At 69.8% G+C, this 343,461-nt stretch carries 315 protein-coding genes and 2 tRNA genes (1 of these 317 running past the window's edge); 167 read left to right on the top strand and 150 right to left on the bottom strand.

Annotated features, from left to right (window positions below; translation table 11 throughout):
• A partial coding sequence (locus tag BR39_RS0117420) for an EF-Tu/IF-2/RF-3 family GTPase (RefSeq protein WP_029914526.1) occupies positions 1-645 on the top strand: 645 nt, incomplete at its 5' end.
• Between the two features lie 152 nt (positions 646-797).
• Positions 798-1,292 (top strand): thermonuclease family protein, encoded by a 495-nt coding sequence (locus tag BR39_RS0117415; RefSeq protein ID WP_029914524.1) that lies wholly within the window; start codon positions 798-800, stop codon positions 1,290-1,292.
• A 48-nt stretch (positions 1,293-1,340) separates the two neighbouring features.
• Here BR39_RS0117415 and BR39_RS0117410 read toward each other — a convergent pair whose 3' ends face one another.
• The 4 genes from BR39_RS0117410 to BR39_RS0117395 all read right to left on the bottom strand — a co-directional run bounded on the left by BR39_RS0117410 (position 1,341) and on the right by BR39_RS0117395 (position 7,525).
• Positions 1,341-4,460: an efflux RND transporter permease subunit gene (locus tag BR39_RS0117410; RefSeq protein ID WP_029914521.1), complete on the bottom strand. Its 3,120-nt coding sequence runs from the start codon at positions 4,458-4,460 to the stop codon at positions 1,341-1,343.
• Positions 4,460-5,536: an efflux RND transporter periplasmic adaptor subunit gene (locus tag BR39_RS0117405; protein ID WP_051695817.1), complete on the bottom strand. Its 1,077-nt coding sequence runs from the start codon at positions 5,534-5,536 to the stop codon at positions 4,460-4,462. The genes BR39_RS0117410 and BR39_RS0117405 overlap by 1 nt, the downstream gene beginning before the upstream one ends.
• Positions 5,533-7,053 carry an efflux transporter outer membrane subunit gene (locus BR39_RS0117400; RefSeq protein ID WP_035018580.1) on the bottom strand — a complete coding sequence of 507 codons (1,521 nt, stop codon included), beginning with the start codon at positions 7,051-7,053 and terminating at the stop codon, positions 5,533-5,535. The genes BR39_RS0117405 and BR39_RS0117400 overlap by 4 nt, the downstream gene beginning before the upstream one ends.
• Positions 7,054-7,114: 61 nt before the next feature.
• On the bottom strand, positions 7,115-7,525 hold the full coding sequence (locus BR39_RS0117395) for a MarR family winged helix-turn-helix transcriptional regulator (RefSeq protein ID WP_231499492.1): 411 nt from the start codon (positions 7,523-7,525) through the stop codon (positions 7,115-7,117).
• A 764-nt stretch (positions 7,526-8,289) separates the two neighbouring features.
• Between BR39_RS0117395 and BR39_RS0117390 the strand changes: the two genes are divergently transcribed.
• Positions 8,290-11,295, top strand: a complete 3,006-nt coding sequence (locus BR39_RS0117390) for a TonB-dependent receptor (RefSeq protein WP_029914514.1) — start codon at positions 8,290-8,292, stop codon at positions 11,293-11,295.
• Between the two features lie 43 nt (positions 11,296-11,338).
• Here BR39_RS0117390 and BR39_RS0117385 read toward each other — a convergent pair whose 3' ends face one another.
• The 3 genes from BR39_RS0117385 to BR39_RS0117375 all read right to left on the bottom strand — a co-directional run bounded on the left by BR39_RS0117385 (position 11,339) and on the right by BR39_RS0117375 (position 15,820).
• Positions 11,339-12,385: a phosphotriesterase gene (locus BR39_RS0117385; protein ID WP_081916856.1), complete on the bottom strand. Its 1,047-nt coding sequence runs from the start codon at positions 12,383-12,385 to the stop codon at positions 11,339-11,341.
• Positions 12,386-12,457: 72 nt separating this feature from the next.
• Positions 12,458-13,693: a TetR/AcrR family transcriptional regulator gene (locus tag BR39_RS0117380; RefSeq protein ID WP_029914510.1), complete on the bottom strand. Its 1,236-nt coding sequence runs from the start codon at positions 13,691-13,693 to the stop codon at positions 12,458-12,460.
• Positions 13,694-13,861: 168 nt separating this feature from the next.
• Entirely contained in the window at positions 13,862-15,820 is a 1,959-nt protein-coding gene (locus BR39_RS0117375) for a response regulator (protein WP_029914508.1), read from the bottom strand.
• A 143-nt stretch (positions 15,821-15,963) separates the two neighbouring features.
• Between BR39_RS0117375 and BR39_RS0117370 the strand changes: the two genes are divergently transcribed.
• A complete protein-coding gene (locus BR39_RS0117370; RefSeq protein ID WP_029914505.1) occupies positions 15,964-17,190 on the top strand; it encodes a serine hydrolase in 1,227 nt (408 codons plus the stop codon).
• Here the strand turns inward: BR39_RS0117370 and BR39_RS0117365 are convergent.
• A complete protein-coding gene (locus BR39_RS0117365; protein WP_029914503.1) occupies positions 17,187-18,092 on the bottom strand; it encodes a LysR family transcriptional regulator in 906 nt (301 codons plus the stop codon). The two genes, BR39_RS0117370 and BR39_RS0117365, sit on opposite strands and share 4 nt — an antisense overlap.
• A gap of 126 nt (positions 18,093-18,218) precedes the next feature.
• On the opposite strand from BR39_RS0117365, the gene BR39_RS0117360 reads away from it, so the two are divergent.
• The 4 genes from BR39_RS0117360 (at position 18,219) to BR39_RS0117345 (ending at position 24,589) form a co-directional block, all read left to right on the top strand.
• The gene (locus tag BR39_RS0117360; protein ID WP_029914501.1) at positions 18,219-19,241 is read left to right on the top strand and encodes an NAD(P)-dependent alcohol dehydrogenase; all 1,023 of its coding nucleotides are present in this window, start codon (positions 18,219-18,221) and stop codon (positions 19,239-19,241) included.
• 411 nt (positions 19,242-19,652) lie between these two features.
• Positions 19,653-21,743 (top strand): 3-hydroxyacyl-CoA dehydrogenase NAD-binding domain-containing protein, encoded by a 2,091-nt coding sequence (locus BR39_RS0117355; protein WP_197026723.1) that lies wholly within the window; start codon positions 19,653-19,655, stop codon positions 21,741-21,743.
• A gap of 180 nt (positions 21,744-21,923) precedes the next feature.
• Positions 21,924-23,474, top strand: coding sequence for a class I adenylate-forming enzyme family protein (locus tag BR39_RS0117350; protein WP_029914498.1), 1,551 nt, complete (start codon positions 21,924-21,926; stop codon positions 23,472-23,474).
• A gap of 131 nt (positions 23,475-23,605) precedes the next feature.
• On the top strand, positions 23,606-24,589 hold the full coding sequence (locus BR39_RS0117345) for a DegT/DnrJ/EryC1/StrS family aminotransferase (protein ID WP_029914496.1): 984 nt from the start codon (positions 23,606-23,608) through the stop codon (positions 24,587-24,589).
• Between the two features lie 138 nt (positions 24,590-24,727).
• On the opposite strand, the gene BR39_RS0117340 is transcribed toward BR39_RS0117345, so the two are convergent.
• Positions 24,728-25,747 (bottom strand): adenosine deaminase, encoded by a 1,020-nt coding sequence (locus BR39_RS0117340; RefSeq protein ID WP_029914494.1) that lies wholly within the window; start codon positions 25,745-25,747, stop codon positions 24,728-24,730.
• Positions 25,748-25,908: 161 nt separating this feature from the next.
• On the opposite strand from BR39_RS0117340, the gene BR39_RS0117335 reads away from it, so the two are divergent.
• Positions 25,909-26,292, top strand: a complete 384-nt coding sequence (locus tag BR39_RS0117335) for a hypothetical protein (RefSeq protein ID WP_029914492.1) — start codon at positions 25,909-25,911, stop codon at positions 26,290-26,292.
• Positions 26,293-26,295: 3 nt separating this feature from the next.
• On the opposite strand, the gene BR39_RS0117330 is transcribed toward BR39_RS0117335, so the two are convergent.
• From BR39_RS0117330 to BR39_RS0117310, 5 genes are all read right to left on the bottom strand, one after another.
• A complete protein-coding gene (locus BR39_RS0117330; protein WP_029914490.1) occupies positions 26,296-27,186 on the bottom strand; it encodes a pirin family protein in 891 nt (296 codons plus the stop codon).
• Between the two features lie 114 nt (positions 27,187-27,300).
• Complete coding sequence (locus tag BR39_RS0117325) at positions 27,301-27,714, bottom strand: GFA family protein (RefSeq protein WP_029914487.1); 414 nt, start codon at positions 27,712-27,714, stop codon at positions 27,301-27,303.
• 42 nt (positions 27,715-27,756) lie between these two features.
• Complete coding sequence (locus BR39_RS0117320; protein WP_029914484.1) at positions 27,757-28,239, bottom strand: SRPBCC domain-containing protein; 483 nt, start codon at positions 28,237-28,239, stop codon at positions 27,757-27,759.
• Positions 28,236-28,565: a helix-turn-helix transcriptional regulator gene (locus BR39_RS0117315; RefSeq protein ID WP_029914478.1), complete on the bottom strand. Its 330-nt coding sequence runs from the start codon at positions 28,563-28,565 to the stop codon at positions 28,236-28,238. The genes BR39_RS0117320 and BR39_RS0117315 overlap by 4 nt, the downstream gene beginning before the upstream one ends.
• A 130-nt stretch (positions 28,566-28,695) precedes the next feature.
• Positions 28,696-29,193 carry an Lrp/AsnC family transcriptional regulator gene (locus tag BR39_RS0117310; protein ID WP_029914476.1) on the bottom strand — a complete coding sequence of 166 codons (498 nt, stop codon included), beginning with the start codon at positions 29,191-29,193 and terminating at the stop codon, positions 28,696-28,698.
• 142 nt (positions 29,194-29,335) lie between these two features.
• Here BR39_RS0117310 and BR39_RS0117305 point away from each other — a divergent pair, with 142 nt between their 5' ends.
• Positions 29,336-32,767, top strand: a complete 3,432-nt coding sequence (locus BR39_RS0117305; protein WP_029914474.1) for an indolepyruvate ferredoxin oxidoreductase family protein — start codon at positions 29,336-29,338, stop codon at positions 32,765-32,767.
• 96 nt (positions 32,768-32,863) lie between these two features.
• Here BR39_RS0117305 and BR39_RS0117300 read toward each other — a convergent pair whose 3' ends face one another.
• The gene (locus tag BR39_RS0117300) at positions 32,864-33,991 is read right to left on the bottom strand and encodes a hypothetical protein (RefSeq protein ID WP_029914473.1); all 1,128 of its coding nucleotides are present in this window, start codon (positions 33,989-33,991) and stop codon (positions 32,864-32,866) included.
• A gap of 153 nt (positions 33,992-34,144) precedes the next feature.
• Between BR39_RS0117300 and BR39_RS0117295 the strand changes: the two genes are divergently transcribed.
• From BR39_RS0117295 to BR39_RS0117285, 3 genes are all read left to right on the top strand, one after another.
• Positions 34,145-34,444, top strand: coding sequence for a hypothetical protein (locus tag BR39_RS0117295; RefSeq protein WP_029914471.1), 300 nt, complete (start codon positions 34,145-34,147; stop codon positions 34,442-34,444).
• 22 nt (positions 34,445-34,466) lie between these two features.
• Entirely contained in the window at positions 34,467-35,582 is a 1,116-nt protein-coding gene (locus BR39_RS0117290; protein ID WP_029914470.1) for an NAD(P)/FAD-dependent oxidoreductase, read from the top strand.
• A 70-nt stretch (positions 35,583-35,652) separates the two neighbouring features.
• Positions 35,653-36,024: a hypothetical protein gene (locus BR39_RS0117285; RefSeq protein WP_029914468.1), complete on the top strand. Its 372-nt coding sequence runs from the start codon at positions 35,653-35,655 to the stop codon at positions 36,022-36,024.
• A gap of 155 nt (positions 36,025-36,179) precedes the next feature.
• On the opposite strand, the gene BR39_RS0117280 is transcribed toward BR39_RS0117285, so the two are convergent.
• Positions 36,180-37,397 (bottom strand): PQQ-dependent sugar dehydrogenase, encoded by a 1,218-nt coding sequence (locus BR39_RS0117280; RefSeq protein WP_029914466.1) that lies wholly within the window; start codon positions 37,395-37,397, stop codon positions 36,180-36,182.
• Positions 37,398-37,585: 188 nt separating this feature from the next.
• On the opposite strand from BR39_RS0117280, the gene BR39_RS0117275 reads away from it, so the two are divergent.
• The gene (locus BR39_RS0117275; RefSeq protein ID WP_029914464.1) at positions 37,586-38,650 is read left to right on the top strand and encodes a glycosyltransferase; all 1,065 of its coding nucleotides are present in this window, start codon (positions 37,586-37,588) and stop codon (positions 38,648-38,650) included.
• Between the two features lie 44 nt (positions 38,651-38,694).
• Positions 38,695-38,771 (top strand) — tRNA-Met (locus tag BR39_RS0117270).
• Between the two features lie 82 nt (positions 38,772-38,853).
• On the opposite strand, the gene BR39_RS27285 is transcribed toward BR39_RS0117270, so the two are convergent.
• Positions 38,854-38,985: a hypothetical protein gene (locus BR39_RS27285; protein ID WP_255347302.1), complete on the bottom strand. Its 132-nt coding sequence runs from the start codon at positions 38,983-38,985 to the stop codon at positions 38,854-38,856.
• A gap of 204 nt (positions 38,986-39,189) precedes the next feature.
• Between BR39_RS27285 and BR39_RS0117260 the strand changes: the two genes are divergently transcribed.
• The 5 genes from BR39_RS0117260 (at position 39,190) to BR39_RS0117240 (ending at position 42,399) form a co-directional block, all read left to right on the top strand.
• Positions 39,190-39,594 (top strand): YciI family protein, encoded by a 405-nt coding sequence (locus tag BR39_RS0117260; protein ID WP_029914462.1) that lies wholly within the window; start codon positions 39,190-39,192, stop codon positions 39,592-39,594.
• A gap of 4 nt (positions 39,595-39,598) precedes the next feature.
• The gene (locus tag BR39_RS0117255) at positions 39,599-40,861 is read left to right on the top strand and encodes an RNA polymerase sigma factor (protein ID WP_029914460.1); all 1,263 of its coding nucleotides are present in this window, start codon (positions 39,599-39,601) and stop codon (positions 40,859-40,861) included.
• 71 nt (positions 40,862-40,932) lie between these two features.
• Complete coding sequence (locus BR39_RS26800; RefSeq protein WP_029914459.1) at positions 40,933-41,367, top strand: nuclear transport factor 2 family protein; 435 nt, start codon at positions 40,933-40,935, stop codon at positions 41,365-41,367.
• A gap of 24 nt (positions 41,368-41,391) precedes the next feature.
• The gene (locus tag BR39_RS26795; RefSeq protein WP_029914457.1) at positions 41,392-41,814 is read left to right on the top strand and encodes a glyoxalase/bleomycin resistance/extradiol dioxygenase family protein; all 423 of its coding nucleotides are present in this window, start codon (positions 41,392-41,394) and stop codon (positions 41,812-41,814) included.
• Between the two features lie 57 nt (positions 41,815-41,871).
• A complete protein-coding gene (locus tag BR39_RS0117240; RefSeq protein ID WP_029914454.1) occupies positions 41,872-42,399 on the top strand; it encodes an SRPBCC family protein in 528 nt (175 codons plus the stop codon).
• 157 nt (positions 42,400-42,556) lie between these two features.
• Here BR39_RS0117240 and BR39_RS0117235 read toward each other — a convergent pair whose 3' ends face one another.
• The gene (locus BR39_RS0117235; RefSeq protein ID WP_029914451.1) at positions 42,557-43,549 is read right to left on the bottom strand and encodes a glucokinase; all 993 of its coding nucleotides are present in this window, start codon (positions 43,547-43,549) and stop codon (positions 42,557-42,559) included.
• 258 nt (positions 43,550-43,807) lie between these two features.
• On the opposite strand from BR39_RS0117235, the gene BR39_RS0117230 reads away from it, so the two are divergent.
• Positions 43,808-44,137 carry a PilZ domain-containing protein gene (locus BR39_RS0117230; protein ID WP_231499491.1) on the top strand — a complete coding sequence of 110 codons (330 nt, stop codon included), beginning with the start codon at positions 43,808-43,810 and terminating at the stop codon, positions 44,135-44,137.
• 85 nt (positions 44,138-44,222) lie between these two features.
• Here BR39_RS0117230 and BR39_RS0117225 read toward each other — a convergent pair whose 3' ends face one another.
• Positions 44,223-44,663 (bottom strand): helix-turn-helix domain-containing protein, encoded by a 441-nt coding sequence (locus BR39_RS0117225; protein WP_029914447.1) that lies wholly within the window; start codon positions 44,661-44,663, stop codon positions 44,223-44,225.
• Positions 44,664-44,852: 189 nt separating this feature from the next.
• Positions 44,853-45,677 carry an acyl-homoserine-lactone synthase gene (locus BR39_RS0117220; RefSeq protein ID WP_029914445.1) on the bottom strand — a complete coding sequence of 275 codons (825 nt, stop codon included), beginning with the start codon at positions 45,675-45,677 and terminating at the stop codon, positions 44,853-44,855.
• A gap of 133 nt (positions 45,678-45,810) precedes the next feature.
• Between BR39_RS0117220 and BR39_RS0117215 the strand changes: the two genes are divergently transcribed.
• The 4 genes from BR39_RS0117215 to BR39_RS0117200 all read left to right on the top strand — a co-directional run bounded on the left by BR39_RS0117215 (position 45,811) and on the right by BR39_RS0117200 (position 49,964).
• A complete protein-coding gene (locus tag BR39_RS0117215) occupies positions 45,811-46,140 on the top strand; it encodes an Mpo1-like protein (RefSeq protein WP_029914443.1) in 330 nt (109 codons plus the stop codon).
• A gap of 105 nt (positions 46,141-46,245) precedes the next feature.
• Complete coding sequence (locus BR39_RS0117210; RefSeq protein WP_029914441.1) at positions 46,246-48,234, top strand: protein meaA; 1,989 nt, start codon at positions 46,246-46,248, stop codon at positions 48,232-48,234.
• Between the two features lie 32 nt (positions 48,235-48,266).
• Complete coding sequence (locus BR39_RS0117205; RefSeq protein WP_029914439.1) at positions 48,267-49,046, top strand: hypothetical protein; 780 nt, start codon at positions 48,267-48,269, stop codon at positions 49,044-49,046.
• A gap of 3 nt (positions 49,047-49,049) precedes the next feature.
• Positions 49,050-49,964 (top strand): hypothetical protein, encoded by a 915-nt coding sequence (locus BR39_RS0117200; RefSeq protein WP_156035805.1) that lies wholly within the window; start codon positions 49,050-49,052, stop codon positions 49,962-49,964.
• On the opposite strand, the gene BR39_RS0117195 is transcribed toward BR39_RS0117200, so the two are convergent.
• A complete protein-coding gene (locus BR39_RS0117195; RefSeq protein ID WP_029914435.1) occupies positions 49,961-51,349 on the bottom strand; it encodes an MFS transporter in 1,389 nt (462 codons plus the stop codon). The two genes, BR39_RS0117200 and BR39_RS0117195, sit on opposite strands and share 4 nt — an antisense overlap.
• Before the next feature lie 140 nt (positions 51,350-51,489).
• Between BR39_RS0117195 and BR39_RS0117190 the strand changes: the two genes are divergently transcribed.
• Complete coding sequence (locus BR39_RS0117190) at positions 51,490-52,242, top strand: extensin family protein (RefSeq protein ID WP_051695814.1); 753 nt, start codon at positions 51,490-51,492, stop codon at positions 52,240-52,242.
• 153 nt (positions 52,243-52,395) lie between these two features.
• On the opposite strand, the gene BR39_RS0117185 is transcribed toward BR39_RS0117190, so the two are convergent.
• The gene (locus BR39_RS0117185; protein ID WP_029914431.1) at positions 52,396-52,878 is read right to left on the bottom strand and encodes an SRPBCC family protein; all 483 of its coding nucleotides are present in this window, start codon (positions 52,876-52,878) and stop codon (positions 52,396-52,398) included.
• Positions 52,879-53,069: 191 nt separating this feature from the next.
• On the opposite strand from BR39_RS0117185, the gene BR39_RS25865 reads away from it, so the two are divergent.
• The 3 genes from BR39_RS25865 (at position 53,070) to BR39_RS0117170 (ending at position 57,389) form a co-directional block, all read left to right on the top strand.
• A complete protein-coding gene (locus tag BR39_RS25865) occupies positions 53,070-53,813 on the top strand; it encodes a hypothetical protein (RefSeq protein WP_029914429.1) in 744 nt (247 codons plus the stop codon).
• A gap of 92 nt (positions 53,814-53,905) precedes the next feature.
• Complete coding sequence (locus BR39_RS0117175; protein WP_029914427.1) at positions 53,906-54,673, top strand: SDR family oxidoreductase; 768 nt, start codon at positions 53,906-53,908, stop codon at positions 54,671-54,673.
• 151 nt (positions 54,674-54,824) lie between these two features.
• Complete coding sequence (locus BR39_RS0117170) at positions 54,825-57,389, top strand: response regulator (RefSeq protein ID WP_035018576.1); 2,565 nt, start codon at positions 54,825-54,827, stop codon at positions 57,387-57,389.
• Here BR39_RS0117170 and BR39_RS0117165 read toward each other — a convergent pair.
• Entirely contained in the window at positions 57,386-57,997 is a 612-nt protein-coding gene (locus BR39_RS0117165) for a DUF2306 domain-containing protein (RefSeq protein WP_029914422.1), read from the bottom strand. The genes BR39_RS0117170 and BR39_RS0117165 overlap by 4 nt on opposite strands.
• 135 nt (positions 57,998-58,132) lie before the next feature.
• On the opposite strand from BR39_RS0117165, the gene BR39_RS0117160 reads away from it, so the two are divergent.
• Positions 58,133-58,891, top strand: a complete 759-nt coding sequence (locus tag BR39_RS0117160) for a LytTR family DNA-binding domain-containing protein (protein WP_231499490.1) — start codon at positions 58,133-58,135, stop codon at positions 58,889-58,891.
• A gap of 3 nt (positions 58,892-58,894) precedes the next feature.
• On the opposite strand, the gene BR39_RS0117155 is transcribed toward BR39_RS0117160, so the two are convergent.
• Positions 58,895-59,338, bottom strand: coding sequence for an Rrf2 family transcriptional regulator (locus BR39_RS0117155; protein WP_029914418.1), 444 nt, complete (start codon positions 59,336-59,338; stop codon positions 58,895-58,897).
• Positions 59,339-59,461: 123 nt separating this feature from the next.
• Between BR39_RS0117155 and BR39_RS0117150 the strand changes: the two genes are divergently transcribed.
• Genes BR39_RS0117150 through BR39_RS0117140 form a run of 3 tightly spaced genes read left to right on the top strand, consistent with a single transcriptional unit; the run spans position 59,462 to position 62,170 of the window.
• Complete coding sequence (locus tag BR39_RS0117150; RefSeq protein ID WP_029914416.1) at positions 59,462-60,145, top strand: DUF1971 domain-containing protein; 684 nt, start codon at positions 59,462-59,464, stop codon at positions 60,143-60,145.
• Between the two features lie 38 nt (positions 60,146-60,183).
• Positions 60,184-61,392, top strand: coding sequence for an NO-inducible flavohemoprotein (gene hmpA / locus BR39_RS0117145; protein WP_029914414.1), 1,209 nt, complete (start codon positions 60,184-60,186; stop codon positions 61,390-61,392).
• Positions 61,393-61,429: 37 nt separating this feature from the next.
• Positions 61,430-62,170 (top strand): class I SAM-dependent methyltransferase, encoded by a 741-nt coding sequence (locus BR39_RS0117140; RefSeq protein WP_029914412.1) that lies wholly within the window; start codon positions 61,430-61,432, stop codon positions 62,168-62,170.
• Here BR39_RS0117140 and BR39_RS0117135 read toward each other — a convergent pair.
• Complete coding sequence (locus BR39_RS0117135; protein WP_029914410.1) at positions 62,167-63,318, bottom strand: aminotransferase; 1,152 nt, start codon at positions 63,316-63,318, stop codon at positions 62,167-62,169. The genes BR39_RS0117140 and BR39_RS0117135 overlap by 4 nt on opposite strands.
• Positions 63,319-63,431: 113 nt before the next feature.
• Here BR39_RS0117135 and BR39_RS0117130 point away from each other — a divergent pair, with 113 nt between their 5' ends.
• Together BR39_RS0117130 and BR39_RS0117125 are read left to right on the top strand one after the other, a co-directional pair.
• Positions 63,432-65,042 carry a transporter gene (locus BR39_RS0117130; RefSeq protein ID WP_029914408.1) on the top strand — a complete coding sequence of 537 codons (1,611 nt, stop codon included), beginning with the start codon at positions 63,432-63,434 and terminating at the stop codon, positions 65,040-65,042.
• Entirely contained in the window at positions 65,042-66,124 is a 1,083-nt protein-coding gene (locus BR39_RS0117125) for an HlyD family secretion protein (protein WP_051695807.1), read from the top strand. Before BR39_RS0117130 ends, BR39_RS0117125 begins: the two co-directional genes overlap by 1 nt.
• A 3-nt stretch (positions 66,125-66,127) precedes the next feature.
• Here the strand turns inward: BR39_RS0117125 and BR39_RS0117120 are convergent, their stop codons facing one another.
• Positions 66,128-66,439 carry a hypothetical protein gene (locus tag BR39_RS0117120; protein ID WP_156035804.1) on the bottom strand — a complete coding sequence of 104 codons (312 nt, stop codon included), beginning with the start codon at positions 66,437-66,439 and terminating at the stop codon, positions 66,128-66,130.
• A 26-nt stretch (positions 66,440-66,465) separates the two neighbouring features.
• On the opposite strand from BR39_RS0117120, the gene BR39_RS0117115 reads away from it, so the two are divergent.
• Positions 66,466-66,723 carry a GlsB/YeaQ/YmgE family stress response membrane protein gene (locus BR39_RS0117115; protein WP_029914402.1) on the top strand — a complete coding sequence of 86 codons (258 nt, stop codon included), beginning with the start codon at positions 66,466-66,468 and terminating at the stop codon, positions 66,721-66,723.
• On the opposite strand, the gene BR39_RS0117110 is transcribed toward BR39_RS0117115, so the two are convergent.
• From BR39_RS0117110 to BR39_RS0117100, 3 genes are all read right to left on the bottom strand, one after another.
• Entirely contained in the window at positions 66,720-69,131 is a 2,412-nt protein-coding gene (locus BR39_RS0117110) for a bifunctional diguanylate cyclase/phosphodiesterase (protein ID WP_231499489.1), read from the bottom strand. The genes BR39_RS0117115 and BR39_RS0117110 overlap by 4 nt on opposite strands.
• 168 nt (positions 69,132-69,299) lie before the next feature.
• On the bottom strand, positions 69,300-71,135 hold the full coding sequence (gene typA / locus BR39_RS0117105) for a translational GTPase TypA (RefSeq protein ID WP_029914398.1): 1,836 nt from the start codon (positions 71,133-71,135) through the stop codon (positions 69,300-69,302).
• A 519-nt stretch (positions 71,136-71,654) separates the two neighbouring features.
• Positions 71,655-72,575 (bottom strand): N-formylglutamate amidohydrolase, encoded by a 921-nt coding sequence (locus BR39_RS0117100; RefSeq protein WP_029914396.1) that lies wholly within the window; start codon positions 72,573-72,575, stop codon positions 71,655-71,657.
• 178 nt (positions 72,576-72,753) lie between these two features.
• Between BR39_RS0117100 and cpdR the strand changes: the two genes are divergently transcribed.
• A complete protein-coding gene (gene cpdR / locus BR39_RS0117095) occupies positions 72,754-73,110 on the top strand; it encodes a cell cycle two-component system response regulator CpdR (protein ID WP_012284930.1) in 357 nt (118 codons plus the stop codon).
• 110 nt (positions 73,111-73,220) lie between these two features.
• A tRNA-Val gene (locus BR39_RS0117090) sits at positions 73,221-73,295 on the top strand.
• Positions 73,296-73,330: 35 nt separating this feature from the next.
• On the opposite strand, the gene BR39_RS0117085 is transcribed toward BR39_RS0117090, so the two are convergent.
• Entirely contained in the window at positions 73,331-74,179 is an 849-nt protein-coding gene (locus BR39_RS0117085) for an oxidoreductase (protein WP_029914394.1), read from the bottom strand.
• Positions 74,180-74,291: 112 nt separating this feature from the next.
• Here BR39_RS0117085 and BR39_RS0117080 point away from each other — a divergent pair, with 112 nt between their 5' ends.
• Together BR39_RS0117080 and BR39_RS27380 are read left to right on the top strand one after the other, a co-directional pair.
• The gene (locus BR39_RS0117080; RefSeq protein ID WP_051695805.1) at positions 74,292-75,233 is read left to right on the top strand and encodes a LysR family transcriptional regulator; all 942 of its coding nucleotides are present in this window, start codon (positions 74,292-74,294) and stop codon (positions 75,231-75,233) included.
• A gap of 157 nt (positions 75,234-75,390) precedes the next feature.
• On the top strand, positions 75,391-76,593 hold the full coding sequence (locus BR39_RS27380; RefSeq protein ID WP_029914390.1) for an OmpA family protein: 1,203 nt from the start codon (positions 75,391-75,393) through the stop codon (positions 76,591-76,593).
• Positions 76,594-76,811: 218 nt separating this feature from the next.
• Here BR39_RS27380 and BR39_RS0117070 read toward each other — a convergent pair whose 3' ends face one another.
• The 4 genes from BR39_RS0117070 to motA form a co-directional block, all read right to left on the bottom strand.
• Positions 76,812-77,204: a DUF6491 family protein gene (locus tag BR39_RS0117070; protein WP_029914388.1), complete on the bottom strand. Its 393-nt coding sequence runs from the start codon at positions 77,202-77,204 to the stop codon at positions 76,812-76,814.
• A gap of 47 nt (positions 77,205-77,251) precedes the next feature.
• A complete protein-coding gene (mnmD, locus tag BR39_RS0117065) occupies positions 77,252-79,045 on the bottom strand; it encodes a tRNA (5-methylaminomethyl-2-thiouridine)(34)-methyltransferase MnmD (RefSeq protein WP_029914386.1) in 1,794 nt (597 codons plus the stop codon).
• Positions 79,046-79,148: 103 nt separating this feature from the next.
• Complete coding sequence (locus BR39_RS0117060; protein ID WP_029914384.1) at positions 79,149-79,469, bottom strand: hypothetical protein; 321 nt, start codon at positions 79,467-79,469, stop codon at positions 79,149-79,151.
• A gap of 135 nt (positions 79,470-79,604) precedes the next feature.
• Positions 79,605-80,474 (bottom strand): flagellar motor stator protein MotA, encoded by an 870-nt coding sequence (motA, locus tag BR39_RS0117055; RefSeq protein WP_029914382.1) that lies wholly within the window; start codon positions 80,472-80,474, stop codon positions 79,605-79,607.
• Between the two features lie 187 nt (positions 80,475-80,661).
• Here motA and BR39_RS0117050 point away from each other — a divergent pair, with 187 nt between their 5' ends.
• Together BR39_RS0117050 and BR39_RS0117045 are read left to right on the top strand one after the other, a co-directional pair.
• Complete coding sequence (locus tag BR39_RS0117050) at positions 80,662-82,002, top strand: MFS transporter (RefSeq protein ID WP_029914380.1); 1,341 nt, start codon at positions 80,662-80,664, stop codon at positions 82,000-82,002.
• An 84-nt stretch (positions 82,003-82,086) separates the two neighbouring features.
• On the top strand, positions 82,087-82,551 hold the full coding sequence (locus BR39_RS0117045) for a hypothetical protein (protein WP_029914378.1): 465 nt from the start codon (positions 82,087-82,089) through the stop codon (positions 82,549-82,551).
• Positions 82,552-82,553: 2 nt separating this feature from the next.
• Here the strand turns inward: BR39_RS0117045 and BR39_RS0117040 are convergent, their stop codons facing one another.
• The 3 genes from BR39_RS0117040 to BR39_RS0117030 form a co-directional block, all read right to left on the bottom strand.
• Entirely contained in the window at positions 82,554-83,570 is a 1,017-nt protein-coding gene (locus BR39_RS0117040) for a transporter (protein ID WP_029914368.1), read from the bottom strand.
• Between the two features lie 128 nt (positions 83,571-83,698).
• The gene (locus tag BR39_RS0117035; protein ID WP_029914367.1) at positions 83,699-84,988 is read right to left on the bottom strand and encodes a lytic murein transglycosylase; all 1,290 of its coding nucleotides are present in this window, start codon (positions 84,986-84,988) and stop codon (positions 83,699-83,701) included.
• 78 nt (positions 84,989-85,066) lie between these two features.
• Positions 85,067-85,699, bottom strand: a complete 633-nt coding sequence (locus tag BR39_RS0117030) for a bifunctional 2-polyprenyl-6-hydroxyphenol methylase/3-demethylubiquinol 3-O-methyltransferase UbiG (RefSeq protein WP_029914365.1) — start codon at positions 85,697-85,699, stop codon at positions 85,067-85,069.
• Between the two features lie 178 nt (positions 85,700-85,877).
• Between BR39_RS0117030 and ykgO the strand changes: the two genes are divergently transcribed.
• From ykgO to BR39_RS0117000, 6 genes are all read left to right on the top strand, one after another.
• A complete protein-coding gene (gene ykgO / locus BR39_RS0117025) occupies positions 85,878-86,003 on the top strand; it encodes a type B 50S ribosomal protein L36 (protein ID WP_018061125.1) in 126 nt (41 codons plus the stop codon).
• On the top strand, positions 86,003-86,620 hold the full coding sequence (locus BR39_RS0117020; RefSeq protein WP_029914362.1) for an HAD-IA family hydrolase: 618 nt from the start codon (positions 86,003-86,005) through the stop codon (positions 86,618-86,620). Before ykgO ends, BR39_RS0117020 begins: the two co-directional genes overlap by 1 nt.
• Before the next feature lie 177 nt (positions 86,621-86,797).
• Positions 86,798-87,667: an NAD(P)-dependent oxidoreductase gene (locus BR39_RS0117015; protein WP_029914359.1), complete on the top strand. Its 870-nt coding sequence runs from the start codon at positions 86,798-86,800 to the stop codon at positions 87,665-87,667.
• 92 nt (positions 87,668-87,759) lie between these two features.
• Positions 87,760-88,029: a DUF2312 domain-containing protein gene (locus BR39_RS0117010; protein WP_029914357.1), complete on the top strand. Its 270-nt coding sequence runs from the start codon at positions 87,760-87,762 to the stop codon at positions 88,027-88,029.
• A 98-nt stretch (positions 88,030-88,127) separates the two neighbouring features.
• Entirely contained in the window at positions 88,128-88,487 is a 360-nt protein-coding gene (locus tag BR39_RS0117005) for a hypothetical protein (RefSeq protein ID WP_029914355.1), read from the top strand.
• 278 nt (positions 88,488-88,765) lie between these two features.
• Positions 88,766-89,254 carry a hypothetical protein gene (locus BR39_RS0117000; RefSeq protein WP_029914347.1) on the top strand — a complete coding sequence of 163 codons (489 nt, stop codon included), beginning with the start codon at positions 88,766-88,768 and terminating at the stop codon, positions 89,252-89,254.
• 3 nt (positions 89,255-89,257) lie between these two features.
• Here BR39_RS0117000 and BR39_RS0116995 read toward each other — a convergent pair whose 3' ends face one another.
• From BR39_RS0116995 to BR39_RS0116985, 3 genes are all read right to left on the bottom strand, one after another.
• Positions 89,258-90,733: a sigma-54 dependent transcriptional regulator gene (locus BR39_RS0116995; RefSeq protein WP_029914345.1), complete on the bottom strand. Its 1,476-nt coding sequence runs from the start codon at positions 90,731-90,733 to the stop codon at positions 89,258-89,260.
• A 156-nt stretch (positions 90,734-90,889) separates the two neighbouring features.
• The gene (locus BR39_RS0116990) at positions 90,890-91,426 is read right to left on the bottom strand and encodes a T6SS immunity protein Tdi1 domain-containing protein (protein ID WP_029914342.1); all 537 of its coding nucleotides are present in this window, start codon (positions 91,424-91,426) and stop codon (positions 90,890-90,892) included.
• Between the two features lie 51 nt (positions 91,427-91,477).
• Positions 91,478-91,876 (bottom strand): hypothetical protein, encoded by a 399-nt coding sequence (locus BR39_RS0116985; protein WP_029914340.1) that lies wholly within the window; start codon positions 91,874-91,876, stop codon positions 91,478-91,480.
• A 150-nt stretch (positions 91,877-92,026) separates the two neighbouring features.
• Between BR39_RS0116985 and BR39_RS0116980 the strand changes: the two genes are divergently transcribed.
• The 5 genes from BR39_RS0116980 (at position 92,027) to BR39_RS0116960 (ending at position 97,269) form a co-directional block, all read left to right on the top strand.
• The gene (locus BR39_RS0116980) at positions 92,027-92,677 is read left to right on the top strand and encodes a hypothetical protein (protein ID WP_029914338.1); all 651 of its coding nucleotides are present in this window, start codon (positions 92,027-92,029) and stop codon (positions 92,675-92,677) included.
• Between the two features lie 55 nt (positions 92,678-92,732).
• Positions 92,733-94,523, top strand: a complete 1,791-nt coding sequence (locus tag BR39_RS0116975; RefSeq protein WP_029914331.1) for a M3 family oligoendopeptidase — start codon at positions 92,733-92,735, stop codon at positions 94,521-94,523.
• A gap of 11 nt (positions 94,524-94,534) precedes the next feature.
• The gene (locus tag BR39_RS0116970; protein WP_029914330.1) at positions 94,535-94,897 is read left to right on the top strand and encodes a nuclear transport factor 2 family protein; all 363 of its coding nucleotides are present in this window, start codon (positions 94,535-94,537) and stop codon (positions 94,895-94,897) included.
• Positions 94,897-96,255, top strand: coding sequence for an AarF/ABC1/UbiB kinase family protein (locus BR39_RS0116965; RefSeq protein ID WP_029914329.1), 1,359 nt, complete (start codon positions 94,897-94,899; stop codon positions 96,253-96,255). The genes BR39_RS0116970 and BR39_RS0116965 overlap by 1 nt, the downstream gene beginning before the upstream one ends.
• A gap of 147 nt (positions 96,256-96,402) precedes the next feature.
• Positions 96,403-97,269, top strand: a complete 867-nt coding sequence (locus BR39_RS0116960) for a pirin family protein (protein ID WP_029914328.1) — start codon at positions 96,403-96,405, stop codon at positions 97,267-97,269.
• 166 nt (positions 97,270-97,435) lie between these two features.
• Here BR39_RS0116960 and BR39_RS0116955 read toward each other — a convergent pair whose 3' ends face one another.
• The gene (locus BR39_RS0116955) at positions 97,436-98,032 is read right to left on the bottom strand and encodes a hypothetical protein (protein ID WP_029914327.1); all 597 of its coding nucleotides are present in this window, start codon (positions 98,030-98,032) and stop codon (positions 97,436-97,438) included.
• On the bottom strand, positions 98,022-98,534 hold the full coding sequence (locus BR39_RS0116950; protein ID WP_029914326.1) for an RNA polymerase sigma factor: 513 nt from the start codon (positions 98,532-98,534) through the stop codon (positions 98,022-98,024). Before BR39_RS0116950 ends, BR39_RS0116955 begins: the two co-directional genes overlap by 11 nt.
• 128 nt (positions 98,535-98,662) lie before the next feature.
• On the opposite strand from BR39_RS0116950, the gene BR39_RS0116945 reads away from it, so the two are divergent.
• From BR39_RS0116945 to BR39_RS0116905, 9 genes are all read left to right on the top strand, one after another.
• The gene (locus tag BR39_RS0116945) at positions 98,663-99,136 is read left to right on the top strand and encodes a PaaI family thioesterase (protein WP_029914325.1); all 474 of its coding nucleotides are present in this window, start codon (positions 98,663-98,665) and stop codon (positions 99,134-99,136) included.
• A 2-nt stretch (positions 99,137-99,138) separates the two neighbouring features.
• A complete protein-coding gene (locus BR39_RS0116940) occupies positions 99,139-100,062 on the top strand; it encodes an alpha/beta fold hydrolase (RefSeq protein ID WP_029914323.1) in 924 nt (307 codons plus the stop codon).
• A gap of 69 nt (positions 100,063-100,131) precedes the next feature.
• A complete protein-coding gene (locus tag BR39_RS0116935) occupies positions 100,132-100,641 on the top strand; it encodes a hypothetical protein (protein WP_029914321.1) in 510 nt (169 codons plus the stop codon).
• 150 nt (positions 100,642-100,791) lie between these two features.
• Positions 100,792-101,742, top strand: a complete 951-nt coding sequence (locus BR39_RS0116930) for a glycosyltransferase family 9 protein (protein WP_156035815.1) — start codon at positions 100,792-100,794, stop codon at positions 101,740-101,742.
• 61 nt (positions 101,743-101,803) lie between these two features.
• Complete coding sequence (locus BR39_RS0116925) at positions 101,804-102,034, top strand: aa3-type cytochrome c oxidase subunit IV (protein ID WP_029914316.1); 231 nt, start codon at positions 101,804-101,806, stop codon at positions 102,032-102,034.
• A gap of 120 nt (positions 102,035-102,154) precedes the next feature.
• On the top strand, positions 102,155-103,297 hold the full coding sequence (locus tag BR39_RS0116920; protein WP_197026722.1) for a Re/Si-specific NAD(P)(+) transhydrogenase subunit alpha: 1,143 nt from the start codon (positions 102,155-102,157) through the stop codon (positions 103,295-103,297).
• Between the two features lie 28 nt (positions 103,298-103,325).
• A complete protein-coding gene (locus BR39_RS0116915) occupies positions 103,326-103,661 on the top strand; it encodes an NAD(P) transhydrogenase subunit alpha (protein ID WP_029914312.1) in 336 nt (111 codons plus the stop codon).
• A gap of 30 nt (positions 103,662-103,691) precedes the next feature.
• Positions 103,692-104,582 (top strand): hypothetical protein, encoded by an 891-nt coding sequence (locus BR39_RS0116910; RefSeq protein WP_029914311.1) that lies wholly within the window; start codon positions 103,692-103,694, stop codon positions 104,580-104,582.
• A gap of 1 nt (position 104,583) precedes the next feature.
• Entirely contained in the window at positions 104,584-106,002 is a 1,419-nt protein-coding gene (locus tag BR39_RS0116905; RefSeq protein WP_029914309.1) for an NAD(P)(+) transhydrogenase (Re/Si-specific) subunit beta, read from the top strand.
• An 81-nt stretch (positions 106,003-106,083) separates the two neighbouring features.
• Here BR39_RS0116905 and BR39_RS0116900 read toward each other — a convergent pair whose 3' ends face one another.
• The gene (locus tag BR39_RS0116900; protein WP_231499488.1) at positions 106,084-106,476 is read right to left on the bottom strand and encodes a UrcA family protein; all 393 of its coding nucleotides are present in this window, start codon (positions 106,474-106,476) and stop codon (positions 106,084-106,086) included.
• A gap of 287 nt (positions 106,477-106,763) precedes the next feature.
• On the opposite strand from BR39_RS0116900, the gene BR39_RS0116895 reads away from it, so the two are divergent.
• Positions 106,764-107,546: a M23 family metallopeptidase gene (locus BR39_RS0116895; protein ID WP_029914305.1), complete on the top strand. Its 783-nt coding sequence runs from the start codon at positions 106,764-106,766 to the stop codon at positions 107,544-107,546.
• An 89-nt stretch (positions 107,547-107,635) separates the two neighbouring features.
• Complete coding sequence (locus BR39_RS0116890) at positions 107,636-108,598, top strand: alpha/beta hydrolase (RefSeq protein ID WP_029914303.1); 963 nt, start codon at positions 107,636-107,638, stop codon at positions 108,596-108,598.
• Positions 108,599-108,806: 208 nt separating this feature from the next.
• Here the strand turns inward: BR39_RS0116890 and rpsU are convergent, their stop codons facing one another.
• Positions 108,807-109,046 carry a 30S ribosomal protein S21 gene (rpsU, locus tag BR39_RS0116885; protein WP_089924448.1) on the bottom strand — a complete coding sequence of 80 codons (240 nt, stop codon included), beginning with the start codon at positions 109,044-109,046 and terminating at the stop codon, positions 108,807-108,809.
• Between the two features lie 180 nt (positions 109,047-109,226).
• On the opposite strand from rpsU, the gene BR39_RS0116880 reads away from it, so the two are divergent.
• A complete protein-coding gene (locus BR39_RS0116880; RefSeq protein WP_029914299.1) occupies positions 109,227-109,895 on the top strand; it encodes a COQ9 family protein in 669 nt (222 codons plus the stop codon).
• Here the strand turns inward: BR39_RS0116880 and BR39_RS0116875 are convergent.
• Positions 109,892-110,611, bottom strand: a complete 720-nt coding sequence (locus BR39_RS0116875) for an aspartate/glutamate racemase family protein (RefSeq protein ID WP_029914297.1) — start codon at positions 110,609-110,611, stop codon at positions 109,892-109,894. The genes BR39_RS0116880 and BR39_RS0116875 overlap by 4 nt on opposite strands.
• A 93-nt stretch (positions 110,612-110,704) precedes the next feature.
• On the opposite strand from BR39_RS0116875, the gene BR39_RS0116870 reads away from it, so the two are divergent.
• Positions 110,705-111,091 carry a RidA family protein gene (locus BR39_RS0116870; RefSeq protein WP_029914294.1) on the top strand — a complete coding sequence of 129 codons (387 nt, stop codon included), beginning with the start codon at positions 110,705-110,707 and terminating at the stop codon, positions 111,089-111,091.
• Here the strand turns inward: BR39_RS0116870 and BR39_RS0116865 are convergent.
• Together BR39_RS0116865 and purE are read right to left on the bottom strand one after the other, a co-directional pair.
• Positions 111,088-112,179 carry a 5-(carboxyamino)imidazole ribonucleotide synthase gene (locus BR39_RS0116865; RefSeq protein WP_369795647.1) on the bottom strand — a complete coding sequence of 364 codons (1,092 nt, stop codon included), beginning with the start codon at positions 112,177-112,179 and terminating at the stop codon, positions 111,088-111,090. The genes BR39_RS0116870 and BR39_RS0116865 overlap by 4 nt on opposite strands.
• Positions 112,180-112,184: 5 nt before the next feature.
• Entirely contained in the window at positions 112,185-112,676 is a 492-nt protein-coding gene (gene purE, locus BR39_RS0116860) for a 5-(carboxyamino)imidazole ribonucleotide mutase (protein ID WP_029914291.1), read from the bottom strand.
• A 261-nt stretch (positions 112,677-112,937) separates the two neighbouring features.
• Here purE and BR39_RS0116855 point away from each other — a divergent pair, with 261 nt between their 5' ends.
• The 3 genes from BR39_RS0116855 to BR39_RS0116845 all read left to right on the top strand — a co-directional run bounded on the left by BR39_RS0116855 (position 112,938) and on the right by BR39_RS0116845 (position 115,024).
• Positions 112,938-113,657: a GGDEF domain-containing protein gene (locus tag BR39_RS0116855; protein WP_029914289.1), complete on the top strand. Its 720-nt coding sequence runs from the start codon at positions 112,938-112,940 to the stop codon at positions 113,655-113,657.
• A 58-nt stretch (positions 113,658-113,715) separates the two neighbouring features.
• The gene (locus BR39_RS0116850) at positions 113,716-114,435 is read left to right on the top strand and encodes a hypothetical protein (RefSeq protein ID WP_029914281.1); all 720 of its coding nucleotides are present in this window, start codon (positions 113,716-113,718) and stop codon (positions 114,433-114,435) included.
• Between the two features lie 103 nt (positions 114,436-114,538).
• Complete coding sequence (locus BR39_RS0116845) at positions 114,539-115,024, top strand: hypothetical protein (protein ID WP_029914279.1); 486 nt, start codon at positions 114,539-114,541, stop codon at positions 115,022-115,024.
• A gap of 12 nt (positions 115,025-115,036) precedes the next feature.
• Here the strand turns inward: BR39_RS0116845 and BR39_RS0116840 are convergent, their stop codons facing one another.
• The 3 genes from BR39_RS0116840 to BR39_RS0116830 all read right to left on the bottom strand — a co-directional run bounded on the left by BR39_RS0116840 (position 115,037) and on the right by BR39_RS0116830 (position 116,434).
• Complete coding sequence (locus BR39_RS0116840) at positions 115,037-115,258, bottom strand: YdcH family protein (protein WP_029914277.1); 222 nt, start codon at positions 115,256-115,258, stop codon at positions 115,037-115,039.
• Positions 115,259-115,349: 91 nt separating this feature from the next.
• The gene (locus tag BR39_RS0116835) at positions 115,350-115,799 is read right to left on the bottom strand and encodes a TIGR02444 family protein (RefSeq protein WP_029914275.1); all 450 of its coding nucleotides are present in this window, start codon (positions 115,797-115,799) and stop codon (positions 115,350-115,352) included.
• 23 nt (positions 115,800-115,822) lie between these two features.
• The gene (locus BR39_RS0116830; protein ID WP_029914273.1) at positions 115,823-116,434 is read right to left on the bottom strand and encodes a UbiX family flavin prenyltransferase; all 612 of its coding nucleotides are present in this window, start codon (positions 116,432-116,434) and stop codon (positions 115,823-115,825) included.
• A gap of 129 nt (positions 116,435-116,563) precedes the next feature.
• Here BR39_RS0116830 and BR39_RS25395 point away from each other — a divergent pair, with 129 nt between their 5' ends.
• Positions 116,564-116,737 carry a YdcH family protein gene (locus BR39_RS25395; protein WP_035018606.1) on the top strand — a complete coding sequence of 58 codons (174 nt, stop codon included), beginning with the start codon at positions 116,564-116,566 and terminating at the stop codon, positions 116,735-116,737.
• A 112-nt stretch (positions 116,738-116,849) separates the two neighbouring features.
• Here BR39_RS25395 and BR39_RS0116820 read toward each other — a convergent pair whose 3' ends face one another.
• From BR39_RS0116820 to BR39_RS0116810, 3 genes are all read right to left on the bottom strand, one after another.
• A complete protein-coding gene (locus BR39_RS0116820) occupies positions 116,850-117,569 on the bottom strand; it encodes a DUF1013 domain-containing protein (RefSeq protein ID WP_029914271.1) in 720 nt (239 codons plus the stop codon).
• 94 nt (positions 117,570-117,663) lie between these two features.
• Positions 117,664-118,029, bottom strand: coding sequence for a hypothetical protein (locus BR39_RS0116815; protein ID WP_029914269.1), 366 nt, complete (start codon positions 118,027-118,029; stop codon positions 117,664-117,666).
• A 113-nt stretch (positions 118,030-118,142) separates the two neighbouring features.
• Entirely contained in the window at positions 118,143-119,117 is a 975-nt protein-coding gene (locus BR39_RS0116810; RefSeq protein WP_029914266.1) for an NAD(P)H-quinone oxidoreductase, read from the bottom strand.
• A gap of 89 nt (positions 119,118-119,206) precedes the next feature.
• Between BR39_RS0116810 and BR39_RS0116805 the strand changes: the two genes are divergently transcribed.
• Together BR39_RS0116805 and BR39_RS0116800 are read left to right on the top strand one after the other, a co-directional pair.
• Complete coding sequence (locus BR39_RS0116805) at positions 119,207-119,413, top strand: DUF1192 domain-containing protein (protein ID WP_029914264.1); 207 nt, start codon at positions 119,207-119,209, stop codon at positions 119,411-119,413.
• Between the two features lie 172 nt (positions 119,414-119,585).
• Positions 119,586-120,095: a DUF1465 family protein gene (locus BR39_RS0116800; RefSeq protein WP_029914262.1), complete on the top strand. Its 510-nt coding sequence runs from the start codon at positions 119,586-119,588 to the stop codon at positions 120,093-120,095.
• A gap of 227 nt (positions 120,096-120,322) precedes the next feature.
• On the opposite strand, the gene rpmE is transcribed toward BR39_RS0116800, so the two are convergent.
• Complete coding sequence (gene rpmE, locus BR39_RS0116795; RefSeq protein ID WP_029914260.1) at positions 120,323-120,550, bottom strand: 50S ribosomal protein L31; 228 nt, start codon at positions 120,548-120,550, stop codon at positions 120,323-120,325.
• 119 nt (positions 120,551-120,669) lie between these two features.
• On the opposite strand from rpmE, the gene BR39_RS0116790 reads away from it, so the two are divergent.
• Together BR39_RS0116790 and BR39_RS0116785 are read left to right on the top strand one after the other, a co-directional pair.
• Positions 120,670-122,523: an ABC transporter transmembrane domain-containing protein gene (locus tag BR39_RS0116790; RefSeq protein WP_197026721.1), complete on the top strand. Its 1,854-nt coding sequence runs from the start codon at positions 120,670-120,672 to the stop codon at positions 122,521-122,523.
• 68 nt (positions 122,524-122,591) lie between these two features.
• On the top strand, positions 122,592-123,128 hold the full coding sequence (locus BR39_RS0116785; RefSeq protein WP_029914256.1) for a hypothetical protein: 537 nt from the start codon (positions 122,592-122,594) through the stop codon (positions 123,126-123,128).
• On the opposite strand, the gene BR39_RS0116780 is transcribed toward BR39_RS0116785, so the two are convergent.
• Positions 123,129-123,461, bottom strand: coding sequence for a hypothetical protein (locus BR39_RS0116780; RefSeq protein WP_029914255.1), 333 nt, complete (start codon positions 123,459-123,461; stop codon positions 123,129-123,131).
• Positions 123,462-123,706: 245 nt separating this feature from the next.
• Positions 123,707-124,414, bottom strand: a complete 708-nt coding sequence (locus BR39_RS0116775) for a helix-turn-helix transcriptional regulator (RefSeq protein ID WP_029914253.1) — start codon at positions 124,412-124,414, stop codon at positions 123,707-123,709.
• Positions 124,415-124,496: 82 nt separating this feature from the next.
• Between BR39_RS0116775 and BR39_RS0116770 the strand changes: the two genes are divergently transcribed.
• Together BR39_RS0116770 and BR39_RS0116765 are read left to right on the top strand one after the other, a co-directional pair.
• A complete protein-coding gene (locus BR39_RS0116770; RefSeq protein WP_035018570.1) occupies positions 124,497-125,897 on the top strand; it encodes an MFS transporter in 1,401 nt (466 codons plus the stop codon).
• 167 nt (positions 125,898-126,064) lie between these two features.
• Positions 126,065-128,365 carry a PAS domain-containing protein gene (locus BR39_RS0116765; RefSeq protein ID WP_029914249.1) on the top strand — a complete coding sequence of 767 codons (2,301 nt, stop codon included), beginning with the start codon at positions 126,065-126,067 and terminating at the stop codon, positions 128,363-128,365.
• A gap of 177 nt (positions 128,366-128,542) precedes the next feature.
• On the opposite strand, the gene BR39_RS0116760 is transcribed toward BR39_RS0116765, so the two are convergent.
• From BR39_RS0116760 to BR39_RS0116730, 7 genes are all read right to left on the bottom strand, one after another.
• Positions 128,543-128,761 carry a hypothetical protein gene (locus tag BR39_RS0116760; protein WP_029914247.1) on the bottom strand — a complete coding sequence of 73 codons (219 nt, stop codon included), beginning with the start codon at positions 128,759-128,761 and terminating at the stop codon, positions 128,543-128,545.
• A gap of 93 nt (positions 128,762-128,854) precedes the next feature.
• The gene (locus BR39_RS0116755; protein WP_029914245.1) at positions 128,855-130,408 is read right to left on the bottom strand and encodes a hypothetical protein; all 1,554 of its coding nucleotides are present in this window, start codon (positions 130,406-130,408) and stop codon (positions 128,855-128,857) included.
• Positions 130,405-131,097 carry an ABC transporter ATP-binding protein gene (locus BR39_RS0116750; protein ID WP_231499494.1) on the bottom strand — a complete coding sequence of 231 codons (693 nt, stop codon included), beginning with the start codon at positions 131,095-131,097 and terminating at the stop codon, positions 130,405-130,407. Before BR39_RS0116750 ends, BR39_RS0116755 begins: the two co-directional genes overlap by 4 nt.
• A gap of 139 nt (positions 131,098-131,236) precedes the next feature.
• Positions 131,237-131,653 carry a DUF5990 family protein gene (locus BR39_RS0116745; RefSeq protein ID WP_029914241.1) on the bottom strand — a complete coding sequence of 139 codons (417 nt, stop codon included), beginning with the start codon at positions 131,651-131,653 and terminating at the stop codon, positions 131,237-131,239.
• Positions 131,654-131,674: 21 nt separating this feature from the next.
• Positions 131,675-132,130, bottom strand: a complete 456-nt coding sequence (locus tag BR39_RS0116740) for a hypothetical protein (protein WP_029914239.1) — start codon at positions 132,128-132,130, stop codon at positions 131,675-131,677.
• A 2-nt stretch (positions 132,131-132,132) separates the two neighbouring features.
• Positions 132,133-133,662, bottom strand: coding sequence for a bifunctional glutamate N-acetyltransferase/amino-acid acetyltransferase ArgJ (argJ, locus tag BR39_RS0116735; RefSeq protein WP_081916852.1), 1,530 nt, complete (start codon positions 133,660-133,662; stop codon positions 132,133-132,135).
• A complete protein-coding gene (locus BR39_RS0116730) occupies positions 133,659-134,639 on the bottom strand; it encodes a peptidylprolyl isomerase (RefSeq protein ID WP_029914228.1) in 981 nt (326 codons plus the stop codon). The genes argJ and BR39_RS0116730 overlap by 4 nt, the downstream gene beginning before the upstream one ends.
• 289 nt (positions 134,640-134,928) lie before the next feature.
• Here BR39_RS0116730 and secA point away from each other — a divergent pair, with 289 nt between their 5' ends.
• On the top strand, positions 134,929-137,694 hold the full coding sequence (gene secA, locus BR39_RS0116725; protein WP_029914226.1) for a preprotein translocase subunit SecA: 2,766 nt from the start codon (positions 134,929-134,931) through the stop codon (positions 137,692-137,694).
• A 169-nt stretch (positions 137,695-137,863) separates the two neighbouring features.
• Here secA and BR39_RS0116720 read toward each other — a convergent pair whose 3' ends face one another.
• The 3 genes from BR39_RS0116720 to BR39_RS0116710 all read right to left on the bottom strand — a co-directional run bounded on the left by BR39_RS0116720 (position 137,864) and on the right by BR39_RS0116710 (position 146,037).
• Positions 137,864-139,315, bottom strand: coding sequence for a DEAD/DEAH box helicase (locus BR39_RS0116720; RefSeq protein ID WP_029914224.1), 1,452 nt, complete (start codon positions 139,313-139,315; stop codon positions 137,864-137,866).
• A 296-nt stretch (positions 139,316-139,611) separates the two neighbouring features.
• Positions 139,612-145,413 carry a hypothetical protein gene (locus BR39_RS0116715; RefSeq protein ID WP_029914223.1) on the bottom strand — a complete coding sequence of 1,934 codons (5,802 nt, stop codon included), beginning with the start codon at positions 145,411-145,413 and terminating at the stop codon, positions 139,612-139,614.
• 282 nt (positions 145,414-145,695) lie between these two features.
• A complete protein-coding gene (locus tag BR39_RS0116710; RefSeq protein WP_029914220.1) occupies positions 145,696-146,037 on the bottom strand; it encodes a PRC-barrel domain-containing protein in 342 nt (113 codons plus the stop codon).
• A gap of 208 nt (positions 146,038-146,245) precedes the next feature.
• Here BR39_RS0116710 and BR39_RS0116705 point away from each other — a divergent pair, with 208 nt between their 5' ends.
• From BR39_RS0116705 to mutT, 3 genes are read left to right on the top strand one after another with little or no spacing between them, the layout of a single operon-like run.
• Positions 146,246-147,529, top strand: a complete 1,284-nt coding sequence (locus tag BR39_RS0116705; RefSeq protein WP_029914218.1) for an MFS transporter — start codon at positions 146,246-146,248, stop codon at positions 147,527-147,529.
• An 8-nt stretch (positions 147,530-147,537) separates the two neighbouring features.
• Positions 147,538-149,178, top strand: coding sequence for a glycoside hydrolase family 43 protein (locus tag BR39_RS0116700; protein ID WP_029914216.1), 1,641 nt, complete (start codon positions 147,538-147,540; stop codon positions 149,176-149,178).
• A gap of 51 nt (positions 149,179-149,229) precedes the next feature.
• Positions 149,230-149,640: an 8-oxo-dGTP diphosphatase MutT gene (gene mutT, locus BR39_RS0116695; RefSeq protein ID WP_029914214.1), complete on the top strand. Its 411-nt coding sequence runs from the start codon at positions 149,230-149,232 to the stop codon at positions 149,638-149,640.
• An 88-nt stretch (positions 149,641-149,728) separates the two neighbouring features.
• Here mutT and BR39_RS0116690 read toward each other — a convergent pair whose 3' ends face one another.
• Entirely contained in the window at positions 149,729-150,643 is a 915-nt protein-coding gene (locus BR39_RS0116690; RefSeq protein WP_029914212.1) for a methyltransferase domain-containing protein, read from the bottom strand.
• Here BR39_RS0116690 and BR39_RS0116685 point away from each other — a divergent pair.
• Genes BR39_RS0116685 through BR39_RS0116670 form a run of 4 tightly spaced genes read left to right on the top strand, consistent with a single transcriptional unit; the run spans position 150,642 to position 152,979 of the window.
• Entirely contained in the window at positions 150,642-151,421 is a 780-nt protein-coding gene (locus BR39_RS0116685) for a ComF family protein (RefSeq protein ID WP_029914210.1), read from the top strand. The genes BR39_RS0116690 and BR39_RS0116685 overlap by 2 nt on opposite strands.
• 31 nt (positions 151,422-151,452) lie before the next feature.
• Positions 151,453-151,707: a glutaredoxin 3 gene (grxC, locus tag BR39_RS0116680; protein ID WP_029914208.1), complete on the top strand. Its 255-nt coding sequence runs from the start codon at positions 151,453-151,455 to the stop codon at positions 151,705-151,707.
• On the top strand, positions 151,704-152,528 hold the full coding sequence (locus BR39_RS0116675; protein WP_029914206.1) for a carbon-nitrogen hydrolase family protein: 825 nt from the start codon (positions 151,704-151,706) through the stop codon (positions 152,526-152,528). Before grxC ends, BR39_RS0116675 begins: the two co-directional genes overlap by 4 nt.
• A 16-nt stretch (positions 152,529-152,544) precedes the next feature.
• A complete protein-coding gene (locus tag BR39_RS0116670; RefSeq protein WP_029914203.1) occupies positions 152,545-152,979 on the top strand; it encodes a DUF1178 family protein in 435 nt (144 codons plus the stop codon).
• Positions 152,980-152,985: 6 nt separating this feature from the next.
• Here the strand turns inward: BR39_RS0116670 and BR39_RS0116665 are convergent, their stop codons facing one another.
• Complete coding sequence (locus tag BR39_RS0116665; RefSeq protein WP_029914201.1) at positions 152,986-154,455, bottom strand: alpha/beta hydrolase; 1,470 nt, start codon at positions 154,453-154,455, stop codon at positions 152,986-152,988.
• A gap of 112 nt (positions 154,456-154,567) precedes the next feature.
• Between BR39_RS0116665 and BR39_RS0116660 the strand changes: the two genes are divergently transcribed.
• Positions 154,568-156,001, top strand: coding sequence for a LytTR family DNA-binding domain-containing protein (locus tag BR39_RS0116660; RefSeq protein WP_029914199.1), 1,434 nt, complete (start codon positions 154,568-154,570; stop codon positions 155,999-156,001).
• A gap of 156 nt (positions 156,002-156,157) precedes the next feature.
• On the opposite strand, the gene BR39_RS0116655 is transcribed toward BR39_RS0116660, so the two are convergent.
• The 3 genes from BR39_RS0116655 to ubiG all read right to left on the bottom strand — a co-directional run bounded on the left by BR39_RS0116655 (position 156,158) and on the right by ubiG (position 158,551).
• Positions 156,158-156,469: a glycine zipper 2TM domain-containing protein gene (locus tag BR39_RS0116655; protein WP_029914197.1), complete on the bottom strand. Its 312-nt coding sequence runs from the start codon at positions 156,467-156,469 to the stop codon at positions 156,158-156,160.
• A 137-nt stretch (positions 156,470-156,606) separates the two neighbouring features.
• Positions 156,607-157,644 carry a glycine zipper 2TM domain-containing protein gene (locus BR39_RS0116650; RefSeq protein ID WP_029914195.1) on the bottom strand — a complete coding sequence of 346 codons (1,038 nt, stop codon included), beginning with the start codon at positions 157,642-157,644 and terminating at the stop codon, positions 156,607-156,609.
• Positions 157,645-157,774: 130 nt separating this feature from the next.
• A complete protein-coding gene (gene ubiG, locus BR39_RS0116645) occupies positions 157,775-158,551 on the bottom strand; it encodes a bifunctional 2-polyprenyl-6-hydroxyphenol methylase/3-demethylubiquinol 3-O-methyltransferase UbiG (protein ID WP_029914194.1) in 777 nt (258 codons plus the stop codon).
• A 182-nt stretch (positions 158,552-158,733) separates the two neighbouring features.
• On the opposite strand from ubiG, the gene BR39_RS0116640 reads away from it, so the two are divergent.
• From BR39_RS0116640 to BR39_RS0116605, 8 genes are all read left to right on the top strand, one after another.
• Positions 158,734-159,981, top strand: coding sequence for an aspartate kinase (locus BR39_RS0116640; RefSeq protein ID WP_029914192.1), 1,248 nt, complete (start codon positions 158,734-158,736; stop codon positions 159,979-159,981).
• A gap of 174 nt (positions 159,982-160,155) precedes the next feature.
• Positions 160,156-160,617, top strand: coding sequence for a hypothetical protein (locus BR39_RS0116635; RefSeq protein ID WP_029914190.1), 462 nt, complete (start codon positions 160,156-160,158; stop codon positions 160,615-160,617).
• A gap of 22 nt (positions 160,618-160,639) precedes the next feature.
• Complete coding sequence (locus tag BR39_RS0116630) at positions 160,640-161,380, top strand: AraC family transcriptional regulator (protein ID WP_029914188.1); 741 nt, start codon at positions 160,640-160,642, stop codon at positions 161,378-161,380.
• A gap of 130 nt (positions 161,381-161,510) precedes the next feature.
• Positions 161,511-162,170, top strand: coding sequence for a glutathione S-transferase family protein (locus BR39_RS0116625; protein WP_029914186.1), 660 nt, complete (start codon positions 161,511-161,513; stop codon positions 162,168-162,170).
• A gap of 67 nt (positions 162,171-162,237) precedes the next feature.
• Positions 162,238-163,182, top strand: a complete 945-nt coding sequence (locus tag BR39_RS0116620) for a DMT family transporter (protein ID WP_029914184.1) — start codon at positions 162,238-162,240, stop codon at positions 163,180-163,182.
• Between the two features lie 134 nt (positions 163,183-163,316).
• Positions 163,317-163,757 (top strand): glycine zipper 2TM domain-containing protein, encoded by a 441-nt coding sequence (locus BR39_RS0116615; protein WP_029914182.1) that lies wholly within the window; start codon positions 163,317-163,319, stop codon positions 163,755-163,757.
• Positions 163,758-163,958: 201 nt separating this feature from the next.
• The gene (ptsP, locus tag BR39_RS0116610) at positions 163,959-166,223 is read left to right on the top strand and encodes a phosphoenolpyruvate--protein phosphotransferase (protein ID WP_029914180.1); all 2,265 of its coding nucleotides are present in this window, start codon (positions 163,959-163,961) and stop codon (positions 166,221-166,223) included.
• Between the two features lie 176 nt (positions 166,224-166,399).
• The gene (locus BR39_RS0116605) at positions 166,400-167,515 is read left to right on the top strand and encodes a helix-turn-helix domain-containing protein (protein ID WP_029914178.1); all 1,116 of its coding nucleotides are present in this window, start codon (positions 166,400-166,402) and stop codon (positions 167,513-167,515) included.
• An 87-nt stretch (positions 167,516-167,602) separates the two neighbouring features.
• Here the strand turns inward: BR39_RS0116605 and BR39_RS0116600 are convergent, their stop codons facing one another.
• A complete protein-coding gene (locus BR39_RS0116600) occupies positions 167,603-168,406 on the bottom strand; it encodes a hypothetical protein (RefSeq protein WP_029914176.1) in 804 nt (267 codons plus the stop codon).
• A 137-nt stretch (positions 168,407-168,543) separates the two neighbouring features.
• On the opposite strand from BR39_RS0116600, the gene ispG reads away from it, so the two are divergent.
• The gene (ispG, locus tag BR39_RS0116595; RefSeq protein WP_029914174.1) at positions 168,544-169,683 is read left to right on the top strand and encodes a flavodoxin-dependent (E)-4-hydroxy-3-methylbut-2-enyl-diphosphate synthase; all 1,140 of its coding nucleotides are present in this window, start codon (positions 168,544-168,546) and stop codon (positions 169,681-169,683) included.
• A gap of 7 nt (positions 169,684-169,690) precedes the next feature.
• Here ispG and BR39_RS0116590 read toward each other — a convergent pair whose 3' ends face one another.
• Complete coding sequence (locus BR39_RS0116590; RefSeq protein WP_029914172.1) at positions 169,691-170,299, bottom strand: TetR/AcrR family transcriptional regulator; 609 nt, start codon at positions 170,297-170,299, stop codon at positions 169,691-169,693.
• Between the two features lie 105 nt (positions 170,300-170,404).
• Between BR39_RS0116590 and BR39_RS0116585 the strand changes: the two genes are divergently transcribed.
• Positions 170,405-170,869 (top strand): hypothetical protein, encoded by a 465-nt coding sequence (locus BR39_RS0116585; protein ID WP_197026720.1) that lies wholly within the window; start codon positions 170,405-170,407, stop codon positions 170,867-170,869.
• Here BR39_RS0116585 and BR39_RS0116580 read toward each other — a convergent pair.
• From BR39_RS0116580 to BR39_RS0116570, 3 genes are all read right to left on the bottom strand, one after another.
• Positions 170,866-171,672 (bottom strand): hypothetical protein, encoded by an 807-nt coding sequence (locus BR39_RS0116580; protein WP_029914168.1) that lies wholly within the window; start codon positions 171,670-171,672, stop codon positions 170,866-170,868. The two genes, BR39_RS0116585 and BR39_RS0116580, sit on opposite strands and share 4 nt — an antisense overlap.
• 71 nt (positions 171,673-171,743) lie before the next feature.
• Positions 171,744-172,130 carry an OsmC family protein gene (locus tag BR39_RS0116575; RefSeq protein ID WP_029914166.1) on the bottom strand — a complete coding sequence of 129 codons (387 nt, stop codon included), beginning with the start codon at positions 172,128-172,130 and terminating at the stop codon, positions 171,744-171,746.
• Between the two features lie 134 nt (positions 172,131-172,264).
• Complete coding sequence (locus BR39_RS0116570) at positions 172,265-173,644, bottom strand: PLP-dependent aminotransferase family protein (protein ID WP_029914164.1); 1,380 nt, start codon at positions 173,642-173,644, stop codon at positions 172,265-172,267.
• A gap of 108 nt (positions 173,645-173,752) precedes the next feature.
• On the opposite strand from BR39_RS0116570, the gene BR39_RS0116565 reads away from it, so the two are divergent.
• The 3 genes from BR39_RS0116565 to BR39_RS0116555 all read left to right on the top strand — a co-directional run bounded on the left by BR39_RS0116565 (position 173,753) and on the right by BR39_RS0116555 (position 175,869).
• Positions 173,753-174,427: a LysE family translocator gene (locus BR39_RS0116565; protein ID WP_029914162.1), complete on the top strand. Its 675-nt coding sequence runs from the start codon at positions 173,753-173,755 to the stop codon at positions 174,425-174,427.
• Between the two features lie 76 nt (positions 174,428-174,503).
• A complete protein-coding gene (locus BR39_RS0116560) occupies positions 174,504-175,277 on the top strand; it encodes a hypothetical protein (RefSeq protein WP_029914159.1) in 774 nt (257 codons plus the stop codon).
• Positions 175,278-175,395: 118 nt separating this feature from the next.
• Positions 175,396-175,869: a molybdopterin-dependent oxidoreductase gene (locus BR39_RS0116555; RefSeq protein ID WP_029914157.1), complete on the top strand. Its 474-nt coding sequence runs from the start codon at positions 175,396-175,398 to the stop codon at positions 175,867-175,869.
• A 151-nt stretch (positions 175,870-176,020) separates the two neighbouring features.
• Here BR39_RS0116555 and BR39_RS0116550 read toward each other — a convergent pair whose 3' ends face one another.
• The gene (locus BR39_RS0116550; RefSeq protein WP_029914156.1) at positions 176,021-176,533 is read right to left on the bottom strand and encodes a DUF1993 family protein; all 513 of its coding nucleotides are present in this window, start codon (positions 176,531-176,533) and stop codon (positions 176,021-176,023) included.
• Between the two features lie 174 nt (positions 176,534-176,707).
• Here BR39_RS0116550 and prfA point away from each other — a divergent pair, with 174 nt between their 5' ends.
• Positions 176,708-177,778 (top strand): peptide chain release factor 1, encoded by a 1,071-nt coding sequence (gene prfA, locus BR39_RS0116545; RefSeq protein ID WP_029914154.1) that lies wholly within the window; start codon positions 176,708-176,710, stop codon positions 177,776-177,778.
• A 9-nt stretch (positions 177,779-177,787) separates the two neighbouring features.
• Here prfA and BR39_RS0116540 read toward each other — a convergent pair whose 3' ends face one another.
• From BR39_RS0116540 to BR39_RS0116530, 3 genes are all read right to left on the bottom strand, one after another.
• Positions 177,788-180,529, bottom strand: a complete 2,742-nt coding sequence (locus BR39_RS0116540) for a glycosyl hydrolase-related protein (RefSeq protein ID WP_029914152.1) — start codon at positions 180,527-180,529, stop codon at positions 177,788-177,790.
• A gap of 194 nt (positions 180,530-180,723) precedes the next feature.
• A complete protein-coding gene (locus tag BR39_RS0116535; RefSeq protein ID WP_029914150.1) occupies positions 180,724-181,269 on the bottom strand; it encodes a GNAT family N-acetyltransferase in 546 nt (181 codons plus the stop codon).
• A gap of 39 nt (positions 181,270-181,308) precedes the next feature.
• Entirely contained in the window at positions 181,309-182,580 is a 1,272-nt protein-coding gene (locus tag BR39_RS0116530; protein ID WP_035018565.1) for a YihY/virulence factor BrkB family protein, read from the bottom strand.
• A gap of 121 nt (positions 182,581-182,701) precedes the next feature.
• Between BR39_RS0116530 and BR39_RS0116525 the strand changes: the two genes are divergently transcribed.
• The 7 genes from BR39_RS0116525 to BR39_RS0116495 all read left to right on the top strand — a co-directional run bounded on the left by BR39_RS0116525 (position 182,702) and on the right by BR39_RS0116495 (position 191,773).
• Complete coding sequence (locus BR39_RS0116525; RefSeq protein WP_029914145.1) at positions 182,702-183,463, top strand: MOSC domain-containing protein; 762 nt, start codon at positions 182,702-182,704, stop codon at positions 183,461-183,463.
• Between the two features lie 58 nt (positions 183,464-183,521).
• Positions 183,522-184,370, top strand: coding sequence for a peptide chain release factor N(5)-glutamine methyltransferase (gene prmC, locus BR39_RS0116520; RefSeq protein WP_029914143.1), 849 nt, complete (start codon positions 183,522-183,524; stop codon positions 184,368-184,370).
• Between the two features lie 285 nt (positions 184,371-184,655).
• The gene (locus BR39_RS0116515; protein ID WP_029914141.1) at positions 184,656-185,777 is read left to right on the top strand and encodes a DUF4167 domain-containing protein; all 1,122 of its coding nucleotides are present in this window, start codon (positions 184,656-184,658) and stop codon (positions 185,775-185,777) included.
• A 133-nt stretch (positions 185,778-185,910) separates the two neighbouring features.
• Entirely contained in the window at positions 185,911-187,341 is a 1,431-nt protein-coding gene (locus tag BR39_RS0116510; RefSeq protein WP_029914140.1) for a M20/M25/M40 family metallo-hydrolase, read from the top strand.
• Positions 187,342-187,445: 104 nt separating this feature from the next.
• Positions 187,446-188,183 (top strand): M48 family metallopeptidase, encoded by a 738-nt coding sequence (locus BR39_RS0116505; protein ID WP_029914138.1) that lies wholly within the window; start codon positions 187,446-187,448, stop codon positions 188,181-188,183.
• Positions 188,184-188,282: 99 nt separating this feature from the next.
• Entirely contained in the window at positions 188,283-190,874 is a 2,592-nt protein-coding gene (gene clpB, locus BR39_RS0116500) for an ATP-dependent chaperone ClpB (RefSeq protein WP_029914136.1), read from the top strand.
• 329 nt (positions 190,875-191,203) lie between these two features.
• Complete coding sequence (locus BR39_RS0116495) at positions 191,204-191,773, top strand: OmpA family protein (RefSeq protein ID WP_029914134.1); 570 nt, start codon at positions 191,204-191,206, stop codon at positions 191,771-191,773.
• A gap of 173 nt (positions 191,774-191,946) precedes the next feature.
• Here BR39_RS0116495 and BR39_RS0116490 read toward each other — a convergent pair whose 3' ends face one another.
• On the bottom strand, positions 191,947-192,855 hold the full coding sequence (locus BR39_RS0116490; protein ID WP_029914133.1) for an SDR family oxidoreductase: 909 nt from the start codon (positions 192,853-192,855) through the stop codon (positions 191,947-191,949).
• Positions 192,856-192,910: 55 nt separating this feature from the next.
• Positions 192,911-193,651 (bottom strand): SDR family oxidoreductase, encoded by a 741-nt coding sequence (locus BR39_RS0116485; RefSeq protein ID WP_029914132.1) that lies wholly within the window; start codon positions 193,649-193,651, stop codon positions 192,911-192,913.
• 138 nt (positions 193,652-193,789) lie between these two features.
• Between BR39_RS0116485 and BR39_RS0116480 the strand changes: the two genes are divergently transcribed.
• Positions 193,790-194,686, top strand: coding sequence for a LysR family transcriptional regulator (locus tag BR39_RS0116480; RefSeq protein WP_197026719.1), 897 nt, complete (start codon positions 193,790-193,792; stop codon positions 194,684-194,686).
• Here BR39_RS0116480 and BR39_RS0116475 read toward each other — a convergent pair.
• The 3 genes from BR39_RS0116475 to bla form a co-directional block, all read right to left on the bottom strand.
• Entirely contained in the window at positions 194,683-195,324 is a 642-nt protein-coding gene (locus BR39_RS0116475; protein ID WP_029914130.1) for a glutathione S-transferase family protein, read from the bottom strand. The genes BR39_RS0116480 and BR39_RS0116475 overlap by 4 nt on opposite strands.
• Before the next feature lie 87 nt (positions 195,325-195,411).
• Positions 195,412-197,919 carry an MASE1 domain-containing protein gene (locus tag BR39_RS0116470; RefSeq protein ID WP_029914129.1) on the bottom strand — a complete coding sequence of 836 codons (2,508 nt, stop codon included), beginning with the start codon at positions 197,917-197,919 and terminating at the stop codon, positions 195,412-195,414.
• 135 nt (positions 197,920-198,054) lie between these two features.
• Positions 198,055-198,969 carry a class A beta-lactamase gene (gene bla, locus BR39_RS0116465; RefSeq protein ID WP_035018560.1) on the bottom strand — a complete coding sequence of 305 codons (915 nt, stop codon included), beginning with the start codon at positions 198,967-198,969 and terminating at the stop codon, positions 198,055-198,057.
• A 109-nt stretch (positions 198,970-199,078) separates the two neighbouring features.
• Between bla and BR39_RS0116460 the strand changes: the two genes are divergently transcribed.
• Complete coding sequence (locus BR39_RS0116460; RefSeq protein WP_029914126.1) at positions 199,079-199,945, top strand: LysR family transcriptional regulator; 867 nt, start codon at positions 199,079-199,081, stop codon at positions 199,943-199,945.
• A gap of 87 nt (positions 199,946-200,032) precedes the next feature.
• Here BR39_RS0116460 and BR39_RS0116455 read toward each other — a convergent pair whose 3' ends face one another.
• Complete coding sequence (locus BR39_RS0116455; RefSeq protein ID WP_029914124.1) at positions 200,033-200,302, bottom strand: GNAT family N-acetyltransferase; 270 nt, start codon at positions 200,300-200,302, stop codon at positions 200,033-200,035.
• A 78-nt stretch (positions 200,303-200,380) separates the two neighbouring features.
• On the opposite strand from BR39_RS0116455, the gene BR39_RS0116450 reads away from it, so the two are divergent.
• A complete protein-coding gene (locus BR39_RS0116450; RefSeq protein WP_029914122.1) occupies positions 200,381-201,004 on the top strand; it encodes a DUF3617 family protein in 624 nt (207 codons plus the stop codon).
• 98 nt (positions 201,005-201,102) lie between these two features.
• On the opposite strand, the gene BR39_RS0116445 is transcribed toward BR39_RS0116450, so the two are convergent.
• A complete protein-coding gene (locus BR39_RS0116445; protein WP_029914120.1) occupies positions 201,103-202,305 on the bottom strand; it encodes an acetyl-CoA C-acyltransferase in 1,203 nt (400 codons plus the stop codon).
• A 219-nt stretch (positions 202,306-202,524) separates the two neighbouring features.
• Between BR39_RS0116445 and BR39_RS0116440 the strand changes: the two genes are divergently transcribed.
• Positions 202,525-203,028: a helix-turn-helix domain-containing protein gene (locus BR39_RS0116440; RefSeq protein ID WP_029914117.1), complete on the top strand. Its 504-nt coding sequence runs from the start codon at positions 202,525-202,527 to the stop codon at positions 203,026-203,028.
• Positions 203,025-203,237 carry a hypothetical protein gene (locus BR39_RS0116435; RefSeq protein WP_029914115.1) on the top strand — a complete coding sequence of 71 codons (213 nt, stop codon included), beginning with the start codon at positions 203,025-203,027 and terminating at the stop codon, positions 203,235-203,237. Before BR39_RS0116440 ends, BR39_RS0116435 begins: the two co-directional genes overlap by 4 nt.
• Before the next feature lie 21 nt (positions 203,238-203,258).
• Here BR39_RS0116435 and BR39_RS0116430 read toward each other — a convergent pair whose 3' ends face one another.
• Positions 203,259-204,542 carry a hypothetical protein gene (locus tag BR39_RS0116430; protein ID WP_156035801.1) on the bottom strand — a complete coding sequence of 428 codons (1,284 nt, stop codon included), beginning with the start codon at positions 204,540-204,542 and terminating at the stop codon, positions 203,259-203,261.
• A 222-nt stretch (positions 204,543-204,764) separates the two neighbouring features.
• On the opposite strand from BR39_RS0116430, the gene BR39_RS0116425 reads away from it, so the two are divergent.
• A complete protein-coding gene (locus BR39_RS0116425) occupies positions 204,765-205,295 on the top strand; it encodes a sugar transferase (protein ID WP_231499487.1) in 531 nt (176 codons plus the stop codon).
• 1 nt (position 205,296) lies between these two features.
• Here the strand turns inward: BR39_RS0116425 and BR39_RS27280 are convergent, their stop codons facing one another.
• The 4 genes from BR39_RS27280 to flgK all read right to left on the bottom strand — a co-directional run bounded on the left by BR39_RS27280 (position 205,297) and on the right by flgK (position 210,148).
• Complete coding sequence (locus BR39_RS27280; protein ID WP_255347301.1) at positions 205,297-205,428, bottom strand: hypothetical protein; 132 nt, start codon at positions 205,426-205,428, stop codon at positions 205,297-205,299.
• A 244-nt stretch (positions 205,429-205,672) separates the two neighbouring features.
• Positions 205,673-206,896 carry a tRNA 2-thiouridine(34) synthase MnmA gene (gene mnmA, locus BR39_RS0116415; RefSeq protein WP_156035814.1) on the bottom strand — a complete coding sequence of 408 codons (1,224 nt, stop codon included), beginning with the start codon at positions 206,894-206,896 and terminating at the stop codon, positions 205,673-205,675.
• 204 nt (positions 206,897-207,100) lie between these two features.
• Positions 207,101-208,024 (bottom strand): flagellin, encoded by a 924-nt coding sequence (locus BR39_RS0116410; protein WP_029914106.1) that lies wholly within the window; start codon positions 208,022-208,024, stop codon positions 207,101-207,103.
• 9 nt (positions 208,025-208,033) lie between these two features.
• On the bottom strand, positions 208,034-210,148 hold the full coding sequence (flgK, locus tag BR39_RS0116405; RefSeq protein ID WP_029914104.1) for a flagellar hook-associated protein FlgK: 2,115 nt from the start codon (positions 210,146-210,148) through the stop codon (positions 208,034-208,036).
• 403 nt (positions 210,149-210,551) lie between these two features.
• On the opposite strand from flgK, the gene BR39_RS0116400 reads away from it, so the two are divergent.
• From BR39_RS0116400 to BR39_RS0116340, 13 genes are all read left to right on the top strand, one after another.
• Complete coding sequence (locus BR39_RS0116400; RefSeq protein ID WP_029914103.1) at positions 210,552-212,240, top strand: flagellar hook-length control protein FliK; 1,689 nt, start codon at positions 210,552-210,554, stop codon at positions 212,238-212,240.
• A gap of 11 nt (positions 212,241-212,251) precedes the next feature.
• Positions 212,252-212,938: a flagellar hook assembly protein FlgD gene (locus tag BR39_RS0116395; RefSeq protein ID WP_029914101.1), complete on the top strand. Its 687-nt coding sequence runs from the start codon at positions 212,252-212,254 to the stop codon at positions 212,936-212,938.
• A gap of 123 nt (positions 212,939-213,061) precedes the next feature.
• Positions 213,062-214,759, top strand: a complete 1,698-nt coding sequence (gene flgE / locus BR39_RS0116390) for a flagellar hook protein FlgE (protein ID WP_029914099.1) — start codon at positions 213,062-213,064, stop codon at positions 214,757-214,759.
• A 169-nt stretch (positions 214,760-214,928) separates the two neighbouring features.
• A complete protein-coding gene (sciP, locus tag BR39_RS0116385; RefSeq protein ID WP_007675208.1) occupies positions 214,929-215,210 on the top strand; it encodes a CtrA inhibitor SciP in 282 nt (93 codons plus the stop codon).
• A 250-nt stretch (positions 215,211-215,460) separates the two neighbouring features.
• Complete coding sequence (gene fliF, locus BR39_RS0116380) at positions 215,461-217,110, top strand: flagellar basal-body MS-ring/collar protein FliF (RefSeq protein ID WP_029914094.1); 1,650 nt, start codon at positions 215,461-215,463, stop codon at positions 217,108-217,110.
• A 3-nt stretch (positions 217,111-217,113) separates the two neighbouring features.
• Complete coding sequence (gene fliG / locus BR39_RS0116375; RefSeq protein WP_029914092.1) at positions 217,114-218,130, top strand: flagellar motor switch protein FliG; 1,017 nt, start codon at positions 217,114-217,116, stop codon at positions 218,128-218,130.
• Positions 218,131-218,142: 12 nt separating this feature from the next.
• Positions 218,143-218,787 carry a flagellar assembly protein FliH gene (locus BR39_RS0116370; RefSeq protein ID WP_029914091.1) on the top strand — a complete coding sequence of 215 codons (645 nt, stop codon included), beginning with the start codon at positions 218,143-218,145 and terminating at the stop codon, positions 218,785-218,787.
• A 5-nt stretch (positions 218,788-218,792) separates the two neighbouring features.
• Positions 218,793-219,128: a flagellar motor switch protein FliN gene (gene fliN, locus BR39_RS0116365; RefSeq protein ID WP_029914089.1), complete on the top strand. Its 336-nt coding sequence runs from the start codon at positions 218,793-218,795 to the stop codon at positions 219,126-219,128.
• A 72-nt stretch (positions 219,129-219,200) separates the two neighbouring features.
• Positions 219,201-220,565, top strand: coding sequence for a sigma-54-dependent Fis family transcriptional regulator (locus BR39_RS0116360; protein ID WP_029914088.1), 1,365 nt, complete (start codon positions 219,201-219,203; stop codon positions 220,563-220,565).
• A 168-nt stretch (positions 220,566-220,733) separates the two neighbouring features.
• Positions 220,734-222,842 (top strand): flagellar biosynthesis protein FlhA, encoded by a 2,109-nt coding sequence (gene flhA / locus BR39_RS0116355; RefSeq protein ID WP_029914086.1) that lies wholly within the window; start codon positions 220,734-220,736, stop codon positions 222,840-222,842.
• Positions 222,843-223,084: 242 nt separating this feature from the next.
• The gene (locus tag BR39_RS0116350) at positions 223,085-223,627 is read left to right on the top strand and encodes a hypothetical protein (RefSeq protein ID WP_029914085.1); all 543 of its coding nucleotides are present in this window, start codon (positions 223,085-223,087) and stop codon (positions 223,625-223,627) included.
• Positions 223,628-223,755: 128 nt separating this feature from the next.
• Positions 223,756-224,163, top strand: coding sequence for a DUF4282 domain-containing protein (locus tag BR39_RS0116345; RefSeq protein ID WP_029914083.1), 408 nt, complete (start codon positions 223,756-223,758; stop codon positions 224,161-224,163).
• A gap of 96 nt (positions 224,164-224,259) precedes the next feature.
• Complete coding sequence (locus tag BR39_RS0116340; protein ID WP_035018555.1) at positions 224,260-224,673, top strand: helix-turn-helix domain-containing protein; 414 nt, start codon at positions 224,260-224,262, stop codon at positions 224,671-224,673.
• On the opposite strand, the gene BR39_RS0116335 is transcribed toward BR39_RS0116340, so the two are convergent.
• From BR39_RS0116335 to BR39_RS0116320, 4 genes are all read right to left on the bottom strand, one after another.
• Positions 224,670-225,737, bottom strand: a complete 1,068-nt coding sequence (locus BR39_RS0116335; RefSeq protein ID WP_035018553.1) for an endo-1,4-beta-xylanase — start codon at positions 225,735-225,737, stop codon at positions 224,670-224,672. The two genes, BR39_RS0116340 and BR39_RS0116335, sit on opposite strands and share 4 nt — an antisense overlap.
• Positions 225,727-226,146 carry a hypothetical protein gene (locus BR39_RS0116330; protein ID WP_029914077.1) on the bottom strand — a complete coding sequence of 140 codons (420 nt, stop codon included), beginning with the start codon at positions 226,144-226,146 and terminating at the stop codon, positions 225,727-225,729. Before BR39_RS0116330 ends, BR39_RS0116335 begins: the two co-directional genes overlap by 11 nt.
• A complete protein-coding gene (gene fliI / locus BR39_RS0116325) occupies positions 226,146-227,483 on the bottom strand; it encodes a flagellar protein export ATPase FliI (protein WP_029914075.1) in 1,338 nt (445 codons plus the stop codon). Before fliI ends, BR39_RS0116330 begins: the two co-directional genes overlap by 1 nt.
• Before the next feature lie 277 nt (positions 227,484-227,760).
• Entirely contained in the window at positions 227,761-228,759 is a 999-nt protein-coding gene (locus BR39_RS0116320; RefSeq protein WP_029914073.1) for a dienelactone hydrolase, read from the bottom strand.
• A gap of 121 nt (positions 228,760-228,880) precedes the next feature.
• Between BR39_RS0116320 and BR39_RS0116315 the strand changes: the two genes are divergently transcribed.
• The 3 genes from BR39_RS0116315 (at position 228,881) to BR39_RS0116305 (ending at position 232,406) form a co-directional block, all read left to right on the top strand.
• Positions 228,881-229,654 (top strand): LytTR family DNA-binding domain-containing protein, encoded by a 774-nt coding sequence (locus BR39_RS0116315; protein WP_029914071.1) that lies wholly within the window; start codon positions 228,881-228,883, stop codon positions 229,652-229,654.
• A gap of 431 nt (positions 229,655-230,085) precedes the next feature.
• The gene (gene ctrA, locus BR39_RS0116310) at positions 230,086-230,781 is read left to right on the top strand and encodes a response regulator transcription factor CtrA (protein WP_029914069.1); all 696 of its coding nucleotides are present in this window, start codon (positions 230,086-230,088) and stop codon (positions 230,779-230,781) included.
• 242 nt (positions 230,782-231,023) lie between these two features.
• Positions 231,024-232,406: a peptidoglycan DD-metalloendopeptidase family protein gene (locus tag BR39_RS0116305; protein ID WP_029914068.1), complete on the top strand. Its 1,383-nt coding sequence runs from the start codon at positions 231,024-231,026 to the stop codon at positions 232,404-232,406.
• Between the two features lie 3 nt (positions 232,407-232,409).
• On the opposite strand, the gene BR39_RS0116300 is transcribed toward BR39_RS0116305, so the two are convergent.
• The gene (locus BR39_RS0116300; RefSeq protein ID WP_156035800.1) at positions 232,410-232,841 is read right to left on the bottom strand and encodes a hypothetical protein; all 432 of its coding nucleotides are present in this window, start codon (positions 232,839-232,841) and stop codon (positions 232,410-232,412) included.
• Between the two features lie 27 nt (positions 232,842-232,868).
• Here BR39_RS0116300 and BR39_RS0116295 point away from each other — a divergent pair, with 27 nt between their 5' ends.
• Positions 232,869-233,963, top strand: coding sequence for an acyltransferase (locus BR39_RS0116295; RefSeq protein WP_029914064.1), 1,095 nt, complete (start codon positions 232,869-232,871; stop codon positions 233,961-233,963).
• Positions 233,964-234,073: 110 nt separating this feature from the next.
• Here BR39_RS0116295 and BR39_RS26570 read toward each other — a convergent pair whose 3' ends face one another.
• The 5 genes from BR39_RS26570 to BR39_RS0116275 all read right to left on the bottom strand — a co-directional run bounded on the left by BR39_RS26570 (position 234,074) and on the right by BR39_RS0116275 (position 236,246).
• A complete protein-coding gene (locus BR39_RS26570; RefSeq protein WP_156035799.1) occupies positions 234,074-234,274 on the bottom strand; it encodes a hypothetical protein in 201 nt (66 codons plus the stop codon).
• Between the two features lie 185 nt (positions 234,275-234,459).
• Complete coding sequence (locus BR39_RS0116290; protein ID WP_029914061.1) at positions 234,460-235,155, bottom strand: HAD family hydrolase; 696 nt, start codon at positions 235,153-235,155, stop codon at positions 234,460-234,462.
• Positions 235,156-235,240: 85 nt separating this feature from the next.
• Complete coding sequence (locus BR39_RS0116285) at positions 235,241-235,423, bottom strand: hypothetical protein (RefSeq protein WP_029914059.1); 183 nt, start codon at positions 235,421-235,423, stop codon at positions 235,241-235,243.
• Between the two features lie 107 nt (positions 235,424-235,530).
• Entirely contained in the window at positions 235,531-235,665 is a 135-nt protein-coding gene (locus BR39_RS27275; RefSeq protein ID WP_255347300.1) for a hypothetical protein, read from the bottom strand.
• Between the two features lie 290 nt (positions 235,666-235,955).
• Positions 235,956-236,246, bottom strand: coding sequence for a DUF1272 domain-containing protein (locus tag BR39_RS0116275; RefSeq protein WP_029914057.1), 291 nt, complete (start codon positions 236,244-236,246; stop codon positions 235,956-235,958).
• 267 nt (positions 236,247-236,513) lie between these two features.
• Between BR39_RS0116275 and carA the strand changes: the two genes are divergently transcribed.
• Both carA and BR39_RS0116265 read left to right on the top strand, forming a co-directional pair.
• Positions 236,514-237,698, top strand: a complete 1,185-nt coding sequence (carA, locus tag BR39_RS0116270) for a glutamine-hydrolyzing carbamoyl-phosphate synthase small subunit (protein WP_029914056.1) — start codon at positions 236,514-236,516, stop codon at positions 237,696-237,698.
• 128 nt (positions 237,699-237,826) lie between these two features.
• Positions 237,827-238,222, top strand: a complete 396-nt coding sequence (locus BR39_RS0116265) for a hypothetical protein (protein WP_029914053.1) — start codon at positions 237,827-237,829, stop codon at positions 238,220-238,222.
• Positions 238,223-238,359: 137 nt separating this feature from the next.
• Here the strand turns inward: BR39_RS0116265 and BR39_RS0116260 are convergent, their stop codons facing one another.
• From BR39_RS0116260 to BR39_RS0116250, 3 genes are all read right to left on the bottom strand, one after another.
• Complete coding sequence (locus tag BR39_RS0116260) at positions 238,360-239,988, bottom strand: carboxylesterase/lipase family protein (RefSeq protein WP_029914051.1); 1,629 nt, start codon at positions 239,986-239,988, stop codon at positions 238,360-238,362.
• A gap of 111 nt (positions 239,989-240,099) precedes the next feature.
• Positions 240,100-241,491 (bottom strand): S9 family peptidase, encoded by a 1,392-nt coding sequence (locus BR39_RS0116255; protein ID WP_051695794.1) that lies wholly within the window; start codon positions 241,489-241,491, stop codon positions 240,100-240,102.
• 69 nt (positions 241,492-241,560) lie between these two features.
• A complete protein-coding gene (locus tag BR39_RS0116250) occupies positions 241,561-242,892 on the bottom strand; it encodes a cellulase family glycosylhydrolase (protein WP_029914046.1) in 1,332 nt (443 codons plus the stop codon).
• Positions 242,893-243,102: 210 nt separating this feature from the next.
• On the opposite strand from BR39_RS0116250, the gene BR39_RS0116245 reads away from it, so the two are divergent.
• Genes BR39_RS0116245 through BR39_RS0116235 form a run of 3 tightly spaced genes read left to right on the top strand, consistent with a single transcriptional unit; the run spans position 243,103 to position 244,648 of the window.
• Positions 243,103-243,768 carry a glutathione S-transferase family protein gene (locus BR39_RS0116245; protein WP_029914045.1) on the top strand — a complete coding sequence of 222 codons (666 nt, stop codon included), beginning with the start codon at positions 243,103-243,105 and terminating at the stop codon, positions 243,766-243,768.
• A 45-nt stretch (positions 243,769-243,813) separates the two neighbouring features.
• On the top strand, positions 243,814-244,176 hold the full coding sequence (locus BR39_RS0116240; protein ID WP_029914043.1) for a helix-turn-helix transcriptional regulator: 363 nt from the start codon (positions 243,814-243,816) through the stop codon (positions 244,174-244,176).
• Positions 244,157-244,648, top strand: coding sequence for an SRPBCC family protein (locus BR39_RS0116235; RefSeq protein ID WP_029914041.1), 492 nt, complete (start codon positions 244,157-244,159; stop codon positions 244,646-244,648). The genes BR39_RS0116240 and BR39_RS0116235 overlap by 20 nt, the downstream gene beginning before the upstream one ends.
• 43 nt (positions 244,649-244,691) lie before the next feature.
• Here the strand turns inward: BR39_RS0116235 and putA are convergent, their stop codons facing one another.
• Positions 244,692-247,796 (bottom strand): bifunctional proline dehydrogenase/L-glutamate gamma-semialdehyde dehydrogenase PutA, encoded by a 3,105-nt coding sequence (putA, locus tag BR39_RS0116230; RefSeq protein WP_029914039.1) that lies wholly within the window; start codon positions 247,794-247,796, stop codon positions 244,692-244,694.
• 451 nt (positions 247,797-248,247) lie between these two features.
• Between putA and BR39_RS0116225 the strand changes: the two genes are divergently transcribed.
• A complete protein-coding gene (locus BR39_RS0116225; protein ID WP_029914036.1) occupies positions 248,248-248,715 on the top strand; it encodes an Lrp/AsnC ligand binding domain-containing protein in 468 nt (155 codons plus the stop codon).
• A 149-nt stretch (positions 248,716-248,864) separates the two neighbouring features.
• On the opposite strand, the gene BR39_RS0116220 is transcribed toward BR39_RS0116225, so the two are convergent.
• Positions 248,865-249,431, bottom strand: coding sequence for an ABATE domain-containing protein (locus BR39_RS0116220; RefSeq protein ID WP_029914034.1), 567 nt, complete (start codon positions 249,429-249,431; stop codon positions 248,865-248,867).
• Positions 249,432-249,521: 90 nt separating this feature from the next.
• Here BR39_RS0116220 and BR39_RS0116215 point away from each other — a divergent pair, with 90 nt between their 5' ends.
• The gene (locus BR39_RS0116215; protein ID WP_029914032.1) at positions 249,522-250,025 is read left to right on the top strand and encodes a lipocalin-like domain-containing protein; all 504 of its coding nucleotides are present in this window, start codon (positions 249,522-249,524) and stop codon (positions 250,023-250,025) included.
• 97 nt (positions 250,026-250,122) lie between these two features.
• Here the strand turns inward: BR39_RS0116215 and BR39_RS0116210 are convergent, their stop codons facing one another.
• The 4 genes from BR39_RS0116210 to BR39_RS0116195 form a co-directional block, all read right to left on the bottom strand.
• Positions 250,123-250,989: a hypothetical protein gene (locus BR39_RS0116210; RefSeq protein ID WP_029914030.1), complete on the bottom strand. Its 867-nt coding sequence runs from the start codon at positions 250,987-250,989 to the stop codon at positions 250,123-250,125.
• 257 nt (positions 250,990-251,246) lie between these two features.
• A complete protein-coding gene (locus BR39_RS0116205; protein WP_029914028.1) occupies positions 251,247-252,656 on the bottom strand; it encodes an efflux transporter outer membrane subunit in 1,410 nt (469 codons plus the stop codon).
• Between the two features lie 2 nt (positions 252,657-252,658).
• Entirely contained in the window at positions 252,659-255,856 is a 3,198-nt protein-coding gene (locus tag BR39_RS0116200; protein WP_029914026.1) for an efflux RND transporter permease subunit, read from the bottom strand.
• A gap of 12 nt (positions 255,857-255,868) precedes the next feature.
• Positions 255,869-257,035: an efflux RND transporter periplasmic adaptor subunit gene (locus BR39_RS0116195; RefSeq protein ID WP_029914024.1), complete on the bottom strand. Its 1,167-nt coding sequence runs from the start codon at positions 257,033-257,035 to the stop codon at positions 255,869-255,871.
• Positions 257,036-257,224: 189 nt separating this feature from the next.
• Here BR39_RS0116195 and BR39_RS0116190 point away from each other — a divergent pair, with 189 nt between their 5' ends.
• On the top strand, positions 257,225-257,824 hold the full coding sequence (locus BR39_RS0116190; RefSeq protein WP_029914022.1) for a TetR/AcrR family transcriptional regulator: 600 nt from the start codon (positions 257,225-257,227) through the stop codon (positions 257,822-257,824).
• Between the two features lie 199 nt (positions 257,825-258,023).
• Entirely contained in the window at positions 258,024-258,776 is a 753-nt protein-coding gene (locus BR39_RS0116185; protein ID WP_051695791.1) for a YceI family protein, read from the top strand.
• Positions 258,777-258,861: 85 nt separating this feature from the next.
• Here the strand turns inward: BR39_RS0116185 and BR39_RS0116180 are convergent, their stop codons facing one another.
• The 3 genes from BR39_RS0116180 to BR39_RS0116170 all read right to left on the bottom strand — a co-directional run bounded on the left by BR39_RS0116180 (position 258,862) and on the right by BR39_RS0116170 (position 263,181).
• Positions 258,862-259,722 carry a rhamnogalacturonan acetylesterase gene (locus BR39_RS0116180; RefSeq protein ID WP_029914018.1) on the bottom strand — a complete coding sequence of 287 codons (861 nt, stop codon included), beginning with the start codon at positions 259,720-259,722 and terminating at the stop codon, positions 258,862-258,864.
• A gap of 166 nt (positions 259,723-259,888) precedes the next feature.
• Positions 259,889-261,526, bottom strand: coding sequence for a family 43 glycosylhydrolase (locus tag BR39_RS0116175; RefSeq protein ID WP_029914016.1), 1,638 nt, complete (start codon positions 261,524-261,526; stop codon positions 259,889-259,891).
• Between the two features lie 218 nt (positions 261,527-261,744).
• Positions 261,745-263,181, bottom strand: coding sequence for a sugar porter family MFS transporter (locus BR39_RS0116170; protein WP_035018551.1), 1,437 nt, complete (start codon positions 263,179-263,181; stop codon positions 261,745-261,747).
• A gap of 285 nt (positions 263,182-263,466) precedes the next feature.
• On the opposite strand from BR39_RS0116170, the gene BR39_RS0116165 reads away from it, so the two are divergent.
• On the top strand, positions 263,467-265,656 hold the full coding sequence (locus BR39_RS0116165) for a TonB-dependent receptor domain-containing protein (RefSeq protein ID WP_035018598.1): 2,190 nt from the start codon (positions 263,467-263,469) through the stop codon (positions 265,654-265,656).
• A 199-nt stretch (positions 265,657-265,855) separates the two neighbouring features.
• Here BR39_RS0116165 and BR39_RS0116160 read toward each other — a convergent pair whose 3' ends face one another.
• Positions 265,856-266,320, bottom strand: a complete 465-nt coding sequence (locus BR39_RS0116160; protein ID WP_029914010.1) for a hypothetical protein — start codon at positions 266,318-266,320, stop codon at positions 265,856-265,858.
• 318 nt (positions 266,321-266,638) lie between these two features.
• On the opposite strand from BR39_RS0116160, the gene BR39_RS0116155 reads away from it, so the two are divergent.
• On the top strand, positions 266,639-267,775 hold the full coding sequence (locus BR39_RS0116155) for a right-handed parallel beta-helix repeat-containing protein (protein ID WP_029914009.1): 1,137 nt from the start codon (positions 266,639-266,641) through the stop codon (positions 267,773-267,775).
• Between the two features lie 62 nt (positions 267,776-267,837).
• On the opposite strand, the gene BR39_RS0116150 is transcribed toward BR39_RS0116155, so the two are convergent.
• From BR39_RS0116150 to BR39_RS0116125, 6 genes are all read right to left on the bottom strand, one after another.
• A complete protein-coding gene (locus tag BR39_RS0116150) occupies positions 267,838-268,338 on the bottom strand; it encodes a GNAT family N-acetyltransferase (protein WP_029914007.1) in 501 nt (166 codons plus the stop codon).
• A gap of 202 nt (positions 268,339-268,540) precedes the next feature.
• The gene (xylD, locus tag BR39_RS0116145; RefSeq protein WP_029914005.1) at positions 268,541-270,322 is read right to left on the bottom strand and encodes a xylonate dehydratase XylD; all 1,782 of its coding nucleotides are present in this window, start codon (positions 270,320-270,322) and stop codon (positions 268,541-268,543) included.
• Complete coding sequence (locus BR39_RS0116140; protein WP_029914003.1) at positions 270,309-271,184, bottom strand: SMP-30/gluconolactonase/LRE family protein; 876 nt, start codon at positions 271,182-271,184, stop codon at positions 270,309-270,311. The genes xylD and BR39_RS0116140 overlap by 14 nt, the downstream gene beginning before the upstream one ends.
• 129 nt (positions 271,185-271,313) lie before the next feature.
• Positions 271,314-272,066 carry a D-xylose 1-dehydrogenase gene (gene xylB, locus BR39_RS0116135; RefSeq protein ID WP_029914001.1) on the bottom strand — a complete coding sequence of 251 codons (753 nt, stop codon included), beginning with the start codon at positions 272,064-272,066 and terminating at the stop codon, positions 271,314-271,316.
• Between the two features lie 23 nt (positions 272,067-272,089).
• On the bottom strand, positions 272,090-273,241 hold the full coding sequence (locus BR39_RS0116130) for a fumarylacetoacetate hydrolase family protein (RefSeq protein ID WP_029914000.1): 1,152 nt from the start codon (positions 273,239-273,241) through the stop codon (positions 272,090-272,092).
• 156 nt (positions 273,242-273,397) lie between these two features.
• A complete protein-coding gene (locus tag BR39_RS0116125) occupies positions 273,398-274,459 on the bottom strand; it encodes a LacI family DNA-binding transcriptional regulator (RefSeq protein ID WP_029913998.1) in 1,062 nt (353 codons plus the stop codon).
• Positions 274,460-274,651: 192 nt separating this feature from the next.
• On the opposite strand from BR39_RS0116125, the gene BR39_RS0116120 reads away from it, so the two are divergent.
• Entirely contained in the window at positions 274,652-275,206 is a 555-nt protein-coding gene (locus BR39_RS0116120) for a molybdenum cofactor guanylyltransferase (RefSeq protein WP_051695788.1), read from the top strand.
• A gap of 173 nt (positions 275,207-275,379) precedes the next feature.
• On the opposite strand, the gene BR39_RS0116115 is transcribed toward BR39_RS0116120, so the two are convergent.
• From BR39_RS0116115 to BR39_RS0116095, 5 genes are all read right to left on the bottom strand, one after another.
• Entirely contained in the window at positions 275,380-276,909 is a 1,530-nt protein-coding gene (locus tag BR39_RS0116115; protein WP_029913995.1) for a sulfite reductase flavoprotein subunit alpha, read from the bottom strand.
• Positions 276,906-277,898, bottom strand: a complete 993-nt coding sequence (locus BR39_RS0116110; protein WP_029913992.1) for an FAD:protein FMN transferase — start codon at positions 277,896-277,898, stop codon at positions 276,906-276,908. The genes BR39_RS0116115 and BR39_RS0116110 overlap by 4 nt, the downstream gene beginning before the upstream one ends.
• A 140-nt stretch (positions 277,899-278,038) precedes the next feature.
• Positions 278,039-278,965, bottom strand: a complete 927-nt coding sequence (locus BR39_RS0116105) for a DUF4198 domain-containing protein (RefSeq protein ID WP_029913990.1) — start codon at positions 278,963-278,965, stop codon at positions 278,039-278,041.
• A gap of 19 nt (positions 278,966-278,984) precedes the next feature.
• On the bottom strand, positions 278,985-279,509 hold the full coding sequence (locus BR39_RS0116100) for a DUF2271 domain-containing protein (protein ID WP_029913988.1): 525 nt from the start codon (positions 279,507-279,509) through the stop codon (positions 278,985-278,987).
• An 11-nt stretch (positions 279,510-279,520) separates the two neighbouring features.
• Positions 279,521-280,150 carry a PepSY-associated TM helix domain-containing protein gene (locus BR39_RS0116095; protein WP_029913986.1) on the bottom strand — a complete coding sequence of 210 codons (630 nt, stop codon included), beginning with the start codon at positions 280,148-280,150 and terminating at the stop codon, positions 279,521-279,523.
• A 230-nt stretch (positions 280,151-280,380) separates the two neighbouring features.
• Here BR39_RS0116095 and BR39_RS0116090 point away from each other — a divergent pair, with 230 nt between their 5' ends.
• From BR39_RS0116090 to BR39_RS0116075, 4 genes are all read left to right on the top strand, one after another.
• Positions 280,381-280,749 (top strand): response regulator, encoded by a 369-nt coding sequence (locus BR39_RS0116090; protein WP_029913984.1) that lies wholly within the window; start codon positions 280,381-280,383, stop codon positions 280,747-280,749.
• Positions 280,750-280,835: 86 nt separating this feature from the next.
• Positions 280,836-281,333 (top strand): hypothetical protein, encoded by a 498-nt coding sequence (locus tag BR39_RS0116085; RefSeq protein WP_029913982.1) that lies wholly within the window; start codon positions 280,836-280,838, stop codon positions 281,331-281,333.
• Positions 281,334-281,567: 234 nt separating this feature from the next.
• Positions 281,568-283,502 (top strand): M61 family metallopeptidase, encoded by a 1,935-nt coding sequence (locus BR39_RS0116080; protein ID WP_029913981.1) that lies wholly within the window; start codon positions 281,568-281,570, stop codon positions 283,500-283,502.
• 440 nt (positions 283,503-283,942) lie between these two features.
• Positions 283,943-284,449 (top strand): FKBP-type peptidyl-prolyl cis-trans isomerase, encoded by a 507-nt coding sequence (locus BR39_RS0116075; protein WP_029913979.1) that lies wholly within the window; start codon positions 283,943-283,945, stop codon positions 284,447-284,449.
• Positions 284,450-284,581: 132 nt separating this feature from the next.
• Here BR39_RS0116075 and rutA read toward each other — a convergent pair whose 3' ends face one another.
• The 5 genes from rutA to BR39_RS0116050 all read right to left on the bottom strand — a co-directional run bounded on the left by rutA (position 284,582) and on the right by BR39_RS0116050 (position 289,704).
• The gene (gene rutA / locus BR39_RS0116070; RefSeq protein WP_029913978.1) at positions 284,582-285,646 is read right to left on the bottom strand and encodes a pyrimidine utilization protein A; all 1,065 of its coding nucleotides are present in this window, start codon (positions 285,644-285,646) and stop codon (positions 284,582-284,584) included.
• Between the two features lie 4 nt (positions 285,647-285,650).
• Entirely contained in the window at positions 285,651-286,469 is an 819-nt protein-coding gene (gene rutD / locus BR39_RS0116065; protein ID WP_029913976.1) for a pyrimidine utilization protein D, read from the bottom strand.
• Positions 286,470-286,497: 28 nt separating this feature from the next.
• Positions 286,498-286,887, bottom strand: a complete 390-nt coding sequence (gene rutC, locus BR39_RS0116060; protein WP_029913974.1) for a pyrimidine utilization protein C — start codon at positions 286,885-286,887, stop codon at positions 286,498-286,500.
• A 151-nt stretch (positions 286,888-287,038) separates the two neighbouring features.
• Complete coding sequence (rutB, locus tag BR39_RS0116055) at positions 287,039-287,734, bottom strand: pyrimidine utilization protein B (RefSeq protein ID WP_029913972.1); 696 nt, start codon at positions 287,732-287,734, stop codon at positions 287,039-287,041.
• A 317-nt stretch (positions 287,735-288,051) separates the two neighbouring features.
• Complete coding sequence (locus BR39_RS0116050; protein ID WP_081916866.1) at positions 288,052-289,704, bottom strand: sensor histidine kinase; 1,653 nt, start codon at positions 289,702-289,704, stop codon at positions 288,052-288,054.
• A gap of 254 nt (positions 289,705-289,958) precedes the next feature.
• Between BR39_RS0116050 and BR39_RS27375 the strand changes: the two genes are divergently transcribed.
• The 4 genes from BR39_RS27375 (at position 289,959) to BR39_RS0116030 (ending at position 293,717) form a co-directional block, all read left to right on the top strand.
• Complete coding sequence (locus BR39_RS27375; protein WP_029913968.1) at positions 289,959-290,258, top strand: hypothetical protein; 300 nt, start codon at positions 289,959-289,961, stop codon at positions 290,256-290,258.
• 212 nt (positions 290,259-290,470) lie between these two features.
• Complete coding sequence (locus BR39_RS0116040; RefSeq protein ID WP_029913966.1) at positions 290,471-290,914, top strand: hypothetical protein; 444 nt, start codon at positions 290,471-290,473, stop codon at positions 290,912-290,914.
• Positions 290,915-291,051: 137 nt separating this feature from the next.
• Positions 291,052-292,647 carry a fatty acid--CoA ligase gene (locus tag BR39_RS0116035; RefSeq protein WP_029913964.1) on the top strand — a complete coding sequence of 532 codons (1,596 nt, stop codon included), beginning with the start codon at positions 291,052-291,054 and terminating at the stop codon, positions 292,645-292,647.
• Between the two features lie 176 nt (positions 292,648-292,823).
• On the top strand, positions 292,824-293,717 hold the full coding sequence (locus BR39_RS0116030; protein ID WP_029913962.1) for an oxygenase MpaB family protein: 894 nt from the start codon (positions 292,824-292,826) through the stop codon (positions 293,715-293,717).
• Positions 293,718-293,864: 147 nt separating this feature from the next.
• On the opposite strand, the gene BR39_RS0116025 is transcribed toward BR39_RS0116030, so the two are convergent.
• Positions 293,865-294,098, bottom strand: coding sequence for a hypothetical protein (locus BR39_RS0116025; RefSeq protein ID WP_029913960.1), 234 nt, complete (start codon positions 294,096-294,098; stop codon positions 293,865-293,867).
• A gap of 112 nt (positions 294,099-294,210) precedes the next feature.
• On the opposite strand from BR39_RS0116025, the gene BR39_RS0116020 reads away from it, so the two are divergent.
• The 8 genes from BR39_RS0116020 (at position 294,211) to BR39_RS0115985 (ending at position 306,317) form a co-directional block, all read left to right on the top strand.
• On the top strand, positions 294,211-296,502 hold the full coding sequence (locus BR39_RS0116020; RefSeq protein ID WP_369795648.1) for a glycoside hydrolase family 3 N-terminal domain-containing protein: 2,292 nt from the start codon (positions 294,211-294,213) through the stop codon (positions 296,500-296,502).
• Positions 296,503-296,657: 155 nt separating this feature from the next.
• On the top strand, positions 296,658-297,593 hold the full coding sequence (locus tag BR39_RS0116015; protein ID WP_029913956.1) for a Gfo/Idh/MocA family protein: 936 nt from the start codon (positions 296,658-296,660) through the stop codon (positions 297,591-297,593).
• A gap of 140 nt (positions 297,594-297,733) precedes the next feature.
• Positions 297,734-299,488, top strand: coding sequence for a type I secretion system permease/ATPase (locus BR39_RS0116010; RefSeq protein WP_029913954.1), 1,755 nt, complete (start codon positions 297,734-297,736; stop codon positions 299,486-299,488).
• On the top strand, positions 299,485-300,873 hold the full coding sequence (locus BR39_RS0116005; protein WP_051695780.1) for an HlyD family type I secretion periplasmic adaptor subunit: 1,389 nt from the start codon (positions 299,485-299,487) through the stop codon (positions 300,871-300,873). The genes BR39_RS0116010 and BR39_RS0116005 overlap by 4 nt, the downstream gene beginning before the upstream one ends.
• Before the next feature lie 412 nt (positions 300,874-301,285).
• Positions 301,286-302,305 (top strand): helix-turn-helix domain-containing protein, encoded by a 1,020-nt coding sequence (locus tag BR39_RS0116000; RefSeq protein WP_029913949.1) that lies wholly within the window; start codon positions 301,286-301,288, stop codon positions 302,303-302,305.
• A gap of 108 nt (positions 302,306-302,413) precedes the next feature.
• Positions 302,414-304,027 (top strand): DUF4173 domain-containing protein, encoded by a 1,614-nt coding sequence (locus BR39_RS0115995; protein ID WP_081916847.1) that lies wholly within the window; start codon positions 302,414-302,416, stop codon positions 304,025-304,027.
• Positions 304,028-304,029: 2 nt separating this feature from the next.
• The gene (locus BR39_RS0115990; RefSeq protein ID WP_081916845.1) at positions 304,030-304,749 is read left to right on the top strand and encodes a response regulator transcription factor; all 720 of its coding nucleotides are present in this window, start codon (positions 304,030-304,032) and stop codon (positions 304,747-304,749) included.
• Positions 304,749-306,317: a HAMP domain-containing sensor histidine kinase gene (locus tag BR39_RS0115985; protein ID WP_029913943.1), complete on the top strand. Its 1,569-nt coding sequence runs from the start codon at positions 304,749-304,751 to the stop codon at positions 306,315-306,317. The genes BR39_RS0115990 and BR39_RS0115985 overlap by 1 nt, the downstream gene beginning before the upstream one ends.
• An 80-nt stretch (positions 306,318-306,397) precedes the next feature.
• On the opposite strand, the gene BR39_RS0115980 is transcribed toward BR39_RS0115985, so the two are convergent.
• From BR39_RS0115980 to BR39_RS0115955, 6 genes are all read right to left on the bottom strand, one after another.
• On the bottom strand, positions 306,398-307,192 hold the full coding sequence (locus BR39_RS0115980; protein ID WP_029913941.1) for a nuclear transport factor 2 family protein: 795 nt from the start codon (positions 307,190-307,192) through the stop codon (positions 306,398-306,400).
• 175 nt (positions 307,193-307,367) lie between these two features.
• Positions 307,368-307,631, bottom strand: a complete 264-nt coding sequence (locus BR39_RS0115975; protein WP_029913939.1) for a hypothetical protein — start codon at positions 307,629-307,631, stop codon at positions 307,368-307,370.
• Between the two features lie 60 nt (positions 307,632-307,691).
• Positions 307,692-308,066, bottom strand: coding sequence for a hypothetical protein (locus BR39_RS0115970; RefSeq protein ID WP_029913937.1), 375 nt, complete (start codon positions 308,064-308,066; stop codon positions 307,692-307,694).
• A 314-nt stretch (positions 308,067-308,380) separates the two neighbouring features.
• Positions 308,381-309,829: an efflux transporter outer membrane subunit gene (locus BR39_RS0115965; protein ID WP_231499486.1), complete on the bottom strand. Its 1,449-nt coding sequence runs from the start codon at positions 309,827-309,829 to the stop codon at positions 308,381-308,383.
• Positions 309,829-313,005, bottom strand: a complete 3,177-nt coding sequence (locus BR39_RS0115960) for an efflux RND transporter permease subunit (protein ID WP_029913934.1) — start codon at positions 313,003-313,005, stop codon at positions 309,829-309,831. The genes BR39_RS0115965 and BR39_RS0115960 overlap by 1 nt, the downstream gene beginning before the upstream one ends.
• Before the next feature lie 118 nt (positions 313,006-313,123).
• Positions 313,124-314,302, bottom strand: coding sequence for an efflux RND transporter periplasmic adaptor subunit (locus tag BR39_RS0115955; RefSeq protein ID WP_029913931.1), 1,179 nt, complete (start codon positions 314,300-314,302; stop codon positions 313,124-313,126).
• Positions 314,303-314,718: 416 nt separating this feature from the next.
• On the opposite strand from BR39_RS0115955, the gene BR39_RS0115950 reads away from it, so the two are divergent.
• The gene (locus BR39_RS0115950; RefSeq protein ID WP_035018548.1) at positions 314,719-315,354 is read left to right on the top strand and encodes a TetR/AcrR family transcriptional regulator; all 636 of its coding nucleotides are present in this window, start codon (positions 314,719-314,721) and stop codon (positions 315,352-315,354) included.
• Positions 315,355-315,794: 440 nt separating this feature from the next.
• On the top strand, positions 315,795-316,022 hold the full coding sequence (locus BR39_RS0115945) for a hypothetical protein (protein WP_029913927.1): 228 nt from the start codon (positions 315,795-315,797) through the stop codon (positions 316,020-316,022).
• 146 nt (positions 316,023-316,168) lie between these two features.
• On the opposite strand, the gene BR39_RS0115940 is transcribed toward BR39_RS0115945, so the two are convergent.
• A complete protein-coding gene (locus BR39_RS0115940; RefSeq protein ID WP_029913925.1) occupies positions 316,169-317,137 on the bottom strand; it encodes a magnesium and cobalt transport protein CorA in 969 nt (322 codons plus the stop codon).
• A 191-nt stretch (positions 317,138-317,328) separates the two neighbouring features.
• On the opposite strand from BR39_RS0115940, the gene BR39_RS0115935 reads away from it, so the two are divergent.
• Positions 317,329-319,005 carry an MFS transporter gene (locus tag BR39_RS0115935; protein ID WP_029913923.1) on the top strand — a complete coding sequence of 559 codons (1,677 nt, stop codon included), beginning with the start codon at positions 317,329-317,331 and terminating at the stop codon, positions 319,003-319,005.
• A 123-nt stretch (positions 319,006-319,128) separates the two neighbouring features.
• Here the strand turns inward: BR39_RS0115935 and BR39_RS0115930 are convergent, their stop codons facing one another.
• The gene (locus tag BR39_RS0115930; protein WP_231499485.1) at positions 319,129-319,542 is read right to left on the bottom strand and encodes a hypothetical protein; all 414 of its coding nucleotides are present in this window, start codon (positions 319,540-319,542) and stop codon (positions 319,129-319,131) included.
• A gap of 435 nt (positions 319,543-319,977) precedes the next feature.
• Between BR39_RS0115930 and BR39_RS0115925 the strand changes: the two genes are divergently transcribed.
• The 3 genes from BR39_RS0115925 to BR39_RS26560 all read left to right on the top strand — a co-directional run bounded on the left by BR39_RS0115925 (position 319,978) and on the right by BR39_RS26560 (position 322,469).
• Complete coding sequence (locus tag BR39_RS0115925) at positions 319,978-321,111, top strand: helix-turn-helix domain-containing protein (RefSeq protein WP_029913920.1); 1,134 nt, start codon at positions 319,978-319,980, stop codon at positions 321,109-321,111.
• Positions 321,112-321,228: 117 nt separating this feature from the next.
• Entirely contained in the window at positions 321,229-322,314 is a 1,086-nt protein-coding gene (locus BR39_RS0115920; protein WP_029913918.1) for a hypothetical protein, read from the top strand.
• Positions 322,311-322,469: a hypothetical protein gene (locus tag BR39_RS26560; protein WP_156035797.1), complete on the top strand. Its 159-nt coding sequence runs from the start codon at positions 322,311-322,313 to the stop codon at positions 322,467-322,469. Before BR39_RS0115920 ends, BR39_RS26560 begins: the two co-directional genes overlap by 4 nt.
• A gap of 5 nt (positions 322,470-322,474) precedes the next feature.
• On the opposite strand, the gene BR39_RS0115910 is transcribed toward BR39_RS26560, so the two are convergent.
• The 7 genes from BR39_RS0115910 to BR39_RS0115875 all read right to left on the bottom strand — a co-directional run bounded on the left by BR39_RS0115910 (position 322,475) and on the right by BR39_RS0115875 (position 329,629).
• On the bottom strand, positions 322,475-323,860 hold the full coding sequence (locus BR39_RS0115910) for a hypothetical protein (RefSeq protein ID WP_029913916.1): 1,386 nt from the start codon (positions 323,858-323,860) through the stop codon (positions 322,475-322,477).
• Positions 323,857-324,957 (bottom strand): non-hydrolyzing UDP-N-acetylglucosamine 2-epimerase, encoded by a 1,101-nt coding sequence (wecB, locus tag BR39_RS0115905; protein ID WP_035018547.1) that lies wholly within the window; start codon positions 324,955-324,957, stop codon positions 323,857-323,859. The genes BR39_RS0115910 and wecB overlap by 4 nt, the downstream gene beginning before the upstream one ends.
• On the bottom strand, positions 324,954-325,874 hold the full coding sequence (locus BR39_RS0115900; protein WP_029913912.1) for an NAD(P)-dependent oxidoreductase: 921 nt from the start codon (positions 325,872-325,874) through the stop codon (positions 324,954-324,956). Before BR39_RS0115900 ends, wecB begins: the two co-directional genes overlap by 4 nt.
• On the bottom strand, positions 325,871-326,524 hold the full coding sequence (locus BR39_RS0115895) for an acyltransferase (RefSeq protein WP_029913910.1): 654 nt from the start codon (positions 326,522-326,524) through the stop codon (positions 325,871-325,873). The genes BR39_RS0115900 and BR39_RS0115895 overlap by 4 nt, the downstream gene beginning before the upstream one ends.
• A gap of 1 nt (position 326,525) precedes the next feature.
• Positions 326,526-327,788: a nucleotide sugar dehydrogenase gene (locus BR39_RS0115890; RefSeq protein WP_231499484.1), complete on the bottom strand. Its 1,263-nt coding sequence runs from the start codon at positions 327,786-327,788 to the stop codon at positions 326,526-326,528.
• A gap of 312 nt (positions 327,789-328,100) precedes the next feature.
• The gene (locus tag BR39_RS0115880; protein ID WP_231499483.1) at positions 328,101-329,105 is read right to left on the bottom strand and encodes a Gfo/Idh/MocA family protein; all 1,005 of its coding nucleotides are present in this window, start codon (positions 329,103-329,105) and stop codon (positions 328,101-328,103) included.
• Complete coding sequence (locus BR39_RS0115875) at positions 329,102-329,629, bottom strand: GNAT family N-acetyltransferase (protein WP_029913901.1); 528 nt, start codon at positions 329,627-329,629, stop codon at positions 329,102-329,104. The genes BR39_RS0115880 and BR39_RS0115875 overlap by 4 nt, the downstream gene beginning before the upstream one ends.
• A 35-nt stretch (positions 329,630-329,664) precedes the next feature.
• Between BR39_RS0115875 and BR39_RS0115870 the strand changes: the two genes are divergently transcribed.
• Entirely contained in the window at positions 329,665-329,970 is a 306-nt protein-coding gene (locus BR39_RS0115870; RefSeq protein WP_029913899.1) for a hypothetical protein, read from the top strand.
• Positions 329,971-329,995: 25 nt separating this feature from the next.
• On the opposite strand, the gene BR39_RS0115865 is transcribed toward BR39_RS0115870, so the two are convergent.
• Genes BR39_RS0115865 through BR39_RS0115855 form a run of 3 tightly spaced genes read right to left on the bottom strand, consistent with a single transcriptional unit; the run spans position 329,996 to position 331,706 of the window.
• Positions 329,996-330,541 carry a phage tail protein gene (locus BR39_RS0115865; protein ID WP_029913897.1) on the bottom strand — a complete coding sequence of 182 codons (546 nt, stop codon included), beginning with the start codon at positions 330,539-330,541 and terminating at the stop codon, positions 329,996-329,998.
• A 33-nt stretch (positions 330,542-330,574) separates the two neighbouring features.
• Entirely contained in the window at positions 330,575-331,129 is a 555-nt protein-coding gene (locus BR39_RS0115860; protein WP_029913888.1) for a phage tail protein, read from the bottom strand.
• 37 nt (positions 331,130-331,166) lie between these two features.
• Positions 331,167-331,706: a phage tail protein gene (locus BR39_RS0115855; protein WP_029913886.1), complete on the bottom strand. Its 540-nt coding sequence runs from the start codon at positions 331,704-331,706 to the stop codon at positions 331,167-331,169.
• Between the two features lie 433 nt (positions 331,707-332,139).
• Here BR39_RS0115855 and BR39_RS0115850 point away from each other — a divergent pair, with 433 nt between their 5' ends.
• The 3 genes from BR39_RS0115850 to BR39_RS0115840 form a co-directional block, all read left to right on the top strand.
• Positions 332,140-340,743: a M10 family metallopeptidase C-terminal domain-containing protein gene (locus tag BR39_RS0115850; RefSeq protein WP_051695774.1), complete on the top strand. Its 8,604-nt coding sequence runs from the start codon at positions 332,140-332,142 to the stop codon at positions 340,741-340,743.
• A gap of 137 nt (positions 340,744-340,880) precedes the next feature.
• Positions 340,881-342,881 (top strand): ferritin-like domain-containing protein, encoded by a 2,001-nt coding sequence (locus BR39_RS0115845; protein WP_051695771.1) that lies wholly within the window; start codon positions 340,881-340,883, stop codon positions 342,879-342,881.
• An 8-nt stretch (positions 342,882-342,889) separates the two neighbouring features.
• Positions 342,890-343,461: the 5' portion of a DUF692 domain-containing protein gene (locus tag BR39_RS0115840; RefSeq protein WP_051695845.1), read on the top strand. Its footprint extends 334 nt past the window's final position; only the first 572 of its 906 coding nucleotides appear in the window; it begins with the start codon at positions 342,890-342,892; its stop codon lies beyond the right edge, outside the window.

Raw genomic sequence — 343,461 nt, 5'->3', positions numbered from 1 at the left:
GACCCGATCATCGGCGAGCAGTCGATCCTGGAACTGATGACCACGGTCGACGCCTACATCCCGCAGCCCGATCGTCCGATCGACCTGCCGTTCCTGATGCCGGTGGAAGACGTGTTCTCGATCTCGGGCCGCGGCACCGTGGTCACCGGTCGCGTCGAGCGCGGCATCGTCAAGGTCGGTGAGGAAGTCGAGATCGTCGGCATCCGTCCGGTCCAGAAGACGACCTGCACGGGCGTGGAAATGTTCCGCAAGCTGCTGGACCAGGGTCAAGCCGGCGACAACGTGGGCGTGCTGCTGCGCGGCACCAAGCGCGAAGACGTCGAGCGCGGCCAGGTGCTGTGCAAGCCGGGTTCGATCACCCCGCACACCAAGTTCGTGGCCGAAGCCTACATCCTGACCAAGGAAGAAGGCGGCCGTCACACCCCGTTCTTCACCAACTACCGCCCGCAGTTCTACTTCCGCACCACGGACGTGACCGGGATCATCAAGCTGCGCGAAGGCGTGGAAATGATCATGCCGGGCGACAACGCCGAGCTGGACGTCGAGCTGATCACCCCGATCGCCATGGAAGAGAAGCTGCGCTTCGCCATCCGTGAAGGCGGCCGCACCGTCGGCGCCGGCGTCGTGGCCAAGATCGTCGAGTAATCGATCCGATCTCAGCGACTAGCTGACTAAGCGAAGGCCCCGGAGGAGACTCCGGGGCCTTTTGCTTTGGTGGCTCACCCGGGGGAGGGCCTTCACCGGTTCACGGCTCCGGACGAACACGTTATCCTGGTGTCCGAATTCGGGGTGAGCTCTTGATCCGCAAACGCCATATCGTGCTGGCCCTGGCCGTCCTGACGACCGCCTGCCAGAAGACGCCCGATCCGCCGTCCACGCTCGACGTCCCGCCCGGCCTGGGTGATCGCGTGCGGGTGCTCAGCGCCGACGCCCTGGTCATCGACGGCAAGCACGTGCGCCTGGCCAACGCCTATGCGCCCCAGGGCGTACCCGACGCCCGGTGCTGGGCCGAGGCCGCCGCAGCCAAGCAGGCCACGCAGTGGGTGCGCCAGCGCATGCACGAGGCGCGCGACGTGACCGTCCAGCCGACCGGCGGCTTCGACGAGTTCCATCGCGAGCTGGCCGTGGTCCAGCTGGACGGCGTGGACCTGGGCCAGCTGATGTTCGAGACCGGCCTGGCCAGCCGGCGCAGCACCGGCCGCGACAGCCGCTTCCCCTGGTGCGAGCCGATCAGCGCCAAGGCCCCGGACGCCCCGGTGGTGGGCTCGCTGCTGGACGACAGCAAGCGCTAGGACGGCTCGGCGCCGTCCGTCACGAACGGACGGACGACGCCGGCTTCATCACAGGCGGTCGACCGGCGACAGCGTCCCCTCGGCCTCGCGCGGGGTGGTCATGCGCGAGAGCTTGGGGGTCAGCCAGCGCTCGATGTCGTCGACGATCTCGTAGACCACCGGCACCAGCACCAGGGACAGCACGGTCGAGGTGATCAGTCCGCCGATCACCGCCACGGCCATCGGCTGGCGGAACTCCGAGCCGGTGCCGATGCCCAGGGCGGTCGGCAGCATGCCGGCCATCATGGCCAGGGTGGTCATGATGATCGGCCGGGCCCGCTCGTGACAGGCGTCGAGGATGGCCTCGCGCTGGCTCATGCCGGCCCGCTCCTGCTCGATGGCGTACTCGACCAGCAGGATCGAGTTCTTGGCCGCCAGGCCCATCAGCATCAGGAAGCCGATCAGCGACGGCATCGACAGCGACTGGCCGGTGACCAGCAGGGCGAAGAACGCGCCGCCGATCGCCAGGGGCAGGGCCGACAGGATGGTGATCGGCTTGAAGAAGCTGCGGAACAGCAGGACCAGCACGCCGAACACCAGCCCCACGGCCGAGAGCAGGGCGACGGCGAAGCCGGTGAACAGCTCGACGAACGCCTCCTGGTCGCCGGCCGTGGCCGGGCCCACGCTGGCGGGCAGGTGCTTCATGGTCGGCAGCTTGCCCACGTCGCCCATCGCCTGGCCCAGCTGGGCGCCGTTGGCCAGGTCGGCCTCGATGGTCACCTGACGCTTGCGGGCGAAGCGGTCGATCTTGGCCGGACCGGCCTGGAACGACAGGTCGGCCACGGTGTCGAGCCGGGTGGTGCCGCCGCTGGCCGTGGGGATGCGCAGGGCGCCCAGGGCGTCGAGGTCGGCGCGGGTCTCGGCCGGCAGGCGCACGCGGATCGGGATCCGCCGCTCGCCCTGGGTCATCTTGGCGACGTTGGCGTCGATGTCGCCCACCGTGGCCACGCGGGCGATGGCGGCGATGTCGGCGGCGCTGACGCCCAGGCGGGCGGCCTCGTCGGGCTTGGGCCGGATGACGATCTCCGGACCGCTGGGCGGCGAGGAGGGACGCGGATCGGCCACGGTGGCCAGGCCTTGCATCTCGCGCTCGATCTGGGCGGCGGTGCGCTCCAGCAGCGGGCCGTCGTCCGAGATCAGGATGGTCTGGACCTCCGACGTGCCCCAGTCGCCCAGCAGGTTGACCCGGGCGTCGGGGATGTCGTGCAGGCCGTTGCGCACCGCCTGCTTGATTTCGGTCACCGTCATGTCGCGCTTGCCGTTCAGCACGATGGTGACCGTGGCGTCGCGGATGTCGGCCCCGCTCTGGCCGCCCCAGCCGCTGCCGATGTTCGACCCGACCTGGGCGAAGACGTGGGCGGTCTCGGGGCGCTTGCGGAACATGGTGGTCACCGCCTGGACGGTGCGGTCCATGTCGGCCGTGGTCGCCCCGGGCGGGCCCTGGACCTTCAGGTAGTAGTAGTTGGCGTTGCCGGCCGGCTGGAAGGCCGTGGGCAGGAAGGCGGCCAGGGCGAACGAGCCGATCAGGATCACCGTGCCGATGATGATGCTGAGGAAGCGGTGATCCAGCGACCAGTCCAGCACGCCGCGATAGAAGCCCTGGAAGTCGCGCCGCGGGTGCGGGTCCTTGGAGGGCTTGAGGAAGTAGGCGGCCAGCAGCGGCGTCAGCAGGCGGGCGACCACCAGCGAGAACAGCACGGCCACGGCGACGGTCAGGCCGAATTCCTTGAAGAACTGGCCGGGCGTGCCGGGCATGTACGAGACGGGCACGAACACCGCCACGATGGTGAAGGTGGTGGCCACGACCGCCAGGCCGATGGCGTCGGCCCCCTCCATCGCCGCCATGAACGGCCTCTGGCCGCGCGCGACGCGTTTCTCGATGTTCTCGATCTCGACCACGGCGTCGTCGACCAGGATGCCGATGACCAGGGTCAGGGCCAGCAGGGTCACGACGTTGAGCGAGAAGCCCATGATCGACATGAAGGCGAAGGTGGGGATCAGAGACACCGGCATGGCGATGGCGGTGATCAGGGTGGCCCGCCACTCGCGCAGGAATAGGAACACCACCAGCGAGGCCAGCAGCATGCCTTCCAGCAGGGTGTGCTCGGTGGCCGCGAAGCTGGCGCGGGTCTCGTCGACGGTCGAGAAGATCTTCACGAACGTCACGCCCGGCTGCTTGGCCTCCAGGGCGTCCACGGCCTTCTTGACGCGGTCCTCGACGGCCACGTCGCTGGAGTCGCGGGTCTTCATCACCTGGAAGGCGACCACGGGCTTGCCGTCGAGGCGGGCGAAGCCGCGCTCCTCTTCCGAACCCTGGCCGACCTGGGCGACGTCGGTCAGCTTCACATAGCGGCCGCCAGCCACCGGGATGGTGATGGCGCGCAGCTGCTCGACCGTGGTGGCCGCGCCCAGCACGCGCAGAGTCTGCTCGCGGCCGCCGATCTTGGCGCGGCCGCCGGGGGCGTCGACGCTGAAGCTGGCCAGGGCCTGGTTCAGCTGGGGGGCGGTGACGCCGAAGCTGGCCATGCGGTCGGGATCGATGATGACGTTGATCTCGCGGTCCACGCCGCCGACCCGGGCCACCTGGGCCACGCCCTTCTCGCCCTGCAGGGCGCGGGTGACGGTGTCGTCGATGAACCACGACAGCTCGGTCGCGCTCATGCCCGGGGCCGAGACGGCGTAGGTGATGATCGGGGCGTTGGTGATCTCCAGGCGCTGGACGATCGGCTCGTCCACCTCGCGGGGCAGCAGCGAGCGGGTCTGGTCGACCTTGGAACGCACCTCGTCGGTGACCTTCTGCAGGTCCTCGCCGAGATTGAACTCGATCGTCGTGGTCGAGGCGCCCTGGACCACGGAAGACCTGATGGTCTTGACGTTGGAGATGCTGGCCACCGCGTCCTCGATGGGGCGGGTGACCTGGGTCTCCATCTCGCCGGGCGCGGCGCCGCTCTGGGTGACCGTCACGGTCACGGCCGGGAACTCGACGTTCGGGAACTGCTTGATGGGCAGGCCCAGATAGCAGCCGACGCCGGCGATGATCAGGGCGATGAACAGGACCGCGACGGGAATCGGGTTCTTGATCGCCCAGGCGGAGACGCGGAGTTCGCCTGTCTTGTGTTCGTCGGCCATCAGCGCGCCGCCTGCTGAGTGGTGGCCGCGGGACGGATCACGTCGCCGTCGGTGACGAACGAGGCGCCGCCCAGCACGATGCGGGTCCCGGCCGGCGGGCCCTGGACCAGCTGGGCCCAGCCGCCGCCCTTCTGGCCGACCTTGATGGCGACCTGATGGGCCTTGTTGTTGCTGTCCACGGTCATGACGTACAGGCCGTCGGCCTCGTAGCGGATGGCGGACTCGGGGACGGCGGTCACCGACGCGCCCGAGGCGCCGAAGGTGGCGCGGCCGAAGCCGCCGGGGCGCAGGTCGGGCCGGACGGGCAGGCGCACGCGCACCTTGCCCAGGCGGCTGGCGCTATCGACCCGGGGGCTGACCAGGCGCACGACGCCCGACACGGCCTGGCCGCTGGGCAGACTGACCTGGACCGGCTGGCCGGCGCGGATGCCCGCCAGGTCGGCCTCGTTGACTTCGGCGTCCAGCTCGACCAGGCCGTCGCGGGCGATGGTGAACCAGGGCGTGGTCCCGCCGCCGGCGATCTGGCCCGGCTGGACGCCGCGCTGCAGGACCAGGCCGCTGACGGGCGCGGTGATGGTCATGCGCGAGACGCGGGTGCGCAGCTCCTTCAGGGCCGCTTCCTGGGCCTTGGCCTGGTAGCGGCGGGTCTCGATCTGCTCCTGGCTGAGCACGCCCTGGCCGTCCAGGCCCGAGACGCGCCGGGCCTCGGCGTCGGCCTGGGCGGTGACGGCGGCCTGCTGGTCGACCTGGGCCCGCAGCAGGGTGTCGTCCAGCTGGGCCAGGGGTTGGCCGGCGCGGACATAGTCGCCTTCGTCGGCGTAGAGGCGGGCGACGCGGTAGCCGCTCAGCTCGGAACCGACGGCGGCCTCCTCGCGCGAGACCAGCAGGCCCGAGGCCTCGACCCCGCCGCCCAGCGGCCGGGTCTCGACCGAGCCGACGCTGACGGCGCGGGCCGCGGCGGCGGGGGCTTTCGGAGCGGCTTTGTCCTTCTTCTCGCCGCAGGCGCTCAGGCCCGTCGCGGCGATCAGGATCATGGCGGCGAGCGCGGTGCGGGTCGTCATGGGGGAGGGGCTCATTTGGCGGAGACTTGGGTCGGGGTGGCGTTCTGGGGACTGTTCTGGGCGGACACGACGGCGTCCGGCGTCCAGCCGCCGCCCAAGGCCTTGTAGGTCTGGACGGCGTGCAGCAGGGCGTCGGTGCGCGCATCGGTCAGGGCCGTGCGCGACAGGCGCCAGGACTGCTCGGCCTGCAGGGTGGTGGTCAGGTCGATCAGGCCCAGGCCGTAGCCCTTGCGGTTGGCCTGATAGGCGCGTTCGGCCCGCGCCTCGCCGGCGGTCAGCACCGCCACGCGGCGCTGGTCGGCGGCCAGTTGCAGCATGGCGTTCTCGGCCTCGCCATAGGCGGTCTGCACCGACTTCTCGAAGGCGATCGCCGCCTGCTGGGTGCGGGCGTCCTGGGCGTCGATGTCGGCCAGCAGGGCGGGGATGTTCAGCACGGGGATCGAGACGTTGGCCCCGATGGTCCAGGCCGAGCTGGTGGTCGAGGTCTTGCCGCCGCCGCCGCCCGCGAACGGGAACGAGGGCTGGACGCTCTTGGTCAGGCCCACGCCCGGCGTGATGTTGAACGTCGGCAGCAAGGCCAGTTCGTTGATCTTCAGCGTGCCGGAGGCCGAGGCCAGGCGGGCCTGGGCTTCGCGGACGTCGGGACGGCGGCCCAGCAGCTCGCCCGGGATGGTGGCGGGGACCGGCGGGGCCAGGTCCAGGCGGGCGTCCACCGGCAGGCTGGCCAGCGGATCGGTCCCGCGCCCGATCAGGATCAGCAGGCTGCGCCGGGCCGAGTCCAGCTGGGCCTCCAGGTTGGAGACCCGGGCCTGGGTCGAGGCCAGGTCGGACTCGGCGCGGTCGGCTTCCGACGTGGCGATCAGGCCGGCGTTGGCCTTCTTGACCGCGAAGTCGCGCAGCGAGGCGTTGATGCGCTCGGTCTGGCGGGCGTCGTCCAGCTGGACGGCCAGGCCGCGCGCCTGGAAATAGGACTGGGCGACGTTGGCCGCCAGCGAGGCGCGGGCGCCCTCGTAGGCGAAGCGGGCGGCGGCGAAGTCGTTGTCGACGATGCGCATGCCGGCGCGCTTGCGGCCGAACAGGTCCAGCTCCCACGACACGTCGAAGTTGGCGGCGTAGTTCTCGCTGTCGCCGCCCTGGGTGAAGCCGGCGGCGCCGCTGCTGTCGAGGATCTCGGTGTGGGTCTTGCTAGCGCTGCCGGTCAGCGGCGTGCCCGGGATCCAGATCTGGCGCACCTGGCCCTTGCGGACGGCGCGGGCCTCCTCCAGCCGCGCGGCGGCGGTGCGGGCGTCGGGGGCCTTCTCCAGCGCCGTCTCGACCAGCCCGGTCAGCTGCGGGTCGTTGAAGCTGGTCCACCAGTGGTCCAGGTCCGCCTGGGCCGCACCGGCGGGCGCTTCATAGGCGGCCGGCAGGCGGGTGTCGGGCGTCGGGCGCGGGGTGTTCACGCAGCCGGCCAAAGCCAGACCCGCCAGGCTCAGCGCCAGAAGCGAGGCTCCGGATCGGAATGGCCGAGGGCGCTGGCGCTCTCCGGTCATGATTTCACTCATCAACTCTCACCTGAAGCGGGACCGAAGGGGGAGGACGGTCGGCGTGATCTCAACAAGGGGTCTCGGAAGAGGACGGGGTGGCGATGGCGCCGTAGACGTCAGCGACCTGGTCCAGGAAGCGCTCGATGACCTGGCGCTCGTCCGGGGAGAGGCCGGCGATGACGCCGTCCAGGCCGTCCAGCATCGGCGCCAGCTGGGCGAAGGCCCGTTCGACCGAGGCCTCCACGGGCACGATGCAGACCTTGCGCCGGTCGTGGGCTCGTCGTTCGCGGGCGACGTGGCCGGCCCGTTCCAGGCGGTCGACGATCTGGGTGGCGGCGGCGGTCGTCACCTTCAGGTGCCCGGCCAGCTGACCGGGCGTCATCGGGCCGTTGTTCAGCAGCTGCTCCAGGGCGGCCATGTCGGTGACGTTGACGCCCAGGCTTTCGCCGATCTTGCGGCCGATTTGGCGCGTCAGCATCGAGATGGTCTTCAGGCGCTGACCGATGGGGTCGCGGGGCACGTGTGAGGTGCGCCATACGCCTTTCGTCGAACCGGGATCGCCTGTCGTCATGGAGGCGATCCATATTGTTAAGTGATTTAATAGTCAAATCGCTTAGCGATATGATCGGCCGCAATGCGTGGGCCGCTCGCTCGGCCGCCAGGACAATCATGGCCAGATCCCCAAGAAGCCGAGCGCGGGACTAACGCGAACGACCGTCGTTCGTTCAATTGGGGACGAGGGCGGCGGGATGAAAGGGCGGGACGTCATCGCTTTTTTCTCCTGCCGGCGCCGGGGGATGCAGGGCCCCCATCCGGCGGTCGCGCATCGGTCCTTCCTGGAGATGACGAACGAAGGCGCAGCTTTGCGACACGGCGCGGCGATTATTTCGCCGGCCGGTTCCAGCTGGGCCGTGCCGCGTGTTCGAAGGGCGGCGCCGATGCGCGGTTGACGTGGCGTCAAAACATACCACATCATCGAAACAGATGTTCGACTTCACGGTCGAGCTTCCGTCCGCGCGGAATTGCGGGCTTTCAGTCAAGCGTTTCCAGTATCCGGCCCAGGGGGACCCCAGAGTTGTCGGCGCGCGAATACGCATCTTCAATTTTCGAAACGCGTCCCCGCGACGACGTGGGGGCGAAGGCCGCCGCGAGCGCCGGGCGACGCGCGAGACGCGCCGCCGGCTAGGTTTCCCGAAGCCCAAAAGACCTGCGTTCAAAAAAAGCAGCTCGGGAGGGAAGACCATGAAGAAAGCGATGTTCCTGCGCGGGGCCTCGGCCCTGACACTTGTCTTGGGCATGGGGGCCGGCGCCGCCCACGCCCAGACCAGACCCTCGAACGACCAGGGACCGGTCATGGTGGAAGAGGTCATCGTCACCGGTTCGTTCATCAAGGGCACGCCCGAGGACGCCTCGCTGCCGGTCGACGTGATCGGCGTCGAGGACCTGCAGAAGCAGGGCTCGCCCTCGACGGTGGAGATGCTCAAGGCCCTGCCGGTCTCGAACGGCGTGCTGGGCGACACCAATCAGTTCGACGCCCGGGCCCAGGGCTCGGAAGGCTCGGGCTCGGTCAACCTGCGCGGCCTGGGCTCGCAGCGCACCCTGGTGCTGCTGAACGGCCGGCGCCTGGCGATCAACCCGCTGGCCGCGGCCGGGGCGGGCATCGTCGACACCAACATCATCCCCGGCGCCGCCATCGGCCGGATCGAGGTGCTGAAGGACGGGGCCGCGGCGACCTACGGCTCGGACGCCATCGCCGGCGTCGTCAACTTCATCACCCGCAAGAACTTCAACGGCCTGGAGGCCGGGGCCGACTACCGGTTCATCGACGGCTCGAAGGGCGACTACGGCCTGAACGTCACCTACGGCAAGGTCTGGGACCGCGCCAACCTGCTGGCCAGCATCGGCTGGCAGCACCGCTCGAAGCTGACGGTCGCCGACCGCGACTGGGCCAACAAGCCCTATCTGGACAACCCCGAGGCGGGCTGGTCGGCGGCGGGCAACCCCTCGACCTTCATCCCGGCCGCGGCCTCGACCACCGGCTTCCGCGATCCCAGCTGCTCGTCCCTGGGCGGCTACGCCGGCTTCAGCGGCCTGACGCCGGTCTGCTACTGGCACTACACGCCGTTCGACAACCTGGTCGAGAAACAGGACGCGCTCCAGGCCTATGGCGAGATCAACGCCGACCTGTCGGACAAGACCAAGTTCCACATGGAGGCCCTGGTCAGCCACACCGACGTCCCCGACTGGAACACCTCGCCGTCCTACGCCGCCCTGGCGGTGCCGACGGCCGAGGTCGCGCTCGCGCCGTCGCTGGTCGGACGCTACTACGTGCCGGCCAACAACCCCGGCCTGATCGCCTTCATGGCCGCCAACCCCACCATCGTCACCACCAGCCTGGTGACCGGCGCCCAGACCACGGTGCCGTCGGCGATCCTGGCGGGCGGGGCGATCAACGCGGCCAACCGGCCCTACGGCCTGGGCGGCAATCCGGCCTTCGGTTACGGCCCCTCGATCGGCGCGCGGTCCTACAACGCCTATCGGGTGTCGGGCGACCTGTCGGGCGAGTTCGACAACGGCATCGGCTGGGACCTGGCCCTGACCTATTCCCAGGAGGTGGGCATCCGGACCGGCTACGACACGCTGGTCAACCGCTTCCAGCTGGCCCTGCGCGGCCTGGGCGGTCCGCGCTGCGACACCGACCCGGCCACCCCCGGCATCCAGGGCGTGCCCGGCGTCAACGGCTGCCTGTTCTACAACCCGTTCGCCAACGCCATCCCCGGCAACGCCATCACCGGCGTGGCCAATGCGGGCTACAACGCCAACCTGGCCAACAGCGAGGAGGTCACGCGCTGGTTCTTCCAGAAGCTGACCACCAAGCAGGCCTCGCGCCTGTTCGTCGGCGAGGCGGTGCTGAACGGCAAGACCAACATCACCCTGCCGGGCGGCGACATCGCCTGGGCCGCCGGGGTGCAGTACCGCCTGACCTACTTCAAGTCCGACTACAACGACATCTCCAACGCCCTGATCAATCCGTGCGTCAACACGCCGGACTACGGGGTGACCAACTGCACCGGCTCGGTCCGCAACGGGCCGTTCATGTTCCTGGGCGTCAACACCCCGGCCGACAAGCAGAGCGACGTCATGGCCGGCTTCGGCGAGTTGTCGGTGCCGATCACCGAAGACCTGCAGATGCAGCTGGCCGCCCGCTACGAGGACTACGGCGGCCCGACGGGCTCGACCTTCAATCCCAAGGTCGCGCTCCGCTGGCAGGCCACGCCCTGGATGGCGCTGCGCGGCTCGGCGGGCTCGACCTTCCGCGGCCCGCCCGATCCGCAGTTGGTCACCTCGTCGGTCACCTCGCTGCAGAGCATCCTGGGCGTGTTCCGCGCCGTCGATATCTACGGCAATCCCAACCTGCAGCCGGAAAAGGCCGACACCTTCAACGCCGGCGTCCTGTTCAACGCCGGCAACTTCAAGGCCAGCATCGACTACTTCCAGTTCGACTTCGACAAGCCGATCGTGGCCGAGCCGGTGGGCGGGATGGTCAACGCCCTCTATCCGAACGGCGCGACCGGGGCCAACAACTGCGGCAACCCCGCCTATGCGGCCCTGCAGGCCCGATTCACCTTCACCACCGGCTGCAGCACGATCTCGTCGCTGGCCCGCCTGAAGACCTATTACGTCAACGGACCGTCGATCAAGAATTCGGGCGTCGACTTCTCGGCCGACTACATCTTCGAGGACGTGATCGGCGGCGACCTGCGCCTGGGCGCCAACGCCACCTGGATCTCCGAATACAAGATCGACGCCCAGACGGTGGAAGGCGTGGTGGTCACCCCCGCGTTCGACGCCGTGGGCCAGCTGAACTACCAGACCATTGCCGTGCCGATCCCACAGTGGAAGGGTGACGCCTTCGGCGAGTGGACCCGGGGGCCGCACAACGTGCGCCTGACGGTCCACTACATCGACAGCTACGTCGACCAGCGCACCGCGCCGTTCGCGGCCGGGGCCTACAAGGACTCCACCGGCGCGCCGGTGCAGGTGGCGGCCGGCAAGAAGATCGACAAGCAGATCCTGACCGACATCTCGTATCGGGTGTTCCTGCCCTGGGACACCACCCTGTCGGCGACGATCACCAACATCTTCGACCAGGATCCCTCGTACGCCCGCCTGGACCTCGGGTACGACCCGTTCACGGGCGACCCGCTGGGCCGGACCTACAAGTTCGGCATCAAGAAGAAGTTCTAGAGCCGTCGGCGGGAGGGGCGGCTCAGGCCGCCCCTCTTCTCGATCACGCCGTCCCGCGTTGTCGGATCGCGAAGGCCTCCGCCGGATTGGCGACCATCAGCGTGTTGATCTCCGCCGGGGTGAAGCCCTTGGCCCGAAGCGCCGGCAGGAATTGGGTGAAGATCAGCTCGTAGCTGCGGGCCTGACCGCCTCCGGCCTGGCCGACATTGTACCAACCCGCGTCCTGCGAGATGAGCACGCGGTTCAGCAGGCCCTCGTCCCGCAGGCGGGTCACCAGGCCGACGTGCTGGTCCATCGACTTGGCGTCGATCCCGTCGAACTCCACCCAGGCCTGGCGCCGCGCCGCCGCGATGTGCCGCGTGACGTCCGGCTCGTTCTGGGCGTGGATCCAGATCCAGGCGGACGGATGAACGCCTTCCTGCTCCAACACGTCCAGCTGTTCGAACGCGGACACGGCCGGACCGGTATGGGCGCCGATCGTCAGGCCCGTCCGTTTGTGAGCGATGGCGCCGGCGCGGATCAGCTTGCGCTCGACCTCGCTGAGCGGCCCGCCGTTGAAGCCCAGCTTGATGAAGCCCGGCCGGACGGGGGTTCCATCGATCCCGTCCTTCCATTCCAGCACCCAGCGCTCGGCCAGGGCCTCGGCGGTGTCGGTGAACACCCAGGGCGGCAGGTGGGTGTTGTCGAAGGCGGCGTAGTTGCCCGTGACCGTCAGGATGTTGAGCCCGCTCTCCCGCGCCAGGCGCTCCAGCAGGATCGGGTCGCGACCCAGATAGGCCGCCGTGGCGTCGACGAAGGTCCGGCAGCCGCGCGCCTTGAGGCCGAGCAGGCGAGGCAGGACGACCTTCACCACCTCGTCGCGGTCATAGGGCAGGGGCGCCTTGGCCCACGCGGCATAGGTCTGGAAATTCGCCAGGATGTGTTCATGCACGAGCGTGACGCCCATCTGGTCGGCGTGCATCTGGCCCCGGACGGTCATGACCTGCGGCTCGGGTCCGTACTCGTCCCGCGCCAGGGCCCTCGCGCGGCCGCCGACGACCAGGATCGCGGCGGCGCCGAAGATCCCCTGAACCAGGTCCCGCCTGTGCATGACCGCTCACCCCGTCCGACCACGGCCGCGAGTTGAGCTGGAAATTACGGCAATGAAAAGTCGTGGCGCGGCCTAGCGCGTGAACAGCCCCGTCAGCAGCGGCCGGGCGAACAGCCGGGCCGCTTCCTCGCGCTCCAGCCCGGGGACCCAGATGCCCAGCGAGGCGGCGGCGTTGAGCATCGAATTGATCATGTGGGCCGCGATCATCGGATCGACCGCCCGCACCGAGCCCTCGGCCACGCCGTCCGAGATGATCGCCGCGAAGCGCTCGGAGCCGCGGGCGTAGCCTTGGGCCATCTCGGTGCGGATCTCGATCGGCAGGGCGCCCATCGACGAGGCGCGCAGCAGCGGGCCGTGGTCCGACAGCTGGTAGGCGACCAGGGCGGCGGTCGCCGACGACAGCTGCTGCCAGCTGTCCTTGGCCAGGTCCCGGGCGTCGATCTGGGCCTTGCGGGTGACGGCGAAGGTGCGCTCGAAGCATTCGACCACCAGGGCGTCCTTGTCCTCGTGGTGGTGGTAGAACGAGCCCTTGGTGACGTTCAGCTGGGCCGAGATGTCCTCGACCGAGGCGCCGCGATAGCCGCGCTGGTTGATCAGGCGGGTAGCGGCGACCAGGAAGGTCTCGCGCCATTCCTGGCCCTCGGGCGACTGCGGCGTCGGATCGGGCAGGGTCAGCGGCGCCCAGGCTTGGGTCGAGCCCTTCGGGGCCAGGCCGTTGACCAGGATGTCGTACATCTTGTCGCGCACGCGGCCGTAGTCGTCGACGTCGTAGCGACGCAGCCACGAACCCGACCAGAACACCTGCTCGAGCAGCAGGTGGGTGCGGGCGTTGCGGTCGCGCTTGTCCAGATGGTCGAACTCGGGCCCCTCGAAGAAGCCGCGAACCCGGCGGAAGAGGTCGTTGAACGCGCCCTGCACCGAACCGCGCAGCGGCTCCTTCAGGGCCCGCATCTCGGTGAAGCTGGTCAGGGGCGCGGCCTCGCCCAGGCGCACCCGACGGTTCAGGTCCAGATAGAGGTCGAGGAACTTCAGCAGCCGGCCGGGGGCGTCCGGCGCCTTGCCCGCCTCGGTCACCAGGGCGTCGAACCGCTCCAGGCCGCGCATGAAGCAGGCGGCCGCCAGGTCGTCCTTCTTGCGGTAGTAGTAGGTGACGCTGGTGGTGATCAGCCCGACCTTGGCCGCCACGTCGGCCAGGGTCATGCCCTTGACGCCCTGACGGTTCAGGATGGCGGTCGCGGCGGCGAGGATCGCCTCTTTCTTCTTCGCGTACCGCTCGGTGGCGGGGCTCGCGATCCGGCCGTCGTCCATGTGTCGCCCCCTAGTTCGCGGCCTCGCGCGCGTCCCTTGGACCCGCTGGTCCAATTTAGGAAGCCCTGACTTCACGACAAGGCGCGCGACTCGCTTCGGCGCCGCTTTCGTGGGCGCGGAATCTTGCGCCCGTGTTGCAGGATTGAGGCGGCGAGGTGGTTCGAAGGTCTAGGACGCCAGGGGAGTCCGCTCCGGGAGCGCCTCTTCGCGGCCGGTCTGGCCGAGCACGGCGGCGATGGCCTGGACCAGGGCGGCGGGCGACAGGGGCTTGGCCACCGCGCCGTCCATGCCGGCGGCGAGATAGGACGCCTGCTGGTGGGCCAGGGCGTTGGCGGTCATGGCGATGATCGGGGTCGCGCCCGCCTCGCCGCCCAGGGCGCGGATGCGCCGCGTGGCCTCGACACCGTCCATGCCCGGCATCTGGATGTCCATGAAGATCAGGTCGTAGCCGGGACCGCCGCGTTCGACGGCCTCGACGCCCAGGACGCCGTCCTCGGCGGTCTCGACGACCGCCCCCATGGCCTCCAGCAGCCGGCCGGCGATCAGGCGGTTGGTGGCGTTGTCCTCGACGATCAGCACGCGCAGGCCGGCCAGCAGGCCGGTGTCGGCCTCGATCGGCGCGGCGGCCTCGGAGGCGGGCGGGGCGGCGATCTCCAGCCAGAACAGCGAACCGCCCTCCGGCGGGCTGGTGAAGCCGACGTCGCCGCCCATCAGTATGGCCAGGCGCCGGGTGATGGCCAGGCCCAGGCCCGCGCCGCCGAAGCGGCGGGTGGTCGAGCCGTCGGCCTGGCTGAAGCGCTGGAACAGGCCCTCGGCCGTGGCCTGGTCGACGCCCACGCCGCTGTCCTGGATTTCGAAACGCAGGCGCCGCGCGCCCGGCGGGCCGGCGGTGGTCAGGCGCGCCTCGACGCCGCCCTCCAGCGTGAACTTCACGGCGTTGCCCAGCAGGTTGAACAGGCCCTGGCGCAGCCTCAGGGGATCGGCGCCGACCCAGCCGATGCCGGGATCGACCGTGACGGTCAGGCTCAGGCCCTTCTGCTTGGCCTGGGGACGCAGCAGGTCGGCGACGCTGCGCAGCAGGGCGGCCGGGTCGATCGGCTCGGGATTCAGCTCCAGCTTGCCGGCCTCGATCTTCGAGAAGTCGATGATGTCGTTCAGCAGCTCCGACAGCATGGCGCCGCAGCCCAGGGCCTCGTTCAGCAGCTGGCGGCCGTCGTCCGACAGCTTCTCGCGTTTGAGCAGGTGCATCACGCCCAGCACCCCGTTCATCGGGGTGCGGATCTCGTGGCTCATATTGGCCAGGAACTGCGACTTGGCCTCGGCCGCGCCGAGGGCGGCGTCTCGGGTGGCCACCAGCTCGGTGACGTCCTGGCTGATGCCGATCACGTCCCAGGCCTTGGCGCTGGAGCCGCGCACGCCGCGCCAGGCGGCCCGCATCCAGATCCAGGACTGGCTGGAGGGATCGAGGTAGCGATAGGTCTGGATGTGGTGGTCGCCCGTGGCCAGGGTCCGGCTGAAGGCTTCCCAGACGGCCTGACGCTCTTCGGGATGGGTCGAGGCGGTCATCTCCTGGACCGTCATGATCCGCACCCCGCCCTGGGGCGAGGAGGGCGTGGGGATGTCCTGCTCGAAGATGTAGACGCCCTTGCGCGGGTCGAACCGCCAGACATAGACGCCCGCCGTGTTGCGCAGCAGCTCGTTGGCGCGCTCGGACTGCTGGCGCTCGATCCGGCGGGCGCGATCCTCGGTGAAGTCCTGGAAGACGATCAGCAGCGCCTCGCGCCCGAACGCCTCGGGCAGCAGCTTGGACTGCGAGCGGACCCACAGCCAGCCGCCGCCCTTGCGGGCCAGGCGGTGCTCGGAGCGGGCCTCGCCCTCGGCGCGCAGGGTGGCGCCGATGCCGCGGATGGTGTCGGTGTCGTGCAGGTGGAAGAAGTCGCGGATCGGGCGGCCCAGGGTCTCGTCGGGCGTCCAGCCGGTCAGGGTGGTCCAGGCCGGATTGACGCGGACGATCGCGTCGTCCTCCAGCACCACGAACATGTCGAGGCTGGTCTCGAAGAACCAGTCGGCGGCGGCCTGCTCGATACTGAGGCCGCCGGGGGTCTCGTCGCGCAAGTGCTTGCCCATCCCCGTTCCCTAGTTTTCAATCGATATGCGCACGAACGGGTAAAGGGCGGGTTTCGACGTACCGCCTCTTCGATCGCGCCAATGAAAAAGCACGCCGCCCGCCCGCGATCGTCCGGGCGGTCCGTCGCAGGAGGGATATCGTCTTGAGCACGCCTGAAGCCGTGGGTCTGTCGTCGGACCGACTGAAGCGCATCGACGCCTTCGTCCAGGACCGTTACATCGCGCCCGGAAAGCTGCCCTGCGCCTTGGTCCAGGTCTGGCGTCGCGGCCAATTGGCGCACACCACGATCCTGGGCTCGGCCGACAAGGAACGCGGGCGTCCGCTGCAGGCCGACAGCCTGTTCCGCATCTATTCGATGACCAAGCCGATCACCTCGATCGCCTTCATGATGCTGGTCGAGGAGGGCAAGGTCGCGCTGGACGATCCGGTGCACCGGTTCATCCCGTCGTGGAAGAAGCTGGGCGTGTTCCAGGCCGGCGTGCTGGGCGCCTTCCAGGCCAAGCCGGTCGATCAGCCGATGCGGATCGTCGACCTGCTGCGCCATACCGCCGGTTTGACCTACGGCTTCCAGCAGCGCTCGAACATCGACGCCGCCTATCGCAAGCTGAAGCTGGACGGGGTCGACAGCGAGGGCGGGCTCGACGCCTTCGTCGAGGCCCTGGCGGCCCTGCCGCTGGAGTTCTCGCCGGGCGAGGCGTGGAACTATTCGGTGGCCACCGACGTGCTGGGCTACCTGGTCCAGGCGATCTCGGGCCAGCCGTTCGACGTGTTCCTGAAGGAGCGCATCTTCGACCCGCTGAAGATGGTCGACACCGGCTTCTTCGTGCCCGACGACCAGCGCCATCGCTTCACCGCCTGCTACACCCTGAACCCCAAGGGCGAGGTGGTGCTGCAGGACGATCCGACCACCAGCCACTACCTGTCCGAGCCGTCGGTGAAGTCGGGCGGCGGCGGGCTGGTCTCGACGGCCGGCGACTACATGCGCTTCTGCCGCATGCTGCTGAACGGCGGCGAGCTGGACGGCGCGCGCATCGTCAGCCCCAAGACCCTGAAGCTGATGACGATGAACCACCTGCCGGGCGGCCGGGAGCTGACCGAGATGTCGCGCTCGCTGTTCAGCGAGACGGTGTTCGAGGGGCTGGGCTTCGGCCTGGGCTTCGCCATGACCATCGACCAGGCCCGGACCCGGAACCTGGGCTCGCTGGGCGAATATTTCTGGGGCGGCATGGCCTCGACCGCCTTCTGGATCGATCCGGTCGAAGACCTGGCGGTGGTGTTCATGACCCAATTGATCCCGTCCTCGGCCTATCCGATCCGGCGCGAGCTGCGGACCCTGGTCTACGCGGCCCTGACCGAGAGCAACGGCTAGGTCAGCATCATCTTCGGCAGCTCGGCCGCCAGGGCGTCGATCGCCGCCCGCACGCGCAAGGGCAGGTGCGGGGCCTGGGGCCAGATCAGGTGGGTGTCGAACACCAGGCCGGGCAGGTCGGTGAGCACCCGCTCGAGCCGGCCCGAGGCCACGGGCTCGCGCACCAGCCAGCAGGGCAGCCAGGCCAGGCCGAGACCCGCCGCCGCCGCCTCGGCGATGGCCTCCAGGTCGTCGAAGCGGATGCGGGCGACGGGCGTGACCTCGCGGTCCGGTCCGCCGGGCGTGGGGAACAGCCAGCGTCGCGAGCGATCGCCGCGGCCGTAGAGTACGGCCCGGTGCCCGGCGATGTCCTCAAGGCGCTGGGGGCGGCCGTGGCGGTCCAGATAGGCGGGCGAGGCGCAGACCGTCATCCGCTGCCCGGCCACGCGTCGCCCGACCAGGCCGGCCCGGTCGGGCAGGCCGCCGTTGCGGACCGCCAGGTCGAAGCCGTCCTCGATCAGGTCGGCGGGGCGGTCGCTGAACGACAGGTCCAGCTCCAGGGCCGGATGGCGGCGGACCAGGTCCAGCAGGATCGGGGCGACGCAATGGCGGCCGAAGATCACCGGGGCCGTGACCCGTAGCCGGCCGGCCGGCTCGGCGCGGCCGGACTCCAGCGCCGCCTCGGCCGCCTCCAGTTCGGCTAGGGCGCGCACGCAGCGCTCGTAGAACATCTGGCCGTCCTCGGTGAGGCTCTGGCTGCGCGTGGTGCGATGGAACAGCCGCACGCCCAGGCGCGCCTCCAGCCGGGCGATGGTCTTGCCCACCGCCGAGCGCGTCAGCCCCAGGCGAGGGGCGGCGGGCGCGAAGCCGCCGGCCTCCACCGCCTCGACGAAGGTCGCGATCCCGCTCAGCCGCTCGCTCATGGCGTCGCTCCATTGGTTCCGTCTGCGCTACAGTCAGCGGACAAATGGCCGCCACCGTAGAATTCTGAAGTGCATATGGTCCGCCTCCTCCCGGCCCGGCAAGGGCGAGATATCGAGGAAGACGTGATGGCGAACCTGATGAAGCGGTGGACGATGGACGGCCTGGGCCGCGACCGCCTGGTGCTGAGCGAAGTCGAAATCCCCGCGCCCGGCCCGGGCGAGGTGCTGGTCAAGACGGGGGCCCTGTCCCTGAACTATCGCGACAAGATGGTGGTCGAAGGCGGCATGGGCCTGGACCTGCAATTCCCGTTCACCCCGCTCTCGGACCTGGCGGGGACGGTCGCGGCGGTCGGCCCGGGCGTGACACGGTTCGCGGTCGGGGCGCGGGTGATCTCGACCTTCGTGCCGCACTGGATCGACGGCCCGGCGCGCGGTTCGGCGGCGGCGCCGGCCTATCCCACCCTGGGCGGCCTGCATCAGGGCGTGGCGGCCGAATATATCGTGCTGTCGGAAGAGGTGCTGTCGACCGCGCCGGCCGGCCTGACCGACGCCGAGGCCTCGACCCTGCCGGTCGCCGGCCTGACCGCCTGGTTCGCCCTGATCGAGGAAGGCCGCCTGGCGCCGGGCCAGACCGTGGCGCTCCAGGGCACAGGCGGGGTCTCGCTGTTCGGCCTGCAGATCGCCAAGGCGGCCGGCGCGCGGGTGATCGTCACCTCGGGCGACGACGACAAGCTGGCCCGCGCCCTGGCCCTGGGCGCCGACCATGGCGTCAACCGGCTGAAGGTCAACTGGGCCCAGGAGGTCATCGCCCTGACCGGCGGCCGCGGGGCCGACCACATCCTGGAAGTGGCCGGCGGCGACAACTTCGACCGTTCGATCGCGGCCGCCGCCGTGCGCGGCCAGATCGCGGTGATCGGCCTGCTGGAGGGCAGCGAGCTGAAGGGCACGGTCTTTCCGATGCTGCTCAAGCAACTGGCCGTGCGGGGTCTGGTGGTGGGCCACCGGCGGGCGCTGGAGGACTTCGTCCGCTTCGTCGACCAGCAGGGGCTCAAGCCGGTGATCGACCACGAATACGCCTTCGCCGATCTGCACGCGGCCCTGGACCACCTGGACCGCGGGCCGTTCGGCAAGATCGTGCTGAAGGTCTAGACCGCACAAGAAAGCGGCGCGGGAGGCAGGCTCCCGCGCCGAGTGCGCTTCACCTAAGTCGACACGCCGAGGCGGCGCGCCACGTGCGTGCAGGATCGTCGGCTTAGAAGATTTGGGACGTGTGCAAGTCGCGTCCCGACGCCGACCCCCCTACGCGTACGCCCTCGACAATCGGAGCACACATCGGCGTTCCCGCTCGCTTTGCGGGCACATCCCTCGGCGGCTTCCCCCCGCCCGCACGGATTGGCTCCGGCTGAAACTTCTATTTTCGAATTTCAAGTATGAATGCAGCGGCGTCAATGGGCGGCGCCTAAAATCGCGGCGCCGTTACGGACCTCTGGACTTCGTCGCCGGGTCGTGCAGGGTTTGCTTCAAACAACCGTTCAAAAGAACGCAACCACGAACTCAGGGGTGGAGCACGCCATGGCCGCGATCAACAACGTCACCGATCTGACCGTCGAAGGCGACATCGGGGTCGTCACGCTCAACTCGCCGCCGGTCAACGCCCTGTCGGCGGCGGTGCGGGAAGGCCTGTCCAAGGCCTTCGACGCGGCCATCGCCGACCCGGCAGTCAAGGCCATCGTGCTGATCTGCGAAGGCAAGACCTTCATCGCCGGCGCCGACATCACCGAATTCGGCAAGGCCATGACCGGTCCGTCGCTGCAGGAGGTGCAGAACACCATCGAGAACTCGCCCAAGCCGGTGGTCGCCGCGATCCACGGCACGGTGCTGGGCGGCGGGCTGGAGGTGGCGCTGGTGGCGCACTACCGCGTCGCCGTGCCCTCGGCCAAGGCCGGCCTGCCGGAAGTTAACATCGGCCTGCTGCCCGGCGCCGGCGGCACCCAGCGGCTGCCGCGCGTGGTCGGCGTCGAGAAGGCGCTGGAGATGGTCACCACCGGCCAGCACGTACCGGCCAAGGCCGCCCTGGCGATGGGCCTGTTCGACTCGATCGTCGAGGAAGGCGCCCTGCGCGACGGGGCCATCGCCTTCGCCCGCGTGGTCCTGGCCGAGGACAAGCCCCTGCGCCGCATCCGCGACCAGAACGAGAAGGTCGAGGCGGCCCGAGGCAAGCCCGAGATCTTCAGCGAGTACCGCAAGGCCAACGCCAAGAAGTTCCGCGGCTTCATGGCCCCCGAGAACAACATCAAGTGCATCGAGGCGGCGGTGAACCTGCCCTTCGACGAGGGGCTGAAGGAAGAGCGCCGCCTGTTCATGGAGCTGATGACCGGCTCGCAGTCGGCCGCCCAGCGCCACGTGTTCTTCGCCGAGCGCCAGGCCGCCAAGATCCCGGACGTGCCGGACGACACCCCGCTGATCCCGGTCAAGAAGGTGGGCGTGATCGGGGCCGGCACCATGGGCGGCGGCATCTCGATGAACTTCCTCAACGCCGGCATCCCGGTGACGATCATCGAGGCGAAACAGGAGAACCTCGACCGCGGCGTCGGGGTGATCCGCAAGAACTACGAGAACACCGCCAAGAAGGGCCGCCTGACCCAGGACGACGTCGAAAAGCGCATGGCGCTGCTGACCCCGTCGATGAACCTGGAGGACCTGGCCGACTGCGACCTGATCATCGAGGCCGTGTTCGAGCTGATGGAGATCAAGAAGGAGGTCTTCGGCAAGCTGGACAAGATCGCCAAGCCCGGCGCGATCCTGGCCTCCAACACCAGCTATCTCGACATCGACGTGATCGCCGCCAGCACCAGCCGGCCCGAGAGCGTGATCGGCCTGCACTTCTTCTCGCCGGCCAACGTCATGCGCCTGCTGGAGATCGTGCGCGGGGCCAAGACCGACAAGTCGGTGATCGCCACCTCGATGCAGATCGGCAAGAAGATCGGCAAGGTCGCCGTGCTGGTCGGCAACTGCCACGGCTTCGTCGGCAACCGCATGCTGGCCCAGCGCCAGCGCGAGGCCCAGAAGCTGATCCTGGAAGGCGCCATGCCCTGGGATGTCGACCGCGTGCTGTACGACTTCGGCCTGCCGATGGGCCCGTTCGCCATGAGCGACCTGGCCGGCCTCGACATCGGCTGGGACCCGGCCAAGACCAGCTCCTCGACCGTCCGCGAAGTGCTCTGCGAGATGGACCGTCGCGGCCAGAAGAACGGCAAGGGCTTCTACGACTACGACGAGAACCGCGTCGCCAAGCCGTCGAAGGAGGTCGAGCAGGTGATCCTCGACTTCGCCGAGAAGCGCCAGATCCAGCGCCGCGAGATCAGCGACCAGGAGATCCTGGAGCGGTGCCTCTATCCGATGGTCAATGAGGGGGCCAAGATCCTGGAGGAGGGCAAGGCCATCCGCGCGTCCGACATCGATACGGTGTGGGTCAACGGCTACGGCTGGCCCGTCTATACCGGCGGCCCGATGTTCTGGGGCGAGCTGGTGGGCCTGGATAAGATCCTGGCCAAGATGCAGGAGTTCCAGGCCAAGCTGGGCGACGACTTCAAGCCGTCGGCCCTGCTGGAGCGGCTGGTGGCCGAGGGCAAGGGCTTCAAGGACGCGTAGCGTCCGAAAGCCTCTCCGTTTGTGAGAGGCTATAAAACCTCCGCTGATCCCCGCGAAAGCGGGGGCCCAAGCTGACTTTCAGCTTGTGGCGCGGTCCAGGATCGATCGTCGGACCCGGCCTGGGTCCCCGCTTTCGCGGGGATCGGCGGGGTTTGGGAGATCAGAGTTAGAGGCGTTTCCATGACCACCATCGCCGCCATGATGACCGCCGACTACGGCGTGATGGGCGACATCCTGCGCCAGCGGGCCGCCGAGCATCCCGACCATCCGGCGGTGATCATGGAGACCGGCGAGGCGGTGACCTACGCCCGGTTCGACGCCCTGGCCGACCGGGTCGCCGCCGCCCTGCAGCGCGACGGGATCAGGCCCGGCGAGGCCGTGGCCGTCTGCGCCCTGTCGTCGATCGCCTATGCGGCGCTCTTCCTCGGCGCGCTGCGCGCCGGGGTGGCGGTGGCGCCGCTGGCCCCGTCGTCGACGCCCGAGGCCATCGCCGGCATGGTCGCCGACTGCGGGGCGCGATTGTTCTTCCTCGACGCGGGCGTCGCCGAGGCCCAGAAGCCGCATCCGATCGCGGTTCGCCAGATCGCCCTGGACGGCTCGGACTTCGGCGAGGCCTTCGACGCCTGGCTGGCGCCCGTCGGCGCGATCCCGGTCGCCGTGGCCATCGCCCCCGACGACCCGTTCAACATCATCTATTCCAGCGGCACGACCGGCGCGCCCAAGGGCATCGTCCAGTCGCACGGCATGCGCTGGAAGCACGTGTTCCGCGGCGACGCGGTCGGCTACGGCCCCGAGGCGGTGACCCTGTTGTCGACGCCGCTCTATTCGAACACGACCCTGGTCTGCTTCTTCCCCACCCTGGCGGGCGGCGGCACGGTGGTGCTGATGAGGAAGTTCGACGCCGGCCGCTATCTGGAGCTGGCCCAGGCCCATCGCATGACCCACACCATGCTGGTGCCGGTGCAGTACCGCCGCCTGATGGACCGGCCCGACTTCGGCGACTTCGACCTGTCGTCGACCCATCTGAAGTTCTGCACCAGCGCCCCGTTCGCGGCCGAGCTGAAGGCCCAGGTCCTGGCGCGCTGGCCCGGCGGGCTGGTCGAGTATTTCGGCATGACCGAGGGCGGCGGCACCTGCATCCTGATGGCCCACGAGCACCCGGACAAGCTGCACACGGTGGGCAAACCCGCGCCCGGCCACGACATCCGGCTGATCGACGAGGACGGCGTCCAGGTCGGTCCCGGCGTGGTCGGCGAGATCGTCGGTCGCTCGGGCGGGATGATGAACGGCTATCACGGCCAGCCGGGCAAGACCGCCGAGGCGACCTGGACCTCGCCCGAAGGCTGGCGCTTCATCCGCACCGGCGACGTCGGCCGGTTCGACGAGGAGGGCTTCCTGACGCTGATGGACCGCAAGAAGGACATGATCATCAGCGGCGGCTTCAACATCTATCCCAGCGACATCGAGGCCGAGATCGTCAAGCATGCCGATGTGGTCGAGGCGGCGGTGGTCGGCGTGCCCTCGGACGCCTGGGGCGAATCGCCGGTGGCCTTCGTGGCGCTCAAGCCTGATGCGCGGATTGACGCGGAGGCCCTGAAGGCCTGGGTCAACGCCCGCCTGGGCAAGACCCAGCGGCTGGTCGACCTGCGTCTGGTCGAATCCCTTCCCCGCAGCCATATTGGCAAGGTGTTGAAGCGTGAACTCCGCGATGGCTGGACGGCTTCTGCCTAGGTCGAAGATTCCGGCCCTATTTTTGCCGCGACGGCGCGCCGCATCTGGGGCGCCCGAGTCAGTCGATACGTTTGCTTAACCATAACGGCGCTGTCGTGTGACAGAGCTGGACTGTTCGGAAGCGACGTCTGATGCAAGCCCTCCCCAAAGTCTCGCCGGAAGCGCGCAAGAAGGCCAAGGCCGAAGCCGCTTTCGCGGCCGCCGGCGTCCCGATGGACTTCGCCGCCGTGGAGAAGGTGCTTCGACAGGGGCTGACGCCCGGCCTCGACGCCAAGCTGGCCGACCGCTTCGACCGCCCCACCGCCGTCCGCGCCGTCGCCGACCGCGTCTGCGCCCTGACCGCCGCCCTCGTCGCCTCGGGCGTCCGCCCCGGCGGCGTCTGCATCGTCCCCGCCCTGGCCAGCGCCGCCACCCTGGAGGCGGTCGCCGCCGCCGGCCTGCGGGCCTGGCTGGTGGACGTCGATCCCTACAGCTGGATGTTCGACCCGGCCCACCTGCGCGAACGCCTCGGCGAGGCCCCGCCGCCGATCGAGGCCATCGTCCCCACCTGCGCCTTCGGCCGCGCCCCCGACATGAGCGCCTGGGCCGCCTTCCAGCGCGAGACCGGCCTGCCGATCGTGGTCGACGCCACCGACGGGTTCGACGTGATCATGGACGCCCCGGTCCCCGTGGTCGTCGGCCTGCCTGGCGGCCAGGGCGTGTTCGTCGCCAGCCAGGACGCGTCCTTCATCGCCCGCCTCGATGCGCCCGCCTTCGAAGGCGAGGCCGGGCTCGAGGGCTGGTCGGGCCAGCGCCTGCGCCTGGCCACCGCGGCCCAGCGCCTGCGCATGCTGCTGCTGGGCGCGCCGATCGGCTTCCAGCCGGGCTGGGGCATGAGCTGGGTGTCGGACGCCTGGGTCGTCAGCGTCTCGGAAGGCGCCGCTCCGATCGTGGCGGAGAAGCTGGCCGATTTGGGCTATGCGACCAATCCTGTCGGTCCCGGCGTCGTCATCCGCGACCAGACCCCGGTGGCCGACCGCCTGGCCCATTCGGTGCTGAGCCTGCCGTTCCATGCGGACCTGGGGATCACCGAGCTGGACGAACTGGCCGAGGCGGTACGGAAGGCGCTGGTCTAAACTCCGCTCATCCCGGCGAATGCCGGGACCCAGATCCCAAAGCGTTTGGGCTGACTGGAAGAGCGCGGAGCTTTTGGACCCCACCTCAAAGCCATTCCATCTGGGTCCCGGCATTCGCCGGGATGAGCGGATATAAAATCAGTTGGCCGCCGCGTACGCCTCGACCTGCGCCACGCGCCGGGCCTTTTCCGCCTCGTCCAGGAACGAGCCCGTGAAGCTGTTCTTCGCCAGGGTCACCAGCTCGTCGCGCGTCAGGCCGACGGCCTGCGCGGTCTGCAGGTAGTTCTCCAGCAGGTAGCCGCCGAAATAGGCCGGGTCGTCGGAATTGACGGTGGCCTTCAGGCCCAGCTTCAGCATGCGCTTCAGCGGATGCTCCTTCAGGTCGCTGACCCCGCACAGCTTCAGGTTCGACAGCGGGCAGACCGTCAGGGTCGTTTCGTCCTGCACCAGGCGGGCGGTCAGGCAGTCGTCCTCCAGGGCGCGGTTGCCGTGGTCGATGCGGTCGACGTCGAGGATGTCCACCGCCTCCCAGACATAGGCCGGCGGGCCTTCCTCGCCGGCGTGGGCCACGACCTTGAGACCCAGGTCGCGGGCGGCCTGCATCACGCGGGCGAACTTGGCGGGCGGGTGGCCCACCTCCGAGGAGTCCAGGCCGACCCCGGCGATGTTCGACAGGTGCGGCTTGGCCTGCTCCAGCGTCACGAACGCCGAGGCCTCGTCCAGGTGGCGCAGGAAGCAGAGGATCAGCTTGGACGTCACGCCCAGCTCGCGCTCGGCGGCCTCCATGCCCTCGACCAGGCCGTCGATCACCGTCTCGAAGGCCACGCCCCGGTCGGTATGGGTCTGGGGATCGAAGAAGATCTCGGCATGGGTCCCGCCGTCGGCCTTCAGCCGGCGGAAATAGGCCAGGGCCAGGTCCTTGAAGTCGGCCTTGGTCAGCAGCACGCCCGCGCCCTGGTAGTAGATGTCCAGGAAGTCCTGGAGGTTCGAGAAGGCGTAGGCGGCGCGGATCTCGTCCACCGTCTTGAACGGCAGGGTCACGCCGTTGCGCGCGGCCAGCTCGAACATCAGCTCGGGCTCGAGGCTGCCCTCGATGTGCATGTGCAGCTCGGCCTTGGGCAGGCCGCGGACGAAGGTTTCGAGAGCGAGATCGGTCATGGCCGGATTATGAGCGCCGGGGGCGGGGGTGTTCAACCGACAAGATGCTCCCCCTCCGCCGGGCGGGGACATGCACTTGTGCGTGTCTCCAAATCTCGCACTGCGTCTGCTGGGGACACGCACAAGTGCATGTCCCCGGTCGATGCCTTAAGAACCGTCCGGTGACCACCGACAACCTCCCCATCCCCCGCGAAGACCTCGGCCCCGACATCGGCTTCGCCGAGGCGCAGGCCGCCGAGCTCTACGGCCGCGACTATCGCAAGGCGCTGGCCAGCGACGACGGCTTCCAGCGGCTGGACGCGGTGGAGCGGCTGGCCGGGGCCCGCGCGGCGCTCAGCGTCCAGGAGGTGGCGGTGATGGACATGGCCGCCGGGCGCGGCCACGCCCTGGCCGAGATCGTCCGCCTGACCGGCCGGGAGACGGCCTTCGTCGAGGCCCTGGTCCTGGGCGCCTGCGCCAAGCTGGTGCTCCACTACCAGGCGGTGGGCGAGGCCGACGACGAGGTGGGCCCCGGGCCGCTCAGATTGCCGGGGCCGTTCCTCTAGCCGCTAAGACATCGGCGGCGGCGGGGGCGGCGGCTCGGGCAGGGGGGTGAATTCCTGGTCGTCCAGGTCGGGCAGCTTCATGCGCTGGGCCTTCCAGTCGGCCTTGGCCTGCTCGATGCGTTCCTTGGACGAGGAGACGAAGTTCCACTCGATGAAGCGCGGCCCCACCGGTTCGCCGCCCAGCAGCATGACGGTGGAGGGCTCCAGCGCTTCGAAGGTGATCGTCTCGCCCGGCTTGAACACCGCCATCTGGCCGGCGTGCAGCACCTGGCCGGCGGCCTCGACCTTGCCGACGGCCACATAGGCGGCGCGCTCGGGATATTCGGCCGGCAGGCCCGCCTTGGCGCCGGCGGCCAGCTCCCAGTGCACGTAGAACAGCGGCGAGAACACCGGCACCTTGGCCTCGACGCCGAACGCCTTGCCGGCCACCAGGGCGGCCTTCAGGCCGTTGGCTTCATAGACCGGCATCTCGTCGCGCGGGTGGTGCGAGAAGCGCGGGGCGATCTCCTCCTGGCCGTCGGGCAGGGCCACCCAGGCCTGGATGCCGTGCATCGGGCCGCCGAACTCGCGCAGGGTCTCGAAGCGCTCGGAGTGGGTGATCCCGCTGCCGGCCGTCATCCAGTTGACCTCGCCCGGACGGATGGCGATGTCGGAGCCGACGCTGTCCTTGTGCGTGATCTCGCCCTCGAACAGGTAGGTCAGGGTCGACAGGCCGATGTGCGGATGCGGGCGCACGTCGACATTGCGCGGGAAGCCGGGCTCGAACTCGACCGGCCCCATGTGGTCGAAGAAGGTGAAGGGCCCCACCATCCGCCGGCTGTGGAACGGCAGCACGCGCCCGACCTCGAAACCGCCGAGGTCCTTGCGGCGCTGGTCGATGACGAGGTCGATCATGGGGAGGCTCCGAAGCGATGGAGCCCTTACTCTAGAAGGGAAGGGCGGCTTGCCTCTAGAAGAAAACGGGTGGCGTCGACGTTCCGTCGGACGCCGCCGCGAGGTCCGCGCCGCCTAGCCCGTCGGCATGCCCTCGAACGCCTGGTGACCGGACGGGACCTGGTCCCACGCGAAGCCGCTGGCGGTGAAGAAGGTCATGGCCGGGGCGTAGCGCTTGGGATCGTCCAGGCTGGCGGCGTGGATCGTGAACAGGTCGGCCATGGCCGGGAAGGCCAGGTAGACCGGCGCGCCGCAGGTCGGGCAGAAGGCGTGTGACTTCACCGTGCCCAGGTCGCCGACCGCCTCCCAGCGCCTCGCCTCGCCTTGCAGGGTCACGGTCGCGTCCTTGAAGGTCAGGTAAGAGCCGTGGCCCGTGCCGCTGACGCGCTGGCAGGTCCGGCACTGGCAATCGGCCTGCACCATCGGCTCGCCGACGATGGAATAGCGCACGGCGCCGCATGCGCAGCCGCCCGTGAAGGGGTCGCTCATCGAAGTCTCCTGGTTGTCGGATTGGGGTAGGGGAGGGCGACCCTAGTGCTGGGTCTCGTCCTGTTCGGCCGCGCAGGTCTCCAGGCGCTCCATCACCACCTGCCAGCCCTTGCTCATGCCGTCATAGGCGCTCTGGTTGCGCGGCAGGACGAAGCCCGAGTGGACCAGCCGCACCCGCGTCCCGGCCTCGCTGGCCGTCAGGGTCCAGGTGACCACGGTCTCCAGCGGCGCGCCGTAGCCGGTATTGGCCGCGTGGCCGCCCTTCCAGCCATAGACCAGGCGCCGGTTCTCGACCGCCTCCAGGACCTGGCAGTGGATCACCCCGTCCCATTGCCCGCCCGGCGTGGTCTGGAAGGTGAAGCGACAACCCTCGACGGGCTCGAACCCGGTCGGCGCCATCAGCCAGCGAGCCATCAGGGCGCCGTTGGTCAGGGCCTTCCAGACGGTGGAGGGGGCATGCGGGAAGACCTCGTCGACGACGATCTCGTGGGTCTCGGGGCGGGTCTGGAGAGCCGCGTCGCTCATGGGTCGATCTCCTGGAGAAGGTTGCGCAGGTCGGCGAACCGGTCGCGCCAGAACACGCCGTAGTGGGACATCCAGTCGACCAGCGGCGTCAGGCCGTCGGGCTGGGCGCGGTAGTAGACGTTGCGGCCTTCCGGACGCTCGGCGACCAGGCCGGCGGTCTTCAGCGACTTCAGGTGCTGGGAGACCGCGCCCTGGCTGACGCCGGCGTGGCGGGTCAGCTCGGCCACGGTGATCTCGTCGGACCGCGCGATGCGCTCGAAGACGGCGCGCCGCGTGGGGTCGGCCAGGGCGCGCATGACGCTGTCGATGGGGGCGGCTGCGATCATGGCGGATCAATTAGCAATGGCTAATGCATTAGTCAACGCTAATCTGTTTAGGCGAAGCCGAAACGAAAAACGCCGCGCTCGACCTTTCGGCGGAGCGCGGCGTCTTTGTCTCGCCGATTGGAAGTCGGGCCTAGCTCAGCGGGCTCACATACGGGCTGACGAGGCCCAGCGGCACGGCCGTGGAGTTCTTCACGCCGCGGATGACGATCCGGCTCTCGATGTTGCTGACCAGGCCCAGCGACAGCAGCTTGTCGCGCAGGAACTCGTCGAACGCGCGCATGTCGCGGGTGACGATGCGCAGCTCGTAGTCGGCCGCGCCGGTCACGGTGGCGCACTGGACGACCTCGGCCCATTTGCCCACGGCCTGCTCGAAGACCTCGAGGTTTTCCTTGGTCGGCAGCGACAGCTTGGCGGTGCAATAGACCTCGAAGCCCAGGCCCAGCTTCTCGCGGTCCAGGATGGTCACGCGGCGCTGGATGACGCCCGCGTCCTCCAGCCTTTTGATGCGCCGCCAGCACGGGCTGGACGACAGGCCGACTCGTTCAGCGATCTCCGCAACGGACAGACCGGCGTCGTGTTGGATGAGATCGAGGATCTTGGCATCCACGGCGTCGAGTTGTTCGGACAAGAATTCCTCCCCCCAGAGGGTGATTGACGCGTTGATCTTGCGCAAAGCGGCCTTGAGTCGGGCAAACCTTGGGCAAACAATTTCCCCGCTTCTATAAGATATTGCTGAGCGGGCAGGAAGACCCCGGAGGAAAATTTTTGCTATGCGGCACTCGGAAATCACGCTCGACGACAAATATCTGCTCGAAGATGGTCGTGCGTTCATCACCGGCGTGCAGGCGCTCATCCGGGTCCTCCTCGACCGAAAGCGCCTGGACACCCGGGCCGGGCTGAACACCGCGGGCTTCCTTTCCGGCTATCGCGGCTCGCCCCTGGGCGGGCTGGACCAGCAGGCGGCGCGGATGTCCAAGCTGCTCACCGCCCACGACGTGGTCTTCAAGGAAGGCCTGAACGAGGACCTGGCCGCCACCGCCGTGTGGGGCAGCCAGCAGGCGAACCTGTTCCCGGGCGCGACCCACGACGGCGTCTTCGGCATGTGGTACGGCAAGGCCCCGGGCGTGGACCGCACCGGCGACGTCTTCAAGCACGCCAATTTCGCCGGCAGCTTCCCGACGGGCGGCGTGCTGGCGGTGGCCGGCGACGACCACGGCTGCAAGAGCTCGACCCTGCCGTCGCAGTCGGAGTTCGCCTTCCAGGACTTCGAGATGCCGGTGCTGTCGCCGGCCGACGTGCAGGAGGTGCTCGACTACGGCCTGCTGGGCATTTCCATGTCGCGCTTCTCGGGCCTGTGGACGGGCATGATCGCCCTGGCCGACACCATGGATTCGGGCGTGACCATCGACGTCTCGCTGGACCGCCACAAGCTGGTGATCCCCGAGTTCCCCATGCCGCCCGGCGGCCTGGGCATCCGGCTGAAGGACCAGCCGATGGAGAAGGAGCGCCGGCTCCGCCTGCACAAGATCCCCGCCGCCCTGGCCTTCGCCCGCGCCAACGGCGTCGACCGGGTGGTGCTGGGCGCCCACCACGTGCGCGTGGGCAAGGCGCGGCTGGGCATCGTCTGCCAGGGCCAGGCCTACAAGGACGTGCTGGAAGCCTTCACCGCCATGGGCATGACCCTGGAGGAGGCGTCCGACCTGGGCGTCTCGATCTACAAGGTCGGCATGCCCTGGCCGTTGGAGCCCCTGGGCCTGCGCGCCTTCGCCGCCGGCCTCGAGACCCTGATGGTCATCGAGCACAAGCGCGGCCTGATCGAGCCCCAGGCGCGCGCCGCGCTCTATGACCTGCCCGCCCAGGCCCGGCCGCGCATCATCGGCAAGGTCGACGAGAAGGGCGCGCCGCTGCTGTCGGAACTGGGCTCGCTGTCGGTGGCCGAGATCGCCCTGGCCATCTACGACCGCCTGCCCGACGGCCCGCACATGGCGCGGGCCCAGGCCTATCTGAACCGCGTCTCGGCCGCCGGCGTCGCCGCCGTCAGCCTGGCCGCCGACCAGGCCCGCAAGCCCTTCTTCTGCTCGGGCTGCCCGCACAACACCTCGACCAAGCTGCCCGAAGGCAGCCGCGCCCTGGCCGGCATCGGCTGCCACTACATGGCCAGCTTCAACGACCCCTCGACCGACCTGAACACCCACATGGGCGGCGAAGGCCTGACCTGGGTGGGCGCCGCGCCGTTCACCACCGAGAAGCACGTCTTCCAGAACCTGGGCGACGGCACCTACAATCACTCGGGCTCGCTGGCGATCCGGGCCGCCGTCGCGGCCGGGGCCAACATCACCTACAAGCTGTTGTTCAACGACGCCGTCGCCATGACCGGCGGCCAGCGCGCCGAGAGCGGCTTCACCCCCGCCCAGATCACCCGCCAGCTGGCGTCCGAGGGCGTGGCCCGGACGGTGATCGTGGTCGATGAGCTGGAGCGCTACCAGGGCGTCACCGACCTGGCCCCCGGCGTCGAGGTCTTCCCGCGGTCCGAGCTGATGAGCGTGCAGAAGATGCTGCGCGACACGCCGGGAACGACGGTGCTGCTGTACGACCAGACCTGCGCCACCGAGAAGCGCCGCCGCCGCAAGCGCGGCACCATGGCCAAGGCGACCAAGCGCGTGTTCATCAACCCGCTGGTCTGCGAGGGCTGCGGCGACTGCTCGATCAAGTCCAACTGCGTGTCGGTGGAGCCGCTGAACACCGAGTTCGGCCGCAAGCGCAAGATCAACCAGTCGACCTGCAATCAGGACTACAGCTGCGTCGACGGCTTCTGCCCGTCGTTCATCACCCTGGAAGGGGCCGAGGGCGCCCAGGCCAAGAAGGCCCCGGCCCTGACGGCCGACTCCACGCCCCTGCCGGTGTTCGACGACTTCCACGGCGTGCGCCGGATCATCTTCACGGGCGTGGGCGGCACGGGCGTGACGACCGTGGCCTCGATCCTGGCCATGGCCGCCCACGTCGATGGCCGCGCCGGCAGCGTGGTCGACATGACGGGCCTGGCCCAGAAGGGCGGCTCGGTGTTCAGCCACGTCAAGATCGGCGAGACCGAGGAGACGGTGGTCGGCGGCCGCGTGCCCGCCGCCAGCGCCGACGTGCTGATCGCCTGCGACATGCTGGTGGCCGCCTCGCCCGAGGGTCTGTCGCTCTACGCCAAGGACCGCACCGCCGCCTTCGGCAACAGCGACTTCGCCCCCACGGCCGACTTCGTCACCAGCCGCGACATCCGCTTCGACAGCGGGGCCATGGCCCGGCGGATCAAGGGCGCGACCAAGGCGTTCGACGCCTGCCCGGCCCAGCACCTGGCCGAGACCCAGTTCGGCGACGCCATCTTCGCCAACATGATCATGGTCGGCTTCGCCTGGCAGCACGGGGTGATCCCGGTCTCCAGCCGCGCCATCTACCGCGCCATCAAGCTGAACGGCGTGGACTACGAGGCCAACCTGGCCGCCTTCGAGCTGGGCCGGAAGGTCGCCCACGATCCGTCGGCCATGGGGCCGCGCGACGCCGACGTCCCGACGCCGGAAACGATGCCGCTGGACGCGCTGATCGCCAAGCGCACGGCCGACCTCGTCGCCTACCAGGACCAGGCCTATGCCGACCGCTACGCCGCCAAGGTGGCCAAGGTCCGCGCGGCTGAAGTGGCGGCGGGCGGCGAGGAGAAGGGCCTGCCCCTGACCCGCGCGGCGGCCGTGAACCTCTACAAGCTGATGGCCTACAAGGACGAGTACGAGGTCGCCCGCCTTTATACCGACGGCCGGTTCGCGGCCGAACTGGCCGGGACCTTCAAGGGCGGCAAGGCCAAGGTCTGGCTGGCCCCGCCGATCATCGGCGCCAAGAACAAGGACGGCACGCCGCGCAAGATGGCCTTCGGCGGCTGGATGCTGGACGTCGCCTTCCCGATCATGGCCAGGATGAAGGGCCTGCGCGGCGGTCCGCTGGACGTGTTCGGCAAGACCGAGGAGCGCCGCATGGAGCGCGGCCTGGTCACCGACTACGAGACCACCCTGGATCGCCTGGCCGGCGGCCTGACTCCCGAGCGCCTGCCCCTGGCGGCCCGCATCGCGGCCGTCCCGCAGGACATCCGCGGCTACGGCCACGTCAAGGACGCCTCGGTGGTCAAGGCCAAGGCCGAGGCGGCGACGCTGTGGAGCCAGTGGTGATCTGATCCGGGGACATGCCCTTGAGGCGTGTCCCCAAGACTGGGCGCGGCGCTTGTAGGTGGGGACACGCCGCAAGGGCATGTCCCCGACTTGCGCCTACTTCTGCGCGGTCCCGTCCGCCCGATCCGGCTTGATGCCGGTGGCGCGGATGTTGGTCACCGACTGCAGGGTGCCGAACCAGAACGGCGAGCCCAGGGACACCGCCAGGCCCGTGATCGCCAGGCCCAGCAGGCTGAGGAAGACCTTCACGGTGACGCCCCAGCCGTCGCGCTTGAGCGCCTTGCAGCTCTTGCTCCAGTCCTGCGGCCGCTGCCGCAGCTGGCCGGGCGTCGGCTTGGCGCGGGGATCGGTCCAGAGGTCGCAGATCGCCTCGTGGGTCCAGCCGATCGGCAGGGCCAGCTTCTGGCCGATGTCGGCGGCGTCCTGGTCCTTCTCGCAGGCGCATTCGGCGCCGTCCGCGCCCGAGGCGTCCGACGAGGCGTCCGACCCGGAGGGGGCGGGGGCCGACAGCTGGGCCTGGAGGCCCTGGGCGGTCTCGGCGTCCTTGGCCGACTGCGAGGCCTGGGCCACCAGCCCGGCCCGGGCCACCGGGTCGCGCCACAGGTTGTCGATCAGCTGCAGCGAATTGACGTTGAAGGCGATGGCCACCGCGAAGCCCGCCCAGAAGGTCAGGCGATGGATCCAGCGCTTGTAGGCGCCGCTGGTGCGGTCCATGGCCCCGTCGAACCAGGTGGCCACGTTGGTCTGGAATTTCTCGACCTTGCCCTCGGCCTCGTCGAGCATCGGCAGCAGGGCGTTCTTGAGGGCGTCGTTGTTCTCGATGCCGGCGACGGCGGTCTTCAGCTGCTGGAAGCTGAGATGGGCGGTCTCCGACGGCTTCAGCGTCTCGGTCAGGGCCACCGCGAAGGTCTTGCCGGGGATGTAGGACGGCGCGTTCTTCAGCAGCGCCCCGCGCTTGGTGCAGTGGTCCTCGGCGGTCTGGTGCGACTTGAGGGCGCTGATCAGCGGGTGGTTCCACACCGAACACATCTCGGGCGACCATTCGCCGGTCTTCTTCTCCGAGCCATCGCCGCCCAGCAGGCTCTGCACCCGCGACAGCAGGTACTCGCTGCGCTTGTTGAGGAAGCTGGAGATGTATTCGTTGAGCGCCGTGACGAACAGGCTGACCAGCAGATAGACGAAGATCAGTCCGACCGCGACGTCGAGCGCTGCGCCGAAGTTCATGATGGCCCTTCCCTGAGGCGCCGACGCGTGACGACGGCGCGCCCTCAACCTTGTCGAGCAAGGGTTTCACAGCTCTCGAAAAAGGGCAATGAAGGTCGAGGCGGGGCGGCCGCGCCATCTGGCGCGTCGCCGGGGCCGTGCTAGGCTGGCCGCATGAACAAGCCGGTTCCATCCAAGCCTGTCGTGGTGACGCTCAGACCCGAGGACGCCTTCGATCTCGGCCAGCGCGTCGCGCGGGGCGAGTTCTCGTCGCTGGACGAGGCGGTGGCGGCCGAGCTGGCCGATCTGAACTACCGGCGCGCCGTCGAGATCATGGGCGGCGACGACAAACTGGAGGCCTTGGTGACGAGGCTGGAGGCCGAGGGCGACCCCAGGGGAGACGTCGAGGCCAAGGGCTTCTTCGCCGAACTCCGCGCGGGGCTGAAGCAGCGCTTGGATGCATCGCGCGGGTGAAGCGGCGGCTGGTGACCTCGGAATGACCCAAGAGTTCGATTTCGACGCCGTCGTGGTCGGCGCCGGCGCCGTGGGCCTGGCCTGCGGCTACGCCCTGTCCCAGCGCGGCCTCGTCGTGGCGGTGCTGGAGGCCGAAGGGCACATCGGCCAGGGCGTGTCGTCGCGCAATTCCGAGGTGATCCACGGCGGGCTCTACTATCCCACCGGTTCGCTGAAGGCCCGGTTCTGCGTCCAGGGCCGGCGGCGGCTGTACGCGTTCCTCGACAAGCACCACATCGACTACAAGAAGTGCGGCAAGCTGGTGGTGGCCACCAACGAAGGCGAGATCCCGCAGCTGGAGGCGATCTTCCAGCAGGCGCTCGACAACGACGTCGAGGGCATGGAGCACCTGACCGGCGCCCAGGCCCGGGCGCTGGAGCCCGGCCTCAACGCCCACACCGCCCTGCTGTCGCCCGAGAGCGGCGTCTTCGCCAGCCACGACTACATGCTGGCCCTGCAGGGCGAGATCGAGGCGGCCGGCGGGGCGGTGGTGGTCAACACCCCGTTCGAGGGCGCGACGCCCCTGGCCGGCGGCGGCTTCACCGTGCGGATCGGCGGCGCCGAGGCGGCCAGCCTTTCCTGCCGCCTGCTGGTCACCGCGCCCGGTCTTTCGTCCCAAGCCGTGGCCGCGACGATCGAGGGCTTCCCGGCCGACAAGATTCCCGCCGCCCACTACGGCAAGGGCGTCTATTTCCGTCTGGCGGCCAAGGCCCCGTTCCAGCGCCTGATCTATCCGCCGCCGATCCATGGGGCCCTGGGCACCCACTATCGCAACGATCTCGGCGGCCAGGCGGTGTTCGGGCCGGACCTGGAATATGTCCCGGCCCCCGACTATTCGGTCGACGAGGGCCGTCGCGCCGCCTTCGCCGCCTATATCCGCAAGTTCTGGCCGGACGTGCCGGAAGAGCTGCTCGTGCCCGACTACGCTGGGATCAGGCCTAAGATCCACGGCCCGGACGAGCCCCAGCCCGACTTCCAGCTGAGCGGCGCCGAGACCCATGGACTGGAGGGGCTGATGGCCCTGTTCGGCATCGAGAGCCCCGGCCTGACCAGCTCGCTGGCGATCGGCGAAGAGGTCGCCGCGCGGCTGACGGCGTAGGGGTCAAACCCCAGTCCTGCCACCAACTCCCGCTTCGCGCGTTGCAATCTTGGCTTTTCAGGAGGGCGCGATGCTGGACGATTTCATCGACAGGCTGATCTCGCGGTTGATGGCGGGGGCGGGTCTGATCATGGCGGCGGCGATCGCCGCGGTGGCCGGGGCGATGGCGGTGTTCGCCTTCCTGGCGCAGTGGGTCGGTTCGGCCTGGTCCTACGCGATCGTCGCGATCACGGCCTCGGTGGTGGTCACCGTCTGGTCGCTGCTGCACAAGCGGCACCTGGCCCGCACCCGCCAGCCGCCGCTGGACAAGCGCGTCCTGGCGATGATGCAGGAGCACCCCACCGCCTCGTTCCTGGCCGGCATGGCGGCGGCGACCCTGCTGAAGGGCAAGCCCTCGCTGGCGGCGACGCTTTGGGAGGCGCGGAAGGGGAAGCCGAAGTAGGTCAGCGGCTCACGCACTTGCCCCCACCTGACCGCTTCGCGGTCTGTCCGCCCCCATAGGGGGCGGAGCCTTCGCGCCGGCATCGGCTACAGCGCTCTTCCCCCTATGGGGGAAGACGACCGCGAAGCGGTCCGTAGGGGCAAGTGTTCGCCGCTTTAGCGTTTGGGCGAAACCCGCAGCACCCGCCCGTCATCCTCGTCGGTCACCAGGTAAAGCGCCCCGTCCGGGCCCACGACCACGTCGCGGATGCGCTGGTTCAGCTCCGACAGCAGGCGCTCCTCGCCGACCACCTGCTTGTCCTTCAGCGTCAGCCGCACCAGGTAGCCCTTGAGCCCGCCGACGAACAGGCTGCCCTTCCAGGCCGGGAAGAGGCCCCCGTTGTAGAAGGCCATGCCCGACGGCGCGATCACCGGGTCCCAGTAATAGATCGGCTGTTCCATGCCCTCGTGCTGGGTGATGCCGTCGCCGATCGGCTTGCCGGAATAGTCCTCGCCATAGGTGATGGTCGGCCAGCCGTAGTCCTTGCCGGCTTTGGGGGTGTTCAGCTCGTCGCCGCCCTTGGCGCCGTGCTCGACGGTCCACAGCTCGCCGGTCCAGGGATTGATCGTCGCGCCCTGCAGGTTGCGGTGGCCCTTGGACCAGATCTCGGGCTTGGCCTGAGGGTTGCCGACATAGGGGTTGTCGGCCGGGATCGAGCCGTCGGGGCGGATGCGGATCACCTTGCCCAGGGCCGCGTCCAGCTTCTGGGCCTGCATGCGGCCGGGGATGATCGAGCGCTCGCCCGTGGTGATGAACAGCGCCCCGTCGCGGGCGAAGGCCAGGCGGCCGCCGAAGTGGAGGGGCGAATCCATGGTCGGCATCTGCCGCCAGATCACCTGGACGTCTTCCAGCCTGGGCGCCGCGCCCAGCACCAGCTTGCCGCGCGCCGCGGTGGTGCCGTTGCCGCCCCCGCGGGGCTCGGCATAGGTCCAGTAGACCAGGCCGTTCTTGGCATAGTCGGGGTCAAGCGCCACGTCGAACAGGCCGCCCTGGCCCTCGGCGAACACCGCCGGCAGGCCGGCGACGGCGGGCGACAGCTTGCCGTCGGTCCCCAGTATGCGCAGCCGGCCGGCGCGCTCTGTGACCAGCTTGGAGCCGTCGGGCAGGAAGGCCAGGCCCCAGGGGTGGTCCAGGCCCGTGGTCAGAGTCTCGACCTGATAGGCCACGCCCAGCTTCTCCTCGGGCGCGCGGGTCTGCTGCGGGAAGGCCGGCTTCTGGTCCGGCGCGTTGGGCGGGCCGGTCTCGACCGGCGGATTGGGCTGGGCCTGGACCGCGGGGGCGGGGCCGCACGCCGACAGGACCAGCGCGGCGAGGGCGAGATGGCGAAGACGCATGGAAACTGTCCTGACGAGAGGGGCGAGGGGGCGACGATTGGTCAGGTGACTACGTTGTCATCGTGACGCGCCGTTGTCATCCAGATCGTTTCACAGCTGTCATCCCGGCGGCGCGGGCGCGTTGACTTCCCGGCGTCGCCCGACGAAGGTCCGGCCTCGCCGCCTCCGGCGTTCCTGGGGAGCTCGCCTTGACCGCCATCCTGCACGCCATGTTGGGCAAGGGCCTGGGCGGCCTGGAGCAGGTGTTCCTCGACTACCAGCCGATCCTGGAGGCCTACGCCGCCGCCGATGGCGGAACGGCGACGGGCGTGGTGCGGGCCGGCGGCAGGGTCGCGGTCCAGCAGGCCGGGCGCGTTCCGCCCCTGGCGGCGATGCCGGCCTATACCGACTGGGACCCGATCACCGTGGGCGCGGCCCGCAAGCTGGTCAGGGCCACGGCGCCCGACCTGATCCTCAGCCACGGCCAGCGCCCGGCCCGCCTGATGGCCAAGGTTGCTCCGGCCAAGACGGTGCTGGCGATCTGCGTGCACAAGCCGGCCTTCGACATCGAGACCACGCGCACCCACTATGTCTGCGTCGGCAAGCACCTAGCCGAACTGGCGGTCGAGCGCGGCGTGCCTGCCGAGCGCGTTCACTTCGTGCCCAACGCCGTGAAGCCGCCCGCCGTCCTGGCCGCGCCCTTCGCCGACACGTCCCGCCCGCCGCGCATCGTCGCCGCCGGCCGGCTGCATCCCAAGAAGGGCTTCGACGTGCTGATCGCCGCCCTGGCGCTGCTGCGCGACGGGTGGGAAGGATTTGGGGGCCTGGCCTTCGATTGCGAGATCGCCGGCGAGGGCGACGAGCGGGCCAGGCTGGAGGGGCTGATCGCCCAGCACGCCCTGGGCGAGCGCGTGCGACTGGTCGGCTGGCGCGACGCCCCCGCCTTCCTGGCCACCGGCGACGTCTTCGCCTTCCCCTCGTATCAGGAGGGTTTCCCGCTGGTGCTGCTGGAGGCCATGGCCGCCGGCCTGCCGGTGGCGGCCAGCGCGATTCCCGGGCCCGTGGAGATGATCGGCGAGGGCGTCGACGGCGTCCTGGTCCCGCCCGGCGACCCGGCCGCCTTGGCGCGAGGCCTGGCCGGCCTGATCGCCGCCCCGGAAAAGGCCGTGGCCCTGGGCGCGGCGGCCCGCGCCAAGGTGCTGGACGACTACGGTCCGGAAAGCCTGAAGCGGCGTCTCGACGCGGTGCTAAATCTGATGCTCGGACGGACTTGAAGCCGCCCCCGCTTTGCGCTTATAAGCCCGCCTCCGCTTCGTGCGGCTGGGTAGCTCAGATGGTTAGAGCGGTGGATTCATAACCCACAGGTCGGCGGTTCGATCCCGCCCCCAGCCACCACCCTCGGGTCCTGAAGGTCCCGCAAGCCGGGCGGTTTCTCAAAAAGTCGATGATTTCGCGCCGGCGTCGACCGATGCTCGGCTCAATCCTGAAAATACCGCCGCCTGACCCCACGCCGCTTGCGGCGCATCGCGTCGATGCGGGGAGCGACGCTCGGCCAGGCCAGCATGCCGAGCAGGAACACGATGAAGAACGTCGAAATCCACAAACTCACGAACGGCTCCTGGCTTGCGAGCGTCTCCTCCCCTTTGCCGTTTTCTGTTTATGGTTTTGTGTCGGCGGGCTGACGATCAGGGAACGCCTGGGCGAAAATAGGGCTCCTTGACCGTGGCGAAAACAGCCGAGCCCGATTTTTAGCGGCCGTCGTGTCGGATTGCCGAGGTCCTGATCGTCCTGGCTACGACAAGGTGCGCAGCCGATGCTCTATGCCATTCTTTGCTACAATTCCGAGGACGTGGTCGGGGACTGGTCGCCGGCCGAGGACGCCGCGGTCATGGCCCGGCTGGGGACGGTCGAGGCCGGCCTGGCCGCCGTCCATCGGCTGGGCGCGGTGGCCCGGCTGCTGCCGACCACGGCCGCCGTCACCCTGCGCAAGGCGCGCGACCACCTGGTGATCGACGGCCCGTTCGCCGAGACCAAGGAGCAGTTGCTGGGCTTCTACGTGGTCGACTGCGGCGACCTGGACGCGGCGATCGCGGTGGCCCACGACCTGGCCGTGGCCAATCCCGACCGGGGCGCCTATGAAATCCGTCCGCTGGCCGTCTATCGTCCCGGCGGCCTGGGCGAGGCGCGTCCCCGACGCGCTGTCAGCACGAGGGGTTGAAGGCATGACCATCGCCAACATCGACGCGGCCTGGATCGACGCGGCCCTGACGGCGGCCCGGCCCCAGGCGGTGGCCGCCCTGCTGCGCTATTTCCGTGATCTGGACACCGCCGAGGAGGCCTTCCAGGACGCCTGCCTGCGGGCCCTGAAGGCCTGGCCCAAGAACGGCCCGCCGCGCGACCCGACGGCCTGGCTGATCCTGGTGGGTCGCAACGCCGCCCTGGACGGGGTGCGCAAGTCCAGCCGCTCAGCCCCCCTGCCGGCCGAGGAGCTGATCTCGGACCTCGAGGACGCCGAGGCCGCCCTGGTCGACCGGCTGGACGGCGAGCACTATCGCGACGACGTGCTGCGGCTGCTGTTCATCTGCTGCCATCCCGACCTGCCGGCGACCCAGCAGGTGGCCGTGGCCCTGCGCATCGTCTCGGGCCTGTCGGTCAAGCAGATCGCCCGCGCCTTCCTGGTCGGCGAGTCGGCGATGGAACAGCGGATCACTCGGGCCAAGGCCAAGATCGGGGCGGCCGACGTGCCGTTCGGCGCGCCGGGCCTGGAGGAGCGCGAGCAGCGCCTGACCACCGTGGCGGCCATGGTCTATCTGGTCTTCAACGAGGGCTATTCGGCCGGCGGCAAGGAGCTGCTGACGCGCGGCTCGCTGTGCGGCGAGGCCATCCGCCTGGCGCGCCTGCTGCTGCGCCTGTTTCCCGGCGAGCCCGAGGTCATGGGCCTGACCGCCCTGCTCCTGCTGCAGCACGCCCGCGCCCCGGCCCGGTTCGACGCCGACGGGGCGGTGGTGCTGCTGGAGGACCAGGACCGCGGCCTGTGGAACAGCCGGATGATCGCCGAGGGCCTGGCCCTGATCGACAAGGCCGTGCGCCACCGCCGGCCCGGGCCCTACCTGGTGCAGGCCGCCATCGCCGCCGAGCATGATCGGGCCGAGCGGGCCGAGGACACCAACTGGGCGCGGATCGACCTGCTGTACGGCGATCTGGAACAGCTGGCTCCGTCGCCGGTCGTCACCCTGAACCGCGCCGTGGCCGTGTCGAAGGTCGCCGGGCCCGAGGCGGCCCTGGAGATGATCGAGCCCCTGGCCCCCAAGCTGTCGGGCTATTTCCACTTCTTCGGCCTGCGCGGCGGGCTGCTGTTCCAGCTGGGCCGGCGGGACGAGGCCAAGGTCGCCTTCGACCAGGCCATCGCCCTGGCCAACACCGCCGCCGAGGCCGCCCACATCCGCCTGCACCTGGACCGGCTGCTGAGGGCAAGCACCGGTTAGAAAGTTTTCCCGCCGGTGTCGGGACGGCGGCCGCGCGACCGTCCTTTGGCTGAACCGAACGGGAGCTCGCCATGATCGACGCCGCCGCCGAAGAGATCGCGATCCGCTGCGTGATCGACGCCTGGACGCAGGGCCTGCACGACAAGGACGCCGCGGCTGTCGCGGCCTGTCTGGGCGACGCGCCGGTCGTCTATTCCCTGGCCCCGCCCTTGATCGCGGCCGACGACCACGGCGAGGGCCTGGCGGCCTGGTTCGACACCTGGTCCAGCCCCATCGGCTACGCTTTCCGGAACCTGGCGATCGCCGCGGCCGGCGACGTCGCCTTCGCCCACGGCCTGGCCCACATGACCGGAACCAAGACGGACGGCGAGACCCCCGACCTGTGGTTCCGCTGCACCCTGGGCCTGCGCAAGCTGAGCGGCGCCTGGAAGATCGTCCACCAGCACGAGTCCGTGCCCTTCCTGATGGACGGCAGCTTCAAGGCCGCCGTCGATCTCCAGCCCTGACCCCGAAATCGGAGAGGAACGACCATGACCGACGCCCAGCAACCGCCGCCCAAGCTGCCCGCCGTTTCCGGCGGCATCGTGCCCTATCTGTCGCCCAGCAACGCCACCGAGGCGGCCGATTTCTACGCCAAGGCCTTCGCGGCCGAGGTGATCTACCGCATCCCGCCGGACGAGCAGGGCCGGACCATGCACATCCACCTGCTGATCAACGGCAATTCCCTGATGCTCAGCGACTTCTATCCCGAGCACGGCTATCCGTTCGAAAAGCCCGCCGCCTTCACCCTGCACCTGCAGGTCGACGACGTGGACGCCTGGTTCGAGCGCGCGGTGGCGGCCGGCTGCACGGTGTCGCTGCCGGTGCAGCTGATGTTCTGGGGCGACCGCTACGGCCAGCTCAAGGACCCCTACGGCTTCTCGTGGTCGATTGCGACGACGCCCAAGACCTGACCTCATGAAAGAAAGGGCGGGGCCGTCGGTCCCGCCCGCGACAAGGAGGGGAAAGCCATGCTCAAGATCATCGTCATCGTCGTGGTCATCGCGCTCGTCGCCCTGCTGGGCTACGCCGCGACCAAGCCCGACCAGTTCCGCGTCGCCCGCTCGACCGTGATCAAGGCGCCGCCGCAGAAGATCTACGCCCTGATCGAGGACTTCCACCAATGGGGCGCCTGGTCGCCCTACGAGAAGCTGGACCCGGCCATGACCCGCATCTTCGGCGGTCCGGCGCGTGGCCTGGGCTCGACCTACGCCTGGAGCGGCAACAACAAGGCCGGGGCAGGGCGCATGGAGATCATCGAGGCCGCCGCGCCGTCGAAACTGGTGATCCGCCTGGACTTCACCAAGCCGTTCAAGGCCAGCAACAGGGCGATCTTCACCCTGGAGCCCGAGGGCGACGCCACCCGCGTGACCTGGGCCATGGAAGGGGACTCGCCGTTCTTCTTCAAGCTGATGGACGTGCTGTTCAGCATGGACAAGATGGCCGGCAAGGACTTCGAGACGGGGCTGGCGAGCCTGAAGACGGCGGCGGAGGGGTAGGGGAGGTTTCCCCGAGCTCGCAAAATCGTTGTCATCCCGGAAGCCCCGCAGGGGCTGTCCGGGACCCAGGAGCTGGGCCAAGGTTTTTGCGGTTCACCTGGGTCCCGGACAAGCGCTGCGCGCTTTCCGGGATGACAACCGTTGGGCGGTGTCCCCCTCAGCAATCCAGGAACTTCACCTCCGTGGCACCGTAGCGCATGTCGCTGGGGGTGAACAGGCTGGACAGGCCCAGCAGGGCGGGCCGGCCGGGCATGCGGAACACCGGCACCTCGGCCAGGTAGTAGCTCATCCGTCCCTTGGCCCGGTAGCGGCGCGCGAAGGCTTCGCGGTCCAGCAGGCCGTCGATGGTCTCCAGCAGGGGGCTGTTCAGGAACACCCCGCCGCGGGCCGCGAACAGCAGGGCCATGTCGCCGGCGAAGCCGCCCAGCAGGGCGCTGAAGATCGAGATCGCCTCGCGGGCCTTGGCGTCGCCGGCGCGCGCCAACTCGATGATAACGTTGTCATTTTCGGGCACGACGAGGGGATCCCCGTCGCCGACCAGCGCGCAGTGGATGTCGCTGAGGCCTTCCTTGGACAGCAGGCGCTCGGCCGAGACCTCGCCGTGGCGGGCGCGCACGGCCGAGAAGACCGGCGCCTCGCGCGCCTCGACCGGGCAGAAGTCCATGTGGCCGCCCTCGCTGGGCACGGCCAGCCAGCCGTCGCCGCGCAACGGCGCCAGCCCCGCCACGCCCAGGCCGAGATTCGGGCCCAGCACGGCGATGGCGGCGTTGCGGGCGGCCTTGCCGGGGTGGATCACGGTCAGGTCGGCCTCGGGCACCTTGGGCGCGCCCATGGCGCAGGCGGTGAAGTCGTTGACCAGATAGACCCGGGGCGTGCGCAGGACGGCGCGCAGCCAGGTCAGGGACAGGCTCAGGCCGGTGGCGGTCACGATCACCGTCCCGTCGATCTCCGGGCCCGCCGCTGCGATCGCCGCGCCGACCAGGTCGTCGGGACCCACTTCGGCCAGGACCGACTTGAGGCCGGCCTCCAGTTCCAGCGGGGTCGAGCCGGGCAGGACGCGATGCTCGCCGGGACCGTCGCCGGGCCGGGCCAGGGCGACGATCAGATCGCGGCCGTTCACGTCGGCCAACAGCGCCACGCCGTGGGTCATCGGGCGGTCCTTTTTGTTTCCCCGGGGCGGCCGGTCTACGCCGGCCTGATCGCATCATAGCCCCAAGCGGGTTACTCGCTAAATAACCGCGTTCGCGGAGGGTTCCCCGCGCGGCGGCGCGATCGGCGCGAAACAGCGTTTTTGCTGGGGAAAACCGTGACTTCCGGCGTGGTCAGCGGGAAATAAACCTTGCCCCTGCACCGCCGATTAACGGCGCCGCGCGTTGTTAGGGGTATGTCGAAGTTTGGTTCCGACGGGATGACCGACCGCCGCGCCGGTCCCCGCACTGCGATGCAAACCCCCGCCAAGGTGCTGTGCGGCGCCTTCGCGTGGGACTGCGTCGTGCGCGACCAGTCGGACTCGGGCCTGCGCATCCAGATGCTGTCCAGCGCCATACCGCCGTCCAGCGTCCAGCTGGTCGACCTGGTGTCGGGCTATGCGCACGAGGTGAAGGTGGTCTGGCAGAAGGACCGCGAGTTCGGCCTGAAGATCCTGCGCAGCCACGATCTGCGCGGCCTGGCCCCCGCCTCGCTGCAGACGGCCAAGCGCATCTGGCAGGCCAGCCCGCGACGGGCCTCGGCCAGCTGAGGCCGGAAGAGCACGCCTGAAAACGCGATCGGGCCCCGGCGGGGGGTGCCGGGGCCCGAACAGGCTACTTCGTCTTGGCCGGCGCTTAGGCGGCGGCGTTCTCGGCGCGGGCGGCTTCCTCGGCCATGGCGCGGACCAGGTCCAGGACCTGACGACGCACGCGGCCGCGGCCGATCTTCGGGAACACCTCGGCCAGTTCCAGACCCTCGGGGGTGGTCAGGAATTCCTGGACGATGCGCTCGGCCTGTTGACCGATCTCGTCGCCGTCGGAACCGTCCATCGGGTCGGCCAGGCCGTCGAAGAAGAACGACACCGGGACCTGCAGGGTCTTGGCGATCTCATACAGCTTGGAGGCGCTGACGCGGTTGGCGCCGCGCTCGTACTTCTGCACCTGCTGGAAGGTCAGGCCCAGCGAGTCGGCCAGTTGTTCCTGGCTGACGCCCAAAAGCTTGCGACGCATCCGGACGCGGCCGCCAACGTGCAGATCGACGGGATTCGGGCGTCGGCCCTCGGTTTCTTCGCTCAAGTTTCGCCTCCAAAGGTTGTCCAGGCACAATGCCACGTCCAACACGTTCGTGGAACGCTGATGCGGCAAAGCGCGGCGTTAGGTCGCTGAGGTTTAGCTAATTAACCCCATGCTTGCGCTAACGCACGGACGTACACGCCTAGATCGAGGCGATTTCCAGGCAAAATTGTTTCGGCGCCGCAGCAGGGGCTAGGCGTTGAGTCGCTCCGCGGGCGGAACAGCGTCGCGTTCGGCCCAGATTCGGCGGGCCTGGAGGGTGGTGTCGTTGAGTCGATACAGGGTCTCGGCCGCCAGGGCCTCGTCGCGCGGCGAACCCGGGTCGAACTGCGGGGTCTGGGCGCGGATCACCTGGTGCTGGACGGCCGCCAGGCCGCCGAACGCCCGCAGGTCCAGCTCGTCGATGTGGTAGCCCACCGGCCCGTCGACGCCGATCGCCTCGCGCACCCGGTCCAGCAGGGCGTAGGAAAGGGCGATCTCCGAGCCGGCCACCACGCCGAACGCGTAGGGGCGGGGCAGGCCGACCAGCCGCGTGTCGATCGGCGAGTTCATGATCCCCGGATACAGCGACATGTCGATCATGCCGACGAAGCGCTCGACGCCGTTGACCAGGGCCAGCTCCATGGCCGCGGCCCAGACCTCGAACACCCGCAGGCCCCGGTTCGGACCCTTCCGGGCGCGATAGGCCTCGGTGGTGAACAGCCGCGTGGCTTCCCATACCGTCGGACCCTTCTTGGGCGTCTCGTCCGGCGCGATCAGGTGGGGGAACTTGTCGGCCAGCATGCAGCGGTCTTCGGTGGGATGCAGGCGCAGGCCCACCTCCAGCCGCATGGCCGCGTCGAAACCCAAGAGGTAGACGGCCTGGGAGTCGTCGTAGTCGTCGACCTCCCCGCCTTCCAGAACGACCAGGTCGACCCAGCCGTTCTTCTCGACGCACTGCTCGCGCCGCTGTTCGTGCATGGCCCACAGCTGGGGGCCGTAGAGATGTCGGTTCTGAGACGTGACGACGTGGATCATGGCCCGGCCCCCCGGCTGTCTGGATGGGGGCATTAGGCGGCTGATCCTCCGCGCGACGCGATAGGCCAAACGGCCTATGCCGGGCCCGCGTGGCCTATTGCAACCGGGCTCCGTCGGGCGGAACATCGGGTCCATGACCGCGCATGATCAGCCCGCCAAAGAGGGGGAACGCTACCGCACCTTCGCGGCGTTCTACCCGTTCTACCTGACCGAACACGTCAACCGGACCAGCCGGCGGCTGCATGTGGTCGGCACGACCCTGGTCATCGCCGCCCTGGTCTGCGGTTTCCTGGTCGACTGGCGGTTCTTCGTCGCCGCGCCCTTCGTCGGCTACGGCTTCGCCTGGGTGGGCCATTTCGTGTTCGAGAAGAACCGGCCGGCCACCTTCAAGTACCCGCTCTACAGCCTGGCGGGCGATTTCCGGCTGTGGTTCGAGGTAGTGACGGGCAAGCGCCCCTTCTGAGCCTCGCCTTCGCCGCCCTGCCTTCGCTCTTGCGATGTTGCGTTGCAGCAAAACCCGGTTCATGATCGTTGGTAATTAAGAACAACGATAAACGGGAAGCGCAGGATGTCAGCCAAGCCGTTCCAGCACGCGCCTGACGCGCCCTGGATCTTCCGCACCTATGCGGGGCACTCCACGGCCGAGAAATCCAACGCCCTCTATCGCGCCAACCTGGCCAAGGGCCAGACAGGCCTGTCCGTCGCCTTCGACCTGCCCACCCAGACCGGCTACGACGCCGACCACATCCTGGCGCGGGGCGAGGTGGGCAAGGTCGGCGTGCCGATCGCCCACCTGGGCGACATGCGGACCCTGTTCGACGGCATCCCGCTGGAGCAGTCCAACACCTCGATGACCATCAACGCCCCGGCCGCCTGGCTGCTGGCGATGTACGTCGCGCTCGCCGACGAGCAGGGGGCCGACCGCGCGCTGCTGCAGGGCACCACCCAGAACGACCTGATCAAGGAGTATCTGAGCCGCGGCACTTACATCTTCCCGCCGGAGCCGTCCTTGCGGCTGATCGGCGACATGATCGCCTGGTGCTACCGCGAGGTCCCCAAGTGGAACCCGATGAACGTCTGCAGCTACCACCTGCAGGAGGCGGGGGCGACGCCGGAGCAGGAGCTGGCCTTCGCCCTGGCCACGGCCATCAGCGTGCTCGACACCGTCAAGGCCGGCGGCCAGGTCCCCGACGAGGACTTCGAGATCGTCGCCTCGCGCATCAGCTTCTTCGTCAACGCAGGCGTGCGGTTCGTGACCGAGCTGTGCAAGATGCGTAGCTTCACGCGGCTGTGGGACCAGATCCTGCTGGAACGCTACGGCGTGCAGGACAAGAAGGCCCGGCGGTTCCGCTACGGAGTGCAGGTCAACAGCCTGGGGCTGACCGAGCAGCAGCCCGAGAACAACGTCTACCGCATCCTGATCGAGGCCCTGGCGGTCACCCTCAGCAAGGACGCCCGCTGCCGGGCCCTGCAGCTGCCGGCCTGGAACGAGGCCTTGGGCCTGCCGCGCCCGTTCGACCAGCAGTGGTCGCTGCGGCTTCAACAGGTCTTGGCCTACGAGACCGACCTGCTGGAATACGAGGACCTGTTCGACGGCAGCCACGTGGTCGAGGCCAAGGTCGCCGAACTCAGCAAGGGCGCGCTGGAGCAGTTGGCCCTGATCGACGCCATGGGCGGCGCCCAGAACGCCATCGACTACATGAAGACGCAGCTGGTGGCGTCGAACGCCGCGCGGGTGCGCTCGGTCGAGACCGGCGACCTGACCGTGGTCGGCGTCAACCGCTGGACCGACACCGAGGCCTCGCCGTTGGCCGCCGGGGGCAAGGCGATCGAGACGGTCGACCCGTTGCTGGAGGCGGGCGTCGTCGATCGGCTGAAGGCCTGGAAGGCGGCCCGCGACCCCGCCTCCGTCGAAACGGTGCTGGCCGATCTGAAGGCGGCGGCGCGCGATGGCCGAAATATCATGGAATCCTCGATTTCCGCCGCGAAGGCGGGCGTCACCACCGGCGAGTGGGCCGGGGCGCTGCGCGAGGTGTTCGGCGAGTATCGCGGCCCCACCGGCGTGGCCGTGGTCGTCTCGACCGGCGAGGCCGAGGACGTCGAGGCGGTGAAGGCGCAGGTCGAGCGGGTGTCCCAGCTGCTGGGCCGCACCCTGACCTATCTGGTCGGCAAGCCGGGCCTGGACGGCCACTCCAATGGCGCCGAGCAGATCGCCACCCGGGCCCGGGCCTGCGGCATGGAGGTCATCTACGACGGCATCCGCTCGACGCCGGAGGAGATCGTCCGCCGCGCCAAGGAGGGCCGCGCCCATGTGGTGGGCCTGTCGATCCTGTCGGGCTCGCACCTGGACCTGGTGCAGGAGGTGATCCGCCTGATGCGCGCCGAGGGCCTGGGCCACATCCCCGTGGTGGCCGGCGGCATCATCCCCGACGGCGACGCCCTGATCCTCAAGCAGATGGGCGTGGCGCGCATCTACACGCCCAAGGACTTCAAGATCACCGAGATCATGGGCGACGTGGTGCGGCTGGTGGAGGCCGCGGCGCTGGCGGAAGCTTGAGCGGACGACGGTTACACGCCTAGAGTGCGCTCATGGCGACCTTCGGCGCAGACTATACCCCCACCACGGCCGAGCGTTTCCGGACCGGCGCTTTCTGGGCGCTGCTGATCGGGTTCGGGATCGGGGCCACATGGACGAGCCGGTGGCTCGACGCCATGAGGCCGCAGGCGATGGAACTCCCAAGCCTTGGTTCCGTGTCGCTCTTCGTCGTCTCCTGGCTGCTCTCGCGCCCGAAGGTGAAGACGTGGCTGGAACGAGGCCGCCCGGTCCAGTCGGGAAAGTGGCGCACCGCGCGGGCCCTTCGGATCGACGTCGGCCTATGGACTCTGGTGCTGGCGGGGTGGGGTTGCAGGTTCGCCGACCAGGCCGTTTACGCCTGGCGCATCGGCGACACGCCCAGGCTTCTCGGCGCGTGCGGCGTGGCGGCGGCCCTGACGGCGTTCGCGGTGGCCGCCTTCGCACGGAGGGGGAGGTCCGTCCTGGAGCTGTCCGTCGACCGGACCGGAGTCTCCGCGCGCGAATGGAAGGGCGTCGTCCCGTGGAGCGCCATCGACTTCGTCGTCCGGCCGGACAAGGCGGATTCGTCGTTGCGCCTCGTGCTGAGGCCCGAGGCTCTTGCGACCTTGCCGGACTATGTGCGTCGGCGGAACGGCTTCCTGGATCTGGACCTGTCGCCGACGGTCCTTTCACCGATCACGGCCGTGGACGCCCTGCGCGCGGCCTGCCCCGATCTGGAGGTCCGTCATCCGCGCTCGGCCGGCCTGGTCCTGCCGGTGCGCGGCGCGACCGACATCGTCGAAGCCGATCTCTAGGCCATGAGCCCTTTGCGCAGGATCGCCGACGGCGCGGCTGTCCCCACCCGAGCGTTGGAGCTGGCGATCGAGGCCGCCCCCGCGATCCCCTGGGTCCTGCTGGTCACGGCCGTGGATCAGGGCACGCCCGGTTCGGTGGTGGGCGGCATGTTCCTGTACCTCGTCGGCGCGGCGCTGAAGCAGCCCTTGCCTTTGGGGCCGCGCCTGGACCGCGTCGCTTCGCCGAAGCCGGGTGTCTGGCTGACCAGCCCGACCCGCCGGTTCCGGCGCCTGGTGGCCTTGGTCCTGCCGCTGGCCGGGCTGGGGTGCGCGATCGGCATGGCGGTCGCGTCGTTCGACGCAGGCGACGCCTTGGCCTTGGCGCTGGACCTGTTCGTCGTGCTGGGCTTCGTCGCCAGCGTGGCGTGGGACGCCTGGCGCGGCCTGTCGGTCAGGGTGGAAACGCGGATCGACGCCGAGGGGCTCTACAGTCGCGCGCTGGGCGGAACGATCCGCCTCGACCAGATCCTGGAGATTCTGCCCCGACCCCGGGGAGAGAAATTCAAGCTGCGGCTGCGCGTGGGACCGGGCGCGGCGGGCCTGCCCTCATACCTGAAGCATCGCGGCGGCGACGTGACGATCGAGATGTCGGCCGCCTGCCTGACCTACGACCTGGCGGTGAACGCCCTGCGCGAGGCGGATCCCGCCGTGAATTTCCACCGCGACGCGGTCCCGCTGGACAGCCCTTTCGTCGTGCCGATCCGGGGTGTCGACCACGAGGAGAACGTCACCACCGCCTGGGAGGAGATGGAGGATCAGAGCCGGCGGTTCGACCGGGACCTCTCGGAGTTGCGCCTACCCCCGGAAACCTATGGCTATCGGCCCGTCCTGCTGGAAACGATCGATGACGCCGAGCCCGGCGCCGGGACCGGGTCCTAGGCGGCGGGTCGGTCCCGCCCCAGCCGCCACGCCGCCAGCAGGCCGATCACCGCCAGCGGCAGGAAGGCGTAGAACAGCAGCAGGCCGTGCGCCAGGCCGCCCTCCGGCGTCACCCCGTGGGCGAAGCCCAGGGCGTTGGCCAGGGCGCCGGCGGCGGCCGCGCCCGTGGCGCCGCCCATCAGCTGGGTGGTGGGCACGGCGGCCGAGGCCAGGGGCTGTTCTTCCAGCGGCGCGCCGCCGATCACCCGCTTGGCCAGGAAGGCCCAGCAGATCCCGAAGCCGGCGCCCAGCAGCACCATCGAGGCCGTGATCCCGACCAGGCCGCCCCGCACCATCTCGAACGCGCCCCAGGCCACGCCCGCGGCGATGACCACGGCGCCCAGGCGGATCGCCAGGCCCTCGTGTTTGGGCTTGAGGCCGGCCACCACGAACGACAGGGCCGTCCAGCCCGCCGCGATGCCGCCGATCACATAGCCGCTCAGCAGGGGGCCGGCGCCGTGCAGCGTCTGGATGAAGGTCGGGCCGTAGACCGAGAAGCCGACCGTCGCGGCTTCGCAGAAGAAGATCACCATCAGCCCCAGGCCCGTCGCGGTGCGCAGGTCGCCAGCGGCGCGCGGCAGCAGGCGCTCGGCCGTGCGGCCGTTGACCAGCAGCATGGCGGCCAGGGCCAGGGTCCCGAACGCCGCGCAGACGGCGGCCGCGACCTGACCGGGCACGACCCCGGCGGCGGCGATCAGCGTGACGCCGACGGTCAGCAGGGCCAGCTGCCGCTTGGGGATGCGCCCGCCTTCCGGGGCTTTCGGCGCGCCGGGCACCATGACCAGCACCGCTCCGACGAAGATCACCGCCTGGACCACGAAGAACCAGAAGGCGCCGCGCCAGAAACCGGCCTCGGCGAACAGGCCGCCGCACAGCGGGCCCAGCAGGGTGGCCGCGCCCCAGACCCCGGCGATGGCGCCGTAGACGCGCGGCCACAGGCTTTCGGGGAACATGGCGCTGATCGCCACGTAGCACAGCGAGACGATCGCCCCCGCGCCCAGGCCCTGGACCAGGCGGCCGGCCACGAAGGTCAGGAATTCCGGGGCCAGGGCGCCCATGGCGCAGCCGACGGCGTAGACCACCCCCGCCAGGGCGGTGGCGCGGCGCAGTCCGAAGCGGATCGACAGCTTGCCCGCGCACGCCCCCGCCAGGATCGAGCCCAGCAGGAAGGCGGCGATCGACCAGCCGAAATACTGGAAGCCGCCGATCTCCTTGGCGACGCTCGGCATGATCGTCACCGTCACCAGGGTGTCGGCGGCGTTCAGCCAGATGCCCAGGCACAGCAGGGCGAAGCGCGGGGCCAGTTCGGCGTTCAGCAGGCCGCGCCAGCTGTTGGTGGGGGTCATGGGCGTCTCCGGGACGCGGTAGATGGCCCTTTCCGGCCGCCAAGCCAAGCCTTGTGGTCTTCGCTCTCCGGAGAGGGTTGTAAGGCGCGCGCGCCTAAGGCAAGGCTTGGCCGTTAACCTTTTCGGGCGCTCCCCCCGCCATGGCCTACCGCGTTCCGCGCCATCAGAGCGTCGAGCACCGCACGCGCCGCCAGAACCGCCTGGCGGGGCTGACGGCGCTCGTCCTGCTGTGGTCTCTGGTGCTGGTGATGGCCCTGGTGGCCGAGCGCGGCATCGCCCGCCAGCACCTGCCGTGGAAGCCGCTCAGCATCGTCGATCCGGTGGGCATGGCCACGCGGATCAAGGCGGCGCGGGCCGGCGCCGATCCGGCCACCTGCCGGGCGATCCTGCGCAAGGCGGGCCTGTCCTACGAGGAGGTCCCGGAAAAGACCGACGGCGGCTTCTGCACGGTGCGCGACGCCCTGAGGATCGACGGCGGCATGGCCGGCCTGTCGCCCACGGACGCGCCGATGGTCTGCAAGGAGGCCCTGGCCCTGTCGATCTGGGAGCGCCAGGTGGTGCAGCCGGCCGCCTACGAGGTGCTGGGCCAGGGCGTGGTGGGCCTTGAGCACTACGGCACCTATTCGTGCCGGCGGCAGTACGGCAGGACGGCCGGCCCGGTCAGCGAGCACGCCACCGCCGACGCCATCGATCTGGCCGGCTTCAGGCTGGCCGACGGCCAGACGGTCTACGTGGCCCGCGACTGGAACGATCCCGGCCCCAAGGGCCAGTTCCTGCGCCGCGTGCGCGACGGGGCCTGCCGGGTGTTCATCACCACGCTGAGCCCCGACTTCAACGCCGAGCATCACGATCACTTCCACCTGGACATGCACGGGTGGAGCAAGTGCGCGTGAGGGGCAAATAGCTCCGCTCATCCCGGCGAATGCCGGGACCCAGATCCCAAACGGTGCGAATGATTGGAGAGGCTCAGCGCTAATGGCGTCGGCCCCAACGCCGTTCCATCTGGGTCCCGGCATTCGCCGGGATGAGCGGAATTTAGGTTCTGATCAGAACGTCTTGGCCACCTCGGCCAGCTGGTCGGCGACGATGCCCCAGCCCTCGTGGAAGCCCATCTGCTCGTGGGTCTGGCGGTCCTCGACGGTCCAGTGGCGGGCGGTGGCGGTGTAGCGGGTCGTGCCGTCGCCCAGGTCGTCGAACTCGATGGTCGCGACCATGAAGGGCTTGCCGGCCGGGACCCAGTTCGAGGCGAAGGCGTCGGTGAAGACCAGGCGCTTGTTCGGAACGACCTCGAGGAAGAGACCCGGGTTGGGGACCTCCTCGCCGTTCGGGCCCTGCATGACGATCAGGCTGGAGCCGCCGGGGCGGATGTCCATCTCGGCGTGCGAGACGGTCCAGGGCTTGGGGCAGAACCATTCGTGCATGCGCTCGGGCGTGGTCCAGCACTTGAACAGCTTGTCGGCGGGCACGTCGAGGACGCGGGTCAGCACCAGTTCGCGGTCGGCGACGGGCGAAGGGGCGGGGGTGTCCATGGCGTTTCTCCAAGGGAGTGGGGTGTTGCGCCCGAAGGACGGCCCCGACGTCGGCGATCCGACATCGGGTGCGAACTTTTGTCGAGACCGCGAGTCGATGGCGGGAAGCCGAGGCCGGTCTCGGGTGTTCACCTGATTTACCCCTCGGCTGGACAGTTCAGGCTCTCCCCGGGTCGCCAGGGAGCGGGTTGATGAAGGTTGCGGTGGTTCTGGGCTGCGCCGCGGCGCTGGTCCTGGGGGCGAGCGCCGTCGAGGCCAGGGCCGACGACGACGTGACGTTCCGCATGGGCACCTATGTCTGGCTGCCCACCGTCAAGGGGCCGCTGGGGCTGAACCCCGACCGGCCCACGCCGGTGCTGGGCGACGGCAATATCCTGGATAACCTGCAGTTCTTCGGTTTCGGCGTGGCCGAACTCAGCAAGGACCGGGTCGGGGCCCTGGTCGATTTCGCCTATGTCGACATCGGCTTCGGCGACGACGTCGAGCTGCCGCCGGCCTTGCCCCTGAAGCCCGACCTCGACACCAAGGCGATGGTCGGCAGCGTGAACGGCTTCTACCGCGTCGTCGACGGCGACAAATGGGACGTGGACCTGACCGCCGGCGTCCGGGGCTACTGGCTGGAGACCGACTTCACGCTCAGCGCGCCCAACACCGACCTGATCGACGCCAGCGCCGACACCAACTGGTTCGACGGCGTCATCGGCGCGCGGGCCCGCGGCCAGTACGGCAAGTGGGGCTTTATGGGCCAGATCGACAGCGGCTGGGGCAGCGACACCACCAGCTGGCAGGGCCAGGGCATGGTCGAGTACGACGCGTCCAGCCATTGGCGGCTGATGGGCGGCTATCGCTTCCTGCATTTCGAGAACGACAAGGGCCGTCGCAACGTCGACCTGGACCTGAAGGGTCCGCTGTTCGGTTTCACCTACCGGTTCTGAGGCCGCTTCGGCGAAGGCTTGACCTGGGCGGGCCTTCCTCCCAATGTGCCGGCAATTCAAACAATCGTTTTGATGTTTGCCGGGAGCCCGCCATGACCAACCTCTTCGACCTCGCCGGCAAGGTGGCGATCATCACGGGCAGCTCGCGCGGCATCGGCAAGGCCATCGCCCAACGCATGGCCGAGCACGGGGCCAAGGTGGTGATCTCGTCGCGCAAGGCCGGTCCCTGCGACGAGGTCGCGGCCGAGATCAACGCCCGGCACGGCGAGGGGACGGCGATCTCGGTCCCGGCCAACATCGGCTCCAAGGAGGACCTGCAGCGGCTGGTCGACGAGACCCGCAAGGCGTTCGGGAAGATCGACATCTGCGTCTGCAACGCCGCGTCCAACCCCTATTACGGCCCGCTGTCCGGCATCGCCGACGACCAGTTCCGCAAGATCCTGGACAACAACATCATCAGCAACCACTGGCTGATTTCGATGGTCGCCCCGGAGATGCGCGAGCGGAAGGACGGCTCGATCATCATCGTCAGCTCGATCGGCGGCCTGCGCGGCAACGCCATCATCGGGGCCTACAACATCTCCAAGGCCGCCGACTTCCAGCTGGCCCGCAACCTGGCCCACGAGTTCGGCCCCGACAACGTGCGGGTCAACTGCATCGCGCCGGGCCTGATCAAGACCGACTTCGCCAAGGCCCTGTGGGACGACCCGGCGACCCTGGAGCGTTCGACCAAGGGCGTGCCGCTGCGCCGGATCGGCGAGCCCGACGAACTGGCCGGGGCGGCCGTCTACCTGGCCTCGAAGGCGGGCAGCTTCATGACCGGCCAGGCCCTGGTGGTGGACGGCGGCGCCACGATCTAAGGGCGCCGCGAGGTCGGGCGGACGACGCCGCGAAAGGGCGATATTTGCCCCTGGCGGAGTCATCCGGGGACAGAACGTCGCGCCGCGCCGATCTTAACTTTGGATACAGGCCGTTTTCGTACCTTGCCAAGGTTCACCAGGAAACCACGGCTTGCGGCGCTACGTCCTGTTCCTCGCGGCGATCGCAACCCTGTTCGTCGCGAGCGGCGGAACGGCGTTCGCCCGTTCGCAGCAGTCGGCCAAGCTGGACGCCCTGTACCGCGAGATCAGCCGCGACGAGATCAAGCCCCCCGCCCGCGAGAACGACGACATCGAGCGGGTCGGACGCCGGGCCCTGAAGCAGCACGGCGACAAGCGCCTCTACGGCCTGTGGTCGGTGCTCTACGCCTACAAGAGCAACCAGGTGCAGCCGCAGTTCGACGACTGGACCCGCCGCGTGCGCCGCCTGGCCAAGGAAGACAACGACGCCGAGCTGCTGAACCTGGTCGACCTGCTGACCACGGCCTACCGCCACGAGTCCGGCGGCTTCCGCACGTTCAACGACGCCGACTGGGTGCGCTATCTGGAGCGCTCGGGCCCGAACATCTGGATGATGGCGGCCATCGAGCGCATCCGCAGCCTGGGCCGCTCGGGCCATTGGGCCGAGGCCTCGCGCCTGGCGACCGAGGTCATGGGCCAGCTGGAACGCAAGGGCGCCGTCGCCCGGCCGATGCTGGCCGAGGCCCACCAGGTGCACTCCTACACCCTGTCCTACATCGGCGATAAGGAAGGCGCGCTGGACCACATGAGCGCCGCCGCTCGCCTGGACGAGGGCAACGCCTTCTACATGCGCAAGGTCGAGCGGATCTACGACATCGCCTACACCGCCGCCGAGGTGGGCGAGCTGGACGCCGCCGAGCACTTCGCCGGCGTGCACCACCACATGACCGAGGCCGCCGGCGATCCCGACCTGAAGACCTGGGATCGCTATCTCTGCGCCCGCATCGCCAGCGCGCGCCACGCGCCGGGCCGGGTCCTCAAGTGCCTGGAAGCGGGCGCTTTCGAGATCGACCATCCGACCAACCGCCTGACCGGCCTCAGCCTGCGGCTGCGGGCTCAGGCGCGGGCCGAGCTGGGCCAGGCCGCCGCCGCCCGGGCCGATCTGGACGTGGCGCGCGCCATCCCCCTGGAGACCCTGGAGCGTGATCCCCAGGCCGAGCTGCTGGTCAGCGCCTATATCGCCCTGGCCGAGCATCGCGGCGAGGAGGCCTTCCGCGACCTGGACCAGTGGCGGCGGCAGGACCACGAGAAGACCCAGGCCGCCCTGACCCGCAACGGCGCCCAGATGGCCTCGGCCCTGGAGACCGAACTGAAGTCCAAGCGGGACGAGAGCCGCCGGCTGACCGCCGAGGTCGAGCTGAACCGCCGCCTGGCGCACGCCTCGATCATCATCGCCATGCTGCTGGGCGTGCTGGTGCTGGGCGGCGTCGCCTGGGGCTTCTACCTGCGCCGGGCGTCGATGCGGCTGAAGGACGCCCGCGGCCGGGCCGAGGCGGCCAACGAGGCCAAGTCCGCCTTCCTGGCCGTGATGAGCCACGAGCTGCGCACGCCGCTGAACGGCATGCTGGGCATGGCCCAGGCCCTGCGCGGCGAGGCCCTGGACGCCCGCCAACGCGAGCAGGTCGAGCTGATGATCGACAGCGGCGACACCCTGCTGGTGCTGCTCAACGATATCCTGGACCTGTCCAAGATCGAGGCCGGCAAGCTGGAGATCGCCCCCACCGCCGGCGACCTGGTCGGGGTCTGCGCCCGCCTGGTGGGGGGCTACCAGCCGACCGCCCGGGAAAAGGGCGTCGAGCTGACCTTCGCCGTGGCGGGCGACCCGCCGCCGATGCTGCTGTTCGACGCCGTGCGGGTGCGCCAATGCCTGGCCAACCTGCTGTCCAATGCCCTGAAGTTCACGGTGGTGGGCCGGGTGGACGTGACCCTGGACTGGGCGCCCGATCCGCTGACGGGGCGCACGGCGATCAGCCTGACCGTCGCCGACACCGGCATCGGCATGACCCCGGCCACCCTGTCCAAGCTGTTCGGCGCCTTCACCCAGGCCGACGCCTCGACCACCCGCACCTTCGGCGGCACGGGCCTGGGCCTGAACATCACGCGCCGCCTGGCCGAACTGATGGACGGCGAGATCCGGGTCGACAGCCGCGAGGGCCACGGTTCGACCTTCATGCTGGACTTCCAGGTCGACGTCGCGGCCGCCGGGACGATCGAGACCGGGGCCCCGGCCTTCGGCGCCCCGAGCGAGGACGAGACGCTGTCGCCCCTGCACGGCCGCCGGGTGCTGGTGGTCGACGACCACCCGGTCAACCGCCGGGTCATCAAGCTGTTCCTGGCCCCGTTCGACTGCGACCTGGTCGAGGTCGAGAACGGCCGCGAGGCCCTGGACGCCCTGGAGGCCGAGGCCTTCGACCTGGTGCTGATGGACGTCAACATGCCGGTGATGGACGGGCTGGAGGCCACGCGCCGCCTGCGCCGCGACCCGCGCTGGACCGGCCTGCCGGTCATCGCCCTGACCGCCGACGTCATGCGCACCCAGATCGACACCTGCCTGGAGGCGGGCATGGACGCCCACATCGCCAAGCCGATCGACCTGCGCGACCTGCTGTCGGTGATGGTCCAGGTGCTGGACCGGCGCGGCGTCGCGCCGGCGGTCGGCGAGACCGCGCTGGCCTAGGCGGCCACGGCGCGCTCGCGGCGGCCGCGCAGATACAGCTCGACCAGAAGCAGGTTCGGGATCCAGGCCAGGAAGGCCGAGGCGCGGTAGGCGTCGATCTCGGCCACGCCCATCATCGGCAGCACCACGATGTAGATCCGCAGGGTGACCGCGGCGAAGGTCATGGCGAACGAGCGCAGCATCCAGGCGCGGTGGTCGTCGAAGCGGCGCGCCACCGCCAGGCGCCAGCCCTGGACGTTGGCCGTGATCCAACAGACCGCCAGGCTGGCGAAACCGACCGTGGCGATCGGGCCGGCGGTCGAGCCGAAGGCCATCACCAGCCCGCCGACCCCGCCGGCCAGGCAGCCGATCACATAGACCCGCCCCAGCGTCCGGTGCAGGGCGGGGAACCGTCGGCGCACCCAGGGCAGGAACTGGAGCGGGCCGACCAGCAGCGCCGTCGCCGCGCCCGCCACGTGGACGTCCAGCCAGGGCCGCGCGAACAGGTTGGCCAGGATCTCGGGGCCCAGCGGCCCGATCCTCGGCAGATAGCGGTACGAGAAGATCGCCACGGCCGCGCTCAGCAGGGCGTACAGGGTCCAGAGGCTTCGGTTCAGCAGGCGGGTCATGTCGGTCTCCGAGGTTTGGCGGAGATTGCGAAGCTCGCCGACCGGCGCTAGGCGAGGTTGCGTGAGCGGCGCCGATACTGCGCGAACGGCGCCGCGCCATGATGAGAGGCTTTTGGGCGAGAGGCTTAGATCGGGGTGACGGACCTGCGGGCGATCCTTCAGCGCGGCGGCGCGGACCTGGCGCTGCTGCTGGCGATGGGCCTGTTCCTGGGCGCGGTCGGCCCGTTCGGCAGCGAGCACCTGGCGCCGCGCCAGGCCTACGCCTACTGGGTGCTGTGCATCGTCGGCGGCGGGCTGATCGGCATCCTGATCGACGAGACCGTCGGACGCCGGGCGGGCGTCTTCTGGCGGCGGCTGCTGGTCACCGCCGTTCTGATGACGCCGCCGACCGCCCTGTGGGTGCTGGTGTCCGATCGCCTCGTGGTCGGCGCGCCGATCGTCGCGTCGCGGTACTGGCCGCTGCTGTGGCAGGTGTTCCTGATCTCGGTCCCGGTCATGGCCGTCCGGGCCCTGGTCTGGCGCCGGCCGTCGGCGGTGGTCGAGACCCGGGTGGTGGTCGAGCCGCCCCTGCCCGAGGCCGAGGCGGCCTTCCGCCGGCGCCTGTCGGCGAAGCGGCGCGGCGCGCGGCTGATCGCGGTCGAGGCCGACGACCACTACCTGCGGGTCCACACCGACGCCGGGGCCGAGATGGTCACCCTGCGCTTCGCCGTCGCCCTGGACGAGCTGTCCGGCGCGCACGGCTTCCAGACCCACCGCTCGTGGTGGGTGGCGGCCGAGGCGGTGGAGGGCGTGCGCTGGCGGCGCGGCGGCGGCGAACTGCGCCTGGCGGGCGGCCTGGCGGCTCCGGTCAGCCGCACCCATGCGCCGACCGTCAAGGCGGCCGGCTGGTTCTGAGCGCTAGGCCGGTAAGGCCGCCGGCTCGGTGATCCCGAACAGCGCCCGCATCTGGTGGCGCTGATCCAGCAGGTCCTCCAGCGTGTACTTGTCCAGCACCGCGATGAACGCCGCCGTCGCCTCGTTGAGGGCGCGGGGCAGGGTGCAGGCGGGGGCGATCACGCAGCTGCTGCAGTCCACCAGCTGGAAGCCCTCCTCGGTCTGGCGCACCACCTGGCCGACGACGATCTGGTCGGCCGGACGGGCCAGGGCGATGCCGCCGCCGCGGCCGCGCACCGTGCGCACGAAGCCGGCCTTGCCCAGATCCTGCACCACCTTCATCAGGTGGTTCTGCGAGATCTTGTAGAGGGCCGCGATCTCGCCGATCGAGGACAGGTCGCCGTCGTCGCGCGCCGCCAGGTGCAGCAGCACCCGCATGGCGTAGTCGGTGTAGCGCGTCAGCCGCATCGGGACTCCGGGCACGCGCCCCGCCGGGACGGACTAAGGGCGAATACGTAAAACAGGCATTTTCATTGCATGTTTCGTCGCGGCCTTATAGATGCATTTTTGACGCATCAATTAGGCTCCCCTATGGACCCGACCCAAGCCGCCGAGATCGAAGCCGCTCTGCCGGCGCTGCTGGAGCGCTTCTACGCCCGCGTCCGCGCCGACGCCGAGCTGGGCCCGGTGTTCAACGACGCCGTTCAGGACTGGGATCACCACCTGGGGACCCTGGCCGACTTCTGGTCGTCGGTGATGCTGACCAGCGGCCGCTACAAGGGCAATCCGATGGCGGTCCACCTGCAGCACGCCGCGCGCATCCCGTCGGAGATGTTCGGCCACTGGTTGGCGCTGTGGACTCAGACCACCGACGAGATGATGTCGCCGCCGGTCGCCGCGGTCATGCAGGCCAAGGCCGCGCGCATCGCCCAGAGCCTGGACGCGGCCCTCCATTTCCGCCTGTCCAAGGCCGAGGCCGCCAAGAGCGAAACGATTCCGCGTGAGGTCTCCAAGCCCTATCGCTCGACCCCGGTCTTCGACGAGCGGACCCTGCCGCAAGGCCTGCGCCAGGCGCACACCACCAAGGACGGCGTCTGGGGCGTGATCCGCGTGCTCGAGGGCTGCGTCCGTTACCGGATCGAGGCCCACGACCAGGACGTCATCCTGTCGCCGGGCACGCCGGGCCTGGTGCGGCCCCAGGAACCTCATCACGTCGAGCCGGTCGGGCCGATGCGCATGCAGGTCGAGTTCTACGACCACCCTCCGGCGCTCTAGCCGGACCGAAACACCGAACCCGAACGAGGAGAGAGACAATGGCGGCTGCGCTCAGCGCGGAGACGATCGCGCGCGTCAAGGCCACGGTTCCGGCCCTGGCCGAACACGGCGAGGCGATCACCCTGGCGATGTACGCCCGGCTGTTCCAGGACGACCATATCAAGGCGCTGTTCAACCACGCCAACCAGGCGACCGGCGCCCAGCCCAAGGCCCTGGCCGGGGCGATCCTGGCCTACGCCCAGAACATCGACAATCTGGGCGTGGTGCTGCCGGTGGTCGAGCGCATCGCCCACAAGCACGTCGGCTATCACATCCTGGCCGAGCACTATCCGTTCGTGGCCAAGGCCTTGCTGGGCGCGATCAAGGACGTGCTGGGCGACGCCGCCACCGACGAGATCCTGGGCGCCTGGGGCGAGGCCTACTGGTTCCTGGCCGACATCCTGATCGGTCGCGAGGCGGCGATCCGCACGGAGATCGAGGCCTTCGAAGGCGGCTGGACCGGCTGGCGCGACTTCGTGGTGGCCGAGAAGGTCCGTGAGAGCGCGGTGATCACCTCGTTCGTGCTGCGGCCCGCGGACGGCGGCAAGGTGATCCCGCACAAGCCGGGCCAGTACCTGACCTTCCGCTTCGACTCCGCCGACCTCGCCGGCGAGAAGCGCAACTACTCGATCTCGGCCGGGCCGAACGGCGAGAGCTACCGCATCTCGGTCAAGCGCGAGGACCTGGGCGCGGCCTCGCGGTTCCTGCACGACCAGACCCGGATCGGCGACATCCTGCAGGCCACCCCGCCGGCCGGCGACTTCTTCCTGGCCGACCAGCCGGCCCGTCCGGTGGTGCTGCTCAGCGGCGGCGTTGGCCTGACGCCGATGGTCAGCATGGTCGAGCACATCGCCAAGGAACATCCGGAGCTGGAAGCCCACTTCGTGCACGGGGCGCTGAACAGCAAGGTCCACGCCCTGGACGGCCACGTCCGCGCCCTGGCCAAGGACCACGGCGGCGTCTCGGTGACCACCTTCTACAGCCACCCCTTGGCGGGCGACCGGGCCGGTGAGAGCCACGACGTCGACGGGTTCATCACCATAGACTGGCTGAAGGCCAACACCCCGTTCGCCGAGGCGGATTTCTACCTGTGCGGCCCGACGCCGTTCCTGAAGGCCTTCGTCAGTGGGCTGACGGACGCCGGCGTGCCGGCCGACCGGGTGCACTACGAGGTGTTCGGCCCGACGGCCGAGGCGATCGCGGCCTGAGGCTGAGCTCGGAGCGTCGCCGTGCTATTGAGGCGGCATGAGCGACCCGCCTTTCTCCAACGATCCAAACTCGAATGGCTGGGCTGAATCCGCGGCGGCCTGGATCGCCGACATGGGCGAGCACGGCGACTACGGCCGTCGCTACGTGCTCGATCCCGTGATCCGCCAACGGCTGGGCGAGCGCGGCTTTCGCAAGGCCCTGGACGTGGGCTGCGGCGAAGGACGGCTGTGTCGGATGCTGTCGGGCTTCGGCATCGAAACGATCGGGCTGGACCCGACACAAGCCCTGCTGGACCAAGCCAGACGGTCGCACCCCGAGGGACGCTATGTGGAGGGCGTCGCCGAGGCCCTGCCGTTCGAGGACGCGGGCTTCGACCTGGTCGTCAGTTGCTTGAGCCTCATCGACATCCCCGGCTTCGAAGCGGCGATCGCCGAGATGGCCCGGGTGCTGGCGCCGGGTGGAACCCTGTTCGTCGCCAACCTGACCAGCTTCGCGACCGCCCGGATCGACGCCCCGATCCTGGAGCGCTGGGTCAACAGTCCGGGCGTGCGGATCGACCGCTATCTGGAACAGCGGTCCAGCTGGGAGGCTTGGCGGGGCATCCGGATCGTCAACTGGCACCGGCCCCTGTCGGCCTACATGGCCGCCTTCCTGGGCGCGGGCCTGCGCCTGACCCACTTCGACGAGCCGGCGCCGGTCGGCGGCGACCCGGCCAAGGCCGAGCGCTATCGCGGCGTGCCCTGGTACGTCGTGATGGAGTGGGAGAAGCCGGCCTAGCCCCGCGCCGCCGCCAACCGCCGCACCGCCTCATCCAGCGTGTCGTCCGCCTTGGCGAAGCAGAGGCGCAGGATGTGGCGCACCGGGTCTTCCGCGTAGAAGGCCGAGACCGGGATGCTGGCCACCCCGTGGTCGCGCACGGCGCGCAGGGCGAAGGTCCGGTCGTCCTCGTCGATCCCCGAGGCCTTCAGGTCGACGTTGAGGAAATAGGTCCCGCCGCTGTCCAGCACCGTGAAGCCGGCGTCGCGCAGGCCCGCCGCCAGGCGGTCGCGCGAGCGCTGCAGGCCGGCGGGCATGGCCTCGAACCAGTCGCCGGGGTCCCGCAACCCGAACGCCACCGCCTCCTGCAGGTTGGGCGGGGTGGTGAAGGTCAGGAACTGGTGGGCGCCGGCCAGGGCCTTGGTCAGGGCGGGGGCGGCGCACAGGAAGCCGACCTTCCAGCCGGTCATGCCGAACATCTTGCCGGCCGAGCCGATCTTCACGGTGCGCTCGCGCATGCCCGGATAGCCGATCAGCGGCCGGTGCCGGCGACCGTCGAAAACCACGGCCTCCCACACCTCGTCGCAGACGGCGACGGCGTCGTGCCTGACGCAGAACTCGGCCAGCAGGGCCAGGTCCTCGTCGGGCGTGACCACCCCGGCGGGGTTCAGCGGAGTGTTCAGCACCACCATCCGCGTCCGATCACTGAAGGCGGCCTCCAGCATGGCGCGGTCGAACCGCCAGTGCGGCGGGGTCAGGCGCACCAGCTTCGGAACCCCTCCCGCGCGCTTCACCATCGGCAGGTAGGCGTCGTACAGCGGCTGGAACAGCACCACCTCGTCGCCCGGCGAGATCAGGCTGAGGAGGGCCGCCGCGAGGGCCTCGGTCGCGCCGGAGGTGACGACGATCTCGCTCTCCCAATCCAGGTCCAGCCCCTGGGTCCGGCCGTAGTGCGCCGCCACCGCCTGGCGCAGGTCGGGCAGGCCGCGCATCGGCGGATATTGGTTCGTGCCCGTGATCAGCGCCTCGCCGGCCTTCCGGCGCAGGGCCATCGGACCCGCGTCGTCCGGAAATCCCTGGCCCAGATTGATCGCCCCGGTCTGGCGGGCCAGGCCGCTCATCTCCTCGAAGATGGTGGTGGGCAGGTCGGCGTAGACCGGATGGACCATGGGGCGCGTCTCCCAAGACACTCGAACTGGGAACCCTTGCCTAGCACAGGTCGCGCGGTGATAGCTTGGGTCGTCGCGTGGAACGATTTCCCCAAGGCGGAGCTTCCTCTGAAGTGACCGACAGCGCCGTCCCCGCACCGCCGTCTCCGCCGCCCTGGACCTGGTCGCACGGGCTGGCCTACGGCGCGGTGTCGATGCTGCTGGGCCTGACCCAGGGGCTGGGCGCCAACCTGATCAACAACAACCTGCCCTGGATCCAGGGCTCGCTGGGCGCCTACACCAACGAGTCGGCCTGGCTGTCGATCGCCTACACCGCCGCCAACGCCACGATCGGCCTGCTGGCCGTGAAGTTCCGCTTCCAGTACGGCCTGCGGCTGTTCGCCGACATCGGGCTGGGGCTGTTCATCGTGGTGGGCCTGGCGCACCTCCTGAGCAACGACCTGCGCTCGGCCATCGCGGTGCGGGCGGCGGCGGGCATGGCCGCCTCGGCCCTGTCGACCCTGACCCTGCTCTACATGGTCGAGGCCGCGCCGCCCGAGCGGCGCATCGTCGGCATCGCCCTGGGCGTGGGCTGGGCGCAGCTGGCCCTGCCGCTGTCGCGACTGGTCTCCTCCGACCTCCTGGACACTGGCCAATGGCATGGACTCTATCTGGCCGAGATCGGGCTGAGCGTCGTCTGCCTGTCGGCGGTGAACCTGCTGCGCCTGCCGCCGATCCCGCGCGTGCAGATGTTCGAGTGGCGCGACTTCCTCACCTTCGCCCTGTTCGCCCCGGGCATCGCCCTGCTGTGCGTGGTGCTGGGGCAGGGGCGTTACGTCTGGTGGTTCGACACCGCCTGGATCGGCTGGTGCCTGGCCGCCGCCATCGTGCTGCTGGCGGCCTCGGCCCTGGTCGAGCTGCACCGCAAGAAGCCGCTGATCCACCTGCGCTGGCTGACCAGCGCCGATCTCTTGCGTCTGCTGGTGATCATCCTGCTGTTCCGCATCGTGCTGTCCGAGCAGGGCGTCGGCGCGTTCGGCCTGCTGCAGACCCTGGGCATGAACAACGACCAGATGGCCGGGCTGTCGTGGGTGATGCTGGCGGCCACCCTGGCCGGCATGGTCATCGTGGCCTTCACGATCAATCCCGAGCACGTCAGCACACCGGCCCTGATCGCCCTGCTGATGGTGGCGGCCGCGGCCTGGATGGACAGCCTGTCCACCAGCCTGACCCGGCCCGAGCAGATGTATCTCAGCCAGGGCATGATGGCCTTCGCCGGGGCCCTGTTCCTGCCCGCCGCCCTGCTGGCCGGCTTCCCGCGCGCCATCCGCATGGGCCAGGAGTACATCGTCAGCTTCATCGTGCTGTTCTCGACCGGCCAGGTGATCGGGGCCCTGGGCGGCTCGGCCTTTCTGGGCACGCTGATGACTGTCCGCGAGCGGGTGCATTCGGCCGCTATCGTCGACCGCCTCAGCCTGACCGACCCGCAGGTGGCCCTGCGGGTGAAGCAGTTGTCGGGGACCTATGCCGGCGTCCTGACCGACCCGGCCCTGCGCAGCGGCGAGGGCGCGGCCCTGCTGGCCCAGCAGGCGACGCGCGAGGCCACGGTGCTGGCCTATGACGACGTGTTCGCCACCGTGGCCGTGATGGCGATGATGGTGTTCTTCTACCTGTTGTTCCTGCGCGTCCGGTCCGACCTGCGCCTGAGGCGCGCGGCCCGGCTGACGCCCGTGGAGGCCGCCTGATGTCCGACCCGCAAGCCGCCACGCCGACCGCCCCTCCGCCGCCGCCCCCGAAACGGATGTGGTCGCGCGCGGCCATCCCGGTGATCGTCGCCGGAATTGGCGGGGTGCTGCTGGTGCTCTACGCCTGGAAGCTGCCGCCGTTCACCGGCACGGTGCAGAGCACCGAGAACGCCTATGTCCGCGGCTATGTCACCCTGCTGGCCCCCAAGGTGGACGGCTATGTGACGGCGGTGGCGGTCAAGGATTTCCAGGCGGTGAAGGCGGGCCAGGTGCTGGTCCAGATCGACGACCGCATCTACCGCCAGAAGCTGGCCCAGGCCGAGGCCAGCGTGCGCTCGGCCCAGGCGGCCCTGGACGCCAACACCCAGGCCCAGACCTCCAACGCCGCCCAGATCCGCCTCGCCGAGGCCCAGGCCGGCAGCAGCCAGGCGGCCCTGGCGAAGGCCCAGGTCGACATCAAGCGGGCCGAGCCGCTGCTGGCCCAGGGCTGGCTGGCCCCCAGCCAGCGCGACGTGCTGCAGGTGGCCCAGCGCCAGGCCGCCGCCGGCGTCGCCCAGACGGCGGCCAATATCGACATCGCCCGCCAAGCCCTGGCCACCACCAAGGTCAATCGCGAAGGGCTGGAGGCCACCCTGGCCAACGCCCGGGCGGCCGTCGAGCTGGCCCGCATCGACCTGGCCAACACCACCATCCGTGCGCCCGAGGACGGGGCGGTGGGCGAGGTGGGCGTGAAGCTGGGCCAGTACGTCGCCGTCGGGACCCAGCTGATGGGCGTGGTGCCGCGCCAGACCTGGGTGACCGCCAACTTCAAGGAGACCCAGACGGCCCATATCAAGGTGGGCCAGCCGGCGACGGTCCAGGTCGACGCCCTGGGCGGGCTGAAGCTGCGCGGCCATGTCGAGCGGCTGGGACCGGCCACCGGCTCGGAATTCGCGGTGATCAAGCCCGACAACGCCACCGGCAACTTCACCAAGGTGGTCCAGCGCCTGCCTACCCGCATCGCGCTCGATCCGGACCAGGACGGTGTCGCCCGCCTGCGGCCGGGCATGAGCGTGGTCGCCCGTATCGACACCGCGCGCTAGGGTCTAGAGGTAGTACATCGCCACCGTCATGCACGCGCAGAGCAGCGCGCCGAGGCGGGTGAGGACCAAGAGCGCGCGCCGCTTCCGGGGAAATTCCTCGATCGCCCAGCGCCGATTGGCGGCCAACGCGATCCATAGGCGCGGCCATCGCGTCAGGCACAGCATGAAGATCGTGCACAGCGCGAAGAAGGCGACGCCGACAAGGTCTGGTCCATGGTCCATTCCAAAGTGTTCCACGGCGCTCACCGGCTGTCGAGCGACCGGCCGGTCGGCCGCGGCGCAACCTTTCCGGGGGTTCCGGTGTTCCAGCAGCAAATCTTGGCTGTGAGGATCTTCAGCACATGAACGGCGTGGGTTTCATCGGTGCGGTCATCATCGGCATCTTCGCCGGCTGGATCGCCGAACAGGTCATGGGCCGCAATCACGGCCTGATCACCAACCTGATCGTCGGCCTGGTCGGCGCCCTGATCGGCGCCTTCCTGGCCAGCATGTTCAACATCCACTTCTTCGGCTGGCTGGGCAGCCTGCTGGTCTCGACCGTCGGGGCGATCGTCCTGCTGTGGATCGTGGGCCTGTTCAGCGGGCGACGCCGGATCTAGGCGCCCTTGGCCGCCGCGGCGCTCTCGGCGGCCTCGTCCAGCACGATCCGGCGCATCTGCTGCGCCGTGTTGTCCAGCAGGAAGCCGGGGATGTCGGCGATCGGCATGGGACGGCCGAACAGGTAGCCCTGGAAGTGATCGCAGCGCATGTCCTCAAGGATCCGCGCCTGGTCGGCGGTCTCCACGCCCTCGGCGGTGACCTCCAGGTTCAGGGTGCGGCCCAGCAGGGTGATGGTGCGCAGGATGTCGGCGATCGCCGGGTTGCCCGCCATCTCGGCCACGAAGGTGCGGTCGATCTTGATCTTGTCGAACGGGAACCGCCACAGATAGGCCAGGCTGGAATAGCCCGTGCCGAAGTCGTCCATGGCGATGCGCACGCCCAGGTCCTTCAGGGCCTTCAGCTGCTCCAGCGTGCCGGCGGTGTCGCGCAGCAGCAGGCCCTCGGTGATCTCCAGCTCCAGGCGCGAGGGCGCCAGGCCCGAGGCCTCCAGGGCCGCCCGCACCTGGTCCACCAGGTCGCCGGCCGCGAACTGGTTGGGCGACAGGTTGACCGCCACCTTCAGCGGCGCGGGCCAGGCGGCGGCCTGACGGCAGGCCTCGTTCAGCACCCACTCGCCGATCTTGCAGATCAGGCCCCACTGCTCGGCGCATTCGATGAAGTCGTCGGGCCCGACCAGGCCGCGGCGCGGGTGCTGCCAGCGCAGCAGGGCCTCGAAGCCGATGGTCTCGTGGGCCTTGGCGCCGATCAGCGGCTGGAAGAACAGCTTCAGCTCGTCGTTCTTCAGGGCCGAGCGCAGGTCGATCTCCAGGGCCCGGCGCTCCTGGGCCCACAGGTCCATGGTCGCCTCGAAGAAGCGATAGGCCCCGCGCCCGTCGCCCTTGGCGCGATAGAGGGCCAGGTCGGCGTTCTTCAGCAGGGTGTCGGCGTCGTCGGCGTCGGCCGGGGCCACGGCGATGCCGACGCTGGCCCCGATCGACACGTGATGGTCGTTCAGCTCGTAGGGCTGGGACAGGGCGTCGACGATGGCCTGGGCCAGGGCCCCCAGCTCGGCGGGCGCCAGGTGGTCGCGGACCACCACGGCGAACTCGTCGCCGCCCAGGCGGGTGACGACTCCGGTCTCGCCGACGCAGGCGCGCAGGCGGCCGGCCGCCTCGGCCAGCAGGGCGTCGCCGATCGGGTGGCCCAGGCTGTCGTTGACGCCCTTGAAGTGGTCCAGGTCCAGGCACAGCACCGCGCAGCCCGAGGTCTTGCCCTTGGCGTCCCAGGCGGCGCTCAGGGCCTGCAGGAACGACAGGCGGTTGGGCAGGCCAGTCAGCACGTCGTAGTGGGCCAGGCGCTTGATGCGCTCCTGGTCCTTGCGGGCCTGGGTGACGTCGGCCCCTACGCCCCGGAAGCCCGCGAAGGCCCCGTCCAGGTCATGGATCGGCTTGCCGCTCAGCGCCCACCAATGCAGTTCGTCGCCGACCAGCACCGACACGACCACGTCGCGGAAGGCCTTCTGGTCGATCAGCAGTCCGCCCAGGTTGGAAAGGCCCTCGGGGGCCTCGGCCAGTTCGGCGCCCAGCTCGCTGACGCGGCGGCCCAGCAGGTCCTCGCGCGGCCGGCCGGCCGCTTCGGCCATGCGTTCGGAGACGTAGGTCAGGGCCCCGGCGGCGTCGACTTCCCAGAGCCAGTCGCTGGAGCCTTCCTCGAAGTCGCTGAGCAGCAGGCTGACCACCTGCTTCTGGCGCTCCAGCTCGTCGCCGGCCACCAGGCGGTCGACGAAGACCTTGGCGTGCGACAGGCACGACAGGCCCACGACCAGGTAGCAGAAGATCAGAAGGCCGGCCAAGGCCAGCAGGATGGGCTCGTGGCTGGTCAGCAGCACCCACAGCGAGCCGACGACCAGCGGCGTCGTGTAGGCCAGGGCCGCCACGGGCAGGGTCAGCAGGGCGAAGCTTCCCACGCCGATCATCCCGGCCATCAGGGCCACGACCAGCATGCTCATGTGGAGGCCGGCGTCGTGCAGGGCCAGGGCCGGCAACAGGCCCCAGATGAAGCCCAGTAGCCCGGCCTGCAGGGCCACGCGGCGCACGCCGCGGGCCGAGACGGTGTTCTTGCCGCTCTTGCGGCGGCGGGCGGCGACCCAGCCGCGCAGGCCCAGCAGGGCGTAGCAGGTGACCACGCCGGCCCAGACCAGCAGGGTGAGGCGATGCGTCCCGCCCAGGCCGGCCAGGCAGACCAGCTGGGCGTTGATGATGTTGGCGGCCATCATCACCGGCGTCAGGCGCTGGATGCTGGCCAGCTGCTCGAACCGGACGCGGCCGGCCATGGCCTCGGGCACGGCGGTCAGGTGGCGCGACAGCAGGGCGGCGGCTCGCGAGGCGGTTCCCGAAATGACGCCCGAAAAGAAGGAAGTCTGGCGCACGGCGCGGTCCTGCACTTCAGGACGCCCCCGCATCCCCCGCCTGCAACGTACCGTCGGTTCCTGAAACGCGGGTTAACCGTAAGCTGAGCAAAGGCGCGTGAAAAAGCCCGCCATCCCAAGAGATGACGGGCTTCTTGATCGTCTGTCCCAGAAGAGTCTGGGAAGCGACTATTCTTCCTTGACGCGACGCTTGCGGAACGACGGGTTCAGGACCTGCTTGCGCAGGCGGATGTTCTTGGGCGTCACTTCCACCAGCTCGTCTTCCTCGATGTAGGCGATGGCCTGCTCGAGGGTCATGCGGCGCGGCGGGGTCAGGCGGATCGACTCGTCCTTGCCCGAGGCGCGGACGTTGGTCAGCTGCTTGGCCTTCATCGGGTTGACGTCGAGGTCGTCCTGACGGGCGTTCTCGCCGATGATCATGCCCTGATAGGTCTTCTCGCCGGCGCCGACGAACATCACGCCGCGCTCTTCCAGGTTCCACAGCGCGTAGGCCGCGGTCTCACCGTCCGAGTTCGAGATCAGCACGCCCTTGCGCTGCTGGTCGATGGCGCCCTTGTAGGGCTCGTAGTGGCTGAACACGCGGTTCAGCACGCCCGAGCCGCGGGTGTCGGTCAGGAACTCGCCCTGGTAGCCGATCAGCGAGCGCGACGGGGCGGTCAGCTGGAGGCGGGTCTTGCCCGCGCCCGACGGGCCCATGTCCTTCAGCTCGGCCTTACGGAGCGACAGCTTCTCGATGACGATGCCCGAGAACTCGTCGTCGACGTCGATCATGACGTCTTCCATCGGTTCCAGGCGCTTGCCGGTTTCCGGATCGTTCTGGAACACCACGCGCGGACGGCTGATCGACACCTCGAAGCCTTCGCGGCGCATGTTCTCGATCAGGACGCCCAGCTGCAGTTCGCCGCGGCCGGCGACTTCATAGGCGTCGCCTTCGGTCGACTCGGTCACCTTGATGGCGACGTTGGACTCAGCTTCCTTCAGCAGGCGGTCGCGGATCACGCGGCTCTGCACCTTGTCGCCTTCGCGGCCGGCCAGGGGCGAGTCGTTGACCGAGACGGTCATCGAGATGGTCGGCGGATCGATCGGCTGGGCCGGCAGGGCCTCGGTCAGGTCCAGGGCGCACAGGGTGTCGGCCACGGTGGCCTTGGACATGCCGGCGATGGCGACGATGTCACCGGCCTCGGCGCCCTCGTCGATCGGCTGGCGCTTCAGGCCGCGGAAGGCCAGCACCTTGGTGATGCGGCCGCGCTCGATTTCCTTGCCGTTGCGGTCCAGGGCCTTGATGGCCATGCCGGGGACGGCCTTGCCGCTCTCGATGCGGCCGGTCAGCAGGCGGCCCAGGAACGGATCGGATTCGATCAGCACGTTCAGGATCTGGAACGGCTCGTCCTTCTTCTCGATCTGCTTGGGTTCCGGCACGTGGCGGACGATCAGGTCGAACAGCGGGGCCAGGTTGTCGTTGGGGACGTTCAGGTCGAGCGTGGCCCAGCCGGCGCGGCCCGAGGCGTAGATGTGCGGGAAGTCCAGCTGCTCGTCCGTGGCGCCGATGGCGGCGAACAGGTCGAAGGCGGCGTTGTGCACGCGGTCCGGATCGGCGTGGGCGCGGTCGACCTTGTTGATGCAGAGGATCGGGCGCAGGCCCATCTTCAGCGCCTTGGTCAGCACGAACTTGGTCTGCGGCATGACGCCTTCCTCGGCGTCGACCAGCAGGACGCAGCCGTCCACCATGCCCAGGATGCGCTCGACCTCGCCGCCGAAGTCGGCGTGGCCGGGGGTGTCGATGATGTTGATGCGGGTTTCGCCCGCTTCACCGTTCCACAGGACGCTGGTGCACTTGGCCAGGATGGTGATGCCGCGCTCGCGCTCCTGGTCGTTGGAGTCCATGGCGCGCTCGGTCGTCGCCTCGTTGGCGCGGAACACGCCCGACTGGGCCAGGAGCTGGTCGACGAGGGTGGTCTTGCCATGATCGACGTGCGCGATGATGGCGATGTTTCGCATGGACATGGAGAAGGCGGACTTTCGGGGAGGAACAGATGGGGTTTGACGCGGGCGCGTCAGGCGCGCGGCTTTTACGCGACTGCGCGACGTTTATCCACCCCCACCCCTGCGCGTGGAATTGCCACGGTAACCGGTGTCACGCTCAAACCCCTTAAATTCATAGGGTTTGCGAAAGTTGCGGGCGGATGTCGTTTCTTCGGCAACTAATTGTGCAGTGCAGCATTGTCGCCAAAATCGGCCAAGCTTGGAGAGCGGCGTTCTCTGTCCCTTGTGTTACAAAGGATTTCACTCGGTTCGCGATATAAAAAACGACAACGTTGTCGAAGATTTCGCTTGATGCATTTCGCACCGCACCCTATAAGCAACCTGTGAGGCGGCGCTGCCGCCTCTGCCCTTCCTGGGCGTTTCCTCCCTAATGAACTGCCCGGCTTTCGAGCCGGGCTTTTTTTTGCCCGCAACCTGGGCGAACCCAAGGCGAACGGCCACGCTCGGGGTGTTTTCGCGAAAAACCCGGATTCGGAAGAGCTAGAGCAGCTCGGCCCAGTCGGTCGCGACCAGCCGGGCCGTCACCGACTCGATATGCGCCTTCAGCCGCGCCAGGCCTTCGGTCGGCTCGCGCGTCGTCTCGTTCATATAGAGCGCGCGGTTGATCTCGACCTGGATGGCGTGGGTGCGCCGGGCGGGGCGGCCGTAGTGCTCGGTGGTGTAGCCGCCGGCGTAGGGGGCGTTGCGAGCGACGCGATAGCCCAGCCCCTCAAGGGTCTTCTCCATCAGCGCGGTCAGCTTGGGACCGCAGGCGGCGCCGAAGCGGTCGCCCAGCACGATGTCGCACGGGCCGCCGCCGCGCGCTCTGTGGCCGCGGGCCGCCGCCGCCGGCATCGAGTGCCAGTCGACCAGGATCGCCAGGCCGTGGGCGTTGCGCGCCTGGGCCAGCAGGCGGTCCAGGGCGTCGTGATAGGGCCGGTGGGCGGTCTCGATGCGGGCCTTGGCCTCGGCGAAGGTCAGCTTGCGGGCGTAGATCGGGCGGCCTTCGCCGGCCACGCGGGCGATGGCGCCCAGCCCCGCCGCCACCCGCGCCGTGCGGGCCTGGGCGAAGTCGGGCAGGGCGTCCTCGAACATCGCCGGGTCCAGCTCCCAGGCGTCGCGGTTCAAGTCGATATAGGCGCGGGCCAGCCGGGCGCGGATCACGCAGGCCCCCTGGGCGGGCGCGCCGGCGATCAGGTCGTCGACGAAGGCGTCCTCGGACCCGCGCAGGTCCTGGGCCGTCAGCCGCGCGGCGGCCATCATGTCGGGCGGATACAGCCGGCCCGAATGGGGCGAGGCGAAGACCAGCGGGGTCGGGGGCGGCTCGCCTTCGGCCTGGGCCCGCGCGATCTCGAAAGCCGGCGAGAAGCCCTGCTCAGCCGTCGCCGGCGTTTCCGAAGCGATCGGCTCCCATGCGGTCATGGGCTTATTGTCGCGGCCGGACGGTTCCGGGTCAAACGCCAAGCGCCCGGGTTATAAGGAGCGGGGCCCGGCGCCGAAGCTTTACCTGTGGACAGCGCGGGGCCGGTTCATCCGCGATTTACCGTCCTTCTCTAGATTCCCGCTTTCCAATTCCGCCGATCGCCTGGAAACTGACCGCATGGCCCGCATCCTCCTCGCCGAAGACGATGACTCCCTCCGCGGGTTCCTGGCCCGGGCCCTCGAGCGGGCCGGATTCGAGGTCACGGCCTGCGCCGACGGCGAGGAAGCCGTCCAGCACCTGGACACCCCCTGGGACCTGCTGCTGACCGACATCGTCATGCCCGGCATGGACGGCATCGAGGTGGCCCGCCAGGCCGCCGCCCGCGACCCGTCCCTGCGCATCATGTTCATCACCGGCTTCGCCGCCGTGGCCCTGTCGGCCCAGGACCGCGCGCCGGCCGGCGCCAAGGTGCTGTCCAAGCCCGTCCACCTGCGCGACCTCGTCTCCGAGGTCGAGAAGATGATGGCCGCCTAATTTTTTGGGGACCCGCCGAAAGGCGGGTTGCGCGACGGCCAAGCCGCCGCTATACCCCCACACCTTCCCGGCCGGGACGCCTTTTAAGAGGCGCTTCGGATCGCTTCGGCGGACGCGTAGCTCAGCGGGAGAGCACTACGTTGACATCGTAGGGGTCACAGGTTCAATCCCTGTCGCGTCCACCATTCCCTTCCTAAAATCAGATCGACCCGACGCCTGTTCAGGCGTCGTCGTGACGCGTGGCCGTCGCCACCGCCTCCCACGCCGCCAGGTCGGCCAGCATCGCCTGGGCGTGGCCGCGCACGGCCTCGACCGCGTCGGCGCCCAGCTGCAGGCGTAGAGGGGTCACCTCGGCGTCCAGCGCCGTGACGATCGCGGCGGCGGCCTTGCGCGGATCGCCGGGCTGGGTCCCGTGCATGTCGTGGGCGAAGGCGCGGGTGGGGCCGACGGTGTCCTGGTAGGCGGCCAGGATCGGCATGTGGCGCATGCCGGCGCCGGCCAGGTCGGTGCGGAACTGGCCGGGCTCGACGATCAGCACCTTGATCCCGAACGGCGCGACCTCCTGGGCCAGGGCCTCCGAAGCGCCCTCCAGGGCGAACTTGCTGGCCGAATAGGCCGAGAAGCCGCCGAACGACAGCTGGCCGCCCAGGCTGGAGATATTGACGATCGCGCCCGAGCCCTGGGCCCGCAGCGTCGGCAGGGCGGCGCGGATCACGGCCAGGGCGCCGAAGAAGTTGGTGTCCATGATCGCCCGCAGCTCGGCGTCCGGCGTCTCCTCCAGGGCGCCGACCACGCCGTAGCCGGCGTTGTTCACCAGGATGTCGATGCGGCCGAAGCGGGCGACCGCCGCGGCGACGGCGGCCTCGGCGTCGCCGGCCTGGTCGACGTCCAGCTTGGCGGCCAACACCCGGGCCGGGTCCAGGGCGACCAGGCCGTCCAGCTTGGCGACCGAGCGCGCCGTGGCCACGACGTTGTCGCCGCGCGACAGGGCGTGCTCGGCGAAGGCGCGGCCGAAGCCCGAGGCGGCGCCGGTGATGAACCAGGTCTTGGCGGAGGCGGTGGCGGTCATGGGAATCTCCGGTTCGGAACGCGTTCCGTCCGAACGCCGGACGAAGATCGCAACCGAGGCATTGCGCGATAAGCCGGTTCAAATCGCATTGGCTGTTCGATATCGTGCAGGAATGGATCGAGACCTGATCGCGCACTTCCCCGTGGTCCTGGCTGTCGCCCGACGCGGCGGCTTCGCGGCGGCGGCGGCCGAGCTGGGCATGAGCCCCTCGGCGGTCAGCCACGCGGTCAAGACGGTCGAGGACCGGCTGGGCCTGCCGCTGCTGGCCCGCACGACCCGCAGCGTCGCCCTGACCGAGGCCGGCGCCCAGTTCGTCGCCGAGGTCGGCCCGGCCCTGGCCGAGGTGGGCGAGGCGGTCGAGCGGCTGCGGGCGACCCGGGGGCGGGTGACCGGCGTGCTGCGTCTGAACGCGCCGCGCGTGGCGCTCGAGACCGCCCTGACCCGGGTGATCGCCGAAATGGCCTGGCGGCACCCGGACCTGGTGATCGAGGTCACTTCGGACGACGGCCTGGTCGACATCGTGGCCGGCGGCTGGGACGCCGGCGTGCGGCTGGGCGAGATGATCGCCCAGGACATGACCGCCGTCCGCCTGACCCCGCCGTTCAAGGCGATCATGGTCGCCGCGCCCGGCTATCTGGCGGCGAGGGGCGAGCCTGGGGTCCTGGCCGACCTGGCCGATCACAACTGCATCGGCTTCCGCCTGATCTCGACGGGCGGCGACTATGCCTGGGAGGTGCGGGAGAACGGCGCCGACACGGCGGTGCGGGTGCGGGGCAGCGCCCGCGTCACCGATCCGCTCTACGCCCGCGACCTGGCCCTGGCCGGGGTGGGCGTGGCCTATGTGTTCGAGCCCCTGGTCCGCGAGGCCGTGCGCGACGGGCGCCTGCGCTGGCTGCTGCCCGACACCGCGATCGAGGAGCCGGGCCTGTTCCTCTACTTCCCGCGCCGCGCGGCCCAGGCTCCCAAGCTGCGGGCCTTCGTCGACGTGGCGCGGGAGGTTCTGGGGCCACGCCGCCGCGACGGGAGCGATCGCTCGGGGACGACGTTTTCTTGAAGGAACAAGGGCCCGGGTTCCGGAGCGTTGAGTCGGTTCTTCGACGAAATGACCGGAATGTGGCGCCTTGGCCACACCTGATTTCAATCCTGGCGCGTTGTCGTCGTGAGGTCGCTCCCAGTGCCGATCTCGCGACATTCACGTAGAGGGTTACATCATGAAAATCGGGTTGCTGGCTGGTGTTGCGACGCTTGCGCTCTGCGCCGCGTCGGGCGCCTCCGCCCAAATGACGTTGAGCGGATGGTACGTCGCCGGCGACGTCGGGTACCATTGGCCCGACGGCGTCAAGGGGACCTCGTCCACCACCGGCTCGGAGTGGAGCTTCTCCCCCGATGACGACTGGGCGGGCTTTGGCCGTATCGGCTACAAACTGACGCCGAACTGGCGCGTCGAAGGCGAATACGGCTATCGCCCGGGCGACCAGTCGGGCGTCCACGGCACGGGTACGCCGTCGGGTCTCTGCACCCCCGGCGTCATGCGCACCACCGCCGCGCCGACCTGCGGCGGCGTGGATGGCGAGCTGAAGGCCTCGAGCCTGATGTTCAACGTCATCTACGACTTCATGCCGGACTCGACCTGGCGTCCGTTCCTCGGCGCCGGCCTGGGTACCGCCTGGGTCCACAACAAGGTCTACGGCCAGCTGTCCAACGTGCCGGCCGGCGCCGCGGCGTTCCAGAACACCAGCATCGACGACGTCGACCAGGCCCTGGCCTGGCAAGGCATCCTCGGCGTGGCCTGGGACTTCGCGCCGAACTGGTCCCTGGACCTGACCGGCCGCTACCTGGCGACGGACGACCTGCAATGGGGTTCGCTGACCACCAACACCGGCGGTCCGGGCCGCTTCGGCGCGGTGACCGACGTCGGCACGTTCGAAGGCAAGTACAAGGACACCTCGCTGACGCTGGGTATCCGCTACACCTTCGGCTCGCCGCCGCCCCCGCCGCCGCCGCCGCCCCCGCCGCCGCCGCCTCCGCCCCCGCCGCCTCCGCCGGAGCCGCCCCCGCCGCCTCCGCCGCCGGCCTACGAGGCCAAGGAGTTCGTGGTCTACTTCCCGTTCGATCAGTACGTGCTGACGCCGGAAGCCCAGGCCGTGGTCTCGCAAGCGGCTGACTACGCCAAGGGCGGTAACGCGACGAAGATCACCGTGGTCGGCCACACCGACACCTCGGGGTCTCCGAAGTACAACGCCAAGCTCTCCGAGCGCCGGGCCAAGGCCGTCGCCGACGCCCTGGTGGGCGCCGGTGTCCAAGCCACCACCCTGGCGGTGGATTGGAAGGGCGAAAGCGAACCGGCCGTCGCCACCGGCGACGGTGTGAAGGAACCGCTGAACCGCCGTTCCACGATCTCGATCAACTTCTAAGATCGCGATCCGGTACCGAAGTTGAGGGCTCGGCCGAAAGGCCGGGCCCTTTTCTTTTGCGTCTTCCCTGGGAGCGAGGCGGCGGCGCGACCATCCGCAAAAGAAAGACGCCCCCGAGCGGTTCGGGAGCGTCATCGTCCGGAATCCCGAGAGGGCGTCGGGGGCCGGTCAGGCCGACGTTCTGGGGGTGTCGGCTCTCGTGGCGAGCGTCCGCGCCGTCAGGGCCTCTGCTTGTCCGGCAGGGCGGAGGCTTCCTCGGGCGTCAGGGCGCGGATGGACTGCACCGCGCAATGCAGCGGGCCCGCGCCGCTGCGCGTGATGACGGTGGCGGGGCGGCCGTTGCACATCTGGTCGGTGAAGTCGGTGTCGAAGGACAGGACGCGATAGGTCGTCAGGCCGGGGCAGTCGCCCTTGAGGGTCACCTGGAAGACCGCGCCGGTGTTGAGCTTCACATAGATGTTGCGGTCGTCGTCGGAGGCCCAGTTGGCCATCCGCTCGGTGCGGAAGCACTGCGACGGATCGACCTTCCTGGACGAGGCCTCGACGGCGGGGGAGGCGAAGCTGGTCAGGGCGGCGGCCGAAGCGGCCAAGACGAGGAACATGCGCTGCATGGCGTTCTCCTGTTTCCCCGTTTCGACGCCGATTATACCGCTCTAGGTTAAGGGCGCGATGAAAATCGCGCGGGCTCGACCAGCTCGGCCAGGTCGCGCGGCAGGGGCGAGGGCAGGGCCAGGATCCGGGCCGTCAGATGCTCGGCCAGCAGCGGCGCCAGGCAGAAGCCGCGTCCGCCCAGCCCGCCCAGGACGAACAGCCCGACAGGCGCATCGGGAACCGCGCCCGCCAGCGGCAGGTGGTCGGCGGTGGTCGCGCGCACGGCGGCGCGGCCCCGTAGCGGCGCGTCGGCGAGCCCGGCGGCCAGGCCGGGCATCCCCTTGGCCAGGGCCGCGAGGTTGCGGCGGTCGTCGGCCTCGCGGGCGTCGGTCTCGACGACGCCGCGATCGTGGGTGGCCCCGAACAGCACCCCGTCGCGGGTCGGGATCGCATAGGCGCCGAACGCGGCGGGGGTGGGCGCGTGGTCGGGATCTGGGCGCTCGGCCCAGGTGGCCTGGCCGCGCACGGGGCGGATGGGGGCGGAAGGCCACAGGGCGGCCTGCTCCACGCCGCCGGCCAGCACCACGGTGTCGGCCTCGGCCAGCAGGCGATCCTCCGCGTCGTACAGGCGCCAGGTGTCGTCCTCGCGCGCCAGCCGGGCCACGCGGGCCGGGGTCGCCGGTCCGCGCCAGGTCTCCAGCACCCTGGCCGGCTCGACGACCAGCGCCTGGGCCATGTCGAGGGCGGCCTCCGCCGGTTCGCCCAGACGCGCCGCGGCGTCGTCGGCGGCCAGCACGCGCATGGCGCCCGGTTCGAACAGGTCCTGGGCGGCGACGGCGTCGTGGCGCTCGCCGTCGCGCGGCGCGACCGCCAGCTTCAGCACGCCCCGGGCGATCACGGCCTCCGACAGGTCGGCGTAGAGCGCGACGGCGCGGGCGAAGGCCTGGGCCGGCAGGGCGGCGCGCGGGCCGCCGCCGGCGTCCAGGGCGGGGGTGACCAGGGCGGCGGGATTTCCCGAGGCGGGCGCCCGGCCGTCGTCGAGGATGGTCACGTCCAGGCCCTCGGCCCGCGCGGCGCGGGCCATGGCGGCGCCGGCGATCCCGCCGCCGATCACCGCCAGGCGGCGCGGACGGGCGATCACGGACGGCGCGCCCGGAAACACCGCCTCCAGCCGTTCCTTCTTGCGGCCGAAGCCCGGACGCTTGTCGACCTGGAAGCCGGCGGCGGCCAGGCCGCGCCGCACGGCGCCGGCGACGGTGAAAGTGGCGGCCCGCGCCCCGGGGGCGCTGCGGGCGGCCACCGCGGCCAGGATCTCCTCGCGCCACATGGCCGGGTTCAGGGCGGGCGAGAAGCCGTCCAGGAACCAGGCGTCGGCCGCCCCGTCCCAGGCGGCGAGGGCGTCCTCGACGTTCATCACGGCCAGGTCGAAGGTGGCGTCGAAGCCGGGCAGGTCGATGCGGTGGAAGCCTCGCGCCCGGCCCGGCCAGTGGTCGAGCAGAACCTGGGCCGCCTCGCCCAGTTCCGGCCAGACCGCCAGGGCCCGGGCCGCCTCGTCGCGGGTGATCGGGTGGGCCTCGATCGAGAAGACATGCAGGCGCTGGCCGGGGGTCTTTTCCCGCCGCCACAGGTCCAGCAGGGCGGCGATGTTGAGGCCGGTGCCGAAGCCCAACTCGCCGACGACGAAGCGGTCGCGCCCTCGCCAGGCGGCCGGCAGGTCGCAGCCGGCCAGGAACACCGCGCGGGTCTCGGCCAGGCCGTCGGTGCTGGAGAAGTAGACGTCGCCGTACAGCGCCGACTGCGGCAGACCGTCGTCGCGCCAGACCAGCGGGGAGTCGGGGGAGGGGGCGGCCGGATCGCTCATGCGCCGCTTATAGGGCGCGCCCGACTCTTTCAGAAGAAGCCCGCAAAGAAGAAGGGCCGCCCTCGCGGACGGCCCTTCCGGATCGCTTGGAAGCGAACCCGCCTTAGTGGGCGGCCGGTTCGGTCTTCTTTTCGGTGGTGGTGGTCGTGGTGGTGGTCGTGCCGGGCGCTTCGGCGGCGGTCGTGGCGTCCGGGGCGGCCGGAGCCGCGGCGGCGTCGGCGGCGGCCTTGTTGGCGTCGGCGGCGGCGGTGGCGGCGTTCGCGGACGCGTCCTGGGCCGTGCTGGCCGAGGCGGCGGCGTCCTGGGCGGCCTTGCTGGCGTTGGCGTCGGCGGCGGTGTCGGTCTTCGGGCCGCAGGCGGCCAGCGACAGGGCCGAGACGGCCACGCCGGCGATCAGGAACGAGCGGAGAATCTTGGTGGTCATAGGGACTTCCCTTGCGACTGCTTTTTGGGCGATCGCGGCTCGTTGGGGCCGCGTCACAAGGTCACAGAACATCAGTTCGGTGGCAGGGGCAAGACAAATGTTCACGGATCCGTGATCGGTCCGTGATCGCCCGGATCAGACCTCGTTGGGGATGGCCTGCAGGGCTTCTTCCAGTTCCAGGAAGCTGGGTTGGGCCTCGCTGGGGACGTTGCCGCGGCCGATCTCGACGCTGATCTGGGCGGCGTTGCCGTGCAGGTGGGCGACCAGCACCGACTGGATGATCTTGTAGAACGAGCCCTCCTCATCGACCACGGCGGTCAGGCGGGTGGCGAACGGGGCGACCAGGCCGTAGGCCAGGAACACGCCCAGGAAGGTGCCGACCAGAGCGCCGCCGATCATCGCGCCCAGCACGGCCGGCGGCTCGGTGATCGAACCCATGGTCTTGATGACGCCCAGCACGGCGGCGACGATGCCGAGGGCGGGCAGGGCGTCGGCCAGGCTCTGAAGGGCGTGGGCCGGGGCCAGGCCTTCGTGATGGTGCTTTTCGAGCTGCTTCTCCATCGCGTCCTCGACCTGGTGGGGATCCTCCAGGTTCATGGTCATCATCCGCAGGGTGTCGCAGATGAAGTCGACGGCGAAGTGGTCCTTGATGATCTTCGGGTAGCGCAGGAAGATTCCGCTCTCGTGCGGCCGCTCGATGTGGCTTTCCAGGGCGATGACGCCCTTGGACTTCATGGTCTTGGTCAGCAGGAACAGCAGGCCCAGCAGGTCGCGATAGTCCGCGGTCTTCCACTTGGGGCCCTTGAAGATCTTGCCGAAGCCGGCGCCGGTGGCCTTGATCACCGTCATCGAGTTCGAGATCAGGAACGAGGCGATGCCCGCGCCGAGGATGCACATCAGCTCGTGCGGGGCGGCTTCGATGATCACGTCCATCTTGCCGCCGGACATGATGAAGCTGCCGAACACGAGGCCGAACAGCAGAACGATGCCGATGATCTGGAACATGACGAAGGGCGCCCCGGGTAACTTCAGCCGGGATCATCGCCGTTAATGCTTAATCCAAGGTGAGCGGGGGTTTTCGGGCCTGTTGCGCCTTTCGCCGCACCCGCCTAACAGATGTTTGACGTCGCTGCTTCGACACGAGCCGGACCAACCGGCCAGGAGCGGGCGAGCCGTCGCCTGGAGGGGAAGCATGAGCGCAGCCAGCCCGGACGCTGATCTTTTCGGGCGCCTCGACGACCGCGCCAAGGGCCGCGCCTTCGCCATCCTGTTCGCCGTCCTGCTGTCCAGCGCCGCGGGCAACACGGCCCTGCAGACCGTGCTGCCGGCCATCGGCCGCCAGGTCGGCATCCCGGACGTCCTGATCAGCTCGATCTTCTCGCTGTCGGCCCTGCTGTGGGGCGTGATGTCGCCGGTCTGGGCGCGGATGTCGGACAAGCGCGGCCGCAAGCCGATGGTGATCCTGGGCATGGCCGGTTTCGCCGTGTCGATGCTGGGCTTCGGCTTCTTCATCCTGATGGGACTGAAGGGCCTGATGGTCCCGCTGGCGGTGTTCGCCGGCGCGGCCCTGTCGCGGGCGATCTTCGGCCTGGTGGGCAGCGCCTCCAACCCGGCGGCCCAGGCCTATGTCGCCGACCGCACGGCGCCGGCCGACCGCACCAACGCCCTGGCCACCATGGCCTCGGCCAGCGGGCTGGGCACGATCCTGGGCCCGGCCGTCGCGCCGTTCCTGGTGTTCCCGCTGCTGACCCTGTCGGGGCCGATGTTCTCGTTCGCGCTGATCGCCGGCGTGGTGCTGATCCTGGTGATGCGCGGCCTGCCCGAAGCGCCCGAGGAGATCCCCGAGCGCGCCGGCGACACGGCGCGGAAACCCCGGGCCCGCGTGCGCTGGAACGACCGGCGGATCATGCCCTTCATCCTCTACGGCTTCCTGCTGGCCAGCGCCCAGACGGTGAACCAGCAGACCCTGGGCTTCATGGTCATCGACAAGCTCAACATCAGCCCGGCCAAGGCGGCGGCCTTCGCGGGGATCGCCATGATGGCCGGGGCGGTGGCCAGCCTGCTGGCCCAGTGGGGCCTGATCCGCATGCTGCGCCTGATCCCGCGCCAGCTGCTGTGGCTGGGCGCGGGCTGCGCGGGCCTGGGCAACCTGATCGTCGCCTTCTCGCCGGACTACCACACCCTGGTCGTCGGCTTCGCCCTGTGCAGCCTGGGATACGGCTTCGCCCGGCCCGGCTTCACGGCCGGCGCCTCGCTGTCGGTGGGGCACGAGGAGCAGGGGGCGGTGGCCGGGGCGATCAGCGCCATCAACGGCGCTTCGGTGATCATCGCCCCGGTGCTGGGCGTGGCGCTGTACAAGTGGGCCCACCCGTCGCCCTATCTGATGAACGTCGTGGTGCTGGTCGGCCTGGTCGCCTACGCCCTGATCGACCCGATCATGCGCCGGGTCGGCGAGGCCGCGGCCCCGCGCGAGGCCCGCGACGAGGCCCAGGTGGTGGACGCCAGCTCGATCGACGCCACGGGACCGCACTGACGGCCGGCGACGCTTCCGACCTGCAATAGTCGTGAAATGAACCGAGCGCAGCGTCCCGAGGCGTCCGCCTCAGGGAGATCTACGGTGGGTTCCAAGCTGTTCATCCTGGCCTGCGCGGCGGGCCTGGCCATCGGGGCCGGCGCCGCCATCGCCGCCCAACCGAAGCAGTATGTCGTGACGGTCAAGCCGGCGGGGCATCCGTCCGGCTACGAGAAGCTGAACGTCGCCAAGGCCGTCGTCGGCAGCGCGCCGATCCGGGTCTGGGCCAACACCGCCATCGATCCCGACTGCTCGGCCCACGTTCCGGGCGCCGAACTGACCATCCTGCAGCCGCCGTCCCACGGCACGGCGGTGGTCAAGGACGAGCCCTATTTCGCCGCCTTCCCGCCGGCCAATCCGCGCTCGGCCTGCAACAACCGCAAGGTGCCGGGCCATCAGGCCTTCTACACCGCGGCCTCGGGCTATACCGGCCACGACCATATGGTGCTGCAGGGCTCCAGCCCCGACGGCGCGGTCCGGCGGATCGCGGTGGACATCACCGTCCGCTAGCCTCAGGTCGGCGGCGCGGCGGGCATCTTCAGGCTGAGCGGCACGGTCAGGCCCAGCCAGAACGAGTCGCCCTCCATCCGGTTGGTGGCGTCGAACTCGGTGAAGGCCCGGGCCCGCAGGGTGGCGGGCATGTGGCCGATCTTGAAGTTGTAGGCCGCCGTCGCGCCCACGCCGGTCACCTCGCCCTGGAACGGGCCCAGCACGGCGCCGGGGCCGCGGTCGGCGCTGACCTGGTCGAAATAGTAGCCGATCAGGCCCGCCGACCACTTCGGCGAGAAGGTCTTCTCGACCGAGGCCTCCACGTGCATCTCGGTCCCGGTGGTGTAGTCGGTGTATCGGTTCTCGCCGTTCCAGGTCAGGCCCGCCTTGCCGCTGACGTCCCAGCCGCTCTTGGGGTCGTGCCAGCTGACCGCGAACGAGGAATCGAACGCCCAGCGGTGGAAGGCCAGGTTGGCCAGCTCGTCCTTGCGGTAGTCGCCGATCGGGACGTTGAGCATGGTCGAGACCTGGTAGTGGACGTTCCCCTTGCTCCAGCCGAGCATCCCGGTGGCGATCGGGTCGCCGATCACGGTGGCGGAGTCGCTGGCCGAGCGGCCGATCTGGTTCCCGTGCGGGCCGGTGATCACCGCGTTGACGTCGACATCGGCGTTGCCCACGGGCAGGGCGGCGCCCAGCGCCACGGTCACGCCGTTGAGGTTGGTCGTCGGCACCCACAGGACCGTGGCGAAGTCGGCCAGGATCTTGGCGTCCAGGCCGGCCACGACGTTGCCGCCGACGGTGAACTGCTTTCCGGAGCTGGCCCCGCCCTTGTAGTAGTAGACCTCGTTGTCGAAGAACACGCCCCGCAGCGGCGGCATGATGGCGTTCCCCGGTCCGCCCGATCCCAGCAGGTAGAGGCTGGCCCCGCCCTCGGACGCCTGGGCCTGTTGGGTCCCGGCGGCCAGGACCAGGACGAGGCCCGCGCCCAGCGCCAGGGCGGTTCGGCGGGCGGCGGATCGGATGTTCGGCGTGAGGCCCATGACCCAGGTCTCCGTGGCTTTAGGCCTCGAAGAGTGGTCGGGCGCGATCCCAGCGGCCATAGGGCGGATTGCTGAGTGGCCTTTGCGGCGCGACGGTAATCCCTGGCCGGGAACGGCCCAGGGCGGGTCTAGCTGATCCCGGCCTGGGCCTTGAGCCGCGCCACCATGTCGGACGACAGGTAGCCGTCGGCGGGCAGCTTGCGGTCGGTCTGCCAGGCGCGCAGGGCCTTGCGGGTGCCCGCGCCGATCACCCCGTCCGCCGGACCCGGATCGAAGCCCAGGCGGGCCAGCGCGATCTGGGCGGCCATGCGGTCGGCCAGGTTCAGCGGCGTCTCGACCGGCCAGCTCGCGACCAGCGGCCCGCCGCCGCCGAAGCGGTCGGCCAGCAGGCCTATGCCCAGGGCGTAGGAGGTGGAGTTGTTGTAGGTGCGGATCGCGAAGTGGTTGGGCAGCACCAGGAAGGCCGGGCCCGACCAGCCGGCGGGCAGGATCAGCCCGGCCGGCGAGGCGGCGTCGGCGGCGGTCCAGGGCAGGCCGTCGGCGCGCCTGACGCCCTTGGCTTCCCACCAGGCCGGGATCTCGCGCGGACCTTCCGCCAGGCCGTAGTCGAAACCGGCCGGCAGGATCACTTCCTTGGCCCAGCCCACGCCGGGCTTCCAGCCGCCCTTCTTCAGGAGGTTGGCGGCCGAGGCCAGGCTGTCGCTGTCGCTGCCCCAGATGTCGCGCCGCCCGTCGCCGTCGTTGTCGACCGCGGTGGAAAGGTAGTTGGAGGGCAGGAACTGGGTCTGGCCCATGGCCCCGGCCCACGAGCCGCGCAGCTGGGCACGGGTGACCTCGCCCGAGGCGATGATCTTCAGGGCGGCGATCAGCTCGCCCTCGGCCCAGTTCCGTCGGCGACCGTCGGCGGCCAGGCTGGCCATCGAGCGCACGACGTCGAAATTGCCCTGGATCTTGCCGAACGCCGACTCCATGGCCCAGACGGCCAGCAGGATGTCGCGCGGCACGCCGTAGCGCTGCTCGACATCCGGCAGGAAGGCCAGGGTCTGGCGCTTGTCGCGGCCCACGGCGATGCGGTCGTCGCCGACCACGCCCTGGATGTAGGCGCCGACCGGCTTGGAGAACTCGGGCTGGCGGCCGTCCAGCGAGATGACCTTGGGATCGGGCGTCACGCCGTCCAGCTCGCGGTTCAGCAGCTGCTGGGTCAGGCCGGCGGCCAGGGCCTTCTGCTTGAAGGCGGCCAGCCAGGTGTCGAAGCCGACCGACTGGCCCGAGGCCCCCGGATCGGCCGACGGCGCGGCGGGCGCGGGCGGCGGCACGGCCGGCGGCTTGGGCGGCGTCACCGACGGCGCGAGCGGCGCGTTGGCCGAGGTGTCGGCGCAACCGGCCAGCAGCAGAACGAGGAAAACGCGTCTATCCATGGGGTCAGGCTACCGGGGTTCGCGACAGGGCTGCAATCACAAGGGCGACAGAGCGGCGAAGTTCCCGCCGATACGCGTCTAAACTGTGGAGCTTTTGACCTTCTGGAAGGCCAGGATCGTCCAGGTCACGCCGGCCAGGCGGTTGGCGGCCTGGATCGAGCCGCGCTCCTGTTGAAGCCGAACGCCCAGGCCCCCGGCGCGCGCCAGGTCGATGGTCTCCTCCGCCGACACCTCGAACATCCGCCGTCCCGGCGGGACAGGGCCGTGGCGCAGGGACAGAATCAGCATCCCGCCATCGGCCAGCAGCCCCGCGACGTTCGGCATGGCGCGACGGCGCTGGCCCGCGTCCAGGTGCATCCAGACCGCCGACAGCAGGATCAGGTCGAAAGCCTGGCCCCGCGCCCGCGTCGCGGCCAGGTCGGGCAGGCCGTCGTCCAGCCAGGCGATGGCGGGATGGGCGTGGCGGATCATCGCCTCGGCCAGCAGGGCGGGGGTGGGCTCGACGGCCAGCACACGATGGCCCAGGACCGCCAGATCGAACGCGTCCTTGCCCGATCCGGCCCCGATATCGAGGATTTCGGCCGGGGCGGCGGGGATCAGATGCGCCACGTCGGCGTATTTTTCGGCGAAGGCGATCGCGTCGGCCCGGGCGAAGAAGGCCTCGACGTCCTGATCGTAGCCCTGGGTTCCGTCGAGGCTGGCGGTCGTCATGAGGTCGCTCTAAAACCAGGGGAAGGGCGCGGAACCCTGCCGTTCCGTGCTTTTGGAGCCAAGGCGCGCATTGACTCCGGCGGTTGTCCTGCTTATACGCACGCCCTCCGAAACATCCCGGATGTTCCTTTCGCCCTCATGGCGGCCGCGAACCTCTCCGCTGAGTATAGAGACGGTCATGAAGGTTCGTAGCTCGCTGAAGTCGCTGAAGTCGCGTCACCGCGACTGCAAGATGGTCCGCCGCAAGGGCGTGATCTACATCATCAACAAGACCGACCCGCGCTTCAAAGCCAAGCAAGGCTAATGACGCCCGCACGACCTCCCAGGGCGCTGCTCTGGGATGTCGGCAACGTCATCGTGCGCTGGAATCCGCGCACGCTCTACGCGAAGATCTTCAAGGAACCGGCCGATCTCGACCGGTTCCTTTCGCATGTCGGGACTATGGATTGGCACGCGGCCACCGACCGCGGCGTGACCTTCGCCGACAACATCGCCGCCCGCAGCGCCCAGCATCCCGAACACGCCGAGCATCTGGCCGCCTGGTGGGACCGCTGGGACGAGATGTTCTCCGGAACGATCCCCGAGACGGAAAGCCTCATCGAGGACCTGGCCGCGCGCGGCGTGCCGCAGTTCGGCCTGACCAACATGTCCCACGAGACCTGGGACGGCGTGCGGGCCCGGAGCCCGGCCTTCCGCCATTTCCGCGACACCGTGGTCTCGGGCCACGAGCGGGTGATCAAGCCCGAGCCGCGCATCTACCAGATCGTCCTGGAACGCACCGGGCTCGAGCCCGCCGACCTGTTGTTCGTCGACGACAGCGCCGCCAACATCGCCGCGGCGGACGCCCTGGGCTTCCATGTCCACCACTTCACCGACCCGGCGGCGCTCCGGCCGGTGGTGGAGAAGCACGGGCTCCTCTGATCCCTTCTCCCCTTGCGGGAGAAGGTGGCGCGAAGCGCCGGACGAGGGGTTGAAGATCGGTTCCGCCGCGACCAGTTGTGCCGTCACGCAGACGTCCGACGTCTGTGCGACCCCTCATCCGTCGGCTGCGCCGACACCTTCTCCCGCAAGGGGAGAAGGAAGACCGGAGACCTTCCCATGAACATCGGTTTCATCGGCCTGGGAGCCATGGGCAAGGCCATGGTCGAGAACCTGCTGGAGAAGGGCCATGCCGTGACGGTGTGGAACCGCTCGCCCGGTCCGGCCGCCGAGCTGGCCGCCCTGGGCGCGATCGTGGCCGACGGCGTCGAGGGCGCGCTGCAGGGGGATCTGGTGCTGTCGATCCTGGCCCACGACCAGGCGATCCGCGACGTCCTGCTGGACGCCCTGCCGCGCGCCCGACCGGGTCTGGTGCACGTCAACCTGGCCACCATCTCGACCGCTTTCGCCCGCGAACTGGCCGACCGCCATGCCGAGCTGGGCCTGGGCTACGTGGCCGCGCCGGTGTTCGGCCGGCCGCCGGTGGCGCGGGCCGGTGGGCTGAACGTGCTGGCGGCGGGCGCGCCCGAGGCGGTGGCGGCGGCGACGCCGGCGCTGGAGGCCCTGGCCGGCAAGGTCTGGCCGATGGGCGAGGACCCGGTCCGCGCCAACGCCGTCAAGATCGCCGGCAACCTGATGATCGTCTCGGCCGTCGAGGCCATGGGCGAGGCCGCGGCCCTGGGCGCGGCGCATGGCGTGCCGGCCGCCGACCTGCTGGACGTGCTGACCAGCACGATCTTCGCCTCGCCGATCTACAAGATCTACGGCGGCATGATTGCCGAGGGCCGCTACCACCCGCCGGGCTTCGCCGCCGACCTGGCCCTGAAGGACGTGCGCCTGGCCCAGGCCGCCGGCGACGAGAAGGGCCTGGCCCTGCCCCTGGCCGACCTGGTCGAGGGCGGGCTGGAGACCCTGCTGTCGGGCGAGGGCGAGACGCCCGACCTGGCCGCCCTGGCCGAGGTGTCGCGCGGACGTGTGGAAGGGCGCTAAAGAAAAAAGAGGGGGGAATCGGCCTTCCGTTCGCGCGCCGTTGCCACTAGGTTCCGCGCCTCTGTTTTCCCGCCTTTTCGCGAGCATTCTCCATGGCCGACGACGCCGCCCCGCACGCCGATGTGCTGAACTCCACCGCCCAAGGTCAGCTGAAGAGCATCGTCGACCGGGTCGAGCGCCTCGAGGTCGAGAAGACCGAGATCATGGAGCAGATCAAGGAAGTCTACGCCGAGGCCAAGGGCAACGGCTTCGACGTCAAGGTGCTCAAGAAGGTGGTCCGCCTGCGCAAGATGGACCGCGCCAAGCGCCAGGAAGAGGACGCGATCCTGGACCTGTACCTGTCGGCCATCGGCGAGATTTAGGGCGCTGGCGATCGGGGACGCCCGCATGCGGGCGTCCCCGGCCGCAACCGCGATTTTTCCGCGTGCGTCCCGCCCTCGACGCCCGCTAGTCTCCCCGCATGCGCGCCAAGAAGCCGCCCGATCCCAGAGCTCAGGCGCGCAAGGCGGCCCTCAACGCCCTCAAGCGCGCCAAGCGCACGGCGGACAAGGCCGGGATCGAGCTGTCGGAGTGGGAGAACGAGTTCCTGGGCTCGGTCGCCCAGCGCATCGAGACCTACGGCCGGGCGTTCGGCGATCCCGAAAAGGGCGGCGCCGGCCAGGCCATGTCGGGCAACCAGACCATCAAGCTCAAGGAAATCGCCGCCAAGGCCAAAGGCGAGCGCAAGCCCATGTCGCGCGGCAAGGGCTTCGGCCGTCGCGACTCGCCGCGGCGCGGGCGCGAGCCCGAGGCGCCGGCGGTCGAGTCCGACGACGAATGACTGGCTACGGTCAAGTTTCGGCCTAGGGTGAATCCCTGAGACGGCGGGCGGCGAACCCCCGAATCCGCCGAAAATGGTCCCCGTTTCTCACCAAACACGCGAGTCCGGAGAACGGCGTTAGGTTTTCGGTAACGAAACGGGCGGACATTTGAGGCTCGCGTAAAGTATTGCTTTTAATCGCTTTTGTCGTCTGTCCGCGCCGTAGAAAATGGCTGCGACCGACGCCGCGACAGCGTGACCGCGGTGGGGAGTCTCACGCCTTTCTGGGCAGCCCGAAGATGGCGACCACGATCTACGACTACCTTTTGCGACGGAAGGCCGATCTGGAGGCGCGCATGCTGGAAGCCCAGCGCCGCGCCCAGGCGCCGTTCGAGGACGAGCTGCGGGCGCTGAGCCTGGCCCTGGGCGCCATCGAGCGCGGCGGCCTGGCCGACGGCGCCCATGGTCACGTCGGGCTGGAGGGCGAACCCGCCAGCTTCGCGACCGGCGCGTCCCGGCGCGGCCGCAAGCCGCGCTCGGCCCGCGAGATGATCCTGCTGGTGCTGGGCAGCGGCGATGCGGCGATCGCGGCGTCCGAGATCTCGCGCAAGCTGACCCGGCGCTGGGGCCGCGCTATCCCGCTGGCCGCGGTGATGCTGGAGCTGCAGGGCCTGGAGCAGACGGGCCTGGCCCTCCGGACCGAGGCCGGATGGGTGCGGGCCGATCAACCGGAAGTCGAGGTCGAGGTGGAGGCCGAAACCTCGCCGCCCCTGGCGATCAGCGCCTGACCCTTACGACGCTTCCTTGAGATCGACGTCGATGCCCTGCTCGCGGACCTTGCGGTAGAGGGTCGAGCGGCCGATGCCCAGGCGGCGGGCCACTTCCGACATGTGGCCGGCGTAGACCTCGATGGCGTGCTGGATCAGGTCGCGCTCGATCTCCTCCAGGGTCCGTAGGTGGCCGCGGTCGTCGAGGATGCGCACGGGCGCGTCCTGGGCCGGGGCGCGGGCCATGGCGGCGTGGGCGGCCTGCAGGGCGGCCGACAGATCGGGCTGGGCGGCCTGGACCGGCGCGGCTTCCGGCGGCGGCGCCACGATCCCCGAGATCGCCGGGAAGTCGTAGGGCTGCAGATAGGGCGCGTCGGCCAGGATGATGGCGCGATAGACCGCGTTCTCCAGTTGGCGCACGTTGCCGGGCCAGTCGAAGCCGGTGAGGACCTGCAGGGTCTCCGGCGCGGCGCCGACCACCCGCTTGCCTTCCTCGACGTTGAAGCGGCGGATGAAGGCCTCGACCAGGGCCGGGATGTCCTCGCGGCGTTCGCGCAGGGACGGGGCCTCGATCGGGAAGACGTTCAGGCGGTAGTAGAGGTCCTCGCGGAACCGGCCCTGCTGCACGGCGTGGGCCACGTCGCGGTTGGTGGCCGAGACGATGCGCACGTCCACCTTCTGCGAGCGCTTGGAGCCGATCGGGTCGATCTCGCCTTCCTGCAGCGCGCGCAGGAGCTTCACCTGCATGTCCAGCGGCAGCTCGCCCACCTCGTCCAGGAACAGGGTGCCGCCGTCGGCCTCCTTGAACTTGCCCAGGTGCTTGTCGGTGGCCCCGGTGAAGCTGCCCTTCTCGTGGCCGAACAGGATCGACTCGACCAGGTTCTCCGGGATGGCGCCGCAGTTGACGGCCACGAACGGCTTGCCGGCGCGGTCGGACCCGCCGTGCACGGCGCGCGCGATCAGCTCCTTGCCGACCCCGCTCTCGCCGGTGATCAGGATGGGGATCGACGACTTGGCCGCGCGCTCGCCCATGCGCTTGACCAGGGTCATGGCGGGCGAGGTCCCGATCAGGTCGGCGAAGGTGGTGCGGTTGCCGGCGCGCTTGGTCAGGCGCTCGACCTCGCCCTTCAGCTCGCCCATCGACAGGGCGTTGCGGATCGAGACCGTGATGCGCTCGGGCGAAGCCGGCTTGATGAAGAAGTCGGTGGCGCCGGCCTGCATGGCCTTGACCACGGTGTCGACGCCGCCCGAGGCGGTCAGGACGATCACGGGCTGCGCATAGCCGCGGGCGCGCATTTCCTTCAGGGTGTCCTGGCCCGACAGGCCCGGCATGACCAGGTCCAGCAGGACCACGTCGACGGGCGCGCCGCTGGCGAGATGCGCCATGGCCGCGTCGCCGTTCTCGGCGTGCGAGACCGAGAAGCTTTCGCGCTCGAGGACGGCCTGGATCAGCCGCCGTTGAGTCGGATCGTCGTCGACGACGAGAACCGTCTTGGTCATTGCAGACACCCGTTAGAACCGGCCGCGTCCGACATGGGACAGGGCTCTTGTTGGTTCAGAGTGATACAGGCGCGGGGTAAAGACCGGGTTTCGGAGACGTGAGTCAGGGGTTAACGGTCGCCCTTAACGAGGTGTGACGATTGGGCGCGCGGGGGCCTAGTCGCTGATCGTGATCTTCCCGATGGGTGTTCCCGGCGGCAGGGCCTTGATCTGCCGATGCAACTGGCCCGCGATGTTGACGTTGACGACGAAGCTCCCCTTGGTGATCGCCTCCACCGAGCATCGGCCGCCGAGGATGGGGGCGATGGTCCAGTCGAAACTCTCGCCCGGAGCAAGGACAAGTCCCCGCCGGCTGGCCGCCTGCACCCAGACGTCCCCGAGAATCTCGTCGCGATAGTGGTCCTGGTCCAGCGCCTCGACAAAGGCCGCCGCGCTGTCGGCCACAACGTTCAAGGCGCCCTCCATCGTGTCCAGCATGATCACGCCCCGCGGCGTGTCGAAGAACATGTCGCCGAAAGGGACGATCAGGTCAGGGAGCGGGGCCGGTGGTTCGAGCCACGCCCAGGCCTCGAGCGCCTGCGCGATATCCGACACGTCGACGTCCAGCACCAGTCGCGGATAGAGGGCGCGTACGGTCTGGCCCAGCGCGCCGATCTTGCGCGGCGGCGAGCCACCGAACAGCTTCTTGAACATGCTTGCGGTCCTCCCGATCGGCGAGAGCTTGCCCCGGACGCGCGGGCGGGGCTACCCCGAGATCCGGCTCGGCGGCACGCGGCGGATCGGGCCGCCGTCCTGGCTGACCAGGCGGGCCTCGACGCGGGTCTCGCCCTCGCGGCCGATGTGGCAGACGCCGACGAAGTGGCTACGGCGCTGGGTCTTCTTCTCGGTGGTCGTGGCCGCGAACTTGACGTCCACGGCGCCCGACAGGTCGCCGCCGCCGGTGTCCATGTTGGTGATGTCGATGTCGTTCAGCGGCCCGATGTTGAACCGCTCCTTCAGGCGCTCGGTGCAGCTGTGGAACACCACCACGCTGCGCAGGGTCAGGGACAGCCAGCCCATCGGCTGGGGCTTGTCCGCCGCCATCGCCGACGGCGCGGCGACCAGCCCCACGGCCAGGGCGACGGAAACGGCGGCCTTGCTCATCGATGTCTGCCCTCGCCGACAACCCCTCGTCGACCGGCGATATCCTAAGGGGCGACTCGCCGGCGCGCCCTTTAATTCGCGGTAATGCGAACGGCTGTTCAGGCGTGCCGATCCGACCTAGCCTCCGCTCGTGTTGCGTGGGAGGGGATGATGTTCGTGGGGCACTACGCGGCCGCCCTGGCCGCCAAGGCCGCTCAGCCCAAGGCGCCGCTCTGGACCTATGTGCTGGGCGCCCAGGTGGTGGACGTGGCGTGGGCCGTGCTGGTCCTGGCCGGGGTCGAGCGGATGAGCCTGGACCCGCATCTGGCCGGCAGCCCGCTGGTCCTGTCGCACATGCCCTACACCCACAGCCTGCCCGCCGCGCTCCTGTGGGCGCTGGGCGCGGGCCTGGCCGCCTTCTTCCTGCTGAAGCTGCCCCGCGCGGCGGCGATCGCCGTGGGGCTGGTGGTGGCGTCGCACTGGGGACTGGATTTCCTGGTGCACCGGCCCGACCTGGCGCTGGGGTTCGGCGGTCCGAAGGTGGGGCTGGGCTGGTGGGACCACGCCGTGCCCGAGCAGGCGCTGGAGATGGGCCTTCTGGCCATCGCCGCCACGGCCTGGGGCTGGCGGCGCGGCCTGCAGGGGCACAGCGGCTGGAGCACGCCGCTGTTCCTGGTCCTGCTGGTGGCCCTGCAGCTGGTCAGCATCGTGGCTCCACCGACCGGCGGCGTCCCGCAGATGGTGATCGCCTCGCTGTCGGCCTACATGCTGGCGACCCTGTTCGCCTGGCTGATGGACCAGACCGAGCGGCGAGGGCGCTGAGGAATGCCACGGCCACGATTGCGTGCGTCTTTCGACAGGGCCATATCCGTGGGCCATGAACGCGCCCTTCAAGACCGACGCCCTGCCCGAGTGGAATCTCGCCGACCTCTACGCCGGCCGCGAGGATCCCAGGATCGAGACCGACCTGGCCGCCGCCAAGGCCGCCAATGACGAACTGGCCAGCCTGGAGGGCCTGTTCCTGCAGGCCCGGGGCGAGCCCGAGCGCCTGGGCGTGCTGCTGGATCGCGGGATCCGCCTCTACGAGCAGGCGACCAACGGCCTGTGGGGCGTGGGGGCCTATGCGGGCCTGGCCGCCTCGACCGCCCGCGACGACCCGGCCTGGGCCAAGTTCGAGGCCGACCTGCGGGCCCGCTCGTCTCAGATCGCCTCGGAAAGCCTGTTCTTCTCGCTGGAGCTGAACCAGCTGGAGGACCACGAGCTGGAAGCCGCCCTCGAGGCCCATCCCGCCGCCCAGCGCTGGCGGCCCTGGCTGCGTCGCCTGCGCCTGTCGCGTCCGCACGAGCTGACGCCGGACCTGGAGCGCTACATCGTCGATCGCGGACCGGCCGTGGCCAACTGGGTGCGGCTGTACGACGAGACCCTGGCCAAGCTGACGGCGAGCGTCGGCAAGGAAAGCCTGACCCTGCCCGAGGCGCTGAACCGCCTGTCGGACCCGGACGGCAAGCGCCGGAAGGCGGCCGCCGACGGCCTGGCCAAGGCCCTGGAAGAGCGCGCCTCGACCCAGGGCCTGGTGATGAACACCCTGGCCTTCGAAAAGCAGGTCGAGGACCGCTGGCGGCGGTTCGACAGCCCCGCCCAGTCGCGCCACCTGGCCAACGAGGTCGACGCCGACGCGGTGGACGCCCTGGAGCAGGCGGTGGTCGAGGCCTATCCGCGCCTGTCGCACCGCTACTATGCGCTGAAGGCCAAGGTCATGGGCCGCAAGACCCTGGACTACTGGGACCGCAACGCGCCCCTGACCGCCGCCGCGCCCAGGAACTACGACTGGACCGAGGCCCAGGGCATCGTGCTGGAAAGCTTCCAGGCCCTGGCCCCGAAATTCGCCCACACGGCCCAGACCTTCTTCGACAAGCCGTGGATCGACGCCCGGCCCCGCGCCGGCAAGCAGTCGGGCGCCTATTCGCACCCGGTCACCGCCGAGCGGCACCCCTACGTCTTCATGAACTACATGGGCGAGCGGCGCGACGTGCTGACCCTGGCCCACGAGCTGGGCCACGCCGTGCACCAGACCCTGTGCGCGCCGCTGGGCACCCTGCTGGCCGACACGCCCCTGACCCTGGCCGAGACGGCCTCGATCTTCGGCGAAGGGCTGGTGTTCGACCGCCTGCTGGCCGAGGCCGCGCCGAAGGACCGCATGGGGCTCCTCGCCGGCAAGATCGAGGACGGCCTCAACACCGTGGTCCGCCAGATCGCCTTCCACCGGTTCGAGCGCCGCTTCCACGAGGCCCGGAAGGACGGCGAGCTGTCGCCCGACCAGATCGGCAAGCTGTGGCTGAACGTGATGGGCGAGAGCCTGGGCCCGGCCGTCGTGCTGAACGAGGGCTACGAGCACTACTGGGCCTATGTCAGCCACTTCGTGCACGCGCCGTTCTACGTCTACGCCTACGCGTTCGGTGACCTGCTGGTGCGCGGCCTGATGGAGAAGCGCCGCGAGGACCCGGAAAGCTTCGCTCCGCTGTACGAGGACCTGCTGGCGGCGGGGGGCACGCGCACCTATGTCGAGGCGCTCAAGCCCTTCGGGCTGAACCCGCGCGAGAAGGCGTTCTGGGCCGCGGGCTGCGCCCAGCTGGAACGCCTGGTCGACGAGTTCGAGGCCCTCGTCTGATCGGAGCTGGAATGCCCACCAAGGACCGCCTGGCCGACTTCATCGCCACCGTCGAGCGCAACGAGCACGTGGAGGCGATCGAGCGCTTCTATGCGCCGAACGCCTCGATGCAGGAGAACAACGCCCAGCCGCGCGTCGGTCGCGACGTCCTGGTCGCGCACGAGGCGGCGGCCCTGGCGCGGCTGTCGAAGATGGACACCCAGCCGGCGGCCATGGTCCTGCACGATGGCGACAATGTCGTCATCCAGTGGGTGTTCCTGATGACCAACCAGAAGGGCGAGACCCTGCGGTTCGAGGAACTGACCCACCAGGTCTGGGAGGGCGATCGCATCGTCCATGAGCGGTTCTTCTACGACTCCCGGCAGTTCGGCTGATGGCCGACGACCCCCGCGATCCGGAACGCAATCGCCTGGCCGGCCGCGTGTCGCGCTTCGCCAAGGTCGGGGCCGGCCTCTCCGGCGCGGCGGTCAGCTACGGCGCCAACAGCCTGTTCGGCGGCGAGGGCGCCGACGCCCGCAACGCCAAGGCGCTGAAGGCGGCCTTGGGCGGGCTGAAGGGGCCGCTGATGAAGGCGGCCCAGATGTTCGCCACGGTGCCGGACCTGCTGCCGCCGGAATTCGCCGCCGAGCTGGCCGAGCTGCAGACCAACGCCCCGGCCATGGGCTGGCCGTTCGTCCGCCGGCGGATGGCCGCCGAGCTGGGGCCGGACTGGGCGTCCAGGTTCCAGAGCTTCGAGCACGAGGCCGCCGCCGCCGCATCTCTGGGCCAGGTGCACCGCGCCGTCGGCCCCGACGGCCGCGCCCTGGCGGTGAAGCTGCAGTATCCGGACATGCAGAGCGCGGTCGAAAGCGACCTTGGCCAGCTGCGCGCCCTGATCGGTCTGTTCAAGCGCATGGACGGCTCGATCGACCCCAGCGAGGCCATCGTCGAGATCGGCGACCGGCTGCGCGAGGAGCTGGACTACGAGCGCGAGGCCAAGCTGATGGCCGTCTATGGCGGGTTCTTCACCGGCCGCGACGACATCCAGGTTCCCGAGCCCGTCCCGTCGCTGTCGACCAAGCGCCTGCTGAGCATGACCTGGCTGGAGGGCCGGGGCCTGCTGGCCTTCAAGGACGCCCCGCAGGAGACCCGCGACCGCATAGCCGCCCTGCTGTTCGAGGCCTGGTGGAGCCCGATGACCCACCTGGGGATCATCCACGGCGACCCACACCTGGGGAACTACACGTTCGGCGGTGAAGGCGCGGCGCATCTGAACCTGCTGGACTTCGGCTGCATCCGCATCTTCCCGCCGAAGTTCGTGGGCGGGGTGGTGCGGCTCTATCGCGCCCTGTCCAACGACGACCGCGCCGAGCAGGTCGAGGCCTATCGCAGCTGGGGCTTCGCCAACCTGACAGACGATCTCGTGGACGTGCTGAACGTATGGGCCCGCTTCATCTACGGCCCGCTGCTGGACGACCGCGTGCGCAGCGTGGCCGACGACACCCCGCCCGGCGAGTACGGCCGCCGCGAGGCCTTCAAGGTGCGCCAGGCCCTGAAGGACAAGGGGCCGGTGCTGATCCCGCGCGAGTTCGTGTTCATGGACCGCGCCGCCATCGGCCTGGGCGCGGCCTTCCTGCACCTGGGCGCGCGGCATAACTGGAAGGCGCTGTTCGAGCGGTCGCTGGAGGGCTTCTCGGAAGAGGGGCTGGCCCAGAGGCAGGCGGCGGTGCTGAGCGCGGCGGGGGTGGCTTGATCTCCTCACCCGTGAAACGGAGGAGGTGGATCGGCGCGCAGCGACGAGACGGAGGGGGCGTCCCGCCGCCGTACGACGCCCCATCCACGATGCGTATCCGCATCGCGCCACCTCCCCCGCTGCGCGGGTGAGGAGTAAGGAAGCCGAATGACCCCCAGAACCCTGAAGCGCCTGCACCCCGCCCATCGCGACGACATCGGCGACCTGGTCACCCGGCGACCGCTGCCCGGGCCGGCGATCCCGCAGCTGGACCCGTTCCTGTTCCTCAACCACCACGGCCCGCAGGTCTATCCGCCGAACAACCGCGGCCTGCCGTTCGGACCGCATCCGCATCGCGGCTTCGAGACCGTGACCTTCATCCTGGACGGCGAGCTGTCGCACCTCGACAGCGGCGGGCACGAAAGCATCATCGGCCCCGGTGGCGTGCAGTGGATGACGGCCGGCAGCGGCCTGGTCCACGCCGAGCTGTCGCCGGAGAGCTTCCAGCGCGCGGGCGGGCCGATGGAGATCCTGCAGCTGTGGGTCAACCTGCCCGGCCGGCTGAAGATGACCACGCCGAACTATCTGGGCCTGCAGGGCGAGGAGATTCCCAAGGTCGAAGCCGGCGGCGCGACCGTGGAGGTGATCTCGGGCGAGGTCGCCGGCGCGACCGGTCCGTTCCCGTCGCTGATCGGCATCGAGATGAGCGTCGTGCGCCTGGCTCCCGGCGGCGCGCTGGACCTGCCGGTGGCGAAGGGCAGGGCGGTGTTCCTGTACGTGGTCTCCGGCGGGATCGTGGTCGGCGGCCAGGCGGCGCCCCAAATGGCTCCGAAGTGGAACCTGGTCGAGCTGAACGACGACGGCGACGCGGTGGCCTTCGCGGCGCCGGAGGGCGCGGTGGTCCTGCTGGCCCACGCCGAGCCGATCGGCGAACCCGTCTTCGCCCACGGGCCCTTCGTGATGAACACCCGGGAAGAGATCATCCAGGCCATCGACGACTACAACGCCGGCAAGTTCGGGGCCGTGACGGGGTAACGGACGGGCGTTTCAAGCTTCCCAAATCGGTGTCATCCCGGAAGCTTCGCAGAGGCTGTCCGGGACCCAGGGGACCGGGCTGATGCGGTGCGGCTGCCCTGGGTCCCGGACAAGCGCTTCACGCTTTCCGGGATGACAAGAGATGGTTTGACCACCGGTCCTTCAGCTACTCCCGATATTCCTTCAGCAGCCCCTCCAGCCGCCGCTGCTCGGGCTTCAGCACCTTGAAGAACCGCAGGGCGTTCCAGCCGAGGCTGGCGGCCAGGGCCACGCCGAACAGCAGCAGCATCTGCCAGACGTTGCGGTCGGTGGCCTTGCCGACCTCGTTCAGCTGGAACAGGCCGATCAGCGTCGGCAGAATGAACACCGGCAGGCTCATCCAGAAGATCCGGTAGTTGATCCGCGCCCGCTGGTTGGCGGCCAGCATGGCCTCCAGGGTCTGGCGCATCGGCGAGCCGTCGCCGCGCGGCCGCCGGACCAGCAGGGCGGCGAAGAACACCGCCGCCAGCACGGCCCAGCACAACCCCAGCATGGCCAAGGCGCCCCATTCGTGGGCGAGATCGCTGCGGCCGGTCAGGAACGACCGCGCGGCGATCGCCGTGAACAGGGTCATGGCCGCGACCGGGATCGCGAACAGCAGGGTCTCGCCGCGACGGCGGGCTTTCAGCATCTGCATCATCTGCTCCATCAGATAGGCCTGGGCCCGGGCGTCGGGGGTGTTGGCCTCCGAGCGCCAGGCCCGTTCGAGACGGTCAAACTCCATCGCCGTCCTCCTTCACCAGGATCGTCAGCCGGGCGCGGATGCGGGTCAGGCGCGCGCCGACATTGGTTTGCGTCAGGCCGTGCAGCCCGGCGATCTGCTCGTAGGCCAGGCCGTCCAGCGACAGCAGGATCAGCGACCGGTCCAGCGGCGGCAGGGTGCGGATCGCCGCGTATAGGCGCTCCAGCAGGTCCGCCTCGGGCGTGTCCGGGTGGTCCGCCCGCACGGCCAGCTCGGCCGCCGCGGCGTCCTGGCGTCGCCGCCGCCGGGTCTCGCCGCGCCGCCAGGTGAGGGCGGCGTTGTGGGCCACGCGGTGGACGAAGGTGGCGTCGGCGGCCTCGCCCCGGAACCGCGGCCGGGCCTTCCACAGGGCCACCGTCAGCTCCTGCATCAGGTCGTGCTGGTCGGCCGGCTCGGCGAAGGCGCGGGCCACCCGGCGCAGGGCGCCCAGGTGCGACGCCAGCCACGCCGCGAAAGCCTCGTCCTCCTGTCGTCCAGCCGCCATGGTGCGCCCCGTTTTCAGAAGGTTAGACGCCGGCGGACGCGCCGTCCTTACAAGGGCGCCTAGGAGCCTCGCTGAAACTTCGCGCGCGTAATGCTTGCCACGCTTCAAACGCTTGTTAGACTTCTCCCATGTCAGACGATCTCACGGACGCCCAGGCCGCCGCCATTCCCGAGGGCTACAGCCAGCTGAACTGGTCGCGCGGCTTCGGCCGGCAGATCGGGCCGCTGTACGAGCAGCGCGCCGGGCCCGGCGAGGCGACCCTGGGTTTCCGCGTCGAGGAGCATCACACCAACGGCCTGGGCAACTGCCACGGCGGCATGCTGATGAGCTTCGCCGACATGGCCTGGGGCCGGATCATTTCGCTGCAGAAGTCCTACAGCTGGGTGACGGTCCGCCTGAACTGCGACTTCCTGTCGGGCGCCCAGCTGGGCGACTTCGTGGAGGGCCGGGGCGAGCTGATCTCGGAACAGGACCTGGTCTTCACCGTGCGCGGCCGCATCTGGGCCGGCGAGCGGACCCTGATGACCGGCACCGGCGTCTTCAAGGCCCTGTCGCCCCGCGCTCCGCGCCCGGGCGAGGTCGCCTACAAGGCGGAGGCCTAGCGATGGCCGACGACCGTCCCGCCCCCGTCTCGCTGCTGGGTCCGTTCAACGGCGAACGGCCGCCGGCTCCGGCCTGGTTCGAGGCCGCCGTCGCCGTCGCGCCCGAGCGCTCGCGCATCCCCGTCGAAGGTGCGGAGATCGAGCTGCTGATCTGGGGCGAGATCGGCAAGCCGGGCCTGCTGTTCCTGCACGGCAACGGCGCCCACGCCGATTGGTGGAGCTTCATCGCGCCGTTCTTCGCGAAGGATTGGCGTTGCGCGGCCATCTCGTGGTCGGGCATGGGCGGCTCGGACTGGCGGCCGGCCTATTCGGCGCAATCGTTCGCGGCCGAGATCTTCGCGGCGGTCGAGGCGGCGGGCCTGGAGGCGGGCGGCGTGAAGCCGATCCTGGTCGGCCACTCGTTCGGCGGCTTCCCCACCCTCTATTGCGGCGTCGAGCACGCCGACCGGCTGCGCGGCATCGTCATGGTCGACAGCAGCATCCAGCCGCCCGAGAAGCGCTGGAAGGGCCCGCCCTCGCGTCCCGACGCCGCCAACCGGGTCTATCCGACCCTGGAGCAGGCGCTGAGCCGCTTCCGCCTGGCCCCGCCGCAGGGCTGCGAGAACCTCTACATCGCCGACCACATCGCGCGCGGCTCTCTGAAGGAGGTCGAGGGCGGCTGGACCTGGAAATTCGATCCAGCCATCTGGCAGCGGTTCTCGATGCCGGACCTTGGCCTGCTGCTGCCGCGCATCGCCTGCCCGGCGGCGGTGATGTGGGGCGAGCGCTCGGCCCTGATGCGCGAAGACACCCTGGCCTACATGTTCGGCGAGATGCCGGGCAGCGTCCTGCGCGTCGCCATCCCCGACGCCGATCACCACGTCATGGTGGACCAACCGCTGGCCTTCGTGGCCGGGCTGCGGGGACTGCTGGCGGGCTGGGAGTAGGGCGCACGCGGGGCTTGTCCCGCCGCCGGTCCGCTGGCTAGCCTATGGCCACGCTTTTGGGGGACGGTCATGGGCAAGCCAATCGATGTCGGGATCAGCACGCAGGTCGGGCCGCGGACCATCGAGGCGTCGCGCCTCAAGATGTCGCTGTACCTGGCGGGAAGCCTGGTCTTCTTCGCCCTCGCGGTCTGGATGGTCAGGGATCCGTCGACCGGCTGGAAGGGATGGCTCGCCCTGGGCTTCGTCACGCTGTGCATCGCGAGTTTCACCTGGATGCTGCTGCGTCCCCAGGTCCTGGAGCTGGACGCCAAGGGCTTCACGCTTCGCGGAGGTTTCGTCCGGTCCCCCAAGACCGTGCTCTGGCGCGATGTCGAGAGCCTCTTCGTCTACAAGCTGCCCCGGGGCGGCAAGATGATCGGCTACAATCTCGTGCCCGCCGCCCGCAAGCAGACGGCCCTGGGCCGGATCGCGCGCGGCTTCGGGGCCGACGGAGCCTTGCCCAAGGGCTGGCCCGGCTCGCCCGAGAAGATGGTCGAGGACCTGAACGCCTACCGGCTGTGGGCGCTGGGCGGCCGTTGACGACCGGCCGGGATGACAAGGCCCGCGCCGCCCGTTAAGCCCCCAAGGGCCTTAGTCGGGGCCTAGTCGGGAGCCTGATCCTTCGTGAACGCGAAAAACCCTGCCGGTCCCGTGCTGGTCTACGCTCCCGACCGGGGCATCGGCGATCTGATGTGGCACCTGCCGACCTTCCGGGCCATCGCGGCGACCACACCCGAGGGGACGGTGGTGCTGGCCGCCCGACCGTCCAGCCGCGCGGCCGAGGTGCTGGCGGTGGAGCCGACGATCGCCGGCGTGGTCTATGCCCGCCACTTCACCGGATCGCTGAAGGGCGTGAAGGAGGTCCTCGACTTCTGGCGCATCTGCCGCGCGGTGAAGCCGCGCGCCGTCTGGATCCTGGAGAAGATCGGCCGTCCCGCCCAGGCCGCCTGGCTGGCCGGGGTGCCGGACCGGCGCGGCTTCGGCCTGGGCCATTCCAGCCAGGAGCAGTGGCTGCGGGGGCCGTTCCTGCCCAAGGCCATGCGGCCCGAGCATCGCCTGGCCAAGCTGGCCGCCTTCGAGGCCCTGCATGGGCTGAAGGTCGACAGCCGCGAGCCGGGCCTGTTGCTCGACCCCAAGGCCGTGGCCGCCGTCAAGGCGCGGTTCGGCGACCGGCCCGGGCCCTGGCTGGTGCTGGGCGTGGGGGCCAGCGAGCCGGCCCGCACCTGGCCCGCCGAGCGTTTCGCCGCCGTGTCGACGGCCCTGGCCGACCTATTCCCGACCGTCTTCTGGCTAGGCGGGCCCGGCGACGCCGCGCGGGCCGCGCCCGTGATCGAGGCTCAGCCTCCTGGCCGCGACGTGGCCGTCTTCGACCTGCCGCTGGACCAGGGCGCGGCCCTGATCGCCCTGTCGGCCGGGTTCCTGGGCAACGACTCGGGACCTCTGAACGTCGCCGCCTCGGTCGGCCGCCCGGCCGTCGGCCTGATGGGCACCAGCCCCGTACCGGCCTATTCGCGCTGGCTCTCGCGGCTGGACGGCGGGGAAGGGCGGATCGCCGACATTTCGGTCTACCAGGCCGTCGCGGCTGTGCGAACGCGGTTCACCGACGAGGCCTGGGCCAACCGCGACATCGCGGCGGCTTGAGCCCACGCGCCGCACGTTGTAAGCGGCGGGGCGTTTTTTTAATTCCACCTAGGAAACAGACATGGCCGGCGACTACCAACGCGGTTCGATGGACATTCAAGAGCAGGCCGCGACCTTCGAGGGTTTCGGCAAGATGACCAAGTGGGGCTCGCTGGCCGTGGCCGTCCTGCTGCTGACGATCACCCTGTGGTTCTGCACCGCCGCCGGCTTCATCGGTGGCCTGGTCCCGGGAATCGTGCTGGCGATCGTGGGCGTCGTGTTCCTGCGCGAAAAGCCCGCCTCCGCCCACTGACACCGGTAGACATCGGAATTTTTTTGCCTCTGACGCGAGCGTAAGGCTCGACATCGGGCAAGAACATCCCCTAGAGAGACGCGCAAGCTCGTCGGAGCAAGCAGCGTCCTTGGGAGGGGTATGCCGATGGCCGTCATCGCCGTCACGAAAGAGACCCGCGCGGGTGAAACGCGGGTCGCGGCCACGCCCGAGACCGTGAAGAAACTGGCTGCCGCCGGCTTCACGGTCGTCGTGCAGGCCGGGGCGGGGATCGCGGCGTCGTATCCGGACGCCGACTACGAAGCGGCCGGCGCCAAGCTGGCCAAGACGGCGAAGGACGCCCTGAAGGACGCCGACGTCCTGTTCAAGGTCCGCGCCCCCGAAGCCGCCGAGATCGCCGCCCTGAAGAAGGGCGCGATCGTCGCGGCCGCGCTCAATCCGCACCAGGACAAGGAAACCCTGGACGCCCTGGCCAAGGCCGGCGCCAGCGCCATCGCCATGGAGTTCATCCCGCGCATCACGCGGGCCCAGGTGATGGACATGCTGTCCTCCCAGGCCAACCTCGCCGGCTATCGCGCCGTGATCGAGGGCGCCGAGGCCTACGGCAAGGCCCTGCCGATGATGATGACCGCCGCCGGCACCGTCGCCGCGGCCAAGGTCTTCGTGATGGGCGTGGGCGTGGCGGGCCTGCAGGCCATCGCCACCGCTCGCCGCCTGGGCGCGGTGGTCACCGCCACCGACGTGCGTCCGGCCACCAAGGAGCAGGTCGAGTCGCTGGGCGCCAAGTTCCTGGCCGTCGAGGACGAAGAGTTCAAGAACGCCCAGACCGCCGGCGGCTACGCCAAGGAAATGTCGAAGGAATACCAGGCCAAGCAGGCCGAGCTGGTCTCCTCGCACATCGCCAAGCAGGACATCGTCATCACCACGGCCCTGATCCCCGGCCGCCCCGCGCCCAAGCTGGTCAACGCCGCCCAGGTGGCGTCGATGAAGCCGGGCTCGATCCTGGTCGACCTGGCCATCGAGGCCGGCGGCAACGTCGAGGGCGGCAAGCTGAACGAGACGGTGGTCACCGCAAACGGCGTCAAGATCCTGGGCGCGGCCAACCTGCCGGGCCGCATCGCCACCGACGCCAGCGCGCTCTACGCCCGCAACCTCTTCGCCCTGTCGAGCCTGTTCCTGAACAAGGAGGGCGCCTTCGCCCCCGACTTCGAGGACGAAATCCTCAAGGCGGCCCTGGTCACCCAGGGCGGCGAAGTCGTGCACCCTTCTCTGAAGACCGCCTAACTCCACGCATCGAAATAGGGAGGCTCCCATGGAAGCCGTCGACCCCACCGTGTTCCGCCTGGCGATCTTCGTGCTCGCCATCTTCGTGGGCTACTACGTGGTCTGGAGCGTGACGCCCGCGCTGCACACCCCGCTGATGGCCGTGACCAACGCCATCTCGTCGGTGATCATCGTCGGCGCCCTGCTGGCCGCCGCGGCCCACGGCGCCAATTCCGACCTGGACGGCGGCACGGTGGCCGCCTCGACCTGGATCTCCAAGGGCGCCGGCGCGGTCGCCGCCGCCTTCGCCGCGGTCAATATCTTCGGCGGCTTCCTGGTCACCCAGCGCATGCTGGCGATGTACAAGAAGAAAGAGAAGAAATAGGGCGCGGAAGGCGACGGGAGCCTTCGGGCCATGTTCAGCGCGATCAAGAAAATCGCCAACCGTTCCGACGGCCTGCGGCGCATCGCGCTGGAGCGCTGGTGGGACGAGTTGCGCGGCAGCGAACGGGCTCGCCAGCCCGGGCGGCTGATCGCCCATGGCCGCAAGACCTACAGCCAGAACGACGAGGACGGCATCGTCCTCGAGATCTTCAACCGCATCGGCGAGGGCGACCGGCGCTTCATCGAGTTCGGCGTCCAGGCCGGCGTGGAGTGCAACACCGCCCTGCTGCTGATGGCCGGCTGGAGCGGCCTGTGGCTGGACGGTTCGGACAAGTACGTCGAGGCCGCCCAGAAGCACCAGGCCGTGGCCGTGGGGCAGGGGCGCCTGACCGTCCAGAAGGCCTTCGTCACCGCCGAGAACATCGACGGCCTGCTGGGCCCCTGGGCCGGCGGGACCGCCGCCAGGCCCGCCTCGGTGGACCTGCTGTCGATCGACATCGACGGCAACGACTACTGGATCTGGAAGGCCATCGAAGCCGTGCGCCCGCGCGTCCTGATCATCGAATACAACGCCGCCTATCCGCCGCCCGTGCCCTTCGTCGCCGAGTACAAGGCCGACCGGGTCTGGGACGGCGGCAACTATCACAGCGCCAGCCTCACCAGCCTGGAGGCCCTGGGCCGCGCCAAGGGCTACGCCCTGGTCGGCTGCAATCTCTCCGGCGCCAACGCCTTCTTCGTACGCGAGGACGAGCTGGCCGGTCCCGACGGCCAGCCCCGCTTCGCCGCGCCCTACACGGCGGCCAACCACTACGAGCCGCCGCGCTACGACCTCTCCGGCCTGCCTTCGGGCCATCCACCCCGGTTCGGCGTCAACGCCGCGCCGGAGCTTTCCTCTTCGCCGCTCTTGGGGGCCAAGACCTGACATGAACGCCAATCTCGCCGCCATCCTCTACATCGTCTCGGGGGTGCTTTTCATCCTGGCGCTGCGGGGGCTGTCCAGCCCCGAGACCAGCCGCAAGGGCAACACCTACGGCATGATCGGCATGGCCATCGCCGTGCTGACCACCCTGGCCACCCTGTGGAGCCAGGGCGCGCTCGACCCGGTGACCATCGGCCTGATCATCGGCGGCGTGGCCGTCGGCGGCGGGGTGGGCGCGGTGATCGCCCGCAAGGTGCCGATGACCTCGATGCCCCAGCTGGTGGCGGCCTTCCACAGCCTGGTCGGCATGGCCGCCTGTCTGGTGGCCGTGGCGGCGATCTACACCCCGGCGGCCTACGGCATCCTGGGCGCGGACGGTCATGTGCACCTCAACAGCCTGATCGAGCTGTCGGTGGGCCTGGCCATCGGCGCCATCACCTTCACCGGCTCGGTCATCGCCTTCGCCAAGCTGAACGGCAACATGGGCGGCGCGCCGATCCTGCTGCCGGCCCGCCACCTGCTGAACATCGTCATCGCCCTGGCCATCGTGGCCCTGGTGGTGGTGCTGGTGATCTCGGGCGGTTCGGCCATCTGGGCCTTCTGGGCGATCTTCGCGCTGAGCCTGCTGATCGGCGTGACCCTGATCATCCCGATCGGCGGCGCCGACATGCCGGTCGTCGTGTCGATGCTGAACAGCTATTCGGGCTGGGCCGCCGCGGCCCTCGGCTTCACCCTGGAGAACACCACCCTGATCATCACCGGCGCCCTGGTCGGTTCGTCGGGCGCGATCCTGTCCTACATCATGTGCAAGGGCATGAACCGATCGTTCGTCTCGGTGATCCTGGGCGGCTTCGGGGCCGACGCCGCGGCCGCCGGCCCCGGCGGCAAGGTCGAGACCCGTCCGGTCAAGCAGGGCAGCGCCGACGACGCGGCCTTCATCATGAAGAACGCCAGCAAGGTGATCATCGTCCCGGGCTACGGCATGGCCGTCTCCCAGGCCCAGCACGCCCTGCGCGAAATGGCCGACAAGCTGAAGGAAGAAGGCGTGGAGGTGAAGTACGCCATCCACCCCGTCGCCGGCCGCATGCCGGGCCACATGAACGTGCTGCTGGCCGAGGCCAACGTGCCCTATGACGAGGTGTTCGAGCTGGAGGACATCAACAGCGAGTTCTCGACGGCCGACGTGGCCTTCGTGATCGGCGCCAACGACGTCACCAACCCGGCCGCCAAGACCGACCCGCAGAGCCCGATCTTCGGCATGCCGATCCTGGACGTCGAGAAGGCCCGCACCGTGCTGTTCATCAAGCGCGGCATGAGCTCGGGCTACGCCGGCGTGGAGAACGAGCTGTTCTTCCGCGACAACACCATGATGCTGTTCGGCGACGCCAAGAAGATGGTCGAGGGGATCGTGAAGGGGCTCTAGGGCCTGCGATCCCGTCTGCAAAAGAAGAGGCCCCGGACGTTCCCGTCCGGGGCCTTTTGCTTGTCTGGATCATGCGGTCGCTCAGCGGGCGGCGACCGAGACCGGGGTGGCGCGGACGGCCATCTTCAGGGCTTCGCGCTGGCTCTGGGACAGCTGCGAGGCGGCCTGCTTGCGGATGCCGTCCTTGCAGCCGGCGATCGTGAAGTCGCCCGTGGGGTTGTCGTGGACCAGGTCGCGGCAGACGCGCTCGCCGGCGGCGTCGACGCGGGCGTTGAATTCGGCGGCGTGGGCGGGGTTGGAGAGGTTCAGGCCCACCAGCGAGATGGTGGCGCGCGTTTCGGCGTGGGCGGCCTGCAGCAGGCCCAGGGCGGGCACGGCGGCCAGGGTGACGGTGGCCACGGCGGCCAGGCTGGTCATGAACTTGCGCATCGGATCGTCCCTTTGGTTGATGTCGGCGGCGCGTCCCTGCGCCATGTCCAAAGTTATATTCCGATATTCTCATGAATACTCGTTACGTCTCCTTCATGACGTGTAATTAAAGAAGTGTACTCAAAGTAATGTTCTAAAATTCCTGTAATGTGAGTGGGGATCATCTGTCCGCTGATCGTGGCCATGATTGACCAATGGTTAAGCTGCGCCGCCTTTTCGCCTCATGGACGCGGCATAGGGCTACGCCTTCATCATCCCGAAAGGTCACCTGTGGGATGGGAGCCCGCTTCGGCGGGACCTTTGGGTCGACCGCCCGTCTGTGAGGATCGCTCTTGGCGTCTCGAGTCCTGGCCGCAACCACGTCGCCCTATTCGCTCGTCGCGTTCGCCGCGCTGGGCGGCGCCATCGTGGTCTGGGGCGCGGTCAATGCGGTGACGACCATCGGGGCGATGAGCGCCGGCCTGGAGCAGCCCGCGCCGGCGACCGCGGCCGAGCCCGTCACGGCCCCCGAGCCGCCGCCCCCGCCGCCGCCCGCCTTCGTGTTCGACGCCCCGCTGCCGGGCCATGTGGTCAATTCGCCGTTCGGCCTGCGCCAGATGCCGTGGGAAGAGAACGGCCGCCTGCACGAGGGCGTCGACATCGCCGCCCCGGTCGGCGCGCCGGTCCACGTGGCCACCGACGGCATCGTCATGCGCAGCGGCGTCTCGTCCACCTACGGCCGGTTCGTCGAGGTGGCCCACAAGGACGGCTTCCGCACCCTCTACGCCCACCTCGGCCGCGACGCGGGCTTCAAGCGCGGGGCCTATGTCAAGCGCGGGACCACGGTGGCCTATGTCGGCAGCAGCGGCCGCTCGACGGGCTCGCACCTGCATTTCGAACTGCGCAACAAGGCCGGCAAGCCGCTGAACCCGGCCCTGTTCATGGGCAAGACCTTCGCGCAGAAGGACGACCTGCCCCTGAAGGCCGCCGCCAAGGTGGGCCGCAAGGTGCGCCTGGCCACGGTCTCGCGCTGGCCCGACGGCGTGAAGGCGAAAATGTCGGCCAACGGCGAGGGCGTGGTCACCCGCGTCAAGGGCGGCCGCATCCGTACGCGGATCAACGTGGTCGACGGCTAGGGCTCCCGCCTTTTGGGCGCCCCGGCCCTCCATGCGTTTTCCACAGGGCCGTCACTCGACGGACACCGACGCTCGGCTAGAGTGGCCGCATGCTCAAGTTCCTCGGACGCGCCGTTGCCGGATTCGCTCTTTTCCTTGTCTCGTTCGTCGCCGTGGGCGGCCTGATGTCGGCGGCCGGGCATCCCGCGCCGCGCGGCAAGATGGTGGACATCGGCGAAGGCCGACAGCTGCGGCTGGTCTGCGAAGGTCCCGCCCAGGGCGCGACGGGCGACCGCCCCGTCGTCTGGCTGGAGGCGGGGGCCTTCGGTTTCGCCGCCGACTGGGGCGCGACCCAGGAAGCCCTGACGAAGGCCGGCTGGCGGTCCTGCGCCTACGACCGGGCCGGCATGGGCTTCTCGCCGCCGGGACCCGCGCCGCGCGACGGCCTGGCCATCGTCTCCGACTTCGAGAAGCTGGTCGCCGCCTCGGGCGAGCGGGGACCGTTTATCGTGGTCGGCCACTCGATGGCCGGCCTGCGCCTGCGCGAATACGCCGGGCGCAACCCCGACAAGATCGCCGGCCTGGTGCTGGTCGACGCCGCCACGGCCGACGCCTCGGAAACCGAGGCCTTCAAGCCCTTCATCCAGGCCTTCGCCACGGCCTCGCGCTGGGCGGCGCGGGGCGCGTCGCTGGGGCTCTACAAGCCGCTGGTCTACACCAGTCTCGGCGACAAGATCGGCCTGCCGCCGGCCGCCAAGGCCGAGAAGCGCTGGGCCTTCGCCAACGGCCGCCACAACCGCACCGCCGCCGCCGAGGTCGAGCTGTGGTCGGAGTCGGCCCGGCAGGCGGTCGCCGTTCCGGCCTACGATCCCGCCTGGCCGGTGGCCGTGGTGACCGCCGGGCCGGTCCAGGGCCGCGAGAAGCGCAAGGCCATGCAGTCCGCCCCGGCCGAGCGGTCGGCGCACGGCTATGTGGACCACGTCGAGGCGGCCACCCATACGCGGCTGCTGGGCGAGCAGTTCGCGGGGCATATCGTCAAGGCGGTGGAGTTCGTGGGCGGGAGGGGCGGCTAGCACTTGCCCCCTACGGACCGCTTCGCGGTCGTCTTCCCCCAGAGGGGGAAGAGCCTGAAGCGCGAGGCTCCGCCCCCTACGGGGGCGGACAGACGGCGAAGCCGTCAGGTGGGGGCAAGGGGGGCGTCATCCAGCTCTCAGGCAAAACAAAACCCGCCCGGATCGCTCCGGGCGGGTTTGGTGTTTCCAGAAACCTGGAAAGCGTCGCTTAGCGCGCGCCGGCCGGCTTCTTCGGCATCGGCAGCAGGCCTTCGCGCTGAGCGCGCTTGCGGGCCAGCTTGCGGGCGCGGCGGACAGCTTCGGCCTTTTGACGGGCGCGCTTTTCCGACGGCTTCTCGTAGTGCACGTGGCGCTTCATTTCACGGAAGCTGCCTTCGCGTTGCATCTTCTTCTTCAGGGCCTTGAGCGCCTGATCGACATTGTTGTCGCGGACGAAAATCTGGACCAGGGGTCTCTCTCCATTCGACGGCCCGACCATCTTCCCGAGTCCCTCTCAGGGGCCGGGCGGGCGAACAAAACCTGATAAGCCCGGAAAGGGATCTCCCGGGCGACGAGGGGCGGCTGATAGCAGAGGCGAGGCCCGCTGTCCATGGCGACGCGGCCTAAACTCCCGTGTAGACTCGGATTCATGAGCGACAAAACCGCCGAAGCGCCCAACGACCCCGGTGATTGGGCCGACACGACCGAGCAACGGGTGCTGGACGAGGCCCTGCGCCTGGCGCCGCGCCTGGGGTGGAACCCGGGGATGGCCCGCGCCGCAGCGGTGGCCGCCGGCCTCAACGCCGGAGAGGCGCAACTGCTTTTGCCGCAAGGGGCCCGCGACCTGGCCGCCCTGCTGTCGCGCCGCCACGACAAGGCCGCCCTGGCCGCGCTGAAGGCCTTGAACCCGCCGCCGACCAAGATCCGGGAGAAGATCCGGGCCGGCGTGATCGCCCGCCTGGACGCCGCCCAACGCGACGCCGAGGCCCTGCGCAAGCTGTCGGCTTTTTTGGCCTTCCCGACCAATATGCCGCTGGCCCTGACTCTGATCTGGGAAAGCGCCGACGTCCTGTGGCGCTGGGCCGGCGACACGGCCACCGACGAGAATCACTATTCCAAGCGGGCGATCCTGTCGGGGATCCTGGTCTCGACCCTGGCGGTCGACATGGCCTCGGGCCGCGAGTCGGCGCTCAAGCATCTGGACGGCCGCATCGACAACGTCATGGCCTTCGAGAAGTGGAAGGCCGGGATCAAGCCGATGAACCTGGCGGCCGAGGTGGCCGCGGCCCTGGCGCGGATGCGGTACGGGACGCGCTAGCGCCCCAGCGCCCGGTCCACCGCCGCCATGGCGTGCAGCGTCGTGGTGTCGAACACCGGCACGGGGCTGTCTTCCTGGCCGATCAGCAGCATGATCTCGGTGCAGCCCAGGATGATCCCCTGCGCCCCGCGCGCCACCAGCCGTTCGATCACCTCGCGATAGACCTGGCGCGAGGCGTCCAGCACCTGGCCGGTGACCAACTCGCGATAGATGATGTCGTGCACCGCCTTGCGGTCCTGGGCGTCGGGGACCAGCACCTCCAGGCCGAACTTGTCCTCCAGCCGGCCGCGGTAGAAGTCCTGCTCCATGGTGAAGGCCGTGCCCAGCAGGCCCACCCGGGTCAGGCCAGCGGCCTGGATCGCCGCCGCCGTCGGATCGGCGATGTGCAGCAGCGGGGTCTTCACCGCCGCATCGACGGCCCAGGCGCAGCGGTGCATGGTGTTGGTGCACAGGACCAGGAAGTCGGCCCCGCCCTTGCGCAGGGCCTTGGCCGCATCGACCATCTGGCCGGCCAGGGCGTCCCAGTCGCCAGCGTGCTGCAGGGCCTCGATCTCGGCGAAGTCGAACGACCACATCAGGATGCGGGCTGAGGCCGTCCCGCCCAGACGGTCGCGCACCCCTTCGTTGATCAGCCGGTAGTACTGGGCCGAGCTCTCCCAACTCATGCCGCCGATCAGTCCGATCAGTTTCTGGCCGATGAGCGTTTGTTCGGCCATAGGGCGCTCCGCGAAGGGCCGTCACACCGACGGCGCGTCTTTCCGCTAAGCTGGGGCGTGAAGCCGCAAAGCGAAAGCCCCGGGAGGCGCGCCATGGACACCGTGATCCACAATCCGACCGACGGGGTCTACGCCGCCACCGGCGACTACGTGCATGCCCTGGAAGTGCGCAATCCAGCCCGCATGCTGTTCGTGGCCGGGACGATGGGGTTGGACGCCAAAGGCGTGGCGGGAACTGGCCTGGACCATCAGCTGGAGCTGGTCTGGTCGAACCTGCGGACCATCCTGGCCGCCGCCGGCATGACCGTCGACAACATCGTGCGCCTGACCAGCTACCTGCGCGATCCGGCCTATGCCGAGGCGAACGGCGCGGCGCGCGTGAAGGCCCTGGGCGACCGGCGCATCCCGACCACGGCGATCGTCGTCCAGACCCTGGCCGAGGACTGGCTGATCGAGCTGGAGATCATCGCCGTGGCCTAATCCTTCAGGCCCCGCAGCCGGTTCACGTGGCCCATCTTCCGTCCCGGCCGGGCCTCGCCCTTGCCGTAGAGGTGGACGCGGGTTTCGGGCTCGGCGGCCAGCTTGGCCCAGGCCTCGACCTCGGGGCCCAGCAGGTTGGTCATCTCGACATGGGCGCGCGGGGCCGTGGGGCCCAGGGGCCAGCCGGCGACGGCGCGGATGTGCTGCTCGAATTGGTCGACCTCGCAGCCGTCCTGGGTCCAGTGGCCGGTGTTGTGGACGCGGGGGGCGAACTCGTTGACCAGCAGCTTGCCGCCGGCCAGCTCGAACAGCTCCACGCCGATCACGCCGACATATTCCAGGGCGGTCAGGATCTTGGCGACGATGGCCTCGGCCTGGTCGCGGGTGGCGGCGCTGACCTTGGCCGGCGCGCTGGTGCGGCGCAGGACGCCGCCCTCGTGGTGGTTGTCCGACAGTGGATAGCAGGCGATCTCGCCGTCGCGGCCGCGGGCGGCGATCACCGACAGCTCGCGCACGAAGTCGGCCGGGGCCTCCAGGATGGCCGGCTGGCGGCCGATCTTGTCGAAGGCCGCGGCGGCTTCGGCGGGGCGCTGGATCCAGGCCTGGCCCTTGCCGTCATAGCCTTCGCGACGGGTCTTCAGCAGCGACGGGGCGCCGATCTGGGCGACGGCGGCGGCCAGGCTTTCGGCGTCGTCGACGGCCGCGAACGCGACGGTGGGCGCGCCGATCTCGGCCAGGAAGGTCTTCTCCACCACCCGGTCCTGGGCGGCGGCCAGGGCCTTGGCGCCGGGGGCCGCCGACACGCCCAGGGCGGTCAGCTCGGCGACGGTGGCGGCGGGCACGTTCTCGAACTCGTAGGTGACGACGTCGCAGACCTCGGCCAGGCGCTTGAGGGCCCAGCGGTCGTCATAGGGGCCGACGATCTGGCGGCTGGCGACGCGGCCGGCCGGGCTGTTCTCCTCGGGGTCGAGGATGACCACGTCGAAGCCCAGGCGCGCGGCGGCCAGGGCCAGCATGCGGCCCAGCTGTCCCCCGCCGAGGATGCCGATCGTGGAACCAGGAGCCAAAGGGGAAGCGGGCGGGAACATGCTCATCAGTCTTCGACGCTTTCGACGACGCTGTCGGTCTGTTCGGCCCGGAAGGCGGTCAGGCGCTGGGCCAGGGCGGGGTCCGAGGTCGCCAGGATCTGGGCGGCCAGCAGGCCGGCGTTCCTGGCGCCCGCCTCGCCGATGGCCAGGGTGGCGACGGGCACGCCGCCCGGCATCTGGACGATGGACAGCAGGGAATCCAGGCCGTTCAGGGCCTTGGACTGCACCGGCACGCCCAGCACCGGCAGGATGGTCATCGAGGCCACCATGCCCGGAAGGTGCGCGGCGCCGCCGGCTCCGGCGACGATCACCTTGTAGCCGGCGGCCTGGGCCGCGGTGGAGAACTCGACCAGGCGCTGGGGGGTGCGGTGGGCCGAGACCACCTTGGCCTCCCAGGCCACGCCCAGGGAATCGAGCGCGTCGGCCGCCTTCTTCATGGTCGGCCAGTCCGAACGACTGCCCATGACGATAGCGACGGGTGGCGTGGCGGTGGGCATCGGCGACGATTTCCCCAGAAGGCGGTGGAGCGCCGCTGGAGGCGCTCAGTGACCTGACGGCCGTGAATCGCGGGCCTTATAGCCGCTGGCGCCCGGGCTCCAAAGCCCGTTCTCACCAGAAAACCGCAGGCGATCCCGGACGATAGTGCGGCGCCGCGACGCTGCGACACATGGCCGTCGCCATTGTCATGGTTAATGAAAGAACGCAGAAATACGCGAAGCTTCACCGCAAGTGATTCCCCAAGTGGCTTTCGTCGTCCCATGAAGATCACCAGCGCCCGCACCGAATCCTTCTCGGCGATCCGTCGCCGGGCGCTGACCGAGGCCGCGGGGCCGGTGGTGGCGCGGGCCGTGGTCGCCGCCGACACGGCCGGGTTCCTGGGCCTGTCGGAAGCCGACCTGACCCCGCAGGTGCAGTCGGCCCTGAAGACCCTGATGGTCGAGATCGACGACCTGCGCAACGAGGTCGCCCGCCTGAAGTTCAAGTTGGGCGAGGCGCAGGGCCTGGCCGACCTGGACGTGCTGGCCCCGGTGCTGAATCGCCGGGCCTTCCTGCGCGAGATCAAGCGGGTCGCCGCCTTCGCCCAGCGCTACGGCTCGCCCGCCAGCCTGGTGTTCTTCGACCTGGACGGCTTCAAGGCCGTCAACGACCGCTTCGGCCACGCGGCCGGCGACGAGGCCCTGAAGGTCGTCGCCCAGCGCCTGCAGGCCAATGTCCGCGAGAGCGACGTGGTGGGCCGGATCGGCGGCGACGAGTTCGCCGTGCTGCTGGTCCAGGCCGATCAGCAGACCGCCGTCTCCAAGGCCGAGACCCTGGCCGCGGCCGTGCGCGACATGCCGGTGCAGGTGGGCGAATGGTCGGTGCCGTTGCGTGTCTCGTGGGGCGTGCGCGAGATCGAGGCCGGCGCCGATCCCGAAGTCGCCCTGGCCGAGGCCGACGCGGCGATGTTCCTGAAGAAGCGCTCGCGCAAGGAAGCGTGACGTTTCGGTTCCGGGCGCTAGGCTGCGAGCTTCAGTATAGCCGTCGGACCCAAGCAGCATGTTCAAGGCCCTGTCGATCGCCCTGGCGTTCGCGATCGCCTCTCCGGCCTTCGCCCAGCAGACCAAGCCTGATTTCTCGCTGATCGACCCCGCATGGGCGGTCAAGGAGACCGACCGCGGCTTCCAGAACGGCCAGTCCAAGGTCGCCTGGAAGGCGCTGAAGCGCAATTTCCCCGCGGACTATCAGGCGTTCGTCGTCGAATACGCCAACGCGACGCTCAAGCACGAAGAGCATGCCCCGATCGCTCGCCGGTTCATCCAGGACCACACCCTGGGTGCGCTGGCGCTCGCGCGGAAGGCTCCCGCGCCGCAGCTGGCCCGCATGCAACGCTCGCGCGCCAAGCTGATCCAATACCTGGCGACGTCCGATGTGGCGGCCTGCGCCGTGATGGCGAAAGGCGGGGACCTGTCCAGTTTCGACCCGACCCGGGATCCTCTGGCCACGGCCTTGTTCTACGAGAACCTCGCGACGTTCGCCGACGCGGCGGGAGCGGGGCGCGACAGGCCGACCTCGCGGACGCCGTTGGACGCCGAGGACGTCGCCAGGCTCAAGGCCTTGATCGTCAGGCAGGGCGGCACAGCGCCAGAGGCCGATGCGATCTTTTCGCCGGACGCCATCGCCGGCGACAACGCCCAGTCCTGTCGTTATGGCGTGATGTTCTACAAGGCGATGGCCGCCGCGCCCGACGAAACGGCGGCCAGGTTCGCCATCAGATAGTTCGCTCGCGTCGAGAAAGCCCCTCTATGTCCAGGTCGCACCGCAACGCCCCCTGTCGCCCCGTCGCGCGGGCGTGCGGCCTTGCCGCCGAAAGGGTGCGATCATGAGCAAGGGCGACAAGGACGCCTGGAACCTCCGGGACCTCGTCCTCCTCCTGCTGTTCGCGCCCCTCTTCGGCTTCATCGCCTACATGCAGTACCGCCAGCTTCAGCCCAAGACGCCCGAAGTTCGCGGTCCCATCGCCGTCCAGGGGATCTTCCCGTACAGCACCACGGGCGCCGACAGGAGGGACCCCTACCTGTTCCAAGGCGAGGACGGCCGTGAGTACCAATTCAATTGCGATCAGGTCCATGGCGGCCGAGGACCGCACTTCAACATCTGCCTGTACCCCGCACGCGGCAATCCGGCCGGCGAGTTGGGCGGGCGGCCGGTGGAGGTGCGCTATCTGGCGCTGCAGTATCCGGCGGGCTGGCTGGGCGCGACCGAGCCGCACCTGGTCATGCTGTCGGTGCGCGAGAACGGCCGGGTGCTGTATCGCAACAATATCTGGGTCAGGACGAAGTCCGCGGCGTGGGAGCGGCGGCTCTGAACGATCGCGGCCCTAGGCGATGATGTCCGGCGTCAGCCGGTCTTCCAGGCGGACGATCTCGTCCTTCAGGGAGAGCTTGCGGCGCTTGAGACGGGCGATCTGCAGCATGTCGGGCTGGGGGCGCTCTTCGAGGGCCTCGATCGAGTCCGAGAGGTCCTGGTGCTCTTCGCGCAGCGTGGCCAGCCGTCGCTCGATGGCGACGTCGGATTCGTCGGAAGGATCGTCGTCGTTCATGGACGCTCCTCCATGCCTTGCCCCGATCGGCGTCTTAAGGGCGGTGATAGATAGCAAAGCCTGACAGCGGGTAAAGGGCGTTGAAGCGGCTCTAGGAAAGCGTGTCGGAAAGGGCGCGCAGGGCGGCTTCACGGGGCGGCGGGCCGGCCGCCTGGGCCGCCTCCAGCAGGGCCTCGAACAGGTCCCGCCGCGGGCCCGGATCGCCGCTCAGGGCCTCCAGGCTCTCCATCAGCAGCTTCTCGCCGCGCAGCTCGACGGCCTTGACCGCGCCGCGGAAATCCTCGCGCGCGTCGTCGTCGATCGCGGGCCAGGCCGGCTTGATCGCGCGGCGGACGGCGCGCAGGGGCGAGCCGACCTCGGCGTCCCATCGCCGGACCAGGTCGGCGGCGACCCCGGCGTCGGCGTCGCGTCCTTCGCTGGCTCGCCAGGCGGCCCACAGCAGATAGGGCACGTTCTGGCCGTGCTGGTCCTGCAGCGACAGGCACGCCTCTGCGACAGACGGTCGCGCATAGACCTCCAGGGCCCACTGCCAAAGCCGCATCCGCGTTAACCCCTCAGGCCTTTTCAGGCGTCGCCAGTAATCGTCGCCAGGTCTTCGCCCCAGCGTTTGACCGGCCGCCACGAGAGGCCGAACAGGTCGAACGCGCGGCCCACCGATTGGTCCACCATCTCAGCGATCGATTGCGGTTTTGCGTAGAAGGCGGGCAGGGGCGGGGCGATCACGGCGCCCATCTCCGCCAATTTGGTCAGGGTGCGCAGGTGGCCCAGGTGCAGCGGCGTCTCGCGCACCATCAGCACCAGGGGGCGGCGCTCCTTCAGGGTCACGTCGGCGGCGCGGGTCAGAAGCGAAGCCGTTACGCCCGTTGCGATTTCGCTCATGGTCCGCACCGAGCAGGGGGCGACGATCATACCCAGCGTGCGATACGACCCTGACGCGATCGCCGCCCCGACGTCGCCCACGCGATGGACGACATCTGCCTTTTCATTGACCTGCGCGACGGAAAATCCGGTCTCCTGCGACAGGGTCAGGGCCGCCGATTTCGACAGGACCAGGTGGCTTTCCACGCCCAGTTCGCGGCAGGCGTCCAGCGCCCGCAGACCGTAGACAACCCCTGACGCTCCCGAGATTCCAACGACCAGGCGAGGTTTTTCGGGCGAAGTCGGCGAGGTCGACATGGTGAATTTTCGTCCGTCTTGGGAGCAAGCTGCGCCAGGTCAAGCGCCGCCGATTGCAATCATATGTGATCTGACAGCTTCGAACAGCGGGTGTTGACTTCGACGTCCACCAGCAAGGAGCCGACAGCCATGGCCATCGAATCCCGTATCCGCGAGCTTGGATCCCGTCATGAGAGCCTCGACCGCACGATTCAGGAGGAGACCCGTCGTCCCGTCAGTGACACCACCCTGCTCAGGGAGTTGAAGCGGCAGAAGCTCAGGCTCAAGGAGGAAATCGAAGGCCTCAGGGCGCGACTTCACTAGCCCCCTCTAGCCATCGCCGCGTCGGAATGGCGGTGGCCGCCAGAGGAGGCCGAAAACAGAAAGGCCCGCTCCGTGCAGACGGGGCGGGCCTTTTGCTTGAGCGGCGGGGAGCTTAGTCCTCGTCGTCCTCTTCGTCGTCGGCCACGTAGGTCGACTTGCCGAACACGTCCTCGGCCTTGGGCTCGATGCGCGAGGCGCGGATGGCGGCCTCCTCGTCGTCGTGATCCTCGGGCAGGGCGCTGGTCTCGGAGGCCGGACGCAGGGTCGGGTCTTCCGGCAGGATGCCCCTCTTCAGGTCGTCCTTGGCCTTCTTCTCGGCGGCCTTCTTGACCAGGGCGTCCAGCTCCAGCTGGCCGACCAGGCCCAGGGTCACGGGATCGATCGGCTTGATGTTGGCGGCGTTCCAGTGCGTGCGGGCGCGGACCTGCTCGATGGTCGACTTGGTCGTGCCCAGCAGCTTGGAGATCTGCGCGTCGGTCACCTCGGGGTGATGGCGCAGGAACCAGGCGATGGCGTCCGGACGGTCCTGGCGGCGCGACACCGGGGTGTAGCGCGGGGCCTTCTTCTGCGGCTTCAGCAGCTCGGCGTGACGGCTGACCTGGGCCTTCATCCGATAGTCCGGATTGGCCTGGGCGCGGTCCAGTTCCTCGCGGGTCAGCTGGCCGTTGCCGATCGGGTCGGCGCCGCGGATGTCGCGCGCCACTTCGCCGTCGGCGATGCCGCGGACTTCCAGGGGGTGCAGGCCGCAGAAGTCGGCGATCTGTTCAAAGCTAAGCGACGTGTTGTCCACGAGCCAGACGGCCGTCGCCTTGGGCATCAGGATGTCGGACATGCGGTCCTCCAGAAATGACGGCGCCCGACCTTGCGGCCGGGCGGGATGTTCAGCCTGGAGCTATAATGCGGTTTCTCGGGAAAGGGAACGGGGATCAACCATTCCCCAGATTCAGCGGCGCATGGCGGGTCGAAGCCGCGTTTTCGCGCAGGCCTTCCAACCGCTCGCGTCGGCCGACGGCGCGCAGGGTGACCAGTCCGCCGCCGCCCACCGCGAAGGCCAGGGCCAGGCCCAGGGCGAACGGCGAGGTGTCCAGGCCTCGCCCCTGACCGTCGAGGAAGAACAGGAAGCCCGGCCCCATCAGCATCGACAGGGTCAGCCATTGCAGCCAGGCCTCCGGCTTGCGGACCTCGAACCAGACGAGGGCGATCACCATGGCCGCGCCCAGGACGCCCAACTCCACGCGGTGGGGATGGACCGTCAGCGCGTGCAAGCCGTGCAAAGTGCCGTTCAGGCTCATGGGCGTCCTCCGTTCGCCCAGGGCTATCACCGCAGGTTGCGGGCGGGAAAGGCGGCTCCCCCGATGGGCGATCGGACCGGCCGGGCGATCAACCCGCCGGGGTCCGGACGCGTCTAGGCCAGCAGCACCACCTTGCCCACGTGCTCGCCCGCCTCGAGATGGGCGTGGGCGGCGGCGGCTTCTTCCAGCGGGAAGGTGGCGTCGATCACGGGCTTGAGCTTGCCGGCCGCGATCCACGGCCAGACCAGGCGCTCGATCTCGGCGGCCAGGCGGGCCTTCTCGTCGGCCGGGCGGGGACGCAGGGTCGAGCCGGTGATCACCGCCCGCTTCTGCATGATCTTCATCACCGGGACCTCCAGCACCGGCCCGGCCAGAGCGGCGATGTAAACGATGCGGCCGCCGGTGTTCAGGGCCTCGAGGTTCTTCTCGAAATAGCTGGCCCCGACCATGTCCAGCACCACATCGACGCCGCCGGCTGCCTTGGCGACCTCGGCGAAGTCCTCGGTCTTGGCGTCGACGGCGATGTCGGCGCCCAGGGCCAGCGCCTGGGCCTTCTTGTCGGCGCCGCGGCCGGTGGCGATCACCCGCGCGCCGTGCGCCTTGGCCATGGCGATCGCGGTTGTCCCGATACCGGACGTCCCACCATGAATCAGCAGCGTCTCGCCAAGCTTCAGCGCCCCATGTTCGAACACATTGGCGAACACCGTGAACACCGTCTCGGGCAGGGCGGCGGCGTGGGCGAAGTCGAAGCCTTCGGGAACGGGCAGGGCGTGGCGGGCGTCGACCACGGCGTACTGGGCGTAGCCGCCGCCGCCCAGCAGGGCGCAGACCTTGTCGCCGGCCTTCCAGCGTCCCGATCCGACCACGACCTCGCCCGCGACCTCCAGGCCCAGGGTGGCCGGCGCGCCGGGCGGCGGCGGGTAGAAACCCAGGCGCTGCAACAGGTCCGGACGGTTCACCCCGGCGGCGCGCACGCGGATCAGGATCTGGCCGGGCCCCGGTTGCGGGCGTTCGACGGTCACCGGATGCAGGGCGTCGGCGGCCCCTTTCCCGCCTTCGATGGCGATGGCGGTCATGGTCTCGGACATGGCGGAACATCCCGTGAGGCTTGCGTCCGGCCCTTGGTAGGCGTCAGATGCCGGATCGAAAAGGGGTCGAGCAAAGGGAGACCGATCCGATGATGGAAGAACCGGTCGAGCCGCGCGCCTTCCGTGGCGATGCGCTCAACGCCACCACGCATGAAGACCTGGACACCTACGGCGTGGCCGAGCTGGAAGAGCGGATCGAGGCGCTGGAAGCGGAAATCGCCCGCACCCGCGCCCAGCTGACCAAGAAAAAGGCGGGGCGCGACGCGGCCAATGCGCTGTTTGGTCGCCTAGACTAACGATCGGTTTACGCTACAGGCGGACTCTCGGGCCCGCCTGACTCGGATACGATTTGCGTCGAACTTGGGGAGGGGCGGTCGCGAAACGGGACGATCACGTCTGGCACGGGGGTTGCAGTCCCCCTGTCCGGCGAGACGGTCTCGCGGCCTTTCGAAGGGGCAATGAGTAGCTATGACCGAGTTGAACGTGGCCCAGGCCCCCTGGCGTGCTGGCGTGATCCAGGATTTCGCCCGCTCCGAACTGTTTGATCGGACCTTCGAGGAAGGCATGACGCTGGTCGAGGAGACCGCCGCCTATCTGGACGGGGCCGGCCGCCACGACAGCAAGATCCTCTCGCGCAACGCCGCCCTGGCCTACGCCAGCGAAAGCATGCGCCTGACCACCCGCCTGATGCAGGTGGCCTCGTGGCTCCTGGTGCAGCGCGCGGTCAAGGAAGGCGAGATGGCCGCCGAGGCCGCCTGCGCCGAGAACTACCGCCTGGGCCTGGAGAGCGGCGAAGCCGCCGCCGTCGAGGACCTGCCCTTCGGCCTGGTCAACCTGCTGCAGCGCTCCGAGCGCCTCTACGAGCGCGTCCGCCACCTGGACAAGCGCATGTACGTCGAGGCCGCCACCGAGGAAGAAGCCCCGCGCCCGGTGCAGGCGCATTTCGACCGCCTCAGCGCGGCGTTCGGCGCGGCCTAGGCCGCGCCTCTTCCCCCTCCGGGGAAGACGACCGCGAAGCGGTCCGTAGGGGGCAAGTGTTAGCCGCGCCGCCGCTAACCTTTGTGCGCCCCATCCCGTCTCACTTGCCCCCACCTGGCGGCTGCGCCGCCTGTCCGCCCCGTCGAGGGCGGATCAAAACAGAAAAGGCCGGCCCGCTAACGCGGAACCGGCCTTTCGTCGCCCTTACGGCGAGAAGCGCGGAACGCTTACTTCTTGGCGGTGAAGCCGGCGAACTTCGCGTTGAAGCGCGAGACGCGGCCGCCACGGTCCATCATCTGGGCGTTGCCGCCGGTCCAGGCCGGGTGCACGCGCGGATCGATGTCCAGCGCCAGGGTGGCGCCTTCCTTACCGTAGGTCGAACGCGTCTTGTACGACGAGCCGTCGGTCAGGGTGACGGTGATGAAGTGATAGTCGGGGTGAATGTCTTGTTTCATCGGGCGATCCAACCGACTTGAGGCGGCATGTAAGAATGTGTGGGCGGGAGCCGAACCTTGCGGGTGGCTCTCGGAGACGCGCGGCTATAAAGAAAGCGCGCGAATTTGGCAAGGGACAGTTGATGAGTGACGTGAACGCGGGCGAGATTTCGGCCGAGGGCAGGCCGAGCGCGGGCGCGGAGCTGGTCCAGAATCTGGCCGAGGCCGCCAACCGCCGTCCGCGCCGCAAGGACATCCGTCCGCTGGCGCATCTGCTGCCTTTCGTGCGCCGCCACGTGGGCGACGCCCTGGCCGCCGGCTTCTTCCTGCTGTTCTCGACCAGCGCCACCCTGGGCCTGACCGGGGCCTTCAAGGGCGTGATCGACAAGGGCTTCAGCAAGGGCTCGGGCGAGGCGGTCAACAGCGCCTTCCTCGGCCTGGCGGCGGTGGCCCTGCTGCTGGCGGTGGCCACGGCCCTGCGATTCTTCTTCGTCACGCGCCTGGGCGAGCGGGTCGTCGCCGACCTGCGCCGGGCGCTCTACGGCCACACCCTGAAGCTGGACCCGGCCTTCTTCCTGAAGACCCGCACCGGCGAGGTGCTGTCGCGGATGACGACCGACATCACCATCGTCGAGCAACTGGTGGGCACCAGCGTCTCGGTGGCCCTGCGCAACACGCTCAGCCTGATCGGCGGCCTGGGCTACATGGCCTTCGTCAGCCCCAAGCTGGCCGGTTTCATCGTGTTGATGGTGCCCGTGGTGCTGGCGCCGATCTTCCTGCTGGGCCGCAACGTCCGCAAGCTGTCGGTCACCGCCCAGGACAAGTTCGCCGATGCGGTCGGCTACGCCGGCGAGAGTCTGGACGCCCTGGACACCGTCCAGGCCTTCGGGCGCGAGGGCGCGGCCGACACCCGGTTCGGCGGCGCGGTCGAGACGGCCTACAAGGCCTCGATCCGGCGGGTCAGCGCCCGGGCCCGCATGACCGTCGTGGTCATGACCCTGGCGTTCGGCGGCGTGACCCTGCTGCTGTGGGTCGGGGCGCACCTGGTGCTGTCGGGCGAGATGACGCCGGGCACCCTGGCCCAGTTCGCCATGCTGGCCATCTTCGCCGCCGGCTCGGTCGGCGCCCTGGGCGAGGTCTGGGGCGACGTGCAGAAGGCGGCCGGGGCCATGGACCGGATCTCCGAGCTGCTCAATTCCCAGCCCGGCATCGCCGCGCCGGAAAAGCCCAAGACCCTGCCGGTCCCCTCGCGCGGCGCCATCGCCTTCGAGGGCGTGACCTTCGCCTATCCGGGCCGCCCGGACCTGCCGGCCCTGAAGGGCTTCGACCTGGTCGTGAAGCCGGGCGAGACCGTGGCCCTGGTCGGGCCCTCGGGGGCGGGCAAGAGCACGGTGCTGCGGCTGCTGCTGCGATTCTATGACCCGCAGACCGGCGTGGTGCGCCTGGACGGCGTCGACCTGCGCGACGCCGATCCGGCCGAGGTCCGCGACCGCATGGCCCTGGTGGCCCAGGACAGCCCGCTGTTCTCGGGCTCGGCCCTGGACAACATCCGCTTCGGCCGCGAGGACGCCACCGAGGCCGAGGCCCGCGCCGCCGCCGACGCGGCCCAGGCCACGGCCTTCATCAACGCCCTGCCGGAGGGTTTCGACACCCCGGTGGGCGAGCGGGCCAAGACCCTGTCGGGCGGCCAGCGCCAGCGCCTGGCCATCGCCCGCGCCCTGGTGCGCGACGCCCCGATCCTGCTGCTGGACGAAGCCACCAGCGCCCTGGACGCCGAGAACGAGCGCCTGGTCCAGAAGGCCCTGCACGACGCCATGAGCGAACGCACCACCCTGGTCATCGCCCACCGCCTGGCCACCGTGCTCAAGGCCGACCGCATCGTGGTCATGGAGGACGGCCGGGTGGTCGAGCAGGGCACCCACGCCGAGCTGGCGGCCCAGGGCGGCCTCTACGCCAAGCTGGCGCGGCTGCAGTTCGGGGTGGAGGCGGCCTAGGGCCCGGTTGACCGGCCGGCCGCAACCTCGGATGGTGCGGTCAAGCTTGTAACCCTGGGGGCTTTCCAATGAACGACCTGTCGCGCTGGCTCAATCCGGCCGCCGCCATCTCCACCGAGGACGAGGCCCTGGCCTCGGGCCGCGCCGGCGCCGTGGGGGCGTTCGTCAGCGCCGCCCACGGCCTGTTCGGCGCGGCGCTGATCGCCGTGAACATCGACGGCTACCTGGCCCAGCTGCGCGCCGTCACGGCCACCATGTACGGCGAGAGCAGCCAGGCGGGGCAGGCGGCCCTGGCGATGATGGGCCCGGCGATGGTCTACACCACGCTCGCCATGAGCGTCGGGTTCGCGGCCGTGTTCGCGATCGTCGGCGTCGTGCAGTGGCGCAAGCCCAACGCGGTCATCCCGCTGCTGCTGGGGTTGCTGGCGCTCTACAGCCTGCTGATGCTGGTCTTGAACATGGCCAATCCCGCGACGGCGAGCGCCCACATGATCCCGGCCTGGCGCCAAGCCCTGGCGGTGGTGGTGGACCTGGTCTGCCTGCTGCTGTTCTACAACGGCCTGCGGGGCGCCAACCGCCTGCGCAAGCTGCGCGACGCGGCCTAGCTATTCGGCGGCGGTCGCCGTCGGCGCCGCCGCCTTTTCCTCCCGCCGGATCACGTCCACGTGCTCCAGCTGCAGCTTGAGCTCGGCGATCGCCTTGTGCTCGGGCAGGCCCTGCTTCTCGGCCCAGTCGATGACCACCGACAGGGCCTCGCCGATCCGGCCCAGCTGGCGGCCGTAGCTGCCGACCTCGTCCAGGATCCGCGCCTCGACGCCGGGGGCGGCCGACTTGCCCAGGTTGACGGTGAACAGGCTGAAATCGCCGAAGGTCCAGGACCACGGATTGATCGTCTGGGTCAGCTGGCTGGGCGCGAGGGCGAGCTTGAAGTCGGGCATGGCGGGGCTCCCGGGATGACGCATCATCAACGCTGAGATGTGTCTCGACGCGGGACATCTTCCACGATCGGGCGACAATCGCACGCACGCCTAATCAATAGGCGCCGTCCCTCCCCCTCGTGGGGAGGGTGGACGCGAAGCGGACGGGTGGGGGATCGGTGCAGGGCGCCTAACTCAGCAGGCCCCACCCGACCCTGGCTCCGCCAGGGCCACCCTCCCCATGAAGGGGAGGGAAGGAAAAAGACCTAGGCCGCCGCGCGGCCCTCGACCGCTTCCAGATCGACCCCCAGCCGCGTCCGCAGTTCCTCGCGCCCCAGCGTCGTCAGCTTGGCCGCGCGGCTGCCGGCGACGGTCTCGATCCAGCCCAGGGCGACCATGCGGCTGAGCAGGGTCACGCCAAGCGGGCCGGCCAGGTGGTGGCGGCGCTCGGTCCAGTCCAGGCACTGGCGGGCCGCGCCGCGCTTGGAGCGCGTGGCCTCGAGGTCCAGGCCCAGGTCCTCGAACCAGGCGCGGCCTTGCGGGGTGACCGCGTAGAGCTTGTCGTCGGCGGGGCGGATCAGGTCGCGGGCGACCAGGGCGTCGGTCACGGCGATGCCCAGCCGCCCGGCCAGGTGGCCGTAGCAGCAGCGGCCGTCGCGCAGGGCGCGGGCCTGGGGCGAGCGGGGCTGCTCCAGCGAGCGGACCGGCGCGGCCAGCACGGCCAGGGCCTCCAGCACGTGGGCGACCTCGGCGTTGGCCAGGCGGTAGTAGCGGTGGCGGCCCTCGCGCTCGACGCTGACCAGTCCGCCGTCGACCAGCTTGGCCAGGTGGTTGCTGGCCGCTTGCGCCGTCAGGCCCGCGGCCCAGGCCAGGGCCCCGGCCGGATGGGCCCGGCCGTCCTGCAGGGCCTGCAGCATGGCCGCCCGGCTGGGATCGCCGATCAGGGCGGCGGGGGAGGCGATATTGGCTTCCATGGACTGACTATAAGACAGCCATCGCCCGGATGCTTCACTCCCGCGTGTAACATCGGGCCGCGACCTGGGCGAAGATCGCGCCATGACCAACGTCCGAGTCGCGTCCGCCTCCGCCCGCCGTCCCGCCGGCCTGCCGATGATCCTGGCGGCCGCCAGCTTCGGCTTCACGATCGTCCAGCTGGACGTGACCATCGTCAACGTGGCCCTGGACGCCATCGGCCGCGAGTTCGGGGCCCCGACCGCCAGCCTGCAGTGGGTGGTGGACGCCTACACCCTGCTGCTGGCGGCGCTGCTGCTGTCGGCGGGGGCGCTGGGCGACCGGTTCGGACCCCGGCGGGCCTTCCTGGCCGGGCTGGTGCTGTTCGCCCTGTCGTCCGCCGCCTGCGGCCTGGCCCACGACGCCCTGCAACTGATCCTGGCCCGGGCGATCCAGGGGGCGGCCGCCGCCCTGCTGGTGCCGCCCTCGCTGGCCCTGATCACCCACGCGGCGGCCGGCGACGACAAGGCCCGCGCCTGGGCCGTGGGCTGGTGGACGGCGGCCGGCGGGGTGTCGATCGCCGCTGGACCGGTGATCGGCGGCCTGCTGATCGGCGCCCTGGGCTGGCGCTGGGTGTTCCTGGTCAACCTGCCGCTCTGCCTGCTGGGCGCGGCCCTGACCCTGGCCTTCGTGCCCGAGGTCCCGCCGCGCGAGAAGCGGCCGCTGGACCTGCCCGGACAGGTGCTGGCGTTCCTCGCCCTGGTCGGCCTGGTCGGGGCGGTGATCGAGGGCGGCCATCGCGGCTGGAGCGATCCGCTGGTCCTGGGCGCCCTGGCCGGCGGCGTCGCGGCGGGGGCGGCGTTCCTGGCGGTCGAGATGCGCAGCGCGCATCCGGCGGTCCCCCTGGAAGTGTTCAGGAACCGCATGGTCTGGTCGGCGGTGGCGATCGGGGTCGGCGTCAACTTCACCTATTACGGCGTGATCTTCGTGCTGGGGCTCTTCCTGCAGCGCTCGGCGGGCTACGACGCGGTCCAGGCGGGCCTGGCCTTCCTGCCGCTGACGGCGACCTTCATCGTCTCCAACCTGCTCAGCAGCCGGATCGCCCACCGCTTCGGCCCGGCGCGGACCATGGCCGGCGGGGTGCTGGTGGCGGCGCTGGGCTACGCCCTGACCAGCCGGCTGACCCCGACCACGCCGTTCTGGCTGATGGTCCCCGGCTTCCTGCTGATCCCCGGCGGCATGGGCACGGCGGTGCCGGCCATGACCAGCGCCCTGCTGGCCAGCGTCGACCGCCATTTCTCGGGCACGGCCTCGGGCGTGCTGAACGCCTGCCGCCAGGCGGCCGGCGCGGCGGGGGTGGCGGTGATGGGCGCCCTGGCGGCCGGCGGTCCCGAGCGCATCGCCGCCGGACTGCGAGTCTCGGGCCTGATCGCTGCGGCGGTGCTGCTGGTCGCGGCCTGGTTGGCGTGGCGCAGTGAGGGCCGTACGGCGGCCAGTGTCGGCTAGCCGACCGCAACCGGATGAATTATCGGCCGTTTTCGCCTCCGCAGGTGGGAACGGGCTGTTTTTCGTTGGATGAGAATCCCAGGGTCCAGCGCCGCGGCTTGAAACCCCGCCCGCCATGAGGTCTGCTGCACCTTGGCCGTTGACCGCGGCCGGGAAGGAACACGGGCATGGTGGACACCCGTGATCAGGGGCTCGCCCCCGACACGCCCCCGTTAGGCACGCCTTCGGCAGGGGAGGCGTTCGCGCCCGGCGATCTGCGCGAGCGGATCGCGGCGTTCGACTGGGCGGCCACGCCGCTCGGAGCCCGCGCCACGTGGTCGCTCGCCCTGGTCTTCGCCGTCGACATGATCGTCGCCAGCCGGTTTCCCAGCGCCCTTCGCTGGGGTCCGGAGATGGTGCTGATCTACAACGACGCCTACGCCCCCATGCTGGGCGAACGTCATCCGTACGTCCTGGGCAAGACCTTCGCCGAGGCGCCGCCGACCTCGGCCGCCGATTCCGAGGGGCCCGAGCGGGCGATCCTGGCCGGGGCCAGCGGCGGCACGGTCATCGAGGACCTGTTCCTGACCACGATCCAGCCGGACGGCTCGGTCACCGACGGCTATTTCAACATCCGGCTCAGCCCGATGCCCGACGCCACCGCGCCGTCGGGCGTGGGCGGGGTGCTGATCGCCCTCACCGACGTCACGCGGCGGGTCCAGGCCGAGCAGGCCCTGCGGGCCAGCGAGGAGCGCTACCAGCTGGCCCTGAGGGCGGCCAGCGGGGTGGGCACCTGGGACTGGGACATCCTCGCCGACAAGGTCTATGCCGACGCCCGCTACGCGCGATTCCACAACGTCGACCCCGAGCGCGCCGTCGGCGGGCTGCCGCTGGCGGATTTCAGCAAGGCCCTGCACCCCGACGACTTCGCGCGGCTGCTCAAGTCCGGCCGCACCCACCTGCGGACCACGAACGATTTCGACGAGGAGTATCGGCTGATCCAGGCCGACGGCTCGATCCGCTGGGTGCAGACCCGCGGCAAGGTCGAGCGCGACGCCCGGGGCTGGGCGGTGCGCCACCGGGGGGTGATGGTCGACATCACCGACCGCAAGCGCATCGAGCACGCGCTGGAAGCGGCCGAGGCCGACCTGCGCATCGCCGTCGACGGCGCGGGCCTGGGCCGCTGGGACCACAATCCGCAGACCGGCGAGCGCTACTGGGACAAGCGCTGCCGCGAGATCTACGGCCTGCCGGAGGGCATGATCGAGAACCCGCTCGACGCCTTCGAGCGGCTGGTCCATCCCGACGACCTGCCGGCGCTGATGGACGCCATCCGCGCGGCCATGGACCCGGCGGGCGACAACACCATCAACCGTGAGTACCGCGTCCGGCGCGACAACGACGGCGCGCTGCGCTGGATCGAGACCTTCGGCCGGGCCTTCTTCCAGGACGGCCTGTGCGTGCGTTTCGTGGGCGTGGTGTCCGACGTCACCGAGCGCAAGGAGGCCGAGGCCGACCAGGTGCTGCGCGAGGCGACCATGGCCCTGGCCCTGGACGCGGGCAATGTGGGCACCTGGGACTACGACGTCCGCAAGCGCCAGCTGCGCTGGTCCGAACGCGGCTACGGCATGTTCGGCATGGCGCTGGGGGCCGATGTCGGGCTGGACGACTTCTACGCGGCCATGCATCCCGACGATCGCGAGGCCGTGCGCGCGGCGCTGCTGGCGTCGATGGACCCTGTCCGCCGCGCCGACATCGACGTCGAGTACCGCACGGTGGGCCGCGACGACGCCAAGGAGCGCTGGATCTCGGCCAAGGGCCGGGGCTTCTTCGACGACGCCGGCAAGCCCGCGCGCGTGGTCGGGGCCACGGTCGACATCACCGACCGTAAGCGCGCCGAGCTGCACCTGCGGCTGCTGGTCAACGAGCTGAATCACCGGGTCAAGAACTCGCTGGCCACCATCCAGGCCATCGCCGCCCAGACCTTCCACGCCGCCCGCTCCCTGCCCCAGGCGCAGGAGGCCTTCTCGGCCCGCATCGTCGCCCTGGCCGAGGCCCACGACCTGCTGACCCGCGAGAACTGGGAGGGGGCCGACCTGCTGGACCTGCTGGGCCGCCTGGAGGACCTGCACGGCGGGGCCGAGCGGTTCGCGACCGAAGGCGGGTCGGTGCGGCTGTCGCCGCGCATGGCGCTGTCGCTGTCGATGGCCCTGCACGAGCTGGCGACCAACGCGGTCAAGTACGGGGCCCTGTCGCTGACGACGGGTCAGGTGCGGATCGCCTGGACCGTGGTCCCGGGCGGACCCCATCCCCGCCTGGTCCTGACCTGGACCGAGACCGGCGGCCCGCCGGTCTCGCCGCCCAGCCGTCGGGGCTTCGGCTCGCGCCTGATCGAACGGGGCCTGGCCGCCGAGCTGTCGGGCGTGGCGCACATCGACTTCAGGCCGGACGGCGTGGTGTGCCGGATCGAGGCGGCGCTGGACGGGTAGGGGGCGGCGAACAAGCTCGCCCCAAAATGTTGTCATCCCGGAAAGCGCGCAGCGCTCGTCCGGGACCCAGGTGAACCGCAAGGCCTCAGCCCAGTCCCCTGGGTCCCGGACAGCCTCTGCGAGGCTTCCGGGATGACAACATTTTGGGATTTGGAGAAATCAGAGCCTAGGCGTCGCTTAGAAGTCGATCGGCGCGGGGGTCTTCGCGGCCGCGGGCTTCAGCGCCTGGACCACCGTCGCGCCCAGGGCCAGCAGGGCCATCGGGATCAGGGCCACCAGCCAGACCAGGAAGAGCATCGCCAGCTGCAGCGCGCTGATCGCTACGACCAGGGCCTTCGACTCCTGGCGGGTCGCCCGGTGGTTCTGGGATCGGAACGTGGCGTGCACGGCGGGCATGCGTACTCTCGACTCAACTCTATGTCCCCGACCCGACATAGACCGTAGCTGCGTCGCAATGTCGCGCAATCAGGTAAAACCCTAATCGCAGCTTTACCGTGTTCGAAGGTTGCGGGCGATCTGGGCGTCGCTGCGCCGCAGGCTCAGCAGGGCCGCGCCGGCCAGGCCCAGCGGGATCAGGGCCCAGGCCCACAGGCCGGCCACGGCGATGCCCGTGGCGCCGGCCAGCAGGGCCGAGACCAGCATCTCGGCGATGGTCGCCATCCACGAGGCCCCGCCGCGCCGTTTGAAGTCCGACCGCTTGCCCGGCCGCTGGTGCCAGATATTGATCAGGCCGCTGCTCCAGGCCGCCAGGGCCGCGCCCAAGGCCGTCCAGACGCCGGCGGTCGGCAGGAACCAGGTCAGGACCGCGATCGGCAGGACCAGGAACAGGGCTACAGGGATCAGGGCGGCCGCCAGCTTGGCGCGGCGCAGGGTGCGGATCCTGGCCGGCGACACGGCCAGCAGGTCGGGGGCGTCCTCGGCCGACAGGGTGATCCAGGCCAGGCTTCCGGCCACCTGTCCGGCCAGGAAGGCCACCACCCCGGCCCCGCCGGCCAGCGCCGGGCCCGCGCCGTGGGCGGCGTTGCGGCTGAGCACCAGGGCGGTGGGGATCAGGTACAGGACCCGCAGCAGCACCTGCGACAGCAGGGCCGCGTCGCGGCCGATCAGCAGCAGCTCCTTGCGCACGGTGGCTAGGAAGGGGCCGGCGGCGAAGGCGCGGCGGGCGTCGCCGCGGCGGACCTTGGCCGGCCGGGCGGCGGTCTTGCCCTGGGTGGCGGCGGCCGCGTCCGAGAACCGCCGGCCCAGCGCCAGGGCGGCCAGGGCGAACAGCGCCGCCGAGCCGGCCAGCAGGACCAGCAGGGGCAGGGGCTCGCCCAGCATGGCCCGCAGCGGCAGGGCGACGATCGGCGGCGGGTGCAGCCGTCCCTCCTGCGCCTGGCGCTCGATCTCGAGGAACAGGCTGCTGCTCTTCTGGGCCCCCAGGATCGTACGGGTCTGGCTGGCCAGGAAGAAGGCGGCGCCGACCAGGGCCGCCAGCACCTGGGCCACGGTGCGGGTGCGGCGCGGGCCGATCAGGGCGAACAGGGCCATGGCCAGCAGCAGGCCGACGGCGGTCGAGCTCAAGGCCAGGGCGCCCAGCATCCCGAACACCCCGATCCAGCCGGGATGGCCCCAGATCACCGACGGCAGCAGCAGGGGCGTGACGAACAGGGCGAAGATGGTCAGGACCCCGCCCGCCACGCCCAGCGAGCGCACGAACAGCACCTTGCCGGGCCCGATCGGCGAGGAGAACAGCAGGTCCAGGTCGTTGCGGTCATACAGCGCCTCGCTCGACGCGCTCAGGGTCTGGGACAGCATCAGGGTGAAGACCACGGCGCTGCCCAGGGCGGCCAGGCTGATCGAGATCGGATTGATCGGGACCTGGACGTCGTGCAGGCCCAGGGCCGCCAGGACGCCGCCGCCCAGCAGCATCGCCGCCACGATCACCAGGCTGATCAGCCCGCGCGCGCCCCGGCCGGCCCGTCCGGCGCGGAAGTTGCGCCAGTACAGCCGCATCTCGTGGCCCAGCAGCCAGAGGATCGAGCCCGGCGCGAACAGGGTCACGCGGGGGCTCCCTCGGTCGCGGTCAGTTGCAGGAAGACGTCCTCGAGGCTGGAGCCGCCCTTTCCCTCGCCGGCTTGGGTGCGCAGCGCGTCCAGCGAGCCCTCGGCCAGCAGGCGGCCGCCGGCGATGATGCCGATGCGGTCGGCCATCCGCTCGGCCACCTCCAGGATGTGGGTGGTCAGGATCACCGTGCCGCCGGCGTCGACCCGCTCCTGCAGCATGTCCTTGACCAGGCGGGCGGCGGCGGCGTCCAGGCCCGTCAGCGGCTCGTCGAGGATCAGCAGCCTGGGGTCGTGGATCAGGGCCCCGGCCAGGGCCACCTTCTGCTTCATGCCGCGCGAGAAGCCCTCGCAGCGCGTGCGCGCCTCGGCCGCCAGGCCCAGCTTGGCCAGCAGCGCCTCGGCCCGGGCCTTGGCGGCCTTGGGCTCGACGTTCCACAGGCCGGCGACGAACTCCAGATATTCCAGAGGCGTCAGCCGGTCATAGACCATGGCCTCGTCCGGCGCCCAGGCGGTGATGGCCTTGGCGGCGGCCGGGTCCGCCCGGGCGTCGATCCCGAAGATGCTGATCTCGCCCTTGTCGGGCTTGGTCAGGCCCGCGACCATCCGCAGGGTGGTGGTCTTGCCCGCCCCGTTGGGGCCCAGCAGGGCGTACAGCTCGCCGGCGTGGACGGTGAGGTCCAGGTCCATGACCGCCGGCTTGGTGAAGGTCTTGTCGAGGCCGCGAACGATGAGGGCTTCGGTCAAACGCGGCGTCTCCCCAATGACAGGCGATCATGAGAACGCGATTGGGGCCGCGGTTTCAAGCGCCTCGCGGCCGGCGCCGACGTCAGTCGACGGCCCGCCAGGGGGCGATCGGCCGCACGGTCGCGCAGGCCGGGCCGCCGTCCTTGTCGCGGCCGGGAAGCAGGGCCTCCAGGACCTTGCCCGCCAGCGCCTGGTTCAGCAGGTCTTCCGGGAGGGTATGGATGTCGATCTTGGCGCGCCGGGTCCACGGCGAGGCGTGCTGGCCCGCCGAGACGCCGATGGCGATGTAGACGAAGCGCCGGCCGCCGGCTTCGCTGCGCACGAAATCCCCCAGGAACCGCGGCCCCGGCGCCACGCGCACCGGCACGTCGAACGCGATCGGGCCGTCGCCCGCCGTGACGGGCCCGACCGGCCGGTTGTCCTTGTCCTGAAGGCTGTAGGCCACGCCCGGGACCGGGCCCCGGATGATGAGCCTGAGCATGACGGCCTGTCCGGTCATGGGCCTGCGCCTCCCCGCCGCCTAGTTCGGCCGGCCGTCGGGTTCCAGTTCGAACGCCGCGTCCAGGGTGACCTCGTCCACGACCGTCCCCTTCAGCGCCGCGTCCAGAACCTCGCCCAGCGAGCTCCAGACGAAGGTCAGCTGTTCCAGAACGGCCGGCAGGCGCTCGGGCTCGAAGCCGGGGAAGAGGTCGGCGACCAGCCAGAGGCCGGTCAACTCGTCGAAACCGAACCGGCAGCCGATCATCCGGAACTGGGCCCGGGCCACGGTCTCGAACAGGGCGGTCAGGTCGCGGGCCTGGTCCAGGTCGGTCTCGTCGAACACCTGGCAGCGCACCTGCAGCCAGTCGCCCTCCGGGAACAGGTAGAAGGCCCCGCCGTCGTCGGCGCCGGCGATCTCCAGGCCGCGATCGATCTCGGTCACGACGTAGCCGGCGTCGCGGCAGGTCTCGGCGATGTCGGTGAGATCGAGGGCCATGGCTACGACCGATAGTCCCCGTTGATCGCCACGTACTGCTTGGTCAGGTCGCAGGTCCAGACCGTGGCCGAGCCCTTGCCGACGCCGACGTCCACCGAGACCTCGAACTCCTGGCGCTTGACGTACTTGCTCATCTTGGCCTCGTCGTACTCGGCCGAGACCAGGCCGTCGCGGGCGGCGTAGAGGTCGCCGAACTTGACGCTGAGCTTCTCGCGGTTGACCGGCTCGTCGGCGCGACCCACGGCCATGACGATGCGGCCCCAGTTGGCGTCCTCGCCGGCGAAGGCGGTCTTGACCAGCGGGCTTTCGGCGATGGTGCGGGCGATCTTGCGGGCCGATAGCGGGCTTTCGGCGCCGTTGACGGTGATCTTGACGAACTTGGTCGCGCCCTCGCCGTCGCGGACCAGCTGCAGGGCCAGGTCCAGCAGCACGGCCTCCAGCTTCTCGCGGAAATCGGCCAGGCGGCGGTCGCCCGCCCGGTGAATCTTGGGCGCGCCCGACTGGCCGGTGGCGAACAGCAGCAAGGTGTCGTTGGTCGAGCGGTCGCCGTCCACCGTCACGCAGTTGAAGGTGGTGCGGGTGTAGAGGCTGACCAGGGTCTGCAGGGCGGCCGGGGCGATGGCCGCGTCGGTGGCCACGAAGGCCAGCATGGTGGCCATGTCGGGCGCGATCATGCCCGAGCCCTTGGTGATCCCCGCGATCCGCACCTCGTGGCCGTCGATCATCGCCGTGGCGTAAGCGCCCTTCGGGAAGGTGTCGGTGGTCATGATCGCCGCCGCGGCGCCGGCCCAGGCGTCCTCGGTCAGGCGGGTCTCCACCTCGCGCAGGTTCGAGATGATCTTGCTGTCGTCCAGGATGACGCCGATGACGCCCGTCGAGGCCATCATCACGTCGCGCTGGCGGCAGTCGAAGCGCTTGCCCACGGCCGTGGCCACCCGGCGCACGGCGTCGGCGCCGGGCTTGCCGGTGAAGCTGTTGGCGCAGCCGGCGTTGACCACCAGGGCGCGGACGTCCTCGCCCTTGCTGGCGGCCAGCTGGCGCTTGCACCAGTCGACGGGGGCCGAGCCGACGCCGTGGCGGGTGAACACGCCGGCGCAGCTGGTGCCCTCGGCGAAGCGCATCAGCAGCATGTCCTCGCGCTGGTGCTTGTAGAAGCCGGCGCGGCCGGTGGCGATCTCGACCCCGGCGATCGGCGGGATGGTCGGGAACGGCACGGCCAGGGGCGAGACGGCCAGGCCCGGCTTGCCCGGGGCGCCGGCGGGCTTGGCGGCCTGGACCGCCTGGGCGGTTTCGGGCGCGCCCTGGCTGGCGTCCTTCTGGGCGCGGCGCAGGCCGGCGCGCTTGAGGGCGGCGGTCAGCGGGTCCAGGGCCCGTTCCAGGGTCTGGCCGACGCTGGCGCCGACCTGGCCGACGATTTCGGCCGGGGTGGGCGAGGGCGCGGCGGCCGGCTTGGCGGCCTTGGCTTTCGGCTCGGCCTTGGTCGCCTTCTTGGTCGCGGCGGGCTTGGAAGCCTTGGAGGGGGTCTTGGTCATTTCTTGGCCGGAGCTTGAGCGGGCGCGGACGCCGGCGGGGCGTCGTCGAGGTCGGAGGAGGGGGCCTGGTCGGCCGAGCCGGGCGGGGCCGAGGCCGGTTCCTGCGGCGCGCCGGGCACGTCCTGGGGCTTGCCGGTCAGCATCTCGACCTTGGCCCCGCCGCGCAGCTTCTCCAGCAGGTCGCGGACCTGGTCATAGGTCAGGAAGCGCACGATCTGCGGACGAGCGGCCTCCAGCGTGATCGGTTCCTCCAGGCGCTTGTCCTCGACGCGCAGCACGGCCCAGCCGCCCTCGGTCTGGAACGGGCCGACCAGCGCGCCCTTCTCGACGTTCTGCAGGGCCGCGGCGTAGGCCGGCGGCATGACGTCGACGGTGAAGTAGCCCAGGTCGCCGCCGTTGAAGCGGGTGGCCGGGTCGGTCGAGCGCTCCATGGCCAGGGCGTCGAACGAGGCCCCGGCGGTCAGCAGCTTCTTGACGGCCTCGGCGTCGGCCTGGCTGGCGACCAGGATCTGGCGGGCGCGGATCTCCTCGCTGCGCTTGGACAGCTTCTGCTGCTCGGCGTAGAGGCCGCGGATCGCGTTCTCGTTGACCGCCTTCTCGACCACGCTCTCCACCAGCATGTCGCCCAGGATGCGCTCGCGCGCGGCGGCCAGGCGGCGCTGGGCCACCGGGTCCTTGTCGAGCTTCTGCTTCAGCGCCTCGGCGGCCAGCAGTTTCTGGTCGATCACCTCGTCCAGGCGCTGGCGGAACAGGTCCGAACCGATGTCCAGCGGCTCGCCTTCGCTGATCAGGCCCTGGGCCACGGCTTCGCGCTTGACGTCGCTGGCCCAGACCGTGTGGCCGTCGACCCGGGCGACGGCGGTGTCGCCGGGTTCGGGCGGACGCTCGTCGGCCTTGTTGCGACCGCAGGCGGCGACCAGCAGGCTCAGGGCCAGGACGGCGACGAGGCCGTACGCGCGAGGCTTACCAATATTCATCTGTGGCCGATCTCCGGCTGACTCTCCTTCAGCGCTCTAGCGCGGTTTAACGCCAAGAGGAAACAGCTTCGCGATATGGATCGGAAAACGCGCGAAGCTGTTAAACGGGGCGCAAACCGTAACCGCACGCCCCCGCCTCGCGTTGACACCCGCTAGGCCGGTGCTTAAGTCTCCGCGCGCGTAGAAGAAGTGGACTTTCCGCTCGCTTCGACGCCTCGAATTTACCGTAGTGAAGGCCTTCAAGCCCTAGCGCCGGCCTCACACACACCCGCTCCGGAACCCTCACTTCATGCTCGGCTTCGCCAAAAAGCTCTTCGGCTCTTCCAACGAACGCAAAGTCAAGGCGATGTCCGCCAAGGTGGCGAAGATCAACGCCCTGGAGCCGGAATACGCCGCGCTGTCGGACGAGGCCCTCAAGGCCAAGACCGCCGAGTTCAAGGCCCGCCTGGAAAAGGGCGAGACCCTGGACGACCTGCTGGTCGAAGCCTTCGCCACCGTCCGCGAGGCGTCCAAGCGCGTGCTGGGCATGCGCCACTTCGATGTCCAGATGGTCGGCGGCATGGTCCTGCACGGCGGCGGCATCTCGGAAATGCGCACCGGCGAGGGCAAGACCCTGGTCGCCACCCTGCCGACCTACCTGAACGCCCTGGAAGGCAAGGGCGTCCACGTCATCACCGTGAACGACTACCTGGCCAAGCGCGACGCCGAGTGGATGGGCCAGATCCACAACTTCCTGGGCCTGTCGTACGGCGTGATCGTCAACGGCCTCAGCCAGGGTGAACGTCAGCGCGCCTATCGCAGCGACATCACCTACGGCACCAACAACGAATTCGGCTTCGACTACCTGCGCGACAACCTCGTCTACAGCGTCGAGGAGATGGTCCAGCGCGGCCACCACTACGTGATCGTCGACGAAGTGGACTCGATCCTGATCGACGAGGCCCGCACGCCGCTGATCATCTCGGGCCCGACCGAGGACCGCAGCGAGTTCTACAAGACCATCGACGTCCTGGTGAAGGAACTCATCAAGGACAAGACCAACTACGATCACGACGAGAAGCAGAAGCAGGTCATCCTCACCGAGGAAGGCCAGGAGCGCATCGAAGAGATCCTGATGGCGGGCGGCCACCTGGCCGAGGACACCGCCGGCCTCTACGACGCCGCCAACATCTCGGTCGTGCACCACGTCAACCAGGCCCTGCGCGCCAACGTGCTGTACACGCTCGACAAGGACTACATCGTCAAGGACGGCGAGGTGATCCTGATCGACGAGTTCACCGGCCGCATGATGACCGGTCGCCGCCTGTCGGAAGGCCTGCACCAGGCCATCGAGGCCAAGGAAGGCGCCCAGATCCAGCCCGAGAACCAGACCCTGGCCTCGGTGACCATCCAGAACTACTTCCGCCTCTACAAGAAGCTGGCCGGCATGACCGGCACGGCCGCGACCGAGGCCCAGGAATTCGACGACATCTACAAGATGGGCGTCAGCGAGATCCCAACCAACCGTCCGGTCCAGCGCATCGACGACGACGACGAGGTCTACCGCACCGAGCGCGAGAAGAACGAGTCGATCCTCAAGCAGATCGCCGACTGCCACGCGCGCGGCCAGCCGATCCTGGTCGGCACCGTGTCGATCGAGAAGTCGGAAGAGCTGTCCAAGCTGCTGTCGACCTACGCCTGGGAATATGAAGGCAAGAAGCACAAGGGCATCCCGCACCAGGTGCTGAACGCCCGCTTCCACGAGCAGGAAGCCGGCATCGTCGCCGACGCGGGCGTGCCCGGCGCGGTGACCATCGCCACCAACATGGCCGGCCGCGGCACCGACATCCAGCTGGGCGGCAACGTCGAGATGCGGGTGGCCAACTGGAAGCAGCAGCAGAAGGGCCTGGGGATCACCCCGACCCACGAGGACGAGCTGGCCCAGAAGGCCGAGATCGAGTCCGAGATCAGCGAAGCCAAGGCCAAGGCCCTGGCCGCCGGCGGCCTGTTCGTGCTGGGCACCGAGCGCCACGAAAGCCGCCGCATCGACAACCAGCTGCGCGGCCGCACCGGCCGTCAGGGCGACCCGGGCCGTTCGAAGTTCTTCCTGTCGTGCGAGGACGACCTGCTGCGCATCTTCGCCGGCGAGCGCCTCGACGCGATCATGCGCACCTTCGGCGTCCAGGAAGGCGAGGCGATCACCCACAAGTGGCTGAACAACGCCATCGCCACCGCCCAGAAGCGCGTCGAGCAGCGCAACTACGAGATCCGCAAGAACCTTCTGAAGTACGACGACGTCGTCAACGACCAGCGCAAGGCCGTGTTCGAGCAGCGCCAGGAGTTCATGGAGGCGACCGACCTCTCGGAGATCATCACCGAGATGCGCCACGACGTGGTCGACGACTTCATCGCCCGCCACATCCCGCCCAAGGCCTATGCCGAGCAGTGGGATATCGAGGGCCTGAAGGAGCGCTGCCAGGCGATCCTGGGCCTGGACCTGCCGATTGAGGAATGGGCGGCCGAGGAGGGCGTCGACGACGAGGCCTTCCGCGAGCGCATCACCCAGGCGGCCGACGCCTACGCCGCCGAGCGCGAAGTGATCATCACCCCCGAGCAGATGCGCTCGGTGGAGAAGAACTTCCTGCTGCAGATGATCGATCTGCAGTGGCGCGAGCACCTGATGCACCTGGACCACCTGCGCAACGTCATCGGCCTGCGCGGCTACGGCCAGCGCGACCCGCTGAACGAGTACAAGACCGAGGCCTTCTCGCTGTTCGAGAAGCTGCTGGGCGACCTGCGCACCAACACCACCCGCTGGCTGATGACGGTCGAGATCGCCTATGCCGAGCCCGAGCCCCTGCACACGCCGGAAGGCCTGACCCAGGTGCACCTGGACCCGCTGACCGGCGAGAACGCGGCCACCGCCGGCGCCCTGCCGGAAGGCCTGTCGCCCGAGCAGCGCGAGGCCCTGCCGGTCTCGGTCCTGCCGGAAGGCTGGGAATACACCGCCCGCAACGGCGCCTGCCCCTGCGGCTCGGGCAAGAAGTTCAAGCACTGCCACGGCGCGCTGGTCTAAAGCCCGAGCGTCTGACGAAAGAAAACGCCCGCCCCGGGAGACCGGGGCGGGCGTTTTGCTTTTTCAGTTCCACCAAAGCTGACGGGGACACGCCCTCGTGGCGTGTGCCCAAGTCTTGGCTCCGTGGATGCTGTTGGGGACACGCCGCAAGGGCATGTCCCCGTCAGGATCACGAGTCGATGGGGTTCCAGCGCTCCGACGGGGCCGCCGCGCGCTTGGGGCCGCGGAAGTCGCCGCCGCCCGAGCGGCCTTGACCTTGGGCCTGCTGGCCCTGGCCCTGGCCGCCGCCGTTGCGGCCGCGGTTCTGGCCGCCCGGCTTGCCGTGGCCTTGACCCTGGCCCTGAGCCTTCTGGCCGCCGTTCTTGTTCGGACGGTTGCGCTGGCGGCGCAGTTCCGAGGGCACGTTGTTGCGCGGGTCGGCGCGGCGCGGATCGACGTACTTCTCCGGCGGAGCCAGCTTGTCGGCCACCGCCGCGGCGGCCGCCAGGCCCTTGTCGTTGCGGCGGTCGAAGGACGGGATCGTCTGGCGGGTGGCCTTCTGGATGTCCTTCAGCAGCGGACGCTCGTCGTCGGCGCAGAAGCTGATAGCCACGCCGTCCTTGCCCTTGCGGGCCGTACGGCCGATCCGGTGGACATAGGCCTCCGGCACGTTGGGCAGCTCGTAGTTGAACACGTGGCTGACGTCGTTGACGTCGATGCCGCGCGCGGCGATGTCGGTCGCCACCAGGGCCTTGGTCTCGCCGGCCTTGAAGGCCGCCAGGGCGCGCTCGCGCTGGCCCTGGGTCTTGTCGCCGTGGATCGAGGCGCTCTCGATGCCGCTGGCGGTCAGGTACTTGGCCACGCGGTCGGCGCCGCGCTTGGTGCGGGTGAAGACGATGGCGCGCTCGACGCTGCGGTCGGCCAGCAGCTCGGCCAGCAGCGGACGCTTGCGCTGGGCCTCGATGAAGATCAGCGACTGCTCGATGCGCTCGACCGTGGTGGCCTGCGGGGTGATCGAGACCTGGGCCGGGTTCTTCAGCAGCTCGCCGGCCAGCTTGCCGATCTCGCCCGGCATGGTGGCCGAGAAGAACAGGTTCTGGCGGTCCTTGGGCAGCTGGCTGGCGATCTTGCGGATCGGCACCACGAAGCCCAGGTCCAGCATCTGGTCGGCTTCGTCCAGGACGAAAATCTCGACGCCGTTCAGGTGGGCCGACTTCTCGCCCAGGTGGTCCATCAGGCGGCCGGGGGTGGCCACGACTACGTCGACGCCGGCCGCCAGGGCCTTCATCTGCGGGCCGTACTTCACGCCGCCGAAGATGGTGGCCACGGTCAGGCCCAGGTGGGCGCCGTAGGCCTTGAAGTTGTCGGCGATCTGGGTGGCCAGCTCGCGGGTGGGCGAGAGGACCAGGCAGCGGAAGCCGCGGCGCGGGGCCGGACGGCGGTCCTCGGCCAGGCGGTGCAGGATCGGCAGGGCGAAGGCGGCGGTCTTGCCGGTGCCGGTCTGGGCGATGCCCAGCAGGTCACGGCCCGACATCACGGTCGGGATGGCCTGTTCCTGGATCGGGGTGGGCTGGGTGTAGCCCTTGTCGGCCAGCGCCTTCAGCAGGGGCTTGGCGAGGCCGAGATCGGAGAATTGAGTCACTCAGTGTCTTTCGTGCAGCCGCGCGGCGGCGCATGCGATCCTCGCACGGCTCGCCTGGCGGCGGGTCGGTGGGGAGCGCCCCGCGTGACACGGGCGGTCTGATGAGAAGCTTTCAGGGCGCTCGACAGGCTGGACCGAAGGGGTCCCTCACGCGGCTGGAGCGGCCGATAACGCCGGATGGCGTACGGCGTATGTCGTTTATTGCAGGTGCGAAGTCAAGGGCGAGGCCGAAGAAGGCCTTTTGTCGCAAGGGTTCCGGAGGCCCGCGCTGACGCACGGGCCTCCGATTCCGAGGGTTAGAACTTCCAGTTCAGGCCGACGAACACCCCTTGGCGCCCGCCGTCGCCGAACTCGCCGGCATAGGCGGCCGAGACCGTCAGGCCCTGGCTGAGGTCGTAGGCGGCGCCGGCTCCGGCCGTGGCCAGGGTCCCGTCGCGGGCCAGGCCGTCGACGACGATCGGCGTCGGCAGGCCGGTCAGCGTGGCCGAGGCGGCCGTGCCGCCGCCGCTGGCCGTCGTCCGAAGGCCCAGCGAGGCGAACGGATGCAGGCGGGCGCCGGCCGTCTGGCCGCCCAGCACCTCCACCTGGCCGTCGACGAACCAGGCCGAGGCCTTGTCGCCCTGCACGGCCAGGCCGAAGGCCCCGCCGCCGCGTTCGGTCAGGCCGTCGCGCGTGGTCTGGACGTAGCTGGCGCCCAGGCGCGGCTGCACCACCCAGTCGGCGTTCAGCTTGGCGCGGTAGGTCAGGTTGACGTCGGCGATCCAGCTCTTGAGCTTGTAGTCGCCGCTGGCCGCCGTCCCGCCGGGCGCGGTGCGCCGGGTGTCGACGTCGGCGCCGTCGTGGGCCGCCATGGCGCCCAGCTGGAAGCCGCCGACCCGGACCTGGCCCTGGGCGCCGATCACGAAGCTGTCGGTCCCGGTGCGGACGTCCAGTTCGTTGATGCGCTGGCGCCCGTTCAGGTAGCCGACGAAGGCCCCCGCCCAGGCGGAGTCGACGCCGTAGCCCACGCCGGCCAGGCCGCCGGTGGTGTCGATCTTGCCCTTGGCGATCCCGGCGGCGGCGTCGCCGTCCAGCTTGCGCTGGCTGGCGATCGCCTGGCCGAAGCCGAACAGGCCCGGCGTCTGCGGCGCGAAGCGGGCCTGGGCGCGCGAGGCCTCGACCACCGTCAGGCCGTCCTCGACCGCCAGCTGCGAGGCCGAGGCGTAGGCCTGGGGCGTGACCCGGGCCAGGGCGCGCGGATCACTCTTGCTGGTGGCCGGATCGACCAGCAGCGGCAGCGCGGCGATCAGCGAGGCGCTGACCTTGTCGTCGATCAGGGCGGTGTTGAACTGGTCGATCAGGCCCGACACCTGCGAGGAGAAGGCCGTGTCGGTCGTGAACAGGCCCAGGGCCTGCAGTCGCGTGGCCGACTGCTCGATGTGCAGGTTCAGCCCCTGCGCGCCGTCGATGGTCGAGAACGACCCGATGATCCCGCCGCCGGCGGTGATCAGGTCGAGACGGCGACCGGGCGTCAGGGCGGCGGCGCCGACCAGCTTCAGGGTCGAGCCCTGGGCGATCGTCACCGTGCCCGACACCACCAGCTTGTCGCTGACCGTCGGCGTGAACTCGAACAGGGCGGTGGAGCCCGCGACCAGAGCGACGTCGCCCGTCACGGTCATGGTGCCCGGCGAGGCGCCGGGGCTGAGCGTGCCCGCCACGGCGATGTCGCCGTTGACGGCGCCGGCCGACCCGAAGGTCGCGCCCTGGCCCACGGTGATGTTCGAGGCCGTCAGCTGCGAACCGGCCAGGCCGATCAGGCGTCCGCTCTGGACCTGGATGCTGTCGAAGCCGTAGCCGCCCGAAACGCTGATCACGCCCGACTGGACGCTCAGGGTCTCGAAGCCGTCGAACGGCGTGGCGCCCAGGGCGATCGGCGCGGCGTCCGTGCCGCCCAGGGCCAGCACCAGGCTGTCCTGGCCCGCGCCGCCGTGCGCGACGCCCGCGACGGTTCCGCCGGTGGTCAGGCGCAGGACGTCGTCGCCGGCCCCCAGGTCCAGCGCGCCCGAGAAGCTGCCGGCCAGGGTCACGGTGTTGGCGTCGCCGCCCAGCGTCAGGTCGCCGGCGTCAAGGCTGGCGCCCGCGGCCAGGGTGAGGTCCTTGCTGTTGCTGACCAGGTGGTCGAAGTGCGCCGCGCCGCCCGTGAAGTTCAGCGCGCCCGTGCCCGTGACCTCCAGGGTCTCGAACTGCTGCAGCTGGTCGCCGCGCAGCGACAGGTCGGACGTCAGGTCGATGGCGACCTTGTCGTCGCCCGCGCCGCCCAGCACCGTGCCGACCAACTGGCCGCCGGCGGCCATCTGGAACAGGTCGGCGCCCGCGCCCAGGTCGACGGTTCCGTCCAGCTTGCCGCCGGACAGGAGGGTCAGTCGCTGCGGTCCGCCCGAGAAGGTCAGCTTGTCGCCGCTGGCCCCCAGGACGCCGGACACGTCCATCTGGCCGCCGCTCAGCGCCACGGTCTCGAAGCCCGAGACCGCGCCGCTCACGACGACCTTGTTGCCGGTCGAGAACGTCAGGGCGTCGGTCCCCGCGCCGCCGTCATAGGCGCCGGCGAAGGTGTCGCCGGCCAGGGTCAGGGCGTCGGCTCCGCCGCCGAGCTGAACCTTGGCGATGTCCCGGTCCAGGGACACGACCTCGGCCTGATCGCCGCCGAACACGCCGCCGACCGAGAAGGCGCCCTGTTGCAGGGTCAGGCCCACGCCGGCCAGGCTGACCGTTTCCCAGTTCTGGTCCAGGGTCAGGTTCAGGCTGCCCGTGCCGATCAGGCCCAGGCGCTCGAAATTGGCGCCGTGCAGGATGTTGCCCCACAGGCCGTCCAGTTCGACGACATAGGTGTCCGTCCCGGCGCCGCCGTCGATGGCGTACTGTGCGCCTGAGCCGAGGCCTGCGGTGTAGACGTCGTCTCCGTCCCCGAGCAGCACCGAGCCGTCGATGAAGCCGTTGTTCTCGACGCTGTCGGCGCCGGCGCCGAGGTTGATGCTGCCCTGGATCAGGCCGCCGTTCTTGATGTGCTCGCTGTCCGAGCCGCCGAGGAAGGCGGGCGTCATGACCGTCTTCCCGGCCAGCACCTCGGCGCCGCCGCCGTCCAGGACGATCGCCGAGTTGAACACCCCTTCGTAGACGAGGCTGCCGCCGCCGATCTGCTTGAAGCGCTCGAAATTGGTGAACTGGGAGCCTGAAACGCTGCCGCCGCCGGTCGAGTCGATGATCAGGGTGTCGAGGCCGTAGCCGCCGTCCACCGTGCCGTTCATCGCGCCGCCGACCCACTGGACGAAGGTGTCGTTGCCGTCGCCCAGGTTCACGGCGCCGGTGATGGAGCCGTAGTTCTCGAGCCGGTCGTCGCCGTAGTTCAGGTTGATCCCGCCCACGATCTCGCCGTCGTTGCGCACCGTGTCGCCATAGCTGCCCGTGCTGATCGCCAGCGCCGTGTCGCTGACGATCTGGCCGGTGGCGGTGTTGGTGATCGTCGCCGCGCCCGAGCTGTACTGGATGATCGCGTTGCCGGTGGTGGAGTGGATCACGCCGCTGTTGGTGACGCTGGGGGTCGTCGTCGTGGGCGTGGAGTAGTTGTAGTAGTACAGCATGATCGCATCGCCGGCGGTGCTGATGACGCCGCTGTTCTCGACGATCTGGGCGTTGTACAGCCCGAGCGACCGCTCGCCCGTCTCCGACTGGACGATGCTTCCCGTATTGACGACCTTGAGCGCGCCGGTGATCCCGGCGGCGCCGTCCAGGACGATCGTGCCCGAGTTGGTCACCAGCTTGCCGCCCGTGATCGCGGCCGTCGGCGGCGAAGTGAACGCGCGACCCGTGACGATCATGCTGCCGAGGTTCTCGAACGTCGACTTGTCGTTCAGCGCCACGCCGACGCCGGAATAGTTGGTGCTGGTGAACGACAGCGCGCCGTGGCTGACGATCGAGACCTCGCCGACATCGCTGTACGCGCCGTCGAACGGGGTGGTGACCATGATGGCGTAGCCGTCGTTGACGGTCATGTCGGCGCTCAGGTCGACCTTGCCCTTGCCCGCCAGCATCAGCATGCTGGTGAAGGTCTTGTCCGCCGTCAGGGTCAGGCTGACGCCGTCGCCCAACTCGTAGCCGACGCGCTCGAAGGACGTCGCGGACGCGATCTTGGTGGTCGTGTTGGCGGCCACCCGCAGGATCAGACGGTCGACTCCGTCGCCGCCGTCCATCGCCCCGGTGACGCTCTTGAACTTGCCGTTGGCGAAGTCGTCGACGGTGGTGACGAAGACATCCTCGCCGCCGCCCATCAATAGGCCGCCATTCAACGTGCCGCCCTTGCTGATGAAGACGTCGTTCGAATAGTAGCCGGCGGTGAAATCGACGTCGCCGTTCAGCGTTCCGGCGTTGGTCACGCGGGCGGTGTAGCCGTTGGCGACGGACGCCTTGGAGCCGGTGATCACGCCGCCGGCCAGGTTATCGAGGCTGGCGCTGTTGAGCAGCACGCCCACGCCGTTCGTCGCCTTGATGGTCCCGCTGTTGGATAGGGCGCCGGACAAGGATGCGCCTATGAGTGCGCCCTCGATCGTGCCGCTGTTCTCTCCGACCCGGGCGAAGTAGCCCAGATTGAGGCCCGTGCCGGAGGTCGAGCGAATCGTTCCGCTGTTGCTGAATTTGGCTGCGTTTACATAGGCTCCCGTGCCGCTGGCGATGATCGTGCCGCTGTTGGAGAAGCCGCCGGCCACGTCCCAGAGGAAGTTGGCGGACACGCCGCCGGCGGCCGTCGAGGTGATCGTGCCGGTGTTGACGAAGTCGTTGAGGTTCTGCAGCTCGACGGCGAAGCCGTACGGGTCCACGCCGCCGCCGGCCGGCGAGAAGGTCGCGGTGATGTCGCCCGTGTTCCTGAAGCCGAGCGTCGCGCTGTAGTCCCAGGGCGGACCGATCGTCGTGACGAAGGCCGCGCCGGTGCTGGTCACCTTGCCCGTGGTCACGAACCGTCCCGAGCCGCCGATGAAAAGCCCGTCGACCGCGTCGCTGTTGAGCGTGGCGGTGGCGTTCGGGCCGATCATCATCCCCAGCTTCAGGAAGCGGGTGGGCAGCACGACGTTCTGCATGAGCGAGTCGAGCGTGACGTCCTGCGTGAAGTCGAACCGCAGCGTGTTCGTGCCGCCGCCGCCATCGATGGCGCCCGAAATCCCGGCGATCCGGCCGGCCGCGGCGTCCCAGCGCGCGAGCAATATGTCGTCCTGCGCGCCCAGCTGCACGGCGCCGTTGATGGTCCCCACGCTGTTGTCCAGCACCGTGGACGATCCTCGTGCGCCGGAGGTGAAGATGCTGCCGTTGATGGTTCCGGCGTTGATGATCGTCCCGCCGTCGGCCCTGATCGCGGTCCCGCCGGCGCTCTGGATGAGGCCCCCGGCCTTGTTCGTCAGCGTGACGAGGTTGGCGGTGTCGATCACCGACCCGGAAGCGTCGTTCCGCATCACGCCGCTGTTGGTGATCGTCATGTAGCCCATGTCCAGCCTGATGGTGGGCAGGCTGCTGCCGGACCGGATCGTTCCGGTGTTGGTGATCGACTGGGGGATCACCGCGAAGCTGGTGTTGGCGACGTTGAGCCAATAGGCCGATCCGGCTCCGCCGTCGATCAGGCCGGCGTTGGTGAGGACGCCCACCGAGCCGTAGATGGCGGTGTCGTCGCTGCGGATCACGCCGCCCGCCCGGTTCGTGATCGATTGGAATCCGGACATCTGCGGATCGGACGCCACCAGGCCCATGGCGGTCGCCGAGATCACGCCGCTGTTGTCGATCGTGGCGATGACGGGAGCCCATCCCGCGTAGTTCTGGCCATTGAGCCAGATGGCGTTGCCGCCCTCGACCCGGCCGGTCTGGCCCACCGTCAGGTCGAGCTTGGTGGCCGGGAAGCTGTTGTTGGCGCCGGTGGAGGTGACCTGGATACCGGTGGTGACGCCGCCGGTGATCGTGCCGTCGACGTTCAGGCTCACCGTCGTACCGGGCGTCGCGCCGGCCGCCGAGGTGATGATGAGGGCGTTGTACTGGCCCACGATATCGGGGCGTTCGAGGACCGCGCCGACCGGCACGTCCATGGCGCCGCTCGTCGAAATGACGAGCTGGGCCACCGTCGTCCCGGAACAGGTGACCGGGGTGGTCGGAGTCGGAGACGCCGGAAGGCAGTCCGCGAACGCCGCGCCGCCCATCCCCATCGTCAGCGCCAGGACGCTGCAACCCAACAAACGCCTGCGCTTCGCGCGCACGAACACACTCGACTCGACCACTGGAAACTTCCCCCCAAAACGCTACTTGGAGGAGGTCTCTAGCTTCGCCTTAGTACAACGTCCAGTTAAGGTTTTTGGCGCTCTAGCGGAAGGCTAGGGTTCCTCGAAGAAGCGCTCCACCTGCTCGGCCCAGCCGTAGGTGGCGCTGTTGAGCTGGTCGCGGTCGTAGGCGGGGACCTCCTTGAAGCGGTCCTTGGTCACGTCGGCGACATAGGCCTCGTCCTTGTCGTCCCAGGTCAGCAGGCGCCAGGGCAGGGGGCGGTACTTGCCGCCGGCCGCGAACAGGCCCGCCGGTTCGATGGCCACGTAGCGGGCGATGCCGGCGTCGCGGTCGATGAACACCTCGCGGATCGCGCCCAGCTTGTGGCCGCCCGCGTCGTTGACCTTGACGCCGATCAGGGCGGCGCTCTTCACCAGGCGATCGTCGAGGCTCATCGAGGGGCTCCTTGGCAGGGTCTTATGGGCAGGATTTGAGGTTTGTTCCGCGAACAAACGCGGCTACGGCCAAGATCGATCCATTGGTCAGACCTTGGTCGGTATGGTCAGGCCAGCTGGCGTTGCGGATGATGGTGGGGCGGTCTATGGCTGTTACCGCTACCGTCGCGGCGACATCGCCAAGGCAGGCGGGGTCGGGGAGAGAGGCATGAACGGCAAGATCCGGGCCCTGCGCTGGTGGATGATCGGCCTGGTGATGCTGGGCGCGGTGCTGAACTACCTGACGCGCAGCACCCTGGGCGTCGCGGCCCCGACCGTGCTGGCCGACCTGCATATCGGCCCTAAGGAATATTCCTGGATCACCGGCGCCTTCCAGCTGGGGGTCATGCTGCAGCCCCTGTGCGGCTACGTGCTGGACTCCATCGGCCTGAAGCTGGGCTTCGCCCTGTTCGCCACCGCCTGGTCGCTGCTGACCATGGCCCATGGCTTCGCGGGAAGTTGGCAGGCCTTGCTGGGTCTGCGCGGCGCGTTGGGCGTGGCCGAGGGCTGCGCCCAGCCGGCCGGGATGAAGGCGGTGTCGATCTGGTTCCCGGCCAAGGAGCGCGGCTTCGCCGGCGGGATGTTCAACATCGGCGCCTCGATGGGCGCGGTGCTGGCCCCGCCGCTGGTGGCCTGGTCGATCCTGGTCTGGAACTGGCGGGCGGCCTTCTTCGTGGCCGGCGCCCTGGGCCTGGTCTGGGTGGTGCTGTGGCTGGCGGCCTACCAGTCGCCCGACAAGCACAAGGCCCTCTCCGACGCCGAGCGCGATCTGATCGCTTCGGGCCAGGAGACCCACCTGGACGACGCCGGGGCCAAGCCGTCGATCCTGACCCTGATGACTCGCCGCAACTTCTGGGGCATCGCCCTGCCCAGGTTCCTGGCCGACCCCACCTGGGGCACGCTGTCGTTCTGGATCCCGCTGTACCTGACCACCGTCCGCCATTTCGACCTCAAGCAGATCGCCCTGTTCGCCTGGCTGCCGTTCGTGGCGGCCGACCTGGGCTGCCTGTTCGGCCCCGCGGTGGTGCTGTTCCTGCAGAAGCGCGGGGTGAGCCTGATCAACGCCCGCCGCTGGGCCTTCACCCTGGGCGCCCTGCTGATGACCGGCATGATGTTCGTCGGCCGGGTCGAGAGCCCCTATGTGGCCATCGCCCTGCTGTGCCTGGGCGGCTTCGCCCACCAGACCCTGTCGGTGACGGTGATCACCATGTCGTCCGACCTGTTCCGCAAGAGCGAGGTGGCGACCGTGGCCGGCATGGCCGGGTTCTGCGGCAATTTCGGCCTGCTGATCTTTTCGCTGCTGATCGGCGGCCTGGTGGCCCGGATCGGCTACGATCCGTTCTTCGTCGCCCTGGGCGTGCTGGACCTGGCCGGCGCCGCCCTGCTGTGGGCCCTGGTCCGCGAGTCCGCCCCTCCTCCGGCCGCCCGGCCCGTCACCGTTCCCGCCCTCTAGAGCCGCCGATGTCCGTGATCTCCAACCCGATCCTGAGGGGCTTCAATCCCGACCCGTCGATCATCCGCGTCGGCGAGGACTACTATGTCGCCACCTCGACCTTCGAATGGTTCCCGGGCGTCCAGATCCACCACTCGCGCGACCTGGTGAACTGGCGGCTGCTGAGCCGGCCCCTGATCCGGCCCAGCCAGCTGGACATGCTGGGCGCGCCCGACGGCTGCGGCGTCTGGGCCCCGTGCCTGACCCACGCCGACGGCAAGTTCTGGCTGATCTACACCGATGTGAAGCGCTACGGCCGCACCACGACCGGCGGCGCCTCGGGCGCGTCCCTGCGCGACTTCCACAACTACCTGGTCACCGCCGACGACATCGAGGGGCCGTGGTCCGACCCGGTGTTCCTCAACAGCAGCGGCTTCGATCCCTCGCTGTTCCACGACGACGACGGCAGGAAGTGGCTGCTGAACATGCTGTGGGACCACCGGCCGGGCCGCAACCGCTTCGCCGGCATCGTCGCCCAGGAATACGACGCCTTCGCCGCCAAGCTGGTGGGCGAACGCATCAACATCTTCCCCGGCACGCCGCTGGGCCTGACCGAGGCGCCGCATCTCTACAAGCGCGACGGCTGGTACCACCTGATCACCGCCGAGGGCGGCACGGGCTTCGGCCACGCGGTGACCATGGCCCGCTCGCGGACGCTGGAAGGTCCCTACGCGCTCCACCCCGACGGTCCGGTGCTGACCGCCCGCGACCGGCCGCACGCGACCCTGCAGCGGGCCGGCCACGCCGACCTCGTCGAGACGCCCGACGGGACGACCTGGATGGCCTATCTGTGCGGCCGTCCGCTGCCCAATCGGGGCCGCTGCGTGCTGGGCCGCGAGACGGCGATCCAGCCGATGACCTGGGGCGAGGACGGCTGGCTGCGCACCCGCGACGGCTCGGGCGATCCCGAGCTGGACCCGCCGTCGCCCGGCCTGCCGCCCGCGCCGTGGCCCACCGCGCCGGCCTGGGAGGACTTCGACGGTCCCGACCTGCCCCTGGACTTCCAGTGGCTGCGTTCGCCCTATCCCGACCAGCTGTTCAGCCTGACGGCCCGGCCCGGCTGGCTGCGCCTGTTCGGCCGCGAGAGCATCGGCAGCACGTTCCGCCAGGCCCTGGTCGCCCGCCGCCAGCAAGCGTTCTGCTACAGCGCCCGCACGGTGCTGGACTTCGCGCCCGCGCACTACCAGCAGGCGGCCGGGCTGGTCTGCTATTACGGAGCCAACAAGTTCCACTACCTGTTCGTGTCGCGCGACGAGGAGAACGGGCGGCATCTGCAGGTGATGTCGGCCCTGCCCGACAGCCCCCAGGCTGACGCCTTCACGACCCCGATCCCGCTGCCCGACGCGGGGCTGGTCCACCTGCGGGTCGAGGTCGACTTCGAGCGCCTGCGCTTCGCGTGGAGCCTGGACGGCGAAGCCTGGACCTGGCTGCCCCAGGTGTTCGACGCCTCGATCCTGTCGGACGAGGCCACCGCGCCGGGCGCCCCCAACTTCACCGGCGCCTTCGTGGGCGTGGCTTGCCAGGACACCTCGGGCACGGCCCTGCCGGCCGACTTCGACGGGTTCGGCTATGTGGAGCGGGGGTACGAGGCGAAAATCCCTCTCTCATAGAGAGAGGGATTCAAGGTTGCCAATCCGCTCTGGACGTTCAACTAACGCCCCATGACCGCGCCCAAGCCCACCGTCCTCGTCGCCGCCGCCGCCCTGATCGATGTCGACGGCCGCGTGCTGATCTGCCGGCGCCCGCAGGGCAAGTCGCTGGCGGGGTTGTGGGAGTTTCCCGGCGGCAAGGTCGAGCCGGGCGAGACGCCCGAGCAGTGCCTCATCCGCGAGCTGCACGAGGAGCTGGACATCAAGGTCGCCCAGGCCTGCCTGGCGCCGTTCGTCTTCGCCTCGCACACCTACGAGACCTTCCACCTGCTGATGCCGCTGTACCTGCTGCGGCGCTGGGACGGCGTGGTCACGGCCAAGGAGCACGAGGCGCTGAAATGGGTGAAGCCCGACCAGCTGGCCGACTATCCGATGCCGCCGGCCGACCTGCCGCTGATCGCCTGGCTGCGCGACCTGCTGTGAAGCGTCCGCCTTATCCCTCTTATCCGCTCATCCCGGCGAATGCCGGGATGAGCGGATCAAGAAGGCGATCCAAAGCTGAGAAACCGCCCTAGCTCCCGGCCTTGTCGCCCGCCGGCTGCTCCACCGTGCCCAGCGCATCCGCCAGGCGCATCTTGGCCGAGCCGGGGCGCAGGGGCTTCTGCTGGCGCTCGTGCGGGGCCCAGCCGGTGACGGTGATGATCTCGAACGTGGCCGGCACCCGGCCGTCGGGCTCGGCGAAGCGCGCCTGATAGATCTCCATCGCCCGGAACAGCACCTTGCGGCTCAGGGGCTTGCGCGAGCGGTCGATCAGCACGCTGGTCTCGCCCATGGCCCGCAGGTCCTTGAGCAGGGCCAGCGGGTGGGCGTAGCGCACCTTGACCCGGTCCTTGTCGGCCACCGGCAGGGCGAAGCCGGCGCGCTGCAGCAGGCCCGCGGCGTCGACCGTGTCGGCGAACGGCGAGACGCGCGGGAAGGCTCCGCCGGTGATCTCGTCCTCGGCGGCCAGCAGGGCCTGGCGCAGCTCGGTCAGGGTGGCCCCGCCGAACAGGGCGCCGACGAACAGGCCGTCGGGCTTGAGCGCGCGGCGGACCTGGATCAGGGCGCCGACCAGGTCGTTGGTCCAGTGCAGGGCCAGGGTCGAGACGGCCAGGTCCAGGGTCTCGTCGCCGAACGGCAGGCGTTCCTCGTCGGCGACGACCTGCGCGCCGCCGCGGCCCGCCAGCATCCGCTCCGACAGGTCGGTCTCGATCAGCAGGCCGACCTTGGCGCGGGCGTCGCTTTCGGCCAGGGCGCGCGAGAAAGCGCCGTTTCGGCTTCCCAGGTCGACCGCCACCGGAAACTCCCGCAGGATCGCTTCCAGGCGCAGCACGGCGTCCTCGGCGGCGCGGGCCTTCAGGAAGTCGGCGGCCTGGAAGCCGGGGGCGGCGCGGTCGAGACGGGCGCGCAGCAGGGCGCGGTCGAAGAGCAGGGGGGCGGCGGTCATGTCGGCGCAAGATGGGGCTTCTCGCGCTTCTTGGAAACCGCCTGCTGGCGTTACGGCGTTCGCTCGGGGGATGCTGGACCTGATCCTGCCGCCGCGCGCCTTCGACGGCGGGGCGGCCCTGACCTCGGGGCTGTCGGCGCAGGCGTGGAGCCGCATCACCTTCCTGGACGGTCCGGTCTGCGACGGCTGCGGCGCGGCCTTCGCCTTCGACGCCGGCGAGGTCCGCTGCGTCCTGTGCCAGACGAGACCCCGCGCCTTCGCCCGGGCGCGGGCCGCCTGCCTCTACGACGAGCACTCGCGCGACCTGATCCTCAAGCTCAAGCACGCCGATCGCACCGACCTGTCGGGCCTGTTCGCCCGCTGGCTGTCGCGCAGCGCCGCCGACCTTCTGGACGAGGCGCAGGCGGTGGTCCCCGTGCCCATGCACCCCTCGCGCCTGCTGAAACGCCGCTACAACCAGGCCGCCGAGATCGCCCGGCCGCTGTGCGCCATGACCGGCCGGACCTATCTGCCCGACGCCCTGGTGCGCCGGCGCGATACCGACAGCCAGGGCGGCAAGTCGGCCGACGGCCGCCGCCGCAATGTCGCCGCCGCCTTCGCCGTGCCCGAACGGCGCCGCCACCGGGTGATCGGCCGCCGGGTGCTGCTGGTCGACGACGTCCTGACCACCGGCGCCACGGCCGAGGGCTGCGCCCGGGCCCTGCTGGCGGCCGGCGCCACACAAGTGTCACTCGCCGTCGTCGCGCGCGTTACAGAAATGCAAGCGCGTCCTATATGAGGACGGAAACGACTTCTGTTACGGATTCCCCATGGCCAAGGTCACCATCTACACCCGTCCGTTCTGCGGCTACTGCTCGCGGGCCGTGAAGCTGCTCAACGACAAGGGCGCCGACTTCACAGAGATCGAAGCGGGCATGGATCCGGCGCTGCGCAAGGAGATGATGGACCGCTCGGGCCGCACCACCTTCCCGCAGATCTTCGTGGGCGAGCAGCACATCGGCGGCTGCGACGACATGATGGCCCTCGAGCGCGAGGGCAAGCTGGACGCGCTTCTGGCCGCATGACCCAGCTTCGAGTCGGCCTGATCCAGACCCGCACGCCCGCCACCCACGCGGCGGCGCTGGCCCATGTCGCGCCCCTGGTGCGGGAGGCGGCGGCGCAGGACGCCCGGTTCATCCTGACGCCGGAATGCACCAACGTCCTGCAGAAGGACCGCACCAAGCTCCTGCCGACCCTGGTCTCGCTGGAGGACGACCTGGTGGTGCGCGGCCTGCGCGACCTGGCCCGCGAGCTCGGCGTCTGGATCGACGTCGGTTCGGCCCTGGTGCTGCGCGAGGACGGCAAGGCGGCGAACCGCCAGGCGGTGATCGACCCGACCGGCGCGATCGTGGCCACCTACGACAAGCTGCACATGTTCGACGTCGACCTGCCGACCGGCGAGACGGCGCGGGAGTCGGCGACCTACGAGCCCGGCGACCGGGCCGCGGTGGTCGAGACGCCGCTGGCGAATTTCGGCCTGACCATCTGCTACGACATGCGCTTCCCGGCCCTGCACCGGGCCCTGGCGCTGGGCGGGGCCCAGGTCCTGACCGCGCCCGCCGCCTTCACCCGGCCCACGGGCGAGGCCCACTGGGACATCCTGCTGCGGGCCCGGGCCATCGAGACCGGCTCGTTCGTTATCGCGGCGGCGCAAGGCGGCTTCCACGAGGACGGCCGGGGCACCTGGGGCCGCTCGATCGCGGTCGGCCCCTGGGGCGAGGTGATCGGGAAACTTGACCACGACGAGCCGGGCGTGTTGATCGCCGACCTCGATCTCGCGGCCGTCGACGAGGCCCGCGCGGCGATCCCGGCCCTCAAGAACGCCCGTACCTTCACGGGCCCGTAGTCCCTATATCTCTCCCATGATCAGGTACGCGCTCAGCTGCGATCACGACCACGCCTTCGAAGGCTGGTTCGGCTCGTCGTCCGACTATGACGACCAGGCCGCGCGCGGACTGCTGGAATGCCCGCTGTGCGGCTCCAAGGGCGTGCGCAAGCAGATCATGGCCCCCGCCGTGGCGGGGACGAAGGCCCAGAAGTCCGCGCCCGCCGTCGATCCGAAGATGCGCGAGATGATGATGACCGCCATGGGCGAGGTCCGCCGCCAGGTCGAGGAGAACTTCGACTATGTGGGCGACCGCTTCGCCAAGGAGGCGCGCGACATCCACGAGGGCAAGTCCGAGGAGCGCGGCATCTACGGCGAGGCCTCGGCCAAGGAGGTCAAGGCCCTGGTCGAGGACGGCGTCAAGATCGCGCCCCTGCCGCCGGCCGCGCCGAAGAAGACCGAGGTCAACTAGGACCCGCTACGCCAGGCGGAACTTCGGTGGCGGCAGGCTCAGCCGGGTGTCGGCCACGGCCTCGCCGCGGAAGAACCGCACCAGCAGGCCCTGCACGTCGGGATGGGCCTCGAAGACGTTGTGGCCGGCGTTCTCGACGATCACCCGGGACTTATGCGTGAACTGGGCCGCCACCACGTCCTGTTCGGCCAGCGGCGTGCGGCCGTCCAGCGAGCCGGCGACCAGCAGGGCGGGGTGGTCGATGCGCAGCGACGCCCGGAAGCCTTCGCCCAGATCGGCTCCCGGAACCGCGCCCAGCAGCTGCGGCATCGGGAAGTTCAGCGCCTCGCCCAGCACGGCGGCCTTCGCCTCGCGCCGGACCAGGGCCAGCCGGCCCGGCGAAATCCCCGACGCCAGGTCCGTGGCCTCGGGCATGCCGGTCACGCTCAGCAGGTCGGCCACGTCGCCCAGGAACGGCGCCAGCACATCGGTCCGTCCGGCGTCGAGGGCCAGGTACAGGCTCGGTAGGAGGGCCAGGGTGTTGGGATTGGCGATCAGTCCGCCCGCCAGCATCTGGACGCCGAAGCCGCCCATCGCGATCTCGCCCGGCGCGCCCTTCAGCGTGACCTTCGTCACGGCCGGCTGGGCCTCCAGCCTCGCGTGGACGCGGCGCATCAGCGCGGGCAGGTCGGGGACCGCGGCGCGGACCGCCGGGTCGGCGTCCAGCAGGGCGTCCACCTGGCGCAGGAAGCGGTCGATCGCCGCTGGCCGCTTCACCGTCTGGTCCTGGCCCTCCAGGCTGGCCAGGGCCACGCGGTTGATCCGGTCGCCGTGCCGCTTGAGCGCGCTGAGGGCCAGGTGCGAGCCGTAGCTGATGCCCCAGAGATCGACCTTCTCCACGCCCAGGTGATGGCGCAGGTCGTCGATGTCGTCGGCGTTCTGGGCGGTGTTGTAGCCGGTCATGGCCACGCCGGCCTTGGTCCAGTCTAGCCAGGCCTCCTGGAACTCGGCGCGGAACCAGGCGGTCAGCCCGGCCTCCGTGAACACCGGCGGCGGCCGCGTCGAGGCCGGCCGCGCCGGGATGGCGTTCGACAGCCCCGTGCCCCGTTGGTCGAAGGCGATCACGTCGGCCACCTCGCGCAGGGCCATGAAGATCGGAAAGCGCGGTCCGGCCGCCGCGCCGGTCGCCGTGCCGCCGGGGCCGCCGGCCAGATAGACGATCGGCGGGCCGGGCCTGGCCGCCGTCGACCGGAAGCGGACATAGCTCAGGCGGATGCGGCGCGAGCGGGGATCGCGACGGTCCTCCGGGACCTCGAAGAAGCCCCGCTCGGCATCGAGCTCCTGGCCGCCGCGGCTCTTGAAGCGGAGCGGTCCCGGCTGGGCCTGGCTGGAAGCGGGCTGGGCCGAGGCGAGCGTCGGAAGGGCGAGGCCGGCGGCCAGACCTGTGGCGAAGCCCGAGGCGAGCAGGGCGCGGCGGTGAAGGGATGTGCTGTTCATGCCGCCGACAGAGCCGGGACGGCGCCGATTTGTCCGGGGCGGTTCGGTCAACGGCGCGTCCCGGTCGGTGAATGGCCACGCATCTCGGCGAGCGGCGCCCTAGACTGACGCCATGTGGCGAACCCTTCTCCTCGCCGGCCTCCTGGCCGGTTTCGCGACCCTGGCCAGGGCCAACGATCTGCCGTGGCAGGCCTGTCGTGGCGCTCCGGGCGCTGACGGTCCGGTCCTGACCGACTGCCGTCCGCTGGACGGCGCGATCGATCCCCAAGGTCGCGAGATCTGGCTCCGCGCAGCCCTGCCCGCGCCGACGGATACGCGTCCCCAGGCGTTCTACATCGCGGGCGTCGCCTCGTCCGAGGTCTGGCTGAACGGCCGAAGGCTCGGCGCCAACGGCCGTCCCGCCGCCGACGCCCGCGCCGAGGTCCCGGGGCGCTACCAGATCGCCATGCCGATCGCCGAGACCGCCTGGCGGCCGGGGGCGAACGTGGTCGTGATGCACATGTCGTCCTTCCGCGGCGGCCTGCGTTTCGATCGCCCGATCATGTCGGCGACGGTCGGGCCCTATCCCTATTCGGCCCACATTCCGCTGCTGGCGGTGACCTTCGCCGCGGCCGGCGCGCTGGTGGCCGCGGCGTTCGGCTTCGGCGTGATCCATGCCCTGCGTCGCACGGGGTCGAGTCTGGTCCTGGCCGCGATGGCGGCGGTCGCGGCCCTGCAAGCCGTCGTGGAGAGCCTTCGGGCGCTGGTCTCCTACGCCTATCCCCTGCACGCCTGGCGGATGAGCGCGATCTGGGCGCTGTCAGGCGCCTTCTCGATCATGCTGGTGGCCTACGCCGCAGGCCGCTTTCTGCCTGGGGCGCGTCGGCGGATGACCGTCCTGGGCGCGGTCGCCGTCGGCCTCACCGCCCTGGCGCCCGGCTTCGACCTCAAGACCGGACTGGCTTTGCTGATCGGCGTGATCTTGGCCGGGGTCGCCGCCGCGGTCGGGGTCCGCAAGCGCCTGCCCGGGGCGCGGCCGGCCCTGGCCTATCTGGCGCTGTTCCTGGTCCTGGCCGTCGGGTTTCCCGAGTGGCTGGTGGACCTGTCCTACTTCCTGCTCGCCGCCGGACTGGTCGTGCCGTTGCTGATGGCCGAGGTCGTTCGGCTGGGCCGCGACGATCGTGGGCGCGAGGCCGCCCTGACCCGAGCCGCCAGCCGTCCCGACCGGCTGACCGTGGCCTCCGCGCGCGGGGTCGAGCTGGTGCCGGTCGCCGAGATCCTGGCGGTGGTGGGGGCCGACGACTACGCCGAGCTGCGACTGGTCGGCGGACGCGACCTGCTGCACGCCGCGCGTCTCGACCAGCTGGAGGTCCAGCTGCCGCCGAGCTTCCTACGGGTTCATCGGTCGGTGATCGCCAATCTGGCCCAGGTCCAGCGGCTCGAACGGCAGAACGGCGGCGGCCGCCTTCACATGCGCGAGGGCCCGCCGCTGCCCGTCAGCCGATCCCGCCTGCAGGCCCTGCGCGAGGCCCTCGACGAGGCGGTCCTGCTGCGTGCGACGGGCTGACCGACGCGCGGGACAGGCAAAAGGGGACGGTTTCCCGTCCCCTTCGCCCGACCTGCCTTTGCGGGGCCGCCCGGAGCCTGGCTAAAAGCCGGGCTCCATTAACAGCTTAGAGCATGGCGGACGCCGAAACCGGCATCCACTTTCGGCTGCCAAGCTCTAGTAGTAGCGGTACTCGTAGTGGCAGTTCTTGTTCTTCGAGTTCTTCTTGGCGATCTGGTTGCCGGCGACCGCGCCGACCGCGCCGCCCAGCAGGGCGCCTTCGGTCTTGTTGCCGTGGCCCGCGACGACCGCGCCGAGCGTGCCGCCCGACAGGGCGCCGATCACCGTGCCCTTGTTACGGGCGCTCTTGGTGCTCTTGCAGACCCAGACCTTGTGGCGGGTCTGGGCTTCGGCCGCGGTGACCGCGACGGTGGACGCCGTGAAGCCGAGGGCGACGACGACGGCGAGGGTCTTGAGTTGGGCGCGCATGGCGAGCTCCGTTCTTGGTTTGTGATCCTTGAGCGCAATGAACGCCCAAGCTCGTATTGGGTTCGATCAGTGTCGGCTTTCCGACCTGAACCGGGGATGAAGCGGCTCCGACGCCTCCGTTCATCCCCGTTCAGACTTTAGCCCTGGACGCGATAGCGGCCGGCGCTGTCGGGGCAGACGCGGACATAGCGGGTCTCGACACGGCCGTTGTAGTCGGTGTCGGCCGGGGCCAGGCGGCAGCGGCGGCTGTAGTCGCTGTAGACGCTGCTGGAGCTGGCGCGATAGCGGCTGCTTTCGCGATAGGCGACGGTGTCGTCATAGGTCCAGTACTGGCCGTTGGCGTCGCAGCGGCCCTTGCTGGAGGCGTTGCCGATGCTGGCGCCGACGCCGGCCCCGACCAGGGCGCCCAGCACCGTGCCTTCCGGTTTGGCGTTGCGGGCGGCCAGGTTCGAGCCGGCCACGGCGCCGACCAGGGCCCCGATCACGCCGCCGGCGGTGGCGTTCTTCTTGGCGTCGCTCCGGCAGGGGGCGTTGTAGGACACGTCGTCGCCATAGCTTCCCGCGTACGGCGCGCCGTAGCGCGTGGCGTAGTCGGGATAGCGGCGGTCATAGGCGCCCGAGCCGTAGCGGCGGTCGTAGTCGGCGCGGGCCCGCTCGTAGTCGGCCCGGTCGCGGTCGTACTGGGCGCGCTGGCTCAGATAGTCGCTGTTGCTGGTGGTGTAGGCCTGGCCGCTGACGCTGAAGCGCCGGGCCTGGTCGGGATAGCGCCGGTCATAGGCGCCGTAGCCGTTGCGACGGTCGTAGTCGCGGCGGGTGTCCTCATAGACCTGGCGATCGTGCTCGAACGCGGTCTGCTCGCGATAATAGTCCGAGCTGCTGTTGTAGCTGGGGCTGTCGAAGCGCGTGGCGTATTCCGGATAACGACGGTCGTAGGCGCCGGCGCCGTAGCGGCGGTCGTAGTCGGCCTTGTCGCTAAGGTACTTGGAGCGGTCGCGGTCGTAGTCGCGCTGCTGCTCCCGATAGTCGGCGCTCTGGGCGTCGTAGACGGCGCGCTGGTCGCCGTAAGTCTCCAGGCGTTGGCGATAGGCCGCGTCGGCCGACTGGGCCAGTACAGGCGCGGCCGCGCTCAGGGCGACGGCCGAGGCCATCAGCCACACAGTGGTCTTGGAAGTCATGGTTGCTCTCCGTTCCGACGAACGGATCGACGCTCGGCCCCCGATTACGGCCGCCAATCCTTGTTGGGATGTCCCTGGCCAATAGAAGGCGCGGCGGCGGTACAGGTTCCGTCAGGCGCCGGAGCGGGCCTCAGTCCTTGGTCACCGTCATCATGTAGTTGATGTCGACGTCGGCCGAGCGGCTCCAGCGGCCGGTCAGCGGGTTGTAGGCCACGCCGAACGGGCCTTTGACGTCCACCGGCTCGCCGGCCAGGAAGGCGCGCAGTTCGTCGGGTTTCAGGAACTGCTTCCAGTCGTGGGTGCCGGGCGGCACCCAGCGCAGCACGTACTCGGCGCCGATCTTGGCCAGGGCCAGGGCCTTCAGCGTGCGGTTCAGGGTGGCGACGATCATCAGGCCGCCGGGCTTGAGCAGCCGCGAGCAGGTGCGCAGGAATTCGCCCGGATCGGCCACGTGCTCGATGACCTCCATGGTCAGCACCACGTCGAACGGCCCCGCGCCCTCGGCCAGCAGCTGCTCGGCGGTGGCGGGACGGTAGCCGATCGCCAGCCCCTGCTCGGCGGCGTGGGCGGCGGCGGTCTTGATGTTGTTCTCCGAGGCGTCGACGGCCGTGACCGTGAAGCCCAGCCGCGCCATCGGCTCGCTGAGCAGGCCGCCGCCGCACCCGATGTCCAGCAGGGTCAGGCCCTCGAACGGCGTGCGGGCGTTGCCGTCGCGGTCGAACCGTGCCAGCGCCTGCTCGCGGATGAAGCCCAGCCGGCAGGGGTTGAACACATGCAGCGGCGCGAACTTGCCGCGCGGGTCCCACCACTCCGCCGCGATGGCCGAGAACCGCGCCACGTCGGCGGGGTCGATGCTCCAGGAGGGGGCGTTTCCGGCGGAGGGGGGCGCGTCGGCGGACTGGCTCATGGTCCTCATTTAGCAACGACACGGCGAGCGGCACAGGGCGAGACGTCGCACCCGACGAAAAAGACACGTCCGCGACATTGCCGTTGCGCCGCTGCGCCGCTAGAAGACCGCGGCTTGCGCGAGCGGCGCGGTTCGTCCGCCCCCGGCGCAAGAATTGACCTTAGGTTTTTCAGGGGTAGGGCGTGTCACGTCTGGTGATGAAGTTCGGCGGCACCTCGGTGGCCGACCTGGAGCGCATCCGCCGGGTGGCGCGCCTGGTCGCGGCCGAAGTGGCCACGGGCAAGCAGGTGGCGGTGGTGGTCTCGGCCATGTCGGGCAAGACCAACGAACTGGTCGCCTGGACGGACGGCTCGGGCCGCGCGGCCCAGGGGCTGCCGGAGTCGGACGATGAGTACGACGCCGTCGTCGCCTCGGGCGAGCAGGTCACGGCCGGCCTGCTGGCCATGACCCTGCGCAACATGGGCCTGAACGCCCGCTCGTTCCTGGGCTGGCAGGTGCCGATCTTGACCGACGACGCCCACGGCCGCGCCCGCATCGAGGACATCCCGCCGGCCAATCTGGAGGCCTGTTTCGCGGCCGGCCAGATCGCCGTGATCGCCGGCTTCCAGGGCGTGACCCCCGACCAGCGCATCACCACCCTGGGCCGGGGCGGCTCGGACACCAGCGCCGTGGCCATCGCCGCGGCCCTGAAGGGTGACTGCGACATCTATACGGACGTCGACGGCGTCTACACGACCGACCCTCGGATCGAGAGCAAGGCCAAGCGCCTGGCCAAGATCTCCTACGAGGAAATGCTGGAAATGGCCTCTCTGGGGGCCAAGGTGCTGCAGACCCGTTCGGTCGAGATGGCCATGGCCCATCGCGTCCCGGTGCGGGTGCTGTCGAGTTTCGTCGAGCCGGGCGAAGCCCCGGGCCAAGGTACGATCGTCTGCGACGAGGAAGAAATCATGGAAAAGCGCATCGTCTCGGGCGTCGCCTATAGCCGCGACGAAGCCAAGATCACCCTGCTGGGCCTGCCCGACCATCCGGGCGTGTCGTCGCAGATCTTCGGCCGCCTGGCCGACGCCAACGTGAACGTCGATATGATCGTGCAGTCGCGCGCCCGCAGCGCCGACACCGCCAACATGGAGTTCACCGTCGGCAAGCGCGACGCCGTCCGCGCCGTCGAGATCGTCCGCGCCGCCCAGAAGGAGATCGGCTTCGAGGACGTGGCCGTGAACGAGGACGTGGCCAAGGTGTCGGTGATCGGCGTGGGCATGCGCTCGCACGCCGGCGTCGCCCAGTCGATGTTCCAGGCCCTGGCCGAGAAGAACATCAACATCCAGGTCATCTCGACCTCGGAGATCAAGATCTCGGTCCTGATCGACGCGGCCTACACCGAGTTGGCCGTGCGCGCGCTGCACGCGGCGTATGGGCTGGACCAGCTCTAGAGACCCCCCTCAGTCGCTGCGCGACAGCTCCCCCAGAGGGGGAGCATCTGTTCGGCGTAGATCCTCCCCCTCTGGGGGAGGTGGCCCGAAGGGCCGGAGGGGGCGTCCCTCGGCGTTAGCGAAATGTCGCCTTCTGACGTTATGACGTCAAAACGTCATCCTCCAGGAGCCTCCATGTCGGTCTTCCATTTCGATCCCGAGAAGAAGTCCGTCACCTTCGAGGGCGAGGCCGGGCTGGAGCTGCTTTACGACCTGCTGCTGCGGGCCAAGTTCGGCGACGGCTACGAGAAGCCCCTGCTGGTCAGTCCGTGGCTGGCGGCGCTGCTGCGCAAGCTGGACCGCGTCCTGCCCGACGACGGCCAGTGGTTCCCCGAACAGCCGGGCCGGCCGATCTTCGACGAGGACGACCTGCTGGCCATGGGCGACGCGGTCATCGAGGAAGGCCACACCGTCGGCTGGTGGACCATGACCGAGCCCGAGAAGCGCGCCTATTTGCGCGAGGTCATCGCCGCCCCACATCCCCTGACGGACGCCGAGGTGGCGTTCATCGAGCGCGACATCGAAGGCGCGGTCGAGCAGGCCAAGCAATTGGTCGAGGCCATCAGCGAGCCGCTGGCCCTGCCGGGGCACGGCTGACGGAACAGGGAAGGCGGCGGCGATGCACGATGGACTGAACGGCCGCCCCGCCCAGCTCTCCCTCCGCCGCTACGGCGCCGACGGCGACGCTCACGCCCACGACGACTTCGACCAGATCGTCCTGCCGCGCCGGGGCGTGCTGGAGATGGAGGTCGATGGCCGCGGCGGCCGGGTCCAGGCCGGCCAGGCGGTGCTGGTCCCGTGCGGAACCCGCCACGCCTTCGCCGCCGACGGCGACAACCTGTTCGTGGTGGCCGACATCGGCGCGGCCCTGATCGCCCCGTTCGAAGCCCTGCGCGAACGCACCTTCCTGCCGGTCAACGCCCCGGTGCGCGGGCTGCTGGACTTCGTCTGCGGCGACGCGGCGCGGCAGGTCGAGGACGAGGTGGCCGCCCTGTGGGCGCCGTTGCTGTTGCGGGCCCTGGCGGCCGGCGGGCCCGGACCCGACCCGCGCCTGGCTCGCGCCGCCGCCCTGATCGAGCGCGACTTCGCCCGGCCCCTGGCCGTCGCCGAGATGGCGGCCGAGGCGGGGATGAGCCAGAGCCGGTTCTTCGCCGGCTTCGCGGCGGCGTTCGGCCGCTCGCCGCACGGCCAGCTGGCCGACACCCGGCTGCGCGCCGCCCAGCGCCTGCTGACCGGGACCCGGCTGTCGATCGCCGAGATCGCCGTGCGTACCGGCCATGCCGACCAGAGCGCCCTGACCCGGGCGATGAAGGCGCGGCTGGGCGTGACCCCGGCGGCCTGGCGGCGCGGCGCCTCCTAAATCCGCTCATCCCGGCATTCGCCGGGATGAGCGGAATCCAGGGAAATTTTGAACCCTCGATGTCGAAATCGCGCCCCCCGGCGCGACTTCTCTTCGAAGGCCCCGCCGGGGCCTCGCAACGAGGAGCCGCATGATGATCACGGTGAGTGCTTTCCGCTCGGTCCCGCCCTTCGCCAAGGGACTGGTCCGCGACCTTCGCGTCCGTTGGGCGCTGGAAGAGGCGGGAATTCCCTACGAAGCCCGCCTGCTGGACCAGGGCGAACAGGACAGCCCCGCCTACCGGGCGATCCAGCCGTTCGGCCAGGTGCCCTACATCCAGGACGGCGATTTCGTGATGTTCGAGAGCGGCGCCATCGTGCTGCACATCGCCGAGAAGTCGCCCGTCCTGTCGCCCTCCGATCCGGAGGCGCGGCTGCGGATGCACACCTGGCTGATCGCCGCCCTGAACTCGGTCGAGCCGGCCCTGCAGAACCTGTTCCTGATCGACATCCTCTTCACCGAGGAAGCCTGGGCCAAGGCGCGCCGGCCGGGGGCTGAGGCCTTCGCGATCCGGCGGCTGGAAGGCCTGGCCGCCTGGCTGAAGGGCCGCGAATACCTGGCCGACGAACGCTTCACCGCCGCCGACCTGATGATGACCACCGTGCTGCGTCTGGCGCGCGAGACCGATCTGGTCACCGGCAATCCCGTGCTGGACGCCTATGTCCGCCGCTGCGAGGCCCGTCCGGCCTTCCAGCGCGCCCTGGCGGCCCAGACGGCGCCGTTCGAGGCGGCGCTGGAGCCGGCCGAGTAGGAGGTTTCGCCAAGGCTCCGGGAGGTTTCGCCAAGCTTCCCGGAGCCGGCTCTGCTACGTCGCGGGCATGACCCCGCGCCAGCGCCTCGTGATCGGACTCCTCTGCGGCCTCGTCGCCGGGGCGTTCTGGGGCGGGGTGTTCCTGGCCCCCAAGCTGCTGCACGCCTTCACCCCGCTGCAGATGACCGCCGGGCGCTATCTCTGCTACGGCCTGGCCTCGGCGGCCCTGCTGGTCCCCAGCGCCCGCTCGGTGCTGGCGCGTCTGACCCTGGCCGACTGGCGCGACCTGGCGGGCCTGAGCCTGCTGGGCAACATCGTCTACTATGTGGGCCTGGCGGTCGCGGTGCAGATCGCCGGCGTCGCCCCGGCCTCGCTGATCATCGGCCTGCTACCAGTCACCATCACCCTGGTCGGCGCGAAACCCGGCGAAGGCGTGGCGCTCCGGAAGCTGGCCGCGCCGCTGCTGCTGGTCGCCGCCGGCGTGGTCTGCATCAACGTCGCCGCGTTCCAGACCACCGCCGGGATCGGTGTGGGCCGCCTGGTCCTGGGCCTGCTGGCGGCGGTCGGCGCCCTGGCCACGTGGACCGTCTACGCCGTGTGGAACGCCCGCCGCCTGGCCGCCACGCCCCGCTTCAACAGCCACGAGTGGTCGCTGCTGACCGGCGTGGTCACGGGTCTGCTCTCGCTGCTGCTGGTGATCCCGGCCTTCCTGGGCGCGACCCCGCATGTCCCGGCCGACTGGATGCTGTTCTGGGGCGTCAGCCTGGCCGTGGCCCTGGGCGCCTCGGTGATCGGCAACGGCCTGTGGAACGCCGCCAGCCGCCTGCTGCCGTTGTCCTTGTCGGGCCAACTGATCGTGTTCGAGACCCTGTTCGCCCTGGTCTACGGTTTCCTGCACGACGCCCGCTGGCCGCTGCCGCTGGAGGCCGCGGCGATCGTCCTGATGCTGGCCGGCGTGCTGTGGTCGGTGCACCTGCATCGACCTTCGGCGGAAGCCCATCCGGCGGAGTAGGGGGCTCGCCGCAAACATGACTGTAAGCTGAACATCACCGTTCAGATCGGGTTCAAGGCGACTTTGCGACAAAGGCTCCAACAGCGCCGAACCGGACTTCCCCGGACATGACGCTTCCGAATGGAGCAAGTGCCATGAAGACCACCAAGTTCACGAAGATCGCCGTCGCCGCGGCCGTCACCGGCGCCCTGGTCCTGCCCGCCTCGGCCGCCTTCGCCGGCGACAAGAGCAACAAGACCGAACGCGCCATCATCGGCGCCCTGATCGGCGGCATCGCCGGCGCGGCGCTGTCGGACGGCGACAAGGGCGGCATCGCCATCGGCGCCGTCGCCGGGGCCGCCCTGGGCGCCTCGACCGGCAGCAACGACCGCGATCACCGCTATTCCAGCGGCTATCGCGACCCGCGCTACGGCTACGGGTCGGGCTACAACAGCGGCTACGGCTACAACAACGGCTACGGCCAGTCGGGCTACAACAGCGGCTATGGGCGCGACCATCGCGACGACCGCTACAACACCGGCTACCGCTACAGCGGCGGCCAGTACGGGAACGGCTATTACGGCCAGCGCCGCTAACGGCCTTCCAGGCGAAACCACCGGCGCCGTCCCTTCGGGGGCGGCGCCTTTTTCGTGCGCGAACCACGATTTGACCGCGAGCGAACGCTGTGCGGGGCGCGAAATCTGCTATAGCCCGGCTGAGGGCGATGCGGCTTCTTAACCCCTGACGCGTTCTGTCAGGCTAAGCCGTACCGACCAAAGGGGAGTGCGCGCGCAGACATGGCGGCGTCCGGGATCGCTGTTCGGGGACCACGCAGCCTGCTTCGGCAGATTCGCGAGGCCATGGCCGGGGCGGGTCCCGCCCAGGGCAAGCTCGACATGGTGGTGCGCACCATCGCCATCTCGATGGTCGCCGAGGTCTGCTCGATCTATCTGCGCCGCGCCTCGGGCGACCTGGAGCTGTTCGCCACCGAGGGTCTGTCGCGCGACGCCGTCCACGTCACCCGGCTGAAGCCGGGCGAGGGCCTGGTCGGCGAGACCATGCGCCTGGGCCGGCCGCTGAACCTGTCGGACGCCGCCAGCCACCCGTCGTTCTCGTACCGCCCGGAAACCGGCGAAGACCCCTACCACGCCTTCCTGGCCGTGCCGCTGCTGCGCGGCGGCCGCGCGATCGGCGTGCTGGTCGTCCAGAACCGCACCGAGCGGATCTATGACGAGGAAGAGGTCGAGGACCTGCAGATCATCGCCATGGTGCTGGCCGAGATGGTCAGCTCCAGCGAGCTGCTGGGCCAGGGCGAGCTCAAGGACGTCGAGATCGCGCCGCACAAGCCCGAGCGGCTGAAGGGCGCGCGCTTCGCCGAGGGCCTGGCCTACGGCGTGGCCGTGCTGCACGAGCAGCCCGTGGCCCCCGAACAGCTGCTGTCCGACGACGCCCTGGCCGAGGAGGCCCGGCTGAAATGGGCGGTCGAGGCCCTGCAGACCCAGATCGACGAGATGCTGGAGGGCCAGCACGGCCTGGTCGGCGCGTCGTACGAGGTGCTCGAGACCTACCGCCTGTTCGCCCACGACCGCGGCTGGAACCGCTCCCTGCAGGAAGCCGTGCGTTCGGGCCTGACCGCTGAAGCCGCGGTTGAGCGCGTGCGCTCCGAGCACCGCGCCCGCCTGGGCCAGGCCCGCGACCCCTATCTGCGCGAGCGCCTGCACGACCTGGAAGACCTGAACGACCGGCTGCTGCGCCACCTGTCGGGCGACGTCCACGCCGTGCGCGTGCTGCCCGAAGACGCGATCCTGATCGCCCGGAACCTGGGTCCGGCCGATCTGCTGGAATACGACCGCACCAAGCTGAAGGGCATCCTGCTGGAGGAGGGCTCGGCCGCCAGCCACGCCGGCATCGTGGCCCGGGCCCTGGATATCCCGTGCGTGGGCCGCCTGGCCGGCCTGCGCGACCGGGTCAGCGAGGGCGATCCCGTGGTGGTCGACGCCGAGACCGCCGAGGCCTGGCTGCGGCCGCGCGCCGACGTGATCAAGGCCCTGCAGGCCCGGATGGAGGTCCGCGCCCAGCGCAAGGCCGAGTTCGCCCGCATCCGGGAGACGCCGGCGGTCACCAAGGACGGCGGCAAGGTCACCCTCTTGATGAACGCCGGCTTGGCCGTCGACCTGGACATCCTGGGCGAGACCGGGGCCGAGGGCATCGGCCTGTTCCGCACCGAATTCCAGTTCATGGTCGCCGAGGAGATGCCGCGCCTCGAGGCCCAGACCAGCCTCTACGAGAAGGTCCTGGAAGCCGCGAACGGCATGCCGGTCACCTTCCGGACCCTGGACCTGGGCGGCGACAAGCTGCTGCCGTACATGGAGCTGGAGCGCGAGGACAATCCGGCCCTGGGCTGGCGCGCCGTGCGCATGGGCCTGGACCGGCCGGCCTTGCTTCGCATGCAGATCCGGGCCCTGATCAAGGCCGCGCGCGGCCGCGAGCTGCGGATCATGTTCCCGCTGGTGGCCAATGTGGACGAGTTCCGCGCCGCCCGCGCCTTCGTCGACCAAGAGGTCGCCTGGGCGCTGAAGCGCGGCCGGCCCGCGCCCCAGCGCCTGGACGTCGGGGCGATGATCGAAGCCCCTTCGCTGCTGTGGCATCTCGACGCGCTTTTGCCGATGACCGACTTCGTTTCGGTCGGCACCAACGACCTGATGCAGTATTTGTTCGCCGCCGATCGGGGCAATCCAAGGGTTTCGGACCGCTACGATCCGCTGTCCCCGGCGGCCCTGCGCGCGCTGAAGACCATCCAGCAGGCGTGCGCCGACACCGGCACGCCGGTCTCGGTCTGCGGCGAGATGGCGGGCAGGCCGCTGGAGGCTTTCGCCTTGCTGGCCTTGGGTTTCGACCGCTTGTCGATGCCGCCGGCCGGTATCGGACCGGTCAAGCAGATGGTGCTGTCGTGCGATCGCGAGGCCGCCCGGCGCAATGTCGAGGCGCTGCTGAAGACCTCGGCCGGGTCGCTCCGTGGCGAGATCGAAACCCTGGCGCGCAAGCTTTACGTCGCCGTTTAGACATGGCCTGGGTTAACCAAGCGCCGCCGTATAGTGTATTGAATCCGGCGACTTACTTTGATATCGACCATAAAGTATTAACAAATCCCGGCTAGGACGGGTGGGGTAAGTCGTCGGCTTCGTCTCTGAGGAGACTGAATTCTCCGGCGACGCGAATTTGGGGTCTCATGGCAGCCATGCCGCTGGATACGGGCAGGGTCTCGCACTTGCATCTGGTCGCCGACGGCGAGCGCGAAGACGCGCCGCTGGCCGAGCACCAGCCTTCGATCGATCACGGCGTCGACATCGGTTCGGCCCTGCGCGCGGCCCGCGAGTTCCGCGGCCTGACCCTGCAGGACGTCGCCGACGCCACCCGCATCCGTCTCAGCTATATCGAGGCGCTGGAAGACCTGCGCCTGGACGAGCTGCCCTCGCGCCCGTTCACGATCGGCTACGTGAAGTCCTACGCCAAGGTGCTGGGCCTGGACGGCGACGCGGCCGTGGCCCGCTTCAAGGTCGACGTGCCCGACGACAGCGAGCCGCTGCGCGCCCCGGTCGGCGTGCGCCACGAGCGCGACCCGCGCCTGGGCCTGATCCTGGCCCTGGGCGTGCTGATCGTGGCCGCCATCGTGCTGTGGAACGTGGCCCAGCGCGCCATCGCCAAGGACGCCCCGCCGGCCCAGGTGGCCCAGGAACACGCCGTCGCCGTGGCCAATGCGCCGCCCCCCGTTCCGGTCGATCCGAACGCCGCGCCGGGCTCGGTCCCGCTGGGCGCGCCGCTGCCGGCCCCGGTCGAATCGACCACGCCCGAGCCCTACAAGACCCCCGGCCTCGACGACGCCGCCGCCAACGGCGGCTCGGCCGACGCGGTGACCGCCGCCTCCAAGGTGCGCGCCGCCGAGGCGGCCAAGGCCGGCGTCGATCCGAACCAGGCGGTCAAGGTCGGAACGCCGTTCCGGGCCAAGGGCGCGGTCTACGGCGCGGCCCCGGCCGAGGCCTCGGGCCTGATCCTGCAGGCCCGCAAGCCGGCCTCGCTGAACGTGCACGACGCCAACGGCCAGATCTATTTCGCCCGCTGGATGGCGGCCGGCGAGGCGTTCCGCGCCCCGCGCAACGGCGGCCTGATCGCCGAGGTCTCCGACCCGCAGGCCTTCGAGGTCTATAACGGCGGCGCCCTGACCAGCCGCATGGGCGCCCCGGTCTCCGCCCTGGGCAAGCTGGTGGTGGCTCCTGCGGCGCCCGCTCCGGCGCCCGTGGCGGCAGCTCCGCAGCCCAAGCCCGCCGTGGCTTCACCGGCCAAGCCGCAGGGCTGAGAAGGGGACACACACTCGCCCTGGGCGTTGTGTGATCCTGGCGAGGTGGTGGGGGCGAGTGTGTGTCCCCCGTTTCTGGCTCGACCTCTAACCCCGCCCCCGTCCCGACTTCGCGAACAGCAGGTCCGACCAGTTCCACCGGCTCGACCCCAGGGCCAGGCGCGGCGCGCCGGGGCCGTCGGCCAGGGAGATCAGCACCAGGCCACGCATCGGGTCGTCGCGGCAGGCCTTGGGGGCGAAGGCCACCTCCAGCATGATCAGCTCGCGCACGCCGGCCAGGCCCTTGCCCTCCTGGCCCGGGCTCTGCACCCAGTCGCCGTTCCAGACCAGCACCGCCTTGCCCTTGGCGGCCGCCTCGGGATGGACCTGCATCATCGCGGCGCGGACGCGGGGGTTCTTGCGCAGGGCGTCCTGCAGCAGCCGGACCATGTCGCACCCGCCGCCGCCCGGGCCGCTGCCCGCCCCGCCGGCCCCGGAGCCGCTGCCGGCCGTGGCCGCGCCGATCAGGTCGGCCTCGCCCAGCTCGGCCACCACCTGGGGCGTCGGGGCGGGCTTGGCGGGCAGGGGCTCGACCTCGCGCGGCGGGACCAGCTTGGGCGGGCGGACGGGCAGCTTGGGCGGCGAGCGCTTGGCCGGGGCCGGATCGCCGGCCGGTTCGGGCGCCAGCTTCGGCGGCTCGGGCGGGGGAGGGGGCGGCTGGTACAGGGCCACGGCGATCGGGTCGGGCTCGTCCATCATCGGCGGCTGGATGCGCACGGCCAGGATCGCCAGCAGCAGGCCGGCATGAGCCGCCAGGCTGACCGCCCCGGCGACCAGGCCGTCCACGCGGGCGCGCCGGCGGCGGACCGGCGTCGGGACCAGGGGATCGTACGGCTGCGGTCGCCCGCTCATCGAAACTCCAGAACCGCCTTTGGGAAGCTCCAGAGACCACCGGCCCGCGTCAGGATCGTGGCGCCCGCGACATTTCTCCTCGCGCCCTGCACGCGCCCGCTCTTGGGTTCCGTCGCCAAACCCCTTAGATTGGCCGCATGTCCGCAGACCACACGCACGTTCGTCCCTGGCGCCAGATCACGCGTCGCCAATCGCGGAAGATCCGCGTCGGCAACGTCGAGGTCGGCGGCGACGCCCCGATCACCGTCCAGTCGATGACCAACACCCTGACCAGCGACGCCAAGGCGACGCTGGAGCAGATCCGTCAGCTGGAGGACGCCGGCGCCGACATCGTCCGCGTCAGCTGCCCCGACACCGACTCCACGGCCGCCTTCAAGACCATCGCCCGCGAGGCCAAGGTGCCGCTCGTGGCCGACATCCACTTCCACTACAAGCGCGGCATCGAGGCGGCCCAGGCTGGCGCGGCCTGCCTGCGGATCAATCCGGGCAACATCGGCAGCCCCGACCGCGTGCGCGACGTGATCCAGGCGGCCCGCGACCACGGCTGCTCGATGCGGATCGGCGTCAACGCCGGCTCGCTGGAGCGCGAACTGCTGGAGAAGTACGGCGAGCCGTGCCCCGACGCCATGGTCGAGAGCGCGCTGAACCACGCCCGCATCCTGCAGGACCACGACTTCCACGAGTTCAAGATCTCGGTGAAGGCCAGCGACCCGTTCATGACGGTGGCGGCCTACTACCAGCTGGCCGAGGCCATCGACTGCCCGTTGCATCTGGGCGTCACCGAGGCCGGGGCCCAGCGCACCGGCACGGTGAAGTCGTCGATCGGCATCGGCTCGATGCTGTGGGCCGGCATCGGCGACACAATTCGCGTTTCCCTTGCCGCGGACCCTGTCGAAGAGATCAAGGTCGGCTTCGACATCCTCAAGTCGCTGGGCCTGCGCCACCGCGGCGTCAACATCATCGCCTGCCCGTCCTGCGCCCGTCAGGGCTTCAACGTCATCAAGACGGTCGAAGCGCTTGAGCAGCGCCTGGCCCACATCAGCCAGCCGATGTCGCTGTCGATCATCGGGTGCGTGGTCAACGGCCCCGGCGAGGCCCTGATGACCGACCTGGGCTTCACCGGCGGCGGCGCCGGCTCGGGCATGGTCTACATGGCCGGCAAGCCCGACCATAAGCAGTCCAACGACGGCATGATCGACCACATCGTCGAGCTGGTCGAACAGCGCGCCGCCCAGCTGAAGGCCGAGGCCGAAGCCAAGGCCATCGCGGCCGAGTAGGGGGCGCTCAGGCGTCCTGATCCAGCGGACGCCCTTCGCGCGCCCGCAGGTCCGCGATCAGCGTCCGCATGGCCCAGCCCGTGGCCTTGGCGATCTGTTCGCCGTCCAGGCCCCAGTGGTCGCGCATTTCCAGCCAGGGCGTGGTGTGCAGCACCTGCAGCACCGCCGTCGCCAGCCTCTGGTCCTCGGGCGGCAGGTCCTTGACCAGATCGGCGGCGACCTGGGTGTAGGCGTCGACGCGACGCCCGCTGTCGGCCAGCCGCATGGCCCGCCCCTGCGGCGTGGAGCGCACCAGGGTGGTGATCGGCGCGATGCGGTCCAGGCCCGTATAGATGTCATGCAGCGCGTCGGTGAGGTCGGCCTCGGTCTGGGGGAAGGCGACGCGCGGCCCGGCCAGCTCGCGCACGCGGCTGGTGGCCCCCGCCAGCAAGGTCTCGCGGTCGGGGAAGTAGCGATAGACGGTGCGCCGCCCCAGGCCCGTCCGCTCGGCGATCAGGTCGTGGTTGATGTCCATCCGTCCCTCCGCCAGCAGCTCGATGAGGGCGTCGGCGATGCGCGTGCGCACCTCCTCCTTCTTCTGTTCGCGGGCGCCGGGCTTGTGGGCTGAACCATCCATAGGGTCCAGATAGAGTCTGGCACAAAAAGTGTCAAATCCGTATTGACACAATCTGTGCCACATTGCATTGAGCGCCCAACGAAAGGGATACCGATGCTATTTCACATGTCGATCGCGGCGCACGATCCGCAACACGTGGCCCAGGTACTGGCCGAGCTCTGGGGCGGCGAGGCGTTCCGCTTTCCGCCGATCTCCGACAACGGCTGGATCGCCCTGGCCGGCGACGCGCGCGGGACGGCGCTGGAGGTCTATCCGATCGACGTGGTGCTGCGCGAAACGGAAGGCGACGCCGACGCCCACGGCGAGCACACCGGCCAGCCGGCCTTCACGGCCACCCATGCCGCCGTCGCCACCGACCTCGACCTGGAAGCGGTGATGGCCATCGCCGCCCGCGAGGGCTGGCCGGCCAAGTACCGCAAGCGGGGCGGCCTGTTCGGCGTCGTCGAGATCTGGATCGAAGGCCGCCAGATGATGGAGATCCTGACGCCCGAGATGCAGGCCGAGTACCTGGCCTGCATGAACTTCGAGGCGTGGCGCGCCATGAGCGCGGCCATGGGCGCCCGCGCCTAGGCCTTGATGTTCAGCACCGAGGCCGACGGCGTCGATCCCGACGCGCCGGACGGCGTCTGGACGTCGGCGGTGGCGTCCGGACCCTCGACGGCCTTGGCGGCTTCGGTCAGGTCCTTCCGGGCGTCCTCGACCTCGTCGGCCGCGCCGTCGTGCCTGGACTTGTCGAGCAGCTTCTTCAGTTTCGCTTCCTGCACGGCCGTGTCGTACATCTGCTTGGCGGCGCCGGCGAAGGTCTTGATCTCCTCCATGTAGAGATCGGCCACGAAGCGCGGCTTGGCGCCGGTCAGGATCATCGGCGTCGCGGTCTCGGCGGCGGCCGCCTCCGGCGTGACGGCTTGAGCCTGCGGGTCCGTGGCCGGCGCGGCGTCGACGGGCGTTCCGTCGGGCGCGACCTGCGCGCCTTGGGCCGCGGCGGCGGCCTGCGGATCGGCGGACTGGTCCGTCGCCTGGGCCGGGTTCTGGGCGTTCGCCTGGGCGGCGGCGTCGCGACCGTCGGCGGTGGCGGCCGCGTAGTCCTTGGCCACCTGCGAATACTGCTTGTAGAGGTGGGCGGCGGCCTTGGCCCGTTCGACCGGGTCGCGGATCAGGGTCAGGGCGATCAGCGCCTTGCTCATGTCCTTCAGCTTCTCGGCCACGTCCTGACCGGGCGCGCGGGTCTCCTTCGACGACCCGAAGGTCGAGGCCGCGTCCTTGGCCGACGCGGCGCCCGAGGTCGGCTTGGAGGCGTCGGCGCCGGCGGGATCGCCGATGGGCGTCGGGGTCTTGGCCAGGGACGCGGCCAGGGAGGTCGACGTGACGTTCATCGCTTTCGAATCCTACGCGGGCGAACTGGGCGCACCCTAGCAGGCCCGCGTGACGGCATCATGCTCGCGGCTCAGCCCAGCGAGGTCTGGATCGGCACGCCGCCCTTGATCGCCAGGGTCACAGGGGTGCGCTCGGCGATGTCGGCCAGGCGGGCGCGCTGGGCGTCGTCCAGCGGACCGGCGGGGACCACGACGCGCTCGATCCGGGGCGGGGTCTCGCCGCCGTGGTAGTGCAGCCGGACCTCCAGGCTCTCCAGCGGCCATGCCTTGTGCTCGGCGTACATCTTCAGGGTCATGGCCGTGCAGGCGCCCAGGCTGGCCAGCAGCAGGTCGAACGGGGCCGGACCGACGTCGGCCCCGCCGTTGCGCGGCGGTTCGTCGGCGGTCAGTTCGTGGCGGCCGGTGGTGATCTGGGTGACGTAGCGAACGTCGCCGATGCGGGCGGTGGCGGCGGCCATGGCGGCTCCTTGCGAAACGGGAGCCGCATCCTGCCGCGAGTCGGCACGAGGGCGGGGACATGCCCTCGGGCGTGTCCCCAGATTTCGCGCGGAGCCAGGCGGTTGGGGACACGCGCAAGCGCATGTCCCCGGTCTCAGATCGTCGCCCGCGAGCGCTCGTCCGCGCCGATCAGGGCGTCGGCCACGACCCGCAGGCCGCGCTCAAGCTCGCCCCGCTCGGCGGTGGCGCCCAGGCAGATGCGGACGCCGGTCTCCAGGCCCGGGGCGACGATCGGGGCGCCGGGCGGGGTCAGTTCGACGCCGCCGCGCAGGGCCCGGCCGGCGACGCGCTCGGCGTCCAGCTCGGGCATCGGCAGCCAGACGTGCGGGGCGCTGGGCGAGGCCGGCGCCTCGATCGCCGCGCCCAGGACCTGGCGCGCCAGGACCATGCGGGCGGCCATCTCGGCGACCGACTCGGCGGCGATCTGGTCGGCGACGCCCTCCTCGATCCACTGGGTGGCGATCAGACCGCCGAAGTTGGGCGGGGCGTAGGCCAGGGCGCGGACCGCGCGCAGCACCCGGTCCAGGGCCTCGCCCGGGGGCGTGACCAGGAAGCCGGTGCGCAGGCCCGGGGCCAGCGACTTGGACGCGCCCGAGACATAGAAGGTCCGCTCCGGGGCCAGCACCGCCAGGGGCGGCGGCGCGCCGGGGGCGTAGACGGCGTAGATGTCGTCCTCGACCAGCCACAGGTCGCGGGCCCGGGCCACGGCCACGATTTCGGCCCGCCGCGCGGCGCTCATGATCCGGCCCGTGGGGTTCTGCAGGGTGGGCTGCAGGGCGACCACCCGGGCGGTCCCGCGCGCGGCGGCCGCGTCGAGGGCGTCGGGCAGCACGCCGTCGGCGTCCATCGGCAGGCCCTCCAGGCGATAGCCGGCGTGCTCGGCCAGCGCCTTGACGCCGTAGAAGGTGGAGGACTCGCACAGCACCGTGTCGCCGGGCCGGGCCACGGCCCCGAAGGCCAGGTTGAGGGCCTGCTGGGCGCCGGAGCAGACCACCAGCCGCGTCCAGTCGGCGCCGGCCAGGCCCGCGCTGCGCGACAGCCAGGCGGCCGCCGCCCGGCGCTGGGTCTCGAGGCCGGCGGGAGGCGCATAGGCCAGGTGGTCCAGCAGGTCGGCGCGCCGGCGCAGGCGGCCCAGGGTCTCCGACAGCCGCGCCTGGGCGGGCGCGAGGGGGGCGATGTTGCGGGCCAGGTCGATCGGACCGTTCGCCGCCGGTTCGGGCCGCGCGCCGCCGGGCCCGCGCACGAAGCTGCCGCGTCCCACATGGCCCTGGATCAGCCCGGCTTTCTCGGCCTCGACATAGGCCCGGGTCACCGTGCCCAGGCCCAGGCCCAGGCGGTGGGCCAGGTCGCGCTGCGGCGGCAGGCGCGCGCCGTCGGCCAGGGCGCCCGAGGCGATGTCGGCCCGCAGGGCGTCCAGCAGGCGCTCGTACAGCGGCGCGTCGCCCGGCGGCAGGGTCGGGGTCCAGCCCGCCATGCGTGTCTCCATAATTGTCATGGTGACAATATAGGTTTTGACTCATGATGCAATTGGCAAGATGACCGTGACATTCCTTCTCCCAATGGTCTTAGGGGAGTGTCCGCCATGACCGCTCAATTGCTGCTCGCCTTCGTCCTGTTCGCCTTCGCCACCGCCGGCACGCCCGGCCCCAACAACATGATGCTGCTGGCCTCGGGCGCGAATTTCGGCTTCCGCCGCACGGTGCTGCACATCCTGGGCATCAGCGCCGGCCTGGGCGTGATGGTGGCGGCCATGGGTCTGGGCCTGGGCGGGGTGTTCAAGGCCTTCCCGGTGCTGCACGACGCGCTGAAGTGGGTGGGCGGGGCCTACATGCTGTGGCTGGCCTGGAAGATCGCCACGGCCAAGGGCGTGACCGACAAACAGGCCGGCTCCCAGCCGATGACCTTCCTGCAGGCCGCCGCCTTCCAGTGGGTCAATCCCAAGGCCTGGGCCATGGCCCTGACCGCGGCCACCACCTACATGGCCGACGGTTCGACGAGCGCGGTGTTCCTGGTGGCCGGGACCTTCATGCTGGTGGGCGCGCCGTGCAGCGCGGCCTGGGCGGGCTTCGGCCGGGGCCTGCGGCCGTTCCTGGACCGGCCCAAGGTGCTGCGCGCCTTCAACCTGACCATGGCGGCGCTGCTGGTGGTGTCGCTCTATCCGCTGGTCGTCGAGACCCGTCCGGCCGGCGTCACGAAGGAAGCGCCGCGCCTGCTGGCCGACCTGCCGCCGACGCCGCGCTGGTCGTCGCGGGGCTGAGGCAGATTGCAGAAACTTAAGTCGACGCCGGCGGACGGCTGAGCTCTGGTGCGGCCACGAAAATCCGGAGCCGTCCATGTCCCTCGCCGTCCGTTCCGCCTTTCTCGCCGTCGCGCTGCTGGCCGGGAGCGGCGCCGCCGCCCAGGCCGCCGTCACCGCCGTGCCGGTCGGCCAGCCCCTGGCCCGCTTCGCCAACCTCAAGCCCGGCGTGCACCGCTATCTGCGCTTCAAGCAGACCGGCGACACCATCCGCGTCGCCGACGTCTGGACCCGCGAAATCCGCTTCGAGGACCAGGACGGCAAGCGCCGGATGCACATCGTCCAGCACTGGGACGGGGTGGGCGCCACGCCGTCGGACCGCCAGCTGGACAGCTGGTTCGAGGTCGGCACCTTCCGTCCCCTGAGCCACATCCGCCGGTCGCAGAAGGACGGCGTCTCCAAGGTCGAGGGTTTCGTCTTCCAGCCCGACCGGATCGTCGGGATGAAGGATCTGGCCGACAACGCCGCCAAGGACTTCGACGTCGCCTCGCCGCAGCCCAGCTTCAACTTCGAGACCGACATGGAGTTCATCCAGGCCCTGCCCCTGGCGGCGGGCTACGAGGCCAGCATCGTCTTCACCCACCCGGGCGGCGGGCCGCCGGCGGCCTATGTCTTCAAGGTGGCGGGTTCGGAGACGCTGGACCTGCCGGGCGGCGGCAAGGTCGACTGCTGGCTGGTCACGGCCGACTACAACCGCCCGGAGACGCCGGTGACGCGTTTCTGGTTCGCCAAGGGCAGCCAGGTGATGATCAAGCAGCTTTCGCCCCTGCCGGACGGTTCAGGGGTGATCGGGAAAACCTTGCTCTATTGATCAATTTGAACCGCTCATCCAGGCATTCGCCGGGATGAGCGGATTTGGGGATGGGTGAGGGGGCTTGCCTGGGAGAGCGCATCAGCCCCAGATCGAACCTCCACACGAGGTCCCGCCCATGCGCCCGTTTCTGCTCGCCGCCCTGGCCGTCGCGATCGCGACGCCCGCCCTGGCCCAGGACCTCAAGGTCACCGTCCAGGGGCGCGATAGCGTGACCCTGACGCCGGCCGACCTGAAGGCCCTGCCGCGCGCCAAGGCGACTTTCACCGCCCACGGCAAGCAGATCACCTACGAGGGCGCGGTGCTGAACGCGGCTCTCAAGCAGGCGGGCGTGGTGTCGGGCGACCGGCTGATGGGGCGCTATCTGAACCAGGTGGTGGTCGCCAAGGGCGCGGACGGCTTCACCGCCAGCTATTCGCTGGGCGAGACCGACCCGATCTACCGGACCAACCCGGTGATCATCGCCGACAGCAAGGACGGCCAGCCGCTGGACGCCAAGGAGGGGCCCTACCGCCTGGTCGTCGACGGCGACCTGCGCCCGGGGCGCTCGGTGCGGCAGGTGGTGTCGGTCGAGGTGAAGGCGGTTCCGTAGATCGGCGAGCCCCTAAATCGTTGTCATCCCGGAAGCCCCGCAGGGGCTGTCCGGGACCCAGGGGACTGGGCTGATGCTTTGCGGTTCCCCTGGGTCCCGGACAAGCGCTCCGCGCTTTCCGGGATGACAACCGTTTGGGGGAAGTTGACCCCTAGCTCTGCACCGGCCCCAGATAGTCCAGCTTGCCGATCTGCACGCCCTTGTGGCGCAGCACGTCGTAGGCGGTGACCACGTGGAAGAAGAAGTTCGGCAGGGCGAAGCCCAGCAGATAGTCCTCGCCGGTGAAGGTCAGGGTCCCGCCGGGCAGCTTCAGCTCGACGATGCGGTCCTCGCTGCCGTCGAAGGCCTTGGGATCGACGCTCTGGATGTAGGCCAGGGTGTCGGCCACGCGCTTGCGCAGCTGGGCGAAGCTCGTTTCCTCGTCGGGCATGGCCGGGGCCTCCACGCCGGTCAGCCGGGCCACCGCGCCCTTGGAGGCGTCCGAGGCGCGCTGGATCTGGCCGGACAGCGGCAGCATGTCGTCGGTAAGGCGGGCGGCGACCAGGTCGTCCGGGTTCCAGCCCTGGGCCTTGGCGTGGGCCTCGCCCTTCTCGAGCAGGGTGGACAGGACGTTGAGGGCGCGCACGAAGACGGGAACCGAGGCGCGATGCATCGACAGGGGCATGGAGAGCTCCGAAGGAAAGCGCGGCGTTGGGGGATGGATTTGGCCGCGGTCGGGAGATGGGGGCGCAAGGTCGAGCTTTACAGGGTCGCGAAGGCCGTTCCGACCCAAGGGGTGACGCGGGGCGTTCGGAGCGGTAGAGAGACCGCCCATTCTCCCTCAGCGTGACATCTCCCCTTGCGACTGCCCCAGGCCCGCCTCGACCAAGTTCTCGACCGCTTCCGTGAAGTCGAAGCCCGCATGGGCGCGGCCACCGACGGGGCCGAGATCGTCAAGCTCTCCAAGGAGCACGCCGAGCTGCGCCCGGTGGCCGAGGCCGTCGAGGCCCTGGCCAAGCTGAGCGCCGAGCGCGCCGAGCTGGAGGAGATGGCCGGCGATCCGGAGATGGCCGCCATGGTCGCCGACGAGAAGGCGGCCCTGGACGAGAAGCTGCCGGTCATGGAGCGCGAGCTGGCCCTGATGCTGGCCCCGCGCGACAAGGACGAGAACGCCTCGGCCATCCTGGAAGTCCGCGCCGGCACGGGCGGCGACGAGGCGGCCCTGTTCGCCGGCGACCTGTTCCGCATGTACCAGCGCTACGCCCAGCTGCAGGGCTGGCGGGTCGAGATCGACAGCGTCTCGGAAGGCGAGATGGGCGGCTACAAGGAAATCATCGCCTCGGTCACCGGCGACGGCGTGTTCGGCCGCTGGAAGTTCGAGAGCGGCGTGCACCGCGTCCAGCGCGTGCCGGCCACCGAGGCCCAGGGCCGCATCCACACCTCGGCCGCCACCGTCGCGGTGCTGCCCGAGGCCGAGGACGTCGAGATCGAGATCAACGAGAGCGACCTGCGGATCGACACCTACCGCTCGTCCGGCGCCGGCGGCCAGCACGTCAACAAGACCGACTCGGCCGTGCGCATCACCCACTTGCCCACGGGTGTGGTGGTGACCAGCTCGGAAAAGTCGCAGCACCAGAACCGCGCCCGGGCCATGAAGAACCTGAAGGCGCGCCTGTACGACATGCAGCGCGAGGCCTTGGACACCGCCCGCTCGGACGCCCGCAAGAGCCAGGTCGGCAGCGGCGACCGCTCCGAGCGCATCCGCACCTACAACTTCCCCCAGGGCCGGGTCACAGACCACCGCATCAACCTGACGCTCTACAACCTGGCCAAGGTGATGGAGGGCGACGCCCTGGACGACGTGATCAAGCCGCTGATCGCCGAGGACCAAGCCGCGCGCCTGGCCAGCCTGGAAGAGGGCGGGTTCTAGGGCCCAGCCCTAGAAGTTCGACACCGACCATCCGACGTTCAGCGTCGCCAGGGCCAGGCCGGCCGTGAAGCTGACGTCGGCGCCGGACACCGTCGGGGTCTGGGCGTTGGTGATCGGCTGTTCCAGCGCCGTGACCAGACTGGCGTTCTGGATCGTCCCGCCCAGGGCCCGCAGTCCGGCCAGCGACACCGTCACGTCCATGGCGGCGTTCGAGGGCTGGTAGACGCGAAGGATCAGGTTCCCCGGATTGGCTTCCGACGGCTTGACGGCGGTCAGGATCGGGGCGGCGCTTCCCGAGGCCGCGCTCACCGAGGCCAGCGAGACCGCGGCCGGCAGCTGGTTGGTCGAATTGCCCGGCGCCACCAGGGCGGTCAGCGGGGTGGTGTAGCCCAGGGCCTCGATCAGCTGGGCGCCGTTGCCGGGGTCGGCCTTGCCGTTGCTGTCCACATTGATGCCGGTGGGCACGCGGAAGGCGTATTCCATCGTGTGGACGTCGGGGTCGATGCCGCCGGGCGGCAGGGGCAGCTGGCACCAGCCGAAATAGTTCTGGCCGGGATTGCGGGCCAGGCCGCCCACCAGCAGCGCGCTGTTCTGGGCGCCCTGGCCCCAGGCCGGCATGGCGCCGTGATAGATCGCGGCCAGCGGCGCGCCCGTGGTGGTCTCCGGGATCAGGAAGTCGTGCGTGGCCTGCATCGACGGCCCGTCCCAGTAGCGGACCTGGACGGCGTCGTCCCAGTGGTAGGGCGTGCCCTGGACGATCGCGTCCACCTCCGCCCCCAGCTGGAACATCGTCATGGCCGAATAGTTCAGCGGACAGGCGCCCGTGGTGCGCATGCGCACGAACGGCTCGTCGGCGACCAGTAGATATTCCACCACATAGGGGTAGTCGGCGTCGGCCACCCTGCAGGTCAACTCGGCCTGCAGGCGCACGCGCAGCGGGCCGGTCTCCAGCACCTGGAGCCCGGTCACCGTCGTGGTGACGTTGGTGTCCAGCGTCAGGGCCGGATAGCCCTGTCCCTGCTCGGGGGCGTAGCGGTAGTTGTTGCCGTCGGCGTCGTTGTAGAACCCGATCTGGTTGGACGTCCCGCCCAGGATGTTGGCCTGGGGATCGCCCGACTGCAGGTCCAGGATCGTGTCGATGGCCCAGGCCGAGGCCGCGCTGACCTCGACCGAGATCAGGCTGTTGGCCAGGACGTAGGAGTCCCCGCCGTTCGAGGTGGTGATGGTCGCCTCGGACGTCGCGGACGCGGTCTCGGGCGACAGGTAGCAGGTGGTGTAGCCCAGGCTCTCGCCGGTGGCGGCGAACAGCAGGCCGCCCTCGGCGCTGGGCTGCAGGGGCACGTTGCCGGATGGGGTGCGCACGCTGGAGAAGAACGACGGGTCCAGGGCCGACGGGACCGTCAGCTCGACCAGGCCGCTCCTCTGGAAGCCCAGCTGGTTGAACACCACGATCGGCAGTTCGTCGGACTGCGGCGCGGCGTCGACCTGGGCGGCGATCTCGCTCATGGCGTCGAGACGCAGCCCCTCGGCGCCGGTGCGGGCGGCGGCCAGTCGCGGCAGCTGCTCGCCGCGGTAGACGTAGTCGGCCGCCGTGCCGGTGATGAAGTCGTGGTGGGTGCTGGGCGCCAGGCCGAGCCACGCCTCGCGCAGGGCCGAGGTGCGGGCCTGCAGCTCCACCGTCCAGGCGCCGCCGCAGCTTTTGGCGTTGCGGGCGCCGGCGATGACCCCGAAGATCTCGGCGCCCAGCAGGGCGCGGGTGGCGTCGTTGTGCAGGCGCTTGATGCGCGGCCGGGTCTGGTAGCAGCCCGAATAGTATGGCTGGGGCCGGAAGGCCTGGGGCGCGCCCAGCAGGCCGCTGTCGACGATGGCCTGGATGTAGTCGTCGAAGGTGCCCGCCACGGCCACCACCGCCGAGCCGCTCTCGTTCCAGATCTGGGCGCAGGCGGCGGTGTCGACGGGCAGGGCGAAGTCGGTGCCCACCGGCACGTAGAGGAACGGGGTCACCGACGAGGGCGCGTTGGCGGTGATGTAGCTCTGGATCGCGCTGACGGCGTTCTCCGTCGTCAGGTTCGAGCCCTGGCCGTAGCCGTTCTGCATCCAGTGGGCCACCGCCGTGGAGCCGTCGCGCGCGCCCCAGATGAACTCGGTGCCGTTGTCCGTCATCCATTGGGCGGGCGACGGGCCCTGGCCCTTCAGCGGCGGGATGTTGGTGGGCGCCCCGCCGGCCACCCGCTCGAAGGTCACGCCCTGGAAGCCCATGGCCGTCAGCATGACCGGCAGCTGCGAGTCGTGGCCGAAGTCGTCGGGCACGTAGGCGTGCTTGGGGAACAGGCCGTAGGCCTGCTGCACCCAGTTCGTGCCGGTCAGGTAGTTGCGCAGGAAGGCCTCGCCGTGCGGCAGCAGGCTGTCGGGCGAGGTGACGCCGCCGCCCAGGATCTCGACGTTGGTCCCCGCCTGCTTCAGCACCCCGGCCAGCTGCGGATTGGCCTCGGTGAAGGCCTTCAGGAAGCCCATCTCGCAGATCGAGTAGAAATAGGCCGGGTTGGGCGCGCCGTTCGGAACCAGGAAGCCGGACGCCTGGCTGAAGATCGTGAAGGCGTCGCCGCCGGTGGCGCTGAAATAGGTGAAGCCGTTGATGTCGTAGGGCGGGTTGTTCGAACAGAGGGCGGTGAAGGGAAGGATCCAGTCCCAATCCAGGTGGGGCGTGGTGCAGAGAATGACCTTGCTGATCGTCACGCCCAACTTCGTCATGGGTCTGCTCCTCGAGGGTCCAGGGACGGATCGTTCGCTGTGATGGCCTTCCAGGGGTGTTCGAGCGGGCCGGCGCGCGCGACGGGGCGCCGTCGTGGTCACGACGCGGCCGTCTTCGGGCTCGGTGGGAAATTCAACCCCAGATAAGCATTATGCTTGTCTGGGTTGAGTTGGTCAATCGGCTTGCGGCGGACCTAGAGGGTCTTTTCCAGCACCACGAACGACAGCTCGCGCTGCGGCTTGCCGAAGCGCTCGCCCACGGGGAAGGGCTTGGTCTCGCCGGTCAGGGCGTAGCCGCGGCGCTGGTACCAGGCGATCAGGGTGTCGCGCAGGTGGACGACGGTCATGCGCACGCGCTTGGCGCCGAGACCGGCCGCGTAGGTCTCGCCATGGGCCAGCAGGGCGCGGCCCAGCTGGCGGTCCTGCAGGTCGGGCCGGATGGTCAGCATGCCCAGGTACCATGCCGGTCCCCCTTGGGCGTCACCTTCAGCGACGTCGCCGTCCGGCTCGATCCAGACGCAGCCCAGCAGCGGGCCGTCGGCCTCGTCGCGCAGGGTCAGCAGCACCGCGTCCGGCGCGTCGGCCAGGTCCTGCTTCAGGCTCTCCAGGTCGATGCGCTGGCCGTCGATATAGCCGGCCTCGGTGGTCCAGCCGGCCTGGGCGCCCTGGCCTCGGTAGGCGGAGTTGACCAGGGCCACGATGGCGGGGAATTCGGAGTCGAGGGCGGGGGCGAAGATCATGGCCGCACACTTAGGGGCGCGACCCGCGTTCGCCAAGGCTCAGCTGGGCGGCGGCGTGGGCGGAGCAGGACCCTTGGGCTTGCTCCAGCCGATGGCGTGGCCCCAGTAACGGCCCGACACCCGTTTCACCGTGCCCGCCTCGCGCTGGATGAACTCCCAGGGGTGGAAGGCCAGGCCCACGGTGTCGGCCATGGCCGCGCCGCGCTGGCCCATCGGCTTTTCGGGGCCGGTGGTGGAGTCGATGGCCGTCTGGTGCTCGATCTCGGCGTTCAGCTCGGCCCCGACCAGCACGGTCATGATCGAGAACCACATCCAGACCATGAAGGCGATCACCGTCCCCAGCGGGCCGTAGGTGGCGTCGTAGTGGGCCACGCGGTTCACATAGACCGAGAAGCCCAGCGACCCGCCCAGCCAGGCCGCCGCCCCGAACACCGAGCCCCAGATCACCCAGCGCCAGCGCGGCCGGGCGCGGCAGGGGGCGAAGCGGTAGAGCATGGCGAAGGCGAACGCCGTCACGCCCAGCACGATCAGCCAGCGCAGCGGGATCCAGAACACCGCCGCGGCGGAGAGGCCGATCCGGTCGAACACCACGGGCGCGGCGATCAGCACGCCGGCCAGGACGACCGCGTAGATCAGGGCGCAGAGGGTGAAGGCGTAGGTCCAGAGCGTCTTGGTGACGTAGTTGCGCTTCTCGTCCTCGTCATAGGCGATGTTCAGCCCGTCGAAGAGCGCCTTCATGCTGGCGTTGGCGCTCCAGATCGACAGCAGCAGGCTGACCACGAAGGCCACGCCCAGCTTGGCCTGTTCCTGGCTGGCCAGGCGCAGCATCTGCTCGCCGACGATGTTGACGACGCTGGCCGGGAAGACGGTCGACATGTCCTGCAGCTGCTTCTCGACCGCCGCGACGTCGGCGAACAGGCCGTACAGCGACACGAAGGCGCCGATGGCCGGGAAGATGGCCAGCAGGGTGTAGAAGGTCACGCCGCCGGCCACGGCGGGCAGGCGGTCGACGCTGATCTCGCGGAAGGTGCGCCACAGGATGTCGCGCCAGCCCAGGACGGGGATGCGGTGCGGATGCCGGGCGGCGCGGCCGCGCATCGGCTCGGCCTTGTCGAACTCCTGCGGCGGCATGGCCCGGTCCTCGGAGAGGCCCGGCGGATGGTCCAGCTGGGTCTCGTTGGGCGCCAGGGCCGGTCCGCGCCGCGGCAGGACGAAGGGGACCAGGGCCAGCAGGGCGATCCAGGGCGCCAGATGATAGGGCCGCGAGGCGATCCACGACCGGATGGGGCGTCGCGGAACGGTGTCGGTCATGGTCTGGCCCTCCGCTGGAGGAACACGCGCGGCGCCGCTCCGTTCCGCCCGAACGCACGGATCGCGACCTCGCCGAGCCCGCGTCTTGCCAAGCCCCGAGTCGTCGCCGACCTTGCGCGCCATGCACGCCCGGATCGCCAGCCTCTACCGCCACCCCGTCAAGGGGTTCACGCCCGAGCGCCTGGCGGGGGCCGAGCTGGTCGCGGGCCGATGCTTCCCGTGCGACCGGCTGTACGCCGTCGAGGACGGCCCCAGCGGCTTCGATCCCGAAGCCCCGGGCCACATCTCGAAGATGCGGTTCACGGTGCTGGCCAAGATCCCGGCCGTGGCCAAGGCCCGCACCGCCTATGACGAGGCGAGCGGGGTGTTCAGCGCCCGCGCCGAGGGCCGGCCGGACTTCGCCGGCGACCTGCGCGGGGCCGACGGACGGCGCGGCTTCGAGGCCTGGCTGGCCGGCCTGTTGGGCGACGAGGCCCAGGGCCCGCTGCGCGTGGTCGAGGGGCCGGGCGACCACCGGTTCATGGACAGCCGCAGCGGCTATGTCTCGATCGTCAACCTGGCCAGCGTGCGCGACCTGGAGGCCCGGCTGGGCCGGCCGGTCGATCCCCTGCGCTTCCGCGCCAACCTCTATGTCGAGGGCTGGCCGGCCTGGGCCGAGAACGACCGGACCGGCCGGGCGATGAGGGTGGGCGAGGCGAGGGCGGAGGTGCTGAAGCCCATCGTCCGCTGCGCCGCCACCCACGTCGACCCGGTCACCGCCGAGCGCGACATCGAGATCGTGAAGGCCCTGTTCGACCACTACGGCCACATGCTGTGCGGCGTCTACCTGCGCGTGGACGAGGGCGGGGCTGTGCGCGAGGGGGACGAGGTCAGCCTCGCCTGACGAAATTTGAACACCGAGAGGTCGCCTCCGCGCGCGAGGCGGAGTAAGACCCCGCCTCATGACCCTGACCCTCGTCAAAGCCTGGAACGCCGCCAAGGATCGTCTGAAGTCCGTTCAGATCGACCAGCCGGCCATCGACGCCCGCCTGCTGCTGGAGGTGGCCGCCGACGTCACCCGTACCGACATCATCAGCGATCCCTACCGCGTGCTGACCGACGCCCAGATGGCGACCCTCGAGGACTTCCTGAACCGCCGCGTCGCGCGCGAGCCGGTCAGCCACATCATCGGCCGCAAGGGGTTCTGGAAGATCCTGCTGCAGGTCAACAAGGACGTCCTGACCCCGCGCCCCGAGACCGAGGTCATCGTCGACGAGGTGCTGAAGGCCTTCCCCGAGGCCATGAGCTTCAACATGCTGGACCTGGGCGTCGGCTCGGGCACGATCCTGCTGGCGGTGCTGGCCGAGCGCCCGGCCGCCAAGGGCCTGGGCATCGACGTCTCGGAGGAGGCCCTGGCCGTGGCCCGCGAGAACGCCGCCAACCTGGACCTGTCCGGCCGCGTGGCCCTGCTGCGCGGCGACTGGACCAACGGCCTGGGCGACGAGAGCTTCGACCTGGTGGTGTCCAACCCGCCCTACATCGCCACCGACGTGATTGAGACCCTGGAGCCCGAGGTGCGCGACCACGAGCCGCGCCTGGCCCTGGACGGCGGCCCGGACGGCCTGGACGCCTATCGCTTCCTGGCCGGCGAGATCCTGCGGGTGCTCAAGCCCGGCGCGATGTTCGCCGTCGAGATCGGCTACGACCAGGCGGAGGCCGTCGAGGCCCTGTTCAAGGCGGCCGGCGCGAAGAACGTGCGGACCATCAAGGATCTGTCGGTCAACGACCGCGTTGTCACCGGTACGAAATAGCCGTTTTGAAAAATTCCTTGGAAACCCTGTCGTGAGGCGGTAGACGAATAACGTCTCCTTCCAAAACGCCGGGTGACGGGAACAGCGATCGTCTCGATGATCGCGATACTCCCCTGGCAGGCGCGACCGGCCGACCCGGCTGATCGCCGCGCCCGAACCGGGCGGAGGCTCTACGGAAACCAGCGTCTCTAGAACATCGAAGGCAGGACCCAACACGGTTCCACTCCGCTCCAGAGGCCAAACACCGGACGCGTCGATCGCCGCCGGACAGGTTCAGAAGAGAAGATGAGAGATTTCAAGGGCATGAAGCGCCAGCGCGGCCGCAACAATCGCGGCGGGGCGGGTAGCGGCGGTAAGCCTCAGCAGCACAACGCCAACCGGGCCTTCGATTCGAACGGCCCCGAAGGCGTGAAGGTGCGCGGGGCGGCCCAGAGCGTCTACGAGAAGTACCAGCAGCTGGCCCGCGACGCGACGTCGTCCGGCGACCGGGTCCTGGCCGAGAACTACCTGCAGCACGCCGAGCACTATTTCCGGGTCCTGCGCGCCATCCAGCCGAATCGTCCGGTCAGCGACATCATCGGCAAGGACGCCTATTCGGCGTACGAGATCGACTTCGAGGCCGAGCCCGAAGAACAGCCCGAAACCCCCGAGGCGACCCAGACCGAGGCTCCGGCCGAGGGCGAGGGCGGCGAAGGCCAGGGCGAAGGCCGCCGCGACCGGTTCGAGAACCGTCCGCGCGAGGATCGCCCCCGTGATGATCGTCCGCGTGACGGGCAACGCGACGACCGTCCCCGCGACGGCCAGCGCGACAACAACCAGAACCGCGACCGTGACCGCGACGGCCAGGGCCGCCGCGACCGCTGGCGCGACCGCGACGACCGCCCCCGCGACGGCCAGCGTGACGATCGTCCGCGCGATGATCGTCCCCGTGACGACCGCCCGCGCGACGACCGGCCTCGCGAGGATCGGCCCCGTGACGACCGTCCCCGCGACGATCGTCCGCGGGAAGACCGCTTCCGCGACGACCGTCCCCGCGAGGACCGCCCCCGTGAGGATCGACCCGCCGCCGAGGGCGAAGGCCAGGCCCGCGAGGGCGGCGAGGGCCGCCGCGAACGTCCGCGCCGCGACCGCGCCCCGCGCGACCGCGATCCGATGGCCGTGATCGAGCCGCAGGCCACGCCGCTGACCGCCGAGGCCCCGGCCTCGCCGCTGCTGCGCGGCCAGGACGGCGACGTCAGCCACGCCCCGGCCTTCCTGGGCCGCAAGTCGCCCCGCGCCGAGGCTCCCGCCGACGCCGCGCCGACGGCGCCGACCTCGGACGAAGGCGAGGCTCCGGCCAAGCCCAAGCGCCGCCGCGCCCCGCGCAGCTTCGAAGGCAGCGCCGCGCCGGAGTCGGAAGAGGTCTGAACCTCTCCACCGATCGCCTGATCTTCAGTCATCCCTCGGCCTCGCCGGGGGATGACGTCGTTTTGGGCGTCCCCCATTGCGTTCGACGCCAAACCCCGCCTAGCCTCGCGCCCAACAACATTAGGGGGCGACCGTGCGCGGCAAGACCAAGACCTTTCTCCTGACGGCGGCCGCCTTGTCGGCGCTTGTCGCGCCGGCCCTGGCCGCGACCTCCGCCAAAGCTCAGTCGGCGGATGAAGCCGCCTTCCGCGGGCTCTACAAGGAGCTGGTCGAGATCAACACCACCGCCTCGGTCGGCAGCTGCACGGCGGCGGCCCAGGCCATGGGCGCGCGGCTGAAGGCGGCGGGCTTCGCCGACAGCGACGTGCAGGTGGTCTTCCCCGACGAGCACCCCAAGGCCGGCGCCCTGCTGGCCACCCTGCATGGCAAGGACCCCAAGGCCGGGGCGATCCTGCTGATGGCCCACATCGACGTGGTCGAGGCCAAGCGCGAGGACTGGGAGCGCGATCCGTTCAAGCTGGTCGAGGAGAACGGCTACTTCTACGCCCGCGGCGCCAGCGACGACAAAGCCATGGCGGCGATCTTCACCGACAGCCTGGTCCGCTACAAGCAGGAGGGCTTCAAGCCCAAGCGCGACATCAAGCTGGCCCTCACCTGCGGCGAGGAGGGCGGCCAGTTCAACAGCGTGCCCTGGCTGCTGGAGAAGTATCCGCAGGCCATGAAGGCCGACTTCGCCCTGAACGAGGGCGACGACAGCCAGCTGGACGAGAAGGGCCAGCCCCGCCTGCTGGGCATCCAGGTCGGCGAGAAGGTCTATATGGACTACACGCTGGAAGTGACGAACGCCGGCGGCCACTCGTCGCGCCCGATCAAGGACAACGCGATCTACCACCTGGCCAACGGCCTGGCGCGGCTGGGCGCCTACGACTTCCCGATCGCCCTGAACGACGCCACCAAGGGCTATTACGAGCAGAACGCCAAGATCGAGCCCGATCCCGAGGTGGCCGGCGCCATGCGCGCCATGGTCGCCAATCCGGGCGACGCGGCGGCCGCCGCCATCCTGGCCCGCGACCCGGGCCGCAACAGCATGATGCGCACCACGTGCGTGGCCACCATGGTCGAGGCCGGCCACGCGCCCAACGCCCTGCCGCAGCGCGCCAAGGCCAACGTCAACTGCCGCATCCTGCCGGGCAACGACCCCAAGGTCATCCGCGACCAACTCCAGGAGATCGTCGCTGATCCGGCCATCAAGATCACCCTGGCCCAGGACCCCGATCCGGTCAGCCCGCCGCCGCCGCTGACGCCCCGGATCATGGCCCCGGCCACCAAGGTCGCCGCCAAGATCTGGCCGGGCGTCCCGTTCATCCCGGCCATGCTGACCGGCGCCACCGACGGCCGCTTCACCAACGCGGCGGGCGTCCCGACCTACGGCCTGTCGGGCCTGATGGCGGGCGTGGACGGCGACCACATCCACGGCCTGAACGAGCGCATCCAGGTCAAGGCCCTGATGAACGGCCGCCAGTTCCTGTACGAGGTGGTCAAGCTGTACGCGGACGGGAAGTGACCCGCCCCGCGCGCTTTCCCGATATCGGGTGAACCCTGATCTGTTCGGGCCCGGGCCGCGCCGATACAATCGGTAGCGGTTCTGGCTCGTGCTGGAGAGACATCATGCGTCGCATCTTTTCCCTCGGCCTCGCCGCCCTGGCGCTGTCGGCCTGCGCGTACAATCCCGAGCTGGGTCGTCAGCAGATGACGATCGTCGACGACTCCAGCCTGACCAAGGCCGGCGAGCAGGCCTGGAACCAGGCCCTGACCAAGAGCAAGGTCAGTCCCGACAAGGCGGCCAACGCCCGTGTCCGCGCCGTGGGCCAGCGGGTGGTCAACGCCGCAGGCCTGGGCGACCGGCCCTGGGACTACGCGGTGTTCGAGGACGCCTCGCCCAACGCCTTCGTGCTGCCCGGCGGCCATGTGGGGGTCACCACGGGCCTGTTGAAGATCGTCGACAACGACGACCAGTTGGCCGCCGTGATCGGCCACGAGACCGGCCACGTCGTGGCCCACCACGCCGCCGAGCGCCAGTCGCAGAACATGACCTCCAGCCTGCTGCTGGGCGTCCTGGGCGCCTATGCGGGCGGCGACACGGGGCGGGCGATCTCGACCTACGGCGGCGACGCGGCCAAGTACGGCATCCTGCTGCCGTTCTCGCGCAAGCAGGAACTGGAGGCCGACCGCCTGGGCGTCGACTACATGCAGCGGGCCGGCTATCGCCCGCGCGAGGCGGTGACCCTGTGGGAGCACATGCAGGCCCAGGGCGGGTCCGGCACGCCGCAGTTCGCCTCGACCCACCCGTCGGACGCCACCCGGATCGCGGCCCTGCAAAACTATATCGTCCAACGCGGCTGGTGAACCTTGTGTGGCTGATCGGCCACACCTAAATCCCTGTCCGAGGTCGTTCGTGCTCGATGGAGGCGAACGGCCCAAATCCGCCTTTGGAGGGGATACCGTATGAAGATCGATCTCTATTCAGACCGCGCCAAGTCCGCGGTCCAGTCGGCCCAGAGCCTGGCCCTGGCCAAGGGGCACCAGCAACTGGGGCCCGAACACCTGCTCAAGGTCCTGCTCGAGGAGAAGGACGGCCTGAGCCGCACCCTGATCCAGAACGCCGGCGGCCGGCCCGACGCGGCCGACGCGGCCGTGGACGCCCTGCTGGCCAAGACCCCGCGCGTCGACGGCGCCGGCGGCCAGCTCTACATGAAGCCCGACACGGCTCGCGTCTTCGACGCGGCCGAGACTGGGGCGAAGAAGGCCGGCGACGCCTTCGTCACCACCGAGCGCCTGTTGATCGCCATCGCCAAGGAAGGCGGCGACGCGGCCAAGATCCTGAAGGACGCCGGGGCCACGGCCCAGGGGCTGGAGACGGCCGCCGCGGCCATCCGCAAGGGCCGCACCGCCGACAGCGCCTCCAGCGAGGACGGCTATGACGCCCTGAAACGCTACGCCCGCGACCTGACCCAGGCGGCCCGCGACGGCAAGATCGACCCGGTGATCGGCCGCGACGAGGAAATCCGCCGCACGATCCAGGTCCTGTCGCGCCGCACCAAGAACAATCCCGTCCTGATCGGCGAGCCCGGGGTCGGCAAGACCGCCATCGTCGAAGGCCTGGCCCAGCGCATCGTCAACGGCGACGTACCCGAGAGCCTGAAGGACAAGAAGCTGCTGTCGCTGGACATGGGCAGCCTGATCGCCGGCGCGAAGTATCGCGGCGAGTTCGAGGAGCGGCTGAAGGCCGTCCTGGGCGAGGTCACGGCCGCCGAGGGCTCGATCATCCTGTTCATCGACGAGATGCACACCCTGGTCGGGGCCGGGAAGGGCGACGGGGCGATGGACGCCTCCAACCTGCTCAAGCCCGCCCTGGCGCGCGGCGAGCTGCACTGCGTGGGCGCCACCACGCTGGACGAGTACCGCAAGCACGTCGAGAAGGACGCGGCCCTGGCCCGTCGCTTCCAGCCGGTGTTCGTGCAGGAGCCGACGGTGGAGGACACCGTCTCGATCCTGCGCGGCCTGAAGGAGAAGTACGAGGTGCACCACGGCGTGCGCATCAGCGATTCCGCCATCGTCGCCGCCGCCACGCTCAGCAACCGCTACATCGCCGACCGCTTCCTGCCCGACAAGGCCATCGACCTGGTCGACGAGGCCGCCAGCCGCGTGCGTATGGCCATCGACTCCAAGCCCGAGGAGCTGGACGAGATCGACCGCCGTCTGGTGCAGCTGAAGATCGAGCGCGAGGCCCTGTCGAAGGAGACCGACCAGGCCTCCAAGCAGCGCCTGGAGAACCTGGAGGTCGAGATCGACGACCTGCAGTTCCGCAGCGACGAGATGACCGCCCGCTGGAAGGCCGAGAAGGACAAGGTCGGCGGCGCCGCCCAGGCCCGCGAGGCCCTGGACCGCCTGCGCGCCGACCTGGCGACCGCTCAGCGCGCCGGCGACTTCGCCCGCGCGGGCCAGATCCAGTACGGCGAGATTCCGGCCCTGGAGCGCCGCCTGGCGGAAGCCGAGGCCGGCGAGACGGGCGGGGCTGAAAAGGCCCTGACGCCGGAAGTCGTCGACGCCGAGCAGATCGCCGCCGTCGTCAGCCGCTGGACCGGCGTGCCGGTCGAGAAGATGCTGGAAGGCGAGCGCGAGAAGCTGCTGAAGATGGAAGACCAGCTGCGCGGCCGCGTGGTGGGTCAGGACGAGGCGCTGGAAGCCGTGTCGGACGCCGTCCGCCGCGCCCGGGCCGGCCTGCACGACCCGTCCAAGCCGATCGGCTCGTTCCTGTTCCTGGGCCCGACGGGCGTGGGCAAGACCGAGCTGACCAAGAGCCTGGCCGAGTTCCTGTTCGCCGACGAGCATGCGATTACCCGCATGGACATGTCGGAGTACATGGAGAAGCACTCGGTCAGCCGCCTGATCGGCGCGCCTCCCGGCTATGTCGGCTACGACGAGGGCGGTGCGCTGACGGAAGCGGTGCGCCGGCGTCCGTACCAGGTGGTGCTGTTCGACGAGATCGAGAAGGCCCACCCGGACGTCTTCAACGTGCTCCTTCAAGTGTTGGATGATGGCCGCCTCACGGACGGCCAAGGCCGGACGGTCGACTTCAGGAACACCCTGATCATCATGACCTCCAACCTCGGCGCCGAGTACCTGGCCAACCAGGAAGACGGCGAGGACGTGGAGGAGGTCCGGCCGATGGTGATGAACACGGTGCGCGGCCACTTCCGCCCCGAGTTCCTCAACCGGATCGACGAGATCATCCTGTTCAAGCGCCTGTCGCGCGCGAACATGGGCGACATCGTCCGCATCCAGCTGCAGCGGGTCGACAAGATGCTGGCCGAGCGCCGCATGACCCTGGCCCTCGATCCCGAGGCCCTGCGGTGGCTGGCCGACAAGGGCTACGACCCGGTCTACGGCGCGCGCCCGCTCAAGCGCGTGATCCAGAAGGACCTGATCGACCCGATCGCCAAGAAGCTGCTGGCCGGCGAGCTGGAGGACGGCGGGGTGATCTCGGTCGGCGCCGGCGCCGACGGCCTGAGGATCGGCAAGGCGACGCTGCAGTAACGCTGCGTCACCGCCGAATCTGGAACGGGCGCGTCCGATGGGCGCGCCCGTTTTTTCTGTCTGGCGAAGAGCGGAAAAGAGGTCCAGGATGACCTCTCAGCCCTCACATATCGCAAATATTTATCGGGAACCTTTGGCCGGTTTGCGCGTACGCGCGCGTTACTAAGAAGCGGCGTAGAGATGTTCGTGAGAATGGCTAAGTCTGTCTAGAACAGGCCCAGAATTCGCCTCTTTCGAATGTCGGTTTTCAACTGACGAAGCGCCGCTGCTGAACTGTCGAACGGTTCAGCTTGGTGCTCGGAGTTGAAACAAAGGTGGAAGGGTGTCCCATGATTAGCGTGAATTATAGGATGATGATGGTGAGCGCTCTGGTGGCTGGCGGCCTGGCGGTCAGCGGCTGCGCGACCAAGGGCTACGTCAACGATCAGGTCGGCGCGGTGAACACGCGGGTCGACAGCACCGACAGCAAACTGGCCGAGGTGGACCGCACCAGTCAGGAAGCGCTGAAGCGTGCGACCGACGCCGGCAAGCTGGCGGAAGGCAAGTTCCTGTACTCGGTGGTGCTGAGCGACGACTCGGTGAAGTTCCCCACCAACCAGCATGAGCTGTCGCCGGAAGCCGAACAGCGCCTGGCCGACTTCGCCAGCAAGCTGAAGGGCGACAACAAGAACGTCTATCTCGAGATCCAGGGCTTCACCGACAACACCGGCGACCCGAAGTACAACGAAGGCCTGGGCGGCGAGCGCGCCGAGACGGTGCGCAAGTTCCTCAGCAAGCAGGGCGTGCCCCTGAACCGCATGGCCACCATCTCGTACGGCGAGGACGATCCGGTGGCCCCCAACGACACCCCCGACGGCCGCGCCCAGAACCGCCGCGTGGTGATCCAGGTCCTGGCCTAGCAGGTCCTGAACGCGATCATCGCCCTGCGTCCGGCTGGGCGATGATCCCTTCTCTCCGCTCGTCCTGACGAACATCGGGACCCAAGCCGGTTTTCCGGACCTGTCGTGGAGGCGGGTCGGGATGGGCGGCCTGGGTCCCGACCTTCGCCGGGGCGGGCGGATTTTTATGGGCGTCAGCCGATCGTGGCGGGCTTCAGCAGGTCCTCCAGGCCGATCCGGCGATACATCTCGGCCCGCACCCTGTCGGCCACGCCGTTGACGACCTCGGCGCCGTCCTGCGACGGGTCGATGTGGACGCGGAACGGACGCTTGCCGAACTCGGTGTCGACCACCTTGGCGATGGCCCGCGCCACCTCGCCCGCGTCGGCGTCGGCCGGCTCCAGGGCGGCCAGGCCGTCCAGCGCCATCTTGGCGACCCCGGCATAGGGGCCGTCCTCGTACTCGGCGGCCCGCGCGGCGTCGGCGGGCTTGCCGGAGTGGGCGAAGTGGTTGGTGCCCTGGGTGAAGGCGCCGGGCACGATGATCGAGGTCTCGATCCCCCAGCGCGCCAGTTCGGTGGAGTACGACACCGCCAGGCTGTCCATCGCCGCCTTGGCCGCGAAGTAGGGCGACAGGTAGGGCGGCGTGCCGCCGCGCGTCGAGCTGGACGAGACCCAGACCACCAGCCCCTTGCCCTGCTTGCGCAGCTGCGGAAGGGCGGCGCGGTTGACCCGCTGGGTCGACAGCACGTTGACGTCGTAGAGCTGGGCGAACTGCTCGGGCGTGAAGGCCTCGGCCGGGCCGAAGCTCATGTGGCCGGCGTTGTGGACGATCACGTCCAGGCGGCCGTTGTCGGCGATGATCCTGGCGATCCCGGCCTCGACCGAGGCGTCGCTGGCGACGTCCAGCTCGACCGTGCGCAGGTCGACGCCGTTGTCTCTGGCGTAGGCGGCGATCTCGGCGACCCGCGGCGCGTTGCGGCCTTCCGTCTCGCGCATCGAGGCGTAGACGGTGTGGCCTTGGCGGGCCAGGGCCTGGGCGCTGAGCAGACCGAAGCCGCTGGAGGCGCCGGTGACGACGATGACTTGGTTCTGGGTGGTCATTGGACTTGTCCTTGAAGGGGTGTGTCGGGGAGGGGCGTGAAGGCGGGGTGGGGGATCAGATGATCCCGCCGTTGGCGCGCAGGGTCTGGCCGTTGATCCACGAGCCGTCGGGGCCGACCAGGAAGGCGATGGCGGCGGCGATGTCCTCGGGCTGGCCCAGGCGTTCCAGCGGGGCCAGCTTGGCCAGGTGGTCGATCACCGCCTGCGGCTTGCCGTCGAGGAACAGCTTCGTCGCGGTAGGGCCGGGGGCGATGGCGTTGACGGTGATGTTCCGGCCGCGCAGCTCCTTGGTCAGGATGCTGGTCATGGCCTCGACCGCCGCCTTGGTCGCCGCGTAGACGCCGTAGGTCGGCTGCAGCAGGCCCACCACGCTGGATGAGACGTTGACGATCCGCCCGCCGTCGCGCAGTTGCCGGGCCGCCTCGCGCAGGGTGTTGAACGTGCCCTTCAGGTTGACGGCGATCTGGCTGTCGAACAGGGCGTCGTCGCTGTCGGCGATGGTCGCCAGCTTCATGATCCCGGCGTTGTTGACCAGCACGTCGACGCCGCCGAAGGCCGTGCGGGCGGCCTCGAACATCTTGCGGACCGCCTCGGGGTCGGCGATGTCGGCCTGGTGGGCGACGGCCTTGCCGCCGGCCGCCTCGATCGTGCGGACCAGGTCCTCGGCCGGCTGGGCCTTGCCGGCGTAGTTGACGACGACGGTGAAGCCGTCGCGGGCCAGGCGTTCCGAGACCGCGGCGCCGATGCCGCCCGAGGCGCCGGTGACGATCGCTACCTTGTTGCTTTGGTTGGTCATTTCGTCTCTCCAGGCCGACACTGCGTCGGCTGTGAGGAGAAGATGAGCCTTTGACGGACGGAGATAATCAGCCGATATTCGACAACATTATTCAGAAATGCGAATAATGGAGACGCCGTCCTGGACCGCTTCGACGCCATGCGCCTGTTCGTCCGCATCGTGGAGCGGCGCAGCTTCAGCCAGGCGGCCCTGGACCTGAACCTGCCGGCCTCGACGGCCACCGAGGGGGTCAAGCAGCTGGAGGCGCGGCTGGGCGTGCGCCTGCTGCAGCGGACCACGCGCCATGTCAGCCCCACCCTGGACGGCGAGGCCTTCTATCGCCGCTGCCTGACCATCCTGGGCGAGCTGGAGGACGCCGAGGCCGAGTTCAGCGACGCCAAGCCGCGCGGCCTGCTGCGGGTGGACGTGCACGGCACCCTGGCCCGCCACTTCCTGCTGCCCGGCCTGCCGGCCTTCCTGGAGCGCTATCCCGACATCCGCCTGCACCTGGGCGAGGGCGACCGGCTGGTCGACCTGGTGCGCGAGGGCGTCGACTGCGTGCTGCGGGTCGGCGACCTGAAGGACAGCGCCATGATCGCCCGCCGGGTGGGCCTGCTGGACGAGGTGACATGCGCCGCGCCGAGCTATCTGGAACGGCGCGGCGTCCCGACCACGCCCGACGACCTGACGGCCAAAACCGAGCAGGGCGGCGGCCACGTGATGATCGGCTTCGTTTCGTCGGCGACGGGCGAGCACTTCCCGCTGGAGTTCATGGTCGGCGGCGCCCTGAGGTTCGTGACCCTGCCGACCGTGCTGTCGGTGACCGGGGCCGAGACCAACATCGTCGCCGCGCGCCAGGGCCTGGGGATCATCCAGATCCCGCGCTACCACGCCCAGGCCGACCTGGAGGCCGGGCGGCTGGTCGAGATCCTGCCCGACTTCCCGCCCAGCCCCACGCCGGTGTCGCTGCTCTACCCCCAGGCCCGCCACATCCCGCCGCGCGTGCGGGTGTTCATGGAGTGGCTGACGGGGGAGTTTTCGCGGCGGGCCGTCTAGGCCGGCGCCGCCTCCTTCGCCGCCGCGATCAGGGCGTCGTCGATCTCCGACGCCCGCTTGGCCGCCGGGCGCTGGCTGATGCCGGCCCAGTAGGCCTCGAACGCCGGGCGCTTCTCGATCGTGCCGAACATCATGCCCCAGCCGATCTGGGCGCCCACATAGACGTCGGCCGCCGAGAACGTGTCGCCGACGATGTACTGCTTGCCGCCGACCGCCGTTTCCAACGCGTTGAGCGTGTCTTCCAGGCAGCCGTAGCCAGCCATCGGTTTGCGGTCCTCCGGGACCACGAAGCCCAACGACTTGTTGGTCACCGCCGCCTCGACCGGCCCGCAGCCGAACATCAGCCAGCGATAATAGGTCCCTCGCTCGGGCGAGCCGACGGGCGGGGCCAGGCCGGCCTCGGGGAAGGCGTCGGCCAGATAGGCGCAGATGGCCGCGCCCTCGGTGACCGTCACGCCGCGATGGGTGATGGCCGGCACCTTGCCCATCGGATTGACCGCCAGGTACTCGGGCGCCTTCATCGACGAGGCGTAGTCGAGCACCACCGTGCGATAGGGCGCGCCGACCTCTTCCAGCATCCAGCGGATGATCCGGCCGCGCGACATCGGGTTGGTGTAGAAGACGAGTTCGTCGCTCATGGGAGGCGCTCCTGGGGGAAAGGCGGCGCGATCCTAGCCTGCCCCGTCCGACGCGCAATCTCGACGATCGATGTTATTCGAGTTGCGTCAGGCCGCCTCGGCGGACTTTGCCATGGCCGTGTTCAGCGCGTCGACCAGGCCGGCGGCGGTCATCGGCTTGGACACCGCCCCGTCGAACACCCCGCCGGGGCCGCCCGGGCGGGCGTCGGCCGAGAAGGCGATGATCGGGGCGCCGGCGCTGGGGCCGCCTTCGCCGCGGATGCGCACGGCGGCCTGGGCGCCGTCCAGGCGGGGCATGCGCAGGTCCATCAGGATGGCGTCGAAGCGTTCGGCCGCGGCGGCGGCCACGCCTTCCTCGCCGTCCACGGCCTCGGTCACCTCGGCCCCCATGGCGGAGAGGATGGCGTTGACCAGCTCGCGGTTGGCCGGATTGTCGTCCACCACCAGCACCCGGCAGGCGGGGGGCAGCAGGGCGGCGGCGGCCTCCAGGGCGGACGGGGCCTCGGCGTGGGACGTCGACGGGGCCAGCACGTCGAAGCTGAAGCAGGCGCCGCGGCCCGGAACGCTGACGACGCCGATCTGGCCGCCCATCGCCTCGACCAGGCCCTTGCAGATGGCCAGGCCCAGGCCCGTGCCGCCGTGCTTGCGCGTCAGGCCGGCGTCGACCTGCGAGAAGCGGCGGAACAGCAGGTCCACGTCTTCGGGGGCGATGCCCGGGCCGGTGTCGGCGACCGAGACGCTCAGCCGCTCCTCGGCGACGTCGTAGGCGGCCGTGACGGTGATCGATCCGGCCTCGGTGAACTTGGCGGCGTTGCCGATCAGGTTCAGCAGCACCTGGCGCAGCCGGCCGCCGTCGATCAGCAGGTCGGCGGGCAGGGTCTCCAGGCCCTCGGTGCGCAGGGCCACGCCCCGGACCCCGGCCTCCAGGGAGAACAGGTCCAGCGCCTCCTCGATCAGCGGGGCGGGGGCGACGGGCTCGCGCTTCAGCTCCAGCTGGCCGGCCTCCAGCTTCGAGAAGTCCAGGATGTCGTTGATGGTGGTCAGCAGCGCCTTGCCGCCGCTCAGCACCCGGCCGATGAAGCGGCGGGCGTCGGTCGACAGCTCAGGCTCGTCGTCGACCAGGCGGGCGAAGCCCAGCACCGAGGTCAGGGGCGTGCGCAGCTCGTGGCTCATATTGGCCAGGAACTCGCCCTTCACCGCGGCGGCGGCCTCGGCCTCGTTGCGGGCCTCGCGCAGCTGGCGCTCCATGGCCTTCTGCTCGGTGACGTCGCGGACCACGTCGGTGATGCCGGTGATGGCGCCGGTCAGCGGATCGCGCTGCAGGCCGGGGCGGGACTCCAGCCAGATGACCTGGCCGTCCTTGCGGATGGCCCGGTACTCGACGCGGGTCGGGCCGTTGTCGTGGTGGGCCGTCATGTGGGCGATCTGCTCGACGACGATGGCGCGGATGTGCTCGCGGTCGTCGTCGTGGACGGTCATCATGCCCTCGCGGCCGACCAGCTCCTCGGGGGCGTAGCCCAGCATGGTGACGCAGGCGGGCGAGACGTACTGGATCACGCCGCGCAGGTTGCTGTGGACGATCATGTCCTGGGCGTTCTCGGCCAGTTGGCGGAAGCGCGCCTCGCTGCGGGCCGCCGCGGCGTTGGCCTCGGTCATGTCCTGCAGGATCTGGCGGCGGTGGCGCTGGATCGAGGCCACGGGCAGGCTGATGAAGATCGCCACGGCTAGGAACAGCTGCAGCACGATCGCCTGATCGGGCGAGCCGCTGGCCAGCAGGGTGATCGGGCCGTGGCCGGCCATGGTGAAGATCACCGCGACGACGGCCACCAGGGTGGCGCTCAGCGCCGCGCCCAACACCTCCAGGCGCCAGGCGACCAGCAGCATCATGGGCGGCACGATGAACAGCACGGGGCGGGGCTGGGTGAAGACGCCGACGGTCACCACCAGCAGCAGCAGCAGGCAGACGACGCCGGAGATCGAGAGGGGACGTTCGCGCAGGTAGTGGCGCACGCGCACCAGGGCCAGCAGGCAGGGCGTGATGGTCATCAGGCCCAGGATGTCGCCCAGCGACCAGACGCCGATATTGGCCGCCAGCACGCCGCCGCGCATGGCCGTGTGGATCGTGGCGGCGACCATGCCCGTGGCGATCGGCACGGCCAGGCCGCAGATCAGGGCGAAGGCGATCATGTCGCGCGCCCGGCCCAGGTCGACCTCCTGGCCGCAGATCCGGCGCATACCCCAGGCGCAGAGGAAGATCTGGACGATGTTGCAGCTGACCAGGGTGATGTTGATCGGCAGCAGGTCCTGGACGTGGGCGCCGGCGGCCAGGCCGCCCATGAGGCATCCCAGCAGGATCGCCGGCCAGTGGCGGCTGCGGCAGGACAGCAGGCAGGCCACGCCGAAACCGTTGGACAGCCAGATCGGCGCCACCTGGCCGTAGTTGCGGGGGAATTCGACGCAGAGATAGGCCAGCAGGGCGTAACCGACGGCCGCGATGACGGCCAGGGCCGCGGTCTTCAGGATGTCACCCCCGGTCCACCTGGACTTCGGCCAATCGAAATCTGGTCTTGCGGCGGTCGAAGAGGTCTCTGTCATCACCCTGCTTTCGCGGGTCGTCCAGCAATAGCTCAAGCTAAGACGATCGGCAGGGCATGAATAGATCGAAGGCCTTAAAGAACAGTGGCTTGCGGCGCGGCTCATCGCCGCGCCCCTGAGGTTGTATTCGACCTTTTACGACCCGAAACCCTCGGTCGTGACCAGGCGCGCGACTTCGGCGATCACCGCGTTGCGGCCGTCGTTGTCCAGGGTGGAGCGGCTGAGATAGGCGGTGATCAGCAGCGGCGGTTTCCCGGGCGGCCAGACCACTGCGATGTCGTTGGTGGTCCCGACCTTGTCGTCGCCCCAGCTGCCGGTCTTGTCGCCCACCTTCCAGCCCTTCTTCTTCCAATCAGCGGGCAGGCCGGCCCGCAGGCGCGCGTCGCCGGTCTGGTTGGCGACCAGCCAGTCGACCAACTGCCGGCGCGAGGCCGGCGACAGGACGGGACCCAGGGTCAGGGCGCGCAGGGTGGCCAGCATGGCGTTGGGCGAGGTGGTGTCGTGGATTTCGCCGGGTCTGACGACATTCAGCGTGGGCTCGTATTCGTCCAGCCGGGTGACCTTGTCGCCCAGGCCCCGCACGAAGGTCGTCAGGGCGGGCGGGCCGCCGAAGGACATCAGCAGCAGGTTGGCGGCGGCGTTGTCGCTGAGCGTGACCGTCGCCTCGCACAGGGCGCCGACGGTCATGCCCTGGCCGACATGCTTCTCGGTGGCCGGGGAGTGGGCCAGCAGCACTTCGCGGCCGTAGGGGATGCGGCGGTCGAGCCGCTCCTGGCCCTGGTCCACCCGCTTGAGGATCAGGCCCGCGACCAGCGCCTTGAAGGTGCTGCACATGGCGAAACGCTCGTCGCCCCGATAGGCGAAGGTCTTGCCGGAGGCGCTGTCCAGCACCGAGACGCCCAGCCGGCCGTGGCTGCGGGCCTCCAGGGCAGCGATACCTCGGCTAATGCCGCTGGTCAGGCGCGCCGTCGCGGCCGAGGCGGCGGGCGCGGCGAAGGAGAGGGCGGGCAGGGCGGAAAGGGCCGTTAACACTTGGCGTCGGTCGATCATCGGGTCCTCCATGGCGCGCAAGATGGTCGATGGGTGACCCCGCGATCAAACGATGATACTTCGCGCGAAACCCTAGAAAATTTTGGGTCAACGGGATGGAGGGGTTTGGATGAGCCGCGCGCAGCTTCCCCTCAACGCCCTGCGGGCCTTCGAGGCCTCGGCCCGCCATCTGAGCTTCACCCGCGCCGCCATAGAGCTGTGCGTGACCCAGGCCGCCGTCAGCCACCAGGTCAAGGGGCTGGAGCAGCGGCTGGGGGCGAGCCTCTTCCGCCGTCTGCCGCGCGGCCTGGCCCTGACCGACGAGGGCCTGGCCCTGCTGCCGGTGGTGCGCGACAGCTTCGACCGCATGGGCGACGTGCTGGAGCGGTTCTCGGCCGGTCGTGTGATGGAGGTGCTCAGCGTCGGGGTGGTGGGCACTTTCGCGGTGGGCTGGCTTTTGCCGCGCCTGCCGGCGTTCCGGGAGGCGCATCCGTTCGTCGACCTGCGCCTGTTCACCAACAACAACCGCATCGACATCGCCGGCGAGGGGCTGGACTGCGCCGTGCGGTTCGGCGACGGGGCCTGGCACGGCACCCAGGCCACGCCGCTGTTCGCCGCCCCGATGACGCCGCTGTGCGCCCCGGTCGTGGCCGAGCGGCTGAGGACGCCCGAAGCGCTGAAGTCGGAGATGCTGCTGCGCAGCTACCGCGCCGACGACTGGCCCGACTGGTTCGCCGCCGCCGGCCTGGCCCCGCCGCCGATCCGCGGCCCGGTGTTCGACAGCTCGTGGGTGATGGTCGAGGCGGCCATGCAGGGCGCGGGCGTGGCCCTGGCGCCGTCGATGATGTTCGCCCGCGACCTGGAGCAAGGCCGGCTGGTGCGGCCGTTCGCCCTGGAGGTGGGGGCGGGGATGTACTGGCTGACCTGGCTGAAGTCGCGGGCGGTGACGCCGGCCCTGGCGGCGTTCCGGGATTGGCTGACGGAGCAGGCCGCCTAGGATCGGGGACATGCCCTTGCGGCGTGTCCCCAACAGACGCGGTGCGAGATTTGGGGGACACGCACAAGCGCATGCCCCCGCGCGGGGCTAGGCGATCATCTCCGGATCGTTCCGCTTCAGCCACGCGGCGGCGTAGCTGCACAGCGGCACGATCTTCATCCCTTCGCCGCGCGCGGTCTGGGCGACCTGCTGCATCAGGCGGCCGGCGGCGCCGGTGCCGCGCAGGGCGGGGTCGGCCTCGACATGGGGGATCACCAGGCGGTGCCCGCTGCGCTGGTAGTCGGCGAAGGCGATCAGGCCGTCGACCTCCAGTTCGTAGCGGCTCTTGGCGGGGTTGTGGCTGAAGGCCTCGGTCATGACTCGCATATGGGCTGGACGGCGCGGGGCGCCAAGGTTGTTATGGGTCTGGGGGCTAACGCGCGAAAGAGGTGGGCGATGCGGTCTCTAGCGGTGTTCGTGGCGTGCGGAACCTTGGCGGCCCTGGCCGCCTGCGGTCAGAAATCCGAGACCAAGACGGCGGAGGCGCCCAAGGCGGGAACGGCGACGACCGCCGCGCCGGCCGCGCCAGGAGCCGCCGCGCCGGCTCCGGCGGCGACCGCCCCGGCCCCGACCCAATGGCCCAAGCGCAAGCCGGGCCTGTGGACCCAGACCATGACCCTCAAGGCCCAGGGCTTCACCCGCAGCTTCCGCTTCTGCGTCGACGAGACCAGCGACGAGAAGATGGGGCTGGACACCCAGGCCGAGGACAAGCGCTGCCAGCGCAAGTCGATGACCCGCGGCGCGGACGGCGGCTGGACGGTGGTCTCGACCTGCGACATGGGGCCGGGCGGCAAGACCGAGAGCACCATCCACGTCGTCGGCGACTTCAACACCCGCTACGTCATGGACGTCACCAGCGTCACCTCGGGCGCGTCCTCCCCGGCGATGAACGGCGAGCACAAGATGGGCATGACCGCCGAATGGTCGGGGGCCTGTCCCGCCGGTTGGACCGGCGGCGACGTCGAGATGCCCGGCGGCCGGCGGATCAACCTGCTGACCAAGGCGGTCTCGGGCGGCTAGGGGCGGCCGCGCACCGCATCAGCCCAGTCTCCTGGGTCCGGACAGCCTCTACGAGGCTTCCGGGATGACACCGATTGGGTGCGTTTGGGTAGGTCGCCCTAGACCAGCTCCACCGCCATGGCGGTGGCCTCGCCGCCGCCGATGCACAGGGAGGCCAGGCCCTTCTTGCCGCCGCGCGCCTGGAGGGCCGAGATCAGGGTGCACAGGATGCGCGCGCCCGAGGCGCCGATCGGGTGGCCCAGGGCGCAGGCCCCGCCGTTGACGTTCAGCTTGTCGTCGGGGATGCCCAGCTCCTGCTGGGCGATCATGGCGACCACGGCGAAGGCCTCGTTGACCTCGAACAGGTCGACGTCGGCGACGTCCCAGCCGGCCTTCTTCAGCGCCTTCTTCATGGCCGGCACCGGGGCGGTGGTGAACAGGCCCGGCTCGTGGGCGTGGGCGGCGTGGGCGGCCACCCGGGCGACGATCGGCAGGCCCAGGCGCTTGGCCACGCTCTCGCGCGTCATGACCAGGGCGGCCGCGCCATCGCTGATCGAGGAAGAGTTGGCGGCGGTGATCCCACCGTCGCGGCTGAAGGCCGGGCGCAGGGTGGGGATCTTGGCGGCGTCGGCCTTCAGCGGCTGCTCGTCCTGGCTGACGGTCTCGACGCCCTTGCGGGTGGTGATGGTCACCGGCGTGATCTCGGCGTCGAAGGCGCCCGAGGTCACGGCCTTCTGGGCCTTGGCCAGGCCCTTGACCGCGTAGTCGTCCATGGCCTCGCGGCCGAACTGGTAGGTGGCGGCGCTGTCCTCGGCGAAGGCGCCCATCAGCTTGCCGGGGGTGTAGGCGTCCTCCAGCCCGTCCAGGTACATGCTGTCCCACATCTGGTCGTGGCCGATGCGCGCGCCCGAGCGGTGCTTGGTCAGCAGGTAGGGGGCGTTGGTCATGCTCTCCATGCCGCCGGCCACGATGATCTCGGCGCTGCCGGCCGCCAGGGCGTCGTGGGCCATGATCGCGGCCTGCATGCCGCTGCCGCACATCTTGTTGACCGTGGTGGCCTCGACCGAGAGCGGCAAGCCCGCCCCGACCGCGGCCTGGCGGGCGGGCGCCTGGCCCAGGCCCGCGGGCAGGACGCAGCCCATGAAGATCTGCTCGACCTGGTCGCCCGCGACCCCGGCCCGCTCGATCGCCGCCTTCACCGCCGTCGCGCCCAGCTCGGTGGCCTTGGCCCCGGCCAACGCCCCCTGGAACCCACCCATCGGCGTGCGGGCGAACGAGACGATGACGACCGGATCGCCAGAAGGCTTGTAGGTCTCGGACATGGTTAGGCTCCACCCTTGGGGATTTTGCGGCGGAATAAACCCTCTTTGGCGCGTCGAGCGCAAGGGTTTCGCGCAAAAAGCGGGCGACGGAGGATGCGGATATCCCGCCGTCGCCGCGCAGTGCGCAACCGAGAGAGTCAATTGCTATAAAAAACCTACTCGCGTGGGTCTGCAAAAGCAACCCTTGCATTCCCTGGCGGAAGGCTTCACCTTCGCGTGATGGGCCGTACCGCCGACTACACCAACGAACGCTGCGCCATCGCCGCCACCCTCGAGGTCGTCGGCGATCCGTGGACCCTGCTGATCCTCCGCGACGCCTTCCAGGGCGTGAAGCGGTTCGAACAGTGGCAGGAACGGCTGGGCGTGGCCCGCAACGTCCTGGCCGCCCGCCTCAAGAGCCTGGTGGCCCACGGGGTGCTGGAGCCTCGCCGCTATTCGGAGCGCCCGCCGCGCCAGGAATACGTGCTGACCCCCAAGGGGCGGGCCCTGTCGCCGGTGCTGCTGACCATGGCCGAGTGGGGCGACCAGCACGTCTACGGCGTGGGCAAGGGGCCGGTGCACTTCGTCCACAAAAAGTGCGGCTGCGACTTCCATCCCAAGCTGGCCTGCGAGGCTTGCGGCGAGATCGTCGACGGCCGCGACCTGTCCCGGGTGATCCACGAGGAACAGGCCCTGACCGTCGGCGAGGCCCTGGAGGCCTCGATCGGGATCGCCGCCGAGTGAGCTACCGCTTCCACGTCCACCGGACCAAGCCGGCCTACCGGCTGGTGACGGCGGACGGGGCGGGGTTCCCGGACGGGACCGATCCCGAGGACTGGCGCTTCACCCTCGCGCGCCAACGCGCCGACACCGCCCCCGACGTGGCGCGGCTGGTCGACGAGACCGGCTACTGCCTGTTCAAGATCGGCCTGCGGTTCGACGAGATCGCCTGATCCCCGCGACGGGCCTGGAGCCTAGTCCTGTCGTTTTCCGAAGGACGGCTTGATCGGCGTCAGCGGCTCGGGCTCGAGCGTCGAGACCGGCGGGTCGCCGGGTGCGCGCGGCTTGGCGGGCGGGGGGCTCGGCTCGACCGCGCCCGGGCCTGGAGCCGGCGTGGCCGCCGTGCCGTCCCGATAGCCCTCGACGAACGGCGCGCCGGGGATCTCCAGCGCATAGATGTACGTGCCTCCGCACTCGCCGGTCGCGCCGTTGGCGTAGGCCGCGGCCTTCAGGCGGCCGGCGCGATCGGCGGGGAGCGCGCTCCGGGCGGCCGAGGGATCGAGCCTGGGGCCCCATTGCAGGTCGCCCAGCGTGTACCAGCCCGCGAAGACGGTTCCGCCGGCGGCGACCGGGAAGGTCGGCTGGCCCAGGCAGAAGTCGACGGTGATCCCGTCCCGCCGCATGGCCGACAGGCGCCACTCGCCCGGCGGGACGGCGAAGGCCTGGACGGTGTCGTAGGTCTCGCCGTCGGCCGGAAGCCATCTGGACGGCAAGGCGGCGACGAAGGTGTCGGGCGCCGTATCGGCGGGACCGGCGTGCGTCCGCCTGAAGACCAGCTGCTGGCCGGCCTGGAGCGTCTTGCCGGACAGGCGGACGAGCACCAGGGCGGCGTCCGCCGGCGCGGCGGCGACCTGTTCGGTCTTCAGGACCTTGACCGGCGGCGCGTCGCCGGCGGGCGGCCAGGTGAAGCTGACGGTCGTCGCGGGCTGGGTCGCCAGGCTCAGCGAAGGCTTCACGGGGCGGGCGCTGGGGGCGAACATCCGGGTCGAGCCCCAGTGGGCGTCGTTGGCGAAGGCGCGGGCGGCGGGGCTCGCCGGCCGAGGCGCGCCGACCTGGGACGAAAGCCATTCGGCCTTGGCGGCGCGCGGCAGGGCGGCCAGGCGGGCGCCCTCCGCCACGTCCACCTGGCGCACGTCCCAGCCGAGCACCACCATGCAGTTCTCGATGTTGGCCGCGTGGATGTTCTCGAAGACCATGCCGTCCAGGTCGTTGAACGCGCCCTTGCCGATGTCGGCCACGACCTTGACGGTGGCCGGGCCTTTAGGAGGGCCGCGGAACGACACGACGCCGGGCGGCGGGGGCGAGATGGTTCGGGCTGTCCGCTCGATGCAGCCGCGCAGCGCGGCGTCGTGGTCGGCCAAGGTCGCGCCCGCGCGGTGGAAATAGGTGTAGCCCGGCACGGTCGCCGTCAGGTCGGCCGCGAGAGCGCCGGTCGAAGCCGCCGCGAGCGCGACGGCCAGCAAACTCACGATACGCATGAAGCCCCCAAATCCCGGTCCGCAAAGTAGGGGCGCGCCGCGCGGGCCGCAATATCGGACGCCGGAGACGGCGGGCCTCGGATTCCGACGTTCGGTCGGAACCTCGACGCTTCGAATGCGTTCCAAGCCCTCGAGCGTCCAAGCCCTCGCGTGGGACGCTCGGGCGGGGGCGCCCGGTGTGCAGTGGGGTTCGCGTTGAGTGAAGCGAGGGAACGTGTCGGCGTGGTGGGTCCCGCCGGAAGCGTGTGCAAGCGGGTGTTGGACGTGCTGGGCGCGGTCCTCGTCCTGGTGTTCTTCCTACCGGTGGGCGTGCTGATGATCGCCGCGATCCGTTGCAGTCGGAGCGGGCCCGTCTTCACGTGCGAGCAGACCGTCGGCCTGGGCGGCGCGATCTTCGGCCGCTGGCGTCTTCACCGGCCGGCCGACGGTGAGACCGTGTTCGATCGGGCGCTCTGGCAGGCGGGGCTGGCCGATCTGCCCTCGGCGGTCAACGTCATCGACGGCGACATGTCGCTGATCGGGCCCAGGCCGCAGTCGCCGTCGCAGTATGTCAGTTTGAGCCAGGGGCTGCCGGATTACGCCCGGCGTCTGGAGGCGCGGCCGGGGATGATCTGGCCCCGCGCCGGCGAGGGCGAGCCGTCATGGAGCGCCGAGCTGGACTATGTGGCCCGATGGTCGGTGTTCGAGGACCTGAAGGTGGCGGGGCTGTACGCGGTCCAGGGCCTGTTCCGCGAGGAACAGGGCGTCGACTAGGTCAGCCCGCGACCAGCACGACGCCGGCGATCAGGCTGGCCCAGAGCGCCAGGTTGGCCACGATCACCGTCAGGCGGGTCAAGGAAACGTGCCGGTCCTGGTGACGCTTGTCAGTATAGGCGGCGGTAGCCATGGGCCTACAACTCCGAATTCTACAGCAGCGTCAAAAAGCTTGACGGCAGCACACAGTAGATACGCTCTAGATGCCATAAAAGTTTCGTATGTCACTCGCTCGCGACGTGAATTTTCGGTGCAGAGGGCAATTATTTTAGCGTGACTATTGGTCGGACGACGCCGTTTTGACGGCGTCGTCAATAATGTGCTGAAAAGTGCGGCGTTTGCTGGTTTTCGAGGCGTCGGCGAGCGAGGGGCGACGCTTAGAGCGCCGCCCGCTCGGTGGCCACGATGAAGCCGCCGCCCAGGACCCGCTCGGGGTCGGCGGGGTCGTACAGCACGCAGGCCTGGCCGGGGGCCACGCCTTCTTCCAGCACGTCGAACACCAGGCGCGGTTCCCCCCCATTGGGACCGTCGACCAGGGCCAGGCGGCCCGGGACGGGTTCGCGGGTCGAGCGCACGCGGGCCAGCACCGGCGCGCCGTTGGCGGCGGCCGCTTCCAGGCTGTCCTCGGCGCCGAGCCAGTTGCCTTCCTTCAGCGACAGCGCCTGGGTCAGCAGGGCCTCGCGCGGGCCGACGATGACCTGGCGCTTGTCGGCGTCGATCTTGACGACGAACAGCGGGTCGCCGACGGCGATGTTCAGGCCCCGGCGCTGGCCGATGGTGTAGCGGGTGACGCCCTCGTGTCTGCCCAGCACGCGGCCGTCCATGTGCACCATGTCGCCGGGCAGGGCGCCTTGCGGGCGGATCTTGTCGATCACCGTGGTGTACTTGCCCTCGGGCACGAAGCAGATGTCCTGGCTGTCGGGCTTGTCGGCGATCGCCAGGCCCAGCTCGGCGGCCACCAGGCGCACGGTCGGCTTGTCCATGCCGCCCAGCGGGAAGCGCAGGAAGTCCAGCTGCTCGGGCGTGGTGGCGAACAGGAAATAGCTCTGGTCCTTGGCCGGGTCGGCGGCGCGGCGCAGCTGCGGGCGATTGCCGCCGGAAGCCGGCATGGCGCGCTGCACGTAGTGGCCGGTGGCCATGGCCTCGGCGCCCAGGTCGCGGGCCACGTCCAGCAGGTCGCGGAACTTCACGGTTTGATTGCAGCGCACGCACGGGATCGGCGTCTCGCCGCGCAGATAGGCGTCGGCGAAGTCCTCGATCACCTGCTCCTTGAAGCGGCTTTCGTAGTCCAGGACGTAGTGCGGGATGCCGATCCGCTCGGCCGCCATGCGGGCGTCCATGATGTCCTGGCCGGCGCAGCAGGCGCCCTTGCGCGAGATCGCCGCGCCGTGGTCGTAGAGCTGCAGGGTCACGCCCACCACGTCGTAGCCGGCCTTGGCCAGCAGGGCGGCGGTGACGGTGGAGTCCACCCCGCCGGACATCGCCGCCACGATCCGCGTCCCGACCGGCAGGCCCACGGCCGCGCGCGCCTGCTCGACCGCGCGGTCCAGGGCGGAGGCGGTGGTCGTGGCGGTGTCCAGAAGAGCGATGTCGGCGTCCATCGCGGCCATATAGCGGTTCAGGGCCGGTTTTGCGAGATTGCGGGTGTCGCGGGCGGTGACGCCCCCTCCGTCACGCTGCGTATTCGCATCGCGCCACCTCCCCCGTTTCACAGGTGAGGAGGATTCCAGGCGGTCTCTCCTCCCCCGTGAAACGGGGGAGGTGGCGGGCGAAGCCCGACGGAGGGGGCGTCCCTCCGCCCAGCCCTACCTCAGCACGTTCAGCAGCGACGAGTTCTGCAGGGACGCGAACACCTGGGCCGAGGCCTGGACGGCCAGCTTGGCCGATTCCAGGCGGGTGACCGCCTCGGCCATGTCGACGTCAGTGATGCCGCCGACCATGGTGGTCAGGGTGTCGGCCTGGGCCGAGAGGTCGGTCTGGGCGGTCTCGAAGCGCTTCTGGTTCAGGCCGTTCTGGGCCTGGGCGATGGTCAGGTCCTTCTTGACGGTGTCGAAGGGGGCCAGCAGGCCCTGCAGGAACTGGCTCTGGGCCTCGGTCAGCTTGCCCGTGAACGGGCCGTTGGCGTCGACATAGGCCTGGACCTGGGCGAAGGCGCCGTAGACGCCCGTGCCCAGCTTGTCGGCCAACTGGCCCGTATCGACCGAGGTGGTGTCGTCGATGCGGTTGCTGGTGATGTACTGGTCGTTCGTGAACAGGGTGGCGATCGGCGGACCGGCGGTCAGGTCGGCCATGCTGGTGGCCGTGGTCGGCATGGTGTCGGACTTGGCGCCGGCGAACACGTAGCGGCCGTTGAACTTGCTGTTGAGGCCCTGGACCACGTCGCCGAACGCGCCGTTCAGCTGCTGCATCAGGGTCTCGGCGCTGCCGGCCGCGATGGCGTTGGCGATGGCGTCGCGAGCGTCCTGGGTGGCGTCGGCGATCTGGCCGATGCCGATGTCCTGGACGTCCAGGCGGTTGGCGACCAGCGAGGTCTGGTCCAGGAAGCCGGCGACCTTGGCCTGGGCGGTCTTCATGGCCGTCAGGACCTCGGCGTTCTTGGCGTAGCCCTTCAGGTCGTTGGCGTTCTTCTGGCTGGAGACCTGTTCGCCGGCGATGTTCTGCAGCACCTGCGCGCGCATCAGGTTGCTGGTCATCACGCCGAAGTTGCCGGAGGTGGAGACGCGGGTCATGGCTTAACCTCAAACGATATTGGTGAGGACATCGAACATGTCCTTCGTCGCCTGGATCAGGCGGGCGGAGGCGTTGAACGCCTGCTGGTAGGTGGTCAGGTTGACGAGCTCCTCGTCGAGGTTGACGCCCTCCTGCGACTGGCGCTGGGCGTCGACCTCGGTCTTGACGGAGTCGGCGGCTTCCTTGCGGCTGGTGGCCGAGGCGGCCTTGCGGGCGATCGAGCCGCTGAAGTCGGCGCCGTAGTTCAGCACGCTCTTCTTGGAACCGGCCGTGTCGCCGGCGTTGGCGAAGGTGGTGGTGCTGTCGCCGGCCTTGGCCAGGGCCAGGGCGCCGCGGCCGTCGCCGACCGCCAGGGCCGGCACGCCAGCCGCCACGGTCAGGTCCAGCTTGGCGAACGGCAGCTTGGCGGGGTTGGCGTCCATGGCCGGGTCGACCGAGTAGAGGCCGCCGCGGGTGCTGCGCTCGCTCATGCCCACGCCGAACAGCTGGCTGAGCGAGGGGCCGCCGACGCCGCGCTGGGTCTTGTCCTCGACCACCGACAGGTTGACCGGGGAGGCGCTGTTGGAGGTGAAGGTCAGCTCGCCCTTCGAGCCCAGGGCGAAGGAGCCGTAGAGGCCCACGCCCGAGTTGCGCGAGTTCAGGGCGTCGATGGTTTCCTGCATCGTGCCGGTCCCCGTGGGGATCGCCACCTGGATGTCGCGGATGCGGCTGCCGTCGCCGTCGGTCAGGCGCAGGGTGATGGTCTGGCCGGGGGTGAAGCCGCTCTGGTCGCCGGCCACCATGCCGGTCTCGTAGGGCGAGTAGCCGTCCGAGCGGATGATGTCGTTCAGGCCGAAGAACTGGGAAAAGCCCTTGCCGGCCTTGCTCGAGGGCGTGGTGGCGTCGTCGACGATGGCGATGCCGTTGGTCGCGGCCGTGGTGTTCAGGCTCAGCTGCCCGTTGGCGAAGGCCGCGGTGGCCGTGCCGCCCAGGGCGGTGTTCAGCTGGGTCAGGAAGTTGGTGTTGGTGAAGGCCGGGCCGGCCGCGCCGTTCACCGTCATGGTCCCGGCGCCGAAGTCGATGTCGATCCGCCGGACGATGGCGCTGTTGGGGTCGGTGATGGCGATCGTGGTCTTGCCGGTGAAGTTGGCGAAGGCCGTGTTGGCGTCCAGGCCCAGGTCCTTGCCGGTCATGCTGTTGGGCGCGGGGACCGAGCTGGCGGCGTTGGAGGCGCGGTTCATCTCCTCGGCCGCCCGGCTGACGAACTCGCCCAGCTGGTCGGAGAGGTTGGGCAGCTCGGTGTTGCGCAGCTGGAGCAGGCCCTGGATCTCGCCGTTGGTGACGGCCAGCGGCATGACCTGGCCGCCGCTGTTGGCGGTGACCACGGTGAGATAGCCGTTGGCCGGGCCCGACTGGTTGTAGGCGATCGTGGCCGGGCCGTTGCCGGCCAGGGTGACGCCCTCGCCCGAACGGACCATGACCCCGCCGTTGGCGCGGTCGCTGACCTGGATGTTCATGTAGGTCGACAGCTCGTTGATCAGTCCGCTCTGGACGTTCTCGGAGCCGGTGCCGTCGGCGCCCGCCATCTTGGCGCGGGTGATGTCGACGTTCAGGGCGTCGATCTGCTTGAGCAGGTCGTTGACCCGGTCGACGTCGGCGCCGATGCGGTTGTCGGTGTCCTTGATCTGGCTCGACAGCGACGAGGTGATGCGCTTGCTCTCGCCGAGGAAGTCCTCGACCTTGGTCACCGCGCTGCTGCGCAGCAGGGTCGAGGACGGGTCGTCCACGGCCATCGAGAAGGCGGCGTAGACGTCGTCCAGGGTGGCGAAGAAGTTGTCGGTCGCGCTGGGGTCGCCGAACAGCTTCTGGGCGTTGTCCATGGCGGTCGCGATCGCGCCCGTGCGCCCGGAGTCCGAAGCGCCGTTCAGGCTGGCGGCGGCCATGAACTTGTCGGTGGCCCGCTTGATGGCGTCGATGTTGACGCCCACGCCCATGCCGTTCGACACCAGGTTCGACTGGGCGATCGTCTTGCGGACGTAACCGGCGGTGTTGATGTTGGCGATGTTGTCGGAAACGACGCGCAAGCCGGTCTGGCTGGCCATCATCCCCGAGGTCGCGACGTTCAAGATGGTGTTCAACGACATGGTCTATTCTCCGGCCAGCTCGGCAAACCACGAACGGCACGACGCGACCTTGCCCGGCGAAAACTGCCGGGCGTTGCGGGGTTCGACCCCTTCGGCGATGTGCAAGCCATTGAAATTCATGGCAATTCGTTCCTGGCGTCGAGCGAGCGACAAGAACGTATGCGCAAGGAGGGCGCCAACTGCGGGTGGGACGCGACGACGCGGCAAGCCTGGTCCCGTTAACCCTGTTTGGCCCGGCAAAAAACGCCGTGGTCGGCCTATCCGAAGTCGTAAATGCAAGATTAAAATCAAATAAAACAATATCTTATGGCGTCGACACGAGTTGGCCCGGCGGTTGCTGAGGGATGGCCGGATCAAGGCGTGTCCTCTTCGGGCCGCCATCCTCCGTGGACCCAATCGACGCATGACCGCGATCGCTGCACCCACTTCCGTCCTGCCCCAGGCCCCGGCGATCGCCGGCGGCTATGACAAGGACGCGGCCGACGGCTTCGGCGCCCTGCTGGCCCAGGCCGGCGGCGCCAACGCCGCGAACGACAAGGCCCCCGTGCGAGACGCCGGCAAGGCCGCGGACCGCGCGCAAGACAATAAAGCCTCCAGCGCCAAGGCCGCCGACGCCAAGGCCGATGCGAAGGCCGACAAGGCCGATCGCGCCGCCGACGCTTCGGACAAGGCCGGCGACGCCAAGGCGCCCACCAAGGTGGCCGACGCCGACCAGGGCGACGCCAAGGCCTCGGACGCCCCGACCGCCGACAGCAAGACCGACGCCAAGAGCGACGCCGACACGACCGTCGCCGACGGCCAGGCGGCCGACGCGACCACCGGCCAGGCCGACGCCGCCGCCCTGGCGGCCGCCGCGGCCCTGATCGCCGCCATGCAGGCGCCGACGACCCAGACCGTGAAGACCGACGCCGCCGCCGACGCGACCGCGACGGCCGGCCAGGCTCCCGTCGCCGCCGACACCGTCTTCGCCCCGGTCGTCGCCCAGGCCGCCGCCGCCCAGGAAACCGCCGTCCCCGCCGCCGCCGCGGCGACGGACGCCGCCGAGACCGCTCCGGTCCTCGACCTGCCGCAGACGCCGGCCGCCTCGGCCGCCGAGTTGGCCGCCGCCGCCGCGGCCGCCGCCAAGGCCAAGACCGCCTCGAGCGCGCCGGCCGCCAAGACCGAGGCCCCCGCGCCGGCCGCCCAGGCCGCCGCGCCCGTCGCGACCGACGCCGCCGCCCAGGCGACCGCCGCCGCGCCGGCCGTCGAGGCCGACGCCGCCCCCGTCCAGACGGCCGCGGCCGCCCAGGCCGCCGCGCCGGAAGTCGCCTCCGTGACCGCCAAGACGGTGAAGGCCGCCGAGCCGAAGACCGCCTCGACCACGGCGACCGCGGTCGCCGCCGCGGTGGCCGAGGCCGCCGCCGAACCGGCCCACGGCCCGGTCGTCGCCTCGGCCCACGCCGCGACGACGGGCGAGGGCTCGACCCAGGGCGGCGCCCAGGACCAGGCCAACGCCCAGGGTTCGCCCCTGAAGGAAGCCGCGCCGGTCGTCGCCCAGGCCGACGCCCCGGCGACCGCCCCGACCTTCGTGGCCCCCGGCACCGCCGCCGCCCCGGCCCCGGTCGTCGCCGCCCAGCTGCCCAAGGCCGGCCCCGAGACGGTCAGCCACCTGACGACCGAGATCGCCAGCAAGGCGGTGGTCGGCAAGACCAGCCGCTTCGACGTGGTGCTGCAGCCGGAAGGCCTGGGCCGCGTCGACGTGCGCATCGAGATCGCCAAGGACGGCAAGCTGACCGCCGCCCTGAACTTCGACAACCCGGCCGCCGCCGCCGACATGCGCGGCAAGTCGGGCGAGCTGCGCCAGGCCCTGGCCGCGGCCGGCTTCAACGTCGCCGACAACGCCTTGAGCTTCGACAGCTCGAGCCAGAACCAGAGCGGTCAGAGCCAGAACGCCTTCTTCAACTTCCAGAACCAGCAGGGCGGCGACGGCCGTCAGGCCTTCCACGGCCGCGCCTTTCAATCGGCCCTGGCTGAAGACATCCCGCTCGCCCCGTCCGCCCTGCTGCCCGGCCTCCGCGTCGCCGAGGCCAGCGGCGTCGACGTCAGAATCTAGGAGAGCCGCCCATGGTCGCCGCCACCAGCAGCACCGGCACTAGCATCACGGACAAGATCAACAACTCGCGGAACTCGCTCGCCAACAACGAGCAGACGTTCCTCAAGCTGCTGACCACCCAGCTGAAGAACCAGGATCCGCTGTCGCCCACCGACACGACCCAGATGACCAGCCAGATCACCCAGATGACGGGGGTCGAGCAGCAGCTGGTGACCAACGACCTGCTGACGGCCCTGGTGGGCATGAACACCAGCGGCGGCATCAGCGACGCCGTGAACCTGATGGGCAAGCAGGTGACCGCCGAGACCGACAAGTCGGTGCTCAAGGACGGCAAGGCGACCTGGAGCTACACCCAGAGCCGCTCGGCCACCGGGGTCAAGATCGAGGTCATCGACAAGTTCGGCAAGACCATCCGCACCCAGCTGCCGGACGACATGTCGGGCGGCGACCACACCTTCGAGTGGGACGGCAAGAGCGACGACGGCACGGTGCAGCCGGCCGGCGGCGCCTACACCATCAAGGTCACGGCGACCGACCCCGAGGGCTCGAACATCACCACGACCTCGAAGGGCCGCATCGACGGCATCGTCACCAAGGTCACCAACGAGAGCGGTCAGAACATGGTCTGGATCGGCGACACCAAGGTGCCGATCGACTCCGTGATCGGCGTCACCGACGCGCCGGCCGCCAGCAGCTAGGCCGACCAACAAGATGATCGGGCGTCAGAATGACGCCTCTGGGACCCCCGCGGGGGTCCGAACGCAAACCGCGCTGAACCCTCAAACCCTTTCCGTTTTGAATTTCATCGCAGGATCACAGTCATGAGCATCAACAGCGCCATGCTCGCCGGGGTTTCCGGCCTGATCTCGAACTCGTCGGCCCTGGCCGCGATCTCGGACAACATCGCCAACGTCAACACCGTCGGCTACAAGCGCAGCTCGGCCAACTTCTCGACGCTGGTCACCTCGCAGAGCAAGAACGCCACCTACAGCGCCGGCGGCGTGAAGGCCCAGACCCACCAGTTCGTCAGCCAGCAGGGCCTGACCCAGGCCACGACCTCGAACCTGGACCTGTCGATCGCCGGCTCGGGCTTCTTCGTCGGCACCGAGAAGCCGGAAGGCCTGACCGCCACCGACACCCGCTCGTTCACCCGCGCCGGCTCGTTCCAGCTGGACAACCTGGGCTACCTGCGCAACGACGCCGGCCTCTACCTGCAGGGCTGGCTGGCCGATCCGGTGACGGGCACGATAACGCCCGACCCCTCGGACCTGACCCAGCTGTCGTCGATCAACGTCGGCACCGTCGGCGGCACCGCCGAGAAGACCACCCGCGTCGGCGTCAACGCCAACCTGCGCTCGGAACAGCCGGTCTCGGCCGCGGCCAACGCCGTGTCGACCAAGACCGCCCTGGTCGACAGCAGCGGCGCGACCAACAACTACTCGATCTACTACAGCCCGACCGGCAACGGTAACGAGTACGCCGTCGAGATCCGTCAGGCCGGCGTCGCCGTCGCCAAGGGCGTCAACACCTACGACCCGATCACCGGCCTGCTGACGGGCACCACCCTGCCGGGCACCGCGCCGAACGTGCAGATCGCCGCCGGCCCGCCCGCGGTGACCCTGACCCAGACCCAGCTGGGCCTGAACAACAAGACCGACGCGGTCAACAGCGGCGCCTACGACCCGGCGACCCGCTCGATGTCGGACTACGCCGAAGACCCGACCACGGGCGTCAAGCCGGACTTCGAGATCCAGATCCCGGTCTCGGACTCCAAGGGCGGCCAGCGCACCGTCACCCTGTCGCTGCTGAAGGGCCCCGGCCCCAACGAGTGGTTCGCCGAACTGCGCGCCAAGCCGGGCGACCTGGACAACAACACCAACGGCCTGATCAGCTCGGGCAAGGTCACCTTCACCACCGACGGCAAGCTGGCTTCGGTCGGCAACCTGTTCGGCGGCGTCACCCCGACCGCCATCAACATCGGCGCCTCGGACCCGGCCGTGACCAACCTGGCCCCGCCCGCCGTGACCCCGCCGCGCTGGGCCGACGGCCTGGGCATCGACGCCCAGGACATCCAGATCGACCTGGCCAGCGCCGCCGGCGGCTTGACCCAGTACAACAGCCAGTCGGTGGTCCAGTCGGTGAACACCAACGGCACGGCCTTCGGCAACCTGACCAACATCGAGGTCGACGACCAGGGCTATGTCTCGGCGATCTTCGACAACGGCGTCACGCGCCGGATCGCACAGGTTGCGATCGCCACGTTCTCGAACCCCAACGGATTGAAGGGGGTGAACGGAAATGCATATCGCGTCACCAACGAAAGCGGCACCTATAGCTTGAAGACTCCGGGACAGGGTGGAGCGGGCGTGATTGCTCCGTCCACGCTGGAAGCTTCGACGGTCGACCTGTCGACCGAGTTCACGGGGTTGATCACGACGCAAAGAGCCTATTCGGCTTCGTCGAAGATCATCACCACCGCTGACCAGATGCTAGAAGAGCTTCTGAGCATTAAGCGGTAATTACAGGTCTTAACTGACCTTAATTACCCTGTGTCACATTGATACATCACAGGAGTAGGGAGAAAGCCTCGTGTTTCAGTCTTTCTTTACTATTGGAATTAAGCGCCTGTTATTTCCCGGCGCGTATGTTCCTCTCCAACAGTGATGGTTGTGGGAAAGGCGTAAAGCCATGTTGCAGCAGCAGCGCACGAACAGCCGGGGTGAGAAGTACGTGATCGGTCCGACCGGCGCGCCGCTGACTCTCTCCGACTTGCCGCCTCCGGAAACCCAGCGTTGGGTGATCCGGCGCAAGGCCGAGGTGGTGGCCGCCGTCCGCGGTGGTCTCCTCTCGCTCGACGAGGCGTGCGATCGGTACAAGTTGACCAACGAGGAATTCCTCGCCTGGCAACAATCGATCGACCGTCACGGCCTGGCGGGTCTTCGGACCACGCGGCTTCAGCAGTACCGCTAGTCGGCGGGCGTTGAAGCGTAAGGGAACGCCGGGGTTTCACCCCTCCGGCGAGCCCAGTTGTACAGATCGGCGGCCGCGTTCCCCTGGGACGCGGCCGCGACCTTTTGGCGCCCCCGCCACCCCCTTGGCGCCCCCTTTTGTAAACGACCCGTTTACCTTGCACTGGGTAAATCCTGCCTAGCGACGGCGTGCTCCGGCGCGTGTGGCTAAGCGTCCTCGTCGGGAGGCCGTTCAGGGTTTGGGGCGTAGGTTGGACAAGTTCCTCGGTGCGATTCAACGATTTGGCGTCGGTCGTCTGGCCGCCCTGATTGGCGTCGCCGCGGGCGCGATCGCCGTGATCGCCGCCGTGATGATGATGATGAGCAAGCAGCCCAACGAGCTGCTGCTGTCGAACGTCGACCCCAAGGAATCCGCCGCCGCCACCGCCGCCCTCGACCAGGCGGGCATCAAGTACGAGACCAAGGCCGACGGCGCGACGATCTATGTCGCGCGCGACAAGGTCAATTCCGCCCGCCAGCTGATCTTCACCAAGGGCCTCGTGACCTCGGGCTCGGTCGGCTACGAAATCTTCGACACCTCCAGCGCCCTGGGCCAGACCGACTTCGTCCAGCAGCTGAACCGCCAGCGCGCCCTGCAGGGCGAGCTGGAGCGCACCATCCAGGGCTGGGACGGCGTGCGCGCCGCCCGCGTCCACCTGGTGATCCCCAAGCGTCAGCTGTTCGAGGAAGACGCCGAGAAGCCGACCGCCGCCGTCACCATCAGTATGGGCCGCGAACCGTCGGCCGACATGGTCCGCGCCGTCCAGAACCTGGTGGCCGGTTCGGTCGCCGGCATGAAGCCCGACGCCGTCAACGTCATCGACCAGCACGGCAAGACCCTGTCGGCCGGCAGCGACGAGAGCCTGGCCGGCAAGCTGGCCCAGGACGCCAAGAGCGAGGCCGAGGGCCGCATCGCCAAGACGGTCAAGGACATGATCGACGGCGTACTGGGCCCGGGCAAGGCGCGCGTCAACGTCACCGCCGATCTCGACCTGAACCGCGTCACCACCCAGGAGCGCAAGTTCGATCCGGACGGCCAGGTCATCCGCTCGGAAAGCACCAACGCCAACGACGCCAGCGAGACCAAGAACGACGACACCGGCGGCGTCACCTCGACCCAGAACATCCCGGGCCAGACCCCGAACGGCTTCCAGCCGCTGGGCTCCAAGTCCAACAGCAACGAGAGCGTCACCAACTACGAGATCTCGGAAAGCACCACGACCACCGTCCAGGAGCCGGGCAAGGTCCGCAAGGTCGCCGTGGCCGTGGCCGTCGACGGGATCGTCGCCCCTCCGGGCAAGGACGGCAAGCCGGGCGCCTACACCCCGCGCACCGCCGCCGAGATGGCCCAGCTGGAGCAGCTGGTGAAGACCGCGGTCGGCTTCGACGCCTCGCGCGGCGACCAGGTCTCGGTGGTCAACGTCCGCTTCCCGCAGCCCGAGGACCAGGGCCTGGGCAAGGCCGGCCTGCTGGACGGCATGGACAAGAACGACCTGATGCGCATCGCCGAGCTGGGCGTGCTGGCGGTCGTCGCCCTGCTGATCCTGTTGTTCGCGGTCCGCCCGTTCCTGAAGAGCCTGATGAGCCCGCCGCCGACCCCGCTGGGCATGGCCCTGGCCACGCCGCAGGTGACCCGCATGGTCACCCTGTCGGACGGCACCACACAGGAAGTCGTCATCGACCAGTCGGGCGAGGCCATCGCCATCGCCGGCCCGGTCAGCGACATGGACCAGCGCATCGACATCGCCAAGATCGAGGGCCAGGTGAAGGCCTCGTCGATCAAGCGGGTCTCCGAGTTCGTCGAAAAGCACCCCGAGGAATCCGTCGCGATCCTCCGCTCCTGGCTGCACGAGTCGGAGTAAGCGATGAAGACCTCCGTCAACGACGTGAAGAAACTCGCCGGGCCGGAAAAGGCCGCGATCGTGCTGCTCGCCCTGGGCGAAGAGCACACCGCGATCTGGGAAGCCCTGGACGACGAAGAGATCAAGGAAGTCTCCCAGGCCATGGCCGGCCTGGGCACGGTCTCGGCCTCGGTCGTGGAAGAGCTGCTGGTCGAGTTCGTCTCGGGCATGAGCTCGACCGGCGCGATCATGGGCTCCTACGAGCAGACCCAGCGCCTGCTGGCGTCGTTCATGCCGCAGGAGAAGGTCGACCAGCTCATGGAAGAGATCCGCGGTCCCGCGGGTCGGACCATGTGGGACAAGCTGGGCAACGTGAACGAGGCGGTGCTCGCCAACTATCTGAAGAACGAATACCCGCAGACCGTCGCGGTGGTGCTGTCGAAGGTGAAGAGCGACCACGCCGCGCGCGTGCTGGCCTCGCTGCCGGAGGACTTCGCCCTGGAATGCGTCACCCGCATGCTGCGGATGGAGCCGGTCCAGCGCGAGATCCTCGACAAGATCGAGCAGACCCTGCGCACCGAATTCATGTCGAACCTGGCGCGCACGTCCAAGCGCGACAGCCACGAGATGATGGCCGAGATCTTCAACAACTTCGACCGCCAGACCGAGGCCCGCTTCATCGCCGCCCTGGAAGAGCGCAACCGCGAGGCGGCCGAGCGCATCCGCGCCCTGATGTTCGTGTTCGAGGACCTGTCGAAGCTGGATCCGGGCGGCGTCCAGACCCTGCTGCGCGCCACCGGCAAGGAACAGCTGGCCCTGGCCCTGAAGGGCGCCTCGGACAAGCTGCGCGAGATGTTCTTCTCGAACATGTCGGAACGCGCTTCGAAGATCATGCGCGAGGACATGGAAAGCATGGGCCCGGTCCGCCTGAAGGACGTCGACCAGGCCCAGGTCGCCATGGTGCAGGTCGCCAAGGACCTGGCCGCCAAGGGCGAGATCATGCTGGCCGGCGCCGGCGCCGAAGACGAACTGATCTACTAGGGGGATGGCTGAATGACCGACATGACCCCCCGCCGCTTCACCTTCGACACCGTGTTCGACGACCACGGCGGCATGACCGCGCCCGCGCGGGTGAAGAAGAACTTCACGCTGGAGGAGCTGGAGGCCGCCAAGGCCGAGGCCTACGCCGCCGGCGAGCAGTCGGCCGTCGCCCAGTCCGAGCGCGAGGCCGCCATGGCCCTGAACGCCATCGGCCAGGCGATCCACGGCGCCTTCTCGACCCTGACGGCCGTGGCCCACGAGCACCGCGAAGGCTCGGCGATGCTGGCCCTGGCCTGCGGCCGGGCCATCGCCGACGCGGCGCTGGACCAGTTCCCGGCCCAACCCGCCCAGGCGGCCCTGACGGCCCTGGCCCGCGAGGTCGAGGCCAGCCCGAAGCTGACCGTGCGGGTCGCCCCGCACCTGGTCGAGCGCACCCAGGCCGCCCTGGAGCAGACCGCCAACGCCATCGGCTTCCCCGGTCAGATCCTGGCCCGCGCCGATGCCCACCTGCCGGCCGCCGCCTTCGTCCTCGACTGGGGCGACGGCCGTGCGGCCTTCGACCCGACCGACGCGGCCGCCCGCGTCACCCAGGCCCTGGAAGCCGCGATCGCGGCCGAAGGGCTCCACGCCGAACCCCTTCTGCCTAGCGAAAGCTGACCGCCATGTCCGAAGACAACCTCACCCTCGACGAATTCGGCGGCACGATGCTGGCCTCCGAGATGCCGGTCGAACTCAGCGACAAGATCGCGTCCGACCTGGCGCCGGTCTTCGACGTGCCGGTCAACATCTCGGCCGTGCTGGGCCGGGCCCACATGTCGGTGGCCCAGCTGCTGCAGCTGTCGGCCGGCTCGATCCTCGAGCTGGACCGCAAGGTCGGCGAGGCGATCGACATCTATGTGAACAACCGCCTGGTGGCGCGCGGCGAGGTCGTCGTCGTCGACGAGCGCCTGGGCGTGACCATGACGGAAATCATCAAGGACGGCGACGCCGCCGGCTGACCGTCGGCGACGTCGAGTACCGCTTAACCAGTTGAACTGCCGGGGCGGCATAGCCCCAACGGAGATAGAACGATGCGCCTCCTGGTCGTCGGAAAACTGAACGGACAGCTCTCGGTCGCCGTGAAGATGGCGATGAACACCGGGGCCAAGGTCTCGCACGTCGAGACCACGGAAGCGGCGACCCACGCGCTGCGGGCCGGGCAGGGCGCGGACCTGATGATGGTCGAGTACACGCTCGACATCGCGGGCCTGATCGCCACCAACGAGTCCGAGCGGATCCGGGTGCCGGTGGTGGCCTGCGGCGTCGACGCCGACCCGATGCGGGCCGCCGCGGCGATCAAGGCCGGGGCCAAGGAGTTCATCCCGCTGCCGCCGGACGCCGAGCTGATCGCCGCCGTCCTGGCCGCCGTCACCGACGACAACCGCCCGATGATCGTCCGCGATCCGGCGATGGAGAACGTGATCCGCCTGGCCGACCAGGTGGCCCCGTCGGAAGCCTCGATCCTGATCACCGGCGAAAGCGGCTCGGGTAAGGAAGTGATGGCCCGCTACGTCCACGCCAAGTCGCGTCGGTCGAAGGCCCCCTTCATTTCGGTCAACTGCGCCGCCATCCCCGAGAACCTGCTGGAAAGCGAGTTGTTCGGCCACGAGAAGGGCGCCTTCACCGGCGCCGTGGCCCGCCGGGTCGGCAAGTTCGAGGAAGCCAACGGCGGCACCCTGCTGCTGGACGAAATCAGCGAAATGGACGCCCGCCTGCAGGCCAAGCTGCTGCGCGCCATCCAGGAGCGCGAGATCGACCGCGTCGGCGGCCAGAAGCCGGTCAAGGTCGATATCCGCATCCTGGCCACCTCCAACCGCGACCTGGCCCAGGCCGTGAAGGACGGCACGTTCCGCGAGGACCTGCTCTACCGCCTGAACGTCGTGAACCTGCGTCTGCCGCCGCTGCGCGAGCGCCCGGGCGACGTCATCACCCTGTGCGAGCACTTCGTGAAGAAGTACTCGGCCGCCAACGGCATGCCGGAAAAGCCGATCTCGGCCGAGGCCAAGCGCCGGCTGATCGCCCACCGCTGGCCGGGCAACGTCCGCGAGCTGGAAAACGCCATGCACCGCGCGGTGCTGCTGTCGCCGGGCGCCGAGATCGAGGAATTCGCCATCCGCCTGCCCGACGGCCAGCCCCTGGCCCCGGCGCCGGACGTGGCGGTGGCCCGCGGCGCCCAGATGGCCGCCGACGCCGTGTCGCGCACCTTCGTCGGCTCGACCGTCGCCGAGGTCGAGCAGCAGCTGATCATCGACACCCTGGAGCACTGCCTGGGCAACCGCACCCACGCGGCCAACATCCTGGGCATCTCGATCCGCACCCTGCGCAACAAGCTGAAGGAATATTCCGACGCCGGCGTTCCGGTGCCGCCGCCCCAAGGCGGCGTCGCCGCCGCCTAATGGAAAGTCTTGGGCGGGGTGGCCGCGGCCTGATCTGGATGAACTCCGTTCGGGGGCCGCGACCATCGGTCCGGCGCCCGACATGGCTAATTTCGATTAAGACCCTGGCGGGTTCGCGCAAATCGCTTCATCGCGGATTCAAGCTCCACTACGGGATCTAGGATTTGAATGGCTGACGCCGCCGTCCCCAAGGCCGCAACCTCCATCCCCAGCCCCAAGGCGCTGTGGGAAGGGATCCTGCGCGGCGAAATGGGACTGGCCCTGGGCGTCGTGGGCATCATCGTCCTGCTGATCATCCCGGTCCCGCCGATGCTGCTGGACCTGCTGCTGGCCATTTCGGTGACGGGCTCGGTCCTGATCCTGATGACGGCGGTGCTGATCAAGAAGCCGCTGGAATTCACCTCGTTCCCGACCGTCCTGCTGGTCGCGACCCTCTATCGCCTGGGCCTGAACGTGGCCTCCACGCGCCTGATCCTCGGCCATGGCCAGGAGGGCTCGCACGGGGCCGGCGCGGTCATCGCCGCCTTCGGCAACCTGATGATGCAGGGCAACTTCGTCATCGGGGTGATCGTCTTCATCATCCTGGTGGTGGTGAACTTCATGGTTGTCACCAAGGGTTCGGGCCGGATCGCGGAAGTCGCGGCCCGCTTCACCCTGGACGCCATGCCCGGCAAGCAGATGGCCATCGACGCCGACCTGTCGACCGGCCTGATCGACCAGGACACCGCCAAACAGCGCCGCAAGGACCTGGAGGCGGAATCGACCTTCTTCGGGGCCATGGACGGCGCCAGCAAGTTCGTGAAGGGCGACGCGGTCGCCGGCCTGATCATCACCGGCATCAACATCGTCGGCGGCATCCTGATCGGCGTCGTCCAGCACAAGATGCCGATCGGCGAGGCCTCGGCCTCCTACACCATCATGACCATCGGCGACGGCCTGGTCAGCCAGATCCCGGCCCTGATCATCTCGATCGCCGCCGGCATGGTCGTGTCCAAGGCCGGCGTCGAGGGCAGCGCCAACAAGGCCCTGACCACCCAGCTGGCCATGAACCCGGTCGCCCTGGGCATGGTCTCGGCCTCGGCCGGGGTGATCGCGCTGATCCCGGGCATGCCGATCATCCCGTTCGCGGCCCTGGCCGCCGGGGCCGGCTTCCTGGCCTATCGCCGCGCGACCAAGGCCAAGGAGCCCGAGCCCCTGAGCCCGGCCGAGCTGGAAGCCGCCGCCGCGGCGGCCGAGCCCGAGGAGGAGCCGATCAGCGCCTCCCTGGCCATCGACGACGTCAAGATCGAGCTGGGCTACGGCCTGCTGACCCTGATCAACGACCTGGACGGCCGCAAGCTGACCGACCAGATCCGCGCCCTGCGCAAGACCCTGGCCACCGAGTTCGGCTTCGTCATGCCGCCGGTCCGCATCCTGGACAACATGCGCCTGGCCAACCAGGGCTACGCCATCCGGATCAAGGAGATGGAGGCTGGGACCGGCGAGGTGCGCCTGGGCTGCCTGATGGCCATGGACCCGCGCGGCGGCCAGGTGGAGCTGCCCGGCGAGCACGTGCGCGAGCCGGCCTTCGGCCTGCCCGCCACCTGGGTCGAGGAGGCCATGCGCGAGGAGGCCACCTTCCGCGGCTACACCATCGTCGATCCGGCCACCGTGCTGACCACGCACCTGACCGAGATCCTCAAGGAGAACATGGCCGACCTGCTCTCCTACGCCGAGGTGCAGAAGCTGCTGAAGGAGCTGCCCGAGGGGCAGAAGAAGCTGGTCGACGACCTGATCCCCTCGGTGGTCAGCGCCACGACCATCCAGCGCGTCCTGCAGGCCCTGCTGAAGGAGCGCGTGTCGATCCGCGACCTGCCGCAGATCCTGGAGGGCATCGGCGAGGCCGCGCCGCACACCGGCTCGGTGGTGCAGCTGACCGAGCAGGTCCGCGCCCGCATCGGCCGTCAGCTGTGCTGGGCCAACCGCGGCGAGGACGGCGCCCTGCCGATCATCACCCTGTCGGCCGAGTGGGAGCAGGCCTTCGCCGAGGCCCTGGTCGGTCCGGGCGAGGACAAGCAGCTGGCCCTGGCCCCCTCGCGCCTGCAGGACTTCATCCGCGGCGTGCGCGACGCCTTCGACCGCGCCGCCATGGCCGGCGACAGCGCGGTGCTGCTGACCAGCCCCGGCGTGCGGCCCTATGTCCGCTCGATCATCGAGCGCTTCCGCGGCCAGACCGTGGTGATGAGCCAGAACGAAATCCACCCCCGCGCCCGCCTGCGCACCGTGGGGATGGTCTAGGCAAGGCCGGGGACATGCGCTCGCGCGTGTCCCCAACAGGAAGCGCTGCGCCAGACTTGGGGACACGCACAAGTGCATGTCCCCGGCCGCCCGTGTCGCGAGCCGCCCTCAGGCCTTTCGCCCAGAAATCGCCTGGAAACGCCCAGAAATGGTCACGGGTTGTTACTGACTATTTCGGAACCGTTGCCGATAGGTCGCGTTCGTTTTGCCAAGGCGGGGGCCTTCACGACGGAGCGCTACTGATGAAAACCAAGATCGCCATGTTCGCCGCCGCCGCGACTGTTTCGCTGGCCGGCGCCGCTTTCGCCCAATCGACGGCCCCGGCTCAGACGCCGCCCGCCGCGACCACCTCGACCACCACCACGACCACGGCTCCGGCCCAGTCGACCACGCCGGCCGCCCCCGCGGCGACGACGGCTCCGGCCGGTCAGGCCGCGCCCGCCGCGGCCCTGCCGGGCGCGCCGACCCAGTCGACCACCAGCAGCACGACCAGCACCACCAGCACCGCCGCCGACGCCGACGCGGCCGGTACGCCGTCCTCGGCCAACGTGGCCCTGGACCTGAAGGTCGGCTCCGAGGTCAAGGACCCCTCGGGCGCCGTCGTCGGCACGATCGCCGGCACCACCACGGGCGCGGACGGCGCCACCAACGTGGTCGTGACCAGCGGTGAGAAGAAGTTCGCCCTGCCCAAGGCCAGCTTCAGCGCGGCCGCCACCGGCGGCCTGCAGACCACGGCCACCAAGGCGCAGATCGACGCCACCCTGGCCGGCGCCAAGCCTCAATAGGCTAGCGTCGTCCCCAACGATCGTCGGCTGACGATCAGCGAGCCCGCTCGGCATTGCCGAGCGGGCTTCGCGCTGCTAGCGATGGGGCCAGTACCCGGCGGAGCTCCCGCTGACATGAGGGGTGTCGGATGGCTCCGGCCAGAAATTCCAGGACGAGTGGTTCGAGCGGTCTGTTCTGGGACCTGCTGACCTTCGACCGTCTCGTCACCGGGCCGGTGATCCACCTGATCTACTGGGCCGGCCTCGGGGTCGTGGCCCTGTTCGCGTTCTCGGTGGTGGGCGCGGCCGTCGGCTTGGCCCTGAAGGAGCCCGGCCTGCAATCGCTGCTGCTGGCCTTCCCCGTGCTGGTCGCGGGCCTGCTGGTGGCCGCCGCGATGGTGCTGCTGTGGCGCGCGTTCTGCGAGTTCTACGTCGCCATCTTCCGCATCAGCGAGGACCTGCGCGCCCTGCGCCAGGCCAGTGACGCCGACCACGCCGTGGCCTCCGTCACCCGCCCCCCGAGCTCGGCGCCGGCTCCCAAGCCTGCGACCGAATAACGCGGTATACGAAAATTCACCCTCAAGCTTGAGGGCAGGGGTCTTCCCCGGCGTCTAAGCGTCGAGGAGGCGTATTTCGTCTCCTGCTGGAGACGCATGTTGGCCGCTGATCAAGAACCCCACCTCGTCGACGTCCACGTGGGCGGCCGCATCCGCATGCGCCGCAAGGCCCTGGGCCTGAGCCAGACCCAGCTGGCCGACAGCGTGGGCATCACCTTCCAGCAGCTGCAGAAGTACGAGCGCGGGACCAACCGCGTCAGCGCCTCCAAGCTCTACGGCATGGCCGTGACCCTGCAGACCTCGGTCGCCTGGTTCTTCGAAGGCATGCCGCCGCTGGAGACCGATGACGGCGACCGCCGCGCCATGGCGGTGCGCCGCTTCATGGCCACCGAGGAGGGCGTGGAGCTGGCCTCGCTGGTGCCGCAGCTGCCGATGGCCCAGCGCCTGCAGATCCTGGCCCTGGCCAAGACCCTGAGCGTCGACAACGACGACGACCGCGCCGCGGGTTAGGCGCGGAACGCCGCGACCAGCGCCGCCGCGCCCGCCTTCGGCCGCCCGGCGTTGTCGAACACGGCCGGCGCGTCGCCGGCGTTCTCGGCCGTCAGCCACGAGTCGCGGTCGCGCAGGCCCCACAGGGTGAAGGCGAAGCGCTGGCGCTGCGGCAGGGCCATGAAGGCCTCGGCGGTCTCGGCGTAGACGGCGGTCTGGCGCCGCAGCAGCTCGCCGCGCGACAGCAGCTTGTTCTCCGACCGGGTCAGCGAGACGTCCAGTTCCGACACGTGGATCGGCAGGCCTAGGCTCGCCAGCTCGCGGATCATGCGGGTGATCTTGCCGGGCGCGATGTCGGCCGCCACGTGCATCTGGGTCCCCAGGCCCGTCAGCGGCGCTCCCGAGGCCAGCAGCCGCTCGGCCAGCTTCAGGAAGGTGGCGCGCTTGGTGTCGTTGTATTCCAGATTGTAGTCGTTCAGCAGCAGGGTCGCCTGGGGATCGGCCTCCCGCGCGGTGCGATAGGCCAGGGCGATGTGCTCGAAGTCGCCCAGGCGCTCAGACCACAGGCTGCCCCGCCAGCCGTTCCCGTCCTCGGCCACCGCCTCGTTGACCACGTCCCAGCCGACGGCCAGGCCGCGATAGCGCTCGACCACGGCCAGGATGTAGTTGCGATAGGCGTCGGCGAAGCCGATGCGGTTCTCGTCCAGCCGCTGGAAGGCCTCGGGCGCCTGGGCGTACCAGATCAGGGTGTGGCCCAGCAGGCCCATGCCGTGGGCGCGGGCGAAGGCGGCGATGCGGTCGGGGGCGTCGAAGCGGAAGGAGCCGTCCGGCTGGACGATGTACTCCATCTTCATCTGCCACTCGGCGGTCAGCTGATTGGCCTGGCGGGCGATCAGGGCCGCCAGGGCCGGGTCGTCCAGGTGCAGGGCCTGGACGCAGGTCCCGATCCGGAACGGGGCGACGGTCTTCAGCGGGGGCAGGTCGGCAGGGACCGACTGACTCTGCGCGTCCTTGGCGCCGCAGGCGGACAGGGCCAGGGCCGAGCCGACGACGGCGCGGCGGGAGTAGAGCCCGCTAGCGGCCACCGACCGCCGCCCGGCGCAGGCCCAGCTCGTCCAGGGCCGCGGTCTCCAGCTTGCCGACCAGCTTGGCCTTGGCGACCTTGGCGGCCTCGGCGACGTGCTCGTACTTCTTGAGGTTCTCGAAGGCGTGGGCCAGGGCGTCGCGGGCGCCGGCCTCCTCGATCAGGATCTGGTCGATTTCGAGCAGGGTCTGGTCGCGGCGGATCTTGGAGCCCTGGCGGAAGCCGATCATGTACCAGCCGGCCTCGACGTCGCCCTGGGCCTGCATGGCCTCCAGCTCGGACTCCGCGTCGATGGTGGCGACCTTCATCTCGGCCGCCTGGCGGCGCTCGACGATGTCGGCCAGCCGCTTCTGCAGGGTCTCGACCTCGTGGTTCGAGATGCGGATCAGGGAGTCGGCCCACTTGGTCATTACGCGGCTTCACTCTGCAGGATGTGGGCGAGGTGGCCGAAGCTGTCGTCGAGGCTGGTGGCCTCGTCCGGGCTCTGGCTGAGGAAGGCCTCGACGGCGGGGTTCAGGCGGATGGCGCGGTCGATGATCGGATCGGCCCCGGCGCGGTAGGCGCCGATGCGGATCAGTTCTTCCATGTTCGAATAGGCCGCCAGGCTCTGGCGGGCCATCTTGACCACCTCGCGCTCCTCCAGCGTCTGGCAGCCCGGCATGGTCCGCGAGATCGACTTCAGCACGTTGATGGCCGGGAATCGGCCGCGCTCGGCGATCGATCGCTCCATGACGATGTGGCCGTCCAGGATGCCTCGGGCGGCGTCGGCGATCGGCTCGTTGTGGTCGTCGCCGTCGACCAGCACCGTGAACAGGGCGGTGATCGGGGCGGCCGTGGTGCCGTCGGCGCGGATCGGACCGGGACCGGCCCGCTCCAGCAGCTTGGGCAGCTCGGTGAAGACAGTGGGGGTGTAGCCCTTGGTGGTCGGCGGCTCGCCGGCGGCCAGGCCGATCTCGCGCTGGGCCATGGCGAAGCGGGTGACCGAGTCCATCAGGCAGAGGACTTCCTGGTCCTGGTCGCGCAGGAACTCGGCGATGGCCAGGGTCATGTAGGCGGCCTGGCGGCGGGTCAGGGCCGGTTCGTCCGAGGTGGCGACCACGACGATGGCGCGCTTGAGGCCTTCCTCGCCCAGGGTCTCCTCGATGAACTCGCGGACCTCGCGGCCCCGCTCGCCGATCAGGCCCACCACGACGGCGTCGCAGGTGGCCTCCTTGGCCAGCATCGACAGCAGCACCGACTTGCCCACGCCCGAACCGGCGAAGATGCCCAGGCGCTGGCCGCGGCAGGTGGTGGTGAAGACGTTCATCGACCGCACGCCCAGGTCCAGGCGCTCGCCGACGCGGCCGCGGGCGTGGGCCGGCGGCGGCGGGGTCTTCAAGGGGTAGGGGACGTCGCCCTGGGGCAGCGGCCCCAGGCCGTCGATCGGCTCGCCGAAGGCGTTGATGATGCGGCCCAGCCAGGCCTTGGTCGGACGGACCACGGCGCCCTCGGGCATGATCTTGATCACCGCGCCGGGGGCCACGCCCTCGACGGGGCCGAACGGCATCAGCAGGGCGCGGGTTTCGCGGAAGCCGACGACCTCGGCCGGCAGGGTCGGCAGGTTCAGGCGCTCGATCTCGACCCGCGCGCCGACGGCGAGACGGGTCAGCCCGCCGCGCGCCTCGATCAGGAGGCCGTTCACGGCGGCGACGCGACCGAAGACGGTCAGCGGATCGATACGTTCGACGGCGGCGATCAGGCTACGCAAGCACAACTCCCGACGGCTCGAAGCCAAGCTTTGGGCCTCTCGCGTTAATGGGGAGTGAAGTAGAGGCTTATGGTTAATCGGCTCTTGAGGATTGTGGTTAGGCTGGGGCCTGCGTCCTTATGACCGACCCATATTCTGACCCGCTCATCCCGGCGAACGCCGGGACCCGGATCCCATGGCGGTGTGGCGGATTGGAAGAGCGCTGAGTTCATGGCGTCAGCCTCCAAGCCATTCCATCTGGGTCCCGGCATGCGCCGGGATGAGCGGGTTGTGAGGGTTAGGGCTTGGTCCCCAGCTCGGCCTTGAAGAACCCCACCACCTTGGCGTCGAAATCCCTGTGGAAGGCCGTGCGGTCGAAGTCCGGGGCGCTGTTGCAGATGGCCGGGACGTTCTTGCGGGTCCAGGCGTCGCAGGGCGCCAGGAAGTCGAAGTGCCGGGCCCCGGGCACGAGGTGGAACTCGGTCGAGGCGGCGGGCAGGGCCTTCAGCACGGCCGTGGCGTGGAACGGGTCGGGAAGGATCTCGTCGTCGGACGCGCGCCACAGCTGGACCGGGGCCTTGAGGCCCGCCAGGGTCTGCTCCCGGAAGGCGTAGCCCAGGGCCGGGGCGGCCGAGACCACGGCGCGGATGCGGCTGTCGTGCACCCAGGGCGCGGCGGCCTGGGCGGTGTTCATCGGGACCTTGGCCAGCAGCTGGCAGTCATAGTGCGTGGGATGGTCCCGGCAGTGGCTCGGGATGCGGCCGAAGTCCAGTTCGCCGCCGGCCGCCGCCAGCACCGTGAAGCCGCCCGACGAGAAGCCGAAGGCGCCGACCCGGTCCGGGTCCAGCCGGGCGTGGTCGCTCCAGTCGGCCAGCATGTAGTCGATCAGCACGTGCAACTGGCGCGGGCGGTCGACCAGGTCGGTGGCGTGGCTCTGGTCCTTGTAGTTGTCGCCGGTGTGGGTCAGGGCGGCGACGACGAAGCCGGCCTTGGCCAGGGCGACGGCGGTGTCCCAGTGGCCGCCGAACCAGCCGCCGTTGCCGTGCGACATGACGACCAGCGGCAGGTGGTCGCCGGCCAGCGGCGCGCCGAGCGCCAGGGGCTGGTCGCCGAGATTGGGCGGCGGGGCCTTGGCCGGGGTGTCGGTGGGGTACCAGACCCCGACTTCGATGGGCGCTCCCTTGGAGTCGGGCACGGAGACCGTCTTGAAGCCGACGTCCGCGGCGGCGACGGCGGGCGAGGCCAGGCAGGCGAGGGCGAGGCACAGGACGGTGAGGCGTGGAAGCAGGCGGGGCATCGGGAGCTCCGAAGTGGAAGGAAGACCCCTCGGATGCGGCGGCCCGCGAACCTTCGCCATGCCCGATGCGTGAACGGGCGAATGGGTTCGCGAACCGGCGATCGGTCGGTATAGAAGCGGCATGACCTCCAAGGCCGCGCTCTTCGGCGCTCCCCGAGACTGGGCTGTCGACATCGCCGTGGCGACGGCGGTGGGCGCCTTCCTGGGCGTGGTCGGGCCCTATGGCAGCTTCTTCAACGGGCCGCTGATCGTGCGGCTGGCCTATTGGATCACCGCCATGTGGATCGGGGTGGCGGTGTTCGGGGTGGGTGTGCGGCTGGCCCTGGCGATCGGCTGGCGCTTCGGCCTGCCCGCCTGGTTCATGGCGGCCGTGGCCGCCCTCGTCGGGGCGGCGGTCCAGACCCTGATCGTCTCGCGCATCGCGGTGTGGCTGTGGCCCCAGCTGTCCGACTTCACCCCGATGGTCTGGTTCGGCCAGTGCCTGGCGATCTCGATCCCGCTGGTGGGCGGCTACATCTTGCTGCGCCCGCGCCTGCTGGGCTCAGAGGTCGGGCCCGCGCCGGGGCCGGTCGCCGTCGAGGAGGCCCCCGCGCCCGTCGTCGGCCCGGTGCTGTGCCTGCGCATGGAGGACCATTATGTGCGGATCTGCACGCCCGGCGGCTCGCGTCTGGTGACCGGCCCGTTCGAGCGCGTGATCGCCGGCATGGCCGAGGAGGGGATGCGGGTTCACCGCTCGTGGTGGGTGGCCCGGGCGGCCGTCACCGGGGTGGTCGCGGACGGCCGCAATCTGCGCCTGACCCTGAAAGGCGGCCTCGCGGCGCCGGTCTCTCGCGCCTCGGTGGCCAGGCTCCGGGAGGCCGGCTGGCTGGCCCCGGAACCCGTCGGCGAAAAATAGGGTGAAACCCGCCGCGACCGGACGTCGCGGACCGCCCGCGGCCAGGCTCGCGGCGACGCTCCGAAGCCTCCTGTGAAGCCTGTAAATTTCTCGCGACAGAACGCCGCAATCTCGCCTCATAGGTGAACGGCGAAGCCGTCCTGGAGGGGTGAAAGCGGAGCAATCTGGCCCTTTACAAGTCCGGGAAATCAAGCAGTTCCGGCCAAAAGGAATCGTCTTGACGGACTGTCCACAGGCCCCTGCGACCAATGTGCCAACCGAGTCGTTGACCGCTTGCGCCCGATTCGCAAATCAGATTAACCATTTCTCCAACGAGATCGTTCACCAATTAACCTGTCTTAAATTAACTGTCCGGCAGAGTGCAGGACGGGTTTCACCGGCGGATTCCGCCTAGCTGTCGAATATTGCCGCCGAAGGGCGGGGAGGGCTGCATGCGCGTACTGTTGATCGAGGATGACAGCGCCACCGCGCAGACCATCGAGCTGATGCTGAAGTCTGAAGGCTTCAACGTCTACACGACGGATCTTGGCGAAGAGGGCGTGGATCTGGGCAAGATCTATGACTACGACCTCATCCTGCTGGACCTGAATCTGCCCGACATGAGCGGCCTGGATGTTCTGCGCACCCTGCGGGTGGCGAAGGTGAACACGCCGATCATGATCCTGTCGGGCAGCGCCGAGATCGACACGAAGGTGAAGACCTTCTCGGGCGGCGCCGACGACTACATGACCAAGCCCTTCCACAAGGACGAGATGATCGCCCGCATCCACGCGGTGGTCCGTCGTTCGAAGGGTCACGCCCAGTCGGTCATCAAGACGGGCGACATCATCGTCAACCTGGACGCCAAGACGGTGGAAGTGAACGGCAACCGCGTTCACCTGACCGGCAAGGAATACCAGATGCTGGAGCTGCTCTCCCTGCGCAAGGGCACGACCCTGACCAAGGAGATGTTCCTCAACCACCTGTACGGCGGCATGGACGAGCCTGAGCTGAAGATCATCGACGTCTTCATCTGCAAGCTGCGCAAGAAGCTGGCGGCCTCGGCCCAGGGCAAGCACCACATCGAGACGGTCTGGGGCCGCGGCTATGTGCTGCGTGACCCGAACGAGCAGGTCAACGCGGCGTAATCGCCAGCGGAAGAAACCCGAAAAGTTGAGCGCCCGTCTCTCCGGAGGCGGGCGTTTTCCTTTGTGAAGACAGGGCTTTAACCCTGTCCGTGACAAATCGCCCGAAGCACCGAATAGTCCTTGCCCGAACCTGGCGTCATCCGCCATTTTCCGGCGCGAGGTTTGCTGGGGGGCATCCCAGCCGTGTCATTTTGAACGTGCGCGGCATCAGTACCAGTCGGGGCTTACCAGTCGGGGGCTTGATGCAAGAATTCGATCCGAGGCGGCCGACCCTGCGTCTGGCCCCGAAAGTCTTCACCGCGATCGCCGGTCTGGCCGCCCTGGGCCTGGGCTGGAAGCTGACCGCGACCGATGCGCCGGTCCAGGTGGTCCAGGCGCCGCTCGACGCCAACGCCCTGGCCGCCCTGCAGCACGCCGCCTTCGCCAGCGCCGAGGCCCAGCCGGGCTTCGAGCGTCCGGAATCGATCCCGGTCAAGGTGCGTCCCGGCGAGACCCTGGAAGGCGCGGTCCTGCGCACCGGCATCGCCCCCAACGACGCCCACCAGGTGGTCACCGCCCTGCAGGGCGCGATCGACACCGTCAACATCAAGGCCGGCATGGCCTTCGAGGCCGCCGTGGCCGAGCGCCGCAACGGCCGCGCCGGCTCGGCCCGCCTGATCGGCCTGAGCATGCGCACCGGCCCGTCCTCGACCCTGACCGTCTCGCGCACCTTCGACGGCGCCATGAAGCTGCGCGAGCTGGAGGAGAAGGTCACCGACGAGACCAAGGTCGCCTGCGGCAAGATGGAGGGCTCGTTCTACGAGAGCGTCTCCGACGTCGGCGGCACGCCGGCCATCGTCAGCCAGGCCGCCCAGCTGTTCTCGCACAAGATCGACTTCTCGCGCGACATCCACGAGGGCGACCAGTTCTGCCTGGTGTTCGGCCGCAAGGTCACCGAGAGCGGCCGCACGGTCGAGGCCGGCGACCTGGAATACGCCGAGGTGAAGGGCCAGAAGTTCTACGCCTTCGACCGCGACGGTCCCGACGGCAAGCCGCAGTTCTTCGACGAGCTGGGCAAGAACATCAAAGGCTTCCTGCTGCGCACGCCGGTCGACGGCGCCCGCATCACCTCCACCTTCGGCCAGCGCAAGCACCCGGTGCTGGGCTACACCCGCGCCCACCAGGGCGTGGACTTCGGGGCCGGCACCGGCACCCCGATCCTGGCGGCCGGCGACGGCGTGGTGCTGGAGGCCCGCCGCTGGAGCGGCTACGGCAACTGGCTGCGCATCCGGCATTCGGGCCAGTGGGACACCGGCTACGGCCACATCTCGCGCTACGCCCCCGGCATCCGCCCCGGCGTGCATGTGCGCCAGGGCCAGGTGGTGGCCTATGTCGGCGCCACGGGCCTGGCGACCGGCCCGCACCTGCACTACGAGGTCTGGCTGAACGGCAAGCGCGTCAATCCGATCGGCGCCAAGGTGCCCCAGGGCACGATCCTGGCCGGCGGCGAGCTGACCCGCTTCAAGGCCCAGCGCGCCCGCATCGACCACCTGCTGGCCGCCGGCGGCGACGCCGTCGAGGACAAGGCCGCCCCGAAGCTGGCCATGGCCAGCCTGGACAAGGGCAAGGGCCCGGCGCTGCGCTAGGGCTTACTGGAGGACGGGCATCCAGACGCCGTCCAGGCGCTGTTTCAGTTCCATATTGCCAAGCCCGTCGCGCCGATCGGCGGTTACGGTATGGGCGTATCGGGAACCGTCGGAGTCCAGGACGCAAACGCGATAAGGCCGCCCCGCCTCCCTGGGCAGGCCTTCTCGCATGCGCCAGGGACCGAACCATAGCTTCCTGACCTCGACGAGGCGCTGATCCCGGTTCGCCGCGAACCGGTTGATGGCCGCCAGATCGTCGGACGGCGCAGGTCTGGACATCCGCCAGATCGTCGGGCCGACAAGCAGCGCGACAAAGGCGATGCAACCGCCTGGAAAGACCAGCCAGGAAAGGATGTCGGCGAGGAGGGCGTCCATTCGCCCAATGGTGACGGTTCGAGAGACCTCTGCCAACCCCGACGGCCAGAGCTTGACCATCGCCGCCGCCCGCCGCATCCCTGGACGATGAAGTCACTGCCCGCCCTCAAGCCCGACTCCGAGGACATGCTGCATCTCGACGCCCTGCGGATCGTCGGGGCGCTGATGATCGTGGTGTTCCACTTCAACCGCTACATCAACCTGGATGGGCGCTGGCAGGTGGCCGACGACATGATCAAGGGCTTTTCCCTGATCGTGGACCTGTTCTTCCTGATCTCCGGCTATGTCATGGCGGCGATCTATACCGGCCGGCTGACCAGCTGGAGCAAGTACGGGACCTTCCTGAAGAAGCGGGTGGCGCGGCTGGGGCCGCTGCATTGGGCCACGATGCTGGTGTTCATCGGCGTCTGGGCGGCCGGCGCGATGCACTGGGGCGGCGACGTCGACCCCAAGCGCTACGATCTCGCCTGCATCGTCCCCAACGTGCTGTTCGTCCACGCCTGGCATACCTGCCATTCCCAGACCTGGAACTTCGTCAGCTGGGCGATCAGCGCGGAGATGGGCCTCTACCTGGCCCTGCCGCTGCTGTTCTGGATCACCGGGCGCGGGCGGATCGTGACGGCCGCCGTGGCCGTCGCCAGCTTCGTGGTGCTGCTGCTCAATCCCGACGGCGAGATGCCCTTCCACCAGTGGACCTGGAACTTCGGCGTGCTGCGCGCCGTGCCGGGCTTCCTGCTGGGCATGCTGGCCTTCCAGCTGCGCGAGCCGCTGGGCAAGCTGCCCTTCGCGCGTTTCTGGATGTGGGGCCTGCTGGCGGTGTTCCTCGTGGCCTCGACCTTCCGGATCGAGCGCACCCTGCTGCTGCTGATCGTCTACGCCCTGGGCCTGGCCGGCGTGGCCGCCGACGCGGCCGGGACGCAGGGCGGGGTCAGCCGCCGGCTGGCCCCCTGGGCCCAGCTGAGCTTCAGCCTCTACCTGCTGCACCCGATCGCCCTGAAGATGGGGATCAACTGGGTGGGCGTGGCGGGCTGGGGCCTGACCGGCGACGCCCTGCGGCTGTGGGTGCTGTTCTGGGTGCTGGCCCTGATCCCCGCGGCCTATCTGTCGCTGGTGCTGTTCGAGCGCCCGGCGCGGGACTGGATTTCGGGGCTGGGCGCCAAGAAGGAACCCCTCTCTCATTGAGAGAGGGAGGGGCCCGCCGCGCAGCGGTGGGAGGGTGAGAGGTTTCACCGCTGGCCGGGTTGGCGCCATCGTGCGGACATTGGGAACGTCCGCGAAGAGGGAAGCTGAATCTAGCTTCCTGGCTTCCGAAGCAAGGTCCAGGTCGCCCATCCAAGTCCGATCAGGAACGCCGCAATCCCCACGAGGATGATGTTGTCCTTCGTTGGTTCCGACGCTCCCAGCGCGCTGCCGATGTTGACCGCGAGGATCGTCAAACCGAATGGCAACCCTATTGCCAGGATCAGCGTTTGGCGGCGCGTATAACGCTTCATTCCGTATTCCCTCCGTTCAGCCCAGCTCTAACGAACATTCCGAAGGTCCACCATGGATCGACAGCAGAGTTAGGCACGCGCCTGGCGGCGGTCCCCGCGCCCTGCCGACATGCCGGCCGGCGGTGTAACCACTCACCCTCCCATGGCTTCGCCATGGGCCCCTCCCTCTCTCTAAGAGAGAGGGTTCAAGCGAGGCTATCCACCCACGCCGGCAGCTCTGAAATCGACCCCAGCTCAACATACCGCCCATGATCCTTCGGCGCCGTCGCCGCCTCGTGCGCCCAGACCAGCGGATACGGGATCAGGGCCGCCCAGGCGCCGGCGTCCAGTGCCGGGATGATGTCGGACTTCACCGAATTGCCGGCCATCACCGCCTGCTCCGGCCCCGAGCCGTGGCGGGCGAAGACCCGGCGGTAGGTGTCGGCGTCCTTCTCCGAGACGATCTCGACCGCGGCGAACAGGTCGCCCAGGCCCGAGGCGGCCAGCTTCTGCTCCTGGTGCAGCAGGTCGCCCTTGGTGATCAGCACCAGGCGGTAGCGCTCGGACAGCGTCGCCAGGGCCTTCTCGACGCCGGGCAGGGGCTCGACCGGCTCGGTCAGCATCTCGCGGCCGGCGGCCAGGATCTGGCGGATCACGCCGATGCTGACCTGGCTGTCGGTCAGGTCCATCGCCGTCTCGATCATCGACAGGGTGAAGCCCTTCGCCCCGTAGCCGTAGAGCCGCAGGTTGCGCTTCTCGGTCTCGGCCAGCTTGGCGTCGATCTGGGCCTCGTCGCCGTAGGGGGCCAGCAGTTCGACGAACCGCTTGTGGGTCAGGCGGAAGATCGTCTCGTTGTGCCAAAGGGTGTCGTCGGCGTCGACGCCGACGGTGGTGACGGGCATTGGGGCTCTCCGGGTCGAAGCCGGGTGATACGCCGCATCGGGCGTCCAGACCAAGACGTCGCGTGCGGCCGTCGCGGCGCGCGCGTCAGCCTTCCTCGCCTTCGCCCTCGCCGTCCTGGGCCAACTCGCCGTCGCCGCGGAACGTGCGCTCTTCCAGCTTGAGGCGTTCTTGCTCGAACCGGTTGGTCAGGTGGAGCATCTGCTCCGTCAGGTTCGCCGACACGGCCGAGGCCGGTTCTTGGGCGGGATCGTCATAGGAATCCGACATGCAGGCTTACAGACACAGTTAGGGCGCCCCCGCCCATGCATCAGCAAACGATGTCGGCTGCCCGACGTTCCTAGGGTCAAGCTAGGTTTTTCGTCCTGGAACCGAGGCTAGAACCACTGCGTCACGAAGATCGCCGCGCTGACCGGCACGGCCGCCACGAGCATCACGCGCAGGCCCGTCTCGACCAGGCCGAACCAGCCGGCGGCGGGAACTGGGGCGATGCGGGCGACGAGGGTGCTCATGGGTCTGCTCCTTGGAGCTTGACTGTAGGCTCCAAGAGATTAACGCGCCGCCGTCGCCGACGGATGCGTTCCTGCGACAAGTTGTTCCAGCTGTGGCGCCGAAGCGACGGCCAGGGCTTAGGCGAAGGTCTCAAAGCGTTGTCATCCCGGAAAGCGCGCAGCGTTTGTCTGGGACCCAGGGGCGGCTGCACGGCTTTCGCCCGGTCCCCTGGGCCCGGACAGCCTCTGCGAGGCTTCCGGGATGACAACCTTTTTGGAAACGCACCCCTCCCGAAAGGGCGAAGCGAGGGCTAGACCCAGGACGGCGGCGACTGCCGGGTGTCCGGCGCCGCCGGTCGCGCGGCGTAGACCCGGTGGCCCTTGTAGACGCGGCGCAGCGAGGCGGGGAACCGGTGCAGGGCCCCGGCGGGACGGATGGGCCGGGCCGAGAAGTCGCCGCCGCAGTCGGGGCAGACGCCCGAGAATCGCGTTTCCACGCACGCGATGCAGAAGGTGCTCTCGAAGGTGCAGATCCGCGCGTCCGGGCTGTCGGGCGGCAGGTCGCGATCGCAGCACTCGCAATTGGGACGCAACTCGAGCATGGGCCGTCCTCCCGTGTTCTTGTGCTTATTGTGGCGCTTAGCCCTTCCAGCATAAGGGCTCGGGGCGCTCCCGCGCGAGGGGACTCTTTCACCGATCACGGGAATGTGGGGCCAAGCTCCGACTCCCGTGATCCAGGGGGTTGACCCCCCCGTCATACCCCCCTAGACACGCCGCCGTTTGCGCGGCGGGTTGGGGTTACTCCCGGCCCGCCTTTTTGCGAGAATGACCGGCCATTCTGGCCCCGCGTTTAGGAGGCGCTTTCCGAGATGTCCCAAGACCTTCTCCCCCCTCCTGTTTTGCTTAAGGGCGTCACCGGTATCCTGGCCCTGGCCGACGGCACCATCCTCCAAGGCGTGGGTTGCGGCGCGACCGGCGATGCGGTCGGCGAGGTGTGTTTCAACACCGCCATGACCGGCTACCAGGAGATCCTGACGGACCCCTCCTACATGGCCCAGATCGTCGCCTTCACCTTCCCGCACGTGGGCAATGTGGGCACGAACGTCGAGGACATCGAGCAGATGGCCGGCGGGGCCGAGACGGCCGCCCGCGGCGCGATCTTCCGCGACGCCCCGACCGACCAGGCCAACTGGCGCGCCGACAGCGACTTCGACGGCTGGATGAAGCGCCGCAACATGATCGGCCTGGCCGGCGTCGACACCCGCGCCCTGACCCGCAAGATCCGCGAGACCGGCATGCCGCACGGCGTGATCGCCCACGCGCCCGACGGCCAGTTCGACATCCCCGCCCTGGTCGCCAAGGCCAAGGCCTGGGCCGGCCTGGAAGGCCTGGACCTGGCCAAGGACGCCTCGACCACCCAGACCTTCACCTGGGACGAGGGCCTGTGGTCGTGGCCGGAAGGCTACGCCAAGCTGGACAAGCCCAAGTACGAGGTCGTGGTCCTGGACTACGGCGTCAAGCGCAACATCCTGCGCGCCCTGGCCCATGTGGGCGCGCGCGCCACGGTGGTGCCGGCCAACACCTCGGCCGAGGACATCCTGGCCCGCAATCCCGACGGCGTGCTGCTGTCGAACGGCCCGGGCGACCCGGCCGCGACCGGCGAATACGCCGTGCCCGAGATCAAGAAGCTGGTGGCCAGCGGCAAGCCGGTGTTCGGCATCTGCCTGGGACACCAGATGCTGGCCCTGGCGGTGGGCGCCAAGACCGTGAAGATGGAGCAGGGACACCATGGGGCCAACCACCCCGTGAAGGACCTGACGACCGGCAAGGTCGAGATCGTCTCGATGAACCACGGCTTCACCGTCGACAGCGCCTCGCTGCCGAAGGCGGTCACAGAGACCCACGTCTCGCTGTTCGACGGCACCAACGCCGGCATCGCCCTGACCGACAAGCCGGTGTTCAGCGTCCAGCACCACCCGGAAGCCTCGCCCGGCCCGACCGACAGCCTCTATCTGTTCGAGCGCTTCGCCGGCCTGATGGACGCGGCGAAGTAGGCTCGCCCGTAAGGCTCAGCTTACACAAAACGACTTCCAGACTGTCATGCCCGCATCACGCTCCCCGCCGGGGAGCGTGATAGCGTCCTCGCGTTCCGGTTCACCTGCGACCCTTACGCGAGGATCCCATGACCTATGAACGCATCGGCGGCGAGGCGATCGCCAACGCCGCCCTCGACGACTTCTTCCAGCGCGCCCAGGAAGACGACCTGCTGGCCCATCTGGTCGGCCCGGTGATCTCGCCGGGCGTGCGGGCCTTCATGGCCGCGGCGCTGGACCTGGACAACAACGACGAGACCCGCCTGACGCCGGCCCTGGCCTGGCTGTCGGAAGAAGGGCTGGAGGACGACGACCTCGACCACATGGTCGGCCATCTGGTGCTGGTCCTGGAGGCGCGCGGCGTCGACGACGAGGTGACCGCCCAGATCGCCGACCGCGCCGAAGCCCTGCGCGACGCCGCCCTGGGCGTATGGCCCGAGGACGACGAGGAAGAGGAGGACGAAGAGGACGAGGTGGCGGCCTGATCCTCCCCCTGTGGGGGAGGTGTCGGCGCAGCCGACGGAGGGGGGAGTGGTCGGCAAGCGACCACAACCCGGACCTTCGATCCTAGTACTCCCCCCACCGATCGCTGCGCGATCGCCTCCCCCACAGGGGGAGGGACTTAAGTCCCGAACTGCGTGAACGGGACCTTGTTGAACAGCTCGCGCTCGGCCCCGCGGGGGTCGTCTTCCAGGCGCGAGACGGTGTCGAACACCATGGTCTGGCGGCGGGGCAGCTCGTAGGGCTGCCAGTTGGGCAGGGACGAGGTGTTGGGGTTGCCCGTGCGCGCGAAGGCGATGAAGGCGTCGGCCAGGGTCTCGTGCATGGCCACGGCGTCGGGGCCCGAGCCGGTGATCACGCCGGGCGCGTCGAAATTGCCGAACACCAGCTGCATGTCCAGCGTGTGGGGGGCGCCCCAGAAGCCGCCGTCCTTGGGCGCGCGCCAGTTCAGCTGGTAGGCCCAGGCGGGGGCGCCGGCCTTGGCCCGTTCCTCGTCCTGGATGATCGCCGCCTTCCAGGAGCGGCCGGCCGTGGCCGCCGCGAAATAGACGTCCGACGGCGTGTAATCCGGATAGATCTTGCGGTAGGCCGCCACCACCGTGGCCGGGTCGATGTCGACGCGGGCGTTGAACTGGCTGGGCAGCTTGGCGATCACCTGCTCCCAGGTCAGGTTCATCAGGCTCTTGTCGTAGCCGACGAAGCCGCGCACCTCGTCATGGGTGTTGCCGCACATCATCGGCACCGACAGCCCCACCGGCGAGGCGTCGGGGAAGAACGGGTGGCGGGTCAGGGTCCGCTCGTCCAGCACCGGGCCCATATAGACCCCGCCGCTGCCGGCGATCGGATCGACGGCCTTCAGGCCGTTCAGGAAGGTCTCGGCGGGCAGGGCGCGCAGGCCGGCCAGGTCCTGGACCCCCAGCTTGTCGATGAAGCCCTTGGCGCGCTTGGTGGCGTTGAACGGGCCGGCGGCGGTGACCTGCTGGCCGCTCATGGTGGCGGCGCGGTGGAACAGGCCCTTGGCCGTCGGCATGGCCATCAGGGTGGCGATCTTGGCGCCGCCGCCCGACTGGCCGAACAGCATGACATTGCCCGGGTCCCCGCCGAACGCGGCGATGTTGTCGCGCACCCACTGCAGGGCCAGGACCAGGTCCATCTGGCCGACATTGCCGCTGTCGGCCACCGACGGATCGTCGAACAGGCGGGCCAGGTACAGGTAGCCGAAGGCGTTGAGCCGGTGGTTGACCGTCACCACCACCACGTCGCCGCGCTTGGCCAGCTTGGTCCCGTCGTACCAGGGGCTGGCGCCCGAGCCGGTGTTGTAGGCGCCGCCGTGGATGTAGAACATCACCGGCCGCTTCACACCGTCGGCCAGCCCGCCCTTCTTGCCGGCTTTGGCGGGGGTCCAGACATTGAGGAACAGGCAGTCCTCGCTCTGGCTCTCGCCGTCCTCGCCCTTGCCCTGAGGGCAGGCCGCGCCATAGGCCAGGGCGTCGGCGACGCCGGTCCAGGGCTTGGGCGGCTGGGGCGGCATGAAGCGTCCCGCGCCGCCGGTGTCGGCCCCGTAGCGCAGGCCCTTGAACACCTGGACGCCTTCACCCGCCGCGCCGCGCACCTTGCCGTAGGTGGTGGTCACCACCGGACCCGGCTTGGCGCTCGCGGCCTGGCCCAGGCTGGGCGCGAGGCTCGCGGCGGCCGCCGCGCCTCCGGCGATCAGCAGCTGGCGACGGTCGAGGTCGTTTGGGGCGTCCATGGGCTTCCTCCGGCGTCTTGGCGGCGCACTAGCGGGATAGAAAATGACACCGGTGACAAGGTGCGAAAACCCATTTTCCGCATACCCCGTGACGAGCGGATTTGAGATAGGTCAGCCCTTCGCGTGGGTCGCCACCCAGTCGACGATCACCGCCAGGGCCGCCGGCGCCATGGTCTCCTCGATCGCGCCATAGCCGGGAGCCTGGCCGGGCGGCACGGTCTGCAGCAGGTGGTTCAGGCCCGGCAGCTCCTGGATCGTGGCGTCGGGATTCTGGGCCAGGGCGGCGCGCATCGGCGGCAGGTTGATGGCTGGAATGACGTTCAGGTCCTGGCCGCCATTGACGTCCAGCACCGGGCATTTCAGCGCCTTCAGGTTCGGGACCGGATCCGCCGCCAGGAAGTAGCGCATCCAGGGCAGGGACAGGAAGGCGGCCTTGCGCTCGGCGGCCGGTTCCGGCGTCCCGCCGGCCACGAACAGCGCCTTCAGCTTGGCGGCCGCGGCGGCCTGGTCGGGCTCGGCCTTGACGATCTCGTAGGCGGCGCGGTTCTCGGTCGAGGCGGCGTCGACCTTGGCCAGCGGCGCGCCGTGGGCCAGCATCAGGGCGCGGGTCTGGCTCAGCAGCACCCGTTCGCCGTTCACGCCCGGCCCGCCGATCATCGCCACGAAGGCGATGCGCGGATCCTTGGCCGCCACCATCGGGGCGATCAGCCCGCCCTCGCTGTGGCCGATCAGGCCGACGCGGCCGGGATCGATGTCCTTGCGGGTCCGCAGGAAGGCCACGCCGGCCTCCACGTCGGTGGCGAAGTCGGCGCTGGTGGCGGCCATCAGCGTCTTGCCGGCTTCCGAGCCGCCCACGCCGCGGTCGTCGACCCGCAGCACGGCCACGCCCCGACGGGTCAGGGCGTCGGCGATCAGCAGGAATGGTTTGTGGCCCTCGATGGTCTCGTCGCGGTCCTGGCTGCCCGAGCCGGTGATCATCAGGGCCACGGGGAAGGGGCCGGCGCCCTGCGGCAGGGTCAGGGTCCCGGCCAGCTTCAGGCCCGAGGCCGGATTGACGTAGGCGACCTCTTCGGCGCGATAGGGGAAGGGCGGCTTGGGCGTCTGCGGACGCGGCGCGGCCGCCGGCGCGGTGCGGGTGAAGGTCAGGGGCGCGGAGCCGCCGCCTTGACGCCAGGCGCCCGCCAGGCTGGCGCCGTCGGCCGCGACGGTCCCTTCGAAGCGGGCGGCGGGGCTGGTCAGCACCACCGTCAGGGACGAGCCGCTGAGGCTGACGGTGGCCGGCAGGCCCGACGCTCCCTGGGAAGGGCTGTCGATGCTGCCCGTCCCGTCGGCCTGGACGTGCAGCACCAGCGGCAGCTTCACCCCGACGTTCAGCGTCCCGTACCAGTCGCCGAGGATCGGCGTCAGGTCCTGGGCCTGGGCGGTCGCGGGAGCCGCGAGGGGGGCGATCATGGGGATCGCGGCGAACAGGGCGACCAGCGCCGGACGAACAAGCTGAGCCATGATCCCCGAACCGTGTTTCGACGGCGGCAGCATAAGCATGGCCAAGCCTGGCTGGGGAAGGGCCTGATGCTAGAGCGCCGCCACCGCCCTGGCGTGGTCGCGGATGACGGCCAGGGTCGAGGCGTCGGCGTCGAACACCCCGAACAGGCCCTGCTCCTCCTGCGGGGGATCGCCGACATAGGACCGGTCGCCCATCTTGAACCAGGCGTCGGCGTGCTGGGCGCGGCCCTCGCCGTTCCAGGCCCAGAAGTTGGTCCCCGCCAGCGGCCCGCCGGCCTTCATGTCGGCTTCGACCAGGCCGAACATCATCCGATAGAAGCGGTCGCGATGGGTGGTCGGGCCGCCCGGGGTGAAGGCGCGATCCTCGCGGATCAGGCCGAACTCCTCGATCACCAGCGGCTTGTTCATCTGCTTGGCGATGGCGACGTGCCTGGCGACATAGTCGCGGCACTTGGCCTCGCCGGCCTCATAGGTGGCCGGCTGGTTCTTGAAGTCGATCCAGCCCCAGTTGTTGGGCCAGACGTGCAGGGTCAGGTAGTCGATGCTGGCCGGCCTGTGGGCCTCGACCACGCAGGCCTCGCGCTGCAGGCAGCCCATGGCGCCCTCGCTGCCGGTGGTGACCAGGTGGTTGGGATCCAGAGTCTTGATCAGGGCCGAGGTCTCGGCGATCCAGCGGTAGTAGGTGGGCAGGTTGGGCACGCCGAAGGCGTCGCTGCCGCCCGGGCGCGGCTCGTTGGCCAGCTGCCAGGCCATGATCGTCGGGTCGTCGCGATAGGGCTTGCCGGTCACGCTGCTGACCCGGCCGACCAGGGCGCGCAGATAGTGGCGGAACAGGTCCTGGGCCTTGGCGTCGCCGTAGAAGCGGGCGGAGTAGTCGGCGAATTCGGGCCAGGGGTGGGCGGGATCGCCCTGCTGGAACCACTGGCCGTTGCCGGTCCAGCGCAGATAGGCCGGCATGCCGCCCGACCAGTCCCAGAAGTTGTTGACGTAGATCACCGCCTTCATGCCGCGCCGGGCCATTTCGGCCAGCAGCACGTCCAGGCCCTTCAGCAGGTCCTGGTCGTAGTCCTCGCCCGGGCCGCGGAAGGTGGGGTCGATGGCCACCTTGGCCGGCGAGCGCTCGCCGGCGCCCAGGACGCGCAGGTTGCTGACGCCCAGGGCCTTCAGCCGGTCCAGCTCGCGGCCCAGCCGGGCGCGGTCGCCGGACACGCCCGGCGAACCCAGCCAGGCCCCGTACCACAGGTTCGCGCCGACGAAGCGGTAGGGCGCGCCGCCCAGGCTGAGGCGGCCGTCCTTGACGGTGACGAAGGTGGAAGGCGGCGCGGCGCTCCAGGCGGCCCCGGTCGAGCCGGCGGCCACGGCGGCGGTCCCCGCGACCAGCAGATGGCGTCTCGACAGCATGCTTGCCTCCCCTTGTTTTGCCCCAGCCTAGCGGACGGCGGCGGCGCGAGGGAAGGTATTAAATAAATTTGTTTTCTGAATGCCCGCGACCGTCCCGCATCGCCGGGCGCGGAAAAATGCTGTCCTGTGTCGGGGCGCGGGTTCGCCGCGCGTCCTCGGGACAACGAAGGCGATGCGGGAGATCATCGCCGTGAGCCACCGGAGAACGCCATGACCTCGCCCCGCCCCACCATCACCGCCTTCAAGGCCTCGCCCGACCGGGGCCAGGGCTTGGCCCGCGACATGCGCGTGCGCTGGGCGCTGGAGGAGGTGGGCCAGCCCTACGACGTCCGACTGGTCACCTTCCCCGAGATGAAGGCGCCGGCCCATCGGGCCCTGCATCCGTTCGGCCAGATCCCGACCTACGAGGAGGGCGACCTGGTGCTGTTCGAGTCCGGCGGCATCGTCTTCCACATCGCCGACACCCATGCCGGCCTGCTGCCCGACGAGCCCAAGGCTCGGGCGCGGGCGATCACCTGGATGTTCTCCGCCCTCAGCACGGTGGAGCAGTCGATCGTCGAGCTGCAGTTCGTGATGTTCGCCGAGCGCGACAAGAGCTGGCACGGCGAGCGGCAGGCCATGGTCCACGACCGCATCCGCGCGCGGCTGGGCGAGCTGTCCGACCGCCTGGGCGACGCCGAGTGGCTGGACGGCGACTTCAGCGCCGCCGACCTGATGATGGCCTCGGTGCTGCTGCGGGTGCGCGGCGTGGGCCTGCTGGGCGAGTATCCCAACCTCGCCGCCTACGTGGCCCGGGCCGAAGCCCGGCCCGCCTACAAGCGCGCCTTCGCCGCCCAGCTCGAGGTCTTCCACGCGTCGCAGGCGCAGGGCGCCTAGACCCCTGTTGCATAACGGCGGTGTCTGGGCTACACACTGAACCAAATGGTTCAGTATTCATCAGATCGCCTCGACGCCTCCTTCGCCGCGCTGTCGGACGCCACCCGCCGTGGGGTCCTGGAGCAGCTGGGCCAGGGGGACGCGTCGATCACGGAACTCGCCGACCGGTTCCACATGACCCTCACGGGCATGAAGAAGCACGTCGGCGTCCTGGAGCAGGCGGGGCTGGTGACGACCGAGAAGGTCGGGCGCGTGCGGACCTGCAAGCTGGGTCTGGCCGGGCTCGAGGAGGAGGCGGCCTGGATCGAGAGCCGCCGCCGCATCTGGAAGACCCGCTTCGACATGCTGGACCATGTCGTCGAGGCCTTGAAACGGAAGGAAGAGAACGATGGGCGAAAGAATGGGTGACGGCCGCACGGCGGTCGAACGGACGTCCGGGCGCGAACTGGTCGTGACGCGGGTCTTCGACGGCCCGGTCCGCCTGGTCTACGACGCGTGGACCAAGCCCGAGCTGTTCCAGCTGTGGTGGGCCCCGAAGTCGAGCGGGGTGCCGATGCTGTCCTGCGAGATGGATGTCCGCACCGGCGGCGGCTATCGCGTGGTGTTCGGCAAGGACGCCGCCAACGCCATGGCCTTCTTCGGCAAGTACATCGAGGTCGTGCCGCTGGCGCGCCTGGTGTGGACCAACGACGAAGGCGACGGCGGGGCCGTCACCACGGTGACCTTCGAGGACAAGGGCGGCAAGACGCTGCTGGTCCTGCAGGAGCTGTATCCCACGCAGGAAGCGCTCGACGAGTCCTTCATCGGGATGGAGGACACCACGCCCGAGCAGTTCAGGCAGCTGGACGACCTTCTGGCCAGCCTCGGCGCCAAGGTCTGACGGTCGGGTCGGCCCCCTCCCGCCGGGAGAGGGCCGAGCGGCCTTACAGGTTCAGCAGCGACGGGTCGCCGCCCTGGGCGGTGATGTTGATGCTGAGCGCGCGCTCGACGGCGTAGCGCATCAGGGCGTGGGGGCCGCCGGCCTTGGGGCCGGTGCCCGACAGGCCCTCGCCGCCGAACGGCTGGACGCCGACCACGGCGCCGGTCATCGAGCGGTTGACGTAGCAGTTGCCGGCCGGGACCAGGCGCTGGACGTCGGCCGCGAAGCTCTCGATCCGCGAATGGACGCCCAGGGTCAGGCCGTAGCGGCGGGCTGCCAGGGCGCCGGCCACCTGTTCCAGGTCCTCGGGCTTGTAGCGGACCACGTGCAGGATCGGGCCGAACACCTCGCGCTCCAGGAAGTCGGCGGCGGGGATCTCGGCCAGGACCGGGGCGAAGAAGGTGCCGGTCTGCGGCGCGCCGATCGTGTGCAGAACCTTGGCTTCGTGCTGCAGACGGTCCAGGTGCTTGACCAGCGCGGTCTTGGCCTCGGGATCGATCACCGGGCCGACGTCGGTGACGGCCAGGGCCGGGTCGCCGATCACCAGGGCGTCCATCGCGCCTTTCAGGCCGTCGATGATGTGGTCGGCGGTGTCTTCCGGCAGGAACAGCAGCCGCAGGGCCGAGCAGCGCTGGCCGGCCGAACCGAAGGCCGACAGGATTACGTCGTCGATCACCTGCTCGCGCTGGGCGGTGGTGTCGACGAACATGCCGTTCAGGCCGCCGGTCTCGGCGATGAACGGCACGATCGGGCCCTGGCGCTGGGCGAGCGTCTGGTTGATCCGCCAGGCGGTGTCGGTGCCGCCGGTGAAGGCCACGCCGTCCAGGCCCTCGTGGGCGGTCAGGGCCGCGCCGACGGTCTCGCCGCGACCGGGCAGCAGAGCCAGCAGACGGTGGTCCAGGCCCGCGGCGTGGTACAGCTTCACGGCCTCGTAGGCGATCAGCGGGGTCTGCTCGGCCGGCTTGGCCAGCACCGCGTTGCCGGCCGCCAGGGCGGCGGCGATCTGGCCGGTGAAGATGGCCAGCGGGAAGTTCCACGGGCTGATGCAGACGAAGACGCCGCGCCCGGCCAGGCGCAGGGTGTTGGTCTCGCCGACCGGGCCGGTCAGCACCTCGCCGGCCAGGCCGAACTGCTCTTCCGCCAGCTTGGCGTAGTAGCGGCAGAAGTCGACGGCCTCGCGCACCTCGGCGATGGCGTCGGGGCCGGTCTTGCCGGCTTCGCGCGAGAGGATGGCGCACAGGCGCTCGATATTGGCCTCCAGGGCGTCGCCCATGGCGCGGAGGACCTCGGCGCGGGCGGGGCCGCCGGCCTGGTCCCAAGCGGGCTGGGCGGCGCGGGCCAGGCGGAAGGCCTGGTCGATCTGCGGCAGCTGGGCTTCCGACGCCACGCCCACCACGCGGTCGTGGTCGGCGGGGCTCTGCACCGGCATCGGCGGGGCGCCGGCCGTCAGCTTGCCGCCGATCAGCGGACCGGCCTGCAGGGTCAGGCCGTCCAGCTCGGCCACGTGGGCGGAGAGGCGGTCGCGGTCGGCCTTGGTCGACAGGTCCAGGCCGGCGCTGTTCCTACGGCGCGGACCGTAGACGTCGATCGGCGTCGGAATCTTGGCGTGGCGGTCGGGGTGGGCTTCCACCGCGGTGATCGGGTCGACCACCACCTTTTCCACCGGCACCCGCTCGTCCAGCAGGGCGTGCACGAAGCTGGTGTTGGCGCCGTTCTCCAGCAGGCGGCGGACCAGGTAGGGCAGCAGGTCCTCGTGGCCGCCCACTGGGGCGTAGGCCCGCAGAGTGACGCCGTCATAGAGGTCGTCGGCGGCCTTGTAGAGCGCCTCGCCCATGCCGTGCAGGCGCTGGTGCTCGATCTTGACGCCGGCGTTCTTGGACATCCGCACCACGGCCGCCAGGGTGTGGGCATTGTGGGTGGCGAACTGGGCGTAGAGGTGCGGGGCGGCCTCGATCAGGGCCTTGGCGCAGACCAGGTACGACAGGTCGGTGGCGGGCTTGGTGGTGTAGACCGGATAGTCCGGACGGCCGGCCACCTGGGCGCGCTTGATCTCGCTGTCCCAGTAGGCGCCCTTCACGAGGCGCACCATCAGGCGGCGGCCGGTTTCCTGGGACAGGGCCGTCAGGCGCTTGATCACCTCGGGGCAGCGCTTCTGGTAGGCCTGGACGGCCAGGCCCAGGCCCGTCCACTGGCCCAGCTCGGGCTCGCGGCACAGGCGATCCAGCAGCTTCAGCGACAGGGCCAGGCGATCGGCCTCTTCGGCGTCGATGGTGAAGTTCAGGTCGTGCTTGGCGGCGATCTTGGCCAGGCGCAGGACGCGCGGATAGAGCTCGTCCCAGACGCGGGCTTCCTGCGTGGCCTCATAGCGCGGGGTCAGGGCCGACAGCTTGACCGACACGCCGTGGCCGGCCTCCGGCCCCGCCCAGGCGCCGTTGGCCCGCGACAGCTTGCCGACCGTCTCGATGGCGTCGGCATAGGACTTCTCGTAGCGGGCGGCGTCGGCGGCGGTGCGGGCGCCTTCGCCCAGCATGTCGAAGCTGCAGATGTCGCCGTCGTTGGCGGCGCGCTTGATGGCCGCCTCGATGGTGCGGCCCAGCACGAACTGCTCGCCCATGATGCGGATGGCCTGGCCGACGGCGGCGCGGATCACCGGCTCGCCCAGGCGGCCGGCGATCTTCTTGATGAAGCCGGGCAGGTCGCGCTTGGCGTCCTCGTCGGGCTCGACGATCTTGCCGGTCAGCATCAGGCCCCAGGTCGAGGCGTTGACGAACAGGCTGTCGCTGCCGCCCAGGTGGCTGGCCCAGTCGGCCGAACCGATCTTCTCGGCGATCAGCTTGTCGCGGGTGTCGTCGTCGGGGGTGCGCAGCAGGGCCTCGGCCAGGCACATCAGGGCCAGGCCCTCGCGGGTGCCCAGGCTGAACTCCTGCAGGAAGCTCTCGACCACGCCCTGCTTGCGGACGCTGCGGCGGGCGCCGCGCACCAGGGCCTCGGCCTCGGCGCGGACCGCGGCGCGGTCCTCGCTGCTCAGGGGCTGGGCGGCCAGCAGGTCGGCGATCACCGCCGCCTCGTCGCGATACTTGCCGTCGTCCAGGGAGTCCCAATCGGTCATGGTCGCCTCGTTATAGGATATCGTCGCTATATCGCCGGCTTGTTCGAAGGTGCTTCGTTTGTTGGGCGTGGAAGGTGTATGATCTTCGGTAGAAACGCCGATTTTCGTCGTCGGCTCCAGCTGTTCGCGGACATGCGGCAGGCCGCCGCGCGCGCGGACGGGCGGAGCATGATCGTGCTGGACGGGATGGGGAAGGGGAGAGGTGGGAAGGGACGCGATACGGGGGGAGGTCGCGCGTCCCTTCCGCTCTCACACGGCGCCTACGGGGGAGAGGGCGCCGCGTCTGCGCTCCGCCGGGGGGAGTGGCGGAGGCTGGTCCTGCCCGACCGGGCGCCGAGGGGGGAGTGGCGTGGCCGGTTGGCTAGGACGATCGAGGGTATAGTTCGAGTTGCGTCGAAGGTGCTTTGTTTGTTGATGTCAATTTCCGAACGATCTTCGGCAAAAATGGAGAATGGCCATGTCTGCTCTGGATGATACCGATCGCAGGCTTCTGAAGGTTCTGCAGGCCGATGGCCGCATCACCAACGCCGAGCTGGCCAAGCGCTGCAACCTGTCGCCGGCCGCCACCTTCGATCGCGTGCGGCGGCTGCGCGAGCGCGGCTTCATCACCGGCTACGCGGCTCTGCTGGACCCGGCCAAGGTGGACCGCGCCCTGCTGATCTTCGTCGAGGTGGTGCTGGACCGCACGACCGGCGACGTCTTCGAGGAGTTCGGCGCGGCCGTGCGCCGCGCGCCCGAGATCCTGGAGTGCCACATGGTGGCCGGCGGCTTCGACTACCTGATCAAGGCCCGCGTGCGCGACATGGAGGCCTATCGCGGCTTCCTGGGCGACATCCTGGTCAAGATGCCCGGCGTGCGCGAGACGCGGACCTATGCGGTGCTGGAAGAGGTGAAGAGCACGGTGCAGCTGCCGTTGTGAGGCGTGGCGCCTCCATTGATCCGCTCATCCCGGCGAATGCCGGGACCCAGATGGAATGGCGGTGGGGCTGACGCCAAGAACTCAGAGCCCTTCCAATCGGCCTCCCCGCTTTGGGATCTGGGTCCCGGCATTCGCCGGGATGAGCGGATCTATTGGGATTTCTCCCGCGCCCGGAACCCCGCCGCCTTGGCCTTGTTCCCGCAGGCGCTCATCGAGCACCAGCGGCGCTCGCCCTTGCGCGAGGTGTCGACGAATAGCACCGCGCAGGACGGGCCCTCGCATTGGCGGATGCGGTGCGAGAAGTCGCCGCCCAGCAGCGACACGCCCTCGCGCGCCAGTTCGGCCAGCAGGCCCCGGACGTCGCCGGACAGGTGGGCGCGGCCGTCGGCGCCCAGCTGCAGCGGCGCGGCGGGCAGGGCGGCGAAGCCGTTCAGCAGGTCGCGGTCGGCCTCGGGCAGGGCGGTCCCCTCGGCGCGCGACAGGGCCAGGCGGTAGAGCGCTTCGCGCAAGCTGTGGGCCTGGACCAGGTTGCCCTCGGTGGCGCCGGGCGCGGCCGGGGCCAGCTCGGCCGCGACCAGCCAGCGGTCCAGGTCGGCGGGCGCGGCCAGCAGGTCGCGCGGCGCCGCGCCCAGCCGGCCGGTCACCGTGGCCGCCAGGTCCAGCGACGGGCTGCCGCCCCGGAACTTGAAGCCGTCGCGGATCTCCGCCTTCGTCATGTCGCGCTCCAAACCTGATTGACAGGTTATTCTGCTTCGGGGAAGTTCGGCAAGCTAACCTGTCAAATAGGTTATTGAGCGGAGCGTGACATGATATCGATCCCTGGACGCCGCCTCGGCGCGGGCCTGGCCCTGGCCGTCGCCTTGACCGGGACGGCCGCGACGGCGGCCGAGCCCGCCCTGACGGGAACCTGGACCCTGGCGGCGGCCGACCGCCTCAAGCCCGACGGCACCCGCGCGCGGGACTACGGCCAGCACCCGAAAGGGCGGCTGATCATCGACGCCCAGGGGCGCTACAGCCTGCAGATCTTCGACGGCGACCGCCCGCGCATCGCCTCGGGCGACAAGGCCACGGCCACGCCCGTCGAACTGACCGGCGCCGTGATGGGCTCGTCCACCCACTATGGGACCGTGGCCGTCGACAAGGCCGCGAACGTGCTGGTGTTCAGGATCGAGGGCGCCTCGTTCGCCAACTGGGAGGGGACCGAGCAGCGGCGCAAGTACGCACTGACGACGGACACCTTGAGCTACCAGGTGCCGACGCCGCGCCCCGACGGCTCGATCCCGATCTCGGAGTGGAGAAGGGAGCGGTAGGAAGCCGGGGGACATGCCCTTGCGGCGTGTCCCCATCAGCATGCACGGCGCCAAGTCTTGGGGACACGCCGCAAGGGCATGTCCCCCGTCGGCGAGTCTACTTCACCGCCGCGATCCACGCCCGCTCGTTGGTCAGGTCCAGGGTCACCACCCACTGCTGGAGGGCGGGCATGCCGATGTTGCCGTCCAGGATCATGTCCTCGACCAGGACCTTGCCGCTGATCTTCGGGCCGCCGACCAGGGTCATGTCCACGGACTGACCCTTCTGGATCGCCGGGTCCAGGCCCACCAGGTCGGCGACGTGCTTGCCGATCACCAGGGCGCCGGTGCTGCCGCAGTCCAGCTCCAGCCAGATCCGGCCCTTGGGCGTCGGGGCGGCGACGAACGGCGTCAGGGCCAGGCCGGTGGCCTCGCGACTGAAGCGGACCGGCACCTCGACGCCCTGGGCGGCGCGGACCTTCAGGCTGTCGGGCGTCTCGACGATCAGGCGGCGGCCGGCCAGGTCCAGGGTGACGGCGCGGCCGGCGAAGGCGTCCAGGGCCACCGAGCCGTCCAGCGGCGGGGCGTCCTTGGGCAGCAGGGTGGCGAAGTCGATGACCCCGGCGGTCGGCGCCGTCAGCGGCAGGCCCGCCGCCTTCAGGCCGACGTCGTCGCAGCGCGGGACGTCCACGCGGTCGCCGCGCATCCGGAAGCCCGTGACCCGGCCCCAGGGCTTGCAGCCGATGGCGTCGGCGAAGGGCTGGGCGATCACGGTGATGCCGCCGGCGGTGTCCAGCAGGAAGCGGCGGGGCTTGCCGTCGACCTCGCCCTGGAACGACCAGAGCACGCCCAGATAGGGCTCCAGCGGAATGACGACGGGCTTGGCCGGCGGTGCGGGGCGGACGGGTTCGGCGAGCGCGGAGCCCGAGACGAGGGCCAGGCCGATCGCGGCCAGACCACCTAAGGAACGCAAGACCGCGCGCATGTTCCGAACACCCCCTGATGCGGACGCCGTGACGCGCGTCCCTGCGCCTTTGGTCGCCGTTCCCGGCCGGGCGGTAAAGTGAACTCGCGGTCATTCGCGGCGAACCGCGCGGGGTGCGCGACGAGCGGTCATCCCCCCTCCCCAAGAAAGGGTTGGAAGGGGCGCGCGGGATTTGGGGGGAGCGCGCCCCTTCCGGCTGGAGGCGTCGGGGGGCGACGCCGCCAGCGCTCCCCCGCTGGGGACGGGGGATGGATGCCTCAGCGCGCCGCGGGAGCGCCGCCGCCGAGGGCCTTGTACAGCGTCGCCAGATTGGTCTCCCGCGCCAGGCGGGCGACGATCAGGGTCTTCTGCGAGGTGTAGAGCGTGCGCTGGGCGTCCAGCACCGACAGCGAGCTGTCGATCCCGGCGCCGTAGCGGGCCTGCGAGAGGCGCACGGTGTCGTTGGCGGCGGCCACGAGGCGCTCCTGCGAGCCCACCCGTTCCGTGATCGTCGACTGCACGGCCAGGCCGTCGGAGACCTCGCGGAACGCGGTCTGCACCGACTTCTCGTAGTTGGCCACGGCGATGTCGCGACCGGCCTTGGCGCTGTCCAGGTTGGCCACATTGGCCCCGCCGGCGAAGATCGGCAGGTTGATGCGCGGCACGAAGGTCCAGGCGCCGTTGCCGCTGTCGAACAGGCTGTCGAGACTGTTGCTGGCCACCCCGGCCGAGCCGGTCAGGCTGATGCTGGGGAAGAAGGCCGCGCGCGCCGCGCCGATGTTGGCGTTGGCGGCGGCCAGCTGGTGCTCGGCGGCCAGGACGTCGGGACGACGGGTCAGCACGTCGGACGGCACGCCGGCCGGCAGGTCGCGCAGGATCTGGGCCGTGACCAGGCCGCCGGCCGGCAGCAGGTCGTTGGGCACGTCGGCCCCGACCACCAGGCGCAGGGCGTTCTTGTCCTGCTCGACCAGGGCGATGGCCGTGGCGACGTCGCTGCGGGCGGCCTCGATCAGGGTCTGGGCCTGGCTGACCTCGAGCTGCGAGATCGCCCCGGCCTCGAACCGGCGCTGGATCAGGCCCATGGTCTCCTGGCGGGTGCGCAGGGTTTCCTGCGACAGGGCCAGCAGGTCCTCGTCGGCGGCCAGGTTCAGCCAAGCGCTGGCCGTCTGGGCGATCAGGCTGACCTGCACCGAGCGGCTGGTCTCCTGGACGGCCAGGTAGTTCTGCAGGGCCGCGTTGCTGAGGCTGCGGACGCGGCCGAACAGGTCGATCTCCCAGGAGGAGACGCCCAGATTGGCCGTGTAGACCTCGACCGAGCGGTCGCCGCCGGCGATCACCTGGGCGGAAGAGCTCTGGCCCTTCGTGGCGGTGCCGGTGGCGTCGACGGCCGGCACGAGGGCCGCCCGCTGGATGCGGTACTGGGCGCGGGACTGCTCGATGTTCAGCACCGCCACGCGCAGGTCGCGGTTGTTGGTCAGGGCCAGGTCGATCACGCCCTGCAGGCGCGGGTCGATGAACACGTCGCGCCAGGCCAGGTCGGCGGCCGAGGTCGTCGAGCCGGTGTTGGCGGCCGCGATCGGCCAGGCGTTGTCCACGGCCAGGGCCGGCCGCACGGTCTTGGGCGCCAGGGTGCAGGCGCTCAGGGCCGAGGCGGCCAGCAGGGTGAGGGTCAGGTTACGCAAAAGCATCTCTAGTGGCCCTCGGCCGGAGTCGTGACGGCGCCGTCGTGAGGACGCCGCGGCTTGGGTTTGAAGACCCGCTCGACGATCACGAAGAACAGCGGGACGAAGAAGATCGCCAGCAGGGTGGCCGACAGCATGCCGCCGATCACGCCGGTGCCGATGGCGTGCTGGCTGCCCGAGCCGGCCCCGTTGGAGATCGCCAAGGGCAGCACGCCGAAGACGAAGGCCAGCGAGGTCATGATGATCGGGCGCAGACGGATGCGGACCGCCTCCACCGTCGCCTCGACCAACTCCATGCCCTGCTCATGCAGGTCCTTGGCGAACTCGACGATCAGGATGGCGTTCTTGGACGCCAGGCCCATGGTCGTCAGCAGTCCCACCTGGAAGTAGATGTCGTTGGAAAGGCCGCGCAGGCTGGTGGCCAGCAGGGCGCCGACGATGCCCAGCGGGATGACCATGATCACCGACAGCGGGATCGACCAGCTCTCGTAGAGGGCCGCCAGCAGCAGGAACACCACCAGGATCGAGATGGCGTACAGGGCGGGCGCCTGGTTGCCGGACTCGCGTTCCTGGGCCGACAGGCCGGTCCATTCGAAGCCGATGCCCGGCGGCAGCTGGGCGGCGATCTTCTCCATGGCGGCCATGGCCTGGCCCGAGCTCTTGCCCGGGGCGGGCGAGCCCTGGATGTTCAGCGACGACAGGCCGTTGTAGCGCTCAAGACGCGGCGAGCCGTAGATCCAGCGCGTGGTGGCGAAGGACGAGAACGGCGCCATCGTGCCGCTGCTGGTGCGGACGTACCAGCTGTTCAGGTCCTCGGGCCGCATGCGGAAGGGCGCGTCGGCCTGGACGTAGACCTTCTTCACCCGGCCGCGATCGATGAAGTCGTTGACGTACGAGCCGCCCCACGCGGCGCTGAGCGCGGCGTTGATGTCGGCTGTGGTCAGGCCCATCGCCCCGGCCTTGGCCTGGTCGATGTCGATCTTCAGCTGCGGGGTGTCGTCCTGGCCGTTGGGACGCACGCCGGCCAGGGTGGGATCCTGGGCGGCCATGCCCAGCACCTGGTTGCGCGCGGCGACCAGGGCGTCGTGGCCGACGCCGCCGATGTCCTGCAGCTGGAAGTCGAAGCCCGACGAGGTGCCCAGTTCCGGCACGGCCGGCGGCACGATGGCGAAGACCATGGCGTCGCGGATCTGCATGAACTTGCCCATGGCCCGGCCGGCGACGGCTTGGGCCTTGCGCTCGGGCGCCTTGCGCTCGTCGAAGTCCTTGAGGCGGATGAAGGCCAGGCCGGCGTTCTGGCCGGCGCCGGCGAAGCTGAAGCCGGCGACGGTGAAGACCGCCTGCACGGAGTCCTTCTCGTCGTTCAGGAAGTGGTTTCGCACCTGGGTCAGCACCGCCTGGGTGCGTTCCTCCGGAGCGCCCGGAGGCAACTGGACGATGGTGAACATCGTGCCCTGGTCCTCTTCCGGCAGGAAGGCGCTGGGCAGGCGGACGAACAGGAAGGCCATGACCAGGATGATCACGCCATAGGCCACCATCCACCGGCCGCTCTTGCCCAGCAGGCCGCGGACGGTCCCCTGGTAGCGTCGGCTGGTGTCGTTGAAGTTGCGGTTGAACCAGTTGAAGAAGCGGTTGAACAGGTTGGTCACCGCGCCCAGCGCGCCCGGATGATCGGTCCTCAGGGCCTCGCCGTGGCCTTGGGTCGCCGGCCGCAGCAGAGTGGCGCAGAGAGCCGGGGTCAGGATCAGGGCCACCAGCACCGACAGGCCCATGGCCGAGACGATGGTGATCGAGAACTGGCGGTAGATCACGCCCTGCGAGCCGCCGAAGAAGGCCATGGGCACGAACACCGCGGCCAGGACCAGCGCGATGCCGATCAGGGCGCCGGTGATCTCGCTCATCGACTTGCGCGTGGCCTCGACGGGACTGAGCCCCTCCTCGGACATCACCCGCTCGACGTTCTCGACCACGACGATGGCGTCATCGACCAGCAGGCCGATGGCCAGCACCAGGCCGAACATGGTCAGGGTGTTGATCGAGTAGCCGAAGGCCGCCAGCACGCCGAAGGTGCCCAGCAGGACGACCGGCACGGCGATGGTCGGGATCAGGGTCGCGCGCCAGTTCTGCAGGAACAGGAACATGACGATGAACACCAGGACGATGGCCTCGACCAGGGTCTTGATGACTTCCTCGATCGACAGCTTCACGAACGGCGTGGAGTCGTAGGGGATCACGTAGCGGTAGCTGGACGGGAAGGTCTTCGCCAGCTGCTCGACCCGCGACTTGACGGCGTCGGCGGTGTTCAGGGCGTTGGCGCCGGGGGCCAGGCGGATGGCCAGGCCGGCGGCGGGCTTGCCGTTGTACTTGGCGCCGAAGCCGTAGCTTTCCGCGCCCAGCTCCACGCGGGCGACGTCGCGCAGGTGCACGATCGCGCCGCCGGGGCTGTTCTTGACGATGATCTCCTGGAACTCGGCCGGGGTGGAGAGGCGCGACTGGGCCGTGATCGTGGCGTTCAGGCCGATGCCCGGGATGTTGGGCACGCCGCCCAGCTGGCCGGCCGAGACCTGGGCGTTCTGGGCCTTGATCGCGGCGATGACGTCGGCCGGGGTCAGGCTGTAGCTGGCCAGCTTGGTCGGATCCAGCCAGATGCGCATGGCGTACTGTGCGCCGAACAACTGCACTTCGCCCACGCCGTCGACGCGGCTGAGGGGGTCTTGCAGGTTGCTGGCGATGTAGTCGGCCAGGTCAGTGTTGGTGGTCTTGGGATCCTCGGAATACATGCCGACGATCAGCAGGAAGTTGCGGGCCGACTTGGCGACCGTCAGGCCTTGCTGCTGCACTTCCTGCGGCAGCAGGGCGGTGGCTGTCTGCAGCTTGTTCTGGACCTGCACCTGGGCGATGTCGATGTTGGTGCCGGCCTTGAAGGTCAGGGTCGTGGTGGCCGAGCCCGAGCTGTCGCTGGTCGACGACATGTAGTCCAGGCCGTCCAGGCCCTTCATCTTCTGCTCGATGACCTGGGTGACGCTATCCTCGACGGTCTTGGCCGAGGCGCCGGGATAGACGGCGTTGATCGACACCTGGGGCAGGGCGATGTCGGGATACTGGGCGATCGGCAGCGTGCGGATGGCCAGGGCCCCCGCCAGCATGATCACGATGGCGACGACCCACGCGAAGATCGGTCTGTCGATGAAGAAACGGGAAAGCATGACAGTCCGGCCTTACTGAGCAGCAGCGGGAGCGGCGGTGATGACGGCCGGCTTCACCGGGGCGCCGGGGCGGACCTTCTGCAGGCCCTCGACGATGACCTGGTCGCCGGGGTTCAGGCCCGAGCTGACCAGCCATTTGTCGCCCACCGTCTGGGTGGTGACGATCTGGCGGGGCTCGGCCGCGCCCTTGGCGCCGACCACCATGACGGTGGCGTTGCCCTTGGGGTCGCGGCTGACGGCCGCCTGCGGGATCAGCATGCCGCTGTTGGCCACGCCCTTGCCGAGCACGGCGCGGACGTACATGCCCGGCAGCAGGACGCCGTTGGGGTTGTCGAAGGTGGCGCGCAGGCCGACCGAGCCGGTGGTCGGGTCGACCGTGACGTCCGAGAACTCCAGGCGGCCCTGGATCGGATAGGTCGAGCCGTCTTCCAGCTTCAGGGTCACCTGGGCCGAGCCGCTGCGGCCCAGCTGGCCGCTGTTCAGCGCCGACTGCAGCTTCAGCATGTCGGCCGACGACTGGGTCAGGTCGACGTAGATCTTGGACAGGTCCTGGACCGTGGACAGGGCGGTGGCCTGGCTGGCGGTGACCAGGGCGCCCGGGGTGACCGAGCTCTTGCCGATGCGGCCCGAGATCGGCGAGACCACCTTGGTCCAGCCCAGGTTGATGCGGGCGTTGTCGAGGGCGGCCTTCTGGGCGGCGACGTTGGCGGCGGCCTGCAGGGCGGCGGCCTGGGCGTCGTCGTTGTCCTGCTTGGACACCGCGTTGATCTCGACCAGACCCTTGTAGCGGTCGGCCTTCAGCTTGGCGGCCGTGGCGGTGGCCTGGGCCTGGGCGAGGCCCGCGGCGGCGCTGTTGTAGGCCGCCTGATAGGTGGCCGGGTCGATCTGGTACAGCGGCTGGCCGGCGCGGACGTAACCGCCTTCCTGGAACAGCCGGGCCTTGATGATGCCGCCGACCTGCGGGCGGACTTCGGAGACCAGATAGGCCGAAGTGCGGCCGGTCAGCTCGGAGGTCAGGGTGACCGGCTCGGTCTTGGCGATGACGACGCCGACCGGAGTCGGGCCGCCGGCTCCCATGCCGCCGGCCCCGCCCTTGCCTTGGCCGCAGGCCGCCAGGGTTAGAGCGATGGCCGCCAGGGAGGCCGCCGAGAGGACGGCGCGAGAACGGTCGAGAGACATGCAGAAACCCCAGGAGCGACAGGGCGTCGCAGGCCTTCAGCCTTGACGACGCCCTGATGGTAACCAACATGAGAATGAACGTTCATTCTCAACGGGGCTGGACATAGGCACGGGGTTGTCGCAAGTCAACCGCCGGGGGTTCCGTCCAGCTTGACGTGACGGAAATTTAATTGGGAAGCGAAGCTTTCGATGATCGACGACGCCAACACGCCGCTTCGGCCGACACCTGAGGCGCGGCGGCAGCAGATCCTGGACGCGGCGTGCGACTGCGTGCGGCAGGCCGGGTTCCACGGCGCCAGCATGGCCGAGATCGCCAAGGCCGCGGGCCTGAGCGTGGGCCAGATCTACCGCTATTTCGAGAACAAGGAGGCGATCATCGCCGCCATCGTCGCCCAGGACCTGGCCGAGATGCGCGAGAAGTTCGCCGAGATGGAAAGCCGGCCGGGCAATCTGGTCGACGCCCTGTCCGAACACCTGCCCGAAGCCGTCGACAAGTGCTTCGACCTGGGCCGCGCGGCCCTGACGCTGGAAGTCCTGGCCGAGGCCAGCCGCAATCCCAAGGTCGCCGCCATCCTGCGCGCCGCCGACGCCCAGGAGCGCGTCTACGCCCAGGCCATGCTGGACCGCAGCCGCAAGCCCGAATGGACCGACGCCGAGTTCCAGGCCCGCTGCGAGGCCGTGGGCCTGCTGTTCGACGGCATGATCATCCGGGCGGTCAACCACCCCGACACCGATCGCGGCCCCTTGACCGAGGTCCTGCGCCGGACGCTCCGTCAACTGCTCAGCTAGGGTCGCGGGGCGGCTCAAGGGCGTCTCCAAGGGGCGTGGTCGGAGCGAAGTCGCGGTGGACAGCATCGCCGCGCCTTCCGTAACGTCAAGTCATGACGAAAAAACGCGCCGCCCCGATGTCGGAACCGCACGCCGTCCCACGTCCTTCGTGAGATCGCGCGCCTCGGAATCGGGGACGGCGCACAGCAGGGAAGACGCCATGACCTATCCGACCGTTCGCCTGTCCTCCGTCCGGACCTATGCCGCCCTCCTGGCCGGCGCCGCCGCCCTGGCCCTGGCGGCCTGCTCGCCGCCGACCGCCAAGAAGGTCGAGGCCCCCGCCGCCGCGCCCGCCGCCCCGGCCGCCTCGGCCGACAAGTTCGTGATGCCCGACGTCCCGGCCGGCGACTACACGCTGGACAAGGCCCATGCGAGCCTGGAGTTCAAGGTCAGCCACATGGGCTTCTCGCGCTACACCGCGCGGTTCGCCGACTTCGACGCCAAGCTGAAGCTCGACCCGGCCAACCCGTCGGCCTCCAGCATCGAGGCGACCATCGATCCCAAGTCTCTGGCGCTGAACGCCCCGCCGGCCGGCTTCAAGGAGGAGCTGACCGGCAAGGCCTGGCTGGACTCGGCCCAGTACCCGGCCATCACTTTCCGCTCGACCAAGGTCGAGGTCACCGGCGCCAACACCGCCAAGGTCACCGGCGACTTCAGCCTGCACGGCGTGACCAAGCCGGTGGTTCTGGACGTCACCTTCAATGGCGGCTACGCGGGCCATCCGATGGACCCGCACGCCCGCGTCGGCTTCTCGGCCAAGGGCGTGTTCAACCGCTCGGAGTTCGGCATGGGCTTCGGCGTGCCCGCGCCCGGCTCGACCATGGGCGTCGGCGACGCGGTGGACGTGACCATCGAGGCCGAGTTCAGCGGCCCGGCCCTGGCCAAGGCCCCGGCGGCGGCTCCGGCTCAGTAGTATGGATCGGGGACATGCGCTTGCGCGTGTCCCCACCCCCAAAACCCGCCCATCCCGGCATTCGCCGGGATGAGCGGCTTTTTGCTTACGGAACCAGGTTCCGCGCCAGCGCGGGAACCGCCTTCACCAGCTCCCGCGCGATGATCTCCGAGCACGCCGCCGCGCCGACCGGCCCCAGGTGGGTGTAGTCGAACAAGGGCTCGAACCGGCCGGTGGCCGGCGGCGCGGCCGGGGGCGGCGCGGGCGGGTCCATGGGCACGGGGGCGGCGCCGGGGATCGGCGGCTCGTAGAACTTGACCCCCACCGTCGTGCCGCCGGCGATCGCCTTGGCCACGGCGGGCGAGGGCGGGGCCTCGGCCCAGTCGCCGGCCTTCAGCGCGCCCAGGGCCTGGGCGGCCGCGGCGCTGCGGGCGTTCAGGTCGACCAGCGGCGTGCCGGTCTCGGCGGCCACGGCGCGGACGGCGTCGGCCCACGGGATCAGGTCGTCGACCAGCCTGCCGTCCTTGAACTGCCGGCGCGACAGCGGCGTGACCAGCACCGGACGGGCGCCGGCCGCACGGGCCTCCTCGACGAAGCGCTTCAGATTGGCCGGGAACTCGGTCTTCAGGTCGGTCAGGCGCTCGGCCCGGCCGTAGGCGTCGTTGTGGCCGAACTGGATCAGCACATAGGTGTCGACGAACGGCCCACCCTTCATCTCGCCCAGGGCCAGGGTCCACGACCCCTCGGAGCGGTAGGTTTTGGTGCTGCGCCCGCCCCGTCCCAGGTTCACGCAGGCGACGTTCGAGGTCACCCGCGTGGCGCAGAACGCCCCGCCCCAGCCGCTGTTCACCGCCGTGGTCGAGTCGCCCACCAGCACGACCTTGGTCGCCTTGAACGGCGGCGGATCGGTCTGGGCGAGGGCGGGCGTCGCGACGAGGGCGGCGGCGAGGAGGAGGGGGGCGAGCATTTTCATGTCCTGGTGTTCCCAACCCATTTCGTTGTCATCCCGGAAAGCGCGCAGCGCTTGTCCGGGACCCAGGTGAACCGCACCGCCTTCGCCCAGTCCCCTGGGTCCCGGACAGCCTCTACGAGGCTTCCGGGAAGACAACCCGTCGGTGCGTTTTGAAGACGTCCTAAGCCAGCGCCCGGTACTTGAAGTTCCGGAACCGCGCCGAGCCCTTGCCCGCCGCGTAGAGGCCCGGCTTCAGCATCAGGAAGCCGCCGCGGACGTTGTGGTGGTAGCCCGAGACCTCCATGCCCCGGTCGAACCGCTTCCAGGTCGCCCCGCCGTCGCCGCTGGTGTGGAAGGCCACGATGTGGCGGTCGTTGCGCAGTCGCATCAGCATCTTCGACCCGTGCGGGTTCGAGGGCCGTCCGCGCTCAATGCCGTACTGGTGGGTGACGAAGTTCTTCGCGTCGAAGCCCAGGCCGCAATAGAGCTGGCGGTCGTAGAACAGGATCAGGCCGGCGCGGGTGTCCGGGTCGATCTCGATCTCGCACTCGATCTCGTAGGCCTGGTCGCCGTTGACGAAGATCAGCGGCGCGCCGCTGGACGGGGCCTCGCCCGAGGCCTTCAGGGTCAGGACGCCGCCCTCGCGCTTGATCCGGTCGCGCTCGCCCGGCTTGGGGTCGAAGAAGCTCCACTGCACGCCGTACTTGTCGGTCGAGAAGTCGTCCGACAGGGCCATGCCGTGCGGGCCCGGCTTGCCGCCCCTGGGCTTGGCCAAGGGCTTGGACAGATCGCCGCCGCCCACCTCGAACCAGCCGTCCTTCGTCCAGGTCACCGGGGCCAGCAGGGTCTGGCGGCCCAGGGTGTAGAAGCCGTTTTCGTAGCCGTGATAGACGGTCCACCAGTCGCCGCCGGGGCCCTCGACCAGGGTGGCGTGGCCGCGCGACCACCACGTCTCGCTGTTGTTGGTCGTGCGCACGACCGGGTTCCTGGGATCGTCCTCCCACGGGCCGGCCAGCGACTTGGCGCGGGCGACGATGACCATGTGGCCGGTGGGCGGACCGGCCGTGCCGCCCACGGCGGTGACCAGATAGTAGTAGTCGCCCTTCTTCATCACCTTGGGGCCCTCGGGCGAGAAGCCCTCGACGTCCCAGTCGTCCGGGTAGCGCCAGGGATTGTAGACGTGCTGGGGCTCTCCCACCGTCGACAGGCCGTCGGGCGCCAGCTGGATGCGGTCGCCGCCCGACAGGAACAGCCAGCGCACGCCCTTCTCGTCGACCACGTGGCCGGGGTCGATGTAGCGCGGCAGCTTCAGGTCGACCGGCTCGCTCCACGGGCCCTCGATCTTGTCGGCCCAGATCACGTAGCTGGTGTTGTTGTCCGGGAACTTGGCCGGCAGGTAGATGTAGTAGCGGCCCTTGTGCTTGCAGAGCTCGGGGGCCCAGATCGAGCCGACATTGGTCTTCAGGGCCGGGCCGACCGGCGACCAGTTCACCAGGTCCTTTGAACGCCAGATCAGCAGGCCGGGATAGGCGTCGAACGACGAGTGGGTCATGTAGTAGTCGTCGCCGTCCTTCAGGATCGACGGGTCGGGATGGTCGCCGGCCAGGATCGGGTTCAGGAAGGTCCCGTTCCCCAGGTCGGCCTTGCGCTGGCCTTCGATCCCCTTGGCCCAGGTCGGCCCTTCGCCGGCGGCCGGGGCGGCGGGCAGGGTCCCCATCTGGGCGGCCCCAGCGACTTGGGGGGACGCGGCGGGAACGGCGGCGACGGCCGCGCCGGTCAGCAGCGAACCCAGCGCGCCGCGACGGTTGATATCGACCATGGGGTACTCCTCCCGAACTTCCGCGTTCTTGCCGTCACTTAGCGACAAGCCTGGCGCGATGTCCACCGGTGTCATATGCGGCAAAGCCCCATTTTTCCGGGGTTTTCCAGCGCAGGAACCTGGACCTTGAAACAACGCCGCCGGCCGCGGAAACCGCACAAAAAAACGCCCGGGAGGCAGTCCTCCCGGGCGTCTTCGTCTTCGGTGAGGGAAGGCCTTTAGCCTTCCATCGCCTCCAGTTCCTTGCCTCGCGTCTCCTGGATCAGCTTCTGGACCAGGAAGTAGGAGACCAGGGCGCACAGGGCGTAGAAGCCGTAGGTGGCCGGCAGGCTGATCTTCTTCATGATCGGGAAGCTGAACGAGATCGCGAAGTTGGCGATCCACTGGGCGAAGCCGGCGACGGCCAGGGCCGAACCGCGCATCTGGTTGGGGAACATCTCGCCCAGCATGACCCACATCACCGGACCCCAGCTGAGGTTGAAGAACACCACATAGGCGTTGGCCGCGATCAGGGCGGTCAGGCCCACATTGTCAGCCATGTGCAGCGAGCCGTTCACCGTGGTGGCGGTCGAGAAGCACCAGGTGAGCACGCCCAGGGTCACGGCCATGCCGGCCGAGCCGATCAGCAGCAGCGGCTTGCGGCCGATCTTGTCGATCAGGCCGATGGCCAGCAGGCAGGCCAGGATCGAGAGCGAGCCCGACAGGATGTTGATCTTCAGGCTGTCGTTCTCGGTGAAGCCCACCGACTGCCACAGCACCGAGCCGTAGTAGAAGACGATGTTGATGCCGACCAGCTGCTGGAAGACGGCCAGGACCAGGCCGGCCCACAGGATCGGGCGCAGCTTCTTGGTCACCGGGTCCAGCAGGTCGGACAGCTTGGGCTGGTGGTCGGCGGCCAGCGAGGCGCGGATCTCGGCGACCTTGGCGGCGCCCTGGCCCGCGCCGAACAGGCGCGACAGGATCTTCTCGGCCTCGGCGTCCTTGCCCTTGGTCACCAGGTAGCGCGGGCTTTCCGGGATGCTCAGCAGGCACAGGAAGAAGATGCCGGCCGGGATGGTCTGCATCCAGAACATCCAGCGCCAGGCGGGCAGGCCCAGCCAGAACGGGGCGGTCGAGCTGCCGGCGGTGTGGGCCAGGAAGTAGTTGGCCAGGAACGCGCCGGTCAGGCCGGTGATGATCATGATCTGCTGCACGGACGACATGCGGCCGCGGATGTTCGCGGGCGTGACTTCCGAGATGTAGACCGGGCACAGCACCGAGGCCGCGCCGACGCCCAGGCCGCCGATCAGGCGGAACACGACGAAGACCAGCGAGGTGTGGGCGGCGCCGGTGCCCAGGGCGCTGACGAGGAACAGCAGGGCCGAGATGATCATCACGGTGCGGCGGCCCCACACGTCGGCCAGGCGGCCGGCGGCGAAAGCGCCGAAGGCGCAGCCCAGCAGGATGGCGGCCACGTTCAGGCCTTCGCCCGCTTCGGTCAGGCCGAAGGCGGCCTTCAGGCCGTTCTGCGTGCCGTTGATGACCCCGCTGTCATAGCCGAACATGAAGCCGCCGATGGTCGCGACGGCGACGATGGCGGCGACGAAGGCCATGTTGACCTTCGCGCCGTCCGCGCTCATGCCGGCGCTCGGTCCGGCGTTCGATACAGATGCCACTTTGTTTTCCCCGATAGGCCCGAAGGCCGCGTTTGATCCCTAACGAGCCCTGGACTGGGGCCTTTGATTGGCTCGAACCTTAATGTTAGCGGTATCAGGTCGCAAGCGCCCTTAGATGTCCAGGCTTAAGGCGCCATGGCAACGTTGTCATCCGCCGAAGCGGCGATCTGGCGCACGAACATTGCCGAAAAGATATTTGCTTCGCGGCGCGAGTTGGCCTCTTTCGCGCTTCCAAGTCGTGGGCGAGCTTCGCCCTGTCGCACAAGTGTCCATCGGGGGATGTCCTTGCGTCTGAAAGTCCTGCTGCTCGCCGCCACGGCGATCCTGTCGCCCGGCCTGGCCCTGGCCCAGACGGCGCCAGCCCCGGCGCAGGCGCAGGCGCAGGCGCCGGCGAAGCCGGCCAAGCCGGCGGACGCCCCGACCGCGGTCGAGGGCGTGACGGTGACCAGCGACTCCACCGCCATGCGCACCTCGATCGACCGCCGCAGCTACAGCGTCGCCAACGACCTGTCGGCCAAGACCGGCTCGATCGCCGACGCCCTGCGCAACATCCCCTCGGTCGAGGTCGACGTGCAGGGCAATGTCAGCCTGCGCGGCGATCCGAACGTCACGATCATGATCGACGGCAAGCCGTCCAGCATGTTCAACGGCGACGGCAAGGCCGACGCCCTGCAGCAGCTGCCGGCCGACCAGATCGACCGTGTCGAGGTGATGACCAACCCCTCGGCCGCCTATCGTCCCGACGGCACGGCCGGCATCATCAACCTGATCACCAAGCAGACCCGCAAGCCCGGCGCGACCGGCTCGGTGAAGCTGAACATCGGTCCCAACGGCCGCTACAGCACCGGCGTCAGCGGCAACCGGGTCAAGGGCAAGCTGACCCTCTCGGGCGACGCCAGCTATCGCTACGACCGCCAGGAATCCTGGCTGGAAGACTCGCGGCAGAACCCGGTCACGGGCGGCTCGACCCAGCAGGCCGGCGCCTACATGAACGCCGGCGGCGCGCTGAGCCTGCGCGGCGCCGCCGACTACGCCCTCACGCCCAAGGACCGGCTGAGCGGCGAGATCCGCTATCGCGACATGGACTATTTCACCGGCGGGCAGGAGACCTTCACCACCCTGGTCCCCGCCGCCGGCGCGGCCTATTTCCGCGACAGCGGCGCGAACCTTGACCGCCAGAACGGCGCGATCAGCGGCGACTGGCGGCACCAGTTCAAGGGCGCCGAGCACGAGCTGGACGCCCACCTGGAATACGAGGTCACCGACTTCAAGCGCAACGGCACGGCCTTCACCGACAACAACCTGAGCCCCGACTTCTACGAGGCCTTCGGTTTCGGCAACACGCAGGACCGCGCCAACTTCAAGCTGGACTACACGCGCCCGCTGCCCGGCGAGGCCAAGCTGAAGACCGGGCTGGACCTGGAGACCACCAGCAACGACTACGACAACCACGGCGCCCGGGGCGCGTCGACCGACAGCCTGGCCGTCGTGCCGGCCCTGACCAACCGCTTCCTGTACGACCAGGACGTCTATGCCGGCTACGTCACCTACGAGCGGCCGTTCGGCGACGACTTCACGGCCCTGGCCGGCCTGCGGGCCGAGCAGGTCGATATCCACACCAACCAGGTGACCTCGGTCCAGAAGGACGAGAACAGCTACTTCCGCCTCTATCCGTCGCTGCACCTGGGCTACACGCTCAGCCAGACCCAGACCCTCACGGCCAACTACAGCCGGCGGGTCCAGCGTCCGCAGCCGCAGGACCTGAACCCCTATCCGGTCTATATCGACCCCAAGAACTTCGCGGCCGGCAATCCCGACCTGAAGCCGCAGGTCACCGACAGCTACGAGCTGGGCTGGCAGTACCGCAAGGGGCCGAACTCGTACCTGGCCACGGCCTATTACCGCGAGAGCCGCGACGGCGTGACCAACGTGACGCGCGACCTGGGCGACGGCACGTTCCTGAACACCCGCGAGAACCTGGCCAAGAGCCGCAACGGCGGGCTGGAGCTGGTGGCCAACGGCAAGCTGACGCCCAAGCTCAGCTACAACATCAGCGGCAACGCCTATTGGAACGAGATCCAATCGACCACGCCGGGGCTGGCGGGCACGCGCGAGATGACCACCCTGTCGGGCCGCGCCAGCCTCAGCTGGCAGGCCACGCCCAAGGACTTCTTCCAGCTGAACGGCTTCACCTCGGGCAAGCGCCTGACGCCCCAGGGCTACAACGAGCCGATCTCGCTGCTGAACCTGGGCTATCGCCGCAAGGTCACCGACAAGCTGAACTTCGTGGTCACGGCCAACGACGTGCTGGACTCGTTCAAGAACGTGGGCGTGATCGACACCCCGACCCTGAAGCAACGGGTCGAGCGGACCGGCAATGTGCGGGCGGTGTTCTTCGGCTTCACCTACAGCTTCGGCGGCGGCAAACAGCGGCCCGAGCAGTTCGATTTCGGCACCGGCGCGGCCGGAGGGTAGGGGCTAGCGCCGCAGCCTCGGAACGCTCACCAAACGGTTGTCATCCCGGAAAGCGCGCAGCGCTTGTCCGGGACCCAGGGGAACCGCACCGCATCAGCCCAGTCCCCTGGGTCCCGGACAGCCCCTGCGGGGCTTCCGGGATGACAACGGATTTTACGTTCTGGCTTTTGGGGCGTTTCGAGCACCCCAGACTTTGCGGCTACCTCAGCGTATAGCCGCGACCGGTCAGGCAGGCGGCGCGGGCCTGGTCGAAGGCGGCCTGCGTGCCGGCGACCGCCGCGGCGTTGGCCTCGTTCTGGGCCCGGGCCGCGCGCCGGTTCTTGCCGCGCCGGATGACGCCGCCGGCGACGGCCCCGGCCAGGGCCGCGTCGCCCGCGTCGCCGCCGGAGACCGCGCCGATGCCCGCCCCCACCAGCGCGCCCTTGGCCCGGGCGCCGCTGCCGGTGACCGGCGCGGCCTGGGCCTGGGCGGGCACGGGCGGATTGCGGGGATCGAAGCCGCTCTGCTGGGTGGCCCAGTCGGTGCAGGACGCCTCGTCCTTCTGCTGCTGGGCCTGGCTCTGGCCCTTGGCGGGATAGGCGTACTGGGCGAAGGCCGTCCCGGCCGTCGCCAGTTCGCCGACCAGCAGCGCGATCGCCAGGGTCGCTCGAAGTCCGGCAGCCATGGAACGTCTCCTCAGGAGGGACCCGGTCCGCCGCCGCGGCGGGCAGGCCCCATCGACGACCTTCGCCCCGCCGTCGCCCCGTCGCCATCGGGCCATGGCCGCAGGCGCGACCGGGCAAAACCCCTAGGCCGACGGGCAGAGGAAGGTCGCGCCTAGGCCTGTCGAAAAATGAGAACAAAATAGGAACAAATGGCGTCCGAGTCTGACGTAGCGGCTGGCTATTCTCCGGACTGTCCAAGGCGTTCCTCCCGACCGGGAGGCAAGGCGGCGGACCTGCAATTTTGGCAGATATTTTTGAATTATTTGGAGAATTTAGAGATGACCAACTACGTTTTCGTCGATGACTACAGCCCCGCGCCCAACGGGGACTACGCGCCGGCCTTCGCGGCCGCGTTCGCCGCCTCGAACGAGGTGCGGATGCTGGCCAAGACCTATCTGGTCAAGACCCCCATCGTCCTTCCCGCGCGCAACAACATCGCGCTCCGGGGCTGCGGCATCGGGGTGACCAAGATCCAGTCCGACGCCTCGAACCAACCGGTGATCGTCATCAAGGCGGCCACCGATTTCGTCACCATGGCGGACTTCACCGTCGAGCACATCGTCACGCCCGTGCTCGGCGGCGACGGGATCAAGCTGGAGGTCGCGGCCAACTACAGCTGGGACAACGGCGTGATCACCAACGTTCGCGCCAACGCCAACTATATCGGCTGGAACCTGGGCATGACGGCCTACACGATCCTGGAGAACTGCGGCGCGTTGAACAACGTCTCGCACGGCTTCAGCTTCACCTCGAACGGCGCGTACGCCCAGAACCCGCTGCAATACTACCTGCACAAGTGCACGGCCTCGCTGAACGGCGGCGACGGCTACCACTACGCCAGCCAGGGCACGGCTCCGGCCACGTCGGTCGGCGCCCTGGAAGCCTGTGTCACCTACAAGAACACCGGCAACGGCGTGGCGGCCCTCGGCCTGTCGACCAACCCCATCGCCAGCATCCGCATCGACGGCGGGTTCTACGGCGAGGACGGCGGGCACGGGATCTACCTGGACACCTGGGGCTCCCAGCACCTGATCCGGCCGGGCTTCATCGAGCTGGAGGGCGACTGCGGCATCTACCTGTCCGACCACAACAAGCAGGTTCAGGTCGGGCCGACGATCGTCACCAACAACGGCAATGACGGCATCCTCGTCAACTGCCCGGACGTGACGATCACCGGCGGCCAGTTCATCGCCAACGGCCGTCTGCACAACGGCGGCCGCTCGAACGGCATCTACTTCTACACGGGCGGTTCGGGCGTCGTCAGCGGCGTGCGGTCGCGGTCGTGGGGCGGTCAGCAGGACTGGGGCGTGGTGACGAACGCCGACGTGCTGCTGGTCGGCAACGACCTGAGGAACAACAACCTCGGGGCCCAGACGGGCGTGACCAACCCGAACTCGATCGGCAACCGCGTCTAGCGCGCGGGCGTCGGCAGACAGGGAAGGGGGCATGCGGACGCGCATGTCCCCTTTTCGCGGCCCTAGGGGTCATGCCGTGGCGGCTTCGCCGCAAGGCGCTTCTCGTAGCGCCAGACCTCCAGCGGGAAGAGGCCCTCGGAGGTTTCGGTAGGCACGTTTTCGATCCGCGCCATCGTCCAGCCGGCCTTCTCGTAGAACCGCGCCGCCCGGGCGTTGCCGATCGCGCAGGCCAGCCAGGCGGTCTCGACGCCGGCCCGGGCCAGCCGCGCCTCGGCGTCGGCCATCAGCACCGCCGCCGCCCCGGTCCCGCGCGCTTCGGCGGCCAGGTAGAACTGATAGAGCTCGTCGTCCTTCAGCAGGTGGAAGCCCAGCGGCGCCCCGACCGGGCCCAGGGTGCGCACCTTGGGCAGGGCGGCGGCCATACGCGCCTCGAAGCTTTCCAGCGTGCGCAGGCGCTTCAGGGCCTCGGGCAGCAGACCCTCGTGCCCGTCGCGCCAGCCGGACCACCAGAGGTGGGCGAGGGGCTTCAGGTCGGCGGGTTGGGCGTCTCTCACCTCGGTCATCGTTTGGCTCCGTGGGATCACACTGACTTGCCCCCACCTGACCGCTTCGCGGTCTGTCCGCCCCCGTAGGGGGCGGAGCCTAGTGCGCGAGGCTCTTCCCCCTCCGGGGGAAGACGATCGCGAAGCGATCCGCAGGGGGCAAGTGCTGGCCGCCGATCCCTTGAATCAAAAGGCCCCCGGATCACGCCGAGGGCCTTCCAGATCAGTGGTTGTGCCGAGGCAGCTTCGACGCCAGGTCCTGGTACTTCACGGCGAACTCCAGCACCCCGCCGGTCTCCAGCTGGCCCGTGTGGGCGCGGTAGATTTCCTGCCAGGGGGTCATGGTCGCCGGGACGGCCGGGATGCCTTCCTTCCTGCGCTCGGCGATCGTCGCCTCGTCCACCAGGGCGTCGCAGCGGCCGGTGTTCAGGTCGATGCGGATGGTGTCGCCGGTGCGCAGCCACGACAGGCCGCCGCCGATGGCGCTCTCGGGCGAGGCGTTCAGGATCGAGGGGCTGTCGGCGGTGCCCGACTGCCGGCCGTCGCCCAGGGTGGGCAGGCTCATGATGCCCTTCTTCAGCAGGTGGTCCGGCGGCTGCATGTTGACCACCTCGGCCGAGCCGGGCCAGCCGATCGGACCCGCGCCGCGGATCACCAGGATGCAGTGCTCGTCGATGGCCAGGGCCGGGTCGTTGATCCGGGCGTGGTAGTCGTCCGAACCGTCGAACACGATGGCCCGGGCCTCGAAGATGTCCTCCTGGCCGGGCTTGGACAGGTAGCGCGCCCGGAAGTCGGCGCCGATGACGCTGGACTTCATGATCGCGAAGTCGAAGAGGTTGCCCTTCAGCACCAGGAACCCGGCCTTCTCGGCCAGCGGCTCGGCGTAGGGGAAGATCACCTCGCGGTCCTTGGTCTCTCGACCCTCGAGGTTCTCGGCCATCGTCCTGCCGGTCACGGTCAGGACGTCGCCGTGCAGGCGGCCCTGCTGCAGCAGCTCCCACAGCACCGCCGGCGCGCCGCCGGCCCGGTGGAAGCGCTCGCCCAGATACTTGCCGGCCGGCTGCATGTTGACGATCAGCGGGATGTCGTAGGCCGCGCGCCAGTCGTCGGCGGTGATCTCCAGGCCGGCGTGGCGGGCCATGGCGGCGATGTGCGGCTGGGCGTTGGTCGAGCCGCCGGCCGCCGCGACCAGGGCGATGGCGTTCTCGAACGCCTTCTTGGTCAGGATGTCCTTGGGCTTGATGTCCTCATAGGCCAGGTCGACGATCCGCTGGCCGGTCTTGTAGGCCATCTGGCCGCGCTCGCGGTACGGGGCGGGGATGGCCGCGCAGCCGGTCAGCGACAGGCCCAGGGCCTCGGCGACGGCGTTCATGGTCGAGGCCGTGCCCATGGTGTTGCAGTGGCCGGCCGAGGGGGCGCTGTCCGACGCGCGCTGGATGAACTCCTCCTCGTTGATCTCTCCGGCGGCGAGCTTGCGCCGCGAGCGCCAGATCACCGTGCCCGAGCCGACCAGTTCGCCCTCGTGCCAGCCGTCCAGCATCGGACCGCCCGACAGGACGATGGCCGGGATGTTGACCGTGGTGGCGGCCATGATGCCGGCCGGGGTGGTCTTGTCGCAGCCGGTGGTCAGGACCACGGCGTCGATCGGATAGCCGTGCAGGGTCTCGACCAGGCCCAGATAGGACAGGTTCCGGTCCAAGGCCGCCGTCGGGCGACGGCAGTTCTCGAAGATCGGGTGGACCGGGAACTCCATCGGGATGCCGCCGGCGTCGCGGATGCCGTCGCGAATCCGGGTCACCAGGTCCAGATGGATGCGGTTGCACGGCGAGATGTCGCTGCCGGTCTGGGCGATGCCGATGATCGGCTTGCCGCTGCGCAGCTCCTCGGGCGTGATCCCGTAGTTCATGAACCGCTCCAGATAGAGGGCGGTCATGTCGATGTGGTCCGGATTGTCGAACCAGTCGCGCGAGCGGAAGCGGCGGGGTTGGCGGTTAGGGGAGGTCAAGACGCACCTCGTATTGGGGCTGGCCCGCGACGGCGACAGGCAGGGCGAACAGGCCGCCGCAAAGCGGATAGGCGGCCAGCTGCTCGTCGCTGAGTCCCTTGCGGGCGGTGGTGAAATACAGGGTCTTCAGGTCGGGCCCGCCGAAGCAGGGCTTGGTGACGTTGATGGCGTCCAGGGTGACGCGGTCGACGATCTCGCCCTCCGGCGAGATGCGCAGGGCGCCGTGGCCGCCCCACAGGGCCGTCCAGACATAGCCCTCGGCGTCGACCACCGAGCCGTCGGGCCAGGCGTTCTCGATGTCCAGGCGGAAGAATTCGCGCTTGTTCGACAGCGCGCCGTCGGCGTCCAGGTCATAGGCCCAGATCACCTTCTCCAGGGTGTCGGTGTGGTAGAAGGTCTTGCCGTCGGGCGAGGCGCAGGGGCCGTTGGTGATGCAGACGCCGTCGTCGACCTTGATCGGCCGGCCGGCCTCGTCCAGGCGGTAGAGCGCGCCCGTCGGGGTCTCCTCGCCGTCGTGCATGGTGCCGAACCACAGTCGGCCCGCGCCGTCGACGGTGGCGTCGTTGGGACGGTTGTTGAGGGCCGCGTCCTCGATCTCGCCCAGGAAGGCGAAGCCGCTGTCGGGGTGGAAGTGGTGCAGGCCGCTCTTGAGGCCCGCCACGAAACCGCCGCCCGCGCGGGGCGCCAGGAAGGTCACCTGGTCGGGGGCGTCGAAGCTCTTGGTCTCGCCGCTGGCCGGATGGAAGCGGTGGACCTTGTGGCCCTTGATGTCCACGAACCACACGGTCTGCTCCTCGGCGGACCAGATCGGCCCCTCGCCGAGGGTGGCCTTCAGGTCCCAGACGCAGGTGGGGGTGGGCATGCGCGACGTCCTCTCGAGTTCCTAGCGCGGTATACCCTCTCGGCCGCCTCGCGACAGCACCTCCAAAGGTCGGAGATCGGCGCGGCGCCTTTCGAGCGCGCGCCGGGCGGGCAGGGGGCTACGCGCCGATCAACGCCAGCCGGCGTCGATCCAGTATTCGTGGCCGGTGCACAGGGCCGCGTCGTCCGAGGCCAGGAACAGCACCAGCGAAGCGACGTTGTCGGGCACCAGGCGGCCCTTCAGGGCCTGGGCCTTGACGATCTCGGCCTCGCCTTCCGGCGTGTACCACTTCTCCTGGCGCTTGGTCTTGATGTTGCCCGGCACCACGCAGGTCACGCGGATGTCGTCGGGGCCCAGCTCGCGGGCCAGGGCCCGGGTCATGCCCTCGATGCCGGCCTTGGCGGTTTCGTAGAGGACCAGGTCCTCCAGGCCCAGGTGCCAGCTGATCGAACCGAAGTTGATCACCGCGCCGCCGCCGCGCGCCTTCATGCCGGGGGCCACGGCCTGGGTGCAGAACAGCATGTGGCGCAGGTTCACGTTCATGCGCTCGTCCCAGTAGGCGGGCGTCACCTCGGCCAGCTTGTGGCGGTCGTCGTTGCCGGCGTTGTTGACCAGCACGTCGATGGGACCGATCTGGGCGAAGGTCTTGGCCACCGCGTCCAGGTCCATCAGGTCGCAGCGGATGTAGACCGGCGCGATGTCCGAGCCCGACAGCTGCTGGGCCAGGACCTTGGAGTCCTCGTCGGCGACGTCGAGGAAGATCACCTCGGCGCCCTGGCGCGCGAAGCCGGCCACGATGCCGGCCCCAATGCCCGAGCCGCCGCCGGTGACGACGACGCGCTTGCCCCGAAGGCTGGGATAGATGGCGGAGGAGGTGCTCACTTGCGGACGCTTCACTTCGATGTTCACAGCAGGCCTCGGCCGGCCAGGTTGCGGATCAGGGCGGAGACGCCGAACGTCCAGGGGGCGGCGAGATCGCAGGTGGTCACCTCGTTCTCCAGCACGCCCAGCTTGGGGGTGGCGACGCGGACGCGGTCGCCGACCTTGTGGGTGAAGCCTTGGCCGGCGGCGTCGCGGTCCTGGATCGGGGCGAACATGGTGCCCAGGAACAGGGCGAAGCCGTCGGGATACTGATGCTGCTTGCCGTAGGCCTGGCCCGCCAGGACCGCCGGGTCGCGGCTGATCAGGCTCATGTTGCTGTGGCCGTCCAGCACGAAGTTGTCGCGGCCGGTGATCTTCAGCGTGACCTCGGCGTTGCGGACGTCGTCCAGGCCGAAGCCGTCGTCGAACAGGCGGAAGAACGGGCCGATCGAGCAGCTGGCGTTGTTGTCCTTGGCCTTGCTGAGCAGCAGGGCCGAGCGGCCTTCGAAGTCGCGCAGGTTGACGTCGTTGCCCAGCGAGGCGCCGCGGATGCGGCCCTGGCCGTCGCACAGCAGCACGACTTCCGGCTCGGGGTTGTTCCAGTGGCTGTCGCTGCGGACGCCCACGTGGTCGCCCCAGCCCATAGACGACAGGGTCGGGCCCTTGGTGAAGATCTCGGCGTCGGGGCCGATGGCCACTTCCAGGTACTGCGACCACAGGCCGTCGGCGATCAGGGTGGCCTTCAGGCGCGCGGCGCCTTCGGAACCCGGATTCACGCTGCGCAGGTCGCCGCCCATGCTGGCCGACAGCTGCTCGCGGATCTTCAGGGCGGCGGCGGCGTCGCCGCGGGCGCGCTCCTCGATCACCCGCTCCAGGGTCGAGACGGCGAAGGTGACGCCGGCGGCCTTCAGCACCTGCAGGTCGACCGGGGCCAGCAGCTTGGCGGCCGCGCCTTCCGGGTTCGCCCAGACCGGACGCACGTCCAGCGCTTCCAGCGGGCCCAGGTCCTCGCCGCGCGGGATCGCCGCGCCGGGCTCGAAGGCGTTCATCAGGTCGGAGGTGGTCGGGGCGATCTTGCTGACGTCCTCGATCCGCCCGCCGCGGATCAGGACGGGGGTCGGACCCTGGCCGAAGTCGATACGGCCCAGCAGGGTCGCGTCGCGCCAATCCTCGGGAAGGAACTCCACAATGCCCACCACGTCTTCTCCCTTGCCGAGCTGTGCGACCGGACCATGGTCACGCTCGTTCACGTCGGTTCATCTGTTAGCGCTAACATGCATGGTCGCGCAAGTCGGTGATTTGATATTACAATTGATGGACTTGGCGAGCGTAATCGGCGCGCCCAGGCGGGATCAGCCTTCGCTGGGAGCCGGGCCGGTCGAGTCGCGGACGATGACCGTGTGCGGGTGCATCAGCTGGCGGGGCTCGCCGGCCTTGCCGCGCTTGCGGCGAATCTCTTCCAGCACCAGGTCGACGGCGGCGCGGGCCATGTCGGCGATCGGCTGGCGCACGGTGGTCAGGGGCGGCCAGATGTTGGCGGCGATCGAGGTGTCGTCGAAGCCGACGATCGACAGGTCTTCCGGCACGTCCAGGCCCATGCGGTGGGCGACCCCCGCCGTGGCCGCGGCCATGTCGTCGTTGCCGGCGAAGATGGCGGTGGGGCGGTCGTCCTCGCCCAGCAGCCGCTCGGCGGCCTCCAGGCCCGAGCGGTAGGTGAAGTAGCCCTGCTCGACGCTGACGTTCGTGTCCGGCACGCCGCCCGCCTTCAGGGCCGCCAGGAAGCCGTCCAGGCGCTGCTGGCTGACCGTCTGGTTGGGATGGCCCTTGATGACGCCGAAGCGCTTGTGGCCCAGGGCCAGCAGGTGCTCGGCCAGCTCGTAGGCGGCCGCCTCGTTGTCGATGCGGATGGTGGCCATGTCGGCGCTGGGCATGCCCGGGGCCACGGCGACGGCGGCGGCGCCGGCCTTCCTGACCTCGGCCAGGACCGTGGCGCTCTCGCAGAGGGGGGCGGGCAGGATCAGGCCGTCGACGCCGGTCTTCAGCAGGCGGGTCAGGGTGGCGCCGGCCAGCTCGGGCTCGGCGCACTTCTCGATGACCACCTGGGCGCCGGTGCGGCTGCTCTCGTCCAGGGCCCCGACCAGGAATTCCGACAGGTAGCCGGTCGAGGGGTTGTCGTAGAGCAGGCCGATGCGGAACGGGGCCGAGCCGGCCAGGCTGCGGGCGGCGGGGTTGGGCGCGTAGTTCAGGTCGCGGATCGCCGCGTCCACCAGGGCCTTGGTCTCGGACTTGACCGTCGTCTCGCGGTTGATGACCCGCGACACCGTCATGGGCGAGACCCCGGCCAGGGCCGCCACGTCGCGGATGGTCGCGCTCTGGGTCGTGCGGCGGCGTTGACGCTCGTTGCGGTCGTTCATCGATGGTCCGTCCCTTGATCGCGGCGGACACTAGACCGTTTTGGCCGTGTCTTGGAAGACGAGGCGCAAGTCTTTGATGGAGCACAGGGTCTGACAGCGCGATCAGGGCGGCGTCGTTTCCTGCTTTCGTCCGGACTCGTCGCGAGAAACAGGGATGCAGACGAGGAACTTTGTCTGACCTAGATTGACGCCATGACCCCCAGCACGACCCCATCCTCGATCCTATTTGGGGCGATCATCCTGACCGGCGGGGCCTCGCGCCGCATGGGCGCCGACAAGGCGGCCCTGGACTGGGACGGCCGCCGGGCGGTCGACCGCGTGGCGGCGCTGGCCCGCGCGGCCGGCGCGGTCCGGGTGCTGACGGCGGGACGCGACCACGGCCTCGAGCACGTCGACGACCCGGCCCCCGGGGCGGGACCGGTCGGCGGGGTGCTGGCCGGGGCCCGGGCCCTGGCGGCCCACGGCCTGGCGCGGGCCCTGGTCCTGGCGGTGGACGCCCCGACCGCAACGGCGGACGACCTGGCGCCGCTGCTGGCGGCGGGGGCGCCGGGGGCGGTCTATGAGGGTTTGCCGGTGCCGATGGTGGTGACCTTGGCGGCCCTGCCGGCCGACGCCGAGCCCGGCTGGCCGTTGCGGCGGCTGGTCGAGCGGGCGGGGCTGGCGACGCTGGCTTGCGACGAGACGGTGAAGCTGCGGCTGCGCGGCGCGAACACGCCGGAGGAGCGGGCGGCGCTGTCGGGCGGCTGACGGAACAGGGGACACACACTCACCCCGCGATCCGTGATCATTCGGCAGGGACTTTGCCGTGAGTGTGTGTCCCCACCTTCAAGCGCGGCCGGGGACATGCCCTCGCGGCGTGTCCCCAAGTCTTGGCGCCGTGGATGCTGATGGGGACACGCCGCGAGGGCATGTCCCCGGCTTCAGTACACGTCCCGCCGATACAGCCCTTCGTCCGTCAGGCGCTCCACCGTGTCCGCGCCGAGCACGGCCACGAGCACGGCGTGCACGTCCCCCGACATGCCCTCCAGCGAGCCGCAGACATAGATCGCCGCGCCGTCGGCGATCCAGGCGCGCAGGGTGTCGGCGGCCTCCATCAGGCGGTGCTGGACATAGACCTTGCGGTCCTGGTCGCGGGAGAAGGCCAGGTCCAGGCGCGCCAGCACGCCGCCGGCCTGCCAGGCCTCGATCTCGCCGCGATGGAAGAAGTCGTGGGCCGAGGTGCGCTCGCCGAACACCAGCCAGTTGCGGTGACGCCCCGCGGCCGCCCGGGCCTTGAGGTGGGCGCGCAGGCCCGCCAGGCCCGTGCCGTTGCCGATCAGGATCAGCGGCCGGTCGTCGGCCGGGCCGTGGAACGACCGGTTGGTCCGCACCCGGGCGGCGATCTCGGCCCCTTCGGCGGCATGAGCGGTCAGCCAGCCCGAGCCCAGGCCCGGCTTGCCGTCGGCCCGTTTCATGGCCCGGACCAGCAGCTCGACCCCGCCGTCGGCCGGCAGCGAGGCGATCGAATATTCGCGGTGGGGCAGGGGGGGCAGGGCGTCGACCAGGCCCTGGGCCGTCGTGGCCGGCGCGCTGTCGTGCGGCAGGCGGCGCCAGGACAGGACGTCGCCCAGGCGCGTCGCCTCGTCGGCGGTCACCGGCGCGGCGGGGTCCAGCCCCAGCCGGGCCAGCAGGGCGGCGACCTCGGCCGGGTCGTTGCGCGGCCCGACCTCCAGGATGTCGCCGGCCTCCCAGGTGACGGCGTCCAGCGGCTCCAGGCGCAGGTGGAAGGCCGCGTCGGCGGGGCTGCCCGGGTTGAGGCGCCGGCGCTCGGCCAGCCGCCAGCGGCCGTAGCGGGGGCGGGTCCAGTCGGGGGCGTCGGTGACGCCGGCCAGCAGGCCGACATGCGATTGCCAGTGGCGCAGGGCGGCCGGGTCGCCGTCGTCGACCTCGACCCGGTCGAACAGCGGCGCGGCGCCGTGGCGGGCCAGCCAGGCGTCCAGGGTCCGGCCGAAGGCGCAGAAGTGGGCGTAGCTGCTGTCGCCCAGGGCCAGGACGCCGTAGCTCAGGCCGTGCAGGGCAGGCTGGCCGCCCATCACGTCGCGGATGAAGCGGCGGGCGGTGTCGGGGGCGTCGCCTTCGCCGGTGGTGCTGACCACGAACAGGGCGCGGCCCGCGCTGGACAGATCGGCGGTGGTGACCTCGGCCAGGCTCTTCAGCGTCACCCGCGCCCCGGCGTCGCCCAGCAGCTTGGCGGTGGCCATGGCCAGCTCCTCGGCGAAGCCGGTCTGGCTGGTGTGGACGACCAGGACCGGCGCGCCGCTCCCCGCCGACAGGGCCTGGGCCGCGCGGCGGGCGGCGCGCTGGCGCAGGGCCTCGCGCACGGCGATGGCCAGGCAGAACAGCATGTAGGCGCACAGCACCAGGCCGGCGTTGGTCAGGCGGTCGGAGGAGAGGGCTTCGAACGCGCTCATGCGTCGAGCATCGCCGTCAGGGCGGGCGACAGGCGCTCCTCCAGGCCCGCCGGCCCGTTCGCCAGGATCATGGCGGCCAGGCCGTGCGCCGTCGCGAAGGCCAGGGCGGCGTCGGGCCGCATCACGGTCAGGGCCGTGGCCCAGGCGTCGGCCCGCATGCAGGTCTTGTCCAGCACCGTGACGCTGACCGTGGCGTGGTCCACCGGCGCGGCGGTGGCCGGGTCCAGGGTGTGGGCGTAGCGGCGGCCGTCGTGCTCGAAGAACCGCCGGTAGTCGCCCGAGGTCGCCGCCGACAGGCCGTGCAGGGCGACCAGGGTGCGCAGGCCGTCATTGGCGGTCGTGGGGCGCTCCAGCTCGACCCACCAGGGCTGGCCGTCGGGCTTGGCGCCGGTCCCGCGCAGTTCGCCCCCGACCTCGACCAGGTACGAGCGCGCGCCGGCGCGGTCGAGGGCGGCGGCCACCCGGTCGACCGCGAAGCCCTTGGCGATCCCGTTGAGGTCCAGCCGCAGGCCGCCGGGCTGGAACAGGCTGTCGCCGTCCAGCGTCACGCGACGCCAGCCGGCGGGCGCGCGGGCCTTGGCGATGTCCTGGGCTTCCGGCGGAGCGCCGGAGAAGGGGCGGGGGCCGAAGCCCCACAGGTCGACCAGAGCGCCCAGGGTCGGGTCGAAGGCGCCGTCGGTCCGCTCGGCGATCTCGAGGGCGCAGCGCAGCACCTCGGCGAAGGCCGGGGGCAGGGCGGTCCAGGTCCCGGCGGCGGCGCGGTTGTAGCGCGACAGGTCCGACAGGGGCTCCCACGGGCTCATCTCCGCGACGACGCCGTCCAGTTCGCGCCGGGCCATGGCGGTCAGGGCGTCGGCCTGGGCCGTGGGCGGCGCGACCAGCTTGACCGACCAGGTCGTGCCCATCGTCTCGCCGCCGAGCGCCAGCACCGCGCCGCCGATCGGGCGGGCGGGCGGCTCGGTCAGCTGGGGGACGAGGACGCGGGTCATGGGGATGTTGCTCAACCTTTGTCATCCCGGAAGCCTCGCAGAGGCTGTCCGGGACCCAGGGGACCGGGCGGATGCGGTGCGGCCGCCCTGGGTCCCGGACAAGCGCTCCGCGCTTTCCGGGATGACAACGTGTGTTGGCCCTACGGCCGCTGGGCTTCGAGCGTGGCGGTGTAGCTGGCGCTCATGCCGTTGCCGGCCAGGGGCGTGGCGGGACCTTGCTGGCCGCCGCCGGGGCCGCCCATGCCGGGCATGCCGCCCATGCCGCCGCCCGGACCGCCGGGACCGCCCGGAGGGCCGCCCTCGGGACGTCGGCCGGTCTCGCCCGTGCGCACCACCGCGTTCATCCAGTACATGCCCGCTTCCGGGAAGGTGACCTTGAACGACCCGTCGGCGCCGGTCTTGACCTTGAAGTCGCCGGGCGTGGCGCGGTAGCGCGAATTGCCGGGGGCGAAGGTCACTTCCAGGTCGGCGGCCGGCTTGCCGTCCAGCAGAAACTTGAAGGTCGCCGCCTCGCCGGACACCACGTCGTTGGGGTGGGTCACCGGGACCAGTTCCAGCCCCTTGCCGGTCGGGGCGAACACCGTGGTGGTCGGCGCGTCGCGGGTGACGAAGGTCTCGTTGCGGTTCGAGCTCTTGATGGTCTTCAGGTCGGCGGCGCCGGCCGGGACCTGCTTGGCGAAGTCCTCGGGCGAGCCGCGGAAGCGCTTGACCTCGCCGTTCTCGGTCCAGCTGGCCATGACCGTGTTGGAGAACGAGCCGATCTTGTAGGTGCCCGGCTTGGACAGCGGCACGTCGAAGACCGAGCGGTACTTGCCGGTGAACGGGTTCTGGACCTTCTCGACCGAACCGTCGGGCGTGGTGACCGTGATGGCGTCCAGCCGCATGGCGTTGTGGTCGGCGTAGAACAGTTCGTTGGAGACGGCCGCGTCGACGCCCACCCAGGCGCTTTCGCCCGACAGCACGGTGGCCGAGGGCAGGATCCATCCGCGGTGGGCGTTGGCGGCGAGCGGCAGGGCCAGCAGGGCGACCCCGGCGGCGACGGCGAGAAGGCGCTTCTTGAAGGTCATGGCGTTGCTCTCTGTTGGCTTATTTGACGGCGACGGTGACGGCGCCGAGCTCGGTCGCGCCCTTGGCGGTGGCCGGCGCGCCCGGCTTGCCCCAGGTGAACGGGACGCGGACGGCTTCCTGGCCGCCCACCTCGCGGGCGGCCTCGACCACCAGGTTGTACTGGCCGGGCTTGAGGTCCTTCAGCGGGCCCTTGGCGCCGCTGAACACCAGCTTCTGCGGGCCGGGCGCACGGGTGGCGCCGCTGATCCCGTCGGCGGGGAAGCTCATGGTGCGGCCGGCCTTGCGCCACCACTGGCGCATGTCCTTCAGCCACTTGACGCCTTTGTCCTCCTTGGAGTCGGCGTCGTACCAGACGGCCAGGGTGCCTGCGGCGGTGGCGTCGGCCGGGTTCTCGATCCAGATCGAGACATAGGGCTTGTGGTACTCGGCCACCGTCAGGCGCGGCACCTCGACGGTGACGTTGAGGTCGGCGGCCAGGGCCGGCGTCGCGACGCCGGCGGCGCCGAGGGCCGAGAAGGTCAGCAGGGACAGGGATCGCTTCATGGCGGGACGCCTCACAGGTGGACGAAAAGGATGACGAGCAGCAGCGGGATCACCAGCCCGCCGGCCACCAGGGGCCAGGTCAGGGGGCGGGCCCGGGCGTGGAACTGCAGGAGGATCAGGCCGGTGACCGCGAACACCACGCAGGCCCCGGCGAAGACGTCGATGAACCAGCCCCAGGCCTTGCCGGCGTTGCGGCCCTTGTGCAGGTCGTTGAGCAGGCTGATCGCGCCGCGCGTGGTCTTCTCGTGCTCGACGGCGCCCGTGGCGCGGTCGATGCTGATCCAGGCGTCGCCGCCGGGACGGGCCAGGGCGACATAGACCTCTTCCTCCGACCACTCGCCCTCGCGGCGGGCGATGTCGGCCTCGACGGCCTTGTCGAGCCAGGTCTCGACCCGGATCGGCAGCGGGCGCTTGCCCTCGGTCGGGCCCTTGGCGATCTCGGCCAGCAGGTCGGCGGGCAGGGTCGCCTTGCGGTCGACCACCTTGGGCTTGGCCTCGATCTGGCCGGCGTGGTTCAGGGTGAAGCCGGTGACCGCGAACAGCAGCATGCCGATCAGGCTGATCGCGGCGCTGATCCAGTGCCACTGGTGCAGCTGCTTGAGCCAGAACGAGCGGCTTTGCTGGGCGGGTGCGGTCTTCACGAAATCCAGGGGCGGGAGGCGGGCGCGGGGCCTTGGTTGAGCTTCATGCCCATACTTGAGAACGACTTGCAAAAGCAAGCCTTCACGCGCAACCGCGATCACCCGGGGCGGCTTTCCGATCGGGTTAAGGATTCCGCGAGGCGCCGCATGCGACGATAGCGCACGGAGACGGGCGCCGTGGGGGCGGCTAAATCTTCTTAATCAGTTGTTAAGCACGTCGGGGGCGAGCGGTGCGCAAGATCCTAGTGGCCGAGGACGACATCCTCCTGGCCACCATCCACGAGATCACGCTCAGCGAGGCGGGTTTCGACGTACTGGTCTGCCGCGACGGCGAGCAGGCCCTGGAGGCGATGGACGCCTTCGATCCCGACCTGCTGATCACCGACTTCTCGATGCCCCGCATGAACGGCGGCGAGCTGATCAGGGCCACCCGCCGCCGCCGGGGCGCCCGCACGGCCGTCCTCCTGGCCTCGGCCCGCGACGAGCACCTGCTGAAGGACGACGAGCGCGGCGACGCGCGGCTGGAGAAGCCGATCTCGCCGGCGCGCCTGCTGGGGGCGGTGCGGGACCTGGAAGCGCGCTGGGGCAGGGCGGCCTAAGGGGCGCGAAACCGTCACCGATCCGTAGCGGACGTCCGCCCTGGTCACTATCGTGCGGACACGACACTCCCGCCCATGGAGACCGCGTGCGAAATCGCAGATTCCCGCCCCTGCCGACGGCCCTGGCCAAGCAGCTTTCAACGATCAAGGCGACCGACGGCGGCCTCTATCGGCCCTGCGTGGCGACCTTGCGCGACGGGACCGTCCTGAACTGCGTGTACTTCGCCGAAGCCCAGCGCTGGTTCCGGTATTGGGGTGTTTGGCCGGACGAGGATCGGGGCAAGACGGCCCTGGATATCGAAACCGTGGCGAGCGTCGCGGACAGCCCGTCGCGGCTCCCCGCGCCCTTCGCCGACGCCCTGTACGAGGCCGGGGAAAGCGGCATGGGCTACACCGTCTTCACGGTGCAGTTCGAAGACGGGACCAGCGTCGCCGTGGGGACCGGCAACGCGGTCGACTTCATCGTCTATCCGCCGGGGCAATCCCGGGACACCGTGGTCAAGGTGCTTCCGCACGTGGGGCGCGGCGATCCGAAGATCACCGCCGCGCCGCCCTATTCCTGGTGCCTCTACGACGCCGGCTAGGCAGGCCGGCCAAGCTCGGCTCCCCGTCTCGCCAAGGGGCGAACGCCTGCCCGCCGTCTTGGGGTAACGCGGATCATCCAAGGACACCGCCTGCCCATCCGGCAAGCTCACCCCAAAAACTCGACCAACCGCCGCATCTCCGCGACACATGACCTCGACAAGCACGGCTTTAGAGGAGAAGTATGCCGCCTTTCGTCGCGGGAGCATGCCTGCGCGTCGCATTGGGGTCGTTTCTTGAAAACGCTGTTCTTTACCGCCTCCGCCCTCGCCCTTTCGCTGACCTTCGGCGCCGCCTCGGCCCAGGAGCGCGTGCCGGTCCAGGGGCCGCCGACCCCGCCGATCGCCGCGGCCCAGGACGTGGCCTATCCGGGCGTGCTGAAGCTGACCGTCGACGCCACCGACCTGGATCGCCGCATCTTCCAGGTCCGCGAAACGATCCCCGTCGCCAAGGCCGGCCCGATGACCATCCTGTACCCGCAATGGGTGCCGGGCGGCCACTCGCCCCGCAACGATCTGGACAAGATGGCCGGCCTGGTGATCACCGCGAACGGCAAGACCCTGCCGTGGACCCGCGACCCGGTCGCCGTCCACGCCTTCCACTTCGACGTGCCGGACGGCGCGACCGAGATCCAGGTCAGCTTCCAGTTCCTCACCCCGGTGAAGTCGGACGTGGGCCGCATCCTGGTGACCGACGACATGCTGAACGTGCAGTGGCTGCAGCTGGGCTTCTACCCGGCCGGCTACTACACCCGCCGCATCCAGATCGAGCCGACCGTGAAGCTGCCCGAAGGCTGGGGCTTCGGCACGGCGCTGGAGAAGGCCTCGTCCAACGGCCAGTCGACCACCTTCAAGACCACCACCTTCGAGACCCTGGTCGACTCGCCGATGTTCGCCGGCCGCTACTACAAGCAGGTCGACCTGGACCCCGGCGCGGCCGTGCCGGTGCGCCTGAACATCGTGGCCGACAAGCCCGAGCTGCTGGAGATCAAGCCGGAAGCCCTGCAGATCCACCGCAACCTGGTGCAGCAGGCCTACAAGCTGTACGGCTCGCACCACTACGACCACTACGACTTCCTGCTGGCCCTGACCGACAAGATGGGCGGCATCGGCCTGGAGCATCACCGCTCCAGCGAGAACGGCGTGGTTCCGAAGTACTTCACCGACTGGGACAAGACCTTCGTCGGCCGCGACCTGCTGGCCCACGAATACACCCACTCGTGGAACGGCAAGTTCCGCCGCGGGGCCGACCTCTACACCCCCACGCTGAACGAGCCGATGCGCGACAGCCTGATGTGGGTCTACGAGGGACAGACCCAGTACTGGGGCAACGTCCTGGCCGCCCGCTCGGGCCTGCAGACCAAGCAGCAGGGCCTGGAGTCGCTGGCCATGACCGCCGCGCTCTACGACACCCGCGCCGGCCGCAACTGGCGCAACGTGCTGGACACCACCAACGACCCGATCATCGCCAACCGCAAGCCGGCCTCGTGGACCAGCTGGCAGCGCAGCGAGGACTACTATTCGGAAGGCCAGCTGGTCTGGCTCGACGCCGACACCCTGATTCGCGAGAAGACCGGCGGCAAGAAGTCGCTGGACGACTTCGCCAAGGCCTTCTTCGGCGTCGAGAACGGCTCGTACGTGGTGCTGACCTACGACTTCGACACCGTGGTTCAGACCCTGAACGGCGTCGTGCCGTACGACTGGGCGACCTTCCTGAAGACCCGCATCGAGGGCCTTTCCGAGCACGCCCCGCTGGATGGCCTGACCCGCGGCGGCTACAAGCTGGTCTATACCGACACCCCGACCGAGTTCTTCAAGGCGGCCGAGACCAAGGGCAAGATCGTCAACCTCAGCTACTCGCTGGGGATCACGGTCGGGGCCGGCGGCGTGCTGTCGGCGGTCAACTGGGACACCCCGGCCTTCAAGGCGGGCCTGACGGCCGGCGAGACCATCGTGGCGGTCAACGGCACGGCCTACAGCGACGACCTGATCAAGGACGCGGTCAAGGCCACGGCTAAGACCGACGCCCCGCTGGTCGAGCTGCTGATCAAGGACGGCGAGCGCTACCGGACGGTCAAGGTCGACTACCACGGCGGCCTGAAGTACCCGCGCCTGGAACGCATCGAAGGCACGCCGCCGCGCCTGGACGACATCTACGCGCCGAAGAAGTAGGGTTTCGGTTCGTCACGACGATGAGGCCGCCGGCGGAAACGCCGGCGGCCTTTTTCTTGAAACACCCTCTCTCTTTGAGAGAGGGAGGGGCCCATGGCGAAGCCATGGGAGGGTGAGTGGTTACACTCTCTCCGGATGAAACACGGTCGTTCAATGGGTTTTCGGGGCGATGTCCTGTCCGCGTCGGCGGCCTTCGTGCACTCGCCTGGCGTCAAAGGACACGGCTGCACGGCTCTGGGTTTGCCGGTTGGCGGCGAAACCACTCACCCTCCCACCGCTTCGCGGCGGGCCCCTCCCTCTCTCAAAGAGAGAGGGGGTTAGAGGGCGCGCCCCATCTCAGTAGATGCACAACGCGTCCATTGCGGCGTCGAGCGGCCTTGATGCCGCCACGGGTTCCGTGAAAGAGAGCCCAAGCTTCCGCTTCAGATGGACTGTCCTAGATGAACCGCACCGCCGCCCTGGTCCTGGGCCTTTGCCTGCTGTCGAGCCCCGCCCTGGCGCAGGAGGCTTCGGCCCCGCCGCAGCTGTCGGCCGCCGTCGACACCACCAAGGCCCTGGCCGAGGGCCAGGCCTTCCTGGCCCAGAACGCCAAGGCGCCGGGCGTGGTCACCACGGCCTCGGGCCTGCAGTACAAGGTCACGACCTCGGGCCCCAAGACCGGCAAGTCCCCGAAGCCGGGCGACATCGTCAAGGTGCACTACGAGGGCAAGCTGCTGGACGGCACGGTGTTCGACAGCTCGTTCCAGCGCGGCCAGGCGGCGATCATGCCGGCCGAGGGCCTGATCCCGGGCTGGCTTGAGGCCCTGCCGCTGATGCACGTCGGCGACGAATGGACCCTGTGGATCCCGGCCGACCTGGCTTATGGCGACCGCGCCACGGGCCCGATCCCGGCCAACAGCGTGCTGGTGTTCCGCCTGAAGCTGATCGACATGCTGGCGGTGGACTAAATTGAAGGCGCGGAGGCGGCGAACACTTGCCCCCTCCGCGCCTTCGGCGCTCCTCCCCCGTAGGGGGAAGATCCGCCCCCTATGGGGGCGGACAGGCGGCGAAGCCGCCAGGTGGGGGCAAGTGGGTGCGCCTCAGACCCCCTTTCGCGACGTCATCAGCGGCTGGATTTTCGTCCCGAAGTTCTCCACCCCGGCCACGAAGTCGTCGAACACCAGCAGCACCCCGGCCGTGCCCTCGACGGCCGCGACCTCGTCCAGCATCCGCGCCACGCTCTCATAGCTGCCCACCAGCGTGCCCATGTTCAGGTTCACCGCCGACTCCGGCGCGGCCAGCTGGGCGGTGTTGGTGGTCGCGCCCGCCGCGGCGTTCGGGGCGGCCTGGTTGGTCAGCCAGGCCAGGGCCTCCTGGTCGGCGCCGGCGCGGTAGGCCTGCCACTTGGCCATGGCCGCCTCGTCGGTCTCGTCGGCGATGATCATGAACAGGATGTACGAGGCCACGTCGCGGCCGGTCTTGTCGGCGGCGGCCTTGAGGCGGTCGTTGACCCCGCCGAACGCCGTGGGGGTGTTGGTGCCCTTGCCCAGGGCGAAGCTGTAGTCGGCGTACTGGGCCGTGAAGGCCAGGCCCTCGTTGGACGAGCCGGCGCAGATCAGCTTGGTCTCCTCGGGATGAGGGCTGACCCGGCAGTCGGTCATCTCGAAATACTTGCCCTTGAAGTTGCTGACGCCGGTGTCCAGCAGCTCGCGCAGCACGGTCGCGTATTCGGCCAGGTAGTTGTAGCGGTCGGTGTAGTGCTGCTCGCCCGGCCACAGGCCCATCTGGTCGTATTCGGCCTTCTGCCAGCCGGTCACCAGGTTGATGCCGAACCGGCCCGGGGCGATCGAGTCGATGGTCGAGGCCATGCGGGCCACGATGGCCGGCGGGATGGTCAGGGTGGCGGCGGTGGCGAAGATCTTGATCTTCTCGGTCACGGCCGCCAGGCCGGCCATCAGGGTGAAGCTCTCGAGGTTGTGCTCCCAGAACTGGGTCTTGCCGCCGAAGCCGCGCAGCTTGATCATCGAGAGCGCGAAGTCGAAGCCGTACTTCTCGGCCTTCTGCACGATCTCCTTGTTCAGCGCGAACGACGGCATGTACTGCGGGGCCGCCTCGGAGATCAGCCAGCCGTTGTTGCCGATCGGAATGAAGACGCCGATTTCCATGGGTTTATCCCCCCTCTTGAAGGTCGCCGCCGAGGAAGCTCAGCAGGCGTGAATTGAAGGCCTCGGGCGCGGTGACCGTGAATCCGTGGCCGCCCCAGGGCGCGATGTCGAGCACGGCGGCCGGCAGGCGCTCGGCCAGGCGGCGCGAGCAGGCCAGCGGCACCAGCATGTCGTCGGCGCTGGCGCTGACCAGCACGGGGCACGTGATGCGTTCCAGGTCGGCGTCGATGTCGAAGTCCAGCAGGGCCTGGATGCGGGCGCGCATGACGTCCGGGTCCGGGAAGCCGTGGATGTGGTGCACCTCCTCGGCCTCGAGGCGGGCGTTGTTGGCGCTGAGCCAGTCGGCCGGATACAGGAACAGCGGCTGGGCGTGGACATAGGCGGCGATGCCGGTGTTGTTCAACAGGGCCAGGCGGGTGTCGAAGCAGCGCTTGATGTGCGGGTCGGGCCGCGACCAGCCGTTGACCACCACCAGCCGGTCGATGCGGCCCGGATGGTCCAGGGCCAGGGCCAGGCCGGCGTTGCCGCCCGCCGCGTGGCCCACCACGTGGGCGCGCTCCAGCCCCAGGGCGTCCATCACCTTGACGATGTCGTCGCCCATGTCGCTGACGCTGTAAGGACCGGAGGGCAGCTCGCGCACGCTGCGGCCCGTGCCGCGGTGGTCGTACAGCACCACCGGCCAGCGCGCGGTCAGGGCTTGCATCTGCGGCGCCCAGAACGCGCCCGAACCGCCGAGGCCCGACGACAGGAGCACGACGTCCCGGCCGGCTATCGGACCGCCATGCAGTTCGTAGTGGAGGCCGTCGACGATGCCCGAGGTCATGCAAAAACTCCGCGGGGAGGAGGCGTCATCACTTCTTGCCGATGTGGGCGACCGAGGCGATCTCGACCACGAAGCCGGGCTTCACCAGGCCGCACTGGATGCAGTAGCGGGCCGGTTTGTCGCCGGGGAAGTACTCGGCATAGACCTTGTTGATGGTCTGGTAGTTGGACCAGTCGGTCAGGAAGATGTGGTTCATGGTCACGTCGTCCATGGTCCCGCCGGCGGTCTCGATGACCGACTTGATGGTCTCCAGCACCTGGCGGGTCTGGGCCTCGGCGTCGTCGGGATTGGCGACGTTGTTGTCCTTGTCGAACGCCAGGGTGCCCGAGACGTAGACCACGCCGTCGGCCAGGGTCCCCGGCGAGAACGGGGCGATGGGCGTGCCCGTGCCGGGCGGGATGATGACGGTCTTGGGCATTTTATCTTCCCTTCCAATTTCAGTTGTCATCCCGGAAAGCGCGCAGCGCTTGTCCGGCACCCAGGTGAACCGCACCGCATCAGCCCAGTCCCCTGGGTCCCGGACAGCCCCTGCGGGGCTTCCGGGATGACGCCGGTTTTGCGTTGCGTTCCTAAGCCTCCCGCTGCCCCACCGCGCCCTTGAAGTCGGCCGTGGTCGAGACCCAGCCGAAGAACTTCTCGATGTTGTAGAGGGCGGCCTGCTGCACGAATTCGGGTCCCGCCTGGTGGGTGGCGTCCTCGAGCACGGTGCCGAAATATTCCAGGAAGAAGCCGTCGCGCAGGGTCGACTCCACGCAGACATTGGTGGCGATGCCCACGAACACCAGGTGGCGCACGCCGCGCGAGCGCAGCACGCTGTCCAGCTGGCTGTTGAAGAAGCCGCTGTAGCGGGTCTTGTGCAGCACGATGTCGCCGGGGACGGGCTTGAGGTCGTCGACCAGCTCGTAGTCCCAGCCGCCCTTGGCCAGCAGCTTGCCCTGCAGCTCGGGCCGGGCGCGCATGGTCTTCAGGGCGTTGGACTTGTGCCAGTTGGGCGAGCCCGGGCCGCCGGCCTCGACATAGTCGCTGTCCCAGCCGTTCTGGAAATAGATCACCGGCATGCCCGCGCCTCGGGCCACGTCCAGCACGCCCTTGATCTTGTCGATCACCGCCGCCGCGCCGCTGATGTCGAAGCCGGCCAGGTCCAGATAGCCGCCGGGCGAGGCGTAGGCGTTCTGCATGTCGATGACGATCACCGCGGTCTTGTCGACCGGCAGGGCGATCGGCTCGGGCCGGGCCGGCAGCATCAGGGTGTCGGGTGTGGTCATGCGCTCTATTCCACGAGGGTGAGCGACGCAGGTAAGACCATCGCGGAGCGGCGCGCAATCGACCAATGATCGCCGAACGGCGCCCGGGCGCGTTTTGCCCGGATCCTGTGCTAATTCAGAAACGACTTACTAATTTGGGGGCTGAACCCGCATCCGGCTCGTAAGGCGCAAAGCCCCAAATCGTTGTCATCCCGGAAGCCTCGTAGAGGCTGTCCGGGACCCAGGGGACTGGGCGAAGGCGGTGCGGTTCACCTGGGTCCCGGGTCTACGGCCCGCTACGCGGTCCTCCGCCCGTGATGACAACTAAGGTGGCCGTCCTAGTTCCCGACCGCCGGAGCGCCCGCCGGGAGGTCGGCCTCTTCCTTGCCGGTGCTGGGCAGGGACAGGGTCAGGACGCAGACCAGGCCGCTGGGGCGGTAGTCGAGGCGGGCCTCGCCGGCCAGGTCGGACTTCAGGCTGGCGGCGATCAGGCGCGAGCCGAAGCCCTGGCGGGCGGGCGGCGACACGCGCGGGCCGCCGCGCTCTTCCCAGTGCAGGGTCAGGCGGTGCAGGGCGCCGGGATCGACGTGCCAGACCACCGTCACCGAGCCCTCGGGAACCGACAGGGCGCCGTACTTGACCGCGTTGGTGCCCAACTCGTGGAACACCATCGACAGGGCCAGGGCCGCGTTGGGCGTCAGGGCCACCGCCGGGCCGGCCAGCACGGTGCGGTCCAGATACGGCTCGAGGGTCTCCTCCAGGATCTCCTTGAGGTCGGCGCCCTCCCAGACGCTCTGGGTCAGCAGGTCGTGGGCCCGGGCCAGGGCCATGATGCGCTCGTTGAAGGCGTGCAGGCCGGGCGTGTCGGCGGGCCGGCCCAGGCTCTGGCGGGCCAGGGACTGCACGGTGAACAGGGTGTTCTTCACCCGGTGGTTCAGCTCGTTGATCATCAGCTGCTGGCGCTGGTGGGCGCGCTGTTCCTCGTCCTCGCGGGCCCGCAGCTGGTCGGCGGCGTCGTGCAGGGCCGCGCGCACCTCGGCGATCTCGCGATAGCGGTCCGGGACCACGGGGATCGGCTCGCCCGCCGCCATGGCCTTGGCGTCGGCGCCCAGGCCGCGCACGGCGGCGGCGATGTCGCGCGCCACCACCACGGCCACGGCCACGCCGATGACCAGCAGCAGCACGCTGGCGGCGGTCAGCCAGCCCACCGACGACCAGTTGGCCCGGCTCAGCTCGCGGCGCGGCACGCCGACGATGAACGACCAGCCGCTGGTCGACGACCGGCTGAAGGCCGACAGGGTGGCGGTGCCGTCCAGGGTGTGGCTCAGCGTCACCCCCTCGGGGCCCCGCGCCATCGCCTTGCGCATGTCCTCGCTGGCCGTGCGGCCCAGGAAGCGGTCGGCGTCCCGCGAGCGCGACACCAGCATGGCGTTGCCGTCGACGATGCTGGCCGTCCAGCTGGGCGGGATGTTCTGGCTCGCGAAGATCGACGAGAACGCCGCGGGCCGCTGCTGGTAGGCCAGGTCGTAGAGCCGGCCGTTCACGATCACCGGCATGTCGATCGACACGAAGGGCTGGAACTGTCCGGGCTTGGCGGGCCGCACCAGGTTCGACACCGTCGTGCGGCCGGCGCGGATGGTCTGCCAGCGGTAGTCGGGCAGGGCGTACGGCGGCGGAGCCTGCCCGGGCGGCAGGCGGGTGTTGACCAGCTGGCGCTGATTGTCCAGCAGCACGACCCAGCCCTCGCCGCCCTGCACGGCGGCCCGGGCCTGGCGCTCGAAGGCGGGGATGTCGCCGGCGATCAGGTCGGGCGAGACCGCCAGGGTCTGCAGGATGCTCTGGCCCTGGCCGATCTGGCGGTCGGTGGCCAGCACCAGGGCGCGGGTGGTGGCGATCAGCTGCCGCTCGTAGCGCGCCCGGCTCTCGCCGAACTCGGCCCGGGCCAGCAGGGCCATGAACAGGGTGGCGGGCACGACCAGGCTGAGGGCCATCAGCAGCAGGCGCCGGCGCACGGTGCCGGCGGCGGGCGGAGGCGGGGTCGTTGCGGGGTCGGGGGCGACCGGGTCTTGCAAGGGCGGGGGCTCATCCTTGGGGGACGCGCTCAAGTGAAGGCGACCGCCGCGCCGGGTCAAGCGCTTAAGGCGAACCCTGCGGCCGTCGTCGCCATGGGCAACCTTCGGTCGGGCTTGGGGTTCTTTTCTCCGCCCACGGCAAAGATGTCGGGGTTCATGGGAGACTTCACAGCATGCGTATCGTGACCATCGCGGCCGTCGCCGCCCTCGCCCTCGGCGCCGCCGCCTGCCAGCCCAAGGCTGAAAAGGCCGCCGACGCCGCCGCCGACGCCAACGCGGCCGCCGCCTCCAGCCAGCAGGCCGCCGACGCCGCCGCCCAGGCCGCCAACGCCAGCACCACCGCCGCCCAGACCGGCGACACGGCCACCGCCAAGGCTGCCGGCGACACCGCCGCCGCTGCGGGCGACCAGGCCGAAAAGGCCGGCGACCAGGCCAAGGACGCCGGCCACGACGCCAAGGACGCGGCGCACTAGTCGGCGCTCGAAAGCGCCTTCTAAACCGCTCGTCATCCCGGGCCTTGTGCCCGGGGCCCCTCTATCCGCCGCAGGTGCGGGAGGGGCGGTTCGCTGGCGAACCGCTTGCTCTTCACGTGCGAGCTGAACCAGGGGTCCCGGGCACGAGGCCCGGGATGACGGATGTTTGGAGGACGGTGGAGCGATAGGTGAGGGCGGCGCGTTCCCCCTCCATGCCCAGAACCCGAAAACCCCGCCGCAAGGCCGCCCCCGCCGACGCCTTCGCCCTGGCCACGACCGGCGCCGAGCTGGCCCTGGCCTCGCTGCGGGTGGTCAACGCCCGCACGCCGATGATCGTCCAGGCGGTCAACGACCCGGCGCGCGGGAACTACGCCGAATTGACCCGCATGGTCTCGGAAAAGCCCCTGGCCTTCGCGCGCGGCGCCCACGCCGCCGGACCGGCCTGGCTGGCCATGGCGGCGGAGTCCAATCGCTACCTCACCCAGGCCTGGCGGGCCCCGACCTGGGGCCTGGCGCCCGCCCTCAACAGCTCGTTGGACGCCATGGCCTTCTGGGGGCGGATGATGTCGCTGGGCATGGCCTGGCAGTCGGCGATGCTGGCCCCCGTGCACGCCACCGCCACCGCCAACGCGCGCCGCCTGGGCGCGAAGGCTTGAGGCCAGCCTGCAGGTCCGACGCTAGGGAAGGCGCGTTTTTTCCTAGCCGAGCGCCGGAAATGTCCGCCATCCTGGCGATCCTGGAACCCGAAGGCGGCGTCAGACCGCCTCGGACCGCGCGAGGAGACCTGTCGACCATGCCCGGATCCGCCGCCGTCGATTTCGACCGCATGACGACCCTGGGCGACGTCGCCCGCTATCACCGCGAGGTGCGCCCCGAGGCGACCGCCCTGCAGTTCGAGGGGCGCTCGACCACCTTCGCCGACTTCGACCGCCACACCGACCGCGTGGCCGCCGCCCTGCTGGCCGAGGGGCTGAACAAGGGCGACCGCATCGCCTATGTCGGCAAGAACAGCGACCACTATTTCGAGCTCTTGTTCGGCGCGGCCAAGGCCGGGGTGGTGCTGGCCCCGATCGGCTGGCGCCTGGCCCCGCGCGAGATCGCCTACATCCTGGGCGACGCCGAGGCGCGCATGGTGTTCGTCGGCCCCGAGCTCCTGGCCCACGTCCGCGACGTGGCCGTGCTGATGCTGGACCAGCCGGTGGTCGTCGCCATGGAAGCCAACGAGTACGGCCATCCCACCTTCGAAGCCTGGCGTGACGCCTGCCCGGCGGCCTCCGTTCCCGCGCCGGTGACCCCGGCCGACGTCGCCGTCCAGCTCTACACCTCGGGCACCACCGGCCGGCCCAAGGGCGCGATGCTGACCCATTCCAACATCCTGGCCACCCGCCGGCTGGCCGCCGAGGCCGACATGGACTGGAACCGCTGGGGTCCCGAGGACGTCAGCCTGGTGGCCATGCCCGTGGCCCACATCGGCGGCACCGGCTGGGGCGTGGTGGGGCTGGTCAACGGCGCCAAGGGCGTGGTCGCCCGCGAGTTCGACCCGACCAAGGTGCTGGACTTCATCGAGAAGGACCGGGTCTCCAAGATGTTCATGGTGCCGGCCGCCCTGCAGATCGTGGTGCGCCTGCCGCGCGCCCGCCAGGTCGACTACAGCCGCCTGACCCACATCCTGTACGGCGCCGCCCCCATCCCGCTGGACCTGCTGCGCGAGTGCCTCGAGGTGTTCGGCTGCGGCTTCGTCCAGCAGTACGGCATGACCGAGACGACCGGCACGATCGTCTATCTGCCGCCCCAGGACCACGACCCGGCCGGCAACGCCCGCATGCGCTCGGCCGGCCTGCCCATGCCCGGCGCCGAGCTGAAGATCATCGGCGACGACGGCCGCACCCTGGGTCCGAACGAGGTGGGCGAGGTGGCGGTGCGCTCGCCCGCCAACATGGCCGGCTACTGGAAGATGCCCGAGGCCACGGCCGACACTATCGATTCCGATAGCTGGTTGCGCACCGGCGACGCGGGCTACATCGACGAGGACGGCTACCTGTTCATCCACGACCGCGTGAAGGACATGATCATCTCCGGCGGCGAGAACATCTATCCGGCCGAGGTCGAGAGCGCGGTCTACGGCCATCCGCACGTGGCCGAGGTGGCGGTGATCGGCGTGCCCGACGACACCTGGGGCGAGGCGGTCAAGGCGGTGGTCGCCCTCAAGCCCGGCGCGCCGGAAGACCCGGCCGACATCATCGCCTTCGCCAAGACCCGCATCGCCGGCTTCAAGGCGCCCAAGACCATCGACTTCATCGACGCCCTGCCGCGCAACGCCTCGGGCAAGATCCTGCGGCGCGAGCTGCGCGACCCGTACTGGGCGGGCAAGACACGACAGGTGAACTGATGGCCGGAAACCCGTCCGCCACCCCAACGGTTGTCATCCCGGAAAGCGCGCAGCGCTTGTCCGGGACCCAGGGGCGGCCGCACCGCGCTGGCCCGGTCACCTGGGTCCCGGACAGCCCCTGCGGGGCTTCCGGGATGACAACGGTATTTGGTTTTCATCCCTAAGGAGACGAGCACGTGGCGGACGGTGGAAGTCGCACGGCGGGGCTGGTCCAGGGGCTGTATCAGCCCGAAGGCGCGCCGCGCGTCGATTTCCGCAGCCCTGCCGGCGAGCCCGCCCTGGCCGCGCCGGACTCGGTGTCGTGGCGGGTGTTCAAGAACCCGGTCTCGCTGTTCGTCGGCGGGGTGACGGCGGTGATCCTGGAGCTGGCCGAGCCGAGAGTGCGCACCGGGGTGTGGGAGCATTCCAGCTTCCGCCGCGATCCGCTGCCGCGCCTGAAGCGCACGGGCCTGGCGGCCATGGTCACGGTCTACGGCGCGCGCTCGACGGCCGAGAAGATGATCGCCGGCGTGCGGCGCATGCACGACAGGGTTACGGGCGACACCCCGGCTGGGGCGGCCTACCGCGCCAACGACGTCGAGCTGCTGGACTGGGTGCAGGCCACGGCCAGCTTCGGCTTCATGGAGGCCTATCACGCCTATGCCCGCCCGCTGAGCGCGGCCGACCGCGACCGCTTTTACACCGAGGCCGCCCCGGCGGCGGCCCTCTACGGCGCGGTCGGGGCGCCGGCCTCGGTGGCGGAATGGGAGGCCCAGCTGGCGGCGATGCTGCCCAAGCTGGAGCGGCACGAGATCGTCTTCGAGTTCCTGGACCTGATGCGCAAGACGGCGATCCTGCCGGGACCGCTGGGCGGCCTGCAGGGGGCGCTGATCCGGGCGGCCGTGGCGATCACGCCGGCGGAGGTGCGGGCGGTGGTCGGGCTGGGGCCCGAGTGGGACCTGGGGCCGGTAGAGGGCCGGCTGGTGCGGTTGGCCGGCGCCGCGGCGGATCGGATACCCGTGAAGGGCACGCCGGCGGTGGAGGCTTGCCAGCGGATGGGGCTGCGGAGCGACTATCTGTATCGGCGGTGAGGCGAACACTTGCCCCCTACGGACCGCTTCGCGGTCGTCTTCCCCCGTAGGGGGAAGAGCCTAGGGCGCGAGGCTCCGCCCCCTACGGGGGCGGACAGACGGCGTAGCCGTCAGGTGGGGGCAAGTGGGTGTGATCCCACGCTAACCTCAATCCGTATTCCCCTGATGCTCCACATGCCCCTCGCGCACCTCGGTCCGCGAGAACACCTCCTCCTGCCCGTCCTGCAGCAGTTCCTCGGCGTCGGCCTTGTCCTGCTCGGCCTGGGCCAGGACGATGCGCAGGGCCTCGACCTCGGTCGGGGCCTCGACCACGACGCTGCGCAGAGGGGCTTCCGGCGGAGCGTCGCCGAGACGGACATCGATGCGCCAGCGGGTGGTCATGCAGCTTCTCCGAGGTTGAAGGCGTTGGTTCGCTCCTCAGGTAACGCACCATTGCACCGTGCGGCGTTTCTGGCGAGTTTGCGGATAGTTCAGTTGGGGAGTCTTCATGGCGATGGGCGGCGGGCGAGTGGGTCCTGGGCGGCAGGGCGTGGATCGGAGAGCGGTCCTGGCCGGCGCGACGGGACTGGCGGGATTCGCCCTGGCCGGGGCGGGCGCGGCCCGCGCCGCCTCGCCCCGGGTCGAGGCCCTGATCGCCCAGATGACCCTGGAGGAGAAGGCCGGCCAGCTGTCGTGCTATTCCGACATGATCCGGCCGCCCGTCGGCGACATCAATCCGCTGGTCAACCAGCGCAACACCCAGCAGATCCTGGCCGACCTGCGCGCCGGGCGGATCGGCACCCTGATGAACGGCGTCGGGGTCGAGGGGGCGCTGCTGGCCCAGACGGCCGCCGTCGAGCATTCGCGCCTGCGCATCCCGGTGCTGTTCGCCGCCGACGTGATCCACGGCTTCAAGACCGTCTATCCGATCCCCCTGGGCGAGTCGGCCAGCTTCGACCCCGCCCTGGCCGAGCGCACGGCGCGGGCGGCGGCGATCGAGGCCTCGTCCTACGCCAACCACTGGACCTTCGCCCCGATGGTCGACGTGGCCCGCGACCAGCGCTGGGGCCGGGGCGCGGAAGGCTCGGGCGAGGACGTGTTCCTGGGCGAGGTGATGGCCCAGGCCCGGGTGCGCGGCTTCCAGGGCCGTGACCTGACAGCGCCCGACAGCCTGCTCTCGACCGCCAAGCACTTCGCCGCCTACGGCGCGGTGGCTGCGGGGCTGGACTACAACACCGTCGACCTTTCCGAGGAGACCCTGCGCGAGGTGCACCTGCCGCCGTTCAAGGCCGCCTTCGACGCCGGCTGCCTGGCGGTGATGTCGGCGTTCAACGACATCAACGGCGTGCCCTCGACGGCCAACAAGCACCTGCTGACCGACATCCTGCGCGGCGAGTGGAACTTCAAGGGCGTGGTCATCTCCGACTACACCGCCGACCAGGAACTGGTGGCCCACGGCTACGCCGCCGACGACAAGGACGCCGCGCGGCTGGCCATCCTGGCGGGCGTCGACATCAGCATGCAGAGCGGGCTCTACAGCCGCTACCTGCCCGAGCTGGTCGCCCAGGGGCGGGTGCCGATGGCCACGGTCGACAACGCCGTGCGCCGGGTGCTGAACCTGAAGGAGACGCTGGGCCTGTTCGACCGGCCGTTCCGCTCGATCGACGCCAAGGCCCAGGCCGAGAACACCGCCACCCCGGCCATGCGGGCGCTGTCGCGCGAAGCCGGCGCGCGGTCGATCGTGCTGCTGAGGAACGACAACGCCCTGCTGCCCCTGCCGGCCAAGGGCAAGAAGCTGGCCCTGATCGGCCCGTTCGCCGAGGACCGCGCCAACATCCTGGGGCCCTGGGCCTTCTTCGGCGATCCCAACCTGGGCGTCGACCTGGCCACCGGGATCCGCGAGGCGATGGCCGACCCGTCGCAGCTGATCGTCGCCCAGGGCTGCGACGTCGAGAACACCATCCCCGGCGGCTTCGACAAGGCCGTCGCCGCCGCCAAGGCCGCCGACGTGGTGCTGCTGGCGGTGGGCGAGAGCCAGAACATGTCGGGCGAGGCCCAGTCGCGCACCGAGATCGGCCTGCCGCGCGTGCAGCAGCAGCTGGCCGAGCTGGTCGGGGCGGTGGGCAAGCCGACGGTGGTGCTGCTGCGCCACGGCCGGGCCCTGGTGCTGGAGGGGGCGGTCAAGGCCGCGCCGGCCGCGCTGGCCACCTGGTTCCTGGGCACCGAGACCGGCCACGCCGTGGCCGACGTGCTGTTCGGCAGGGTCAATCCGTCGGCCCGCCTGCCGGTCAGCTTCCCGCACGAGAGCGGCCAGGAGCCGTTCGCCTACAACCACCGCACCACCGGCCGCCCCGCGCCCCAGGCCGACGACAGCCAGGAATACAAGGCCCGCTGGCGCACGACGCGCAACGAGGCGCTGTACCCGTTCGGCCACGGGCTGTCGTACACCAGCTTCGCGCTCAGCGACGTCAAGCTGTCGACCACCCGCCTGGCCTGGAACGACAAGCTGTTCGTCACGGCCACGGTGACCAACACCGGCAAGGTCGCCGGCGAGCACGTGGTCCAGCTCTATGTCCGCGACCGGGTGGCCAGCCGCACCCGGCCCATCCGCGAGCTCAAGCGCTTCCTGCGGGTGGCCCTCAAGCCCGGCGAGAAGCGCGAGGTGCGCTTCAGCCTGGAGCGCGGCTCGCTGATGTTCGTCGGCGACAACGACCGCTGGATCGCCGAGCCGGGGATGTTCGACCTGTGGGTGGCCAACAGCGCGGTGGACGGGCTGGCGGCGAGCTTCGAGCTGCTGGGGGCGTGAGGCCGGGGACATGCCCTCGCGGCGTGTCCCCAGGACCTGGCTCGTGGATGCTGGTGGGGACACGCCGCAAGGGCATGTCCCCGGTCGTTGACATCCCAAGCTCGACCGATCATTTATCCTACAAATAAGAACTCCAGAGTCGGAAACGCGTGCCCATGCCCACCGCCACCCCCATCCGCGTGGCCCTGATCGGCCTGGGCAAGATCGCCCGCGACCAGCACCTGCCGGCCATGGCCGGGAACCCGGATTTCGAGCTGGTCGCCATCGTCAGCCGCCACGCCGAGCAGCCGGGCCTGCCCAGCTTCCATACGTTCGACGAGCTCCAAGCCAGCGGCGTCGCCTTCGACGCGGTCGCCCTGTGCACCCCGCCCCAGGTGCGCCACGGCCTCGCCCGCCAGGCGCTGGAGGCCGGCAAGCACGTGATGCTGGAAAAGCCGCCCGGCGCGACGCTGAGCGAGGTCGAGGACCTGCGCCAGGTGGCCGAGGCCCACGGCGTCACCCTGCAGGCCACCTGGCATTCGCGCTACGCCCCGGCCGTGCAGCCCGCCCGCGACTGGCTGGCCGGCAAGACGATCACGGCGGCGCGGATCAACTGGCGCGAGGACGTCCGCGTCTGGCATCCGGGCCAGGACTGGATCTGGGAGCCGGGCGGCCTGGGCGTGTTCGACCCCGGGATCAACGCCCTGTCGATCGCCACCGCCGTCCTGCCGCGCCCGTTCTTCCTCACCTCGGCCGTCCTGCACGTGCCCGAGAACCGCCAGTCGCCGATCCAGGCCGAGCTGGACTTCGTCGACACCGTCGGCACGCCCGTCCGCGCCGAGTTCGACTTCCTGCAGACCGGTCCGCAGAGCTGGGACATCGAGATCGACACCGACGCCGGGCTCTTACGCTTGTCGCACGGCGGGGCCAGGTTGTGGATCGACGGCGCCCTGGTCCACGAGGCGCCCGAGGCCGAGTATCCGGGCCTGTACGCCCGGTTCGCCGAACTGATCGCGGCCGGTGCGTCCGACGTCGACGTCACGCCGCTGCGCCATGTGGCCGACGCCTTCCTGCTGGGCCGGCGGGTCGCCGCGCCCGCCTTCGTGGAGTAGCGGGCCGAGGAGCTCCACAGTTTGGCGTCACGACGTTCTTGCATAAAGGCGAGCCGCGACGTTAGGTACCACCCAGGGGCGTGAGACCTGCGTACGGCGACTGTGGCTGACGGGGAGGGGACGCGTCCGGGGAGAGACGCGTGAAGGTCCTGGACGCACCGCTGCCGCCGCCGCTCGTCGCCGCGCTCCGGGCCTGCCGCCCGCATCTCGTGGCCGCCGCCGTCTTCAGCGCGCTCATCAACATCCTGTTGCTGGCGCCGACCATCTACATGATGCAGGTCTACGACCGGGTCGTGCCCACCGAGGGCCGGCTGACCCTGCTGTACCTGACCCTGGTCGTGGCCTTCGCCCTGGCCACCCAGACGGCGCTGGAGTCGGTGCGCGCGCGCCTGCTGACCCTGGCCGGCCTGCGGCTGGACCGGCTGCTGGCCGGGGGCATCCTGCAGAAGCTGATGAGCGCCATGGCGCCCGGCTCGTCGGCCCAGGGCATGCGCGAGTTCGACCTGGTGCGCCAGGCCATGTCCGGTCCGGTGGCCACCGCGATCATGGATATCCCGTGGACGCCGATCTACGTGCTGGTCGCCTTCATGATCCACCCGGCGCTGGGCGCCATGACCGTGGCCGGCGGCGCCCTGCTGGTGGTGCTGGCGGTGCTGAACGAGCGGGCCACCCGCACCCGGGCGCGCGAGGCCTTCATGGCCCAGGCCCAGGCCTACGCCTCGCAGGAGGCCGCCGCCGCCAACGGCGAGGTGGTGCGCGCCCTGGGCATGCGCGGCGCCCTGCGCGAGCGCCAGCTGGCCGACCGCCGCACCGGCCTGGACCTGTCGGCCAAGGCCCAGTTCACCGGCGGCGGCTATTCGGCGGCCACCAAGTTCACCCGCATGTTCCTGCAGTCGGCCGCCCTGGGCCTGGGGGCCTGGCTGGCGGTGGACAAGCAGATCTCGGCCGGCGCGATCATCGCCGCCTCGGTGCTGATGAGCCGCGCCCTGCAGCCGATCGAGCAGCTGGTCGGGTCGTGGGGACTGGTCGGCCAGGCGCGCGGCGCGCTGAACAACCTGATCAAGCTGTTCCCGCCCACCCAGGGGCTGGAGGTGTCGGGCACCCAGCTGCCGGCCCCGACCGGGGCGCTGTCGCTGGAGCAGGTGGCCGTGCGCGCGCCCGGCGAGGGCCCGGTGCTGCTGCGCGGCGTCGCCCTGAAGCTGACGCCCGGCGAGATCCTGGGCGTGATCGGTCCCAGCGGCGCGGGCAAGACGACCCTGGCGCGGGTGGCCGCCGGCGCGATCACCCCCGACGCCGGCACGGTGCGCCTGGACGGCGCCAACCTGGCCGACTGGGACGGCGACAAGCTGGGCCGCTATATCGGCTACGTGCCGCAGGACTCGGCCCTGCTCGCCGGCTCGATCAAGGACAACATCTCGCGCTTCGCCATCTGGGCCGGCGGTGACCCCGCCATCGTCGACGCCAACGTGGTGGCCGCGGCCCAGGCGGCCGGGGTGCATGAGCTGATCCTGCGCCTGCCCAAGGGCTACGACACCCACCTGGGGGCGGGCGGCCGCGGGCTGTCGGCCGGCCAGGCCCAGCGCGTGGCCCTGGCTCGGGCCCTGTACGGCGACCCGCCCCTGCTGATCCTGGACGAGCCCAACTCGGCCCTCGACGCCGACGGCGAGCTGGCGCTGAACAACGCCATCCTGGCCGCCAAGGCGCGGGGCGCGACGATCCTGATCGTCGCCCACCGCACGGGCATCCTCAACATCGCCGACCGCCTGCTGGTGCTGCGCGACGGCCAGATGGAGCTGCTGGGCCCCCGCGCCGACGTCGTCGCCAAGATGGCCGAGGCCGCCAAGGCCGGCGCCGCCAAATCCGCTTCCACCGCCCTGCAGGCCGCCAAGCCATGATCGCCCTCAATCTCGACGGCCCCGAACAGACCCCGGAACCGGCCGCGGAGGAGACCCCCGCCAAGGTGCCGCCGCGCCTGTCGGACGATCCCACCCGGATGATCCGCATCGGCGCGGGGGTGGCGGGCCTGTTCTTCGTCGGCTTCCTGGGCTGGGCGGCCCTGGCCCCGCTGGACGCCGGCGCCTATGCACACGGCGTGATCGCCGTGGCCGGCAACCGCCAGTCGGTCCAGAACCGCGAGGGCGGGGTGGTCACCGGTATCCGGGTCGTCGAGGGCCAGAGCGTGGTCAAGGGCCAGATCCTGGTCGAGCTGTCGGCGTCCGAGCTGCGGGCCAGCGAGCGCGGCATGACCGGCGAGGTCCTGACCCTGCTGGCCCAGCGCGCGCGCCTGATCGCCGAGCGCGACCGCCAAGCCGGCTTCGCCGCGCCGCCGGAGTTCGCCAAGCTGACGCCCGAGGACCAGCCGCTGGCCGACGAGGCCCTGCGCCTGCAGCGCCAGCAGTTCCAGGCCCGCCGCAGCTCGCTGCAGACCCAGCGCGGCGTGCTGAACCAGCGCATCCTGCAGCTGAGCCAGCAGTCCAGCGGGGCCGAGCGCCAGCTGGACGCCAACCGCGAGCAGCAGAAGCTGATCGAGGAGGAGCTGGACGGGGTCCAGGAACTGGCCGCCAAGGGCTATGCGCCCAAGACCCGGGTCCTGGCCCTGCAGCGCAGCGCCGCCTCCCTGACCGGCGAGGACGGCGCCTACCGCGCCCAGATCGCCCGCTCGGCCGAGCAGATCGGCGAGACCCGCCTGCAGACCCTGTCGCTGGAGCGCCAGATGATGGAGGAGGTCTCGGGCCAGCTGCGCGACGTACAGGTGCGCCTGGACGACCTGCAGCCCAAGCTGCTGGCCGCGCGCGAGCAGCTGTCGCGGGCCACGGTCCGCGCGCCGTCGGGCGGCAAGGTGGTGGGGCTGAACGTCTTCACCGTCGGCGGGGTGGTGGCGCCCGGCCAGACCCTGATGGAGATCGTGCCCCAGGACCGCCGCCTGGTGATCCAGGCCAAGGTCTCGCCCAACGACGCCGACGACCTCAAGCCCGGCCAGAAGACCCAGATCCGCTTCACCTCGCTGCACGAGCGCGACCTGCCGCTGCTGAACGGCACCCTGACCGAGCTGTCGGCCGACAGCTTCACCGACGAGAAGACCGGGGTGCAGTACTTCCGCGCCGAGGTCGCCGCCCCGCCCGAAGAGCTGGAGAAGATCCGCAAGATCCGCGGCGCCCAGTCGGGCCTGCAGGCCGGCCTGCCGGTCGAGGTGCTGATCCCGCTGCGCAAGCGCTCGGCCCTGGCCTATCTGGTCGAGCCGATGTTCCAGACCTTCTGGCGGATGGGCCGGGAGCACTAGGAGGGAACCCCTCCCTCTCTCCATGAGAGAGGGCGGTCGAACCGCCAGCGCTGTCATCGGGAAAATAAAAGGCGGGCCTCCCCCAAGGCCCGCCTTCAGTTTGTGGGTCCCCCTCGGGACGTGGGCGGCGCTGGTCGCGAGGGCCCCCCCAGGCCTGGCGGTACGCCGTTCTCCGAGCCGATGACGTCGCGTCAAAGCATCGGTGAATATGGTCCGGGACGATACTGATCACCGAGCAGTGTTCGTCCCGCGGGACCGACACCAGTAAGGCTTTGCGCGGCGTAACCATTACATGCCGGTCCCATTTTCTTGATCCCTTGTCTCAAAGGAAAAGGCCGCCCTCGCGTGGTGCGACGAACTCCCGCATTGGGCGAACAGAGTAAACGCGTAAATGTGCCTTGGGGGAGGCCTTATGAGTGAACCTTTCAACCCGCCCGGCGAGACCGTTTTCGAGCTCGGGCGGACGAACTTCAGCACCCGGAGCGTTCCGCCCGAGGAGCGACACGATTATTATCGACGTGAGGTGCTGGTCGCGCTGGACGCGCGCGATCCCGAACCGGGGTTCACGGCCAACATCACCTCGCTGCGTCTGGGGCCCCACGCCTTCTACGTGACCGAGACCGGCGGACAGACCATGTTCCGCACGCCGGAGATGGTCGCCGCCGACGGGTTGGACCACTACATCGTCCAGTTCAACATCGCCGGGTCGCACACGGGCGACTTCGACGGCGTGCCGTTCTCGTTCGGCCCGGGCGAGGTGGGGATCTGCGATCTGTCGCGGCCGATGCTGATGCACTCGACGGCGGTCAAGGTGCTGACCACCTTCCTGCCGCGCGAAGCCGTCGACGCGGTGGCGCCCGGCGTGGCGCTGCACGGCATGGTGCTGGACGGCAATCGCGCCGGCCTGCTGATCGAGCACCTGACGGCCGTGACCCGCTGGTTCCCCCAGCTGGTGCCCGAGACCCTGCCCGGGATCACCCGCGCCACCACCGAGCTGCTGGGCGCCTGCCTGGCGATGGAGGCCCGGCGGGCCGACTTCGGCGTGCGCGAGTCGCCGGTGCTGATGCGGGCCCGCGCCTATGTCGAGCACAACCTGCTGGAGCCCGGCCTGAACCCGGCCAAGATCAGCGAGGCCCTGGGCGTGTCGCGCTCCACCCTCTATCGCCTGTTCGAGCCCCTGGGCGGGGTGACGGCCTATATCTGGGACCGCCGCCTGCACCTGGCCCGCGCCGCCCTGCTGGACCCCAAGCGGGCCCGGCGGATCAGCGAGATCGCCTTCCAGTGCGGGTTCTCCAGCGAGGCGCACTTCAGCCGCAGCTTCCGCAAGGCGTTCAACATCCGCCCCAGCGATCTGCGCTCGCTGCAGCCGGCCCTGGGGGACGAGCCGGACACGCCGTTCTCCAAGTGGACCGACACGGCGCGGGGGACTTAAGCGCTAGGGCGGCGGCTGCACGGAAACTGCACGCGAAACGCGTCGCGCCGCCGGTTGGCTCTCCACCCGACCCGGGCACTCAGCGGGCTCCCGAAGCCGGAGCCCCCCATGCCGCTTTCCCGTCCGCCCCGCGACCTGTCCTTCGCGTCCAAGGCCGGCGCCGCCCTGGCCCTGGTCGCGGTCGCCGACCTGCTGTTCTGGGGCCATGCGTTCGGCGCGACCCTTGGGGCCTTCGCCCTGCTGCTGGTGCTGGCCGCCGTCGCCCTGAAGCCGGCCGCCCGCCATGACGCCAAGGCCGTCTGGGCCCTGGCCGCCGCGGTCGTCCTGGCCCTGGTGCTGGGCTGGGCGCCCGGCCCCCTGGCCTGGCTGCTGTTCTGGGCGGCGCTGGGCCTGGCGGTGCTGCTGCCCCGCGCCCACCGCTTCGACGACGCCTGGCGCTGGAGCCAGCGCCTCGCCGCCCAAGCCGCCGTCGGCCTCTTGGGCCCCTGGCTGGACCTGGCCCGGACACGGCGCCTCCGACGGACGGCGCCGCGCTGGACGTTGCGCGGCCTGGCGCCGCTGCTGGCCCTGCCGCTGGTCGGCGGCGCGGTCTTCCTGACCCTGTTCGCCCTGGCCAATCCGGTGATCGCCGACGCCCTGTCGGGCCTGAGGTTCCCGACCGTCAGCGGCGACCTGTTCTGGCGGGGGGTCTTCTGGCTGATGGTCCTGACCCTGGCCTGGAGCGTGCTGCGGCCGCGCCGCCGCCGCGTCCTGCCGACGGGGAAGGCCCGGCCGGTCGCCGCCATCGCCGGCGTCTCCGTCGCCTCGGTCACCCTGTCGCTGATCGTCTTCAACGCCCTGTTCGCCCTGCAGAACGGCCTGGACGCCGTGATTCTGTGGGGCGGGGCCGGACCGCCGGCCGGCCTGACCCTGGCGGAGTACGCCCATCGCGGCGCCTATCCGCTGATCGCCACGGCCCTGCTGGCGGGCCTGTTCGTGCTGGTGGCCCTGGACCCGCGCATGCCGACCGCCAAGGTCCCCATGATCCGCGGGCTGGTGGTGGCCTGGGTGGCCCAGAACCTGTTCCTGGTCGCCTCCAGCATCCTGCGGACGTTGGACTATGTGCAGGCCTATTCCCTGACCCGCCTGCGGATCGCCGCCCTGGTCTGGATGGGCCTGGTTGGCCTCGGCCTGGTGCTGATCTGCTGGCGGATGCTGCGCGGCAAGAGCGGGGCCTGGCTGATCAACGCCAACGCGGCCGCGGCCCTGGTGGTGCTGACCGCCGGCTGCGTGGTCGACCTGGGCGCCGTGGCCGCCGCCTGGAACGTCCGCCACGCCCGCGAGGTCGGCGGGGCGGGGCCGCGCCTGGACCTCTGCTATCTCGACGCCCTGGACGGCTCGGCGGCCGTGTCGCTGGTCCGGCTGGAGCAGGCCGCTGCGCCGGACCTGCCGGCCGACCATGTCGCGGCGTTGCGCGAGGAGGCGGTCGACGACCTGTGGACCCAGCAAGGGGACTGGCGCAGCTGGAGTCCGCGCGCCGCGCTCCGCCTGGCCCGGATCAGGGCGCTGCAGGCCGGCCGTCCCGTGGCGCGCAGCGCGCCGGCCCCGGACGGCCGGGACTGCGGCGGCCGACCCCTGGGGATGTCCGCCGTCGATCCCGGACCGCCGCCGGTCGCCTATGACCCGCCCCCGGTTTCGCCGCCGGTCGTCTCGCCCCCGTTGACCCCAAGCCCGGAGCACTGAACATGAGGGCCATGCAGCAGCGCACGATCCTGGTCGTCGACGACGACCCCCACATCCGCCAGCTCCTGGTGTTCGCCCTGGCCAAGGTCGGGCTGGAGACCCGCGAGGCGGCCGACGGCGAGGCGGCCCTGGCGGCCGTGGCCGAGAAGGCACCCGACCTGGTGGTGCTGGACATCAACATGCCGCGCCTGGACGGGCTGGAGGTCTGCCGCCGCCTGCGGGCGCAGGGCGATCTGCCGATCCTGTTCCTCAGCTCGCGCGACGACGAGATCGACCGGGTGCTGGGCATCGAGCTGGGCGCCGACGACTACGTGGTCAAGCCGTTCAGCCCGCGCGAGGTGACGGCCCGGGTCCAGGCGATCCTGCGCCGCACCGGCGGCAGGGGGACGGAGGCCGCGCGCGCCGACGGCCTGATCGTCCGGGGCAAGCTGACCCTGGACCCCGAGGCCTGGAGCGCCCATTGGGCCGGCGGCGAGGTGTCGCTGACGGTCACCGAGTTCACGATCCTCAAGACCCTGGCCGCCACGCCGACCAAGGTGTTCAGCCGCGACGCGATCATCGACCGCCTGCGCGGCCCGGGCTTCGCGGTCACCGACCGCACCATCGACAGCCACGTGCGCAACCTGCGGGCCAAGTTCGCCGCCGTGGGCGGCCACGACGTGATCGAGACGCGGGCCGGGATCGGCTACCGCCTCGGGGCTTGTCAGGGCGCGACCGCCTGATGGACGCCTGGCTGCGGCGCTGGTGGCCGGCCCTGCGGCTGCGCGCCATCCTGCTGACCGTGCTGCTGTTCGCCGCCGCCATGCCGGCCATCGGGGCGGTGTTCCTGCGCACCTACGAGAACACCCTGGTGCGCCAGACCGAGGCCGAGCTGACCTCGCAGGGGGCGGCCCTGGCCTCGGCCGCCGCCAATCTGTGGCCCGGCGCCGTGCGCGACCTGACCCCGGCCGACCCCGACGCCCGCGACGACCCCGGCTACTATCGGCCGGAGTCCACCAGCGTCGACCTGCGCAGCTCGCCGCTTTTGCCCGAGCGCCCGGCCGCGACGCCCGGCCCCAAGGCTGATCCCCAGGCCGAGGCGGCCGCCGAGGTGCTGGAGCCGATCTTCGACCAGACCAGCCGCAGCACCCTGGCCTCGATCCTGATCGTCGACCGCCACGGGGTGGTGGTGCGGGGCCTGGGCCAGGGCGGCAGCCTGGCGGCCCTGCCCGAGATCAAGGCGGCGCTGCAGGGCCATTCGCGCACCGTCCTGCGCCGGAACGGGGCCTATCACCCGCGCTATTCGTTCGAGTGGCTCAGCCGCGCCTCGGCCGTGCGCCTGCACCACGCTCGGCCGGTGGTGGTCAACGGCAAGGTGGTGGGGGCGCTCTTGCTGTCGCGCTCGCCCCGGGCGCTGTTCCGGGGCGTCTACCAGGACCGTGGCAAGCTGCTGGTCGGGGCGGGGGCGACGATCGTGCTGCTGATCCTGCTGTCGGGCCTGGTGTCGCGCGGGGTGACCCGGCCGATCGAGGCGCTGAGCGCGGCCACGCGCAGCGTGGCGACCGGGCAGGGCGCCGTGCCGGAGACGCCCGCCACCGCCGCCGTCGAGATCCGCGACCTCTACCAGGACTTCCGGGTGATGGCCGACGCCATCGCCGTGCGCTCGCGCTACCTGCGCGACTTCGCCGCCGCCGTCAGCCACGAGTTCAAGACCCCGCTGGCCGGGATCACCGGGGCGGTCGAGCTGCTGGACGACCACTTCGACACCATGACCCCGGACGAGCGCCGCCGGTTCCTCTCCAACATTTCGGCCGACAGCGCCCGGCTCTCGCAGCTGGTCGGGCGGCTGATGGACCTGGCCCGGGCCGACATGGCCATGCCTCAGGCGGGGGTGGCGTCGGAGCTGGCGGCCGCCGCGCGGCGTGTGGCCGACGCCCAGGGCCGCGACATCGCCGTGATCCTGGACCTGCCGGGCGACCTGCCGCTGGTCGCCGCGCCCGAGGCGACGGTCGAGACCGTGCTGACCACCCTGGTCGAGAACAGCCGCCAGGCCGGCGCGCGGGCGGTGACGATCCGTGCGGAAGCTCTCGGCGAGGAGGTGGTGCTGCGGGTGGGCGACGACGGCCCCGGCGTGCCGGCCGCCGACCGCGACCGCCTGTTCGAACCGTTCTTCACCAGCCGCCGCGAGGCGGGCGGGACGGGCCTGGGCCTGTCGATCGCGAGGTCGCTGCTGGCGGCCAGCCAGGGACGGATCGGGCTGGTCGAGGCGGAGACGGGGGCGGCGTTCGAGGTGGGGCTGCCGAGGGGGTAGGGAGGCGGAGCGCCAAGACCCTCCCCCTGTGGGGAGGGTCCGGGAAGGCGCGACCCTTGTAGGATCGCTTCCGCCCGCTGTTACAGCGGCGCTTCCTTGACGAACAGCAGGGCGATCATGCGCCATCCCGACGCGGTCTTCAGCAGGAGGGCGCGGTCGGTCCATTCGCCGCTCGCGGATCGGAACGACCAGCGGGCCATGCCGATGTCGCCCCGGGCTTCGACGACCTGGCTGATGAGCGCGAAGGTCGCGCCCGCCGAGGTGGCGCGTCGGTCCCGGTAGCGCGCCTGCCACTCGGCCACGGACGCGGCGACGAACTCGCCGTCCTCGACGCTGGTGACGAGGGCGCGGGGATCGAGGGTTTCGCCCAGCCGGGCCGCGTCCCAGGCGCGGTCGGCCGCGAGCTTGGCGTCGACGACCGCGGCGACGCCCGCGGCCGAGGCGGGGCTTTCGGCCGCGTTCGGCTGGCCCAGGGTCGCCAGGATGCGCCACCCGCCGGACAGTCGGGCCAGCAGCACGTAGTCGACGAAGGGCTGGCCGTCGCGGATCGCGCGCACCCTGGCCAGGGCCGTGGTCTGGCCGGCGTCGATCCGCTCGATCGTCATGGCCGAGATGGCCGGCTCGGACGCTTTGGCCAGCCGGGCCTTCCATTGCGCCTGGTAGGTGGCCGTGACCGCGCCGCCCTCGAGGCGGTAGGCGATGGCGCTGGGCTGGAAGGCGCGCGCCAGCTTGGCGGGGTCCCGTTCGGCGACCGCCTCGCCGTAGCCGCGCACCGCGTCGGCGGGGGTGGCGTGCGTCGTTGCCGACCTGTCATCGGCCCGCGCCGCGACGGGCGACAGGGCCGCGGCCATCAGCACGCCCAGGATCAGTCTCATCGTCGCCTCCCTGCGAGGTGATCGATTTGCCGCCGGGCGCGACGCTTTGACTATTCGAAACGGGGGCAGCCGTCGTTCGAAGAAGTGGAAGGGTTGGGCGTGGGATCGCACCCCCTTGCCCCCACCTGACCGCTTCGCGGCCTGTCCGCCCCGTAGGGGGCGGAGGCTTCGATCGTCAGCGCGCCTGGTAGACGACGCGGCACTCGCCGTCGATCGTCGTGTAGCGGCCGGTCGCCGCGTCCACGAACGACAGGCGCCCGTCGTCGTATTCGACCTTGCCGGTCGAGCGGCCGGAATAGGTCTGGGTCCCGTAGCTCCAGCAGGTGACGTCGGCCGGACGGTCGGTCCAGGTGGCGTCGTTGCGGGCGCGCTTGCTGTCGGTGCAGGCGGACGAGGCCAGGGCGGCGGCCACGGCGAAGAGGGTCAGGGCGGTTTTCATGCCGCCAGCCTCACACGGCGAGGCTTGGACCGGAAGCCCCTTCGCGTGTGGCGGCCTTCCTCACAACCGTCCGCGTCGCCCGCCCTTCAGCTTCTCCAGCGCGCGGCGGGCGTGCTCGGCTTGGGCGGCCACGGGCGCGGGCGGCGCGGGCGTCTCCGCCATCAAGGCGCTCAGGTCGGCCATGCCGTGGGCGGCGTGCAGGCCGGCGGCGACCGTTTCGGCCAGCCGCGGCTTGCCGCGCGGGGTGGGAACGGCCAGGGCCACCTTGCGGGCCTGGGCGGCGAGGTCGCCGATGGCCTTGGCCGTGTCGCGGGCCTGGCGGATGACGGCGGGATCGGTGGCGCCTTCCAGCATCGCCCAGGTCGCCTCGAGGGCGTCCATCAGCTTGAGCTGGAAAGTCAGGCACCGGGTGGAGATGTCGTGAGCTTGGGTCATGCCGCTATTGTGCGGCCGCCCCGGAGGGTGAGGATCGGAAACGTGCGTTTTCGTGCAGCGCGTTGATTTCGTTGGGGTCGGGTTTGGAATTCGCGGGGATAGAGGCCTCTTCGGCCGGGGACATGCCCTTGGGCGTGTCCCCAAATCCTGGCTCCGTGGATGCTGATGGGGACACGCCCAAGGGCATGTCCCCGGCCGGTGCGTCCTGTGGATAACTTTTCAGGACGAAGGAGGGGACACACACTCACCCCACGGCCGTTGCCGGACCCGCTGGGCCTTGCCGTGAGTGTGTGTCCCCTGTTCCGGGCGCTGCCTTACGACGTCCACCCGCCGCCCAGCGCCTTGTAGATCGCCACGACGTTGGTGTTCACGCCGGTCTCGGCGACCGTCAGCGAGTCCTCGGCGGCCAGCAGGGTGCGTTCCGCGTCGAGCAGCACCAGGAAGTCGATGCCGCCTTCCTTGTACTGGATGCGGGCCAGTTCGGCGGCGCGGCGGGACGCGGCGGCCTGGTTGGTCAGGCTGACCAGCTGGGCCTGCTGCTGGCGGTAGGCGACCAGGGCGGTCTCCAGGTCCTCCAGGGCCCGCAGCACGGTCTGGTCGTAGACGGCCAGGCTGGCGTCGTTGCGGGCCTCGGCGGCCTTCAGGCGCTGGTGGGCGCCGCCCAGGTCCAGGGCCGGCCAGGTGACCACGGGGGCCACCGACCAGGCCTGGCTGGCCGAGTTGCCGAAGCCGCTCGACGTGCCCGACAGGAAGCCGACGAAGCCGGTCACCCGGACGCGCGGGAAGAGGTCGGCCGTGGCCACCCCCACCTTGGCGGTCTGGGCGGCCAGGCGACGCTCGGCGGCCTGGACGTCGGGCCGCCGGCGCAGCAGGTCGGCGGCGTCGCCGATCGGCAGGGCGGCGATCAGCGGCGTGACCTCGGCGTCCTTGGCCACCAGCACGGCGTCCAGCGCGCCCGGCCGTTGGCCCAGCAGCACGCAGAGCCGGTAGTTGGCCCGCTTCTCGGCGGTGACCAGGGCCGGGATCGCCGCCTCGGTGGCGTTGAGGCGGGCCTGGGCCGACGCCACGTCGATCGGGCTGCCGCTGCCGGCGTTGTAGCGCACCTGGGTCAGCCGCAGGGTCTCGCGCTGGGTGTCGAGGTTGCGGTTGGCGACGGCCAGGCGGGCCTGGTAGCCGCGCAGCTCCAGATAGTTCCGGGCCACCTCGGCGGCGACGGTCACCTGGGCGTCGCGCAGGTCGGCCTGGGCCGCCCCGGCTTCGGCCCGGGCCGACTCCACGCCCCGGCGGACGCGGCCGAACAGGTCGATCTCCCAGCCGGCGTCGAAGCCGGCCTGGTAGGTCTCGCTCTCGACGCGCTGGCCGTTCGAGCCCGGCTGCTGCTGGTCGCTCTTCTGGTAGGCGCCGCTGGCGGTGACCCGCGGGATCTGGTCCAGGCGCGCGTCCTTGAACAGGGCGCGGGCCTCGTCCACCCGGGCGACCGCGACCTTGAGGTCGAGGTTGCCCGACAGGGCCTGGGCGATCAGGCCGTCCAGCACCGGGTCGTTGAACGCCTTCCACCACTGGGCCTCGGGATTGGCGGTGGAGAAGGCGCCGGCCGGGGCGTTCTGCAGCACGACCGGGGCCTGGACCGGGGTCTTGTAGTCCGGTCCCACGGCGCAGGCCGACAGCAGGACCATGCTGGCGAACAGGCCGAGCTGGACCTTCAGGCTCTTCCAGGAAGGATTGGGCCAGCCGGGCTGGCGGGGTTGGGAAGAAGCAAACATCAGTGCGCCTCCACGGGCGTGGTCTGTTTGGCCGCCTTCAGCGCCGCCCGGCGGGCGGTGTTGCGGCGGATCACGAAGTAGAAGATCGGGGTCAGGATCAGGCCGAAGACCGTCACCCCCAGCATGCCCGAGAACACCGCCACGCCCATGGCGCGGCGCATCTCGGCGCCGGCCCCGTGGCTGACCACCAGGGGCGCCACGCCCATGATGAAGGCGATCGAGGTCATCAGGATCGGCCGCAGGCGCAGGCGGCAGGCTTCCAGCACCGCCTGCAGCGGCGTGTCGCCATGCTCCTCGCGTTCCTTGGCGAACTCGACGATCAGGATGGCGTTCTTACACGCCAGCCCCACCAGCACGATCAGCCCGATCTGGGTGAAGATGTTGTTGTCGCCATGGGTCAGCAGCACGCCGGCCAGGGCCGACAGCAGGGTCATCGGCACGATCAGGATGACCACCAGCGGCAGGCTCCAGCTCTCGTACTGGGCCACCAGCACCAGGAAGGCCAGCAGCACGCAGAGCGGGAAGATATAGACCGCCGTGTTGCCCGCCAGGATCTGCTGGTAGGTCAGTTCGGTCCACTCGTAGCCCATGCCGTTGGGCAGCTCCTTCTTGGCCAGGTCCTCCAGGGCCTTCTGGGCCTGGCCCGAGCTGTAGCCCGGGGCCGGGCCGCCGTTGATCTCGGCCGTGAGCACGCCGTTGTAGTGGCTCTCGCGGTCGGGGCCGGTGGCCTCCTTGAAGCTGACGAAGGCGCCCAGCGGGATCATCTGGCCGTCGGCGTTCCGCGTCTGCAGGCGCAGCATCTGCTCGGGCTGCATGCGGAATTTCTGGTCGGCCTGGACGTTGACCTCGTAGGTGCGGCCGAAGCGGTTGAAGTCGTTGACGTACAGCGAGCCCAGATAGACCTGCATGGTCTCGAAGAGGTCGGTCAGGGAAACGCCCGAGGCCCGCGCCTTCTCGCGATCGATGTTGGCCTCGATCTTCGGCACGCTGACCTGGTAGGTCGAGAACACGCCGGCCAGGGCGGGGTCCTTGCGGGCCTTGTCGATCAGGTTCTGGGTCTGCTTGTTCAGCTCGTCCGGGCCCAGGCCCGCGCGGTCGACGATCTGCATGCGGAAGCCGCCGATCGTGCCCAGCCCCTGCACCGAAGGCGGCGGGAAGACCGCGATCTGGGCGTCGGGGATGGCGCCGAACTTGGCGTTCAGCTGGCCGACGATGGCGTTGGCCGACAGGTCGTGGCCGGTGCGGTTCTTGAAGTCGTCCAGCGGGAAGAACACCGCGCCGGAGTTGGGGCTGTTGATGAAGCCGTTGGCCGACAGGCCGGGGAAGGCGACCGAGTGCTTGATGCCCGGCACCTTCATGGCGATGTCGCCCATCTGGCGGATGACGGCCTCGGTGCGGTCCAGCGAGGCGGCGTCGGGCAGCTGCACGACGGCGACGACGTAGGCCTTGTCCTGCTGCGGCACGAAGCCGCCCGGGGTCTTGCTGAAGGCGAAGACCGTCAGGGCCAGCAGGATGCCGTAGATCACCAGGCCCGCCGTCGACTTGCCCAGGGTGCGGCCGACATTGCGGACGTAGCCGTTGGACGCCTTGGCGAACATGCGGTTGAACGGGTTGAACAGCCAGCCCAGGGCCGCGTCGATGATCTTCTGGAAGCGGTCCTTGGGCGCGTCGTGGCTCTTGAGGAGCACGGCGGCCAGGGCCGGCGACAGGGTCAGGGAGTTGAAGGCCGAGATCACCGTCGAGATGGCGATGGTCAGGGCGAACTGGCGATAGAACTGGCCGGACAGGCCGCTGATGAAGGCGGTCGGGATGAACACCGCGCACAGCACCAGGGCCGTGGAGATGATCGGTCCGGTGACCTCGCTCATGGCCTTGCGGGTGGCGGCCGGTGGCTCGAGTCCGTTGGTGATGTTCCGCTCGACGTTCTCGACCACCACGATGGCGTCGTCGACCACGATGCCGATGGCCAAGACGAGGCCGAACAGGGTCAGGGCGTTGAGGCCGAAGCCCAGCATCAGGAGGACGGCGAAGGTGCCGATCAGCGAGACGGGCACGGCGATCAGCGGGATGATCGAGGCGCGCCAGCCCTGCAGGAAGATCACCACCACGATGACCACCAGGATGATGGCCTCGATCAGGGTGTGGATCACCGAATTGATCGATTCCTGCACGAAGGCGGTGGTGTCGTAGATGATCTCGTAGTCGACGCCCTCGGGGAATTCCTTCTTCAGCTCCTTCATCGTCTTCTTGATGTCGGCGGCCATCTGCAGGGCGTTGGAGCCGGGGCGCTGGAAGATCGGCATGGCCACGGCCGACTTGTTGTCGAGCAGCGAGCGCAGGGCGTAGTTGTTGGCGCCCATCTCCACGCGGGCCACGTCGCCCAGGTGGGTCAGCTCGCCGTTGGCGCCGGAGCGGATGATGACGTTCCGGAACTGCTCCTCGTCGGTCAGGCGGCCGGGGGCGTTGATCGACAGCTGGAAGTCGGCGGCGCCGGGGGCGGGCGGGGCGCCCAGCTGGCCGGCGGCGACCTGGACGTTCTGCTCGCGCAGGGCCTTCACGACGTCGCCGGCGGTCATGTTCAGCGAGGCCAGCTTTTCAGGGTCCAGCCACACGCGCATCGAGTAGGCGCCGGCCCCGAAGATCTGGACGTCGCCCACGCCGTCGACCCGCTTCAGCCGGTCGCGGACGTTCAGCTGGGCGTAGTTGCTGAGGTACAGCATGTCGTAGCGGTTGTTGGGCGAGATCATGTGCACGACCAGGGTCAGGTCGGGCGAGGCCTTGTCGGTGGTCACGCCGATCCGCTGCACCTCCTGGGGCAGCTTGGGCAGGGCCTGGGCGACGCGGTTCTGCACCTGCACCTGAGCCTTATCGAGATCGGTCCCGAGGGCGAAGGTGACGGTCAGGATCATCGCCCCGTCGGAGGCCGACTGCGACGACTGGTAGATCATGCCCTCGACGCCGTTGATCGCCTGCTCCAGCGGAGCGGCGACGGTCTGGCCGATGACGGCGGGGTTGGCGCCCGGATAGGCGGCGCGCACGACGACCGTCGGCGGCACCACCTCGGGATATTCCGAGATCGGCAGGCGCGGCAGAGCCACCAACCCGGCGATGAAGATGACGATCGAGAGCACGGCGGCGAAGCGCGGCCGGTTCACGAAGAACTTTGAGAAATTCATGGGAGGCGTCCGGGGAGGAGGCAAAGAGGGGGCGTGGGCCGGTTCAAACCCGGCCTGAAAGCGAATTCCTGATCCGCTCATCCCGGCATTCGCCGGGATGAGCGGTCCAAAGAGCGCTCTAGTTCTGGGAAACCGAGTTGATCATCGCGACCCGCTGGGGACCGGTCTCGAACTGCGACAGGTCGCTGGACAGGTCGGTCTTGATCACCACCGGGCTGACGGTGTCGCCCGGCTTGACCTTCTGCAGGCCGCCGACGATCACCCGGTCGCCGGGCTTCAGCCCCGTGCGGATGATGCGCAGGTTGCCGGCCAGCGGACCCACCTCGACCGGGCGGTACTCGGCCTTGTTGTTGGCGCCCACCACCACGACGTAGCGCTTGCCCAGGTCAGTGGCCACCGCGCGGTCGGGGGCCAGGGCCACCGTCTGCGAGGTGTCGCTGACCATGCGGATGCGGGCGAACAGGCCGGGGGTGAACCGGCCGTCGGCGTTGGCGAAGATCGCCCGGCCGTTGATCGTGCCGCTCTTGGCGTCCAGGGCGTTGTCGATGAACTTCAGCTGGCCCTGGTGCGGATAACCGTCCTCGGTCATCAGGCCCATATAGACCGGGCTGGCCTTGCCGCGTTCGGCCGAGGCGTACTTCAGGAAGGTCTGCTCGTCGGCGTTGAAGGTGGCATAGATCGGGGTGTCCGAGACCACGGTGGTCAGCAGGTCGGACGGGGTGACCAGGTTGCCGCGGGTGATCACGGCCTTGGAGACCCGGCCGTCGATCGGCGAGACCACGCGGGTCCATTCCAGGTTCAGGCGGGCGGTCTGGTAGGCGGCGTTGGCCGCGCCGAGATTGGCCTGGGCGGCCTTCTCTTCAGCCGACAGGCGGTCGAACTCGCTCTGGGCCAGGGCGTTCTGCTCGATCAGCCGGCGGCCGCGCTCGCGGTTGACGACGGCCAGGTCCAGCTGGGCCTTGGCGCGGGCCACCTCGGCCTCGGCGCGGTTGGCCTCGGCCTGGTAGGGGCGCGGGTCGATCTGGAACAGCACCTGGCCCTTGTGGACGCGGGCGCCTTCCTCGAACCGGGCGCCGTCGACATAGCCGCTGACGCGCGGACGGATGTCGACCGTGTCGATGGCTTCCAGGCGACCGGTGAAGTCGTCCCACTGGCGCAGTTCCTTGAAGGCCACGGCGGTGATGGTGACCTGGGCGGGCGGCGGGGCGGCTTCCTGCTTGGCCTGGGCGCTGCAGGCGGCCAGCACGGCCATGGCGGCCAGACCGGCGAAGGAGGTGAAGACGGGGCGGAGGGACATCGGAGAACCTGTCGGCTTTAAGCGGCTTGGCGGGGGAAGCGGGGGGAGGAGACGCGGTGTTTTTCTATTCCCAGACGGGGCGCCGGGATTTCTGACGGCTCTTGGACGAAGAGGCCCAATCCGAACCGGACGGGCCTTCGGCGCCATGGCCGATGAACTTGCGAAGGGAGCGGGCGGGCCGGGTCGCCAGGGCGATCCAGCGCGAGGCGCCGGCGGGCGGGGCTATGTCTTGGCTTGCGCTCGGGGGCATGGCTCGCGCTCCGTTCTGGGTTAAAGATCAAATGTCGCAGTTGCTGTTGCTTGACGTGGCGTCCATCTGTGACGATGTAGGCGTACGTGACGATACCGTTCGGTATCATCCACGCGGTGAGAGATACTGACCGGTAACTCTCACGTCAAGGTGAGGTGCTGTGAAAATGGCTGAGAGAAATTCTGGCGGGGGCAAGGTGGACGAGTTGGAGGCGCCCGCGTGCGCTCCGTTGTCCAAACGACCGGCCCGCGACCGGATCTTCGAAACGGCCCGCGAGCTGTTCTATCAGCACGGCATCCGCGCGGTGGGCGTCGAGGCGATCGCCGCCGAGGCCGAAGCCACCAAGATGACGCTCTATCGCAACTTCCCGTCCAAGGACGAGCTGGTCGCCGAGGTGCTGCGCGAGCAGGAACGCGACTACTGGGTCTGGTGGGACGAGGTGGTCGGCTGCACCTGCGGCGATCCCCGGGCCCAGCTGGAGGCGATCTTCGACGCCTTCGAGACCAAGGCCTGCAACGCCGACGTCCACGGCTGCCCGCTGTCCAACGCCGCCATCGAGCTGCACGAGGCCGACCACCCGGCCCAGAAGGTGTCGGTGGCCTACAAGCAGCAGCTCCACGCCCGCCTGGTCGACCTGTGCCGGCGGGCCGGGGCGCCGGACGACGACCTGGCCGACGGCCTGATGCTGCTGATGGAGGGCTCCTACACCGCCCGGGTGACCCTGGGCCCCAGCGGTCCGGTGAAGGTCGTGGCGCGCGCGGGCCGGGCGCTGATCAAGGCGCACCTGGACAAGGATTGCTGAGGCGCGCCACCTTCCCCCGCTTCACGGGGGAGGATTGACGCGCCGCGCGGACACCCATCCCCCGATAGGTCCGCGCGGCGCGCGCCGGCGCCGCCCAAAGGGGAGGAAAGGGACGTCGCCGCCAAAAATCTATCAAATCGGTAGGAATTGAGTCTCGGCAGATTTTCTGGCCCTGCCGACAGATCATCGAACGATCCGAGAAACTAAAAACGGGTCCAGGAGTTCTGGCTCGCATCAGTTGCGTTCGGGTCATACCCATGTCGTCAAGTTGTGAAATTGCGAGCCTATAAGATGTGTCGATGTCATCCCCTCGTAGGGCGAATGCCGGTCTGACCTCGATGTTTCGGGGGCGGATCGCCAGCCCGAACAAGCCGCTCGTTCGCGCCCCCTAGGCCCTTGGCCGGCGCACCCAAAAGTCTGATTTGCGTAAGGAGCTCGTCATGGCTCTGCTGATTTCCGTCGCCCCGGCCGAGCAAGGCTGGTCCGTGCGCTCCGAGGCCCTGGAGGCCGAACTCACCTTCGAACGCGGCGGTCGCGCCGAAGCCGCCGCCCGCGACCTGGCCAACCGCCTGGCCGCCTCGGGCCACGCCGCCGAGGTGCGGGTGTTCCTGCGCGACGGCGCCGAGGCCGGGCGCTTCCTGCATCCGGCGCGCGCCTGGGCCAGCTAGGGCTCGCCTTCCGCTCACTCAAAAAGTTGTCATCCCGGAAAGCGCGCGGCGCCTGTCCGGGACCCAGGTGAACCGCACCGCCTCAGCCCAGTCCCCTGGGTCCCGGACAGCCTCTGCGAGGCTTCCGGGATGACAACGGTTGGGGGCTACAGCCACTGGTTCTTCTTGAACCGCCAGAACAGGTAGCCCACCACCCCGGCGACGCCGGCCATCACCGCCGGATAGCCGAAGGTCCATTTGAGCTCCGGCATGTGCTCGAAGTTCATGCCGTAGATTCCGGCCACCGCCGTGGGCACGGCCAGGATGGCGGCCCAGGCGGCCAGCTTGCGGGTGATCTCGCTCTGCCGCTGCTGTTCCAGCAGCGAGGCGGCTTCGAACACCGAGGTGATCACCTCGCGCAGGGCGTCGACCATGCCCTCGACCTTCTGCGTATGGTCCAGCACGTCGCGGAAATAGGGGCGCACGTCGTTGTCCAGGCAGGGCGTCTCCAGGTGCTCCAGCCGGCCGGCGACCTCGGCCATGGGGCTGAGCACGCGCTTGAAGCGGATCAGGTCGCGGCGGACGTGGAACAGGCGCTTGACCTCGGCGTGGCTGAGGAAGGTCTCGAGCGTGCGGCGCTCGATGTCCAGCACCTCGTCCTCCAGCGCCTGGATGATCGGCAGGTAGCCGTCGACCACGAAGTCGAGCACCGCGTGCAGCACGTAGTCCGAGCCCTTGGCCAGCAGCACCGGCGAGGCCTCCAGCTGGGCGCGCAGCTCGGTGTGGGCGCGGGCCGAGCCATGGCGGACGGTGATCAGGTGGCCCTGGCCGACGAAGATCGCCGTCTCGCCGTAGGCGATCTGGGCGTCGACCAGCTGGGCGGTGCGGGCCACCACGAACAGCTCGCGGCCATAGACCTCGACCTTGGGCCGCTGGTGGGCGTTGAGCGCGTCCTCGATCGCCAGCGGGTGCAGCTTGAAGCGTTTGCCCAGCCGGTCCATCTCGGCCTGGCTGGGCTCGTACAGGCCGATCCAGACGAACTCGCCGGGCTTGGTCTCCAGGGCGCCGTCCTTGTCGAGGCTGACCTCCCGGGTCCGTACGCCGTCCTTGTAGATGTAGGCCGCGACGACGCTCATTCCGGTGACCAATCCCTTATCTGGTCCCGGAAAATGGGACCACGAAGATTTCTTTGAGCCAACGCTTCGGCTTTCGCCAGGTTCATGTTTAGCCTCTCGCCAACATCGCGAACGCCGTTCATTGTGACGGGCCGTGGTTGCGGTAACATGGTCGGATCGCCCGAAGCGGCGACGCCAAGGGGGAGATGCGAATGGGAAGCGACGCCGCGAAAACGGTGAAGGGCGCCAAGGGTGGTCGCACCGTGGGGCGCAAGGATGGCCTGGTGATCGGAGCCGCCTCGGTCGGCACCGTGTTCGAGTGGTACGACTTCTACCTCTACGGGTCGCTGGCCACCTACATCACCAAGCACTTCTTCTCGGGCGTCAACGAGACGACCGGCTACATCTTCGCCCTGCTGGCCTTCGCCGCCGGCTTCGCGGTGCGCCCGTTCGGGGCCCTGGTGTTCGGACGCCTGGGCGACCTGTGGGGCCGCAAGAACACCTTCCTGGTCACCATGCTGCTGATGGGCCTGTCGACCTTCACGGTCGGCCTGCTGCCCAGCTACGCGACCATCGGCATCGCCGCGCCTATCGCCCTGGTGGTGATGCGCCTGGTCCAGGGCCTGGCCCTGGGCGGCGAATACGGCGGGGCCGCCACCTACGTGGCCGAGCACGCTCCGCCCGGGAAGCGCGGCTTCTACACCAGCTTCATCCAGGTGACGGCCACCTTCGGCCTGTTCCTCAGCCTGGTGGTGATCCTGCTGACCCGCAACGCCACCGGCGAGGACGCCTTCCAGGCCTTCGGCTGGCGCATCCCGTTCCTGATCTCGGTGCTGCTGCTGGGCGTGTCGCTGTGGATCCGCCTGCAGCTGGCCGAGAGCCCGTCGTTCCAGCGCATGGTCGACGAGGGCAAGGGCAGCAAGCGGCCGCTGTTCGACTCGTTCGCCAAGTGGGGCAACCTGAAGATCGTGCTTCTTGCCCTGGTCGGTCTGACCGCGGGTCAGGCGGTGGTCTGGTACACCGGCCAGTTCTACGCCCTGTTCTTTCTGGAGAAGATGCTCAAGGTCGACGGCGGGATCACCAACCTGCTGGTGGCCGTCGCCCTGCTGATCGGCACCCCGTTCTTCGTGTTCTTTGGCTGGCTGTCGGACAAGATCGGCCGCAAGCCGATCATCATGCTGGGCTGCATCCTGGCGGCCCTGACCTATTTCCCGCTGTTCAAGACCCTGACGACGGCGGCCAATCCGCAGCTGGCCGCGGCCGTGGCCAGCGCGCCGGTGACCGTGGTGGCCGACCCGGCCGACTGCTCGTTCCAGTTCGATCCGGTCGGCAAGACGGTGTTCAACCGCTCGTGCGACCTGGCCAAGTCGTACCTGGCCAAGGCCGGCGTCACCTATTCCAACCAGGCCGCGCCGGCCGGCTCCGTGGCCCAGATCAGGATCGGCGGCACGACCATCGACTCGTTCCCCGGCCAGACCCTGGACAAGGCCGCCTTCAAGGACCGCAAGACGGCCTGGGAGAAGCAGCTGGGCGCGGCCCTGAAGGCCGCCGGCTATCCAGCGAAAGCCGACCCGGCCCTGATCGACAAGCCGCTGGTGGTCGGGGTCCTGGCGATCCTGGTGATCTATGTGACCATGGTCTACGGGCCGATCGCCGCCATGCTGGTCGAGCTGTTCCCGACCAACATCCGCTACACCTCGATGAGCCTGCCCTACCACATCGGCAACGGCTGGTTCGGCGGCTTCCTGCCGACCACGGCCTTCGCCATGGTCGCGGCCACGGGCGACATCTATTACGGCCTCTGGTACCCGATCGTGGTAGCCGCGGTGACGGCCGTGGTCGGCGTCCTGTTCCTGAAGGAAACCAAGAACGTCGACATCGAGGCGTAACCGGGAGCTCTCATCCTGTTGTCATCCCGGAAGCGCGCAGCGCTGTCCGGGACCCAGGTGAACCGCACCGCCTTCGCCCAGTCCCCTGGGTCCCGGACAGCCTCTGCGAGGCTTCCGGGATGACTAGCTCAGCTGTCCGGTCAGCAACCCGTCGATGCGGGCCCCCTGGGCGGTTTCGCGCCGGGCGTCGAGATAGGCGGTCACCCGCTCCAGCATCTGCTCGGCCTGGTTCAGCCCGCCCAGGGCCCAGTCGATCTCGCAGACCGTCCGGTGGTCGCCGTGCAGCCGCTCGCGGGACGCGGTCAGGGCCTTCATGGCCACCGCGTGCAGGGCGGTCATGTCCCGGCAGGCCTCGGCGGCCATCCAGCCCACCGCGGCCATCCGCCGGGCCCGCGACAGGGCCGCTTCGGCGTCGCGCTGGCGGGTTTCGGCCTCGCGCAGCACGGCCTGGGCCCGAATCAGCTGGCGGGCGCCGCTTTCGGCGATCTGACGTCTCTGGCGGCGCTCACCGTCGCAGGTGGCCTTCAAGTCGCGCACAGCTTGAGCCCAGTCTTCCTGCTCTCGCGGGTTGCTCGGAGTCTCCGCGAGATTCCGTTTCCCGAAGATCGCCATTTCCTTCCAATTTTGACGAGCCATAGAGTCCTCCGCGACCCTGTTTCGCCACCATGTTTCTTCCGAATCTCTCAGTCTGCTATGCGGCAAGTGCCAATCTCGCACCTGTTCCTTCTGATTTTATGTATTAATGAATAATGTTAAATTAACTATACACTAAACTTGGTTATCAAGCTGCGCCATACGAAAATTTGTAATTTTGTCTGTTGTTTCGATGCTTTCTAGTGGTTTCACCTTACTTACAACACAGATGGGCCGTGCCATCGTTGCAGGGTGAATCGGGCGCGACGACAGGTGCGATCGCTTTAAGGTCATGACTCAGGCGTCATTGATCGCACGGTCCCCGCCAGGAGAGGTCCGATGGACAATGAAGGCTGGAGGGAAAGTGGTTCCCGATCTTGGCCGGACGCCGATTGGCGGCCGGCCAGGGAGACTTCGTCGAGCGCCGATCTGGCCGACGAAGGGCTGATCACCGGCGCGTTCGACGAGGAGCGTTCGTTCGGCGGACGGGCGGCGCCGGTGTCCCTGGGACATGTGGAGCTGCGCGACACCCGCGGTCCGCACGAGGTCTGGGCCCACGCCGCCGGCCGCGACCTGTCGATCACCCAGCTGACGCCGGAGCCCTGCCGGGGCCATCTGCTGCGGGCCAGCCTGGGCGACATGGGCTTCGACTCCGGGGCCTTCGACGGCGACCTGCGCGTGCGCGGGGTGATGTCGCGCAAGGCCTTCAGCCTGGTCTCGGTGATGGAGCAGGAGGGCGTGCTGAACCAATGGGGCCACCGGGTGGAGGAGGGCGACATCGTCGCCATCCCGCCGGGCGGCGAGCTGGACGGGCGCTTCCAGGGTCATGTCGCCTACGCCGTCGTCACCGCGCCGTGGGGCCTGGTGATGCAGCGGGCCGAGGCGTTCGAGTGGCTGGCCGACCCGTGCTTCTGGACCGAGCCCGCCGTCTATTCGCCCCCGCCCGAGGCCCGGGCCGCCTGCAAGCGCGTGCTGCAGGGCTGCGCCGGCATGTTGCGGGCCATGAGCGGCGGCGTGCCCAGCGGGGCCGTCGCCTTCCTGCGCAACGAGCTGCTGGACGGCCTGCTGACCGCCCTGGCCGAGGTCAAGGTCGAGGGCGCGCGGCGGCAGGGCGCGCTGAACGCCGCCCGCATCGTGCGCGGCGCGGAAGACTTCCTGGAAAGCGGCGGGGCCCGGCAGGCGGTGCAGATCGAGGACATCTGCGTGGCCCTGAACATCTCGCGCCGCACCCTGTACCGCGCCTTCCACGACCTGCTCGACATCAGTCCCAAGGCCTATCTGCGGCTGAAGAACATGTCGGCGGCCCGGGCCCGGCTGCTCGACGCCGGCCGCCACCCGACCACGGTCACCCAGGTGGCGCTGGACCAGGGCTTCTGGGAGCTGGGCCGCTTTTCCGGCGCCTATCGGGCCATGTTCGGCGAGTCCCCGTCCGAGACCCTGCGCGGGGCGCAAGGCGCGGCCCACGGGCGATAGCCTTAGGCGTTGACAGGGACCGTCGCCGCCGACGACGTTTGACGCGAGCGCGTCGGGCGCTTCCACGTAAGGCGGCGTACATGGTTTCGCGTCTCATCCGGGCTCAGTTCGCCGGACATGCGTAACAGGCCGACCGCCCTGGTCTTGTACAACTGGCGCGGCCAGTGGCCGATGCGTCGCTGGGAGCATCAGCGGATCTTCGCCTGGAAGACCTATTTCCCCGGGCGCGTGGTGTTCCTGAACATCGGCTTCCCCTTCAGCCCGGCCTGGATCACCCAGTTGGACCCCGAGCTGGTGCTGGTCGACGCCACGGCCCTGACCGCGCGCTACACCCGCGTCGGCCTGGGCGGGCTGCGGCGAGCGATGGAGGCCGCGCCGGCCCGGGCGCGCCGCGTCGCCGCGCCGCTGGACGAGTTCCTGGGCCTGCAGAGCCTGCGCGACGTGCTGGTCGAGACGCGGATCGACCTGCTGCTCACCGCCCTGGAGCCGGCCCTGTGGGACAGCGTCTATCCGACGGTCCAGAGGCCGTTCGCCCTGCGGCGCTTCCTGACCAGCTATATCGACGACCGGCTGATGCGGCGGGCCTCCAGCGACCTGGACCGTCGGTCGATCGCCGTCAGCTACCGCGCCTGGGAGGCGCCGGCCTGGCTGGGCGAGATGGGCGCCCTCAAGCGCGAGGTCGGGCTGCGCGCGTCCGACTGGGCCCGGGCGCGCGGCCATCGCGCCGATGTGGCGGTGGACGGCGAGCGCAGGCTGGCCGGCGAGGCCTGGATCCGGCTGCTGGCCGCCAGCCGGGCGGTGGTCGGGGTCGAGGGCGGCTCGTCCCTGGTCGATCCGACGGGCGTGCTGCCGACCGGCGCCCCGCCGCCGCCGGGCGGCGAAGGGTGGACGCCGCCCGACTCCGTGATCGCCCTGGAACCGGAGGCTGAGATCCGGGCGATGTCGCCGCGCCACCTGGAGGCGGCGGCCACCCGGACCTTCCAGGTGCTGGTCGAGGGCGGCTACAGCGGCGTCCTCGAGGCCGGGGTCCACTACCAGCCGGTCCGCCGCGACCTGTCGGATATCGAGGCGGCCCTCGATCTCAGCCGCGATCCACGGCATGCCCAGGCGATGGTCGATCGCGCGCACGCCGAGATCGTGGCCTCGGGCCGCTACAGCTGGCGCACGGTGGTGCGCGAGATCGCCGACCAGGTGTTGGCGTGAGGCGGGGCCTGGCCCTGTTCCTGCGGCTGCGCGACTGGGGCGCGTGGGCGGTGATCATCGTGGAGTCGCGCCTGCTCAAGGCGCCGATGCTGCGTCGCCGCCTGGGCGCCATCGCGCGGCTGCCGATCCTGCGGCGCTGGATCGGCGTGGACTAGGCGGCCTAGCGCCGGCGCAGCACGCGGCGCGCTAGGCCTTCCAGGCCCAGGCGGCGGACGGCCGCCCGAGCCGCGCGCCAGACCAAGCCGGGCGGGCGCATCTCGTGCGGATTGTCGATCTGCACGAACGGGAAGGTCTTGCGGAACTTGGCGTCGGCGCGCTCGTTGACGATCGCGCGCGGCCGTCCCGCCGCGGTCTCGTCCATCCGCCGGTCGAACACCTCGATCATCGCCCCGTAGCCGTAGGTCGGGTTGAGGGCGATCTCGGCATAGGCGTTGGTGATGATCTCGGCGACCCGCTCGGGGTCGCGCAGCACGGCCGCCACCTGCGCCATGTTGCCGTGGTCCTTGTCGAGCGGGACATAGTGCCGCCAGGGCTCCAGCACCCCCGAATAGCGTCCCGGATAGGCGATGATCAGGGTGCGCAAGGCGATCGCCTCGAACACCCGGGGCGAAATCTGGGCGATGTCGATCTGGTCCTCGCGCCCGGCGAAGAACTTGTCGCGCAGCATCTCGTAGGAGGGCTTCTTGCCCAGGCCCGGGATCGGGTGGGGGCGCTCGATCAGGGCGGCGAAGCTCTCGGTCCGCGCGGCCACCGCGCCGTCGAAGTCGAAGACGCTGGCCCCGCTCTCGACGGCCAGCACGGCCTGGCAGTTGCGCAGGAACTTCAGCCAGTCGCGGCCGTAGAGCCGGCTGCGCTCGGACCAGGCGATGTCGGTCGAGATGCCGAACCGGCGGGCGTCGCGCTTGAACAGCTTGCCGATGCGGACCTTCTCGCGCCCCTGCTCGCCGTGCCAGGCCGGATAGGTTCGGCCGCGATAGCCGACCATGGTCCTGCGGGCCGCCAGCGGTACTGGCGGATAGTGTGTCAGCCAGTGCGGCACGTAGCCGGTCAGCACCTGCTGGGTGCGAAGGCCGCTCACCCGGCCATAGACCTGCTCGGCCTCGGCGGCGCCCAGGCAGGTGAAGACCAGGTCGACGCCGCAGGCCTCAAGGGCCTCGAGCGTGGCGTTCACGAAGCGGTACTCGTCCTGGATGAACACCGCCTTGGCGCCCTGGAAGGCGGCCAGGGCGCGACGCGAACGCGGGCCGACGAAGCCCTCGATCGCCAGGAACAGCGAATAGTGGATCACGACGGCGTCGAACTGGTCCAGCTTCACGTCGTCGAAGATCTCGCCCACGCGCGACAGCACCCGGACCTCGTGGCGGGAATAGCGGGCGAAGGCGTTGATGTGGTCGCAGACCGTGGCCGCGTTGCGGGGGTCGTAGTTGCAGGCCAGCAGGATGCGCAGCGGGCGCGCCTTCCCGTCGCGGGCGTCGCCGACCGACTGGTCGCAGGCCACGTCGTGCGCCGGCAGGGGCGGGCGGGGGCCGTCGTGGGTATCCTTCATGGGCGGGCTCCCGTCATGGCGCGCGGAACCGCCGGGGCTTCGTCGAGGAACCGCGCGATCGTCGCGACGATCCGCTCGGCCGCGTCGCCCGCGCCGTAGTCGTCGATCTCGCGCCGGGGCCGGTAGTCGTCCACGGTCCACAGCCGGTTCCAGCCCGCCTCCACCGTCTCGCTCCATTCGGTGTCGTCGCGCAGCGTGACACAGGGCTTGCGATGAAAATAGGCCTCCTTCTGCAGGCCGCCGGAATCGGTGAGCACCAGGGCGCAGTCGGCCAGCAGCCGCTGCATGTCGACCGGGCCGAGCGGCTCGACCACCGTCAGGCCCGACAGGTCGACCCCGAACCGGGCCGCCGCCTCGCGGGTGCGCGGATGCAGGGGCAGGATCACCGGCATGCGGTGCACGTACCGGCGCAGGTAGCCCACGGCGGCGGCCAGGCTGGCGGCGCTCTGCGTCGTGGCCGCGCGGTGCAGGGTGGCGACGGCGTAGGCGCCCGGCGGCAGGGACAGGCGATGCAGGGCGCTGTCCCCGCCCTCCTTCCTGCTTTTGGGGGGTAGGGCGGCCATGGCCAGGACCGCGTCCTGCATCACGTCGCCCACATGGTGCACGCCCTCGACGATCCCCTCGCGCGCCAGATGGCCGACGGCCGCGCGGGTCGGGGCGAACAGCAGGCGGCTCAGGTGGTCGACGACCACGCGGTTGGTCTCCTCCGGCATCGTGCGGTCGAAGACCCGCAGCCCCGCCTCGACATGGGCCACCGGCACCCCGGCCTTGGCCGCCGCCAGGGCCCCGGCCAGGGTCGAGTTGGTGTCGCCGTAGACGATCACCAGGTCGGGCGCGTGGCGGGCGATGACCCCATCCAGGGCCGCCAGCATCCGTCCGGTCATCTCGCCGTGCGAGCCGCCGTGGATCCCCAGGTTTACGGCCGGTTCGGGCAGGGCCAGGTCGCGGAAGAAGCTGTCGGACAGCGCCGCGTCGTGGTGCTGGCCGGTATGGATCAGGACCTCGGTCAGGTCCGGGGCGCGGGCGATGGCGCGGCTGACCGGCATGGCCTTGACGAACTGGGGCCGGGCGCCGACCACGGTCAGCAGGCGTGTCACGCCGGCTGACCGGTCTGGGCGTGCGCCAGGCGGGCCCGCACCCGCGCCACCACGCGGTCCAGGCCCTCGTCCAGCGACACCTTGGGCGTCACGCCCAGCAGGTCGCGCATGCGGGCCAAGCTGGGCTGCTTGGCGGCGGTCATCCGGGCCGGCAGGTCGTGGAGGGTGATCAACGACGGCGAGGCGTTCAGCCGAGCGCGCAGCCCCTCGGCCAGGTCCTCGATCGGCGCCACGTCCGGGTGGCCGATATTGATGACCGCGTGCTCCTCGACCCCCGCCGCCGCCTCGATGGCGCGCACGGCGTCGGAGATGTGCAGCCAGCCGCGGGCGCTGCCGCGATGCACCTCGATCGGCCGGCCGCGCGCCAGGTCGTGGGCGAAGCGGATCATGGCCGAGCGGTGGTCGCCGAAGTCCTCGTTCTCGTCATAGATCATGAACGGCCGCAGGGTGACCGCGCGCAGACCGTGCTGGGCCACCTCGTAGTCGACCAACTGCTCGCCCAGCAGCTTGGTCAGGCCGTAGCGGTTGTTGGGGCGTGGGACGGTGTCGGCCTCGTCCATCGGCCCGTCGGTGGGGCCGTAGACTTCCGAGGTCGAGAAATAGACCAGCTTGGCGTCGGCGGCCTGGGCCAGCAGCACCACGTTGTTCAGCCCGCCCAGATTGGTGCTGACGGCCAGGCTGGAGGCCTGTTCGCAGGTGACCCGGCTGACCACGGCGGCCAGGGCGAAGATCACGTCGGGCTTCCAGCGCAGGGTGGGCATCAGGTCGGCCGGCTGGTTGATGTCGACCTGCAGGTAGTCCTTGCGCCAGCCTGGCTTGATGTCGGCGCACAGCACCTCCCAGCCCTGGGCGCGCAGATGGGCCGCCAGGGGCTTGCCGATATTGCCTTCCGATCCGATGACCAGGGCCCGCTTCATCCGACGCTCGCTGACTGTTCTTCACTGGAGTCTTCGGGCCGGTCCTCGCCGAAGCCCGAAAGGTTGATCACCCGCCGCAGCCCGTCCGGCCGCTCGGCGTAGCGGTCGCCGGTGCGGGGGCAGACCAGGTCCGCGCCCAGCACCTCGCCGGCGTGGCTGACCCAGCCGATCCGGCGGGCCGGGACGCCGGCCATCAGCGCCAGGGGCGGCACGTCGTGGGTGACCACGGCGCCGGCCGCGATCAGGCACCAGGCTCCCAGGTCGTGGCCGCAGACGATGGTGGCGTTGGCCCCGATGGTCGCGCCGCGTCCCACCCGGGTGGGCTTGAACTCGGCCTTGCGGTTGATCTCGGCCCGGGGTGTTGTGACGTTGGTGAACACGCAGCTGGGGCCGCAGAACACGCCGTCTTCCAGGACCACGCCGGCATAGAGGCTGACGTTGTTCTGCACCTTGCAGCGGTCGCCCACGACCACGCCGGGGCCGATGGCGACGTTCTGGCCGATCACGCAGTCGGCGCCGATCCGCGCGCCCGCCGCCACGTGACTGAACCGCCAGACGCGCGTGCCGGCCCCCAGCACCGCGCCGGGCTCGACCTCGGCCGACGGGTGGGCCCAGGCCGGCGGGCGGTCCGAAGCGTCGGGGGCGTCCATCTCAGGCCTTCACGATCTTTCCGGCCAGGGCGGGATCGACCTTGGCCAGGGCGTTGCGGGTGTCGATCACCACGGGCGTCTCGCGGGCCAGCCGCTCGTAGTCCAGCATGTCGTGGTCGGTGACGACGATGGCGCAGTCGAAGCCGGACAGCGCGTCGGCCCCGATGTCGACCGACTGCATCAGGGTGTCGCCGACCATCAGTTCCGGCGCCAGGGGATCGTGGTAGCTGACCCGGGCGCCGTGGCTGCGCAGGATCTCGATGATGTCGCGGGCCGGGGTCTCGCGGGTGTCGTCGATGTTGCGCTTGTAGGCCACGCCCACGACCAGCACGTGGGCGCCCACCGGCGACACGCCGCGATCGGCCAGGGCCTGGAGGGTCTTGTCGACCACCCGCCGGGGCATGGCCTGGGAAATCTCGCCGGCCAGCTCGACCATCCTCAGCGCCGCGCCCTCGGCCTTGGCCCGCCAGGCCAGGTAGAAGGGGTCCACCGGGATGCAGTGGCCGCCGACGCCGGGGCCTGGGAAGAAGGGCATGTAGCCGAAGGGCTTGGTCTGGGCGGCCTGGATCACCTCCCAGATGTCGATGCCCAGGGCGTCGAAGCTGACCTTCAGCTCGTTGACCAGCGCGATGTTGACGAACCGGAAGACGTTCTCGGTCAGCTTGACCGCCTCGGCGGTGCGCATGTCGCTGACCGGCACGGTGGCGGTGATGGCGTCGTACAGCGCGCAGGCCGCGCGGCGCTCGGCCTCGCTGTCGGCGCCGACGATCTTGGGGGTCGAAGCGGTGGTGAAGGCGTGGTTGCCGGGGTCCTCGCGCTCGGGAGAATAGGCCAGGGCGAAGTCCTGGCCGGCGCGCAGGCCCGAGCGCTCCAGGATCGGCTTGAGCACCTCGGCGGCGGCGCCGGGGAAGGTGGTGGACTCCAGCACGACCAGCTGCCCCGGGCGCAGCACGGCGGCCAGGGTCTCGGCGGCCTCGACCACGTGGCTCAGGTCGGGCGCGTTGTGCGAGGTGATCGGGGTCGGCACGCAGATCAGCAGCGCGTCGGCGCGGCTCAGGACGTCGGGCGCGCCCGTCGCGGCGAACCCGCGCTCGCGCATGGCCGCCACCCGCGCGTCGGCGAAGTGGCTCAGATAGGACGCGCCCCGGTTCAGGATCGCCAGCCGGGTCTCGTCCAGGTCGAAGCCGATGACGGGGAAGCCGGCCGAGCAGAAGGCGTCCGACAGCGGAAGGCCGACATAGCCCATGCCGACGACCCCGATCACAGCCTCGCGCCGCAGGATCTTCCGGATCAGACTTTGAAAGTCCGTCGCAATCTCATCGTCGTCGGGCAATGGAAACGTCGGAACGTGGACGTTCATCGGCCCCTCGCGCGGCCGGACTGCTGGGTTGAGATCGTTTCGCCCCTCGACATGGCCGAATCTTACGCGTTGGAAGCCTTCGGGAAAAGGGGCTTTGTCTTGGGTATATTTACCACAACCTTCCCGGTGTGCGCCTTAATGTTTCTTTTGGCGTTCATCTATACTTGGTGTTGGAAAGTGTTGTAACGGCGTTATGCGAGTTTTCGCAAGATAAGGTCAGGGAATGGACTGCGCCGGTAGTTGGTCGAGGTGGCGCTTCAATTGAGCTTGGACCCGTTCTAATACCCGCTGTACGCGAAGTCCTTCATCGATGCCCGTAATGGGGGCGTTCCTGGTCTGGCAACACTGGACGAAGTGGCGGATTTCTCTGGTCAGCGGCGGCTCGGCCGGCAGGTCGACGAAGCGCGGCTCGCCGCCGGCGGCGAGCGGTCCGGCGTCGGTCAGGGCCACGGTGTGGTCGCGCCGCATCAGCTTTTCGGGCCAGGGGCGGACGTCGTCGAACACCAGGGAGCCGGTCTCGCCGACCACGACCAGCTTCTGCTCCTTGAACGGACTGAGCCAGCTGGCGGCGATGTGGGCGTGCAGTCCGCCGGCAGGGCCGAGAGGCGGGAAGCCCAGGTCGGCGTGGACCTCGTCGGCGACGCCGGGGGTGACGAAGGCGCGGCCGGCGGCCTCGACCGTCAGCGGCGCGGCGCCGGCCAGGGCCAGGATCATCGAGACGTCGTGGGGCGACAGGCTGAGGAAGGCGTTCTCGTGCGTGCGCACCCGGCCCAGGCTGAGCCGCGAGGCGGTGATGTAGCGCAGGGGCCCGATCTCGCCCCGGGCCACGATCGCCGCCAGGGCCTCGAACGCCGTGTGGTGGCGCAGCAGGTGGCCGACCATGAACACCCGGTCCGAGCGCGCGACGTGGGCGGCCAGGTCCTCGGCCTCGGCCAGGTCGGAGGCCAGGGGTTTCTCGACGAAGACGTCCTTGCCGTGGTCCAGGGCCAGGCGGCACAGGGCGGCGTGAGCCGGGGCCGGGGCGGCGACGATCATCGCGTCCAGCCGGGCGTCGTCGAGGGCCTGGGCCAGGGACGGGGCGGGGACGTTCCAGGCCCCGGCCTCGCGCCGGGCGGCGGCCGGATCGGTGTCGATCACCGCGCCCAGCACGCCCAGCTCCGCGCAGGTCCGGATCAGGTTCCGGCCCCAGGCGCCGCAGCCGACGACGGCGATCCGGGTCACGCGGTCGCCGCCGGGGTCGAGGACCAGCGCAGGGACAGGTGGGTGTCGTTGGCCTCGGCCAGGGCGAAGCCCAGCCGGTGGTACAGGCGCTGGGCGCCGAGGTTGTCGCGCGCCACCTGCAGGGTCAGCGGCGTCCCGGCGGCGGCGGCCTCGTCCATGAGCCCCCGCAGGATCGCCTCGCCGATCCCCTGGCCCCGACGCTCGGGGACCAGGGCGATGTCGATCAGGTGCACGCTGCGGGCGTCGCGGTCGGTGGCCAGCCGTCCGACCGGGGCGTCGTCGATCGTGACGATCTCGAGCCGGGCGTTCGGGAAGGTCGTGCTGTAGCCCTGGGTCTGGGCGCGGAACTGCTGCTCCATGATCCTGGCCAGCATGTCGGCGGGCAGGGGGACCTGCGCCCAGGCCGCGCCGCGCGACACGCTGAACAGCGCCAGGCGGAAAGGGGCGTCGGTCTCGACCTCCGGACGCAGGGCGAAGGGCGGCGAAGCGACGGGCTCTTCCCGTTCAGGTGGAGAGGTCGTCATAATGGCCGTGCTTCGATTCTGATCCGGGGAACGCCATGGCCGCCGAATTCGTCGTCCCGACCGCTGATGCCTTCGCTCCGCACAAGGGCGCGTCCTTCCGGATCGAAGGCGGGCGTCATGTCCTGTCGTTGAGGGAGATCGAGCTGTTCCAGCCCGAGCCGGGCCACGGAAGGCCGGATTTCCAGCCCTTCGTGCTGGTCTTCAGCGGTCCCCCCGGCGATGTGCTCGCCGAGGGGATGCACACGATGTCGGTCGAGGACGGGACCGCCTACGACCTGTACCTGATCCCGATCCACACCCCGGAGCGGGGGCGGCAGGACTATCAGGCGGTGTTCAACTGACGCCACGCCACGCAATCCCGGCAGCCTAGTTCCGCGAAGGATAAATCCCCGCCAGGGCGATGCAGATGTTCAGCGTCAGGAACGGCTGACGGTTCTCGTGCGGCTGGCTGCCGCCCGCATTGCCCAGCGCCTGGGGCGCCAGGGGCGCGGTGGGCGTCACCACGGTGCTGTACATGTTGTACGCCGGGGCCGTGCCCTCGTTGCTGCTGCTGCCGGTCTGGCCGAAGCTGTTGCCCGCCGCCGCCGTGCTGAGGTTGGTCGAGCCGGCCGCGGTGGCGTCCACCTTCAGGAAGTGCACGTGCTGCGGGATCTCGGTCTGGAGCAGGGTGTGGTTGTACTCGCCCGTGATCGCGCCCAACGGATAGGTCGAGCTCACGCCGCCCGGGGCGTAGGTCCGCAGGTCGGGCAGCTGGAAGGTGGTGACCCCGTTGCCGCCGTAAGTGGTGCCCAAGAGCGAAAACAGCGCCTGGTTCTGGGCGATCGACAGGACCTGCCCGTTGCACAGGGCCCAGTTCTTGGGCGGGAAGTTGAAGCCCATGATCCGGATTTCGCCCATATACTGCTGAGTCATCAGACTTGCTCCTCGTATTTGTCGCGATCGGGATCAGTTACGGGCGGGGAAGGCGCCCCGCAGGGCGATGCAGTAGTTCAGGAACACCGTCGGCATCATGTTGTTGTGCGGCTGGCCGCCGCCCGCCGCCGTGATGGTCTGGGGCGGCAGCTGCGTGGCCGGCGTGGCGACGGTGCTGTAGAGCAGGCCCTGGGTGTTCTTCGAGAAGTTGCCCGTGAAGGCCTTGGCGGGCTGGTTGTTGGCCGAGGTCGTGACGGTGCCGACCGCGGTGGTCACGACCGGCGAGTGGCTGTGCGCCGCCATTTCGGTGGTCAGCAGCGTCACGGTCTGCGAACCGCCCACCTGCCCCAGGTCGTAGACCTGCAGGCCGGGCCCGGGCTGGTTGCGGCCGATGTGGATCGGGATGTTGCCCATCAGGTTAGGCAGGGCGAAGTTGCTGGTGCCGTTGCCGCCGTAGGTGGTGCCCAGCAGCGAGAACAGCGCGGTGTTCTGCGAGATCGGCAGGATCTGGCCGTTGCACTGGGCCCAGCCGAAGGGCGCGAACGGAAAGCTGAAGATGCGGATTTCCGCGAGATATTGATCACTCATCTCTTTGAGTCTCCAAAGGATCTTCTAGCGGAATGGGTCAGTTCTGCGACGGGAAGATTCCGGCGATCGCGAGAATGAAATTGATGCCCAGATAGGGTTGCATGTTGTCGTGCGGCTGGTTGCCGCCGGCCGGCGTGGTCGAGGCGGCCGTCAGGGCGATCTGCTCGTTGCCGGCGTTGTAGGGCGCGTAGCCGAAGATGCCGGTCCCGCTCGGTCCCTGGTCCGAGATCATGGTCGCGGTGGTCGGCGTCGACACCGCGCCCGCCGTCGAGGCGGCGAAGAACGGGTGGGTGTGGGCCGGCAGCTGGCCGGAGGTCAGGGTGACCGACTCCACGCCCTGCTTCTGGCCCATGACGTAGGTCTGGCCGTTCTTGGTCCCCCAATGGGTGGGCGTGCGGCCGCGCAGGTCGGGGATGCCGAACGTGTTGATGCCGTCGCCGCCGTACGTTGTCCCTAGAAGTTGGTACAGCGCGTCGTTCTCGGCGATCGACATGATCTGGCCGTCGCACATGACCCAGCCCACAGGGGCGAAGTTGCCCCCGAACATGCGGATCTCACCAAGATAAGGCTCGGTCATGGTCGTTCCCTCGCTCCCAGAAAGTCTTAACTGCCCAAGCTTGTGGCGCCGGATCGACCAGGACTAAACCTTAAGTCGTCTCCGCTCTTAACCAAGATTAAGACAGGCGCCCCTACCCCCGCGATTGTCCCTCTCGTATCCCACTATCCTGAGCTGCACAATAGTTAGGAGAACGGAGTTCGCCGATCAGCGTGTGTCTACTTGTGCGCACATCGTCTCGTCGTTAAGGTTGCGTTCATGGCTTGACTAGAGCGAGGGGGGAGTGGGTTGCGTAAGATATGCGCTTTCGTGCGCGCTTTTCCGCCTCCGCGCCGTGCGCGGTCGCCCAGCGCCCCTAGCCCCTTCTTCCACCCATTTCCCGCGGAGCGTGTGCTCCGATGCCGTCGCACATGCGCGACGGCGCGTGGTCTTGCCTGAGGCAAAGGACTGATCCATGCCGTTCTCCGGCCAGTTGTGGTACATCACCGAAGGCGGCGACGCCGACACGAAGCTCGTCCGGATCAACGACGACGGCACCGGCAGCACCACCGTCGTCAGCAACGGCGGGGCGGGCACGGGCGACGACGCCTTCTCCAGCTCGTTCACGTCCGGCCTCGGCATCGACACCGCGGCGGGCTTCTATTTCGCCATCCTCAGCAACAGCATCGACGACCACGCCCTGCTGGTTCGGGGCTCGATCAACAGCGCCGCGGCCCCCACCACGGTGGTCGACTTCCCCGACACGATCATCGTCGAAACGATCGAGGTCGATGCGGTCAACCGCAGGATCTATGTCGGCTACCAGGACGGCGCGGCGACGCCGAACGGCAACATCACCGGCATCCGGGTCTACAGCTACGACGCGGCGGGCACCCTCACCGACCTCGGCTTCCTGACCACGGCGGTCAGCGACAACCGGGCCAACGAGGGCGGCTTCTTCGTCCTGGATCCGCGGGACTTCGCGATCGACACCACGATCGTGGCCGGCGGCCGGCTGTACTACACCGAGACGATCGGCGGCCTGGCGACCGGCCTCTTCCGCCTGGACCTCTCGAACCCGAACGTCGCGACCCCGCTGGTCTCCGACGCCCAGTTCAACAACACCACCTTCGCCGACGGCGTCTTCGTCGACGTCGAGGTCGATGAGACCACCGACCTCGTCTATTTCACGACCCACTCGCAGAATCCGTCGCCCAGCGGCAACTACGACGCCAACGACAACGCCCTCTGGTACATCAGCGGCAGCGCCACCAGCGGCACGGCCGTCAAGGTGACGCTGGTCGGCATGCCGGGCGGCAGCCACTACTACGGCGGCGACATGACGTTCGATCAGTCGACGCGCCAGATCTACCTCGAGAGCGAGGAGGTCGAGAACAGCGGCTCCGACACCGACGACGTCATCTACGTCTTCCAGCTGGACGGCGCCGGCACCACGGCCACCCTGATCCGCACGATCGACCCCGGCACCACGACGGTCGGGGCCACGACCGAGGGGATGGTCTTCGCCGACCTGGCGGCCCTGACCGTCACCGGCGCGGGCACGGCCGCGACCGAGCAGGCGGCCTCGGCGACCACCCTGCTGAGCGGCTCCCCGACGATCACCGACAACGACGGCGGCTACCTGACGGGCGCCACGATCCAGATCACCGGCGGCACGTTCAGCTCGAACGAGAACAGCACGGCCGACGACCATCTGGGCTACGGCGCGGCCAAGCAGATCACCGGCACGATCGCCGGCACCAGCATCACGGTCAGCTGGAACGCGGCGACCGAGACCCTGACCCTGTCCGGCTACGACACCATCGCCCACTACCAGACCGCCCTGGCGGGGCTGGTCTATTGGGCCACGGGCGACAACCCGACGAACTACGGCTCGAACACCAGCCGCACCCTCACCTGGACGATCACCGACGGCACGCCGGGCGTGCTGGCCGGATCGGTGAACAGCGGCACGACGACGATCAACATCACCGCGGTCAACGACGCGCCCGTCAACGGCACGGTCTCCAGCGCCACGGGCAACGAAAACGCCGACATCGCCGTCACCGGCCTGTCGATCAGCGACGCCGACGCCAACCCGGCCTCGGCCACCGTCACGGTCACCCTGAGCGTGACCAAGGGCATCCTGACCCTGCGGACCAACGTCTCCAGCGGCCTGACCGCCGGCAACATCAGCGGCAACGGCACCGGCACGGTGACCGTCACCGGCACGATCAACGCGATCAACACCACCCTGGCGGCCGCCAACGGCCTGCTGTTCCACGGCAACACCAACGTCAGCGGCACCGACACCCTGACCGTGGTCACCAGCGACGGCGGCTCCACCGGCACGGGCGGCACGCTGAGCGACACCGACAACTACACGATCACCATCATCGGCGTGAACGACGCGCCCACCGTCTCGGGCGACGGCACCGAGAGCGTGTCGGCCACCAACGAAGACGTCAGCCCCACGACCCTGAGCAACACGGTCTCCAGCCTGTTCGGCGGCCAGTACGCCGACGGCGACGGCGACGCCATGGCCGGCATCGCCGTGATCTCCAACGGCTCCAGCGGCGGCACCGGCCAGTGGCAGTACTGGAACGGCTCGACCTGGGTGAACATCGGCTCGGCCTCGACCGCCGCGGCGGTCGAGCTGGCGGCCTCGACGGCCATCCGTTTCGCCCCGGTGACCGACTTCAACGGCCCGGCCCCGACCCTGACGGTGCGGTTGGTCGACGCCTCCAACGGCGCCATCACCAACGGCACGGTCGTCAACACCACCACCAACGGCGGCACGACGGTCTTCAGCACCGGCACGGTGGTGCTCAGCCATACCGTCACGGAGACCAACGACGCCCCGGTCGTCATCAACGGCACGACCGTCAGCCTGAGCTCGATCGCCGAGGACGCCGCGCCCGGCGCCGGCCAGTCGATCTCGTCGCTGTTCTCCAGCCACTTCAACGACGCCAAGGACACCGTCTCGGGCGGCTCGTCAGCCAACGCCTTCGCGGGCGTGGCGGTCACCGCCAACGCCGCCACCGCGGCCCAGGGCGTCTACCAGTATTTCGACGGCTCGACCTGGCAGGACCTGCCGGCGGTCTCGACCTCCAACGCCTTCTACATCAACGCCAGCACCCTGGTGCGGTTCGTGCCGGCGGCCGACTACAACGGCACGGCGCCGTCCCTGACCGTCTCGATGATCGAGGACTCGGGCGGCGCGGTCACCACCGGCCAGACGGCTGACCTGACCACCGTGGGCGGCTTCACGCCGTACAGCACGGCGATGACGCTGAACGTCGTGGTCACGGCGACCAACGACGCGCCGGTCGCCAGCGGCTCGGCCACCCTGGCCGCCGTCGCCGAGGACACCGCCAATCCGGCGGGCGCCACGGTCTCCAGCCTGTTCAGCTCGCACTTCAGCGATCCCGACGGCGACAGCTTCGCCGGCGTCGCGATCTCGGTGAACAACGCCTCGGGCGCCGAGGGCGTCTGGCAGTACCACAACGGCACGTCGTGGGTGACGATCGGCTCGCCCAGCGAGACCAACGCCCTGGTCCTGGCGGCCGGCGCCTCGCTGCGCTTCCTGCCGGCGGCCGACTACAACGGCGCGCCGCCCACCCTGGAAGCCTATCTGATCGACAATTCGGGCGGAGCGCTCACCACGGGCGCGACGCTCAACGTCACCAGCAACGGCGGCCAGACCCGCATCAGCGACGACACCGTCGCCCTGTCGACCAGCATCACGGCCGTGAACGATGCGCCGGTGGTCCCGGCCACGGCGACGACGGTGGGCGCCACCGAACAGACGGCGGCCGCTCTACTGGGGACGCTGGTCGTGTCCGACGTCGAACTCGACGCCCTGAACGGCGCTTCGGGCGACTATGCCGGCGCCAGCTTCACGGTGCAGCGCGGCACGCCCAACGCCGCCGACACCTTCGGCTTCAACACCAGCGGCGCCCTGTTCACCGTCAGCGGCGCCAACATCCAGGTCGGCGGCCTGACCGTCGCCACCTTCACGGTCGTGGGCGGCGTGCTGACGATCAGCTTCACCAGCTCGGGCGCGACGGCGACCACGGCGCTGGTCAACGACATCATCCAGCACATCACCTACACCAACACCAGCGACGCGCCGCCCAGCTCGGTGTCGCTGAACTACACGCTCAACGACGGCGGCGGCCAGGGAACCGGCGGCGCGCTTTCGGACAGCGGCTCGGTGACGGTCAACATCACCGCGACCAACGACGTCCATACCGGCGGCGCCAGCATCACCGGCACGGCGGCCGAGGACCAGGTGCTGACCGCGGTCTCGACCCTGGCCGATCCGGACGGCCTGGGCACGCTGCACTACCAGTGGCAGCACGACGTCGGCGGCGGCTACGTCAATGTCGGCGCCGACCAGTCGACCTACACCCTGGGCGACGGCGACATCGGCGGCGTGGTCCGCGTGGTGATCTACTACACCGACGCCGGCGGCACGGTGGAATCGGCGACCAGCACGGCCACGGCGGCGGTGACGGCGACCAACGACGCCCCGACCGGCGGCGCGTCGATCACCGGCACGACGACCGAGAACCAGGTCCTGACGGCCGACACCTCGACCCTGGCCGACTCCGACGGCCTGGGCACGCTGCACTATGACTGGCAGCGCAACACGGGTTCGGGCTTCGTCACGGCCGGCGCGGCCGACCAGGCGACCTACACCCTAGACGACGCCGACGTGGGCGCCACGATCCGGGTGGTGGTCAGCTACACCGACGGCCAGGGCTTCTCCAACAGCGTCACCAGCTCGGCCACGGCTTCGATCGCCGGGGTCAACGACCCGCACACCGGCGGCGCCTCGATCACCGGCACGGCGACCGAGGACCAGGTGCTGACGGCGGTCTCGACCCTGGCCGACGTCGATGGCCTGGGCACGCTGCACTACACCTGGCAGCGCGACGTCGGCTCGGGCTTCGTCAACACCGGCGCGGCCGATCAGGCCACTTACGCCCTGGGCGACGCCGACGTGGGCGGCCTGGTGCGGGTGGTGATCAGCTACACCGACGGCGGGGGCTTGTCGGAGTCGGTGACCAGCTCGGCGACCGCGGCGATCGCCGGGGTCAACGACGCGCCGACCGGCGGCGCGTCGGTCACCGGCACGGCGACCGAGAACCAGGTGCTGACGGCGGTCTCGACCCTGGCCGACGTCGATGGGCTGGGCACGCTGCACTACACCTGGCAACGCGATGTCGGCTCGGGCTTCGTCAACACCGGCGCGGCCGACCAGGCCACCTACACCCTGGGCGACGCCGACGTGGGCGGCCTGGTGCGGGTGGTGATCAGCTACACCGACGGCCAGGGCTTCTCGGAGTCGGCGACCAGCGCGGCGACCGCCGCGATCGCCAACGTCAACGACGCCCCGACCGGCGGCGTGTCGATCACCGGCACGGCGACCGAGAACCAGGTGCTGACGGCGGTCTCGACCCTGGCCGACGTCGATGGGCTGGGCACGCTGCACTACACCTGGCAACGCGATGTCGGCTCGGGCTTCGTCAACACCGGCGCGGCCGACCAGGCCACCTACACCCTGGGCGACGCCGACGTGGGCGGCCTGGTGCGGGTGGTGATCAGCTACACCGACGGCCAGGGCTTCTCGGAGTCGGCGACCAGCGCGGCGACCGCCGCGATCGCCGGCGTCAACGACGCCCCGACGGGCGGCGCCGCGATCACCGGCACGGCGACCGAGAACCAGGTCCTGACGGCCAACACCTCCACCCTGGCCGACGTCGACGGCCTGGGCACGCTGCACTACGACTGGCAGCGCGACACCGGCTCGGGCTTCGTCACGATCGGCGCGACCGACCAGGCGACTTACACCCTCGGCGACGCCGACGTGGGCGGCACGATCCGGGTGGTGGTCAGCTATACCGACGGCCAGGGCTTCTCCAACAGCGTCACCAGCTCGGCCACGGCGGCCGTCGCCGGCGTCAACGACGCCCCGACGGGCGGCGTGTCGATCACCGGCACGGCGACCGAGGACCTGGTCCTGACGGCGGTCTCGACCCTGGCGGACGTCGATGGGCTGGGCACGCTGCACTACGACTGGCAGCGCAACACCGGCTCGGGCTTCGTCAGCACCGGCGCGGCCGACCAGGCGACCTACACCCTGGGCGACGCCGACGTGGGCGGCACGGTCCGCGTGGTGGTCAGCTACACCGACGGCCAGGGCTTCAACAACAGCGCGACCAGCGCCGCCACGGCGGCGATCGCCAACGTCAACGACCCGCACACCGGCGGGGTCTCGGTGACCGGCGCGGCGAACGTCGGCCAGACCCTGACGGCCAACTCCACCCTGGCCGACGTCGACGGCCTGGGGACGCTGCACTACGACTGGCAGAGCGACACGGGTTCGGGCTTCACCAGCCTCGGCGCGGCCGATCAGGCGACCTACACCCTGATGGCCGGCGATCTGGGCGCGACCATCCGGGTGGTGGTCAGCTACACCGACGGCCATGGCACGTTCGAGGACGAGACCAGCGCCGCCACCGCCAGCGTGCTGCCGGCCAACGGGCCGCACACCGGCACGGTGACCGTCACCGGCACGGTGACCGAGGACCAGGTCCTGACGGCCGACACCTCGACCCTGTCCGACCCCGCCGGCCTGGGGACGCTGCACTACGACTGGCAGCGCAACACCGGTTCGGGCTTCGTCAGCATCGGCGCGGCCGACCAGGCCACCTACACCCTGGGCGACACCGACGTGGGCGCGACGATCCGGGTGGTGGTCAGCTACACCGACCTGCAGGGCGTGTTCGAGAGCGAGACCAGCGCCGCCACCGCGGCCGTGGCCAACGTCAACGACGCCCCGACCGGCGCGGTGACGATCACCGGCACGGTGGCCGAGGACAGTGTCCTGACGGCCGACACCTCGGCCCTGGCCGACATCGACGGCCTGGGGACGCTGCACTACCAGTGGCAGCGCAACACCGGTTCGGGCTTCGTCTCGATCGGCGCGGCCGACCAGGCCACCTACGCCCTGGGCGACGCCGACGTCGGCGCCACGGTCCGGGTGCGGGTCACGTATACCGACGGTCACGGCACGGCCGAGTCCGTGCTCAGCGGCGCCACGGCGGCCGTGGCCAATGTCAACGACGCGCCCACCGCCGCCAACGACTCCAACGCCGTGACCCAGCGCCTGACGGCGACGGGCTCGGTGCGCACCAATGACGGCGACATCGACAACGCCCTCACGGCGCTGACGGTGACCAACGTCGCCTACAACGCCACCCACGTGGACCAGACCGTCGCGGCCGGGGGCACGGTGGTCAGCGGCGCCTACGGCACGCTGACGATCAATCCGGACGGCACGTACAGCTACGTGGCCGACCACGAGGGCCTGGCCGTCGGCCAGGTCGCGACCGACAAGTTCGACTACACGATCAAGGACCCGTCCGGCGCCTCGGCAACGGCCCAGCTGACGATCACCGTCACGGGCTCGGACACCGGCGACGCCAACGCCAACATCCTGATCAGCGGCGGCGCGGCCCACACCCTGACGGGCAAGGGCGGCGCCGACATCCTGACCGGCGGCGGCGGCGCGGACGTCTTCGCCTATGAAGCCATCGGCGACAGCACGACGACCGCCGTCGACACCATCACCGACTTCACCCATGGCGTGGACACGCTGCGCCTGACGCCGCTGATGACTCCCTCGACCAAGCTGACCCTGAATATCGACGGGGCCAACAAAATCCTGGTGATCGACCAGAACGGCGACGGTGTGCCGGATGGCTTGATCGGCTCTCTCGGTCTGGGTCTCGAAATTTCGGACATCGTCACAGGCGTGTCCAATCTCGGCTTCACCCTCAACGGAAGCGGCAACGCCGACGTCCTGACGGGCGGCTCGGGCGCCGACATCATCAACGGCGGGGACGGCGCCGATATGATCCGCGGCAACGGCGGCGGCGACACGATCAGCGGTGGGGCCGGAGCCGACACCTTCGTCTATGACGACGGCGACTCGCCCATCCTGCACTGGGACGTCATCACCGACTTCCAGACCGGCCAGGACAAGCTGGACCTCAGGGCGGCCGACGACGGCGTGGTGATCCTGGCCCGCTTCGGCGCCAGCACCTTCATCTATTTCGGCGCCCCCGGGAATGCGAGCGTCGTCCAGGTCTTCGGCGACATCCGGACCTCGGACCTGCTCGTCACCGCCGGCGTCAAGTTCTCGATGTACGGCGACGACGGCGCCGGCGGCGCCAGCGGCCGCAGCAGCGACAGCCTGACCGGCGGCGCCTCGGACGACGTCCTGGTGGGCGGCACCACCGACTCCACCCTGAACGGCGGCGACGGGGCCGACCTGATGTACGGCGGCGACGCCCACGACACCTTCCTCTACACCTCGGTGTCGAACTCGAACTTCAGCGCCTACGACAGCGTCATCGACTTCACCCCCGACCAGGACAAGATCGACATCTCGGCGATCGACGGCGGCAAGGTGACCATCGCCCACTTCGGTGGGACGACCTTCATCTATTCGGCCCCGGATTCCGGCGGGAACTTCCAGTCGGTGATCACGGTGTCGGGCACGACGCTGAAGGCCACCGACGTGATCGCCAGCGGCGGGGCCACCCAGGCCTTCACCATGGTCGGCGACGGCACGAGCAGCAACATCGCCGACACCCTGGTGGCGGGCGCGGGCAACGACATCCTCTACGGCATGGACGGGAACGACACCCTGATCGGGGGCGGCGGCGCCGACTTCATGCTGGGCGGGGCGGGGGCGGACACCTTCGTCTACAACGCCCCGACGGACAGCGCGCCCTTCGCCCAGGACCTGATCTTCGACTTCAGCCAGGCCGAGGGCGACAAGCTGAGCCTGACCGGCATCGACGCCAATTCGGGCACCGGCGCCAACGACGCCTTCACGGTGGTGACCAGCTTCTCCAACGTGGCGGGCCAGCTGGTCATCGCCGCCCCGGACGCCTCGGGCTACTACCACGTCTCGGGCGACGTGAACGGCGACGGGGTGGCCGACTTCGTGATCGCCCTGAAGGTCACCGGAACCCTGACCTCGGCCGACATCCTGCTGTAGCGAGCGACGCCTAGATCAATCTTGAGTGTTGATCTGGGCATTGCGCAACCTAAGATGCCGATCGATCGGGGAGAGTCGGCCCGGTCGCGCCGGCCGCCCCTCGACGGGCGCCCGCCGGACAAGGATCGGAGGACGCCGTGACCCGCACCCTCAGCGCCAGCGCCCAGGCGCCGCGCGACCCCGCGCTCAAGAAGATCGACAAGATGGCGCTGCGGGCGATCGCCCAGGCGGCGGTCGACGTCGAGCTGTTCACGATCCCGCTGTACATGACCAGCCTCTATTCGATCCAGGGCATGCACGCGATCACGGGGCAGGGGAACGACTTCTACCAGGGCCGTCTGTGGCCCGGATCCAAGACCTCGGCCAATCCGGTCACCGCCAACGAGCAGGCCTTCAACCTGGTGTTCTCGGTGTTCATCCAGGAGATGCTGCATCTGCAGATGGCCGCCAACATGGCTACGGTGCTGGGCGTCAGCCCCAACTTCACCGACACGGCCCTGCAGGACGACCGCCACGGCTGGACCTGCTACGGCCCCTCCAACAGCGTCATCCCCAACATCATCGACCTGAAGGACACGATCCACCACGAGGACGTGCCGGTGAACGTCGGGCCGCTGTCCGACGTGCTGCTGCGGCTGTTCATCGCCATCGAGCAGCCCGAGGCCGACGCCCGCGCCAACATCAAGTACGGCAAGGAGAAGGACTACTTCCCCGAGGCGCCGTTCGCCGACTGGAAGCCGGGCGACCCGCTGCCGCGCTTCGGCACCATCGGCTGGATGTACCAGTGCTACTACGACTATCTCAGCCTGGAATACACCGACGGCAGCACCCTGTGGGACGCCATGTTCACGGCCACGGCCGTGCAGAACGACCTGTTCAACAGCTTCTCGTCGCCCGGCCACCCCATGCGCGAGTTCATGGGCTTCGAGACCACGATCGCCACCACCGACAAGTCCATCGCCTTCGAGCAGATGGTCTCGATGATGGACGCCATCACCGACCAGGGCGAGGGCAGCGAGATCAAGCGCCGGCCCCAGCTGCTGCAGGCAGTCAAGCCCAAGTACCAGCCGTCGAACACCGCCCTGCGCGCCGACTATCCCAGCTATGACGACGCCGGGAAGCAGATCCCCTCGGCCGACGCCGTGGCGCGGTCCGACAACGATCCGATGGACCACTACGAGCGCTTCAAGAAGGTCGCGGACCTGCTGCCCCAGGTCGTCACCTGGCCGCAGTGGCTGGAGACCCACAAGACCTGGACCGCCCAGGAACTGCAGGGGTCGGACTACGATCCGACCAACCCGCTGAAGCTGCCCACGCCCGACGAACTGGCGGCGGCGCTGAACGCCCTGAACGCGCCCGACGCCCGGGCCGAAAGCCACAAGCTGCTCAGCCAGGCGGTGATCGGCGCGATCGCCGGCGTGACCACCGTGCTCAACGACTACTGGACCCCGCCGTCCACCGGGCCGGTGCTGTTCCCGTTCCCGTCCATGGCCGGTTCGGGCGACCGCATGTCGATCGCCTGGGCCGTGCTGGGCCAGACCCCCGACCTGTCGATCGGCCTGGACCGGGCCACGCCGAATAAGCTGTACCACTCGTGCCAGGCCCTGGACCTGGACGGGACCGGCGACAACACCTGCGCCGCCGTCGAGATCTTCCACACCTGCCGGGGCTCCAACAACTGCCACGCCCAGGGCGGCTGCGGCTTCGTCCAGCCGATCAGCGGCGGCGGCAACTGCGGCTCGGCGGTGGTGACGCGCGGCGGCGTGGTCGGCAGCGGCGGCAGCTGCGCAGGACCCGGCGGGGCCGGCGGCTGCGGCGCGCCGACGCAGAAGTTGTACTCGGTCCCCAGCGACAACCGATGCAGCGGCTTCGGCGGCTGCGCCGTGCCGATCTCGGCCTCGCAGGTGTTCCCCAACACCGGCCAGATGCAGCTGTACGACTTCGTCCAGGACAGCTCGGGCAAGGACGGCTGGATGTCCGTGGCGTTCGGCGACCCGATGCTCTACGAGCGCGGCGAGAAGGTGCACGACGTGGCCTATCGCGCCTATCAGGCGGTGATGGCGCACCGGGGCAAGACGGTTCCGGCTGATCCTCCGGACCCGGACAACCTGCGCCTCGTCTTCCCGCCGTCGACGTGATGGCGTCGATGACCCCCGTCGGCTCGCCGGCCCCGCGCCTCGGCCTGCCCCATCTGGGCGACGGGGTGGGACTGCGCGAGCCGCACTTCCCGCACCTGATGTCGACCGCCCCCGCCGACTGGGGCGTCGACTGGTTCGAGGTGATCAGCGAGAACTTCCTCGACCACGCCGGCTACGCCGCCCACGTGCTGGAGGTGGTGGCCGCCCATCGGCCGGTGGTGATGCACGGGGTGTCGCTGTCGATCGGCGGCGCCGATCCCCTGGACCGGGTCTATCTGGACAAGCTGGCGGCCCTGGCCGGCCGCGTCCGGCCGGCCTGGATTTCCGACCACCTGTGCTGGACCGGTGTGGCGGGGATCAACACCCACGACCTCCTGCCCGTGCCCCTGACCGAGGCGGTGCTGGCCCACGTGGTCGACCGCATCAAGGCCGTGCAGGATCGGCTGGGCCGGCCGCTGATCCTGGAGAACCCCAGCAGCTACCTGGAATTCCGCGCCTCCCAGATGCCGGAATGGGAGTTCCTGGCCCGCATGGCCGAGGCGGCCGACTGCGGGCTGCTGCTGGACGTCAACAACGTCCA

It is taken from the genome of Caulobacter sp. UNC358MFTsu5.1 (genome assembly GCF_000712075.1).
Lineage (GTDB): Bacteria > Pseudomonadota > Alphaproteobacteria > Caulobacterales > Caulobacteraceae > Caulobacter.
Note: the sequence above shows the minus strand (reverse complement) of the source record. Positions and strands in the feature narration are given on the sequence as shown.

Coding starts and splice junctions, on each gene's coding strand:
- BR39_RS0117410 (WP_029914521.1), bottom strand. CDS start 4,460: ATGGCCGACGAACACAAGACAGGCGAACTCCGCGTCTCCGCCTGGGCG.
- BR39_RS0117405 (WP_051695817.1), bottom strand. CDS start 5,536: ATGAGCCCCTCCCCCATGACGACCCGCACCGCGCTCGCCGCCATGATC.
- BR39_RS0117400 (WP_035018580.1), bottom strand. CDS start 7,053: ATGACCGGAGAGCGCCAGCGCCCTCGGCCATTCCGATCCGGAGCCTCG.
- BR39_RS0117395 (WP_231499492.1), bottom strand. CDS start 7,525: ATGCTGACGCGCCAAATCGGCCGCAAGATCGGCGAAAGCCTGGGCGTC.
- BR39_RS0117390 (WP_029914514.1), top strand. CDS start 8,290: ATGAAGAAAGCGATGTTCCTGCGCGGGGCCTCGGCCCTGACACTTGTC.
- BR39_RS0117385 (WP_081916856.1), bottom strand. CDS start 12,385: ATGCACAGGCGGGACCTGGTTCAGGGGATCTTCGGCGCCGCCGCGATC.
- BR39_RS0117380 (WP_029914510.1), bottom strand. CDS start 13,693: ATGGACGACGGCCGGATCGCGAGCCCCGCCACCGAGCGGTACGCGAAG.
- BR39_RS0117375 (WP_029914508.1), bottom strand. CDS start 15,820: ATGGGCAAGCACTTGCGCGACGAGACCCCCGGCGGCCTCAGTATCGAG.
- BR39_RS0117365 (WP_029914503.1), bottom strand. CDS start 18,092: ATGAGCGAGCGGCTGAGCGGGATCGCGACCTTCGTCGAGGCGGTGGAG.
- BR39_RS0117360 (WP_029914501.1), top strand. CDS start 18,219: ATGGCGAACCTGATGAAGCGGTGGACGATGGACGGCCTGGGCCGCGAC.
- BR39_RS0117350 (WP_029914498.1), top strand. CDS start 21,924: ATGACCACCATCGCCGCCATGATGACCGCCGACTACGGCGTGATGGGC.
- BR39_RS0117345 (WP_029914496.1), top strand. CDS start 23,606: ATGCAAGCCCTCCCCAAAGTCTCGCCGGAAGCGCGCAAGAAGGCCAAG.
- BR39_RS0117340 (WP_029914494.1), bottom strand. CDS start 25,747: ATGACCGATCTCGCTCTCGAAACCTTCGTCCGCGGCCTGCCCAAGGCC.
- BR39_RS0117330 (WP_029914490.1), bottom strand. CDS start 27,186: ATGATCGACCTCGTCATCGACCAGCGCCGCAAGGACCTCGGCGGTTTC.
- BR39_RS0117325 (WP_029914487.1), bottom strand. CDS start 27,714: ATGAGCGACCCCTTCACGGGCGGCTGCGCATGCGGCGCCGTGCGCTAT.
- BR39_RS0117320 (WP_029914484.1), bottom strand. CDS start 28,239: ATGAGCGACGCGGCTCTCCAGACCCGCCCCGAGACCCACGAGATCGTC.
- BR39_RS0117315 (WP_029914478.1), bottom strand. CDS start 28,565: ATGATCGCAGCCGCCCCCATCGACAGCGTCATGCGCGCCCTGGCCGAC.
- BR39_RS0117305 (WP_029914474.1), top strand. CDS start 29,336: ATGCGGCACTCGGAAATCACGCTCGACGACAAATATCTGCTCGAAGAT.
- BR39_RS0117300 (WP_029914473.1), bottom strand. CDS start 33,991: ATGAACTTCGGCGCAGCGCTCGACGTCGCGGTCGGACTGATCTTCGTC.
- BR39_RS0117295 (WP_029914471.1), top strand. CDS start 34,145: ATGAACAAGCCGGTTCCATCCAAGCCTGTCGTGGTGACGCTCAGACCC.
- BR39_RS0117290 (WP_029914470.1), top strand. CDS start 34,467: ATGACCCAAGAGTTCGATTTCGACGCCGTCGTGGTCGGCGCCGGCGCC.
- BR39_RS0117285 (WP_029914468.1), top strand. CDS start 35,653: ATGCTGGACGATTTCATCGACAGGCTGATCTCGCGGTTGATGGCGGGG.
- BR39_RS0117280 (WP_029914466.1), bottom strand. CDS start 37,397: ATGCGTCTTCGCCATCTCGCCCTCGCCGCGCTGGTCCTGTCGGCGTGC.
- BR39_RS0117260 (WP_029914462.1), top strand. CDS start 39,190: ATGCTCTATGCCATTCTTTGCTACAATTCCGAGGACGTGGTCGGGGAC.
- BR39_RS0117255 (WP_029914460.1), top strand. CDS start 39,599: ATGACCATCGCCAACATCGACGCGGCCTGGATCGACGCGGCCCTGACG.
- BR39_RS26800 (WP_029914459.1), top strand. CDS start 40,933: ATGATCGACGCCGCCGCCGAAGAGATCGCGATCCGCTGCGTGATCGAC.
- BR39_RS26795 (WP_029914457.1), top strand. CDS start 41,392: ATGACCGACGCCCAGCAACCGCCGCCCAAGCTGCCCGCCGTTTCCGGC.
- BR39_RS0117240 (WP_029914454.1), top strand. CDS start 41,872: ATGCTCAAGATCATCGTCATCGTCGTGGTCATCGCGCTCGTCGCCCTG.
- BR39_RS0117235 (WP_029914451.1), bottom strand. CDS start 43,549: ATGACCCACGGCGTGGCGCTGTTGGCCGACGTGAACGGCCGCGATCTG.
- BR39_RS0117230 (WP_231499491.1), top strand. CDS start 43,808: ATGACCGACCGCCGCGCCGGTCCCCGCACTGCGATGCAAACCCCCGCC.
- BR39_RS0117220 (WP_029914445.1), bottom strand. CDS start 45,677: ATGATCCACGTCGTCACGTCTCAGAACCGACATCTCTACGGCCCCCAG.
- BR39_RS0117215 (WP_029914443.1), top strand. CDS start 45,811: ATGACCGCGCATGATCAGCCCGCCAAAGAGGGGGAACGCTACCGCACC.
- BR39_RS0117210 (WP_029914441.1), top strand. CDS start 46,246: ATGTCAGCCAAGCCGTTCCAGCACGCGCCTGACGCGCCCTGGATCTTC.
- BR39_RS0117205 (WP_029914439.1), top strand. CDS start 48,267: ATGGCGACCTTCGGCGCAGACTATACCCCCACCACGGCCGAGCGTTTC.
- BR39_RS0117200 (WP_156035805.1), top strand. CDS start 49,050: ATGAGCCCTTTGCGCAGGATCGCCGACGGCGCGGCTGTCCCCACCCGA.
- BR39_RS0117195 (WP_029914435.1), bottom strand. CDS start 51,349: ATGACCCCCACCAACAGCTGGCGCGGCCTGCTGAACGCCGAACTGGCC.
- BR39_RS0117190 (WP_051695814.1), top strand. CDS start 51,490: ATGGCCTACCGCGTTCCGCGCCATCAGAGCGTCGAGCACCGCACGCGC.
- BR39_RS0117185 (WP_029914431.1), bottom strand. CDS start 52,878: ATGGACACCCCCGCCCCTTCGCCCGTCGCCGACCGCGAACTGGTGCTG.
- BR39_RS25865 (WP_029914429.1), top strand. CDS start 53,070: ATGAAGGTTGCGGTGGTTCTGGGCTGCGCCGCGGCGCTGGTCCTGGGG.
- BR39_RS0117175 (WP_029914427.1), top strand. CDS start 53,906: ATGACCAACCTCTTCGACCTCGCCGGCAAGGTGGCGATCATCACGGGC.
- BR39_RS0117165 (WP_029914422.1), bottom strand. CDS start 57,997: ATGACCCGCCTGCTGAACCGAAGCCTCTGGACCCTGTACGCCCTGCTG.
- BR39_RS0117155 (WP_029914418.1), bottom strand. CDS start 59,338: ATGCGGCTGACGCGCTACACCGACTACGCCATGCGGGTGCTGCTGCAC.
- BR39_RS0117150 (WP_029914416.1), top strand. CDS start 59,462: ATGGACCCGACCCAAGCCGCCGAGATCGAAGCCGCTCTGCCGGCGCTG.
- hmpA (WP_029914414.1), top strand. CDS start 60,184: ATGGCGGCTGCGCTCAGCGCGGAGACGATCGCGCGCGTCAAGGCCACG.
- BR39_RS0117140 (WP_029914412.1), top strand. CDS start 61,430: ATGAGCGACCCGCCTTTCTCCAACGATCCAAACTCGAATGGCTGGGCT.
- BR39_RS0117135 (WP_029914410.1), bottom strand. CDS start 63,318: ATGGTCCATCCGGTCTACGCCGACCTGCCCACCACCATCTTCGAGGAG.
- BR39_RS0117125 (WP_051695807.1), top strand. CDS start 65,042: ATGTCCGACCCGCAAGCCGCCACGCCGACCGCCCCTCCGCCGCCGCCC.
- BR39_RS0117115 (WP_029914402.1), top strand. CDS start 66,466: ATGAACGGCGTGGGTTTCATCGGTGCGGTCATCATCGGCATCTTCGCC.
- typA (WP_029914398.1), bottom strand. CDS start 71,135: ATGTCCATGCGAAACATCGCCATCATCGCGCACGTCGATCATGGCAAG.
- BR39_RS0117100 (WP_029914396.1), bottom strand. CDS start 72,575: ATGACCGCATGGGAGCCGATCGCTTCGGAAACGCCGGCGACGGCTGAG.
- cpdR (WP_012284930.1), top strand. CDS start 72,754: ATGGCCCGCATCCTCCTCGCCGAAGACGATGACTCCCTCCGCGGGTTC.
- BR39_RS0117085 (WP_029914394.1), bottom strand. CDS start 74,179: ATGACCGCCACCGCCTCCGCCAAGACCTGGTTCATCACCGGCGCCGCC.
- BR39_RS0117080 (WP_051695805.1), top strand. CDS start 74,292: ATGGATCGAGACCTGATCGCGCACTTCCCCGTGGTCCTGGCTGTCGCC.
- BR39_RS27380 (WP_029914390.1), top strand. CDS start 75,391: ATGAAAATCGGGTTGCTGGCTGGTGTTGCGACGCTTGCGCTCTGCGCC.
- BR39_RS0117070 (WP_029914388.1), bottom strand. CDS start 77,204: ATGCAGCGCATGTTCCTCGTCTTGGCCGCTTCGGCCGCCGCCCTGACC.
- mnmD (WP_029914386.1), bottom strand. CDS start 79,045: ATGAGCGATCCGGCCGCCCCCTCCCCCGACTCCCCGCTGGTCTGGCGC.
- BR39_RS0117060 (WP_029914384.1), bottom strand. CDS start 79,469: ATGACCACCAAGATTCTCCGCTCGTTCCTGATCGCCGGCGTGGCCGTC.
- motA (WP_029914382.1), bottom strand. CDS start 80,474: ATGTTCCAGATCATCGGCATCGTTCTGCTGTTCGGCCTCGTGTTCGGC.
- BR39_RS0117050 (WP_029914380.1), top strand. CDS start 80,662: ATGAGCGCAGCCAGCCCGGACGCTGATCTTTTCGGGCGCCTCGACGAC.
- BR39_RS0117040 (WP_029914368.1), bottom strand. CDS start 83,570: ATGGGCCTCACGCCGAACATCCGATCCGCCGCCCGCCGAACCGCCCTG.
- BR39_RS0117035 (WP_029914367.1), bottom strand. CDS start 84,988: ATGGATAGACGCGTTTTCCTCGTTCTGCTGCTGGCCGGTTGCGCCGAC.
- BR39_RS0117030 (WP_029914365.1), bottom strand. CDS start 85,699: ATGACGACCGCCAGCCTCGACGGAACCCAGGGCTACGATCAGGACGTC.
- ykgO (WP_018061125.1), top strand. CDS start 85,878: ATGAAGGTTCGTAGCTCGCTGAAGTCGCTGAAGTCGCGTCACCGCGAC.
- BR39_RS0117020 (WP_029914362.1), top strand. CDS start 86,003: ATGACGCCCGCACGACCTCCCAGGGCGCTGCTCTGGGATGTCGGCAAC.
- BR39_RS0117015 (WP_029914359.1), top strand. CDS start 86,798: ATGAACATCGGTTTCATCGGCCTGGGAGCCATGGGCAAGGCCATGGTC.
- BR39_RS0117010 (WP_029914357.1), top strand. CDS start 87,760: ATGGCCGACGACGCCGCCCCGCACGCCGATGTGCTGAACTCCACCGCC.
- BR39_RS0117005 (WP_029914355.1), top strand. CDS start 88,128: ATGCGCGCCAAGAAGCCGCCCGATCCCAGAGCTCAGGCGCGCAAGGCG.
- BR39_RS0117000 (WP_029914347.1), top strand. CDS start 88,766: ATGGCGACCACGATCTACGACTACCTTTTGCGACGGAAGGCCGATCTG.
- BR39_RS0116995 (WP_029914345.1), bottom strand. CDS start 90,733: ATGACCAAGACGGTTCTCGTCGTCGACGACGATCCGACTCAACGGCGG.
- BR39_RS0116990 (WP_029914342.1), bottom strand. CDS start 91,426: ATGTTCAAGAAGCTGTTCGGTGGCTCGCCGCCGCGCAAGATCGGCGCG.
- BR39_RS0116985 (WP_029914340.1), bottom strand. CDS start 91,876: ATGAGCAAGGCCGCCGTTTCCGTCGCCCTGGCCGTGGGGCTGGTCGCC.
- BR39_RS0116980 (WP_029914338.1), top strand. CDS start 92,027: ATGTTCGTGGGGCACTACGCGGCCGCCCTGGCCGCCAAGGCCGCTCAG.
- BR39_RS0116975 (WP_029914331.1), top strand. CDS start 92,733: ATGAACGCGCCCTTCAAGACCGACGCCCTGCCCGAGTGGAATCTCGCC.
- BR39_RS0116970 (WP_029914330.1), top strand. CDS start 94,535: ATGCCCACCAAGGACCGCCTGGCCGACTTCATCGCCACCGTCGAGCGC.
- BR39_RS0116965 (WP_029914329.1), top strand. CDS start 94,897: ATGGCCGACGACCCCCGCGATCCGGAACGCAATCGCCTGGCCGGCCGC.
- BR39_RS0116960 (WP_029914328.1), top strand. CDS start 96,403: ATGACCCCCAGAACCCTGAAGCGCCTGCACCCCGCCCATCGCGACGAC.
- BR39_RS0116955 (WP_029914327.1), bottom strand. CDS start 98,032: ATGGAGTTTGACCGTCTCGAACGGGCCTGGCGCTCGGAGGCCAACACC.
- BR39_RS0116950 (WP_029914326.1), bottom strand. CDS start 98,534: ATGGCGGCTGGACGACAGGAGGACGAGGCTTTCGCGGCGTGGCTGGCG.
- BR39_RS0116945 (WP_029914325.1), top strand. CDS start 98,663: ATGTCAGACGATCTCACGGACGCCCAGGCCGCCGCCATTCCCGAGGGC.
- BR39_RS0116940 (WP_029914323.1), top strand. CDS start 99,139: ATGGCCGACGACCGTCCCGCCCCCGTCTCGCTGCTGGGTCCGTTCAAC.
- BR39_RS0116935 (WP_029914321.1), top strand. CDS start 100,132: ATGGGCAAGCCAATCGATGTCGGGATCAGCACGCAGGTCGGGCCGCGG.
- BR39_RS0116930 (WP_156035815.1), top strand. CDS start 100,792: ATGTGGCACCTGCCGACCTTCCGGGCCATCGCGGCGACCACACCCGAG.
- BR39_RS0116925 (WP_029914316.1), top strand. CDS start 101,804: ATGGCCGGCGACTACCAACGCGGTTCGATGGACATTCAAGAGCAGGCC.
- BR39_RS0116920 (WP_197026722.1), top strand. CDS start 102,155: ATGCCGATGGCCGTCATCGCCGTCACGAAAGAGACCCGCGCGGGTGAA.
- BR39_RS0116915 (WP_029914312.1), top strand. CDS start 103,326: ATGGAAGCCGTCGACCCCACCGTGTTCCGCCTGGCGATCTTCGTGCTC.
- BR39_RS0116910 (WP_029914311.1), top strand. CDS start 103,692: ATGTTCAGCGCGATCAAGAAAATCGCCAACCGTTCCGACGGCCTGCGG.
- BR39_RS0116905 (WP_029914309.1), top strand. CDS start 104,584: ATGAACGCCAATCTCGCCGCCATCCTCTACATCGTCTCGGGGGTGCTT.
- BR39_RS0116900 (WP_231499488.1), bottom strand. CDS start 106,476: ATGGCGCAGGGACGCGCCGCCGACATCAACCAAAGGGACGATCCGATG.
- BR39_RS0116890 (WP_029914303.1), top strand. CDS start 107,636: ATGCTCAAGTTCCTCGGACGCGCCGTTGCCGGATTCGCTCTTTTCCTT.
- BR39_RS0116880 (WP_029914299.1), top strand. CDS start 109,227: ATGAGCGACAAAACCGCCGAAGCGCCCAACGACCCCGGTGATTGGGCC.
- BR39_RS0116875 (WP_029914297.1), bottom strand. CDS start 110,611: ATGGCCGAACAAACGCTCATCGGCCAGAAACTGATCGGACTGATCGGC.
- BR39_RS0116870 (WP_029914294.1), top strand. CDS start 110,705: ATGGACACCGTGATCCACAATCCGACCGACGGGGTCTACGCCGCCACC.
- BR39_RS0116865 (WP_369795647.1), bottom strand. CDS start 112,179: ATGTTCCCGCCCGCTTCCCCTTTGGCTCCTGGTTCCACGATCGGCATC.
- purE (WP_029914291.1), bottom strand. CDS start 112,676: ATGCCCACCGCCACGCCACCCGTCGCTATCGTCATGGGCAGTCGTTCG.
- BR39_RS0116855 (WP_029914289.1), top strand. CDS start 112,938: ATGAAGATCACCAGCGCCCGCACCGAATCCTTCTCGGCGATCCGTCGC.
- BR39_RS0116850 (WP_029914281.1), top strand. CDS start 113,716: ATGTTCAAGGCCCTGTCGATCGCCCTGGCGTTCGCGATCGCCTCTCCG.
- BR39_RS0116845 (WP_029914279.1), top strand. CDS start 114,539: ATGAGCAAGGGCGACAAGGACGCCTGGAACCTCCGGGACCTCGTCCTC.
- BR39_RS0116840 (WP_029914277.1), bottom strand. CDS start 115,258: ATGAACGACGACGATCCTTCCGACGAATCCGACGTCGCCATCGAGCGA.
- BR39_RS0116835 (WP_029914275.1), bottom strand. CDS start 115,799: ATGCGGCTTTGGCAGTGGGCCCTGGAGGTCTATGCGCGACCGTCTGTC.
- BR39_RS0116830 (WP_029914273.1), bottom strand. CDS start 116,434: ATGTCGACCTCGCCGACTTCGCCCGAAAAACCTCGCCTGGTCGTTGGA.
- BR39_RS25395 (WP_035018606.1), top strand. CDS start 116,564: ATGGCCATCGAATCCCGTATCCGCGAGCTTGGATCCCGTCATGAGAGC.
- BR39_RS0116820 (WP_029914271.1), bottom strand. CDS start 117,569: ATGTCCGACATCCTGATGCCCAAGGCGACGGCCGTCTGGCTCGTGGAC.
- BR39_RS0116815 (WP_029914269.1), bottom strand. CDS start 118,029: ATGAGCCTGAACGGCACTTTGCACGGCTTGCACGCGCTGACGGTCCAT.
- BR39_RS0116810 (WP_029914266.1), bottom strand. CDS start 119,117: ATGTCCGAGACCATGACCGCCATCGCCATCGAAGGCGGGAAAGGGGCC.
- BR39_RS0116805 (WP_029914264.1), top strand. CDS start 119,207: ATGATGGAAGAACCGGTCGAGCCGCGCGCCTTCCGTGGCGATGCGCTC.
- BR39_RS0116800 (WP_029914262.1), top strand. CDS start 119,586: ATGACCGAGTTGAACGTGGCCCAGGCCCCCTGGCGTGCTGGCGTGATC.
- rpmE (WP_029914260.1), bottom strand. CDS start 120,550: ATGAAACAAGACATTCACCCCGACTATCACTTCATCACCGTCACCCTG.
- BR39_RS0116785 (WP_029914256.1), top strand. CDS start 122,592: ATGAACGACCTGTCGCGCTGGCTCAATCCGGCCGCCGCCATCTCCACC.
- BR39_RS0116780 (WP_029914255.1), bottom strand. CDS start 123,461: ATGCCCGACTTCAAGCTCGCCCTCGCGCCCAGCCAGCTGACCCAGACG.
- BR39_RS0116775 (WP_029914253.1), bottom strand. CDS start 124,414: ATGGAAGCCAATATCGCCTCCCCCGCCGCCCTGATCGGCGATCCCAGC.
- BR39_RS0116770 (WP_035018570.1), top strand. CDS start 124,497: ATGACCAACGTCCGAGTCGCGTCCGCCTCCGCCCGCCGTCCCGCCGGC.
- BR39_RS0116765 (WP_029914249.1), top strand. CDS start 126,065: ATGGTGGACACCCGTGATCAGGGGCTCGCCCCCGACACGCCCCCGTTA.
- BR39_RS0116760 (WP_029914247.1), bottom strand. CDS start 128,761: ATGCCCGCCGTGCACGCCACGTTCCGATCCCAGAACCACCGGGCGACC.
- BR39_RS0116750 (WP_231499494.1), bottom strand. CDS start 131,097: ATGGACCTGGACCTCACCGTCCACGCCGGCGAGCTGTACGCCCTGCTG.
- BR39_RS0116745 (WP_029914241.1), bottom strand. CDS start 131,653: ATGACCGGACAGGCCGTCATGCTCAGGCTCATCATCCGGGGCCCGGTC.
- BR39_RS0116740 (WP_029914239.1), bottom strand. CDS start 132,130: ATGGCCCTCGATCTCACCGACATCGCCGAGACCTGCCGCGACGCCGGC.
- argJ (WP_081916852.1), bottom strand. CDS start 133,662: ATGACCAAGACCCCCTCCAAGGCTTCCAAGCCCGCCGCGACCAAGAAG.
- BR39_RS0116730 (WP_029914228.1), bottom strand. CDS start 134,639: ATGAATATTGGTAAGCCTCGCGCGTACGGCCTCGTCGCCGTCCTGGCC.
- secA (WP_029914226.1), top strand. CDS start 134,929: ATGCTCGGCTTCGCCAAAAAGCTCTTCGGCTCTTCCAACGAACGCAAA.
- BR39_RS0116715 (WP_029914223.1), bottom strand. CDS start 145,413: ATGGACGTGCCGGTCGGCGCGGTCCTCGAACGCCCCGATATCGTGGGC.
- BR39_RS0116710 (WP_029914220.1), bottom strand. CDS start 146,037: ATGAGCCTCGACGATCGCCTGGTGAAGAGCGCCGCCCTGATCGGCGTC.
- BR39_RS0116705 (WP_029914218.1), top strand. CDS start 146,246: ATGAACGGCAAGATCCGGGCCCTGCGCTGGTGGATGATCGGCCTGGTG.
- BR39_RS0116700 (WP_029914216.1), top strand. CDS start 147,538: ATGTCCGTGATCTCCAACCCGATCCTGAGGGGCTTCAATCCCGACCCG.
- mutT (WP_029914214.1), top strand. CDS start 149,230: ATGACCGCGCCCAAGCCCACCGTCCTCGTCGCCGCCGCCGCCCTGATC.
- BR39_RS0116685 (WP_029914210.1), top strand. CDS start 150,642: ATGTCGGCGCAAGATGGGGCTTCTCGCGCTTCTTGGAAACCGCCTGCT.
- BR39_RS0116690 (WP_029914212.1), bottom strand. CDS start 150,643: ATGACCGCCGCCCCCCTGCTCTTCGACCGCGCCCTGCTGCGCGCCCGT.
- grxC (WP_029914208.1), top strand. CDS start 151,453: ATGGCCAAGGTCACCATCTACACCCGTCCGTTCTGCGGCTACTGCTCG.
- BR39_RS0116675 (WP_029914206.1), top strand. CDS start 151,704: ATGACCCAGCTTCGAGTCGGCCTGATCCAGACCCGCACGCCCGCCACC.
- BR39_RS0116670 (WP_029914203.1), top strand. CDS start 152,545: ATGATCAGGTACGCGCTCAGCTGCGATCACGACCACGCCTTCGAAGGC.
- BR39_RS0116665 (WP_029914201.1), bottom strand. CDS start 154,455: ATGAACAGCACATCCCTTCACCGCCGCGCCCTGCTCGCCTCGGGCTTC.
- BR39_RS0116660 (WP_029914199.1), top strand. CDS start 154,568: ATGTGGCGAACCCTTCTCCTCGCCGGCCTCCTGGCCGGTTTCGCGACC.
- BR39_RS0116655 (WP_029914197.1), bottom strand. CDS start 156,469: ATGCGCGCCCAACTCAAGACCCTCGCCGTCGTCGTCGCCCTCGGCTTC.
- BR39_RS0116650 (WP_029914195.1), bottom strand. CDS start 157,644: ATGACTTCCAAGACCACTGTGTGGCTGATGGCCTCGGCCGTCGCCCTG.
- ubiG (WP_029914194.1), bottom strand. CDS start 158,551: ATGAGCCAGTCCGCCGACGCGCCCCCCTCCGCCGGAAACGCCCCCTCC.
- BR39_RS0116635 (WP_029914190.1), top strand. CDS start 160,156: ATGTCGGTCTTCCATTTCGATCCCGAGAAGAAGTCCGTCACCTTCGAG.
- BR39_RS0116630 (WP_029914188.1), top strand. CDS start 160,640: ATGCACGATGGACTGAACGGCCGCCCCGCCCAGCTCTCCCTCCGCCGC.
- BR39_RS0116625 (WP_029914186.1), top strand. CDS start 161,511: ATGATGATCACGGTGAGTGCTTTCCGCTCGGTCCCGCCCTTCGCCAAG.
- BR39_RS0116620 (WP_029914184.1), top strand. CDS start 162,238: ATGACCCCGCGCCAGCGCCTCGTGATCGGACTCCTCTGCGGCCTCGTC.
- BR39_RS0116615 (WP_029914182.1), top strand. CDS start 163,317: ATGAAGACCACCAAGTTCACGAAGATCGCCGTCGCCGCGGCCGTCACC.
- ptsP (WP_029914180.1), top strand. CDS start 163,959: ATGGCGGCGTCCGGGATCGCTGTTCGGGGACCACGCAGCCTGCTTCGG.
- BR39_RS0116605 (WP_029914178.1), top strand. CDS start 166,400: ATGCCGCTGGATACGGGCAGGGTCTCGCACTTGCATCTGGTCGCCGAC.
- BR39_RS0116600 (WP_029914176.1), bottom strand. CDS start 168,406: ATGAGCGGGCGACCGCAGCCGTACGATCCCCTGGTCCCGACGCCGGTC.
- ispG (WP_029914174.1), top strand. CDS start 168,544: ATGTCCGCAGACCACACGCACGTTCGTCCCTGGCGCCAGATCACGCGT.
- BR39_RS0116590 (WP_029914172.1), bottom strand. CDS start 170,299: ATGGATGGTTCAGCCCACAAGCCCGGCGCCCGCGAACAGAAGAAGGAG.
- BR39_RS0116585 (WP_197026720.1), top strand. CDS start 170,405: ATGTCGATCGCGGCGCACGATCCGCAACACGTGGCCCAGGTACTGGCC.
- BR39_RS0116580 (WP_029914168.1), bottom strand. CDS start 171,672: ATGAACGTCACGTCGACCTCCCTGGCCGCGTCCCTGGCCAAGACCCCG.
- BR39_RS0116575 (WP_029914166.1), bottom strand. CDS start 172,130: ATGGCCGCCGCCACCGCCCGCATCGGCGACGTTCGCTACGTCACCCAG.
- BR39_RS0116570 (WP_029914164.1), bottom strand. CDS start 173,644: ATGGCGGGCTGGACCCCGACCCTGCCGCCGGGCGACGCGCCGCTGTAC.
- BR39_RS0116565 (WP_029914162.1), top strand. CDS start 173,753: ATGACCGCTCAATTGCTGCTCGCCTTCGTCCTGTTCGCCTTCGCCACC.
- BR39_RS0116560 (WP_029914159.1), top strand. CDS start 174,504: ATGTCCCTCGCCGTCCGTTCCGCCTTTCTCGCCGTCGCGCTGCTGGCC.
- BR39_RS0116555 (WP_029914157.1), top strand. CDS start 175,396: ATGCGCCCGTTTCTGCTCGCCGCCCTGGCCGTCGCGATCGCGACGCCC.
- BR39_RS0116550 (WP_029914156.1), bottom strand. CDS start 176,533: ATGCCCCTGTCGATGCATCGCGCCTCGGTTCCCGTCTTCGTGCGCGCC.
- BR39_RS0116540 (WP_029914152.1), bottom strand. CDS start 180,529: ATGACGAAGTTGGGCGTGACGATCAGCAAGGTCATTCTCTGCACCACG.
- BR39_RS0116535 (WP_029914150.1), bottom strand. CDS start 181,269: ATGATCTTCGCCCCCGCCCTCGACTCCGAATTCCCCGCCATCGTGGCC.
- BR39_RS0116530 (WP_035018565.1), bottom strand. CDS start 182,580: ATGACCGACACCGTTCCGCGACGCCCCATCCGGTCGTGGATCGCCTCG.
- BR39_RS0116525 (WP_029914145.1), top strand. CDS start 182,702: ATGCACGCCCGGATCGCCAGCCTCTACCGCCACCCCGTCAAGGGGTTC.
- prmC (WP_029914143.1), top strand. CDS start 183,522: ATGACCCTGACCCTCGTCAAAGCCTGGAACGCCGCCAAGGATCGTCTG.
- BR39_RS0116515 (WP_029914141.1), top strand. CDS start 184,656: ATGAGAGATTTCAAGGGCATGAAGCGCCAGCGCGGCCGCAACAATCGC.
- BR39_RS0116505 (WP_029914138.1), top strand. CDS start 187,446: ATGCGTCGCATCTTTTCCCTCGGCCTCGCCGCCCTGGCGCTGTCGGCC.
- clpB (WP_029914136.1), top strand. CDS start 188,283: ATGAAGATCGATCTCTATTCAGACCGCGCCAAGTCCGCGGTCCAGTCG.
- BR39_RS0116495 (WP_029914134.1), top strand. CDS start 191,204: ATGATTAGCGTGAATTATAGGATGATGATGGTGAGCGCTCTGGTGGCT.
- BR39_RS0116490 (WP_029914133.1), bottom strand. CDS start 192,855: ATGACCACCCAGAACCAAGTCATCGTCGTCACCGGCGCCTCCAGCGGC.
- BR39_RS0116485 (WP_029914132.1), bottom strand. CDS start 193,651: ATGACCAACCAAAGCAACAAGGTAGCGATCGTCACCGGCGCCTCGGGC.
- BR39_RS0116480 (WP_197026719.1), top strand. CDS start 193,790: ATGCGCCTGTTCGTCCGCATCGTGGAGCGGCGCAGCTTCAGCCAGGCG.
- BR39_RS0116475 (WP_029914130.1), bottom strand. CDS start 195,324: ATGAGCGACGAACTCGTCTTCTACACCAACCCGATGTCGCGCGGCCGG.
- BR39_RS0116470 (WP_029914129.1), bottom strand. CDS start 197,919: ATGACAGAGACCTCTTCGACCGCCGCAAGACCAGATTTCGATTGGCCG.
- bla (WP_035018560.1), bottom strand. CDS start 198,969: ATGATCGACCGACGCCAAGTGTTAACGGCCCTTTCCGCCCTGCCCGCC.
- BR39_RS0116460 (WP_029914126.1), top strand. CDS start 199,079: ATGAGCCGCGCGCAGCTTCCCCTCAACGCCCTGCGGGCCTTCGAGGCC.
- BR39_RS0116455 (WP_029914124.1), bottom strand. CDS start 200,302: ATGACCGAGGCCTTCAGCCACAACCCCGCCAAGAGCCGCTACGAACTG.
- BR39_RS0116450 (WP_029914122.1), top strand. CDS start 200,381: ATGCGGTCTCTAGCGGTGTTCGTGGCGTGCGGAACCTTGGCGGCCCTG.
- BR39_RS0116445 (WP_029914120.1), bottom strand. CDS start 202,305: ATGTCCGAGACCTACAAGCCTTCTGGCGATCCGGTCGTCATCGTCTCG.
- BR39_RS0116440 (WP_029914117.1), top strand. CDS start 202,525: ATGGGCCGTACCGCCGACTACACCAACGAACGCTGCGCCATCGCCGCC.
- BR39_RS0116430 (WP_156035801.1), bottom strand. CDS start 204,542: ATGCGTATCGTGAGTTTGCTGGCCGTCGCGCTCGCGGCGGCTTCGACC.
- BR39_RS27280 (WP_255347301.1), bottom strand. CDS start 205,428: ATGGCTACCGCCGCCTATACTGACAAGCGTCACCAGGACCGGCACGTT.
- mnmA (WP_156035814.1), bottom strand. CDS start 206,896: ATGGACGCCGACATCGCTCTTCTGGACACCGCCACGACCACCGCCTCC.
- BR39_RS0116410 (WP_029914106.1), bottom strand. CDS start 208,024: ATGACCCGCGTCTCCACCTCCGGCAACTTCGGCGTGATGACCAGCAAC.
- flgK (WP_029914104.1), bottom strand. CDS start 210,148: ATGTCGTTGAACACCATCTTGAACGTCGCGACCTCGGGGATGATGGCC.
- BR39_RS0116400 (WP_029914103.1), top strand. CDS start 210,552: ATGACCGCGATCGCTGCACCCACTTCCGTCCTGCCCCAGGCCCCGGCG.
- BR39_RS0116395 (WP_029914101.1), top strand. CDS start 212,252: ATGGTCGCCGCCACCAGCAGCACCGGCACTAGCATCACGGACAAGATC.
- flgE (WP_029914099.1), top strand. CDS start 213,062: ATGAGCATCAACAGCGCCATGCTCGCCGGGGTTTCCGGCCTGATCTCG.
- sciP (WP_007675208.1), top strand. CDS start 214,929: ATGTTGCAGCAGCAGCGCACGAACAGCCGGGGTGAGAAGTACGTGATC.
- fliG (WP_029914092.1), top strand. CDS start 217,114: ATGAAGACCTCCGTCAACGACGTGAAGAAACTCGCCGGGCCGGAAAAG.
- BR39_RS0116370 (WP_029914091.1), top strand. CDS start 218,143: ATGACCGACATGACCCCCCGCCGCTTCACCTTCGACACCGTGTTCGAC.
- fliN (WP_029914089.1), top strand. CDS start 218,793: ATGTCCGAAGACAACCTCACCCTCGACGAATTCGGCGGCACGATGCTG.
- BR39_RS0116360 (WP_029914088.1), top strand. CDS start 219,201: ATGCGCCTCCTGGTCGTCGGAAAACTGAACGGACAGCTCTCGGTCGCC.
- flhA (WP_029914086.1), top strand. CDS start 220,734: ATGGCTGACGCCGCCGTCCCCAAGGCCGCAACCTCCATCCCCAGCCCC.
- BR39_RS0116350 (WP_029914085.1), top strand. CDS start 223,085: ATGAAAACCAAGATCGCCATGTTCGCCGCCGCCGCGACTGTTTCGCTG.
- BR39_RS0116345 (WP_029914083.1), top strand. CDS start 223,756: ATGGCTCCGGCCAGAAATTCCAGGACGAGTGGTTCGAGCGGTCTGTTC.
- BR39_RS0116340 (WP_035018555.1), top strand. CDS start 224,260: ATGTTGGCCGCTGATCAAGAACCCCACCTCGTCGACGTCCACGTGGGC.
- BR39_RS0116330 (WP_029914077.1), bottom strand. CDS start 226,146: ATGACCAAGTGGGCCGACTCCCTGATCCGCATCTCGAACCACGAGGTC.
- BR39_RS0116320 (WP_029914073.1), bottom strand. CDS start 228,759: ATGCCCCGCCTGCTTCCACGCCTCACCGTCCTGTGCCTCGCCCTCGCC.
- BR39_RS0116315 (WP_029914071.1), top strand. CDS start 228,881: ATGACCTCCAAGGCCGCGCTCTTCGGCGCTCCCCGAGACTGGGCTGTC.
- ctrA (WP_029914069.1), top strand. CDS start 230,086: ATGCGCGTACTGTTGATCGAGGATGACAGCGCCACCGCGCAGACCATC.
- BR39_RS0116305 (WP_029914068.1), top strand. CDS start 231,024: ATGCAAGAATTCGATCCGAGGCGGCCGACCCTGCGTCTGGCCCCGAAA.
- BR39_RS0116300 (WP_156035800.1), bottom strand. CDS start 232,841: ATGGTCAAGCTCTGGCCGTCGGGGTTGGCAGAGGTCTCTCGAACCGTC.
- BR39_RS0116295 (WP_029914064.1), top strand. CDS start 232,869: ATGAAGTCACTGCCCGCCCTCAAGCCCGACTCCGAGGACATGCTGCAT.
- BR39_RS26570 (WP_156035799.1), bottom strand. CDS start 234,274: ATGAAGCGTTATACGCGCCGCCAAACGCTGATCCTGGCAATAGGGTTG.
- BR39_RS0116290 (WP_029914061.1), bottom strand. CDS start 235,155: ATGCCCGTCACCACCGTCGGCGTCGACGCCGACGACACCCTTTGGCAC.
- BR39_RS0116285 (WP_029914059.1), bottom strand. CDS start 235,423: ATGTCGGATTCCTATGACGATCCCGCCCAAGAACCGGCCTCGGCCGTG.
- BR39_RS27275 (WP_255347300.1), bottom strand. CDS start 235,665: ATGAGCACCCTCGTCGCCCGCATCGCCCCAGTTCCCGCCGCCGGCTGG.
- BR39_RS0116275 (WP_029914057.1), bottom strand. CDS start 236,246: ATGCTCGAGTTGCGTCCCAATTGCGAGTGCTGCGATCGCGACCTGCCG.
- carA (WP_029914056.1), top strand. CDS start 236,514: ATGTCCCAAGACCTTCTCCCCCCTCCTGTTTTGCTTAAGGGCGTCACC.
- BR39_RS0116265 (WP_029914053.1), top strand. CDS start 237,827: ATGACCTATGAACGCATCGGCGGCGAGGCGATCGCCAACGCCGCCCTC.
- BR39_RS0116260 (WP_029914051.1), bottom strand. CDS start 239,988: ATGGACGCCCCAAACGACCTCGACCGTCGCCAGCTGCTGATCGCCGGA.
- BR39_RS0116255 (WP_051695794.1), bottom strand. CDS start 241,491: ATGGCTCAGCTTGTTCGTCCGGCGCTGGTCGCCCTGTTCGCCGCGATC.
- BR39_RS0116250 (WP_029914046.1), bottom strand. CDS start 242,892: ATGCTGTCGAGACGCCATCTGCTGGTCGCGGGGACCGCCGCCGTGGCC.
- BR39_RS0116245 (WP_029914045.1), top strand. CDS start 243,103: ATGACCTCGCCCCGCCCCACCATCACCGCCTTCAAGGCCTCGCCCGAC.
- BR39_RS0116240 (WP_029914043.1), top strand. CDS start 243,814: ATGGTTCAGTATTCATCAGATCGCCTCGACGCCTCCTTCGCCGCGCTG.
- BR39_RS0116235 (WP_029914041.1), top strand. CDS start 244,157: ATGGGCGAAAGAATGGGTGACGGCCGCACGGCGGTCGAACGGACGTCC.
- putA (WP_029914039.1), bottom strand. CDS start 247,796: ATGACCGATTGGGACTCCCTGGACGACGGCAAGTATCGCGACGAGGCG.
- BR39_RS0116225 (WP_029914036.1), top strand. CDS start 248,248: ATGGCCATGTCTGCTCTGGATGATACCGATCGCAGGCTTCTGAAGGTT.
- BR39_RS0116220 (WP_029914034.1), bottom strand. CDS start 249,431: ATGACGAAGGCGGAGATCCGCGACGGCTTCAAGTTCCGGGGCGGCAGC.
- BR39_RS0116215 (WP_029914032.1), top strand. CDS start 249,522: ATGATATCGATCCCTGGACGCCGCCTCGGCGCGGGCCTGGCCCTGGCC.
- BR39_RS0116210 (WP_029914030.1), bottom strand. CDS start 250,989: ATGCGCGCGGTCTTGCGTTCCTTAGGTGGTCTGGCCGCGATCGGCCTG.
- BR39_RS0116205 (WP_029914028.1), bottom strand. CDS start 252,656: ATGCTTTTGCGTAACCTGACCCTCACCCTGCTGGCCGCCTCGGCCCTG.
- BR39_RS0116200 (WP_029914026.1), bottom strand. CDS start 255,856: ATGCTTTCCCGTTTCTTCATCGACAGACCGATCTTCGCGTGGGTCGTC.
- BR39_RS0116195 (WP_029914024.1), bottom strand. CDS start 257,035: ATGTCTCTCGACCGTTCTCGCGCCGTCCTCTCGGCGGCCTCCCTGGCG.
- BR39_RS0116190 (WP_029914022.1), top strand. CDS start 257,225: ATGATCGACGACGCCAACACGCCGCTTCGGCCGACACCTGAGGCGCGG.
- BR39_RS0116185 (WP_051695791.1), top strand. CDS start 258,024: ATGACCTATCCGACCGTTCGCCTGTCCTCCGTCCGGACCTATGCCGCC.
- BR39_RS0116180 (WP_029914018.1), bottom strand. CDS start 259,722: ATGCTCGCCCCCCTCCTCCTCGCCGCCGCCCTCGTCGCGACGCCCGCC.
- BR39_RS0116175 (WP_029914016.1), bottom strand. CDS start 261,526: ATGGTCGATATCAACCGTCGCGGCGCGCTGGGTTCGCTGCTGACCGGC.
- BR39_RS0116160 (WP_029914010.1), bottom strand. CDS start 266,320: ATGGCTGCCGGACTTCGAGCGACCCTGGCGATCGCGCTGCTGGTCGGC.
- BR39_RS0116155 (WP_029914009.1), top strand. CDS start 266,639: ATGACCAACTACGTTTTCGTCGATGACTACAGCCCCGCGCCCAACGGG.
- BR39_RS0116150 (WP_029914007.1), bottom strand. CDS start 268,338: ATGACCGAGGTGAGAGACGCCCAACCCGCCGACCTGAAGCCCCTCGCC.
- BR39_RS0116140 (WP_029914003.1), bottom strand. CDS start 271,184: ATGCCCACCCCCACCTGCGTCTGGGACCTGAAGGCCACCCTCGGCGAG.
- BR39_RS0116125 (WP_029913998.1), bottom strand. CDS start 274,459: ATGAACGACCGCAACGAGCGTCAACGCCGCCGCACGACCCAGAGCGCG.
- BR39_RS0116120 (WP_051695788.1), top strand. CDS start 274,652: ATGACCCCCAGCACGACCCCATCCTCGATCCTATTTGGGGCGATCATC.
- BR39_RS0116115 (WP_029913995.1), bottom strand. CDS start 276,909: ATGAGCGCGTTCGAAGCCCTCTCCTCCGACCGCCTGACCAACGCCGGC.
- BR39_RS0116110 (WP_029913992.1), bottom strand. CDS start 277,898: ATGACCCGCGTCCTCGTCCCCCAGCTGACCGAGCCGCCCGCCCGCCCG.
- BR39_RS0116105 (WP_029913990.1), bottom strand. CDS start 278,965: ATGACCTTCAAGAAGCGCCTTCTCGCCGTCGCCGCCGGGGTCGCCCTG.
- BR39_RS0116100 (WP_029913988.1), bottom strand. CDS start 279,509: ATGAAGCGATCCCTGTCCCTGCTGACCTTCTCGGCCCTCGGCGCCGCC.
- BR39_RS0116075 (WP_029913979.1), top strand. CDS start 283,943: ATGAACCGCACCGCCGCCCTGGTCCTGGGCCTTTGCCTGCTGTCGAGC.
- rutA (WP_029913978.1), bottom strand. CDS start 285,646: ATGGAAATCGGCGTCTTCATTCCGATCGGCAACAACGGCTGGCTGATC.
- rutD (WP_029913976.1), bottom strand. CDS start 286,469: ATGACCTCGGGCATCGTCGACGGCCTCCACTACGAACTGCATGGCGGT.
- rutC (WP_029913974.1), bottom strand. CDS start 286,887: ATGCCCAAGACCGTCATCATCCCGCCCGGCACGGGCACGCCCATCGCC.
- rutB (WP_029913972.1), bottom strand. CDS start 287,734: ATGACCACACCCGACACCCTGATGCTGCCGGCCCGGCCCGAGCCGATC.
- BR39_RS0116050 (WP_081916866.1), bottom strand. CDS start 289,704: ATGGCCCTCAGCCTGGTCGTGCCCGCCACCCTGTTCATGGCCCTGCTG.
- BR39_RS27375 (WP_029913968.1), top strand. CDS start 289,959: ATGCGTATCGTGACCATCGCGGCCGTCGCCGCCCTCGCCCTCGGCGCC.
- BR39_RS0116040 (WP_029913966.1), top strand. CDS start 290,471: ATGCCCAGAACCCGAAAACCCCGCCGCAAGGCCGCCCCCGCCGACGCC.
- BR39_RS0116035 (WP_029913964.1), top strand. CDS start 291,052: ATGCCCGGATCCGCCGCCGTCGATTTCGACCGCATGACGACCCTGGGC.
- BR39_RS0116025 (WP_029913960.1), bottom strand. CDS start 294,098: ATGACCACCCGCTGGCGCATCGATGTCCGTCTCGGCGACGCTCCGCCG.
- BR39_RS0116020 (WP_369795648.1), top strand. CDS start 294,211: ATGGGCGGCGGGCGAGTGGGTCCTGGGCGGCAGGGCGTGGATCGGAGA.
- BR39_RS0116015 (WP_029913956.1), top strand. CDS start 296,658: ATGCCCACCGCCACCCCCATCCGCGTGGCCCTGATCGGCCTGGGCAAG.
- BR39_RS0116005 (WP_051695780.1), top strand. CDS start 299,485: ATGATCGCCCTCAATCTCGACGGCCCCGAACAGACCCCGGAACCGGCC.
- BR39_RS0116000 (WP_029913949.1), top strand. CDS start 301,286: ATGAGTGAACCTTTCAACCCGCCCGGCGAGACCGTTTTCGAGCTCGGG.
- BR39_RS0115995 (WP_081916847.1), top strand. CDS start 302,414: ATGCCGCTTTCCCGTCCGCCCCGCGACCTGTCCTTCGCGTCCAAGGCC.
- BR39_RS0115990 (WP_081916845.1), top strand. CDS start 304,030: ATGAGGGCCATGCAGCAGCGCACGATCCTGGTCGTCGACGACGACCCC.
- BR39_RS0115985 (WP_029913943.1), top strand. CDS start 304,749: ATGGACGCCTGGCTGCGGCGCTGGTGGCCGGCCCTGCGGCTGCGCGCC.
- BR39_RS0115980 (WP_029913941.1), bottom strand. CDS start 307,192: ATGAGACTGATCCTGGGCGTGCTGATGGCCGCGGCCCTGTCGCCCGTC.
- BR39_RS0115975 (WP_029913939.1), bottom strand. CDS start 307,631: ATGAAAACCGCCCTGACCCTCTTCGCCGTGGCCGCCGCCCTGGCCTCG.
- BR39_RS0115970 (WP_029913937.1), bottom strand. CDS start 308,066: ATGACCCAAGCTCACGACATCTCCACCCGGTGCCTGACTTTCCAGCTC.
- BR39_RS0115965 (WP_231499486.1), bottom strand. CDS start 309,829: ATGTTTGCTTCTTCCCAACCCCGCCAGCCCGGCTGGCCCAATCCTTCC.
- BR39_RS0115960 (WP_029913934.1), bottom strand. CDS start 313,005: ATGAATTTCTCAAAGTTCTTCGTGAACCGGCCGCGCTTCGCCGCCGTG.
- BR39_RS0115955 (WP_029913931.1), bottom strand. CDS start 314,302: ATGTCCCTCCGCCCCGTCTTCACCTCCTTCGCCGGTCTGGCCGCCATG.
- BR39_RS0115950 (WP_035018548.1), top strand. CDS start 314,719: ATGGCTGAGAGAAATTCTGGCGGGGGCAAGGTGGACGAGTTGGAGGCG.
- BR39_RS0115945 (WP_029913927.1), top strand. CDS start 315,795: ATGGCTCTGCTGATTTCCGTCGCCCCGGCCGAGCAAGGCTGGTCCGTG.
- BR39_RS0115940 (WP_029913925.1), bottom strand. CDS start 317,137: ATGAGCGTCGTCGCGGCCTACATCTACAAGGACGGCGTACGGACCCGG.
- BR39_RS0115935 (WP_029913923.1), top strand. CDS start 317,329: ATGGGAAGCGACGCCGCGAAAACGGTGAAGGGCGCCAAGGGTGGTCGC.
- BR39_RS0115925 (WP_029913920.1), top strand. CDS start 319,978: ATGGACAATGAAGGCTGGAGGGAAAGTGGTTCCCGATCTTGGCCGGAC.
- BR39_RS0115920 (WP_029913918.1), top strand. CDS start 321,229: ATGCGTAACAGGCCGACCGCCCTGGTCTTGTACAACTGGCGCGGCCAG.
- BR39_RS0115910 (WP_029913916.1), bottom strand. CDS start 323,860: ATGAAGGATACCCACGACGGCCCCCGCCCGCCCCTGCCGGCGCACGAC.
- BR39_RS0115900 (WP_029913912.1), bottom strand. CDS start 325,874: ATGAAGCGGGCCCTGGTCATCGGATCGGAAGGCAATATCGGCAAGCCC.
- BR39_RS0115895 (WP_029913910.1), bottom strand. CDS start 326,524: ATGGACGCCCCCGACGCTTCGGACCGCCCGCCGGCCTGGGCCCACCCG.
- BR39_RS0115875 (WP_029913901.1), bottom strand. CDS start 329,629: ATGACGACCTCTCCACCTGAACGGGAAGAGCCCGTCGCTTCGCCGCCC.
- BR39_RS0115870 (WP_029913899.1), top strand. CDS start 329,665: ATGGCCGCCGAATTCGTCGTCCCGACCGCTGATGCCTTCGCTCCGCAC.
- BR39_RS0115865 (WP_029913897.1), bottom strand. CDS start 330,541: ATGACTCAGCAGTATATGGGCGAAATCCGGATCATGGGCTTCAACTTC.
- BR39_RS0115860 (WP_029913888.1), bottom strand. CDS start 331,129: ATGAGTGATCAATATCTCGCGGAAATCCGCATCTTCAGCTTTCCGTTC.
- BR39_RS0115855 (WP_029913886.1), bottom strand. CDS start 331,706: ATGACCGAGCCTTATCTTGGTGAGATCCGCATGTTCGGGGGCAACTTC.
- BR39_RS0115850 (WP_051695774.1), top strand. CDS start 332,140: ATGCCGTTCTCCGGCCAGTTGTGGTACATCACCGAAGGCGGCGACGCC.